Here is a 372,558-nt window from a genome sequence, read left to right on the forward strand (position 1 = left end):
AAAACAATCGGTGGATGTAAAGGAGAGGACATGGAGAAAGAATATGATATCTTGTGCGTCGGCTGCATGGTCTGTGATTTTCTGCTGAAGCCGGTTCCGAAGGATTTTTATAATCATGATACTTACATACTGGACTCAATGGAGAATAATATAGGCGGCGATGCTGCGAATGAAGCGGTAATCATGGCAAAACTGGGCAATAAGGTTGCACTTGTGACGGAGGCCGGCGGCGATGGTACGGGCCGGGAGCTGATGGATTACCTGAACGGGTTTGGGATTGATACCAGCCATATTGCGGTCAGAGAGGGAATGAGAACTCAGACCAGCGTGCTTGCCATCTGTGATGACGGAGACCGGCATGCACTTATAACACCTCTTTCCGAAACCGGATATGGCAGCCGGGAGCTGGATTACTCTCTGCTGGAGAAAACAAAAGCGGTGAGTATCGGAAGCATGATGATGTATCCGGAGCTGGATAAGCGTCTGCCGGATTATTTAAAGAGAGCCAGGGAGCTGGGTGTTTTGACAGCCGGAGATATGATGGTGAATCATTTTGATGGATGGCTGGAGAACATGAAGAGAATTCTGCCTCATCTGGACTATTTCTTCCCCAACGAGGTGGAGGCAGAGCTTTTAACCGGAGAATCTGATCCGGAGAAGATGGCAGAGACTTTGTTTGAATGGGGCGTGAAAAACGTTATCCTGAAGCTGGGTCCGGATGGGTGTTATATCCGAAACGGAGATGGAAGTTTTTCCGTACCGGCTTTCCCTGCGGAGTGTATTGACACCACAGGAGCAGGGGACAACTTTGTAGCGGCTTTTCTGACAGCAGCGGTTAGAGGCTGGGATATCAGACGCTGTACAGACTTTGCCAGTGCTGCGGGAGCAATTGCAGTCAGTTCTATGGGAACGACGACAGGAATCAGGGACATGGAGCAGGTCATCAATTTGATGAAAGCTCATGGCAGATATTAAAAACAGTTTAAAGGAGAGTAATTGGGATGGACAAGAATTATGATGTGCTGTGTATCGGCGGAATGGTTTGTGACTTTTTGGTACAGCCTGTACCGACGACGCTGTTCGAGCATGAGGTGGCCCGCGTTGACAGCATGAAAACAAACGTAGGGGGCGACGCAGCCAACGAATCTACTATCATGGCAAGACTGGGTGTAAAGGTTATTCTGGGTACGGAAGCAGGAGATGACGGAACCGGACATCAGCTGGTTCAATACATGGAAGACAACGGTGTGGACTGCGGTAATGTGGTATTCCGGAAGGAAGCGCCGACCAGAACCAATATTGTAATGATCCGTGAGGACGGAGAACGCCATTTCGTCGTACTATCCCATCGCAGCAGGGGTTTTGGTGAGAAGAGCGATCTGGACTATGATCTGTTAAAGCGGGTGAAGGTAGTGAGTGTGGGCAGTCTGCACATCGCGCAGGCGCTGGATGAAAATCTGGCGGATTATCTGAAGGCGGCGAAGGAAGCCGGCGTTGTTACGATTGTAGATATGGTAACCAACAGCCGGAATCAGTCTCTGGATGATATGAAGGAGATCTTTAAATATACAGACTATCTGGCTCCAAGTGAAATTGAGGCGGAGGAGCTGACCGGAAAGAGTGATCCGGAGGAGATGGCTGACATCATCCTTTCCTGGGGGGTTAAGAACGTAATTATTAAACTGGGTTCCAAAGGCTGTTACTGCAAGAATGAGAAAGAGTCGTTCTTTATGCCGGTATTCCCGACGGATTGTGTAGATACAACCGGTGCGGGGGATAACTACATGGCAGGCTTTGCCACCGCAATCGTAAACGGTCTGGGCTTTAAGCAGAGTGCTAATTTTGCATCCGCGGTAGGCGCGATCAGCGTGCAGGGCATCGGTTCCACCACAGCCGTACAGAGCATGGAGCAGGTTGTGGATTACATGAAGAAATTCGACCGGTATGAGGTTTAAATAAGGAAGAATTAAGAAGGAAGAATGAATAAGGATAGAGGTTGGAAGAATTCTTTCAACCTCTAATTCTTCTTTTTGTGTCCGGCACAGTATTTTTCATTTTTCACTCTTCATTCTTCATTTTTATTATAATGGGGGTTTTTATGCTGAAAACTTTTTATCCGGATGAATACCTGGATTCTGCTTATGTCATTGATTACGAGGCACTGTTCAGAGAAGGTTACCGGGGAATTATTTTTGATATTGACAACACGCTGGTGGAGCACGGGGCGGATGCAAGCCGCCGGTCTGTTGAATTGATGAAACGTCTCAAGAACCTGGGGTTTGGCGTCTGCCTTCTGTCGAATAACCAGCAGGAACGGGTGGAACGGTTTAACCGGGATGCCGGAGTTTCTTATATTTATAATGCCCATAAGCCGGCAAGGAGCGGATACGAGAGAGCAATGAAAGTGATGGGTACAGAGCTTTCGAACACGGTTTTTATCGGGGATCAGCTTTTTACCGATGTATGGGGAGCAAAGAGAATGGGGATGCGCAGCATCCTTGTTAAGCCCATATCACCGAAAGAGGAAATTCAGATTGTTTTAAAGAGGAAATTAGAGCGGATTGTGCTGCATTTTTATCGGAAGAGTAGAGAAAACTAAGTCCGGCAGGGCTTTTATCTGAGGCAGCAGCAATGCGGCAGATTTGAGAAGGGAAGCGTTAACGTGAAAAATATGCTCAAGGCAGTAATGGAAAAATATGAGATGGATGCCCTGCTGGTATCCGGGGAAGCAAATATGCGTTATATCAGCGGATTTTCCGGAGGTACCGGCTTTCTGCTGCTGACTGAGGACGGCAGATATGTGCTGACTGATTCCCGGTATACCGTTCAGGCAGAGCAGGAGGCGGCGGGATATACGGTTGTGGATGCGGCGGCCGGTTATGCCGCGGCGATTAACGCCTGTATGAAGAAAAAAGTAAAGCGGCTGGGGTTTGAGGGACAGAGGGTTTTGTTCAGTTCTTATTCCATGCTGAAGGAGAAGCTGGACGCAGAAGAACTGGTGCCGATTGGGTCTGAACTGGATGAGCTGCGTATGGTGAAGACGGAGGAGGAACTGGAGTGTATACGGCGGGCTGAGGCAATCGGTGATATGGCCTTTGAGCAGATAGTATCTTATATAAAGCCTGGAATGACTGAATTGGAAGTGGCCGCACGGCTGGAGTATATTATGAAGACAGAGGGCGCGGAAGCTCTGAGTTTTGACAGTATTGTGGCGTCCGGTCTTAATTCTGCTATGCCCCATGCAAAACCGGGTAGAAAAAAGATTGAAAAAGGCGATTTTGTGACGATGGATTTCGGCTGCAAGTACCGGGGATATTGTTCCGATATGACCCGTACCATAGTAGTTGGGAAAGCCAGTGAGCGTCAGAAGGAGATATATGAGCTGGTATTGAAGGCGCAGGAAGAGGCGCTGGCCTTTATTCATGCGGGTGTTACCGGAAAAGAAGTGGATGATGTGGCGAGAAAGGTGATCACAGAGGCCGGTTATGGAGACTGTTTCGGACATGGCCTGGGACACGGAGTGGGTCTTGAAATCCATGAACTGCCTAATTTGTCAAAAAGCGGACTTACGGTTTTGAAACCGGGTATGATTGAAACTGTGGAGCCAGGAATTTATATAAAAGGATTCGGAGGAGTTAGAATTGAGGATCTGGTGGCGGTCATGGAAAATGGCTGCATAAACTTCACAAATTCCCCAAAATACCTGATTGAATTATAAGAATTGCCAAAAAAGAGTTGAAAAAAGAAAAAAACTATTATACACTAATTGGTAGAGAATTTTAAGGAGGAGTATCTTATATGGTATCAGCTGGAGATTTTAGAAACGGCTTAACGATTGAATTAGATAACGGCGTATATCAGGTAATTGAGTTTCAGCATGTAAAACCGGGTAAAGGCGCTGCTTTTGTCAGAACAAAATTAAAAGATATCAAGAATGGCGGCGTGATCGAGAGAACGTTCCGTCCTACAGAGAAATGTCCCCAGGCTCATATTGAGAGAAAAGATATGCAGTATTTGTATGCAGATTCTGATTTATATAATTTTATGGATGTGGAAACTTATGATCAGTTCGCACTTACACAGGATGCAGTCGGTGATTCTCTGAAATTTGTAAAAGAGAACGAGATGGTGAAGATGCTTTCCCACAATGGTAATATTTTTGCAATTGAACCTCCGCTCTTTGTAGAGCTGGTGATTACGGATACCGAGCCTGGATTTAAGGGTGATACGGCTACCGGAGCAACGAAGCCGGCAGTGGTGGAGACCGGAGCAACCGTTTATGTTCCTCTGTTTGTAGAACAGGGCGATAAGATCAGCATCGATACAAGAACCGGTGAATATTTAAAGAGAGTCTAATATTCGTTCAACAGATGGTTTATAGGACTTAAAGCTCTAGGATTTGTACACGTTGTTTGTGTAATCTTAGGGCTTTCTTTCGATATATGGATTTTGCGGGAACGGGTGAATGTTTCCCGGTGCAGTGTGGGAGGTCAGACAGATGAACATTTTTATAATCGGATTTATGGGGTCCGGCAAGAGTACGATCGCTAAAATATTGAGCGAGCGCACAAAGATGGAGTATGTGGAGACGGATGCCATGATCGTCGGTCAGGAGGGCAAAAGTATCGCCGATATATTTGAGACCGACGGAGAGGACTATTTCCGTGATGTGGAGACCGGTATTTTGAAGCAGTTGGAGGGGCAGCTGGATGGTAAAATCGTCTCCTGCGGAGGGGGTATCGTGCTGCGGAAGCAGAATGTGGAGTCAATGAAACGAAATGGCAGAATTGTGCTCCTGACCGCGGAGCCGGATAGTATTCTGGAGAGGGTCCGGTCCAGCCGGGAGAGACCGATTTTGAATGATCATATGAATGTACCCTATATCAGGGGATTGATGGAGAAGCGGGAGCCGTATTACCGGGCGGCGGCAGACTTTGTAGTCAGAACAGATGGAAAATCCAAGGAGGAAATTGTCAGGGAGATACTGGAACTGATGGGGTAATAGGGATATACAAGGGAGAAACGTATGGAAAGTAACATGAAGGAACAGGTCAAAAAGGGGAAAAAGGGGTTATTTCACGTAATATTCAGCAGAATCTTTGTGGTATTTCTGCTGCTGGCTCTGCAGGTTGGTTTTCTGGCCTTTATGTTCACCAAACTGACTCATATGGTGGCGGCCTATACGGTGCTCACCATTTTTGCAGGAATTTTGGTGGTCTACATATTGAACCGGCGGGAGAATCCGGCAATGAAAATGAGCTGGATGATTATTATACTGGTTGTACCGGTGTTTGGTGCGCTTCTGTATTTATTTATCAGCCTTCAGATTGAGACTAATCTGATCAAACGGCACTATCGGATGCTCATCGAGGAAACCAGGCCCTGCCTTTTGCAGGATGAAGGTGTCTTTGCGGAGCTGGAGCAGAAGGACAAGCAGTTGTCCGGGGTGGCCCGCTATCTGCGCAATTACGAGGGTTATCCGGTCTATAAGAATACAAAGGCGACTTATTTCCCGGTGGGTGAAGACAAATTTAAAGAGCTGCTGATCCAGCTGGAGAAGGCTGAAAGGTTTATTTTTCTGGAATACTTTATCGTGGAAGAAGGCTATATGTGGAACTCGGTTCTGGAGATTCTGAAACGAAAGGTGAAGGAAGGGGTGGAGGTCCGTTTTATGTATGACGGAACCTGCTGGATATCTCTTCTTCCGTACAGCTATCCGAAGAAGATGCAGGCGCTTGGGATTAAATGCAAAATGTTCGCGCCGGTGAAGCCGGCGCTTTCTACCTATCAGAATAACCGGGATCATCGGAAGATACTGGTGATCGACGGAAAGGTGGGATTTACCGGGGGCGTGAATCTGGCCGACGAGTATATCAATAAGAAGGAACGGTTCGGGCACTGGAAGGATACCGCCATTATGCTGGAGGGCGACGCTGTCAGAAGTATGACGGTCATGTTTCTGCAGATGTGGAATATTACGGAGCGGGAAGGGGAGGAAAACTTTGGTAAGTACCTGCTTCCGGCCGGTTCCTATGTGCCGGAAGGGGCATCCGGCTTTGTGATGCCTTACGGGGACAGCCCTTATAATGAAGAGAATCTGGCTGAGCTGGTCTACATGAGCATCCTGAATACGGCTACCAGTTACGTGCACATCATGACGCCCTATCTGATTCTGGATAATGAGATGATCCAGGCCTTAACCTTTGCTGCAAAACGGGGAGTTGAAGTCATAATTATCATGCCCCACATACCGGATAAATGGTATGCATTTGTCCTGGCAAAGACATATTACCGGGAGCTGATGGATTATGGCGTGAAGATTTACGAATATACGCCGGGCTTCGTCCATGCCAAATCCTTTGTATCGGATGATGAGAAGGCTGTGGTGGGTACGATTAACCTGGATTACCGAAGCCTGTATCTCCACTATGAGTGTGCCGCCTATATGTACCAAAGCGATGTGGTGGCTGACGTAGAGAGAGATTTCCAGGAGACTCTGGCAAAATCACAGTTGGTGACGGTGGAGGACTGCCGGAAACTGCACTGGTTTAAGAAGCTGTGCGGCAGAGTGCTGCGTTTGATCGCACCGTTAATGTAACGGGCCGCCTTTATTTTCAGAAAGATCAGGGTGTCAAAGGCACCCTTGGTACTATGCAGGAGCCAGTGCAAAGCACTGTTTTGACACTCTGATCGAGAAATGAAAATGAGCCGCAGACAGATTATCTGTCTGCGGCTCATACTATTATCTGCTGAACAGGAACTATTAATTTTCCTCGTCATCTCCGAATACTTCGTCAAATTCTTCTTCATCCAGCAATTCATCGAATGCATCAGCAACTGCCTCGTATTCTTCATCGTCATCAATATTTTCCAGTTCCGGTTCCTCATCACCTTTGGAAATAAAACGATAGAGATAAACTTCATTTTCTTCATTCTCTGCCATCGGAAGAAGAGCGATATAATCTTTTTCCTTCACAGAAAAGATACTCAGAACGGCACATTCCAGTTCGGTGTCATCATCCAGTGTGAGGGTGACTGTCATTTCTTCTTCATGGTCGTGTTCGCAGCCACAGCCGCAGTCATGTTCGTGACTCATAATTAATCTCCTTTAATCTCCGGTTCGTATTAGTGGGAAGATACGGTGTCCATACGTTCCCTATGTTTTGAATTAGCTCCTCAATCAGGAGGACTTTTCCTACGGCGATGCTGTACTTTTTTTGACCCATCTGCCATATTACTAAGAATGTAACAGAACCATTGCAAAAATGCAAGAAAATCTAAGATAAATATTGACTTTGGGTAATTTATTAATAAAATGTAGAGTAGAGTCCTTTAATTATGATATAATGTTGTCAAACATTATATCGTGCCGGAGTGCGCGGTCCGTTAGGGCTGCACCTATGCGCGGAGTGCACAACGCCCCGTGAGGCAGTCATAACGCTTTGTAGTTATGATATAGGAAACTGCGTTCTCTATATTATGGGGCTCGGTAGTTATTGTTTATCAGGGGCAGTCTGCCGTCATATGGCGAGAGGATGGACCGCCCGGGAGAGGAAGGAGAATTAACCCGTGGTTACTGCGGAAGCAAGAAACGGCAAGTACAAGGAATTTCGAGGCGGCGGCTCCGGTCAGGGAAGACCGGGACAGAACAGGATGGATCAGGGAAGACCAGGCCAGGGACAAAACAGGCCGGGACAGAACAGACCAGGACAGGGCAGACCGAACGGCAGTGGTGCCAAGTATCAGTCTGGCGGCCGCAACAAGCCGGAAGGAGGATACCGGGGAGGTGCCGGAGACAAGCGCAAACCTTTTCATCAGGACCGCTTTTTTGATAAAGATGGAGACGAAGAAAAAAAATTTGCCCGCAAAACGGTAAAGAAAGACGTTCGAAAGACATCCGGTGAGGATGAAGGGCAGGCAGATAAGATCGAAGTAATGAAGCGCCTGGAAAGGGAAAAGAAAGTTAAGCAGAGAAAACAGGAGCATGACGGAAAGGAACGTCCGGTAAAAGCTCATGGAAAGCAGAAAAACGGGAAGAATATAGATTGGACCAGGGGATATCAGAATGGATTATACGGGGATGACGATGAGTCGTACACGGAATTTCTATAAAACCTGTAACAGAAGGCATCCGGGAGAGGTTTCCAGGATGCCTTGTTTATCATTACATAGGAAAGTTCTCCAAACTTTCCTATGTAACTTGCTAACTTTGTAATAATAGAAATTTTGCATTTTGTTTACTAATAGGCTGGCGGAACAGGACAAAAAGAAAGGATGGCACGGAAATGGCGGAGGAACGAACAGAAGCAAATAGATGCGTTACTGTCTCTGTGCGCAGTCTGGTGGAATTTATCCTGCGGTCCGGAGATCTGGAGAGCGGCAGTATGGTGGGCAGCTCTGTGGAAAGCATGCAGATGGGAAGTAAAATTCACCGGAAGCTGCAGCGTCTGGGAGGCAGTGACTACCAGGCTGAGGTTTCCATGAAAATTGAGGTTCCGTTTGAGCGAGAAGAGTTTCCATTTACACTCTCTGTGGAGGGGAGAGCAGATGGTATCTTTGAGCGGGATGACAGGACCTGGATTGATGAGATTAAGGGAGTCTACCGGGAATTGTATACGATTGAGGAGCCGGACCCGCTGCACCGGGCTCAGGTTATGTGTTACGCCTATATCTATGCCAGGGACAAGGAACTGGACAAAATCGGCATCCGGCTGACCTACTGCCATATCCCCACGGAGGAAATAAAATACTTTCACGAGGAATTTACTTTCAGCGAACTTAAGGGCTGGTTTGACAGCCTGACGGCGGAATATGGAAAATGGGCTTACTGGCAGCTGCGCTGGAATGAAACGCGCAATGCGTCCATAAAGAATCTGGTGTTTCCCTATGACTACCGGCCAGGGCAGAGAGAGCTCGCCCAGGGAGTCTACCGGACGATTCTCCGGAAAAAGAAGCTGTTTATCGAGGCTCCTACCGGGGTTGGAAAGACGATTTCCACGGTATTTCCCGCCGTCAAGGCAATGGGGGAGGGGATTACTGAGAAATTGTTCTACCTGACTGCGAAGACCAGTACCAGGACGGTGGCGGAGCAGGCTTTCCGGCTGCTGGAAGAGCAGGGCGCAGATCTGAAAGTCATTACACTGACTGCAAAAGACAAGGTATGTGTGCTGGAAAAACCGGACTGCAATCCGGGAACCTGCGAACGGGCCAAGGGGCACTATGACCGGGTAAATGATGCGATCTACGATATGCTCACCCATGAAAACGCCATATCCAGGGATAGCGTGCTTCAATATGCCGAAAAGCATATGGTATGCCCTTTTGAAATGTGCCTTGATGTATCATTATTCTCAGATGCGGTTATCTGTGATTACAATTATGTATTTGATCCGGTGGTTTATCTGCGGCGTTTCTTTGCAGGGGAGAAGAAAAATGACTATGTCTTCCTGATCGACGAGGCTCACAATCTGGTGGAGCGGGCCAGGGAAATGTTCAGTGAAGAGTTATACAAGGAAGACTTTCTGGCTGTGAAGCGGATCATGAAAATGAAAAGCAAGAAGATGACCAAGGCCCTGGAACTGTGCAACGCGGACTTGCTGGGGATGAAGCGGGAGTGCGAGGAATTTGAAGAAATAAGTTCCATTGGGGATCTTATATTCCATCTGATGAATCTGGCCGCGGTCTATGAAGAATATCTGCGGGATAATCCGGCATTTCCAGAGAGAGAAGAAATCATTCAGCTATATTTTAATATCCGGCATTTCCTGGCTATCTATGAAATAATGGATGAGAAATATGTGATATATACAGATTATGATGAGGATGGACGGTTTCATTTGAAGTTGCAGTGTATGGACCCCTCCAGGAATCTTTCGGAGGTCCTGAACAGGGGGAGGAGCGCCGTATTTTTTTCCGCCACACTGCTTCCGATCCATTATTATAAAGAGCAGCTGTCGGGGACAGAGGAGGACTACGCTGTCTATGCGCCCTCCCCCTTTGATCCGAACCGCAGGCTGGTGATGGTGGGAGCGGATGTGACCAGCCGTTACAGCCGGCGTTCTGCTCAGGAATACGGCAAGTTTGCAGAGTACATTCACAAGTTTGCCCAGGCCAGGCTGGGAAATTATATGGTGTTCTTTCCCTCCTATCAGCTGATGAATGAGGTCTATGAGCTGATGGAGGATAACGCGGAGTTTGAAATTCTGCTTCAGCACAGCAATATGACGGAAACGGAGAAAGAAGAATTCCTGGAAGCCTTTGAGACACAGCCGACGAAAACGAAAATAGGGTTCTGTGTCATGGGTGGAATATTTGGGGAGGGCATTGATCTGCGGGAGGACCGGCTGATTGGGGCCGTGATTATCGGCACCGGCCTGCCGATGGTGTGTAATGAGAGGGAATTGTTCCGCAAGTATTTTGATCGGAATGGAAAGGCCGGCTTTGATTACTCCTATCTGTACAATGGAATGAATAAGGTGTTACAGTCGGCCGGCCGGGTAATACGGACGATGGATGACAGGGGAGCGGTGCTGCTGTTGGACGAGCGTTTCCTGAACCGGCAGTATCAGGAGCTGTTTCCAAGAGAGTGGTTTCCATACCAGCAGGTGAACCGACAGTCAATTGGACAGGTCCTTCATAGCTTCTGGTCACAATAAGAGGGTCACGACACGTGCCGGCGATGGAGCAGGAGTAAGTGCAGCGGCTGGTGCGAACCCCAAGTGAACATGAAATCCCCGGGACATTCGCACCGGAAAATAGCGAAAATCGGACCTGTGAGGAAGTCTTTCATTGCCGGAAAGAGGAAATGGTTGTATACTATAGACAAAGAAACGGCATGAAAGGAAAGAGGTTTTGTGCTGTTTTGCTGTCACAGCCCGCATGGGCTGTGTGGATTGAAATACACTTTTCTGCCAGCTCCGCACGCCTGGATGCCGTCACAGCCCGCATGGGCTGTGTGGATTGAAATCGAATGTTCATGGATCAAACAACGCTAATGGATGTCACAGCCCGCATGGGCTGTGTGGATTGAAATTATTATTTTGAACATTTCAATTGGGGCTGTAATAGGTCACAGCCCGCATGGGCTGTGTGGATTGAAATAAAACGTATATCAAAATTGCACACATACAAAAAACGTCACAGCCCGCATGGGCTGTGTGGATTGAAATTCCCTGGCCTCCGGAGGGATTAAGCTCCGCTGCTTGTCACAGCCCGCATGGGCTGTGTGGATTGAAATCTCGAATCAGTATGGTGGAGCTGGGACAGAATCTGTCACAGCCCGCATGGGCTGTGTGGATTGAAATATCATGTCTGCTATTATCTCCAGTTTTTCCGGATCGTCACAGCCCGCATGGGCTGTATGGATTGAAATTTAGCCGTCATGGTGGACGTGCGGAGTGTACATTGGTCACAGCCTGCATGGGCTGTGTGCGCGTTGATGATGATGTGAAACGCAGAGCAGAGCAGGCCTTTGATGATATTGGTCTGAGTATGTCAACGGCGATCATTGTCTTTTTGAAAAAAGTTGCCTGAGAGCGTCAAATACCTTTTGAATTGACAGCTGACCCCTTCTACTCCGAAAGTAATATGAGTTATCTGGAAAAGAAAATGGAAGATTATAAGGCAGGACAACTGAATTTGGCTGATCATGAATTGATTGAGGAATAACATGTAGATACGATTGATACAGTGGGATTTAGACGTTTGGGAAGATTATCTGTATTGGCAGGCACAGGATAAAAAGATGTTGAAACGGATTAATCAGCTTGTAAAAGATATAGGTCGGAATCCATTTGAAGGGATAGGGAAGCCAGAGCCACGGAAAGGTAATTTGTCCGGATTTTGGAGCCGGCGTATTAATGGCGAATATAGGCTTGTTTATGCGGCTGCGGATAGTACAGTGGTGGTGATTATCGCATGCAGGGGACATTATAGCGATTAGAGGAAGGAAACGATCTTTTTTAGTATGAAGTGGTTTTCCTTTGCTTGTATTACAGGCAATATACTGATCCCACCCAGTCCGATCAAACAAAAATAGTGAAGATGGATCATTTAGCCACGTGATCCATCTTTATTTTATTATCCTATAGGATAAAACTCTCAGGGGGACTGCACTGCGGCGGAAAGGAATCGTGTTGTCAGAGCAACCCACCGCAAGTGGTATTCTTTGTTCTATAGGTAAGTCATCCGGCAGGCTATTTTATTCTTGACAAATATGCAACTTGTTGCATATAATAAAGCAACAGGTTGCATAAAGGAGGAAGCACATGAGTTTAAAGTTGGATGTGACCCAGGAAGAGTTTTTCTTTGGTAGTATTCTGCGGCTTAGCAATCAGATCCAGACAATATGTGATAACCAGCTGGAGGAGATTACGCTAAAACAGTGGTTTCTTCTGGTACTGATAAGCGGCAGTCAAAAGGGAGGCGGATATACCTATAACGAAATCGCAGCATTGTCAGGAACAACCAGACAGAATGTTAAGAAAATGCTGGAATCCCTGAGGAAAAAGGGATTTGTATCCATTGAGCCGTCTGAGACCGACGGGAGAGCTGTGAATGTATCACTTCTGGAAAAGTCGTACCTGTATTTTAGGGAGCTTGAAGAATATGGAGATGAACTGCTTGGCTGGCTGTTTCATGACATAGCAAAAGAAGATATGGAAGTAGTATGCAGAGTGTTCCTGCGTATTTTCGAAACAATAGACAAAGAAAAGTCGGATATTACATTTCATCGGGAAGGGTAAATGGTTGTCAGAAATCGTTTTACTTTTTGCATATGACTCGTTTCCCACTGACGAATGGGCTGAAACAGGAAAGGCATGGATAAAAATATGAAAATCTTATTAGGTATTGTGATTGTGTTAGCGATGATTATCGCAGGTATGATGTTGTTTTTCAGACATTTTCTCCGATTGCTACAAAGAAAGAACCGGTCAGAGGAAAGGAGACTGGAAGGGGGCAGCAGACAGGCGCTGATTCTCTGGCACCCATCCGGACATAATTCCATGAGAAGGGTGACAGATCTGGCTGCAAAGAAACTGCAGGAAAAGGGTTACACGGTGACGGTTAATTATGTTTCCGATCAGTTAAATTATCAGCCGGAAGAGTATGATCTGCTTATGTTTGGAACACCGGTTTACATGGGACAGACGTCCCTGCCGCTGCAGAATTATTTAAAGGGTCATTCCTTTGCAGGAAAACAGGTTGTCATATATGTGTGCGGCATGGATACGTCAAAGACAGATGAACTGGATGTGCTGAAAGAAATGGTAAGTCCGGGCAGCGAGGCTACGGCTGTCAAGGTGGAAAAAGCTCATCCGGAGAAGATAGAGGAAATACTGGAAAAGGCTCTGGTTTAAAGTCGAAAAGAATATGCTGTATAAACGGCACCTTCTTGAGCCGTCAGCTGCAATCAAAAACAAGCCTCGGAAATTAAATTCTGAGGCTTGCATTGCGTCTGGTGCTATTTACCAGTACTGTATACCTGTGAAATCTTTTTACTGTAGGATTTTACCTGAGAGGATGGAGAGTACTTCTTTGTACCAAAAAGGTGTTTGTGCAGCTTTGAAACGTTTTCATCCAATGATTTTAGAGGAAATACATAAGAGGTTTTGTTAACGGTTCGTCCTTCCTTTTCAAAAGGGAATCCCTCGGTGGAAACCAGCTTATAAGAAAATGCACCTGGCGCCATGAAGAGGATGTCTTTTACCGACAAGCTCGTGTAAATATGGGGGAAAACAGTGTTGATAATGGATAAAAGCTTGATCGGATTCGCTTTTTTCACTTCGTCCACAATGGCGGATAAGACCGCCCTCTGCCGCTCAGACCGCCGATAGTCCCCGCCGCTTGTTTTGCGTACCCGGCAGTATGCTGTGGCCTGAACACCATTTAGTTTCTGAGAGCCGGCCTCTTTAATCTTTCCGCCCTTCTTATCCAGGATTTTGGCTACGTCCTTGGTGTAGCGGTTTACTTCCTTGATTTCGTCCTTCTGAATATCAATCGTCACACCGCCCAGCGCATCCACAATTTCAGCAAGTGAATTGAAATTGACCGTGATAAAGTCGGTGATGTTCAGATCAAAGTTCTGATTGATGGTATTAATGGCAAGCTCCGGGCCGCCGTAGGAGTAGGCGTGGTTGATCTTGTTATACCCATGCTCATTATCAATGTAGACGTAGGTATCACGATAGATGGAGACCAGCTTCACTTCCTTGGTCTTTTTATTAATACTTGCAACCATGATGGTATCGCTTCTGGTATTCTGTTTTAATTCGTTCTCTCTGGAATCCACACCAAAGAGAGCAATATTTTGATAATCTTCCAGATTTTGTTCCGTTTTCTCGGATAAATCATTGGTGATGACAGCATCGGCCGGAATATCTGCTTTCGGTATCTGAAAGAGCTTAAATACGATAAACATAATGAGGAGAATCACCAGTATAAAAATGATTTCCAGCACGACCGATAAGATAGATCTGTGTTTTCTTCGTATAATACCCATAGTATGTCCCTTTCTGAAGTCAGTTGAAATAGAGACCGCTGCAAAAATATATTTTGCAGCGGTGTAATTCGGTGAACCTGTCTTAACGTATGACGGTGTTATTAGTAAGCATTTTTATTGACGAACCCCCGGAAGACGGTTAAAAACAGTATTTTAATGTCAAAGCTGAGTGTCCAGTTTTCAATATAGTAAAGATCACAGTCAATTCTCTTACGGATCGATGTATCGCCGCGATAGCCGTTTACCTGCGCCCATCCGGTAATACCCGGCTTAACCTGATGTTTAATCATATAGCGGGGAATTTCTTCCTTAAATTTCTCCACAAAGAACGGACGCTCCGGTCTGGGGCCTACCAGGCTCATTTCTCCTTTTAATACGTTGAAGAACTGAGGCAGTTCGTCCAGGCTGGTTTTACGTATTATTTTACCGATTTTGGTTACGCGGGGATCGTTCAGGGTTGTCCAGGCCTTTTTCTCCTTGGAGGCATCCTGAACTTCCATCGACCGAAACTTATACATATTGAAGTTCCGATTGTGAAGACCTACCCGAACCTGTTTAAATATAATCGGGCCCGGAGAAGTCAGTTTTATAATAATGGCAACCAGCAGCATGGGGATGGAGAACAGGATAATTGCGAATAAGGAACCCGCAATATCCATCATCCGCTTTATAATACGGTTTGCCATATTGGTCAGAGGTACATAGCGGATATTTACAACCGGCAGGCCGTAAAGATCTTCTATATAAGGAATAGTCGGAATCATATTGCCGTAATCCGGTACGAATTTGGTATGGACTCCGGATTTTTCACAGAGCTTTACGATATCTTCCAGCTTCTCATATTCCTTCAGGCCCAGTGTCACGACAATCTCGTCCAGTTTATTTTCCGGCAGTATTTCCGTCAGATTATCAATTGCTCCCAGAACCATAATCCCTTTATACTCTGTACCGCGTTCCTGGTTATCATCCAGAATACCATGGATATAATAACCCCATTCCGGATTGGCCATGACCCGGTCGATATAAGCGGTTGCGGCACGGCTGTATCCAACGATAAGGACATGCTTTAAATTATAGCCCTTCTTTCTATAATAACGAAGTATACGGATCAGACTTGCACGGAAGGAATAGCTGAAAATGCAGTTAATCAGAAAGAAAACAAACATGAACTTTCTGGAGAAATCATTTTCCTTCATAAAATAAAGAACGAATGTAAAATATGCAAGCCCCAGGAAATTGGCCTTTAATACATCTGAAGCGATGAGCCTTCTTCTACGGGAACGTTTCGGACTGTAGAGGTTGCAGATATAGTAAATAAAAAGATAACCGGGAATCAGATAAAATAAGATTTTACAGTAGGTGGCAAGGCCATAGAAAGTCCCCGGCTCTATCCAGAAGAAGCGGAGATGACGCAGCGGACTGAAAAAACGCAGATAATAAGACGCAATAAATGCCAGCGCGATCAGTATGGCGTCTATTAAAATATGAATATGGTTTAATGACCGTTGGTGATCTTTTATCATGAGAAAAACCTTTCTAAATAGGACTTTCAATCTATCCCGATGTTATTTTTTATTAAATTCCTGCAGAACACAGGCGGCAGAAGGATATGATCTGTCATATCTATACATTGCCGTTTGCGGACACGAAAAAAGAAGAAGTAAAACCTACTTCTGTCCGTACTTTTTCATCCTTTTGTGTTTTTATGCAGCGGAACCTGTCGGTTCCGTCGCAGACGCTCACAAAAAGTGAGCCGCGTCCCGCCGAATTCCCATTCGTCCGTCCGGGACTCCCTTTTTTTAATCCGTGTGCGGGAACTATCCGCATAAACGGAGCGGAACCTGTCGGTTCCGTCGCAGACGCTCACAAAAAGTGAGCCGCGTCCCGTCGAATTCCCATTCGTCCGTCCGGGACTCCCTTTTTTTAATCCGTTTATGCGGATATTATAATACAAAAAAATTGGTTTTTCTACTATTAAAAATATTAATATTTCCTTTATATTACGAATATTTCCATATAAAGGAAGTATTAGACAGAATAGAACATTCCTAATGTGCGTCTGTTGCGGACGTACGGTGTTGTATTAAAACGACAACAGGCTTTTGCTGCCAAATAATACATTGGTACTTTTCATATTTTATCCTCTATCTTCACAGACTAAACACAATTACTTGCTAGAATACGAAACACAAGGAAAAGTCTGTCGTATGGGATACGGCAGTGTGTCTGAGAGAGACAGCAAGATAAAGAAATGGTAGTGCCATTTAAACGACAAGTAGAGAAAGGAATGACATATATGAATACGGAAGAGGATAAGAATAAAAATAAAGAATCTTTCGACAATCAGGGGACTTTGGGACCAGAGCCAGATCAGACCGGGGTGAATTCAGATTTACAGGAAGATCCAGCCATCGGGGGAAACGTGAATTTTCAGCTTGTCGGCTTCGAACCTGTGCAAAACAGGCCGGTTGAGGATACGGCAGGCAGCAATGTGACTTCTTCGGAGGCACAGCAGTCCGGTGCCGCAGCCGGCACAGAGACAACTTCTGCTGGAAAGGAAGAGAATCCCTATCATTTTCATATCGAATCTAATTCATCAGACGGGAATAAAACTGACGGTGCGATGCTGTCTTCCGCCCCTTCGCCGAAGGAACCAAAAAAGAAAAGTGGTGTCATGAAAAAAATTGTTTTATTTGTGTGCGGTGCGCTTCTTTTCGGTGCGCTGACGGGAGCTGCTTTCTGGGGCGGCAAGATGGCGGTGGAGAAAATGGCTGACCGGAAAAATGATGCGCCTCTGCAGCAATCGGAGGATCAGGAGGACGAAGGAGAAGCTTCCAATCTGCCGGCGAAAAAACTGGAGACAACGCCAATTCTTGAGGATATCAGCAGTGATAACCAGATTGTTCCCCAGGTAGTGGAGAATGTATTGCCAAGTGTGGTTTCTATCTCAAGCCAGGTTACCGAGGTTATTGATTTCTTCGGAAGGCAGTATACCCAGGAGGGAAGCGGCTCGGGCAGCGGTATTATAGCAGGGCAGAATGACGATGAACTTCTGATTATTACCAATCACCATGTGATAAAGGGCGCAGATAAAATTATCGTCACTTTTGTGGATGGAAAATCAGCGGAAGCTATTGTGAAAGGCAGTGATTCTGCAGCAGATCTGGCTGTCTTATCTCTGGATACCAGCAATATGGAGCAGGAAACGCTGGATGCGATCAAGGTGGCTGCTCTGGGAGATTCAGATGCGGTTAAAGTGGGCGAAATGTCAATTGTAATCGGAAATGCCCTTGGCTACGGACAGACAACAACCGTGGGCTATATTGGCGCCAGAGACCGGCAGGTACAGGTTGACGGCAGGAAGATGACACTGCTGCAGACCGGGGCGGCTATCAATCCCGGAAACAGCGGCGGACCGATGTTGAATATAAAAGGCGAGGTAATCGGAATTGCGTCTGTTAAGTACGCAGATGAGCAGGTAGAAGGAATGGGATATGCGATCCCGATTTCCAGTGCAATGCCGATTATTGAAGATCTGATGGAGCGGGAGAAGCTGACCGACGAGGAGAGGGGTTATCTGGGAATTACCGGAAATACCGTGGAGGATAATATGATTAAATATTATCATATGCCGGAAGGAGCCAGTGTCTATTCTATCGTGGATGGCGGACCGGCAGACAAGGCCGGGATCAAGGTCGGCGATATCATTACCAAAGTGAATGGAATTGCTGTAAACAGTATGGAAGCCTTGAAGGAACGGGTAAACGGTTATAAAGCCGGGACTACCGTTACGATCACGATTGCCAGAGGTGATGAAGGTGAATATAAAGAATCGGATGTACAGGTTGTGCTGGCGGATGAAGCGTCTCTGAATACATCGGATAACAGTGGAACTACACAGACTCCCACTGTCCCGAATATCCCGGATAGCGGCAGAAGAAAAGCACAGTAGATAGAATGGCTGCGGGTCCTTCAGGACCCGCATTTCTTTATGAATGTATGGCAGTTTAAGTTGGAAACAAAAGCAGTTTTAAACTACTGATTCGTGCAGTATCGCAGGCAAGCCTGCGATATGCGGGGGTTGATAAATAGAACACATTCACTGGCTATGCAGAATGGAGCTGTTAAATATTTATAAACTCCTTGTGTGGAGTGAACGGGTGGGCTATAATTCAAATGAACAGAGAATAGTCCCGATCAGGCGGAGGTTAACCAATTATGGGGAATGAGGATAAGAATCATAACGACGAGTATTGTTATATATGCCGGCGGCCGGCGGATGCCGTCGATAAAATGTTTCATCTGCCCAATCACATTTGTATTTGCAGTGATTGTATGGAAAAGACATTTGACAGTATGAATAACGGCAATGCCTATATGGATATCAGTCAGATAGATCCGGCGCTGATGCAGCAGATGATGAGTATGCAGTTTGGAAATCAGCCGGAACAGCCGGAGAAAAAGAAAGTGAAGGAAAAGAAGGCGAAGGAAGAAAAGCAGGAAGAGGAAGAAGAAGGCCTGGATCTGAAAAATCTTCCGGCTCCTCACATTATCAAGGGAGAGCTGGACGAATTTGTAATCGGACAGGAGCATGCGAAAAAGGCGATTTCTGTTGCGGTCTATAACCATTATAAAAGGGTGGCGTCGGACGCTATGGACAGCATTGAAATTGAGAAGTCCAATATGCTGATGATCGGGCCTACCGGCAGCGGCAAAACATATCTTGTCAAAACACTGGCGAGGCTTCTGAAGGTGCCGCTGGCAATTACGGATGCAACCTCTCTGACAGAGGCGGGTTACATCGGTGATGATGTGGAAAGCGTTGTCGCAAAGCTTCTGATGAATGCAGATAATGACATTGAGAAGGCGGAGAGAGGCATTATCTTTATCGATGAGATTGATAAGATTGCCAAAAAGAAGAATCTGAACAACCGGGATGTGAGCGGCGAGTCCGTACAGCAGGCGCTGCTTAAACTTTTGGAGGGCAGCGATGTGGAGGTGCCGGTGGGCAGTCTTTCCAAGAATCCGATGATGCCGACGAAGACAATCAATACTAAGAATATCCTGTTTATCTGCGGCGGTGCGTTCCCGGATCTGGAGAATGTGATCAAGGCCAGATTGAGCAAACAGTCCTCCATTGGTTTCAGTGCGGATCTGAAAGATAAATTTGACGATGATCCCAATATCCTTCAGAAGGTAACAGTGGAGGATTTGAGAGAGTTTGGTATGATACCTGAGTTTATCGGACGTCTGCCTGTAATTTGTACCTTGGAAGCACTGACGAAGGAAATGATGGTGGAGATTTTGAAGGAGCCGAAAAATGCAATCTTAAAGCAGTATCAGAAACTGCTGGCTCTGGATGAGGTAGATCTGCAGTTTGACGAGAGCGCGCTGGAGGCTATTGCGGAAAAGGCGCTGGAGAAGAAAACGGGAGCCCGTGCGCTCCGCGCCATCATCGAAGAATTCATGCTGGATATTATGTATGAGATTCCAAAGGATGACAGTATCGGGCGGGTTACCATTACTGGTGACTATATCAGAAATACCGGGGCGCCGCTGATTGAGATGCGCGGTGTGGTTCCCAGACTTTCAGACAAGGCAGTCTGATTATATAATGAATTAGATTTCACCTGCATATACTGGAAAGAATAGGTATAGGCAGGTGATTTTTTTGCCGGAAGCAGATGTATGCCGACAGATTATTTACTCCAACGAATACTCAGATTACCTGGTGGAGTTTGCGGGCGGAGTAGAAGACATTGAACAAAATTATGAACCGGCATGTATTCAGGTTATCAATAATAAATTTGCTGTTATTCACAAAGAAGGAAGCAGCAGGAATGAGGGCATACGGTTTGGATACACCTCACTTCCCAAATGTTACGGCCTGCTGGATACATCCAACCTGGAAAATATCGGTGTTTTGCGGCTGCGCAGGCAGCCTTTTCTGGATTTGCTGGGCAGTGGTGTGCTGATTGCGGTCATAGATACAGGAATTGATTTTACGCATCCTGCATTTCTAACCGCAGATAACCGGACCCGAATTGCGGCAATATGGGATCAGAGTGTTGAAGATGGTACTCCTCCCGAGGGATTTTTATACGGAGCAAACTATTCGGAGGAACAGATTAATGAGGCGCTCCAGAGTGAAAACCCCTTTTCTGTTGTGCCTATCCGTGATGTGAGCGGACACGGTACGTTTATGGCAGGGATTGCTGCGGGTAATGACTTGCCGGACGAGGATTTCAGCGGTGTGGCACCTCTCGCCCAGCTGGTGATTGTAAAGCTGAAGCAGGCGAAATCTTACCTGAGAGGAATCTATGGGATACCTGAAGATGTGGAATGTTTTCAGGAAAATGATATTATGATGGCTGTAAAATATGTGGCGGATCAGGCTCAGAGACTGAACAGGCCCATTTCGATCTGCCTGGGTATCGGCACCAATCAGGGAAGCCACGATGGTGCGTCTTATCTGAATGAATATCTGGACCGGATGGGACGGACTCTTGGCATCGCAATTACACTTGCCGGAGGGAATGAGGGCAACCGGGGACATCATTATTATGGAAGTATGACTCAAAGGGGAGAAACGCAGGATATTGAACTGGTGATCGGAGAGGCTGACCGGGGACTGACCATGGAACTATGGGGAAATATCCCGAGTCTGTTTTCTGTGGCATTTATTTCACCTACCGGAGAGTATGTGGAGAAAATAAGCGCCCGTCTGGGACAGCGCCAGACCATTGATTTTTTATTGGAAAATACGGTGATAGATATATTCTATGCACTGCTGGAGCAGAGAAGCGGAGCAGAGCTGATCTGGATGCATTTTACCGATCCCACACCCGGAGTTTGGACGATCCGGGTATTTGCGGAGAGTCCGACGGGTGGTTCTTTTAATGTGTGGCTTCCGATGGAACAGTTTATCAGCCGGGAAACGCATTTCCTCGCACCAGATCCGTACATTACGATCTGCGGTCCCGGTGATGGCTTAGTACCTATTACTACGGCAACCTACAACCATCAGAACAACAGCCTGTATCTGGATTCCAGCCGGGGATTTACCCGGACCGGCCTGATCAAACCGGATATCGCAGCTCCGGGGGTTAATGTCTATGGGCCGATACCCGGCGGCCGGTATGCCCAGCGTACCGGTTCCAGCATCGCATCCGCTCATACTGCGGGGGTTGCCGCTCTGCTACTGGAATGGGGAGTGCTGGATCAGAATTATGTCATCATGGGAACAAATGAAGTGAAAAATTTGATGATCCGGGGAGCCAGGCGCAGTGATATTGTCTATCCCAACCGGGAATGGGGATATGGAATGCTGGATCTTTACGGTATATTTGAAAGCCTGCGGATTACCATGTAGGAGAAACAGCAGTAAAACAATTTGTCTGTACCGGATAAGCTGTTTTGCTGCTGTTTCCATGCGGGGGAATCCCAATCGCGGCAAGCATTTTACCGGTTTTCCCTACAGTGCTTTCTTTCTTCTGTGTTTTTTTCTCTTATTGGCATCAACAGGTCTAACTGCAGCTGTTCTAAATCTATATCAGGCTGTTCTATGTGGCTGTAATAATTCAAATGCTCTTCTATGAGTCCGCACATGTGCTCCTGGTCCTGGAAGTCGCCTGCAAATTCATATCTTTCGTCTTTCATTATCCATTCAAGAAATGAATCCCATTCATTAAAATTACCAAAAGTAATCATGTGTGCCGCATATAATCCACCGCAAAACTGCTTCCTTACAAGCGGTTCGGGAACTTCCATATCATCTGGAATTGTTACCCATGCTTCATAGCCATGAAAGCCAGTTTCATCAACCGGATTGGGGTGATTAAAGCCAAAACGTCTCAAATCCGGTTTTATCTTTTTTAAAGCACTTTCCTTAATAAAATTGTCGATGAGAAAGTTTGCATGTAATTCAGGATCATCCCCAACATAATGTGAGGCAGCTATCGTAGCCGGGGGCAGATAGACAATCCGCACATCATTTATTTTAGAAAGGCGTTTATCTGCTTTTATAAACTTGTCCGCGGACTGTTCCTCCTTGAAATTAATGCTGATTAAATCAAGGGACTCAATTGTTTCTAATATGGTATCATCTTGAGAGATAATATTATTTAGCGGCAATTCTGTAGCCTTGCTAAGTTCTTCAACGAAATGATGAAGTATATCTCTTATGGTTGAAAGAGCAGTGATTTCTTCATCTAATTCATCAATGTTTTGCCGGAAGATCTCAATAGCCGCGACCGCATTTGTATTATTCAATATAATCTTGATTTGGCGGACCGGTATTCTTAGCTTGCGAAGAAGTAAAATTTGTCTGATCCGGGCAATGGAATTATCATCATATATCCGGTAGGAATATCCTTCTCGCCGGGAACTGGTGATTAATCCTGCCTTTTCGTAATAACGAAGCATCCTTGTTGATATTCCCAAACTCCGGGATACCTGGCTTATAGTCATTTCCTCCATGTTATTATACCTCCTGTGTCTTAAGTATAAACTGCGACACGGTGTCAAAGTCAAGCAGAAGAGCTCAACCCCTTTTCCCTCTCTTTCAAGAATACTTCTGGCATTACAACGCCTCAATGTTTCCTGTATTCCGTTATCGTGCATCGCTTTTTCTGACGAAGGCGAGCTAACACATAATCGGCTTTTTCATTGTAATATCAGCGCGGGAAGGTGTCAAACAACTCTTTTCGTTCATTAATTTATAGCACTGTTCATAACTCTGCCCATCATTTTCGATTGCAGATTTGAGCGGCAGGCCGTAAGCAGGAGGGAAACGGCATTGCGCTCGAAAAAATGGTATGCTATACTCGAAAGAAAATAGTATGAAATGTGAAAGGCAGGTCTTTACCATGCAGCTTTGGGAACGGAATTTTCGTCTGGTTGATCCCTATGTGCCGGGAGAACAGCCCAATTTACCTGATATGATCAAGCTTAATACAAATGAAAACCCCTATCCGCCTGCGCCGGGAGTGGAACGGGCACTCAGGGAACTGGATGCGGATCGCTTAAGACTGTATCCGGAGCCGGATAATAAGACATTGGTACAGGCGCTTGCGAAGAACTATGGAGTGAAGGACAGCCAGGTGTTTGTGGGAGTGGGTTCCGATGATGTACTGGGAATGGCCTTTCTGACGTTTTTTAACTCGGATAAACCTGTTCTGTTTCCCGATCTGACCTATTCTTTTTATGATGTATGGGCAAAATTGTTCCGGATTCCTTATAAAAGACCGGCTGTGGATGAGAATTTCAGAATCCGCAGGGAGGATTATTACCAGGAGAACGGCGGGGTGATCTTTGCCAATCCCAATGCGCCCACTTCGATTTGTGAGGATCTGGATTTTATAGAAGACATTTTAAAGCATAATCAGGATGCAGTTGTCATTGTAGATGAGGCATATATTGATTTTGGCGGCTGTTCGGCCCTCCCTCTTCTGGAACGTTACGAAAATCTTCTGGTTGTGCAGACATTTTCCAAATCCCGGTCTATGGCAGGGATGCGCATCGGCTTCGCGATTGGAAATGAGCGCCTCATTGAGGCCATGAATGGGGTGAAGTATTCCTACAATTCTTACACCATGGATTACACATCCCTTATGCTGGGCGCAGAGGCGGTTAAGGACGAAGCCTATTTCAGGGAAACAACAGAGAAAATCATAAGAACAAGGGAGTGGACCAAGCAGGAATTAAAAAAGCTGGGCTTTCAGTTCCCGGATTCCCAGGCTAACTTTATTTTTGCCTCTCATCCGGACGTGCCGGCGGTCAGTATCTTTGAGGCTTTGAGGAAAAAACATATTTTCGTGCGGTATTTTGCTCAGCCGAGAATTGACAATTATTTAAGAATTACGGTTGGGACGGACGAACAGATGAAAGTGCTGATTGATTTCCTGACTGAATTCATACAGAATACCGAGAGATAATAAGTGTTTTAAAATACCGTTTCCTGTGGAGAATAGATGGAGGGATGCCTTACGCATCCCTCTTGTTTTATTATATAGGAAACTTCGTTCCCTATATAACAAAATCATCCTATGCACACTTTGTTCTAATTAGGTTGTGGTCTTTAGAAGGGCTTATCCTCAATACGGATGGAGATCTGCAGCAGGTAGTTGTCATAGCCTTTTACAGACAGATCGTCAAGCAGAGTATCTTCGTAAAAATATCCGATCAGAGTGAAACGGTGCTCCCGGGCGTATCTGAGAATACGGTGATAGGTATCGGGAAGCGTGCCGTACCCATCCTGATGCCAGCCTGTGAGATAGCTTCCGGCCGGCTTAATAAAGCAGGGAAGATCATCCGGACAGTGGTCAACCCGGGTATAAAAATAACAGTACTGTTCAAACTGACCATCCAGGGCGGATTTCTGTTCAATCATAGATCCGATGGCATAGGGACTGTCGATTCCTGTGGAGTTGCAGAATGCGACGTGGTTTGCTATCTGAACGGCCCAGTCCCGATCCGTACAGAGGGGATCGGTCTTCGTTACCAGCATGTATTCGTTTTTCTTTTGCTCCACCCGGATACGGCTGGTGTCGATAGCCATGGCCTGGCGGGTGAGAGAAGCCTTCTGCTGAATCCGCTCTCTGGTCTGCATAAGAGCGGCAATCTTCTTTTCCAGAAGAACTTCTTCCTTTTCTAACAGGGAGACCAGCTCTCCGGGAGTTCTTCGGTTCAGATATTCTTTGATTTCATTTAAAGGCATATCCAGCTCTTTCAGCACAGCAATGACATGAAATACTTCCAGCTGCGGCAGGGAATAATAGCGGTATCCATTGTCCAGCTTAACTGCAGGAGAGAAGATGCCCAGTTCATCATAATGATAAAGGGTATGCTTTGTTGTACCGCAGAGCCTGGCAAATTCACTGGTCTTAAAGTGTGTCCCGTGTGTGCGGGTGTTATCCTCCGGCCAGACAGCCAGTTTGCTGTTTTTATGATCCATTTGTATTTCCTCTCTTGACACTAGGGTTACCCGATACTTTATTATAGGCTGAGCGGTCTGATGACACAAGAAGGAGTTGATATTTTATGAGTCGGTCAATTGCAAAAGATTTTCGATTTTTATCCCTGATCCGGTTCGCATTTCCTACCATGATTATGATGATTTTCATGTCCCTCTACACGATAGTGGACGGAATTTTTATATCCAGATTTGTAGGTACAGATGCACTTTCCGCAACGAATATTGTCTATCCCGTTATGAATGTGGTGCTTGCGGTGGGAATTATGCTTGCCACGGGCGGTTCCGCTGTGGTGGCAAGGAAAATCGGAGAGGGAAAGATTCAGGAGGCGAGGGAGAATTTTACAATGATCACGATAGTCGGAGCGGCTGCCGGTGTGGTGATCAGCGTAGTCTGTCTGATTTTTCTGGAGCCGATCTGCCGCGCTCTGGGAGCACAGCCGGAAATAATGGAATATTGTAAGAATTACCTGTCTGTTTTACTGTTATTCGTTCCGGCCTATATGCTGCAGCTGCTGTTTCAGGTATTTTTCGTTACCGCAGGTAAACCGGGCATGGGCCTTATCCTGACGGTACTGGCCGGTGTGACCAATGGGATTTTGGACTATGTGCTTATTGTGCCGGCAGGGCTTGGCATCAGCGGTGCGGCTCTGGCAACGGTGACCGGATATCTGATACCGGCCGTAACCGGTGTGATTTATTTTATGACAAAACGCAATGAGCTGCATTTTGCTAAATTTCTGCCTGACTGGAAAATGCTGCGGGAGAGCTGTCTGAACGGTTCTTCGGAGATGGTGACGAACTTGTCTATGGGTATTGTTACCTTTTTATTTAATATACTTATGCTGCATTATCTGGGCGGCGACGGGGTGGCTGCGATTACGATAGTCCTGTATACACAATTTTTACTGACCGCTTTGTATATGGGATTTTCCATGGGTGTGGCGCCTGTGATCAGTTATAATTACGGAAGCAAAAATACGGTGCTCCTGAAACGGATATTTAAAATATGCATATGGTTTATCGCCGTATCTTCCCTGGTTATATTTGGTTTGTCCCTGATTTTGTCAGGACAGCTGGTGGGCATTTTTTCGCCGAAGGGCACCCGGGTATACGAGATTGCGCTGCGGGGCTTCTGGCTCTTTTCCATCAATTTTATCTTTGCAGGTACCAATATGTTTTCATCAGCGTTGTTCACCGCGCTGTCAAACGGAAAAGTCTCGGCATTTATTTCTTTTTTAAGAACCTTTGGCTTTATCACCCTGGGACTTTTATTTCTGCCTTATTTGCTTCAGGCGGATGGAGTATGGCTGGCTGTACCGTTTGCAGAATTTGCCACAACAATTGCCGCGGTTATCTGTATGGTCAGAAAACGAAAGGTATATCATTATGCCTAAAAGGAAAGGGAGCTGCCGCTTCGCGATTTTTCAATCGAAAGACGGCAGCTCCCTCTTTTCATTTGTAATGAAAAACCCTCCGGGGGATCACACTGCGGCGGAAAGGAATCGTGTTGCCAGAGCAACCCGCCTCAGGCGGAGAATCCCGCAAGCGGGATTCTTTGTTCTCTTGAATATGCTCAGGGCTGCGGGCTGGTAAACTTGCGCACCGCAGGAATTTGTTCCAGAATCGGGACCAGGATACAGGCGACGATGATACCGAATATACCTTGAATGATATTTCCGGGTATGCTGGCAGCCGCCGCCAGGCCCTTGCCGAGAAGCAGGGAGGCGTATCCGAAGTAGCCGACGACTACTATGGCGTTTACCCCTATACCTGCGGCAATGACAGGCAGAACCGGCACTTTGCCGCCCGCGCGGACCTTACGCAGCAGCTGATAGATCAAACCTCCGGCCAGAGCGGCCGCCGCTTTGATGAGCAGGGTTCCTGGAGCATAGTGTGCATAACCGATAAGCAAATCGGCAAACATGGAGCCGATTCCGGCTGCCGCGGTTCCGTAAAGGGGGCCAAGCAGGATACCGGAGAGCAGGACGAAGCCGTCTCCCAAATTGACATAACCCTGCATGGGAGAAGGGACCTGGATCACCATAGTGGCCACACAGGTCAGCGCAGCCATCAGAGCGGTTACTACGATATTACGGGTTATATTTGATGTATGTTTCACGGGGCATCTTCCTTCCTGTTAAAGAATAACTGCAATTACTATAATGCAGAACTGGCCTTGCTGAAAGTACCAGATTAAATAAAAATGATAGGACCAGATACTTTATTCATTTTTTATATTCCGGATCATAAAAATATGTTATACTATAAAAAATTAGGTAACCATAAATCGGCGGGTATTGTTAATGCCGGCGGTGTACTGGGCATAGCGGAGAGGAGAAAACAGCATGGAAAAGAGACAGTATGTCTGTCCCAAGTGTGGAAATACCAATTATGAGAGTGATCAATTTCAGGCAACCGGAGGCAATTTTGCCAAGATTTTTGATGTTCAGAATAAAAAGTTTATTACGGTAAGCTGTACCAGGTGCGGATATACGGAGCTGTACCGGGCAAAGAATTCTGATGGATGGGATATTCTGGATTTCTTGATCGGAAACTGATATACTATCTTGAAATGAATGGTACTTTGTGTTAGAATACAGCAGATTAATAGGTAAAAGCTTGGGTCTGCTGCCGCCGGGCAGCAGCCATATTAAGAGCCGGGAATTCATGTCATCAGGCCTTTGGACATGGATTGCCGGTTTTTTATTACATAGGAAAGTTTGGAGAACTTTCCTATGTAATAAAAAACCCTCCGGGGGATCGCACTGCGGCGGAAAGGAATTGTGTTGCCAGAGCAACCCGCCGCAGGCGGAGAATCCCGCTTGCAGGATTCTTTGTTCTTACATAGGAACTTAATTTAACTATTTGAGAGGGGATAGAGATAGAAGATGAATCGTAAAATGACAATTGGTGCACAGTTCGCACGATACGTTTCCCTGAATGTGTTGAGCATGATCGGGCTGTCCTGCTACATTTTGGCGGATACACTATATATTTCTGCGGGAATGGGGAGCAATGGACTGACTGCTCTGAACCTGGTTTTACCGGTTTATAGTGTGGTGAGCGGGCTTGGACAAATGCTGGGCCTGGGCGGTGCTACGCGCTATTCCATTGCTAGAGCGGAGGGGGAGAGCGGCAGAGCGGACCGGATATTTACCCGGACTTTTGCGGCGGCTCTTGCTATCGGACTTCTTTTTACTGCGGCCGGACTTCTTTTTGCGGGTCCGATCGCAAAGGCGCTGGGGGCGGAGGGAGCAATCTTTCCCATGGCGTCTGTTTATCTGCGCACGCTATTATTCTACTCTTGGGCTTTTATGCTGAATCAGGTGATGATTTGTTTCGTTCGAAATGACAAAGAACCCAAGCTTGCAATGATTGCGATGGTGACCGCCAGCCTGAGTAATATCGTTCTGGACTATATTTTCATTTTTCCTCTGGGAATGGGGATGTTTGGGGCAGCCTTTGCAACCGGAATATCACCTCTTATAAGTATGGGAATCCTGTCCATTCATATAATAAGAAAAAGGAATGGATTTCATCTGGTACGGTGCCGGATACGGCTGCAGCAGATCGGGAAAATCTCAGTGCTTGGCCTTTCGGCTCTGCTGGCAGAGCTTTCATCCGGGATCGTGATGCTGGTTTTTAATTTTACGGTCTTAAGGCTGTCGGGAAATGTGGGGGTTGCAGCATACGGCGTAATTGCAAACCTGGCGCTGATGGTGATGGCAGTCTTTAACGGAATTGCCCAGGGCTCCCAGCCGCTGCTCAGTTCGGCTCTGGGAAAGGGAGACAGTCAGTCCATACACAAGGTGAGAAATTATGCGCTGCTTCTGTCGGCAGGGCTGGGGATTGTCTGTTATCTGGGTGCGGTGAGTTGTCCGGAGATCTTAACCGGTATTTTCAACCGGGAAGGAAATCCGGAATTAACACGGCTTGCGGTCCGGGGAATCTACCTTTATTTTTTGAACTTCCCATTTATGGGCATCAATATGATAATGGCCGCATATTTTTCGGCGGTTGCAAGGCCGAAGCCATCCCTGATGATATCGCTGACCAGAGGTTTTGCGCTGGTGGTTCCGCTGCTGCTTTTGATGCCGGTGCTGTTCGGGATGACAGGTGTGTGGCTTGCGGTGCCGCTTACGGAAGCACTGACTTCGATGTTATGTATGGTACTGATCAGAAAATACCGCTTAATGTTTTAAAAATTCAGCCGGTGTCATTATCGCTGGATTCTTTAAACCTGATTCCAGAAAATCTTTATCACCGGTAAGCAAAACATCAGCGTTTGCTTTAATGGCCGCTCTTAAAATCGGCCGATCATTAAAATCTCTGATTAGTGCCTCTGAATTATATTCGTCTGCCGGAACAGGAACTAATTCTAAACTCATTAGAGCAACAGAAAGAAATCTGTCGAGCGCTGAAAGACGGTTCGGGAATTTCTTATTGAATATACGTTTTATTTCGTCAACATTTTGCTCACAAATTAAACCGTGGTTTGGATAAGATGCTGCTTTAACATATGCCTTAAAAGGAATGCCGTCAGGACTTAACGCCGCAGAGATAAGGACATTTGTATCGATTAACACTCTCATACCTTTTCGTCCTCATGTCTCAATTTATCTACTAACGCCATGACATCATCATCTGTGTTCAGTCCTGCATGTGCGGCTTCACCTGTCATCTCAGCTTGAAGTACCTGCATGGCATAAACAGCGGAGTTAACAATACGTACTGTGTTTCCTTCAACGATAAAGGTAATGCGATCACCACTTGACACTCCGAGAATCTCACGAATATCTTTCGGTATCGTAACCTGCCCCTTTGCCATTACTTTGGCATTATCAACAAATGTATTTTTAGACATAATATGTTACCTCCTTAGAAAATATGGAAAGTAGGGATATCCCTACTTCTATTATATACAGACGCTATCAAAATATCAATTTAAAATACTGGAAGAAAGAGTTAACTAATTTTAAAATGTTCGGATAAGTTTAAGATTTTGTATTCCTAGTTACCACAAAGTCCCCCCGGGAATAATTCCGTTGTCAAATGGTGCCCCGGGATTTATAATAATTTTAAGGACAGCAGTGTGAAACTGCCGTCTGAACAAGGCTGTACGTTTGAAACAAAAGTTGTTTCAAACTACTTATTTACAATAAGATGATTTGCGAAGCATATCATCGTTTGTTGTGCAGTATCGCAGGTTAACCTGCGATATGCAGGGGTGTAATAATGATAGAAAAGAAGAGAAAGGCGGTGTGATCGGATGAGAAATCATGAGGTAATAAATCCGCGGAAGTTGTTAGGTCCCGATGGAAGCCTGGCGGAGCCGGGCTGGTCCAGAAAGCTGATTCAGACTTATGACCGGAGAGATATTAAGGCGCCCCGGCACCGGATTAAGGAATGGGACTATTATCTGGTTCTCGGCAAAGGGTTCGGCGCGGCGTTTACCATTTCCGACGACGGTTACATCGGGCTTCAATCGGTTTCTTTTTTAGATTTTACTAAGCCGTGGGAACATACTAATACGATCCTGGTCCCGTTTCCCATGGGTAAACTGCATATGCCGGCCACTTCTGATACGGGGGATGTGGTGTTTGAGAATAAAAAGCTGAAGCTTCGTTTTATCAGGGAGCGGGAAGGCCGCAGGATACTATGTGATTTTCCGGAGTTTGAAAAGGGGCGGGCGTTTTCCTGTGATATCCGGCTGCATCAGCCGCCCATGGACAGCATGGTGATAGCGACTCCATGGAAAGAAAAGCCAACCTGTTTTTATTATAATCAGAAAATAAACTGTATGCGGGCGGAAGGCTATGTAAAGCTGGGGGAGAAAACATACCGGTTTTCACCGGAGCAGGATTTTGGTACGCTGGACTGGGGCCGTGGGGTCTGGACGTATGATAATACCTGGTATTGGGGATCGGGAAATGGTATAGTGGACGGCAGACCGTTCGGGTTTAACATAGGGTATGGATTCGGGGATACGGCGGCTGCAACTGAAAACGTTATTTTATATGACGGCAGAGTGCACAAGCTTAATGATATTACATTTCATATTCCCAAACCGGATTACATGGGAAAATGGCAGTTTTCATCTTCCGACGGCCGGTTTGAGATTGATTTTGTGCCGGTAATTGACCGGGCCGCCAGAATCAATGCCGGTGTGATACTCACGGATCAGCATCAGGTTTTTGGCCGTATGAGCGGCCGGGCGGTGCTGGATGACGGTACGGTCCTGAACATTCAGGATCTCTTGTGTTTTGCGGAAGAAGTTCATAATAAATATTAGAACGATTTGTACTAATTGGGTGAGAAAGAAAGGAATTGAAACAAATGGACAGAAAAACAAAGATTGTATGTACCCTGGGACCTGCGACTGATGATGACAGGGTGCTTCGGGATTTAATGCTGGAGGGCATGAATGTAGCCAGGCTTAATTTTTCCCACGGGGACTATGAGCAGCATACCAGAAATATTAAAAGAATCAGCAGGCTGCGGGAGGAACTTAATCTCCCTGTGGCAATTCTTCTGGACACCAAGGGGCCGGAAATCCGCCTGGGCAAAATAAAAGGGGATAAGGCAGAACTGAAAAAAGGACAAAGCTTTACCCTGACGGTGGAAGAGGCGGAGGGTGATTCTTCCAGAGCGTCTATTTCTTATAAAAATCTGATCGGGGATGTGTCCGCCGGTATGAAGATCCTCATAGACGACGGGCTGGTGGAACTGAAAGTTTTAAGCATCACGGAGACGGATATTATCTGTTCCGTTGAAAACGGAGGGGTGATTTCCAATAATAAGGGAGTCAATGTGCCGGGCGCGAATTTAAGCATGCCCTATATCAGCGAGAAGGACCGGCAGGATATTATATTCGGCATTGAGCATGGCGTGGATTTTATTGCCGCATCCTTTGCCAGGTCGGCGGCGGATATTATTGAAGTGCGCAGAATTCTGGATGAATATCACTGCGACTTTATCAATATTATAGCTAAGATTGAAAATATGCAGGGCGTGGACAACATCGACGAGATACTCCGGGTCTCCGACGGCGTTATGGTAGCCAGAGGGGATATGGGAGTGGAGATTCCCTTCGAGGACGTACCTGTGATTCAGAAGAAGATAATCAAGAAGGTATACAACGCCGACAAACAGGTTATCACGGCGACGCAGATGCTGGATTCCATGATGAAGAATCCCAGGCCTACCAGGGCGGAGGCCACCGATGTGGCGAATGCGATCTACGACGGGACAAGTGCCATCATGCTGTCGGGTGAGACGGCGGCGGGGCTCTATCCGGTAGAATCTCTCCGGACGATGGTGAAGATTGCCAGGAGAGCAGAGGAGGATATCAATTACAGAGGGCGTTTCAAGGCCAGAGAGAGTCTTGCAAATCCAGATGTGACCAATGCAATTTCCCACGCCACCTGTACAACGGCTATGGATCTGGATGCCGCGGCTATTATCACGGTGACCAAATCCGGCAAGACGGCCAGAATGATTTCCAAATACCGTCCGGACTGCCAGATTATCGGCTGCAGTACCAGGGAGCGGGTATGCCGCCAGATGAATCTGTCCTGGGGCGTGACTCCGATTGTGATTAAGGAGGAGCATAATACCGATGACCTCTTTGAGCATGCTGTGGAGGCGGCAGAGCGGGCCGGATATGTAAAGCCCGGCGAGCTGGTTGTGATTACAGCCGGCGTCCCTCTGGGAATTTCAGGAACGACTAATCTGATCAAGGTTCATGTCGTGGGAAATATGCTGCTAAAGGGAAAAGGCCTGGTAAATAAAAGGGTCTGCGCCAGTCTGTGTGTCTGCCGTGATGGCGGGGAACTGCTGGAGGAATTTAAGCAGGGGGATATTATTGTAATACCGAAAACAGACAATGATATGATGGATCAATTAAAACAGGCTTCCGGTATTGTGGTGGAGGAAGGCGGAATTAATTCCCATGCCGCGATCGTGGGGTTAAGCCTTGATATTCCCGTTATTCTGGGAGCGGAGAATGCTACGAAGATTCTGAAATCCGGGGCGATCGTAACAATAGACGGAGAAAAAGGGACCGTTTCCTGTAATTAAGAGGATAAGAGTAACCAGGCATCCGTAAACGATGCGGAAAGAGGGTATCATGGAAGGGAATAAAAAGATATATGGCAAGATACTGGCAAACATTCTGATGCACATTATTGGGGCTTTGCTGCTGATTTTTGTCGCTCCAAGGCTCCTGGGCTTTTTCTGGCCCTTTGTGGTGGCCTGGATCATCGCCCTGATTGCCAATCCTCTTGTAAAGTTTCTGGATAAGAAAGTCAATATCAGGAGAAAACACAGCTCTGTTATCATTATCATTCTGGTGCTGGGAATTGTGGTGGGGCTTCTGTATCTGATTATCAGCTTTCTGATTAAAGAGATTGCTTCCCTGGTGAACAACTGGCCGGAAATATATGCCGGACTGGAAGTACAGTTTAATGCCGCATTCCAGCATATCCAGGGTTTTTATACCGCTCTGCCGGAGGGAATTCAGAATGTGGTTAACTCGCTGTTTACGGCAATCAATGATTTTGTCTCTAATCTGTTCTCCGGAGCGGGGGGTATGTCCGCAGGTTCTATAGCCGGTTTTGCAGGCAGCGCGACGAGAAACGTGGCGGGAGGACTGCTCAATACCCTGATTGTTTTCCTTTCCTCCTATTTCTTTATCGCGGAGAGGGACAATATGTCGAAAGCGTTCCGAAAAGCGCTTCCGGAACCGGTTATGGAAAAATATGATATGGTCCTGGGCTATTTCAAGAGTGCGGTGGGAGGGTATCTGAGCGCGCAGTTTAAGATCATGCTGATTCTGATTGTTGTCATGACTGTCTGGTTTGCCTTTATGCGTGTGCCCTATTATTTTCTGCTGGCGCTGGGGATCGGTTTTCTGGACTTCCTGCCGGTATTCGGCACCGGTTTTGTGCTGTGGCCCTGGGCTCTTTACTGCCTGGTCACAGGTGACTATGTAAGGGTGATTGCCCTGGCGGTTCTCTATGTGGTCTGCCAGGTGCTGCACCAGCTGCTCCAACCTAAGATGGTAGGGGACAGTATTGGTTTAAGCCCTCTTATGACCTTGTTTTTACTCTTCATCGGATATCAATTTAAGGGTATCCTGGGCATGATTATCGCCCTTCCCATCGGTCTGGTGCTGATCAATTTTTACCGGGCGGGAACCTTTGACAATCTGATAAAAGGAATTAGGATTATCTGGAACGATCTGGGAGAATATCTGAAATACTGACCTGACAAACAGCCTTTTTTCCACAGAAAGGATGGTGGGAGCATGAAATTAAAGATGGTGTTTATTTTTCTTTTGGCGGCTGTGTTATTAACCGCCTGCAGGAAAGTTACCCCTCCTTCCGATGTCAAGGCCCCTCAGTGGGCAGGCTATACGTTTGACGACAGTGACCGGGGAGTTAAGTTCAGCATCTCCTATCCGGAGAACTGGACGCTGTCCGAGGAGCGGGGCTGGGACGGTGATGAAACCAGGGATGCAAGCCCGGACACAGGGATTTCCTTCTCCTTTGGTTCAGACGAAAGAGTGTCCGTTGCGGCCATGCTGTTTACCCCGTACGAGTTCGGAGCGGGGGATTATGTAACGGAGGAATTTGAGACGGAGGCCGGTTTAAAGGGAACGAAGTATACGGATTTAACCGGGGATAGAATCTCGGTGATTTATGCGTACAGCGGCAGGGAGGATCTGCCCTGGTATTTTGCCTCTGTTAATATGAGTGAAACAACGTATGACAGCAATAAAGATGACATAGAAAAGGCTGCAAAAAGTTTTAAATTAGATTAGGGTGTCAAAACAGTGCTTTGCACTGGTTCTGTGCCCGTATATGGATTGTAAGCTTGTTTACATATCCATATACGGGCACAGGACATAGCGCCAAAGGTGCTTTTGACATCCTGATCCATATGAATAAATAACAGATTTGCGGACGAAATCCGCGAACGAAGTATGAAAAGTTGCTGCAGAAGGAGTTCTGATTCGGCAGCTTTTTTCATCAGAGAGGTACTACATATGAAAATAATGCATCTGGCGGATCTGCACATCGGCAAGAACGTCAACGGATTTTCCATGCTGCCGGAACAGGAGTATGTGCTGGACCAAATACTGAATATTGTGAAAGAAGAGAATGTGGACGGGGTTTTGCTGGCAGGGGATCTGTATGACCGCCCGGTACCCTCCGCAGAGGCAGTTACATTGATGGACCGTTTCTTAACGGCCCTCTCGGGTTTCGGTGTATTTGTGATCGCCATTTCCGGGAATCATGATTCCCCGGAGCGGATTCAATACATGAGCGGGATGTTAAAAGAGCAGAGAATGTACCTGAATGGAAGATTCCAGGTTCCTATGGAGAAGATCACCCTGGAGGATGGCTACGGCCCCGTTCATTTTTACCTGCTGCCCTTTGCAAGACCGGCCGTGATGGCTGCCTGTATGGGGACGGAGGATAAAACTTGCGGCGCCTGTGTTAAATCCCTTCTGGAACGGACAAGTCTGAATGAAAAGGAACGTAATATTATAGTGCTGCACCATTTTGTCACCGGTGGCGGCGATATCGTGGAAGAGATGGAAGGGGAGCTGGCTCTCGGCGGTACGGAGAGCGTGGATGTACATTTCTTTGACAGATTTGATTATGTGGCAATGGGACACATTCACAGAGGCCAGAGGCTGATCCGGGAGACCGTCCGGTACGCGGGCTCGCCGCTTAAATATTCCTTTTCCGAGGAGGGGCATACAAAACGTGCTGTCCTGATCACTCTCAAGGATAAAGGAAATGCGGAGATTCATTTCCATGAACTTATGCCCCGGCATGATTTACGCTCGATACGGGGTAGGCTTTCGGACCTGATTGATCCGGAGATCGTTAAGCTTGCCGATCCCGCGGATTATCTGAAGGTTACGCTGACGGACGATACCGCCCTCCTGGAACCGATGAAAAGCCTGCGGGCCGTCTATCCCAATGTGATGCAGCTGGTGCTGGAGAGAACATTAACGGAAGGGGGAGGCAGCCGTCTTACAGCGGGAGAAGTGAGGAGGCGTACGCCAAAGGAGATGTTCCGGGAGTTTTATACCGGGGTATGCGGTCAGGAATTTACAGAAGAGAAGGAAGCTCTCCTGGATGAGCTGCTTGCGGGAGGTGCTGAATGAAACCGGTTAAATTGACGCTGGGCTGCTGGGGGCCCTATCCGGGCCAGGTTACAATCGACTTTACCAGATTTTATGAGAGAGGCCTTTTTTTGATCACCGGCCCCACAGGCGGTGGAAAAACCAGTATATTTGATGGGATTACCTATGCACTTTATGGGAATGTGAGCGGACGGGGAAGAGGAAAAAATTCCCTGCGCAGCGACTTCGCAGACGGGACGGGAATGACATTCGCAGAATTTGAATTTTCCCACCAGGGACAGAAGTACCTTATACGCCGGGAACCCCGTTATGACAGAATGAAAAAGAGGGGAGCGGGAACGATCACTGTGAATGAAAAGGCTGCTCTGTACCGGGAAGGCAAAGAACCGGTCAGCGGGCCGGCGGAGGTAACGGCGGCAGTGACGGAACTTCTGGGGATAGGCTATGAGCAGTTTAAGCAGATTGTGATGATCGCTCAGGGAGAGTTTATAGAAGTTCTGCAGGCAGGTTCGAAGGAGAGGGTGGAAATACTGCGCAATCTCTTCGGAACCCAGTACTATGAAAAACTCCAGGGGAGTCTTGCCGAGCGGGCAAATTCACTGGAGAAACAACTTATCGACTGCCGGAGGAAGCTGGAAGAAAATATTGCTATGGCAGATCCCGGGGATGAGGAAGAAGCAGGAGATTCCATGTCTGTAAAGGAACTCTCTTTTGCTGCCGCAGAAGAAAGGCTGAAGGAACTATTAAAACAGGACAAGAAGGATGCGCATGGACTTGCCCTGGCTATTCTTACGCTGGATAAGCGCATATCAGATGCCGCACAGTTCTGGACTCTGTTTGAAGAAGCCGGAAAGAGCCTGAAAGAATCGAGAGAACAGGCCAGCCGGTGGCAGGAGAAGCTTACGGAGGCCAGAAAGGAAAGCAGCAGAATATCGGAGGAAGAAAAGGAGATACCAAATCTTCTGAAAGCCGCCGCAGCGCTGGAAGAGCGGAAATTTGCAGTGGAAAAGCTCCTCCCTGCACTCTCCCGGAGAGAAGAAGTAAGCCGCCGCAGACAGGCCTGCCTCGCAGAGGAAAAAAGAGCGGAGGAACAGCTTGCGGACTGTATAGCGCAGCTTGAGCAGGCCGGATTGGAAAAGGAAGAGCTGAACCGGGAAAGAGAAGGGCTTAAGGATGCGGAGCAGTTTCTGGCAGAGAAAAGAGTGATCGGCGAGCGCGTCGGGAGGCAGAGGGAGGAACTTATTTCCATTGCTGATTTAGAGGAAAGACTTGACCGGGAGCTAAGACAGCTGGCCCTGCTTCAGAAAAGCTACCGGGAACGGGAGCAGGAGACGGAGCAGAAAAAGAGGGATTATGAGAGTGCCAGGAAGGTCTACAGGGATGACAGCGTGGGCCTGCTTGCACAGGAACTAATAGAGGGGGAACCCTGCCCGGTGTGCGGCTCCACAAGCCATCCGTGTCTGGCAAAAGGTTCCGGAAAAATACCGGATGAATTAAGCCTGAAGAAACTGGAGGCAGAGTACGAGGCATGCCGTTCATCCTGTGAACAGGTATACAGGGAAGCAATTGAGAAAAAAAGCCTGACCGATAGCCTGAAAAAGCAGGAAGAAGAGCAGTGGCTTAAATTAAAAATAGAGGGAAGAACCTCTGTGGAAGCGCTGCTCGCGGAAAATGAAAGGCTGGGAGAGCAGCAAAGCCGGGAGATACGGGAGCTGGAGAATCAGATCAAGAGGCGGAAACGGCTGGAGGAGAGCCTGAGGCAGCAGGAAGAAAAAATACAGAAACTAAGCCGCGGGAAAGAAGAGGCTCTGGTTCTGCGGATGGAAAAACAGCAGGAAAAGAAAAGACTGGAGGATAAACTGCGGGAAGACAGCAGTCAATTGCAGGAGGAATATGACCGGCTCAGAATCAGTATACCGGAGCTGACAGCGGAGACAGAGCTGAAAGCGACGGTTTTTCAGGAGCTTCAGGAGAAACTTGAGAGCCAGAAGGTGCAGACGGAGAAGAAGGCTGAGAAAATCAGGCAGCAGTCGGAAAATCTGAAAGCAGCGCTCAATCAGGCGGAGTCCGCCGCTTATATGGCAGAAAACGCTCTCAAGAAAGCCGAAGCGGAGATGGAGGAGCGCAGGAAAGCCGCAGAGGGCCGGGAGAGCACGGAAAGACTGGAACAGCAAAGAGACGAAAAACGAAATCAGCAGAAAAAGCTGGAGGCCAGAATAACCATGAATCAGAAGGCTGTCCGGGCGATCGGGGAAAACCGGAGGCAGATGGAAAAACTGGAGAAAGCATACGGTATCGCAAAGGACCTGGATAATGCGGCCCGGGGAAAAAACCGGGCAAGGGTTGAATTGGAGCAGTATGTTCTGGCTTCCTATTTTCAGGAGGTTTTGTATGCGGCCAATAAAAGGCTCTACGCTATGACCGGGGGACGGTATGAGCTGCAAATCGTGGAGCAGGTTACTGACAAAAGGACCAAGGACAGTCTGGGACTTGAGGTGCTGGATTATTATACCGGGAGGAAACGGCCGGTTCAGACGATGTCGGGAGGAGAATCCTTTCAGGCGGCCCTGGCCCTCTCTCTCGGTCTGTCTGATACCGTGCAGGGCAATGCCGGCGGCATCCGGATTGAGACACTTTTTGTGGACGAAGGGTTCGGGGCGCTGGACCCTGGTGCGCTGGATCAGGCGATTCAGATGCTGACAGGATCGGCAGGAGGCGGAAACAGGATGGTGGGAATTATTTCCCATGTAGAGGAACTGAAAGAGAGAATCCCGGACCAGATTGAGGTGATTCGGGGAAGGGACGGCAGCTGGGTCCGGGAGAGGTAGGGAATCTGCGGTCTTCCTTCGATTGACATTTCCCCGGGCAGCCATTAAAATTAAAATTAGCTAAGTTTTCCAGAACGGGAGCAGAGGAATGGTGAAAGAGAAAGGCAGGGAGCATATGGAATACAGAGAGATAGGTAAAACAGGGAAGAAGAGCAGTATTATAGGTTTGGGCTGTGAACATCTGGACGGAAAGCCTTATGAGCAGGTGAAAGAGACGATCGACGCGGCGCTTGAAAATGGTGTGAATATTCTGGACGTATTTATGCCTGGAAAAGAGGTTCGGGAGAATATAGCCAGAGCTCTGGGGGACCGCAGAGATAAGGTGCTGATTCAGGGCCACATCGGTTCCACGGATATCCATCAGCAGTATGATATCAGCAGGGATATGCCCACAGTAAAGAAATACTTTGAGGATCTGCTGCGCATATTCGGCTATATTGATTTTGGCATGATGTTTTTTATCGACACGGAAGAAGATTTTAAAGGTGTTTTTGAGACGGATTTTGCGGACTATGTGCAGAAACTCAAAGAGCAGGGATACATAAAGCATATCGGTTTCAGCTGCCACAATCCGAAGATGGCGCAGCGTGTGATCGAAACGGGACTGCCGGAGATGATGATGTTCAGTATTAATCCGGCCTTTGACCTGTATCCGGTGGAATATAATGCGCTGGATGAGCTTCACCAGGGTTTGAATAACGAAGCCTTCCGCGGCTTTGATCCCTCCCGTGCGGCCCTGTATAAATTATGTGAACAGAAGAACATCGGCATCAATGTTATGAAGACACTGGGCGCCGGCAAGCTGATTTCAGCGGAGCATACGCCTTTTGACAAGCCGCTCACCGTAGCACAGTGTATTCACTATGCGCTTACCCGCCCTGCGGTGGCGAGCGTTATGCTGGGCTGCCAGACTGGGGATGAAATCAAGAACGCGGTTCGCTACCTGAATATGAGCGATGCCGAGAGAGACTATACGCCTGTCCTGAATACACTGCGCAACGACTTCGCGGGAAATTGTGTTTACTGCAGCCACTGCCAGCCCTGTCCGATGGAAATTGACATTGCGGCAGTTAATAAATATCTGGATATTGCAAAACTGGATCTTGGCAATGTGCCGTCCTCGATCCGTTCCCACTATGCGGGGCTTGCCCGCAGCGGAAAAGACTGCATTGCCTGCGGAAGCTGTGAGAAGCGGTGTCCGTTTGGTGTGCCGATTATTGAAAATATGTCGGCGGCGGCAGAGATTTTTAAATAGGAGAAATGCTTCAATTATGAAACCGGCAGACAGTACCGCTTTATTTGGCACTGCCTGCCGGAGAATCCCGCAAGCCCCTCAAGATTGAGGGGCTTGTACTTTGTTATTTAATAGCAGCTACCGGGTGCCGGATCACAGTTTTTAAGCGCTCCGGCGCGGCCCTTCTGGGGTCGCTTAAGTATATCTCATGATGCATGCGCTGTCCGGTAAAATCTTCCCGATACCCCTGGTCTGTGAGAAACTGATTCATCCGGGCGGTCGTGGCCGGTTCCTCGTCATAACTTCCCAGATGCATACACTGGACGCACAACCCTTCCTCCAGGGGGAAAAGATAAGCTTTTTTTGTATCCAATTTCTTTTTCCGCATCGCTTCCTCCTTCGCCCAGTCAAATACTTCGGGGGTTACAAATTCAGGCAGGCGGATCATGGAGATCCAGCAAAAGCCCGACTTATTAGCGTAATCCACTCCCGGACTGCCGTCTGCCATCCGCCACAGGCCCTCCAGCGGAGGAACCACATAGGGATAATATCCTTCTATCTGCTGTCCGCTTTTATAGCTCATTTTTAATGTATAGGAGATGGCGTAGAGAAGTTCAAGAGCCGTCTTATATTCCCCGTGAGGATCATTGGGGTTGCCCTCGCCCTCTACTGCGGCAAAATGCATAGGGGGAACCTGAATCAGAACCGGGTCTTTGCCGGGCAGATATAAATCTTTGTATTCTTTCTTATAGTCAAACGTCTGCATCGTTACCTCCGTTTCTAACCTTTCCTGTTTGGTTTCCGCTTTATAAACAAAAGCCGTTCCATATCGGGGAAAAGAGATGTGTCGGTCAGAGGAAACATCATCCACTTTCCGTCATGATATACATTTGTTTCATCGTATATTTTCTGAATAGCGGGGGAGTAGCGCTCCCGGTCTGCCTCGAACCGGCTCTGTTCCATTTTTCCAAAAATAATGAGAAAACCAAGCTCATTCTTTCTGGCATACAGGGCACAGAGAGTTTTGCCGCCTCTCCTGAACTTATACTCAAAGTCCCAGGCCTTGCCGCCGGTATTCCATATATGGTCCATATCATACTTTGCGTCAATCTGTCCGCACAGGGCATTCCAGACGGAAAGAAGGGGACGTCCCATCAGATTACACAGTTCTTCTTCTGTCGGTATCTTATCCAGCATTCAAATTCCTCCCTCATTTGCTTGTTTCTTTATATATAGCACAATAAATATGACAACTGCATGTCAGGTTAAAAATGGGGGAGAACAAAGAATCCCGCTTGCGGCGGGTTGCTCTGGCAACACGATTCCTTTCCGCCGCAGTGTGATCCCCCGGAGTATTTTTTATTACATAGGAAAGTTCTCCAAACTTTCCTATGTAATAAAAAATACTTGACACCATCGTTATGCGACTGTATAATCATATTATACAAAAGTATAATAGTTATATATAAGTATAATGAACGGAGGTGAGAACATGGAAGAGAAAAAGAAACGTCTTGGGGAGGCGGAGCTGGAAATTATGCAGGTCTTGTGGAAAGCAGGGTCTCCGGTTACTTCGAACTATATTTTAGATAAACTCCGGGGCAAGCGCAAATGGGCGTTATCCACCCTGATGACCTCGCTTTCCAGACTGGGGGAAAAAGGATTTGTTGACTGCGACCGGTCCTGCCGGAATAATCAGTATTCCGCTCTGCTGAAGGAAGAGGACTATAAAGTAAGTGAGAGCAGGTCTTTCCTGAAAAAACTTTATAACAATTCATTTCACAATCTGGTTACTACTCTTTATGACGGCCATATGCTTGAGGAAAAGGATCTGGATGAACTGCGCCGGTTCCTGAATCAGATGGATAAGGAGGAAAAAGGATGCTGAAAACACTATTTTTACATGTGCTTTCTGTTTCTCTGGGCGCCGTACCCGTTATTTTGCTTCTGTGCTGTACCTCCGGCTGGATTACCAGGCATTATAAGGCAGGGCTGAAATACTGGATCTGGCTTATTCTTTCAATCCGCCTCCTTCTTCCTGTTGACGGTGCGATCACCCCGTCACAAGTGGAAGTTACCATACAGGATACTGTGCTGAATGAACGCGGCCCATCAGAGAGCAGCGTCATTCTCAATTCGGAGCTGGCTGACAGGCCGGAAACCGCGGGCAGATTTCATCCCGGTCAGGTAACAGTTCTGGATGCGGCGGCTGCCATCTGGGCAGCTGGGATGAGTCTTTACTGGGCCTGTAATTTCCTGGGATATGAGATCTGCAAAAGAAGGATTATCAAACGCAGCAGGCGGGTGGAGAATGAAAGGATACTTGGAATATTAAAAGAAGAACAGGAAAGGTATGGAATAAAGCAGAATGTGACCGTGATCTGTGACAAAAAGGCGGAGAGCCCGTTTGTGATGGGATTTTTCCGGAGCTTGCTGATACTGCCGGGGGAAGATTATCCGGAACAGCAGCTGCGCTATATACTGCGCCATGAGCTTATTCATTACCGGCGGCGGGATATCTGGTATAAATTGCTGCTGCTGACGGTAAAGGCCGTGCACTGGTTCAATCCCATCATGTGGATCATGACGGGGGAGGCGCAGAAGGATCTGGAATTATCCTGTGATTCTGCCGTTGTGGCAGACGCCGGCCAGGATGAAAGACTGGCTTATGGAGAGGCTATTCTGTCCGGGATCAGACAGCATAAAACAAACTGTTCCAGCCTGTCCACCTGTTTTAATGGAGGTGTTCAAACCATGAAGAAACGACTGAGAAACTTAATGCGTCCCGGCAAGAAAAAGGGGGTTACTTTTGGAATATCCATACTCACCGCCGGCTTTATTATGATGAGTCTGGTAGCCTGTGCCGCGGTAACGGCACCCGGGAATACGGATCAGGATTCAGGAAAAACATCTGATATCACGCTGGTAGGCGGGGTGGAACCGCCAAACCAATCAGAACCGTCAGAACCCGCTGAGCCGGTACAGAACAGCCCGCAGGATCAGAAGAAGGAAGATTTTGTTACCACGGCGCAGGGGTTCGCCAGCGCCTATTTTTCAAATGATCTGGAGTCTCTTTTGACCTTTATGCCTCCGGGAGCGGACGGAGAATGTTATGGAGAAGATATTCTGGGACGTATTCACGATTTATCCTTAAAATATGATGAATCTGCACTGGAAGATAAAACTGTTATCACAGCCCAGTATGAATTCCGTCTTGACGATGAAGATTCCTTTACCTATCTGGGACTGGAGATGGAATACAAGGATGGGACATGGCTGGTAACAAGCGGTTATCTGGAAAAATAAATACGCGCGGTTCCTCCTGTTTGGGAAGAAACGGCTCCATTGGAGCCGTTTCTTTTGTTAAATCGGAATATTTTTCGTGTGTTTTTGAGAGATTTATAGTATAATACTTAGGCAGGCAGTCAAACGCCGTAAGAAAAATCCTCCCATAGCAACAGGAGGTTTTTTCATTTGAGGCGTACTTGAAATCCTGCGATCTTATATTTCGGAGAAGAAAGGAGAACATACCATGCCAACGCTGCAGAACTTAGAGGAATTAATTGAAAGTAAGCAGTATATCAAACTGCGGGAAGAACTTGTAGAACTGAATGCGGCCGATATCGCGGCTCTTCTGGAAGAACTGCCGACAGAAGAACTGATTAAAATATTCAGGCTGCTGCCCAAATCCGTGGCGGCGGATACGTTCTCCTATTTACCAATTGAAGTAGAACAGAGTCTGATAACATCCCTGACCGACCGCGAGGCCGGGAACATTATGGACAATCTGTTTGCCGATGATGCGGCGGATCTGGTGGAAGAGATGCCGGCCAGCGTGGTGAAGCGTCTGCTGATCAATGCCAACCCGGAGACGCGCAGGGATATTAATCATCTGTTAAAATATCCGGAGGATTCCGCCGGAAGTATCATGACGGTGGAGTTCGTTGATTTGAAAGAAAGCCTTACGGTGGAGGAAGCGATTCGCAGAATCCGCAGGGTGGGAGTTGATAAGGAGACAATCGATACCTGTTATGTGCTGGATACCCAGAGGAAGCTGGTAGGAACGGTTTCTCTGCGCCGTCTGCTGCTGAGCGAGAGCGAAGCGACGATCGGCAATATCATGCACGATAATGTCATTACGGTGACCACTCTTACTGACCAGGAGGAAGTTGCCCAGGACTTTAAAAAATACGACTTTAATACGATGCCGGTAGTGGACAGCGAGAACCGGCTTGTAGGTATCATAACGGTGGATGACGTGGTGGATATTATCGAGCAGGAAGCCACGGAAGATATTGAAATGATGGCAGCTATCACGCCGACGGACAAACCTTATATGAAAACCGGAGTGTTTGAGACGTGGAAGAAGCGTATTCCCTGGCTGCTCCTTCTGATGATTTCCGCTACATTTACCGGCCGGATTATTGCGTCTGCGGAAGATGCCCTTTCCGCCTATGTTATCCTGACCTCCTTTATCCCGATGTTAATGGATACGGGCGGTAATTCCGGCGGCCAGGCCTCTGTTACGATTATCCGCGGACTGTCGTTAAATGAGATTGAATACAGGGACGTACCCAAAATTGTCTGGAAGGAAGTGCGGGTGGCGGTGCTGGCGGGTGTTACCCTTGCGGCAGCCAATTTCGCCAAGATGATGATTATTGACCAGGTCGGAGTCAGCATTGCCTTCGTGGTCTGTCTGACGCTGGTGCTGACTGTCACGGTGGCAAAGGTAGTGGGATGTACGCTGCCCATATTGGCAAAGCGGATCGGATTCGATCCCGCTGTTATGGCAAGTCCTTTCATTACGACGATTGTAGACGCAGTTTCACTGCTGATTTATTTCCAGATTGCAAGGCTGCTTCTGGGCATATAGACACCGGGGCGTACTTGAAAAAGGAGAACACTATGAACTGGGAGCCGTGGACAGGATGCTACAAAGCCAGCGATGGCTGCACAAACTGCTATTTTTATGGCCCGCATGCCAAACGCTATGGTCAGAATAAGATAGAAAAAACCGATAAATTCGACTGGCCTGTCAGAACGAACGCAAAAGGGGAATACAATATTAAAGGCAATAAAATTCTGGCAACCTGCTTTGCAACTGATTTTTTCCTTCCGGAGGCGGATGAATGGCGTAAAGAGGTCTGGGCCATGATCAAACAACGATCCGATATCGATTTTTTGATCTTAACGAAGCGGATCGACCGTTTTCCTGTATCCCTTCCTGCTGATTGGGGCGATGGATATGAAAATGTAAATATCGGCTGTACGGTGGAAAATCAGGAAGCGGCTGATTACCGGCTCCCGTTATTTTTGTCTTATCCGATCAGGAGGCGTTTTATTGCCTGCGCACCGCTTTTGGAGGCAATTGATCTGACGCCCTATCTGCATGGTATTGACCACGTTACTGCGGGTGGAGAAACAGGCCGGGAAGCACGTGAGTGCAACTATGACTGGGTACTGGATATTCGGGAGCAGTGCGTGAATGCAGGAGTGACGTTCTGGTTTAAAAATACCGGTTCAATTTTCAGGCGGGACGGTATCGTATCAAAAATCAATCCGTTTAAGCAGTCAAGTCTGGCGAAAGAGCTTGGAATTGATATTTCCGACGGAAAAAGGTTATTTTAATAAAACGGTAAATCCTCGCCCGCCGGGCTGTGGATTTACCGTTTTATTATGGAAGTAGATAAGACTCGTAGCAAGTACGCCGAGGCGTACTTGAAATGTTCAGGAAACCTGATTATACAATCATACGGATTTTCCGGGGCGTAACCTGAAAGACCGCGTGATCGATACACCCTACATACTCTCCGTCCGCGTGGGTGATGAGCGGTTCATCCGCCGCTATCTCAATCCTTGCTCCATGTACTTCCCCGGTGCCCTTTACTCCCATATGGCGGCCTGAAAAAGCCAGTGGAAGCAGAAGCATCGCTTTCCATTTGGGCATCTGGTAGATGATGCAGGCAGACAGTTTTCCGTCGGACATATCCGCATGAGGCGCCATCTTAAAACCGCCGCCCTCGTAGGGCTGATTCATGGGAGACACAAACAGGACGTCCTGATAACGGGTCCAGGGACCATGATCCACCCGGAGACGTATATCCACCGGTTTATACTTCAGAAGAACTTTCAGGGAGAGGCACATATAAGAAAGCTTTCCCAGGTGAAGTTTATTCAGGAGCTTCTTGGCCGGGGAAGATAGATTGGCTTTGCAGATAGCCGCATCATAGCCCATCCCGGCACTTCCCGCATAACGCCTGGTCTTTCGGTCTGTCTGTATGATGCCATGGTCAATCCAGACAATCCTGCCAGCCAGAATATGCTCCAGAGCCTTCGCCGGATCTTTGGGGATACTTAAGCTTCTGGCGTAATCATTGCTGGAACCGGATGGTATGTAACCGAGTATGACATCTTCGTAAGTTTCAATGCCATTGATGACTTCGTTTACCGTCCCGTCTCCGCCTACGATCACGATTGTTTTCTCTTCCGGATACCTGCGGCAGAGGTCTCCTGCTATTTTAACAGCATGGAATTCATAGTGGGTAAAATGATGTGTATAGGCAATGCCCTTCTGATCCAGAAGCTGCTTAACGGATTCCCAGACTTCCTGGCCCTTGCCGGTTCGGGATCTGGGATTGATGATAAAGTGATACATGGCAATTCCTCTTTCGTTTGATTTTACAGGGAAGCAGTACTAAAGCCCTGGCGGAGCGTTATAAAAATATTATAGGGGAAGGCCTGAGGCAAGTCAACAAAAGGAAGGATGGAAGGAAAGTTAATATTTGTAAAAAAAGAGGTTGACAAAAGGGACAGGACTTAATATAATATCAAAGTGACTTGATTACGGGATCTTAGCTCAGCTGGGAGAGCATCTGCCTTACAAGCAGAGGGTCACAGGTTCGAGCCCTGTAGGTCCCACTTCTGTAATAGCGATATTACGGGTCACATGGCGGAGTAGCTCAGTTGGCGAGAGCACACGGTTCATACCCGTGGTGTCGGCGGTTCAAATCCGTCCTCCGCTACGAATAAAAACCGGTACGCATTGCGTACCGGTTTTTTTGTTATATAGGAATGTTTGGAGAAATTTCCTGTATAACGAAAAACATCCTATGCGCACTCGCGCATCGATTTATATCTCTGTTGACAGCATCCGGATAGACGGGGACAGACGCAGTTCCTCTGGGGAAATACCCTGGCGGGAAAGGTAGTTTATCGCCGTATCGAACTGCTGCACGGTTAATTCATGAAAGGTCCTGCTGCACTGTTTATAATCATTATTTTTCAAATGCTGAATCATCATTTCTGTAAAAGTCATATCAGCCCTGGCCTGGTAAAGTTTCCAATGTTCTTCCAATGAGGCTCTCAGCGGATACCCCCAGAGAAAGAGACCATATATTTTGGAATAGATTTCCCTGATCCCATTTAATGGGTGGTTTTCTGCTATAAAAATCAGGATATGCCATACGGTCCGCTCACACTGCCCATTTTGCCGGTTCCCCGCCAGCTGGTCAATAAAAGCGTTCAGTCTTTGCCGGGATACATGATTAAGAAGATCAAGCATGATCCCTTCACAGGAATACACGATAAGCTCAAAAGCCTGGATGAAAAGGGCCAGGTTCTGGCGAACGGCAGGACTGTTTAAATCTGGCTTATTACACTGCTCTCCCATAGTGTAAATACGCGTTCCCACTCCATTAACAGAGTGGGCAGCGCCTGCCTGGTTCAATAAGGTGATAGTCCGCCGTACCGTGCTGATAGAAATACCATATTTTTTCGAAATCTTTTCGTAGGAAGGCAGATAATTATGACTGCTGTATTCTCCCATGTAGATATCGTGCAGGATACGTATGGCCAGACTGTAGCAAAGCTGCGGACGGTCACGGTAAATTCGCCAGACAAATGGCGTACGATCTTCTTTTGAAGCAGGAGCAGAACCCGATGCCATATGTTCTTTCAGACGTGCTATATCCCTTCTTTGATAATCCAGAAGCATATTGTGTACGGCATCCCGGTCATAGCGGCGTACCTGGGCAATCAGCGACTGCATACGGTTTTGTACAAGACCTGCATCGTAAGGCAGCGGCCAGGTGGACGTCCGTGCAAAGGGAAACCCATGAAACATGGATGTTTCCCAAAAGAGATTTAAGGCCAGTGAATTATTCAGCTTCTGCAGAGTATAGCTGTAGAAACGAAACAGGTCATCCGGCTGAGCACGTTCTGATAAACAGGTAAGATAGGCAAGATCCGCATCGTTCATGTTCCTCAGACATTCCATGTGCAGTGGAATAAAGATGAATTCCCCAGCTTCGTAAAGGTCGAAAAAATCTTCCCGGCGATGGGAATAAAAACTGCGAACGAAATAAAGCCGTTCCTTCTCGGTCTGCCGGAATAAAATCCTGGTTGTCTGGCCGCTGTACATAGAAATATATCCTTCCGTTCTCAGACGCCGAAGCGCGGCTTTTACCGTTTGTGCACCCACACTGAATTCACGGCATAGTGTATCAATGGTGGGCAGAGTATCACCATAGCTATAATACCCGAATTGTATACGCAGCAGAAAATATTCATAGATCAGACTGGAAAATTGATGGTTGTCGTTCAAACGTTATATGCCTCCATGTTCCTTTTGACAATACTGTACCATTTTTCGGGTGAAAACGCCATAAATCATTGAGAACACAAGAAAATTATGATATACTCGAAAGGAACTATTATGAACAAGGTGTTTGCTTTTCAGGATGTATAGTGTCTGCTGGAATTTAGCTGCGGCAGAAGGCATATTAGATGAGGAGGAACTGTAAGGATGATGGAAGATGATATAGAGATGGACACAGAAGACATAAGTTCGAAATTTACACCTGCTGATTATGAATACAGCACACTGATGCAGCTTTTGGGTGTCAGTGTAAGTAAACACCTGCTGGACGAACATTTTACGCTGGTCTGGGCAAATAAGTTTTATTATGAGTTTACCGGATGGCCGAAGGAGGAATACGAAGCCACATTCCATAACAGACCGGATCTTTATTATAAAGATGACCCAAAAGAATGGAAAGAGCTGTCGGACGCAGTTTATGAGGCGATTCGGACAAAGAAGAACGGATATAAGCTGCTTTCCCGTTTCCGAAGGAAAAGCGGAGACTTCATCTGGATACAGCTCTCCACACTGTTCGCGGATGAATATATCAACGGGGTTCAGGTTGCCTATACGGTTATGACGAATATAGATGATGTGGTACGGATGCAGAAGGAGCAGTCGGTAACTTACGAGAGCCTGCCGGGCTTTGTGGCAAAATACCGGATCGACCCTCATCTGCGCCTGACGCTTCTGGAAGGCAATTCCAAATTTATGGAATATTTCGGAGCCGGCAAAGACGGGGCCGAAGGCATATTGCATCGGCAGAATATCGTGGACAATATGGATGTGATCATGGAGCAGCGGGAGAAGCTTCTGGCGGGGGAACCGGTGCATTTTGTCATGCGGGTGGAAAGCCGTCTTGGACAGTCTCTGTGGCTGCAGGTCAGCGCCGACTGTGTGGACTGGCAGGAGGGCTGCCCGATATACCTGGTGATTTTTATTGATATCACCGATGTCACCGAGCTGCGGCATATGCAGAAGAAACTGACCGAACAGACGGAGGCGCTCAAGGATGCTTTGTCTGTGGCAGAGCGTGCCAATCAGGCCAAATCAGATTTTCTTTCCCGCATGAGCCATGAAATCCGTACACCGATGAACGCTATCACCGGTATGACCACTATAGCGGCTGCAAATATTAATGACCGTCAGAGAGTAGCGGACTGTCTGAGCAAAATTGCACAGTCCTCCAAACACCTGATGTCGCTCATCAACGATGTGCTGGATATGTCCAAAATTGACGCCGGCAGAATGAAGATTGCCCATGAGCCGTTTGATCTGCAGACAGTGGCGGAATCGGTCACTTCTATCATTTATCCCCAGGCTGTGGCAAAAGGGCTGGATTTTACAGTGCCGGTTGTGGAACTTACCGATACTTTGCTGGTGGGTGATGCGCTGCGCCTGAACCAGGTGCTGCTTAATCTCCTGTCCAATGCCCTCAAATTCACACCGGAGGGCGGCACGATACGTCTGGAGATCAGGCAGCTGCAGAAAAAAGAGGACAGGATTCGCCTGAGATTCACGGTCAGCGATACCGGAATCGGGATGAGCGAAGCATTTCTGGATCAGATGTTCATACCATTTGAACAGGAAAGTACAGCTGTGGGTCAGAGATTTGGCGGTACCGGCCTTGGCATGCCGATCACGAAAAATCTGGTAACCCTGATGGGCGGTATTATCTCTGTGCAGAGCGAGGTGGAGAAGGGGACTACCTTTACGGTGGAACTGGATTTTGATCTGCCTGAGGATGAAAACGCCAAAGAGCACAAGCAGCCTTCTCTGGGCTGTCTGAAGGTGCTTATATCCGATGACGATAGAGACAGCTGTGAATATACATCACGGATGCTTCAGAATCTTGGGATTCAGTCTGACTGGGTGACAACCGGAGAGGAATGTGTAGAGAGAGTCTGGAGAGCGCATAGAGTCGGTGCGGCTTATGACGTCTGTCTGGTGGACTGGAAAATGCCGGATATTGACGGCATTGAGGTGACACGGCGCATCCGGGAGCAGGTTGGACCTGATACCACGATCATTATTATAACCGCCTATGACTGGAGTGCTATAGAGAAACCCGCCCGTGAAGCGGGGGCAAATGCTTTTCTTGCCAAGCCGGTGTTTGCCTCTACACTTTATAACACCTTACTTTCTGTAAATGGAGTTGATAAAATGGTTATGCTCCCGGTACCCGGAGTGGAGTACTGCCGGCCGGAGCTGGCAGGGCACCATGTTCTTCTGGCGGAGGACAACGAACTTAACAGGGAGATAGCCGTGGAACTCTTGAAAATGACCGAAATTACGGCCGACTGCGCTGGTGACGGAAAAGAGGCTTTTGATAAATTTATGGAGAATGGGGACAGCTACGATCTGATCCTTATGGATGTACAGATGCCGGTCATGGACGGGTATAAGGCCACGGAGGCGATTAGAAAATCCTCTCATCCGAGGGCAAAGAGCATTCCGATTGTTGCCATGACAGCTGACGCGTTTCATGAGGATGTAGTGCGGGCGGCTGCGGCAGGAATGAACGGACATCTGGCTAAACCCATTGAGCCGGAGCTGCTTTATCGGACGATGGCCGGGCTGATTTCTAAATCGTAATTGGCGTTTCATGCCCGCAGCACGAATAGTTTATTTAGCAAGAAGGAGAAAAAATGTGGAGATTCGTTTGGCCTGGTATCTGTTTCTGCCGGTGTGCTGCTCTGTGTTTTCCGGCCTTTTAGAATATTTAGTCATGTCTGTTCTGGGATATCCAAACAGAGGACGGCAGCTTGCCCGCATTGGCATGACAGCTGTGCTTGTTATGATCTGGCCTGCAACCGTCTTTCCCCTTCCGATTTTCTATGTCCTGTTTTATCTGATTCGCGGTATAGATGTAATCTTTAGCAGACGATATATGGAGGAACAATTTCATCTCAATCTGGGCGTCGCTAATATCATGGCTCTTCATTTGGCCTGTATCGCCGTGCTGGCTCTGATAAATGAAACAGCGATGAGGGATCTGCTTCAAGACCCGTTCTGGTGCGCTGTCAGCTTGTCCATAGCCTTTGTTATAAGTGCAGTAGAAAGTCTGTTAGTTTTTAAGTTTTCAACAGCCTCCACAGTTCTGTCTTCTGCGGCTCGAAGCGAAGAGGGGCGTCCTTTTATGGCATTTCTCTGGTTTTGTACGGTGTATCTGCTTATGGACAGCGTGCTGTGCATCGGGGAGGAGGAATCCTTTTATACGCCGCTTTTTCTAATTGGAAGCAGCGCTGTTTTAATGATTCTACTGATCCTTTTTCTGTGGAATATTCATACCATTGTCAAAAGTAATTATGTAAAGGATGAGAATGCCAGGCTTGAAATTGAGCTTACGTTAAAGAATCAGATAGCGGGAGAACTTCGACGGCTTTCGGAGCGGGACAGTCTGACAGGGGTATATTCCAGGCGTTACGGACTGGAGTTCCTGGAAAACCTGATTAAAAAAAACGCTCCGTTTTCATTGGTTTATCTGGATTTGGATCATTTAAAACAGATTAACGACAGAGAAGGACATGAGGCGGGTGACCGCTATCTGAAAATATTTGCTGAGGCGATCGGCAGGCAGCTTCTAAAGGGCGAGATTACAGTGAGAATGGGCGGAGATGAATTTATGCTTTTATTACCCGAATGTTCAGAGAAGGATGCACGGGAAAGGATAGCTGTATTCCGGCGTGAAGCTGCCCGGAAGGACAGGCAGACACCTATATATTTTTCTTTTGGGGTTGCCGGCTTCGCTGCCGGAGAATCCGGAGAGGCTTCGGAACTGATCTCCCGGGCTGACAGGGAAATGTATCTGGACAAAAGGCGCTCTTATGTCCAGCGGGAGGGATTCAATCATGCCGGACAGTTATAATCTGATCATAAATATTCTTACGCCGTTATTTTACTTTTATTTTAACTGGCGCTATTTTGTACTGGTCAATGTGTCGCTTGCGCTGCCCCGGCTTCGGAAGGGCGTGATCGTCGGTACTTTTTTGATCAATTTCCTAATGTTTTACCTATGCTCTATTTTAGAGTTTAACTTGATATTAAACTGGGCCCTGTTTTTTTGTCTTTTGCTCCTTGAGACGATAATTTACTGCAAAGAGATGGGACAGGAGTCGGCGTTCTTTTCACTGACAGGAATTTTATGCGGCCTGGAAATCAATATATTATGCCGGTGTGTGATAGCGATGATAATCGATCAGCCGCTGGCCAATTTCGACAATCATACATTAAACGCGGGCAATCTGAAAGGCGTACCGGTATGTCTTGGATTTTTGCTGGGCGGCGCCGTGCTGCATCTGCTGGCTGCGCCGTCGTTCGTGGGCAGGATACGCATGATAAAGGAACACCCCAGGCATCTATCCTTTCTGCTTCGGATTATGGAAGGGCTTGCTCTTTATCTCTCCCTCAATCTGCTGATCTACAGTGCCCGGGATAATGGGATACTGTTAAAATTGTGGGGTATTAAATCCTGTGTGTTTGCCATAGTGGGAAGTTATCTGGGTATCCGTTATACGATGAAGATCTGTGCCCTTTCCGACTATCGGGATAAAAACCGTGTGATACGAAAAGAACTGGTTCAGCAGGAGATGGAAGAAAGAAGGCTGCGGCTTGAGGCATTCCACGACACGCTTACCGGATGTCTGAACCGTCTGTATGCTGTTAACGCAGTCGAACGTCTGCTGGAAGAGGGGCTGCTGTTTACACTCTGCTTTATAGACCTGGACGGACTAAAGCGGGTGAATGATCTGCATGGACATAATATGGGAGATCAATATATTCTTGCGGTTGCCGATGAACTGAGAAAAAGCTGCAGTGAAGATAAGGATATTCTGGCCAGATACGGCGGAGATGAATTTCTCCTCGTGTTTCTGGGCATCGGCACGCAGGAGGCGGAAGAACGTCTTGACAGGGTAAATGAACGGCTGTCGGAACGATGCCGTGAGCAGATTATTCCGTTCCCCATGTCGGTCAGCTTCGGTATGGCAGACAGCAATGCCGGGACACACGTTGACAAACTGATCACACTTGCCGATGCGAAAATGTATGAGAGGAAGAAGAGAAGAAAGAAAAATATCTAATTGCGGATGGAACAGCGCGCCGCCGGTCGTACAGGATCGGCGGCGTTTCTTGTGGTATAGGAATCAGTCCGCGGGATATCGGCTTTTTTCAGAGTTAATTGTGCAGATGTGGATAGAGAGCCAAAAGCATGGTATAATTCTTGTAAAAGAAAGCTCAGGAGCGGAGGAAATCTATGGAAACAGGCAGGGAAGTATTATATTTATCGCAGGAAGATGTTAAAAAGGTCAATATGGGAATGAAGGAATATATTGATATTCTGGAGGACGCTCATATTAAAAAGAGCCGCAAGGAAGTGGATATGCCGGTCAAGTATAATATGTGGCCCAATGACAGCACCTTTCTCTGTGCCATGCCCTGTACCATCATGGGTACCGGTGCGGCAGGCCTGAAATGGCTGGCAGGGTGTGCCACAAACCAGGAGAGGAATCTGCCCAGGTTTATGGGATTTGTTATATTGAATGACCCGGAGAGCGGCGCCCCGGTGGCAATCATGGACTGTACGTACATAACAGGTATGCGCACCGCAGGAGTCAGCGGAGTTGCACTGCGGCACCTGGCCAATCCGGGCAGCCGTACGGTGGGTGTCCTGGGATGCGGCCTGGAGGGCAGAACAAATCTGCTGGCAGCCCTCACGGTCTGCCCGGATATCCGGCAGGTTTATGCCTGGGGGCCAAGGGCATCGACAGTAGACCGTTATGTGGAGGAGATGGAGGCAGAGTACCGCATATCCATAAAGAGGGCACAATGCCCGGAAGAAGCGGTGAGAGAGGCGGATGTTCTGCTGTGCAGCGCCCCGATTACCCATACAGATGAATTTAAGGTAATTGAAAAAGACTGGCTGAAACCGGGTGTGACGGCAGTGCCGGTCAATCTGGAGTCTCATTTTAAGCCGGAGGCGGTCCTGGCCTTTGATAAATTATTTATTGATGATACCGATCTCTATCACGGCGCGGTAAAGAAGGGGCATTTTAAGGAGCTAACCCGGATACCGCCGGAGCTTGGAGAGCTGCTGGACCACAAGGTGCCGGGACGGGAGCGGCCGGAGGAAAAAATCATTACGTTCACAGAGGGAATCGGGCTGAATGACGTGGCGGTGGCATACCGCATCTGGCAGCTGGCCCTGGAGAAGGGAATCGGTACACTGCTGCCTCTGTAAGAATCTATGGATGATTTTAATGAGGATCAGGAATACTTTTAGAAAGGAAACAGTCATGCGGATAGGTATGGGTTATGACGTTCACCGTCTGGTGGAGGATAGAGAACTGATTTTGGGAGGTATAAAAATACCTTATGATAAGGGGCTTCTAGGCCATTCCGATGCTGATGTGCTCGTTCATGCGGTGATGGATGCACTGCTGGGTGCGGCGGCTATGGGTGACATAGGAAAGCATTTCCCTGACAGCGGGGAAGCATACAAAGGGATATCCAGTATGGTGCTTCTGGGAAAAGTGCTGGAAATTCTGATGAAGGCCGGTTATCAGATCGGAAATATTGATGCGACGGTGATTGCGCAGCGGCCAAAGCTCGCTCCCTATATTGATGCGATGAGGGAAAATATTGCAGCTGTACTGGATCTGCCTGCTGCCTGTGTCAGTGTGAAAGCCACCACGGAAGAAGGGCTTGGTTTTACGGGAACCGGGGAGGGCATAGCGGCCCAGGCAGTCTGCCTCATCACAGAGAAGGAACATTAGACGAAAGGTTGCGATAAAATGAACAAAGAGAGTGACCCCAGATATCAGCTGTGGAAGAACTGTTTTCACGATTCGGACCAGTATCTTTCCTATTATTGGGATAATAAAATGAAAGAAAACCGGGTGCTGGAGCTGTGGGCGGATAAAGAAACGAAGATCCCGGCGGCGGACGGGCAGGGAATGCTTGCCAGTATGCTCCACCTGAATCCATATCTGGTAAGAGCAGGAGAGCAGACCGCGGTTACAGAGTATATTGTGGGCGTGGCAACCGACCCGTCTATGAGACATCGAGGATTTATGGCCGCGCTGCTGAAACAGGCTATGGATGAAATGTATGCAGCGGGTCAGACCTGGACTTACCTGATGCCCGCCAGCGAGGCAATCTATTATCCCTTCGGCTTTCGATTTGTCTACAGTCAGGAACGGCTTGTTCTGACAGGCGAGATGCTTTCACAGTATATAAATATTTCGAAAGAGAGCCGGAAAGGAAGAAGAGCGTGGAAGACCTGGGGCGAACTGACAGAAGAGGACAAAAACAGGGCCTGGGAGTACGCCAACCGTAAACTGGAGCCGTTTTCCGTCCGGGCGGTAAGAAGCCAGGCTTATTACGATGATCTGGAAAGGCAGATGAAGGCGGCAGGCGGGGAACTGCTTCTCTATATGGGAGATACGGCTGAAAATCCATGTATCCTTTCCTATATGCTGGAGGATGGAGCGGCAGAAGTGACAGAGGTAATCTGTGAGGAAGAGAATCGGGAGGAAATCATCCCTGCGCTGGCTGCCAGGCTGAGCAGGCGGGCCGCAAAGCTTACCTTTCTGGAAACTGCGTTTTTAAAACCGGCTGAGCAGACCGCTGCCACGCCGATTATCATGGCAAGAATTGTAAATGCGGTAAAATTTGCGGAGCAGCTGCGGACGGAGGAACCTGTCACCATGACAATCCGGCTGACAGATGAGCTGGTGGAAAAAAATAACGGGATTTTCCGGCTCTGCCTTGGAAAGAATAAAAGCAGCCTGAGTCCGACGGAAGAAAAGCCGGAACGGGAGATGGACATCGGTGCATTTACACTATTTCTATTTCAGACATGTCTTAATCGAATATACCTGAATGAAATAGTGTAGTTTGTTTCTACTAATTGTGAAAAAACTTATTGACAAAGGGAGAAGTATCACCTAAAATAGTCGATAAGATTTCAATTATTTATATTATTGAAAAGCGTAGAACAGATAGAGTAGTTTTAAGAAAGCCGACAGAGAGAAAATGCCACCGGCTGAAAGCATTTTTCGGAGGGACTTAGAATGAAGTGCATCTGGGAGCTGATTGGGTGAAGAAATCAGTAGCCTGGTCCGGCGGCAGCCGTTATGTATGCTGGAAGAGGATATCTGACGCCGAAGGGCGCAGCATATCAACTGGAGTGGAACCGCGAGTTACCTCGTCTCTGGAATTTCAGAGACGAGGTTTTTTTATTGCATAGGATTAGATGTCAAAAGCACCTTTGGTGCTATGCTCTGTTTTGACACCTAATCTAGTTAGGACAGTTAAAAATTTTCGCTATTTAGGAGGAGCCTTTCATGAAGCTTTATAACACATTGACAAAAAGAAAAGAAGAATTTGTTCCCCTGGAAGAAGGTAAGGTGCGCATGTATGTGTGCGGCCCGACCGTATATAATTATATTCATATTGGAAATGCACGGCCGATGATCGTGTTCGACACGGTTAGAAGATACATGGAATATAAGGGACTTGATGTCAACTATGTTTCCAATTTTACGGATGTAGATGACAAGATTATCAAAAAGGCCAACGAGGAAGGTGTATCTGCATCCGAAATTTCGGAACGGTTTATTAAGGAGTGCCTTAAGGATATGGAGGGCATGAATATTAAGCCTGCTACTACACATCCGAAGGCGACGGAAGAAATCGATGGAATGATTGATTTGATCTCCACCCTGATTGACAAAGGCTATGCATATGCAAAAAATGGGACGGTATATTACCGGACCAGACAGTTTAAAGATTATGGGAAGCTTTCCAAGAAAAACATTGACGATCTGGAAGCCGGAATTCGTATTGCAGTAGATGATGAGAAGGAAGACCCGATGGATTTCGTGCTCTGGAAACCGAAAAAAGAGGGTGAACCCGCATGGCAGTCTCCCTGGGGTGAGGGAAGGCCGGGATGGCATATTGAGTGCTCCGAGATGAGCAAACGGTATCTGGGTGAACAGATTGATATTCACGCCGGCGGCGAGGATCTGATCTTCCCCCATCATGAGAATGAGATTGCACAGAGTGAGGCGGCAAGCGGAAAGGAATTCTCCAAATACTGGCTGCACAATGGTTTCCTGAATATCGACAATAAGAAAATGTCCAAATCGGAGGGCAACTTCTTTACGGTAAGAGAGATTGGCGAGCAGTATCCGCTGCAGGTGCTCCGGTTCTTCATGCTGAGCGCTCATTACAGGAGCCCGCTGAATTTCAGCCGTGATCTGATGGAATCATCCAGCAATGGTCTGGAGAGAATCCTCACAGCGGTGAGAAATATGGAATATCTGCTTGAAAAAGCGCAGGACCGGGAACATAATCCGGAGGATGAAAGTATCTTAGCTCAGCTTACTGAGCTGACCAATAAATTTGAAGCTGCCATGGATGATGACTTTAATACGGCAGATGCTATTTCCGCTGTATTTGAGATGGTTAAGATGGCAAACTCCACGCTGACTGCGGATACTGCAAAATCAGTGATCCAGGCGGTGTACGATAAGATGAATCAGCTGTGCGACGTTCTGGGCATTATCACCAAGCAGGAAGAAGAACTCCTGGACGACGACATTGAGGCGCTGATTGAAGAAAGACAGCAGGCCAGAAAGAATAAGAATTTTGCACGGGCCGACGAGATCCGGAATATTCTCCTGGACAAGGGGATTGTACTGGAAGACACAAGAGAAGGAGTAAAATGGAAGAGAGCGTAAACGAGAATCACTTGATTACGTATTTAAAAGAGCAATTTAACCTACCGGAAACGGATATTCGGATGTATTCTCCCCTGACGCTTGCATTTATCGGGGATGGTATTTATGATTTGCTTATTCGAACGATGATTGTGGAACAGGGCAATGCGCCGGTGAACCGCCTGCACAAGCGGGTCAGTTCGCTGGTGAAGGCCCCGACCCAGATGCGGCTTATGCTGCTGCTGGAACCACTGCTTCGGGAAGATGAGCGCGGCGTATACAAAAGGGGGCGTAACGCCAAGTCTTATACCGTAGCCCAGAATGCAAGCGTAACTGAGTACAGAGTCGCCACAGGGTTTGAAGCCCTGTGCGGCTACTTGTACCTGACCGATCAGATGGACCGTTTGCTGGAATTAATAAAGACCGGTTTAGAGAAGCTGGCGGCTGAGCCGCAGTGCTAAACGGAGCCTGTTTCGAAAGAGCACAGAGCCTTTCGAAAGAAATAAATAGAAGGATAAAGCGGAAGTGGAATTCATAAGAATCCCTTCCGTTTTTGATTTAAATAGTGTAAGCTGTAAGAAACGGACAGTCTTTTATCATGGAAGTAGATAAGACTCCCACCTTTATAGGTGGTGAGTAAATAACAAATTTGTCTTGGTGGGAGCCCAGTCTCCTTCCAAGATAAAGCCTCCGGCGGAATGCAGAGCCGCACAGATGTATTATGTCATGCAAAGCATGACGAGCGGCTCGCAGCAAGTACGCCGAGGCGTACTTGAAGGGAAAGAAGGCGAACTGTCCAGGAAAAAACAGGAGTGATACAATCAGATATGAATAAAGAAGACAGAAAACCGGCAGAAAACGAAACTGTGAATGAACAGAAGTATGAGGGAAGAAATGTAGTATTGGAGGCTTTCCGAGCGGGAAAGACGATTGATAAATTATATATTCAGGACGGCAGCCAGGACGGGCCGATCAAGTCGATTCTTCGGGAGGCGAGAAAACAGGATACACTGGTTTCTTTTGTCAAGAAGGAGAGGCTGGATCAGATCTCCGAAACAGGAAGGCATCAGGGAGTGATTGCTATTGCGGCAGCCTACTATTACAGCGAGCTGGATGACATTTTCAAGAAGGCGGAAGAAAAGGGGGAGCCTCCTTTTATCATTCTCCTTGATAATATAGAAGATCCACACAACCTGGGGGCAATCATCCGGACGGCGAATCTGGCCGGTGCGCATGGCGTCATTATTCCAAAAAGAAGAGCGGTGGGCCTGACCGGCACAGTGGCCAGAGCCTCGGCCGGAGCCATTCACTACGTGCCGGTGGTGAAGGTCACCAACCTGGGCAATACAATGGAGGAGCTTAAGAAACGGGGAGTCTGGTTTGTATGCGCGGATATGGATGGGGATCTTATGTATGATCTGAATCTGACCGGGCCGATCGGGCTTGTGATCGGCAGCGAGGGCGAGGGCGTGGGACGTCTGGTAAAAGAAAAATGTGATATGGCGGCCCGTATTCCGATGAAAGGAGATATAGATTCTCTGAATGCATCTGTTGCCGCCGGTGTACTCTCCTATGAAATTGTACGGCAAAGGATGAGGTAATGGCGGGCAAAAACTATTTGCTGGTAGATGGATATAATATTATCTTTGCATGGGAAGACTTAAGGGAGTTGGCGCAGGAGAATCTGGAGGCGGCCAGAGGGAAGCTTGCTGACGCCCTGTGCAACTACCAGGGCTTTATTCAGGATGAGGTGATTCTGGTCTTTGACGGCCACAAGGTGCCCGGCAATCCTGGAAGCGTATACCGGTATCACAACATTCACATCATCTATACAAAAGAGGCGGAGACGGCGGATCAGTATATAGAGATGGCGTCCCGGAGGATAGAAGGAAAATATAATGTGCGTGTTGCCACTTCCGACGGGCTGGAGCAGGTGATTATTCTGGGCGCGGGGGCTACCCGCGTATCTGCCAGGGAATTGAAAAAAGAACTGGAAGAGAGTGAAAAGATAATCCGTGAGAAGTATCTGGCGAAAACGACGGGCAAGCGGAACAGTCTGCTGGACAATCTCTCCCCGGAGATGGCCAGGTGGATGGAAGAATTGCGGCTGAAGGAGACGAAGCACTGAGGAGGTACAGGACGACATGCAGCAGGCGGGGCACTTCGAGGCATACAGAGAATGCAGCGATGAGGAGATCGTAGAGAGAATCCATGCCGGTGATACACACGGAGTGGATTACATTCTGGAAAAATATAAAAACATGGTCCGTCAGAAAGCCAGAACCCTTTATCTGATCGGCGGAGATAAGGAAGATTTGATTCAGGAAGGGATGATTGGCCTGTATAAAGCGATCCGGGGCTATAACAGGGAGAAGGAGAGCAGTTTTGCTACCTTTGCCAACCTGTGTGTTACCAGGCAGCTGTACAGTGCGATCCGCATTTCCAACCGGATGAAATACAGCCCGCTGAATAATTACGTGGCGCTGTCGGATATGGAGCAGCTGGACGCCTATCAGAGTCCGGAAGAAATCATGCTGGACAAGGAGAAAACCAACCGAATCGAGGATGAACTGAAAAAACGGCTTAGCCCGCTGGAAAAGCAGGTTATGGACTACTACATTAACGACATGAAATATACGGAGATCGCAGCGGTTCTCGGCAAGGAGCCGAAGGCTATCGACAATGCCCTGCAGAGGATTAAGATTAAACTGCGTGATGTTTTAAAAAATATTGAAAAAACCTCTTGATTTTTTTGGGACTTAACTTTATAATAGGCAATGCGTGATTGTTCCGTAAATCATACGCAATATGTTTGCTGCTGTGGCACAGGTGGTAGCGCACCTCATTGGTAGTGAGGAGGTCACGGGTCCGAGTCCCGTCAGCAGCTTGTTAAAACCCTTGTATTTACAAGGGTTTTTATTTTTCGTGTTGCATTTCGTGCAATTTGTTAGTTCTTTTTTGTTCACGCTCTACCTGTTTGATGCTTTTTGCTGGTGTAGGCAAGCCTTCAGGCATTGTACCACCAAGTTCGCTGATCGTTTGCCTCACTTTACTGCCAACTTTATTTCTTTTTGTGGATCGCCATTTTGGACTATTAAATAGCAGGCATAGCGCGATAATTCATAATCCTCTATTTCGCGTTCAGCACCCGAACCTATGTTTATCATTTTGCCAACTTCGGCAAAATGGTCTGAAGTATTGTTTCCGCTATTGAAACAGGCATCTTTTGCTTTGTTAATTACATTTTCAAATCTACGCCATTGTTTATATGCTAACGACTTGTAGCTCTCTGGCATACCAGAACTCTTCTCCGAATCTGTTTATGTGTTTTATTGAATCAAATAAGGTTTCGGTATAATTACTCTTTTCTTCTTCCGTAAGGGCCCTTGAAAGAACTCTGTCCGAGAAATCATTTAATTTTTCTTGAAAATCATCCAAATATATCTACCTCTTTTCTTTTAAACTGGATATTTATGTATTAACCGCTCCCATTGATATAGGAGCGGTTCAGATTAGATTTAATTATTAAAATCGATATTTATGTTCTGATCTATTCTGCGTCAATACCCATTTGCCTCAGCACCATATACCGCCTGTTTATGGGTAAATCCTTCGAATTCTAACTGCTCGACCAGACCGTTTTTAGAAAAAGATGTAAATTTTAAATATTCTTTCGCTTTTAAGGCTGCCTGTTCATTCCAGTCCGCCCCGCAATTCTCCACGGCCTTCACAGCATTTTTGTTAGAAAATCCCTCAAATTCCAATTGAGCCACTAAACCGTCATAGGAGAACGCTGAAAAGTCCAGATATGACTTTGCTTTTTTCTGAGCCTGCTCTGCCCAGTCTGCCCCGCAGTTCTCTGCACCATAAACAGCTTCTTCATGTGTAAAACCCTCAAATTCCAGCTGTTCAATCAGACCTTTCCGGGAAAAAGCGGTAAACTGTAAATAAGATTCTGCTTTTTTTACAGCATTTTTCTGTCCCATTGTAATATTGGAATCATCGTTTTCTTTTTTCTCTTCCTTCTTCTCTGTCTTCTTTTTGTCATCATCCTTATTGGCATCAGCCTTTTCATCTGCCGGGTCAACCTTGCTTTCTGAATCTTTCCCATCATCCAGGGGATCTGAACTATCATCTCCCTTTGCATTGTTGTCTGCCACATTAGGCGCATCGACAGGCTTGACCGAATCATCACCTTTTCCGCCAGCCCCCAGAGCCGCGGCGATAATAATTATAGCCACAATCGCGATGATCCACTTAAAAAAACCACCGCTTTTTTGCTTTTTTCCGCATTGCGGACAGATTTTCGCTTCATATGGTATCCGCATTCCGCAATTTTTACATAACTTAATAACAGGTTTTTCCTTACTCAAACTATTCCCTCCTCATTTGTTTTTGATTGCTGTTCGTACTTCTATTATAAAGCAGAAGCGAGGAGAAAGAAAGCACAAAGAGGACGAGCAAGATGCCTTATTCTATTTGAAATTCCCTGCTTATTCTGCCGATCGCCGTTCCCTCCAGGTCTTCCTCGTCATTTGTAAATATTACCTGGGATACCCGATATTTCCCGGGCTCCATAACATATCCCCGCCGCTTGGGATCAATGATACAGCAGACACTTTCACCAGGTTCTATCGGATAGCGGAACCAGCCGTTTTCATAGTAAATAGGCTCTTTTGTGACCACATCGTACCAGGTTCCGTCGATTTCACATTCCAGAGTGATATTCACAAAACAGGAGACCGGTTGATCCGTTTCGTTATATAGCGTGACGAGGATAGCAGAATGATTTTTATATTCCTGATAGCTGGAAAGTTCCATGTAAAAGCCGCTTGGTTCCGGCAGGACATAACGATTCGATATGCCTTTGCGGGCTGTTCTTTCTTCTTCCAGTTCATCTTTATCTCTGACCGGGATGCTGTTCTCCCAACATATGTTATCTGAGTCAATTAAATTTTCTGTGAGCCATTTTTCTTTTTCTTTTGTAAGTCTGGCTGCCTTCATGTCCAAAATGCCGAATCGCTTCCTGTAAACGGAATCGTGAGGGAGCAGCTCAATCAGATCTTCCTTGTCCCGGTCGATCAGGATATTGCCGGTCCAGGACACATAGATAGTATCCGGGTGGGAGAAGGCATATTCCTTCAGCCTGGCTGCCAGCTGTTGCCCGGGATCATGATCCGCATTCATCCAGTCCTGCCTTTGCAGATCGTAGTCCTGGACCAGATCAGCGTTTTCCCTGAGTTCAATCCAGGGAAAAGGAAGAAGATTCTGCTTAAGCCAGGTATACGCTTCTTTACCCAGAGATTTATATTCCATGTAATAACGCTTTGCTTCCGGATCAAATGCTACATCGCCGAATGCCAGCTCTCTGCTGATTACCTTGCGGATGAGAGGGGACCGGACAAAGCCATTTTCCTGTAATGGCATGGTCAGATCCAGAGGCTGTGCTTTATGGTAAGAGTCCATTTTTGCTTCCAGACGGTTTTGAAAGACAGGCAGAAAGGTTCCCTGACGGTATATCAGAAAAACTACCAGTACAATGAAAACAAATAGGATAGGAAGAAGTAATTTCTTCATTTCAGATAGTGTCACCTCTTTCGAAAATCAGTATGGAGAATTGCCGGATTACTGTCTATGAAGCGTATTATTTAACACCCGCAGTGTAGTTTTAAAATCGGAATTCTGATCCTGTGACAGTTCATCAGCCTTATTTATAAAATTCATATATTCCGATTCTGTCAACTGGGCTTGTATGAACTGGAGGGAAAGCATTAATATAATCATATCATCGCCGGCCGTATAGTTTTCCTCAGGAAGAGGAATCTCTAAAAATTTTTCCGTGATATATTTGCCGGCGTCTGCTCTGTCTAATAGTTCTGACAAGCCATTGAATATACCCTTGACCTGTATAAGCCCCTGCAGGGGAGTATCGAAATAGTATAGATTTGCATTATACGGATAGGCCAGTACCAGTTCTAATAGTTGATCTGTCGGTATATCATGAAGCAGGTCTTCTGGTATGACAAATAACTGCTGCCTCTCAGCGGCAGAAGCAGCGTTTAACCATTCGGGTGAGTTTCGGTCATAGGGAAACCGGTACACACCAGTCTGTGAATCAAACCAGTCAGAGGCTGGCTTACTATGAAAAAGCATGATTGCAGTAATCGGTATAAGCAAAAGTATGGTAATTGAAATAAATCGTCGTCTTATTTTGAACATGTTATCTCACTTACGAGTTCAGCCTTGATCATAAATGGTTTCAGGTTGAGGGGGCATTTTGATTTTTACAATTAAGATACAATCAATCGCTACAATAAAATGGATGGGAGTGTTTCTATAAAGAAATGAAAGATTAGTTTTTTTTATTTTAAAACATGAATTTGTCATAATATGGGCAGATGGGTGATGAAAACTAAGAATACGAAGGTAAAGAAATCTCCATGAAGAAGAATATTTTTTCGTGGAATTTTTACAAATATCTCAGATTTTTAACAGTTTTGTAAATGTTTTGTCCTTGCTTTCCTATTAATAAGAGATATACTGGAAGCGTGGCATTTTTGTGTGATTCAGGTCGTATATTGCGCCAAATTCACTTAAGAAAATCATAAGAATTTTATCCGCGCATTATTAAGTAATGTTCTTTATAATGAACACATGGTATGCCGGGCTGTTTTGTGATATTATTAGGGACGGAGCAATCTGCATAACAAACGGCGGCATGCTTCGCAGGCCGTCTTATCGTAATCGCAAAGAGGAGGAGGTGTTTTTTTGGCGGAGACAGAAGGAAAAAAAGTGAAGAATAATAAGATTATTCAAGTAAAAAATGTCCGAAAGGTCTACCGGATGGGTGAAGAAAAAATTGTCGCGGTAGACGATGTTAGCTTCGAGATTGAAAAAGGCGAATTTTGCTGTCTTCTGGGTACTTCCGGTTCCGGTAAATCTACCTTGCTGAATCTGATGGCGGGAATCGAGAAGTCAACCAGCGGCCAGATTATTATAAAGGGACAGGACGTACTGAAAATGAATGAAAATAAACTGGCCAGATTTCGACAGGATAATCTGGGTTTTGTTTTTCAGTCGTACAATCTGATGAATTCCATGACGGCGCTGGAGAATGTGGAATTTCCGCTTATTTTTAAACGGGTTCCCCCGAAGAAGAGGGAGAAGCTGGCCAGGAAGATTCTGGTGGAGGTTGGACTGGGCAACCGTCTGAACCATAAACCAAAGGAAATGAGTGGTGGTCAGCAGCAGCGTGTGGGTATTGCAAGGGCTTTTGTGACCAGGCCGGAGATTGTGTTTGCCGATGAGCCTACCGGCAACCTGGATACCCATACCACAATGGAAGTTATGGATCTGATTAAGGGAATTGCCAAGCGAAACAGTCAGACGATCATCATGGTAACCCATGACCCGCGGCTGGCGAAGTACGCGGATAAAATTATACATATCCTGGATGGAACGATTCAGAATATTGAGATAAATCAAGACGTCATCAATGAGAAAGTAGAGGGAGCAGAGAATGAACAAGTGGAAGTTAGCTAAGAGACTGGGGGTACTCCTCCTTGCCATGACGATGGTGATGGGAAATTTTGCGACGGCAAGTGCTTCGATGCCCACACCCGAGCCAGCCATTACATATTCAAAAGTTGTACCAACCATGACTGTAACGCCGGGTGAAACCGTACATGTTACACTGCCGATCTGGATTCAGGGGCAGAGCATCGCGAATCCGTATATTTCCTTTGAGATGGAAGGAGTTCCTGCCAAAATTACATCTGATTTTAAGTTAACGCAGTATGGCAAGGAGGCTACGGTGCCGCTGTTCGGACAGATGGACTTGGATTTCGATATGCAGATCAATGAGACGGCAGGCAAAGGTACATATAATATGTATTTAAAAATTGAGGGAAATGCCTCATCCTCCAGTTCTCCCATATCTTTGAAGGTTCCGATCCCATTCCGCATTAAAGTGGATCAGGCCAAGAAGGCTCCCGATCTGGTAGCTGAGGCGATTAACAACGAGAGCGGAATCCGTCCCGGAGATTCCATGACACTGAATTTCAATATCAATAACTACGGTGATCTGGATGCAAAAAAAGTTAAAGTGTCCCTCCCTGATGTAGATACGGCAGGGCTGCTTCCTGAATATGAAAAAGGGTCATTGTCCCAGGGCACGATCAAGGGAGGCGGAAGCACGGAGGTCAGTCTGGACTACACGGTCTCCAATTATGCAACTGCGGGCTTAAAAACAATTAACATCAATATTGACTATGAAGATAATGACGGCAAGACTTACACGACAACTGCAAAGGCATATGTAGAGATTATCGACGCTGCAGGCGGCAAGGATTCACCGGACCTGATTATCAAGAGTGTGAAGCAGAGCCCGGCTGCGCCCAACGCGGGCGGCATGGTAGTCATGTCTTTTGTGCTGGAGAATAAAGGTACGTCTGACGCATACAAGATCAAACTGACACCGTCAGGCCTGGCTGCCAATACGTTCAGTCCGGTATCTTCTGATCCGTACATTTATATTGAATCTCTGAAATCCGGCAAGAAAAAGACGGTTACAATGAAGTTTAATGTTTCAAAGGATGTGGCTGACGGATTAAACACCATTACCATGGGCATCAGCTATGAGACGTTAAACGGTACCGCAGTGGACGGCGGAACTTCTACCCTGTATGTGAGAAATGTGGTGGCAGATGAGCTGTCCGGCACACCGAAGCTGATTGTAAGCAAGTACGATCTGGGTGATCAGACGTTAAAGGCAGGGGACACCTTCACCTTTAAATATGACATTTTAAATACACACAGCAATATTTCCGCAAATAACATCAAGGTTACCATTTCTTCCGAGGAAAATGTATTTTCACCGTCGGAAGGTGCGAACAGCTTTTATATCAAGTCCATGAAACCGGGTGAAACGGTACATGAGACTGTAAATCTGAAAATTAAATTTGACTGTACGACCAAGGCGTATCCGCTGAAGATTTCCTTCCAGTATGAATATGAGGGGATGCCTCAGCTGAAAGATCAGCTCAATACCGGCATTACGTTTGATGAGACAATTTCTCTGCAGGTATCAGAAAATGCCAGACCGAATGTAAGTAATATCGTGGTAGGTCCCTGGGATACACCGGTGGCCGGAGAGCCTACTTCTGTGAGCTTTGATTTTTATAATATGGGCAAGGCTGCTTTGAGCAATGTTACTGCTAAGGTGGAGAGCGATTTCTTCCAGCCGTCTTCTGACATGACCTGGATCGGCAATGTAGAGCCGGGGGCAGGAGATACCTATGAGGTGGAAGTGGTTGCACCGATGGCTGGAGAAGGAACCGGTACGCTTGTTCTTACCTATGAGGACAGCAACGGATCACCGGTTGAATTCCGGACGGATTTCACCGGAACGGTTACAGAGGCTATGACGATGGACCCGGGAATGATGGACCCGGGAATGGACCCGGGCATGGACCCGGGCATGGAAGAAGGTACTACTTCCAGTAAAAAGTGGATCTGGATCGGCGTGGGCGCTGTGGTAGTAGTGGGCGGCGCGGCAGCATTTGTGATCATCCGGAAGAAACGGAAAGCGGGAAAGGACGAATATGAGGACGATTGATCTGATTCGAATGGGAATCCGGAATCTGAGCCGCAGAAAGGCCAGAACCTCCCTGACGGTAATCGGTGTGGTAATCGGTACCATTTCTATCGTAATCATGATCTCGATCGGTATCGGAATGAACACCAATTTCCGGTCGATGGTTATGGAGCTGGGAAGTCTGACGACGATCACGCTGAGCAAGAACTCCTATATCCAGAACCAGGAAGGCGACTACCAGAACGTGACCCAGACCATTGATGACAAGCTGATTACCTCTATTGAAGGAATCGCCGGGGTGAAGGCGGTTATGCCGGTCAGGATGGCGGCGCTTATAATGGAGGCTGGACGGTATGAGGGTTCCGGGCAGGTATATGCGGTGGATCTGATGAAGTTCGGGGAATTTGACTATCCTGCTCCTATGAGCGGGGAGCTTCCCACGAATGAAAAGGATGCGGCAAATACGGTTATTATGGGTAATTATATTGCCACCCAGGGTTTTAATGATCCCAGAAGCAGAAGATGGGAGCCGGTGGCTTTTGATCCCCAGAAGATGAAACTGATCTGCTCTATGTATGACTGGGAATTTAATTTTGATATGTCTAATATGAAGCAGTACCGGGTGGAGAATGTAGTACTCCTGGATACGGCGGGCAATTATTCGGAGTCTGATTACAGCATTTATATGGATTCCAGAACATTTGAAAAGTGGTATTCGGAATTCACCAGGACGCTGAAGGCGGCGGACAGGAAGAAAGCGCAGAAGAAACTGAAGGAATATGACCAGCTGGTGATCAGCGTGGATAATGTTAAGAATGTGAAGGATGTAGAAGAGCAGATTAAAGAGATGGGCTACCAGACCCAGAGTTTGAGCAGTATGATGGAACCCATGGAACAGACTTCCAAGATGCTCCAGCTGGTGCTGGGCGCCGTAGGAGCGGTAGCCATGCTGGTTTCGGCAATCAGTATCGCCAACACGATGGTTATGTCTATTTACGAGAGGACAAAGGAAATCGGTGTTATGAAGGTGCTGGGCTGTGTGATCCGGGATATCAAAAAGCTGTTCTTGTTTGAAGCCGGTATTATCGGCTTTCTGGGAGGGGCGATTGGTGTCGTACTCAGCTACATAGGCTCGTTCTGTATCAATAAGTTCGGCGGGCCGGTATTCGATGCGCTGATGAGTTCGGGAGGCGGGGCAATGTATGGTCTGGAAGCCACCGGACCTGCAAAGTATTCGGTGATTCCGCTCTGGCTGCCTCTGGCGGCATCGGCTTTCGCTATCCTGGTCGGACTGGTCTCCGGTTATTATCCGGCGAACCGGGCAACGAAGATCAGTGCAATTGAGGCGATGAAGAGCAATGAATAATGATAATGAAGAACGAAGAAGGAATAGTGAAGAACGAGAAGTAAGAATGCTATATATTATAAAGTGAAGCATGTATTACGCCGCCTGTAGTTGTCTACGGGCGGTGTTTTCATTACATATGATACAAAAAAATGGTTGCGGGGGTGTTTTATATTGAGATTGAAAATTGTGGGAAGCGGCGGAATGTTTCAAATTCCCAATCCTTTTTGTAAATGTCCTGTCTGCGAGGAGGCGAGACAGAAAAGGGGCCGGTTTGAGCGTCTGGGGCCGAGCCTTTTTATCGAGGATATCAAGATGCTTATTGATATGCCGGAGGATATTGGGGTTGCCTGTGACAGGCAGGGAATCAGTGATATTAAGTATCTTTCTATCTCCCATAAAGATCCCGACCATACGAGAGGCATGCGTATCGTGGAACCTCTGGGTTATGACTGTATTGCCGATAAAGGGACACCGATCCCATTCCTTGCGCTGCCTGAGGTTATTGAAGATATTAATGCCTGGAACGGCGACGGCCTGTACTATTATGAGGATGTTCTGAATTGTATTTCCATTCACAGGACGAACTACATGAAAATTGGGAATATAGAAGTACATTTAATCAATAATAAAACGCATCGCGGTAATATGACGTTTTATGTGATAGCGGAGGGGACGAAGAAGGTTATTTACGCCTGCTGTGATGTAAAGCCGTTTGTTCCCAATGAGCTGTATTTTGACGCGGATATTTTAATTATCGGTCTTGTATCGGACGACGGCATCCTAAAGGATGGATCTAATCTTGACGATGCACCTTTCAGAGATGATATGTATACCTTGGATGAAATTATAGAGATGAAGCGCAAATACAGAATAAACCGTGTCATTGTTACCCATATTGACGAGTATTGGGGCAAATCCTATGCTTATTACCAGGAACTGGAGAAAACCCTGGAAAACATTTCTTTTGCCTATGACGGCATGGAACTTGTGTTATAGCAATGGTTTCAGGTATCCGCCGTCTGCTGAAAATGCGGTTGTGGGGGATCGGCCGGTGCATGCTAGAACATCCGGATTGCCGGAGGAGATGCTCTTTTTATGGTGGAATTTGACGGTAACTTCTGGTATAATACGTATGATATGTGCCCGGGAATGTCCGGGACTCCGTAAGGAACGGTTAATTGATTCAAAGATCAGGGGGAATTAAGATATGATATGTCCGGTATGCGGCAGAAATGCTGAACATGAAGAAGCCCGTTTTTGTGAATACTGCGGGGCTGCCCTGCGGGCCGACGGGCCGATGGGGTATAATTATAATGCAGACCAGGGAAATCCTTATGGGAGTCCAGCTAATATGCCGCCGGTAAACCAGAGAGTAAACCCGGCAACAGTACTGCCGCAGGAGGCGCCGGTCAGCTTCGGCAGCTGGCTTGGGACGATGCTCCTTCCCTTTATTCCGATTGTGGGGAGTATGATTTATCTGGTTATGCTGCTTGTGTGGGCATTCGGGGGCAGCGCCAACGAGACGAAGAGAAACTGGGCCAGGGCCAGTCTGGTGGTGAGCCTGATTTCCACGGTTCTGTTGATTTTTGCCGTAGTTGCTCTGCTGCAGTATGCGACGGTTGCGGGATATTATTATTAAATCGATTGGTGAGAGCGCCGGATGAAATCCGGAATGAATAAAGGAGAATTGCTGTTATGGGAAAGATCAGGACAAGATTTGCACCCAGTCCGACAGGACGGATGCATGTGGGAAATTTAAGGACGGCTTTATATGCCTATTTAATTGCCAAACATGAGGACGGGGATTTTCTGCTCCGTATAGAGGATACCGATCAGGAACGTCTGGTGGAAGGCGCGGTGGATATCATTTACCGTACCCTTGCAAAGACCGGGCTGATCCATGATGAGGGGCCGGATAAAGACGGCGGTGTGGGCCCGTATGTACAAAGTGAGAGACAGGCCCAGGGCTTATACATGAAGTATGCGAAGGAGCTGATTGATAAGGGAGAAGCTTATTATTGCTTCTGTACAAAGGAAAGACTGTCCACGCTGAAGACAACGATTGATGAGAGCGGCAAGGAGATTGCACGCTATGACAAACACTGCCTGAGTCTGTCGAAGGAAGAGATCGAAGAGAAACTTACGGCCGGAGTTCCCTACGTGATCCGGCAGAATAACCCGGCAGAGGGAACAACTACGTTTCAGGATGTGATTTTCGGGGATATCACGGTGGATAATGAGGAACTGGATGATATGATCCTGATCAAATCCGATGGGTTCCCTACCTATAACTTTGCTAATGTGGTGGATGACCATCTGATGGGAATTACCCATGTGGTCAGGGGAAATGAGTATCTATCTTCCTCTCCCAAGTACAACCGGCTTTATGAAGCATTTGGCTGGGAAGTGCCTGTTTATGTGCACTGTCCGATTATTACAAATGAAGAACATAAGAAATTAAGCAAACGGAGCGGACATTCTTCCTATGAGGATCTGATCGATCAGGGCTTTGTGACCGAGGCGGTGGTTAACTTTGTAGCGCTGCTGGGCTGGAGTCCGTCTAACAATGAAGAAATTTTTACTCTGGATGAGCTGGTGAAGGAGTTTGACTATCATCATATTAATAAGTCTCCGGCTGTGTTTGACATGGTGAAGCTGCGCTGGATGAACGGCGAGTATTTAAAGGCTATGGATATGGACAAGTATTTAAGCCTTGCGCTCCCCTATGTGAAAGAGGTCATTAAGAAAGACCTGGATCTGGAGAAGATTGCCGCTCTGGTGAAGACCAGGATTGAGGTTCTCCCGGACTTAAAAGAGCTGATTGATTTCTTTGAGGAACTGCCGGAGTACGATGCGGCGATGTATACCCATAAGAAGATGAAGACGAATTCCGCTGTTGCGCTGGAAGTGCTTGAAGAGATGCTGCCAAGGCTGGAAGCGCTGAATGATTATTCCATCCCGGCGCTGGAAGAGACCATTATGGGTTATATTAAGGATAAAGGGATTAAGAACGGTCAGGGGCTCTGGCCGGTGCGTACCGCGGTCTCCGGAAAGCAGATGACGCCGGGCGGCGCATATGAGATCATGGAGATTATCGGAAAGGAAGAAAGCCTGAGCAGAATCAGAAAAGGAATTAAGATGCTGCGGGCGGATCTGGCAAAAGAGGATTAAGAAAAGCGATTTGATACAATGGAATGAAGCACAGAAAAGTGCAATCAAACATATTTCCGGGCCCATGCTGGTATTAGCTGGGCCCGGTTCCGGTAAAACGGCCGTTATCTGTGAGCGGGTCCGTTTTTTAATTGAGGAAGCGGGGATTAATCCCCGCAATATTCTGGTGATTACCTTTACCAACGCTGCGGCGGGGGAGATGAAGAATCGTTTTCTGGCGCAGACACCGGTAAGTGGCGTGACCTTTGGAACGTTTCACAGTATTTTCTTTCAGATTTTAAAACATGCCTATGGCTACAACGGAGGCAGTATCCTCAGACAGGAGGAGAAACGTCAGTTTTTGAGGGAGAGTATGACAAGACGCGCCCCGGATGTTGCTGATGAGGCGGATTTTCTGTCCGGGCTGGAAACGGAAATCGGCAGGGTGAAGGAAGAACGGATGGATTTGAATTACTATTATTCTACCACCTGCGCCAACGAGATTTTTCAGAAGATCTATGAGGATTACGAGAAGAAGATACGGGCGGCCGGAAAAATAGACTTTGAGGATATGCTGGTATTTACCTATGAGCTGTTGAGCAAACGACCGGATATTCGGAAGCTGTGGCAGGAGAAATATCAATATATCCTGATAGATGAATTTCAGGATATAAATAAAATCCAGTACGATACGGTGCGGCTTCTGGCGGCCCCCGGGGATAATTTATTTATCGTGGGGGATGACGACCAGTCGATCTACCGGTTCCGGGGAGCCAGGCCGGAGATTATGCTGGGCTTTGAGAAGGATTACCCGAAGGCTGTAAAGGTTACGCTGAACGTAAATTATCGTTGTGCCCCGGCAGTGGTGAAGGCGGCGGGCCGGGTGATTCAGAATAACAGGGTGCGTTATGAAAAAGAGATCAGTGCCTATAAAGAACAGGGAGAACAGCTTCATGTGTGCAGCTTTTCCTCTGCCAGGGACGAGAATAAGTCTGTAGTGGAAGAAATACTGGCATGGCATGAAAAGGGGATTCCTTTCGAGGAGATGGCTGTGCTGGTTCGGACCAATACACAGCCCAGGAGCCTTCTGGAACGGATGATGGAATACAATATTCCCTTTCGCACAAAGGATCATATTCCCAATTTATATGACCATTGGATTGTCAAGGATCTGGTGGCCTACATGAATCTGGCCCGCGGGCCCGTGACAAGAAGGGATTTCCTCCAGGTGATGAACCGGCCGAACCGGTACATTGCAAGGGATATGGTGGAGGGTTCCCTGATTGATCTGGATGAGCTGAAAGAAGAATATGCCGGTAAAAACTGGATGCTGGAGCGGCTGGATGAGTTCGCCGGAGATCTGGATATTCTGGAAGGCAAGACGCCCTACAGCGCTATCGTGTACATAGCGAAGGGCATCGGCTATGAGGATTATCTGACCGAGTACGCCAGGTACCGGAAGCTGAATGTAGAGGAGCTCTTTGAGCTTCTGGAAGAAATAAAAGAAAACGCCAAACCCTTTCAGTCGCTGGAAGAGTGGCTTGTCCACATGCAGGAGTATAAGGAGAGGCTGCTGCAGGAGGAAGAAAAACGGAATCAGAATCCGGAGGGCGTGGTGGTGTCCACCATGCACAGCGCCAAGGGGCTGGAATTTCAGGTTGTCTTTCTGGTGGATGTGAACGAGGGTATTACTCCTTACCGGAAAGCCGTGGTGGAGGCCGACCTGGAGGAAGAGCGCAGGATGTTCTATGTGGCCCTGACCAGGGCAAAGGAACAGCTTTATATCTATTCGGTAAAAGAGCGGTACGGCAAAGCGCTGGAACCATCCCGCTTTCTGGGAGAACTGAAAGTGGACAGCCTGGCGCTGGTCCCCGATGCCGTGCTGATCCACAAGGTCTACGGGAAGGGCGTGGTGAAAGCCAGGGAGGGCGGCAAGCTGACGGTCTATTTCCCGGAGAAGAAAATGAAAAAGATACTGGATCTGGAATTTTGTATCCAGAGCCAGTTGATTGTGATGGAGGAATAATAGCGTCCTTTGAGGCGGCCGGCGGCGGTTATCGGATTGTGTCGTCGGCAAATCAGAGGGTGGTGGACTGCAGCCGGAACGATCAGAAGAACGGCCGTCCCATTGAGCGGGGCTGCAATATCCAGGTATGGGCGGCAGATGATCCGAAGGCCCAGATCTGGAAACTAGTGCCGGTCAGTGACGGGTATGTGAAGATTGTACTCAGTGCCCATCCCTCCTGGTGCCTTACGGTAAGCGGAAAGGGCAACGACGCCAATGTCTATCTGGACACTTACAGCGGCGGCGACGGTCAGCTCTGGAGTCTTTCCAAATATTCCAGTTAAACAGATCTATCCCCGGACGGATTGAATCAATCTGTCCGGGGATTTTTTTGATGCCTTAATAGATAAATCTTATCATTTTATAAAATCACCACGCACCCCCTTGACATTTTTGTATAAAATGATTAACATAGTTAACTGTTTACAATGGAAATTAATGAGACGGACGGTTATTTTCAGCTGTCCGATGGATAAGGAGAAGCTATGGAAGAGGCAGAAACCATAAGAGAGATGATGGAGAGCATGAGACGGTTCCGGAAATTGAACCATAGTGCTATGCATATGTATCTGCATGTATCTCAGGGAGAATTCTTTGTTCTGGGCCTGCTTTATTCGTTCCGGAATAAGGGGCATGCAGCCAGCGTCTCGTCGATGGCCGATCAGCTGGAGATGTCCATGCCAGCGGTATCCAGAATTCTGCGGTCCCTGGAGGAAAAAGATTATATTATAAGGTCTACCGACCGGGCCGACAGAAGAAATACATTTGTGGAAATGACTTCCCGGGGAGAGAAGGAATTCGCCCAGGCGTTCAGACAGGTCCACGATTATTGGGAAGGGGTTATGAAGAGGCTGGGCTATGCGGATACAGCAGCCTTTTTATATCTGATGAACCGGCTTCTGGAAGCAATGCAGAAGCAATTGGAAACATGTGAACAGATGTGAAAGAAGGTTTGAAACGAAATTATTTTAGACTACGTATCGGTGCAGTATCAAGGGAAAGCCTGCGGTATACATTGGTATGAAAACTTAGAAAGAAAGGACTGCCGGGAAATCTTTCACGGATGGTAAGGCAGTATCGCGGCGGGAGCCGTGATAGGTATACGGGATTGGGAAAGATACTCAAATTTCTGAAGAAATATTGGGCTTATGTCATCATCATCCTTGTATTGCTGGTAATTCAGGCACAGGGTGATTTAAAACTGCCCTCTTATACTTCCAATATCGTCAATATTGGAATTCAGCAGAGCGGTATTGAAAATGCCGCAGCCGAGGTTATACGGGCCGGGGAACTGGAAAAGCTTAAGATGTTTATGAGTGACGAAGAAATCGAGTTGATTTCCAGCCATTATAAACAACTGGATCGAAATGAACTTTCCGAACAGGATTATAAAGAATATGTCAAGAAGTATCCAAAACTGGCGGATGAACCGCTGTATGTCCGGGATACAAAGGATAAAGAAGTAATCGAAGAGCTGGATAAGGCGTTTGGCATGCCGATGATGCTGAATTTAATGATGAACAGCATGGCGTCGGGCCAGACACAGCAGACAGACAGCGCCTTTGAGATACCTGTGGACTTATCCCAGATGGATTTTTCATCCAGAGAAGCATGCTATCAGCTCCGGCAGATGGTGGAGCAGCAGTACGGCGATCTGTCAGAGTCTATGGTCTCACAGATGGCGGTGCAGTTTGTCAAGGGAGAGTATGCGGCGATTGGAATAGACGTGGACAATATGCAGGTACACTATCTGCTTAACACGGGACTTAAAATGCTGGGCTTTACCCTGATCATTATGGTGGTGTCTATTCTGGTTGGCTTTCTGGCGGCAAGGGTGGCGGCAGCAGTCAGCCGGGATCTGCGCAGCAACGTATTTAAGAAAGTTCTCACCTTTTCCAACCAGGAGATGGATCAGTTCTCCACCGCTTCGCTGATCACAAGGAGCACCAACGATATCCAGCAGGTGCAGATGGTAATCTTCATGCTGCTGCGTATGGTGCTATATGCCCCGATTCTGGGAATCGGAGGCGTCTTTAAGGTTATTAATACCAATACTTATATGGCCTGGATTATTGCGGTAGCAGTTGCGGCTATTGTATGTCTGGTCGTTATTCTGATGGCGGTAGCCATGCCCAAGTTTAACAAGATGCAGACCTTAATTGACCGTCTGAATCTGGTAGCCAGAGAGATTCTGACCGGACTTCCTGTCATCCGGGCGTTCAGCAGAGAGCGCTATGAAGAAAAGCGGTTTGATACGGCAAATAAAAATCTGACGAAGACCATGTTATTTACCAACCGTGTTATGACGTTTATGATGCCGGTTATGATGCTTTTGTTAAACGGTATCTCTGTTCTGATCCTCTGGGTTGGAGCCAACGGCGTAGATGTGGGAAAACTCCAGGTGGGAGATATCATGGCATTTATGACCTATACGATGCAGATCGTCATGTCATTCCTGATGCTGACCATGATTTCCATTATGCTTCCCAGGGCCATCGTCTCCGCGAAGCGTATCGATGAGATTCTGGTAACAGAAGACTCGATTAAAGATCCGGCAAATGCAAAGCAGCCGGAGGCTGCAAAAGGGGTATTGACGTTCGACCATGTGGATTTCCACTATCCAAATGCAGATGAAAATGTGCTGGCCGATATTAATTTCACGGCGGAGCCGGGGAAGACGACTGCTATCATCGGAAGCACCGGCTGCGGCAAGTCCACCCTGATGAACCTGATCCCCAGGTTTTACGATGTGACGGGCGGACGAATCCTGCTGGACGGTGTGGATATCCGGGACATGAGCCAGCATGACCTGCGGGCAAGGCTTGGCTATGTGCCCCAGAAGGGCGTGCTTTTCTCCGGGACGATCGACAGTAACCTGCGTTACGGCTGGGAGGATGCGCCGGAAGAGCAGGTGAAGAAAGCAGCTTCCATCGCCCAGGCAACCGAATTTATCGAATCCAAACCGGAGGGATATGAATCTCCGATTTCCCAGGGCGGAACCAATGTGTCCGGCGGACAGAAACAACGTCTGTCAATTGCCCGGGCAATCGCGAAGAATCCTCAGGTCTACTTATTTGACGATAGTTTTTCAGCGCTGGATTATAAAACGGATGTTGCTCTGCGGAAAGCGCTGAATGAGGAAGTGGAGGACAGTACGGTTATCATTGTGGCGCAGCGTATCAGTACGATTCTTCACGCAGATCAGATTATGGTACTGGATGAAGGCAGGATTGTGGGAAAAGGCACCCATGAGGAACTGCTGAGATCCTGTGAGGAATATCAGCAGATCGCCCATTCTCAGCTGTCCGCTGAGGAGCTGGGACTGGATAAGGAGGTGACGGCTCATGAGTAATTCAAATGCACCGAGAGTCAAAAGAGGCCCGATGGGCCGGGGACCGATGGGTGCCGGGGAAAAGGCGAAGGACTTTAAGGGAACGATTGGAAAGCTGATCCGCTATATCGGCCGGTACAAGGCCGCGTTCTTTGCAGTTATTATATTTGCCGTGGGCAGTACGGTATTCAGCATCATCGGCCCGAAGGTAATGGGTAAGGTCACCACGAATATTTTCAACGGCCTGATTGCCAAGCTCACCGGAGCCGGCGGCATCGATTTCGGCAAGATCGGCAGCCTGCTGATGATTCTACTGGGCATGTATGTGCTCAGCGCGTTCTTAAGCTTTATACAGGGCTGGATCATGTCCGGGGTTTCCCAGAAGATCAGTTACCGTATGAGGAGAGAACTGTCGGAGAAAATCAGCCGTATGCCCATGGGATATTTTGAATCCCGTACAAACGGTGAGATTCTTTCCAGGATTACCAACGATGTGGATACGCTGGGACAGAGCTTAAATCAGAGTATCACTCAGCTGATCACTTCGGTGACAACCATGCTGGGCGTGCTGGTCATGATGCTTTCTATCAGCCCGCTGATGACGCTGGTGGCATTGCTGATCATGCCGATCACCATATTGCTGGTATCTCTGATTGTAAAAACGTCTCAGAAATATTTCCGCAGCCAGCAGGAATATCTGGGGCATGTAAACGGCCAGGTGGAGGAAGTTTTCTCCGGCCACAATGTAGTAAGAGCATTTAACCGGGAGAAGGCATCTATTGACGAGTTTGACCGGACCAATGATGTGCTGTATCAGTCAGCGTGGAAATCTCAGTTCCTGTCCGGCCTGATGCACCCGATTATGAACTTTGTGGGGAATCTGGGATATGTATCGGTAGCCGTTCTGGGCGGTGTGCTGACCATAAAAGGTTCCATCGAAATAGGTGATATTCAGTCCTTTATCACCTATGTAAAGAACTTTACCCAGCCGATCAACCAGCTGGCCCAGGTTTCCAATATGCTCCAGTCAACAGCGGCTGCCGCAGAGCGTGTCTTTGAATTCCTGGAGGAAGACGAAGAAGTGCAGAAGCCGGAGACTCCGGCTGAGATGGATGTGACAAAACTGGAAGGATATGTATCCTTTGAGCATGTACACTTTGGCTACAATCCGGATAAAATTATTATCAATGATTTTAACTGTGAGGTGAAGCCCGGACAGAAGGTTGCAATTGTAGGGCCTACCGGTGCAGGAAAAACGACTATGGTGAAGCTGCTGATGCGTTTCTACGATGTAAACAGCGGCGCTATCAAGGTGGACGGCGTGGACATCCGGGACTTTGACCGGGGGAAACTAAGAGAAGCCTTTGGCATGGTGCTTCAGGATACCTGGCTCTTTAAAGGAACCATTATGGAAAATATCCGTTACGGCAGACTGGATGCTACGGATGAAGAAGTCATCGCCGCAGCGAAAGCGGCTCATGCCCACCGGTTTATACAGACTCTGCCCGGCGGTTACCAGATGGAATTAAATGAGGAGGCCAGCAACGTGTCCCAGGGACAGAAGCAGCTCCTGACGATTGCCCGTGCAATTCTGGCGGATAATAAGATTTTGATTCTGGATGAGGCCACCAGTTCGGTAGATACCAGAACAGAAATCCGGATTCAGAAGGCTATGGATAACCTGATGAAGGGCAGAACCAGCTTTATCATTGCCCACCGGCTCTCCACGATCCGGGATGCAGATTTGATCCTGGTCATGAAGGACGGGGATATCATCGAGCAGGGCAGCCATGATGAACTGATCGAGAAGAAGGGCTTCTACTACGATCTTTACAATTCCCAGTTTGAAAAGACGGCTTAGGATATTTCAAGTACGCCTCGGCGTACTTGCTGCGAGCCGCCGGAGGCTTTAGCTTGGAAGGAGACTGGGCTCCCACCATGACGAATTTGTTATTTACTCACACCTATTGAGGTGGGAGTCTTATCTACTTCCATGGTAAATAGCACTGAACGGAAACCAGAAGAAATCTTCAGAATTTCTTCTGGTTTTTCCGACTCTTTTCTAAAGTTTTCTTCGTTATACTATCCATGTAGTTAAAAATAAAAGGGAAACAGGTCTGTGAAAGGAGGCCATACAATGAAGGGAAAAACAATAGGAATTTTACTGATGATGGCGGCTGCGGCTGTCGTTGTATGCGGAAAATTTTTCAGAAGGGTCGGCGGACGGACGCTTTATGCCTCCTATCGCAGGTAAGCAGCCCTCTTGACGGGACAGGCAATAACCTCTATGATTAAATTAAGTTTATATTCACAAAGGTACGGGACATGATTTGTGAAGAAGAGGAGGCTGCCGTTATGAGTTTTGAATTTCCAGTCTACACACCGCCGGATTTTACAAAGGATGTGTTTGCTAAGGCACCAGAGGCAAAATATGTTCCGGCTCCCAAGGATGAGGTAGCGCCGGAACAGTATCACGCAACCACAATATTTCCGGAGTATTTTAAAGTGGACGGCAGGTGGCTGCTGGCAAAAGAAAGCCGGATGGACTGTGTGGCCGTGCTTTCAAACGGAGAGATCGAGGTTCGGGAATTCCGCAGGCTGAAGCAGGGCGACCTGGTTTTTACAGGGCGCACAGAGAATGCGGAGGAAGGAATATTTGTACAGACGGATGCATTTACATCCGGGGAGGATGGTTTTGGCGATGCCTTTGCCTTCCGGCAGGGACGTTCCAGAGAAACCTCCTATTCGAAAGATTATGATTCTATTTATGAATTGCTCCGGCATGAAAAGGAGCAAGGATATATTACCTGGGTGCTGGGTCCGGCCTGTGCTTTTGACGCAGATGCCAGAAATTCCTTTTCCCGGCTGGTGCAGAACGGATATGTAGATGCGCTGCTGGCTGGAAATGCCCTGGCGACCCATGATCTGGAAGCAGCCTATTTAAAAACCGCCCTGGGGCAGAATATTTATACCCAGAAGTCGCAGCCTGGCGGGCACTATAATCATATTGATACGATCAACAAAGTGAAATGGCACGGTTCCATTCCAAAGTTTATTGAACATGAAAAGATATCCGACGGCATTATTTACAGCTGTGTGAAAAATAAGGTGCCCTTTGTACTTACCGGTTCGATCCGGGACGATGGCCCCCTGCCGGAGGTATACGCAGATGTGTACGAGGGTCAGGATAAGATGCGGGAATGTGTGAAACAATCCACCACCGTAATCTGCATGGCTACCACTCTTCACTCTATAGCGGCCGGGAATATGACTCCTTCCTACCGGGTGATGCCGGACGGTACCGTAAGGCCGGTGTATTTCTACAGCGTGGATATCTCCGAGTTCGCGGTGAACAAGCTGAGAGACCGGGGCAGCCTGGCGGTAAAGACGATTGTGACAAATGTACAGGATTTTGTTGTCAACATCAGCAAGGGCCTGGGCCTGGAATAGACAGCTGATCAGGAAAGGAAGCGTTTAGAGATATGAAGCTGGGGATCATACGATGTATGCAGACCGAAGATTTTTGCCCCGGAACGACGGATTTTCGTATGGTGCGGGATAAAAAGGGAGCTTTTGAAGATGTGGATGAAGAGATAGAGATTGTCGGTTTTATAAATTGCGGTGGCTGTCCCGGTAAAAAGGCTGTACTCCGTGCCGGAGAGCTAGTACATAGAGGGGCCGATACGATCGCATTCGCCTCCTGCATCCAGAAGGGGACGCCCATTGGCTATCCCTGTCCATTTGCCAGAAAAATGAAGGAACTGGTTCAAAAGGAAGTGGGAGACGAGGTGAAAATCCTGGATTATACCCATTAAAAACGGAATCCATGGTACCTATTGAGCTGAGGTACTGAGCGAAGTTTTATTTAAGATGACAATAAAATAAATGGAAGATATGAAAGCAGAGACGGCAGATCAATACAACCTGCCGTCTCTGTGTTTATAAACGTTTTAAAATGTAGTGATGTCCCACATCCAACAGAATAATCATTTAAACTGTTTCATTTTCTTTCCGCACTCTGAGGCAGCGCGGCCTGGTATAGCGGCTATCCTGGAACATGAGGCGCAGAGGCTCAATGGTCAGATCATCCAGGGTATATTTCAACAGTTCAGGGGTGTCGTGATCCTCCAGGTAAATAGACCAGAGTTCAAGCTCATCCGCTTCCTGCAGATGTTCTCTTATGTAGTCCAGAAGCTCTTCGGCACGGCGTTCGCTGTATTTCCATTCCAGACAGGCAATATATTTTTTGGAAGTATAATATGCAGTCTGAGGACCGGGCTCCGTCAGATAAATATTGATTTCATCCGCCCCGTCTTCCGTCTTGTATCGAACCATGATGGTCATATTCCGGTCAATGGTTTTAAACAGATCGCTTTCTTTTAGAAAATCCGGAATTTCCATGTTGTGCGCAAGCATATCATTGATGGAAAAGGACTCCAGATAGGGATTGGGTACGGCGGTTAACGGATACTCGCTGGCAAAAAATGTATATGCACTCATGACAAGCCCTCCTTACACTATGAAAGTTAAACTTAAGTATACAGGAAAACAGTAAAAATGACAAACAATAGTTAAGTGGATGAAAGAAAACGGTAAATTCAGGCAGAGGGGTAGGGACACTTGACATTTTCCAATTCTATTGTTATATTGCTTATATAACAGATATAACGAAAAGGGGTGAGCACTTGATTCTGCGTATTGATTTCAACAGTGACGAAGCGATTTATGTACAGCTTTGCAAGCAGATTATTATTGCCATAGCGACCTCGGAGATACAGGAAGGAGACAGCCTGCCTTCTGTCCGGGAACTGGCAGATAACGTGGGAATTAACATGCATACGGTGAACAAGGCATATACTATACTAAAGCAGGAAGGATATCTGAAGCTGGACCGCAGAAGAGGTGCCGTTATTGCCATAGATGTAGATAAATATAAGGCGATGATGGAAATGATGGACGAGCTTAAGGTGCTGATTGCAAGAGGAATCTGCAGCCGGATATCCAGCGAGGAAGTCCATCAGATGGTGGATGAGATATACCGGAACTTTGGAGAGAATAGATAGAACAATGCGGTCTGTGCCGGATATGACGGCCGGCTGTTTACAGATTTGCGACAGTAAGATGCAGGAATGGAGGAACAAATGGAAAATCGTTTTACAGAAAATGCCGCGGCTGCCCTGGAGGCGGCCCGGGAGATTTCATACAGCCTGTCCCATAATTATATCGGGACGGAGCACCTGCTGATCGGGCTTTTACATGTGCCGGGTGTGGCAGGGAAGGTTTTAAAGGAAAACGGGGTGGAGGAGGAACGGATCATCAAGCTGGTTAATCAGCTGATCGCTCCCAACACGGTGATCACGATTGTTGTGGATTATGATAACTTTACTCCGCGTGCACGCAAGATTATTAACCGCAGTGTTCAGGAAGCGCTGCGCCAGAAGACCACCAAGATCGGGACAGAGCATCTGCTGATTGCCCTGCTGAAAGAACCGGACTGTATCGCGGTACGTCTTCTAAATACTCTGGGTGTGAACCTGCAGAAGGTATATGTGGATACGCTCACAGCTACCGGACAGGCGGCCTCGGAGGCACGGAATGAATATATGGAAACCAAGAAGGAGAACGGCGGCAGCACCCCTACTCCTACCCTGGAGCAGTACAGCAGAGACCTGACCGCTTATGCGAGAGAAGGAAAGCTGGACCCGGTAATCGGCAGGGAGTCGGAGATCGGCAGGGTGGTGCAGATTCTGAGCCGCCGGACCAAGAATAATCCCTGTCTGATCGGGGAGCCGGGCGTAGGAAAGACTGCAATCGCAGAGGCGCTTGCCCAGCGTATTGTGGACGGCAATATTCCGGACACGGTTAAGGACAAGCGGGTTGTGACACTGGATCTGTCCGCTATGGTGGCAGGCTCCAAATACCGAGGTGAATTCGAGGAGAGAATCAAAAAGATCATCGGGGAGGTGATCCAGGCCGGCAATGTTCTGCTGTTTATCGATGAGATTCACACGATCATCGGAGCCGGCGGAGCGGAGGGAGCCATTGACGCTTCCAACATCTTAAAACCATCCCTGGCAAGGGGAGAGATTCAGCTGATCGGAGCTACTACCAGAGAGGAATACCGCAAATATATTGAAAAAGATCCGGCGCTGGAGAGAAGATTCCAGCCGGTTGTGGTGGAGGAACCTTCTGTGGAGGAGACCATACAGATACTAAAGGGACTGAGAGGCCGTTATGAAGAACATCACAGGGTGACCATCACAGATGCGGCGCTGGATGCGGCCGCGAAGATGAGCGCAAGATATATCAACGACCGGTTCCTGCCCGATAAGGCGATTGACCTGGTCGACGAGGCGGCTTCCAAAGTGCGGCTGAGCGTGTATACCGTGTCTTCTGATGTGAGGGAACTGGAAGAGAAGTATGCCCAGCTGGAGGAAGAGAAGGAAGACGCGATAAAGAGAGAGGTCTATGAGCGGGCGATTGCCATCCGGAAGGAGCAGGCGGAGATCATGGACCGGATTAACGAAGAAAAGAAGAACAGCAGTCAGGCAGAACCGGGCAGGGAGCTGGAGGTAGGCGAAGGCGAGATTGCCGACGTGGTATCCCAGTGGACCAAGATTCCGGTGCGCCGCCTGGAGGAAGAAGAGAGTGAACGGCTTCAGAAGCTGGAATCCATCCTGCACGAGAGAGTGGTGGGCCAGGAGGAAGCGGTAGCGGCCGTATCCCGGGCGATCCGGAGGGGCAGAGTGGGGTTAAAAGATCCCAACCGCCCGATTGGCTCATTTCTGTTCCTGGGACCTACCGGAGTGGGAAAAACCGAACTGTCCAAAGCACTGGCAGAGGCAATGTTCGGCAATGAAAATGCTATGATTCGTGTGGATATGTCCGAGTACATGGAGAAGCACAGTGTTTCCAAGCTGATTGGTTCGCCTCCGGGATATGTTGGATATGAGGAAGGCGGCCAGATCAGTGAAAAGGTCAGACAGAATCCCTATTCCGTGATTTTGTTTGATGAGATCGAGAAAGCCCATCCGGATGTATTTAATATTTTGCTGCAGGTGCTGGACGACGGACATATCACAGACGCACAGGGACGTAAAGTCAGTTTTAAAAATACGATTATTATTATGACCTCCAACGCGGGGGCGGAGCGGATTGTCGCGCCGAAGACGCTGGGATTTGCTACGGTCTCCGATGAGCGGGAAAATTATAAGGTCATGAAAAATAACGTGATGGAAGAAGTAAAACGGCTGTTTAAGCCGGAGTTTATCAACCGTATTGATGAGATCATCGTATTCCATTCTCTGACAAAGGAAAATATCCGGCAGATTGTGGGCATTATGCTTGCTACAATAAACAAGAGAATATTCGGCCAGATGGGCATTGTCCTGGAGCCGGAGCCGGAAGTGCTGGATCATATTGCGGAGAGCAGCTTTGACCCGGTCTATGGCGCGAGACCGCTTCGCAGGAACATTCAGACTAAGATAGAGGATAAGCTGGCGGAGGAGATACTGGCCGGAAGGATACGGGAGGGCAATGTGGTGCATCTCTCGATGAAGGAAGGCGGGATTGTCTTTACCCCGGCGAAAACAGAAGAGAAAGAAGAACAGCTGGTAACACAGGAGCTGTGAAACTTTTCTTATGATTCCCTAAAATCACTGGAATTTTGACACAAAGTATAGTAGAATAAAAGCCAGAGAATTTTCAAATTCTTAGGAGGATAAAAGAATGTCAGTAATTAAGGATTTAATTTGCAAGACCGGTGATACAATCAGTTTTGGTGATTACCTGCTGGATGAGAAGTCTAAGCGTTCCGATTTTGAACATGACGGGGATTTATATAAAATAAAAACCTTCAAGGAGATAACGAAGCTTGAGCGGAACGGAATGTTCGTCTATGAATCGGTGCCGGGTACGGCCGTACATGAGTTTGTTCTGACAGAGAATGGCATGGAATTCCAGGTGGAGGGTGCTGATGATACGCAGATTACCCTGGGACTGGAGCCGGATCAGGAATATACCGTGTATGAGGATGGTGTCAACCGCGGCAAGATGAAGACCGTTTACGGCGGCAAGCTGGTCTTAAGCGTGGAGCTGGGAGCAGATAAGCTGGTTTCTATTGAAGTCATAAAATAGTTGAAAGCAACAGTTGATAAGGCGGGGCATATGGAGACATATGCCCCGATTGCTGTACAGGAAGGAATGAAAGGATGGCAAAGGCAAAAACAGTCTTTTTCTGCAAAGAGTGCGGATATGAATCTGCTAAATGGCTGGGGCAGTGCCCGGGATGCCGACAGTGGAACACCTTTGTGGAGGAACCGGGAGCATCAAAAGGAGGGAAGCCCCTGACTTCCGGCCGAAGAGAGAAAGCGAAGCCGGAGAAGCTTTCCGCCATACATATGGGAGAAGAGGAGCGTCTGCATACCGGGATCGGCGAGCTGGACCGGGTGCTGGGCGGCGGAGTGGTTCAGGGATCTCTGGTTCTTGTAGGCGGGGACCCGGGAATCGGCAAGTCCACGCTTCTTTTAATGATGTGCAAGAAGATGGTGGAGAAGGGGATACCGGTGCTCTATGTATCCGGCGAGGAATCCCTTCGCCAGATCAAGATGCGTGCCGAACGTCTGGGTGATTTTGGGGCGGAACTGCTCCTCTTATGTGAGACGGATCTGGATGTGATTGAGGGGGCGCTTGATAACATTAAACCCAGTGTCCTGATCATAGACTCGATTCAGACGATGATGAAGGAGGATGTGGCAAGCGCGCCGGGCAGCGTAAGCCAGGTGAGAGAGTGCACCGGTCAGCTGATGCGCATTGCCAAGCAGAAGGGAATCTCCACCTTTATTGTGGGACATGTGACCAAGGAGGGTACGGTGGCCGGACCCAGGATGCTGGAACATATGGTGGATACGGTTCTTTATTTTGAGGGAGAAAACAGAGCTTCCTACCGGATACTCCGGGGTGTGAAGAACCGATTTGGCTCCACTAATGAAATTGGGGTCTTCGAGATGCGAAGCGACGGACTGGCGGAGATAACCAATCCTTCGGCATATATGCTCCAGGGCAGACCGGAGGGGGAGTCCGGCTCGGTGGTAGCCTGTTCCCTGGAGGGAACAAGGCCTATTCTGGTAGAAGTACAGGCGCTGATCTGCCAGACCAACTTTAATATGCCCAGACGGACCGCCGCGGGTACAGACTATAACCGGGTGAATCTTCTGCTGGCTGTGCTGGAGAAGAGACTGGGGCTGCAGCTTTCTGCCTGTGACGCTTATGTGAATGTGGCGGGGGGAATGAGAATTAACGAACCGGCGCTGGATCTGTCCCTGATTATGGCGGTGCTGTCAAGCTATTATAATAAACCGCTGGAGAGCAGCACGATCAGTTTCGGTGAGGTAGGGCTCACCGGGGAGATCCGGGCGGTGAACATGGCGGCCCAGCGTGTGGCAGAGGCGGAGAAGATGGGATATGAGGTGTGTCTCCTGCCCGCTGGAAATGTAGCCGGTATATTGCAGGTCAGGAAACCGAAGATCAAGCTGCTGGGGCTGCATCATATCCGGGAGGCAGTGGACTTTATGCAGAGTCAGCGGATGCCAAGCCTGGAGGAGCTGTTTGAGCAGGATGGGAATAAATAGACTCTAAGAAGTGATGGTCCGGGCGGGAGCCTGGTAGGGAATATGGTAAATAGAATATTATTTGGTAAGCCGTCAGCGGATGAAGGAACAGACATCCGCTGACGGCCTTTTTATCCAATCTTCATCAGGAGGTCAGACCGTCTTTTAATAATTGGACAAACTGCTTTAAAACCGGATTTCCCTTCGTAGTTTTATAGTAGACTCCAAAGGAAACTGGCTCTGCTCCAGATAATGGAATGTAACATAATCCCTCTTCTCTGGCATTTACGATATCGGGCAGCAGGGTGAAGCCAAGTCCTGCTTTCAGTAGAGTAACGGTGCCTTCATATCCGTCTGCCAGTAAAATTTCGTGGGGCAGACGTTTTAAGGAAAGCCGGCTCTGAATCTGAAATATGATTTCAGGCCCTTTGTGAGGCTCGCATAATATGGCACTGCCCGTCAGTTCATCTTCCATCAGGGATTTTCTGGAGGAAAGGGGATGAGAAGGGGCACATACGCAGGAGACCGGACAATTGATCAGTTCATGATAGTAGGCGGAGGCCCTCCTGGAGGCTCCGCTCTGATAGCCAAACATGATATGGATCGTTTCATTTTCTAGCAAATTGCCCAGGGACTGAAATGGAATCAGACGGATGGCGGGGTGCAGCAGGGGGAAATTCTCTGCCAGCTTCATTAAAAAGGGCGGCAGAAGGTTCAGTTCAAACTGATTGTGGCAGCCAATGGCCAGTAGGAGCGGTTCATGGTCGCTATGGTCCTGGAGACGGGCTCTGGCGCCAGCGGCGATTTTCATTATCTCCGAGGCATCGTTTATAAAGTGCATCCCTGCCCGGGTGAGCTCTACATTTTTGCTGGTCCTATTGAATAGACGTGTCCCTAATTCATCCTCCAGAGAATTGATCTGGTGGCTGACCGCGGGCTGGGTGATCTGTACCTCCTCGGCCGCCCTGGAAAAATTCAGGTGCCGTGCAACTGCCAAAAAACATTCTAACTGTATCGTATTCATAATAAACCGCCTTCCAAAAAGAATATTAAATAGATAACAATAAAACTTATTTATAGATTATAGAATGTTTTGATTTCACATTCAAGTCAAAAAGCGGTATAAATTAGTAGGAAGATTTTATAGAGAAAGAATTAAAAGAGTTTGTTCGGCTGCAGGAGAAGATGTTAGCTAAACTGCAGAGGAAATAATAGGAGGTAATTACGTGAACAATATTAAAACGATTTTAGCCCGGCTGGGTCGATATAAGAAAGCTTCCATCTTTACACCGCTGTTTGCAACACTGGAAGTCATTATGGAGGTTTTGCTTCCCTTTATAGCGGCCAGAATTATAGATGAGGGACTGGAAACCGGTAATATGCAAAGGGTCTACCAGTACGGGCTGCTGATGATACTATTGGCCTTTCTGAGCTTGATGTTCGGAACTATGGCCGGGAAATACGCGGCAAGCGCTTCCTCAGGTCTTGCCTGTAACCTGAGGGAGAGTATCTATGATAAGATACAGACTTTTTCTTTTTCTAATATTGATAAATACAGCACAGCCGGCCTGGTAACCAGGATGACAACAGATGTGACCAATATCCAGAATGCGTACCAGATGATATTGCGCATTGCTGTCCGTTCCCCGATGATGCTCATATGCAGCATGGCGATGTGTTTCCTGATCAACAGGAAGCTGAGCCTGATATTCCTGGGTGCAATCTGCTTTCTGGCGCTTGTGTTGGGAGGTATTATGAAAAAGACAATGAAGACTTTTGATCTGGCATTTCATAAATACGATGATTTAAATGCGGGAGTGCAGGAAAACGTATCCGCGATACGTGTGGTTAAATCCTATGTCAGAGAAGATTATGAAAAACAGAAATTTTCCGGTGCGGCAGGCCGTCTCTATCAGTTGTTTACAAAGGCGGAAGGTCTCTTGGCGTTTAATAATCCTGCTATGATGCTGGTTGTTTATGGATGCATTATTGCAGTTTCCTATATGGGGGCAAGATACATTGTGGGAGGAATGATGAGCACGGGAGATATCACATCCCTGCTCAGTTACATTATGTCTATCATGATGTCCTTAATGATGCTGTCCATGGTTTTTGTCATGATTACTATGAGTTCAGCCAGTATACGGCGTATTGCCCAGGTGTTAAATGAGGTGCCGGATATGCGTTCTCCTGAAGAACCGAAAACCGTGCTGGCGGATAGCAGTATTGACTTTAACAATGTAAGCTTTACTTATCATAAGGGCAGCAAGCCGGCATTAAAAGACATTACACTGCATATCCGCTCCGGGGAAACAATCGGTATCATCGGCGGGACCGGCAGCGGGAAGACCAGTCTTGTGAATCTGATCAGCCGTCTCTACGATGTGCAGCAGGGGACGGTCTGTGCAGGAGGGCTTGATGTAAGAGACTATGATCTTAATGCCCTGCGGCATCAGATTGCGGTAGTCCTGCAGAAAAATGTTCTTTTTTCCGGCACAATACTTGAGAACCTGAGGTGGGGAAGCGAGGAGGCCTCTGAACAAGATTGTAGAAAGGCCTGCCAGGCTGCCTGTGCAGATGAATTTATAGAACAGCTGCCTGAGAAATACGAAACCTATATTGAGCGGGGCGGAACGAATGTATCCGGCGGGCAGAAGCAGCGGCTGTGTATTGCCAGGGCGCTGTTAAAGCAGCCGAAAATATTGATCCTGGATGATTCCACCAGTGCGGTGGATACGGCGACCGATGCGAAGATACGACAGGCCCTCCGGGAACAGCCGGGGACGACAAAACTGATTATTGCCCAGAGAATTTCCAGTGTCCAGGAGGCGGACCGGATTCTGGTGTTGGATGACGGCCGTGTCAATGGTTTTGACAATCACGAGAACCTCCTGAGAACCAATGACATATACCGGGAAATTTATGAGTCTCAGAGCAAAGGCGGCGGGGACTTTGACCAGCCTGCGGGAAAGGAGAGTGCATAAGATGGAGAAAGAGAAAATAAATATCCGTGAAAAGGGCAATGTGATTTTCCGTCTGCTGGGCTATATGCTACGGTATTATAAGACACCATTTCTTATTGTAATAGCATGTATTCTGATCTCAGCTGTCGTTACACTTCGGGGCACTTTGTTCATACAATCTCTGGTGGATGATTATATCACGCCTATGCTTTCAGCGGATACGCCGGATTTTGCTGCACTGGGGGCTGCTCTCTTAAAACTGGCATGTCTTTATCTGATAGGAATAGCCGCGGCATTTGGCTATAACCGGATTATGGTTAATGTGAGCCAGGGAACAATGAAACATCTGCGTATAGATCTGTTTGACCGGATGGAAACCCTTCCGATAAAATACTTTGATACTCACGCACATGGTGACATTATGTCGGTGTACACCAATGATGTGGACACATTAAGGCAGTTTATGGGCCAGAGTGTGCCTCAGATTATTAATAGCGCCGTCACTCTGGTTACAGCCATTGTATCAATGCTGATTCTGAGTCCGGTCCTGGCAGCCGTCACTCTTGTCATGGGAGTGTTCATGCTGCTGGTGACCAGAAAACTGACGCGTCTGTCTGGCACTTATTTTGGAAGGCAGCAGCAGGATCTAGGAAATGTGGACGGATTTATCGAGGAAATGCTGGACGGCCAGAAGGTCGTCAAGGTATTCTGCCGGGAGGAACAGGCTAAACAGGGGTTCAGAGAATTAAATAACAGACTCCGGGACAGCGCTGACAAGGCAAATCGCTATACCAACCTGCTGATGCCGATCAATGCCAACATCGGCAATATCAGTTATGTTCTGTGTGCCGTGATCGGGTCTGTCTTAGCCTTAAACGGCCAGTCGGGAATAACCGTTGGAACCATTATTGCCTTTCTGAGTCTGAATAAGAATTTCACTCAGCCTATTGCACAGTTAAGCCAGCAGATGAACTCGATTGTGATGGCCCTGGCGGGTGCCGGGAGAGTCTTTCAGCTTATGGACCAGGAACCGGAGGAGGACAGCGGCTATGTAGAATTCGTAAATGCCGAGGTCCTTCCGGATGATACGCTCAAAGAGACCAAAGAACGTACCGGAATCTGGGCCTGGAAGCATCCTCATCAGGCGGATAACTCCGTCACCTACACCAGAGTAGAAGGCGGCGTGGTATTTAATGACGTGGATTTTGGCTACGACGATGAGAAAATGGTGCTGCACAACATAAAATTGTATGCAAAGCCCGGGCAGAAAATTGCGTTTGTAGGCTCCACCGGAGCTGGAAAAACAACAATTACCAACCTGATTAACCGGTTCTACGACATACAGGATGGAAAAATAAGATATGATGAGATTAATATAACAAAAATTAAGAAGCCGGATCTTCGGAGAACACTGGGAATGGTACTGCAGGATACCCATCTGTTCACAGGAACCGTGCTTGATAATATCAGGTATGGAAAGCTGGATGCTACGGATGAAGAGTGTATCGCGGCGGCCAGACTGGCCAGAGCGGACAGCTTTATCGAACGTCTTCCGGAGGGGTATCAGACCGTGCTCACCGGTGACGGCGGGAATCTGAGTCAGGGACAGAGGCAGCTGCTGGCGATAGCCAGAGCCGCGGTGGCGGACCCGCCGGTTCTTATTCTGGATGAAGCTACGTCTTCCATTGATACCCGGACCGAATCTTTGGTGCAGGCGGGAATGGACGCGCTGATGAAAGGCCGCACCACATTTGTGATTGCCCACCGGCTCTCAACCGTTCGGAACGCGGACTGCATCATGGTGCTGGAGCAGGGGCGGATTATCGAGAGAGGAACCCATGAGGAACTGATCGAACAGAAAGGGAAATATTATCAGCTCTACACCGGGAATTTTGCAGAAAAGACGGCCTGAGTGTGAGGATGGAGTTAAAAAACCAGGAAAGTAATATACTTCCTGGTTTTTCTATTATCTTATATGTTCAATTAGCAGGCTGCGGTAACGGTTCAGGCAGGCGAAGAGTTCCTGTTTTCTGACCATAACAGGCTGACCTGCCGGATAACCTGACGGCATAACGGCGGTCAGGCCCTCCCGCTCCAGCTTCTGATAAAGACGGTCGATTTGAGTAGACAATCGCTCTGCGCTGCCCGTATTTTTCAGCAGCCAGGCGGTCATATAGCCGAGCGCTGCAATCTGGGCGGGATCTATCAGCTGCTCCAGATAACGGAGATCAATGGTTTCACGGTCGATGACCAGAGAATCCCTTCCCTGCGCCTTGATCTTAAAACCCTCCCTGCCGGATTTGGATCTGAGCCCGGCGATCTCCCGGTCTATATTAATAGACTTATGGGGCTGAGGAACAGACGGGGCAATAAGTCCGCAGTCTGCACAGATTTGCTTCGCCTGCGCTGTTACATCTTTTACCAAATAACGGTCCAGTTGGAGAACCGTGTCAGCGGCGGCCAGATAGTCTCCGGAACTGCCTACAACAACTACAGTTGAGATTCCAAGATTCTCATAAATACCGCGGATTCTGCGGATAAAAGGTGTGATCGGCTCTTCTTCATCGGAAACTAACTTCGCAATAATGCTGTCCCGGATCATAAAATTGGTGGCGGAAGTGTCCTCATCGATCAGGAATACACCGGCGCCTGCTTCTATGGCCTCCACTGTGTTCGCTGCCTGGGATGTACTGCCGCTGGCGTTTTCTGTCACGAAATCACTGGTGTTCTGACCGCCCGGAAGATGATTGATAAAAGCGGAGATATCGCAGTGACTGATCCGGCGGCCGTCCTCTGCCCGGAGTTTAACCGCGGTTTCGTCCGTAACCACATACTCTCGGCCGTCGCCCGGAATATGGTTATAGACGCCTGCTTCCAATGCGCGCAGCAGCGTGGATTTGCCGTGATAGCCGCCTCCGGTGATAACGGTGATCCCCCTGGGCAGAGCCATGCCGGAGAGGGTTGTCCCGTCAGGAAGAGTGAACTGTATTCTCATATGCTCCGGTGATGTAAAGGGAATGGCATCCCTCATGGGACGGTCGGAAATGCCGCTCTCCCTTGGGAGGACAGATCCATCTGCCACAAAAGCCGCCAGATTATGTGTTTTTAACTGTTCCCGAAGATAGGTCTGGTTCACGGACAGGGAGACGGCGCGGTTTATTTCTCTTTGATTCAGGTTTTTGTAAATAAGGGAAGAGGAAACCAGAGCCGGCAGAGCGCGAAAGAGAATGGTCTCCATCTCGGAGGCCAGAATGCTGCGGCCTCTCGCGGGAAATCCTATTTCCAGACGCACTTCCAGGCCGGATTTTCCAAATACCACGGCAGCTCTTTCCAATACCTTCTGACCTGCCGGACAGGTGAAAATCAGACCGCTTTTGCCTGAACCAGAAGCACTCTTGCCGGAGCGGGATAAGAAGCGGTGAATCTGCCGGAGAATATAATCCTCCAGCGCCAGCTTCTTGCATTTTCGATCATACAGGGTTGAAGAAAAACCATGAATCTGCGCCGGTACGGTGATCCGTACTCTGGAGGGGGAGGCGAAGGGGTCGCCCTGCACATGATCAATATGAAGAGTATAATCTTTAAAGGTATAACTTCCTGCCAATGACTTATAATAACCATAGCTTTTCCGGTCGATTCCGGCCAGCGTCTGTCTTAACTGATGTTCGGTATTCAAGAGGATTCTCCTTTCTATGACGTTTAAAATGAAAAAAGCTCCCTGTAAACAGGGAACCTTCTAAAACTACAGGGGCAGTAGGAATCGAACCCACATCAAGGGTTTTGGAGACCCGCATTCTACCTTTGAACTATGCCCCTACGTATTACTGCCATATTAGTTTACAATGGAAAAATGGAAATGTCAACTAAAAATTGGATGGTCAATGAAGAAGGACAAAAGGGATAGCTTTTTTTATTCTTCTGAAGTATGATGAAATTAGATAGAATCGGACATAAGGAGGGAACGCCATGACCAGCAGTATTATGTTTACAAGTGCCGGTTTTTCCGGCAGAAATACTCTTTTGCGTATTGTTTCAATCTTGCTTATTGTCCTGGGCAGTCTAAAGATGCTGGGATGCATTTTGGGGGCTGTTCTTCTGATACGGACGGTAGCGTCACCCAGCGAGGGCAGTCTGCTTCTGGGAAGTGCCGGGCTTATCCTGGCTTTTGCCGGGCTGCCGTTTGCCATTCTGGAATTTCGCGCGGGAATATATGGCATTCGGAATTATCGAAGTCCGGCTAAACTCTGTCACTGTGTTTCCATGGGAATTCTCCTGCTCACGCTTTATTCGCTGACAGCCGTGGTTATCCTTGTCCTAAGCATTGTCAGCACCGGGATTTCCGTATTGGCTGCCCTGCTGTTTTATCTGATTTTCTTTGCGCCGGGACTGGTGCTGTCAATATTGTATACGGCGGGAAGCAAAAGCTAGCATGCTATTGAAAACAGCAGAGAAATCATCTGTATTGTTGGAAACCGAGGGATACGAATGAGCGGAAAGAGTATGAAAGCATTTGCAGGGGAAATTTTGCAGATGCTTTTATACTCTCTTTTTTAGCTTTACATCAGGAAAGGCCCAGACGGTACAGACGGTTGGCATTTTCAAAGAAAACCTGCTCCTGATACTTTTCCGGTATGATATGCTCTACCAATTTAATATAGTCTCCCACGTTGGCCAGCGGCCAGTCGGTTCCGTACAGAAGCCTGCTGTAATCGCTTAAATAGGTAATCCAGGTCTTTAAATAACTGATATAGCCGCTCTGTTCTTCAAAAAAACGATTCATATCCAGTTTGCCCTCCAGAAGGCCGGAAAGATCCGCTGCTACATTGGGGCACTTAGCCATGACGGCTACGGCATCGGGAATCCAGGGATTACCGATATGGCAGAGGACAAACTGTACCCGGGGGTGCCCTACCGCAACTTCGTCCACGGTGAGCGGGTGGCTGTATTTGATAAGGGCGGTGGTACCGGCGGTAAGACCTGTGTGGATGGCTACCGGTTTCTGATACCGTTCGGCCAGCTCATAGACCGGCTCATATCTGGGATCGCTCACATAACTGTGACAGTATCCCGGATAGAGTTTGATCCCCACACAGTCCGGCCTGCGCAGATTCTCTTCGACCAGTTCGGGCACTCTGTCAAAACCGTAGCGGTTATAAAAGCTGCCGTCGATGCCGATGCAGTAGCGCAGAAATTCCGGATAGCGGTGAAAGGCCGGTTCCAGCTCCCGGTTCCCCATAACAACACCCATCCGTATGCTGTACTGCTTAAACACCATCCGCAGGTGTGTCTCCGAATGTTCATGTCCGGCAGCCAGGGCAATCCGGTCAAAATATTCGCCGTCTGCCTTGCAAAAGTGCAGATGCGCGTCAATGATGTTCAAATTCTCCGCCTCCCATTCTATTCGTTCTGTGATCTATCATACTCCTGTTCCTCCTGAATTTTCAAGTCCTGTATCCGGTCAGTTCGGCGCCGATGACCAAAGAAATCCATAGCGGAGTCATGTTCTGCGGGCATTTTCACATAATTTTCAGTCGTTGCCTGTCATTCAATTTATTGGTCGGAACTTGATATCCAAAATATGCTGTGCTATTCTGGCAAACGCCGGGCCAAAGTATTTTGAATATCAAAATAAATATGGGCTTTGGCCGGAAAGGAGACTTGCATAATGAAACAGAAGGGAAAGACAGGAAGAAAAATAGTCATTGGCGCGCTGGCGGTCCTGCTGGCAGCCATCGTAATTTTGGGCGTTATGTTTCAGGGGGCGGTCCGCTCTGTTTTCTCGGTGGAAAAGGTGGATGAGTATCCTCTGTATACGATGGATTATAAAGCAGATTACGGCCTGGACGAATTTATGGAGACCGGTGCGGCGAATGACCAGGAACTGGTGCAGTTTATCATCAAGAAGCTGATGAAAGGCCTTCCGGTTAAGATTACAATACCGGATCTGGGCTGCAGTACATTTCGGGCGCAGACCCCGGAGGGAGATTCCATCTTCGGCAGAAATTTTGACAATGCCTACGCACCTGCCATGCTGGTACATACGGCGCCGAAGAATGGATATGAATCTATTTCCATGGTGAATCTGTCCTTTATGGGTTACGGGGAAGATTATCTTCCGGATACGGTGAAGGACCGGATTTTAGCTCTTGCGGTTCCTTATATTCCCCTGGACGGGATCAATGAGAAAGGGCTGACCGTGGGTGTGCTGCAGCTGAACGTAGAACCCACCAATCAGGATACGGGCAAGACGGATATCAACACCACATCTGCCATCCGGATGCTTCTGGATAAGGCCGCCGATGTAGGGGAGGCTTTGGATCTGCTCCAGCAGTACGACATGCATTCCTCCGCCAACAGCTGCTATCACTTTCAGATTTCCGACGCGGCAGGCCGGTCTGTCATTGTAGAGTATGTGGACAATGTATTTACCGTTCTGGAAGAAGAGACCCCCTATCAGGCCTGTACGAATTTCTTCCTCGCAGAAGGTGACTTCTTCAATATCGGGGGAGGTCAGGACCGGTACCAGATTCTGATGGACGGCCTGAAAGAAACAGACGGCGTACTTACAGAAGAGCAGGGAATGGATCTGCTCTCTGCGGCAAGCCAGCCGTTAAAACCCAATGAGGAGGGGAAGATCACAGGGACACAGTGGTCAGCCGTTTACAACAATAATGACCTGACCGTGGATATCACGATGGGACTGGATTATGAGAATGTATACTCTTATTCCATAGAGAAATAGAGCTTTGCGGGGAAAATAATACCGTGAAGAAATACTTTTCCTGTACCCTGGGGGATGCTATACTGATGCTGAAAGGTACGGGTAGATAACTATGGTTTATGAAAAAGACGGAGTAAAGCTATATTACGAAGAAACCGGAGAAGGTGAGCCAGTGCTGCTTCTCCACGGAAACGGAGAAGATCATACTATCTTTGATGTTCTGGCAAAGCAGCTGGCAGACAGCGGCTTTCATGTCTGGGCACCGGACAGCCGGGGACATGGACAGAGTTCAGCAGCAGAACATCTGGATTATTCCCGGATGGCGGAGGATATGGCCGGTCTGATCCGGGAGAGAATCGGCAGGCCGGTCTGCCTCTATGGTTTCAGTGACGGCGGAATTCTCGGCCTCTTACTGGCCCTGCGGTATCCGGAGCTTTTGACAAAGCTGGTTATCAGCGGCGCTAATTTATATCCTGGCGGACTGAAGCGGTCTGTTTTGCTGGGCATGAAATTCTCCTGGTTTCTGCACAGAGATCCGAAGGTGAAAATGATGCTGACACAGCCGCAGATCAAGGCGGAAGAGCTGAAAATGATATCAGTTCCGACGCTGGTGCTGGCCGGAAGCCGCGATATGATAAGAGAGAGCCATACCAGAGAGATTGCGGAGCATATTCCAGGTGCGCGGCTGCAGATCCTCCCGGGGGAGAGCCATGGGAGCTATGTTATTCACAGTGATAAACTCTTTGGAATTATGAGAGAGTTTTTGAGGGAAGAACGGTAGCTCTTTTCCAGTATATAGACAGATAGAATACAGAAAGGAGATGATTCTATGGCACAATCAACCATAACCGCACGAGTAGACGAAAAGGATAAAGCCAGCTTTGATGCCTTTTGCTCCAATGTCGGCCTAAATACCTCCACAGCCATCAATCTTTTTGTGAAAGCAGTTCTGCGCGAAAATCGAATCCCATTTGAAATTACACAGGCCACCGATCCATTTTTTTCAGAAGCCAACATGGCCTATGTAAAAAAATCCGTCCAGGAACTCCGAACAGGACAAGGTACGGCGCATGAACTGATCGAGGAAGAGGATGAGTGAAAAAATCTAGCGGGGCGAATACAGCCGCCGCATCAATGATAAAGACCGTTTGGTTTACCATATAGAAAATGGACGCATCTATATCGCACATTGCAGAGGACATTACAAAGACAAATAGCCCCGCATTATCCCCGCCCATTCAAATCCCCGCAGCCAGCAGGAGAATTAAATGGGCGGGGATTTTTTGTTATTTGCACCCCGGACGGCGACTCTTTTTTCTTGACATTTTGTGGGAAAAGAGTTATAAACAATAACAGTTTATTAATTTGAACATCAAAATAAATACGGAAGGATTTCACAGGCATATGCCTGCATGAAACAGGTCGATTGTGATGGAACCAATTCAGGAGAAAAAGAATCCATTTTACAGATTGGGCTGCCGGGGATTTCAGACCGGTATGAGAGCGGCGGCTTATCTGCTGCCTTTTCGTACCCCAAGGCTGATGCAGGGCGCGGGGAGTATCAGACGGCTTCCGGGTGCAATCAGAAAGATGGGAATATCCAGAGTGCTGGTGATTACTGATCCGGGAATTTCCAGACAGGATTTTCTAAGAGAGCTGCTTTCTAATCTGGAACGGAATGAGGTTGCCTGGAGTCTGTATGATAAGACGGTAGTCAACCCCACGATAGACAACATTGAACAGGCGGCAGACCTGTATCGCAGGAGCAAATGCCAGGCGATTCTGGCTGTGGGCGGCGGATCTCCCATAGACTGTGCCAAGGCTGCCGCTGCGCGGATCGCAAAGCCAGGGCAGCCGGTAAGCAGGATGAAGGGTGTGCTGAAGGTACATAAAAAACTTCCGGTTCTGATCGCAGTCCCCACTACCTCCGGGACTGGAAGTGAGGTGACGATTGCGGCTGTGGTAACGGACGCGGTGTCCAAAGAAAAATACGCGATCACCGATACGTCCCTGACGCCCCGCTATGCCGTGCTGGACCCTGTTTTAACGAAAGACCTGCCGAAGTTCATGACGGCCACGACCGGTATGGATGCCCTGACCCATGCGGTGGAGGCCTACATCGGAAGAAGCAACACCGGTAAAACAAAAAAGTATGCTTGGCGGGCAGTCAGGATTATTTTCCGGGATTTGGAACGAGTGTATGAAAATGGACAAAATCTTCTCCTGAGGGAAAACATGCAGAAGGCGGCATATTTTGCGGGAGCTGCATTTACCAGGGCCTATGTAGGCTATGTACATGCGCTGGCCCATGCGCTGGGCGGCATGTACGGAACCCCTCACGGACTTGCCAATGCGGTTATTTTGCCCTATGTTCTGGAATACTATGGAGAGGCGGTCTATCAGCCGTTATCCGAACTTGCGGACGTGGCTGGAATCGGGATGGCAGAAATGACAGAAGCAGAACGGGCGGATCTCTTTATTGCTGCTATCCGCCGTATGAATTATAATATGGGTATACCGGAGCATCTGAGTGATATCAGGGAGGCTGATATCGGGCTGCTGAGCCTGCGCGCCGCGCGGGAGGCCAATCCCTTATATCCGGTACCGAAGATCCTGAGCAGAAAAGATCTTGCTTTTTTATATAGTCAGATTAAAGGAGAACAGATTTAAAAAAACACACTGATGTGATGATTTTTAAATCAGCTGTCTGTGCTGAGGCGTCACAAACAGCATTTATCGCAGCTGGGAATCAGAAATTCTCAGCGCGCCCCTTCGCAAAGAACGCTTCGGAATGGAGAATAAAATATGGAACAGGAACGGATCAGTAAAATAATTGAGAAGCAGAGAAAATTCTTTGCATCCGGCAAAACAAAAGATGTGGATTTCAGAATACGTCAGCTTGTGAAATTAAAGGAAACGATAAAAAGACATGAGACAGAGCTGTTCCAGGCGTTAAAACAGGATCTTAACAAAGCTCCGTTTGAAGCCTATGCCACCGAGATAGGCATTATCTACGAGGAGATCAATTACACGCTGCGGCATTTAAAATCCTGGTCGAAGCCCAAAAAAGTTCCCACGCCGATTGCCCAGTTTCCCTCGGTCAGCCGGATATACAGCGAGCCCTATGGGGTGGTTCTGATTTTATCCCCATGGAACTATCCATTCCAGCTGACTATGGCTCCGCTGATTGGCGCAGTTTCTGCAGGCAACTGTGCGGTTATTAAACCGTCCAATTACTCTCCCCATACTTCGCAGATAATGGGAGAAATTCTGGCGGAGATTTATGATCCCTGTTTTGTCGCTGTGGTTCAGGGAGGCAGAGAAGAAAACAAAAGTCTGCTTCACGAAAAGTTTGATTATATATTCTTTACTGGCAGTGTGGGAGTGGGCCGGGCGGTCATGCAGGCGGCTTCGGAGCATTTAACACCGGTCAGCCTGGAGCTGGGCGGCAAGAGTCCCTGTATTGTTGATGAGACGGCAGATCTTTCTGTAGCGGCCAGACGGATTGTCTGGGGGAAATTTTTAAACAGCGGGCAGACCTGTGTTGCCCCGGATTATCTGCTGGTACAGAAACAGATTAAAAATGAATTGCTGGAAAAAATGAAACAGGAAGTTGTGCGTCTCTACGGGGCTAATCCCTGTGAAAATGACGAGTATCCGAAAATTATAAATGAAAAGCACTTTAACCGTCTTGCGGGCCTGATGGAATCCGGGGAAATTGTATGCGGGGGAACGTTCAGCAGAGAGACCGGCTGTATCGCGCCGACGATCCTTACGGCTGTATCGCCGGACAGCCAGATTATGCAGGAAGAAATCTTCGGGCCTCTGCTGCCGGTTCTGGAATTTGAGAGGCTGGATGAAGTAATCGGATTTGTGAACGGCAGACCCAAACCGCTGGCTTTATATTATTTTACCAGGAACAAAAAAAGAGAGCAGAGGATACTTTCCTCTATCTCTCACGGCGGCGGCTGTATCAACGACACGATTGTACATCTGGCTACCACTTACATGTCCTTCGGCGGCGTGGGAGAGAGCGGGATGGGCGGCTATCATGGCAAGGGAAGCTTTGATACCTTTTCTCACAAGAAGAGCATATTGAAAAAGGCAAACTGGCTGGATATACCTCTGCGATATCCGCCGTATAAGAATCATCTGGGACTAATAAAGAGAATAATGAAATAAGGAAGGCAATGAAGGCAATGAAGAAGGAAGAGTGAATAATGAAGAACGGAAGAAAGTGAAAGTTGCGGCAAAGCCGCATAAGGGCAATGAAGAAGGAAGAGTGAAGAACGTAAAGAACCGAAATGTGCTGTCAAAACTGCAGCTCAGTGAAAGCCGCAAGTGAAAAATGTCCCTGCGGGACAGTGAAAATGAGCTGCAAAAAACTGCAGCTCAGTGAAAAATTTCTGTTGTTATGTAAGGCTCAGGATTCCCAGGTGTTCCAGCAGTATTTTTGTTCCAAGGAGCACCAGTATGATTCCTCCGGCCAGCTCTGCTTTGTTCCGGTATTGACTTCCGAATTTTTTACCGATGACGACGCCTACCGCGGACAGCAGGAATGTGATGATTCCGATCAGGGCAACTGCGAAGAATATATGGACCTGTAAAAATGCGAAGGTAATGCCGACTGCCAATGCGTCGATGCTGGTGGCGACTGCCAGTATAAAGAGTTCGCCCAGCTTGATCCCGCCGCAGTCTTCATCTTCTTCTCCGCCTTTTAATGCTTCCCAGATCATTTTCCCTCCGATGATACCCAGGAGGATAAATGCGATCCAGTGATCGACGGAGGTTATGGATTTTTCAAATTGTTTTCCAAGCATCCAGCCGATCAGGGGCATACCGGCCTGGAAACCGCCGAAGAAAGCGGCGATCAGACAGACATGCCGGAAATGAAGTTTCTGCATATTTAATCCCTTGCAGATCGAAACGGAAAATGCATCCATGGCAAGGCCGACGGAGAGTAAAAAAAGTTCGAAAAATCCCATAACAAGCTCCTTATATATAGTTAAAAAAGGGAGATGAAACTCATCTCCCTTTAGCTATGCGGAGTAAGGGACTTGAACCCTCACGTCTCTGAGACACATGATCCTTAGTCATGCCTGTCTGCCAATTCCAGCAACTCCGCAAATACGGTACGAATTGTATTCTACAATGTAATTTTATATTTGTCAACACCAAATTATGACCGGAAAGGACAAAAGAGGAGGCTTTGGAATCTGTACTTTTGGTAAGCCTTAGGGTAAAATATAAAACAAAGCCCGCGCCGTATGGCGGGATTTGTTTTATAGCTTCTCGTTTCGGAGCGAAGCGGAGAAATGAGAAGGTTCCCGAGGAGAAGCCCGCGCCGTATGGCGGGATTTGTTTTATAGCTTCTCGTTTCGGAGCGAAGCGGAGAAATGAGAAGGTTCCCGAGGAGAAGCCCGCGCCGTATGGCGGGATTTGTTTTATAGCTGTTTGTTTCACTGGAAAGACTTTAACAGCAAACGTATCACGGGCCCGAATGGTCCTTGTGAAATAGAAAACCAGAAAAGGAGATTATTATGGGAAAGAGATGGAATAAAAGATACATAATGGCCTTTCTTCTGCTCCTGCTTTTTGCGGTTGGAATTACGGCAAGCGGCAAGGAAGCGGGCCGGGAGGCGCACGTCATTTTTTCTCACGACCTTCATTCCCATCTGGACACAACCTTAAAGACGACGCATGGTGCGCCGGATGAGGTGGGCGGGTTTGCTAAGCTGAAGACGGTGATGGATGATATCAGGGCGGAATACCCGGATTCGATTACCGTGGACGGCGGGGATTTTTCTATGGGTACGCTGTATCAGGCGGTTTTTCAGCAGGAGGCGCTGGAGCTTCGGATGCTGGGTCAGCTGGGATATGATGCGACCACCTTTGGCAATCATGAATTTGATTTTACAAGCAGCGGGGCGGCTGCCATGCTGAAAGCGGCCAGGGGAAGCGGCGATGCGCTGCCGGAGCTTATGTTTTCCGCTGTCGACTGGGCCGCGTCTGACCCGGCCAGGGCGGAAGAGTTAAAGGGTGCTTTTGATGAGTACGGTGTGAAAGATACTATTATAATAGAACGAAATGGTGTGAAGATCGGGATTTTCAGCTCTTTTGGAGACGATGCGGAAGCCTGCGCTCCCAACAGCCAGGTGGTTTTCCGAGATCATCTGGAGACCTCAAAGGAGGCGGTGGAGAAGCTGAAGGAGGAGGCCGATCTGATCGTCTGCCTGTCTCACGGCGGAACCTGGCCGAAAGCCAGTGAGTCGGAGGATGAGATTATGGCGAAGGAGATTCCGGACATTGACCTGATTATCAGCGGACATACCCACTCCACACTGGAGGAGCCGATCCGCCAGGGAAATACCTGGATTGTTTCCAGCGGGGAATACGGCATGAGGCTTGGTTCTCTGCATTTAACCGAGCAGGAGGACGGCAGCTGGCTGCTGTCCGATTATAAACTGACGCCGATTGATTCGTCTGTGAAGGCGGATGAATCTATTTTAACTATACTGAAAGAGTATAAGGAGCTGGTGGAGAAGGAATATCTGCAGCAGTTCGGTTATACGTTTGATCAGGTGCTGGCCTACAACCCCTATGAATTTTCTTCTCTGAGCGCGATCAGCGACGAGCACACGGAGCATACCCTGGGAAATATTATCTCCGACTCCTATATTCATGCGGTAAAAGAGGCGGAGGGGGAAGACTATGAGCCGATTGATCTGGCTCTGGTGCCCAGCGGTGTGATACGGGAAACCTTTTATCCTGGAAATGTTACGGTTGCGGATGCCTTTTTAGTCAGCTCTCTGGGTTCCGGCGCGGACGGCACATGCGGTTATCCGCTGGTTAGTGTCTACCTGACGGGCAGGGAAATACGGACGGCTGCGGAGGTGGACGCCTCTATTTCCGATCTGATGACGACAGCCAGGCTTTATATGTCCGGTGTTTCGTTTACATTTAACCCGCACAGGCTGATTTTAAACAAAGTGACAGACATTAAACTTGTCAGGGAGGACGGCAGTGCTGCCGAACTGGAAGACGATAAGCTGTACCGGGTGGTGTCCGGGCTTTATTCGGCTCAGATGCTGGGCGTTGTGGAAAGCAAATCCTTCGGTATTCTTTCTCTTGTTCCAAAGGATAAGGAAGGAAATCCGGTCACGGATTTTTCCGCCTGTATTATTCATGACAAGAAGGGAAATGAAGTGAAGGAATGGCTGGCACTGGCCGGTTACCTGGATTCATTTGAGGAAGAGGACGGTGTTTCTGTGATTCCGGAGTATTATTCAGCGACACAGAACCGCAAGGTTGTGGATCAAAGCAGGAATATTATTGATCTCATAAAGAATCCAAATAAGATTGCGGTCATACTCGTTTTGATTGTGGTACTCATAATCGCTCTCGTTATTTTGATTGTGGTGCTGATTGTGCGGAGTGTGAAAAGGCGGAAAGCCAGACGGCTGGCTGGGAATAAGGACCGCCATTGACAGAATGAATGAAGATAGGGCAGGAAAGGAAATAGATAAATGAAACGGATTGCACTGATGGTAGCGAAACTTCTGTATATAGTACCGTACTGGTTTTTCAGGATGGTGTGGCTGGGCAGTGAGAAGCACTATGATGAAGAGAAGGCGGCAAAACTGCTCCGGAAGATGGTTACCAGAATTATTAAGGCAGGACGGGTGACGGTGGAATGTTACGGACTGGAGAATCTGCCGGAGCAGAACGGATATATTATGTTCCCCAACCATGAGGGGCTGTTCGATTCCCTGGTATTTATGCAGGTCCATGAGCGGCCGTTCAGCCTGATTTCCAAAAAAGAGGTGAAGGATGTCATTCTGATTAAGCAGGTGATGCGCCTGATGCGTGCGCTGCCTATGGACCGGAACGATGTCCGCCAGTCCATGAAGGTGATCATGCAGGTGACAAAGGAAGTAAAAGAAGGACGGAATTATCTGATTTTCCCTGAGGGAACCAGAGCCGGGGTGCCAAACCAGATGCATCCGTTCAAAGCGGGATCTTTTAAGAGTGCTACCCAGGCACGGTGCCCTATCGTACCGGTTGCACTGGTGGATACCTACAAAGCCTTTGATTCCGGATCGGCGAAACCGATTACCGTGCAGATTCATTTTCTGGAACCTCTGTACTATGAGGAGTATCAGGGGAAAAAGACGCAGGAGATTGCACAGGATGTACAGAGCAGGATTGCGGCAGCGCTGCGGGAGTATGCGCCGGAGGAAGACGCCGGAACCATTCTGGAACCGAAGGAGAAAGAGTAGCCTGTTCTTTCAGAGGAGAATAGTATATGGAATTCAATATTAAGGTCCGATATATGGATGGCGCGGAAAATGGCAGCAGATACCGGTATGAGCCGGAACAGATTGACGGTTCTAAAGTCGGAGTGATTGTGAGTGATATGTGGGACCGGCACTGGTGCCGGGGCGCGACCCGGCGGGTGAATGAACTTGCGGGGCCGATGAACCGGGTTCTGATTAAACTCCGGGAGCTGGGGGCGAGCATTGCTTTTTGTCCCAGCAGGGTGGCAGGAAGCTATTACGGCGAATCTCCTGCCAGAATGCGGACGCTGGGCTATCCGGCAGGAAGGCCGCGGGAAGTGAGAGATCTGAGCGGCATACCGGCCGTGACGGAATTGATTGACCCGTACCGTGTGCAGTGCGACTGCAGTCCCAAATGTGAGATGGGGCGGGTTTGGGTCAGGCAGCACGAAGCTCTTTTTATTGATCAGGACCAGGATTTTATCTGTGACGACAGCCGGGAGGGGGACGCAGAATTCTGTATTCTGAACGCATTTCTGGCGAAGGGTATTACCCATGTGATTGTGATGGGCGTACATACGAATATGTGTGTGATCCACAGGAATTTTGGCATGCGGGAACTTTACCGGGCGGGTTTTACTCCTATTGTGATGCGGGATATGACCGATTGCATGATACCGCGGGAAGAAAAGCCCTATCACGATCATTTTACCGCGCTTGATGATACCATTTCTTATATTGAAACCTGGCTTGGAGGCAGTATAACCTCCGATCAGATCCTTGGGGACGAGCCCTTTCATTTTGCGGAGGATACCAGAAGATCCAGGCTGTACGGCAGCAGAACGGAACGGACAGAGGATTTATTCGCGGACCGGGGAGTCTATCAGATGCCGCCGGTAAGCGGGCTTACATTGTGCACCGGAGACAGGAGGATAAGTGGTATCCGGCTCTCTTATGGCAAGGAAAAGACCAGATGGATCGGAAGCGGAGAGGGTGCCCGGACAGAAGCCTCGCTCTCTTTTGGGGAATATATAGCCGGTGTGGATGGCTGGACAGAGGAGGAAAGGGTCGTCGGTCTTGGTGTACGAACGAGTACAGGCGCTTATATGAGAGCAGGCTGTACGGACGGTGAACCCTCTTTTACCTGGCAGGCGGAGAATGGTTTTGCCTTGACGGGCATGTATGCCTGTGTACGGCCGGGTGAAATGATAATTTCCGGTCTGGGCTTCTACCAGAATTATCAGATGTACTTTGAATCGTATCTGGAGGATGAGAATATAAGGCAGCTGGATACCGTTTTTACCTTTGAAAACTGGGAAGGCGAAGAGTGTCTGGCACTGTGCCGCGACGGAGTATTTACCTATTATAATAGAAATCAGGATTCCGGTCAGTGCAAGTGCACAGCAGCGCTGCCGGTTATGACAGCTGACCGGGAAAAAGGGCTGTGCAAAACCGAGCTGAAAATGGATGGCGGGCGGTTCCTGGCAGATGGAGGACAGACGGATTCTGTACTCCTTGCGAGGCAGGGGAAATGCTGCCGCCTTAAGCCAGCCGTTTTACATGGGGAATAATGGCTGGGTGGGAAATTTTCTTGAGATTTTCTTAAGAGATGTGGTATACTGTAGATTAATTAGATGCAGGGGAGAACAAGTGTATTACATAGGAAGGAAGAGACGATGAGCCAAAGAGGGAAGTGCCCGAAGTGCGGCGGAGAGTTAGTATTTCCGGAGAATATGGAACGTATCATCTGTATGTACTGCGGTAAAAGTGTCAATGCAGATGAACTGATCCAGATTACATTTTCGGAGGAAGATAGAAAGCAGATAGAAGAGCTGGAACACAGACTTTCGATGGAGGAAGCGCCGGAGGAGCGGGAGAGACTGATCCAGGAGCTACTGGAGCTGGACAGCAATAATCACCAGGCTAACCTGGCCTACGCCCTGGATAATATGCACCGGCTTTATACCAGGCACAGAGATATTCTGAATTATTTCAAAGAAGAGACCTATGAGGAGGCCTTTGAAAAATATCTGGCCGAGGAGAGAGAGGTTCTGGATCATCTGGAACTTGCATGCTACCAGCATGAGGAAGAACTGCCGCAGATACTTCGGCAGGCAGCAAAGAAGCTGATTGACGCCATCTCCGATTCCATGGAGAAGGAATCCGGCATGAAACAGAAGCTGCGCCGGAATGTGGTGCGGGATGATTATAAAATGACCCAGGTGGTCTTTATTATTCCGATGATAAGGGAGCTGCGGCTGGAGATCAGCGAGGAGTTTGCGGACCATATTATAGACGAGTGGGTGACCCGTTATCCCAATGAGATGTATTATAAGGGCGATTACCATAAGCTGATCGAGGGTTTCCGCAAGCGGAAGATCTGTTACATTACCACCGCGGTCTGCGAGACATTTGGAAAATCCGACCGGTGTTATGAACTGATGCGGTTCAGACAGTTCCGTGACGACTACCTGCTGAAACAGGAAAATGGAGAGGAACTGGTACAGGAGTACTACTCTATCGCACCCGCAATTGTGGCTTCTATTGATATGATGCCGGAACGAGCCGACGTCTATGAGGGTATCTGGAATGAGTATTTAAAACCCTGCCTTTCCCAGATCGAGAATGGGGAGAACGAGGCGTGCAGGGATAATTATATCCGGATGGTAAGAGATCTGGAGCAGAAATATTATAGTTGATAAAAGCAGTAAACGACTTGATAGTTCACAGCAGGCAGTATGCTTTCTGTGAACTTTCACGCTTATACGAATACTTGGATAAAAGTGGGAGGAAGCATGTTACTGAACCTGCATGTAAAGAATCTGGCTATTATAGAAGAGGCTGAGATTGATTTTTCCGATCATTTAAATATACTGACCGGGGAGACCGGAGCGGGTAAGTCCGTGATTATCGGCTCCGTCAATCTGGCTCTGGGAGGAAAGATCAGCAAAGAGATGATTCGCCGCGGGGCGGATTATGCCCTGGCGGAGCTTTTATTTTCCGTGGAAGATGAGAGGACCCTTAAAGGGCTTAAGAAGCTGGATATTCCCATGGAAGACGGCCAGCTGCTGATTTCCAGAAGAATCTATTCCGGCAGAGCGGTGAATAAAATAAACGGAGAAACGGTTACTCTGTCCCTGCTAAAGCAGGCTGCCGCTCTTCTGATTGACATTCATGGACAGCATGAGCATCAGTCTCTGCTGCGAAAGGAAAAGCATCTGGAGATTGTGGACCGGTATGCGAAGGATGATACGGTCAGAGAAGAGGTGAAACATTGCTTTCAGATCTGTGCTGAGCTTCGCAGGAAAAGCCGGGAGGCTGCCGTTCCGGAAGAACAGCGCGCAAGGGAAATCTCTTTTCTGGAATATGAGAAGAATGAGATCGAGAGTGCCAGGTTAAAACCCGGCGAGGAAGAGGAACTGACGGCCCAGTACCGCAGACTCTCAAACGCCCACCTGATTGAGGAGGGCATCGGCACGGTATACCGGATGACCGGCGGGGAGGACGGCACGGCATCCGATCAGATTGGACGGAGCGTGAGAAGCTTAAGCCAGCTGACAGAGTATGATGAGCCGATCGGCGGCCTGTGCAGCCAGCTGGAGGAGATCGAGGAACTGCTGGCGGATTTTAACCGGAATCTGTCGGATTACCAGATGGGACTGGAGTTTGATCCGGAGCAGTTAAGTGAAGCGGAGGAACGGCTGGACCTGATTCACCGGCTCCAGTCAAAGTACGGCAATACCCACGAGGAAATCATGGAGTATTATGATTCGGTCTGTGCAAAGCTGGAGCAGTATGATAATTATGATTCTTACCTGAGGGATATGGAAAAGCAGCTGAAAGCCGCGGAGGAAGCCTATGCCGCAGCAGCAGGGAAACTGTCTGAGCAGAGGAAAAAAGCGGGTGTAATCCTTCAGGATAAAATAAAAGAGGTGCTTACGGATCTGAATTTTCTGGATGTGCGGTTTGAGATTGCGATACGGGAAAAAGCAGGTACGGCGGATGGAACGGACGATGTGGAGTTTTTGATTTCCACCAATCCGGGGGAGCCGGTCCAGAGCCTGGGCATGGTGGCCTCCGGCGGAGAGCTGTCCCGTATTATGCTGGCGATTAAATCTATCCTGGCGGCGCAGGATGAAATCGGCACGCTGATCTTTGATGAGATTGACACGGGTATCAGCGGGGTTACGGCGCAGAAGGTAGCGGAGAAGCTGGCGCTGATCGCTGCGGGCCATCAGGTTATCTGCATCACCCATCTGCAGCAGATTGCGGCGATGGCGGATGTGCACTATCTGATTCGGAAAAGCAGCGAGTCCAGTTCTACGCAGGTGATGACGACAAGACTGTCAGAAGAAGAGTCTATCCGGGAGCTGGGAAGAATGCTCGGCGGCACGAATGTGACCGAGTCGGTGCTCTTAAGCGCCAGAGAATTGAAGGAATCGGCCGGACAGTTTAAACATTATGAGTAATCTGGAATACAATAAAAAGAGATAAGCTGTGCGGGCTTGGTCTGCGCAGGAGCTTGGAAAGGATGGGAACGGTGATTCGGAATAAACGGATTCGGCTGGGTGACTTTCTGGTTCAGAAAGGGCTGCTGGAGGAAAAGCAGCTGGAAAAGGCCCTGGAAGAACAGAGGAGAAGGGGAACAAAGCTTGGCGAGACCATACTGGACCTGGGCTATATCACGGAACAGGATCTGGCGGACGCCCTGTGTGAGCTGCTGGATATTGAGTATGTAGAGCTTCGGAAAATGAATCTGGATGAGAAGGTAGTCCATCTGATCAATGAAGATGTGGCCAAGCGCTATAAACTGATTCCCATCGGATATGATGAAAATAACAATAATATAATCAAAGTGGCGATGGCTGACCCGATGGATGTGGTGGCGATCGACGATGTGGCGATTATAACCAATATGCAGGTGGAGCCCGTGCTTTCCACCACAAGCCAGGTTGCGGCACAGATTGACAAGTTCTTCGGGGAACAGAAGGCAAAGCAGGCGGCGGAATCCTTCCGGCTGGAGCAGGAAGCGGAAGGCCCTACGGTGCTGGAATCGGTGCTGGCCGAGGTGGAGAATTCACCGGTTGTGCAGCTGGTCAATACGATCATTGAGCAGGCGGTACACAGAAGGGCCAGCGATATTCACATTGAGCCGCTGGAGGAAGAGATACGTCTGCGGTACCGCGTGGACGGCGTCTTAAGCGAAATTATGTCCTATGATTCTTCACTGCTCCCAGCCATTGTATCCAGGGTGAAGATTATGTCCGGCATGGATATATCTGAGAAGAGAATTCCCCAGGACGGCCGCGCTACGGCTATGGTGGAAGGGTATGAGTATGATATCCGTGTTTCCACCCTGCCTACCGTACACGGGGAGAAGGTTGTTATGCGTCTTTCCAGCAAACAGAGCCTGACGCTGGATAAACGCCGTCTTGGTTTCTATGAGGACGACCTGGAACGGTTCAATCAGATGCTGTCCCATCCCCATGGGATAATACTGGTTACCGGCCCTACCGGCAGCGGAAAGACGACGACCATGTACACCGCATTAAGTGAATTAAATACGGAATTTGTAAATATTGTAACAATAGAGGACCCGGTAGAAGCCAACGTGGACGGGATTAATCAGGTCCAGGTCAATAATAAGGCGGATCTTACATTTGCAAGTATTCTTCGGTCTATCCTCCGGCAGGACCCGGATATCATCATGATCGGAGAGATCCGTGATAAAGAAACGGCCAACATCGCCATTCAGGCGGCGATTACCGGACATCTGGTGCTCAGTACCGTGCATACCAATAACACGGCGGCGACCGTGGGACGTCTGCTGAATATGGGGGTGGAGAGCTTCCTGATGGCAGATGCCCTGACCGGAATCATTGCCCAGCGGCTTGCCAGAAAGCTGTGCGACTGCAAGGTGCCCTATGAGGCGAGCCGGATGGAGAAAATGGAGCTTGGCCTTCCGGTGGATCAGCCCTATACCCTTTACCGGGCGGGGGGCTGTCCCAAGTGCAATCACTCCGGGTATTACGGCCGGATCGGAATTTTCGAGATGATGACCATATCCCCCCGTATCCGGGAAATGATCTCGGTGATGGAATCATCGGAGAGCATCCGTCATGAGGCGCAGAGCGAGGGAATGAGTACCCTCTATCAAAACCTCCGCCGACAGGTGCTGGATGGGATGACGTCTGTAGAAGAAATGCGCAAGGTAGAGGTAGATAATGAGTAAAGCCGGCAGCGGTCATGGAAAGGATGTGCCACATGGAATTTGATCTGAAAGAGATTCTCACGGAGGCTGTGAAACGGAGGGCCTCCGATATCCATATATCAGTAGGGATTCCTCCGAAGGTGAGAGTGAACGGTACGCTCCTGCCTCTGAACCTGCCCGTTCTGGAACCGGAGAGTACAAAGGCTCTGGCGGAAAGCGTGATGAACGACAGACAGAAGCAGATTCTGGAAGAAAAGGGGGAGGTGGATTTCTCCTTCGGCATGCAGGGTCTTGGCAGATGCCGTGCCAATATTTTTAAACAGAAGAGCATGATATCAGCGGTATTTCGGCTGATCTCAGATGTGGTGCCCACAGTCCAGGAACTGAATCTGCCGCCCACAGTAGCGGATTTGTATAAGAAGAGAAGCGGCCTGGTCCTGGTGACCGGGCCTACCGGAAGCGGTAAATCAACCACGTTAGCCTCCCTGGTGGGGAGGATTAACAGTACCCTGAACCAGCACATTATCACACTGGAAGACCCCATCGAGTATGTCCACCGCCATGAAAAATCCATTGTGAATCAGCGGGAGATGGGGATGGATTCAGCGGGCTATGCTCCTGCACTCCGGGCGGCGCTCCGGGAAGACCCGGATGTGATTCTGGTGGGTGAGATGAGGGATCTGGAGACGATAAGCACGGCGATTACCGCCGCTGAGACCGGGCATCTGGTATTCTCCACGCTCCATACTATCGGTGCGGCCCCCACGATAGACCGAATCATCGACGTATTTCCGCCCAGCCAGCAGCAGCAGATCCGGATTCAGCTGGGGATGGTGCTGGAAGCGGTTATCTCACAGAGGCTGATTCCCACGGCGGACGGTACCGGGAGGGTGGCAGCGTTTGAGGTTATGCTGGCAACCCCTGCGGTACGGAATCTGATCCGGGAGGGAAAGACCTACCAGATTCCCAACGCTCTTCAGACGGGAAGAAAGCTGGGCATGCAGACTTTGGATGACGCGATTTATGAGCTGGTGATGGGCGGAGTTATTTCCAGAAAGGATGCCCTGGCCAACTGTATGGATATAGAAGCGATGGAGAGAAAGATTTTAATATAGGAGAGAAGAGCCTTGACTAAATTTACGTATCAGGTGATGACACCGGACGGAAAGAAGAAGCGGGGCACCGTGGAAGCGGCCAACCGGGATAGTGCTATGAGAGTGCTGAGAAGTGAGGGGAATATCATTGTCTCAGTGAAAGAAGCAGGCGTACTGCAGAAGGATATTTCCTTGTCTTTCCTGAAAAGGAAAGTAAAGGTCCGGGACATGTGCGTATTCTGCCGTCAGTTTGTGACGCTGATGACAGCAGGTGTGAATGTGGTGCGGGCGCTGCAGATGCTGGAAGAACAGACGGAAGGAAAGCTGCTGCGCAGGACGATCCATGAGATCCGGGTGGATGTGGAGAAGGGCTTTACCCTTGCGGCCAGTATGGAGAAGCATGAGGATGTATTTACCACGCTTTTCGTGAGCATGGTGGCGGCCGGGGAGGCTTCCGGCAACCTGGAGGGCGCGTTTGAACAGATGGCCAATCAGTACGAAAAGTCGGCAAAGCTGCGGGCAACCGTAGTGAAGGCTATGATTTACCCGATTATTGTACTGGTGGTGACGATTGTGATTGTCATCGTCCTCACTTCCTGGATTGTACCGAAGTTTGTGGACCTTTTAGGTGAGATGGATACGGATATGCCGGGCTATACCATGTTTATTGTGGGATTCAGCAAATGGATGGCGAAATACTGGATTTTTGTAGTTCTGGGATTAGCGGCGCTTTTTGTGGCGGTCCGGGTATATTTTCAGACGGAGACGGGCCGGCGCATCAAGGCTCGTATGGCTATGCGCATGCCCATCTTCGGCAAGCTGACGGTGAAGAATGCCTGTGCCCAGTTCTCCAGAAGTTTCAGTTCGCTGATCGCGTCCGGCGTGGGGTTGATTGAGGCGCTGGAAATCGTGGCGCGGAGTATGACCAACGCGATGTACGAGGATGTTATCCGGCACACGGCCACTCAGGTTTCCAAGGGAACTCCAATGGCAGAGCCATTGTCAAAAAGCAAGATATTTCCTCCTATGGTCTGCAATATGGTTTCGATCGGAGAGGAAACCGGTGCCATTGTGCAGATGTTAAAGACAGTGGCGGAGTATTATGAGGAGGAAGTGGAGCAGACGACTGCTCAGGTAGCGGCAACCATTGAACCGCTGATGATCCTTCTAATGGCGGGAATCGTAATCGGGGTTCTGGCAGCGGTCTTCCTGCCTATGCTGTCCATGTATCAGAATCTGTCCGGCGTGGTGTAGGAAAATAGAATCTTTATACGTTCTTAATTGACACATGCCTGAAACGTGCATATTTCGACATATTATGTGTAAAAAGCCGAATTATGTACAAATGGTTGTTCCCAAATGAACAGAAACTGATATAATGGAAACACCCAGTTAGAGGGAAAAAGAATAAGCAGGAAAGAAGGCAAACAGGGGATGAAGAGGAAGGGCTTTACTCTGGTGGAGCTGATTGTAGTTATTGCGGTTTTAGTGATTCTGGTGGGATTGCTGGCGCCCAATGTGCTGCGCTATATTGAAAAGAGCCGGAAGGCGAAAGATATCGCAGCTTTGGACACCGCTTATCAGGCGATTATGTTGACCCTGGCAGATGAGGCGGCAAATGACGCATTGGTTCAGGAACTGACCAAAGATAACATATTTGGTTATGTATCGAAGTTGGTTGATGGGACGGATCTTGGAATTGGTAAAGATTCTGCTTTTCGAAAAGAATTTCTCAAAACTTATGGGACGACGGCATATCAGCCGAAATCAAAAGCATATGCGGACTATCCCATGCGGTATATGGTGTTGATTACAGAGAAAACCGGCGGCGGGATAGGAGGACATACCCCCAGTGATGTAAAGGGTTATAAAGTATATGTGGGTTATATCTCAGATGATAAAGAATCCTGGGTACCTGGCGTTCCTAGCTATGATTGATGATCTATTCAAGAGAAATCTTGTATTGATAAATTGAAATTTAAGAAGGGAAGATAAGAAGATGAAAGAAAAACTCAGAAATAAGAAGGGCTTTACCCTGGTGGAGCTGATCGTGGTTATCGCGATCCTGGTGATCCTGGTAGGCCTGCTGGCACCAAATGTGATCCGTTACATCGAAAAATCCAGAGCGGCAAAGGATAAGGCAGCGCTGGACAATGCATACCAGTCCATTATGCTGGCACTGGCGGATGAAGAAGCGTATACGGCGGCGGAAGCTTCTATCTCGACGGGAGCAGCATTGTCTACAATTACAGGTAAGACAGATGCTTTTGCGACAGAGGTTAAGGCAAACTATGGAACTAGTTTATATACTGCTAAATCTAATACTTATAGAGGAACCGTTGCAGATGACGCAGATTCAGAGATTATGTATAGCCTTGCGAAAAATGGGAGTGGGTACACCGTAGCGGTATGGTTTAGTGGCTTGCCAGCTGATAAGATAACAAATGCGATAACCGCGGACTAGGAGAGATTGCCATGAAGAAGAATAAAAAAGGTTTTACTTTAGTTGAATTAATTGTAGTTATTGCCATTCTGGTTATCTTAGTAGGTTTGTTGGCACCGAATGTAATCCGTTACATCGAGAAATCCAGAATTGCCAAGGATGAGGCAGCACTGGATAACGCATATCAGTCAATCGTACTGGCATTGGCGGATGAGAAGGCCTATGAACAGGCTATCCTTAAGAAAGTTGACGATGTTAATGGTGCATCATTTGAAACTGTATTGCTTAAGAATACAACTGTTGCCAGTAAGAATTTTACCGATGAGGTAGTGGCAAATTATGGGTCTCAGACAGCATATGCGGCAAAATCCAGTAAGTATAGCGGCAGCCCGATTCATTTTACACTGGATATGCCCGCTGGAACGGAGCAATATCAGGTCTCTGTTTTTTATGCTGGACATAAAACTACTGAAGACTTGGTCATCAAAAACTACTAATCAAGGAGTGACTCCATGGAACGACTGTTTACCGCCATCGCTGCGGCCCTGTTCGGCGTATGTATCGGCAGTTTTCTGAACGTTTATCTGTTCCGGGTGCCGAAAGGGGAGAACTTTGTGACGGGACGGTCCCACTGCATGAGCTGCGGGGCGCCGATCAAATGGTACGACCTTATTCCCGTTCTGAGCTATTTCATGTTACATGGGAAGTGCAGGAACTGCGGAAGTAAATTGTCGCCCCAGTATCCGCTGGTGGAGGCAATGAACGGAATTGCATATGCGGCGATAGCCGTAGTCTATGGATTCAGTCTGAAGACACCGTTATTTTGTCTCGCATTCTCTGTGCTGGTTTTAATCAGTGCGGAGGATGTGAGGACCTTTGAGATACCTGAGTCCCTGAATATCTGTCTGGGTATTCTGGGACTTATTGCCGTTATTATCGGCTGGCCGAACTGGGGCAGTTATCTGCTGGGGGCAGTGAGTGTAAGCGGATTTTTCCTGCTGCTTCTGCTGTTCAGCAAGGGGAAGGCTATGGGCGGCGGCGATGTGAAGCTGATGGCGGCAGCCGGATTGCTGCTGGGATTTCCCAATGTTTTATTTGCTGCTGTGGCAGGATGCATCATCGGTTCGGTGGTACTTTTATCCATGAAACACGATCAGAAGTTCAGGGAAAAAGCGGCGCAGGACCCGGATTTGCCGGATGGGGCGGTTCCCTTCGGGCCTTTTCTGGCAGGGGGGATTTTTATGGCTATGCTCTGTGCAGAACCATTTATGAACTGGTATCTGGGATTGTTCCGGGCCTGATCAGGAAGATTGGTTTTGCGTGGTAAGGCTGCACTTTATGAGAGGTGCGGAATGAAAACGGAGTATTCTGGTTTTTATTCCGGAGTTCTCATGGAGAACAGGAAACAGAGAGTGAAGCTTTTCTGAGAGAAGAGCGGATACTGGAAAGGCGCAGGAAGAGAATGTCGAAAGTAATTGCGATTCAGGCAGACAGTGTAAGAATCAAAATATCTGAGCTGGTCTGCAGCAAGAAAGAAAAGAAAATCCTGAATGCTGTCACGATCCCGACGCCGGAACTGGCGGTGGACGGTGGTTTGATTAAAAATCCTGTTTCGATGGCAGAGCTGATCGAAGGGGTTTTGCGCCGGGAGGATATGAAGGCGAAAGAGTTAATCTTTACGCTGCCTGCCGGAAAGGTGATGAGCAAGGAGGCGACGCTTCCCTATATTAAGGATGGCAGAAAGATCCGGGACATTATCCGGGTAAATGCGGATGAGTATTTTCCATTTAATATAGAAGATAGTGTACTTGGCTATTCCATTTTGAGCAGGAAGAAAGAAGAAAGCCGGGATGAAATGCGGCTGATGATTTATGCGGTGCCCAATGGCCTGGTGACCGCCTGTTATGAGGTGGCTAAAAACCTCAGAATGAAGGTCAGAAGTATTGATTATGTAGGTAATGGGCTGTTTCAGCTCTGCCGTACCGAGGTGCCGGAGTACCCTGTCATGATGCTGCAGATCGGCGGAGACAGTACGGTTATCAATATTTTTACAGAGGGAGCGTTTTATCTGCAGCGAACCGTCAATTATGGCATGATGGATGCGGTTCATCTGGTGATGGAGAAAGAGCAGCTCTCTTACAGCCAGGCCATGAAAAAAATGGCGGAGGAACAGAGGGTGGGCGAAAGCTTTGAGAACCGGGAGGACGAGGTGACAAATGCTTTCTTTTATCTGGTATCCAATGTGCAGAGGGTGATGGAGTATTATCGTACCAGACGGGATATCAAACCCCTGGAGGAAATTTATCTGATGGGTGAGGGAGCTCTGGTGAAGGGTATGCCTGAGCTTCTGACCGGACAGCTGGGCCTTCCGGTGAAGAGGATTTTAGATCCGGTAGGTTTTGCGGCGGACGGTCAGCTTTCACTGAAAATCCCCCGTTATCTGGAGCCTCTGTCCGCGGTTCTGGACCCGGTGGGCTTCGTTCCGTACGATTATGAACAGAGTGAGAAGAACAGGGCCCAGAACCGTATTTATGGAAGTGTAATACTTACTACATTAGTAGTATGCGCTATAATGGTGGGAATTCCGCTGCTGCGCAATATCTCTCTGAAGATTCAGAAAGCAGAGTGGCAGCATAAAGTAGAGAGCCTGGAGGATGCCCAGCCGATTATCGAAGAACATACGGAGATAACGGCCAGGTTAAATGACATGCAGGCGTTTGATATGCAGACACATTCCGACAATGAGAAGATGGGGTCGCTGGTATTGCTGCTGGAGGATATCCTTCCGGCTAACGCCAGAGTGGAAACGTTTGAAATGGTGGATGGTACGGTGTCATTAACGGTGATAACAGACTCGAAGGAAGCCAGCGCGGTTTTTCTGCGGGAGTTAAGAAATTCGGACGCTGTTTATCAGATCTATGCAGACAGCCTCCATGAGGAGGAAGCGGCTGCCGCAGAGGCAGGGAGTGAAACCGGTGCTGAACCGGCTGAGGGGGATACGATGCATACCCTGACCCTGACCTTTTATTATGGTTCCCAGCCGGTTACTGTAATCGAAGAGGAAACCGGGCAGGATTCCCAGACGACGGCGGACGACATTAAGTCAGCGGCCCAGGGCGGGGATTCTCTGGAAGCGGCCGACCAGGAGCTTAAATCAATTGAGTAAAGGAGAGCGCAATACGGATCTGGGTCTATTCCCGTTTGGGATGGGCCGGGAACGGGAAAGGCATGGGTATGAAGATGAAGATCAGTACAAGGGATAAAAATCTGCTGGTTATGCTTGCTGTTATCGGTATGCTGGCTCTCTGCTATATACTTGGCTTCCGGACTTTGAACAGTGAGAATAAGATAATACGTGAGGATATCACCAGGCTCCAGGAGGAACACAGCCAGAAGACGGAAGTTCTTGCCCTGAAGGAGCTGTATCTGGGAGAAATAGAAGCGTCTGCAGCGGAATATAACAGCAGGCTTTCTGCCTATCCCGCTGCGATCTGGCAGGAAGATCAGATTATGTTTCTGCGCACACTGGAGAAAAAGTTCGGCGCGGACATAACCGATATCGGCCTGGGGGCGGAGGAGGTGCTTTATCCCTTTGATAATACGATGACAGCCGTGAGTGAGTTTTACTCCGGCAAAGTGTCAGAGCTTACCTTTCCATTTACCTGCAAATATGAGGCCTGGAAAGAGATGATCGACTATATTCATTCTTATCCGGCAAAAAGAGTCATTACATCCATGAATGCCGTCTATGACGCAGAAAAGAAAATTGTGTCCGGCACGGCAGTGATGAATGAATATGCGGTGGAGGGTCCCGGAAGGGTCTATACTCCGGCAGCCCTGGACGGAATGAAAATAGGCGGTATTAATATTTTTACAGAAGAAAACGGACAGAAGAAACTGGTATCCACGGAGGCTGTACGAAAGAGGATACGGTCTTCCTATGATTTTTATATCATGGCGAATGAGCCGGATACCGATATCGACACGACCGTGGTGGGCATGAAGGGAAAACAGAATGTGATTACCGCGTCTTCGGATGACATCTCGGAAGTGACAATGGAATTCAGTAAAAATGCAGTGGGAATTTATTTTGTCAGCTATACCATCGAGGGACAGGACGCTGCAGAGAAATACGAATTTGCGCCTGGCGATGATCTGGATATCCTGATCGCCAGTTCTAAGCGGACCGGTGTGGAAGATAAATCTGGAATCCGTTTGAACATAAAGAATCTGACAGACCAGTATGTAAATCTTACAATTACAGGAGAAGATGAGACGAACCCAAGAGTTTCTATAGAAACAGAGGGCAAGGTGGCAATCTATTAAGGGAGAACTCCCGGACAGAATATGGCTGGTGATTGGATGAAGAAACAGGAACATCAAAAAAAGAACAGCCGCCGTGGTTTTACCCTGGTAGAACTGCTGGTGGCCGTTGCCATAATGGGGATACTGGGCTCGGTACTGCTGGGCTATTTCCTACGGGCTGCCAGGGCAAACAGGACGGCGCAGGGATACGAGACAGCTACCATGCTGGCCAAGACTCTGGTGGAGGAGATGAAAAGCGAGGATAGCTTTGAAACCCAGTCGGAAGCGGAGAACTGGCTTCGGGGAAAGGGATTTGTTCCCGGTTCGGGAAGCGGAGAATTTATCAAGGATCACCATATGGAAAATGGCAAGGATCTGACCGGCTATCAGACGGTAGTCAAAATAGAACCCAGCGGCATTGCGGGGCCGGCCGGAGGTACGGTAAATGATTTTAAGTCCATGCAGGTGCCGGATCTGGCGGACAGTGAGAATTTTGTTTTTGTCAGGGAGCTGAATGGATTTGATGAGGCGGCGAAGGAAGCAGCGGCAGCGTCTCTGACGGCGCAGATACTGGAAGAAATAACGCCGTCGGAAGAAGAATTTGCCCGGATGAATAAAATACTGGCTGTCGGGCTGGAACTGATTCCTGCTGGGGATCGGTATCAGACACAGGTGAATTTAGGATTTACTTACCGTCTGCCCTATATTTATGAAGGCGTGGAATATGTAGGGGAAGCAGTATTTTCCAAAACCTATAACGGGCCGGATATGGATAAAAGTACGGGGAAGACTCCAGGAGTCTATCTTTACTATACGCCGCTTAACGGCGGGGACGAAATCAGACTGTCGCTGAACGGAACGGGAGTTACGGCAGAAAGTCACATTTATCTGATCGAACAGAACGAGACTCCCAGCATGGTGATTCAGAGCAGCGGCAATGTGAAAAATGCCGATGGGTCTGACTTTACCGGTATCGTGGAGGACGGATATATCCGGAGCGGCAGATTGTGCCTGCATACCAATTTGCCTTATAACGGAGATATCACACCGTCGGAGAATATATTTGACCGGAATCCGGCAGTCAACCGGCTGTATAATGTCCGGGTACAGGTTTTGTTTGAAGGAAAATCTTATATTACGATAGAAAATGCTACGAAAGAGGGCTGATTAACAGCCGGCCGGAAAGGGTGTGAGCAGGTTAAATGGAGACAAAACGGAAAAACCAACTGAATAACCGGGGCTCAAGCCTGCTTTTTGTCATTGCCGCTCTGGCGGTTATCGGCGTGATGGCGGCTCTTTCTCTCTCGGCGGCATCCGCCAACACGGTAATGAAGGCGGCAAACCGGGAATCGGAGAAGAATTTTTACCACGTGGAGCAGGCGCTGGATGAAATCTATGTGGGACTGGGGGAACAGGTTTCCGATACCTTTAAAGACGCCTACCAGCAATTCTCGGCGAATGTGGCTTCTACAATGGTAGAATACGCGAAAAACAACCATTCCACGGACGGTCTGGAGTTTGTACTTCAGAATCTTTTCCGTTCCAAATGCATCCAGAAGCTGGAGGTTCTCTTTTATATGGGGGATGACAAGGCGCTGGAGAAGAGCCGGCAGTTTCTGTCGGCGTACAGTCCCACGGTATCTTCTGAAAATATGGAGGTAGGGCTGCAGCGGATTGAATTCGGCGGTTACGATGTAACCCTTCGGGGCCTGAGTGTAAAAAATATCAATGCGGAGGACGTTTATTCTTCTATCACGACCGATCTCACGATTACCGTGCCGGATCTGACAGAATTGATGAAGGCGACTGACAATGGAACCGCTATTTTGCCGGCGGAGACGGCGGAACTGTTAAACTATGCCCTGATCGGCGCGGACCAGGTGCAGATTCTGGGGACGGATTTTACTGCTCTTGGAAATGTATACGCCGGGGACGGCGGTCTGCTCTGTGAGGACGGCACCGACAGCCGTATCCAGGGAAACCGGTTCGTCAGCCCGGGGGATATTGTAGTATACGGCGCTTCCCTTGCCGTGAATAGCAGTCAGGTCTGGGCCAGAAACATTAATACGGAAGAGTCCGGGGAGGATGGAAGGACCCCTGCGGTTGTTATGGAGACGGCGAAGACCGGTTCGGGCGGAATCTATGTTCAGGACGATCTGGCGGTAAACGGAACCGGAAGTCAGTTGGATTTAAGCGGAAATTACTATGGATTCAGCTATGGATCGGGCATGCACAGGCAGAGCAGCGCGATTACTGTCAATGCCCAGAGGTCAGTGGTAAATATGACTGACTTAAAGAAGCTCTTTCTCGCCGGGCATGCCTATCTGGATTTCTATGCCGGTGATCCGGGCATGGAAGGTTTTTATACGTATCCTCTGGCAGAATCCCTAAGTCTGAGCGTGGATCAGAACCTGTATCTGATTCAGAGAGATTATCTGGTGGAAGGTGCAGACAGAAATGTCTCCGCGGTAGTAAACGGAATTTCGTATAAAACCGGATATGGACGGGGCAATAATGCGGATCTTTTCAATGAGGAGCACGGATATTACGGTGTGCAGTTTACCCCGGATTTTAATCTGGATGAGCTGCTGGACCCGATTAAGCCGGTTTACTCCATGCTGATCAATAATAAAGTGTATTTATACTGGAACTTTGTAAATGAAGAGGCGAGGATTCAGTTCCTGGAATACTGTATCAAGCAGAAAGCGCTTGATCCCTATCTGGAATCGTTCATGGACGGGGGATCGGTAGAGATTACGGCTCCCTCGGGCTCCTATATCAACGGGCGGCTGTTCCGGGTCAGGGATAACAAAGCGTCCCTGGTGGGAAACCGGACTGTTATAACACCGGAGCTTAAGAGCAGGCTGGATGAAATGAAGCGGCAGTTTGCTTCTGCGACAGTGAGCCTGGAAACAGAAGAAGGAAAAACCGCATGGCGGGATATGATTTTCTTTGACCAGATATACGGAGGAAACGGCGCCGTGTACTGCCGGGATAATGTGCTGATTACCGCAGGGGATCTTATTGCCGCCCCTGACGGCTCTTATCTGGATCAGGATGGGAATGTGATTGATTTTACAGCCGGCAACGGCATTTTGATTGCATCCGGCGACATTATCATTCAACAGGATGCGTTTACCTTTACCGGTCTCGTGATTGCCGGGGGATCTGTCCGGATAGAGGGGAGCAGCGTCAGGCTGATCGCCGACGCGGCGGGTACTGCGGCTATTCTGCACTTTGCCGATCCTTCTCTTATGGATTATCTGGATATTAAAGGGATTACCGGGCAGGAGCCTGCGGACGCGGATGGAAATGGAGAGAGCACCGGCAATTCCATGGATCTGGAATACAGTTTTATGACCCTGTCCAACTGGACAAAGAATAAATCCTGACGGCAGGCATGGGTATAAGAATGAAAAATAAAATGAGACGAATGGTAAAGAAGGGTTTTACCCTGGTGGAGTTGATTGTCGTACTGGCGATTATCATGATCTTTACCGGCGCCAGCGCCGCTTCGTTAAGCGGCTTTGATCATAAGCAGGTGACGAAAGCCGCATCCCTTTTTGATGAACAGCTGGGGATTCTGCGCACTTATGCTACAACCAGAGCCGGCACATGGGAGCTGGAACTGACAGAGGAAGACGGCCAATATGTGACAAGGCTCCGCGTTGACGGTATGGACATAAGCAGGACGGAGATCGGCAGCACGTCAAAGGTAGCATTAAAGCAGCCTCTTCCGGGAAGCCGCTTTTGTGTGAACCGGGAGGACGGCGCGTTTCTGGAGAATGAAACTTATTTCTGCGGGGATGTGATATTCCAGGGCGGCGGCGGAGAGAAAACCGTTAAAATGATAAAGGAAACCGGAGCCCATTATGTGGAATAGGCAGATATGCATATTGCAGCCAAAGCGAGGGATGGACAGTGAGGAAGAAAGGATTTACGCTAATTGAATTGATCGTCTGCATTGCCATACTGGGAGTGGTCAGTTCTCTTGTGGGTATGATGATTACCCAGGCATCCCAGTCCTACCGTCGCACGATGGCAAGATCGGATCTGCAGACGGAGGCACAGGACTGCTTAAACCGGATTTCAGATCTGGTGATGGGCGGCAAAGACATTCAGACGAAAAATACCGGGACAGGGCTGATCCTACAGATTGATATGGATGAGGTGGAATGGAAGTCGGGACCGGATAAATCATTATATATAAACGGCGCGCTTTTAAGCGAGCCGGGAGTTGTCGCGGACTTTACGGCTAAGGTAGATAAGACAGTGGAGCTGTCTGTTATTTTGACGAAATCGGACGTTACCTGCGAGGAGCAGGTCAGCATAAAGCCCAGGAGCGGTGCGGTGCGGCAGATGGGAGCGGAATTGGTGCTTGCCACCGGCAGGGACATCCAGGATGTATGGCTGACGATAAAGGCGGATATGGAAGAGAAGGTGGCCAACAAGGAGCTTTCCTGGGAGTATGCCAGATGGCAGGATACCAACGGCATAGAGGGTACCAGGCATCAGCTGGCCCGGAATCTGCAAAAGAAATACGGGGATGCGTTTACCCAGGAGATGTATGATTATATCATCGGTTGTATCAATGAGTTTTATTTTCAGTGGTATCTGGGCACGCTGGCTCCTATCTTTGCAGACCAGACGATCAATTATAATGGGACCGATTATCCTATTCTCATGAAGGTTGATACCATTGACAAGAATGGCTCGGAGCCCACAACCTGGCTCTGCTATATCAGCACCACAGGCAAGACAACCAGCGTGGACTTTGCCTACCGTCAGAAGGATAAGTCCTGGTATAAAATCCTGAATAGGAAAGGCTCACTGGGAAATCTGAATATAAATAATATATCCAATCAGGGAAAGTTAGAGACCTGGCTTTCCAATAATCCCAGTCTTTATGAGAAAATGAACTGGTAAAAACAGACCCGGTACGCTATGCGAACCGTCTTACAGTAACCAGAGGAGGGAGGAAACCGGTGTGAAGAAAAAAGTAATACTATGGGCAGCAGCGGCGGGTATCATGCTGATTTGTACGGCCGGGTTCTGCCTTCGGGGCTTTATGAAAGCCGACGCGGCGGGGGCGTCGTCCTATTTTCCAGGACAGGGCACGGAAAGCGACCCATACCGGATCAGTACGGAAGAAGAGTTTCAGAATGTATTCCGGTATCTTAATGCGCTGCCCTGGAGAGGCAACAGGCAGGATTATTTTGTACTGGAAAATGATATTGACTGTAAAGGCGGGACAATAACTGGTCTTGCCCGATGGAATGTCCCGGCGTTTGCAGGGACTTTCGACGGGCAGGGCCATACAATCAGAAATCTTGTGCTAAGCAGGGGATATCTCTTTGGTGATATAAATACTACAGGTGTAGTAAAGAACTTAACTATGGATTTTGTTACTGTTATGAATCTGGAACAGGGCAGCGGGATTTTGGCAGGAGATAATAACGGCCGTATCGAGCATTGTAAGTTCCTTAATGTGAAAGCGGAAGGTGTAGGAGGCTCCAACATCGGCGGCCTGGCAGGAGAAAACGGCGGTATAATAATAGGGTGTGAATTCGGGGGAGTTCTTGGTAAAAGCACCAGTGTAGTTTACAGCGGAATGGGCGGTATAGCATCGTACAATAAGGGAGATATTATAGAATGCATAAATCGGGCCCGGATCTATGGAGTGGATACGGTGGGGGGAATCGTTAGTTATAATTTCGGAGGAACTGTCGCTGACTGCACGAACCTGGGCAGGATCTATGCCAATAACGGTGTAGGCGGAATTACGGGAAGAGCAGAGAACAGCCTGATTATCAACTGCGGCAATGAGGCGGAAATTACCGGAATAATAGCAAATGTCAGCGGGCCGCAGGCAATCGGCGGGCTGGCCGGCGCGATAAAGAGCAGTGAGCTATATAACAGCTATAATATTGCTGAAATTACCCTTGAACGTCTGGTAGTTTCTGAACATGATATCAGAGACGGTACGATAGCCGGAGGTCTGATCGGATATGCGGAAAATGCAAATATAGAGCTGGAAAATTGTTATGCCGGGGGCAAGATAACCGGTGGGACAGAAAGTTTGGGCGGGATTATAGGAAGCGGGCCCGGCGGAGCGGGTAAGAAAGCCGTCAGCTGCTATTGGAAGAGCAACGGATATTCTCAGGCGGTCGGAAGTGACAGAACGGATACAGAGTACGACGGAATCATGGAGCTTACACCGGAACAGCTGAAGGGAGAGGCCTTCGCCTATCAGCTGAACGATAATGCAAAAAATAGATATGAAGCCATAACAGATCCGGTACCCTGGAAGCTGTGGGGGTTTTATATGGGTGAGGAGCCTGAAAAACAGACGGGTTTTCCTGTGTTTGCCGATATAGAGGAAGAAAAGCCGGAAGTTCCTCCGGTGCGTTTTCAGATCATCTACTGCTCCGATGAGAAGCTGTCCGGTTTGACGGACCGAAGCAGTAACTCAGTACATCCTGATTTTATCTGTTTGGATGGACTGGCAGAACTGGAAACAAAGTACGATTTTGTCCAGTTTGCCTTTTCTGATAAGGAGGATGAGATCACACTTGCAGGAAAAGATCTTCTCTGGCACTATGAGGATAAGACAGAGCTGGGCGCGGCGGGCACCGGACACAAGATTCCCGATAAAAGACAGGTTGTGCGGCCGGACGGATCGGACTGCAGGTATGTGGTAATCTATGCTGAGGAAGATACGGAAGAAGTGTTTGAATATATCAAAGAAGACTATTTTATTGTACATTGACAGCGGTGTCAGACCACTGTTTTGGCATTTGAATCTCATTTAATGATAAATCGGCCATTCTGGAACAGGTTCAGAATGGCCGGTTTTATCGTTATGAAATTAATGTCACTGTGCATCCAGAAAGTTTAGAACCCTTTCGTTAAAATCTTTTGCCTCCTCATACACGCCGTGTCCCATGTCCGGATATATGAAAATTCTGCTTCCCTCAATCCTGTCCGCAATTTCCAGAGAAGCATTTCTTCCAACGATTTTGTCATTGTCCGCTCCTATTATACAGGCGGGACATTTTATTTTATCCAGTTCGTCAATGGCATTATGCCGGATGCAGGCATCTGCCTGGATGATAAACCGGTCAAAGTCCCTGGGCTTTCCAAGCCTTGTAAGGACCGGATATAATCTGCGGAATTTTTTTAAGTAGCGGTCCGTATAAGAACGTTCGGCCGTATCAATAAAAATATTTTTGTAATCACCGGATCGGGCCAGTGCAATCCAGTGCTCTGCAGCGGCGGTTAAAGTCTCATTTGGCCTCGGCGAGGTTACGGCCAGAATCAGTTTATGTACCATGGCTGGATAATCAATCGCCAGATACTGAGCGATCATGCCGCCCTGGGATACACCTATGATATCCGCTTTTGCTATCTTTAAGCGGACCATTGCCTCTTTCACATCGTTTGCCATATCACGGGTGGAATACCCTTCCGGCAGCAGGTTCTTACGGCTAAACACAAATACCCTGTATTTTAAAGCATAGATACGGTACATCAATGCGAATGCCACGGCGGTTCCTTTTACCGTTTTTAATCCGTCGCCCAATCCAGGAATAAAAATCAGATTTTTTTCACCCCGGCCAAAACAGATGTAGTCCATATCTGTTTCTTCGAATTCTAATTTGCCATTCTGTGCATGATAAAACATGAGCAGCCCTCCATTCATTCTTTCATTTTACCATAGATTCCCGAAGGATTCAGCATTTTACATTTCATGATACAGTTCTGTTCCATCTGTTTATAAAATTATGATATTCGGTACATACTAACTCTGCAAACAAACATTACAGTAGATAAGTCCTGTTTATTATTGACAGGGCTTACTATTTTTATGATATGTAAGAAAGGCAGGGTATAAACAATGACAAGGAAGGGTATCTACCGGATAATTTTAATCGGCTGTCTCGCAGCCACACTGGTGCTGCTGGGGTATTACGGCATACAGGCTATGAATAACCAGGTGCCGGACCATATGAATATTATGGTGGGTGAGACGGAATACCTTTCATCCGCCCTGCCGATCGAGATGGAACCGGAGGACGAATCAATAGCGGCCAATTTCTCCACCGCCCCGCAGGTTCAGGAAGGGCAGCTGAACAAGACTCAGGTTGCCATGCATGCGACAGAAACCGGAAGTTTCACCATGAAAGTGAAACTATTTGGCATATTTCCTTGGAAATCCGTACAAGTCGATGTTATAAACAATAATATAGCACTGACGCCATCCGGTCTTCCGGTTGGAATCAGTATGGAAACAGACGGGCTGCTGGTTCTGGGAACAGGGAGAATTGAGGGCGCGGATGGTTTGAACTATGAACCTGCGTTGTCTCTGCTTCAAACGGGCGATTATATTTTAGGAGTAAATGGAACTGCAGTAAACTCAAAACATAATCTTGTAAAGCGAATACAGGATGCCGGCGGCGAAAATGTGACCCTGACGGTTCGCAGAAATGGGGAAGAAACGGATCTTCTGGTTGCACCGGTAAAGTCATCGGACGGCCAATATAAAATCGGAGCCTGGATCAGAGATGATACGCAGGGAATTGGCACAATCACGTATGTAGACAGTAATAAAAGGTTCGGCGCTCTTGGACATGGCATCACTGATGTGGACACCGGTATTCTTATGGAACTGAAAAGAGGTGATTTATATCCGCTGACAATTGTCGATATCAAAAAGGGAACAAAAGGGAATCCTGGGGAAATAGTTGGTTTTTTGGAGACAGGCAAAGAAGAAAAAATCGGAGAGATTCTCTCAAATTCGTCAAAAGGTATCTTTGGCAGCTGGAGCGAAAAAGAAACTTCACAGAATGAGTACGGTGCTTTGCCGATTGCGTTAAAACAGGAAATAGAAAAAGGACCTGCTACTATTTTGTCCGGCATAGACGGAACAGTCAAGGAATATGAAATCGAAATAGAAAAACTGTATTTAAACAGTGACAGTGCAAATAAAGGAATGGTGATTCATGTAACGGATGAAAATCTTTTGTCCCTAAGCGGCGGAATTGTACAGGGAATGAGCGGCAGTCCGATTCTCCAAAATGGAAAAATAATTGGTGCGGTAACCCACGTTTTTGTTAAAGATTCTACAAGGGGGTTCGGAATTTTTATCGAAAACATGCTGTCGGAAAAATAGAAAAGAGTGTCAGACTTTGTCGAATTATGCGACAGAAAGAGCTTGAAGATTTAATAGAATGTTAATATAATGCGGTTTATAGGAAAAATAAAGAAAAAACAATTTTTTTAGCAGTGCTTGGAGAGGAAGGAGCGAAAAGAGATGGTAAACGTAGGGATTGTCGATGATAATGAGAGAATGATTTCCATTTTGTCGGATATCATGAAGGAGGACAAGGATATTTCTGTAGTGGGGACAGCAACAGATGGAATGGCAGCGCTCGATATGATTAAGGAAAAGACGCCGGATGTGGTTCTGCTGGATCTTATTATGCCGAAACTGGATGGTTTGGGTGTACTGGAAAAGGTAAAAACATTGCGGAATATGACAAAGATACCTCGATTTATAGTGCTTACTGCAATAGGCCAGGAGGGAATTGCAGAAAATGCGTTTGAACTGGGCGCCAATTATTACATCATGAAACCGTTTGACAATAATGTCGTTTTGTCCAGAATTAAAAATCAGGTGCAGATCACTGCTCCGGTGAAAATGAATGAGCCGGTTAAGAGTATGGCGCAGGTACATAATCTGGAAGCCGATGTCACAGATATTATCCATGAGATAGGTGTTCCCGCCCATATTAAAGGGTATCAGTATCTGCGGGATGCCATTATGATGTCTGTGGATGATCAGGAAATGTTGAATTCGATCACAAAAATTCTGTATCCGACCATTGCTAAGAAGCACAAAACAACGGCCAGCCGTGTAGAACGGGCGATTCGTCACGCGATTGAAGTCGCATGGAGCCGAGGCAAAATGGATACAATTGACGAATTATTTGGTTATACGGTGAGTAACGGCAAGGGGAAACCGACCAACTCAGAGTTTGTTGCCCTGATCGCAGACAAGATCAGATTGCAGTATAAGACACAACAATAAATCTGATTCATTTAAAGCCGCATATTTATCTGAGAAACCGTTTACGAAAGACAAAGTTTGGACAGTTCGGAAGAGACGGTTATTATTTTGCCCTTTTTTAAGGTAAAAAGGGCCGATTGTGTCTAAAAGGCACACGGACAAGGAGAAGAACATTCCGTATTAAGGACAAATGAACATATTAGGGTGGTATATTCTGGTTTTATTGGATAGGATATTCCGGGCACGGGGATCAGCTTAAGCCTCGTGCCCTTTTATATTTCAGCTTTCAATACACGTAAGATTCATGTATAATAGGATTCAGAAGATGTCATAGGAGGGTAATGTCTATGAAAAATATTTTGTTTGCCGCATCGGAATGCGTACCGTTTATCAAAACCGGAGGGCTGGCGGACGTGGTGGGATCGCTGCCGCAGAATCTGGACCCGGAGGAGTTCGATGTGCGCGTCATACTTCCAAAGTATGTCATGATAGCGGAAAAATGGAAGAATCAAATGAAGCCTGTCGCCACATTCTACATGGATCTGGCCTGGAGAAGCCAGTATGTGGGTGTGTTTGAACTGGAGTACGAAGGGATAAGGTATTACTTTATCGACAATGAATATTATTTTGCGGGGACGCAGCCATATGGGAATATTTATGAGGATGTGGAGAAATTTGCATTTTTCTGCAAGGCGGCGCTTTCAGCCCTGCCTCTGCTGGATTTCCGGCCGGATATCATTCACTGTCACGACTGGCAGACCGGGCTGATTCCGGTTTATCTAAAGGACAGTTTTGCGGAGGGAGCATTTTATCAGGGCATCCGCAGTATGATCACCATTCACAATCTGAAGTTTCAGGGCGTGTGGGATGTACAGACGGTTAAAGATATCACCGGACTTTCTTCCTACTATTTCACGCCGGATAAGCTGGAAGCTTACGGCGACGCCAATTATTTAAAGGGCGGTTTGGTCTATGCGGACTATGTTACCACGGTGAGCAGGTCCTACGCAGAGGAGATCCGGACCAGTTTTTACGGAGAGGGCCTGGACGGTCTGTTAAATGCCAGGAGTAATGTGCTGGAGGGAATTGTAAACGGGATTGATTATAAGGAGTGGAATCCGGGGACTGACCCGTTGATTGCAAGGCATTTTAACGCTTCGAATTTCCGCAGGGAGAAGATTAAGAATAAAAAGCAGCTGCAGCAGGAGCTGGGGCTTACAGAGAATCACCGCACCTTTATGCTGGGCCTGGTGTCCAGGCTGACGGATCAGAAGGGACTGGATCTGATCGATTACGTTATGGATGAGTTATGCAGCGAGGATATCCAGTTTGTGATTCTGGGAACCGGCGATCCCAAATATGAAAATATGTTCCGCCATTATGAGTGGAAGTATAAAGGCCGCGTATCTGCAAATATTTTCTATAACGAGGAGAGAGCCCATAAGATTTATGCATCCTGCGACGCGTTTCTGATGCCGTCCCTCTTTGAACCCTGCGGCCTGAGTCAGCTGATCAGTATGAGATACGGAACGCTGCCGATTGTACGTGAAACCGGCGGCCTGAAAGATACGGTGCAGCCTTACAATGAGTACGAAGGGACCGGGACCGGATTTTCATTTGCCAATTACAATGCCCATGAGATGCTGGATATTATCGGGTATGCAAAATCCATATATTACAATAAAAAGAAAGAATGGAATAAGATTATCGACAGGGCGATGGCAGAAGATTATTCCTGGAAACAGTCGGCGGAAAAGTATGCGGATATTTACAGAAGGTTGTAGATTCCCCCTTGCATTTTTTAAATATATGGTTTAGAATGAAAACAAGCTTTGCGAAAAATTTGTCAATCATTGGCAAATGGCTTATGTCCCTTATGTAAAGGCGGCGGATGGAAGCGTCCGTGAAGCCCCCCGGTCAACGGCGGGGTTTGGCCTGTTTCGCAGAGGGACAGGCATTTCTAATAAAATTTATCTTTTCTAGGAGGAAAAAATCATGGCAGTAAAAGTAGCAATTAATGGTTTTGGACGTATCGGACGTCTTGCATTCAGACAGATGTTTGGCGCTGAGGGTTACGAGATCGTAGCAATCAACGATCTGACAAGCCCTAAGATGTTAGCTCACTTATTAAAATATGATTCAGCACAGGGCAGATACGCTCTGGGTGACAAAGTTACATCTGGTGAAGATTCCATCACAGTAGATGGCAAAGAAATCAAAATCTATGCACAGGCTGATCCGACCGCTCTTCCTTGGGGTGATCTGGATGTAGATGTTGTATTAGAGTGTACCGGTTTCTTTACCTCTAAAGCAAAAGCAGAGGCTCATATCAAAGCCGGCGCTAAGAAAGTTGTTATTTCTGCTCCAGCAGGAAATGATCTTCCTACCGTAGTATACAGTGTAAATGAAAATATTCTGAAACCTACAGATACTGTAGTTTCTGCAGCTTCCTGTACAACAAACTGCCTGGCTCCTATGGCTAATACTCTGAATAACCTGGCTAAAATCAAAAAAGGTTATATGACCACAATTCATGCTTACACAGGTGATCAGATGACTCTGGATGGTCCTCAGAGAAAAGGCGATCTGAGAAGAGCCCGTGCAGCTGCAGTTAATATTGTTCCGAACTCCACCGGTGCTGCAAAAGCAATCGGCCTTGTTATTCCGGAGTTAAACGGCGTATTAGACGGCTGTGCACAGCGTGTTCCGGTACCGACCGGTTCTCTGACACAGTTGGTTGCTATCTGTGACGGCACTGTTTCCGCTGATGATGTAAATGCAGCTATGAAAGCAGCAGCTTCCGAGTCCTTCGGTTACACAGAGGAAGAACTGGTTTCTTCTGATATCATCGGTATCACATATGGTTCTCTGTTCGATGCAACTCAGACCAAATGTATGGATATGGGCGACGGCACAACTTTAGTTAAAGTTGTTTCCTGGTATGACAATGAGAATTCTTACACAAGCCAGATGGTAAGAACGATCAAATATTTTGCTGAATTAGCATAATCGAATAAGTTATATCAATTGTATTGATCCTAACCGGGTCCGGTCTGTTTGTAGGACCGGGCCCGTTTTCGTCGGATGAATCAAGCTGTATTCAGGATTCTGTCATGATCGGCGGCTGTCCGGTGTGAGAGAATGCGGATAAACAAAATTGTGTAGGGAAAGGAACGAGACTATGTTAAATAAGAAATCAATTGATGATATCAATGTAAAGGGTAAAAAAGTTCTGGTTCGCTGTGATTTTAATGTACCGCTTCAGGAAGGCAAAATTACCGATGAGAACCGTCTGGTAGCAGCACTTCCTACCATCAAGAAACTGGTTGCCGACGGCGGCAAAGTGATTCTTTGCTCCCATCTTGGCAAACCGAAGGGTGAGCCGAAACCGGAATTGTCTCTGGCACCGGTTGCAAAGAGACTGGCAGAGCTGCTTGGACAGGAAGTAAAGTTCGCGGCAGATCCTGAGGTTGTGGGCCCGAACGCAAAAGCCGCTGTTGATGCAATGAAAGACGGCGACATCGTTCTTCTTGAGAATACCCGCTACAGAGCAGAAGAAACTAAGAACGGCGAAGCATTCAGCAAAGACCTGGCTTCCTTATGTGATGTATTTGTGAATGATGCATTTGGTACCGCTCACAGAGCTCACTGCTCCAACGTAGGCGTTACCCAGTTTGTAGATACCGCAGTGGTAGGATACTTAATGCAGAAGGAGATTGATTTCCTCGGCAATGCAGTGGATAATCCGGTCAGACCTTTTGTTGCTATTCTGGGCGGTTCCAAGGTTTCCAGCAAGATTTCCGTTATCAATAATCTGCTTGACAAGGTTGATACTCTGATCATCGGCGGCGGTATGGCTTATACCTTCATGAAAGCAACCGGCGGCAAGATCGGTACTTCTCTGGTAGAGGATGATTATCTGGATTACGCAAAAGAGATGTTAGATAAAGCAAAAGCAAAGGGTGTAGCCCTGCTGATCCCGGTTGATACTGTAGTGGCAAAGGAATTCTCCAACGATGTTCCGTTCCACACCGTGAAAGCCGGCGAGATCGCTGACGATGAGATGGGCCTGGATATCGGACCGGAGACAAGAAAACTGTTTGCGGATGCGATCAAAGACGCAAAGACCGTTGTATGGAACGGACCGATGGGCGTATTTGAGATGAGCAACTTCGCAGCTGGTACGGTTGCTGTTGCACAGGCTATGGCAGATATCGACGCGACAACAATTATCGGCGGCGGCGATTCCGCAGCGGCTGTTAATATCCTTGGCTTCGGCGACAAGATGACACACATCTCTACCGGCGGCGGCGCTTCTCTGGAATTCCTGGAGGGCAAAGAGCTTCCTGGTGTTGCTGCAGCGAACGATAAATAAGCACAGGATGTGCGGTTGACAACAATTGGTTCTTCGCCGTTTCTGCGGCGAAGAACTTTTGTGGGATAAATGGTAAAAAGGAGATAAGTAAAATGAGAAAGAAAATTATTGCAGGTAACTGGAAAATGAACATGACCCCTTCACAGGCGGTTGCATTAGTGAATGAATTAAAGCCATTGGTAAAGAATGACGACGTAGATGTTCTTTTCTGTGTACCTGCTATTGATATCATTCCTTGTATGGAAGCTGCAAAAGGCACCAATATCAATATCGGTGCGGAAAATATGTATTATGAGGAGAGCGGCGCATATACCGGCGAGATTTCTCCGAATATGTTAACCGATGCAGGCGTAAAATATGTTATTATCGGGCATTCTGAGAGAAGAGAGTATTTCGCTGAGACAGATGAGACGGTAAATAAGAAAGTTCTGAAAGCATTCGAGCACGGTATTACACCGATCGTTTGCTGCGGCGAGTCCTTAACACAGAGAGAGCAGGGTATCACAATCGACTGGATACGTCAGCAGATTAAGATTGCTTTCCTGAATGTAACAGCAGATCAGGCTAAGACAGCAGTGATCGCTTACGAGCCGATCTGGGCAATCGGTACCGGCAAAGTTGCAACGACAGAGCAGGCTCAGGAAGTATGTGCGGCAATCCGTGCATGCATCGCTGAAATCTATGATGACGCTACAGCGGCAGCAATCCGCATTCAGTACGGCGGCAGCGTATCCGGCGCCAGCGCTCCGGAATTATTCGCACAGCCTGACATCGACGGCGGTCTTGTAGGCGGCGCTTCTCTGAAGCCAGATTTCGGTAAGATTGTAAATTATAAATAATTATACTTTAGCGGGGCCTCTCCGGGATAACCGGGAGGTCCTGATTCAGGCAGATAGAAACTCTGCCCCTGAGAGCGAAGCCAGTGCCGGAGCGTCACGGCTTCATTCACTATAAGACCGGCCCGGTGCCGGCCTTTCATCCTTTTGAATCGCTTCGGAATGGAGGAATATATGAGTAAAAGACCTACAGTCTTAATGATTTTAGATGGTTATGGACTAAATGAAAAGATGGAGGCGAATGCCGTTAAAGAGGCGAAAACTCCGGTTATGGATAAATTGATGGCGGAGTATCCGTTTGTGAAGGGAAATGCCAGCGGGATGGCGGTAGGCCTTCCGGAAGGACAGATGGGCAATTCCGAGGTGGGCCATCTGAATATGGGTGCAGGCCGCATCGTGTATCAGGAGCTGACCCGGATCACCAAATCCATTCAGGATGGGGATTTCTTTGAAAATGAAGCGTTTCTCGCCGCAATCGACAACTGCAAGAAAAATAATTCTGATCTGCACCTGTACGGTCTGCTCTCAGACGGCGGCGTACACAGTCATAATACCCATCTCTATGCTCTGCTTGAGCTGGCTAAAAAATCAGGGCTGACCAATGTATATGTTCACTGCTTTATGGACGGCCGTGATACACCGCCCGCTTCCGGCAAGGGTTATGTGGAAGAGCTGGTTGCGAAGATGAAAGAAATCGGAGTAGGCAAAGTGGCTTCTGTCATGGGCCGGTACTATGTAATGGATCGTGACAACCGCTGGGACCGTGTGGAAAAAGCTTACCGCGCTATGGTTGCAGGCGAGGGCAATACAGCAGAAGATCCGGTTCAGGCAATGCAGAATTCTTACGATGAGGGCAATAATGATGAATTCGTGGTACCTACCGTTGTTCTGGAAGACGGCAAACCGGTTGCTACGATCAAAGAAAATGATTCTGTTATTTTCTTTAACTTTAGACCGGACCGTGCCAGAGAGATCACAAGAGCATTCTGCTGTGACGATTTTGATGGATTTGCAAGGCCAAACGGCCGTTTCCCGCTGACCTACGTATGCTTCACCGATTATGATGTAACCATTGGCAATAAGCTGGTTGCTTTCCATAAAGTTGAGATCACAAACACCTTCGGTGAGTTTCTGGCCGCGAATGGCAAGACGCAGCTGCGGACTGCGGAGACAGAGAAATATGCCCATGTAACCTTCTTCTTCAACGGCGGTGTGGAAGTGCCGAACAAGGGAGAAGACAGACTTCTCGTGAATTCTCCGAAAGTGCCGACTTATGATATGCAGCCGGAGATGAGCGCTTACGAAGTGGCCGATGGCCTGGTAAATGCCATAAAGTCCGGTAAATATGATGTTATTATCGTAAACTTTGCCAACCCGGATATGGTTGGGCATACGGGTGTGGAGGATGCTGCGATTAAGGCAATCGAGGCTGTGGATACCTGTGTGGGAAAAGCTTATGATGCGCTGATGGAAGTGGATGGACAGATGTTTATCTGTGCAGATCATGGAAACGCGGAGCAGCTGGTAGACTATGTGAGCGGTGAGCCCTTTACTGCCCATACAACCAATCCGGTGCCGTTTATACTGGTGAATTATGATAAAGAGTATATATTAAGAGAGGGAGGCTGCCTGGCCGATATCGCACCTACTCTGATTGAGATGATGGATATGAAGCAGCCATCTGAGATGACAGGAAAATCCCTTTTGATTAAGAGATAATTCTTGTAATACCTGTCCGGATGTGGTATAATCATTTCGTTAGACTTTTAGGAGGTGAATCGGATGGCAGCGTTAAAAGTAGTGCTTACGATGATTTATGTCGTTGTCAGTATCGCGCTTGTTATAATCGTATTGATGCAGGAAGGTAAGTCGGAAGGCCTCAGTGCTGCACTCAGCGGTGCAGGTTCAGGCGGCAACAACAGCTATTGGGAGAAGAATAAGGGCCGTTCTAAAGAAGGGACGATGTCTAAGGTTACAGCAATCCTGGGCACGGTATTTGTTGTTCTTTCTATCGTATTGAATCTGAATTTTTAGTGACAATTAGAATGAGACGTGATGAAACCGGACCGCTTCTTTTTGAAGCGGTCCTTTTTACATGGAAAAAAGACCGGAGCGCCGGGCTTTGATATAATCAGAACCTGCTGGGTAAGCATGTTTTATTGTATTGGTTCCAAAAAAAGGATATACTTAATATAGGACGGAAAGAGAGCCTTTGGTGTCAAGTTTGAGGCAAAGAGAGTTTCAAGCTATTTATTTGGGTGAAAGGAATGAAATGGAAATAGAAAAATTAGAAGAAAGAAAGCAAAAAGTATTTGAATATATATCGTCGAACGAGTATAAACCGCTGAAACTGAATGAAATGGCCGGTTTTTTACAGGTTCCCAGAGGGGATAAACCATTTTTTCGGCAGATATTAGATACACTGCAAAAGGAAGGAAAGATTGTTATTGATGGGAAAGGACGCTACCGCCTGCCTGCGGACGATATAAAAGTGGGAACTTTCTCGGGGACAGAGCGGGGATTTGGCTTTGCCGTGATCGAAGGAGAAGACGATGATGTCTTTATCCCTGAGTCAAAGACCAAAGGGGCCCTGCACGGTGACCGTATCCAGATCCAGATCGTGCAGGCAAGTACCGGAACAAAGCGGAGAGAAGGCGTTGTATTAAAAATTCTGGAACGGGCCAATGAAATTGTGGTAGGTACCTTTCAGAAGAGCAGGAATTTCGGTTTTGTAATTACAGATAATAAGAAGTTCAACAAGGATATTTTTATCTCCAAGGGTCAGACCAAAGGGGCAGTCTCCGGCCATAAAGTGCTGGTTAAGCTGACCTCCTACGGTGATGAGAAGAAGAACCCGGAAGGGGTGGTTCTGGAGATACTGGGACATATTAACGATCCGAAATCGGACGTCATTTCCATCGTGAAGGCCTATGGCCTGCCGGAACAATTTCCGGAGGAAGTGCTCCATCAGATTCAGGCGATTCCCGAGGAAGTGCAGGAAAGTGAAAAAGAAGGCAGGCTGGATCTGCGAAATCTCCCTACTGTAACCATCGACGGGGAGGATGCCAAGGATCTGGACGATGCGATATCTATATCCAAAGAGGGAACCCTTTATCATCTGGGTGTGCACATCGCAGATGTCTCCCATTATGTAAGAGAAAATTCGCCTTTGGATAAGGAGGCCCTGAAACGGGGAACCAGCGCCTACCTGGTGGACAGCGTGATTCCCATGCTGCCTCACAAGCTTTCCAATGGAATCTGTTCTTTAAATGCAGGGACAGACCGGCTGGCGTTAAGCTGTCTGATGGACATTGACGGGAATGGGACGATTGTCAGCCACCAGATTACAGAAACGCTGATTCAGGTAGACAGGAGAATGACATACACCAATGTCCAGAAAATACTGGACGGGGATGCAGAAGTCTGCAAAGAGTACGAGGGCTTTGTGCCGATGTTTCAGCTTATGCAGGAGCTGGCCGGCATCTTGCGGGAACAGAGAAGAAAAAGAGGCTCTATCGACTTTGATTTTCCGGAGAGCAAGATATTGACAGATGAGAACGGCGCTCCTGTGGAAATAAAGGCTTATGAGAGAAATACGGCAACCCGTATTATCGAGGATTTTATGCTGGCGGCCAACGAGACGGTGGCGGAAGACTATTTCTGGCAGGAACTGCCCTTTGTTTACCGTACCCACGAGGCGCCGGATGAGGAGAAAATGCGCAGCTTCGGCATTTTTATCAATAATTTCGGGTTCTCTATCCATCTGGGTAAAAATGAAATTCATCCCAAGGAGCTGCAGAAATTGATTGCCAAACTGGACGGCAATCCCAATGAGGCCCTGATCAGCAGGCTGATGCTCCGATCCATGAAGCGGGCGCAGTATACCACGCAGAATCTGGGACATTTCGGATTGTCTACCAAGTACTACTGTCACTTTACATCACCGATCCGCCGTTATCCTGATCTGCAGATTCACCGTATTATAAAGGAGAATCTCCACGGGAAGCTGAATGGAAAGCGGATTGCTCACTACAATGCTGTTCTGGGAGGTGTGGCCGCTTCGTCGAGCGCTCTGGAGCGCCGGGCCGATGAAGCTGAGATGGAAGTGGAGAAATTAAAGAAAGTGGAGTATATGAGCCGTCATCTGAATGAAAGCTTTGAGGGGGTTATCTCCGGTGTGACCGGATGGGGCATCTTTGTGGAGCTGGCCAATACCGTTGAGGGGCTGATCCGGCTTGAAACCATGAAGGATGACTATTATATCTATGATGCGGAGCAGTACCAGCTCACAGGCGAACACAGCAAAAAAGTGTATAAGCTTGGCCAGAAAGTGAAAATAAGAGCGGTATCCGCAGATAAATTACTGCGAACCATTGATTTTGAAATGGAAAATTGATACGATAGACAGGAAAAGAAAGGAGGGGATCAGATGCCCAGGGACAGTATAAAGATGGTTGCAAATAATAAGAAAGCATATTTTGACTATTTTATTGACGAAACGCTGGAGGCAGGGATTTCCCTCCACGGGACAGAAGTGAAGTCCATCCGTATGGGGAAGTGCAGCATCAAGGAATCCTTTGTCCGTATTGCACGGGGTGAGGTATTTATCTATGGTATGCATATCAGCCCCTACGAGAAGGGAAATATATTTAACAAGGACCCGCTGCGGGTGAGAAAGCTTCTGCTCCACGATTATGAGATCCACCGGTGGGAGGCGCAGATTGCCCAGAAGGGCTACACACTTGTGCCGTTAAAGGTTTACCTGAAAGGAAGCCTGGTGAAGGTGGAGATCGGCCTGGCAAGAGGCAAGAAGCTCTATGACAAGCGCCAGGACATTGCTAAAAAGGACCAGCGCCGGGAGGCAGAGAAGGATTTCAAGGTAAAAAATCTCTATTGAAAAAAGTCTGTTGACATGCCGGGTAAAATAAGCTATAGTTAAATGTCAACAGAACCTTCTGTGACGAACAGAAGAATCTGTATTTATCTGCGACGGTGTGCCTTGCCGTTATACCAGGGGTTGTACTGGTTTCGACGGGGGTTTTGCAGTTAGAGCAGCTATCCGTGGACTCCGTGACCACGTTAAAACATGGAACTTAAATATAAACGCAGATAATAATAAATTAGCGTTAGCAGCCTAAGTGCTGCTCGTCAGCCTTAGTGCACCTACACATTAAGATCCTGGCGTCGATTATGTAGGAAACGACTCCTGCAAAGCTTTGAGCAGGTGGGCGTAACATGAAGCTACTGAAGCCTTAAGCCTGTCATTTGGCGTAAGGCGGAGGGAATGTCAGTAAAATGACTATGATAGTAGATACTGTAATGAATAGACTTTCGGACAGGGGTTCGATTCCCCTCAGCTCCACTTAAAAACCCTTGTGTTTACAAGGGTTTTTGTTGCATAGTGTACATTCAAGTGGCCCAGGAGATCGGTTCCCCTGAAACCGAAAAATGAGAATGCTGATTTTCTGTTAAGTGATGAATATTAAGAAACTTTGATGTTAATATATGCAGGACAGGTTAGAACTGGAGGTGCAGTGAATGGAAACGAAAAAATTCAATACGTTTTTGCGGGAACGATTTCAGATAGAGCGCAAAAAAATTGATCGGTCAGGGGTTTATGGGTTTACGCAGCGCCTTCTTGCTTATAATTCTAACAGGATCGAAGGAAGCACTCTGACAGAAGAACAGACAGCTTCTTTATTTGATAGCGGCACTTTGCCCAGGTCAGATGACTATTATCGGGCGAAAGATGTGGAAGAGACAAACGGACATTTTCTGATGTTTAATAAAATGCTGGATACGCTGGATCAGATGCTGACCCAGGAACTAATTAAGCAATTCCATTATGAATTGAAATCCGGTGTGTTTGAGGACCGTGCAAACGGGTATGCCATCGGTGATTATAAGCAGCGGCCCAATATGATTGGAATGTATACTACAGTGCTGCCATCGCAGGTAGAGACGGAAATGTCACAACTGCTTGATTGGTATAACAGCCAGAGTCCTGATATACATGTTTTGGCGGAATTTCATGCGCGCTATGAGAGTATTCACCCCTTTCAGGATGGGAATGGAAGAACGGGGCGGCTGATCTTGTTTCGGGAATGTCTCAAAAATGATATGATTCCTGTTGTAATTGAGGATAAAAATAGAAGTGAATATATAGAGGGGCTTAAGGAATTTAGAGAGAATCATACGCTAAAGGGACTAGTAGAGCTTTTGAAAACAGAACAAGAATTTTATTACCAAAAGGCCAGTTATTTCATTTAGGCAGTGGGACTGTGATAATAGGGGTATAGGCATGAAAAATTCACAACGCATTACAGTAGCAGCTACTATAATGATAATATGCGTTGCGGCGATCATTCTGTTATTAGTCAATCATAATAAACGCAGTAACGAAATTATGAAACTAAACCAACAATATCCTCAGTATGACTTACAGGCTCCCGATTTGATTATAATTCAAAAAGAAGAACGAAAATTACAATTTGAACCTGGTTCTGATGAATATCGAAATATATATGATAAAATTTCAGATTGCTGGTGGAAAGATCAGAACAATCAATTAGCTGCCGGTTTACTGCGGTATAAAATGGTCTGGAGCAAAGGTGATATATCAGGTGATGAAATCTTAATTAGATTTGAATACTCTGATAAAAAGTTGTGGAATTATTTGCTCGATGATGAACCGATTGAAATAGAAGGCTATGTTTTCAGACCGGAAACCAACGCATACGCTATTATTGTGGATGGAGATTATTTTGAAAGAGGAGTAATGTATTTTTATACTTCTGAAGAGATTTTAGAGTTGTTAGACGAAATCTGCAGCTGAGTAATATTAGAGATGTGATACAAATCGATGATGCTATAGCTGCATCAGCGTTATGTAGAATCAAGGCCCCTCCCTCTGGAGAGGCCTTGATTTTATTCAACTACGCGGAATAATTTTAATAAGCTGTGTCCCCAGTCATTGCTGAATTTACCTGGAAGAACAGTGGAGTCATCCTCCGGGGTCCAGTCAGCCTTGACGGATAGAAAATAGGTCCTGTCATTCAGATAAGAAGAGAGAGGATTATAAATGAGCAAATACCGAAAATCACTCTGCCACTTTATTTCCTCATCTATGACATCGAAATATTCGCCTGTGAAACATAAATCAGTGATAACCGTCTGGCTTGAATCCAAACATATGAGACGGATACGGGAGGTAAGACCTCTGTTAACCGATGCTTCGAAATTTTCCCACAGCTCTTTTCCTGCTAAATAATAGCCTCCCCGCACTACGGCACAGCCATCTGCTTTTCCTAAAATATCCGCCCTATCATCATATACGGTCCTGTCGTAAGGATAAACCGGTAATGGATCGATCGATTCTGCCATTAGATATTCATCCAAATCCGGCCAGCCCGGCGTGCTCAGTAACTCCGGTCTGGGGGATTCCTCACCGTTTGATTCACCCGTAAATAATACCAGCCGAAAATTTTCAATACGTTCTGCGGGAGGAAGCCACAAATTGCGGTAAAATTCACGGAAGGTCAGATCCGAATTGTCAGATAAAACATAATAGGTAGTTCCAACGCCCTGATCAAATAATTTGAGCAGGGAGGAATAGGAATGACGGAGGGTTTGATCAGTCTGCCGGACAGTCAGTAAATAATTATTTCCGTCAAATTCCAACGTATGTAATAGGCAAACTGCTGCCTTGCTGTCATAACAGCAGGCGAGGGTAACTTTCGATTTTTCTTTATTCTCTGTCAAACTTAAAAAGCTTTCCCACGTTTCCGAACCGGATGTTATGCGTCCTTTTTCCCAAACGATATATTGTTTGGATTTGGCCTTTTCTATACTGCATGTTTTAGAAAAGTATGCTGCATAGGCGGACCCCGTTTCATATTTAGCGATGCCTATTGCGACAGAGCAAAGGATGATTATCAATGGGACAATAAATAACAGTAGTTTTCTAAATTTCATGATATCCCTTCGGTTATAGCATATCTTTTCGTCAAGATACTTGTCCATCTACGCTTATATTATAACACAACAGGCAATTTTGAAGAAATCACTTAGTTTCAGAAATAGTTTCATTTTTTGTAATCCTCAGAAATTCGTCTGCCATATCCTCCGGGGATTCCTTCATGCCGCTTTCCAGCCAGCAGAGCATCATATTATAAAATGCTCCGGAAAAGTAGTAGATTTCATATCTTGTTATGGAACTGACCGGCATATCCCCGCAGGCATCTATTTCGCAGTCGGTGATCACGTCCAGCAATGTGGTAGCTACCTTTGCATGATGAAAGGCCAGGACAAGGCCGGCATATTCTTTGTAGAAGCGGAATTTATAAAGCATCACCTCTCTGCTGTGAAAGTCCTCATTCGGAAAGGGCTTCCCCTCGTGATAGCACAGCGACATCTTATGAATTCCATACTCTATGATATCTTCCACCGATCTGAAATTACGATAAAAGGATGCCCGGGCGACACCGGACTTTTCGATTAATTCAGTGACGGTCAGCGTTGACCAGTCTTTGTGTCCCGCAAATTCAAGCAATGCAGATAACAGGCGGTCTTTCACCTTCTGGCTGGCCGCTTTTCTTTTGTCCATGATACAGATCTCCTTATTTTGTCTCAGGTTGAATGATTGACAACATTGTCAAATATGATACAATATGTATCATATTTGATGGCTTCAGTTTTGTCAAGGCAGCGCGTTCGCAAGAAAAAGCGCTTCAGAATGGAGAGATATATGGTTTTATATTTTAGCGGAACCGGCAATAGCCAGCTTGCAGCATTCAGGCTTGCGGAGTTGATTGAAGAGAATGAGGTAATATCGATCAATCATTATTTAAAGTCGGGGAAAAAAGCAGTGATCAGGTCAGAACGCCCGCTGGTATTTGTCGCTCCCACCTATTCCTGGAGGATGCCAAGAGTGGTAGAGCAGTGGATCAGAGAGACCAGCTTTGAGGGCGGCGGAGAAGCTTACTTTATTTTAACTTGTGCGGGAGGCTGCGGCAATGCCGCAGCGTACGCTGAGAAATTGTGCCGGGAAAAAGGATTGCGTTTTCGCGGGCTCGCCCCGGTCATTATGCCGGAAAACTATCTGGCCCTGTTTCCGACGCCGGAGAAAGAAGAGTGCGGGACAATCATAGAAAATGCAGAACCCCGTATCGCCTCGCTTGCAAAGCTGGTTCGGTCAGGGGAAGCCTTTCCGGCCTTGTCCGTATCCCTCGGAGGAAAGCTGGAAAGCGGTCCGGTAAATCCTTTATTTTATGCACTTTTTGTCTATGACAGGAGCTTTCGGGTATCGGATCAGTGTATTTCCTGTGGGAAATGTGCTGTGCGATGTCCGCTGAACAATATTGACATAACAGGAGGAAGACCGGTGTGGAAGGGAAACTGTACACACTGTATGGCCTGTATCGGCGGCTGTCCCACGGAGGCAATTGAGTATAAATCGAAATCAAAGGGACGGCATCATCATTATATCATGGATGACTCTCTATGCAGGAAAGCGGAGGTGGAACTCAGTGAAACGCGAACATATCATTCGGATTGACCCGGCAAAATGTATAGGCTGCGGCCTGTGCCGGAAGGACTGTCCGGCGGGTAATATCCTGATTGAAAATAAGAAAGCAAAGATAATTGCTCAGGACTGTATCAAGTGCGGACACTGTGTTGCCGTCTGTCCGAAGGCGGCGGTTTACATGACCGGCTTTGACGAAGAGCCGGAGGAGATCGGAAGGGCAGTTTTGTTGGACCCGCAGAGGCTGCATGATGCGATTAAAACAAGGCGCAGCATCCGGCAGTTTACAAAGCGGCAGATAGCTCCGGAAATACTGGAACAAATCATGGAAGCCGGCCGGCTGACACCAACCGGAGGAAATACACAAGATGTATCGTTTGTTATATTGAAAGATAAGATAGAGTGCTTTGAAAAACCGGCAGTACGGCTTTTTCGAAGACTAATCCCTCTGATGAGGCTGGTCAGCCCCATGGCCAGGCGGACAATCATAGACGATCATTTTTTCTTCAAAAAGGCTCCAGCCGCAATCGTCATTGTGGCTCGGGATAAGGTAAACGGTGCCTTGGCAGGAGCAAATATGGAGCTGATGGCGGAAGCCTGTGGTTTAGGCGTACTCTACAGCGGATTTTTCTCCATGGCTGTTAATAAATCCCGAGCACTGCGAAAAATGCTTAGATTAAAACACAGAGAAATAGCCGTGACGACGCTGGTTCTGGGATATCCGAACGTGACCTATTACCGAACGGTACAGAAGGAAGCGGCTTCTGTGCGGCAGTTTTGACATTTCATACGATCAAAAAAATAGGAATGGAGGCCCGTCAACCGGGTTGCTCGTTAAGAAAAAAGACCAGGAAAGAATAAAATTATTCTTTCCTGGTCTTTTTTTATGGTTACAAGCATAACTTGTACTATTGGAATTCTATGCAGACAACCCTGGCGGAAGCATGATTAACTATGCTTTCCTCACTCTGACTGATTAGAAATCGAATTTGATATGGAGGGCTAAAGAACAGATAACAGAATACTTTGGCTTTTTCTGTCAATAATGTTGAAAAAAGATGATATGGAGGAATAGTATGAGGAAACAGATATGGATCGGAGCTTTATCGGCAACTTTGATTCTTATGGTTCCAAATATAACAACGATACAAATCGAGAATGTCAAGGCTCAGGAGTGCATACTGGAAGAGCGAGAACAGTTTTTTACCGTGACAAACAACGTAGAACCGTTAGAAGAATGGAAACAGGAAAATCAGTTTTCTGCCTCGCTGTCAGCTGAGGTTATTGAGGAATTTACCGATTATGCGGTTCCCAGAAACAGCAGTTTTAAATCATACATGTCATACAGAGCGATCAGCAATAAACGAAGTAAACAATACAAACTTCAGATGAAGGCAGAGACCGGAAAATACGGAATACGAACAGTAGACGACAGATATTGTATCGCACTGGGCAGTTATTATACTACGAAAGTAGGAACAAAAGTCGATCTGATTATGAAAAATGGCGCCGTAATCGAATGTATCCTGGCCGACTGTAAAGCAAACCGGCATACGGATAAAACAAACCGGCAGACCGCTGACGGCTCTGTAGTAGAATTTGTTGTGGATACCAGAAATCTGCATCGGAAGGCTAAGAAAATGGGCGATATGTCCTACTGCTCCGATGATTTCAAGGGCCGGATTAAAGAAATAAGAGTCTATGAATAGAACAAGGCGGAAGCCATGTAAATGGAGTTACACAACTTTTACTCCTGATAAACAAAGCAACTTGTCAAATGATCATTTACCAAACCCGCAGACTGCATGAATGCATAGATGCTTGTAGAGCCAACAAACTTAAATCCCATTTTTTTCAGATCTTTGCCGATTTGATCCGAGAGAGGTGTTTTGGCCGGTATGTCCTCTATCTTCTCCCAATGGTTTTTAATTGGAGTATAATCCACATAGGACCAAATGAATTTATCAAAGCTTCCATGGGTTTCCTGTACGTTCAGGAATGCTTTGGCATTGGTTACAGCGGCGTTCAACTTAAGCCGGTTTCGGATGATCCCTTCGTTTCCCAGCAGCTCCTGTATTTTGCTCTCATCGTAAAGCGCTACTTTGGCCGGATCAAATCCGTCGAACGCCACCCGGAATGCTTCTCTTTTTTTAAGCACGGTGATCCAGCTGAGACCAGCCTGCATCCCTTCTAAAACCAGCATTTCAAACAGCTTATTGTCATCATGTACAGGCCGTCCCCACTCCTTGTCATGATAATTAATGTAGATCGGGAGATCACCTGCCCAGGGACATCTTATTTTTTCACTCATTATGTATAATCCTTTCTTCTGTGTTATCTTTATCTGTCTCATTGCCCATTCACACAAAACTCATCCCACACATAAAACTCTTCCGAATGTCCTTCTTCTTGTATTCCCTGAACAACCCGGTATCTTCCAGGCACTAAAACAGCATATTCTGCCAGATTCCAGGCTGCAGTAAATGCTTTTCCGGGTGTCAGCCCATACCCTACATTATAGCGGATGGAATAATCGGGGTAACGGGAGGGGACTTCATACCAGCAGCAATTTTTATAGTATTGCAGCAGGCTGGTGCCGGACAGCCAGTAATCTCCGAAGTGGCTGGTGTCAATCTGAAAGTCCAAAAGAACCTGACCGGGAGCTGTTGCATGATCTTCAAGCCGGAGAGTAATATCTTCCCGACTGGTCCATTCGGTGGAAATGGGCGTTAGCGCCTGCCTGGCAAGCAGACGGGGATTGCCGGAAATATATTCACCTTCGTACACCAGGTGATCCATACTGCATAGATTCTTTTTCATCCATTGAAGCTTTTCTTCATTCAGGATATCGACGCTTATCACTAAATTTCCCTCGGCTGTGAAATCTTTGATACCATGAATGCGGATTCCGTCCCCGCCGGTTCCAAAAGAACGCTCGATGTAGCAGCTTCCGTCGGAAAGAAGATGCACGCTGTCTTTATTTGCCTTGCTGTATGCTGACAGAGCTTCATAAAAATCTGATACAAGAACATGGTATTTCGAATGAGTGGAAAAGCGGGAGGCCGGAATGATTTCTACATCAGAGGGACTCCAGACATTCTGACGGAACCAGTCCGCACTTTTCGTATTTAATGTGGACATCTCCATTTGCAGGGTATCCGAGTTTTCAGGAGCCGTGCCGACCGGACTGCAAGACAGATTCTGACTGATGATAGCATAGGAACGTGATACAATCTCCGTTTGGGAGGGCCAGAGAGTCAGAGTTTCGGGCCATATTACATCTCCCGGATGCTCTTTTTCATAATCCGCCAGGGCTGTCTCCAGCGACTGCTGTCTTTCGGTCAATAATTCATCGCTGTTTACTGAGCCATCCGCTATCTTGTCCTCTGTGATCGTGATCAGAACTGAGACGTATTTGTTATCAAAAAATGGTTCCTGCTTCGTATGAAAGATTTTGGTGATCCGGTAAGTGCCGGGCACGAGCCGGGCGTATTCGGACAGATTGAGACGAAAAGTCTGTCCGGTATGGCCCTCCAGAGGATACACTGATAACGTTGCGGACGTATCGTATGCCACGTTGGAAAAACGCCGCGGCACGCGGTACCATACACCGTTCTTCAGATAATCAAGGAATAGTTCCCTGTCATAATAAACCACAGCATTGTTGGGATTATCGAAGCGGATCGGTATTTCCTTATCCAATATGGAATATTCGGTCTTTTCCATCCGGCAGGTAACTCCTTGAAAATTTATGATATCCGCAGGAACATCGGAAACGGTAAGAGGAAGATTTTGGTTGCACAGATCGGCTAGAACCCCTGGCGTGCCAAGGCTTTCATAACGCAGAGCAGCGCTGCCGGTGCAGACGATACGGTTGAGCCAGTTCTCCATCTCCTCATTCATATAACAGACGGATATTGTGCAAAGGTCAGCGGTATCGTTAATATAGGCAGTTATCTCATCAATGCCCGCAAGTCCCTTTGTCTTAATCCGGACGGGACCGTTCCAGGCGAGCGAGATAGAACCTGGATTCTCCGCTTCATAGCTTCGGAGCCCATCGTAAAATGACAGGAGAGCAGAAGACGGCGGAGATTCTCTGATATAGGAAGGCAGGGAGACTTCCGAATCCTTTATTTCCTGAATCTGCAAATTGCAGTCTTCAAAAATATCCGCTTTCAGCAAATGATCCCTGATCCACTGTTTCCGTTCCGAAGAGAGGGAAAACACCGGCAGGACATAAGACTCACTTTCTGGTTCATACTGAATCGGCAGCATTGCAATATTCTGGCTCAGAATCCCGATGGCGTCCTCGGAAAAACAGCCGGTCTGGGGATAGCGAAGCCACAGGGATTCTTCGTGAATCGGCAGTGATACGTCCAGCGGATTTTCTTTGCCGTAGTTTTGCAGAGCAATATCAAAGGTCTGTAAAAGCTTATCTAATACAGGCTCTTCGTTCTGTTGGCCGGCCGTTGAGGAATCATTTGACGACATACCGCTTGTACAGCCGTTCAAAGAAAACAACAGAAGCAGCAGGAGAAATAGAAATGCCTTTTTCTTCATAGCTTCCTCCCTTCATTTGTACATGATCAACTGCCCGATACTTTAATTTTAAATGACCGGAACGGCTTTGTAAACAAAAGGAAGCAATGAACAAAGAATATGAAAGAGGCGGGCTACCATAATTTGAAGGGAGTATGTTATAATTAATCTATTGAATTACGCGAGAGTCCTGACAGGACGAAGGAAGGGGAGAGAGAATGAGATACCGGGAACTTGGAACGAGCGGATTAAGACTCAGCGAGATCGGGCTTGGCTGTGAGGGATTTGCGGGGAAAGAGGAAGAATTCACCAGGGAGCTGTTTGATCTGGCTATGGAACATGGAGTAAACTGTATGGATTTATATAGTCCGGACCCGGAGCTGCAGAGCCGGATCGGGCGGATGATAAAAGGGCGCAGGGATACGTTTATCCTGCAGGCTCATCTGTGTACGGTGTGGGAAGACGGGCAGTACCGGTGCTCCCGGGACCCGGATGAAGTAAAGAATTCCTTTGAGGAGATGTTAACCCGGCTGGATACGGAATATGTGGATATCGGGATGATCCACTATGTAGATTCTGTCAAGGGATGGAAGGAACTGGAGGAGGGCGAGGTAGTAAAGTATATGCTCCGCCTGAAAGAAGAAGGGAAAATACGCCTCACCGGGGTGAGCAGCCACAATCCGGCGGCGGCCCTGCGGGCGGTGAAGAGCGGCCTGATTGATGTGCTGATGTTCAGCGTAAATCCCTGCTATGACCTGCTTCCCGGAGACGAAGACTGTGAAATGCTCTGGGCGGAGAAAAGCTATGAACAGATACATACCAACATGGACCCGGAGCGGAAGGAACTGTATGAGACCTGCCAGCGCATGGGAGTGGGGATTACCGTAATGAAAGCTTTTGGCGGCGGCGACCTGTTAAGTGAATATTCACCGGCAGGGAAGGCGCTGACGGTCAATCAGTGTATCCACTATGCCCTGACCAGGCCGGCGGCGGTCAGCGTGATGTCCGGCGTCCGTTCCCTGGAAGATTTGAAATTAAGCCTGGCCTATGAGGACGCCACGGAAGAAGAGAAGGATTACGCGGCGGCATTTGCTTCATTTCCCAAGATAAACTGGGAGGGACACTGTATGTACTGCGGCCACTGTGCGCCCTGCCCGAAGGGGATTGATATTGCCTCTGTGACGAAGTTCTTAAATCTGGCAAAAGCACAGGGCGAGGTGCCGGAGACGGTTCGTGAACACTATAAGGTGCTGGAATATACGGCGAAAGACTGTATTCTGTGCGGAGCCTGTGAGAAACGGTGTCCCTTCCAGGTACCGGTGAGGGAGAATATGCGCGAAGCGCTGCAGGTTTTCGGAAAGTAGAACAGATGGTATCTAATAATGATTCAGCCCGGCAGGCGCTGTTCCCCGCACGCTGCCGGGCTGTTGTTATTGTGATAGTAAATAAATGTTATTCCCGTGTGTTCTTTTATCCGTCAATAAAAAATTCGGTACATAGAGTGACATATTCCAGATCGACAGCCAGCCGGAACTTCCCCGGAGATAGTATTGCGTAGTTTCCCAGCAGGAATCGGACATCCAGCGATTCCCCGGGATAGATGGTGATCATAGAATCCCAGCCACACTATACCTCTTAATTATAGTATATCGGACGAATATCATAAGATCAATTGCCGCATAGTTCTTACTGGTTGACTATTATCTGGAATTGTGCTAGAACAAGATATATTTCAATATAAATTTTAGAAACTAAAAAGGAGATAGATTATGCAGATACGTCTGGCAAAGCCTTCCGACGCAGAGGAGCTTATAAATATTTACAGACCCTATGTGGAACAGTCGGCTATCACATTTGAATATGAAGTTCCCGCAGAGCGTGAGTTCAGAGAGCGGATTCGCCGGGTCGGAGAGAAGTATCCTTATCTGATCTGTGAGAATGAGGGAGAGATCCTGGGTTACTGTTATGCTCATGAAATGCATGAAAGAGCAGCCTACCAGTGGGATGCGGAGCTGTCTGTCTATGTGAAACAGAATAAAAGAGGGCGGGGAATCGGCACGCTGCTTTATCAGATGCTTTTGGAGCTGCTGAAACTGCAGAGAATACAGACTGTCACTGCCTGCATCACTCTGCCGAATGAAGAAAGCAGGGCATTTCATGAATCGTTCGGATTCCGGCAGACCGGATATTCTGCGAAAGCGGGCTATAAGCTTGGGGAATGGCATGATGTGGGCTGGTTTGAACTGGCATTGGGAGAACACGAGAATCCTCCCCGGCCTTTTATTGCGGTAAGTGAACTTAATCTGTAAGGAAGCAGAATTAGACGATTGAAATAGACTGCTGAACCAAGCCTCTGGTCTAGTAAAATAGACCAGAGGCTTTTCGATAGGATGTACTGGCTTATATTATAAAATTTATTTCAACTTATGTGCAGTAATTATCGTGTAGCTATAGGCGTTTACCGTTATTTTGCAGCCATCTATATTTATATACCAGTTTTTCCCCTCTCTCCGGATGCTGCTGCCTGGTTCTTTTATTTTATTGCGGCACCAGCTGACCACGTCTTCTATTTCCTCTAAGGACAGATTCTTTTTGATCCGGATAACCCCTAATTCTGTCGTATGCAGTTTGTCCAGATTTATAAGCAGTTCATTTATTGTAGTGTTCTGTTGTGGGGTCATTACGTGTCCTCCGAATCGGTTTTTATTTATTATATAGAATTGCCCTCTGCACTGTCAACGGAGTGTGACCGGCAGAATTTACTTCTCTTCCCTGTAAGATCAGGGTGTCAAAAGCACCTTTGGTGCTATGCTCGTACCGATATATGGTACAGAGCCAGTGCCTCGCACTGTTTTGACACCCTAATCCTGCAATAAAGCATCAGGGATAAATTACCAGCTATTGCATTTGCCTGCCCTTCCCCCTATAATAAACCTATCTGTTGTCTTTTACTTTGGCGGCGCAGGCTTCAGACCAGGTATGGACAAAAACAGAAACGGGTTGAAAGAAATGAAAGCAAGAAGGAGCTATGCAGTCTGCCCCCTCTTTCAATCTGTTATTGCGGGCAGAGTGAATGCATGAGGGAAGAGGATGGATATACAGATTAAAATGGCAGAGAAAAACCAGAGCAGTCAGCTGGCAGATATGAGACTCGCCTACTTAAATGATGATTTCGGCGGGCTGACGGAGGAACAGACAACAGCAATCCGTGCACAGCTTCCGGATTATTTTGAGGAACATATTGGGAAAGAATTTTTTCCATTTGTGGCCGAGGTGGATGGTGAGATTGTGGCGACTGCCTTTTTGCTTGTTACAGAGAAACCGGCTAATCCGGAATTTCTTACCGGCAAGACGGGTATGCTCCTGAATGTATATACAAAACCGGAATACCGCTATCAGGGGATTGCGGCTAAGGTAATTGAGGCGGTAAAAGAAAAGGGGCGTCAGGAAGGCTTATCCTATCTGGAACTGTCCGCAACTGATCAGGGAATCCGGCTGTATGAGAAGACTGGATTTAAGCGGAGAACTTCTCACTATACAGAGATGATCCTGGAATTTGAATAAAAAACGGGATACCGAATGAAGCGCTGCGGAGGGCTAGAGAGCAATATGAAGATAGCGAAAATTGAGGATAACGACAAGACGAATTTTATGGAGCTTCTCCTTCTTGCAGACGAAGATATAAAAATGATTGAGAAATACCTGTACCGGGGAGACTTATTTGCGTTATATGACGATGGACTAAAAAGCGTTTGTGTGGTTACACAGGAGAGCAATGACAGCTGTGAACTGAAAAATATCGCAACATATGAACACTGGCATGGAAACGGTTACGGAAGTAAACTTTTAGCCTATATATTTTCCTATTACAGGGGCAGGTACGCAACTATGTCTGTGGGAACCGGCGATGTTCCGTGGATATTACGGTTCTACCAGAAAAACGGCTTCCGAATTTCTCATAGGCTTCCGAACTTTTTCACGGACAATTACGACCATCCAATGTATGAAGACGGTGTCCAACTGGTTGATATGGTCTATTTGAGCAAAAGTCTGTAAGCTTTATTACACGGTTTTTAGAAGAAGAATTACATAGTGATACAGCAATAGCCGCAGAAACCTGCGGCTATTATTATCATATAGGAAACTTCGTTCCCTATATGATAAAACTCAATTGTCACATGGTATAAAGTCAACAGACATTATACGGATGTCGGAGCTCATAAGGCCGGAGGCCTTTTACTAATGCGCGGAGTGTACATCCCCCGGAGAGTTGCCATAACGTTTTGCAGTTATGGTATAATGACTGTTTCTTGCTTTCCCGTTCCGCTTTAACAGGTTATTTTTAACCAGCTTCCTGATTAGCCTGGAAGGTTATACCCCTGCATATCGCAGGTTTATCTGCGATATTGCACCAATTTGTAGTTTGAAACTGTTTATGTTTCAAACTTGCACTTTCTCGCAAAAGCATATTGCCATCTCCTTGATTCCAATTCGCTGATCCTTATTATAGCAAATCGTGTCAATCGTGCCAAAATGAATGACCCGATTGTGACCCGATATTCCCATTGTTCCCGTAAATACAGGAGAAATAAGAATTATCAGAAGCAAATAGAGTCATTGTCATGCACTGTGAGCCGCAGGCTGCTCAGGCTCCTTTTTTAACATCGGCATAACCGTGAGAAGCATAGTGATAAAGGAAGCCAGCCCGCCGACAAAGTTGGAGATCGGTTCGGCCAGGAATACGCCGTTTGTACCCAGTCCGGCGATCGTGGGCAGCCAGAGCGTCAGCGGAACGACGATAACAACCTTGCGCAGGACGGAGAAAAAGACTGCCTGTTTGGATTTGCCCAATGCTACGAAGGTGGACTGTCCGGCAAACTGGAGGGACATCATAAAGATACCGAAGAAATAAAGACGCATAGCCGGAGCGCCCGCTGCCAGCAGTTCAGCATCACTGTTAAACAGATGGATGAAGAACCTGGGGAAGCAGAAGAGAAGCGCCCAGACAATGACAGTGAAGATAATACAGCCCACGGTCATAAACTTGATGGCACTGCGGACCCTCTTGTACTGGCCGGCTCCATAATTATAGCCTATAACCGGCTGCGCGCCGTTTGTCAGGCCATTCACCGGCATCGTAATGATTTCACGGACGGAGTTTATGACCGTCATAATTCCCACATACAGGTCGCCGCCGTAAGTCTGCAAAGTGGAATTGCAGACGACCTGAACGATACTGTTGGTTACTGACATGATAAAACTGGAAGTGCCCAATCCGGCGATCTCGCCTACCAGCTTCCAGTTTAATTTCATGCTGGCCCGGTTTAATTTCAGTATCGCCCTCTTGCCGGTGAGAAAACGGAATACCCATGCGGCGGACAGAAACTGGGAGAAGATGGTAGCTAAAGCCGCCCCCTTTACACCCATATGGAACACGAAGATAAAGATGGGGTCCAGAATAATATTGGTAATTGCACCCAGAATAACCGTCATCATCCCGATTTTTCCAAAGCCCTGGGAGTTGACAAAGGTATTCATGCCCAGGCCCACCATCACAAATAACGTACCGCACAGGTAAATGGTTATGTAAGCGTTGGCATAGGGAAATGTAACATCACTTGCGCCGAATAAATACAGGATCGGCCGTTTGAACAGAAAACATAGAATCATCAGAAGAACACCGGAGATGAGCAGCATGGAAAAAGAATTTCCCATAATCTTTTCCGCACGGTCTTTATCCCCGGCCCCTCTTGCGATGGAGCAGAGCGGAGCTCCGCCCATGCCGAACAGATTAGAGAAAGCCGTAATCATGGTTATAATAGGAAAGGTCAGTCCCAGACCGGTCAGTGCCTGCGTGGAGGCCTCCGGAATATGCCCGATATAGATACGGTCTACCACGTTATAGAGAACATTGATCAACTGTGCGAGTGTAAGCGGAAGAGCCAGGCTCAGAATGTTTTTTGAGATACTGCCCTTACTGAAGTCATTTTCGGTTTCCATATTCCCCATCCCTTCTAAACTTTACACAAAATTAACATACAAAATCATTATACGCCAATATTTCTATTTGACAAGATTTCCTGCGAGTAAAATTAAGGAGCGGTAGGATTACTTCTGTGAAAAGAATTTGGATGCGGTAGGATTTTTTATTGCCTATATGAACTATCAATCACGGCTGTTTTTTCTGCGGTCCAGCTTGTCCACCACGAGCGCAATTGCCTGATCGCCGGTTATATTAGCCGCTGTCCCGAAACTGTCCTGTGAGAAATGCAGGGAGATAATCAGCTGCTGCATCGGTTCGGTAAAGCCCAGCATGGAGCTGATCAGCCCCAGGGCAGCCATAACGCCGCCGCCCGGAACTCCCGGAGCGGCAACCATAGTGATTCCCAGCATGAAGATAAAAGGGGTAAACATGGTCAGTGTGGGCGTCATGCCATTGGCCAGCAGTATCCCCATGGAACCCAGAACCAGACAGATCGTATCTCCGGACAGATGGATGGTGGCGCAGAGTGGAATGACGAAATCCGATATTTCATCTGAAATCCCGTTCTTTTTCGCACATTCCAGATTGACTGGAATTGTTGCCGCGGAGGACTGTGTCCCCAGTGCGGTGAAATAGGCGGGCACAATCGTTTTTAGTTTAGAAAGTAAATTTTCCCGGCAGATGAGGCTGGAGAGCAGAAACTGGAACAGGGTATAGAGCCACTGGACGATCAGGATGAGAAGGAACAGGGATACAAAAATCCGTATGGTTGCCAGCAGCTTTCCGCTGGCCGCGATGTTGCAGAACAAGCCGGCAATATGAACTGGAATAAGGGGGATAACAATATTTTTCAGCGCGCCTGAAATAATGGACTGCAGATTCTGCAAAACGGACAGAAGCCCCTGTTCTCCCTTTAAGTTGGCCATTCCCAGACCCAGCAGGAAAGCCAGGATCAGGGCGGTCATAACGCCAAAGACGGGTGCGGCTTCAATCGTAAGAAAAGGATTGTAAACTGCTGATTCTACAGAAGTAGAACTGATTGGTTTGACAAGAGCGGGAAGTACGGCTTTTCCAAGAAAAAAAGATAAAAATCCTGCCAGGACCGTGGAAAAATAGGCCAGCAGCAGGGTGGCGCCGAATAACCGGTTTGCTTTCTGGCCCAGTTCCGCCAGCCCAACGGACACAAAGGAAAGGATCAGCAGAGGAATCAAAAAATTCAGAAACGTGGTGAACAGGGAAGTAAATGTGGCAAAGAGCCGGACAATTCCTGTGAACAGGAGGGAATCCTGTATCCCAAACAGAGTTCCCGAGGACCCGATCAACATACCGGCCAAAATTCCCAGTATCAACCGCAGCAATAAATTTGATGACAATCTTTTTTTCATAAGCTCTCCATTCTCAACCACATTCTAATGAAACAGACAAAGTGATAGGATTATCATTTCAGGATTGACAGAAAATTATGCTTATGATAATATGTCACTAGACGATATGTCGAGATACGACATATCGAGCAATGATATAAAATGGTAAAGGGGATGAGGCAGTGTGACAGATTCTCTGGTAAAAAAATATATACCGATGACAGAGACTACCTATTATACGCTGCTGGCAGTAATAATACCCCGGCATGGATATGCGATCATGCAGTTTGTGAAGCAGCTGACGCAGGGACGTATCTGTCTTGGTACAGGAACACTTTATACCATGGTAGGCCGCCTGGTGGACGATGAGATGATTCAGATTGTCTCAGAAGAAGGGGGCAGAAAGACTTATCAGATTACAGAGATGGGACGGAGCTTCCTGGAGCAGGAAACCAGCCGGCTGGCGAATCAGCTGGAAAACGGCAGAGAAATCCTGCTGCAGGGCGGAGGTAAAGCAGAAGAAAATTAACGACATGGAAAATCAGATCATTTTTGAGGAAGCTTTATGTTTCAGCTGTTCAGGGCAGAAACTGCAGAAGGTACATGGGGGTTACTATGGCGGATCATGAGAGAAAAAAAGTCCTGAAACTCTTTGTCAGCATGAATCAGGAAAAGATGTGGCTGGAAGAGATGGGGACACGGGGATGGAAATTAAAAAATGTCACCTTGGGCTGTGTGTATACGTTTGAACGGACCACGCCGGCACGCCTGTTTTATGAGGTAGACCGGTTTAACCTTCCTAAGAACCCGACTCTCCAGGATATCAGACACAAGGAGATCTTTCTGGAGATGGCGAAGGAAATGGGATGGGAGATGATCGCCCACGACGAAGAAATGAATTACTATTTCTGTAAGGAATACGCGGAGGGCGATATAAACGAACTGTATAATGATGAGGAATCCCGGCTGTTTCACGCGGAAAAATACAGAAGGCATTATCTTGAGAAGGCAAACAGCATAACGGGTTGGGCATTATTTATCGGTATATTTCTGATACCATACCATCTGCTGGTACAGAAAGTAGATTGGTTTTACTTCTTTGTTTTCGTGTATATCGTATTCAGCCTTGTCCTCTCGCGGATGCTGAACCGGGTAGCGAAAATGTACTATCGGGAGATGAAACTGACAAGAGAAGAGTGGCAGCTGGAGAACGACAGGAGATACTGCAGGACGGCAAGACGTCTGATCCTGACTAACCGTGGCCTGAAGAAGTACCTATCCAAAATGGTCAGGGAGGGATGGCAGTTAATCGGAATAACACCGCTGAAATACCGCTTTATACGCCAGGAGGCGATTCAGTATTCTTATACGCTGGATTCTAAATACCTGACAAACAGGAGATGCCGGGCGAAGGGGATCGGGAAATTCTCCGATTTCAAAGACTGGAGCGGGATGAACAACGACTGGCAGATACAAAGTGTGAAGGACGCGGAGGCAAAGGGATGGAAATTTGTCTGCGCCCTGGAGAACCGGGCTGTCATATACCGCAGCGAGCCGGATTCAGCACCGGAACCACTGAACGATCCCAAGTATGATAATAAACTCCGTTTTATTTCTGTAATCGGCTATGTGGGGGTGATTACCATTATCTCCGGGCTGATTGGCGGGGTGATTGGATATATTCTTGGATCACTGGGGATTATTTGATACTTTAATACAATCGAAATAGTATGACTGGGATGGAGGAAAGAATGAGATGAAACTGGAAGTAAAAGAGATTTATAAGAAGTTTGGTGATAAAGAAATTCTTCATGGAATTTCATTTGAGGCAGAAAGCGGGCGGGCGTTGGGCCTGCTGGGAAGAAACGGCGCCGGGAAGACCACAACCATGCGTATCCTGATGGATGTATTTAAAAGCAATGGAGGGGAGATTCTGCTGGATGGAAAGCCCTTTGTTCCCTCGAAACACAAAATCGGCTATCTGCCGGAAGAGCGGGGGCTTTACCCAAAACGGACTGTTGCGGATCAGATGATTTATCTTGCCAGACTGCGGGGTTTCACAAAATCCCAGGCTCAGGCCGGGATGAAGAAATGGCTGAACCGTATGGAGATCAGCGAATACGAGAACAGGAAGCTGGAGACTCTTTCGAAAGGAAATCAGCAGAAAGTCCAGCTGGCAGCAACGCTGGTATGTGATCCGGAAATTGTTATTCTGGACGAACCCTTCAGCGGTCTTGACCCGGTCAACTCCCAGATCCTTAAGGATGTAGTTGCAGAGCTGATCGAGGCAGGAAAGATTGTGATTTTCTCAAGCCATCAGATGAGCTATGTGGAAGAATTCTGCGATGAGATTGCCATAATCAATCACGGTGACGTAGCTTTAAAAGGCGAATTAAAGGAGATCAAAAAGGAATATGGAAAGGACCGGCTGATTCTCTCGGCGGAGAATTACAGTCTGGCGGAATTAAAGGAGAAGCTGGAACACTTTGCGGCTGACCTGGTACAGGTAGAAAGTATCAAACGGGATTTCCTGGTCCTGGAATTAAGGCAGGGGGCTTCACGCAGGCGGCTGCTGGAGGCGGTGAACGCACAGGACATTGAGATAGAGCATTTCGGAATCTACGAACCTTCTCTGAACGACATATTCGTGGCACGGGTAGGGGAAGAGAGTGAGTAAGGGATAGGAAGAGTGAAGAGTGAAAAATGAAGAATGAAGAGTGAAGAGTGAAAAATGAAGAGTGAAGAGTGAAGAATGAAGAGTGAAGAATGAAGAGTGAAGAATGAATAATGTAAGGCGGTGAAAGCTGCGGCGAAGCCGCAGGTGAAAATGTTCCTTCGGAACAGTGAAAATCGCACTATGTGCGAGTGAAAAATGGACGGAGAAGGAATGATGAAGAACACAGCAAGAATGGGGAATGAAGAAGGAATCGCGAAGAAGGAAGAATGAAGTAAGTATGTGTAACGAAAATAAAGATGCTATTGTTGACGATAAATGTTGTGATTGGGGAGTGAGTGAATCATGAAGAAATTTCTAGTTGTTCTGGAATATGAGTTGAAGGAGTATGTGAGAAGCAAGGGCTTTGTGCTGACTACGCTGCTGATTGCGGTTCTGGGTGCGGGTATTTTATTTTTACCCCGTATAGTAAATATGTCTGGGCTTCTGGGTACAGGGCCGAAGCAGGAGGCACCGGTGCCGGAGGATGAGTCTTCGAAGGATAAAGAGGATGATGAAAAGGCTGACCAGACGCTGCTGCTCTATGATGAAGCCGGCGTTATGAATATGGATTTGTTAAAGAGTCTTTTCCCGGATTCGGTCTGGGAGGCGGCAGCGGATGAAGATGTGATCCGTGAGAGAGTACAGTCCGGAGAGGTGGCAGCCGGGTTTATCGTAAGGTCTGCGACGCAGTACGATTATTATGTCCTGAATAAAGGTATGGGTGATGAAAATAAAGCCCGTTTTGAGACCGCGATGACGACTGTGGCGAGACAGAAATACTGTGAAGACAATGGACTGGACTATGACGAGGTGGAGGCGCTGTTCTCCCAGCAGATTGTTTCTAATGATCTGGTGCTTGGCAAGGATTCGGGACAGAACTACTGGTACAGTTACGCTCTGGTTATTCTTGTCTTTATGCTGATCGTATTCTACGGCCAGATGATAGCGGTGTCGGTAACGAATGAAAAGAGCAACCGTTCCATCGAGGTGCTGGTGACTACCACCACGCCCAACAGCCTGCTGTTCGGCAAGGTGATTGCAGGAGCAATCGCCAGCCTCTGCCAGGTGGGACTGATCATGGGATCTATTTTGATTTCCTATGCGGTAAACCGTGACGTATGGGGCGGCATGCTGGATATGATATTTATGATTCCGGGATCTGTACTGATCACCTTTGCTTTCTTTGGCCTGGGCGGTTTCCTGTTCTACGCCTTCCTCTACGGAGCGGTGGGAGCCCTGGTGTCCAAGACAGAGGATATCAGCAAGAGCTCCGGCGGCCTGATGATGCTGATTATGATTGTATATTTCATCGTACTCTTCCAGTTGACGAATGTGGATGGTGTTGCGATGAAAGTGCTGTCCTTCCTGCCGTTCAGTTCCTACAGCGCCATGTTTGTGCGTATTGCCATGGGAAGCGTGCAGGTATGGGAGGTTATCGTCTCCTATGTCATACTCCTGGCATCCATATTCGGAGCCGGATTCCTGGGAGCCAGGATCTACCGTATGGGAACACTTCGGTATGGCAATCCGATTAAATTTACTACAGCCCTGAAAGATATGAAGAAATCAAATTAGCTTTATGGCAGACAGCCGTTGCCGGGGATACTTTCCCTGTCAACGGCTGTTGTTTTGTATGGAAAGTTCCGGCACAAAAGAAAACGGAAAAATATTGATAATATAAGTAAATTCGGCTATGATACGTTTATGTGGTATTTTGTCACAGCATCGGATGGAATGGGGAGGAAAGAGAGTATGCAGTATAATTTTGATGAGATTATAGACCGGTCAAATACCGGTTCTTTAAAATACGATTTTAAGAAGGACCGGGGAATGCCGGAGGATGTCATACCCATGTGGGTGGCAGATATGGATTTCAGATCCCCGAAGGAAGTGAGGGACGCTGTTGTAAGGTCCGCGGAACATGGCATCTTCGGGTATTCTGAGGCGACCGGAGCGTATACGGATGCGGTGAGGAACTGGTATCGTACCCGGTTTGGCTGGGATATCCGGCCGGAGTGGATGGTCCGGACGCCCGGTATTGTGTTCGCAATCGCGATGGCAATCCGTGCCTTTACCCGTAAAGGGGACGGCGTGCTGATCCAGCAGCCGGTGTACTATCCATTCTCAGCCTGCATTGAGAAGAATGAACGCAGGCTGGTGAATAACGCACTGCGGTATGAAGACGGCAGATACTCCATGGATTTTGAAGATATGGAGCGGAAGATAACAGAGGAAAACGTAAAGCTGTTCCTGCTCTGCAGCCCTCACAACCCGGTGGGAAGGGTTTGGTCTGAGGAAGAGCTGAAGAGGGCCGGGGAAATCTGTCTGCGTCATGGCGTAGTCGTGGTTTCCGACGAGATTCACTCTGACTTTGTGTGGGGAGATCGAAAGCATGTGATGTTCGGGAATATTTCCCCGGAACTGAGAGATATATCTGTCACCTGCACCGCGCCCAGCAAGACCTTTAATATTGCCGGCCTGCAGGTTTCCAATATATTCATACCGAATGAAACACTGAGGGCAGCTTTTGAGACCGAGATGGAAAAAACCGGCTACAGCCAGTTGAATCAGCTGGGAATGGCAGCGGCGGCAGCAGCCTATGAAAAGGGCGGCGAGTGGCTTTCGCAAGTGAAGGAGTATCTGGAAAAGAACCTGGAATTTGTTAGAAATTTTGTGAAGGATAGACTGCCTGAGCTGTGCATGGCGGAGCCAGAGGGAACTTATCTGGTGTGGCTGGACTTTAATCATCTGTCATTGACGCGGGAACAGAGAGATGAATTAATCGTGGGCAGGGCAAAGCTATGGCTGGATGAAGGTGATATATTCGGAGCCGGGGGAGAAGGATTTGAACGGTTTAATATTGCATGTCCCCGACAGATTCTGGAGCAGGCATTCCTGTCTCTGGAAAAAGCATTGAGAAACCGGTAAAGAATTCAGGCTGGAGACGGGAGGCGGCACTGACATATTTGCTGCGCCGCACCCGGTCGGCCTCAGTGACGGTGTCAAGACGGGTTAAGTCACAGTTATGGGCCAGATCGGCTAATTTTACAATAGATGCACGGGGATTACAGGCTACTCTTTCAATATAATCGGAGTAGCTTTCTTCCTGCCTGCGGGTGAGTACCTGTATGATTTGAACACAGGATTCCGGAATTCCGGCGTTCCTTAAGTTCTGTACCGTGAGAGAGGTATCCTCCAGCACGTCGTGAAGCAGGGCGGCGATGGAAAGTTCCAGGTCATCCGCTGTATACACGATGAGGGGAGCATGCTTGAGATAATGGAGATCCTTCAGACGTTCGTCGGAGGGGCTGATGTGATTGACAATACGGCAGACGGCCAGAGGATGAGCATAATAAGGCTTCCCGCCCTTATCGGTCTGGCCTGCATGGGCAGACATGGATAGTTCAAGAGCAGTCTGCAGCCTGTCGGTGAGAATACGGCTGCAATCATCCAAAACACCACGAAATTCAATCTGCATTTGTGACCTCCTGGCGGGAAAATGAATGTTTACATTGATTATACAAGCTCTTTTTATTCTGCTTACAGTATACGGCCTTCGGCGGATAAAATCAATTCCTGAAATTAGATTCTGTAAAGTCAGAACATTTTATACTCCATTCCGGAGCATTGCGGCGGGGCGAAGAAAAATCAACTTAAAAGAGAAGAAAGGACAATGATACAATGAGTGAAATTTACATAGACCGGACCTTATACACAACGAAACCGGACAATGGGGATCAGAGACTTTCTAAGGAAATGTCGACCTATAAACTTCTGGAGGAGCTGGAGATTGACTTTATCAGAGTGGATCATGGCGCTGCGGGCACGATTGAAGACTGCCTGGAGGTGGAAAAGCTTCTGGGAACGGACATCTGCAAAAACTTGTTTTTGTGCAACCGGCAGGAAACGAAATTTTACCTTCTGATGATGCCGGGCGAGAAACCATTTAAAACAAAAGAATTGTCAGGACAGATCGGGTCCTCCAGGCTTTCTTTCGCTAAAGCGGAGTATATGGAACAGTTTTTACATATTACGCCGGGATCAGTGAGCGTAATGGGACTAATGAACGATAAAGAGAATAAAGTGCAGCTTCTGATCGACCAGGATATATTAAGACAGGAGTATATCGGCTGCCATCCCTGTGTGAATACCAGCAGCATGAAACTGAAAACAAAAGATATTGTGGAGAAATTTCTTCCTGCGGTTCATCACAGCCCGATTCTGGTGGAACTGTAATTCAGGGTCAGGAACTTAATAATGAAAGGAAATACAGAACAGCAGAAACCAATATTTACAAGCATTTCACGCAATGCTATACTTTTTATGTATCTTTATGCCAGAGACTGCATAAAGAATCAGAACCTTCTGGCATCCAGATTTGTTCTGAAATGGGAGGAATGGAGATTAAAATGAATAAGAGCAAGAGTAAATGGATTCTGGGGATTGTAACGGTACTGCACTGGTTTTCTCTCTATACATATGTGCCGTATTTTACCCCGTATATGCAGACATTGGGAGCGATTGCCACGGTGACCGGCATGGCGGCCGGAGCCTATGGATTTTCCCAGATGGTTTTCCGTATTCCCATCGGAATCGGCGCGGATAAGCTGGGGAGGCAGAAGATATTCATAACGCTGGGTGTGGCGATGTCGGCGGTGGCTTCTCTGGGGATGCGGCTGTTTCCCAACCCGGTGGCACTGCTTTTCTTCCGGGGGCTTTCCGGACTTTCTGCGGCCAGCTGGGTCTGCTTTCCGATCCTGTTTTCCAGCTATTTCAAGCCGGAAGATTCCACAAAGGCCATTGGAAATATCAACGCCATGAATAACTTTGGACGGCTTGCGGCTACGTTTCTGGGCGGAATGGTGGCACAGGCCTTTGGCATGGTTTCCTCCTTTACCCTGAGTTTTGCCGCGGGAGTGCTGGCAACGATACTCAGCCTTTTTGTGCAGGATATTGAGACGGAACGGGAGCCGCTGGCCTTAAAGGAGCTGGCTACCGTAGCCAAAAACAAGCCGCTGATTCTGGGCTGTATTCTGGCCTGCTGCCTGCAGTTCATCATGTTTGCCACGGCATTTGCATTTACCTCTAATGTGGCGGCGGATCTGGGCGCCACGCCGATGCAGCTGAGCATGGTGACAACATTTTTTACGCTTACGAATTTTATTATGTCGCTTTTAGTGGGCGGCGTGTTTGTCAAGAATTTTGGAGAGAAGCCGGTGATACTGACCGCGTTTCTCATGGTGATACTTTATTGTATTCTGGTTCCTCTGGTCCCTTCCGTCTGGATGATCTGTGTCCTGCAGCTGATGGGAGGCTGCAGCAATGGATTGCTGGCCACTATTTTAATGTCCATGTCAGTGCGGACCGTAGAACTATCCAAGAAGAATACGGCTATGGGAGCTTATCAGGCAATCTATGGAATTGGAATGACACTGGGGCCAGCTATCATGGGAGGCATTGTAAATGGCTCCGGTTACCGCCTGGGTTTTCTGATCATGGGAATTATCGCGGCCGCGGCTGTTGTGCTTGTCCTGCTGTTTTATAACAAAGCAGTCTCCCTTAAGAACTAATAACAGTTTCTGAGAAAGGAAATGTGCCGGCGGGCAGAAGGCGAAAATAGTCCGGCATGGAGAAAATTATGGGTTATACGAGAGAAGATATTGAACGCATGGTAGAAGAGGAAGATGTAGAATTTATCCGGCTGCAGTTTGCTGATATATACGGTAATCTCAAAAATATGGCGGTGACGGCAAGCCAGCTGAAAAAGGTTCTGGACAACCAGTGCACATTTCCATGTATGGCAATTGATGGCTTTCATGATAAGGATAATCCAAGTCTTTACCTTTACCCGGATCTGGATACTTTTACAATATTTCCCTGGAGGCCCCAGCAGGGCCGGGTAGGCAGATTTATCTGTGATGTATACCGGGCGGACAAGGTGCCCTTTGAGGGCGATTCCAGACAGGTGCTGAAAAATGTGGTGGAGAGAGCAGCGCGCATGGGCTATCGGTTTAAGGTGGGGCCGGAATGTGAATTCTTCCTGTTTGATTATGACGAGGATGGAAATCCGACTACCGAGACCGGGGAGAAGGGATGCTATTTTGACGTAGCGCCTTCCGACGGCGGAGAAAATGCCAGAAGAGACATTGTACTGACTCTGGAGGACATGGATTTTGAGGTGGAGGCATCCTTTCACTCTGAGGCTCCGGCGCAGCATCAAATAGATTTTAAATATGATGAACCCCTGGCAGCAGCCGACAATATTACGACGTTTAAGCTTGCGGTGCGCACGATAGCCAAACGCCATGGGCTGTATGCTACTTTCCTGCCCAAACCCCGAAATGGGGAGAAGGGCTCCGGTATGCATTTGAAAATTTCTATCTATGCTCATGAGTCGAAAGAGAATTTGCTGCAAAAGCAGGGGCAGGAAGAACTTACAGAGACCGAGCGGTATTTTATCGGCGGGTTAATGGCCCACATGAAAGCTCTGTTTTTGATTACCAATCCGATTGTAAATTCCTATAAGCGCTTTGTGCCAGGTTATGACGCGCCGACTCAGATCGGCTGGTCAAGAAAGGAATACAATGCCCTGATTAATCTGGCGTCTACCGATTATGGAACGGAAAAAATAGAGTTGCGCAGCCCGGACGGCGCTGCTAATCCCTATCTTGCGCTGGCTGTGTGTCTTGCAGCCGGGCTGGATGGCCTGGAACGGAAGCTGGAACCCGGCTGTCAGGAGCAGGGGGACCCGGTGCCGGGCTCTCTGGGAATGGCGCTGGAAGCATTCCGGGAGGACTCTTACATCCAGGAGGTATTGGGCGAATATATTTCAGAAAAATACCTGAACGTAAAAGAGGAAGAGTGGAAGAGCTATACGGAGCAGGTGACTCCCTGGGAAATTGAACAGTACCTTTATCGAATCTGATGTTTGAAACCAGAAAAACGTACGGGGTATAAGGATGCTGAATTTGATTGTGGCGTTCCCGAAACGGGAAGATGCGGCAAAAATGAAGAGTATTCTGATGCGCAGCGGTTACGATGTGAGCGGCGTGTGCACGGGAGGTGTCCAGGTCATTGCGCTTGCCGGCCAGCTGGAGTCAGGGCTGGTTATCTGCGGCTACCGTCTGACGGATATGCTTTACAGCCAGCTGAAAGAGGATCTTCCTTCCGGTTTTCAGATGCTGTTGGTGGCGTCTGCCGCCCGCCTGGGAAATGATTACACAGGGGACGTTGTGTCAATTGAGATGCCGCTTAAAATTAATGAGCTGGTAAACACGATTGATATGATGTCGAGGCAGCTCTTCCGGGAGAGGCGGAAGAAACGTACCGCAAAGAAGGCCCGCACGGAACAGGAGGAACAGCTGATTCTGGAAGCCAAGACCCTGCTGATGGAACGGAATAAAATGTCGGAGGAGGAGGCTTACCGCTACATGCAGAAAACCAGCATGGACAGCGGGACTAACCTGGTGGAGACAGCGGGGATGATAGTGACGCTGTTCAGATAGGTGCTAATGAAGAAGGAAGAGGGAATAATGAAGAACGTTGGTAAGATAAAATACTGTGATATGGTTTTGTGATGGTTTGCCGCCGCAATGTTTGTTTGCGGCGGCACTTTTTTGCGCTTATCCGATATACTATATAGTAAAAGTGCTGACTTTTTCCAGTTATTATCTGACTGGAGAGGGTTACAGGGGGCTGCTATGTTTTTTACGAAGATTCATGGCTGCGGAAATGATTATATTTTCCTGGACTGCCGGCAGGATCAGCCTGAGCAGCCGGGTTTCCTGGCCAGGAAGCTCTGTCACAGAAAGACCGGTATCGGCGGAGACGGGCTGGTTCTTCTGCTCCCTTCCGACTGTGCGGACTGCCGTATGGTGATTTATAATCCCGATGGTTCTGAAGCGGAGATGTGCGGCAATGCGATCCGGGGGATCTGTTATTTATATAATAAGCTGACCGGCGAGGAGAAAGATATTTTGAATGTGGAGACTCTGTCCGGTGTCCGGGAGTGTCTGATTCACAGAGATTTCACGCCGCTTCAGGTAACAGTGGATATGGGAGAACCTGTGATTAATCCCAGAAAGATTCCGGTACTTTCAGAGCGGGGCGTTGTGATCAACGAGGAAATACAGATTTTGGGGGAGACCTTTACCATGACTTGTGTTTCCATGGGAAATCCTCATGCGGTGGTATTTGTGGAGGATGTTTCCCATATTAAGCTGGAGGAGATTGGAATTCCATTTGAACATAACTTACGTTTTCCCAATCGCACAAATGTGGAGTTTGTCCAGGTTATCAGCAGAGAGAGGGTACGCGTACGGGTGTGGGAACGGGGCACCGGGGAGACGCTTGCCTGCGGTACGGGAGCGTGTGCGGTTGTGGCCGCAGGTGTTCTGACCGGACGGCTTTCCCGAAGTGTTGAGGTCATGCTGCCAGGCGGAAATCTTCATGTGGATTATGATGAGGTGACCAATCATATATGGATGAGCGGCCCGACGGTCATGGTTTTCGACGGGGAGATTGATCTGGATCATATGCCGCCGGAGTTCAGAGTGCTTCCGGAAAACTTTGGAAGCTGACAAAACTGGACACAGGTGGGAATTTGCTTTAACATAGAACTATAGAAACGAATGAGAAAACAGGAATAAATATACAGGGGTATGTAATGAGAAAAAGACTGAAAAAGAAGCTGTGGATGCTGCTTGCGGGTCCTGTCGGCATGATTTTGATTCTGGTTGCCCAGACGGTGCCTGATTTTGCGGAGAAGATATACGCGGGAGGTATTTACCGCGGCCTTTCTGCCGCTCTTTCGGGGCTTACCGGGCTTCTTCCTTTTTCTCTCATGGAAGTGGGAATAGTTATTTTGATTCCCGGTGTTCTATGGATTGTGATCCGATTTGTGATGAAGCTCGTGAAGGAGAAAGAGACAAGAAAGGAAAGGCTGATTTCCGGAGGTTTGAATATACTCTGTGCGGTCAGCCTGATTTATTTTATTTTTGTCATTACCTGCGGCGTAAACTATTACCGGTACTATTTTACACAGTACAGCGGCCTTGAGATTACCCAGTCCAGTACCGAGGAACTGGCGCAGTTGGTGGAATCTCTGCGGGATACTGCAAACGACCTGAGAAAAGACCTGCCGGAGGACGCGCAGGGGGTTGTGGTTATGGATTACCCGGATTATAAATCCATGGCGGAGGCATCCAGAGAGGCAATGGTTTCGCTGGGAGAAGTTTATCCGGTGCTTGCCGGCCCGTATCCCCGGCCCAAACCGGTGCTTTTTTCACGCTTTATGTCCTATACCAGGACAACCGGTGTCTTTTCCTGTTTTACAATGGAGGCCAATGTGAATACGGATGTGACTGGTTACACGATTCCGGCGTCCATGTGCCATGAGCTGGCTCATTTGAAAGGTTTTATGCGGGAGGATGAGGCAAATTATATTTCTTATCTGGCCTGTAGAAATTCCGACGATATTCGGTTACAATATAGTGGAGTTATGATGGCGCTTGTCTATGCCGGCAATCAGCTTTACCAGAGCGATGCGGAACGGTATGCCAGGGTCCGCCGGGGGTATTCGGATGGAGTGGACGCCGATCTGAAAGCGGAGACGGTTTATTGGAACGAATTTGAACAGTCCCTGGTCGGGACGGTCTCGGACAAGGTTAATGATGTTTATCTGAAGGTACAGAAGCAGACGGATGGAACCAGAAGCTACGGCAGGATGGTGGATTTGCTTCTGGCGGAATACAAACAGAAAAAGGAGAGCAGGACACCATGAAACGTGCAGGGCAATTTGAGAAAGTTACATTTGGACAGTTCAGAGCGGATTGGGCGGATACATTTGGAGAAAATGATGTTGAGGTGATACGGAAAATATATGACGCTATCCCATTGCCGGCCAGAGCTACGAAGGGATCGGCAGGTTATGATTTCTTTGCCCCGCTTGATATAACGCTGGCGCCGGGAGAGAGCATCAAGATTCCTACCGGTATCCGTGTGCGGATGGAGGAAGGATGGGTATTAAAGTGCTACCCCAGAAGCGGGCTGGGCTTTAAGTTCCGGCTTCAGATGAATAATACCGTGGGAATTATTGATCAGGATTACTATGAATCGGACAATGAGGGGCATATCTTTGCTAAGATTACCAATGATACCAGGGAAGGGAAGACGGTGGATATACCGGCTTGTACCGGATTTATGCAGGGTATCTTTGCAGAGTACGGGATTACCTTTGACGACGATGTGTCAGAGAGCAGAAACGGCGGTTTTGGAAGCACAACGAAATAATAGAATAAAGCGGACGAGTCCGCACGAAATAGAAAAGAGCCGCATACCACGGCTCTTTTCTATTCTATTAATATCCAAAGGCCAGTGCCCCGCCGTCCACCGCGAAGTCCTGACCGGTAATATAAGACGCCCCTTCGCCCAGAAGGAAGCTTGCCATAGCTCCCAGATCCTTTGGATCACCAAAGGCGTGTACCGGCATTCGTGCCAGAATGGCGGCTTTGCGTTCCGGGGTCATAACCTGTGTGCTCATTTCGCTGGGAAACCAGCCGGGAGCAATGCTGTTGACACAGATATTGTCGTTGGCCCATTCCACCGCCAGACCTCTGGTCATACCGCAGACGGCAGCCTTGCTGGTGCAGTAGGGGACGACCTCGCTGAACCCCAGGTGAGCCGCCATGCTGCTGATGTTGATAATCCGGCCTTTAAAACGGCTCTCCCGCAGATAGGGATAGCATATCTGACAGAGAGAAAATACGCTGGTCACATTCACATCGAGAATGTGGAAAAAATCATCCAGGGGAAAGTCTTCCGCCCGGCACTTCTTTGTAATTCCAGCATTATTAATCAGAAAATCCAGACCGCTCTTTGACGCAATGGAGCCAATCAGATCTTTCATTTTATTCGTTTCAGTAATGTCACCGGTCAGGTGAATGACATTGGGATGTGAGGGGGCAAGACCGTCCTTTACCTTCCCGGACCGGCTGATGACATAAACAGCGGCGCCTGCCTCTGCCAGAACGTTTGAGATAGCATAGCCGATACCGCTGCTTCCGCCCGTTACAATACCAATATGATTTTCTAATTCATTCATGTTCATACCAACCCTTTCTTTCCCAAATTCATTTTCACATTTGGATTCTGATTCTGCAGCATTTTTAAGGACTTTATCAGAGAGTGATTAATATGCAGGACTATGGCGTCCCTGGCATCTGCTTCATTTTCTCTGAGAAGGGCATCTATGATGGCTGCATGCTGCTGTACATTACCTGTCCGGCTGTCCCGATCCTGCTTTGCCGAATAGACAGCCAGGCGGAGCTGGCGGATCATCAGGCCGCGGTACATGCTGGTCAGGATATCATTGCCGGTAACTTCGATCAAATAAGAATGGAACAGCGTATCAAGACGGTATTCTTCCAGAGGGTCCGACAGCGTAACTGCACGGAATCGGCTGTCAAATTCCAGCAGCCGGCTTTTGGAATAGAGCGTGATATATTTGGTGCTGACAGTAGGTTCGATCAACTTGCGGGTCTGATAGAGATCATCAATTCCTTTCTCGGTAAAAGGCGTAACCCGCATCCCCCTGCGGGGAAATATATCGACCAGATTGTCTTTTTGAAGAGCCAGGAGCGCTTCGCGAAGCGGAGTCCTGCCAAGTCCTGTTTCTTCCAGCAGCTGTTTTTCGCTGAGCTCCTGGCCGGGCAGATAATCACAGGAAATGATTTTTTCGTATAGATAATCATATGCCTGGTTTGTCAGTGCTTCTGCCAATTTTATCCCATCCCTTCTCTTCCTTGTTTTAAATGTGAAATATCAGATATATACCTATTAGAATAGCGAAAAACTACATGAATTTCAAGATGAAATAGAAAAAAATATAATTGAAATATATTTATAGCCATTATATAATAAATGTAATATATCAGAAACGGAAAGGGAGATAAAATATGAGTCACAGCAATACAGAGATAAAAGATATTCGTATATTCCAGGCTGTCAGCCAGCTTAGCCGGCCGATTGCGGATGCTACCCATGAGATAAGCAAAATCGCTTTTTATGTGCTGGAGGTGGAGACAAACGGCGGCGTCACCGGGCAGGGATACCTGCTCAGCTTTCATTACAGCCCCAATGGGATCGAAGGGGCGCTGAAGGATTTAAGGAATTTTGTGATGGCGCGGGAATACCAAATATATGAGACAGCGAAGGTACAGAGCGATTATGAGATAGAAAGTGAGTACTTTGGAATACCGGGACTGCAGCGGTGGGCACTGGCAGCACTGAATGTAGCTATGTGGGATGCCTGGGCCAGAACCCTTGACCAGCCGGTATACCGCCTCTTCGGCTGCAATGTAAAACCAATACCTGTCTATGGCAGCGGCGGCTGGATCAGCTACACGGATGAGGAATTGGTGGATGAGGTTGTGGAATACAAAAAGAGAGGCTTCACCGCGGTCAAGATTAAAGTGGGAAGTCCGGATATGGAGAGGGATGTGCGGCGGCTGAACCTGGTGAGAGAAGCGCTGGGACCGGACGTTAAAATTATGATGGATGCCAATCAGGGAATGGATGTGCCTTCCGCGGTGAAGCTGATCAGCAGAGTAGAAGAGCTGGGGATTTTCTGGTTTGAGGAGCCGGTGAGCAATACTGATTTTGAAGGATATGGGACGATCCATTCCAAGACGAAGGTAAGTCTTGCCATGGGAGAGAGAGAATATTCTGCTGCGGCGCTGCGGGAACTGATCAGAAGGGGGGCGCTGGATCTGTGGCAGCCGGACCTGATCCGTCTGGGCGGCGTAGAAGCATGGCGGGAGAGTGCGGCGCTGGCGGCTGCCTATCACATTCCGGTGCTTCCTCATTATTATAAGGACTATGATGTACCGCTGCTGTGCACGGTAAGCAATCCTTATGGAGCCGAGAGCTTTGACTGGATTGACGGCATCATTGATGAACCTATGGTGATAAAAAATGGGTTTGCACTGCCAAGAACAGGCAGCGGCTGGGGATTTCGGTTCCTGCCGGAGCATAGGACAGAGATCAAATAATAACCGAATAAAATAGGAGCAGCTGTCTAGCTGCTCCTAAAAACAATAGAACCGGCGTGGCGCTGACCATGCCGGTTCTATATATAAGAGCTTTAATCCTTCGTTGTCTTCACTACCGCGAAGGGAGACAGGCTTGTAAAGCTGCCCCTGACAGTGCTTCCATCTGCCGGGAGGGTATAGGTTTCCAGCACTTTCTTCTTACAGTGCAGGATGGTAAGCATTTCACCTTTATCTGTCTTACTTACCGGGAATTCCACATACAGGATTCCTTTATAAGAACCAGAGCTCAGGCTGATATTATAGAGAGCGGTCAGCTGACCGGCTTTGCGGGACCGGAGGATATCGTCGCAGGCATAGCAGGAGCCTGCTTTGTGCAGGCCTTCTTCCTGCACAGACAGGACGGCATCTTTGGAAAAATAGCCGGACACGGTTATGCCGGAATCCTCATGGGAGAGGGTACGCCAGAGATATTCCGGCCCTTCCCCGGTGTAGCAAAAGCGCGCGGTGACAGTGACCGCTTCCGCAGGCATGATGAAGGAGGTATCAGGGCTGTCAGGGTGGGAAAAGGAGCCGCCGCCGGAAGAAATCCAGCCGTCGAAGGAATAGCCGTTATCCGGTACGGCCAGCAGGGAAATGGAGGTGCCGGGGACAAAGGAGGCGTCAGTTCCCACAGAGATCCTGCCGCCCGTATCCGCCAAAAGAGTGAGGGGATAGGTGATGGGGGCGGGGATAAAGCCGGGACTGCCGCCTGGTTCCTCTTGAAGGGTCCAATTGGGCAAACGGAGGGTATTGTTCTTCCAACTCTCGGTATAACCTGCTGCCCCGGAGGGGTAGAAGATTGTGCCGCGGAAAGAAACATTTGAAAAAGTATTGAGGCCAACGGCGGGGGGGAGGGTACTGCGAAAGGACAGGGAGTTCAGGTTGGAACAGGCGGCAAACGCATAATTCTCAATGGATTCCAGAGCAGCAGGAAAGGTCAGGGCTGTCAGGCTTTTGCAGGCGGCAAACGCATAATCCGCAATGGAGGTCACGCTTCCCGGTATAAGGAAGGAAACGTCTTTTTTTGTCATCGGATAGAGAAGAAGGGAGGTCATGGCGTAATTATAGAGCACGTTGTCCTGTGCTTTAAAATATAGATTGCCTTGAGCCACAGATACCGCCTTCAGGTTTTTACAGCCGTCAAACGCAGAATCTCCAATGGATTCCAAACTACTGGGAAGGATCGCACTATCCAGACTGCGGCATAAGAAAAATGCCCTATACCCGATAAACTCCAGTTGACCGGGCAGAACTGCATCCTTTAAATTAATGCAGTCGTAAAACGTATAATCCCCAATGGTTCTCAGGCCGTCCGGAAAGCGTACAGCTGTAAGTTGGGAAATAGTAACGAATGAAGAAGGATCGTTTTTTATCTGGCTCAGGCTGTCCATAGCAGAGAGATCCAGGGAGAACAATTGAGTCCAGCCGCTGCTATCTGTAAACCGCTCCAGCAGATACTTCCAGTTATAAGCGGTAATTTCCGCCGCCTTGCCGGTGAGTTTGATCCCGGTAACATCCGCTGACTTTTTCCCCGACTCACTTAGGGCAGTATCTATGGCATCTTTCATACTGTTGGCACCCATGCTGGTATTGTTGTCATTGCTGTCAAACGTCACTTCGAGGATGTTCTCAGAAGGATCGGCTGCGGAGAGGGTATAGTCCCCGGATAGTGGTTTCAAGGCTGCATCAGCAGAGCCGGGAGAGCCAGGGGCTCTTTGAACGCTGATTTTTTGTGGGGGGGGGTATAAACCGCTGGACTCATTTTCCGTATGGTTCCGGGCCAGACAGACCGTACCGGAGAGCAGAACGGTGCCAAAGAACAGGGCCAGGCATAACAGAAGTTTTTGGTATATCGTTGGAATGTTTGTCATAGTATGTTCCTCCTCTCAGTTTCCTGATCGCTGATTCACGATTGTTGCTTTCAATAAAGCGTAACACAGCAGAGGAAAAAGAAAAATCATACGGTATGAGGTTTTTGAAAATTTATTCTTAAATATGTTATAATAAAAAAAGTTTATGAGGGTTTTTATTATCAATGGGGAGAGTACAAGAAGATGAAGAGAAATCCGCTTTTTTTAAGTGATAAGTTTATGCCGGCAAGTCTTCCTGAGGTGTGCGCGCCGCGCAAAAACCTGCTGGCGCTTTTGGACAAGGCCGCTGAGGATGGCTTTGTATTTGTATCCGCTCAGGGCGGCAGCGGCAAGACGGTGAGCACCCTGCTGTGGCTGAACAGGAGCAGACGTATTCCTGTTTGGATTGGACTGGATAGTTTCGACAATTCTCCGTCTGTATTTTACAAATTGCTGGCGACCGGACTATACTCGCTTCAGCCGGATAATGAAAACATGAAGAAAATTCTGATGGACACAGCTTTTTCCGCCACGCCGGTAGAACATACGGTGGAGCTGATGAGCGAAATGTATCTGGAGGACCGGCAGTACGTGATCGTGCTGGACGACTTCCACCTGATTAAAAGCGGAGAGATCATCAAATCCCTGCCGCTGGTGCTTCGCCGCCTGCCCCGTGCCTTTACCGTTTTTGTTCTGTCGAGAGGAGAGGTTCCAGATGAATTTCGGCCGCTGCTAAAGGACGAAAAAAAGGATGTGATACGCCGGGAAGACTTGCGTTTTACCGAATCTGAGATCCGGCAGTATCTGAATATCAGAGGGCATTTCCTTACACCTGATGAGATAAAGTTTGCCTATATGGCCACGGATGGCTGGGCCATCGGCGTCAACGCGATCGCGATGTCCGGACAGATTGGGGGAAGAGGGGAATATGATTTTGCTGATTTCTTTGAGGATTTGACCTGGAATACCTGGGATGATGAACGGCGGGACTTCTGTATCCGGACTTCTATAGTGGATGAATTTGATACAGAGTTGGGAAGCGCGCTCTCCGGAAGAGAAGATGCCCCGGAACTTATGGAGGCTTTGAGCAGGTCTAACTCTTTTTTGAGCCGCCTGCATGGTGACACCTACCGTTATCACCATCTGTTTCAGGAATTTTTGCAGAAACAGATGCATGGATGGGCTGTAGATGGGGTCATGCTGTATAAGACCGCGGCCCAGTATTATAAGGATCACGGAGACTATTCCCATGCGCTGCGCTATTGGCTTATGAGCGGTGATTATAAGGGGACGGACAATTTCCTGTTTTTATTTTTATTCCGGGGCCACAAAAACGGTGTGGCTGATTATGCGGACTTTCTTCACAGTTTTTTCATGGAGTCGCTCCCGGAACGTGCGGCCAGAGAGGCGCCGGTCCTTCATGTCCTGTATGCATGGTACTATTACCTTACAAGCCATTTTGAGGAATATGCGAAACATATGGACGCCATTATACGCAACCTGCCCCGTATAGCAAAGGCGGGAAATGAGTTTGTGGAATTTGCCATGCTGGCCTTTCATGTGGATTACCGCAAACCGCTGAAAACTCAAGTTACATTATTTAAGATGTTCGGGAAGGTGCTTAAATTTTATACACCGTCGGGACTTGCCACCAATATTGCATCTTTTACCCATAACCTGCCTTATATGCACCGAAGCAACAGAGATTATTCGGAGATTGCCTTAAATCCGGGGATTCTGGATAAAATTGACAATACCTTTGCGCCGCTGCTGGGCCCGGAATGGAAATATCTGCGCCCCGGTATCCTGGTTTCTTTTACATATGAGCGAAATCAGCTGGAAGACGCGCTGGAGCAGAATACCGCGGTCCTCCGCCTGATCGGACCGGAGAATAAACCGGACGGCCGCATCTGCGTGATGATTTTACAGCATAGTATCCTCTGGCAGCTTGGACGTTTTCAGGAGGCGGGAAAGGTTATGGACGACCTGAATGAGTTCGTGGATGCATCTGCTCAGTATTTTCTGCCGAATCTTACTGCCTACCGCACAAAGCTGAGATTGTTTCGGGGCGACAGGGCCGCCGCCGCGGCATGGATGGACCAATACTATGTGACGGAGACCGACCACATAGAGTTCTTCCGGTCTTTTCAGCATTTCACCACTGCGCGGGCCTATGCCGCGCTGGGGAAGACGGAGAAAGCACTGCACTATCTGCTGCTGCTCAGAGAGTTCGGGAAGAATCTGAACCGGCCTCTGGACCGGTGCGAGGCAGGGGTGGTTCTGGCTTCTTTGTACTGGACGATGAACCAGAAGAAGGAGGCGGAAGCGGAGCTGGAGGCGGCACTGGAAATTCTGCAGCCATACGGCTTTATACGTGTGGTTGCGGACGAAGGAGAGACAGTTGTGCCCATCCTGAAGCGCATCCTGTCCAGAGTGAGTGAAAAGGATTACGCAGGCCCGCTTACCCGTTCTTACATCAATGAGGTGATGCTTGCGGCACATCGTTTTGGAAAGGATCATGCAGGATACATGGCCGGGGTGATTAAAAGGAAGGATAAGCCTCTTAAGCTGTCAAAGCAGCAGGCCTATATGCTCACATTGCTTTCTCAGGGGTACAAAAATGCTGACATCTCAGAAATAACCGGACTTAGTATCCCAACGATTAAATCCCATACGGCTATTGCCTATAAGAAGCTGGGAGTAAACAATGCGATGGATGCCGTGCTGAAGGCCAGAGAACTTGGAGTGATTGAATAGATTAAGGCTAAGCATAACGAAAGCCCCATGTGACACTGTCACATGAGGCTTTTTCCAGTTTTATTATCGTTTCCTTACCCGACCGGAGTCGTACCGCCGTCCCCGGTATTTCCGCCGGGATCGCCGCCGGTGGGTTCATCTGGAATATCCGGCTCCGGGACATCCGGAGTGTCAGGATCATCTGGATTGTCTGGGTCCGGGTCCTCCCCTTCGCCAGGGTCGGGATCAGGAGGAATCACAGTTTCTGCACTGTGCTCTTTGCAGATAGAATTTTTTATAGATGGTTTCAATACATAAGGCGTATCATCCGTGGACGATTTTTCATCCTTAATCAGATACACGGCTGTCTCTGTCTCCGGACAGAACTCATTCGCTATCTTACCCGAAGATTTACATATGGTAAGTTTTACATGACAGTCGCAGGGTTCTGTGGGTACTGTTCCGGATGCAAAATACTCCGTCGTCACCTTCGAACCTCCCAGCGCATTGGAGCAGAGGTCGGGGACCGCCAGCTTGCCGCATTTTGTACAGATCGTGGCACTGGTAATACCGTCCGGCTTTTTAAAGCTTTTGGTTTTCAGTTTTGCGTGGACTTCCTCCATAATCATGCGCCATAAGGTTTTGTGATAGTTCACACTGCTCTGGCGCTCATTGTTGTCGTAGCCGCTCCAGATTGTTGCAGTGTAATAAGGAGTATAGCCGGTGAACCAGATATCATTATAATTGGAAGTAGTACCGGTTTTACCTGCCTGAGCCATATTGACCCGGTTAAATTTGGCCAGACGTCCGGTTCCGTTTCCTGCGGAAATAACATCTTCCATAGCGTGAGTCAACAGCCATGAAGTGGTTTCTTTCATGACACGCTTTCCTTTGGTTTCCGACTTATCCAATAACACCTTGCCGTCATGGTCCACTACTTTTGTGTAAAAGGTAGGCTCATTATAAACACCCTTATTGGCAATGGCTGCATAGGCAGCGGTAAGCTCCAGGTTGGAGACGCCGTGAGTCAGGCCGCCCAATGCGGTGGACAGCTGGATATCGGAGTAAATACCATCCTCACGCACCTCTTTGTCCACGATTGAGGTAAAGCCCAGTTTCATCAGATAATCATAGGCTACCTGAGGAGTCACCTTCTCCATGGTCTTGACCGTTACAATATTCATAGAAGCAACGATGGCGTTGTGAATCGTACTGAATCCACGATAACGGTTGGTCTCCCAGTTGTTGACCTTTTTGCCGTTTGGATAGTAGTATTCTGCATCGTCAAATACGGTTCCTAATGTCATGCCGGAGGCATCCAGGGCGGGCAGATAAGCGGCTACAACCTTGAACGTAGAACCCGGCTGCCTTACTGTGTTGGTGGCACGGTTTAAGGTACGGCTGGCGACTTTCTTGCCCCGGCCGCCCACAATGGCCTTTACCTGTCCATTGGACTGATCCATCAGAGTGAAGGAAATCTGGGGCTGCTTGGTCATGGTGATCTTCTCACCGATCACCTCGTCCGTATCTTTTACCACCGATTTTTTGAATTTATTGGTAATGCTCTTGGCTTGCTTCTTGGAACTGAAATACAAATTCTTTCCGATCCCGTTTTCAATCATATACTCTTTGACATGACCCTCGGAATAGTGGGTCTGGGTTCCGTCCTCATGCTGAATCGAAAGAGCATAAGTCAGCTCCTGGGTGGAATTGCTGGGATAGTTGGATTCATCCTTCAGCACTTTATCACAAATCTTCTGAATATCCGGGTCCTGAGTTGTATAAATGCTTAATCCGCCGCGATAGATGGCATTGATAGCTTTGGTATAGGAATAACCCAGTTCCTGCTGAAGATCTTCAATTAACTGGTCAATCAATGCGTCGACAAAATAGGAATTGACCGTGGAGCTTTTATCCGTAAAGTCCTGATTGACTACCTGAATCCGGTCATAGACGTTGTCATCCAGCGCCTCCTGTTTCTCCTGGGCATTGATGAAGCCCTGCTCCTCCATGTAATCCAGAATGATAGCACGCTTTTCAGCATTATTTTCCGGGTGGGAGATAGGATTGTAAACAGAAGGATTCTGTGTAATTCCTGCAATAACAGTTGCCTCGGACAGATCCAGCTCATTGACTGGTTTATTAAAATAGCGGTAAGAAGCCGTCTGGACGCCCAATGTGTTCTGTCCCAGATTGATGGTGTTCAGATAGTATTCCAGAATCTGATCCTTATCCATCCGGTCTTCCAGCTGGATGGCCAGATACTGTTCCTGAATTTTTCGCTTGACCTTCTCGATAAATTCCGGCTCGCTTCCGCCTTCGAAGACCTGATTTTTCAGAAGCTGCTGGGTGATCGTGCTGGCGCCGGAATCAAACTTTCCTTTAACAATGCCGTCAACTGCGGCACGGAAGATTCCTTTGATGTCAATTCCGTGATGGGTCCGGAAACGGGCGTCTTCAATAGCTATAAAAGCATTCTGCACTACTTCTGGAATCTGGTCCAGAGTGACATAGGCACGGTTGGCGTCGGAGCCGACCAGTTTCTGTATCTGCTTGCCGTTGGCGTCAAACACGGTGGTGGAAAATCCCTCCGGCGCTACATCAATCCCCTCTATGCTTGGAGCAGAATCGAGTACACCCTTAATTGCCCCCAGTCCTGCCGCGCCTCCGACAATAACCAGGGCGACAATACAGGCCAGAAAGACGCGGAAAACAGAAATTCTGGCTTTCGATCCCATTTTTTTGGAAGTGGAATTGACCTTTTTCTGTTTATTGATTGTATTTTTTTTACTGTAGTTCATATAAAGCCTCCATTTTTCAAGGCAGAATGGATCGCTCTGCCTGACTCATGTGAGCGGAAATGCACACGATAGCCGGTTTGTTTTTTGAACAAAATAAAAGGATGGGGAACCCATTTCACGAACCGACCGGCACTTCCCGGATGTTTAACGAGGAATCCAAAAAGCCGGAAAACCCCGTATTTTCGCTTTCCCCACCGCTATAGTATAGCAAAAAAAGAAATTGAAATAAAGCGAAAAATAAAATATAATATTTTCATAATAATTATGAAAGGATTTGTTCACAGGATGGTAGAGGGATTGTACGTTGTTCTGGAAGGCGGAGAGGGAGAGATCACGGAGAAAAAATCCCGTTTTATCGGGAACGTTTTCCCAGTGAAATCTGAGGAAGAAGCCCTGGCCTGCCTGGAACAGATCCGGAAAAAGCATTACACAGCTAATCATCACTGCTTTGCCTACATTATCGGGGAGAGACAGGAACTGGTGCGCTGCAGCGACGACGGAGAGCCCTCCGGTACGGCCGGGCGGCCTATTTTAAGTGTACTGCAGGGAGAGAACCTATATAATGTGCTTGTGGTTGTGACCCGCTATTTCGGCGGGACGCTCCTGGGGACAGGAGGACTTGTCAGAGCCTACACAAAGGGTGCGGCGGAAGGGTTGGCTGCCAGCCGCATCGTGGAGCGCCTGCCTGGAGCGGAGACCGAACTTACCATGGACTACACCGATCTTGGCAAGGTTCAGTATATTGCAGGGCAGATGGAACTGCCGGTGCTGGATACGGTCTATGAAGAGCAGGTCAAGATGCGGATATTGCTGCCTGTCCCTCTGGCGGAAACGTTTGCCAAAAAGGTGACGGAAGGAACCAATGCCAGGGTGAAGATGAATAAATTGAGAGATGTGGAGTACGGGGTTGAGGGGAAGAACGTTGTACTGATTAATGAAGAGGGAAATGAAGAGTGAAATTCACTTTGTTTCTTTTCTGTTTATGGAAGGTGGTTGAATGTCTCAGCGTTTTGTCAGGATGAAAAGGCTGCTCGGTGTGCCGGCAATGGAGCGTCTGGCTGTAGCAAGTGTGATTGTGTTCGGCGTGGGCGGCGTGGGATCTTATGTGGCCGAGGGGCTTGCGAGAGGCGGTGTGGGCCGCCTTATTTTGGTGGATGACGACCGGATTGCGGAGAGTAATATTAACCGGCAGATTCATGCGCTGAGTGATACGGTTGGCAGGATGAAGACGGAGGTTATGAAGGAAAGAATCCTGCAGATTAACCCGGAGGCGGAGGTTGTGACCTGTGAGACTTTTGTTCTTTCGGATAATGCAGCTCCTATTCTGGATCTGGGGGCGGATTATGTTGTGGATGCGCTGGATACGGTGACGGCTAAGATTGCCATTGCCACAGAGGCGAAGAAACGAAGTATTCCGGTGATCAGCTGTATGGGAACCGGCAACAAGCTTCACCCGGAGCTTTTGAAAATCGGTGATTTATTTGACACGAAGGTTTGCCCGCTCTGCAAGGTTATGAGGCGGGAGCTGAAAAAAAGGGGTGCGGATAGTCTGAAAGTGTTGTATTCTGAAGAGGTACCGCTTACTCCCATTGAGTTTTCGGAAGAAGAGGGAAAGCATGGCAAGCGGGTGACTCCCGGCAGTGTTTCGTTTGTCCCTCCCGTGGCCGGTCTGATGATCGCGGGGGAAGTGATTCGGGAACTGACGGGGCAAAATTGATGTACGACAATAGTAGAATCGAGTAAAATACGGATTTTTCGGATCTTGGAAATAGAAGGGCATGGAGATTACTATGGATTTATTTGACTATATGAGGGAGAATACAATGGAAAAAGAGGCTCCCCTTGCCGGCCGGATGCGTCCGACCAGTCTGGAAGAGGTGGTGGGGCAGGAGCATATTATTGGAAAAGATAAACTGCTTTACCGCGCGATTAAGGCGGATAAGATCAGTTCTGTTATCTTTTACGGGCCGCCCGGAACCGGGAAGACCACTCTTGCCAAGGTAATCGCAGCAACAACCAGCAGTCTGTTTACCCAGATCAACGCCACTTCGGCCGGTAAAAAGGATATGGAGACAGTTGTAGAAAAGGCAAAAGAGAACTTGGGAATGTACGGAAAACGCACGATTCTGTTCATTGATGAGATTCATCGGTTTAATAAGGGTCAGCAGGATTACCTCCTTCCATTTGTGGAGGATGGAACGATTATATTGATCGGTGCTACCACGGAAAATCCTTATTTTGAGGTAAACGGAGCTCTCATTTCCCGCTCCATTATCTTTCAGTTAAAGTCATTGACGGCGGAGAATATTAAAACCCTTCTGAAAAGGGCGATATCGGACAAAGAAAAAGGGATGGGAACCTACAAAGCGGTGATAGAGGAAGATGCCCTGGATTTTCTGTCGGATGTGGCCAACGGGGATGCCAGGAATGCCTTGAATGCCCTGGAACTGGCGGTCATGACTACAGAGCGGGGTGAGGACGGCCTGATCCGCATTACAATGGACGTGGCCTCGGAGTGCATCCAGAAGAGGGTGCTGCGCTATGACAAAAACGGGGATAACCATTACGATACCATATCTGCATTTATCAAGAGCATGCGGGGGTCAGACCCGGATGCCGCTGTATATTATCTCGCCCGGATGCTGTATGCCGGGGAGGATGTGAAATTTATCGCACGCCGTATTATGATCTGCGCTTCGGAGGATGTTTCAAACGCAGATCCCAATGCTATTGTTGTGGCAACCGCCGCGGCTCAGGCCGTGGAGCGGATCGGGATGCCGGAGTCGCAGATTATCCTGTCCCAGGCTGCTTCTTATGTAGCCTGCGCGCCGAAGAGCAATTCTGCCGTTATGGCGATTGACGCGGCGATGCGTACGGTGCGGGAGGAAAAGACCGGCACGATACCACCCTATCTCCGGGATGCTCATTACCCTGGATCAAAGGATCTGGGCAACGGGATCGGATATCAGTATGCACATGATTTCGAGGAACATTATGTGGAGCAGCAGTATTTGCCGGATGAACTGAAGGACAGAGTGTTTTATGTTCCGGGGGATTTGGGATATGAGAAACAGATAAAGGAACGTTTAACCAGGCTTCGGAACAGGAAGAATCTGGATAACAGGAAATAAGTAAATGAGCGGCGTGGCTGCGGAAAGCACAGGGAAAAATGAAGGATCAGGAGAATTTTAAAAAATATCTATACGCGGGCCTCACTGCGCTTGCGGTGATTGGAGCCGGTCTTATTTTGATCTTTATTGTGTTTAAGATGGGAACGATAAAGGATAGTTTTCGCTGGCTTGCGGGTATATTAAGCCCGTTTATCTATGGTTTTGTGATCGCCTATCTGCTGGTGCCGGTATTTAACCGGACGCAGAGAGGGGCGGCAAAGGTGCTGCGCAGGCAGATGTCCAATGAGAGAACGATTGAGAAGATTTCCAAGATTACCGCAACTCTGGCCAGCGTACTGTTTATCGTGCTGATCGTGGGCGGTCTGCTGGCTATCATTATACCGCAGGTGGCCTACAGTATTATGTCTATTGTAGGGGATATCCCTCAGATGATTAATAAAATCCAGACCTGGTTTGAAAATATATTTGTGGATAATCCGCAGCTGGAAGAAACAGCGGTAATGCTGTCAGAGAAGGTGCTGACCTATTTCCAGAACTGGGCTACCAAGGATCTGATGCCTCAGCTCAATACTTTTGTCGGCGGCCTTTCTTCCGGTATTTATTCCACACTGATGGTGATGAAGAATATCGTTATCGGCCTGATTATTGCGGTTTATATGCTGAACATGAAGGATAAATTTGCCTGCCAGGGGAAGAAGGTTGCATACAGCTGCATGAAGATCGACTGGGCAAATGAAGTGATTGGCGGCCTGCGCCATGCCCATCAGGTATTCGGCGGTTTTATCAGCGGCAAGCTATTGGATTCTCTTATTATCGGCATACTCTGTTTTATCGGTATGACGGTGTTCAATATGCCCTACGCGATGCTGATCAGCATTATCATCGGTGTGACGAATATCATACCGTTTTTCGGGCCGTTCATCGGCGCGATTCCCAGTGCCCTGCTGGTACTGATTGTAAATCCGATTCAATGCATTTATTTTGTTCTCTTTATTCTGGTATTGCAGCAGATTGACGGCAATATTATCGGGCCGAAGATCCTGGGGGACTCCACGGGGCTCCCTGGCTTCTGGGTTATGTTTGCAATTTTGCTCTTCGGCGGCCTGTTTGGATTTGTGGGAATGATCGTGGGCGTGCCGACCTTTGCGATTATTTATTCTTTTATCACGTTCCTTGTAAAGCGTTCTCTCAGCAGGAAGCACCTTCCGGTGGAGACGGAGGAATATGAAAATCTGGAACGGATTGAGCCGGATGGAAGTGTGGTGTTTAAGAGGAGTAATGAAAAAGGCAATGAAGAAGGAATAGGGAAGAAGAAAGAACGGAAAGGCAAGTAAAAAAGAAAAGATGAAGAATGAAAGGCTATGGCAGAGTTTTCTGACCATGGCTTTTCTTTTTGTCCGGGTAATTATTTGCCGCGTTTGCGGTATACATGATATTTGGTGTCTTTTCCTTTGTCTTTCTATATTAAAGAAGAATGCGCGGCCGGGAATTCCGGCCGCGCACGTTTCGTTTCCTTATATTATCTTCCGCAGCAATTCTTATATTTCTTGCCGCTGCCGCAGGGGCACGGATCGTTCCGGCCCACTTTTTTGCCCTTTACTACGGTATGGGACTTTTTCTGTTCCAGATATAATTCTTTTCTTCTCTCCGGTGTGAGGATAGCGTCCCACTGAGGAAGCTCATAGAGCCAGTCCGCTTTTGCACCTACCATATTATAGTATAATTTTTCTTTATCAAAATCCAGGCTGACTACGGTATTCTCATCCATCTCTTCAATTGGATTTTTCTCTTTCAGACTGTCGTTGATTCCGTCTAAGAATCCTACAAAATAATTTAATTCCAGGCCGTAACGTTCCGCCAGCTCTTTTACCGTCCCGGATACGGCGGCATCCGGCTCCGACAGCAATTTTTCATAGACGCCTTTTTCCATATCAAAATAAGACAGCCAGAACAGCTGCTCTTCTTTTTCGTTCATTTCCCTCTGGTAGGCATAGGCTCTCCAATCAGTAAGTAAACTCATATTTCTTCTCCTTTACGCGTTTTCTGCTGTTTTGTAGTATAGCATCCTTTTTTTCTTCTGACAAGATGTATAAACCGTGTCAAAGCGGTGATACTATGATTAGTCCCAAGTACAAATTACAAGGAACGGGACCGATTACGAATGAAAAGAAAAACTACTTATCCTCCCCTTTGGAAAATCCTTCGGCGCGTAACCGCGCCGGGGGATTTTCTCTTTTTTGTCCGGGGCAAATGGAAGAAACGTACTCTGATATAACAATTTACGAATCTGCAGCTGCGGGCCTTTGAATCATAGACACTGATTTTCCCTATACAGAAACGTTTTTAAGAAGCCGTTTTCCAGTACATCTGGTTGCGGCTTTTTCCTTTTTCGTGTATAGTATTTTGTATATTTTGTTAATGTTCTATCCGGATATACAAACTGTAAAGATTAGGGTGTCAAAACAGTGCGCACTGACTCTGTGTATAGCACCTACGGTGCTTTTGACGCCCTAATCTGTAAAGAAAGGAAGTATCACTCTTGAAAAAATTAAAGCGTATTCTGGCCTTGACCGGTGTTATACTGCTCTGCGGACTCTATGTTGCCACGCTGATCTCCGCCATCTTTTCCACACCTGCCACGGCAGGACTGTTTAAAGCCTGTCTGTTCAGCACTTTTTTTATTCCGGTTTTTCTCTATGCCATTCTGCTGATCTACCGGCTTACCCATAAAAAGGATGACGAGCAGGGGGAATCGTAAATGTCTGCACTGGACAAACTATGTGAACGGATTAACCGGGAGCTGCCGGAGAAAGAGTTTGTGTTCTTGGGGATAGACGGCAACTGTGCTTCCGGGAAGACAACCCTGGCCGGCTATCTGAAAGAAAAGTATGACTGTACAGTCTTTCATATGGATGATTTCTTTCTGCCTGAGGTGAGGAAAACGAAGGAACGATTGAGTGAACCGGGCGGAAATGTGGATTATGAGAGATTTCAGGAAGAGGTGATGAAGCCCCTGACTGCGGGGCGGGATGTTACCTATCAGAGATATGACTGCGGGGCGGGCTGCCTGGCGGAACGGATTTTAGTAAAAAGTAACCGGCTTGCAGTGATAGAGGGAGCCTATGCGCTTCATCCCTATTTTGGAAATCCTTATACGCTCCGGATTTTTCTTTCCCTACCTTTTGAAGAGCAGAGCCGGCGTATCCGAAAGAGAAACGGCGACGCCATGCACGAGCGTTTTGTAAGTGAGTGGATTCCCATGGAAAATAAGTATTTTGATCATTTTAAAGTCCGTGAAAGCTGTGATCTGGTACTGGACGCTTCAACGTTTGTTACCGATAAGCGTCGGTGGTGAAAAACAGAACTGAACATGAGAACAGGCTGGCAGCATTTCGCTTCCAGCCTGTCGTGTAGTGTATATGTAAAATTGTAAACCGCAAATTTAACAGATGCCTTGATTATAGCGGTAGCAGATTGGGTTGTCAATAGGCTTTTTTTCAATCGAATTCCTTGACAACCCAATTGTTGTAAAATACTATATTTTTATATGATAATAATATGAGAAAGAACCGAATAATGTCGAAAATAGTCTGAAAATAAATGGAGGGAAGGCGTGAATGGATAAAGAGTCGTTTCAGAATAGGTTGAGGGATATGGTGGAGCAGGCCCAGATAAAAGGAAATGTGCTGACCCAGGAGGAAGTCCGGAGATTTTTCGGAGAACTGAAGGAAGAGCAGATGGACCTGGTTTATGCCTTCCTCGCGGAAAATCAGATCCGCGTGAAGGGCTATCTGCCGCCGGCGGTCGTGAATGAAGAGACGGAGGAAGAGACAGAAGAAGATGAATTTGAACTGCTGGCAAAGGATTCTGCCTTTCTCGCCATGTACAAGGATGATCTGGATCAAATTGCTTCCTTAACCCAGGAAGAGGAGGATTACCTGTTTGAACGGTTTCTGAACGGAGATCAGGCGGCGAGAGCGCGGCTGATTGAGGGAAACTTAAGAATGGTAATAGATGCGGCGATGACCTATAAGGATCAGGGAATAAACCTGGAAGATCTGATTCAGGAGGGAAATATCGGACTGGTTATGGGACTGGAAGCCGCCCGGGAGGAAGCCAGCAGCAGCTGGCGAAATGAGGTGGAACGCGCAGTGCTGGATACCCTGGAGCAGGCTGTTTATGAACACAATAATCAGACCGCACTGGGACAGAAGAGCACGGTGCAGTCCGATCTGGTTCAGGAGGCGGTTAAGAAATTCGAGGAGGAAAACGGCAAGAAACCGGATATTCATGAACTGGCGCAGTTTCTGGATATGGATCAGGACGAACTTCGGGCCGTGCTGAATCTTTCGGTGGACGCGATAAAACTGGAAGAGCATCATCATCACTGAGTAAGGAAGAGGGAGGAATGGAAGGGAAAGTGAAAGTTGCGGCAAAGCCGCAAGTGAAAAATGTCCCTTCGGGACAGTGAAAATCACACTTTGTGTGAGTGAAAATAGGCCAGGTATTTATGTTTGCACCCAGTGAAAAAGGAAGAATGATATATGTTGTGAAAAATAGATATGCTGGGGTATAAAAATAGAATGAATATAGAAGAAGGAGAGAATAAAATGAAGAAGAAAACAGCGGTTGTGGCGGGTCAGATTTGTCTGGATTTATGTCCGGTTTTTCCGCCGAAGGAGAACAAAAGGGTGGAGGATGTGCTGCTGCCCGGCAAGCTTACCAGTGTGGATGATTTTGAGATGTTTTTGGGAGGAGCTGTTCCCAATACCGGTCTTGCGATGCAGAAGCAGGGTGCTGATGTCCGCTATATGGGCAAGGTTGGAAAGGATTCTTTTGGCGATGTGATCCGGAATATGTTAAAGGCAGCCGGCGGCAGTGCGGATTACCTGATTACAGACGAGAAGGTTAATACTTCCTGTACGGTTGTGCTGGCTCCCAAGGGTCTGGACCGTATGTTTGTACAGTATGCAGGTGTGAATGATACATTCTGCTACGATGATATTCATTTTGAGGATATTAAAGATGCGGCCCTGTTCCACTTTGGATACCCTGGTATTATGAAGCAGATGTATGTGGACGGCGGCAGTGAGATGATCAAGATATTTAAGAAAGTCAAAGAGATGGGGGTTGCCACGTCTTTGGATATGGTTATGATTGATCCGGCTTCCGAGGCGGCTAAAACTGATTGGAGAAAGCTGATCAAGGAGATCATCCCCTATGTGGATTTCTTTGTTCCAAGTGCTGCGGAGCTGGCATTTATGATGGACCGGCCGTTATTTGACGAGTGGCTTCGCCGGGCAGACGGCGGTGATGTGACGGAACATCTGTCCATCAGCAAAGATATCAAGCCTCTGGCGGATCAGCTGATGGAGTGGGGCGCGAAGGTTGTTCTGATTAAATGCGGCCTGCCGGGAATATATCTGAGGACGGCAGATGAGGAGACGCTGGCGAAGGCTGGCTCTCAGGTGGCGGATTATCTGAAATCATGGGCAAATGAGGAGCGCTTTGAGGAAAGCTATGTTGCAGAAGTGGTGAAATCAGGTGTCGGTGCGGGAGACACTACCATTGCCGCCTTCTTAAATTCCATGCTGATGGAATATCCGCTGGAAAAATGCCTGCAGTATGCGGTAGGAACCGGCGCTTCCTGTGTGGAGGAATATGACTCGCTGACCGGCGTGATGACCTTTGACCAGCTGGAAGAGAGGATTAAGAAGGGCTGGAAGAAGCAGGGGCTGTATAGGGAATAAGGAAGGAAGAAGGAATAATGAAGAAGGAATAATGAAGAAGGAATAATGAAGAACGAGTGAAAGTTGCGGCGGGGCCGTAAGTGAAATTGTTTTTGAATGATGGGAGATTAGGGTGATGAAAAAGCTGGTGGTTTCGGCAGGGCAGATTTGTCTGGATGTGACTCCGATTGCGTCTCCTCTGGCCGGTGATGATTTTAAGAAACATATTGAGCCGGGACACATGGTGCCGATGTTGGGAATGGATATGTGTATCGGGGGTTCTGTGGGCAATACCGGTCTGGGTCTTGCCAAATTGGGGCAGGATGCTTTTGACGTACGGGTGATTGCGAAACTGGGTGATGATATTACCGGCAGGATCGTGCAGGATATTTTAAAGGGACATCCGGTGATTGACGGTACGGTTGTGGAGGAAAATACCGCGACGGCCTATACGCTGACGCTCACACCGGCAGGTGTGGATAAACGGACTTTTTTCCATTGTCCAGGAGCGAGTGCCAGGTTTTCTGCGGCGGATATTGATTTTGAAGGGATACGGGACGCGGTGCTGTTTCACTTTGGGTATCCTGGCACGATGGACAGGATGTACCCGAATGACGGGGAAGAGCTGGTGCGGATGATGGAGCGGGCTCATGCTCTTGGCATGGCCACATCCCTTGATATGTCTCCGATTGAAGAGACTTCGAATGCCGCCCGGTGTGACTGGAATTACATATTAAAGAGGACACTGCCCTTTGTGGATTTTTTTGTACCGAGCATTGAAGAGATGCTGCTGATGTTCAAACCGGAGCGCCGGGATGAGTTACGGCGCAGGGCAGCAGAGGAGAACCGGGATATTACAGAGCTGGTTTCTCTGGAAGAGGATGTGGAGCCGTTAGCCCGTCAGGCCATTGAATACGGTGCGGCAATTGTGCTGCTTAAGTGCGGGGTGCCAGGCGTGTATTTTTGCACGGCGGGGGAAGAACGGCTGAAAAAGATAGGTAAGAATCTGGGCCTGGATGCAGGAAAGTGGGCGGATCTTGGCTGGTTTGAAAAGAGCTTTGTGCCGGAACGCATTGCGTCTGCTACCGGCTGCGGAGATACCACCATTGCAGCATTTTTGACCGGAGTTATAGAAGGTATGCTTCCGGAAAAATGTATGCAGTATGCGTTGGCTACAGGGGCCTGCTGTGTTGCTTCCTACGATACGCTGGGAGGCTTGCTGCCTCTTGACCAGCTGGAGAAGAAGATACAGGCCGGCTGGCCCAGGGTTACGGTAGAGATTTCCTGAAGGAATGTCCGGAGAAGGATAAGCTGAAAATCGGACAAAGACAGAGAAGGGAGGATATGCCGCAGCAAAAGGGCGGCATAGAATAGAAGAATGGCAGAGGAAAAATATCTGCGCCTGCTGGCCGGGAAGTATCCCACCATGGAGGCGGCTGCCAGTGAAATTGTTAATCTGAAAGCAATCTGCTGCCTTCCCAAGGGAACGGAGTATTTTTTCAGCGACATACACGGAGAATATGAGGCGTTTCTGCATTTGCTGCGCAGCGCGTCCGGTATGGTGCGTTCTAAAATCGACGATGCATTTTCCAGAACAATATCTGAGGAAGACCGGGAACAGCTCGCAAGTCTGATTTATTACCCGGAAGATTTTCTGGCGGCGCTGAAACTGGAAGGCAAGAAGCGGGAGGACTGGAAGAAAATCACGATCTTCCGGCTGGTGGAGGTATGCAAGGAGGTTTCCGGCAAATACACCAGAAGCCGGGTGCGCAAGCAGCTTCCGGAGGAATATGCTTATATCATTGATGAGCTGCTCCATGCGGACAATGATATTGACAAAGAACGCTATTATGGTGAGATTGCCAGCGCGCTGGTGGAAATACAGGTTGCGGACAGCTTTATTATTGCCCTGTGCGGTGTAATCCGAAGCTTGTGCATTGACCGGCTTCACATTATCGGTGATATTTTTGACCGTGGGCCCAGGGCTGATATTATCATGAATGAGCTTATGGCTTACAATCAGATTGATTTTCAGTGGGGCAACCACGATATTTCCTGGATGGGAGCGGCTTCCGGCTGCAAAGCGCTGGTGGCAAATGTGATCCGTATGGCAATCAGCTATAACAATTTTGATTTACTGGAGGATGGCTACGGAATCAATCTGAGGGCCCTGTCTGAATTTGCGGCTAAGGTCTACCGGGATGATCCCTGCAAAGTATTTCTTCCCCATCTGCTGGATGAAAATAAATACGACCCGGTGGACAAGCATCTGGCGGCCAAAATGCACAAGGCGATTGCGATCATCCAGTTCAAGCTGGAGGGACAGCTGATTAAGCGTCATCCGGAATATGAGATGGAAGACAGGCGGATGCTGGAGGCCATTGACTATGGCGAGGGGACGATACAAATTGAGGGGAAAGCGTATCCGCTGAGGGACCGGCTGTTTCCAACCGTCGATCCGGCTGACCCTACGGCCCTGACCAGGGAGGAAGAGGATCTGCTGAATGTGATCTGCGCATCATTTCGCCACAGTACTCTGCTCCATGAGCATATGCGGTTTTTGTACTCCCACGGAAGTCTGTACAAGTGCTATAACAATAATCTTTTGTTCCACGGCTGTATTCCCATGCGGGAGGACGGCAGTTTTGAGAGTATGGAAACGGCCAGAGGCAAAGAACTGGCGGGAAGAGAATTGCTGGACTATATTAACAGGCAGGTTGTGGATGCGTATTTTCTCAAGCCGGGAACGAAGAAGAAGGAAAATGCCTGTGACTTTATGTGGTATCTGTGGTGCGGCAGAAAGTCCCCGGTCTACGGAAAGAGCAAGATGACTGCCTTTGAAGGATATTTTATAAAGCGCGGTGAGATACATAAAGAGATATTTAATCCCTACTATGAACTGAGCAAATCCAGAGACGTCTGCGAACGGATTCTGGAAGAATTCGGTTTGGGAGACCGGGAGAGAACCCATATTATCAACGGTCATGTGCCGGTGAAGGAGGGGGAAAACCCGGTGAAGGGCGGAGGAAAGCTCTTCGTCATCGACGGAGGAATTTCCAAGGCCTATCAGTCCAAGACCGGAATTGCGGGCTACACGCTGATTTTCAATTCTCATGGGCTGAATCTGGCGGAGCACAGACCCTTCGACCCCAGCAGAAGACAGGAGAATACATCCCGGGTGACCAGGGTGGAGACGATGCCCTTCCGGCTTATGATCCACGACACGGATCTGGGGGTTTTGCTGCATGAGAGAATAGAAGACTTGAAACAGCTGGTGGAATGTTACAGGACGGGACTGATACGGGAGAACAGCCAGGACTAAAGCTTCAAACTACTGATTAAGGCAGTATCGCAGGTAAAACCTGCGATATGCAGGGGTATAGTGATGAAAAAAGGTTATTTTATTGGAATTGACATCGGCGGAACGAATTTAAGAATCGGTTTGGCGGGTCCTGACGGACGGCCATTCGGACTAAAAAAAGTGTCTTCCAGGGAACTGCTCGCCCGCCGGGATGTGGCGGAGGCGCTGGAGGACTTTATCCGTGCATATTGTATGGAGCAGATTCCGGACGGGCAGATTCTGGCCATCGCAATGGGAATACCAGGAACCCTCAGCAGGGACGGAAGCCATGTACTGTCCTGCCCCAATATTCACGGTTTTGATAACCGGGATCTGGGGACGGAACTGACCAGACGGCTCCAGGCTCCGGTCACACTGGCAAAGGATGTGACGATGTTACTGTACCATGACAGACAGGTGCTTCATCTGCCGGAAGAAGGTATCGTGATCGGCATTTATTATGGAACGGGTATCGGGAACGCGATTATGCTGAATGGCAGCGTGCTGACCGGCAAGGACGGCGCGGCCGGAGAGCTGGGACATATTCCGATGTACGGGAGGAAGGAAATCTGTAACTGCGGAAATCCAGGCTGCACGGAGAATTTTGCCTCCGGCTGGCGTCTACAGCAGTTAAAAGAAAGCCTTTTTCCGGATACTCCTATGGAAGAATTGTTTGTCCGGCACGGTGAGAGCGAAGCACTTGAGGATTTTGTTGATGCGATGGGGGTCACAGCGGCTGCGGAGATTAATCTGCTGAATCCGGACGGGATTGTCCTGGGCGGCGGTATTTTAAATATGCCCGGCTTTTCCAGGGAGAAGTTTGAGAGACAATTGCATCAATATGTAAGAAAACCTTTCCCGGACCAGTCTCTGGAGCTGTTTTACAGTGAATCAGGGGATTTTAACGGGGTGGACGGTGCGATCCTGTATGCCAGACAAAGGTACAATATGCAGAATATAACCTAAAATATACTGATAATAGGGAAAAAAGAAGCGAGAATATTGACAAATATCGCTTCTTTTTTTAAAATGATTCAATAAGTGTGTAATCGGGAAAGCTTGGGGGATGCAGGAGGATTACAATTGAATGATATGGAAGTATCCACGTACGAAGACAGGTTTCACGGCAGAAGAGTTGCCGCTTATACCTGCCTTTTGTACGAACAGGGGCTGAAAGACGGCATCTATGCAGGGGAGCCTGGGATGGACCGGACGCTCCTGCCGGTGCTGTTTGAGAGCGTGCTTTTACACGATATCGGCAGTGCCGGCGATGAAACGCAGATCAGGGAGAGCCCGCCGGGAGATTCGGGCTGGACGGTGAATCACTGCTGTCTGGGAGCGGAGAAAATCTTATCCGGGGTTATGGAAAAGGGAGACTCCCTGGATGAACGGGAAATTACGGTTTTAAAACTGGCTTACGATGTGGCTGTGGATCATCACGAGCACTGGGACGGGTCAGGTTATCCATTTGGCAAATCAGGAACGGCGATATCACCTGCCGGCAGAGCCTGTGCCATCGCAGAAGCATATGACCGGCTGACGAGAGGAATAGCCGGCCATTCTAATTATGACAGGTATCCCGGCGTACCGGGACGACTTGTTTCACATGAAGAGGCATGTGAGGTAATACTGGCCGGAGCCGGAACCTTGTTTGACCCTCTTTTCGCACAATCATTTCTTAAAATAACTCCAAAGATTTTACAGATGAATCAATCCTTTGACCTTAATAACTGAACGGTAATTTTAAATGAAATATTTTTTGCTCTGTTGACTACGATCGTATATCAAGGAAGGCATCAGTCCGTTCCGAACCGGTGCCTTCCTTCCTGACAAATGAATAAGGATTTTTGTTAAGGTAAATGCTATAAAAAGCAGTGACACTAAAGTGATATAAAGATTCTGTTTTGCAGAACCCGGCGATGTACCGGAGAATAATAGAATGAGAACGCCTGTATAAACATTGCCGTACAGGAATCTTTATGCCTTCTTAACATAAAGTCTCACTTTCTTTATTCCATCTTAACAGTTATTGAGATAGAATAGAGTGTAGGTTAGGTGGTGAGTAGAGAGATGGGTAAAAAACCCCCCAGGCTTTCACAGGCGAGGGTGATTGCACTGGGATTTTTCATTATTATCATGACAGGTACCTTGCTGCTGATGCTCCCGATTTCCAGCCGGTCCGGAGAATGGACCAACCCGCTGGATGCTTTATTTACAGCGACAAGTGCTTCCTGCGTGACGGGACTCGTCATTGCCGATACGTTCCGTAAATGGACGCTGTTCGGCCAGTGTGTTATATTGTTTATGATTCAAGTCGGCGGTTTGGGTTTTATGACTGTCGGCGTACTTTTTTCTCTTGTGCTGCGCAGAAGGATCGGCCTGAAGGAGAGAGGGATGCTCCAGGAGAGCGTGAACACTCTTCAGATCGGCGGTGTGGTTAAGCTGGCCAAGAAAATTATTTTCGGCACCTGTATTTTTGAGGGTACTGGCGCGGTTTTGCTTGCTGCCCGATTTATCCCGGAACTGGGCTTCGCAAGAGGGCTTTATTATGGTGTGTTCCATTCTATTTCCGCGTTCTGCAATGCGGGATTTGATCTGATGGGACGTTTTTCTCCATATTCTTCTCTGACAAGATATTACGACGACTGGATCGTCAATCTTACGATTATGGGACTGATCGTAATCGGCGGTATTGGTTTTATTGTCTGGGACGATATCTCCAAGAACAAATTGAATATCAAGAAGTATCATCTACATACGAAGATTGTGCTGGTTACAACGGCCAGTCTGATTGTAGGAGGTGCGGTACTATTTTACTTGTTTGAGCGCAATAACCTGATGTCCGATATGTCCGTGAGCGGGAAGGTGCTTTCTTCCCTGTTCAGCTCCGTGACGCCGAGAACGGCGGGTTTTAACACGCTGGATACGGCGGCATTGACAGACAGCAGTAAATTGCTTAGTATGATATTGATGTTCATCGGCGGCAGCCCCGGTTCAACCGCGGGCGGTATCAAGACGACGACGATTATTGTTCTGGCTGTATTCCTGCGTTCTACTTTGAAACGAAGCTATGGCTGCAATATTTTCGGACGGCGTTTTGAGGATGAGGCAATCAAGAGGGCCAGTGCTATTTTCTGTATCAATCTGGGCCTGTCTCTGATTGCGGCGCTTGTGATAACATCCATCCAGGGGATTCCGCTGACCGACGTGCTGTTTGAGGTCTTTTCCGCGATCGGCACGGTGGGTATGTCTACCGGAATCACGAGGGATCTGACGGTGGTTTCGCAGATTGTAATCATACTTTTGATGTATTCCGGAAGAATCGGCAGTCTGTCCTTTGCCCTGTCCTTTACCGACAGGAAAAAGGTGCCCCATATTCAGCAGCCGGAGGAGAAGATTACAGTAGGTTAAATAAGCGTTTGCTTCCAGATAATAGTTGAAAGAAATATAGGTTGAGAAGGAGAGATGCATACTGCCCGTCTTTCAACGTAATCAAAGGTACAAACCGGGCAGATTTGGCGGGAGTGTTCCTGCGAGTGCATAAGAATAGACATGAAATCAATGTTGATTATAGGCATGGGCCAGTTTGGGCACCATTTGTGCAGTAAGCTGGTATCTTTGGGAAATGAGGTTATGATTGTAGATATCCGGGAGGAAATGATCGAGGATCTTGTCCCCTATGTGACAAGTGCCAAGATTGGTGACTGTACGAATGTGGATGTCTTGAAGAGTCTGGGTATCGGCAATTTTGATGAGATATTTGTCTGCATCGGAACGAATTTCCAGAGCAGCCTGGAGATAACAAGCCTGGTGAAAGAGCTGGGCGGCAAGCGGGTGATCAGCAAGGCAAACCGGGATATCCATGCCAAGTTCCTGCTGCGCAACGGAGCGGATGAGGTGGTTTATCCGGACCGGGATGTGGCGGAGAAGATTGCGGTGCGATACAGCGCCAACCACGTCTATGATTATATAGAAGTGTCCGATGACTTCTCCATCTATGAGATCAGGCCGATGCCGGGCTGGATCGGTAAAAGTATCAAGGAACTGGACATCCGGGCCAAGTATCATGTGAGTGTGATGGCGACGAAGAAAGATGGGAATGTCAATGCGTTGCCGCCGGCAGAATATATTCTGCGGGAGGATGAGCATCTGATGGTGATCGGCAAAAAAGTGAATATTGACCGGCTGTTGAAATCATTTTGACAGAGGTCTGTTTCCTGGTTTATACTGAATTTAGTGCAGTATGGAAATAGAAAGAGAAATAACGCGGAATGCTGCTGGCATTTACGCGTTATTTGCTTATATAAGAAAAGGAGGGTATCAGTATGAAATTAGCAATTCTGGGAGCCGGAGGGATTGCCCGCCTGATGGCTTATACCACGTCAAGGATGGAATCGGTTGAATGCTATGCGGTAGCGGCCAGAGATTACGGCAGGGCCGAGGCATTTGCCAAAGAATTCAGGTTTGAGAAAGCATATGGCTCTTATCTGGAAATGGTAGAGGACCCGGAGGTAGAGCTGGTTTACATCGCCACGCCCCATTCCCATCACTTTGAGCACGCGAAGCTCTGTTTGGAGCATGGCAAACACGTGCTGTGTGAGAAGGCATTTACCTCTAATGCGGGAGAAGCGGAGAAAATCTTCGCCCTGGCAAAGGAAAAGAAGCTTCTGATCACCGAGGCCATCTGGACCAGATATATGCCCATGCGCCAGATTTTAAATGACGTGCTGGAGAGCGGCATCATCGGGAAACCGGCCGTGCTGACTGCCAACCTGGGTTACATAAATTACAATAAACCAAGGCTCGCACAGCCGGAGCTGGCAGGAGGCGCCCTGCTGGATATGGGAATCTACCCTCTTAATTTTGCGATAATGGCATTCGGAGATAAGATTAAGAACATCACATCCTCCGCAGTGATTACGGAAAAAGGCGTTGACGGCCAGAACAGCATCACTCTTACCTATGAGGACGGCAGAATTGCTGTGCTTTACAGCAGCTGCTACGGTCTGTCTGACCGCAGAGGCGTGATCAGCGGAGATAAGGGCTTTATCGAGGTCCAGAATATCAACAACAGTGAAGCGATCCGGGTCTATAATCTGGACCGGGAGCTGATTCAGGAAATTCCTGCCCCGGAGCAGATCAGCGGCTATGAGTATGAGGTGGAGGCCTGTATCGAAGCGATTCAAAACGGCGATCTGGAATGTCCCCAGATGCCTCATGCCGAGACCATCCGCATGTTAAAGCTGATGGATGGCCTGCGGGCGGAGTGGGGTGTGGTATACCCATGGGAGAAATAGAAAATACAGCGATGCGGTGAACCTTGTTACGGGGAGCTGCATCAAAAACGCCGCCATTGTCTCCAATGGCGGCGTTTTTGTCAGCCTCACTCAGGCGGAGTGAATAACCAGGGTGTCGTCTCTCCGAATAATTGTGTCCCCGCCTGGCACAATTGCTTTGTCATTCCGGAGGATCATCACAACTAATTCCCCGGATTCAGAGGGAAATTCATGAAGCGGCCGGTCAGCCAGAGAGCTGCCGGCCGTTATTTTCTGTTCCCGCAGCTGCATCATCTGACTGCCGTGAAAGGAATAGGCGCTGATGACAGCGGTATCACCGGGAACAAAACGGGTCTGGCCGTCGGGTATGATTCTGGTATCGTTTCTGATGATAAGAATAATCAGTGTTTCAGGAGGAAGGACGATGTCCTGCAGAGTTTTGCCTGCCCAGGCATGGCCCTTTGGCACCGTGACCTGGAAGCAGTGGAGATCGCCGGCCTCATCATAGTCACTGAATGTTTTCATGACGTCCGCCTCTGTGTCAGTCATAGTAAACTTCTTTGCCACGGCAGGAAGGAGAGAACCCTGCAGCGCAATGGAGAGAAGTACGATACAGAAGACAATATGAAACATATCCTGACTCAGAGCCGCCGGATGGATGGCGGCCATGATAGCAAATACGATGGAGGCTGCGCCGCGGAGCCCGGAAAAACCAACTAACAGCTGCTGATTGCGTTTGCAGCGAAACGGGGAGAGTATTGCAGATACGGATAAGGGCCTTGCTATCAGGGTGAGGAATAAAAAGATAAGCAGGGCCGGTATAAGTATCTTCGGGATCTCGGAGGGGGTGGATAAAAGGCCCAGCAGGAAAAAGATCAGCATCTGCATCAGCCCGGTAATCCCATCGAAGAAGTTAACAAGGGACTTCTTATTGTGTATTTTGGTGTTGCCCAGCAAAATCCCGCACAGATAAACACTCAGGTATCCATTTCCGCCCAGCATGGAAGAAAAGGAATAGGTGAGCAGGGCGGTTCCTGTTACGAAGGCCATATCAAAGCCGGCGGTGGTGAACGTGACTTTTTCAAGGACGAAACGGGCCGCGGCTGCCATACCAAGCCCCACCAGGATGCCGAAGCCGAACTGGAATATAATCATGCGGAAAATGGACCCTGCCGTCACTTCACTGGTCATTATGGTGAGAACGATCATTGTGAGCATGTAGGAAGACGGATCATTGCTTCCGCTTTCCAGCTCCAGCAGCGAATCGGTATGGTACTTTAACCCCATTTTCTTTGAACGGAGTATGGAGAATACGGACGCAGCGTCGGTGGAGCCGATCACTGATCCCAGAAGGAGGCTTTCCAGCCAGGAAAAGCCCAGAACAAGGTAGCAGAAAATACCGGTAAGAAAAGCGGTCAATACTACACCGATGGTAGAGAGCAGGAACGCCTTTAAGGCGACCGGCCGGGCTGTCTTCCAGTTAGTGCCGAACCCGCCATAGAACATGATAAAGATCAGAGCGATGGAACAGATCTGTTCGGCAAATTGAAAGTTTTCAAAGTGAATCTTCAAAATGCCGTCTGTACCGAATAACATTCCCAGAAGAATAAAAGCCAGCAGCATGGGAATCCCGATTTTATCCGATAATTTGTTGAGAAATACGCAGAGGAGGACGATGGCCGCTGCGGTCAGTAAATATAAATTCATATAGCTCCCCCTGTTTTCATTCTGTATGCAAATTACTTTCTTTTAGTATATCGTGACCTTAAGAGCGGCGCAACCGGATTATCTGTAAGAAGGATCGTCAAAGGTTTAACGAGCGGCGGCGGGTATTCTGTGAATCTCCGGTATATATTTACGGGTAATCCCTGCTGATTGCGGAAAAGATTGATTATTTTTTGACAATATGAACAAGCGGAGGCGTCAGTTGTTTTGAAAAATATACAATATTTACAAAGATTCGGTTGACAAGCGGGTCTGATAATAAGAAAATAGAAATAGGGTACTCCGGCAATGTGGAGTTCCGATAAAAAAGGAAAGATTTAGTTCGGGAGGTAAACGAAATGGCAGAACCGCGGATTTTGAAAAATTATATTAACGGCGAATGGGTAGAAAGCAAGGCAACACAGTTTGAGGATGTTATAAATCCGGCAACAAAGGAAGTAATCTGCAGATGTCCGCTTTCCACCAGGGAAGAACTGGACTATGCGGCTGAAGCTGCACAGAAGGCATTTGAGAGCTGGAAGAAGGTGCCGATTCCAAGACGTGCGCGTTTTATGTTCCGTCTCAGCCAGCTGCTGGAAGAAAACAGAGAAGAGCTGGCTCAGCTGGTTACACTGGAGAACGGCAAGGCGCTCAGCGAGTCCAGAGGCGAGGTACAGAGAGGTATCGAGAATACGGAAGTGGCGGGAAGCGCTTCTGTTCTGATGATGGGGGATTCTCTCTCCACAATTGCTACAAATGTTGAGGGAACCAGCTATCGTTATCCGGTGGGCGTTGTGGGAGGAATCGTTCCTTTCAACTTCCCGATGATGGTTCCGTTCTGGATGTTCCCGATGGCAATCACGGTGGGCAATACCTTTATTTTGAAACCGTCTGAGAAAGCGCCTCTGTGTACGGAGAAGGTCGTATCCTTAATTGAGCAGGCCGGTATCCCCAAGGGTGTGTTCAATGTTGTTTACGGTGCCCACGATGTGGTAAACGGCATCTGTGAGAACCCATATATTAAGGCTGTCTCCTTTGTTGGTTCCAAATCGGTTGGCGCCTATGTATATAAGAAAGCAACGGAAAACCTGAAGAGAGTTCAGTGTCTGACCGGCGCCAAGAATCATACTATCGTTCTGAAAGATACCGATATTGATGAGACTATCACCAATATTCTGGGCGCGGCTTACGGTTCTGCCGGAGAGCGCTGCATGGCCTGTGCGGTTCTGTGTATCGAGGACGCAATTTATGATGAGTTCATGGAGAGATTCGTTCAGAGATCCAAAGAAGTGAAGATGGGCAACGGCCTGGATGACGGAGTTTTCCTCGGGCCGGTTGTACGTGAGGAGAATCTGAAACGTACGGTTTCCTATATTGAAAAGGGAATTGCGGAAGGTGCCACACTGGTGCTGGACGGCCGTGAGAGAATGGATGATAAAGGCTACTTTATCGGGCCTACTATTTTTGCAGATGTAACCACGGATATGACAATCTGGAAAGACGAGATCTTTGCTCCGGTTGTGTGTGCAGTACGTGTGAAGAATGTGCAGGAGGGCGTTGCGCTGGCAAATCAGTCTGAATTTGCAAACGGTGCATGTATCTTTACTACAAATGCTAACGCGATCCGTTATTTCCGTGAAAACGTGGACGCGGGTATGCTGGGTATTAACCTGGGCGTTCCTGCTCCGATGGCGATGTTCCCATTCTCCGGCTGGAAGTCCTCCTTCTACGGTTCCATGCACTGCAACGGCAAGGACGGCGTGGATTTCTATACCCGCAGAAAAGTTGTTACCGCGCGGTATCCTGAGCCGGAAGAATAAGAAGCGGCAAATACATAAGGGAATGATAAAACGGGTGCGGCCAAAAGCCGCGCCCGTTTTTTTGTTTATATGTTTGGGTGTCAATACTTACCCAAATAATGCTGTATGTCTACTTCGGTACTGCCGGCCAGAATTTGTTTCGGACAGCCGTATACCACTTGCCGCTCATCTCTTTTTCACTGCCGTCATACATAGAGCTGTCAGAGTCGAAGCAATACCATTTATCAGTAATCTGCTTCCATCCGGTCATGGGTTTTCCGTTTTCATAGTATGACCAGCGGCCGGCGTCATTTTGTCCCCAGCCGTCTCCGCCGGAACGGTTGATGACCATTTCCGCAAACCGGTACAGCACGGCGGCGGCTTCGGCGCGGGTAACTTTGTCCCTGGGAGCAAACAGACGGCCGCTTTTGCTGCTCATCATACCTGCCTGCTGAATTGCCCGAACCGCGGTTTTCATACCGGCGGAGATGGCGGAAGCGTCTGTAAAGTCCATTGCCTCCCGAACACTGCTAAGAGTATACCCCAGCTTATCCGCATATTGATACATGATAATCGCCAGCTGTTCCCGGGTGACAGGGGTATCCGGGCCAAAGACTTTCCCGGTATGATTTACTATTCCGGCGGAGACAGCCCACTCCGCGTAAGGGGCATAACTGGCATCCGTTGGTACATCTGTGAACCGGCCGGAAAAAGGATAGTCAGCCGGGTCAATGCCAGCCAGCCGGCCCAGCGCAGTTACGAGCCCGCTCTGTGTGAGAGTGCCGTCCGGACGGAACTTGGTGCTGCTGGTACCCTGGATCAAGCCGCGGCTTGCCGCAAAGTCAATATAGGCATTGGCCCAGTGATTCCTGGTGTCAGTAAATGCCGGAGCCGGACGATAGCCCACGCCGTAGAGGGAGAAATGCCCGGCGGAACCGGTTACATTTCCGCTGTTTCTGACATAGCCGGAGTGATTCAGCCATTCGACTCTGCCTTTACTGTCGCTGCGGACAAGGTACAAGCTGCCGGTTTGTTCCTTTCCGCCAGGCTCATAGGCCAGGCCCACAGTTACCTGGCCTTTCCCGAAGCTGTCCACGGTGGCTGTCCTGCCATCAGCTAGAGTGCAGGACACGGTCAATTGATAGGCCGGACGGGAACCGACGGCAGACTTCATATCTCCGGTCAGAACGGTTTCTTTCACTGCTGAGAAGGTGAGGTCCCCGCTTGATTGAGCGGCGATCTCCTGCAGCGCGGCGAAATCAAAGGTCAGATCCATCACATCGGTGCTGAGGGTGAGATACTTCACCCTGGCCGTAACCAGCCGGTCAAGCGTTATCCGCTTCAAGAGAATGGAAAAACTGCTGTAGGAGCGGGAGGTTTCAGCATTCATCCATACGGCAATACCATTCTGCCCAGCCCTCGGATCTCTGAACGCCTCAGCCAGAGCCGCCGCCGTACCTGCATCATCCGTCGTACCGGCTGCCGTACCCTTTTTCACGGTAAGAGGCAGCCCGACCAGGGCCTTCACAGGGATATCCGTTGTTTTGGGAGCCTGGGGAACGGCGACGAAATGATTGCCGCCGCTTGACGGCATTTGGACTTTAACAGTACAGGTGTCCGTCTTGCTTTTATTCTGAAGCGAAGAAGCGGTTATGATTGCCGTGCCCTCCCCCCTGGCGGTTATTCTTCCGAATTGGTCCACCGTCGCTACCTTGCTGTCGCTGCTTTTCCAAAGGACAACGGGAACCGCGTTGCCGGGCTGCGGCTGGGGGGTCAGATTGACAGTCTTGCCGGGTTCCAGTTCCAGAATGTTCTGATAAAGAGTAAGAGAATCGGTAGGACTGTACTCCTGTGTCTGCAGGCTGGCCCACTGGCCGGTATCATAGCCGGATGCATGTTGAGGGATATAGATAATTAAATTCCGTGTATTGCTGAACGCACCGGATTCCAATGGGGGCGCAGACGCGGATTCCATGATAACAGCGGTGAGAGAGGCACAATAGGCAAATGAATTGCTTTTAATACTGGTTATAGTATCTGGAATGACGGCACCGATGAGACCTCCGCAGTTATAAAACGCAGATGCCTCAATCGTTGTCAAACCTTGCGGAAGAGTCACGTCGGTCAGGCTGGTACAGCTGTCAAATGCATAATCTCCAATAGCAGTCACTCCATCCGGGATGACAAAAGAACCTTGTTTTCCGGTGGGATAGAAACTTAGTGTTTGGCCGCTATTGCTGTACAGCACGCCATCTATGCTCTGATAGACTGTATTGCCTGGTTCAGCATTGATCTCAGTCAGGAGATAACAGTATTTAAACGCCTGATTACCGATGGAAGTAACCGTTTTGGGGAGAGTCACGCTGGTCAGGTTCTCACAGCCGAAAAACGCCTGCGTCCCAATACTGGCTACACCGTCAGAGATGGTAATATTATTGAGACCGGTACAGGCTTGGAAGGTATAATTTCCAATAGAATTCACGGTTCCTGGTATGATTATGCTGCCGAGGCCGGTACAGCCGTAAAATGCGCTGTTTCCAATGGCAGTCACAGTATCTGGAATGGTTACACCGGTTAAAGCAGCGCAATATTGAAATGAGTTATTTGCAATGGTGGTTACGCCGCTGGGGATAACAAAATCACCGGCTTTTCCATTTGGACAGATCACGAGTGTCCGACCATTGTCTTGGTACAGAACACCATCAATACTCTGAAAGGTGGAATTACCCGATGGCAAATTGATCTGAGTCAGGCTGATACAACTGTTAAATGCATTGAACGCAACAATACGTACACTGCTTGGCAGGTCGACAGAGGCCAGGCTGGTGCAGTTTTGAAATGCACCGCTCCCGATGGCGTCCAGGCCATTCTCCAGCGTCAGGTTTGTCAGGCTGGTACAGCGACGGAAGGCATATTGATTAATTTCAGTCACATTGCCCGGGATAGTGATACTGACCAAGCTGGTGCAGTCCTGAAAGGCGGAGCTGCCGATACTGCTCACTCCGCTGTCCAGTACAATAGAAACCACGGCGGCTTTATCTATGGAGGCATCATTGCGCCAGGCAGTTGTGGCTGCATTGGTCCTTATGGTCAATATACCGTTGTCGAAGGAATAATCCGCTGCCCCTTTCACCGGCACTGGGGTCCCAAACTGCCCGGTCAGCAGCAGGATGATCAGCAGCAATGACAGGATGCCCCTCCATTTTCTTGTCTCTCTCATAATTTCTTTTCCTCCTCTTGTTTTATGAACAGGGATAATGCCTGTTCCAGTTTTTGATATGTAACCGGTTTTGTACAGAAAAAAGGTACACACAGCCGATATGCCTGTATACCAAAATCCAAATCGGAAAACCAGATTATCCTCCGGGAAAGGAACTTTGCGCCAGTGACGATGTTTAAACCCTCCACACCGTTTTGCGCTATCATCAAGGCGTCAGGCAGAGCCTGCTTTACCCTGGCATCGAGTTCCTGCCAGCCAGCACAGCCGATTACCTGTGCTTCCAGTTTTCTCTCTTTAAAGTACTGCCGTGTCAATTCAATCAATTGTTTCCGTTCCTCTTTGTTATCATCACAGATAAATATGATCCACATATACGGCTCTCCTTTCCGTTTAAACTCTGTCCTCATTTTTAGGATAACCGAACTCGGGGCCGCTTTCCAGCAGCTGGCCTGAGTCTGCAGGTTTTGGCCTGAATTTGCGTTGAAGAAACCGGTTTTCTGCGGTAAAATTATATTGATAAATTATCCTGTTTTGTGTCACAAGAGGAGGGATTTTGACATGAGAGCGGCTATCATAGATGATGTGGACCGGTGCCGGGAATCCTTGCGCAGCTCTCTGAGGCGTTATCTGGACGGCCATTACATGGGAGAATTGCCGGTCATAGAGGATTTTACCTGCGGTGAGGATTTTTTGTCGGCGGGGTTAATGAAAGAGTGGGATATCATTTTTATTGACCAATTTATGACTGGAATTTCCGGTATGGATATTGCCAGAGCAATCCGGCAGAAGGATAAACTTGTGTCGATTATATTTGTTACGGCCAGCAGAAACCATGCGGTTGAGAGCTATGGGGTGAGAGCCTGCGGCTATTTGGTGAAGCCCTACGCATATGAAGATTTTGAAAAGACAATGGAGATGGCTGGGATTGAAAAGATCAGAAAGGCACGGTTTATCTGTCCGGAGGGGGAGAAGATTATGCTGCATGAAATTCTTTGGTGTGACAGGGACAGTCATTATACGCAGATACATACAGAAAGGCGCGGTATTTTCCGCTTTCGTATCCCGTTCATGAAGGTTGCGGAGATGCTTGCGCCCTATCCGCAGTTTTTATCATGCTATAAGGGCTGTATCGTCAACGCGGAACGGGTGAAATATATTGACGGCTTTGATTTTCTGATGGACACCGGAGTGAGGGTACCCTTCGCCCGCCGGGAGAAAAGAAAGCTGGAGGAATTGTATAGTTCTTATCTGTTTCAGCAGGGAAGAGAGGATACACTATTATGATGAATACACTGATGATACTGCTGTTTCCGTTTCTGGATGCCCTGCCTTTTACACTGCCCCGGTACTGGCTGTTCCGGGACCGGCTCCGAATTCCCTTCCGGTATGTCGTGCTGCTGCAAACCCTCCTTTCGGCGGCTTACAGCGGTGCCTTTTACTATATCAATTTGGGTGGTTCTGCCGCAGCCGCGCAGTGGACAACGATCCTGCGCTACGGCTTTATGCTGCTTTATCTGGCTCTTGCGTTTCTGCTGATAAGGGACAGTTTTTCCAAGCTGATGTTTACTTGGCTGCTGTTTTTGGCATGGCAGTTTTTTGTGCTGGGAAACGCGAATTTTATCGAGAGCCGGTTCTTTTTTGACTTTTCCGGGACGCATCCATATCTGGTTTATAATATTGCCCGTATTTTGATCTATTTCATCACCTGCCCTTTTATGTTCCGATTTTTCGGCCGCACCATAGCCGGAGCACTGAAAATTCAGGATACACAGATGTGGCGGCAGCTTTGGAAAATACCGTTGTTTTCCATGCTGTTTGGTATGCTCTACTGTACTGTGACAGATATTTATGCATTTGCCTCATGGCAGTTTCTTGTGTCCCGTTATCTTTTGCTGCTTGGGACCTGCTATGTTTCCAGCGTCTCATTCAAAGTGCTGGAAACCTCACGGGCCCGGACACAGCTGGAGGAAGCACTGAAATATGCCGGAAGGGACCTGCTGGCGCAGAAAAAGCAGTTCGATACGCTGGCTGCCCGCATGGACGAAACCAGGAAAGCCCGGCATGACCTGCGGCAGCATCTGGCGGTGGTGCAGTCCTATATCGACCAGGATGATAAGTCTGGTCTTGCGGAGTACCTGGATCTCTATAAAGACCAGCTTCCTCCGGATGTCTGGGAGCGGTACTGCCGTAATGATGCGGTGAATGCTGTGATCTGCTACTATGCGGCTTTGGCGCGTGACAGCGGCATTGAGTTTGAGGTGGGTATGAGCGGGATCGACTATCCGGAGAACTGCTCCGTGTCGGATACGGACATTACTGTGCTATTGGGGAATCTGCTGGAAAACGCGGTGGAGGCCTGTAAACGGGATACTGCAGAACGAACGTCTATCAAGCTCCGGATCAAGCAGCAAGACAGTTCGATTTTGCTTATCCTGGTGGATAATACGTGCATAGCGCCGGTTAAATTTTTTTCGGGGGGGGGGGTACGGAGGTACGCCCCTGTCTTCCAAGCGGCCAGGAATCGGGATTGGCGTTGCCTCTGTGCGGGAGATTGCGTCCCGCTATCATGGAACGGTGCAATTTGAACAGAAAGACGGAATGTTTTATGCTTCTGTGCTGCTGAAAACAATGACAGACGGTGCAGAAAAATGCAGGAACGAAATAGATCAGTAACTATAACCGGATGATCTGTCAGATCTTGTTGAAAAATACGGGAATAAGACGGATGTTTACTTCTTGTATTACCCGATGCGCCAAAGTATAATAGACATAGAACCGAAACAGGCTGGCCCGCTGAGCGTGCCGGCATTTGTTTTTGTTGGGGAAATTCCGGTACAGGCAGGGGGCGTTGTAATGAATGAGGAGCAAACAGAAAAAATATACCAGAAGGCTGCAGTACCGTCTGGAGATATGGCGGAGGAAGCCTGCTGCGGTATCTGCCGGGTGGCTGCGGATGATTCACTTGCTGTCATATCCTCCAACCGGTATTTTGCCGAACACTATTCAAACCAGGGAACGGTTCATAATTTTTATCAATTGATCTGTGAAGATGCCTCACCGGAGGCAGCACAGTCTCTTCTGGGGTGGCTGAGCAATGGAGATAACCTGTATGAACTGGAATTTGCATCCAAGGCGGGAACAGGCAGTATAATCTGGTTTCAGGCCTGCTGCAGCCGGCCGACAAACAGCTATGGCTATTTTACCTGTGTTCTCATGGATATCACTGGCCGAAAGCACAGAGAGGAGCAGCTAACATCTAGTGAGAGGGAGAACAAAATTGCGTTTCGCCTGACCGGGAAGAGCCTGAATACCTATGATATAGCGACACAGACGATTCTTGAATCGAAGTTCGGAAGTCCGGCCATCGGGCGGCGGATCGAGGAGGTTCCCTATGGCGCGGTTCAGTCCGGCCTTGTGGCAAAAGAGAGTGAGCAGGATTACATAGAGTTTTTTGAAGCCATGCGACGGGGAGAGCCAAACGGCAGTGCGGTGGTGAAGCTGAAAAGCAAGGATGATACATTTCGTTGGTACAGCGGGGAATTTACCTTGGTGTACCACCCAGACGGACGGCCGGAAAAGGGGCTGTTTATCTGCGAGGATATTACAGAACACAGAGAAAAAGAAATCGCTTTTGAAAGGTGGAGCCAGATCTACTGCAGGAAGCGGAAAAACAGCGTGAGTTACTTTGAATATAATCTTACCCTGAATGTGTTTGACGGAGTGGAAGACGGGCGGAACAGGCTGCTGCCCGATACCGAGAGGCTGAGCTTTACACAGGCCTGCCGGTATATGGCCGAACACTGGATCTATGAAAAAGACAGAAAGCTTTATCTGCGCACCTTCGACCGGGAAAAACTGCTGGTCAAATTTTATGAGGGGCAGCAGGAGGTGATGCTGGAACATCGGAGAAAGAGCGCGGACGGGAATATATACTGGGCTGAGACGACACTTCATATGATCTCTGATCCTTATACGGAGCATGTGAAAGCATTTATTATCGTTCAGGATATTGATGCGAAAAAACAAGAAGAGCTTCGGATGAAGGAGCGGGTTGAACGGGATGCGCTGACGGGGCTTTATAACAGGGGAGCCCTGATAGAGAAAATTACGAAGATACTGGAGGAAGATTCCTATTTGACTCGTCATGCGCTGATTATGCTGGATATCGATCATTTTAAACAGCTCAATGACCGAATGGGGCATCAATTCGGAGATCAGGCGCTCAGGGAGATGGCCGATTCGATCCGTAAACTTCTGCGGGACGGCGATCTCTGCGGACGGCTGGGAGGGGATGAGATAGTTATTTTCCTCGCCTCCATCGGGGAACAGGCTGATATCAGCAGCCGTATGGAAGGATTGTGCAGAGCGCTTACAAGAGAATACAAGGAAGAAGGAATCTGTCTGACCTGCAGTCTGGGGTTGGCTATATCACCCCAGGACGGCACAACATTTGGACAGCTGTACCGAAAAGCGGATGTGGCTCTCTATGAGGCCAAGGAAAATGGGCGGAATTGCTTTTCTATTTATAAACAGTCCTGATGGTCTTGACAGAATAGAGAAATTGAAGTAACAAATTTCCGCCCCAGCTATCGGGAGGGCAGCAGCGAACCGTCGTATTGTAATGAAAAGGAACACCGGATATTGCGATCCGGTGTTCCTCCTTTGTGCAGCAAATTCATCGCTGTATAGTAATCAGTTCTGTTCCTGCTCCAGCAGTCTCAAAGCCACCTGTACCACATAGAGGCGGTTGCCGTGGTCTATTATATAATGCAGGCACTCCAGCTCTTTTTCCCGGTTACCGGTCAGATGGTAAATCTCTGCCCTGCGGTACATGACGTATACAAGCTGAGCCGGACGAAGGTTCTGGCCTGCATGCTGCGCCAGAAAATCAAGGGCTCTGTTATATTCTCCCTGGTCTACCCAGACAGAACATTCCCGCATAGCGATGGACTGGAGTTCACCCTGATAAAGCCGGGAGGAGGGATTTACCCTGGAAAGATGTTCCTTTGCCTGATTCAGATAACGAAGGGCCTTATCCCTCTCGCCTATTTCCCAGAAAATCCAGTTGAGGTACAGATACAGATAAGCATTCTGCTCCGGTTTTTTCAGCTTTCCTATATAAGTCTCGAGCAGAACGCCGATCCCCGCAGCCTTATCAAACCAGCCGCCCATGAGCAGGCCGACAGCATAGATCGACTGGATGTTCACTTCCAGAAACCGGTTCAAGCGGGAGTGTCCGGCGGCAACCGGCGCAAATTCCTGCACAAATTGAACAGGATCACAATCCTGATAAAGAATTCCGATCAGCTGATTCATTTCACCGGAAGCGATTTTATTGGCAAATGCCGCGAAGATCACAATACCGATAAGGGCCAGGAGCAGAAAACCGACGTAGACAGAAGGCCCGGACAGGAGAGGACTGCGGGAAACCTTTATTGCCAGAAGCAGCAGAAACAGAATCCAGAGGATGGATAAACCGTAATAGAACCATCTGGATTTTTTAAAGTAATTGACCATGTAGAAGACCTCCTCCGGATAAATCGTACGTGTCCTTTTGAACCTTGACGCTATGTTAAGTTTACTACAGCTGTATGAAAAAACCAAGTGGAAATAAAGTATCGGAAAGAGAACGGTTATCGGAAAATGCTGGCTCATATATTGTATACAAAGGAGCAAAGGCGGACGGTTGAATGATAAGTGAAAAGACAGATGCGCAGCTGAACCTGGCACTGGGGCTTACGGAGGAGGAAAGAAGCCGGTCACAGGAGCTGGACGCGGGTTATAACCCCCAGACCAGGACCTGGGAACTGATCGCAAAATATCACGGGGACATTTCATTTTTAGCGGAAGAAAATATTACGGTGGTTACATTATTTGGGGGATACGCAATTCTGACTCTCCGGGCAGATCAGATCCCCTGGCTGATATCCCTTCCGGAAATTGAATATATCGAGCCTCCGAAAAGGCTGGCCTTCGCGGTGCGGGAAGGAATTGCGGCCTCCTGTATTCAGCCGGTGAAACGGGACCCCATGAATTTAAGCGGTGAGGGAGTCATTGTGTCTATTATCGACTCGGGGGTAGACTATACCCATCCGGATTTCAGAAGGGAAGACGGAAGCACCAGAATTTTATTTCTCTGGGATCAGACTGTCTCCGCCGGTTCTCCCCCGGAGGGTTATGTGATAGGGACAGAATATCCGGCGGAAGAAATAAACCGGGCGCTTGAGACAGCCAATCCGTATTCTGTAGTAGGCAGCCGGGACTTATCCGGACACGGAACCCATGTGGCGGGTATAGCCTGCGGAAACGGCAGGGCCAGCAGCGGAAGAAACCAGGGAGTCGCCTATGAAAGCAGCATGATTGTAGTAAAGCTGGGTACACCCATGCCGGATTCCTTCCCGCGGACTACGGAACTGATGCAGGCGGTGGACTATTCATTACGCAAGGCGCTGGAACTGGAGATGCCGATTGCTCTGAATTTAAGCTTCGGAAACAGTTATGGGTCCCACAGCGGCGATTCGCTGCTGGAACGATATATCAACAACGCGGCCGGCATCTGGAAAAATTCGATTGTGATAGGGACCGGGAATGAGGGAGGCAATGGAAGTCATTACCATAACAGACTGGAGGACTCATTGATTACGTCTGAACTGGCAATCGGACCCTATGAGGGCTCACTGAATGTGCAGCTGTGGAAAAATTATTACGATGAATTTGAGGTTACCCTGGAATCTCCGGGAGGGGTGCGAATTCCCATTACCAGCCAGGGCAGCGGCGCGTTCAGACGGAGAGTGGAAGAAACAGAGCTTTTAATCTATGTAGGCACACCTACCCCCTACAGCGCGCTGCAGGAAATTTATCTGGAATTCCTTGGGGTTTCCGACTATGTGGGAACGGGCATCTGGAAGTTTTATTTTCAGCCTGTCCGCATCGTGGAAGGGAATTTTGATATGTGGCTCCCGGCCGGAGGTTTAAACCTGGACACCCGTTTCCTGCGCCCGGACCCTAATATTACACTGACGATCCCATCTACGGCAGAGCTGGCCGTCTCGGTGGGAGCCTATGATGATGGAACAGAGCAGCTGGCTTATTTTTCAGGGAGGGGCTTTACCAGAGATAATCAGTATAAAAAACCGGATCTGGTTGCTCCGGGTGTTAATATTCTTTCCGCCTCCCCCGGTGGAGGGTATACCACAAAAAGCGGTACTTCGATGGCGACTCCCTTTGTGACTGGAAGCGCGGCGCTGATGCTTCAATGGGGCGTTGTGCAGGGAAATGATCCTTTTTTATATGGGGAGAAAATACGGGCCTATTTACTGCGCGGAGCTAAAAAACTGCCCTTTGACGCTATTTATCCCAATCCCAGAACGGGGTTTGGGGCGCTGTGTGTAAGCCAAAGTTTACCCAGGTAAATTTCAGCTTCAGATAAGTCTGCCGGAGCAGAACGATGAAATACGGGGCCTGTTGCTGCTATGCTTGAAAATATCGTGTATTTTGAACTTCGAAGAAAAGGCTATGGAGTTTATGTCGGGAAGAATGAAACAAAGGAAATAGATTTTGTGGCGATACGGCGGGATGAACGCATTTATGTTCAGGTTTGCCGTAATCTGCCGGAAGAATCCGACCGTGAGGTTGCCAATCTGCTTCAAATCAGGGATCACTATCCTAAGTATGTGGTTACGCTTGACGAGCTTGCCGCGGGTAATGTGAATGGTGTTAAGATTGTGCATTTGACAGACTTTTTGTTGAGTGAAGAGGTTAAATGATAATTATGATAGAATTTCCCTGTGATATTTATGAAGATACAATGAAGCAACTGAATTTATACAGGGAGCTGACTATATCAGAAACACAAATAAGAGAGGGAAGGATAAAGGACGCGAGAGATTCACTGGAATCCATGAGAGAAAAGTATGAATTATAGATTGATTATTACTGAAAGGGCAGAAGAACTTCTGGATGGTATTATTAACTAAGCAGGACAAAGTGATAAGCCCCAGATGTCCGCCCGTATCATGGGCGGACATCTGGGGCTTAATTTAATTTACTGTACCTATTGAGGTGGGAGTCTTATCTACTTCCATGATAAACAAATGGGCAGCAGGCGGAATCAGCGGACAGAGTCAATAGGAATCCGCAACCCCTTCTCCAAGATAGGGATCAACCAGGTTGCTGCCGTGGGCATATAGAGTATCGTACCACTCCTGGCCGGTGGAGGCGTTTTCTGCATCCACCGGGATTTTCCCTTTACATTCTAAGATATCTTCACAGGCTCTGGCCATGATATGGCTTTCCAGTCCAGTCTGTCCGCCCTGGTCAAAAAGCCCGAAGCAGTAACGCAGGGTATCCGCTCCGTTGCCGATCAGCGCCTGGTATTCCTCCGGATGTGCGTCAACGTAGCTCTGGGGGCGGGAGTCCGGAGACGGATCGGCACAAATCGTCTCAAGCAGACTTTTTATCACTGTTTCAGCCGACTCTTCCGGTACAACCTCGGAGGACTGGGGAAGATCCTCCTTTGCAGCATCGGAAGTGGCTGGGGCCAGCTCAAACACCCAGCGGACCCGGGAATTGCCGGCCTCTGATGCAGGATTAGAACTGTCATCGTACCCATAAGTCAGATAGAGAGCGCCGTTATCCAACCTGAGCAGGAGATAGAAGACCGGAATATCGGTATCTCCCGTGTCCAGACGCCAGGCCTTAGAACAGCTCTTTCTGATGCTCTCCGGATTCAGCGTATCGTCGGACCAGCCGGAATACTCTCCATAATTCACAAAATAGCGGTCAAAGGAGGAGGCGGTAAGAGTTTCCTCTGTGAAGGTTCCTGCCTGTATCCAGGTATCGGAGCCGTCATTTTCTCGTACCAGAAGCTGAAAATCATCCTTCAGCAAATAGAGGGGAGCGGTCTCCGGGGTATAGGCAAAGCTGTAGACAGGGTCGGCGTAGAGAATCGCTTCAACCTGATACATATTGCCGGAAGGATCAGGGGTATTGGATATTTTATCCTTCGGATTGGTGAGGAAACATACGGTGACCGTAATGCACGCGGCGACGGCAAGGATGATAAGCCAGAATGACGGTTTCTTATAGTGCAGCACATTCTTCACCCGTTTTTTCACACCGACTTCACCAAAGGCGAGGGGACAGGCGGCAATGATCTTTCCCGGCACGCTTAAGGAGAGCAGGGCCTGGGAATAGTCTGCCCGCTGCTGTGTCCCCAGATCTTTAATGACACGTTCGTCACAGGCAAGTTCGATATCCCGGCAGAACAGAATATAGGCGGCCCACAGAAGGGGATTGAACCAGTGGAGGGAGAGCAGCAGAAATCCAAGCGGCTTTATCCAGTGGTCATGACGCCTTATATGCGCCTGTTCGTGGGCGATTACATGTGCGGCATCCTTCTGCGGCATCTGAAAGGGCATATAAATGCGCGGACGCAAAATTCCCAGCACAAAGGGGGACAACGCGTATTCACTCTGGTAAATATTATCCCGAAGCAGCACGGCGGTCTTCATGCGCCTGACAAGACGCAGATAGCTGATGCCTGTGTAGAGCAGCATGACGGCTATGCCCAGAATCCAGAGGGCGGAAGCCAGCGCGGTCCAGATCTGCAGAGGGTTGGCGCTGGCAGCGGCCTCCGGGGCAAAAGAATTTGTAATAGCAGGATTCAGTATGCGGTTCAGTGCCGGGATACCGGTGTGAACCGCCGGTTCCTGGGCATACATAATGTCCGGACTGATCGTCTCCGCACTGGGGATCAGACTCAGCGCACTCTGAATCGAAAAAGGCAGTATCAGCCGGATGCCCACAATACCCCACAACAGAGGATTCAGCCATTTCGGCGCCTTTTTAAGGAGTATTCTTAAGACAAGCACAGCAAGGATAAGCCAGCTTGCAGAAACACTCATATTTACAAATTTTATAAATAGCTCATTCATTGCTCTCCCCCTTTCGGTATGCATTGATCATATTCTGTACCTCGTTTAATTCTTCCTCAGAAATCTGCCTGCGTTTGGTAAATGCGGCAAGAAAGGCCGGAAAGGAACCTTCAAATTTCTTCTCCATCAGCTCGTCGATCTCAGCGGCCTGAACTTCATCCTTCGTGACCAGCGAAGATACGATGGAGTTCTCATTTTTCAGAACACCCCGCTCTGACAGACGCTTAATGACGGTATAGGTTGTGGTGGGTTTCCAGCCGAGCTGTTCCCTGCACAGTTTCACCAGCTCGCCGCTCCCGATCGGCTCATGATCCCACATAATCAGACAGAAACGATATTCACTTTCGAAAACTTTCGGTATCTCCATACTTCACTTCTCCTCCCTCTAATCTGTTAGAGTATATAAGCAGTCTAACCCATTAGAGTGCACAAGTCAACCAGGTTAAGAGAATCCTAATAATTAACCTGCCGCCGTCTCATTCATATTGAGTAAAGTGTTCGACTTGTCATGAGTGCTGTGATAAACTTACATAAGAAACAGAAAACAGATGGTTGAGATGTTCAGGAGGCAGCAGTGAAAATTATAATTGAGGAAATTCCGGAGGCGGAGGAAGAACAGGTTGTGATCCGGTGTCATGAACTGGACGACAGCCTTCTGGCGCTGGTGCGCAAAGTGAAAAACCGGAATGATCTGATTGTGGGATATGAGGAGGATAAAATCCGGCGTATTCGCCCGGATTCTATCTATTACTTTGAGGCAGTGGATAATAAGATTTTTCTCTATTGCCGAAAATCGGTCTATGAGTCCAGGCAGAAGCTCTATGAACTGGAAGAAAGACTGGGAGAGGGAAGTTTCTTCCGGGCATCCAAATCAGTGCTTTTGAATCTGGAACGGATTGACTTTGTCCGCCCGGCGTTTACGGGACGGTTTGAGGCGGTATTAGACAACGGAGAAAAGGTGATGATCTCCAGGCAGTATGTGCCGGAATTAAAGAAAAGACTGGGCTTGTAGGAGGAAGAGAAAATGGTGTTTCATGATATACTCAAAAGAGTGATCAATGGGTTCTTTATTATAAATACAGGAATTTTAATTTCCATGATCCTGATCTGCCTGCTCTTTCATCCGGAGGCGGCTTTCAGTGTAGCAGAATTGTCGGCGATCCCTCTGCTGGCCCTGATGTGTTCCATCCCGACCTTTTTGTTTTGGTCGTACAAACGGGAAGTGAGCAAGAAGCAGATGCTGGCGCGAACGATTGTGCATTGGCTCATCATAGAGGCTCTGGTGATGTTTTGCGCTTACCGCTGGGACTGGATTGACGAGGGCAGTACGACGCAGGCGATTGTGTTTGTTATCGTTATCTTCGCCGTCTATATGACTGTATGGGGCTGTACACTGTTGAATGAAAAGAAAGAGGCCGCGGCGATTAATGAGAAGCTGAGGAACCGGAAAAAGGAAAGAAACGGAAAAGGCCAGGATTCCGCGGATTAAGAGGAAGTGGATAGGATACGCATTAAAAAACAATCCTCCGGGACAACATTTTTTGTTGTTCCGGAGGATTGTTCATTCGTCTGTAATGATGTCTGGAAGCCGCATTTCATTTACGACGCGCTTTTTCTTTTTGAACTTCGTTTTACCAGATTTTTGATGAGATCAAGAGCGGCGCCCATCAATGCAAAACTTATAAAATGAGCGATGTACCAATATACCGAAGTTGCCCCCTGGATGCTTCCATTAGCAACTTTGAATCCTGAATTAAGCGTATCGGCAAAATCGGTAGATAAAATGGGTTTTAGTATGGGGTTTAGGTGAAAGAGAACGATTCCGTGTGAATCTCCTCCTCTTATATGAGTAATTATTATTATCACGCTTGCAATTAAAAAGTAAAACGTAAAGGACTTGAACATCTTTTTCATACTATGCTCCCATCAGTTTATGACCAGAAATCCCATAACAGCAGAAATTCCAAATACAGCTATTAGCAGGGATACGGATAAGAAAATCATCAACTTGTTCTGTTTTTTATAGTGCAAAATGGCCCCAAGCCGCTCCTTCATTATTTCCTTTTCATCACACATGGATACCGCCAGTATTCTTCCGGCGTTTCGGCTTAAATCAGCAATTTCTATTATAGTTTCCCCATATTCCCTTTTTTCATATGGGCCAAGCTTACGAATGACTGCTTCGTCGCAGGATAATTCACAGTCGCGGTTTATTGTATGTGCAATTACATAAAAAAACGGATTAAACCAATGAATACAAAGCAATAATTGTAGAAACCACTTGTACCATAAATCTTTACGCCTGTAGTGTATGAGCTCATGGAAAAATACATATCGAAGTTGTTTTTCATCTAAAGGTGCCGTTGGAAGATAGAGCACGGGGGAAAGCAACCCTGTCAGCATGGGGGTAGTTACGATTCTGCTTTGATAGACCGCTACCTTTCGTTTGATCTTCATTTCAGACAAACACTCGTTAAAAATATTGAGTATTTTAGTATCTGTAATCAGCTCCGAAGTTTTTCGAATGGCTCTGTTGAAGCGAATCAATTGAATCGCTTTCTTTGATACAATCACAGCCAATCCAAGCAACCATACAATCCAAAGGTTTTTCGATAAGCCAACATCAATACCCAGATTCGTCCTGAACAATAAATGAATGTTAAAGTCTGGTGTAAATGTCCCCGGTTTTTGAAACAAATCATCAATAAGATTCAGTTTCAAAGCAAAGGGCAGGCTGTATCGGAATAAGACAACCAGCCACATATAATACTGCCACGACTTTGTAATTTTGTTTTTTGCTAAGGTACGAATAATAAGCAGCGTTAACCCTGCAGCACTTCCTGAAAGGGAGAGGGAGAGCAGGAGATTGAATACATCGGTCACCTAATCTCCTCCTTATTAAAATATTCCCGCAGTTCATCAATATCATTTTCGCTCAGTTTACTGCCATGACATAAAGCTGCAATAAAGTTTTTAGCATTACCGCCATAGAGTTTGTCAATCAGTCCCTGGGTTTCTGTTTCAATATATTCTGCTTCGGTTATGTTGGGGCTATAATACATTACCTCCCGCTTTTCTGAAGTAATAACACCTTTTTCTGCAAGTCTGCGTACTAAGGTGTTAATGGTAGATTTACCCCAATTTTTTGTGCTTTGAAGTTCAAGGCGCAGATTCGTAAAGGAAACCGGTTGTTTTACTCTCCAAAGAATTTTCATTACTTCCAGTTCAGCATTTGATATTTTGTCTGCCAAATTCATAGCAATACACTCCCCTTTTTATGTATTACAATTGTAACACGTGGTTTACTATATGTTACATCTGTAGCACACACTTGTCAACAGATTTTTTAACTACATAGTAAAGTTTGGAGATCTTTCCTATGAATTCAAGTGCGCCTCGGCGTACTTGCTGCGGGCCGCATGTCATGCTTTGCATGACATAATACATCTGTGCGGCTCTGTAATCCGCCGGAGGCTTTATCTTGGAAGGAGGCTGGGCTCCCGCCAAGACGAATTTATTATTTACTCACTACCTATAGAGGGGGGAGTCTTATCTCCTTCCATGATAAAAAAACGGGTTTATCCGCTGTTTTTGGGATAAGCCCGTTTCATCATCTCAGATGGACAGTTAGTTTGACAGAGGTAAAACCAATTTATCGGACAGAAGTAAATAGAGCAGAATCAGGCCGGCGGCAATGAGTATTATACCAATTGCGCGTATACTGTTTCTGGCGATAGGATTATTTTTTGCAATTCTGCCCGCCAGACAAAACAGGATCAAACCAAGGATGGAAATAAAAATGGATAGTACCGGATACATATGTGTTCCCCTTTCCGATTGGCCTTCCCGCATACGTCGAATCTGCCGGTAAGGAGTTTCTTTATTCTAAATTCTAATGCCTGCCTGCAGGTTTGTCAAACTACAGCTTTCACTCAAAATTCTTTGTCTTTTGATGTCACTATTTAACCACTTACCGCCCCGATATGACCAGATACCGGATTTCTATTTTCATGGGGAAAAAAGCCGGATATACTGAGGTTGAAAAGGGGGATATGAGTGATGAACAAGATTTTGGAAGTTTCAGGGCTGAAAAAAAGTTATGGAAATGTAGAAGCGGTGAAAGGAATTGATTTTTATGTGGAGGAAGGAAAACTGTTTGCCTTTCTGGGGCCGAACGGAGCCGGAAAGTCCACGACGATTGATATTCTCTGTACGCTGCTTGAACCGGATGCGGGAACGGTTAAGATAAATGGCTACACTCTGAATAAAGAGGACCGGTCAATCAGGGATCAGATCGGCGTGGTATTTCAGGATGGTGTGCTGGATGGCCTGCTGACGGTCAGAGAAAATCTGACTGTGCGGGCCGGATTTTATAAGAAATCCCGCCGGGAGGTGACGGCGACAGTGGAGCAGGCGATGAAAGCCGCGGAGGTAACAGAATTTGCCGACCGACCCTATGGAAAGCTCTCCGGCGGGCAGAAACGCCGGGCAGACATTGCCAGAGCACTTCTAAATACTCCGAAAATTCTATTTCTGGATGAGCCCACTACAGGGCTGGACCCCCAGACCAGGAGGGCAGTGTGGTCCATGATTGCGAAGTTGCAGAGAGAAACGAAAATGACCGTATTTCTGACGACACATTATATGGAAGAAGCAGCAGCAGCGGACTATATCATTATCATTGACCGCGGGGAGGTGGCGGCGAAAGGAAGACCTTATGAACTGAAACAAAAATACAGCAGAGATTCGCTGAAAATAAAGACCTCCCAGCCGGATCAAATCAGAACGCTCCTGGAAGACAGGGGGTATTCTTTTAAGGAGGATGAAAGTATCATCACAATACCGCTGGAAAAGACGAAGGACGCCCTTCCCCTGCTTAACACGGCGGAACCATATCTGGAAAGTTTTGAGGTGGTACACGGCACAATGGATGATGTATTTTTAAATATAACCGGTATGGGGGTGAGAGATCATGTTTAACCTGGCGAAGCGTAATTTCAAACTGTATATCAGAGATAAAGGAGCGGTATTTTTCTCACTTCTGGGGGCGCTGATCATGATTAGCCTCTATGTACTCTTTCTCGGCAATACCATTATAAGCGGCGACATGGAGAAGCTGCCTCAGATCCGTTTTTTGACTGACAGCTGGATGATCGCGGGAGTTATCTGTGTATCAACCATTACTACAACCCTGGGAGCTCTGGGGATTATGGTGGATGATATCACGAAGAAAACCAGAAAAGATTTTTCTGCGTCCCCGCTGAAGCGGTACCAGATTGTGGGCGGCTATGTATTGAATTCTGTGGCGGTAGGTATCTTTATGTCTCTGCTGACCTTCCTTGTGGGAGAGATCTATATTCTGGCGGACGGCGGTAAAATACTGCCGGTCCTGGGTATTCTTAAAATTTCAGGCGTGATTGTCCTCTCTGTGCTGGCATCCAGCTCTCTGACCTGTTTCCTTGTAAGCTTTTTTAAGACGAGCGGAGCATTTTCAAATGCCAGTATTGTGCTGGGCACACTCATCGGTTTTATTACCGGTTCCTATATCCCGGTGGGCTCGCTGCCGGAAGCGGTGGGCTGGGTTATAAAGCTGTTCCCGCTGTCTCATGCGGCGGCTCTGTTCCGGCAGATCATGACGGCCGATATTATCCCGGTTACTTTTGCCGGAGCACCGGAGATCGCCGCTGAATTCTCCGCGGAACTGGGAGTTACGCTGGAATTTGGAGCTAATACACTTTCCTGGCCGGTGCATATCGCTGTCCTGCTGGGAACTGCTGTACTCTTTTATGGACTGGCTATTTTCCGGCTTGCGGGAAAGAAACGGTCCTGAATGGGCGGAGGTATCATACAGAGACAGCGCCGTTTTAAACGGCGCTATCTCTGGTTACAATAAGGCGGTTCGCGAAGCGTGCCGCCGTTTGTTTTATAGGCTTGATTTTTCAGAAGTCCTTTTTCTGCTGTTTTATTTCTGACGGACGGGAATCCAGATTTCACTATAATAAGCTTCATCCTCGACGCCTTTTGCATAATCGGCCGGATCATTGTACATTTCTATATGATAACCGGCCGCGATTTCATAATCCTTACATCCGGGCAGCCACTCTGAAAATATTTTCTCATGCGTGTCCTGGAGTGAACGGGACGCGGCGCCTTTGCAGGCAAAGACAGCCCAGGTGTGCGCAGGAATAACCCTGGTCATAAAGCCCGCAGGAATGTCAAAGGCAGGGTCGTAATTATCCCCAATCAGATATTCGAACTCATTGCCTTCCATATCTTCATCAATGGAAATGCCGTACATGCTGGAAATATGACTGTTTTGTCCTGTCTGGTTAAACTCCGCCCATAAGTTCTGAATGGTGGATTCCGCCTCATCATATTTTAATTTCTTTGAAATACCGATGACTGTAAATTGATCTTTTTGAACGATTTTGTAATCCATCGTATAGCCCCCTTCTAATATGAGTTTGATTTTAAGCGATGCAAAGGACTTTATCATTGCCTCGCCTTTTCGCACAGAGGTGGGAGTTGCACCGTGAAAGCGGGTAAATGCTTTTGTGAAGCTGTCGGGTGAATCATAGCCGTATGTGAGTGCAATATCAATAATCCTCCGGTCGGTGGAAATAAGCTCGCTGCCGGCAAGCGTAAGTCTGCGCTTTTTCATATACTCACCAACCGTGAAACCGCAGAGCATGGCAAACCCTTTCTGAAAATAGAAGGGTGATACCATCGCCTGTTTTGCGATATCTTCAATCGTGATATCCTCTGTGATATGTTCCTCAATATAGCTGACTGCCGTGCTGATACATTCCGTCCACTCCATTTTTGGCACCTCCTGTCTGTGTTTCTATCATACGGGATCGGAAGGGGAAAACCCCGATTTTGAGTGCTTACTTTTGTCCGAATGGAGAAGCAAGCTATGAATCTAGTTTAAGAGCTTTGAACGGCGAATACAATAGAGAGCTAGTGGGAGTTTTAGGGATATGACGCCGGGCTAGCACGCAAATGCGATACATTTACTCGCTCGCGGCTGTCGCCGCATATATCTAAAATAGAACGTCTGCAGCAGTGAGCGAGTCACCTGGGATGATTTAGGATGTCGCCGGGCAAGCTCGCAAATGCTGCGCATTTACTCGCTCGCGGCTGTCGCCGCATATATCTAAAATAGAACGTCTGCAGCAGTGAGCGAGTCACCTGGGATGATTTAGGATGTCGCCGGGCAAGCTCGCAAATGCTGCGCATTTACTCGCTCGCGGCTGTCGCCGCTTATATCTAAAATAGAACGTCTGCAGCAGTGAGCGAGTTCACCTGGGATGATTTAGTATAACGCCGGGCAAGCTCGCAAATGCTGCGCATTTACTCGCTCGCGGCTGTCGCCGCATATATCTAAAATAGAACGTCTGCAGCAGTGAGCGAGTTCACCTTGGGATGATTTAGTATAACGCCGGGCTAGCTCGCAAATGCGATGCATTTACTCGCTCGCGGCTGTCGCCGCATATATCTAAAATAGAACGTCTGCAGCAGTGAGTAAACTCACCTGCAGACGTTCTATTTTATCTATGCCCGGCTCGTAGCAAACGTATATTTCCTTTTTGGGTGGGTTATGCTATACTTTAACTGTGTTATTGGATAAATGAACCATGTTTAATGGGGTACAGCAGATGAATTTAGTGCATTTAAAGTATATTATTGAAGTGGAAAAGACGGGCTCTATTTCTAAAGCGGCCGCCAATCTTTTTATGGGCCAGCCGAATCTGAGCAAGGCCATTAAGGAACTGGAGGAGGAAATCGGTATTACGATTTTCAACCGGACGGCCAAGGGTGTGGAGACGACGGACCAGGGCGCGGAGTTTTTGAGTTATGCCAAGACGATCCTCCGGCAGGTGGATGAGATGGAGGCGTTCTACAAGAACCCCAAGACGGATAAGCAGGCGTTCAGTATCTCTATTCCCCGGGCCAGTTATATTACCTATGCGTTTACCCGGTTTGTGAACAGTCTGGACCACACAAAGCCGATGTCTATCAATTATAAAGAGACGAACTCGATTGAGGCGATCAACAATATACTGGAGCATAAATATAACCTGGCGATCATCCGGTATCCGAACGTCTATGAGCCATATTTTTTGTCTCTGCTTCATGATAAGGACATGAAATACGAAGTGATCTGGGAAGTGGAGTACGTATTGATTATGTCCAGAAAGCATCCGCTTGCCTTTACCAGAGAGATTTCCTATGAGGATCTGAAACCGTATGTGGAGGTTGTCCACGGGGACATGGCCGTTCCGCATCTGTCTCCTACTTATGTGAAGAAGGCGGAGGAAGAGGAGAGCGCCAGTCAGAGAAAGATCTATGTTTATGAGAGAGGAAGCCAGTTTGACTTTCTTACGAATGTGACGGATACCTATATGTGGGTGTCTCCGCTGCCTCAGGAGATTCTGGACCGTCATGATCTGGTGGAGCGCCAGTGCAAGGATGTTATTAAGAAAAATAAGGATGTACTGGTCCAGCCCAGCAATTATAAGCTGACTGACCTGGACAAATCATTTATTAAACTACTCAAACAGACGAGAGATGAAACCGGAAGAAAATGGGTATAGATTTCCAACGAAATAAAGTTAAAATCGGTTATGCCGCTGAAATGTTCAGCGGCATTTTTTCTGCTATTTCGTAAAGTTCTCTTTATCCTTTCTTACGCGTTAAGAAAATTCCAACGATAGCCCCGATAAGGATAATTGGAGCAAATCTGACAAACAGCCATTCAAACCCATGAAATACTGCCCCCACAACGGCGGTTTCAGGGTCACCATAGTTCCAGCCTAAATAAGGACTATTGAATACAATTAAGACCGCAGCAATGGTTACTATGACCGCACACAATGAGATAAGAAGCCAATGAAGAGTTTTTCGTCTCGAGGTCTTCCTTTGTGCCAGCTGCAGGTTTATAACCTCCAATTTTTCGGAAATCGCTTTTAAGTCATCAGCCTTCGGTTCAGGGACCGTTTCTCCAAGCAAAGTACTTACGGGTGTTTCAAGCACCTCTGATAAGGAGACTAACATATCAGAATCGGGAACTGACAATCCCTGCTCCCATTTAGAGATTGTTTGGCGCACGACATTCAGCTTGATGCCAAGTTCTTGCTGCGAAAGTCCTTTTGATTTTCTAATTTCTTTTATGTTTTCGTTTAGCATCAGAGATAACCTTCTTTCTTTCGTTTGTTACCACTATTGTATACAGTACCGCCCGTTGCTACAAGCAACGCATAGTAACATTTAGGCGTTATGGCTGTGATATGCGCTTGATCACATTGGAGAGAAGAAGAAAAGCCTGACAAATTGTTCTTAAAAGTTTGTTTTTATCCGAAGTCCTTGCTAAAACGAAAAAGGTCTGCTACAATTAATTAAACTATTAGTTTAATTATTAAGGAGGAGACATGGGGCGGAGAAAAAAAGAACCGGAGAGCGTACACCGCGAAGCTATTTCCTCAGCGGCGGAACGTCTTTTTTTACGCAAGGGCTTTGAGTCGGCGACGATGGACGATATTGCCAGAGAAGCCGGTTACAGTAAAGCGACTTTATATGTCTATTTTAATAACAAAGAAGATATCATAGGTTTCCTTGTGTGCAGGAGCATGAAGCTGCTTTTTGAGTTTATCCGAAAAGCGGTAAGGGAACCGGTTACGGTGAAGGAAAAGTATAATGGTATCTGCAAGGCACTTACCATATATCAGGACCAGTATCCGCTTTATTTTAACCTGGCCCTGGGAGAGATCAATGTGGATTTTGAACGGGGGGATTGCCTGCCGGAGGAGAAGGAAACCTTCGAAATTGGTGAACAGATCAACGCGGAACTGGTAAAGTTCATTCAATCAGGCATTGCTGCGGGAGAGTTCTTACCGGATATTCCGGTCCTTCAAACTGTATTCCTGTTCTGGGCCTCTCTGGCGGGTGTAATACAGATGGCGGTGAATAAACAAGCCTATATAGAAATGACGATGCATCAAACCAAAAGTCAGTTTCTGGAATTTGGATTTGAACGGCTTTATCGTCTTATTTCGGCGGAGGGTGAAAATGACAGAAAATAATAGAAAGAAAAAACTACTTGCCATTCTGGGCAGTCCCCGGGAAAATGGTTCCACAGCTGCTATGCTGCGCTGCGCTTTAAACGCAGCGGATGAAAACGGTTGGGAAATCAGTACAATTTATCTGTACCGGCAAAACATTGGATTCTGCAAAGGCTGCAGGGCATGCGGCAAGACAGGGAAATGTGTCATAAACGATGATATTCAGGAAATCGCACACCAGCTTAAAACCTGTGACAGAGTTATTTTAGCCGCGCCTACCTACTGGGCGAACGTTCCAGCGGTTGTGAAAAATATGTTTGACCGCCTGGTCGGGACGGCAATGGAAGAGACGAGCACGTTTCCCCGGCCCCGCCTGTCACGTGATCAGAGCTATCTGCTGTTAACGGCCTGCAATACCCCCTCTCCGTTTTCCTGGATTTGCGGCCAGAGCAAAGGCACGCTGCGGGCGATGAAGGAATTTTTCAAAACCTCCGGCATGAAACAGGCCGGTTCCGTGGTTTTTTCCAACGCGAAGGGCAGGGCTGAACTGCCTGCCAAAGTAATAAAGAAAATTAAGAAGCTGTGCAGATAGGAGGGGGCCCATATATGAGTATAATCGCAGGTTATTTCAGTCTTATATGTTTTGTTTTGCTGTTAATAAAGAGCTTTACCCGTAAATTCCGGTGGGACAAACCGGACGAAATACTGGAAAGGCTGCACAAACCGCTCAGCGCTACGTTGCTCGTATCCAGTGTGTTTCATGTGATATTTGCTATTCCGGTTTTTCATACCCGCAGTATACTTGTTATCGTCACCGGGCTGGGGCTGGTTTTGTTACTGGTTCTGATTATTCTTCTCGGCCACGGCAGAAGAGATGACCGTGCAAAATGGCTGCGCCGGCACAGAATTTTAGCCGGCCTTCTGCTTCTGATGGCTATAGTACACATGGTCACTTATATGACGGATTTTCAGGATTATCAGACGAGAGTCGGGAGCATCACACTTCATGGGATTGATACCAGTGGTATGCCGGATGGAGAATATACAGGGGAATACGATGCCGGATATATTTACGCAAAGGTCCGGGTCATTATTTCAGAAGGAAGGATTGAAACGATTCATCTCCTGGAACACGAAAATGAGCGGGGACAGGCGGCAGAGAGCGTTATAGCGGATATTTTGGACACACAGACCTTTCCTGTAGACGCCGTCTCAGGGGCGACGAATTCCAGTAAAGTAATTCAGATGGCTGTGCAAAATGCGTTGGAAGAGACAGCAGTAAAAGAGTAGGTTATGTAACAGTAAAGTTTGTTTTTCATCGTTATTTTTTTGTCATTCTTTTTTTCATATATGTGCCATTCTAAATTGATATTATCTATTCTCGATATTTCGTGTTACAATCATTTCCAGAGATTGATAAAAAATTATCAATGTCTTCGTCTTCAGAATCCGGACGAAACTTTCCTTTTGTCCTATATCCGATTCTACCCGGGTATAGGACACTACAAAGTTGGACACCCCGGCAGTTGCTGCAGGGAAATCACATTCAAGACTCGCCCGCGAGTCTTGGCGCGCGATTCGAGTTTGCGTAAGCAGACATAATTCTTATCCGAATCGCTGCGCATCCTCGCGGAGCGGTATGACAGACGTGAGATAGTACTCCTGCTGATATAAGTATGTTACTCACTGCCTATAGAGGCAGGAGTCATCTCACGTCTAATATAATTCCAGGAGGGAATGATAAGTATGGCAAGATTTACATTACCGAGAGATATTTATTATGGAAAAGGTACTTTAACAGAACTGAAAAACTTGAAGGGGAAAAAAGCTATTGTAGTAGTCGGCGGCGGTTCCATGAAACGGTTTGGTTTTCTGGACAGAGTAGTAGAATATTTAAAAGAAGCCGGCATGGCAGTAGAATTATTTGAGGGAGTTGAGCCGGACCCGTCCGTTGAGACCGTTATGAAGGGCGCAGAGGCAATGAGAAAATTTGAGCCTGACTGGATCGTTGCTATGGGCGGCGGATCACCGATTGATGCTGCCAAGGCAATGTGGGCGTTCTATGAATATCCGGAAACTACATTTGAAGACCTGATCACACCGTTTAACTTCCCGGAACTGAGACAGAAAGCGCATTTCTGCGCAATTCCTTCTACCTCCGGTACTGCAACCGAGGTGACCGCATTCTCCGTAATCACAGACTATGCAAAGGGAATCAAATATCCGCTGGCTGACTTTAACATTACCCCGGACGTTGCAATCGTTGATCCGGATCTGGCCGAGACAATGCCGGCCCACCTGGTAGCTTATACTGGTATGGACGCGTTGACACATGCCATTGAGGCTTATGTATCTACCCTGCATACACCATTTACCGATCCGCTGGCTATCCAGGCGATTCAGATGGTAATTGATTATCTGCCGGCATCCTACAAAGGCGACATGAGCGCAAGAGAGGAAATGCACTACGGACAGTGTCTGGCAGGTATGGCATTCTCCAATGCTTTGCTTGGAATCGTTCATTCCATGGCCCACAAGACCGGCGCTGCATTCTCCACCGGACATATTACACATGGTCTGGCAAATGCAATGTATCTTCCATATGTTATTAAATACAATGCGAAGAATGACGAGGCAAAGAGCCGCTATGCAGCAATTGCAAAGAGCATTGACTTAAAAGGCAGTAACGAAGATGAGCTGGTTGACGCACTGTGCGAGAAGATCAAAGAGTTCGACGACAACTTAAGCATTCCAAAAACCTTGAAAGAATTCGGTATTGATGAGAACGAATTCAAAGAGAAAATTGCAACCATCGCAGAGCTGGCTGTTGGCGACGCCTGCACCGGTTCCAACCCGAGAAGTATTACACCGGCTGAGATGGAACGTTTATTTACCTGCATTTACTATGGTACCGAAGTAGATTTCTAATCCTTCTAAAAATAAATATAAAAGGAGAGCGTCCCTTTTGCAAAATGAAAGGGACGCTCTCTTTGTTCGCGCATATGTTCATTTGCACATCGTGCTATCTTCCTTGCAGTCAAAGCGGTATTCATTTTTCGGAAAACCATCCTCATCGAATTGGAGATAAAATCGCTCATAGCGGTAGCGGAACCGGTCCTCATAACCCGGAGTAAAAATACGTTCCCGCCTCGCGGTACCGGTTACCAGAAATCCTTTATTAAACGGCAGTAAAGGGCCCAGTTCGCAGGCGTCCGCATAGACTTGTTTTGTAATACTGCTCTCTTTGCAGAAGCGGAGGCAGTAGGTTGTGTTGGTGAGTGGATCTATCGTCTGTTCCACCGGATATTCTGTCACAACTAATTCTCCGTTGATTCTTCCCAGGATCTGCTGAGGGATGGCTGTTTCAAAGGTGATTTCCTGAATCAGTTCTCCGCTCCAGTCCCATTCTGCCAGCTGTACTTTTTCACCTGACGTACCCCAGAGCAAAGCGGCTCCCTTTTCGTCAGCAAAGGTATGATAAACAGGTCCGGAACGGGTGAAGGGGTCTCCAAGAGTAAAAGAACCGGATACGCTGAGGGGAATAACCTCTGCGGGCATCAGGTTATGATCAAACCGTACCAGAGAGAAGCCTGCTTCACCGGGTGACCTTTGCTCTTCGAAAGGATGTTCCGGATCAGCAGAGAGCAAAATAACGTAAATGTTCTTTTCGGCCAGAGCTGCGTTTAACAGACGGCAGGTACCCTGGGTGGGGAAATGCCGTTTAGCAGAACGGTTTCCCTTAAGGTCAAAGGCCGCAGCCTCTATATCTTCTCCTTGTATTCGGAACAAAATAAGATGCCCGTCCGCTCGCTCGATTAAATGAAGAGAGGATACAGTATCAGGCGGTTGATCCGAAATGTCGCAGGAATAAAGAATCGAACCGTCCTCCCTGCAGCGCAGCAGACGGATTCCATCGGTGCCTGAGACAAAACAAAAGGCAAAGCCGCCGTTTTTGCAGGGAGTGATTGCTTCAACTGTACCATAGAAGGAAAATGCATACTCCTGTTCCCACTGTATTTCTCCATCGGGATTATAGAAGGAAAAATTAGCTGTTTTGACACCATTCTGCTGAGTCGACGGATCAGAGTCCAGACGGGAAGATTCTACGAGCCAGCCGTTTTCTAAACGGACTCCAAAGATGGGGATGCCAGACGTAAGCAAAGAATCTGCAGGAAGGTCAGCTTATTTAGTGCATCCGCTTTGAGCTTTGACATTTTACCTCCCTGATAGTGGGATTCCTCTATTGGGCATGCCGGACAGCACCATTCGGGGATGCCCTTTACCATTATCCTAATGGCTGCCGGGCACCTTGTCAAATAGGACAGGATAGGCTGGACTAAAACATGCCTGCCGGCGGTAAATGTGATTTCTTAGTTCTTGTCCGTCTGAACGGATCGTGCTATACTGGAACAACACAGCGTGAGTATAGACCTGACAGGCAACTGAGACAGAAAGAGGAACAGGAAAATGAGAAAAGAGAGCAATCACAAGAAAAGAATACTGGGAGTTTTTCTCCTTGTTTTTTGTATAGGAATTCTGACCGGATGCGGCATGAAGAAGAATCAGGAGCATTTTGATCTGGGCGTGGCCGCCCTGCAGGCAGGAGAGGAAGAAACCGCCATTCAGGAATTTGAGAAGGCTGTCTCCGAGAAGGGCGGAAAGAAAGGTAGAGAACTGAATAAAAATTCACTCCGGTATCTGGGTATACTCTCCTATAAGAAAGGAAATATGGAGGAGGCCGCGTCCTATCTGGAGCGTGCGCTGGCGATCACCGGCTCAGATGATCTGAATCTGGACATCTGTTACTATCTGGGCGAGATTTATGAGGAGCAGGAAAAATTTAATATCGCCGTGGAAATGTATTCCCGTGTGACAGAACTGGAGAAGGATAAGGCAAAATTAGACGATGTGACCTGCAGAAAGCTTTATCTGCAGATTATTACCGGAGATGTAACCCGGGATGAAGCCTATCAGATGCTGGAGGCAAAAGCCCAGGATGGAGTGGCCGGGGCCCATTATTATCTTGGCTGTATCCTCCAGGCGGAGGAAGCCTATGAGGACGCGATTGAGCAGTTTGAGGAATATCTGGCGAATGCCGGAAACCGGTCTGCCCTGGCTTATAATAAGATGGCATTGTGCTATCAGGCTCTGGAAAAACCAGAGGAAGCCTATGAGGCAGTGAAGACGGGTCTTTCGCAGGGGGATGAGACGCAGACCCAGAGCCTGCTCTGGAATGAAGTGGCATTGCTGGAAGATATGGCCCGGTTTGACGAGGCAAAGGCGGCTGCGGAGGAATATTTGAAACGGTATCCGGATGATGAAAAGATGAAGCGGGAATATGAATTTCTCTCCAGCCGTTCCGGAAGCTAGGGTAAACATTTGTTTAACGGAGGACATAAATGGATTATTTTGATAATGAAGAACTGAAAGAGCAGGTGATCCTGGTGGGCGTATCACTGGGGGAACAGGGCATCGAAGATACGTCTGCGGAGGAATCCCTGGACGAACTGGAAGAATTGGTACAGACGGCGGGAGCGGTGACGGTTGGCCGTCTGCTGCAGAACCGGGAGAGGGTCCACCCCGGCACCTATATCGGCAAGGGAAAGATAGATGAGGTGAGAGAACTGCTCCTGGAGCGGAATGCGACCGGAGTGATCTGTGATGACGAACTGACTCCCGCCCAGATGCGCAACCTGGAAGATGCGCTGGATGTGAAGGTAATGGACCGGACCATGGTGATTCTGGATATCTTTGCACAGAGGGCGACCACGAAAGAGGGAAAGATTCAGGTGGAGCTGGCGCAGCTGCGCTACCGTGCCACGAGACTCGTGGGTATGCGCAATTCCCTGTCCCGTCTCGGCGGCGGTATCGGGACCAGAGGGCCGGGTGAGAAGAAACTGGAGATGGACCGGCGTCTGATCCGGGAGCGTATTTCCAGGCTGAAACAGGAGCTGGAAGATGTGAAATCCAGCAGGGAAACTGCCAGAAAGCAGAGAAGTGCCAATCCCACGCCGGTGATTGCCCTGGTGGGCTATACCAATACGGGCAAATCGACCCTTCTCAACAAGCTCACCGGAGCGGGTGTGCTGGAGGAAGATAAATTGTTTGCCACGCTGGACCCGACCACACGGAGTTTAAAGCTTGCCAGCGGGCAGGAAATCCTGCTGACCGATACGGTAGGATTTATAAGAAAGCTGCCCCATCATCTGGTGGAGGCATTCCGGAGTACGCTGGAAGAGGCCAAATACGCGGATATTATTCTTCATGTGGTGGACAGTGCAAATCCTATGGCCTATATCCAGATGCATACGGTGTACGAGACATTAAAGCTTCTGAATATCCAGGATAAAACGATCATCACCGTATTCAATAAACAGGATCTGCTGGAGTCCCCCCAGATTATCCGGGATCTGAAGGCGGATAAAACCGTGAAAATATCCGCCAGGACCGGTGAGGGCCTGGATCAGCTGCTGGCTGTAATCGAGGAGACCCTCCAGGAGCAGAAAATACTGATTGAGCATGTCTTTTCCTATCAGGAGGCCGGAAAGCTGGCGCCGATCCGGAAGTTTGGACAGATTCTGGAGGAAGAATACCGAGAAGATGGAATTTTTGTGAAGGCATATGTGCCGTCGGAAATCTGGAAGAAAAATAATTAGGGGCAGATTTTGATAAGAGATTCCAGAGCTTACCAAGGAAAAAGTCTGGAAAAATGCGGTGTAAAGCGATATTTCATTGGAAAAAACTGGGAAATTAAAAACACCATATGTAGTGTGATGATAAAAAATATTGCACACATATGGTGTTTGTCGGTTGACAAACCAACGGCATATGCTACAATAATATTTGGAAGCCCATTTAGGGCAGAGAATTCCGCAGCCGGAATTCTTTTTTCACCTATATACATATGAATGATTACGTTTGTAAAAGGAAGAACAATGGAAAAAAGCATTCTGGAAACGAGGGGCGGTACAGCCTTTCCGGGGTGCCGGTGAGCAGGGCAGCACAAGAGTCAGAGAGGAGCATAAGGACAAGATGATTAGAGTTTTAAAGAGGGACGGAGACCTGGCCGATTTTAACATTGAGAAAATCGCAGCGGCAATCGAGAAGGCATTCAATGCCACGAACAAATTGTACAACCACGATATCCTGGATCTTCTGGCGCTGAGAACTACAGCGGATTTCCAGACCAAGGTAAAAGATGAGGTAATCCAGGTGGAAGATATTCAGGACAGCGTAGAGCATGTTCTGGAGCAGAGCGGCTACACGGACGTTGCCAAGGCTTATATTTTGTACCGGAAAAACCGGGAAAAAATGAGAAATATGAAGTCCACGATTCTGGACTATAAAGATATTGTGAACAGCTATGTAAAAGAGGAAGACTGGCGTGTGAAGGAGAATTCTACTGTAACGTATTCGGTAGGCGGACTGATCCTCCATAATTCCGGATCAATTACGGCTAATTATTGGCTGTCCGAGATTTATGACGATGAGATTGCCAGTGCCCATCGGAATGCGGATATCCATATTCATGATTTATCTATGCTGACCGGCTACTGTGCGGGCTGGTCCTTAAAACAGCTGATTCAGGAAGGTCTTGGCGGAATTCCGGGCAAGATCACTTCCTCACCGGCCAACCACCTGTCCACGCTCTGTAATCAGATGGTAAATTTCCTGGGGATCATGCAGAATGAATGGGCAGGAGCGCAGGCGTTCTCCTCATTCGATACCTATCTGGCTCCTTTTGTTAAAATAGATAACTTATCCTATCATGAAGTAAAGCAGTGTATCCAGTCATTTGTCTATGGAGTGAATACGCCGAGCCGCTGGGGAACCCAGGCTCCGTTTTCCAATATTACCCTGGACTGGACCGTGCCGGAGGATCTGGCCGAGATGCCTTGCATCATCGGCGGCAAAGAGGTGGATTTCAAATACAAAGACTGTAAAGCCGAGATGGATATGGTCAACAAGGCGTTCATCGAGATTATGGTGGAGGGCGATGCCAACGGCCGCGGCTTCCAGTATCCGATTCCGACCTACTCTATCACCAAGGACTTTGACTGGTCCGATACGGAAAACAACCGCCTGCTTTTTGAAATGACCGCAAAATACGGAACTCCGTATTTTTCCAACTACATAAACAGTGATATGGAGCCAAGTGATGTCCGTTCCATGTGCTGCCGTCTCCGTCTGGACCTTCGGGAACTGCGGAAGAAAACCGGCGGTTTCTTCGGATCAGGCGAGTCTACCGGTTCCGTGGGCGTGGTGACGATCAATATGCCGCGTATCGCCTATACCTCCAGGGATGAGGAGAGCTTCTTCAAACAGCTGGATAGGATGATGGATATTTCCGCCCGGTCCCTGAAAGTGAAGAGGGAAGTTATCACAAAGCTGTTAAATGAAGGCCTGTATCCTTATACCAAGCGGTATCTGGGCACCTTTGAAAATCATTTCTCCACCATCGGTCTGGTGGGTATGAACGAAGTCGGCTTAAATGCTGCGTGGCTCGGGAAGGATATGACACATAAAGAGACACAGGAATTCAGCAAGAAGGTATTAAACCATATGAGGGAGCGTCTCTCCGACTATCAGGAGAGGTACGGCGATCTCTACAATCTGGAGGCAACTCCTGCGGAGTCAACCAGTTATCGTCTGGCTAAACATGACCGGGCAAAATATCCGGATATCCTCACCGCAGGCGAGGAGGGAGATACCCCGTACTACACCAACAGTTCTCATCTGCCGGTAGGCTACACAGAGGATATCTTCGAGGCCCTGGATATTCAGGACGGACTGCAGACCCTTTATACTTCGGGAACTGTATTCCATGCATTCCTGGGCGAAAAGCTGCCGGATTGGAAAGCAGCGGCCAAGTTAGTCAGAACAATTGCAGAAAATTATACGCTGCCTTACTATACGCTGTCTCCTGTTTATTCTATCTGCAAGACACACGGTTATCTGGCGGGTGAACATTTCAGCTGTCCGGAATGCGGGGGCAAGGCAGAAGTCTACAGCCGTATTACCGGTTACTACAGACCGGTTCAGAACTGGAATGAGGGTAAATCACAGGAATATAAGAACCGCAGATCTTATGTGATTGCAAAGTCCAGACAGATGCCGGCGGGAGAAGTGGCAATGGCGCCGGAAGATGGTGAGGCTCTTTCCGAAGCGGCGGCGGAGCAGGAAGCAAGCGCAGGCGTGGGTCTGGAGGACGGCCTATATCTGTTCACAACCCAGACATGTCCGAACTGCCGGATTGCCAAGGCGCTGATGAAGGAAATGGATTACCGTCTCGTTGACGCGGAGCAGAATGCGGAGCTTTCTGTTGCACTGGATATCATGCAGGCGCCGACTCTGGTGGAGGTAACCGGAGGGGCTATGAATAAATATCCCAATGTTTCCAGCATCAAGAAATTTGTAGACGCTCAGAAATCCTATGTTTAATAAGACTAAATCCAGATAGAAGCAAAACATATGAGACAGAAGCCGGATTCCGGCTTCTGTCTCTGTCAAATACAAAAGGAAAGGAAAAGACGGCAGCCTGTTGCCGTCAGTGACAAGATTGAGCTTAGCAGACGACATCTTTATCCGCATGTGTGAAGATATTTTAGAGAACGGAACCAGCACAGAAGGGGAAAAAGTCCGGCCCAGGTGGGAGGACGGTTCCTTTGCCTATACCATCAAGAGGTTCGGGGTGGTAAACAGGTATGACCTGTCCAGAGAATTTCCGGCCATAACACTCAGACGGACTGGAATTAAGAGCTGTATTGATGAGCTGCTGTGGATCTGGCAGAAAAAATCCAATAATATACACGATTTGAACAGCCATATATGGGACAGCTGGGCGGACGAGGACGGTTCCATCGGGAAGGCCTACGGTTATCAGATGGGGGTGAAACATCAGTATAAAGAGGGAGAGATGGATCAGATCGACCGGGTGATCTATGATCTGAAAAACAATCCCTACAGCCGTCGGATTATGACGAATCTCTATGTGCACCAGGATTTACATGAAATGAACCTCTATCCCTGTGCCTACAGCATGACTTTTAATGTGACGAAAAAGCCGGGCCGGGATAAGCTGACGCTGAATGCAATTTTAAATCAGAGAAGCCAGGATGTGCTGGCGGCAAATAACTGGAATGTGTGCCAGTACGCGGTCCTGGTTCATATGCTTGCCCAGGTTTGCGGCTTTGAAGCAGGAGAACTGGTCCATGTCATTGCGGACGCGCATATCTATGACCGGCATATCCCGATTATCCGGGAGCTGATCACGAGACCCACTTATCCGGCGCCTGATTTCTGGATGAATCCGGATATTCATGATTTCTATGAATTCACCGTGGATGATTTCCGGCTGGACAACTATGTCACCGGGCCGAAAGTAGAACATATTCCGGTGGCTGTCTGACAGGACGGTCAAATTCAAGTCAGGAGCGCCGCGTTTGATGCGGCGCTCCTGTCATATGACGGGGTACAGAAGGTGTATTTGTTTACATTTTGGCCGGTACTTGTTATACTGAAAGCCAGTTGAATAAAAGGAGAGATGCGCATGAATCTGATAGTTGCGGTGGATAAAAACTGGGCGATCGGGTATCAAAACCAGCTTTTGGTGCGGATACCGGCGGATCAGCGGTTTTTCAGACAGGAGACGACGGGCAAAGTGATCATTATGGGACGGAAAACCCTGGAGAGTTTTCCGGGCGGAGAGCCCTTAAAGAACAGATTAAATATTGTCATAACACGAAAAAAGGATTATACTAAAAAAGGCGTGGCAGTTGTTCACAGTGTTGAAGAGGCGCTGGAGAAAAGCAGAGAATATGCCGCAGAAGATGTGTATGTCATCGGAGGAGCGAGTATTTACGAGCAGATGCTTCCCTACTGTGATGTGGCACATGTTACGAAAATCGACTATGCCTACGAAGCAGATACTTACTTTCCCAACCTGGATGAGATGCCGGAGTGGGAAATTGAGGCGGATTCCGAGGAACAGACGTATTATGACCTGGAATATGCCTTTTATAAGTACGTAAAGAAAAGCTGAAAGAAAGGATGGGATGTTATGCTTAACATCAGGGTAGAAAAAACCACTTCACCAAAGCCGATACCGGGGAAAGAGAATCCTCTGGTTTTTGGCACGATATTTACAGATCACATGTTTGTGATGGATTACGAGGAAGGGAAAGGGTGGTATGATCCCCGCATTATTCCTTATCAGCCGCTTTCACTGGAGCCGTCCTGTATGGTATTTCACTATGCACAGGAGATGTTTGAGGGTCTGAAAGCGTATCACGCGGACGACGGCCGGGTTCTGCTTTTCCGCCCGGATATGAATGCAAAGCGTTCAAACAGGACCAATGAAAGGCTCTGTATCCCTACCATTCCGGAAGAAGATTATGTGCAGGCGATCAAAGAGCTGGTGAATGTGGACCGGAACTGGGTTCCGGACCGGCCGGGAACTTCACTTTATATCCGTCCGTTCATTATTGCCACGGACCCGTTCTTAGGCGTAAGACCATCTCATACTTATAAATTTATTATCATCCTCTCCCCGGTTGGCGCTTATTATCCAGAGGGGCTTAATCCGGTTAAAATCTGGATCGAGGATGACTATGTCAGGGCTGTCCGCGGCGGCATCGGCGAAGCGAAGACCGGCGGCAACTATGCGGCCTCTTTAAAGGCTCAGGTTAAGGCACATGAGGAAGGTTATTCCCAGGTGCTCTGGCTGGACGGCGTGGAGCGGAAATACATTGAGGAAGTAGGAGCTATGAACATCTTCTTTAAGATCAACGGCACTGTGATTACTCCGAAGTTAAACGGCAGTATTCTGCCCGGTATAACCAGAAACTCTGTGATTGCCCTGTGCAAAAAATGGGGACTTCCTGTGGAGGAGAGAAGAGTTTCTGTGGAGGAGATCTATGAGGCTGCCAAGAGCGGCGCTATGGAAGAGGTGTTCGGCACAGGAACGGCAGCAGTTATTTCTCCGGTAGGCCATCTTCGCTATAAAGACGAAGTATTGCAGATTCAGGATGGCTCCATTGGAGAGTACAGCCAGAAGTTCTATGATACAATTACCGGAATCCAGCAGGGTGCGGTTGCGGACCCATTTGGAAACTGGTCGGTGGAAGTGAATTAAATTGTTTATATACCATCCGCGAAGGGCGAAAAGTCCTCCTGCGGATGGTTGCTTTTACGGGTATGGAGGGTAAGATCCGAATGAAGAGAGACACGATATTATTTGACCTGGACGGGACGCTGCTTCCGATGGATCAGCACAGCTTTGCGATGAAATGGTTCGAGGGCATCGGACAGAAGTTCCGGGACCGGGTGGAAAATATGCAGGAGCTGTTCGAGACTTTTCAAAAGTCTGTGCACTATATGATACATAATGACGGCAGCAGGCTGAATGAAGAGCGGTTCTGGGAATTTTTCCTCTCCAGGACCGGCGGAGAGCGGGACGACTGGGAAGAAGATATGCTGGATTTTTATAAAAATGAATTTCATCTGGCGAAGGGGCCTACCTGGGTCAATCCGGCGGTGGCAAAGACAATTAAGCGGCTGAAGGAGCAGGGATATGACCTGGTGGTGGCGACGAATCCTGTATTCCCGCCTATAGGAACGAAGACCAGAATCCGCTGGGCAGGTCTTGATCCGGAGGATTTTACCTATATAACAACCTATGATAATTCCCGTTACTGCAAGCCGAATGTGAAGTACTATGAAGAAATTATGGAACGGCTGAACAAGAGCCCGGAGCAGTGCAGGATGGTGGGAAATGATGTGGGCGAGGATATGGTTGCCGAACAGCTGGGACTGGAAGGCTACCTGATCACCGACTGCCTGCTGAATCCGAAGAAATTACCGGTGGACTGCCACTGGCAGGGAAGCTTTGAACAATTTGGTGAGCTATTCCAGGCATAGATGAGAATGATGATACTACCCTCAGGCAGAACCGCAAACGCGTGCTGCATGCATCGGTGTTGCGGTTCTGCCTGAGGGTGTTTTTTTCTTACATAGAAAGTTCTTCCGCTGTAAAAGGTTGAAGACAGTACGGCGGCCGGGACGTTATAGATAGTATAAAATAAGAATATGAAGAGAGAAGGGTAAGGTGCTATAGAATGAGTGAAACGAACACACCCAGAATTTCCATGAATCTGGACACGAACTTTTTAAAGCTGGTTGCAATAGCGGCAATGGCCTGCGATCATGTGGGCAAGAAACTATTTCCGGAGGTGCTGATTCTGCAGGTAATCGGCAGGATCGCGTTCCCCATCTTCGCATACTGCATTGTAGTGGGCTGCCTCTACACACATGACATCAAGAAGTATTTTCTGCGTTTGGGACTGTTTGCTTTGATCTCACAGCCCTTTTACGTCCTGTTAAATTACTCATCCGAATTCAGCATCTGGGATAATATATCCAACTGGAATATTTTCTTTACATTGATACTTGGCCTGGCGGCCGTCTACTTCCTCCAGAGCAGGAAATGGATACCATTCGCTGTTGTTATTTTTATCGTGTGCTGGTTTAACTTTGATTATGGAATCAACGGAATTGTTCTGATGCTGCTGTTCTATCTCTGCCGGAAGAACAGATATTTGTCCCTGGGGCTTGTCACGTTGTTTTTCCTGCCGCCCTTATTTGCTCCCGGGCAGATCAGTTTGTTCGGTTACTCCTTCGACATGCAGTTTTTCCAGATTCTGTCACTGCCCTTGCTCTACATACCGACCCACTTTAACATAAAGATGAACAAATATTTCTTCTATCTGTTTTATCCGGCCCATCTGCTTTTGATCTGGCTGGCTAAACTAGTATTCTTCTAAATGATATTCTTTCTCTTTGCGCTGTAGTGTATCTTATGATAGAATGAATATAAGCGAATCGTGATATAATCAAATATCTACCCAAAATAGATCGCGGGAACTACACGTGATGATACAGAAAATACAGGAATAAAAGACAGGACAAACACAGAAAATACCATCAGGATGATCGCCTGTGTCACACGAATGAAATAGACGGAAGGCATTTTGATAGTATGAAAGTAAAGAAGTTTGAAGAAATATGGTTGGAAAAAATTCAGCGGCTTCGTACCTCCGGCAGGGATAGGGCTGCTGTTTTTGTTACAAGGCTGGGAAACGGCGGCGCGGTCTGGGTGTTGATTGCGGTGATCATGCTGGCTGTTCCTGGTTACAGAGCAGGAGGAAGGGGGATCATTCTCTCCCTTATCTCTTCTGTATTCTGGGGTAACCTGGTGCTTAAGAACGCGGTGGCCCGAGAGCGCCCCTGCTGGAAGAACCCGCAGGTCCCTCTGCCGATTGAGGTGCCCGCGGACTATTCATTTCCATCCGGACATACCATGGCGTCCTTTGCGGCGGCAACTGCTATTTTTGATGTTAATGTTTGGATGGGCCTGGCAGCTTTTGTGCTGGCGGCGGCAATTGGATTTACCAGACTTTATCTCTACGTACATTATCCTCTGGATATCATCATGGGGACGGCGCTGGGCATTGTGGTAGCTCTGCCGGTCTGTATTTTTTTCTGAAAACAGAGGATGAAATGATTTCCCGCCGTTCATACTAGAAGTACAGATATAGGGCAGATCGGCCTATTGACGCTGATGCTTTGGAATGGAGGAAAAATCATGAATGATTATGAAAAAGAGATTTATGAGCCAAGTGAGAGAAATAGTACCCGCGACAAGAGCCAGGATAAAGAACAGGATGCTGTGAAGGACCAGAGCCGGTATTCTTTTCCGGATAAGAGAGAAGACAGACCGGGCCCGGGAGGAAACTAACAGATCGGATTATTTATCATGGAAGTAGATAAGACTCCCGCCTCTATAGGTGGTGAGTAAATAACAAATTCGTCTTGGTGGGAGAGTATGGTCTCCTTCCAAGATAAAGCCTCCGGCGGATTGCAGAGCCGCACAGATGTATTATGTCATGCAAAGCATGACGTGCGGCCCGCAGCAAGTACGCTGAGGCGTACTTGAATAGATACAAATAAGGGGTTACTGCAGCTGTTAGTGTTTGCAGTAACCTCTTTCTGTTTGTTTGGTCTCCTTTATAATTTCTTTGTCAGCATGTCCGGATTCGATGCGTAAGTCAGAGCAGTATCCCGGCTGATAATACCGTCCTTATAAAGACCCAGCAGGCTTGCATCCATGGACTGCATTTCATTTCCGGGGGATGAGTAGATGATGCCGTCAATCTGGTGTATCTTCCCATCCCGTATCATATTGCGGACCGCCGTGTTCATCATCATGATTTCAAAAGCAGGAACCAGACGTCCGTCCACCGAGGGGACGAGCTGCTCAGAGACAACCGCCCGCAGGACAGAAGAGAGCTGAACGGCAATCTGACGCTGCTGGTCTGCCGGAAAGACGTCGATGATCCGGTCTATGGTATTGGCCGCTCCGATGGTATGAAGGGTGGAGAAAATAAGGTGGCCGGTTTCTGCCGCGGTCAGGGTGACACTGATCGTTTCATAATCCCGCATTTCACCCAGCAGAATCACATCCGGACTTTGGCGGAGGGTTGCGCGCAGGGCGGTGAGATAGCTCTCAGTATCGCTGTTGATTTCCCGCTGGCTGACAATGCTTTTATTATGGCTGTGCAGATATTCCAAGGGGTCCTCAAGAGTAATGATATGATTCTCCCTGGTATTATTAATATAGTCTATCATGCAGGCAAGTGTGGAAGATTTTCCGCTGCCGGCCGGCCCGGTAACCAGAACCAGACCCTTTGTAAAGTCCGCAAGGCGGATTACTTTATCCGGGATGTGAAGTTCCTTCGGGTCCGGCATAGTGAATTGGATAATACGGACAACAGCCGCCAAAGAACCCCTTTGCTTATAGGTGCTGACCCTGAACCGGGAGATTCCCTTTATGGAAAAGGAAAAATCATCGTCCCCCTTCTGAAGAAGGGCAGCTGTACTCCGGTCATTGGCCATACGGTATATTTCCCGGATGATTTCATCGGTATCGCCGGGCATAAGCCGTTTGTCATCCACGGTATGCATGGTTCCGTTTAATTTATAGGAAAGAGGTCTGCCCGCTACGATAAATACATCGGAGGCTCCGAGAGCCACAATTTCGGTGAGGCGTTCTGTAAAATTCATTTATGTTATCCTTTCTATCTCAATCGGCATGGAGCAGATTCATTTTGTCATCCGGTTCCCATGTCTGGCTCTGTCCAGCGACCCATCTGTTTACCCTGTACAGGCAGCCGCCATCTGATTCCGGATACAGAATGAGCGCAGTGACAAACAAGTTCTGCGTCTCATTGATCATTACTTCAAAGCTGCACATATTATCCCCGGTCATGGAAAACTGCCTGTTTTGATCTGTGAGCCTTTCCATGGCCAGCTGCAGATATTCCTCCTGGGAGGAAGCATTTTCATAACATTCTTCCAGGACGTCATCCATGGAGGCAAGCAGCTTCTCCGCCTGATTGGAAGCCTCATAGTATGCGCTCGTCCGGTCCGCCAGCTGTGCACTGAGACGATAGTCTGCGTTTGCACTGACCAGAGAGAGTGCGGCGAATGTAATCAGACACAGAAGAGTAAACACAACCAGAATGGAGGAGGTGCCCACACTGACACCAGGTTGTTTTTTTCTCATGAGCTATCCCTCCCTGCTTTCGGAAAAACGGAATGGGTAAGATACACCTGCGTTTGAAGCGAGTAAATGGGCTCTGCTTCCGGATCGGAGATTTCCCACACTGTAATCTGTGTTGCCAGAAACGGGCTGTCGGTTTGTATCACCACATCCATCTGATAGACGGCCAAGGAACGGGTACAGGTCAGCCAGTTATTGTTATAGAATACCTGCAGGGTATCGCCGGAGGCTTCCGAATCGGGAAAGTAAGCTTTTAATTCCTCCGGGGGAGCATGGGTACCCTTTACGGCCTCCGCCACGCTCTGTGCACAGGTCACCGCATGATTTAAATTCCTGGAATCCGTGCTCATATTATAGGAACGGACAAAAAGCTGTACACAGACGGCGCAGCCAATGGAAAAAAACAAGATAGCAAAGATCATCTCCATCAGGAACAGGCCCGATCTGGATAATGAGGTATGTTTCATACTTATCTCCCCTTCCTGCCGCAGGCGGAGAATCCCGCAAGCGGGATTCTATGTTCTAAACTGCTTAACTCCCCTGAACAGAACGGACGGAAACCAGCTGTTCGGTAATCTCGCCGTCCTCAGCCTCTATGTGGATACGGTACAGGCCATCCGAGACGGCCTGAATCCGGAACAGAGACACTTCCATTATATCCTGGCCGTTTTCCGGCGCGAAGGGCTGTTCCTTCCCGATAAAAAGCTCTTTTATAACTCCGTCATACTGATAAAGATAAGTGATATAATCGGTCCCGTCAATGGATTCTTCCAGCATAAGGACCGGAATATGTTCGGATGTCCCAAGAGAAACGCCGTCAGCGGTATCATTCTGGCGGATCTTTTCCGTCACATAGGCCGCAGCCGTGCGGAGCGTATAATTAGAATTCATATTGGACACTGTCTGCCTGTAAACCCGTGTGCCGGCGATCACCAGCAGCAGAGAGGAAATCACAAAAACAAAAAACAGCAGAAGAGCAGCCAGCCATTCGATAGAGCGATGTTTGGAATCAGCATACTTCATGGCACATCCTCCAGCGGTATCACAGTAATATCGGGAAAAATATTGGAGCCGATCGGTTGATAGTCAACATAAAATCTAGCAGCGTTATATGTAAAACCATAGTGCTCTTCCAGATAAGAAAGACTGGGCGGATAAATCCCCTCCACCGCATAGCAGTGGACAACCATACGGTTTAAAGACTCCTCTATGCTCCGCTTTTGATCCATAGCATCCGAGCCCGAAAGCCGGTTCAGACCAAAAACAAATAGAAAGAGAACACATAATAACAACAAAACGGGCAGCAAAACAGAATGTTTCGAAAATCCGGTATCCGCCCGACGCTTAAAACGATTCATTCAATCCTGCCTCCCTTTGAAAACTTTAAACTCTGTTTTTAAGCCCGCTTTACGAGCGGCTTTCACCGAGTAATAGCATACGTGCTTTTTTACTCGTTTTCACTTCCGAAGGAACGTTTCACTGCCCCGCAGGGGCATTTTCACCCATTCTTCCTTCTTCCCTTTACTCTCATCCCATCCCGGACATGATTCCCATAAGAGGCAGAATAACGGAAAGCAGGATAATACCCACAATCACGGCTAATACGACGATAAGCGTGGGCTCCAGTACCGAAATCATCCGTGCAATGCGCTCGTCGGACTCTTCCTGAGCGCTGCCCGCGATCTGTTCCATCGCGGCACTCAGGTATCCGGTCCGGAAGCCGACAGAAATCATCCGGGAATAGAGACCGGAGAATATACCGGAATGATGGAGCGCGTCAGCAAAACCTGTGCCGTCTTCCATCTCCTTTTGACAGCGGGAAATCTTATCTTTTAATTTAGGACTGTCAATGAGGTCTTTTGCCATGGCAAGGCTTTCGTCCATCTCCAGGCCGCCGCCCAGAGTCAGTGCCATCGCATTGGCAAAACGTCCAAGTTCCAGCTGTTCATAGAGCCTGCGGGTTGGATAAAATCCGGCGGCTAGTCGTTTTCCGCGCCTTTTCCCTGCTTTCGTGTAGGTGAAAAAGAGTATAATGCCGGCAATGAAAATAATAACCAGTAGCACAGCCAGCGAATATTTCCGAAGCCCCTGGCCTATGTTCATGATCGCTCTGGATATGCCGGTCATTTCGCTGCCCAGCTGGACCAGTACATCGTTGAAAACAGGCATCACCTTAATCACCAGAACGGAGATTACGCCCAGCATCATAATAACCATAATAAGAGGATAGCTCAAAGCATTTTTTACACCCCGGCGGATCTCTTCCTCCTTCTGATAATAGGAAGAAAGAGAGGCGAGCACCTCTTCCAGACGGCCGGTCTGCTCTCCGATACGGATCAGGTTCAGCGCATATTCAGGAAATACACCGGTGCCGGACAGCGCCTCGTGGAAACTGCCGGTCTCATCCAATACCTGATATATGTCATTCAGTATCTGTTTTCCTTCGCCGCCCATATCCTCCTGCAGCAGAAGAATACCCTCAATAACAGGAATACCGGCATGAAGGATGACGGACATCTGATCGAAGAAGGAGGATAGTTCACTATTTGAAAGTTTCTTTCCTGTTTTTGCTGACACGACTGGCCTCTTTTCCGCCGGAACCAGGGTCCCGGTCAATAAACATATTTTGTTACATAGTTATCGGTATTTCCTATAAATTCCATCACTTTATCGCTGGAATGATTGCTGGCCGCAAAGGTAGGGTCCATTAATTTCCAGGACTTGCCGTCAAACTGGATGATGCCATTGATCCACCCGATGTCCTTAATATAAATACTGATCCAGGCATGGTAGATCTCCCCGGCATAACCTACTTCCAGCCGGGTAGGGATACGCTGTGTCCGCAGCATGGTAGCCATGAGGGCCGCATAATCGAAACAGATGCCGGTCTTTGATTCCAGAATATCATCTACAACAGGAAGATAATCCGAACGTACATCAGACGCCTTGGCGTCATCATAGACAATATTTTCCACGATATAATTATAGACGGCAGAGACTACCTCCAGATCGGCCACGGCACCGGACGCCAGTTCTGCGCCCACGGAAACGGCCCGGGTGTCTTTGTCGAAATTCACATATTGATTGGGGTAGAGGTAAGGGCCCAGAACGTTCGTAATGCTCACATCCAGACTGCCTGCATACAACTGGGCATATTCATCCCCCTTTACGTTTTCATAAACCTTTATTTTATAGGTCCCGTCTTCCCCGGTAAGCGGGAAGGTTTCAAACGAACTGTGCAGCAGATAGGTATAGGTGATACCCGCGGGAGTGGTCAGCTGCAGCTTTACCTTTTTATTATTGCCGGTATACTGGGCCATAATATAACCTTCCTGTGTATGGGAGGCATCTATCGTGACGGATTTATTACCCAATGTCTCCGCTGCGTCAGCGGACGGGACAAGTACCACCGGTTCTGACGAACGCACAGGGACTGTTCCGGCAGAATCCGGATTCGCATTTTTATCCGGAGGAGGGGTACCCTCATCGCTGGAACAGGAACAAAGGAGCAGACAGCACAGGATGAGAATGGGACAAATCGTGATCTTTTTCTTAAAACAGGACATAGACGGCTGTCTCCTTTATTTTATAGTCAGAATTCCCTCAATCGAGTTACCCTGTTCATCTGCAACGAATATATTTAACCGTTCCTCCGGATAAGGCAGAACAATTTTGCGGCTGGCTTCGTCAGCGGAGAGAGGCAGGATTTTATCCCCCTCTGCTGTCACGGCATAAATACTGCCGAAGTCGATAGGATAAGTTCCGTCGGCCAGGGAGATAACAATCGTTTCGCCGCTCCGATAGCTGCCGGTTACCTGGGGATAGATAAAGTCCGGTTCCTCCACCTCCATGGAATAGAAGGTGGTCTGATTGTTGTAAGCCGTTACCTCCAGAGAGAGAGTACCGGTATCCTCCACAAACACGTGATAGGAATTACGGTCGCTCTTGTGGACCGGAATGGAGACCTGGTCTATGGCGGCTTTGACCGACTTTAACGGTGTCAGGCTGGTAGCCTGAAAGGAAATCACTATCTGGTTGTTGCGGTAAAAGGGGGTATCAATAAAAAGCTGGGGCTTTACCATAAAAACGGGGAGAATCAGTGTGAGGATCAGCCCCAGAATAGCCAGATGCTGCGTCAGGGTAAAGAGCCGGATCGTATGCCTGCCTTCCGCCTGAAGCGTACTTAAAGGAGTCGTGTTGGGAACCCGGTTGCAGGCCTGAAAAACCTGAGCCAGCGTCTGTTCGGCCTGTGCCATATCAAGCTGTCCGAATTCCGGTATATTCTTCTGTGCCATCTTCACTCACTCCCTTTCTTTCAGCATTTTTTCCAGATGGATTTTTCCGCTGGACAGATATCGCTTTATTGTGCTGAGACTGCAGTTCATCTGTTTTCCGATTTCCTCCAGCTTCATGTTGTGGAGGTACTTGTATGTAATCGCATCCCGCTCATGCTCCGGAAGGCTTGCCAGGGCTTCCCGAATGGTAAAGGATTCATAATCCTTTATCACTTTCTCTCTGGGATTGTTCTCTATATTTTCATCCGGAAGCACAGAAAAAGCAGTTTCATCCAATACTTCCCACTGCTTCGCGGATTTATTCGACATGTCGTAGCAGACCCTGAAATTAATCTGTTTTAACCAGGCTACGAAGACTTTCGGCTCCTGGAGCTTGGACAGATTTTTCAGCGCCAGGATATATACTTCCTGAAGGGCATCCTGGGCGAGATAAGGGTCGCGCAGATACTGGTATGCGTAAGTATATTGCTTTTCATAAGTCAGACCATACAGCTCCGCAAATGCATTGCTGTCCCCGCATTGGGCGAGTTTAACCAGAGAAGCAATATACTTATGATCAAAAAAAGCCATTCCCTGTTCCCCTTCCCTTATGAAATATCGGACTAAGTCTGACAAAAGCCGTCTTAAACTGGATTATTTTACAGAACTGTCTGCTTCTTCTGATATGACAGAGCGATCAGCTTGGAAGAGGAATCCAGATGCTCCTCTGTATTCAAAGCCTGCCCCAGTGAGTAACGGACCGCGCTGTCTTTATGTTTTTTATTGTAGGCTGTTATCTGCTGCTCCAAATCGGAGACGAGCCGATCGGTAAGTTCCCTGGTACAGCTGCGAATAATCATAGTGAAATCATTGCTGCCATTGCGGACAACAAATCCGTAGCCCGTTCCCACCCGCTCCAGGAGAGCGGCAAAATCCTTTAAGTGCCGGTCGCCTTTTTCATAGCCAAGTGTTCGGTTCATTTCCTCCAGACTGTCCAGCTGGACTGTGATAATGCCAAGCTCCGGCAGGGCGCCCTGCCTGGTAATCTGGGAAAGAATGGAATTGGCGCTGTTGCGGTTGGGCAGCCCGGTCATCATATCCTTGTAGGTCAGGCTGTTCAGATCCAGCATATCCCGCTGTACATTTACGAAGAGCACCACATCGGCAATGGCAAACACAAAGCAGAGCCCGCATACCACCCACAGCAGAATACAGAGTCTGGTGACAGTGGGATCTGCAGTTCCAATCACAGCAGTACGGTTCTGCTGAAACACAAAAAAGATAACAAGCATCAGGACCAGATAAAAGATCACCTGTCCTAATTTATATTTTCGCAGGAATTTCATAGTAAGTACCCTCCCCGGACATAACCTATTTGTATGACCGGCTTTATTCGGACGGAGCCCGAACGCGCCCCGTTTGTCAAAAGTAACTAATTACTTCTATTATAGCGGATTTCATTTAAAACTCAACCGGAAAGATGAAAGCAGGAGGACAGGAACGAATAGAGGCTGCCCGGCATAAGCTGAAAGGAATGAATGGCGGGGGTAAATCACATGCCTGCTGGTTTACATAAAAAAATTAACTGGAAAAATCCTATTCTGTTCTGTGCCACACTTCTGGCATTATTTTTGTGTTTCAGGATGCAGGATGGAGCCTATGGAAATCTGGACTGCATGACGGTGATGGGAGCGGATACCGGGATCTGGGAGGCGGAGGAGAGCAGCAAAACACAGAAGGATAAAGTAAACGACGCTTCCCTGGCAGAAGCGCCGGAACCTAAGATAGCCTATCTGACCTTCGATGACGGTCCCAGTGAGAATACCAGGACAATTCTGGAGATCCTGAACAAGTATGATGTAAAGGCAACTTTTTTCCTGATCGGGGAGGAAATTACCCCGGAGAGAGAAGAGCTTCTGAAAGAGATGGTGGAGCAGGGCCATTCCATCGGGATTCATACATACTGTCATGAAAAAGAAAAGATCTATGCCTCAGCTGAAAATTACTGGGATGATTTTAATAAAGCATATGAAAAGATCATGCAGGTGACCGGGGTCGGACCGGAGATTCTGCGTTTCCCATGGGGCAGCGTGAATAAATACATGTCCGGCATCGGGGATAAGGTGATTAAAGACCTGAATGAGAAGGGATTTACATACTACGACTGGAACGTGAGCGGAGAGGATGCGGTAGGCAAGCCGACCAAATCATCCATCATGAAAAATATAAAACACGACCTGACCAAATACAATGAGCCGGTTATCCTGCTCCACGACGGCAGCAGCAACCAGCTCACGGCAGAAGCCCTTCCGGACATTATCGAATACATCAAGGCCAACGGCTATGACTTTGATGTGGTGCAGCACAGGTATAAACCCTATCAGTACAGACGGAATCAGTGAAACTCATCCAACAGTCTGGCATGTATTTTACCATTGGAACCTGCCACGGAGCAGGCCTGTGCAAACTGGAGGGGAGCACCGTCCCAATCGGTTACTTTTCCTCCGGCTTCTGTCAGAATAAGACTGCCGGCTGCGTAATCCCATGGCTTCAGCGTCATTTCAAAAAAGGCGTCGGAGCGGCCGCAGGCCACGTAGCACAAATCCAGTGCGGCGGAGCCGCTTCTGCGGATATCCTGGCATTTTTCATAGACGGACTGTACGATGGCAAAGTTTTTTGGGGCCAGTTCCTTCTGATAAGGGGCTGTCCCGAAATTGATCAGGCTCTGCTCCAGGGTAACAACATTGCTTACATGGATCGGCTCTCCATTTAAATAAGCTCCGTATCCGGCCTGGGCCAGAAAAAGCTCTTTGGTAAACGGGTTATAGACCGCCCCGAATACGATGGCGCCGTTCTGATATAGGGCCAGCGATATGGCGCTGTGATGGTAATGGTGGATCAGATTGGTTGTGCCGTCGATCGGATCGAGAATCCAGCAGGAACCGGAAGGGTCCAGCTGATTCTGGCCGTCTTCCTCACCCATGAAGGCAATATCGGGATAAAGGGACGCCAGCTTCTCCTGGAGAAAGTGCTGGACGCCCAGGTCCACATAAGTGACATAATCGGCCAGCCCTTTGGAGATAACGTGGTTCAGGGCTTTTTCATCAAATATGATTGATTCCGCTTCTTTTACAAGATCAATGACCTGTTGGTAATTCATGACTCAGACTCCTTTATATAAATCAATGTAATCACTCAATACTCCACCAAGTATAGCACGGCAGATATCAATTGAAAAGTATAAAGTGGGATAGGCAGGCATAAGGTAAATTAAATCTTTCTATTAAGAATGGGTTGACTTCATACAGAAAAATCACTACAATAAGACCGTAAGAATTAGTCGTGACTAATTTTGGCCGCGGCAGGAGTTTGCGGTTACCGGCACCGCCTGTCAAAGCCGAGAAAGGTATGAGACAAAGCATGGAGATTGAAAGAAAATTTACGATCCGGCGCCTGCCGGATCAGCTGGAATGTTATGAGAAAAAAGAAATAGAGCAGGGTTATCTCTGCACAGACCCGGTGGTGAGGATACGAAGGAGCAATGATTCCTATATTCTTACCTATAAGGGACACATCGCCCGGAAGGATACAACAGCGAGAGTCTGCAATGAGCTGGAAGCGCCTCTTTCCGAGAGCTCCTATCTGCATCTGAGAGAGAAAACGGACAACCATATGGTTAAGAAATGCCGCTATATCATACCGTTGGAGAACGGACTGAGGGTGGAGCTGGACATATTTGCAGGGCGTCTTGAAGGGCTTGTTTTTGCGGAAGTGGAATTCCCGGATGAACAGGCGGCACAAGACTTTATCATGCCTGAATGGTTTCTGGAGGATGTAAGCGGGGACTGTCGCTACAGCAACAGTTTTCTCTCAGGTGCTGACAGTTATGAAGATTGGAAGAAAGCGGGCAGAGACCAGCAGATTTATGGATGCTAAAGTACAAGGGAAAAAGGCCTTATTAAACGCCGGCTCACACAGCGTGCAGGCTTAGCGCAGCAAGAGGCGAAGAGGGAGATTGACGATGACCATACTGGATGGCAGTGTAGGAAAAGGGTATACCGTGGCGGGCATCCGGCTTAAGCCGGATACGGCGAGAAGGCTTCAGGTACTGGGGCTGACACAGGGAACCCGGGTGGATATTTTGAACCGGAAGAAAAGGGGAGCGGTTATTATTAAAATCCGGGGAACCCGTTTTGCGGTCGGCAGACAGATTGCAGGGGGAATTCTGGTGAAGGAGGAACAGGCATGAGAGGGGAGAAAGAAACCCTGAATGTGGCATTTATCGGAAATCCCAACTGCGGGAAGACGACGTTATTCAATGCTTACACAGGGGCCAAGCTTAAAGTGGCAAACTGGCCGGGTGTAACCGTGGAGAAAAAGGAGGGAGCTTTTTCTTTTCACAACCAGAAGTTTAAACTGGTGGATCTGCCCGGAATTTACAGCCTTACTTCCTATACAATGGAAGAGAAGCTGTCCAGACAGTATATTATGGGAGATGACGTGGATGTCATCGTTGATGTGGCGGATGCATCCGCACTGGAGCGGAATCTGTATCTCGCCCTGCAGCTTATTGAATTGGGAAAACCTGTGGTTCTGGCGCTTAATATGATGGATATTGTGCAGGAGAGGGGGATGGAAATTGACATGCATCGTCTTCCGGAGATGCTGGGAATCCCTTGTATCCCGGTGTCGGCCAGAAAAAGGACGGGCCTGGATGTGCTGATGCATGCGGTGGCTCATCATCAGGACGGTAAGCTGGACGAGGTCATAGAACATCATCATCCCGACAAGGAGAGAAACAGCCGTCACAGGCATCATCACCATGAAGAACTGGCAGTTGTGTACAGCGATGCGATTGAGGATAAGATTGATCAGATTTCGGAACGGCTTCTGAAACACAAGCCGGATCTGCCGCATGTCCGTTTCTATGCGATTAAGATTCTGGAGCAGGATGAGGAAGTGTTAAAGCAGTTTCCGTTTAGTTTCACTGATATTGTGGAACGCAGCTATGAAACGGATATTATCAATCAGAAATATGATTTTATTGAGGAAGTAATTGAAGAATGTCTGGTAAATAAAGAAGCCAAAGCGGAAAAGACGGACCGGATCGACAGACTTCTGACGCACCGGATATGGGGTATACCCGCGTTCTTATGTATCATGGCGCTGGTATTTTTCCTTACCTTTACCATAGGCGATTGGATAAAGGGTTACTTCGAGGTAGCCCTGGATTACATCAGTCAGGGGGCGGAGGCCCTTCTGGTCGGCATACACGCAGGAGGGATTATTACCTCCCTTGTGGTGGACGGTATCATTGCAGGGGTGGGAGGAATTCTTACATTTCTGCCGAATATCTTTATTTTGTTTCTGGCCCTGGCCTTCCTTGAGGACAGCGGCTATATGTCCAGAGTGGCTTATGTCATGGACGGTCTGATGGGAAGCATCGGCCTGTCCGGCCGTGCGTTTATTCCCATGCTGCTGGGATTTGGCTGTACCGTGCCCGCCATTATGGCTTCCAGGGCGCTGGAGGATGTGAAGGACAGGCGTAAGACTATCTTAATCACTCCGTTTATGTCCTGCAGTGCAAGGCTGCCGATTTATGTTTTGTTTTCCCAGATCTTTTTCCCGAAGAATGCTATGATTGTGGCATTTTCTATGTATCTGCTCGGCCTTCTGGTTGCAATCCTGGTGGCTATGGTGATTCATTTTGCGGACCGGAAGAAAGCCCATGCGGTACATACGCTGCTCATTGAGCTGCCGGAATACAAAACGCCGAACCTGCGCACGGTTGCGATTTATGTGGGTGAAAAAGTGAAGGATTACCTGACTAAGGCCGGAACTACCATTTTTATTGCTTCTATTGTAATGTGGTTTCTGCTCAATGTGGGTCCGGGAGGCATGGTGGAGGATATGACGGCCAGCTTCGGCGCCAGTCTTGGCCGTATTCTGGTCCCAATCTTTAAACCGCTGGGCCTTGGCATCTGGCAGATTGTGGTGGCGCTGATCTCAGGACTTGCGGCAAAAGAAATGGTTGTTTCCAGCTGCAGCGTGCTTTTTGGAATTCACAACATTACTTCTGCGGTGGGCATGTCTACCATGCTGGGAATTCTGGGCGCATCCGGTTTCGGCCCTGTTAATGCCTACGCGCTCATGGTATTTTGTCTGCTGTATACGCCATGTATGGCTACGGTCGCAACGATCAAGAAGGAGACCGGAAGCTGGAAGTGGACCGGCATGGCAATGGCATTTCAGCTCTGTGTAGCCTGGGGGGTAACTTTTGTGGTGTACCGGCTGGGGCTCCTGTTTTTCGCGTAACTTCATAAACAGACAGTGAAGCGTCCGTGGGTGGATTTCCATCCGGGACGCTTTTTTTCTTGGGGCTTATAGATGTTTTCCGCAAGGCAAAGCTCCGGTATCTATCGGGTATCATGCAGTTGTGTTTGATTTGGATTGACGTCGGTTCCTTTTCATCATATAATATTAAATAATGTGGGAACGTTCCCATATAGGAGAGGTGATGAGATGACTATCAAGGATATAGCAGCACGTGCAGGGGTATCCAAGTCTACGGTATCCAGAGTCATTAACAACGCCGGCTATGTCAATGCACAGACGAGACAGAAGGTGGAGGCCGTGATACGGGAGCTTAATTTTCTGCCCAGTGCATCTGCCCGGAGTCTGTCCAGGCAGGAAACCAGCGCAGTGGGCGTGTTGATTCCGGAGATTGACAACAGCTTTTTTGGCGAGGCGCTTCGGGGTATTCTGGAAATTATAGATGAAAATGATCTGACGCTGATCTGCTGCGATACCGACAACAATGCCGCCAGAGAAGAGAAAGCGCTGCGCATGCTCAAGGGCCAGAGGGTACGGGGAATTATTTTAACCCCTGCCGTGGACTACCCGGACCCGGAGGAGGCAGGGAAAGTGCAGCGCCTTATCGAGGATCTGAATGTGCCGGTGGTGCAGATGGACCGGGAATTTGCAGGTGCGGGCTGGGACGGTGTCTTCTATGAAAATAAGGCAAGCGCCTATGCCGCCACGGAAATTCTGATTGAAGAAGGATGCAGGAAAATCGGTATAATAACAGGTGATTTAAAACTGAAGATTGCGAGGGAACGATTCCTGGGATATAAGGCGGCCCTGGCCGATCACGGTATACCCATGGAGGAGGATTTCATTTATCAGGGCGACTTTACGATTGAAACCGCCTATCGGCTGACCAGAGATATGCTGTCAGCAGACCGTTTGCCGGAGGGAATGCTGACCTGCAATAACCGTACCTCTCTGGGCTTTATCAAGGGCCTGAGAGAAAGAAATATGCGTCCGGGCAGGGAGATTGCCGCGATCGGAATAGATCATATACCGGTTCTGGATGTAATAGGATATGACTACAGTTATGTGACCAGGGACACGGTGGAGATGGGGCGGGAGGCCATGCGCCTGCTTCTGGGAAGGATTGAAGAGCCAGACCGGCCGGCCCGCACGGTGATGATGCCGTATAAGCTGGCTCTAAAGGGCTCCGAACGGAAACGTTAGTATTGTGGCAGTGGTATAAAAGGGGAGATACGGTATCTTCTGTGAAATCATCTCTACGGAAGGAGGAAGCGATGAAACAGTATTATCTGATTGCCCATGATCTGGGAACGACAGGGGACAAGGCAACCCTGTTCCGCCTGGAGGGGGAAGAAAAAAGCGGACGCTTTATAACCGGGGAGGGTGTGCTGGTCAGAAGTGTCATTCGCCCTTATGAAACCCAGTATTTTAATGGAAATTGGGCTGAGCAGAAGCCGGAAGACTGGTGGAGAGCATTTTGCACGGCAAACCGGGAACTGCTTGAGGGGATCGATCCAGATCTTGTGGCGGGACTGGCATTCAGCGGGCAGATGATGGGCTGTGTGCTGGTGGACCGGCAGGGGATGCCCCTGCGCGATGCCATCATCTGGGCAGACCAGAGAGCGGTAAAGCAGGAGCAGCAGCTGCGGGATAAAATACCGGAGGAAGAGTTTTACCATATCACAGGCCACCGGATCAGTGCCTCTTATAGTCTGGAAAAACTGATGTGGGTCAGGGAAAATGAACCGGAGACCTTTGCAGGTACATATAAAATGCTGCTGCCGAAAGATTTTATGATCCACAGGCTGACCGGTCAGTTTGTGACAGATTATTCCGATGCATCCGGAACCAACGCCTTTGATTTAAACCGGCTGGTCTGGTCGGAGCGGATACTAAAGGCAGCTGAGATACCGGCCGGAGTGCTTCCGGAGGTGAAGCCATCTGCCTTTGCGGCAGGTAAGCTGAATGCAGGGATGGCAAAGGAATGTTCCCTGCCGGAAGGGCTTACCATTATACTGGGAGGCGGGGACGGCGTATGTGCCTCGGTAGGAGCCGGTTCTGTGAGGGAAAATGTAGCTTACAACTACCTGGGATCATCTTCCTGGATTTCTTATACCTCCAGGAAGCCCGTATACGATCCTGAACTCAGAACCTTTAACTGGGCCCATATGATTCCAGGATACTATGCACCCTGCGGAACCATGCAGGCCGCAGGCAATTCCTACAGCTTTATGAAGAAAGTCCTGGGGGATGGGCTTGACGTGCCGCCGGGAATGAGTGTCTATGATAAGATGAACGAGCTGGCTGAATGCTCTTTGCCGGGAGCAGGCGGGCTTATCTTTCTTCCTTATCTTCTGGGAGAGAGAAGTCCAAGGTGGAATCCGGATGCAAGGGGAGCCTTTATCGGACTTAAGATGGAACATACCAAAGGCGACATGCTCCGGGCGGCCCTGGAAGGTATTATCATGAATCTGGATATTATTCTTAAGATATTTAAGGATCACGCGGATATACCCGCCATCCATATTATAGGCGGTCTGGCAAAGGGAGAAGCAGTCCGCCGGATACTTGCGGATATTTATGGCATGCCGGTCGTCAGACTTCATTACCTGGAAGAAGCGACCTCCATGGGCGCTGCTGCTGCCGCCGGAGTTGGAAGCGGACTTTTTGCCGGGTATGAGGAGATCGAAAAACTGATCTGCAGGGAAGAGACAATCCTGCCGAACCCGGAGCGGAGCCTTGCCTATGAGCCGGTGAAAAAGGTATTTGACCATTCGTACCAGGCTCTGATGGATATATACAGGGAACTGGCGCAGATTTGATCATGGAAGTAGATAAGACTCCCCCTCTATAGGTGGTGAGTAAATAACAAATTCGTCTTGGTGGGAGCCCAGTCTCCTTCCAAGATAAAGCCTCCGGCGGAATGCAGAGCCGCACAGATGTATTATGTCATGCAAAGCATGACGTGCGGCTCGCAGCAAGTACGCCGAGGTGTACTTGAAAGAAAAGGAGACGAAACCATTGGAAAAGAGAAAACTTACCGTCAGTGAGCTGGCGGGCATGATTGACCAGACACTTTTAAAACAGTATGTCAGCAACGAAGATCTGAAAAAGCATTGTGAGGAAGCGGCAGCCTATCACTTTAAAACCGTAGCCATCAATAACGCGCCGGTGCCGTTCTGCAAAAAGATTCTGGAGGGAACCGGCGTCCTGTGTGATGCCGCCGTAAGCTTTCCGCTGGGGCAGAGTACGATTGAGACAAAGGTGTTTGAGACAATTGATGTCATTGAAAAGGGAGCAGGGGAAGTAGATTACGTTGTTAATCTGGTGGAGATTAAAAATGGGAACTGGGCTTATGTAGAAGAGGAAATGACCAGGATTGTAGCGGAATGCCGAAAAAGAGGGGTGACCTCAAAGGTTATTTTTGAAAACTGTTTTTTGACAGAGGAAGAGAAGCGCAGGCTGTGTGAAGTGGCACGGAGGGTGAAACCAGACTTTATTAAAACTTCTACCGGTTATGGCACCGGCGGAGCTACGGCGGAGGATGTAAGGCTGATGAGAGAATGTGTGGGGACCGAGGTGAAAATCAAGGCCGCAGGCGGAATCCGCACAATAGAGGACGCGCTGGCCCTGATCGAAGCCGGAGCTGACCGGATCGGAACCAGCCGGGGCGTGGAACTGGTCGAACAGTATAAAAAGCTGGTGGGCGAGTAAGAACGAAATAGAAATATCCGTCAGGCCGCAGGCAGACCATAACAGGTCTGTCTGCGGCCTGTTTTTTGATACACAGGAAAGTTCTCCAAACTTTCCTGTGTATCAAAAAACCTTTCGGGGGATCGCACTACGGCGGAAAGGAATCGTGCTGCCAGAACAACCCGCCGCAAGTGGGATTCTTTGTTCTGCCGTTAACTGCAGGTACAGGATAAAAGGATAAATTTTTATTCACCGCTGCAACTTTTCCGGAATTGGGCAGTCTATATAGTGATATTACTAATGCGCAAAAGTAAAAGGAGAAACTTATAAACCTCGATGATACAGGAAGATAACTACGACAAAATTGTCCAGTATATAATAAGCAGTCAGGCAAAATTTTACCGGTTGGCCTATAGTTATGTGCGGAATCAGGACGACGCTCTGGACATTGTACAGAATTCTGTGTGTAAAGCCCTGGAACATTACCATACCCTGCGGAATGTGGATTATGTGAAAACCTGGTTTTACCGGATTCTTGTAAATGAAAGCTTAAATTTTATGAAACGGCGGCGAAGGGAACTGGCGTCAGAGACAATAGAAGAAGCTGCCGGCACGGCAGTTCATTCGGAATCTGTCTTTGATTATGATGCAGAGGACCTCCTGGAAAAGCTTGAGCTCCTGCCGGGAGATGTCCAGAATATTATCCGCCTGTACTATTTTGAAGAATTTAAGCTGAAAGAAATCGCTGAGGTTACCGGCAAAAATATCAGCACGGTAAAGGCAAAGCTGTATCGGGGGCTAAAGAAGCTAAAGATAGAACTTGAGGGAGATTTGCAATGACGCGCATAGAAGAAGCAAAACAGAATTATGATCAGATTGAGATTCCGGCAGAATTAAATAAAATAGTTTTAGCAGCGATACATGACTGTGAAGAAAGACGGAAGAACAGACAAATAAAGCGGTCATCCGGGTATGTGCGGATGCTGATTCATGCAGCCGTGTTCCTTCTGTTCCTGTTGACAGCCGGCCTTAATATAAGCAGTACGTTCGCGCAGGCCATGCAGGAAATTCCGGTTGTCGGCAAGATAGCGAAGATTCTCACCTTCCGATCTTATCAATGGAGTGATGGAGATAAGACGGAATCCGTCAAAATTCCACAGATCGTATTAGATGAGGAAGAGCCAGAAGAGGGAAAGACGGAATTTATTCTGGATGTGAATAATGAAATAGAAAAAGCATGCGAGGAGGTCCGCATACAGGCGGAGCAGATAGTTGCAGACTATAAGGCTGCATTTCTGGAAACCGGCGGGACGGAAGAAGAATTTACCCAGAAAGAAATACAGATTACAGTCGATTATACGATACTCTGTGAAAATGAGAGGTATCTCTCCTTTGCCGTAATGGCGGGAGAAAATGGAATCGGCTACAACCAAACCTTCTATTATAATATTGATTTAAAGAAGGGGCGGTATGTCACTCTGGCAGATCTGCTGGGATCAAATTATATTGAGCTTGCGAACCGCCAGATAAGGGAGCAGATGGAACAGAGGATGACGGAGGACGAGTATCTGGTCTATTTTGACGGGAGTAATGGGTTTGAGGGATTTACCACCGTTGATGATGTGACTGCATTTTATATCAATGATTCCGGCAATCCTGTTGTAGTTTTCCCGCCTTATCAGATTGCGCCAGGCGGATTTGGAGCGCAGGAGTTTGAGATACGGAATAAGGAGTGAAAGCTGCGGCAAAGCCGCAGGTGAAAGTATTCCTTCGGAGCAGTGAAAGGCGGACCTTCGGTCCGGTGAAAATGCCCGGCGGGCAGTGAAGAACGGATAAGGTGAAATAGGTGTGTGTTTTATGTTATAATGATAGCTGGTCTTATTAAATGTTTTGGAGGGATCTGCTATGTTTGAATCGTGCGAGTACCGGGTGGACAGGATTGACGGTGATTATGCTTTTTTGTGCCGTACTGATGGGGCGGAGGGTGACTTGAAAATGGTTGCGAGAGCTCTGCTGCCTGCGGAGGTTGAAGAGGGGTCCTGTCTTTTGTATGAGATGATGGAGTACAGAATTATCGAATAAATCACCTGGTTTCTTGTTAATCGAAAGGTTTTTGATTACATTGGAAGTCTCCAAACTCTTCTATGTAATTAAAAGAGGGGGCCGTTCAGCCTGTTGCTGAACGGCCCCCTCTCCTGCAAAAACCGATTCTTATCCGGAGGAATTATAAACAATCGTGGCGTTATTGGGATGGCTCATCGGTATTGCTGGCAGTTGACGGCTCCTCCTGCTCCGGTACCGGAGTGACGGGGGACGCATCGACGGGAAGAGTTTCTGCGGGGTCTGGTTTTTCGGGTTCTTCCAGTTTGTTGAATGTAATAAGTGCTTTGAATAAATCTCCGTCCAGGACAATGTCAAAACTGCCGTCCTGGAGTTTGGTAAGACTTTGAGCGATGGACAGCCCCAGCCCGCTTCCCTCTGTATTCCGGGAAAGATCTCCCCGGACAAACCTTGCCATCAGCTCTTCGGAATCTATATTTAGCTGTGTGGCTGAGATATTTTTCACTGATATAGTTATTTTGTCTTCTGTTTCTATGGCGTCTACATAGACGCGGGTTCCTTCCAGCGCATATTTGCTCACATTGGAGAATGCATTTTCGATGATGCGGAAGGTACTTCGCCCATCGGCCAGTATATAGACCGGCTTTTCCGGAAGCGTGAGTACGGCGGTCAGGTTCCTCTCGCTGAATTTCCCCTCGAATTCGCCGCAGGACTGGCGTACCAGTTCAATCAGATTGATTTTTTCCAAATGGAGGCTGATAGCTCCGGACGAGGCCTTGGAGGCTTCAACCAGATCTTCAATCAATGTCTTCAGCCGCCAGGATTTATTTTCCAGTATTTTCAGATAACCTCTGGCCGTATCGTTGTGAAGGTCTTCTTTCCCAAGCAGATCCACATAATTGATAATAGAGGTTAACGGCGTCTTAATATCGTGAGACACATTGGTGATCAGCTCGGTCTTGAGCCGCTCGCTTTTTAACTGTTCATCCACGGCCTCGGAAAATCCCTCGCTGATATTATTAATATATTCACCCAGCTTGCGGATCGGGGCTGAGCGTATGGTATCCGGTATCTTGTGAGTCAGATCTCCATCCTGAATCAGCTTGGTTTCTGTCATAACCACATTGATATCGGCAGAAAGACGGAGTAAAAGCAGGGCGGCCACAAAGAAGGCAATCAGGAAGAGAATACCGCCGATTACCACACCCTGTCTTCCGATGAGGCAGAATATTCCGATTACAACGCTGATTCCCAGGAATAGTATCAGGAAAGCGGCGGTCTGATAGGTCACGTTTTTATTTTGAAAGAAACGGATACACCAGTGTTTTAATTTCCTGGCTATTTTGTATAGCAGGAAGTTGGAGAAAAATGTGCGGGCCTTAACCCGGCGGAATAAACTGAACAGACAGGCCGTTCCCGGAATATAGAAACACAAAAATGGAATAAAGGACTCCAGAACGCCTTTCCACAGCATGCTGTCAGGGAACAGCCCTATGGAAGAAACATAGGAGCAGAAATAAGTACCCAAATATACGGTGAAACCCACAAACACCAGACTGAAGAGTACGGCAACTTCCGTACTGATCCGGTCAAAATGGTTCAATACAATTGTTCCCTGTTCATTCCGGCGTCCGCAGCTCATAACAGCCAGAATTAGAAAAAGGACAACTCCGATAAAGGACAGCGGAAGCATTGTCTTGGTGAACTGGAATGTTTCAACTGTCGACTGAAAGCTGGCATACAGAGGGGAAAAATCATCGGTCGTATAGGGAAAATCAGGCAGTACAGTCGCATAAATCATGTAGGCGTCCGGCTTTTTTTCCAGCACAGAATTTACATTGTTGCCAGCGATATCCTGTACATCTGTATTCTGAAATGTAGACTCTGTACCAGCCGGGATTTGTGCGTCAGCACCGGCCTGGGTGATTCCCTGCTGTACCTGATCCGAGGCCAGCTTGCCGGTTATACAGCTGACAATCCAGTCCAGTGTGGGAGAATCAATATAACCGTATTTTGTGGCGGTCGTGCTGTAAAGTTCTTCCGCGGTGTTCAACACAAAATAGGCGCTGTTCTGCTGTATCAGCCTGGCCATATATTCTTCCAGCGTTGTATCCTGTTCAATGCTGTTTGTTTTGAGCGCGGTCTGATACATTTCCTCCAGTGTGGGAGAAGCATAGACCGTGCCGGTCCCTGTGTTTTTTACATAGTAAAGAAAATTTGTTTTTTCTATATTTAATTTATTATTGTAAAACTCAAAGCTGCTTTGTTCACTGCTTTCTTCCATCAGATGGAACGTGTTGCCGGATACTGCATTTCCAAGAACATTGGAAACATTGTAGCGCGGCTCATAACCCTGCTCCCGATACTGTACATAGGCGGCCACCCGCTCAATATACTTGCAGAATCGTTCCTCAAATTCATAAGTTCCGGTAAATTCCGTGTTCGTCCCGTTGATCTGGTGAAAATGAACCATATGGGAGACTGAGTAAAACAGCAGGAAGGAAAATGCCAGAAGAAAAAGGTGGACAACCAGCTTGTAGGCGATTGTTTTTTTCATGTGCCATCGAGCCTTTCTAAGTATTCTATCAATTAATATTTAAAGCCCGCCTGTACATTCGTAACAGGCAGAACCGGACTGCTCAGTATTTTTCCACCTTATATCCTATTCCCCAGGCTACCTTCAGATACTTGGGTTCCTTTGGATTGATTTCTATTTTTTCACGGATATGACGGATGTGAACCGCTACAATATTATCAGCTCCGAACGAGGGCTCCTGCCAGATCTGTTCATATATCTCGGCGATCGAAAATACATGTCCTTTATTCTTTACCAGCAGTTTCAGAAGATTGTATTCAATGGGAGTCAGCTTTACCGGCTCATCATCCACAAAGACTTCCTTGGTATCATCATTGACAACCAGACCGCCCGAACTGTAAATATTCTGACTGTTAGGCAGGCTGCCGAGCACCGTATAGCGCCGGAGGCTGGATTTCGTTCTGGCAATCAGCTCCAGCGGGTTAAAAGGCTTAGTGATATAGTCGTCGGCCCCGATGTTGAGCCCCAGTACCTTGTCGCTGTCTTCTGATTTCGCTGTGAGAAATATAATCGGAAGGGTCTGATTGGTCTCTCTCAGTTTGATTGTAGCGCGGATACCGTCCATTTCCGGCATCATGATATCCATAAGAGCCAGATGAATATCATTGCTGCTGATAATTTCCAAGGCCTCCCTGCCGGTGTAGGCTTTAAAAATCTGATAGCCCTCCTGGCTTAAATAAATTTCAATGGCGTCAACAATATCTTTATCGTCGTCACAGACTAAAATATTATACATAATTACAGTAACCTCCCCAATCGGATATAATTATAGTGAAAGCCGAAAAGACTCCGGCATGACAGACGTATTGCCTTACAGACTGGCGTCAATGCTATACTACTATTAAACCATAGATTTCTCTAGAATTTATTGAAATATTTATTAATGTTTTATGAACTTGTGCAGTTTTCATGGTGTCAGGGGCCGGAGCCGGGGCATTTTCAAACTCGGATGCCCGCTTTCAGGGATGAAAGAGAATGGAAACCCTGAAAAAGAGGGGCTTGGGAAAACTTTTCTGTAGACTTTTCGGGGAAATCGTACTATAATTTCGATGTATGGCGTAATATCCATAAAAATGCAGAACAGATCAGAAAATGTGGAATATTTGTCGATCCGGAGGATACAGATATTCTATTTCTTTTGGGTTCTATTCTGCTTTTTTACAGTATAAGATATAGAGCCGCAGGTTGTCTGCTTTTTCGCAGACGGAGTAATGGTCCTGGGCTGCGCCTGGAAATGGAACTTTCTTTCTGAAATCAATATGGATGGATGCCCGGCTTGGTGACTTACGTACATAGCGGACAGTGCCGGACCCGTCTGTTGTTTTATTCCGTTTTTTATGTCATGTACAGGCGGATGGGAAGAAGAGATATAGTGAATGGAGGCAGAAGATAATGTATAAAATCCTGAAAAAAGAATATCTGGCCAACAATATCTACCTGATGGATATTGAAGCTCCGCGTGTGGCCAAGTCCTGTGAGCCGGGACAGTTTGTCATAGTGAAGATCGACGAGAAGGGGGAGCGGATTCCGCTGACCGTTTGTGATTATGACAGAGCTGCCGGGTCTGTGACAATTGTGTTCCAGATCGTAGGGGCTTCCACACAGAAGATGGCAGAATATGAAGCAGGAGAATATTTCCGGGATTTCGTGGGCCCGCTGGGCCGCAGATCGGAACTGCTGGATACGGATGCGGAAGAACTGAAAAAGAAAAACATCCTGTTTGTCGGCGGCGGCGTGGGAACAGCGCCGGTTTATCCTCAGGTTAAATGGATGAAGGAGCAGGGCTTTGAGGTGGACTGCATTATCGGTGCCAGAAATAAAGATCTGATCATCCTGGAGGATGAGATGAGAAAAGTAGCGGCTAATGTATATGTGGCTACCGATGACGGTTCCTATGGATTTAAGGGAAATGTAAATGACCAGATCAAAGAACTGGTGAATAATCAGGGAAAACAATATGATCAGGTTATCGCCATCGGACCCGTTATTATGATGAAGTTTGTGTGCCTGCTGACGAAAGAACTGGGGATTCCCACAGTTGTCAGCATGAATCCGATTATGGTTGACGGAACCGGCATGTGCGGCGCCTGTCGTCTGACCGTGGGCGATGAAATCAAATTTGCCTGCGTGGACGGACCGGAATTCGACGGACATCTGATTAATTTCGATGAGGTTATGAAGAGACAGCAGATGTACAAGACGGAAGAGGGCAGGGCGATGCTGAAGCTAAAGGAAGGCGCTACCCATCATCATCCGGGTGGCTGCGGATGTGGAGGTGACAAATAATGGCAGACGTATTAAAGAGAATCCCGGTAAGAGAGCAGGATGCTAAAGTCCGCGCCGCAAACTTTGAAGAAGTTTGTCTGGGTTATAATAAAGAAGAAGCAATGGAGGAGGCAGTAAGATGCCTGAACTGTAAAAATGCCAAGTGCATTCAGGGGTGTCCGGTAGCGATCAATATCCCGGCTTTTATTTCCCATGTGAAAGAGGGCGATATGGAAGGCGCTTATCAGGAGATTTCCAAGTATTCTGCACTTCCGGCAGTATGCGGGCGTGTATGTCCTCAGGAATCCCAATGTGAATGTAAATGTATCCGCGGAATCAAGGGCGATCCGGTATCCATCGGCAAGCTGGAGCGTTTTGTTGCCGACTGGGCGAGAGAAAACCATATTAAACCTGCGGGAGCGACAGAGAAAAACGGTAAGAAGGTAGCGGTGATCGGTTCCGGCCCTGCAGGTCTGACCTGTGCAGGAGATCTGGCAAAGCTGGGCTATGATGTTACTATTTTTGAAGCACTGCATGAACCTGGCGGAGTACTTTCCTATGGTATTCCGGAGTTCCGTCTTCCCAAACAGCGTGTTGTGGCGGAAGAAATTGAAAATGTAAAATCCCTGGGTGTAAAAATAGAAACAAATGTGGTAGTTGGCAAAGCGGTCACGATCGACGAACTGATTACGGAAGAGGGCTTTTCTGCTGTCTTTATCGGTTCCGGTGCAGGACTTCCGAAGTTTATGCACATTCCGGGCGAGAATGCAAACGGTGTTTTCTCCGCCAATGAGTATCTGACCAGAAGCAACCTGATGAAGGCATTTGACGACAGCTATGATACGCCGATCGTTGCCGGAAAGAAAGTAGCGGTTGTGGGCGGCGGCAATGTGGCTATGGATGCTGCAAGAACCGCACTCCGTCTGGGTGCAGAGGTGCATGTCGTTTACAGAAGAAGCGAAGCGGAACTGCCGGCCAGAGTGGAAGAAGTGCATCACGCCAAACAGGAAGGAATTATATTCCATCTGCTGACCAATCCAAAGGAGGTCCTGGTGGACGACAACGGATGGGTGAAGGGTATGACCTGTGTGGAGATGGAACTGGGAGAGCCGGACGAGTCAGGCAGAAGAAGACCGATTGAGAAAAAAGGTTCTGAATTCACCCTTGACCTGGATACGGTCATTATGGCGCTGGGAACCAGCCCGAATCCGCTGATCTCCGCTACTACAGAAGGCTTGGAGACCAACAGATGGAAATGTATCGTTGCCAATGAAGAAAACGGAGCTACTACCAAGGAAGGCGTGTATGCCGGAGGGGATGCCGTGACGGGAGCAGCTACTGTAATTCTGGCTATGGGAGCAGGGAAATCCGCAGCAGCCGGAATCCATGAATATCTCAGCAGTAAATAAGGAATAAGGAAAAACAGAGGCCTGCAGTGTGTATTGCATATGCAGGCCCTTTCTATGCAAAACCGTGCAGTACATTAGTGTGGAAACGCACGTTTAAATCCATCTGCAACACTTCCATAAAAAAGAATACTATGGTATAATATTCGAAAGCCAAACCATGCAAGAAAAGGAAAGAACAGAATCCTATGCTTGCATAAAGGATTCTGTTCTTTCCTTTTCTTATAGGGCGCAGCCCGAAACCGAGCGAACGGAAGGGAAGCGAGGTTTGCATGGTTTGTAAAGGCCGCAGAAAGGGCGCAGCCCGAAACCGAGCGAACGGAAGGGAAGCGAGGTTTGCATGGCTAGCAAAGGCTGCAGAAAGGGCGCAGCCCGAAACCGAGCGAACCGGAGGGAAGCGAGGTTTGCATGGTTTGTAAAGGCGCAGAAAGGGCGCAGCCCGAAACCGAGCGAACGGAAGGGAAGCGAGGTTTGCATGGTTTGTAAAGAGCGATGAAGGGCGCAGCCATGGCCGTAACAGTATCATGGTTATTCTCATAAAAATATGACGATAATCTTGTTACGTTAGTCGAAAACGGATAAACGAATATAAGTACTTAGAAATAGAGAGGAGGCAGATTAGATGGGTGAACTGGTGTGGGCGTCTGCCATTGAAAATCTGAACCCCGGAATGCTGGGGATCAGCCAGCCTGTCGTATATGTTGCTGCCGGACTCTTGGCCGTACTTGTGATATTGTGCATAATTGTCATGAGCCGGTACCTGGGAACGAAAAGAAACCTGCTTTCCTATGTGGAGCAGGTGGAACTGCTTCAGGATAATCTGGAAGAAGAACAGGCAGACCGGGCGGAGCGGGAGGAGCAGTACAACCAACTGCTTGAGAAGCTGGAGCTGGAGAAAAAATCGGCAAATACGGACCCGCTGACAGAACTTCAGAATCAACGTGCGTTCAATGAGCTGCTGGATAATGTAATGGCTACAATCCGAAAAGAAGAAAGAGTGGCAATACTGCATCTGGATCTGGACGGATTTAAAAAAGTGAATGATGAGCTGGGGCATGCGTATGGCGATGAGCTGATCATTGACGTGACCCATCGCTTGATGCAGGCTGTGGATGAAGACGATTTCCTTGCCCGGACCGAGGGTGATGATTTTATGATTCTGACCCAGAATATAGCGGATACAGGAGCTTACGAAGAAAAACTGAAAAAGATTCAGACGGTGATGAATTATCCGTTTCTTCTGGCCGGCAGGGAAATGAACGTAACAGTCAGCATGGGAATCTGTTTTGCCCCGAAAGACGGAAGGGTGACCAGAACGCTGCTGCGTAATGCAGATCTGGCGCTGCAGGAGGCGAAGAGAGCCGGAAAGAATACGTATTTTTATTATTCCGAAGAACTGGAGGAGCGTTCTACCAGCTACATGGAGCAGCAGGCAAAACTGCGCAGTGCTCTTGCAGAAGAACAGCTGGAACTGTGGTATGAACCCAGAGTAAATATTGCTTCCGGTAAGCTGACCGGATTTGAAGCATCCATACGATGGAATCATCCGGAGGATGGACTCGTGGATTTTACCGGCTATGCCAAGCTTGCAAATCTGACCGGACTTTCTATACCAATCGGGTATTGGGTGCTGGAACAGGTCTGTGCTCAGATGGAAAAATGGAGTAAAGGCGGTAAAAAAGGATTCAGTGTTTCCATAAATTTGTTCCAGAGACAACTCAGAGATACAGAATTTGCAGCGAAAGTAAAAGAAAATCTGGAGAAGTACCATATTGACAGGGGAAATCTGATATTCGAGATAAAAGAACACAATCTGGTGCAGGCAGCAGAAGAAAATATTAAGGTAATAAATGATCTTTCACAACTGGGCATAAAAATAGCCTGGGATTGTTTTGGAGAAGAATATGTGGCGATAGAGTACCTGAAAAGTCTTCCGATTCATATCGTTGATATCTCTGGTAATCTGCTGTTTCATGCACTGGAGCAGGAGGAAAGCAGGAAAATGCTTCAGGGACTGATGCTGGTTGCCGAAGCGCTTGACCTATCTGTTGTGGCGGTTGACATTGAAGAACCTGCGGAGGAAGAACTGTTAAAGGAGCTGGGCTGCGGGACGGCACAGGGTCTGCTCTATGGGGAACCTCTGCCGGCAGAAAAAATTGTATTTTAATAGAATATATCCTTGCAGTAGAGGTGCAGATTTGATAAAATGAATCTGCACCTTTTTTACAATAAGATGGGTTACATAGCGTACTGGTATTCCTTTATAGAACCAGCCGGCGTTCATTCTGTCTTGTTGTTTTCTGGCAAAGCAGGCTGTCTTGAGACAGCCGTCTATTATCAAATCGTCATCATATCGAAATCTGTCCACAATCAACAAATAAAATCGAAGGGAGTTTAGATGTTATACGAAGGATTCGATGAAAGTCGGGTAATATACCGTTTGTTAAAGAATTCACCAGAGGAAAATAATTGGGCCGTTCTGCCTTTTTATGATATGCAGATTGCCTTTTTCTATCTGATTGCAGCAGAGGAGGAGGGTATGACTTCTGTTCGTATTGCGCAGAGCTGGGTGAAAGAGTGGGGAGCAGATTATGAAAGCCTTTATTCCGCCGCGATGCGGAATACACCCAGACTGTTTCCAAGTGAGCTTAGACCGATTGAAGAAGTAATAAGTGATCTTCTTCAGGGAGAACTGCCAGGATCGGCAGATGTCATTATGGAAATGGTGAAAAAGGAAAATAAATATCCGATCTATGTGCTGAGCAATCTTGCGCAGGTTTACGGAGCTACCGCGATGATCTATGAAGGACTTTTGCAGCAGATTGGGGAGACACTGGACTGTGACTATTATCTGCTTCCGGCCAGTGTGCATGAGGTTTTAATAGTACCATATAATAAGGATTTTTCTAAAAAATATATGCTCGCCATGGTTCATGAGATGAACCTGACCCAACTGCCGGAGGAGGACGTACTTTCCGACGCCGTCTATTATTATTCAAGAGAGGAACACCGGCTGTTTCTATGATTCTGTTGCAGCAGTGCAGATGATTATATGTTCCGAGTGCGGGAAGATTCTGCACAGACCTGGAGTTTATATGAAGGAGGTATCATTATGACTGATCAGGAAATATTACTGGTATTATATAATAACAGTGAAAGTATGAAATCTGATCTTCAGAACATGAAAACGGACATACATGATGTGAAAACAGACGTAAAAAGTATGAGAGCGGATGTAGAAGGCCTGAAAGCAGACGTAAAAGACCTGAGAGTGGACGTAAAAGACCTGAGAGCGGACGTAGAGGGCCTGAAGGCGGATGTAAGGAGCCTGAAAACAGACGTAAAAGACCTGAGAGCAGACGTAGAAGGCCTGAAAGCAGACGTAAAAGACCTGAGAGCAGACGTAGAAGGCCTGAAAGCGGATGTAGAGAGCCTGAAAGCAGACGTAGAGAGCCTGAAAGCAGACGTAGAGGGCCTGAAGGCGGACGTAGAATACCTGAAAGAAGAAGTGGAGAATCTGAAAGCTCAAGTGGAAGCTTTGCAGGTGAGAATGGATAAACTGGAACTGCGGGTAACATCCATTGAAGTAACGCTGGAGAATGATATAAATAGCGGTATTAAGCTGGTAGCGGAGGGACATGTTGATCTGAACAGACGGCTGGATGAGGCATTAAAGATAGAAAATGAGAGAGAAATGCTGCTCCTGCGTATAAATAATCTGGAGTATGAGGTTAGAAAGATCAAGGAACAGCTGCAGTCAATCGCATAATTATTGCAGAGAATCGATGCTGTGTGTAAGGAATCTGTCCGAAAGGACAGATTCCTTATCCATATAATGTTTTGCGGAGAAAAAACTATGGACAATAAATAGCGCTTGTGTTATCATATTATAACGTAATCGGTAAAACATGTTACCTTTACAGTGATACAAAAATGTCCCTTGTCAGGGGAAGGTTTCAAGTTCTCTTTTGTCTTATGAAGGGCAGAAATGCGTTTGATTTTGAACCGTCTTTTCAGGCAGAGGTGAAACAAATCCATATTGCAGGGGAAATCCTGGTAAATGCGGCATGTTCTGGATTTACGAAATGGTTAATGCGTCTGTAGCTCAGGGGATAGAGCACTGGTTTCCGGAACCAGGTGTCGGGGGTTCGAATCCCTTCAGGCGTACTGATACTAAGTGACAGAAGCGGATGAAATAATCCGCTTCTTGCTTTATCATAATCTCATAATTATACACTAAAGTCCCACTGAGATTATGTTGCAGAGGATAACAGGCGAGCGTATCGGCGTTTGTTGTGCTGTAGCGCAGGCTGGCCTGTGGTGTACAGGGGTATAAGTTTGAAACAAAGTAGTTTCAAACTATTAATTGGCGCAGTATCGCAGGTAAGCCTGCGATATGCAGGGGTATAAAAATGAAACTGAAATACAAAGCGATGATTTTGCGGGCCTCGTTGTTTATCGTATTGTTTGGTTCGCTTATATTTACAATGCTCCCCAAAAAGCAGCAGCCGGATAACGCGGATATACTGAATGCTCAGAAGGAGCTGGAAAAGTCAAAGGACGAACAGTTCATCAAGCTCTTTACGGATTATTATGGAGCCTGTATTTCCACGAATATGGAGCGTCTGAAACCTCTTGTGAGCGATATCCGTATGATAGACGAAGATGCACTCAAGAAGAAGTATTATTATATTGAAGAAGTCAGGAATCTGGAGTGCTATGTGGTGGATGGCCTGACGGAAGATACGTATGTGGTTTATGTCTACGGTGAGTTAAAGATCCGGGAGATCGAAACGCCGGCACCCAGTATGAGCGTTTTTCTGGTAAACCGGGCATTCGATGACAATCTGATTATTTATTTAAATCCAGTGGATGCCGATGTACAGAATTATATAGATAAGCTCAATGACAGTGAGGCAGTAAAGAACATGATCAGCCGGGTCAATGAAAATATGAGCGGGGCAGTGGACAAAGATGACAAGCTCAAAGAATTTATATCCCGCATCAGTTAGGGAGAACCGGATATGGAGAAAGAACGATTAAATAAATACCTGAGCGCGGCGGGAGTCTGCTCAAGAAGAGAGGCCGACCGCATGATTGCGGAGGGAAAAGTTACGGTAGATGGAAAACCGGCGGTTTTGGGCACGATGGTACATCCGGGACAGAACGTAGTGTTCTGCGGAAAGCCTGTCGTCAGAGAGGAACCACCGGTTCTTCTTGCCTTTAACAAGCCCCGCGGCATTGTATGCACCACGGACAGCAGGCGGGAAAAGCAGAATGTGATCGACTATATTCAATACCCGGTGAGGATTTATCCGGTTGGACGTCTGGATAAAGATTCAGAAGGGCTCCTGCTCCTTACGAATCAGGGAGAATGGATGGATCAGATACTCCGGGGACGAAACGGTCATGAAAAAGAATATATGGTCACCGTGGACAAGGAAATAACAGGTGAATTTATAAAAAAGATGTCCGGAGGCGTTCCGATTCTTGATACGGTGACCAGGTCCTGTACGGTGGAAAAGTGCGGCAGAAACCGGTTTCGAATCGTACTCACCCAGGGACTGAACCGCCAGATACGGCGGATGTGCGAATATCTGGGATACCGTGTTGTCGCTTTGAAACGGGTACGAATTATGAATGTAAAACTGGGCAGTCTAAAGACAGGAGAATACCGGGAAGTGACCGGAGCAGAAATCCGGGAAATGAAACGGCTGCTGAAAAAGCAGTGATGTGGTCGGAAAGGATGCAGAAAAATGGACGCAAAGTTTCAGCGCATGAAAGAATTGATAGAGCTTTTAAATAGAGCCGCCCGTTCTTATTATCAGGAAGCCGGCGAGATCATGAGTAATTTTGAGTATGACCGCCTGTATGATGAACTGACGGATCTGGAGAGGGAGACAGGAAGAATTCTCTCGGACAGTCCTACGATTCGGGTTGGGTATGAGGTGCTCAGTGAGCTGCCGAAGGAACGCCACGAAAGTCCGATGCTTTCTCTGGACAAGACAAAGGATGTAACAGCCTTAAGCGAATGGCTCGGGGAGAGGGAAGGCCTGCTCTCCTGGAAACTGGACGGACTGACAATTGTTTTAACCTACCGGGGCGGAACGCTCTTCAAAGCGGTTACCAGAGGCAACGGCGAGGTGGGCGAGGTAATAACGAACAACGCCAGGGTGTTTAAAAATATTCCTATACAGATTCCCTGTCAGCAGGATGTGGTGCTGCGGGGAGAGGCGGTAATCAAGTACAGCGATTTTCAGAAAATTAATGAAACGATTCCGGAGACGGAGGCGAAGTATAAGAATCCCCGGAATTTGTGCAGCGGTTCTGTACGTCAGCTGAACAATGAGATTACTGCAAAGAGAAATGTCTATTTCTTTGCCTTTGGTCTGGTGCAGGGAAAGGAGTTCGAGCGGCGGGAAGAACAGTTTCTCTGGATGCGGGAGCAGGGGTTTGATGTAGTGGAATACCGAAAGGTAACAGGAGAGACAATCGCTTCCGCAGTTCAGGATTTTGAAGGGAGAATCGAAAAAAATGATTTTCCTTCGGACGGACTGGTTCTGATTTTTGATGATATTGCCTATGGACAGTCGTTGGGGCGCACAGCAAAATTTCCCCGGGATTCCATAGCGTTTAAATGGCAGGACGAGATTCGGGAAACTGTACTGCAAGAAGTAGAGTGGAGTGCCTCCCGGACCGGGCTGATCAATCCGATCGCTGTGTTTGAGCCTGTGGAACTGGAGGGGACGACGGTAAGCCGGGCAAGCCTTCACAATATCAGCATCATGGAGGATCTGGAACTGGGGGTCGGGGATAAAATTACAGTGTATAAGGCAAATATGATTATTCCCCAGGTTGCGGATAATCTGACCCGAAGCGGGGTGAAGGATATACCGGACCACTGCCCTGTCTGCGGAGGAGCTGCAAAGATCTGCCAGGAAAATGATGTGAAATCCCTGTACTGCATGAACGAGGAGTGCCTGGCAAAAAAGATTAAGTCTTTTTCTTTGTTTGTCAGCCGGGATGCCATGAATGTGGAGGGGCTGTCGGAGGCAACGATGGAGAAATTCATCAACCGGGGATTTATCCGGGAGTTTTCCGACATATTTCGTCTGGACCGTTATAAAGACCAGATTATAGAGATGGAAGGGTTTGGAGAAAAATCCTATCAGAATCTGATTGAATCTGCCGGGAAGGCCAGAACAACCACACCGGCCAGACTGCTGTACAGTCTGGGAATCCCCAATATCGGGCTGTCAAATGCCAAACTGATCAGCCGGGAGTTTGAGGAGGATTTTCAGGCCATGCGCCATGCGGACCGGGAGCGGCTGGTAGGGATTGACGGAGTGGGAGACGTGATTGCTTCTGCGTACTGCGATTTTTTTGATAAAGAACAGAATAATAAAATGGTGGATGATTTATTACAAGAGATTATATTGGAAAAACCGGAGGGATCTGCCGGTGAACAGATCTTTGCGGATATGAATTTTGTCGTGACGGGTTCTCTTCATCACTATGAAAATAGAAATGCACTGAAACAGGTAATTGAAGAATTGGGAGGCAAGGTGACCGGAAGCGTGACCTCAAAGACGAATTATCTGATTAACAACGATAATCGTTCTTCGTCCTCTAAAAATAAAAAGGCGGGAGAACTGGGTATCCCGGTTATAACAGAAGAAGAATTTATGGCTATGTTAGCATAAGGACTGCACTGCTGATTCCTGTCCTTGAATTGAGGTCCATTAAATGGTAAAATGAAAAACAGCAGTCTAGAAATTGCTAGATTGAAGCAGCCGGTCTTCTGCATTTGCTATGGAAGAAGAAGGTCGGTTAATACAGGAAAGACAGGAAGTGAACGCTTGATATGCCGATTAAAGTTGCCAGTGATCTGCCTGCAAAACAGGTCATATTAGACGAGAATATCTTTACGATGGATGAGATCCGTGCGAAAACACAGGACATCCGTCCATTGGAGATTGCCATTTTAAATCTGATGCCTCTGAAAGAAGACACGGAAATTCAGCTGATGCGCAGTTTATCCAATACACCGCTTCAGGTTCAGCTGACATTTATGACGACAGCCACTTATACAGGCAAAAATACGGCGCTGAGTCATTTAAACCAGTTTTACTGTACCTTTGACGATGTGAAGGAGCGGAAGTTTGACGGACTGATTATAACCGGAGCGCCGGTAGAGCAGATGGAATTTGAGGAAGTGGCCTACTGGGAGGAGCTTAAGACGATTATGGAATGGTCACTGACGAATGTGACTTCTACGTTTCATATTTGCTGGGGTGCTCAGGCGGGTCTTTACTATCACTATGGGATCAATAAAGTCCCTCTGGAGAAGAAACTGTTTGGTGTGTTTCCCCACTATGTAATGCACCGGAAGACTCCGTTTATCCGGGGATTTGATGATATTTTCTATGCACCTCATTCCAGACATACCACAGTGCCAAAGGAGGCCATTGAAGCCTGTCCGGAACTGACGATTCTGGCGGAGTCGGAGGAGGCCGGCGTATTTGCCGTGATTGCGGGGGAGGGAAGACAGGTCTTCATCTTCGGCCACCCGGAATATGACCGGATGACCCTGGATGGGGAATATAAGAGGGATAAGGCCAAGAACCTGCCTATCGAAATCCCGAAAAACTATTATCCAAACGACGATCCGAATGAAAGGCCGATGCTGAGATGGAGGGCCCATGCCAACGCCCTGTATTCCAATTGGCTCAATTATTACGTGTATCAGATCACCCCTTACGATTTGTCGAAATAGACTGGAATGGCCGGTATTGGGAATTGATACAGTATGAACCGGACAGATAATGATACAAAAAGAAGCAGAATATTTTTTCTGCTTCTTTTTTCATATATATAGCAATTTTTAAATTCCATTCGCCCCTACCTTCCGGTCAGCGTCTTTAAATGCACCGCCCTGGTCAGCAGCAGCGAGATACCATATATCAATGTAAGAGAACAGATAGCGCCGCCCAGGAGGACAATCTGATTTACACTGGTATTTTCCAGCAGATAGGGCAGCGTTTTCTTTGTGAAATAACCGCCGATGCACAGGATCGCGATAGGCTTGAGGAAAAAGTCCGCAGCGGAAAAAGAAAATCTGGCATGGCGGACAATGGTCACACAGTCCAGGATGGTCATGACCAGCTGGCTGACAAGCATGCCGATGAAATAACCCATGATGCCTTTTGAAGGAATCAGCAGGATGACAAACAGAATGCGGATGGCAAGCCCGATTACTGTATGGAAAAAGGATATGTGGGCTTTTCCCAGACCATTTAAAATACTGCTCAGGGTGGTTGTCACATAGAGCAGGGGGCAGAGCCAGGCAAGGATCATGATAAAGCTGCCTGTTGTGGTGTCGTGAAAGACAAGCGAACCGATATTCTGGCCGAACAGCAGAAAAACAGCAGTGCTTAAAAAACCGATCAGCAGGCTGAAATGAATACTCAGCTTGCTGCTGCGCTCAATGGAGCTCTGATTTTTTCTGGCGCTGGCCTCGGATATGGTAGGCATGAGCAAAAGGGCTACAGAGCCGATTATGGTGGAGGGGAACTGGATAAACGGCATTGCCATACCGGTCAGAGTTCCATAGGTTCCAAGCGCCTGGGAATTATCCAGTCCCGCCTTTAAAAGCATGGCGGGGATCAGGACTGCCTCAACACTGTGGAGGATGCTTACCAGGAGCCGGTTGGCGGTTAAAGGTACAGAGAGGCCGAGAAGCCGCTTTACAGATCCTGCATTCTCTGCTGATTTCCTCTCGATCTTTTTCAGATTGCGTCCCAGGAAGAAGGCGGTAGAATGGTAGAGACAGGAGACGATTTCACCTACCACAATACCCAGCACGGCCATCTCGCAGGAGAGGGAGCTCATGGAAAACACAAAGAGGACTCTGGCGACCTGCTCCACCAGCTGACCGGTGGAAGGAACCAGGGATTTTTTTATGCCAAAGTAATAGCCGTTGATGCAGGAGGTCACCGCACAGAACGGAAAGCACAGGGCCAGAATACGCAGGGAGGGCGCCGCGGTTACGGTGCCCATGTAGGAGGCTGCAATAACCGAGCTGAACTGGGTGAGCAGCAGTGTCAGCCCCAGCGCAATCAGCATGGAACAGCCAAAGGCAGAAATCAGATATTTTCTTCTTCTCGCCGGATTGTCATCCTCCGCAATTAATTTGGAAAGAGCAGTCTGGATACCGGCAGCATATAATGTATAGCAGATGCCGTACACTGGAAAGACGAGCTGGTAAAGACCCATTTTTTCCGCACCCAGTCTGCCTGCAAGAAAGATTCTGTAGATAAAACCGATTCCCCGGACCAGCAGCCCGGTTACGGTCAGAAGTATGGTACCGCCCAGAAAAGTGGATTTTTTCATGAAGGACTCCTTTATGTAGATAGATTCAATCTGAAATCAGGAAACAAGCAGTCCGGCGCTATGAGAAGATATCAAAACAGCGCATATGATGATCAGGGGGTCAAAAGCACCATCGGTGCCGTGCGCTATGTCAAATTTGATATAGTGAACAAGTTCACATATCAAAATATGATACAGAGGCAGTGCAATGCACTGTTTTGCTCCCCTGACCAAAAGAAACTGCTTCTATTGTTTAAGTATATTGACACGCAGAGTACGGTATGCTAAAATAAAAATCGAAAACATAGTAAAATAGTAGGAATTAAAACGGTAGGAATTAAAATGCCTGAAATTCCTGGAAGGAGGCTGATTTATGAAACTGTCAACCAAGGGACGCTACGGGTTGAGGGCAGTTTTGGATATTGCGATGAACGGCGGAGAAGAAGCCGTGGCCCTGAGCAGTATTGCGGAGAGACAGAATATTTCAATCAGCTATCTGGAACAGCTGATCGCGAAGCTGAAAAAGGCGGGAATCGTGCAGAGCTTTCGGGGAGCCCAGGGGGGATATATCCTGGCTAAGCCCGCACAGACAACCTCTGTGGGAGAGATACTGAGAGCGCTGGAAGGAGATTTGTATCCGGTTGACTGCTCCGAGGTGACGGGCGGGAAATCAACCTGCAGCAGCTCTGATGTATGTGTTACAAAGTTTGTGTGGAAGCGTATCACGGATAGTATAAATGACGCGGTAGATGCACTGATGCTTTCTGAACTGGTGGAAGAGGGAAAAGCAATCCAGGTAGAAAAGCAGGAGGAAAAAGAACAAAAACCATGCGGTGCGTAAGTAACGCAGGCAGCCTGTGCTAGGCTGGCGGAGGGAGAGACAAGATCCGGCGTGGATTTCGTTAGAAAGGCTGAGGGTAACCGCAGCGACAAATAAGATAGGAGATGGAGAGCATATGGATAAGTTAATTTATTTGGACAATGCAGCAACAACAGCTACCAGACCGGAGGTTGTGGAAGCAATGCTTCCGTATTATACGGAGAAATACGGGAATCCTTCCAGTGTATACAGCTTTGCCGGCGAAAGCAAGGAAGCGATAACGCAAGCGAGAGAAAAGATTGCAGCTACGCTGGGGGCAGATCCGTCTGAGATTTACTTTACGGCAGGCGGTTCAGAATCTGATAACTGGGCATTAAAGGCCACAGCGGAAGCGTATCAGTCAAAAGGAAATCATATTATCACGACGAAAATCGAACACCATGCAATCCTGCACACGTGTGAGTATCTGGAAAGCCGGGGCTTTGAAATCACGTATCTGGATGTGGACGAAGGCGGAGTGGTAAAATTAGACCAGTTAAAAGCGGCAATCCGTCCAACCACGATTTTAATTTCCATTATGTTTGCAAATAATGAGATCGGTACGATTCAGCCGATCAGAGAAATCGGTGAGATCGCCAAAGAACATGGGATTTTATTCCACACGGATGCAGTACAGGCATATTGCCAGGTGCCGATCAATGTGGATGAGTATAAGATAGATATGTTAAGTGCCAGCGGCCATAAACTGAACGGGCCGAAGGGCATTGGCTTCCTTTATATCCGTAAAGGGGTAAAGATCCGCTCCTTTGTCCACGGCGGCGGACAGGAACGTCACAGAAGAGCCGGAACAGAAAATGTGCCGGGTATTGTAGGACTGGGCAAGGCAGCTGAGATTGCATCAGCTACCATGGAAGAGAGAACCAGGCAGGAAACCGAACTCAGGGACTATATGATTGAGCGGGTGCTGGATGAGATTCCTTTTGCCAGACTGAACGGACACCGGACGAAACGTCTGCCCAATAATACGAATTTCAGTTTTCAATTTGTGGAAGGAGAATCCTTGCTGATTATGCTGGACATGAAGCACATCTGCGCTTCGAGCGGTTCTGCCTGTACGTCCGGCTCCCTGGACCCTTCTCATGTGCTGCTGGCGATCGGCCTCCCTCATGAGATAGCCCATGGTTCTCTGAGAATGACAATCAATGAGCATATTACCAAAGAGGATGCGGACTTCGTCATAGATGAATTAAAGGAGATTGTTGCAAAGCTTCGCTCTATGTCTCCGCTTTACGAAGACTATATGAAAAAACAAAATTAGGAGGATCATGAATGTACAGCGAGAAAGTTATGGATCATTTTTCCAATCCAAGAAACGTAGGTGAAATAGAAGACCCCAGCGGGGTAGGCACCGTAGGAAACGCGAAATGCGGCGATATCATGAGGATTTATCTGGACATTGATGAAAACCAGGTGATCCGGGATGTGAAATTTAAGACCTTCGGATGCGGCGCGGCGGTCGCTACCAGCAGTATGGCAACCGAGATGGTAAAAGGGAAAACCGTGCAGGAGGCTATGGAAGTGACGAACAAGGCTGTGATGGAAGCGCTGGATGGTCTTCCTCCGGTAAAAGTACACTGTTCTCTTCTGGCCGAGGAAGCGATTCATGCGGCGCTCTGGGATTATGCCCAGAAAAACGGCATTGAGATTACCGGCTTAAAACCCCCGAAATCAGATATCCATGAAGGGGAAGAAGAAGGAGAAGAGTATTAATTTGAAAGACAAGACAGTTGTAATAGGCATGTCAGGCGGCGTGGATTCTTCCGTAGCCGCCTATTTGCTGAAAAAAGAAGGATATCAGGTGATCGGGGTGACCATGCAGATCTGGCAGGAGGAAGAACGCCTGACGGAGGAAGAGGAAGGCGGCTGCTGCGGGCTGAGTGCGGTGGACGATGCCAGAAGGGTGGCGTTTCAGCTGGGAATTCCGTATTATGTGATGAATTTCAGACAGGAATTTGAGGACAAGGTCATCCGCTACTTTGCCCAGAGTTATCTTGAGGGAAAAACCCCTAACCCCTGCATTGCCTGCAATCGGTATGTAAAGTGGGAGTCTCTCTTAGCCAGAGCGCTCAGCCTGGGGGCGGATTACATTGCCACAGGCCACTATGCCGGTGTGGTCAGGCTGCCGAACGGCCGGTATACCTTAAAACGGACGAAGGTAAAAGACCAGACGTATGCTCTGTGCAATCTTACCCAGTATCAGCTTGCCCATACGCTGATGCCTGCGGGCGAATACTCAAAAGATGAGATCCGGGCGATAGCGGAGGAGATCGGTTTGACGGTGGCTAATAAACCGGACAGCCAGGAGATCTGTTTTGTGCCGGATCAGGATTATGCCGGATTTATCGAGAACTACACGGCGCAGAAGGTGCCGGAAGGAAACTTTGTGGATCTGAACGGACAGGTGCTGGGGCGGCACAAAGGCATCATCCACTATACGGTAGGCCAGAGGAAAGGGTTGGGAATAGCCCTTGGAAAGCCGGTTTTTGTGCTGGAAATAAGGCCTGAAACCAATGAGGTAGTGCTTGGAAGCTATGAGGATTCTCTGTCGGACCGGCTCATAGCCGAGGATTTGAATTTTATGTCCATTGAAGATCTGGAGGGTGAGATGGAGGTTATGGCAAAGATACGCTACAATCATCCGGGCGCCAGAGCCCGTATCCGGAAACTGGATGAGAACCGTGTGGAATGTCTCTTTGAAGAGCCTCAGAGGGCAATAACCCCCGGACAGGCTGTGGTTTTTTATGACGGCGACCTGGTGGTGGGCGGCGGAACAATTATTTAGAACAAAGCGGGCAAGTCCACCTCAGCTGTAATAAAATAACGGCGCTGTATTCAGAAAACGATTTATATAAGAAAAAGAGCGGATTTCACCCGCTCTTTTTCTTACTTGCCGCACTGCGGCGCGTCCAGTCTCATGATGATACCTTTCCTGTGCTTAAAACTGTAGTATTCTGTGATCCCCAGGGAGGATAGTAAATTCTCAAGTTCCGGAAAAGCATAGGCAAAATGCTCCGGCTTATGGCCGTCGGACCCGATCGTGATGCCTTTGCCCCCCAGCTCAAAATACTTCTTTATGATAGCGGCGGAAGGATTCGGTGCGCCGAATCCAAATTTATAGCCGGCGGTGTTGACTTCCAGACATTTCCCCGCATGGACGATGGCTTTGAGCGCGCTGTCAATGCCTTCCTTATAAATCTCGTAGGTGTAACCGGAAAGCCCGGCAGGGCAGTAGCGCATCACATAGTCCAGATGTCCGTAGGTGTCGAAATCCGAAAAGAGGGCGATATTTTCCGCCACGGTGGAAAAATAACGGTTTATGGCTTCCTCTGTTGTGCGATTCTGCCAGAATTCCGGATAGTAAGGGTCCGTATTGTCCACGAGATGGGAGGATGCAATGACAAAATCAAATGGATAGTCCCGCACAAGAGCGGAAGCCTTGTCGATAATATCCGGTTTTAAGCCCAGTTCCACCCCCTGAAGTACTTCGATGCGGTCCTGGTAGGCTGCTTTTACCAGCTCCAGTTTTCGAAAATATGGGTCCGGATCGAAAACAAACGGCAGTTTATAACAGGCTGGGAAACCATAGTCCATATGGTCGGTGAAACAGATCTTTTTCATGCCCAGGGCGATTGCCCGCTCAATCATGGCCTCCATGGGCGTATCAGAATCAGATGAAAAGTCAGAATGTACATGAAAATCCGCAGTGATCATACTGTATTCCCCTTTCCGGCGGTCCGCTTCTCTCAGGAAATCTGGCGCAGACCCGTGATATCCGGCCGGGCCAGAAGAGAGTAATTGGTATAGTAAACGACGAAACCGGGCTTGCCTTTCGCCGGCTTCTTCACATTTTTCTTCTCCGTATAGTCGATCTCCACTTTTTCACCGTCTCTGCCCTTGGAATAATAGGCGGCCAGAGCACCGGCCTCCTCGTAGGTCTTATCCGGCAGCAGGCCGGTTCCGGAGTTCTTTACAATCACATGAGAGCCTGCCATGCCTTTTGCATGGAACCACCAGTCATTTCCGGAGGCGAACTTAAATGTGAGTTCTTCATTTTGATAGTTATTTTTTCCTACATAAATATCGTATCCATCGGAGGAGACATAGTGGAATGGCTTGCTGGTCACCCGCGCTTTTTTCTGTCCCCGGACGCCCGGCTGGTATTTCCGTTTCATATAGCCGGCTTCGGTAAGCTCCTCCTTTACCTGCACCAGGTCCTCCTCCAAAAGTGCGATATCCAGGGAAGTACTGATGGATTCCAGATGGAGAAGCTCCTGCTCTGTTTCTGTCAGCTGGTCGCTTAAGGCCTCGTAGGTCCGTTTCAATTTATTGTAGCGCTCAAAATATTTTTTTGCGTTATCCAGCGGGGACAGCATCGGGTCCAAAGGAATGGTGATTTCCTCGCCGGTATAGAAATTAGTGGTTGTATAGCTCTTCAGGCCGGTTTCTAGCTGATAACCGTAGGTGGTGAGCAATTCGCCGTAAATCCGGTATTTATCCCTTTTTTCCGTATCCTTTAACTGCTTTTGCTGGAGATCCCGTTTTTTTCTGGTACGGTCTATGGCGTTCGCCGTGATTCGGCGCAGATCCGCGGATTTCTGCCGGATACGGTTTACCGTGTTTCTGGAGGCATAATAAGTCTCCAGCATCCGGGATACGGAATCAAAACCAAGGCTTTTCAGCCCGGCAAAGCAGGTTAAAGGGTAGCTTGCAAATTCTATGGGGGTATTCTCTTCATATATTATATTGGGGGAGAATTCTCCTCCGGCAATGCCCTCAATAAATCGGCACAGGGTGCCGTACAGGTGTTCCTGTTCCGGGCCGGTTAAAGCCTGAATACTCATCCCTCCGTCCAGAGAAGCCCTGACACAGACTTCATTGGCGGCCAGCGGGCTGAAGCCGGTGAGAGAGGTGTAGATTGCCTTGGCGGTATTCACAGGCTTTTTCAGTATCACATTCCGATAATATTCTTCTGTCAGCTTATAGGGAGAACATTTTTCATCCGTACCCGGAATAAAATAATTCCGGCCGGGCAACACCTCCCGGACAGAACTGACGAGAGAGGAGATATGCTTGATACTGTCTATTATCTTGTTCTGATCATCACAGAAAATAATATTGCTGTATTTCCCCATGAGTTCAATCATGAGATGCTTCGTGCACAGATCACCCAGCTCATTTAAATGCTCGACTGTAATATCTACCACCCTTTCCAGTCCGGGCTGGCTGACCGAGATGATTCTGGCATTGTTCAGATGTTTGCGCAGCAGCATACAGAATCCCGGCACAGTCATGGGATTCGGCTTGGTGTTCTCCGTCAGGTACAGGAGAGGGAGGCTTGCGCTTGCACAGATCAGCAGCTTATAGGAGCTGCTGTTGTTCTTTACAGTCAGAAGCAGCTCATCCCGCTCCGGCTGAGAAATTTTATTAATACGGCCTCCGGTAATGGTCTCGTTCAACTCTTTTACCAGACTGGCGATTACGATGCCGTCAAATGCCATAAGGTTTCATCCTTTCTAAATCTAATAAGAATAAAGTCACTTATTAAACTGCAGTACGATGCGCTTTCCGCATTTGTCCATTGTAGCACATATTCTTGACGTATGAAAGGTTTTTTAGTATACTTCCTATATGTATGCGGCAGCTTAAATGATGGTAATATGAGACTGCCGGACGTCCCCTTGGAAAGCACAGCGGGCCGAAATATGCGGTTTTGGAAGGACGCCTGGGACGGGAAAGGTATGGGACGAATCATGATAAAGAGTATGACCGGCTTCGGACGGTTCGAATTAGCTGCAGAAGAACGAAAGATTACGGTTGAAATTAAGGCGGTCAATCACCGGTACTGCGATCTGTCTATCAAGATGCCGAAGAAGCTGGGCTTTTTTGAGGCGGGTATCCGTAATCTGTTAAAGCAGTACATCCAGCGGGGCAAGGTGGATGTATATATTACTTATGAAGACTATACAGAAAACAAAGCCTGTGTGAAGTATAATGAAGATATTGCACGGGAATATTTCAGCATATTGGAACAGATGAGCAGCCAGTTTGGTCTGGAGAATGATATAAAAATCTCTTCTCTCTCCCGTTATCCGGAGATCCTCACACTGGAGGAGCAGACCGTTGATGAAGATGCGCTGTGGAAATCCCTGGAAGAGGTGATCAGAGGGGCCGCCCGGAAATTTGTGGAGACCCGAATTGCCGAAGGGGAAAATTTAAGGAACGATATTTATGCAAAATTAGATTCTGTGCTGGCGGATGTGGCATTTATTGAGGAGCGTTCGCCTCTGGTTGTAGATGAGTACCGGGAGAGACTGACCAATAAGGTGAAGGAACTGCTGGGTGATACGAAGCTGGATCAGTCCGTACTTGCCACAGAGATTACCATTTTTGCAGATAAGATCTGCGTGGATGAGGAGACGGTGCGGTTAAAGAGCCATGTGGCCAATACAAAGGCCACCCTTCAGGACGGCGAAAATATAGGGCGTAAGCTTGACTTTATCGCCCAGGAGATGAACCGGGAAGCGAACACGATTCTAAGTAAATCCAGCGATCTGGAAATTACCAACCGGGCGATTGATTTAAAAACCGAGATCGAGAAGATCCGGGAACAGATACAGAATATCGAGTAAGGCGGCGGCTGCCGTAAGAAAGAAGAGGGAATATATGGGAAGAAGGGGAGTTCTGACAGTGGTGTCCGGTTTTTCCGGAGCCGGGAAGGGTACCCTGATGAAGGCACTGCTGACAAGGTATGACTATGGTCTGTCGATCTCGGCGACCACCAGGAAACCCCGGCAGGGGGAAACCCATGGCAAAGAATATTTCTTTTTGACAAGGGAAGAATTTGAGAGTATGATAAGACAAAATGCTCTCATAGAATGGGCGGAGTATGTTGGCAATTATTATGGAACGCCCAGGGAATATGTGGAGAAACAGCTGGATTCCGGCAGGGATGTGATCCTGGAGATCGAGATACAGGGCGCATTTCATGTAAAGGAACAGTATCCGGACTGCCTGCTGGTTTTTGTAACCCCGCCGTCTGCTCAGGAGCTGAAAAACCGCCTGGTGGGCAGAGGGACAGAGGATATGGAGACAATTAACAGGCGTCTTCACCGGGCACGGGAAGAGGCCGTTTATATGGATCATTATGACTACATTCTGGTGAATGATGATCTGGATGTCTGCACAGAGCAGCTTCATGAGATTATCCAGGATGAGGAAAAAAGGAAGGCTTTTGCCGCGGCGGAGGCCGGAAACCAGGAGCTGATCCGTACAATCACAGATCAGCTGAAGGTGTTTTAGAGAGGAGATTACGACTATGATGTTACATCCGTCTTATACGGACTTAATGGAAGCAGTTAACTGTGACGTGGAACCGGGGGAAGAGCCTGTGGTAAACAGCCGCTATTCCATTGTTCTGGCCACGGCGAAGAGAGCCAGACAGATCATCAGCGGCGAGGATGCTTTGGTAGAAACCGATTGTAAGAAGCCATTGTCAATTGCAATTCAGGAATTGTATCAATCACAGGTATGTATCGTCAACGATGAAGATTCGAAAGAGTAAAGGATAAGACGTTCGGACTTCCGGACGTCTTATGTTATAATTGGGGCTATTCCCATTTGGCACAGCGGCCTGGGAATCGTACCGTGCAAAGGATGATACAGTGAAAAAGATGATTGGTATAGGAATACTGCTTATTATACTTGCAGCGGGAATCATACTGGTTCCGCGCTATGTGATGCAGAGGACTATTGTTTACGGGGAATCGATGGAGCCGGCCCTTATTGAGGGGGACAGCGTGATGATCGATAAGCTTTTTTATAAAATCAGCGGTTTGAAACGCTTTGATATTATAAGAGTATTTCCCTATGGGAAAGAAGCGAATGTATTTTATATTAAAAGGGTTGTTGGAATGCCCGGAGAAACGGTTCAGATTAAAGACTCGGTCATATATATAGACGGAGAACCCCTTGCGGAACCCTATGGTAAGGAGGACGTCATAGAAGATGAGGGAATTGCTGCAAAACCGGTTAAGCTTGGAAAAAAAGAATACTTTGTGATGGGAGACAACCGCAATGACAGCGAGGACAGCCGTTCCGAGGGGATCGGACCGGTTTCTTCAAAGTATATCGACGGAAGAGCGTTCATACGGGTCTGGCCGAAGGACAGACTGGGAAAGGTCGAGTAGCAGATGACAAAAGATAAAAGTGCAGGCAGAGAACTGCTGTTTTATGGCGTTTTGCTTGTACTGCTGATTTTTATCGTCCCCAGATTTGTCTTGCAGCGTACCGTGGTGGACGGCCATTCTATGGAGAATACGCTTCAGGATAAAGAGCAGCTTCTGGTGGAGAAGGTTTCAAAGCATTTTAAGGATTTCGGACGCTTTGACATTGTGGTATTCTATCCCTATGGCAGAGACGCAGACGAGTATTACGTAAAGCGTGTAATCGGTCTGCCGGGAGAGACGGTTCAGATCATAGATTCCGTTATTTACATTGACGGCGAGGTCCTCACGGAATCCTACGGCAGGGAGGCTATCGAGGACAGCGGCATTGCCGCGGAGCCTGTAAGGCTTGGAGAAGAAGAATACTTTTTGATGGGGGACAACCGCAATAACAGTGAGGACAGCCGTTTCGAGGGAATCGGCCCGGTTCCTTCCGACTGTATTGAGGGAGAAGTTTTTCTGAGAGTGTGGCCCCTGAATAAACTGGGAAAGGTCGAATAACGAATGGCAAAACGACATACAATTGCAGATATTCTGGCCAGTCAGAATGTGAATCCGGTACCGGTATACGAGCCGGAGGAGCATGACACAGAGGAAAAAGTATCTGCGCAGAGAGAAACAGAGGAAGCACAACCGGAGAAGGTAATCATTCGTTCGGAACCGGAAAGGGTAATCGTTCGTTCGGAGCCGGAGAAGGTAATCGCTCATACCGGGCCGGAGCAGGAAGCGCCGGCACAGAATGTGTCTGCCCCTGGAGAAGAACATATAAAAGAGGCGGTCAAGACAGAAATCAAAGTCAGGAAGGTGGAGCGGAGGATGCCGGAATCCGGAGAGGAAAAGGAAGAACAGGGAGACCTGGGCTACAGGACAGAGTATTTTAAAAAAGCTGCGGCTGCTACGGCAGTAGCAGAGGATTTTGCGGATGATATGTTCGAGGAGGAACCGGAGGACGGACCGGAACCTGAACGGGAAGAAAACAGAGGAAGAACGACATGGAAAAGTGTAGTTAAGGAACTGCTTTTCTATGCTGTCCTGTTTGTACTTCTGCTTTTTATCGTACCGACTTTTATCTTACAGCGGACGGTGGTCAGCGGTCATTCCATGGAGAATACGCTCCAGGATGAACAGCAGCTTCTGGTGGAGAAGGTCACAAAACATTTTAAGGAATTTGAGCGCTTTGACATCGTCGTGTTCTATCCGTATGGCAGGGACTCGGATGATTATTATGTGAAAAGAGTGATTGGACTGCCCGGGGAGACGGTCCAGATTATAGGGGCCGATATCTATATTAACGGTGAAAAACTGGATGAGAGCTATGGTAAAGATCCGATTACCTTCAGCGGAATCGCGGTAGATCCTCTTACTCTGGGAGATGATGAATATTTCCTGATGGGGGATAACCGGGAGGTCAGCTTTGACAGCCGCTATGAACAGATCGGACCGATACACAAGAATATGATTGAGGGCAAGGTACTGCTTCGGATCTGGCCGTTTTCAGAATTCGGACGGGTAGAGTAGAGGCGGCGCCTCACAGATTGAAAATTCGGAAAAGGAGATAAGCTTACTATGAAATTAGTGACGTTTCGCTATGAAGGAACTGAGATGGTGGGTGTTCTGAACCGGGAAGAGAATGGAATTTATCCGGTAAGTGCGGCCGGACTTCCCTATGCGTCCATGAATGAATTGATTTTACATATGACGCCGGAGGAGAAGGCTGCTCTTGGCACTATGGTGCAGGAAGAAAAAGCAGAATGGATACCGGCGGATCAGACCGAAAAAATGGCGCCGATTCCCCGGCCGATTCAGGATGTGGTATGTCTTGGGATTAACTACACGGCGCATGCGGAGGAAGCTGCCAGGTATCAGTCTGAGGCTTTCGGCGGGGAGAGACCGGCTGCTATTTATTTCTCCAAACGTGTGAACCAGGCGGTTGCGGACGGCGGGGAGATTGACAGCCATCCGGGACTTGTGGAGCGTCTGGACTATGAAGCCGAGCTTGGCGTCATCATCGGGAAAGATGCCAAAAATGTACCTCTTGAGGAAGCATTTGACTATGTTTTTGGATATACGGTAATCAATGATGTGAGTGCAAGGGTGATACAGACAAAGCATAAACAGTGGTATTTCGGCAAAAGCCTGGATACCTTTACCCCTATGGGACCCTGTATTACAACGGCGGATGAGATCGCAGCGCCGCCGGCCCTTAAGATTCAGGCGTATGTGAACGGCGCGCTGCGCCAGGACAGCAATACCAGCCTGCTGATCAATGATATTCCCCATGTGATCAGCGAGCTCTCCCAGGGGATGACTCTGGAAGCGGGTACGGTGATTGCAACCGGAACTCCGGCCGGCGTGGGGATGGGGATGACTCCCCCTACCTTTTTAAAACCAGGAGATGAGGTTACCTGCTATATTGAGGGTATCGGAAAAATCACAAATAAGGTAAAATAGAAATAAAGAAAATAACAGAGAAAGAAGGGGATTGTTTGATCGGATTTGGAAATTATTCGGATTTTGATAAAAAAGAAAATCTTCACATGGATTCTAAGGTGGTGCACGGAGCACTGGGCAATGATCCCAGCACAGGTGCAGTGAGTTTCCCGATTTTTCAATCGGCTACGTTCCGCCATGTAAAACTGGGACAGTCAACAGGCTTTGATTACAGCCGCGTCCAGAATCCTACCAGGCAGGAACTGGAGCGCACCATGGCGATTCTGGAGGAAGGTCTGGAAGGCTTTGCCTATGCCAGCGGCCAGGCTGCTGCGCAGGCGGTATTCTCTCTCATGAATCCCGGCGATCATATTCTTCTCTCCGATGACATTTATGGAGGAACCTATCGGTCCGGTAAGGAATATTTTAAACGTTACGGCGTTGATTTTGAACACATTGATATGTCCGATTTGGATATAGTAAAGAGTAAGATCCGCGAAAATACAAAAATGATTTTTGTGGAAACACCCACGAATCCGATGATGCATGTGGCAGATATAGCTGCTATAGCTGAAATCGCTCATTCCAAAAATATTTTGATGACGGTGGATAATACATTTTTATCCCCCTATTTCCAGCGGCCGCTTACGTTGGGTGCCGACATTGTCATGCACAGCGGCACGAAATACATTGCCGGCCACAATGATACGGTAGCAGGTCTGGTCGTGGTTAAGACGCCAAAGCTGGCGGAGCATTTCCGTTTTGAGATGAAATCCTCCGGCGCCTGTCTGGCTCCGATGGATTCCTGGCTTTTACTGCGCGGAGTCAAAACGCTTGCGCTGCGCATGGAGAGACACAATGAGAATGCCCTGAAAGTTGCCCAGTGGCTGAGAACCCAGCCTAAAATAAAGGAAGTATTCTATGTGGGATTTCCGGATCATCCGGGCTATGAAATCAGCTGCCGTCAGGCAAGCGGCTTTGGCGGAATGATATCGTTCCATGTAGATTGTCCGGATACGGTTGAAAAAATTCTCAATAATTTAAAAATGATTTTGTTTGCGGAGAGTCTGGGCGGAGTAGAATCGCTGATGACTTATCCGAGCACACAGACGCACGAGACAATTCCGAAAGAAATTCGGGATGCAATCGGTGTGACCGATACGCTTTTGAGACTCTCTGTGGGAATTGAGAAGGCAGAGGATATAATTGCCGATTTAGATCAGGCGCTGAATGGTTAACCTAGTATTATAGGAACTTGTAATCAGCCGGCCGACTGTCTGGCAGCGTGTGTTCTGGGCTCGGAAAGGAATTTTACGATGAAGATTAAATTTACGAAGATGCAGGCCTTTGGCAATGACTATGTCTATATCAATACAATTGACCAGACCATTGATAATCTGCCGAAGCTGGCCAAATACGTGAGTGACCGGCATTTTGGCATTGGTTCGGATGGAATGGTGTTAATCTGTCCTTCCGAAAAAGGGGACTTCCGCATGAGGATGTTTAACCCGGACGGCACGGAAGGGGAGATGTGCGGAAATGCTCTGCGGAGTGTGGGAAAATATGTGTATGATCATGGCTTGACGGACAAAGAGTTACTTATTATAGAGACGCTTGGCGGTATGCAGAAGCTTTGGCTGACCGTACAGGATAAGCAGGTGGTCAATATAACCGCTGATATCGGAGAGCCGCGGCTTGACACAGCTGTTATACCGGTCAATACTCCGTTTCCTGAATTTGTCGACCAGCCTGTTATGGTATTGGATAAAAAATTGAACATAACAGCTCTCTCCTGGGGGAATCCACACTGCGTGGCGTTTATTGAGGATGTGGATCACTTTGATGTTCACCGCTATGGTCGTGAGCTGGAGTATATGACGGAACTATTCCCAAATAAAACAAATGTTACCTTCGCACAGATTGTTTCCCATGACAAAATCAAGATAAGAGAGTGGGAAAGAGGTACAGGGGAAACAATTGGCTGCGGGACCGGATGCTGTACTGCGCTGGTAGCAGGTGCACTCACCGGAAGATGCGGCCGGAAAGCTACGATTGAACAGATCGGAGGCCCGCTTTATGCAGAGTGGGAGGAAGAGACCGGGCATGTGAAAATGACCGGACCGTCCTATCTGGTTTTTGAGTCTGAAATTGAGATCGGACACATAGTTTAAAATAGAGCTTAAGTTTGAAAGTTCCTTTCAAACGATTGATTTATGCTGTACCGCGGGTGACCTGCGGTATGCAGGGGAATAAATAGGAATTTTAAATAGACAGGACATCCGGGCGTGCCGGAGTGTATGTCAGAAAAAAGATAACTCCTCGGTCAGGCTCTGCCAGACCGGGGTGTTTACGTATTCGCAGGAGGAATAGGTCCATGCAGTTAAAGCAGTTATTGGAAGAATTGGATTACCGGCTGGTATCCGGTTCACCGGACACGGATATTACGGAATTGGTGTATGATTCCAGAAAGGTGGTGCCCGGAAGTCTCTTTGTGTGTATTTCCGGAACAGCAATAGACGCCCATACCTTTGTACCGGCGGCAGTCAGCCAGGGAGCGGCGGCCATCGTAGCAGAGAGAGAGGTGGACGTACCGGAAGGGGTTGCCCTGGTTGTGACACCGTCCACAAGAAAGGCGCTGGCTTTTTTGTCAGCGGCCTATTTCGGACACCCGGCCAAAAGACTTATTACCGTTGGACTGACGGGAACGAAAGGAAAGACGACTACCAGTTATATGCTCCAGTCTGTGTTAAAGCAGGCGGGCAAACGGGTGGGGGTGATCGGGACAATCGGCGCGGTCATAAATGGAGTACATTATAAGACGGCCAATACGACACCGGAGTCTTATGAAATTCAGGCGCTTCTTAAAAAGATGGTGGATGAAGGCTGCGAATACTGTGTGATGGAGGTCTCCTCTCAGGGATTAAAGATGGATCGGGTGGAAGGATTTGTGTTTGACATTGGAGTGTTTACTAATTTTTCGCCGGATCATATCGGGCCAAATGAACATGCAAGCCTGGAAGAATATCTTTACTGCAAAAGCCTGCTCTTCAAGCGCTGCCGTCACGGCATCGTGAACCGGGATGATGAGCGGTGGGATGAAGTAAGCAGAGACGGCTCCTGTACCCGGGAGACATACGGACTTTCCCCGGAGGCAGACTTAAGGGCCGAACATCTTGCCTATCTCAGAGAAAACGGCAGTCTTGGAATCCGTTTTGATCTGGCAGGGACTATGACGGGTACGGTAGAAGTATGTACTCCCGGCCGGTTCAGCGTTTACAATGCTCTTGCCGCTCTGGCGGTGGGCAGCAGGCTTCATATTCCAATGGAAGCTATGCAGGCGGGCCTTAAGGATGTTCATGTTCCGGGGAGAGTAGAAATTGTCCCGGTTAAGGAACATTTTACGATCCTGATTGACTATGCCCATAATGCGGCCAGTGTGGGAAGCCTGCTGCGCACGCTGAAAGAATATGAACCGGGACGTCTTATCTGTGTGTATGGCTGCGGGGGCAACCGCTCACGTCTGCGCAGATACGATATGGGAAAACTTTGCGGCGAGCTGGCGGATCTTTCTATCCTGACCTGTGACAATCCCAGAATGGAAGAGATAAAAGATATCAACGAGGATATCAAAGTGGGATTGAAAGAGACGAACGGCAGATACATCGAGATTGAAGACCGGGCGGAAGCCATTCATTACAGCATGGACCATGCTTTGGATGGAGATATTATTGTTCTTCTGGGCAAAGGCCATGAGGATTATCAGGACATTAAAGGTAAAAAATATCCTTTCAGCGAGCGCAAAATTATCGAAGAGTATGCCGGAAAATTAGAAAACAGCTGAGAGGGTGCAAGAGAAAGAGCCCTGTAGAATATAATGAACCAACGATTTTATGTTGGAGCAATTATATTGAAGACAATTACAGTTGGAATTACCGGAACAAAAGGCAAGACCACAGTGGCTCACCTGATCAGAGGAATCCTTAACGAGGCAGGTATTCGGACAGGGCTTGTCAGCACAATCGAGGTAGATACCGGACTGCGGTGCATACCGGCCGTGAATACGACTCCCCCTCATGACAAACTGATGGAGTATGTGAAAGAAATGGATGAAGCGGGCTGTCAGATCCGCATCATAGAGGTATCATCCATTGGACTGAAGGAACAGAGAGTGACAGATCTCTGGTTTGACTACGGCATGTTTACCAATATGGGTGTGGACCATATCGGACCCGGCGAACATGATAGTTTTGAAGAGTATTTTTATTGGAAAAAGCAGTTGTTTAAACAGTGCGATGTGGGTATTTTTCATATGGAAGATCCTTACTATCCTGCCATTGCGCAGGAAGCTACCTGCCGCATCATGGGTTATTGTAAGGATGAGGAAAATCTTTCTTCCCTGACGGTTCTTCCGGGAGATTTTAACCGGGAAAATGCAAGGGGAGCCATCACATTGTGCAGGGAGCTGGGTGTGAGTGATGCTATTATAAGAAAAGCTCTGCCGAAAATCTACGTGAAAGGGCGTATGGAGCACTTGCAGCTGCCGGACGGCAGGCTTGTGATTCTTGATTATGCCCACAACGGCATGGCATTGGAACAGGCTCTTAAAATGCTAAAAGCCAGGACGAAGGGAAAAGTGATCTGCCTGTTTGGCTGCGGAGGCAACCGATCTGTGCTGCGCCGGTCCGGAATGGGCGAGACGGCCGGAACCTATGCTGACGAAACGATTATCACATCGGATAATCCCAGATGGGAGGAACCGTTAGAAATTATTGACGATATCGTTGCCGGGATGAAGAAAACGAATGGAAGTTATACCGTGATTCCCGACCGCCGTGAGGCGATTGCCGAAGGGATTCGCCGGCTGACCCTGGATGATGTGCTTTTGCTTGCAGGAAAGGGGCACGAGACCTACCAGCTGATTCGGGGTGTGCGCTATGAGATGGATGAGAGGAAAATCGTAGAAGAAATAGTCAATAGTGCAATGAAGAGTGAATAATGAAGAATGAAAAATGAATGACGAGTGAAAGTTGCAGCAAAGCTGCAAGTGAAAATGCCCCTGCGGGGCAGTGAAAATTCCTTCGGAAGTGAAAAAGTGCAATGAAAATACGAATGAGAAACGGAAGCCGATCGGGCTTCTGTTTGTGATAGAGAGGATTGTGACGGCTTATGAGAAAGGGTTTTAGCGGTATGCGTGTCAGTGAGATTGTAACGGCGGTTCAGGGCCGTTTGATTCAGGGGAATGAGGATGTGGAGATTTCTTCTGTTAGTATTGACTCCAGGGAGATCGGGGAGGGCTGTTTATTTGTCCCGATTATTGGAGAGCGTGTGGATGCCCATCGTTTTCTGCTGACGGCGTTCGGGAATGGCGCGGCGGCTGCCTTGATCAGCCGTGAACAGGAGGAATATGCTCCGGATGGTACTTATATTCTGGTTCAGGATACGGTGGCGGCGCTTCAGGATATGGCTGCTGCCTACCGGGACCGGTTTGATATTCCGGTGGTGGGTATTACCGGCAGTGTAGGAAAGACAACGACAAAGGAGATGATTTCCGCGGCGCTTAAGACGGAGTTTTCGGTGCTTAAGACGGCAGGAAACCGGAACAGTCAGGTGGGCCTTCCGCTTACGGTTCTCACGATTGAGCCGGAGCACACGGCTGCCGTGATTGAGATGGGGATGAGCGAGCGGGGCGAGATGGAGAAGCTGGCCCGGGTTGCCAGACCGAATATCGCGGTTTTGACGAACATTGGCGTCTCTCATATCGGGCAGCTGGGTTCCCAGGAAAATATCCGGAAAGAGAAGTTAAACATAATAGACGAATTCAAGCCGGGGGATGTGCTGATTTTAAACGGTGATGACCCTCTTCTGAGAGAGTTGGCACAGGGCGGTGTCTCGGATCTGGATGAGAAAACTCTCCATGCGATGGCGGATATCCGGATTGTGACGTTTTCCGCGGAAGGAAATGCCGATTATACGGCAGATGATATTGTAACAGATGGTGAGGCGACTTCTTTTACTCTCAGAACCGGTGACGGCAGGTCGGAAGAGATAAAATTATCGGTAATCGGCCTTCATAATGTAAGAAATGCCCTTGCGGCCCTTGTCGTGTCTGATTTTATGGGGATACCATTTTTCCTTGCGAAACAGGGACTTAAGGATTACCGGCCCATTAAGATGCGGGGGGAAGTGAAAGAAACAGGCGGAATCAAGATTATAGATGATACGTACAATGCAAGCCCTGACTCGATGAAAAGCGGAATCGGCGTTCTTACCGCACTGCCCGGATTAAACCGGAGGATTGCTGTGCTGGCGGATGTGAAGGAACTGGGTGAACGCTCGGAGAAGCTTCATTATGAAGTCGGTGTTTTTCTGGCAGATCAGAATGTGGATATTCTGGTGACCGTGGGCGCTCAGGCGAGAGAAATTGCCAGGGCCGTGAGGGAGCGCGGCCGGAATATGGTGACGGCTTCCTTTGATCAGAATGAAGAGGCGATCGCATGGCTGAAGGACAACATTGCTGCCGGGGACGGGATTTTGGTGAAGGGCTCCAGAGGGATGCACACGGAGGATATTGTTTCGGCGCTTACCGGCCGGGATGAATAGGAAAGAAAGAGGAAGACAGCCATGAAATATGCGAAAATAATCGTAGATATTTCCCATGTCAACCTGGACCGGGCGTTTGATTATGGTATTCCCGCTGAATGGGAAGAAAAGGCGGTGGTGGGAGCTCTGGTGGAAATCCCTTTTGGAAGAGGGGATTTGAAGCGCCGGGGATATATTGTGCGGCTGTGTGAGGAACCGGATTTTGACAAAACAAAAATAAAATCAATTCTTCGGGTGGTGGAAGAGGGAATCGTGATGGAATCCCATCTGATCGCCCTGGCGTACTGGATGCATGAGCAATATGGCTCCGCCTTAAACGATGCGCTGCGGACCGTATTGCCGGTCCGGGAAAAGGTGAAACAGAAGGAAAAAAAGCAGATTGTACTTGCAGTCTCTTCCGGGGAGGGGGAGGCAGCCCTGTTAACATTCAGGAAAAAGTCATACCGTGCCCGGATACGTCTTATGCAGGAGCTCATTGAGAACAAAATACTGGACTATGGTCTGGTTACAGATAAATTAAATATTTCTCTGCCCACGCTTAGGGGGCTGGAAAAACTGGGACTGATCCGCATCGAGAGCCAGACGGTATACCGGAATCCGGTGAGGGAACGGCAAGCTTTAAGGTCCCGGGTGGAATTGAATCCGATGCAGCGCGCAGCGGCTGAGGATATCCTGAGCGAGTACCGATCGGGTAAGCGGGGCGTATATTTGATTCACGGTATCACCGGCAGCGGTAAGACAGAAGTGTACATGGAAGTGATGGAGCAGGTGATTGAAACCGGGAAGCAGGTTATTTTTCTGATTCCGGAGATTGCGCTTACCTATCAGATGGTGCTTCGGTTCTATAAGAGATTCGGAGACCGGATCTCCATTATTAATTCCAGACTTTCCAAGGGAGAAAAATACGATCAGTTTCAGAGGGCAAGGAATGCTGAGATTGATATTATGATCGGGCCCAGATCCGCCCTGTTCACCCCTTTTCCCAATCTGGGGCTGATTGTGATTGATGAGGAGCACGAGGGAAGCTATAAAAGTGAGAATCCGCCCAAGTATCATGCCAGGGAAGTCGCAGAGGAGAGAGCAAGACTGCTCGGGGCCTCTGTGATTCTGGGCTCGGCCACGCCGTCTCTGGAATCCTATGAGAAGGCCAGACAGGGAATCTATAAGCTGTACAGGCTGGATGCAAGAGCAGGAGAGGGTACGCTCCCCCATGTATGGATTGTGGATTTGCGTGAAGAATTAAAAGAGAAGAATAAATCTATTTTCAGCCGCAAATTGAAAAACCTTATAGAGGACAGGCTGGAGAAAAGGCAGCAGATTATGCTGTTCCTAAACCGGCGGGGATACGCCGGGTTCGTTTCTTGCCGAAGCTGCGGACATGTGTTACAATGTCCCCATTGCAGTGTGTCACTGACTTCCCATAGTATCGGACAGAACAAAAACGGAAAGCTGGTCTGCCATTACTGCGGCTATGAGATACCATTTCCCGACAAGTGCCCGGAGTGCGGTTCCCCCTATGTGGCGGCTTTTGGTCTTGGAACGCAGAAGGTGGAGGAACTGGCGGGAAGAGAATTTCCGGGCGCCAGGATTCTCAGGATGGATCTGGACACCACCTCCGGCAAGGAAGGCCACCGAAAAATCCTGGAGGCATTTGCCAACCAGGAGGCAGATATTCTGATCGGTACGCAGATGATTGTAAAAGGTCATGATTTTCCGGATGTGACGCTGGTGGGCATCCTGGCGGCAGATTTATCTTTATATGGAAGTGATTTCCGGTGCAGTGAGCGGACATTTCAGCTTCTTGCCCAGGCGGGAGGCAGAGCCGGCAGAGGACAGAAGGCCGGTGAAGTGGTTATACAGACATACAATCCGGAGCACTACAGTATCCAGGCTGCGGCAAATCATAATTATGAACAGTTTTATGAAGAAGAAATCCGTTTCCGGCAGCTCCTGGGATATCCGCCTGCCGGCAATATGCTGGTGATCCTGATGACCAGCAGGGAAGAAGGGGCGGCAGCACAGTTCTCCGAGCTGCTGGCAAAGAAAATTCTGGAATTTTCAGCCCGAAGGGGATATGAAGATCTGGCGGTGATCGGGCCGTCATGGGCATCTGTGGGCAGGGTAAATGATATCTGGCGCAGGGTGCTCTACTTAAAGCACAGGGACTATGGCTGCCTGGTGGAAATAAAAAATGAACTGGAGCATGTTATCCAGACGGAACCGGTGGATGTGAAAGTACAATTTGATTTTAATCCGATGATAAGCTATTGATTGGATTTACTGTTACCGTGAGGCTGTCACAGTGATTTCACAAATATCTGCTAAGTTAAGCAGATAAATAGATAATAGAGCGAAAATCGGATCAGTTTTATCATAGAAGTAGATAAGACTCCCCCCTCTATAGGCGGTGAGTAAATAACAAATTCGTCATGGTGGGAGCCCAGTCTCCTTCCAAGATAAAGCCTCCGGCGGATTGCAGAGCCGCACAGATGTATTATGTCATGCAAAGCATGACGTGCGGCTCTTTCAAGTACGCCGAGGCGTACTTGAAAGAGGGAAAGGAACGAGATATGGCTATTCGGAATATCAGGGAAATCGGAGATCCGATTTTGAACAAAAAGGCAAAAGAAGTAAAGGAAATTACCAGGAAGACAAGTGAATTAATTGACGATATGTTTGAAACCATGTATGAGAACAGCGGTGTGGGACTGGCAGCGCCCCAGGTGGGTGTTTTAAAAAGGATTGTAGTGATTGATGTATTTCCGGATGAGAAGAGCGACCCTATTCTGCTTATCAATCCCGAGATCGTCGAGGCCGATGGAACACAGACCGGACAGGAAGGCTGCTTAAGCGTTCCAGGAAAATTCGGCATTGTAACGAGGCCGAACCATGTAAAGGTGAAAGCCTATGACCGGAATATGAAAGAATTTACGATAGAAGGGACAGAACTTCTGGCCCGGGCGTTCTGCCATGAACTGGAACATTTAGACGGACATCTGTTTGTGGAGAAGGTAGAAGGAGAGCTGGAAGATGTGGCGGCAGAGGAAGAATAGCCTTCATAACTTGCCGGAAAGGGGATAACATATGAGAATCGTATTTATGGGTACACCGGATTTTTCTGTCCCTACTTTGGTTAAACTAAAGGAAGCAGGACATGAGATTGCGGCGGTCGTCACGCAGCCGGATAAACCAAAAGGACGGGGCAAGACGATGCAGGCGCCTCCGGTGAAGGAAAAAGCGCTGGAATTATCGATCCCGGTATTTCAGCCGGTGAAGGTGAGAGAGCCGGAATTTATCGCTCATCTAAAAAAACTGAATCCGGATGTGATCGTGGTGGTGGCCTTTGGACAGATTCTGCCTGAGAGTATCCTGACCCTTCCCGAATACGGCTGCATCAACGTACACGCCTCCCTGCTTCCGAAGCTTCGGGGCGCCGCGCCGATTCAGTGGGCGGTGATCAACGGAGACCGGGAAGCCGGAGTTACCATTATGCATATGGACGTTGGCCTTGATACCGGCGATATGATCACCCAGGAGTCAATACCTGTTGAACCGGAGGAGACCGGCGGCAGCCTGCACGATAAGCTGTCGGTTCTGGGAGCAGAGCTGCTAGTGAAAACCCTTCCTCTGATCGAGAGCGGCACAGCGCCGAGAGTCCCGCAGAAAGATGCTGATTCTACCTATGTAAAAATATTAAATAAAGCAATGGGACAGATTGATTTTACCAAACGCGCGGAGGAGATTGAGCGTTTGATCCGTGGATTAAATCCGTGGCCGAGTGCATACACTTTCCTGAATGGGAAAACACTGAAAATATGGAAGGCACAGGCGGTACCGGAGAAAACGGACGGCAGGCCGGGGGAAATCCTGACGGTCGGGAAAGAGTGCATCACCGTACAGACCGGCGCAGGCAATCTGCGGATTCTGGAACTTCAGCTGGAAGGCAAAAAACGAATGAGTACGGAAAGCTTTTTACGGGGGTATGAGGTTTCTGAACACACGATACTGGGATAAGAAAATCCTGGGTTTGAAGGAGAAGACATTATGCCATTTTTTTACTATCTTGATCCAACCTACATTTTAGTTATTATTGCCATGGTGCTAAGCCTGGTGGCGTCCGCCAGAGTTAACTCTGCTTTTAGTAAGTATTCCAGGGTCATGGCGGCGGGCGGGCTTACCGGCGCAGAAGCTGCGCAGAGGCTGCTTCACAGCGCGGGAATCTATGACGTGGCGGTGATTTCCGTAAGCGGAAATCTGACAGACCACTATAATCCGGCCAAGAAGACGCTGGCGCTCTCGGAATCCGTGTATGGTTCCCGGTCGGTTGCCGCAATTGGTGTGGCGGCTCACGAGTGCGGTCATGCTATGCAGCATGCCCATGGATATGCGCCCCTGAAAATCCGTACGGCTATTGTGCCGGTTGTGAATGTGGCGACAACGATATCCTGGCCGATGATTTTCCTGGGAGTGATAATGGGATTTTCCCAGACCTTGATTACAATGGGAATTATTCTGTTCTCAGCCTCTGTTTTATTCCAGCTTATCACGCTGCCGGTGGAGTTTAACGCATCCCGAAGAGCGCTGATAGCCCTGGAGGACGGCGGCATTTTGTACGGGGACGAAGTAAAACAGTCCGGTAAAGTATTAAAGGCGGCGGCCCTAACCTATGTGGCGGCGGCAGCCGGGTCTATTTTACAGCTGCTTCGTCTGCTCATTCTGTTTGGAGGACGGCGCCGTGACTAAGGAAAAAGCCAGTGTTAATCTGAGGGAAATTGCATTTCAGGTTTTGACCGAGGTACTGGAGGAAGGCGGATTCTCCCATCTGGTGCTGCGGACAGCGCTGGAGCGTTATCAGTATTTAACTAAGACGGAACGGGCGTTTTTAACCAGACTCTGTGACGGTACGGTAGAGCGGGTTATCACTCTGGATTATATTTTAAATTCTTATTCGAAGACGAAAGTCAGCAAAATGAAGCCTGCCATCCGCACGATTCTGCGCATGGGGGTATACCAGCTGACGTATATGGACCATGTTCCGGCAAGTGCTGTCTGCAACGAGGCGGTGAAGCTTACTCAGAAAAGAGGGCTTCACGGGCTGAAAGGGTTTGTTAACGGTGTTCTGCGCAGCATAGCGCGGAGGGATGCCGCTGTTTCCTTTCCGGACCGCAGCAAAGAACCGGTCCGCTGGCTGGCTGTTGCCTATTCGGTACCGGAGTGGCTGGCAGAAAAGATCCGGAGGGAATACGGGGATGACACCGCAGAGAAGATTTTTTCTGCCGCTCTTCGGGAACGGCAGACTACAGTAAGAGTCAATACGATGCTTACCACCCGGGATAAACTGAAGGAGGAGCTGGCAGCCGAGGGGATTGACGCAGAGCCCGCTCTTTATATACCGGAGGCGATGGTTCTTAAAAATTACAATTATCTGAGCCGGCTGGACAGTTTCAGGCGGGGAGCATTTTATGTACAGGATGAAAGCTCCATGTTGGCTGTGAAAGCAGCTGGGATTCAGCCGGGAGATCTGGTGGTGGACGTGTGCGGGGCTCCGGGCGGCAAGGCGCTGTATGCCGCGGAACTTGCCGGACCGTCGGGCCGGATCAGTGTCCGGGATCTGACCGAGGATAAGACGGAGCTGATTGAGGAAAATGTGCGGCGGCTTACCTTTACGAATGTGGAGGTTAAGACCTGGGATGCCAGGGAGAAAGACACCGCCTATGAGGGAAAAGCGAATGTTGTGCTGGCCGACCTGCCCTGTTCCGGCCTTGGGGTCATGGGTCGGAAAGCCGATATTAAATATCATGTGACACAGGAGAGTATTCTGGAACTGGCGGCCCTGCAGAGGGAGATTCTTGCAGCCGCGGCGGATTATGTAAAGCCGGGGGGAATACTGATATACAGTACCTGTACCGTTACGGAAGAAGAGAACGGCAGGAACCGGGACTGGTTTTTAAACCACTATCCCTTTGAGGCGGATTCGCTGGATGCATATTTGCCGGAGACCCTTCAGGGGGAGACAACCGGACAGGGATTTTTACAGCTTCTGCCCGGTGTCCATGGAACAGATGGTTTTTACATTGCCCGTTTCCGGCGCAGGTGAAGAGAGGATTAGCAGATGGACGCAGCAAAAGATATCAAATCGTACGGTTTTGAAGAACTGGACCAGATTCTTCTTGGCTGGGGAGAAAAGAGCTTCCGTACCCGACAGATTTATGAATGGATACATAAGAAGCTGGTGTCAGACTTTGACGAAATGACCAATCTTTCCAAAGCGCTCAGAGAGCGGCTGAAAGAAAATTTCTGCTTAGGCAGCGCCCGCATGCTGGAACGCCAGGTGTCCGAAATTGACGGTACGGCGAAGTATCTGTGGGAACTGTCGGATGGCTCCGCGGTGGAGAGTGTGTGGATGAAATACCAGCACGGCAATTCTGTCTGTATTTCTTCCCAGGTGGGCTGCCGGATGGGCTGCCGTTTCTGTGCGTCCACGATCGGAGGGCTGACCAGAAATCTGCTTCCGGGGGAGATGCTGGATCAGGTTTACCGGATTGAGAAGATTTCCGGGGAACGGGTCTCCAATATCGTGGTGATGGGTTCTGGGGAACCGCTGGATAATTATGATAATTTTGTAAAGTTCGTCCGCATGGTTTCGGACGAACGAGGGCTGAATATCAGCCAGAGAAATATCACAGCCTCCACCTGCGGACTGACGGAGCAGATGCGCAGGCTGGCAGATGAGGATCTGGCGATTACACTGGCGATTTCGCTCCATGCGCCCAACGACGAGGTGAGGAAAACCCTGATGCCGGTTGCGCTGCGCTATTCCATTGAGGAAATCCTGGACGCCTGCCGCTATTACTATGAAAGGACGAAAAGAAGGATTACCTTTGAGTACAGTCTGGTCAGGGGAGTCAATGATTCGGAGCGCTGCGCTGCGGAGCTTGCCAGGCGGCTGAAAGGGTTAAACTGCCATGTCAACCTGATTCCTGTCAATCCGATCAAAGAGCGGGACTACAGGCAGTCGGGCCAGGCGGACATTCTCAAATTCAAAAATTTACTTGAAAAATATCGAATTAATGTTACTATAAGAAGAGAAATGGGGGCGGATATTGATGCCGCCTGCGGCCAGCTGCGCAAAAGCTATATTGACCGTAACATTTCGGAAAGAGAGGAGAACGCATGAAATCATTTTCTATGACAGATGTGGGGCTGAAGCGAAGTATGAATCAGGACTATCTGTTCTGCGAAGAAAACGAAATCGGAAATCTCCCCAATTTATTTGTTGTGGCTGACGGGATGGGCGGTCACCGGGCTGGGGATTATGCATCCCGGTTTTGTGTGAAGATGCTGACCGAAGCGATTGAACAGAGCACAGAAGTAGAACCGGTGGAGATTTTTGATGCTGCCATCGGGGAGACGAATGCCAGACTATATCATCAGACCCAGGTGCATGCGGAGCTGGAAGGCGCAGGCACCACACTTGTGGCCGCCACAATTGTGGGTGATACGATGTATGTGGCTAATGTGGGGGATTCCAGACTGTACGTGGTTCATGACGAATCGGCGGAATTTGAGGATGGACCCTGTACCATTACCCAGGTGACGGAAGATCATTCTCTGGTGGAACTGATGATTAGAACCGGTGAGATAAAACGAGAAGAAGCGCGGAATCATCCGAATAAAAATGTGATAACACGGGCCCTGGGGGCTGCACCTAAGGTGGAGGCCGATTATTTTGAGGTAGAACTGCAGGAGGGGGATAAGATCCTTTTGTGTTCGGACGGCCTGACCAATATGGTTGAGGATGAAGAGATAAAAGAGATTGTCAGAGAGAGCGGCGATGTAATTTCTGTCGCATGCAGGGAACTGATCAAGCGGGCCAATGCCCATGGAGGTCTCGATAATATCGCTGTCGTCTTAGTGAAACCTTAGGGAAGAGGTGAGAATATGATACAACCTGGAATGTTTATAAATAATAGATATGAGATTATTGAGAAAGTCGGCTCCGGCGGAATGGCTGATGTCTACAAGGCAAAAGACCACCGTCTGAACCGTTTTGTCGCAGTGAAGGTTTTAAAAAATGAATTCAGCAGCGATAAGACTTTTGTTGTAAAATTCCGAGCAGAAGCCCAGGCAGCGGCGGGCCTGTCCCACCCTAATATCGTCAATGTCTATGATGTGGGGGAAGACGAAGGCCTGTATTATATTGTAATGGAACTCATTGAAGGGATTACCCTGAAAGAGTTTATTGCGGCAAAGGGCAGACTGGGAGTAAAAGAGGCTGTGGGTATTGCGATTCAGATTGCCCAGGGCCTGGAAGTGGCCCATGCCAACCATATTATACACAGAGATATCAAGCCGCAGAATATCATACTGTCTAAGGACGGTCTTGCCAAAGTGACCGATTTTGGTATCGCGAAGGCTGTTTCTTCCAATACGATAACCTCCAACGCGGTGGGCTCTGTACACTACATTTCTCCGGAGCAGGCCAGAGGCGGCTACAGCGATGAGAAGAGCGACATTTATTCTCTGGGTGTAACTCTCTATGAGATGCTTTCCGGAAAGGTGCCGTTTGTGGGCGAGAGCACAGTTTCTGTTGCCCTGCAGCATATACAGGAGGAGCCGGAAGCGATAAGCCAGATTGACCCGTCCATACCGGTCAGTATTGATAAAATAGTACAGAAGTGTATGCAGAAGAAGCCGGAGCGCAGATATTTAAACGCTGCCGACTTAATTGCAGATTTAAAATATGCAATCCGTAACCCGGAGGATGATTTTGTGTCCGTACCGCCGATGATTAATTCGGATTCTCCCACACTGGTAATTTCAGAGGAAGAATTAAACCGTATTAAAAGCGCGTCGGGGGACGGTATGTCCGTGCGTTCTTCCTATGAAGAATCCAGAAGGAACAGCGAGGATGAACGGGAACGAAGAAGGAAACCGGTTCAGGAGAAGCCGGAGCCGGCCCGCAGCAAGAAAAAGAAAAATGACGATCTGGACGACGACGGTGATATCGATCCGAAGCTTGAGAAATTTATGGTGGCCGGCGGTATCGCGGCAGTTGTCATTCTGGTATTGATTATTATATTTTTGGTAGGAAAGACAATCGGAATCTTTAATTTCGGCAAGGATAAAAATGACGATCCGAATGGCGATCCAGGCGTAGAAGGCCCGGACACACCGGGTGATGAGCAGGATAACCAGGACGAACCGGAAGAAACGCCGTTTGCTCTGCCGAATGTGGTAGGTGCAACAGAAGATGACGCCAGAAAAACACTGGAAGATCTGGGACTGATATTCAGCCCCAATGAGGAGGCATCCTCCGAGATGGAGGAAGGCCGGGTGATCCGGACGGAGCCTGGATTCAACGAGCAGGTTAAGAAGGGGGATACCATTCAGGTATACGTAAGCTCCGGTGCGGAGGAAGTCGATATCCCGATGGGGCTGGCCGGACTTACCTACGATCAGGTTGCTTCCCAGCTGACAGAACTGGGATTAAATCCGAAGAAAAACGAAGTGTTTGACGATAATGTGGAAGCTGGCAAGGTGATCTCCGTCAGCCCTTCCGAGGGTACATCCATTGAGAAGGGAAAAGATGTGACCGTCACGGTGAGCAAGGGAAAAGAGACCGAGGAGACATTGGTGCCGGATCTTAAGAATATGACAAAGTCGGAGGCCAACAAGGCTCTTAAGGACGCCAAGCTGGAGCCCGGGAAGGTGACGGAAGAGTTTTCTGCCGATGTGGAGAAGGGAAGAGTAATCTCCCAGGGGACGGAGCGCAACACAAAGGTGGAAGAGGGCACTAAGATCAGCTATGTGTTGAGCAAGGGACCTGAAACAACCTATATTTATGTGGGAAGTATTTCTGTCAGTGCCGCTGACAATCCGTTCCAGAGCGAGGAGGAAGAGGGAACCATTTCCGTCATCGTAACCCAGGGCGGACAGACGGAGACTGTCTATGAGAGTGTACTGACCTACGAGGACTTTGAGCCTACTTTAAATGGTCTTGTGATTCAGGGATTTCAGGAGGGAACCGGAACGGTGGAGATTTATCTGGACGGTGACCTGCTGATCAAGAAGAAAGTGGACTTTGTGAAGCAGGAGGCTTAATGCAGGGTAAGATAATGAAGGGAATCGCCGGTTTCTACTACGTTCATGTCCCCGGAAGGGGCGTGTATGAATGCAAGGCGAAAGGCATATTCCGGAATCAGAAAGTGAAACCCCTGGTGGGGGATAATGTGATAATTGAAGAATTAAACGAGGAAGGGATGGTGGGTAATATTACCACCATCCTTCCACGTAAGAATGATTTAATACGGCCGAATGTGGCAAATGTGGATCAGGCTCTGGTGGTCTTTGCCGCCGTCTCCCCTGAACCCAACCTAAATCTGCTGGACAATTTTCTGGTTATGATGAGAAAAGCGCAGATTGAAACGAGGATCTGTTTTAATAAGATGGATCTGGCTGCGTCCGGCAAAACCGGCAGCCTGGAAGAGATTTACAGGGACTGCGGGGCTAAGGTCTGTTCGCTGAGCGCTCTGAATGCCTGCGGAATAACGGGGATAAAGGAATTTCTCAGGGACAAGACAACCGTACTTGCCGGGCCGTCCGGTGTGGGAAAATCCACGCTGATCAATCTTCTGGTGCCGAAAGCCGCGATGGAAACCGGTTCAATCAGCGAGAAAATACAGCGGGGAAAACATACGACCAGGCATTCGGAGCTGTTCTCTCTGGAAGAGGGCGGATATATTTTCGATACGCCTGGCTTTAGTTCTTTTTTTGTAAAGGATATGGAGGCGGATGAACTAAAGGAGTACTATCCGGAGTTTATTCCCTATGAGGAACAGTGCCGCTTTCAGGGCTGCGTTCACATAAACGAACCGGTTTGCGGCGTGAAATGCGCGGTGGAAACCGGGGAGATCAGCGCCAGCCGGTACGCCAACTATAAATTAATCTATGATAATCTGAAACAGGAGAAGAAGTACAGATAACGGGAAAGGATGTAACAATTATGTCAAAAATATCACCCTCAATACTGGCGGCGGATTTTGCCGCGCTGGGAGAATCAGTAGCCTCTGTGGAAGCGGCCGGAGCAGAATATCTCCATCTGGATATGATGGACGGGCAGTTTGTGCCGAATATTTCTTTTGGTATGCCCATTATAAAGGCAATCCGCGGAGGCAGCAGCCTGGTATTTGATGTGCATATGATGGTGGAAAATCCGGATGCCCTGCTTGAGGCGGTAAAAGAGGCGGGGGCCGATCTGATAACCGTTCATGCGGAGGCCTGCAGACATCTGCACCGTACCATTGGTGTAATCAAATCCATGGGGCTGAAAGCTGGCGTGGCCCTGAATCCGGCAACGCCTTTGGACGTGCTGGACTATGTGCTGGAGGATCTGGATCTGGTTCTGATCATGACGGTTAACCCTGGTTTTGGGGGTCAGAAGCTGATTCCGGCCTGCTATGGGAAAATACAGGCTCTGAAAAAGCGGATTCAGGAGAAAAACTTAAATATTGAAATCGAAGTGGACGGTGGAGTAGATAAAACGACGATCCGAAAGCTTCAGGAAGCGGGGGCGGATGTATTTGTAGCGGGTACTGCGGTATTTAAGGGCGATATTGCAGACAATATGAAGACTCTGCGGGAACAGTTAAGATGAGCAGGGGTCTGATCCTGACCGGCGGGAGACTGAATCGTCACTTTCTGGAATCCTATCTTAAAACGGAGCAGTTTGATAAAATATTCTGTGTGGACGGAGCTCTGGAAACCGTGGAGGAAATTGGACTGGCGGTCGATTATCTTCTGGGAGATTTTGACTCTGTAGATCCGGAACTGCTGGATCGTTTCAGAAGGAAGGTTTCCTGCGGGGAATTGTCCACCATCATCCAGGAGTACAATCCGGTCAAGGATGCCACCGATACGGAGATAGCCATCGATCTGGCTGCTGAGATGGGGCTGTCGGAACTGGTTATTTTGGGAGCAACCGGCTCCCGGACCGATCATCTGCTGGGTAATATTTCTCTGCTGAAAAAGACATTGGATGCAGGGATGCAGGCTTTCCTTCTGGACGAGTACAACAAGATTTATTTAGTCCGGGAAGGTTTGACGATAAGGCGGGAAGAACAGTATGGAAGCTATGTATCTCTGCTGCCCTTCGGAGGTATTGTAAAAGGGGTAACCCTTAGAGGTTTTTCCTACGATCTGACAGACCGGGATTATGAATACGGGAGCTCTCTTGGCATCAGCAATGAGATTGCAGAAGAAGAGGGACGTATTTCATTTGAATCGGGGATTCTTCTGGTTATTGAAGCCAGGGATGGAGAATAAGAGAAGAGAAAAAGCGAAGTTCGCTGGTTACTAGGAGGAAATATTAAAAATGAAGCTTGGAATTGTCGGCTTGCCGAATGTTGGAAAAAGTACACTGTTTAACTCACTGACCAAGGCCGGAGCGGAATCGGCCAATTATCCGTTTTGCACCATCGATCCCAATGTGGGGATTGTTCCGGTTCCCGATGAACGGCTGACCGTTCTGACGAAAATGCATGACTCTGCCAAGACGGTTCCTGCAACCATAGAATTTGTGGATATTGCCGGGCTGGTAAAGGGCGCGTCAAAAGGGGAAGGTCTGGGCAATCAGTTTTTATCCAATATCCGGGAAGTAGATGCAATTGTACATGTAGTCCGCTGCTTTGAGGACAGTAATATTATTCATGTGGATGGCTCTATTGATCCTCTGAGGGATATTGAGACAATCAATCTGGAACTGATTTTCTCCGATATTGAAATTCTGGAGAGAAGGATCAGCCGGGTAGCCAGAGCGGCCAAAAACGATAAGGCGATGGCCAAGGAACTGAATCTGTTAGAACGGCTGAAGGCATACCTGGAAGACGGTAAAATGGCGATCACATTCGAGACAGAGGATGAGGATGAATTAAACTGGCTGAAAGAATACAACCTTTTAACAGGGAAACCGGTTATTTTTGCGGCGAATGTGGTGGAGGATGATCTGGCGGATGACGGAGCCTCCAACGAGTATGTAAACCGGGTCAGAGAATTTGCGAAGGAAAACGGCTGTGAGGTATTTGTAATCTGCGCCCAGATTGAGCAGGAGATTGCAGAGTTAGACGAGGAAGAAAAGAAAATGTTTCTGGAAGACCTGGGCTTAAAAGAGTCAGGTCTGGAAAAGCTGATCCGGGCCAGCTATTCCCTGCTTGGGCTGATCAGTTATCTCACCGCGGGGCCGCAGGAGTCCAGAGCCTGGACCATCAAGCGGGGAACAAAGGCTCCGCAGGCGGCCGGCAAGATCCATTCTGACTTTGAGAGAGGATTTATCAGGGCAGAGGTGGTAAGCTATGACAACCTGATTGAGTGCGGAAGCTTAAACAGTGCGAAAGAAAAAGGACTGGTGCGCTCCGAGGGCAAGGAATATGTGGTACAGGACGGAGATGTGGTTCTGTTCCGCTTCAATGTGTAAGTTTTCGTGATGAGAAAATAAATGCTGCTGTCCATAGACAGGAATGTTCTCGTGCGGACAGAATAAAATAAAAGGAGGAAGGACGATGACAGATTCTTCCATTCGGTTTCCTGGGCTGGGAATAACTTTTAGTAATTTGGGGGACGGTTTTACGGTCTTTGGATTTAAAATTGCATACTACGGCGTGATTCTTACTCTGGGCATGGTGATCGGCTATCTGCTGGTGGAGTGGCAGTCCAGAAGGACCGGACAGGGGAAAGATAAATATCTGGATTTTGCGATCTATGCTATTATTTTTTCCGTGATAGGAGCCAGAATTTACTATGTTATTTTTGCATGGGATTATTTTCAGAACAACCTGCTGGATATATTTAATATACGGACCGGAGGGCTTGCCATCTACGGCGGGGTGATTGCTGGAGTACTGACGGCCTATATCTACTGTAAAAAGAAGAAATGGTCCTTCCCGCTGCTGGTTGACACCTGCTGTGTGGGCCTGATCGCAGGCCAGGCGTTCGGACGCTGGGGGAATTTTATGAACCGGGAGGCCTTCGGAGACTACACAAACAGTTTTATGCGCATGCTGCTTCCCAGAGCAGATGTAGCCGCCAGCGATGTGACTCAGAAGATGCTGGATCATACGGTAATCGTGGACGGCATTGAATTTATTTCCGTTCACCCTACCTTTTTATATGAATTCCTGTGGAACCTGATGGTTCTGGCGCTGCTTCTGATTTATACCAAGTACAAGAAGTACGACGGAGAAATTTTCCTGATGTATCTTGCCGGATATGGACTGGGGAGAGCATGGATCGAGGGGCTGCGAACGGATCAGCTGCTGTTCTGGGGGACGACGGTGCCGGTTTCCCAGATTGTATCCATCGTACTGTTTCTGGCAGCGACCGGGGTACTGATTTACAACCGGATAAAAAAGAAATCAAACCGGCAGGCGCCGGTTCAGTAACACAGAGATAGAAGGCCGCTGCGGGCAGGAATATGCAGCGGCCGTTTGTTTGCAGTAAGACAGTCTCGCAAAGCGTGCTGTCGTTTGCTGCAATAAGACAGTCTCGCGAAGCGTACTGTCGTTTGTTGCTCAGTAAACTAGTATAAGGGGGAACAACGTGGACAATATCACGGACTATGTGAAAAAAATGGGCCATCTGCCGTTTGACCAGATGCCGTTCAATCCGGTTGATAGTTTAATACTCAGCAAGTTTGCTTATTTTAAGCTGGAAAAGCTGCCGGATACGGACCGGAGGGAAATAACGATAGCAAAGATTGCCGGGGACTTTTCTGGCGCAGAGCCTGGCAGCAGTACACGGAATTATTACAGCGGGCTTCACGGGGAAGAAAAGGAACTGCTTCTTTCCATGGGAAAGAGCCAGCGGTTCGGGGCGGCTGTAGTTACAGACTATCAGAGCAGCTTTGATCCGGAGGAAGAGAAGCAGTTTGCAGCCATGACATTCCGTATTGGAGACCGGGACCGGTATGCGGCATACCGGGGAACTGACAATACGATTGTGGGATGGAAGGAAGACCTGAACATGTCATTTATGTCGCCGGTTCCGGCACAGGAAGAGGCGGCAGATTATCTGAGCGTAATATCGGAAAAATATCCGGACGGGCGGCTGTGGGTGGGAGGCCACTCCAAGGGCGGCAATCTGGCTGTCTACAGCGCCGCATTTGCCGGGGAAGAAGTCAGGAACAGGCTGACCGGAGTGTTTAATCACGACGGACCGGGATTCCCTTCCGGTGTGATTGCAGAAGATCAGTACCAGGCTGTGCTTGACCGGATCTATACATATGTGCCTCAATCTTCTGTGGTAGGGATGCTGCTGGAACAGGAAGGCAGTTATACCGTTGTGAAAAGCCGGCAGATCGGGCTGCTTCAGCACGATCCTTTTTCCTGGGAGGTTTCCGGAAATCATTTTGTCACGCTGAAATCGGTTACGCTGGAGAGCCGCCTTCTGGATCATACGCTGAAGGACTGGATCTGTTCCCTGACACCGGAGAGCAGAAAGAAATTTATTGATGCCCTCTATGAGATTCTGAGTGCTTCCGGGGCGGCCACACTTAAGGAACTGAGAGAAAACTGGACCCAGGCTCTGCCCAGGATGCTTCTGGCAGTCAATAAGCTGGATGAACCCACCCGGAAAGAGATGAGGAATGTTCTGGAAGCCTTTCTGGAAGCTGCGAAGGGAAGCCTGGCGGATTTGACCAGAGCGGAAGAAAAGCAGCTCGTGGATAAGGCAAAAAAGGACCTGGGGAGGGAAGTGGAGGAAATTTAGTTCCCCGGGCCAAAAAATCGAACATAAAATTAACAAAATATTACGAACCCATGAAACACAAGAAATAGTTGGTGAAGGATACCCGCCAACGATATCTTGTGTTTTTTGTTGCCAAAGCCCGCAATTAGGGGCTATTTCTGCCATTTTTACCCATAAAATACTCCTTGATTAATTCCCAAAAGTAATATATTATTGATCCATAAGGGGAGGGAAGTGGAGGAAAATGGTTTGTTATGGTTCAAAGTGAGTTTATCACACCGTCCACTTGCCTTAGTAACAGCCAAAGATGCAGTATCGATGGCAGAAGATACATAAGAGCACACCGTAGATACGTGTGGGCTATGCAGCACGTATAGATGGGAAGAGCAGGTGATAACAATGTTCATGGGTGAATTTAATCATACGATTGATTCAAAAGGCCGGGTAATTATGCCGGCTAAGTTTCGTGATGCCCTTGGAGAGGAATTTGTGATCACCGTAGGCCTGGATGGATGTCTGTTCGTTTATCCCCAGGAGGACTGGGAGAAATTTATGAAGGAAATGCTGGCTCTGCCGGGAAATAAGGAAGTCAGGCAGATGCAGAGATACTTCTTTTCCAATGCAATTTCCTGTGAGATAGACAAGCAGGGAAGGGTACTGATCCCTTCCAAGCTTCGGGATGCCGGAAAGCTGGAGAAAGATGTGGTTTTTGTAGGCGTCATGAACAAGATAGAAATCTGGAGCAAGGAACGTTGGCTTGCCAACAATACCTATGACAATATGGACGAAATTGCCGAGCGGATGTCGGAATATGGTTTAGGGTTTTAAACGGAAAGGCGTGGTAGAAAAATGTGCTTTTCGCATAAGTCGGTTTTATTGCAGGAGACGATTAGCCAGCTGTGTATAAAACCGGATGGTATTTATGTGGACGGGACCCTGGGCGGAGCCGGACATTCCTATGAGATATGCAGACAGCTGTCGGAGCGGGGCAGACTGATCGGGATTGACCAGGATGCGGATGCGGTCAGGGCAGCAGAGGAACGTCTGCGGGAATTTGGAACAAGGGCAGTTGTCGTCAGGAATAACTACTGTAATATGGAGCAGGTTCTTAATGAGCTCGGTATCGGACAGGTTGACGGAATTCTGCTGGATCTGGGCGTTTCTTCCTACCAGCTGGATACAGCCGAACGGGGATTTTCCTATCGGGAGGATGCGCCGCTGGATATGCGGATGGACGACCGGCAGGAACAGACCGCCAGAGATATCGTGAACGGATACACCGAGATGGAGCTGTACCGGATGATACGGGATTACGGGGAGGACAAGTTTGCCAAAAACATTGCCAAGCATATTGTGAGGGCCCGGAGCGAGAAACCGGTGGAAACCACGATGGAGCTGGCACAGATTATAAAGGGAGCGATTCCGGCCAGAGTCAGAGAGGGAAAAGGCCATCCGGCCAAACAGACCTTTCAGGCCATCCGGATCGAGCTGAACAGAGAACTGGAAGTTCTGGAACAATCGTTGGATGGAATGATCGCACGGCTGAGAGACAGGGGAAGAATCTGCATTATCACATTTCATTCTCTGGAGGACCGGATTGTGAAATCCAGTTTCCGCAGAAATGAAAATCCCTGTACCTGCCCGCCGAATTTTCCGGTGTGCGTATGCAATAAAGTATCGGCCGGCCGGGTAATTACCAGAAAAGCGATTTTGCCATCGGAGCAGGAGCTGGAAGATAATCCCAGATCCAAAAGCGCAAAGCTGAGAGTATTTGAACGCAGGGTAAATACTCCGGAATCCGGAGAAAAATAGAACGATATACAGAAACACTTAAAACACAAAGCGGGCGGGAAGATCCGTCTGCCAAAGCATAATAACGACCAGGTTACAAAAGATGCAGGAACCGAATAGAACGAAATGGTGGATAGAAGAGAATCGTCTATCTGTAGTTTTTTGAACCATTTTTTAGGAGGTCCCGGGATGAGTTCACAGGCAGGAAGGACGAAAATCAAATGTCGCAGCAGAATAGATATTCATACACCAGACAAAGACAATTGAATACCGGGCGCTCATACAACACCAGCCAGTACCGCGGCAGCTATTCCGGCAATCATTATACGCATTCCCATACGTATACGCAGGGAAATGCCGCCAGAAACCTGGAGGTCGTCCCGCTTCCGGACTATGTAAGACCGGAACGGCCGCAGATACAGGACCCGGTCAATGAGGAAGAAAGAAGCCGGAGAAGCAGGCTGAAACGGGAAAAGGCGATGGCCAGAAACCTGGATGTGGTTTCTGTGCTGTTTCTCACTCTGGCATCGGTAATTACGGTATATATGCTTGTCAGCTTTCTGACAGTCCGCACGGACGTGACTCAGATGAGCCGCAATGTGGTAACGCTGCAGAATGAAATCAGAGATTTAAAAACAGATAATTCAGCAGAGCTTACCAAGATCAATGCCAATATTGATCTGTCTCATATCTACAAGGTAGCAACAGAGGAACTGGGCATGGTACATGCCAGCCGAAACCGTGTGATTGCATATGAGAGTACCAAGAGTGATTTTGTAAAACAATACGGGGAGATTCCGGAGACGGAGTCTGAGAATATTTTGGATACAGTCATTGGCGGAATTAAGAATTGGAGTTCACATGAATAACAGCAGAAGGAATACACAGACAAAAAGAAAAAAGTTATTTACAACGAAAATGAGAAGCAGCCTGCTTCTCGTTTTTGCCGTTATTTTTATCATGTTTCTGGCAGTTATGGCCGCCGTCACGATGGTGAACAGGCGAAATGGAGAAAGATATAAAAAAAGGGTGCTCTCCCAGCAGACCTATGTAAGTTCGGCTATTCCCTATAAGAGAGGAAGCATTACGGACCGGAACGGTACAGTTTTGGCAACCAGCATCCGGGTCTATAATCTGATCATTGAGCCCAAGACGATCCTGTCCAAAGATGAATACAGGGAGCCCACCATTCAGGCGCTGACACAGAACTTTGACGTTACCGAGGAAGAACTCAACCAGATACTGGCGGAGAAACCGAATTCCCAGTATGTGGTGCTCCGGAAGAAACTGGAGGATGATGAAAAGAAAGCCTATGACGATTATGTAGAGGCCCATAAGGAAGCGCTGAAGGAAGAAAAAAAGCAGAATGATATTCAAGGCGTATGGTTTGAGCTGGCCTATGACAGAAGATATCCGTTAAATGATGTGGCCTGCGGCGTTTTGGGCTTTACCTACACGGACAATGAAGGGAACTGGGGCCTGGAAGAGTATTATAATGACGAGCTAAACGGCGTTAACGGCAGATCCTACGGCTATTATGATTCCGAGATGAATCTTCAGAGAACGGTTCAGAATCCCACGGATGGCAACAGCCTGGTGACCACGATTGACGCAAATGTACAGTCGATCGTACAGAAACGGCTGACAAAATTTGTGGAGGAAGTAGGCTGTAAAAATATCGGCTGCATTATGATGAATCCCAATAACGGGGAAGTCTATGCCATGGCCGGCTATCCATTTTATGATCTAAATAACCCGAGAGACCTTACACCGTATTACTCAAAAAAGAAGCTGAAAAAAATGAGCGAGGAAGAGCAGGTAGATGCTCTGAGCAAGCTCTGGAGAAATTTCTGTGTCAGCGATGCCTATGAACCGGGCTCTACATTCAAGCCATTTACGGTTGCGGCAGCCTACGAGGAGTCGAAGATAACCCCAAACAAGACCTATTACTGCCCCGGCTATTATGAGGTGGCGGGCAAGAAAATCGGCTGCGCCCATAAAGAAGGGCATGGAACGATCAACGTACCGGAGAGCATCGCCTACTCCTGTAATCCGGCCCTGATGCAGATCGGGGAACGGCTGGGGCGGGCCAGCTTCTATAAATATACGAGACTTTTTAACTTTGGTTATAAAACCGGCATTGATCTGCCAGGTGAATCCAGCGGTATCACCTTTAACGAGTCGGGGTTAAATGCCCAGGAGCTTGCCACTGCCAGCTTCGGTCAGGGGCAGACCGTAACCATGATACAGCTGATGAGCGCGTTCTGTTCGCTGATCAACGACGGGGAATACTATGAGCCTCATATTGTGAGCCAGGTTGTAAACTCCAACGGAGCGGTAGTGGAGGATATCGAACCCCTTCTGGTGAAACGGACGGTCAGCCCCCAGACCAGCAGGGAACTGCGTTCAGAGATGAAACTGGCTGTTACGAAAGGAACCGCGGTAAAGGCTCAGATTGAAGGGTTTGAGATCGGAGGGAAAACCGGAACTGCAGAGAAATTTCCCCGTGGCAACGAAAAATACCTGGTTTCTTTTATTGGATTTTCCCCGGTGGAAAATCCCCAGGTTGCCATATATGTGATTATAGATGAACCGGATGTTGCAAAGCAGGCCAACAGCGCCTATGCAATCGAGGTGGCAAAGGACATCATGGAAGAAACGCTCCCGTTTCTGGGTGTTTATTCCAGCAAGGAGCCGGAAAAGACTGACACGAAAGAAAACGACACAAAGAAGGAAGATGGTACCAAAAAGAAGAAAGAGCCGAAAAAAGATCTGCCTTCCGGAACCGATGAGCTGGGCGGAGGAATTTTTGACGACGCACCGGATGTGGGGACTGGTCTGTTAGATCAGGGAGAAGACCCGGATGGACAAGATGATCCGGGACAGGAATAAAAGGAGTAACGGATTAATAAAATAAAAGGATAAGATATTTAAGAGGTATTATCCTTGGCTCAGGTGAAGACATACAACCGTAAGGGTTTTTTTACGGTGATTCTGGTAATCAGTCTGGCTGTTGTGTTCCTGATGGGGCGGCTGGGATATCTGATGGTGGCCCAGGCCGACCACTATGGCAGCATGGCCAAAGCGCTTCATGAGAGGGAGCGTCCCATTAAAGCGATGCGCGGGAAAATACTGGACTGCAACGGCGTGGTACTCGCGGACAATAAGCCTGTGTGTACAGTCTCAGTCATACACAGTCAGATAAAAGAACCGGAGCGGGTCATTGAAGTACTCTGCTCTGAACTGGGTCTGTCGGAGGAAACGGTCCGCAAACGGGTGGAAAAGGTATCTTCCATTGAGCGGATCAAGGCAAATATACCGAAAGAGACAGCCGACCGGATTCGGGAATATGACCTGGCAGGCGTTATGATTGATGAAGATTATAAACGATATTATCCGTTAAGCACCCTGGCCTCCAAGGTGATTGGTTTTACGGGGGGCGACAATCAGGGTATCATCGGTCTGGAAGTAGAGTATGAGAAATACTTAAAAGGGATAGACGGCAAGATATTAACCCTGACGACCGCATCCGGCGTGGAAATTAAAAATGCCGCAGAGGACCGGCAGGAGCCGATTGCCGGCAACGACCTGGTACTGACTCTGGATGTGAACATACAGAAATATGCGGAGCAGGCGGCCGCAAAGGTGATGGAAGCAAAGGGAGCCAAAAATGTTAAGATGCTTATCATGAATCCGCAGAATGGTGAGATATATGCCTGTGTGAATGTACCGGAGTTTGACTTAAACGATCCGTTTACCCTGATAGGGGAGGAAGAAAATACGGTAGCCTCCCAGGAAAAGAAGATGGATCTGTTAAATGAGATGTGGCGAAATGGCTGTATCAGCGATACATATGAACCTGGCTCCACATTTAAAATAATCACAGCGGCATCGGCGCTGGAAGCGGGCGTTGTGTCCTTAAATGATTCCTTTTACTGTCCTGGTTACAAGATCGTGGAAGACAGAAGAATCCGCTGTCATAAAGCCGGAGGACATGGGTCGGAGACTTTTGTGGATGGCATCAAGAATTCCTGCAACCCGGTGTTTATGGAAATCGGAGGAAGACTGGGGATAGAGCGGTTCTATCACTATATGGAACGGCTGGGCCTGTTTCAGAAAACCGGTGTGGATGTACCCGGTGAAGCCGGTTCCATCATGCATAAGGTAGAAGATGTAAAGGCGGTAGAGCTGGCGACGGTATCTTTCGGCCAGTCATTTCAGATTACGCCCCTGCAGCTTCTGACCGCGGCCAGTACGGTAATCAACGGAGGGCATTCCATTACCCCTCATTTTGCAAAAGAAATAAAAAACCAGGATGGAGAAGTGATTTATACGCCATCCTATAAACAGAAGGATGGAATGATATCCTCTGAGACATCGGCTACCATGCGGGATCTTCTGGAAAAGGTTGTGGCAGAAGGAACCGGAAAGCGGGCATACATCGAAGGCTTTCGCATCGGAGGGAAGACAGCGACTTCGGAAAAGCTGCCCAGAAGCAGCAACAAGTATATATCCTCGTTTGTGGGCTTTGCTCCCGCCGATAACCCTCAGGTAATTGGGATCGTCCTGATCGACGAGCCGGTGGGAATCTATTATGGCGGTACGATAGCGGCTCCGGTCATCCAGGAGGTATTTGAAAATATCCTGCCTTATCTGGGAACGGAGACGGTGACAGTGGAAACAGATTAAAAAAGCGGGTCTTCGCAGAAAACTATGGTAAGTTGAGCGCATGACTGTTAGAATGTTTTTATTGAAAAATTATAATAGAGAATTATAATAGTAAAACAAGAGAAGAAGAGTACAAGGGGAGGGCTTTGTACTATCTATTCTGCCGGAGCAGAATAGGAAAATGCATGGGGGTTAAGAAAATGCTGAATCAAGTGATTGTACCGGTTATATTATCTTTTTTTGTGAGCGTACTGCTCAGTCCGATTTTTATTCCATTTCTTCATAAGCTGAAATTCGGACAGTTTATACGGGAAGAGGGACCGCAGTCCCACCAGAAAAAATCAGGTACGCCGACCATGGGCGGGCTGATCATTTTGCTGAGTGTCATTGTGACTTCTCTGGTATTTATGAAGGGTAATCCAGATATTATACCGGTGCTTTTTGTGACGATCGGATTTGGCATTATTGGATTTTTAGACGATTATATCAAGGTGGTCATGAAACGGAATCTGGGATTGAAAGCCTGGCAGAAAATGCTGGCGCAGATAGTGGTAACCGGTGTATTCGGCTACTATATCCTACACTATACGGATCTGGGGACGACGGTGCTGGTGCCATTTACCCACGGAACATACTGGAATCTGGGCGGGCTGTTTCTCCCATTTCTGTTTGTCGTAGTGCTGGGTACGGTTAATGGTGTGAATTTTACGGATGGTCTGGACGGCCTGGCCTCCGGAGTGACCGTGCTGGTAGCTACATTTTTTACCGTTGTGGCAGTGGGTATGAATATGGGACTCTCCGTCATAACAAGTGCGGTTGCGGGAGCGCTTCTGGGTTTCCTGGTTTATAATGTTTATCCCGCAAAGATTTTTATGGGGGATACAGGTTCCCTCGCTCTGGGAGGTTTTGTGGTCGGCACGGCTTTTATGCTGCGCATGCCGTTATTTATCCTGATCGTGGGCTTCATTTATTTCGCGGAGATTTTATCCGTCATGCTTCAGGTAACCTATTTTAAACTGACCCACGGCAAACGTATTTTTAAAATGGCCCCGATCCATCACCACTTTGAACTGTGCGGGTGGTCGGAGACCAGAGTGGTAACCGTATTTTCGATTGTAACAGCCCTGCTCTGTCTGGTGGGCTTCTATGCAATATAGGGAGGATTTTCATGGTTCAGAATAACAAAGTACTGGTTGTCGGATTTGGAAAAAGCGGTACGGCAGCCGCGGCCCTGCTTGAGGAAAAGGGTGCGGATGTCATTCTGTATGACAGCAATGAAATGAAATCGGTGCAGGAAGTACAGGAAAAACTTCCCGCGGGATTTCACGGACAGATGATAGCCGGAGTTTTGCCGGAGGAAATAAAAACAGGGCTTTCCCTTGTTGTTCTCAGCCCGGGGGTTCCCACGGATATTCCCATGGTAAATGAGCTGCGGGATGCAGGCGTTCCGATCTGGGGTGAGATTGAGTTAGCCTACCGGTTTGGCAAGGGAAAAATAATCGCTGTTACAGGGACAAACGGAAAGACAACGACGACGGCTCTCACCGGGGAGATTATGAAGACCTGGTATCAGAGTGTATTTGTAGTTGGAAATATCGGAGATCCCTATACGCTGGAAGTGGATAAGATGGGAGAGGACTCGGTGACGGTCGCGGAAATCAGCAGCTTTCAGCTGGAAACAATACATAAGTTCCGTCCGGATGTAAGTGCGATCCTGAATATAACGCCGGACCATTTAAACCGCCATCATACAATGGAAAATTACATTGATGCGAAATTGAGTATAACCAGAAATCAGACGAAAGAACAGGTCTGTGTGCTGAATTATGAAGATGAAGTGCTGCAAAAGAAAGCGGCCGAAATCCCTGCAAAGGTTGTATTTTTCAGCAGCAGGAGGACACTTAGGGACGGTATCTGCCTCATCGGGGATGAAATCTGCCTGTGCCGGGCCGGAACGTCCGAACCTTTGTGCAATATACATGAGCTGCGTCTGCTGGGCGAACATAACTATGAAAATGTGATGGCAGCCATTGCCATGTCCATGCATGCCGGCGTACCTATGGATCACATTCTGAAAGCGGTGAAAGAGTTCCGCGCGGTGGAACACCGGATCGAGTATGTGGATGAGATTAACGGCGTGAAATACTTTAATGACTCCAAGGGAACGAACCCGGATGCTGCGATCAAAGGTATCCAGGCCATGCCCGGCCCCACCTGCCTCATCGGCGGCGGGTACGACAAAGGTTCATCTTATGACGAATGGATCGAGGCTTTCGATGGAAAAGTAAAAAAACTTGTGCTGCTGGGTGCGACAAGGGACGCGATTGCGGACTGTGCAAGGGCCCACGGCTTTACAGATATTATTCTGACCGATACGCTGAAAGAAGCGGTGGAACTATGTGCCGCCCATGCGGCTCCGGGAGAATGTGTGCTGCTTTCTCCGGCCTGCGCAAGCTGGGGTATGTTTGAGAACTACGAGCAGCGGGGAGATCTGTTTAAGGAATATGTGAATAAAATGAAGAAGGAAGAATGAAGAAGGAAGAATGAGTGAAAGTTGCGGAGACGCAAGTGAAAACGAGAATGAAGATGGAATAATGAATAAGGAAGAGCGGGTGAAAGCTGCGGCGGAGCCGCAAGTGAAAACGAGCTGCATGCAGCTCGGTGAAAAGCCGCTCTTTGAGCAGGTAAAAATGTTCCTTCGGAACAGTGAAAGCAAGCCTGCGGCTTGATGATTTTTTCATGACGGATTATATGATTGTAGGAGGCGTTTTAAGTTCATGGCGAGACTGGCGAAGGATTATAAAGATGATACATTGCGTCCTCACGGCTATTTTGATTATAGCCTGTTATTTTTGACGCTTTTTTTGGTTTGTTTTGGTCTCGTGATGATTTACAGCACCAGTTCCTATACTTCCCAGGTGCGTTACGGCGATTCCATGTATTTTTTGAAAAAGCAGGCCCTCAGTGCCATTCTTGGGATTGCCGCCATGCTGTTTATGGGCAAGGTGATCGATTACCGGATTATTATTAAGAAGCTTCCGATTATCCGCATGACGCCGGCGACTCTTTTATATCTGGTTTCCATCGGACTGCAGGTTCTGGTTCTGTTTATTGGAGAGGATATCAACGGTGCCAAGCGCTGGATTAAGGTGCCTTTACTTGGCTCGTTCCAGCCTTCTGAGATTTCCAAGGTAGCCACGGTTTTATTTGTGGCTTACCTGGTTTATATTGCGCCGCGGAAACTGGATAAAATGGCGGGATTATTCCGGATTGCCCTGTATATTGCCCCGCTGCTGGGTCTGATCGCCAAGGAGAACTTAAGTACCGCTATTATTATCGCGGGTATTTTTATTACAATCTGTTTTGTGGCCAGCCGCAGAAAGTGGTATTATATTGTGGCCGCTCTGGGGCTTGTGGCGGTTGGGGCCGCGTTTATTTTCCTGGTGGATTACCGTGGAGAACGAATTGATGTGTGGCTGAATGTGGAAACGCATGAGAAGGGCTTCCAGATTCTTCAGGGTCTGTATGCGATTGCGTCCGGCGGTCTGTTTGGCACCGGACTGGGGGAGAGCATGCAGAAGCTGGGCTTTATACCGGAGTCTCACAATGATATGATCTTTGCCGTTATCTGTGAAGAGCTGGGACTGTTCGGGGCAATTATGGTTATTATGCTGTTTTTGCTTCTGTTATGGAGAATCTTTATTATCGCCATCAGTGCGCCGGACCTTTTCGGAGGGCTGATCTGTGTGGGTGTTATGGCGCAGATCGCCATTCAGGTTATCATAAATATTGCCGTTGTTACAAACAGTATTCCGTCTACGGGCATACCGCTGCCCTTTATCAGTTACGGAGGCACGTCCGTAGCCATTCTGCTGGCTGAGATGGGGGTTGTCCTGTCTGTGTCCAACCAGATTACACACCAGAGAAATTGAGGTGTCTATGGAAGAGGATATTAAGCTTCGGGTTTTGAAGGAAAAGAAAAAAAAGCGGCGCAGCCGTCTTCGGCTGCGTTTGGCCGTTGTGGCAGGCCTGGTTTTTCTGGCCGCGGTATTTCTTCTTGTTTTCAGGGTGAAAAATGTGGAAATAACGGGTAATACCTACTATACGGAGGAACAGTTAAAGGATCTGCTGATTCAGGATGGCAAGGACAGAAATACGCTGTATCTTTATATGAAAATAAAAAACATGAAAAAAAACAGCATACCGTTTATTGATATGCTGGATGTGGACTTTGTGTCGCCTGGTACACTTAAAATCGGTGTGTATGAAAAACCGATTGTGGGCTGTGTCCGGTATATGGGCCAATATATTTATTTTGACAAGGACGGCGTTGTGGTGGAAACGGCGGAGGAGGAACTGGACGGAATCCTCTATATAGGAGGGATGAACGTAAAGGGTTTTGCTCTCTACCAGAAAATGCAGGTAGAAGACGGCAGGATATTCGATACGGTCCGGAATCTGGCCATGCTGATTAAAAAGTACGAACTGAATGTGGACAAGATCCAGTTCGGCGTCAGCGGGGAAGTAACCTTGTACGCAGGGGATGTGGTGGTGCCGATGGGAAGGAGAGAGATATACGACGAACCGATAGCGGAATTATCAAAGCTGCTCCCGAAGACGGAGGGACTGAAGGGGACGCTGGATATGACTAATTTTGTACCGGGACAGAAGCAGGTGATTTTTCAGGAAAACTAAAAAATAAACCTTGATATTTTATATAAATACCTTTATTATTAATATGATATGCCATAGATATTTTTGACGGGCCCAGGGAGACACTATAGTTAAGTTTTCAGGGTTTTCGAAGCGCCGGCGGCAGCCGGACAAGCGTCTTAAGCAAAATAGAAACCAGACAGATACGGTTAAGGGAGGACAAAAGTCGTGTTGGAAATCAGAACAAATGAGCCGGATGCAGCAGCCAGAATATTAGTGATAGGCGTGGGCGGAGCCGGCAATAACGCGGTAAACCGAATGATTGACGAGGGCATAATCGGAGTGGATTTTGCATGTGTAAATACAGATAAGCAGCATTTGAAGAGCTGCAAGTCATCCATCTGCATTCAGATCGGAGAGAAGCTGACCAAGGGCCTTGGCGCCGGGGCTCAGCCTGAGATGGGCAAGAAGGCGGCGGAAGAAAGCACCGAGGAACTGACCGATCTGATCAAGGACTACGATATGGTTTTTGTTACCTGCGGTATGGGCGGCGGCACCGGAACAGGTGCGGCACCGGTTATCGCCGGTATTTCCAAGAATCTGGGTATACTGACAGTCGGCATTGTGACCAAGCCGTTCCGTTTTGAGGCAAAGACACGTATGTCCAATGCTCTTGAGGGTATTACCAATTTAAGAGAAAATGTGGACACGCTGATTGTTATCCCCAATGATAAACTTCTGGAGATTGTAGACCGCCGTACAACGATGCCGGAAGCCTTGAAGAAGGCTGACGAGGTCCTTCAGCAGGGTGTACAGGGTATCACGGATCTGATCAATGTACCTGGTCTGATTAATCTGGATTTTGCGGATGTGCAGACAGTTATGAAGGACAAGGGTGTGGCCCATATTGGTATCGGCGTGGGCTTTGGCGATGAGAAGTGTATGGACGCTGTGAAGCAGGCAACCACCAGTCCCCTTCTGGAGACAACGATCCAGGGCGCAAGTCATGTTATTATCAATGTATCCGGCGATATCAGCCTGATTGAGGCCAACGATGCGGCTTCTTATGTTCAGGAGCTGGCAGGCGATGATGCCAACATTATCTTCGGTGCAATGTATGATGAAAATAATCCGGATGCTGCCAGTATCACGGTCATTGCAACCGGACTGCAGGAAGCAAAGGGAAGTAAGCCTCAGGCTGGAAAGAGCAGGGCTGATTTTTCTAAGTTTCAGTCCAGACCACAGAGCAGTTACCGGCCGACTCCCAATCCGACACCGACACAGAACACCATGCCGGGTTATAAACCGTCTTTCCAGAGCCAGGCTCCTGCTCACGAGCAGCAGGTAAGACAGGTAACACCTCGTTCTGCCGGCAATCCAAATCCCAATCAGGGCGGAGGAGACGGAGGAATCAAGATTCCGGACTTTTTGAAGAACCGTACCAATTAAATAGAATCAGATAAGAGATTGTTACGCCCGCAAATGGATTATTTGCGGGCGTTTATCATGGAAGTAGATAAGACTCCCCCCTTTATAGGTGGTGAGTAAATAACAAATTCGTCTAGGTGGGAGCCCAGTCTCCTTCCAAGATAAAGCCTCCGGCGGATTGCAGAGCCGCACAGATGTATTATGTCATGCAGAGCATGACGTGCGGCTCGCAGCAAGTACGCCGAGGCGTACTTGAATTATTCTTAAAACTATTCTTTTTTTCTTTTCCTTTCCTTTCTTTTTTCGACATCCCAATCTTCGCACATTTAAGGGGAATTCCTGAAATTTAGCAGATGTGAGGTCATTTCCTGACTGAAAATAACGCGGCATTTTGTCTTTTGCTGTTGGAAAAGCAAGATAAGTTACCGAATCCTCCCAGTCCTTTTGACAAATTTTTTGTAGGTGACGGGCTATAATAAAGTCCGGAGGTTGACATTGGAATCAGTTATCTACATAGACGTGTTTTTTTTCTTAAATGCAATTATGGATCTGTTGATTCTGGGGCTGGTTAATGAAATGATGCATCCCAGAGGCAGATGGAGGCGTATATTGCCGGCGGCACTTTTTGGCGCGCTGGCCGCCTGTCTGGATCTTATTTTTACACTGCCTGTTCTCCTGCGCATAATCCTGCTGTACGGAGTGACAGATGTGGTGATGGTTCTGCTTGCATGGGGGTACCCAGGGCCCCGCCGGCTGGTTCGAAGCTGTATTCTTCTATACGCTGTGAGCTGGCTGACTGCGGGTGCTTTTTCTTTTCTGTACCAGAGACTGAATAAGACATTCTGGCTCAGTGTCGGAATGACCGGTATAATCCTGTTTCTTTTTTTGAGACAGTTTTTACAGGAGAGAAAAGAAGAAAAAGGTTGTTTCCGGGTGGAAATTACATTCCAGGGGCGAAGCGTGAGTACGACTGGACTGCTGGATACCGGGAACAGTTTAAAGGACCCCACCACCGGAAAGCCGGTGGCAGTAGCAGAATCCGCTGTGATGAAGGAACTGCTTTGCAAGGACGTACTGGACTATGTAGATCGGGTAAGGATGATTCCCTACCATTCTGTGGGAAAACAGGGTGGATTGTTGACCGGCATCGTGGTCGATACACTGACCGTTTTTACCGAAACCGCACGTTTTGATAATGAAAAAGTAGTTGTTGGACTGTATGATGGGTTCTTATCCGGAAAGAATCGCTATCATTTGCTCATTCAGGAAGATTTTATCATGGAAGTAGATAAGACTCCCACCTCAATAGGTGGTAAGTAAATAACAAATTTGTCATGGTGGGAGCCCAGTCTCCTTCCAAGATAAAGCCTCCGGCGGATTGCAGAGCCGCGCAGATGTATTATGTCATGCAAAGCATGACGTGCGGCTCGCTTCAAGTACGCCGGGGCGTACTTGAAGCAGCACGGGTAGTTTCTGATACCCTGGCAACAAAGATAGAAGGAGAAGAAAGGTATGCTTTTAAAAATCGCTATTCCGAATAGATTTCAATTTCGTATGATTCAGGACTTTAAATCCATATTGCTGAAACAGACGAAGGGCGGAGATATCCATTATATCGGAGGAGCAGAAGTGCTTCCGCCGCCGTTAACACCACCTGAGGAAGCGGGTCTTTTGTGTATGCTGGGCACAGAGGAAGAGATGGATGCCAAAAAGACCCTGGTTGAACATAACCTGAGGCTGGTCGTATACATAGCGAAAAAATTCGATAATACCGGGGTTGGAGTGGAAGATCTGATTTCTATCGGCACCATCGGACTGATGAAGGCTATTAATACCTTTAACCCCTTAAAAAATATAAAACTTGCAACCTACGCGTCACGCTGTATTGAAAATGAGATACTGATGTATCTGCGCAGGAATAATAAAACCAAGCTGGAGGTTTCCATTGATGAACCATTGAATGTGGACTGGGATGGAAATGAACTGCTGCTGTCCGATATCCTGGGAACGGATGAAGATCTGGTTTACCGAAATCTGGAAGATGAAGTGGATAAAAAACTGCTCGGCAAGGCTCTGGGTAAGCTTTCCGAGAGGGAGAGAATCATTGTACAGCTCCGGTTCGGCCTGAATTCTCCCGACGGCAATGAAAAGACACAGAAAGAGGTGGCCGATCTGCTGGGCATCTCCCAATCTTATATATCCAGACTGGAAAAACGAATCATGAAACGGCTGAAAAAGGAAATTCTTCGGATGGAGTAAGACATATTTTTCTGAATAAGAGGGACCGCTGCTTTTGCAGCGGTCCCTGTCCGTGTTTGTACCTGAAATATTATGGATGCCGGCTTTGCTTTCCGGATATATACGAATCCAGCTCCCTGCAGAATATGGCCAGTGCATTCTGGCTCACCAGCTTGGGCTGCCGGTGGATGATACGGTAAACGGTTCTGGGCGGAGGCGGAGCAGTCAGTCTGAGCATATGAAACCCTTCTTCCCTGACCATCTGTGAGGCGACGCTGACAGGTACGATACTCCAGCAGCCTTCCGCTCTGATCGTACAGAACATCAGGGGCAGAGTATTTACATTTGCCCTGGGACGTACCGATGGATCAAAATGATTGTCGTGCCATTCCTGATAATTATTGCCCCACCAGTACATAATTTCCTTTCGATGATTCAGCTCTTCCGGAGCTATGGTCTTAGTGTCCGGTTTTTGCCTTCCATACTGCAATACTACCATTTCTTCCTGATAGATCGGTTCAGTGATCACATTTTCCCGTTTCAGAGGCTGAAAAAGAAGAGCGGTATCCAGCCCTTTATTTTCCACCAGAGTATAGAGCTCCAGTGTTGTCCGGTTCCGGAATTTGAAATCTATGTTCGGGCAGGATGCGACCATATGCTGAAAGAACGGTTCAAAGAGATGGCTGATCAGATTGTCGGAGCAGCCGATAGCCAGAAACATATTGGAATCCGCTGTCTTTAAAAAAGATGTTTCCTGCATCAGATTGACCCACTTTCTGGCAATGTCCACAAAAGCTTCTCCTTTTTCCGTAAGTTCAATCGTTCTCTGCCCCTTTTGACGCCTCATGAGCTCAAAACCGATTTTATCTTCCAGTAATTTCAGGCGCTGGCTGATGGTTGCCTGAGAGAGAAACATTTTTTCGGCGGCTTTTGATATACTGCCATAGGTTATTATGTTTAAAAAAGTTTCGATTTCTTCCTGATTCATATATCATCCCATATCGTCCGCATAGGAAAAGTATACGGCCAAACGATCCTTTCCTGAATTGTTCTTTGCCTGCTTCAAGTATACCATATAATATCATAAATAACTATATTTATTATAAATAATACTTGCTTTTCCTATATAACAAACTGGTGTATAACTAATCTTGTAAGGAAGTTCACGGTATAGGAAGGTGAAATTATATGGCTGAGGTAGTTTGCATTGGTATTGCAGTAGCGGATGTGCTGATAAAAGGATGCCGGATGGAACGTTATAACGACGAGATTTATCTGGCTGATTCAGTAGAAATAAATATGGGCGGAGATGCATTTAACGAGGCGGTTATTCTGTCCAGGCTTGGCCATAAAACAAAACTTCTCTGCGGACTGGGCCGGGATATGCAGGGTGACGCTATGACAATGAGGGCTCAGAGAGAGGGAATTGATACAAGCGGGATTATGTACAGCAGCGAGGATAAAACACCCATCTTCGTGCTCATGATTGATGACAGCGGAGAGCGCAAATGCATTTCTGCCGGACCGAGCCGGGCGGCATTTTTTTATCCGGATGTCTCGGAGATAAAAGGCGCCAGGGCTGTTTCTCTGGCCAGCCTTTATCGCCATCCATTTACGGAGCCGGACGTTTTGCTTAAGGTGGCCGCCGCGGCAAAGGCGGAAGGGGCTTATGTCTGTGCAGACATTAAAACAGGGGATGTCAGGCAGAAGCTTTCCGATCTGGGCGAAGGCTTAACCTATATAGATTATCTATTCCCGAATGAGGCGGAAGCCCGCTTTTATTCCGGGGAGAGTGAGCCGGAGAAAATGGCGGATTATTTCCTTGGCCTGGGGATCGGCCATGTCATCATAAAGCTGGGCGCCCGGGGGTGCTTCGGGAAGTCTGATGCGGAAAGCTTTTACGTCCCGGGATATGCAGTAAAAGCAGTGGATGGCACAGGAGCAGGAGATAACTTCGCATCCGGATTTATTGCCGCCTTGCTGGAGGGAAAGGACTTCAGAGGCTGCTGTGAATTTGCATCCGCCGTGGCAGCGGTATCGGTACAGTATATGGGAGCAACAACAGGAGTGACAGACAGGAATAAGGTAGAAGCATTTCTGGAAACGCAAAACAGGTAACTTCCGTCCGACGCCGGAAACAGCGGGATGGTTGTAAATAGAAGGAGGATATCAGTATGAAGAGAAGACACTATAATATTTTTCAGGAAGACGGCAAGGCGGTTGTTCTGGCATTTGATCACGGCAGAGACGGCCGCGAGATGGGTGTGAATGAGACGGAGGTAATAAAAGCGGCCAGAAGAGGCGGGGCAGATGCTATTCTGGTTAGTTATGGAACTGCAAAATACAACAAAGAAGCTATTGGAAATATGGGCTTGATTATCCGTCTGGACACGACTCCGTCAGCGATTGGAAAAAATAAAGAGAAGAATGTGCCGGATATTTCTTATCAGGTTGAAGATATGGCCCGCTTTGGCGCGGACGCCTGCATCGTCATGGGTTTTCCGTCAGGGGATTTTGACTATGAAATGACAAGACTGGTTGCTCACGTAGTGACAGAATGTGATAAATATGGAATTCTTTCCGCCGCAGAAATGCTGCCGAATGGATTTTCTTCTGACCCGGAGGACCGTACGTTAGAGAAAATGGGCATTGCCCTTCGCAATGGTTCTGCTCTGGGCTGTGATTTTATTAAGACAGATTATGTGGGAACGCCGGAAGAATACAAAGCCCTTGTGGATACCTGCGCGGCGCCGGTACTGGTACTGGGAAATGGAAAAACAGATGAGAGAACATTCCTGCAGACAATCCGAAATGCAATGGATGCCGGATGCAAGGGCCTGATCTGCGGCAAAAATATCTGGCAGTGCAAAGATATCGAGGGAATGCTGCGTGCACTGAACAAAATAGTGCACGAGGATGCAGGTGTGGATGAAGCAATGAAGGAGCTCCATTTATAGGAGCATATTTGATGAGATGCCGTAAATTTTGTTTGCGGTATCTCAACCCCTCAAAAAGATTTATATGAGACATCCCGATGCTGGCACTTTTGCGGGAAGATATGTTATCATATACGGTATAGGAGGTGCAGGCAGATGAATTATGTGACATTAAATAACGGTGTAAAGATTCCTCAGATCGGGCTTGGAGTGTTCCGGCTGCCGGAAGAGGAAGAAGCAGTCCGCACGGTGAAAATGGGGCTTGAAAACGGATACCGCCATATTGATACGGCGACAATTTATCAAAACGAAGCCGCTGTGGGCCGGGCGGTCCGGGAGAGCGGCGTGCCCAGAGATGAAATTTTTATTACAACCAAGGTGTGGAATGACAAACAGAGAACAGGTGAGGTTGAGGCTTCCTTTGAAGCCAGCTTAAAGGCCCTTGATACCGATTATATTGATCTCTATCTGGTCCATTGGCCGGTTCCGGCGTATTTTAAGAATACCTGGAAGAAGCTGGAGAAAATTTACAGTTCAGGCAAGATCCGTGCAGTGGGCGTAAGTAATTTCCGCATCCAGGACCTGAAAGCACTGGAGGAAGTCTCTGATCTGGTTCCAGCAGTGAATCAGATTGAACTGCAGCCATATTTTCAGCAGTATGAGCTGGTGGAATACTGTGAGAGCAAAGGGATTAAGGTGGAGGCCTGGGGTCCGTTTACCGCGGGAAAAACGGGGCTGTTTAAAGAGCCTGTCCTTGTGAACCTGTCGGAAAAGTACGGTAAGACTCCTGCTCAGATTATCCTGCGCTTTGATGTGCAGAGGGGTATTATTCCTCTTCCCAAATCATCCAGTCCGGCCAGACAGAAGGAAAATCTGGATGTTTTTGATTTTGAGCTGACGAATGAGGAGATGGGAATGCTGAAAAGTATGGACTGCGGCGGCAGAGTAGGCCGAAATCCGGACAACAGTGATTTTGAGTAATGAAAGATTATGATTGAAATAGTGTATATGTATCTTGAGAGACATTCGTTTTTTGCGGATGTCTCTTTTTATTGCATAGGAAGCGTACCTGCGTTTGTTGATTATAATTTGTATGGGCGGTTATACTAACACCAGAAATAAGGTTTGACAGGGAGTGTACTTATGGAACCCATGATTCGGCTGGAGCATATAACGAAAAAATTTATGAATGGAAATGCCGGGATTACGGTTCTTAATGATATTAGTTTATCCGTTGATGCCGGTGAAATATACGGAATCATTGGTTCTTCCGGTGCGGGAAAAAGCACTCTGGTCCGCTGTATGAATTTCCTGGAGAAACCTCAGCAGGGGCAGGTTTATATCGAAGGGAAGCTGTTAAACCAGATGTCGCCCCGGGAGCTGAATGAAACAAGACAATCTATGGGGATGATATTTCAGCAGTTCGGACTGCTGATGCAGCGCACGGCCCTGGACAATGTCTGCCTTTCCATGGAAATAAAAGGTATATCCCGTAAAAATGCCAGAGAAAAGGGAAAAGAACTTCTGGAACTGGTAGGCATGCCGGACAAAATGTACGCATATCCCTCCCAGCTGTCAGGAGGACAGAAACAAAGAGTGGCAATTGCAAGAGCACTTGCAGTTAACCCCAAGATATTATTTTGCGATGAAGCCACAAGTGCGCTTGACCCGACCACAACCCAGTCTATTCTGGAACTGCTGGAAAATATTAATCAACAGTTCGGCATTACGATTGTTATGATTACTCATCAGATGGAAGTGGTTGAGAGAATTTGCCGGAAGGTGGCTGTGCTGGACGGGGGCAAAATTGCTGAGGAGGGTCCTGTGTCCGAGCTGTTTGCCAGTCCGGAGACAGAAGCTTCCCAGAGGTTGATTTATAAGGCCGGGTGGAAGATGAAAATCCCCCCTCACAGCAGAGAATACCGGATTGTTTTCGATGGTCTGTCCTCCTATCAGCCGGTTATCGCGGATATGGTACTGGAATGTCAGATTCCGGTTAATATTCTGTATGCAGATACGACTAATCTGGGAGGGCAGGCGGTGGGGCAGATGGTCATCCAAATTCCGGACGGCGCACAAGGAGAGATAACCGGATATTTAGAGCGGCTTAAGATCCGTTATGAGGAGGTAAAGGGATATGCCTGAACTAGCAAAAACACTGCTGACCGGATTGGGTGAAACCCTTTATATGACAATCGGAGCCTCGGTTTTAGCCTATCTGCTGGGTCTTCCTCTGGGCGTTCTTATTTTTACAAGTGAGAAAGGCGGCATCCGTCCCCGACGTACGCTGCACACGGTATTAGGCATCACAGTGAATCTGCTGCGGTCTGTTCCCTTTATTATTTTGCTAATTGCGGTAATGCCTTTTACCAGATGGATTGCAGGTACCACAATAGGTTCCACGGCAACGATCGTACCTCTGGTCATTGGTTCTGCACCCTATGTGGCAAGACTGACGGAAACCTCCTTAAAGGAGGTGGATGCGGGGCTGATTGAGGCGGCGCAGTCCATGGGGGCATCGGACCGGCAGATTGTGTGGAAAGTGCTGCTTCCGGAGGCCATACCGTCTCTTCTGCTGGGAGGCACGATTGCGGTGACAACAATTCTGGGATATTCTGCTATGTCAGGATTTGTTGGCGGCGGGGGCCTGGGGGATATTGCTATTCGATATGGATACTATCGTTACAATACACCGGTTATGTTTTTGACAATCGGGATTCTGGTCCTGATTGTACAGATCATCCAGGAAACGGGACTTTCGCTGTCCCGCAGAAAGGATAAGCGAAACCGATAACAGGAGGAATCATAGAAAGATGAACAGTAAACAAATAATGGCTATGGTATTGGCCGGGTGCATTATCCTGCTGGCGGGATGCTCCGGACCGCAAAACGCAAATGACAATATAATCCGGGTGGGGGCAAACGCTTCACCTCATGCGGAAATACTCAGGCAGGCACAGGGAATGATGGCGCAGAGAGGGTATACGCTTGAAATCATTGAATACTCAGACTATATTCAGCCGAATCTGGCGCTGGATTCCAGAGAGCTGGACGCCAATTATTTTCAGCACGAACCGTATCTGGAACGGTTTAACGAGGAGAGAGGAACCGATCTTACGGCAATAGCGGCAATCCACTATGAACTCTTTGGCGTCTACGGCGGAAAAACAAAATCACTGGATGAGTTAAAGACCGGCGCGGTGATTGCAGTGCCCAATGACACAACAAATGAAGCCAGAGCACTGATGCTGCTGGAAGAGCTGGGACTTATCAGACTGAAGGAAGGAAGCGGCATGCTGGCCACGACCCAGGATATTGAGGAAAATATGGGACAGTATGAAATATTGGAATTGGAAGCGGCCCAGATTCCAAGATCCCTGAGAGATGTGGATCTGGCTGTCATGAATGGTAATTATGCGCTTGCGGCAGGCTTAAGTATAAGGAAAGACGCCCTGGCAAAAGAAGATGAACTTAGGGGCGCAGTGGAGACCTATGCCAACATACTGGCGGCAAAGGCCGGAGAAGAAGCGAATCCGGGTATCCAGGCCCTGGCGGAAATTCTAAAGAGCGAGGAAATTCAGACTTTCATAGAGGAAAACTATGGAGGAAATGTACTGCCGGTTTATTAAAATGGAGCCGACAACCGTTGCAAACTTGAATAGATATTATATTGCCAGGTACAGAGAAACATGGTAAGCTGTAAATGCGGATTACCATGTTTCTCTGCTTCTATATCACTTAAAGATTTGATTTCATTTCTCTCACAAAAATCAGTGAATGAATCCATTACTTCTTTGTTTTGCACCTTGACAACCAGATAGACTTTACATAAATCATATGCTATAATTTTGATACCTGTAAATTGTGGTTTTCTGCTGCGTCCAAAGGCAGCAGAGAGAGGAGTTACTGCGATGACAGACCATGAAATAATGCAGACAATGCAGGGAATGTTTGAGCCGGTTCACAGACAGCTGGCAGATATGGATAGCAGAATAGAGAATTTGCAGAGTGACATAGATAAGCTGAAACTGCAAAATGAAAATATTATTATTCCTGCTCTCCAAATACTGGCGGAGAATTATATGCCGGCAGCGGTTGCCTATGAAAAGGATACTTCCAGGATCGGAATCCTGGAAAGGCGGATGGATACGGTGGAAACAGTTGTTGAAGAACACAGTAAAGTGTTAAATACAATCGCATAATGGGATAGTATAGACAAGGTGTGAAGTCAAAGACTAGACACCTTATGTTTATGGGATATACATAAAATCTTTTTTAGGAGCGGAGGATACATGATGAAACAGAAAGCACCAGAGGTAATATGTATGGGAATGGCTGTTGTGGATGTCTCGGTTACCGGATACGGAAAGGCTCGTTACAGTGCTGAGATGGTACTGGCAGATTCTGTGTCAATTCACACCGGCGGGGACGCGCTTAATGAAGCCGTAATCATTTCAAGACTGGGGCACACGGTCAAGCTGGTGTGCGGCGTTGGGGAGGATGAAGCAGGAGAAATTGTTACGAACCATGCGCAGAAGGAAGGGGTGGACATCAGCGGAATCACCCGCTATCCGGAGGGGCATACGCATATTTCTATTCCGATGATTCATCCGGACGGGGAGAAAACGATGGTCTCCACAGGGCCGTATTCGGCTCCGTACTATACGCCGGATCTGTCAGTTCTGGAACCGGTCAAAGTGCTGTCGCTGGGGAGTCTGTTCAGAGATCCGTTTAATGATAAGGAAATATTGCTGGAGACAGTGAAAACGGCAAAGGAAAATGGAACGATAGTCTGTGCGGATGTGAAGCTGAATGACGGGAAGAAGATGTTGAAGGATATCAAAGAAGCACTGCCGTACATAGATTATATTTTCCCGAATGAGGGCGAGGCCAGGAACTATACGGGCAGAGAGGATCTGGACGAAGCGGCGGACGTTATTCTGGGCTATGGTGTGAAACATGCAGTGATCAAATTAGGGAAGGATGGATGTCTGGTAAAGTCAAAGGATACCAGAATGATTGTTCCAAGCTATCCGATTGAGGCTCTGGATACAACCGGCTGCGGCGATAATTTTGCGGCGGGCTTTATTACCGCTTTGGTAGAGGGTAAAACCCTGCGGGAATGCTGCGAATTTGCCACGGCAGTGGGAGCGGTGGCGGCGCTGTCGGTGGGCGCGACGACCGGTGTGACCAGCCGGGAAAAGGTGGAGGCCTTTATGAAAGAACAGAAGCGGGGAGAATAATCCTGCATGTTAAAATGGACATAGATAAGAAGGGAGAAGAGGATATGGAAGGAACAACGGCAGAAGTAATCTGTGTGGGTCAGGCACTGGTGGACTGTATTTTGAAGGGGTGGAATACCACGCCTTTGAATAACAATGTTTATGTGGCGGAGTCGGTCTCTATCAACATCGGAGGGGACGCGTACAATGAGTCGGTGATCGTTTCACGGCTTGGACATCATGTAAAATTGATGTGCGGGCTTGGAAGGGATGAGGCCGGCCGGATGATCACGGAGAAAGCCCAGGCAAGCGGTGTTGATTTAAGCGCAGTGGTGTATGATGATGAGGCAAAATCTCCGATCACGAATTTGATCGTAGACGATAAGGGAGAGAGAAAATCGGTTAGTACCCCGGCTCATCTGGTAGAGTTTTTCCGGCCGGATGTCAGCCAGTTTAAGGGCGTAAAAGTGATTTCAATAGCCAGTTTATTCCGGGCGCCGTTTAACAAGCCGGATATTGTTTTGGAAGTGGCGAAAGCCGCAAAGGAAGCAGGAGCAATTCTATGCGCGGATGTTAAGGTTGCCAACTGCAATCAGCTGATGCTGGAGGATATTAAGGAAGCACTTCCCTATATCGACTATATTTTCCCGAATGAATCGGAGGCAGAATTTTATACCGGCAAGGAAACCTATGAGGAGATGGCGGATGTACTGCTTGGATATGGGGTGAAAAACGTTATTATAAAGACCGGGCCGGAAGGCTGCTTTGTGAAGAACCAGGAGGAATGTTTTACCGTTCCCGCCTATAAGCTGCATGCGGTGGACGGCACCGGAGCAGGAGATAATTACGCCGCAGGATTTATTGACGGGCTGCTGCACGGTATGAATCTTCGTGAGTGCTGTGATTTTGCCACGGCTGCCGCCGCAATCTGCGTACAGTCCATCGGCGCTACAACCGGTGTAAAGAGCAGAGAACAGGTGCTTGATTATCTGAAAACTACAGAAAAATAGCTGTAAATTGGTTAGAATAGCCCGACAGATAACTATGGATATATTTACCAGATGATGTAAATGCAGGTTCTTATAAGGACCTGCATTTTTTGGAAATATTAACCTGAGAACCGACAGTATAATCCTGATGAAATCCGTGAATCATTTATGTATCGAAAACACATAAATGGTGGAGGAGGTTTCTCTATGGCATTATATAAGGTTGAAATCTGCGGGGTCAATACATCCAGGCTGCCGATCTTAAAGGAACAGGAAAAACAGGAGTTATTTAAACGGATTCTGGATGGCGATCAAAGAGCAAGGGAAGCTTATATTAAGGGAAATCTCAGGCTGGTGCTCAGTATTATTCAGCGGTTTGCAAACAGCAGCGAAAACATGGACGACCTGTTTCAGATCGGCTGCATCGGATTAATAAAAGCGATTGATAATTTTGATATTACACAGAATGTGAAGTTCAGTACCTATGCCGTTCCCATGATAGTGGGGGAAATCCGGCGCTATCTCAGGGATAATAATTCGATCCGGGTCAGCCGGTCTTTAAGAGATACGGCGTATAAGGCAATCTATGCAAGAGAGGCCATGATAAGAAAAAATGACAAGGAGCCAACGATTGAAGAGGTGGCTGCTGAGATCGGCTTAAAGCCGGAAGACATAACCACAGCCCTGGACGCCATACAGAGCCCTGTTTCTCTCTATGAACCTGTCTATTCGGAAGGCGGGGACACCCTCTTTATTATGGATCAGATCAGTGATAAAAATAATAAAGAAGAAAACTGGGTGGAGGAGATCTCTCTGCGCGAGGCGATGAACAGGCTGTCGCAGAGGGAACACAATATTATCGACCTGCGTTTCTATCAGGGAAAAACACAGATGGAAGTAGCGGAGGAAATCGGTATCAGCCAGGCACAGGTGAGCCGTCTGGAGAAAAATGCACTGCGGTCCATGAAAGGATATTTGAGTCAGGAAAAGGATCAATAAAAGAACAGGGCAGGGCTGAATCAGAACCTGCCGCATAAGAAACTAGAAACACCGGAGCGCATGTCGAACCGGTGTTTGCTTTTTGCTGTTATCATGGTATAATATCTAATGATATTATACCAGTGCCGGAGCAGCTGTTCGGAAAGGGAGGGATTGTATGGACGCATGGAATCCGTGGCATGGATGCCGCCGTGTCAGTCCGGGATGTAAGCATTGCTATGTGTTTCGAAGAGACGAAGAATACGGACTCAATCCGCAGGAAATCCGTAAAACGAAAAGCTTTTCACTCCCCGTGCAGAAAAACCGCAGGGGCGACTACAAGCTGAAACGGGAGAAAGAGATTTTTACCTGCGGAACCTCTGATTTTTTCCTGGAGGAAGCCGATGAATGGCGGATACAGGCCTGGCAGATGATCAGAGAACGGAGTGACCTGGATTTTTTGATTATTACAAAGCGAATACAGCGGTTTACCGTCAATCTGCCGGAGGACTGGGGGGAAGGATACCCGAACGTACATATCGGATGTACCTGTGAGAATCAGAATCGGACAGATTACAGAATGCCTGTTTTCCTGTCGCTGCCCATCTGCCACCGCCATATTATACATGAACCTATGCTGGAGCCGATTGAGATCGCCGGTTATTTAGAGCAGGGCGGGATCGAAAGTGTTATCTGCGGCGGAGAGTCAGGGCCGGAGGGCCGGGTATGCGACTATGCCTGGATCATGAACACGATGCTCCAGTGTGTGGAACATGATGTCCCGTTTCACTTTAAGCAGACCGGAACACATTTTAAACGGGGAGAGAAAATATATACAATTGACCGGAAGGATCAATGCTCCCAGGCGGCGAAAGCCGGAATTGATTATAAATATAAAAGCTAGGACAGAGGAGAAAAGCCGCTTGACTTTTCTCTTCTTTTTATTATAATAGTTAAATATTGAACTGTTCAAAAAAGAACCAAAGGAGGATCTATGAAACCTAAGATTAGCCTGCTGACAGATGGGCGTAAGATAAGGAAGGCATATGAAAGTTCATTTAAAGAATTTGTGCAGGCATATGGGCTGACACAGAATGAACTGGATGTGCTGCTGTTTCTTGCCAACAATCCCGGATATGACACGGCAAAAGATATTGTGGAAATGAGACTGCTGTCCAAATCCCATGTCTGCAAGTCGGTGGAAACACTGACCAGAAGAGGTTTCCTCACCGGTATTCAGGACGAGCGGGACAGGCGCAGTATTCATCTGACCGTGCTGGAAGCGGCCGGTCCGGTGGTTGCACAGGCCCGGCAAATACAGCGGGAGTTCTATGAACTTCTTTATAAGGGCATCACACCGGAAGAACGGGATGTACTGCAGAAGATATTCAGAAAAATGTCTGAAAATCTTAGACATATTTAAAAAACAGACAAAGGAAGGTTAGACAACTATGATTGGAAAATTAGCGGTATATATTATTGCAGGCCTGGGAGCCGGCATTGGAACAGGGCTCGCGGGACTATCTGCGGCGGCGGTCATCTCCCCGATGCTGATCACTTTTTTGGGCTTTCCGGCCTATGAGGCAGTGGGCATTTCATTGGCATCCGATGTGCTGGCGTCGGCTATTTCCGCTTATACCTATGGAAAGAATAAAAACCTGGACATCCGCAACGGACTGATCATGCTCTGTTCTGTACTGGTCTTTACCATGGTAGGAAGCTATGCGGCTTCCAAAGTGCCGAATCAGATGATGGGCGGTTTTTCTGTATTTATGACCTTCCTGCTGGGAATTAAATTTATTGTGCGGCCCGTTATGACGACAAAGGATAAGCTGGCGGAAAAGAGTGGGAAGACAAAGGTGATCCAGTCGCTGCTCTGCGGTACACTGATCGGTTTTATCTGCGGATTTATCGGCGCCGGCGGCGGGATGATGATGCTCTTAATCCTGACCAGCGTTCTGGGGTATGAATTAAAAACAGCCGTTGGCACCAGCGTTTTTATCATGGCTTTTACCGCTTTTACCGGAGCGGCTTCCCATATGGCGATCGGAGGATTCCCTGATCCGCTGGCACTGGTTGTCTGTGTGCTGGCTACGCTTTTAGGAGCCAGGGTTGCGGCCCTATTCGCGAATAAGGCAGAGCCGAAGGTACTCAACCGGATTACCGGTATTGTGCTAGCCGTGCTGGGCCTGGCGATGGTCATTGTAAAGCTTGTGGGCTAAAATATTTTGTCAGCCTATCCGCGGCAAAGAGGTCTCATATAAAAAAGCGTCCTTTAGAGGACGCTTTGCTTTATTCCCTCCGTATATTCGGTAGGGAGGGTGGTATCATATTTTTTCATCAGTACATGGCGATAGAGATTTGAGGCCATGATCTCTTTATTCAGGCGGCACAGTGCATCTTCGCAGAGGCCTGTTTCGGCTGCGGACATCTTTAGCAGCAGAGGGAGAGAACAAACCGACCGTATTTCTTTTAAGAGATTTGCACCGGCAGGGGAGAATCCCAATACCCTGAGATAGGAAAGCTTTTGATCCACAGGCCGTATTCCCAACAGAATATGGAGGAGACTTCGGTTAATGCGGGTTCTGGTGTACTGCTTTGTTTTAAGCAGTTCTGCGAAACCGGTAAATGTCCGGTATTCTTTCCTGCATCCGACGATCCGGTTGGCCAGATCCGGGGTGACATCCAGATATCCGGTGAGAGAATCCGCCGATTCCTGACAAAGACGGAGAAAAAGGTAGTCGGAAAAGTCATCTTCTGATACCGGTCCCCGCCTCTGCCAGGAGTCTCTCAGAAGCCGGTAGACCGATGGGGGCAGCGCGGGGCTGATTTCTTCCGGAATATCTGCCCTGCCTGACAGAACCTTCCGAATACCAGAGGCGGAACTAAAAGGCGCGGCAGCACCCGGATCGTGATATCCGCTGCCCTTTCTGGCTAGAGTAAAGGGCTCTATGCTGCTGCCGGATTCGTTCAGTGCACGCAGATATTCCAGAGCCAGGATATTGTTTGGGGAGGATAGCAGCATGGAAGCCTCCGCCCGGTCCCGGTCCGGTAATTTAGCTGCCAGAAGTTCAAACCTGGCCTTTGCATAGGACATGCCCTGTTTCAGCTTCCGGTCCAGCTCCGGCTTCCAGTCGGGCCCCTCCTCGCCCAGCAGCGAGGCATAGCGGGACAGAAGGGACAGATCCCCGGATTCGCTTCCAAAGCTTAAAACATCTATGATTCCCAGAGCACTCAGACAGGCCACGCCGCCCCGGGCAAAATCTCCGGCACTGGCCGAAGAAAAAGCCAGAGGCAGTTCCAGGACCAGATCGGCACCCCCGGCAAGGGCCATGCGGGTCCTGCTATATTTATCCAGAAATGCGGGGGTTCCTCTCTGTACATAATCACCGCTCATAACGACCACGATATGATCAGCTCCCGTCTGCTTCCTGGTCTCATCAATATGATAAATATGCCCGTTATGGAAAGGATTATATTCTGCAATAATTCCGGCTGTCTTCAACAGGTATCCTCCCTTCGTTGCCCGCCCGCAGGAGCTGGGCGGTATTGTGAAGAGGCAGATGCGCTCTGCCTGTATCCTGATGGTAAGTGTAGCATACCTGACAGGCCAAGACAAGGCCCGGATGGCAGCTGAAATGGTCGGAGAAGGGCCGTATGTACAGGAAAAAATACAAGGGGCCGCTCTTGTGTACGCTGTGGGAATAGTTTATAATGAAAAATAACCGAGCGGAGCGAGGTTATTTGCAACTTCTCAAAAAGCAAAGCGTTTGAGAAGGGCCCCGTGCATTGCGGAGCGAGACTTTTTGCAGTTTCTCAAAAAGCAAAGCGTTTGAGAAGGGCCCCGTGCATTGCGGAGCGAGACTTTTTGCAGCTTCTCAAAAAGCAAAGCGTTTGAGAAGGACCCCGTGCATAGCGGAGTGAGGTTATTTGCAGCTTCTCGAAAAGCCGCCGAGAGAACGTGATAATTCAACAAGTGTTATCCGGTTTGAATCAACAGGAAGGAGATAGGAATATCATGAGTTTTATTGATGTAATTAAGGAGAGGGCAAAAAGCAACAAAAAGACCATTGTGCTGCCTGAGTCAATGGATGAGAGAGTGTTGGAGGCAGCTTCTAAAATTCTGGCTGAGGACATTGCCAATATTATTATTGTAGGCAAAAAGGATGAGGTTGATAAGCTGGCCGGCGGCAAAGACCTGTCCAAAGCAGTGATCGTGGACCCGGAGACTTCGGATAAGCTGGAAAGTTACATAGATTTACTTGTAGAGCTGAGAAAGAAAAAAGGCATGACCCCGGAGGAAGCCAGAAAGCTTCTGACCGGAAATTATATGTATTATGCCTGCATGATGGTGAAAACAGGGGACGCCGATGGTGTAGTATCGGGTGCCTGCCACTCCACCGCAGATACCCTTCGTCCCTCCCTTCAGATTCTGAAGACGGCGCCGGGGACAAAGCTGGTATCCGCATTTTTTGTTATGGTAGTTCCGAATTGTGATCTGGGAGCAGACGGCGTATTTGTTTTCTCCGACTGCGGTCTGGTGCAGAATCCTTCACCGGAAGAACTGGCTGCAATTGCAGGAAGTTCTGCAAGGAGCTTTGAACTTCTGGTAGGCCAGGAGGCAAAGGTTGCCATGCTTTCCCATTCTTCAAAGGGAAGTGCGAAGCATGCAGATGTAGACAAAGTGGTAGAGGCAGTTAAAATTGCAAAAGAAGAGTATCCGGATCTCAAGCTGGACGGAGAGCTTCAGTTGGATGCTGCGATTGTTCCAAGCGTAGGCGCGTCCAAAGCACCGGACAGCGAAATTGCAGGTAAGGCCAACGTGCTTGTGTTCCCGGATCTGGATGCAGGAAATATCGGCTATAAACTGGTACAGAGACTGGCTAAGGCGGAAGCTTACGGCCCGGTTACCCAGGGAATCGCAAAGCCGGTGAATGATCTTTCCAGAGGATGCTCAGCAGACGATATCGTGGGCGTTGTGGCCATTACAGCGGTACAGGCAGGTGTTAACAACTAATTAATCATGGAAGTAGATAAGACTCCCCCCTCTATAGGTGGTGAGTAAATAACAAATTCGTCTTGGCGGGAGTCTAATCTCCTTCCAAGATAAAGCCTCCGGCGGATTGCAGAGCCGCACAGACGTATTATGTCATGCAAAGCATGACGTGCGGCTCGCAGCAAGTACGCCGAGGCGTACTTGAATACAGATAGAATGGATGATGAGTATGGATAAACGAAAAATAATTTTTGACTGTGATCCTGGAACCGATGATGCGGTTGCTATGCTGGTGATGCTTAATTCCCCGGAGTTTGAGATCCTGGGTATTACAACAGTGAACGGCAACCGGGCGGTGGAACTGACCACGGAAAATGCCCTGCGTGTGGTAGAATATGTTGGCTCTGACGTCCCTGTGTTTAAAGGGTGTTATCTTCCGATGGTGGCGACAATCCACCCGGAGAGAAGAGCCGAATTTCCGCGCTACCACAAAGTAGACATGCATGGGGATTATCTGAATCTGCCGGCTGCTACCATTAAGCCCCAGCCCCAGCATGCAGTGAGCTGGATTATAGATACGCTTCTTAAGTCAGAAGAAAAGATTACCCTGGTTACGGTAGGGCCTCTGACTAATATCGGAATGGCACTTCGGCTGGCTCCGGAGATCGCGCAGAAGGTAGACGAAGTCCTGATTATGGGCGGTGCTTACGCGGCGGCAAACCGGACCCCCAGCGCCGAGTTTAATATTTGGGGAGATCCTGAGGCGGCACAGATCGTGATGCAGTCTCCTATGAAGAAAATTCTGTTCCCGCTGGATGCTACCTGGAGGGCATGTATCCGGCCGGCGGATATTGAGGAGATGAAAGAGATTGGCACGCCTCCCGCTCTCGCGGCGGCGGATATGATTTCCCTCCGTATACAGGCATATGAGGCACAGGATGTTTCCGAAGATAATAAGAAATTGAGAGAGACGCCGGGCAGCGTATGTTCCCAGGTGCTCTATCAGATGGGGCCAAGTGCCGCGGCCGTTCATGACGCACTTCCGGTGGTTTACATGATCGACCCTGAGGTGATCACGGAGATGCCTGCGGCGGAAATAAATGTAGAGATCGCCGAGGGCCTCTGCGATGGAAGAACGGTAATCGATTTCCACAACTGCGCCGAAGAAAAAGGCCAGATTTCCCAGGTTGCCATGAACGCAGATGAAGCAAAATTTGCTTCTATTATAAAGGAGCGGCTGAATTATACAAAGGCTCTTCAGTAGAGGGAGAGCAGCGCAGGAAAGTGCGTACAGGATTTTGAAGAGAAAAAAGGAGAAGTAGTACAATGAATATTTTAGTTATCAATTGCGGTAGTTCCTCATTGAAATACCAGTTGATCAACATGGATCACGAGTCGGTTCTGGCAAAGGGTCTGTGCGAAAGAATCGGGATCGACGGCTCCAAGCTGACACACAAACCGGCGGGAAAAGACAACTATGTGGTAGAAAGCCCGATGCCGGATCATCAGGTAGCGGTAAAGATGGTACTGGATGCCCTGCTGGATGAAACCCACGGTGTAATCAGCAATATTGATGAAATTTCCGCAGTAGGCCATCGTGTTCTTCACGGCGGACAGTTCTACAGCGACTCAATTATCGTAAATCCGGATGTGAAACGGGTTATCCGGGAATGTTTTGATCTGGGACCGCTGCACAATCCAGCCAACTTAATCGGTATTGAGGCCTGCGAGAAGGCAATGCCGGATAAGCCCCAGGTTGCGGTATTTGATACGGCATTCGGCCAGAGCATGCCGGAGAAGGCATATTTGTATGCGATTCCGTTTGAGTACTATGAGAAATACAGCATCCGCAGATACGGCTTCCATGGAACCAGCCACAGCTTTGTGTCCAAAGAGGCGATTAAATTTGCAGGTCTTGATCCGGACAACTGTAAAGTTATTGTATGCCATCTGGGCAACGGCGCCAGTATTTCGGCATCGGTAAATGGAAAATGTGTGGATACCAGTATGGGACTGACTCCGCTTGAAGGTATTATCATGGGAACCAGAAGCGGTGATCTGGACCCGGCCATTCTGCAGTACATAGCCAATAAAGAAGACAAGGATATCAATGAAATTCTGGATATCTTAAATAAAAAATCCGGTATTCTGGGCCTGTCCGGGGTTTCCAGTGATTTCAGGGATGTAAACAAGGCGATGGAAGAGGGCAATCACAGAGCAAAAGTAGCACTGGAAGCTTTCGTTTATCGTGCAGCAAAATATATCGGCGCTTATGTGGCGGCAATGAATGGTGTGGACGCTATCGCTTTTACAGCCGGCGTAGGTGAAAATGACGGAATGGTCCGGGCAGAAATCTGCGATTATCTGGGCTATCTGGGCGTTGAGATTGACAGCGAGGCAAACAAGGTCCGGGGTGAGCTTAAGATGGTTTCCAAACCGGAATCCAAGGTCAAGGTTATGGTGCTTCCGACAAACGAAGAGCTGGCGATTGCCAGAGAAACACTTGCCCTGATTTAAATCAGATTATAATAAGAAGAAAGAATGCCGCCGGCTGGGAACTTATATTCCGATACAGGTGCAGAACCAATTGTTTTGAACTGCATAACTGTCTGCCGGCGGCGTTGGTGACCGGCGCATAAAATGGCGCATAAAATGACGTCTGACGGAGCCGGAAAAAGAGGTTGACAAAGTCAAACCCAATCGGTATAATCAGAAGAGTGCTAAATTCCACGAACAGGAGACCAGTATGCTTATTTGTTTATCAGATTTTATAACCGGTAACAGCCAGATAAGAGAATGGGAACTGCCTGTAGAGATGGAAGTATTTGAACTGAACGGAACCGGATATCCGGTGGCAGAGAAAGAGCCTCTGAAGCTTACGGTTACCCGCCTTGGGGAACATAAAGTGAAGATAGAGGGGAATGCCCGGATTGTACTTCAGATTCCGTGCAGCCGATGTCTGGAGTACGTGGATATGGAATTTCCTGTCCGAGTTGAGGAAGAGGTAGATCTGTCTGAGACGGAGGAGGAGCGTACCTCGAATCTGGACGAACTCAGTTACATTACCGGATATAACCTAGATGCAGAACGGCTTATTTATAATGAGGTACTACTTCAGTTCCCGGCCAGGGTTCTCTGCAGTGAAGACTGTAAGGGGATTTGTAAGGTGTGCGGAACGAATCTCAATAAAGCAACATGTGACTGCGATCAAACGGTGAAAGATCCGAGGATGGCAGCATTTCAGAATATTTTTGATCAGTTTAAGGAGGTGTGACTATGTCTATCTGTCCAAAGAATAAACATTCCAAAGCAAGAAGAGACAGCCGTAGAGCAAACTGGAAGATGTCTGCTCCTGCTCTTGTAAAGTGCAGCAAATGTGGCGCTCTCATGATGCCGCACAGAGTGTGCAAAGCATGTGGTTCTTATAATAAGAGAGAGATCATTTCAGCAGAGGAAAAATAAGCTGACAAAAGGACATCCTGAGGATGTCCTTTCTTATTACACTGCAAAATCCCATCATTCCTTTATATGTTCCAGCAGATGTCTGGCATAGCCTGCGAGAAAAGAAGAATCGCTCAAAAGTGAGTCTTCCCAGGGAAAATAGGACAATTTATCCTTTCGTCCCCGCTTTAATTCCGGTGTTTGGAATGTCCCGTACTGGGGCAGGAAAAGCCCGGCTTTTTTAATGTAGCAATTAGAGGCTTTGGCTTGTTCCCGGTGACTCTTCTCCACATATTCCCCCACACTTTTATGGATGGCTGTATCTTCTGCGGGCAGATAATAATAATCTTTGTAATTTGGAAAATAGAAGTTCAGGGTGTCTGAAACAAGAGGGACGGTGAGGACGGCCTCCCTGTATGCCATGGCTAGCTGAAAGTGGGAGGACTTTATCTGAAGGGGTACCGGGAAGGGAGCGGCACAGGTAAGTCTTATATAAAAACGCTCCTGTTCTTTCCAGGCATCAGCCGGATCGGCCGCGCCCTCTAAAATACCGGCATAGCTCTCCAGTCCGCAGACAGCCGGCATCCCCGTGACGTCCTCCTCATTATGCAGGGAGAGAGGAGAGAACAATTCCTCTGCTTCCGGACGGCTGCTGTATTTTAGTTTCAGGTATTCTCCATAAAGGGGAATCAGATCTCCCCCGGAAAAAGGATCATTCCTGCGAATCCCGAGAAACGTCTCAACCGTCTTTAATTTAAGATTTTCCAAAGGCAGGAGTTTGCGGTAAGGATAGATCCGTTTATAGATGTCCAGACTGTCGATCGTATCAAAGGTATAGGCCAGTTTATACTTGATCCATTTTTTCTGTATGTACGGCAGATCAAAACCGGTCCCGTTGTAGTGGACCAGGCAGGCGTACTGCTTCATATATTCCCCGAAGCTTTTCAGCAGCTCCTGCTCACTCCGGTAATCATCCGCAAACCACTGGATAAACTCCCAGTCCTTCCCGTCGAAAGACAGGCAGCCGATGAGATAGACGGAGGAAACATCGGGAGAAAATCCGGTCGTCTCAATATCAAAGAAAAGAAACTGTTCCAGCGGATAGGGCTTCGGGAATACAGGGCGACAATCCAATTGGAGCTTTTTGCGAACGGTCTTCATTGTATGGATACCCTCCTGTTTTGTTGGTTTTTGTCGATAGATAGAGTATAGCATAAGGAAAAGGTTTCTGCCAATTTTCTTGACAGGATCGAACCCTTGTTCTAAAATAGTTGTATCATGGAAGCAGATAAGACTCCCCCTCTATAGGTGGTGAGTAAATAACAAATTTGTCTTGGTGGGAGCCTAGCCTCCTTCCAAGATAAAGCCTCCGGCGGATTGCAGAGCCGCACAGATGTATTATGTCATGCAAAGCATGACGTGCGGCTCGCAGCAAGTACGCCGAGGCGTACTTGAATGTATATACTGCCGGCAGGCTGTAACAGGATGTCTCTGTGTCAGGCCGGGGCGGAAATGGGGATGTGTAATGATTGCTTATATTAAAGGTGAGCTGGCGGAAGTAACTGACTCCAGTATCGTGGTGGAGAGCGGGGGCATGGGATTTTATATATTTGTTCCGGCCTCTGTGGCGGAGGATCTGCCGCCTGCGGGAAGCGAAGTAAAGATATATACTTATTTTCATGTCAGGGAAGATATCATGCAGCTGTACGGTTTTTTGTGTCAGGAGGATAAAGAGATCTTTGAATTGCTTCTGACGGTGAACGGGATCGGGCCCAAGGCGGCGCTGGCGATTCTGTCTACCGTCCGGCCGGACGATCTGCGTTTTGCCATTCTTTCCGACGATGTGAAGACGATATCCTCCGCGCCGGGCGTGGGGAAAAAGACTGCCCAGAAGCTGATTCTGGAGCTGAAAGATAAGTTTAAGCTGGAAGATGCGTTTGAACGCAAGAGTGAGAGGACAGCTGCCGATGGGGAACCGGGTATGCAGGCAGGAGCGGGACAAATCCGCAATGAAGTGTCGGAAGCGCTGATTGCGCTTGGCTATTCCCCTGCGAATGCGATGCGGGCGGTGCGGAGTGTGGAGATCACAGACGGAATGGATGTGGAGGATGTGCTTAAGCTGAGCCTTAAGAATATTTAACCGGCGGGAAGGGATACGATGGGGAAGGATAAGAGAATTATTACGACTGAGCTGATGGAGGATGAGAGCCGGGTGGAGAACACCCTGCGGCCCAAGCTTTTATCAGATTATATCGGGCAGGAGAAAGCCAAAGAAAATCTCAAGGTATACATTGAGGCAGCAAAGCAAAGGGAAGAACCCTTGGACCATGTGCTGCTGTATGGCCCTCCGGGCCTTGGCAAGACGACTCTGGCCGGTATTATAGCCAATGAGATGGATGTGAATATCCGGATCACCTCCGGCCCTGCGATAGAGAAACCGGGGGATATGGCAGCCATTCTGAACAATCTGCAGGACGGGGATATCCTGTTTGTGGACGAGATTCACCGTTTAAACCGCCAGGTGGAGGAAGTGCTTTACCCGGCCATGGAAGATTACGCGATTGATATCATTATCGGGAAAGGGGCAACAGCCCGGTCGATCCGTCTGGATCTGCCCAGGTTTACGTTGATCGGCGCCACAACCAGAGCCGGAATGCTGAGCGCTCCGCTGAGGGATCGATTCGGCGTGGTGCACCGGCTGGAATTTTATACCCAGGAAGAACTGAGACAGATTATCAAGCGGTCTGCCGAAGTGATCCATGTGGAGATTGATGAGGACGGAGCGAGAGAACTGGCGCGCCGGTCCAGGGGCACGCCCCGGCTGGCCAACCGGCTGTTGAAGCGGGTGAGGGATTTTGCCCAGGTGCGCTACGACGGCAGGATTACCCGGGAGGTAGCGGGTTCGGCACTGGATCTGCTTGAGGTGGATAAGATGGGCCTGGACAATCAGGACAGGGAGATTATCAATCTGATGATTGAAAAATTCTCCGGTGGTCCTGTGGGTATCGAGAGCCTGGCGGCGGCGCTGGGAGAAGATGCTGGGACAATCGAGGAGGTATACGAGCCTTATCTGATCCAGAACGGCCTGATTCAGCGGACGGCCAGAGGGCGTATCGTCACCGCTTTGGCGTATCGTCATTTTGGCATCGACAGAGAGCTGTCCTCCGGGCTGGAAAAATAGAGCTTACTTACTATAGAAAGGTTCTCCAAACTTTCCTATGTAAGAATAAAATCATCCTATGCGCAATCGCGTTTAAGGAGAAAGTCAGTTAAGCTGACTACGCTTTGTTTCTCCTCTTTTGTGAAACGGCTTGCCAGGTTCAGGGTGATCAGGTATAATGTCGTTAAGTATAGAGGACCCGTGTATGTCCCCACCCCAGAGGGAGACGGCGGTGCATGGTTAGGAAATAGGAAGAGGGAAAGGCAAGGACGTTGGATATGAAAACCAGAAATGATGCGGTCGTTACCATCAATAATAAAGAATATGTGATAGGCGGCTATGAGAGCGGCGACTATCTCCAGAAGGTGGCGGCTTACATTAACAGAAAGCATGAAGAGTTCAGGGAACAGCCTTTTTACGGAAGATTAAATCCTGATATGAAGAATGTACTGCTGGAAATCAACATTGCCGACGACTACTTCAAGGCTACGGAGCAGGTGCGGGAGCTGGAAGAGTACCGAAGAGAGGACAGCAAGGAGATTTTTGAACTGAAGCACCAGCTCATGGAGCTGGAGGCAAGATTGAAAAAGACAGAAGCGGAACTCATGGGACTGAAAAACACAGAGAGAAATTAAATACTTTTATACATAAGAGACTGTGTACACTGTGCCGGTCTCTCTTTCTTGTTACATAGGAAAGTTCTCCAAACTTAACAAGAAACCATCCTATGCGCACTCGCGTAAGTGGAGAAAGTCAGCTAAGCTGACTACGCTCGGCGCGCAAAGCGTGCAAGCCCCTCAAAGATGGAGGGGTCAGGGGAGATGAGGTGGGCTTGCCCGCTTTGTTCTCAATGTGAGATACTTGCTTGAATGACGGGCTGCGGTTCATTGTACGGCGCGATGGGAACGCGGGCTTTTACGGGAGGGATGAAGATTTGAAATCTGGAAGTACAAATGTGGAAATTCTGGCGCCTGCAGGGTCCTGGGACAGTATCATTGCGGCGGTTAACGCTTCCGCCGACGCGGTATATGTGGGAGGAAATCAGTTTGGGGCCAGGGCGTATGCCAATAATTTGACCGAAGAACAGTTAAAAGAAGCGATTGATTATGTCCATCTGAACGATAAGCATTTATATCTCACTGTGAATACCCTTCTGAAGGAAGCAGAACTGGAGGCAAAACTGTACAGCTATCTGGCGCCTCTTTATGAGCATGGGCTGGATGCCGTTATCGTGCAGGACCTGGGGGTTATGCGTTTTATCCATACCCATTTTCCGGATCTGTCCATTCACGCAAGCACCCAGATGACGCTGGCAGGACCTTATGGCATGGAAAGCCTGGGAGAATATGGGGTGAACCGTATCGTGCCGGCGAGAGAACTCTCTCTCGGGGAGATCCGGGCGATGCGGGAATCTACCCGGATGGAGCTGGAATGCTTTGTGCACGGCGCGCTGTGTTACTGTTATTCGGGACAGTGCCTGATGAGCAGCATGATCGGAGGCAGGAGCGGCAATCGGGGACGCTGTGCCCAGCCCTGCCGTATGCCTTATACCTTGAGGGACGGGAAACAGATACTGGGAGAGGCCTATTACCTGAGCCCCAGGGATATCTGTACACTGAGGCTGCTCCCTGAACTTATTGATGCGGGAATTGATTCATTTAAAATAGAAGGACGGATGAAACGCCCGGAGTACACCGCGGCTGCTGCCTGGCTTTACAGGAAATACGCGGATCTGGCGTTTAAGCTGGGAAAAGACGGCTATGACCGGTATCTGACGGAACACGCTAAAGAGTGGGAGCGGGATAATGAGGCTCTGTCGGAGCTGTATAACAGAGGCGGATTTACGGAGGGCTATTATCATAGTTTCCACGGAAAAAATATGATGTCAATCGACCGTCCAAATCATTCTGGCGTTCTCGTGGGAGAGGTGACCGGGATAAAAAAGAACACTGCCCAGATAAAACTGAGGCGGGAGGTATATCCCCAGGATGTGCTGGAATTCAGGAAGCACAGAAAAGGCTGCGGACCTTTGGAAAAGGGAGCCGGAGTGTATGAGTTCACTGTAGGCACAGGGAAAGAATCGGGAACGGTTTTATCCGCCCGTTTTAAGCCCGGAGCAGATATCAGGCCCGGAGATTATCTATACCGGACCAGGAAAGAAGTGCTGCTGCATTCCATACAGGAACGTATCTTAGGTGGAAGTTCAGGAACTGTGCGGGCCAGACAGATCCCTGTTCAGGGAAATTTCTCGGCATTGGAAGGCTGTCCCATCACACTCACGCTCACACTGGGCGATGTTACCGTGTGCGCCCGTGGCGTGGAGGCAGCCAGGGCTCTGAATCGTGCGGCAGCCGAGGATGAGGTTCGAAAAGCGCTGAATAAGACGGGAAATTCTCTGTTTGTCTTTGAAAAACTTTCCATAAAGCTTGCAGAGGGGCTTTTTCTGCCGGTAAAGGAACTCAACGAACTGAGACGCAGGGCGCTGGAGGAACTGCAGAAGGCAGCGGCAGAACGGTACCGCAGGCAGTCGGTAAGTAATTTTAAGGAAAAAGTAAGAAAAAATAATAACAGTTTATCATTTCCGTCTGCTAAGATAGCCATAAAAGCGGTGGTCTGCGATGAAAATCAGTTGAATGTCCTTCTGGGCATCCCTGAAATTTCCCGGATTTATCTGCAAATGGAGTGTTTTCCATGCGGCGAGTTGGGAAGACTGTTAAAAAAGATACACAGCAGCGGCAGGGAAGGATTTTTAAGACTGCCAAGGATATTCCGGATGGAAACGGAGAGCCGTCTTTGTCAGGAAAAAGAGATATTTGAACAGGCGGACGGCTTTTTGATCGCTAATCTGGAAGAGGTTTCTTTCCTGAGGCGGCATGATTGGTTCGGCAAAAAAACAGACAGGCTGGAACTGGATTATACGCTGTACATCTGCAACGAAGAAGCCAAGTGTTATTGGAGAGAACAGGGAATCAGCCATTTTACGGATTCTGTGGAGCTGAATAAGGAAGAGCTTAAAATGCTGAATCAATCCGACAGTACAATCGTGGTATATGGAAGGCTGCCGCTTATGGTTTCTGCCCAGTGCCTGGCTCTGACCGGAGGGCACTGTGACCCGGGACGAGGTAAGCTGGTTCTGGAAGATAGAAAACGAAAGCGGTTTCCGGTCCGCAGGTACTGTGAATATGGATATAACGAGATTTTAAACAGTGATCCGCTGTTCCTTCTGGGACAGGAACGGGAGATCAGGGATCTGTGCCCCGGCGGAATCCGGCTGGACTTTACGCTGGAACAGCCCGAGATGGTGAAACAAATCGGGGAGAGCTTTGCAGAGAGGTTCTGCAGGGGAACAGAAGACGGATTTCGTCTGGAGCACTATACGAAAGGGCATTTTGCCCGAGGAGTCGAGTAACTTGGAAAATATCATTGTACAGCTTTCAACTTATATTTTTGTAATTCTGATTACCATTTATACGCTGTACTGCTTTACGGTGTTCAGGAGAAGCAGGGAGCAGCAGAATAAGGTGTTCCGGCGTCAGAGAATGATAATGTATACCATACATTTTCTGGGGCACCTCATTCTTTATATGAATACGGGAAGCCTGACGGTGGCGGTCTTATACGCTCTGGAGCTGCTGATGTTCATCGTTATGACAGCGCTGTATCAGAGGGTATATAAAAATTTATCCAGACTGGTGTTAAACAACATGCTTTTTCTCCTGAGCATCAGTTTTATCATGCTGACCAGACTGAATGTATCCTACGCGAAACGGCAGCTGGCCATTGCAACCGGATCTCTTCTGATTTGTCTTGTGGTACCGGTAATTATCGATAGATTTAAGGTGCTGAGGCGGTTTGGCTGGTTCTATGCAGCGGGAGGTCTCTGTCTGCTTTTGCTGGTGTTTGTCTTCGGCGTTACGAAATACGGGGCGACAAACTGGGTAAACATAGCGGGATTTGTATTCCAGCCTTCCGAGGTAGTCAAGATCGTGTTTGTGTTCTTCGCGGCGGCACTGCTGGCCAAATCCACAGAGTTTATTGACGTTGTCAAGGTGACGGTTGTGGCGGCGGTTTTTGTCATGGTGCTGGTGGTGGAGAAGGATCTGGGGGCCGCTCTTTTATACTTTACAACCTATCTGATTATACTTTATGTGGCTTCTTCCAACGCCTTGTATCTCTTTGCTGGACTGGGGGCCGGAAGTGCAGCCGCTGTGGTGGCATACAAGCTGTTTGCCCATGTCAGGGTCCGGGTTGTGGCATGGAAAGATCCCTGGGGCAGCATTGATAACGAAGGATTCCAGGTAGCCCAGTCTCTGCTTGCAATTGGCAGCGGCGGCTGGTTCGGCATGGGACTTGGGAAGGGACTGCCCACCAGTATACCCGTGGTGGAAAGTGATTTTGTCTTTTCCGCAGTGGCAGAAGAGTTTGGGACAATATTTGCCGTGTGTCTGATTCTTATCAGCCTCAGCTGTTTTCTGATGTTTGTGAACATCGGTATGAAACTGAAACAGAAGTTTTATAAGCTGGTCGCCCTGGGATTAAGCACCGTCTACATTTTTCAGGTGTTTCTCACCATCGGCGGGGCGACGAAATTCATTCCGTCCACCGGTGTGACGCTGCCGCTTGTGAGCTACGGAGGAAGTTCTATTATCAGTACGATCATAATATTCAGTGTAATTCAGGGGCTGTATGTCCTGAATCAGGATGAGGAAGCAGAAATTGAAAGTGAAGAAAACGAAGCCATCGAAGAAGAATATGAATCATGACGTCCGGGAGCGCGCAAATGAACCGGTAATTAAAAAAGTGGCAAAGCCGCCGAAGAAGAAGGTGCAGGCCAAAAAAGTGCAGCCTGAGAAGATACAGACTGCAAAGGTTAGGACTGTTAAGGCTGTGCGTACCGAAGAGCCGGAGAAGGAAACGGCGTCCGGGGGCACACGGAGAGTCCGGGAGAGCCGGATCAACCGGGAGATGCTTTTCATTACCTATGTTTTTGTCGTGCTCTTTGTCATGGTCATCGGCAATATGGTCTATTTCGTCGCCGCACGGAGCGGGGATGTGATTAACAGCCCTTATAATTACCGTCAGGATATCCTGGCGGAGCGGGTTGTACGGGGCAGTATTCTCTCCAGTGACGGTACCGTTCTGGCAGAAACTGTCACGAACAGCAAGGGAAAGGAAACCCGCAAATATCCATATAATAATATGTTCTGTCATGTCGTGGGGCGTTTTAACAAGAGCAAGACCGGAATTGAAGCAAGCCAGGATTTTACGCTTTTGACTTCCCATGACAATGCTATTAAAAATGCAATTACAGAATTGTCAGGCGAAAAGACAATCGGTGATAATGTGTATACCACTCTGAATTTTGATTTGCAGAAGACGGCCTATGAGGCCCTGGGAAATAGAAGGGGAGCAGTGGTTGCACTGGAACCTGGCACGGGCAAGGTGCTTGCTATGGTATCAAAGCCAGATTATGATCCGAACCGGGTGGACGAACTCTGGGAGAGCCTGATTGACGATGAACAGAAGGAATCCGCATTATTTAACCGGGCCACGCAGGGGCTCTATCCTCCAGGTTCCACATTCAAAATATTGACCGCTCTGGAGTATCTCCGGGAAAACTCAGGTTATAAGAACTACTCCTTCCGCTGCGAGGGAAAGACGATAGTGTCCGGGGTGCCTGTGAGCTGCTATAACAATAAGGTGCATGGACAGCTGGATTTAATCGCAGCGTTTGCCAAATCCTGCAACGGAGCGTTTGCCAGCATTGGTTCTGAACTTGATATGGCTAAGTTCAGAGCGCTCTGTGAGTCTTTTGTCTTTAATCAGGCTCTTCCGACTGCGCTCACAACTGAAAAAAGCCAGTTTGTACTGAATGAAAAGTCGGATAAGGGGGAAATCCCTCTGACCGCAATCGGGCAGGGCGATACCCTGCTGACGCCGCTGCACAACGCGATGATTGCGGCAACGGTAGCCAACGGCGGGGTTATGATGAAGCCTTACGTGATTGACCGGGTGGAATCCAGCACAGGATCGGTAGTGGAAAAGTATTCCCCTGAGGTTTATGATACGCTGATGACGGCAAAAGAAGCCAAAACACTTACCAAAATGATGAAAAAAGTGGTGGAGGAAGGAACCGGCCGGAGCTTAAAGAACAGCAGCTATTCGGTTGCCGGCAAAACCGGTTCGGCAGAGAATGATCAGGGAGCGGCACATGCCTGGTTTGTAGGGTTTGCGCCTGCGGATAATCCGGAAATTGTGGTCTGCGTCGTTGTGGAAAACGTTGGCGCGGGCAGTGAATATGCGGTGCCGATTGCCAAAAGAGTCCTGAATACTTATTTTTCCAAAACAAAATAAATGGAATGGGATACATCAGATAGGAAAAACCGGAGAAAATAAGCAAATAGTTTCACTTCGCTCTACTATTTTTTATTGAATAATAAAAAGAAAAGGAGTATACTGAAAAACGAGTTATGCACACCAGAACGGGCTGTTAGACGGCCGGAAGGGGTAGTTGTTTCCGGCAAAGAGCCTTGTTCATATAACAGGAGGGATTGCGATGATCGAAGCAACGAGCTGTGGTGGTGTGGTTATTTTCCGGGGTAAGATTTTGCTGTTGTATAAAAATTACAAGAACAAATACGAGGGATGGGTATTGCCGAAGGGTACGGTAGAAGAAGGCGAAGAGTACCGGGATACGGCAGTACGTGAAGTCAGGGAAGAAACCGGAGTGAGTGCGACGATAATCAAGTATATCGGGAAGAGTCAGTATACGTTCAACACACCGCTCGACACAGTCACCAAGGATGTTCACTGGTATCTGATGATGGCAGACAGCTATTACAGTAAACCGCAGAGAGAAGAATATTTTCAGGATTCCGGCTATTACAAATTTCATGAGGCCTATCACATGCTGAAATTTTCCAATGAAAAACAGATTCTGGAACGGGCCTATGAGGAATATGTGGAACTAAAGAAGAACAAGCTGTGGAGGAAGAAGATATAAGGAATAAGGAAGAATGAATAAGGATGAATGAATAATGTTTAAGGGATTGAATCTTTTCTTGCTTGCGTTCTTCATTCTTCTCTCTTCATTTTTCATTATCAATCGTGCGCTTGACTTTCTTTTTCCGCTATGGTACTATTTGGAATGTATGTTAAGCGGAACTATATATTGTCCGCGGATTCAGCCGGTACTCAGGATTTGGAGTCTCCGACCAGTTCTTAGTAGACGGCGGTTATGAATAAGGAGGAATTTATTATGTTAACACCAGAAAAGAAACAGGAAATCATTAATGAGTACGGCAGACAGCCTGGCGATACCGGTTCACCGGAAGTTCAGATCGCGCTGCTGACAGAGAGAATTACACAGCTGACAGAGCATTTGAAGACGAACCACAAGGATCATCACTCCAGAAGAGGACTTCTTATGATGGTTGGTCAGAGAAGAGGACTTTTGGCATATCTGAAAGATAAGGATATCGAGAGATATCGTCAGTTGATTGCACGCCTGGGCTTAAGAAAATAAGAGTAAGGCGGATTGCAGCAAGTACGCCGAGGCGTACTTAAATTTGTGAAATAAAGTGTAAGAGAGCTGTTGCATTTGCAACAGCTCTTTTTGTATAATGGAAATGTTTACAAAAGAATGTGATAGAGGATGAGGGGCCTTTTGATATGAAATTTTTTAAAAGTATGTTTCACGATAACGGGCGGTTCTGGAGAAGGATTGTGTCAATCGCCATACCGATTGCCGTTCAGTCGCTGCTTAACAGTTCTCTGAATATGATTGACTCTGTTATGATCGGAACGCTGGGGGAGACAACGATTTCAGCGGTGGGGCTGGCGAATAAATATTACTTTATCTTTATGCTGCTGGTGTTTGGCATTTCCAGCGGCTCTGCCGTGATGACTGCCCAGTATTGGGGAAGTAGGGAGCTTGCCAATGTGAAGAAGGTACTTGGCATGTCCATTTTAATCGCTGTGGGGGCTACCTCTGTGTTTGCCCTGGGAGGCTGCCTGTTCCCGCGGGCGGTGATGCGTGTTTTTACGCCTAATCCGGCCACCATTGAGGTTGGGGTGTCTTATTTGAGAATTGTGGCGGTCAGCTATCCGATCATTTCACTTACCAATGCCCTGACTGCTTCTCTCCGGGGGATTAACCAGGTTAAGGTGCCGGTGCTGATATCGGTTCTTGCGATTTTCTGCAATGTGGGGCTGAATTATGTCCTGATTTTCGGGAAGCTGGGCCTTCCCGCCATGGGCGCAGCAGGCGCCGCGCTGGCTACTGTGCTGGCCAGAGTCATTGAATGTGCTGCGCTGATTGTCTATATCTATGCTGGCAAAAGTCCGCTGGCTGCCACATTCCGGGAGCTGGTTGCCTTTGACAAGGTATTTACCGGCAAATTTGTACATACGGTGCTGCCGGTTATTCTGAATGAATTTATGTGGGGACTGGGGGTAACCATGTATGCGCTTGTATATGGAAGGATGGGAGATGCGGCGACCGCTGCCATCACCATCACCCAGACGGCAGAACAGGTGCTTCAGGTTGCCTTTACCGGAATCAGTGCGGCTACCGGCGTTATCCTGGGCAATGAGATGGGAAATAATAAACTGGAGCGGGCGGAACGTTACGCCAGATATATCATCGCCCTGCAGTTCATGTTCTGCTTTGTGGTCGGATTCCTGTGCTTTGCCCTGCGGAATGCGATTACAGGGCTGTATGCGATTTCCGCTGAGGTGGTGGACTATGTGCATCGCTGCCTGTATGTCTATATTTTCTATCTGCCCTTTAAAATGTTCAACCAGGTCAACATTACCGGGATTCTCCGAAGCGGCGGGGATACCAAGGCGGCTTTGATCCTGGACACCACAGGAGTGTGGTTCTGGGCGCTCCCGCTGGCCGTTCTGGGAGGCCTTGTGTGGAAGCTTCCGATCTATGTGGTCTATGCCATGATACTGTCGGAAGAGTTTTTAAAGTGTGTATTCGGCCTGATCCGGTATAAACAGAAAAAATGGCTGAAAAATCTTGTCATTTAGGAATCAGGTATGCTATACTGAAATAAGTTTTGGAGACTGAGCCGAGACTTCTGAAAAAATCATTGGCGTCTGCCATGGCAGCAAAAGCCCAGGAAATCATCTGGGCATTTTTGTGCGCAATGGAAATAGCTGTGTGTGGCTGGGGATGTGCGGACCGTTCCAGTGGCGTTTTCAGATGTTTCGGAGTCTCCAAATGGAAGAAAAGGAGATTAATTATGTACAAGAGTTTTAGTATGGAACTTGCCGGCAGAACCCTGACTGTTGAAGTGGGAAGAGTAGCTGCTCAGGCAAATGGTGCTGCTTTTATGCACTATGGTGATACTGTTGTTCTCTCTACCGCCACTGCGTCGGAGAAACCAAGAGACGGAATCGACTTCTTCCCCTTAAGTGTGGAGTATGAAGAAAAATTGTATTCAGTAGGTAAAATTCCGGGAGGCTTCAATAAGAGAGAGGGAAAGGCTACAGAGCATGCGATCCTGACCTCACGTGTGATTGACCGCCCGATGCGTCCGTTGTTTCCGAAGGATTACCGCAACGACGTTACTCTGAACAATCTGATTATGTCTGTAGACCCGGATTGCAGCCCTGAAGTAGCGGCTATGCTGGGTTCTTCTATCGCAACCTGCATTTCCGATATCCCGTTTGACGGTCCCTGTGCTGCGACGCAGGTAGGTCTGATAAACGGAGAATTGATTATAAATCCCACCAACGATCAGAGACAGGAATCCGACCTGCAGCTGACGGTTGCTTCCACCAGAGAAAAGGTGATTATGATTGAAGCCGGCGCCAACGAAGTGCCGGAGGATAAAATGATTGAAGCAATCTATGCGGCTCATGATATCAATCAGGAAATTATCAAATTTATCGATACCATTGTTGCCGAGTGCGGCAAAGAAAAACACACCTACACCAGCTGCGCCGTGCCGGAAGAACTGTTTGCGGCCATGAAAGAGATCGTTACTCCTGAGCAGATGGAAGAGGCAGTATTTACCGATGTGAAACAGGTGCGTGAGGAGAATATCCGCCAGATTAAGGATAAGCTTGCAGAGGCATTTGCGGACAAAGAAGATTGGCTTCCCCTGATCGACGAAGCTGTCTACCAGTACCAGAAGAAGACAGTAAGAAAGATGATTTTAAAGGATCACAAGCGTCCTGACGGCAGAGAAGTCACACAGATCCGGAAATTGGCCGCAGAAACCGATCTGCTTCCGAGAGTACACGGATCTGCTATGTTTACCCGCGGACAGACCCAGATCTGTACCATTACCACTCTGGCACCGTTGTCAGAGGCGCAGCGTCTGGACGGTCTGGATGAAAATGAGACTTCCAAGCGCTATATGCATCACTATAATTTCCCGTCCTACTCCGTAGGCGAGACAAAACCTTCCAGAGGACCGGGACGCCGGGAGATCGGACATGGAGCGCTGGCTGAGCGGGCTCTGCTTCCGGTACTTCCCACGGAGAAAGAGTTTCCGTATGCGATCCGTACCGTTTCCGAGACCTTTGAATCCAACGGATCTACCTCCCAGGCAAGTATCTGTGCATCCAGTATGTCTCTGATGGCAGCCGGTGTTCCGATTAAAAAACCGGTGGCCGGTATTTCCTGTGGTCTTGTGACCGGAGATTCCGATGATGATTATATTGTACTGACCGATATTCAGGGTCTGGAAGATTTCTTTGGTGATATGGACTTTAAGGTGGCCGGAACACATGAGGGTATCACCGCGATCCAGATGGATATCAAGATCCACGGCCTGACCAGACCGATTGTTGAGGAGGCTATCCGCACAACGAGAGAAGCCAGACTTTATATTCTCGACGAAGTTATGGCAAAAGCGATTGCCGAGCCCCGCAAAGAGGTAGGAACCTATGCGCCTAAGATCGTACAGATGAACATCGATCCATCTAAGATCGGCGATGTGGTAGGACAGAGAGGAAAGACGATCAATACCATTATTGATGAAACCGGTGTGAAGATTGACATCACAGATGACGGCTTTGTTTCGATTGCCGGCAATGATATGGAAATGATCGATAAAGCAAAACATTATATTGACATTATCGTAACCGATTTTGAAACCGGACAGGTGCTGGAGGGCAAAGTAGTCAGCATCAAAGAATTCGGCGCTTTCCTGGAGTTTGCTCCCGGCAAGGAGGGCATGGTCCATATTTCCAAGATAGCCAAGGAAAGAATTAACCATGTGGAAGATGTACTGACTCTGGGTGATGTGGTGAAAGTCGTGTGCCTGGGTAAGGATAAGATGGGCAGAATCAGTTTCAGCATGAAAGATGTGAAATAAGATCGGTTTGACCTATGAAACCTTTGAGGGAGCGAGGACGGGATACCGTCCCCGCTCCTGGTTTATGTACTGATATAGGAGAGAGCAGAGGATGGTTTCAATTAAAACACTTCCGAATGAAATAACCGTTGTGATGGAACCGATGGAATATCTGAAAAGCGTTTCCTGCGGCATATGGGTCAGGACCGGTTCTGCCAATGAAACAGCGGAGAACAACGGCATTTCCCACATGATTGAACATATGCTGTTTAAAGGCACCGGGAAGAGAAGCGCCCTGAACCTGGCAAACGATATGGCCAGGATCGGGGGAAATATGAATGCCTATACGGAAAAGGAGTGCACCGCATTTTATGTAACTACGCTCACCGAGCATCTGGGGGAAGCCTTGGAAATCCTGGGAGATATGATATGCGGATCTGTTTTTTCGGAGGAGGATGTGGAAAAAGAAAAAGGTGTGGTACTGGAAGAGATTGATCTGTACGATGATTCTCCGGACGACATGGTACATGAGATGCTCCAGAAGACGGTGTGGCCGGACCATCCCCTGGGTTTTCTGATATCCGGTGAAAAGAGCATTGTATCCGGGTTTACCAGAAGGGATCTGGTGGACTTCTGGCAGACCCATTACTGCGGATCGAATATGGTGATCTCTATGGCGGGAAAATTTAATCCTGAACAGGCGGTGGAATGGATTATTCAGTCCTTCGGCGGATTAAAGCCGGGCATGCGTATACCCGCCGGCAGTCCTCCGGTGTATCATAGGAATCTGTATTTGCAGCAGAAGGATATCGGACAGCTCCATATGAATCTGGCCTTTCCCGGCATCGGGGAACTGGATGAAGACCGGTATGCCCTGACCATACTGAACTCCATATTAGGAGGGACAGAAAGCTCCAGGCTCTTTCAGCAGATACGGGAGGAAAGAGGGCTGACCTATTCCATTTTTTCCTATGGGAGCAGTTATCAGTCTGCAGGCCTGCTTCAGATAGACGCGGTTTTAAATCCGGAGAAAGCTGATGTGGTTTATACCTGCATCGAGGATACCATTGCCAGATTGATTCGGGAAGGTGTTTCGGGGGAGGAGGTTCTCTGCACCAAGGAACAGTTAAAGACAGAACTTATGATCGGGAATGAGAGCACCAGGAGCCGCATGAACCGAAATGGCAAGGAGATGCTGGTACTGGGCAGGCTGACCGGTCTGAATGACACGGTGCGCCGGCTGGAGGAGGTCACGGAGGCAGAAGTGAGCAGGCTGGCAGAACGGTATCTGGATTACAGCCGGGCAAGCCTTGCCCTGATCGGTGATTTGTCAGACGGGGAAAATCAATTGACAAAGCGCCTGCGCGTGCTTTACAATTGAATGTATGTTTTGCAAAAGATGAGAAAGAAAGGTGATGGAATTGAACAATTGGCATATTGAAACAAAATGTATCCAGGAGGGATACCAGCCAAAAGACGGGGAACCCAGGGTACTTCCGATCTATCAGAGTACGACGTTCAAGTATGATTCCAGCGAGACGGTGGGGAAATTATTCGATCTGGAGGAGAATGGATTCTTTTACACCAGACTGGCTAATCCAACCGTAGACTGTGTGGAGAGAAAGATCGCGGCATTGGAAGGCGGCGTGGGAGCCATGTGTACTTCCTCCGGACAGGCTGCATCGCTGATCACCATTCTTAATCTTTGCAGTGAGGGAGACCATGTGATCGCTTCCGGGGCTATTTACGGAGGAACGACTAATTTATTTACCGTGACCCTGAAACGTCTGGGCATCGAGGTTACTCTGATTAACGCCGATTCCACGGAGGAAGAGCTGGAGGCCGCTGTCCGGGACAATACCAAGTGTATTTTTGCAGAGAGCATTGCCAATCCGGCTCTGATTATAATTGATTTTGAACTGTATGCGAAGGTTGCACACAGACACCATATTCCTTTCATTGTGGACAATACGTTTGCAACACCGATTAACTTCCGGCCGCTGGAGCATGGCGCCGACATCGTGATCCACTCCACATCCAAATATATGGACGGACACGCAGTTGCACTGGGCGGCGTTATCGTGGATGGCGGAACATTTGACTGGAATGATGAGAAATTCCCCGGCTTTACCCAGCCGGATGAGTCTTATCACGGTATGGTTTATGCCAGAGACTGCAAGGAAAGCGCCTTTATCGTAAAGGCACGGGTACAGCTGATGCGGGATCTGGGCAGCGCGCCGGCGGCAAACAGTGCTTTTCTGCTGAATCTGGGTCTGGAAACCCTGCATCTGCGTATGGAGCGCCACTGCAGCAACGCCTTAAAGGCGGCGAAATGGCTGCAGGCGAATGAGAAGATTGACTGGGTGGAGTATCCGGGTCTTCCCGGCAGCCGGTACTATGAGAGAGCGCAGAAGTATATGCCCAACGGCACCTGCGGTGTAATCGCTTTTGGCCCCAAGGGCGGAAGAGAGGCAGCCATGAAGCTGATGGATTCTCTGAAGCTGGCCGCAATTGTTGTACACGTGGCCGACGCCAGAACCAGTGTGCTGCATCCGGCGAGTACGACTCACCGTCAGCTGAGTGATGAGCAGCTAAAGGAAGCAGGTGTAAAACCGGAGCTGATCCGTATGTCGATCGGACTGGAAAACATAGATGATATCATTGCAGATCTGGAACAGGCGGTGGCTCAGATTTAACTATGCCAAACCTGCCGGAAGAAGAACTTTCTATGTAATGAAAAACGCCGTCACAGTATGTGGCGGCGTTTGCTTTAACAGCAGAATACGGCCATATTGTACCTTTTCATACCCGGATACCAATGCTATAATGAAATGCAGTGTTTGGAAATCGATATTCAGGGGGGATAAGACAGATGAAACCAAAGATAAACATGATAGCCGCCATGCTGCTGTTCGGCAGCATCGGTCTGTTTGTCAGAAATATAGATTTAAGTTCCAGCCAGGTTGCGCTGGTACGTGGCGTTGTGGGAAGTATGACATTGCTTGCGGTCAGCATGATGGGACGAAAGAAGTTTTCGTTTTCGGCGATCCGGGCCAATCTGCTCCTGCTCATTGCTTCAGGCGCGGCGATCGGTTTCAACTGGATCTTTTTATTTGAATCCTATAAGTATACTACGATTTCCATTGCTACCCTCAGCTACTACTTTGCACCGGTTTTTGTGCTGTTCCTCTCCCCATTTCTGCTGAAAGAGAGATTGTCAGTTCAGAAGATTATCTGCTCCGCCGCGGCGGTAGCCGGGATGTTTTTGATTATGAATGTGGCAGAAGGCAATGCCGGGAGCGATCCGATGCGGGGCATCGGTTATGGTCTGGCTGCCGCGGCGCTCTATGCCAGTGTTATACTGATGAACAAGTTTATGAAGGGAATGTCAGGAATGGAGACCACGCTGGTTCAGCTGATTATGGCTTCCCTCGTCCTTCTGCCCTATGTCCTGGTGACAGAAAAGATCGCGTGGACATCTCTGGGCGGCAGATCCCTGGTTTTTGTCCTGACGGTGGGTATTTTACATACGGGAATCGGCTATTATCTCTATTTTTCTTCCATGCAGAAGCTGTCCGGACAGACGGTAGCCGCCCTCAGCTATATTGATCCGGTGTCCGCGATTGCGATGTCCACCCTGTTTCTGGGTGAGACGATGAGCCTGCTTCAGCTGGCCGGAGGCGTTATGATTCTGGGAGCTACCTTTTTTAGTGACCGGCAAAAAAGTCTGCGCTCTGAGCGGAAAACTAAATAAGACATCCCATATTCACAGGATGTCTTATTCATCAGATTATAATAAACAGTTCCTATTTTGCCGTCCTACGGCGTTTTGCCGCTTTCTGCCGAGCTTTTTCCCTGCGGTATTCTGGAAGAAGAGTGGTCTTGATATAGGAGAAAAGCGCGTCTTCTCCCTGCTCTGCAAGCATGACCAGCATCTGCTCCAGCAATGCCCTGGTTTTGGGATTTAGCATGGAATAATCTCTTCCGCGCTTGTAGTAGTTCAGAGGATCTGTGTCCCGGTAAGCCTTCCCATTGTAGATCCGGGAGGCGGCGATCCGGTCCATCACCATCTCGACCACATAGGGGATCGGCATTTCCATTCCGCTCATCCCGCCTTTGTCACTGATGCTGTAGTCAATCCAGTATTCATAGTGGTGTTTGTTGCGGCCCTTGTGGTGAAGCCAGGCGGAAGAATAGCCTTTATCCTCACGCTCCGCGTTGTTGGGACTTCGGTTGCCCTGAAAATATTTACATCCGACGGAAAATTCTGTATAGGAATATTTGGACAGATCATGGAGGAGGCCCTGCTTATACAGGCCGACTTTAAAGCATTCCTTCATAACCAGATTTCTATGTTTGGTAATTGTTTTAAAATGCTGTAACGCTTTCATACCGATATGGTCTCCAGTTCCTGCGTTTTTCACTCGTTTGATGTGGGCTGCAGATAAAGAACTGTCAGTCCAGACTCCAAAAAGCGTGGTATAATTAAATATTATACCATAACTGCAAATGCGTTATGGTATCCCTCCGGGGGATGTGCACTTCGCGCAATGGAAAAGGCCTGGGGCCTTATGCGCTCCGGCACTGGTATAATATCATTAGATATTATACCATATTATATGCTCCTTGAAAAGAAAGGACAACGATGGCTGTAGGAAAGGCAGGGGGAATGATGATAAGAAAATATAAGATCGCGGTGATTCCAGGGGACGGGATCGGTCCGGAAGTGCTGGCGGAGGGCATAAAGGTGCTAAAGAAGGTTTCTGAATTGTCCGGCCGTTTTGAATTTGATTTTACATATTTTCCCTGGGGCTGTGAGTACTATTTAAAACAGGGAAGAATGATGGAGGAGGACGGCCTGAAACAGCTGGAGCCGTTCGACGCGATTTATCTTGGAGCTGTGGGGTACCCGGGTGTGCCGGATCATATTTCTCTCTGGGACCTGCTTCTTAAAATACGAAAGGGATTTGATCAGTACATTAATTTAAGGCCTGTAAAGCTGCTCTTTGGCGCTCCCTGTCCCTTAAAAGATGTAAAACGGGAGGATATTGACATGATCTTCATCCGGGAAAACAGCGAGGGAGAATATGCCGGCAGCGGCAGCTGGCTTTATCCCGGGCAGCCCCATGAGGTTGTCATTCAGAATGGTGTCTTTTCCAGGCATGGCTGCGAGAGAGTGATCCGTTACGCCTATGAGCTGGCGAAAAAGACGGGCAAATCATTGACCAGCATCAGCAAAGCCAATGCGCTGAACTATTCTATGGTATTCTGGGACCAGATCTTTCAGGAGGTTGGCACGGAGTATCCGGAGGTGGAAACCCATTCTTATCTTGTGGATGCGGCAAGCATGTTCATGGTGAAAGATCCGAAGCGGTTTGAGATCGTCGTCACGTCCAATCTATTCGGGGATATTCTCACGGATCTGGGCGCGGCAATCGCAGGCGGCATGGGACTGGCCGCAGGAGCAAATCTGAATCCGGAGCGTACCTGGCCTTCTATGTTTGAACCTGTCCACGGATCGGCGCCTGATATCGCGGGGACACAGACTGCCAATCCTCTGGCCGCCATCTGGTCGGTCAGCCAGATGCTGGACTTTTTTGGATATGAGGACTGGGGACGCCGTGTCCTGGACGCGGTGGAGCAGGTGCTCAATGAGGGTGCAGTTCTGACGCCGGATTTAAATGGAACGTCCACGACCGCACAGGTGGGGGATGCGGTGGCAGCGCGGCTTGCAGCAAGTACGCCGAGGCGTACTTGAAAAATGAAAGGAGAGTACAGGATGGATTATAACGAAGAAATAGTCCGCATAGCGGAACAGGAGAAGAAGCTGCAGTTTACCAAATTCGACAGTTTCGACGCCCTGGAACTGGGAACGTTAATTATCGAGCGGGCCAAGAAGGAACAGAGGACGATTGCGATTCATATCTCCCTGAACAGAAGAGATTTGTTTCATTTTTCCTTCCCGGGAGCAGCACCGGACAATGATTACTGGCTGCGGCGAAAAGAAAACGCGGTGTACTTTTTCGGCAAAAGCTCCCTGGCTCTGGAATATGAGATGGAGCAGAAAAACAGAGATATTAAAACCTTTTTGGGACTATCAGAACCCATAGCGGCCAAGGGCGGAGGCTTTCCTATCATACTCAGGGGGACGGGCCCTGTCGGAGCCGTTGTAGTGTCGGGTATGCAAAGCTTTGAGGATCATGCCTTTGCGGCTGAGGCAATCGAAGCGTTCTTATCAAAATAATCATCGCCACAGGGTGACCGGAACAAAAAACAGGGCAGGAAGATGACTTCCTGCCCTGTTTCTCTTGTATGATTATAAACGAACGATTTATGCCATAACCTCTTTTACTACGTCAGCGATAGACTGATCTTTGCAGTTCTTATAGAAAAGATCCAGAGTATTCGGGCCGCCGAAGGAAGCACGAACCAGCTCTCTGTCTGCATTTTTCAGGATGTATTTGATATCGGTATGAGAAACAGCCTTTAATTCGTTCAGAATTCTGGCATTGTTTTTCTCAGACTCGGCAGCTTCCGGCGGATATCCTCCACCTGGCTCCTGCTCGAATAATTTCTCGAACATATATTTTAAGTTCAGTTCGCCGCCCCAGCCAAAACCTTTGGCAAAAGGAAGTGCAACGCAGTTGCCGGCATTGATCTGAGTAAACAGATAAGTATCAGAAGGATCTACAACATGGCCGCAGGTAACGCCAGGCATAGCGTTTGCTGCTAAAGTTGCGCCTTCACCGGTTCCGCATCCGGTTACTACAAAATCTGCTGCTCCTGAGTTCAGAAGTGTGGAGATCAGGATAGCAGCCTGATTGTAAGTCATTCTATGATCTTTCAGATTGTACTGACCGTAGTTATCTACAGTATGGCCTTTTGCTTCGGCAATGTCCTTGAGTGTGTTGTAAACCAGTTCATTTTTCTCAGACTGGCTCCATTCCATTACTAATGCGATTTTCATGATAAACCTCCCAATTTGTATCATACGATGCTCCAAACAGGGCACCGGTTCGGACAGAAACATCTGTCAATTATGTTGTTGCTTGTCTGCTACTTGTCAGACAAGTTTATTGTATTCTTTTTGTCCGGGACTGTCAATAGAAATTAACGACAAAAGAGGAAGATTTATAAGGAAAGAGAAAAGGTTTCAAAATTCCTGTGCGTTTTTCTGCATTTGCGTGTTGATTCCGGCATGGACTTGACGTATCCCGATGTTTGCAGTAGAATCCAAGTCATAAAATGAAGCTGAAATTCAGAGTTGACTGAACACGAAGCTGTAGGCCTGTCTATGGATGGCGGGCCGGCGGGAAGGGCAGGTATTATAGAATGGAATTCGTATTGGATACACATACACATTCACTCGTGAGCGGACATGCTTACAGTACACTCAAAGAAATGATTGATACGGCGCGGGAAAAAGACCTGAAGCTTCTGGCTGTGACAGAACACGGGCCTGCCATTAAGGGGACTACTTCCGAGATGTATTATTATAATCTGAAGGTTGTGCCGCGCCGGTACGGCGATCTGGAGCTGATGCTGGGGACAGAGGCCAATATTATTGACTTTACAGGCGGGCTTGACATTGGAGCAAAGACAATCCGCTGTGTGGATTACATTGTAGCCAGCATGCATATGTATGCGATTGCTCCAGGAACCTACGAAGAAAATACGGCGGCCTACCTGGGGGCTCTCCGCAATCCGGGCGTGAACACGATAGGCCATCCGGATGATGGAAGATATCCCTTCGATATGGAAGCATTGGTAAAGGGCGCAAAGGAAACCGGCACACTGTTGGAACTGAATAACTCCTCCCTGATGCCCAAATGTTCCCGCCTGAATGCCTGGGAAAATGACAAAGCCATGCTGCTCCTGTGCAAGGAGATGTCTGTTCCGATCGTGGTGGACAGCGATGCGCACATTTGCTATGATGTGGGGAATTTTACGCAGGCCAGAAAACTTCTGGAGGAAGTAAATTTTCCGGAGAAACTGGTGGCGAACACATCTGTGGAGAAATTTAAGGAGCTGCTTGCTGCGAAAAAAGGTAGATAAGCAGAAAAACCAAGTTAGCAGAGCCGGATACGGTCTTATATAGAAGCCGTGTCCGGCTTTATTTGACTGCAGTAAGGTGCTGGTGTTTGTTATAGAGCAAATTCTGCCAGAAACCTCTTTACTTTCGCACTTTATAGTAGTAAAATTGTGCTATTGAGGTATTGTGAAGCACAGCAGATGTCCGGTCCATAGATACGGGCATGCCGTCTGAAGAGGACGGAACAGGAACGCTGCAGTTTAGGAAAGGAAGGAAATCTGATTATGAACAAGAAAATCAAGACGCCGGCAGTGGATTATTTGTTTGAGGCTATTCTAAGTTTGAAATCGCCGGAAGAATGTTATATTTTCTTTGAGGATATCTGTACGATAAATGAGCTTTTGTCACTTTCACAGCGCTTTGAGGTGGCGAGAATGCTTCGCGAGAAGAAGACCTATATGGAAATTGCGGAGAAGACCGGAGCGTCCACCGCTACAATCAGCCGTGTGAACCGTTCTCTTAATTATGGTAATGACGGATATGATATGGTCTTTGAACGGATTGGCAATCCGGAGGGTGAAGAACCGGAAGCTTAACCGGAATTTGAGAACAAAGAATCCCGCAAACAGGCAGCATCCTTATTGGGATACTGCCTGTTACTTTTTTGACGAACCGCTTTTAGAAGATGTTTGCTCAGTCCTGAGCCGGTTTTTCTTTTTTAACCTGAGCTTTGCTGGAAGAGCGCTCGGCCGGCACTGCTTTTTTTAAGGATGACGGGTAGGAATTATCCAGCAGCTTTTCAATCATCATTTTCTTTACATATACATCAAAGCTGAGCATACAGATATAGGCAAAGTTAGTAAGAAAATCCCTCTCTGCTTCATTTTCTACCTGGCTGAAACTTTCCTTCGCTTTATTCAGATCCCGGATAACATTTTTCGTCAGACTGTTCATATTATCATGGAGAAGTCCAAATACTTCCGTATAAACCGACTGCAGGTTTATTTCTCCCATGTCGTTGTAGAAGCCTTTGATTAAAGGTTCAAGAATGCTTTGAATATCGCTGATAGACAGAAAGTTCTTGAAATAATAGATAAAAATAAGCAGCAGAATATGTTCCTTGGAATACTTCTTTTTGTTGGGCGAAGGAAGCAGGTCATTCTTCGTATAATTGTTTATCATGGTCTTTGTCATGATTTTATCGGCCATATATCGCTTGGAAGACTGGAGATGCTCGTCCATAAATGTGGTGACCTGATCCATGTACAGATCAATATTAGGTATATCTTCCGGCAAAATATAGTCCATGGAACGGATATAATCTATGAGTTCATAAATATAATCATCTTTCGATTTGCTTTCCATCAATTCACCTCACGCAGTAGTAAGAATAACAAAAACAGAACCCGGACATATCAATCTTAATTTTAACATTAAACTATATTATATAGTATTCAATACTACTTGTAAAGCGTATTGAATCAAATTGAAGAAACTGCTATAATGAGCCGATGGAGGATATTTATGAGCATATATGAAAATCTGAATCCGGAGCAGCAGGATGCGGTGAAACATTATAAAGGCCCGCTTCTGATCCTGGCAGGCGCAGGTTCCGGGAAAACCAGGGTACTTACCTACCGAATCGCCTATCTGATGGACCAGTACGGGGTCAGCCCGTGGAATATTCTGGCATTGACCTTTACGAATAAGGCAGCGGGAGAAATGCGTCAGCGAGTGGATGACATTGTCGGGTTCGGTGCGGAGAATGTCTGGGTCAGCACCTTTCATTCCACCTGTGTGCGAATACTGCGCAGACACGCAAAAGAGCTGGGATTTGAGAATAATTTTACAATCTATGATACAGATGATCAGAAAACTCTGATGAAGGAAATCTGTAAATACTTAAATATAGATACAAAATTTTTAAAAGAAAGAGCGATACTCTCAGCCATCTCTTCCGCTAAAAATGAATTGATCACACCGGAGCAATATGACAATGTCAATGCCGGTGATTTTGGAAAGCGCAAGATTGCGGCGGCTTATCTGGAGTATCAAAAGCGTCTGAGAAGCAATAACGCAATGGACTTCGATGACCTGATCATGAAAACAATCGAATTATTCCGGGATAATGAAGAGATACTATCTTATTATCAGCAGCGTTTTAAATTTATTTTGGTGGACGAGTATCAGGATACGAATACCGCCCAGTTTAAGCTGATCAGCATGCTGGCGTCCACTGTAAATGAGGATGGGGAGATCGAGCATAACTTGTGCGTGGTCGGTGACGATGACCAGTCGATCTATAAATTTCGGGGCGCTAATATTCAAAATATACTGAGCTTTGAAAAGACTTATCCGGATGCGGTAGTGATTAAACTGGAGCAGAATTACCGTTCTACGCAGACGATTCTGGATGCGGCGAACGAGGTAATACATAACAATACAGAGAGAAAAGACAAGCGGCTCTGGACCTCCAACGACAAGGGCGATCTTATTTCTTATACACAGTATGAAAATGAGTATGAAGAGGCGGAGCATATTGTTCAGGAAATTGCAGAGCGGATCAGCAAGGACAATGCAGAATACCGGGATTTTGCAATTCTATATCGTACAAATGCCCAGTCACGTATTTTCGAGGAGAAATTCAATGTCAGGGGTATACCCTATAATATTGTAAATGGACATAATTTTTATGAACGGCGGGAGATCAAGGATCTTCTGGCGTATTTACAGACGATTGACAATGGAATGGACGATCTTGCTGTCCGGCGGATTATCAATGTGCCGCGGCGGGGCATCGGCCTGACAACGGTGGATAGAATTGCAGAATATGCGCAAAATAATGATATCAGTTTTTACGATACCCTGCTGCATGCGGAGTCTGTGCCAGGACTTAGCCGGAGCGCAAATAAGGTTATGTCGTTTGTCAGCCTGATCGAATCTCTGAAATCCAGACTCGGCGCACCTGATTATACATTGCTGGATCTGATCAAGGAGATAATCGAGGCCACCGGTTACGTAAGCGACCTGGAGGCGGAAGGCACGGAGGAGGCACAGGGGAGAATTGACAACATTGACGAGTTGATCAACATTGTCGCTCACTATGTACAAAATGCCCAGGAAGAGCCTACGTTAAGCGGGCTTCTGGAACAGATGAAAATAAACGGGGCAGGAGAGTCCGTGGAAGACGGGAAGGAAAATGTAAAAAACCCCAACAACCGGGTTTTGCTGATGACGCTTCACAGTGCCAAGGGACTGGAATTTCCCTATGTATTTCTCTGTGGTATGGAGGATGGAATCTTTCCGGGATACATGTCTATTGTAGCCGATGATCCATCTGAGCTGGAGGAAGAAAGAAGACTTTGCTACGTGGGGATTACCAGAGCCAGGAAGAAATTGTATATAAGTGCGGCACGGCAGAGAATGCTCAGGGGGGAGACCCAGTTTAACAAACCGTCCCGTTTTATCCATGAAATTCCACGCTTCCTGCTTGAAGAAACTCCGGATTCACTGGCGCCCCGGTTTAAGAAGAAAGAAGAAAGAATCTTCGAACGCAAAGAAGGCGGTCTGTTCGGCGACAACCCGTTTATTTCTAAGGGAATCCGGACAAAGCCTTATCCGGATTTGTTTGATAAAGGGAGAAAAGCAGACTATAGCAAGGTTTCCTATGGTGTGGGCGACCGGGTCAGTCATATCAAGTTCGGAGGCGGTACCGTGATGGACATGATCCAGAAGGGCGCCGACTATGAAGTTGTGATTGAATTTGACCGGGTCGGCACGAAACGGATGATGGCTTCCTTTGCGAAACTGAAGCCGTCAGTATAAGGAACTTCACCATAAAATTCCATTATTCATATGGCAATGGAGAAATGGTTATGATATAATAAGTACAGACATTATATCGTGCCGGAGAAATCAAATGGTCTGCTGCTGCGGTTTCGATGATGGTTAGTTATACAAGTGTACAGACATCTGGTTAACATACTAAAATAGAAAAAGAATGAAGGAGAAAGGAAGTGTTTCGAATGAGCGCTAAATTAGAAGAATTATTAACAGCGGCAAAGCTGGGAGAACTGATCCACAAGAAAGATGACGAGAAAAAGAAACCTTGTGTAGTAGGGATTGTTTTTGCGGTAATCGGTGCGGTTGCCGTGGTGGCTGCGATTGCCTATGCAGTTTATTGTTTTGTAACACCGGATTACCTCGAAGACTTTGATGATGACTTCGACGATTTTGATGATCTGGATGAGGAAGAGGAGGAAGAGGAAGAAACCGAATCTTCTGAAGAGTAATTACTGCCGGATAAAAGAACAATAAGCCCTGCGATTTTATGAATCGCAGGGCTTATATCATAATAGGAATTTATAAAGCAGCAGAGGATGCACGGGGAAAAAGAGCTTCTTTGGAATGGGTATCGAAGCGTCACAGATTCCATTGCAGGAAGCTGGATCGCAGCGCGGTTCTTGCCGCAGGCGCTTTAGAAGGGAGTAAGTTTATGAGAACAATTAAATGGGGAATCCTCGGATGCGGAAGAATATCCACAACCTTTTCCGCGGCTGTTAACGGAATGAAGGATGCCTGTATTACGGCCGTGGCGGCGAGAGATAAAAAAAGAGCGGAGCTCTTTGCCGCACAAACAGGCGCGCAGCGGGCCTATGGAAGTTATGAAGAACTGGCTGCCGATCCAGAGGTAGAGGTAATCTATATAGGCGTCCCCCATGCAATGCACAAGGACGCGGCGATTCTCTGCATGAAGTCGGGCAAGCATGTACTGTGTGAAAAACCATTTGCGCTGAATCAAAGAGAGGCGGAGGAGATGGTGCGCACTGCCAAAGAACATCAGGTGTTTCTCATGGAAGCATTCTGGACTAAATTCCTTCCGATCACCGCAAAGGCGAAAGATTGGATCAGAAATGGAAAAATAGGCGATGTCCAGTACATAAGAGCTGAGTTCTGCTTTAAGAATCCGGCGGATATTAATAACCGGCTGTTCGATCCTGCACTGGGCGGCGGAGCCCTGCTGGATGTGGGGATTTATCCTATCAATTATGCTAACGATCTGCTGGGAGAACTGCCCTGTGAGATTGTGAGCAAAGCGGTTATCGGCTCCACCGGTGTGGATGAAATCAATTCTATGATTTTTCGTTATCCAAGCGGTGTCATTGCCGATATTAATTCGGCAATTGTGATGGAACGTCCGGAGAAAGCCGTAATCATAGGGGACGAAGGCAGGATTGAGGCGGAACCTTTCTGGGGAGCCCAGAGCATCTCTCTGTTTGACGGCGACGGGCGTCTGGTCCAGGTATATGAGCAGAAGCACCCGGTCAATGGCTATGAATATGAGGCCATGGAGGTGGGACACTGCATCCGCCAGGGGAAACTGGAGAGTGAGCGCCATAAGCTCGCCGATACGCTGGAGACCATGAAGATCATGGACGGTCTCAGGAAACAGTGGGGCTTACAGTATCCGGGAGAGTGAACAATCCTGTGTCAGGGTGAAGAGTCATGAATGTATACAGCAGTCAGGAAAGAAAGTAAGATGCAAATAAAACAGACTAAAACGCAGTTTTATCACAATTTTGGGTTAGGATATAATAAATGATTACGCCAGGGTGTCAAAACAGTGCGCTGATGAGAGGTGAATTTATTCACAATATCATCTCCAGAAGACCATAGTACCAATGTGCTTATGACACCCTGACGCTTCGATTATTTATCATGGAAGTAGATAAGACTCCCCCCTCAATAGGAGGTGAGTAAATAACAAATTCGTCATGGTGGGAGCCCAGTCTCCTTCCAAGATAAAGCCTCCGGCGGATTGCAGAGCCGTACAGATGTATTATGTCATGCAAAGCATGACGTGCGGCTCGCAGCAAGTACGCCGAGGCGTACTTGAAATGGAGGTGTCCACATGGACAAGTTGAAAATACTGGTTGTTGACGATGAAAGCAGGATGCGCAAGCTGGTGAAAGACTTTCTGGTGAAGCAGAATTACGAGGTATTGGAGGCGGAAAATGGTGCGGATGCCTTGGATCTGTTTTTTGATACCAAGGATATTGCTCTTATTATTCTGGACGTCATGATGCCGAAGATGGACGGCTGGCAGGTATGCCGGGAGATACGCCAATATTCCAAGGTGCCGATTATCATGCTTACGGCAAAGAGTACGGAAAAGGATGAACTCCAGGGCTTTGACCTGGGAGTTGATGAATATATCTCCAAACCGTTCAGTCCGCGCATCCTGGTCGCCCGGGTGGAAGCGATCCTGCGCAGAACCAATGCGGCGGAGGAAGAAGTACTTGAGGCAGGGGGAATTGTGCTGGACCGTGCGGCCCATATGGTTACAATCGACGGAAAGCCCGTGGAACTCAGCTTCAAGGAGTTCGAACTGCTGACCTATTTTGTAATGAACCAGGGCGTGGCCCTGTCCAGGGAACGGATTTTGAATAATGTCTGGAATTACGACTATTTCGGAGACGCGAGAACGATAGATACGCACGTAAAAAAGCTGCGCAGCAAGCTGGGCGATAAGGGCGATTATATAAAAACGATCTGGGGTATGGGCTACAAATTTGAGGTAGTATAGCCGCCGGCGGTTTTCGGAGAAAATTCTTGTAAAGTTGAGCGATGAACATGATGAAGGAAGAACGATATGTAAAACATTCCATTCGATACAAACTTGTGCTGATACTCTGTATCGCCCTGGGCCTTATTATTTTCTGTTACTGGCTGTTTAACCTGACTTTTTTAGGAAGGTACTATCAGGCATCCAAGGTCAATGCTATCGGCAGAATGTATAATCAGGCGGCAGCGGCTTATGATAAGATCGATTCGGAAGAATTCGGGGAAGAGGGCTATTCAGAAGATGCTGTGTATCTGGAGATGGAGCGGCTGGGAGCCGCACAGGACATGAGCCTGTATATTTTCGACATCTACAATAATAACAATGTGTTTTATCTGGTAAGTGAGTACCCGAAGAATCTGAATAAGCTTCAACTTCAGCTTCTGACGAACCAGGTGACCTACTATCTGCTGGATCATTATAACGTGCAGGCTGACCAGGTAGAGACCCAGGGAGAAGGAGGCGTCTCCAACAGCCGGATTGAGGTTCCGGAGGTGTTGAAAAAGACAGAACAGTTCGGGATATATAAAGTACATGATGAACGAATGGATTCTTCCTATATAGAATTGTTTGGCTCTCTGGGCGGCGACACCATGGTATATATCCGTAGCAACTTTGAGAGTATTCAGGAGAGTGTTGCTATTTCTAATAAGTTCCTGGGATATATGGGATGCATTACGGTGCTCCTCGGAACCATTGCCATGTTTCTTTTAAGCAGACGCTTTACTGACCCGATTGTAGAATTGGCCCGAATCGCGGAAGAAATGTCGGATTTGAATTTCGATGTAAAATATGAAACGAATTCGGAGGATGAGATCGGTATTCTGGGAAACAGCATTAATCAGCTCTCAGAGAAGCTGGAGGATACAATCTCTGAATTAAAATCCGCAAACAATGAGCTTCTGCAGGACATTGCGCAGAAAACCGAAGTGGACGAGATGAGAAAAGAGTTTTTGTCCAATGTCTCTCATGAATTGAAGACCCCGATTGCGTTGATCCGCGGATATGCGGAGGGCCTGAAAGACAATATCAACGATGATGAGGAGAGCAGGGATTTTTACTGTGATGTTATTGTAGATGAAGCGGTGAAGATGAATGAGATGGTAAAGAAGCTGCTCACACTGAATCAGATGGAATTTGGAAATGACCAGGTACAGTTTGAGCGTTTTGATTTGACGGCATTGATCCGCACGATTCTATCTTCCGCAGAGATACTGTTTCAGCAGAAAGAAGCAACCGTGGTTTTTGAACATACAGAACCGGTTCATGTGTGGGCGGATGAATTTATGGCGGAGGAAGTGCTGACGAATTATATCAGTAATGCCATTAATCATTTATCCGGGGAGAAAAAAATCGAAGTCTCTCTGGAGCTGCGGCCTAATACGGTCCGCATATCTGTCTTTAACAGCGGCGACCCCATCCCGGAAGAAGATCTGGAAAATGTATGGGTTAAATTTTATAAAGTAGATAAGGCCAGAACCAGGGAATATGGCGGCAGCGGAATCGGACTGTCCATTGTAAAGGCTATTATGAATTCACTTCACCAGGAATGCGGCGTTTATAACCGGGAAGACGGGGTGGTCTTCTGGTTCGAGCTGGATCACAGCAACGGCGAGAAAAAGGTGAGCCGGGTGGAGGAATAACAAACATCAGTGAGGCGGGGTATATTTGGGCTGTAAAACGCACATAATAGGAGGTTTGAGATTATTAAAAAGAAAATGTGAAAAAAATGTAAAATTATGCTTGACAATGTTTTCTTAGCATGATATTCTATATGAGCTGTCGCACGAGAGCGCAGCACGAACCTTGATAACAGAACAGTAAAACAACCTTGAAAATTCCAGGAAAGAGAAGAGATTCTCGATCCAAAGATTTCAGAAAAAAGAACGCGTAACTTCGAGAGAAGATTACAACCTAGAAGCAGTAAAAGAAGCCAGATAACTGGCAAGGAAAGAACTTTAAGATGAGAGTTTGATCCTGGCTCAGGATGAACGCTGGCGGCGTGCCTAACACATGCAAGTCGAACGAAGCAGTTAAGACAGAATTCTTCGGAAGGAAGACTTAACTGACTGAGTGGCGGACGGGTGAGTAACGCGTGGGTAACCTGCCTCATACAGGGGGATAACAGAGAGAAATCGCTGCTAAAACCGCATAAGCGCACAGAACCGCATGGTTTGGTGTGAAAAGCTCAGGTGGTATGAGATGGACCCGCGTCTGATTAGCTAGTTGGTGAGATAACAGCCCACCAAGGCGACGATCAGTAGCCGACCTGAGAGGGTGACCGGCCACATTGGGACTGAGACACGGCCCAAACTCCTACGGGAGGCAGCAGTGGGGGATATTGCACAATGGGGGAAAC

Annotated in this window: 337 protein-coding genes, 6 tRNA genes, 1 rRNA gene, 1 other RNA gene, 1 pseudogene, 1 CRISPR repeat array and 1 other annotated feature (1 of these 348 running past the window's edge); of the genes and pseudogenes, 272 read left to right on the forward strand and 74 right to left on the reverse strand. The window is 48.0% G+C overall.

Annotated elements, in window-relative coordinates:
- The 8 genes from ABCW47_RS09740 to cls all read left to right on the forward strand — a co-directional run.
- A protein-coding gene (locus ABCW47_RS09740; RefSeq protein WP_343209734.1) for a carbohydrate kinase family protein crosses the window boundary here: on the forward strand, positions 1–20 show its end. Its footprint begins 928 nt before the window's first position; 20 of the gene's 948 nt are visible here — the last part of the coding sequence; its start codon lies off the left edge, out of view; the stop codon is at positions 18–20.
- 10 nt (positions 21–30) lie between these two features.
- Positions 31–975, forward strand: coding sequence for a carbohydrate kinase family protein (locus tag ABCW47_RS09745; RefSeq protein WP_343209735.1), 945 nt, complete (start codon positions 31–33; stop codon positions 973–975).
- A gap of 26 nt (positions 976–1,001) precedes the next feature.
- Entirely contained in the window at positions 1,002–1,955 is a 954-nt protein-coding gene (locus tag ABCW47_RS09750) for a carbohydrate kinase family protein (protein ID WP_343209736.1), read from the forward strand.
- Between the two features lie 143 nt (positions 1,956–2,098).
- A complete protein-coding gene (locus tag ABCW47_RS09755; protein ID WP_343209737.1) occupies positions 2,099–2,599 on the forward strand; it encodes a YqeG family HAD IIIA-type phosphatase in 501 nt (166 codons plus the stop codon).
- Between the two features lie 72 nt (positions 2,600–2,671).
- Complete coding sequence (locus ABCW47_RS09760) at positions 2,672–3,718, forward strand: M24 family metallopeptidase (RefSeq protein ID WP_343210052.1); 1,047 nt, start codon at positions 2,672–2,674, stop codon at positions 3,716–3,718.
- An 80-nt stretch (positions 3,719–3,798) separates the two neighbouring features.
- On the forward strand, positions 3,799–4,356 hold the full coding sequence (efp, locus tag ABCW47_RS09765) for an elongation factor P (RefSeq protein ID WP_343209738.1): 558 nt from the start codon (positions 3,799–3,801) through the stop codon (positions 4,354–4,356).
- Positions 4,357–4,498: 142 nt separating this feature from the next.
- Positions 4,499–5,002 (forward strand): shikimate kinase, encoded by a 504-nt coding sequence (locus ABCW47_RS09770; RefSeq protein WP_343209739.1) that lies wholly within the window; start codon positions 4,499–4,501, stop codon positions 5,000–5,002.
- 24 nt (positions 5,003–5,026) lie between these two features.
- On the forward strand, positions 5,027–6,598 hold the full coding sequence (gene cls, locus ABCW47_RS09775; protein WP_343209740.1) for a cardiolipin synthase: 1,572 nt from the start codon (positions 5,027–5,029) through the stop codon (positions 6,596–6,598).
- A 165-nt stretch (positions 6,599–6,763) separates the two neighbouring features.
- Here the strand turns inward: cls and ABCW47_RS09780 are convergent, their stop codons facing one another.
- On the reverse strand, positions 6,764–7,096 hold the full coding sequence (locus ABCW47_RS09780) for a DUF1292 domain-containing protein (RefSeq protein ID WP_343209741.1): 333 nt from the start codon (positions 7,094–7,096) through the stop codon (positions 6,764–6,766).
- Positions 7,097–7,569: 473 nt separating this feature from the next.
- Between ABCW47_RS09780 and ABCW47_RS09785 the strand changes: the two genes are divergently transcribed.
- The 6 genes from ABCW47_RS09785 to ABCW47_RS09805 all read left to right on the forward strand — a co-directional run bounded on the left by ABCW47_RS09785 (position 7,570) and on the right by ABCW47_RS09805 (position 13,358).
- Positions 7,570–8,112 (forward strand): hypothetical protein, encoded by a 543-nt coding sequence (locus ABCW47_RS09785; protein ID WP_343209742.1) that lies wholly within the window; start codon positions 7,570–7,572, stop codon positions 8,110–8,112.
- Positions 8,113–8,285: 173 nt separating this feature from the next.
- Entirely contained in the window at positions 8,286–10,655 is a 2,370-nt protein-coding gene (locus ABCW47_RS09790; protein ID WP_343209743.1) for an ATP-dependent DNA helicase, read from the forward strand.
- Positions 10,656–10,866: 211 nt separating this feature from the next.
- Positions 10,867–11,371: direct repeats of the CRISPR family, unit length 33 nt; unit sequence GTCACAGCCCGCATGGGCTGTGTGGATTGAAAT.
- 47 nt (positions 11,372–11,418) lie between these two features.
- On the forward strand, positions 11,419–11,532 hold the full coding sequence (locus ABCW47_RS15135) for a type II toxin-antitoxin system RelB/DinJ family antitoxin (RefSeq protein WP_425516078.1): 114 nt from the start codon (positions 11,419–11,421) through the stop codon (positions 11,530–11,532).
- Between the two features lie 148 nt (positions 11,533–11,680).
- Positions 11,681–11,941, forward strand: coding sequence for a Txe/YoeB family addiction module toxin (locus ABCW47_RS09795; RefSeq protein ID WP_425516069.1), 261 nt, complete (start codon positions 11,681–11,683; stop codon positions 11,939–11,941).
- Between the two features lie 325 nt (positions 11,942–12,266).
- Complete coding sequence (locus ABCW47_RS09800) at positions 12,267–12,743, forward strand: MarR family winged helix-turn-helix transcriptional regulator (protein WP_343209744.1); 477 nt, start codon at positions 12,267–12,269, stop codon at positions 12,741–12,743.
- Between the two features lie 87 nt (positions 12,744–12,830).
- Positions 12,831–13,358 carry a flavodoxin family protein gene (locus ABCW47_RS09805; protein ID WP_343209745.1) on the forward strand — a complete coding sequence of 176 codons (528 nt, stop codon included), beginning with the start codon at positions 12,831–12,833 and terminating at the stop codon, positions 13,356–13,358.
- Positions 13,359–13,462: 104 nt separating this feature from the next.
- Here ABCW47_RS09805 and ABCW47_RS09810 read toward each other — a convergent pair whose 3' ends face one another.
- Positions 13,463–14,500: an LCP family protein gene (locus tag ABCW47_RS09810; protein WP_343209746.1), complete on the reverse strand. Its 1,038-nt coding sequence runs from the start codon at positions 14,498–14,500 to the stop codon at positions 13,463–13,465.
- Positions 14,501–14,601: 101 nt separating this feature from the next.
- Entirely contained in the window at positions 14,602–16,023 is a 1,422-nt protein-coding gene (locus ABCW47_RS09815; protein ID WP_343209747.1) for an undecaprenyl-phosphate glucose phosphotransferase, read from the reverse strand.
- 773 nt (positions 16,024–16,796) lie between these two features.
- Here ABCW47_RS09815 and ABCW47_RS09820 point away from each other — a divergent pair.
- The 3 genes from ABCW47_RS09820 to ABCW47_RS09830 all read left to right on the forward strand — a co-directional run bounded on the left by ABCW47_RS09820 (position 16,797) and on the right by ABCW47_RS09830 (position 21,872).
- The gene (locus ABCW47_RS09820; protein ID WP_343209748.1) at positions 16,797–18,452 is read left to right on the forward strand and encodes a S1C family serine protease; all 1,656 of its coding nucleotides are present in this window, start codon (positions 16,797–16,799) and stop codon (positions 18,450–18,452) included.
- A 266-nt stretch (positions 18,453–18,718) separates the two neighbouring features.
- Entirely contained in the window at positions 18,719–20,107 is a 1,389-nt protein-coding gene (gene clpX, locus ABCW47_RS09825; protein ID WP_343209749.1) for an ATP-dependent Clp protease ATP-binding subunit ClpX, read from the forward strand.
- Between the two features lie 64 nt (positions 20,108–20,171).
- Positions 20,172–21,872, forward strand: coding sequence for a S8 family peptidase (locus ABCW47_RS09830; RefSeq protein ID WP_343209750.1), 1,701 nt, complete (start codon positions 20,172–20,174; stop codon positions 21,870–21,872).
- Positions 21,873–21,961: 89 nt separating this feature from the next.
- Here the strand turns inward: ABCW47_RS09830 and ABCW47_RS09835 are convergent, their stop codons facing one another.
- On the reverse strand, positions 21,962–22,978 hold the full coding sequence (locus ABCW47_RS09835) for a MerR family transcriptional regulator (RefSeq protein WP_343209751.1): 1,017 nt from the start codon (positions 22,976–22,978) through the stop codon (positions 21,962–21,964).
- A gap of 389 nt (positions 22,979–23,367) precedes the next feature.
- Here ABCW47_RS09835 and hisC point away from each other — a divergent pair, with 389 nt between their 5' ends.
- Positions 23,368–24,435: a histidinol-phosphate transaminase gene (gene hisC, locus ABCW47_RS09840; protein WP_343210054.1), complete on the forward strand. Its 1,068-nt coding sequence runs from the start codon at positions 23,368–23,370 to the stop codon at positions 24,433–24,435.
- A gap of 143 nt (positions 24,436–24,578) precedes the next feature.
- On the opposite strand, the gene ABCW47_RS09845 is transcribed toward hisC, so the two are convergent.
- Complete coding sequence (locus ABCW47_RS09845; RefSeq protein WP_343209752.1) at positions 24,579–25,454, reverse strand: MerR family transcriptional regulator; 876 nt, start codon at positions 25,452–25,454, stop codon at positions 24,579–24,581.
- A gap of 86 nt (positions 25,455–25,540) precedes the next feature.
- Between ABCW47_RS09845 and ABCW47_RS09850 the strand changes: the two genes are divergently transcribed.
- Complete coding sequence (locus tag ABCW47_RS09850; RefSeq protein WP_343209753.1) at positions 25,541–26,869, forward strand: MATE family efflux transporter; 1,329 nt, start codon at positions 25,541–25,543, stop codon at positions 26,867–26,869.
- A 179-nt stretch (positions 26,870–27,048) separates the two neighbouring features.
- Here ABCW47_RS09850 and ABCW47_RS09855 read toward each other — a convergent pair whose 3' ends face one another.
- Complete coding sequence (locus ABCW47_RS09855; RefSeq protein ID WP_343209754.1) at positions 27,049–27,594, reverse strand: ECF transporter S component; 546 nt, start codon at positions 27,592–27,594, stop codon at positions 27,049–27,051.
- A 226-nt stretch (positions 27,595–27,820) separates the two neighbouring features.
- Between ABCW47_RS09855 and ABCW47_RS09860 the strand changes: the two genes are divergently transcribed.
- Both ABCW47_RS09860 and ABCW47_RS09865 read left to right on the forward strand, forming a co-directional pair.
- Entirely contained in the window at positions 27,821–28,033 is a 213-nt protein-coding gene (locus ABCW47_RS09860; protein ID WP_343209755.1) for a zinc ribbon domain-containing protein, read from the forward strand.
- 330 nt (positions 28,034–28,363) lie between these two features.
- Positions 28,364–29,677, forward strand: coding sequence for an MATE family efflux transporter (locus tag ABCW47_RS09865; protein WP_343209756.1), 1,314 nt, complete (start codon positions 28,364–28,366; stop codon positions 29,675–29,677).
- Here the strand turns inward: ABCW47_RS09865 and ABCW47_RS09870 are convergent.
- Entirely contained in the window at positions 29,666–30,067 is a 402-nt protein-coding gene (locus tag ABCW47_RS09870; RefSeq protein WP_343209757.1) for a putative toxin-antitoxin system toxin component, PIN family, read from the reverse strand. The genes ABCW47_RS09865 and ABCW47_RS09870 overlap by 12 nt on opposite strands.
- Positions 30,064–30,339: an AbrB/MazE/SpoVT family DNA-binding domain-containing protein gene (locus ABCW47_RS09875; RefSeq protein ID WP_343209758.1), complete on the reverse strand. Its 276-nt coding sequence runs from the start codon at positions 30,337–30,339 to the stop codon at positions 30,064–30,066. The genes ABCW47_RS09870 and ABCW47_RS09875 overlap by 4 nt, the downstream gene beginning before the upstream one ends.
- 405 nt (positions 30,340–30,744) lie before the next feature.
- Between ABCW47_RS09875 and ABCW47_RS09880 the strand changes: the two genes are divergently transcribed.
- The 7 genes from ABCW47_RS09880 (at position 30,745) to ABCW47_RS09910 (ending at position 40,719) form a co-directional block, all read left to right on the forward strand.
- Complete coding sequence (locus ABCW47_RS09880) at positions 30,745–31,767, forward strand: DUF2804 domain-containing protein (RefSeq protein WP_343209759.1); 1,023 nt, start codon at positions 30,745–30,747, stop codon at positions 31,765–31,767.
- Positions 31,768–31,811: 44 nt separating this feature from the next.
- The gene (gene pyk, locus ABCW47_RS09885) at positions 31,812–33,554 is read left to right on the forward strand and encodes a pyruvate kinase (RefSeq protein WP_343209760.1); all 1,743 of its coding nucleotides are present in this window, start codon (positions 31,812–31,814) and stop codon (positions 33,552–33,554) included.
- Positions 33,555–33,603: 49 nt separating this feature from the next.
- Positions 33,604–34,740 carry a sporulation integral membrane protein YtvI gene (gene ytvI, locus ABCW47_RS09890; RefSeq protein WP_343209761.1) on the forward strand — a complete coding sequence of 379 codons (1,137 nt, stop codon included), beginning with the start codon at positions 33,604–33,606 and terminating at the stop codon, positions 34,738–34,740.
- Between the two features lie 42 nt (positions 34,741–34,782).
- Complete coding sequence (locus tag ABCW47_RS09895) at positions 34,783–35,298, forward strand: hypothetical protein (protein ID WP_343209762.1); 516 nt, start codon at positions 34,783–34,785, stop codon at positions 35,296–35,298.
- Between the two features lie 225 nt (positions 35,299–35,523).
- Positions 35,524–36,657 (forward strand): exonuclease SbcCD subunit D, encoded by a 1,134-nt coding sequence (locus tag ABCW47_RS09900; protein WP_343209763.1) that lies wholly within the window; start codon positions 35,524–35,526, stop codon positions 36,655–36,657.
- Positions 36,654–39,464, forward strand: coding sequence for an AAA family ATPase (locus tag ABCW47_RS09905; RefSeq protein WP_343209764.1), 2,811 nt, complete (start codon positions 36,654–36,656; stop codon positions 39,462–39,464). Before ABCW47_RS09900 ends, ABCW47_RS09905 begins: the two co-directional genes overlap by 4 nt.
- An 88-nt stretch (positions 39,465–39,552) precedes the next feature.
- Positions 39,553–40,719, forward strand: a complete 1,167-nt coding sequence (locus ABCW47_RS09910) for an aldo/keto reductase (protein ID WP_343209765.1) — start codon at positions 39,553–39,555, stop codon at positions 40,717–40,719.
- Positions 40,720–40,822: 103 nt separating this feature from the next.
- On the opposite strand, the gene ABCW47_RS09915 is transcribed toward ABCW47_RS09910, so the two are convergent.
- Positions 40,823–41,464 (reverse strand): GyrI-like domain-containing protein, encoded by a 642-nt coding sequence (locus ABCW47_RS09915; protein ID WP_343209766.1) that lies wholly within the window; start codon positions 41,462–41,464, stop codon positions 40,823–40,825.
- 14 nt (positions 41,465–41,478) lie between these two features.
- A complete protein-coding gene (locus ABCW47_RS09920; protein WP_343209767.1) occupies positions 41,479–41,895 on the reverse strand; it encodes a DUF3788 domain-containing protein in 417 nt (138 codons plus the stop codon).
- A gap of 295 nt (positions 41,896–42,190) precedes the next feature.
- On the opposite strand from ABCW47_RS09920, the gene ABCW47_RS09925 reads away from it, so the two are divergent.
- The 4 genes from ABCW47_RS09925 to ABCW47_RS09940 all read left to right on the forward strand — a co-directional run bounded on the left by ABCW47_RS09925 (position 42,191) and on the right by ABCW47_RS09940 (position 46,326).
- The gene (locus tag ABCW47_RS09925) at positions 42,191–42,586 is read left to right on the forward strand and encodes a BlaI/MecI/CopY family transcriptional regulator (RefSeq protein WP_343209768.1); all 396 of its coding nucleotides are present in this window, start codon (positions 42,191–42,193) and stop codon (positions 42,584–42,586) included.
- The gene (locus tag ABCW47_RS09930) at positions 42,580–44,004 is read left to right on the forward strand and encodes a M56 family metallopeptidase (RefSeq protein ID WP_343209769.1); all 1,425 of its coding nucleotides are present in this window, start codon (positions 42,580–42,582) and stop codon (positions 44,002–44,004) included. Before ABCW47_RS09925 ends, ABCW47_RS09930 begins: the two co-directional genes overlap by 7 nt.
- A 226-nt stretch (positions 44,005–44,230) precedes the next feature.
- A complete protein-coding gene (gene mgtE, locus ABCW47_RS09935) occupies positions 44,231–45,571 on the forward strand; it encodes a magnesium transporter (protein ID WP_343209770.1) in 1,341 nt (446 codons plus the stop codon).
- Positions 45,572–45,603: 32 nt separating this feature from the next.
- Positions 45,604–46,326 (forward strand): DUF5131 family protein, encoded by a 723-nt coding sequence (locus ABCW47_RS09940; protein WP_343209771.1) that lies wholly within the window; start codon positions 45,604–45,606, stop codon positions 46,324–46,326.
- 112 nt (positions 46,327–46,438) lie between these two features.
- Here the strand turns inward: ABCW47_RS09940 and ABCW47_RS09945 are convergent, their stop codons facing one another.
- Positions 46,439–47,353: a diacylglycerol/lipid kinase family protein gene (locus tag ABCW47_RS09945; RefSeq protein ID WP_343209772.1), complete on the reverse strand. Its 915-nt coding sequence runs from the start codon at positions 47,351–47,353 to the stop codon at positions 46,439–46,441.
- Positions 47,354–47,543: 190 nt separating this feature from the next.
- On the opposite strand from ABCW47_RS09945, the gene ABCW47_RS09950 reads away from it, so the two are divergent.
- Both ABCW47_RS09950 and ABCW47_RS09955 read left to right on the forward strand, forming a co-directional pair.
- Positions 47,544–47,616 (forward strand) — tRNA-Val (locus tag ABCW47_RS09950).
- 30 nt (positions 47,617–47,646) lie between these two features.
- Positions 47,647–47,720: transfer RNA gene (locus ABCW47_RS09955), tRNA-Met, on the forward strand.
- Positions 47,721–47,827: 107 nt separating this feature from the next.
- Here ABCW47_RS09955 and ABCW47_RS09960 read toward each other — a convergent pair.
- Positions 47,828–49,300, reverse strand: coding sequence for a GntR family transcriptional regulator (locus tag ABCW47_RS09960; RefSeq protein WP_343209773.1), 1,473 nt, complete (start codon positions 49,298–49,300; stop codon positions 47,828–47,830).
- A 201-nt stretch (positions 49,301–49,501) separates the two neighbouring features.
- Between ABCW47_RS09960 and ABCW47_RS09965 the strand changes: the two genes are divergently transcribed.
- The 12 genes from ABCW47_RS09965 (at position 49,502) to ABCW47_RS10020 (ending at position 61,945) form a co-directional block, all read left to right on the forward strand.
- Positions 49,502–51,931 carry a response regulator gene (locus tag ABCW47_RS09965; protein ID WP_425516070.1) on the forward strand — a complete coding sequence of 810 codons (2,430 nt, stop codon included), beginning with the start codon at positions 49,502–49,504 and terminating at the stop codon, positions 51,929–51,931.
- A 55-nt stretch (positions 51,932–51,986) separates the two neighbouring features.
- On the forward strand, positions 51,987–53,204 hold the full coding sequence (locus ABCW47_RS09970) for a GGDEF domain-containing protein (protein WP_343209774.1): 1,218 nt from the start codon (positions 51,987–51,989) through the stop codon (positions 53,202–53,204).
- Complete coding sequence (locus ABCW47_RS09975) at positions 53,188–54,417, forward strand: GGDEF domain-containing protein (RefSeq protein WP_343209775.1); 1,230 nt, start codon at positions 53,188–53,190, stop codon at positions 54,415–54,417. The genes ABCW47_RS09970 and ABCW47_RS09975 overlap by 17 nt, the downstream gene beginning before the upstream one ends.
- A gap of 173 nt (positions 54,418–54,590) precedes the next feature.
- Positions 54,591–55,574 (forward strand): ornithine cyclodeaminase family protein, encoded by a 984-nt coding sequence (locus ABCW47_RS09980; protein WP_343209776.1) that lies wholly within the window; start codon positions 54,591–54,593, stop codon positions 55,572–55,574.
- A gap of 55 nt (positions 55,575–55,629) precedes the next feature.
- Positions 55,630–56,109, forward strand: coding sequence for a 2-C-methyl-D-erythritol 2,4-cyclodiphosphate synthase (gene ispF, locus ABCW47_RS09985; RefSeq protein ID WP_343209777.1), 480 nt, complete (start codon positions 55,630–55,632; stop codon positions 56,107–56,109).
- 18 nt (positions 56,110–56,127) lie between these two features.
- Positions 56,128–57,231 carry a GNAT family N-acetyltransferase gene (locus ABCW47_RS09990; protein WP_343209778.1) on the forward strand — a complete coding sequence of 368 codons (1,104 nt, stop codon included), beginning with the start codon at positions 56,128–56,130 and terminating at the stop codon, positions 57,229–57,231.
- 88 nt (positions 57,232–57,319) lie between these two features.
- Positions 57,320–57,553, forward strand: a binding site (T-box leader).
- 128 nt (positions 57,554–57,681) lie between these two features.
- A complete protein-coding gene (cysS, locus tag ABCW47_RS09995) occupies positions 57,682–59,079 on the forward strand; it encodes a cysteine--tRNA ligase (protein ID WP_343209779.1) in 1,398 nt (465 codons plus the stop codon).
- Positions 59,064–59,519, forward strand: coding sequence for a Mini-ribonuclease 3 (locus ABCW47_RS10000; RefSeq protein ID WP_343209780.1), 456 nt, complete (start codon positions 59,064–59,066; stop codon positions 59,517–59,519). Before cysS ends, ABCW47_RS10000 begins: the two co-directional genes overlap by 16 nt.
- Before the next feature lie 366 nt (positions 59,520–59,885).
- Positions 59,886–60,659, forward strand: a complete 774-nt coding sequence (gene rlmB / locus ABCW47_RS10005; protein WP_343209781.1) for a 23S rRNA (guanosine(2251)-2'-O)-methyltransferase RlmB — start codon at positions 59,886–59,888, stop codon at positions 60,657–60,659.
- Positions 60,659–61,186, forward strand: coding sequence for an NYN domain-containing protein (locus ABCW47_RS10010; RefSeq protein ID WP_343209782.1), 528 nt, complete (start codon positions 60,659–60,661; stop codon positions 61,184–61,186). Before rlmB ends, ABCW47_RS10010 begins: the two co-directional genes overlap by 1 nt.
- A gap of 16 nt (positions 61,187–61,202) precedes the next feature.
- Positions 61,203–61,805, forward strand: coding sequence for a sigma-70 family RNA polymerase sigma factor (locus ABCW47_RS10015; protein ID WP_343209783.1), 603 nt, complete (start codon positions 61,203–61,205; stop codon positions 61,803–61,805).
- Between the two features lie 67 nt (positions 61,806–61,872).
- Positions 61,873–61,945, forward strand: a tRNA-Thr gene (locus ABCW47_RS10020).
- 157 nt (positions 61,946–62,102) lie between these two features.
- Here ABCW47_RS10020 and ABCW47_RS10025 read toward each other — a convergent pair.
- From ABCW47_RS10025 to ABCW47_RS10045, 5 genes are all read right to left on the reverse strand, one after another.
- Positions 62,103–62,354, reverse strand: a complete 252-nt coding sequence (locus tag ABCW47_RS10025) for a BRO family protein (protein ID WP_343209784.1) — start codon at positions 62,352–62,354, stop codon at positions 62,103–62,105.
- Positions 62,323–62,496 (reverse strand): hypothetical protein, encoded by a 174-nt coding sequence (locus ABCW47_RS10030; protein WP_343209785.1) that lies wholly within the window; start codon positions 62,494–62,496, stop codon positions 62,323–62,325. Before ABCW47_RS10030 ends, ABCW47_RS10025 begins: the two co-directional genes overlap by 32 nt.
- Before the next feature lie 122 nt (positions 62,497–62,618).
- Complete coding sequence (locus ABCW47_RS10035) at positions 62,619–63,431, reverse strand: Ltp family lipoprotein (RefSeq protein ID WP_343209786.1); 813 nt, start codon at positions 63,429–63,431, stop codon at positions 62,619–62,621.
- Between the two features lie 97 nt (positions 63,432–63,528).
- Positions 63,529–64,635 (reverse strand): immunoglobulin-like domain-containing protein, encoded by a 1,107-nt coding sequence (locus tag ABCW47_RS10040; protein WP_343209787.1) that lies wholly within the window; start codon positions 64,633–64,635, stop codon positions 63,529–63,531.
- A 48-nt stretch (positions 64,636–64,683) separates the two neighbouring features.
- On the reverse strand, positions 64,684–65,277 hold the full coding sequence (locus tag ABCW47_RS10045; RefSeq protein ID WP_343209788.1) for a hypothetical protein: 594 nt from the start codon (positions 65,275–65,277) through the stop codon (positions 64,684–64,686).
- A gap of 624 nt (positions 65,278–65,901) precedes the next feature.
- Between ABCW47_RS10045 and ABCW47_RS10050 the strand changes: the two genes are divergently transcribed.
- The 13 genes from ABCW47_RS10050 to ABCW47_RS10110 all read left to right on the forward strand — a co-directional run bounded on the left by ABCW47_RS10050 (position 65,902) and on the right by ABCW47_RS10110 (position 82,362).
- Positions 65,902–66,600 (forward strand): ABC transporter ATP-binding protein, encoded by a 699-nt coding sequence (locus ABCW47_RS10050; protein ID WP_425516079.1) that lies wholly within the window; start codon positions 65,902–65,904, stop codon positions 66,598–66,600.
- Entirely contained in the window at positions 66,578–68,674 is a 2,097-nt protein-coding gene (locus ABCW47_RS10055; RefSeq protein ID WP_343209789.1) for a COG1361 S-layer family protein, read from the forward strand. The genes ABCW47_RS10050 and ABCW47_RS10055 overlap by 23 nt, the downstream gene beginning before the upstream one ends.
- Positions 68,661–70,019 (forward strand): ABC transporter permease, encoded by a 1,359-nt coding sequence (locus ABCW47_RS10060; RefSeq protein ID WP_343209790.1) that lies wholly within the window; start codon positions 68,661–68,663, stop codon positions 70,017–70,019. The genes ABCW47_RS10055 and ABCW47_RS10060 overlap by 14 nt, the downstream gene beginning before the upstream one ends.
- A 153-nt stretch (positions 70,020–70,172) precedes the next feature.
- Positions 70,173–70,997, forward strand: a complete 825-nt coding sequence (locus ABCW47_RS10065) for an MBL fold metallo-hydrolase (RefSeq protein WP_343209791.1) — start codon at positions 70,173–70,175, stop codon at positions 70,995–70,997.
- Positions 70,998–71,208: 211 nt separating this feature from the next.
- Entirely contained in the window at positions 71,209–71,640 is a 432-nt protein-coding gene (locus ABCW47_RS10070) for a zinc ribbon domain-containing protein (protein ID WP_343209792.1), read from the forward strand.
- Between the two features lie 56 nt (positions 71,641–71,696).
- Entirely contained in the window at positions 71,697–73,172 is a 1,476-nt protein-coding gene (gene gltX, locus ABCW47_RS10075) for a glutamate--tRNA ligase (RefSeq protein ID WP_343209793.1), read from the forward strand.
- Between the two features lie 13 nt (positions 73,173–73,185).
- On the forward strand, positions 73,186–75,177 hold the full coding sequence (locus tag ABCW47_RS10080; protein ID WP_343210057.1) for an ATP-dependent helicase: 1,992 nt from the start codon (positions 73,186–73,188) through the stop codon (positions 75,175–75,177).
- Entirely contained in the window at positions 75,141–75,500 is a 360-nt protein-coding gene (locus ABCW47_RS10085; RefSeq protein ID WP_343209794.1) for an RICIN domain-containing protein, read from the forward strand. The genes ABCW47_RS10080 and ABCW47_RS10085 overlap by 37 nt, the downstream gene beginning before the upstream one ends.
- Before the next feature lie 201 nt (positions 75,501–75,701).
- Positions 75,702–76,160 (forward strand): MarR family winged helix-turn-helix transcriptional regulator, encoded by a 459-nt coding sequence (locus tag ABCW47_RS10090; RefSeq protein ID WP_343209795.1) that lies wholly within the window; start codon positions 75,702–75,704, stop codon positions 76,158–76,160.
- 164 nt (positions 76,161–76,324) lie between these two features.
- On the forward strand, positions 76,325–78,568 hold the full coding sequence (locus tag ABCW47_RS10095) for an ABC transporter ATP-binding protein (RefSeq protein WP_343209796.1): 2,244 nt from the start codon (positions 76,325–76,327) through the stop codon (positions 78,566–78,568).
- Positions 78,561–80,408, forward strand: a complete 1,848-nt coding sequence (locus tag ABCW47_RS10100) for an ABC transporter ATP-binding protein (protein WP_343209797.1) — start codon at positions 78,561–78,563, stop codon at positions 80,406–80,408. Before ABCW47_RS10095 ends, ABCW47_RS10100 begins: the two co-directional genes overlap by 8 nt.
- 494 nt (positions 80,409–80,902) lie before the next feature.
- The gene (locus tag ABCW47_RS10105; RefSeq protein WP_343209798.1) at positions 80,903–81,997 is read left to right on the forward strand and encodes a putative NPN-dependent ornithine cyclodeaminase; all 1,095 of its coding nucleotides are present in this window, start codon (positions 80,903–80,905) and stop codon (positions 81,995–81,997) included.
- A gap of 32 nt (positions 81,998–82,029) precedes the next feature.
- Positions 82,030–82,362, forward strand: coding sequence for a CGGC domain-containing protein (locus ABCW47_RS10110; protein ID WP_343209799.1), 333 nt, complete (start codon positions 82,030–82,032; stop codon positions 82,360–82,362).
- A gap of 175 nt (positions 82,363–82,537) precedes the next feature.
- Here ABCW47_RS10110 and ABCW47_RS10115 read toward each other — a convergent pair whose 3' ends face one another.
- Positions 82,538–83,047: a hypothetical protein gene (locus ABCW47_RS10115; protein WP_343209800.1), complete on the reverse strand. Its 510-nt coding sequence runs from the start codon at positions 83,045–83,047 to the stop codon at positions 82,538–82,540.
- Between the two features lie 185 nt (positions 83,048–83,232).
- On the opposite strand from ABCW47_RS10115, the gene ABCW47_RS10120 reads away from it, so the two are divergent.
- The 4 genes from ABCW47_RS10120 to radA all read left to right on the forward strand — a co-directional run bounded on the left by ABCW47_RS10120 (position 83,233) and on the right by radA (position 88,176).
- Positions 83,233–83,610, forward strand: a complete 378-nt coding sequence (locus ABCW47_RS10120) for a GntR family transcriptional regulator (protein ID WP_343209801.1) — start codon at positions 83,233–83,235, stop codon at positions 83,608–83,610.
- Between the two features lie 78 nt (positions 83,611–83,688).
- Entirely contained in the window at positions 83,689–86,178 is a 2,490-nt protein-coding gene (locus ABCW47_RS10125) for an ATP-dependent Clp protease ATP-binding subunit (RefSeq protein WP_343209802.1), read from the forward strand.
- Between the two features lie 97 nt (positions 86,179–86,275).
- Entirely contained in the window at positions 86,276–86,683 is a 408-nt protein-coding gene (locus ABCW47_RS10130) for an endosialidase (RefSeq protein ID WP_343209803.1), read from the forward strand.
- Positions 86,684–86,757: 74 nt separating this feature from the next.
- Positions 86,758–88,176, forward strand: coding sequence for a DNA repair protein RadA (gene radA / locus ABCW47_RS10135; RefSeq protein WP_343209804.1), 1,419 nt, complete (start codon positions 86,758–86,760; stop codon positions 88,174–88,176).
- A 124-nt stretch (positions 88,177–88,300) separates the two neighbouring features.
- On the opposite strand, the gene ABCW47_RS10140 is transcribed toward radA, so the two are convergent.
- Complete coding sequence (locus tag ABCW47_RS10140; protein WP_343209805.1) at positions 88,301–89,179, reverse strand: LysR family transcriptional regulator; 879 nt, start codon at positions 89,177–89,179, stop codon at positions 88,301–88,303.
- A 211-nt stretch (positions 89,180–89,390) separates the two neighbouring features.
- Between ABCW47_RS10140 and ABCW47_RS10145 the strand changes: the two genes are divergently transcribed.
- Together ABCW47_RS10145 and ABCW47_RS10150 are read left to right on the forward strand one after the other, a co-directional pair.
- The gene (locus ABCW47_RS10145) at positions 89,391–91,139 is read left to right on the forward strand and encodes an ABC transporter ATP-binding protein (RefSeq protein WP_343210058.1); all 1,749 of its coding nucleotides are present in this window, start codon (positions 89,391–89,393) and stop codon (positions 91,137–91,139) included.
- Between the two features lies 1 nt (position 91,140).
- Positions 91,141–93,030, forward strand: a complete 1,890-nt coding sequence (locus tag ABCW47_RS10150; RefSeq protein ID WP_343209806.1) for an ABC transporter ATP-binding protein — start codon at positions 91,141–91,143, stop codon at positions 93,028–93,030.
- 54 nt (positions 93,031–93,084) lie between these two features.
- Here ABCW47_RS10150 and ABCW47_RS10155 read toward each other — a convergent pair whose 3' ends face one another.
- Both ABCW47_RS10155 and ABCW47_RS10160 read right to left on the reverse strand, forming a co-directional pair.
- Positions 93,085–94,794, reverse strand: coding sequence for an ABC-ATPase domain-containing protein (locus ABCW47_RS10155; protein WP_343209807.1), 1,710 nt, complete (start codon positions 94,792–94,794; stop codon positions 93,085–93,087).
- A 69-nt stretch (positions 94,795–94,863) separates the two neighbouring features.
- Positions 94,864–94,934 (reverse strand) — tRNA-Trp (locus ABCW47_RS10160).
- A 150-nt stretch (positions 94,935–95,084) separates the two neighbouring features.
- Here ABCW47_RS10160 and ABCW47_RS10165 point away from each other — a divergent pair.
- Entirely contained in the window at positions 95,085–95,546 is a 462-nt protein-coding gene (locus tag ABCW47_RS10165; RefSeq protein ID WP_343209808.1) for a hypothetical protein, read from the forward strand.
- A 133-nt stretch (positions 95,547–95,679) separates the two neighbouring features.
- Here ABCW47_RS10165 and ABCW47_RS10170 read toward each other — a convergent pair whose 3' ends face one another.
- On the reverse strand, positions 95,680–96,498 hold the full coding sequence (locus tag ABCW47_RS10170; RefSeq protein WP_343209809.1) for an amidohydrolase family protein: 819 nt from the start codon (positions 96,496–96,498) through the stop codon (positions 95,680–95,682).
- 285 nt (positions 96,499–96,783) lie between these two features.
- On the opposite strand from ABCW47_RS10170, the gene ABCW47_RS10175 reads away from it, so the two are divergent.
- From ABCW47_RS10175 to ABCW47_RS10205, 7 genes and pseudogenes are all read left to right on the forward strand, one after another.
- Positions 96,784–97,860: a linear amide C-N hydrolase gene (locus ABCW47_RS10175; RefSeq protein WP_343209810.1), complete on the forward strand. Its 1,077-nt coding sequence runs from the start codon at positions 96,784–96,786 to the stop codon at positions 97,858–97,860.
- A gap of 91 nt (positions 97,861–97,951) precedes the next feature.
- A complete protein-coding gene (locus ABCW47_RS10180; protein WP_343209811.1) occupies positions 97,952–98,620 on the forward strand; it encodes an alpha/beta fold hydrolase in 669 nt (222 codons plus the stop codon).
- Between the two features lie 48 nt (positions 98,621–98,668).
- Entirely contained in the window at positions 98,669–98,938 is a 270-nt protein-coding gene (locus ABCW47_RS10185; RefSeq protein ID WP_343209812.1) for a type II toxin-antitoxin system RelB/DinJ family antitoxin, read from the forward strand.
- Positions 98,939–98,963: 25 nt separating this feature from the next.
- A pseudogene (locus ABCW47_RS10190) lies at positions 98,964–99,056 on the forward strand (type II toxin-antitoxin system YoeB family toxin); the annotation flags it as partial.
- Between the two features lie 214 nt (positions 99,057–99,270).
- Positions 99,271–100,509 carry an iron-containing alcohol dehydrogenase gene (locus ABCW47_RS10195; protein ID WP_343209813.1) on the forward strand — a complete coding sequence of 413 codons (1,239 nt, stop codon included), beginning with the start codon at positions 99,271–99,273 and terminating at the stop codon, positions 100,507–100,509.
- A 135-nt stretch (positions 100,510–100,644) separates the two neighbouring features.
- A complete protein-coding gene (locus ABCW47_RS10200; protein ID WP_343209814.1) occupies positions 100,645–102,021 on the forward strand; it encodes an aldehyde dehydrogenase in 1,377 nt (458 codons plus the stop codon).
- Positions 102,022–102,052: 31 nt separating this feature from the next.
- Positions 102,053–102,184, forward strand: a complete 132-nt coding sequence (locus tag ABCW47_RS10205; protein ID WP_343209815.1) for a hypothetical protein — start codon at positions 102,053–102,055, stop codon at positions 102,182–102,184.
- Between the two features lie 67 nt (positions 102,185–102,251).
- On the opposite strand, the gene ABCW47_RS10210 is transcribed toward ABCW47_RS10205, so the two are convergent.
- Positions 102,252–102,824 (reverse strand): manganese efflux pump MntP, encoded by a 573-nt coding sequence (locus ABCW47_RS10210; RefSeq protein WP_343209816.1) that lies wholly within the window; start codon positions 102,822–102,824, stop codon positions 102,252–102,254.
- Positions 102,825–102,881: 57 nt separating this feature from the next.
- Positions 102,882–102,964: transfer RNA gene (locus ABCW47_RS10215), tRNA-Leu, on the reverse strand.
- Between the two features lie 415 nt (positions 102,965–103,379).
- Here ABCW47_RS10215 and ABCW47_RS10220 point away from each other — a divergent pair.
- The 19 genes from ABCW47_RS10220 to ABCW47_RS10310 all read left to right on the forward strand — a co-directional run bounded on the left by ABCW47_RS10220 (position 103,380) and on the right by ABCW47_RS10310 (position 126,937).
- The gene (locus tag ABCW47_RS10220) at positions 103,380–105,326 is read left to right on the forward strand and encodes a bifunctional metallophosphatase/5'-nucleotidase (RefSeq protein ID WP_343209817.1); all 1,947 of its coding nucleotides are present in this window, start codon (positions 103,380–103,382) and stop codon (positions 105,324–105,326) included.
- Between the two features lie 39 nt (positions 105,327–105,365).
- Positions 105,366–106,118: a lysophospholipid acyltransferase family protein gene (locus ABCW47_RS10225; protein WP_343209818.1), complete on the forward strand. Its 753-nt coding sequence runs from the start codon at positions 105,366–105,368 to the stop codon at positions 106,116–106,118.
- Between the two features lie 26 nt (positions 106,119–106,144).
- Entirely contained in the window at positions 106,145–107,686 is a 1,542-nt protein-coding gene (locus ABCW47_RS10230; protein WP_343209819.1) for a jacalin-like lectin, read from the forward strand.
- Positions 107,687–107,791: 105 nt separating this feature from the next.
- On the forward strand, positions 107,792–108,814 hold the full coding sequence (locus ABCW47_RS10235) for a TFIIB-type zinc ribbon-containing protein (protein WP_343209820.1): 1,023 nt from the start codon (positions 107,792–107,794) through the stop codon (positions 108,812–108,814).
- A 96-nt stretch (positions 108,815–108,910) separates the two neighbouring features.
- On the forward strand, positions 108,911–110,584 hold the full coding sequence (recN, locus tag ABCW47_RS10240) for a DNA repair protein RecN (RefSeq protein WP_343209821.1): 1,674 nt from the start codon (positions 108,911–108,913) through the stop codon (positions 110,582–110,584).
- A gap of 62 nt (positions 110,585–110,646) precedes the next feature.
- The gene (locus ABCW47_RS10245; protein WP_343209822.1) at positions 110,647–112,347 is read left to right on the forward strand and encodes a GspE/PulE family protein; all 1,701 of its coding nucleotides are present in this window, start codon (positions 110,647–110,649) and stop codon (positions 112,345–112,347) included.
- 32 nt (positions 112,348–112,379) lie between these two features.
- Positions 112,380–113,441, forward strand: coding sequence for a type IV pilus twitching motility protein PilT (locus ABCW47_RS10250; RefSeq protein WP_343209823.1), 1,062 nt, complete (start codon positions 112,380–112,382; stop codon positions 113,439–113,441).
- Between the two features lie 12 nt (positions 113,442–113,453).
- Complete coding sequence (locus ABCW47_RS10255) at positions 113,454–114,674, forward strand: type II secretion system F family protein (protein WP_343209824.1); 1,221 nt, start codon at positions 113,454–113,456, stop codon at positions 114,672–114,674.
- 180 nt (positions 114,675–114,854) lie between these two features.
- On the forward strand, positions 114,855–115,358 hold the full coding sequence (locus ABCW47_RS10260) for a prepilin-type N-terminal cleavage/methylation domain-containing protein (RefSeq protein ID WP_343209825.1): 504 nt from the start codon (positions 114,855–114,857) through the stop codon (positions 115,356–115,358).
- A 61-nt stretch (positions 115,359–115,419) separates the two neighbouring features.
- Entirely contained in the window at positions 115,420–115,884 is a 465-nt protein-coding gene (locus ABCW47_RS10265; RefSeq protein ID WP_343209826.1) for a type II secretion system protein, read from the forward strand.
- Between the two features lie 11 nt (positions 115,885–115,895).
- Positions 115,896–116,360, forward strand: a complete 465-nt coding sequence (locus ABCW47_RS10270; protein WP_343209827.1) for a type II secretion system protein — start codon at positions 115,896–115,898, stop codon at positions 116,358–116,360.
- Positions 116,361–116,375: 15 nt separating this feature from the next.
- Positions 116,376–117,164 carry a prepilin peptidase gene (locus tag ABCW47_RS10275; RefSeq protein ID WP_343209828.1) on the forward strand — a complete coding sequence of 263 codons (789 nt, stop codon included), beginning with the start codon at positions 116,376–116,378 and terminating at the stop codon, positions 117,162–117,164.
- A 161-nt stretch (positions 117,165–117,325) separates the two neighbouring features.
- Positions 117,326–119,029 (forward strand): pilus assembly protein PilM, encoded by a 1,704-nt coding sequence (gene pilM, locus ABCW47_RS10280; protein ID WP_343209829.1) that lies wholly within the window; start codon positions 117,326–117,328, stop codon positions 119,027–119,029.
- A gap of 68 nt (positions 119,030–119,097) precedes the next feature.
- Positions 119,098–120,189 (forward strand): TroA family protein, encoded by a 1,092-nt coding sequence (locus tag ABCW47_RS10285; protein WP_343209830.1) that lies wholly within the window; start codon positions 119,098–119,100, stop codon positions 120,187–120,189.
- Positions 120,190–120,225: 36 nt separating this feature from the next.
- Positions 120,226–121,335, forward strand: coding sequence for a type IV pilus modification PilV family protein (locus ABCW47_RS10290; protein WP_343209831.1), 1,110 nt, complete (start codon positions 120,226–120,228; stop codon positions 121,333–121,335).
- Positions 121,336–121,370: 35 nt separating this feature from the next.
- The gene (locus ABCW47_RS10295; RefSeq protein ID WP_343209832.1) at positions 121,371–123,560 is read left to right on the forward strand and encodes a hypothetical protein; all 2,190 of its coding nucleotides are present in this window, start codon (positions 121,371–121,373) and stop codon (positions 123,558–123,560) included.
- Positions 123,561–123,580: 20 nt separating this feature from the next.
- Positions 123,581–124,051, forward strand: a complete 471-nt coding sequence (locus ABCW47_RS10300; RefSeq protein ID WP_343209833.1) for a pilus assembly FimT family protein — start codon at positions 123,581–123,583, stop codon at positions 124,049–124,051.
- A gap of 38 nt (positions 124,052–124,089) precedes the next feature.
- The gene (locus ABCW47_RS10305; protein ID WP_343209834.1) at positions 124,090–125,094 is read left to right on the forward strand and encodes a type II secretion system protein; all 1,005 of its coding nucleotides are present in this window, start codon (positions 124,090–124,092) and stop codon (positions 125,092–125,094) included.
- Between the two features lie 61 nt (positions 125,095–125,155).
- Positions 125,156–126,937, forward strand: coding sequence for a GLUG motif-containing protein (locus tag ABCW47_RS10310; protein WP_343209835.1), 1,782 nt, complete (start codon positions 125,156–125,158; stop codon positions 126,935–126,937).
- 105 nt (positions 126,938–127,042) lie between these two features.
- Here the strand turns inward: ABCW47_RS10310 and ABCW47_RS10315 are convergent, their stop codons facing one another.
- Positions 127,043–127,852 carry an alpha/beta fold hydrolase gene (locus ABCW47_RS10315; RefSeq protein WP_343209836.1) on the reverse strand — a complete coding sequence of 270 codons (810 nt, stop codon included), beginning with the start codon at positions 127,850–127,852 and terminating at the stop codon, positions 127,043–127,045.
- A gap of 213 nt (positions 127,853–128,065) precedes the next feature.
- On the opposite strand from ABCW47_RS10315, the gene spoIVB reads away from it, so the two are divergent.
- The 13 genes from spoIVB to ABCW47_RS10380 all read left to right on the forward strand — a co-directional run bounded on the left by spoIVB (position 128,066) and on the right by ABCW47_RS10380 (position 142,283).
- Positions 128,066–129,340, forward strand: a complete 1,275-nt coding sequence (spoIVB, locus tag ABCW47_RS10320; RefSeq protein ID WP_343209837.1) for a SpoIVB peptidase — start codon at positions 128,066–128,068, stop codon at positions 129,338–129,340.
- A 141-nt stretch (positions 129,341–129,481) separates the two neighbouring features.
- The gene (gene spo0A, locus ABCW47_RS10325) at positions 129,482–130,258 is read left to right on the forward strand and encodes a sporulation transcription factor Spo0A (RefSeq protein ID WP_343209838.1); all 777 of its coding nucleotides are present in this window, start codon (positions 129,482–129,484) and stop codon (positions 130,256–130,258) included.
- Positions 130,259–130,584: 326 nt separating this feature from the next.
- Positions 130,585–132,021 carry a glycogen synthase GlgA gene (glgA, locus tag ABCW47_RS10330; RefSeq protein ID WP_343209839.1) on the forward strand — a complete coding sequence of 479 codons (1,437 nt, stop codon included), beginning with the start codon at positions 130,585–130,587 and terminating at the stop codon, positions 132,019–132,021.
- A gap of 211 nt (positions 132,022–132,232) precedes the next feature.
- Positions 132,233–133,246: a type I glyceraldehyde-3-phosphate dehydrogenase gene (gene gap / locus ABCW47_RS10335; protein WP_343209840.1), complete on the forward strand. Its 1,014-nt coding sequence runs from the start codon at positions 132,233–132,235 to the stop codon at positions 133,244–133,246.
- A gap of 172 nt (positions 133,247–133,418) precedes the next feature.
- Positions 133,419–134,612 (forward strand): phosphoglycerate kinase, encoded by a 1,194-nt coding sequence (locus tag ABCW47_RS10340; RefSeq protein WP_343209841.1) that lies wholly within the window; start codon positions 133,419–133,421, stop codon positions 134,610–134,612.
- Between the two features lie 92 nt (positions 134,613–134,704).
- Positions 134,705–135,451, forward strand: a complete 747-nt coding sequence (gene tpiA / locus ABCW47_RS10345) for a triose-phosphate isomerase (protein WP_343209842.1) — start codon at positions 134,705–134,707, stop codon at positions 135,449–135,451.
- A 171-nt stretch (positions 135,452–135,622) separates the two neighbouring features.
- On the forward strand, positions 135,623–137,167 hold the full coding sequence (gene gpmI, locus ABCW47_RS10350) for a 2,3-bisphosphoglycerate-independent phosphoglycerate mutase (RefSeq protein WP_343209843.1): 1,545 nt from the start codon (positions 135,623–135,625) through the stop codon (positions 137,165–137,167).
- Positions 137,168–137,230: 63 nt separating this feature from the next.
- Positions 137,231–137,482 carry a preprotein translocase subunit SecG gene (gene secG, locus ABCW47_RS10355; RefSeq protein WP_343209844.1) on the forward strand — a complete coding sequence of 84 codons (252 nt, stop codon included), beginning with the start codon at positions 137,231–137,233 and terminating at the stop codon, positions 137,480–137,482.
- A gap of 238 nt (positions 137,483–137,720) precedes the next feature.
- A complete protein-coding gene (gene rnr, locus ABCW47_RS10360) occupies positions 137,721–139,844 on the forward strand; it encodes a ribonuclease R (RefSeq protein ID WP_343209845.1) in 2,124 nt (707 codons plus the stop codon).
- Between the two features lie 33 nt (positions 139,845–139,877).
- Complete coding sequence (gene smpB / locus ABCW47_RS10365; RefSeq protein ID WP_343209846.1) at positions 139,878–140,345, forward strand: SsrA-binding protein SmpB; 468 nt, start codon at positions 139,878–139,880, stop codon at positions 140,343–140,345.
- Positions 140,346–140,461: 116 nt separating this feature from the next.
- Positions 140,462–140,813: a transfer-messenger RNA gene (gene ssrA, locus ABCW47_RS10370) on the forward strand.
- Positions 140,814–140,986: 173 nt separating this feature from the next.
- Positions 140,987–141,718, forward strand: a complete 732-nt coding sequence (locus ABCW47_RS10375; RefSeq protein WP_343209847.1) for a Fic family protein — start codon at positions 140,987–140,989, stop codon at positions 141,716–141,718.
- Between the two features lie 31 nt (positions 141,719–141,749).
- A complete protein-coding gene (locus ABCW47_RS10380; RefSeq protein ID WP_343209848.1) occupies positions 141,750–142,283 on the forward strand; it encodes a hypothetical protein in 534 nt (177 codons plus the stop codon).
- Positions 142,284–142,375: 92 nt separating this feature from the next.
- Here the strand turns inward: ABCW47_RS10380 and ABCW47_RS10385 are convergent, their stop codons facing one another.
- Together ABCW47_RS10385 and ABCW47_RS10390 are read right to left on the reverse strand one after the other, a co-directional pair.
- Positions 142,376–143,209, reverse strand: a complete 834-nt coding sequence (locus tag ABCW47_RS10385) for a hypothetical protein (protein ID WP_343209849.1) — start codon at positions 143,207–143,209, stop codon at positions 142,376–142,378.
- 301 nt (positions 143,210–143,510) lie between these two features.
- Positions 143,511–144,053, reverse strand: a complete 543-nt coding sequence (locus tag ABCW47_RS10390) for a TetR/AcrR family transcriptional regulator (protein WP_343209850.1) — start codon at positions 144,051–144,053, stop codon at positions 143,511–143,513.
- 141 nt (positions 144,054–144,194) lie between these two features.
- Between ABCW47_RS10390 and ABCW47_RS10395 the strand changes: the two genes are divergently transcribed.
- The 3 genes from ABCW47_RS10395 (at position 144,195) to ABCW47_RS10405 (ending at position 146,680) form a co-directional block, all read left to right on the forward strand.
- The gene (locus tag ABCW47_RS10395; protein WP_343209851.1) at positions 144,195–145,004 is read left to right on the forward strand and encodes an EFR1 family ferrodoxin; all 810 of its coding nucleotides are present in this window, start codon (positions 144,195–144,197) and stop codon (positions 145,002–145,004) included.
- Complete coding sequence (locus ABCW47_RS10400; protein WP_343209852.1) at positions 144,976–145,752, forward strand: nitroreductase family protein; 777 nt, start codon at positions 144,976–144,978, stop codon at positions 145,750–145,752. Before ABCW47_RS10395 ends, ABCW47_RS10400 begins: the two co-directional genes overlap by 29 nt.
- Positions 145,753–146,047: 295 nt before the next feature.
- Complete coding sequence (locus ABCW47_RS10405) at positions 146,048–146,680, forward strand: hypothetical protein (protein WP_343209853.1); 633 nt, start codon at positions 146,048–146,050, stop codon at positions 146,678–146,680.
- A gap of 38 nt (positions 146,681–146,718) precedes the next feature.
- On the opposite strand, the gene ABCW47_RS10410 is transcribed toward ABCW47_RS10405, so the two are convergent.
- Positions 146,719–147,282 carry a DNA-3-methyladenine glycosylase I gene (locus ABCW47_RS10410; RefSeq protein WP_343209854.1) on the reverse strand — a complete coding sequence of 188 codons (564 nt, stop codon included), beginning with the start codon at positions 147,280–147,282 and terminating at the stop codon, positions 146,719–146,721.
- A 38-nt stretch (positions 147,283–147,320) separates the two neighbouring features.
- Entirely contained in the window at positions 147,321–149,531 is a 2,211-nt protein-coding gene (locus tag ABCW47_RS10415; RefSeq protein WP_343209855.1) for an immunoglobulin-like domain-containing protein, read from the reverse strand.
- 197 nt (positions 149,532–149,728) lie between these two features.
- Between ABCW47_RS10415 and ABCW47_RS10420 the strand changes: the two genes are divergently transcribed.
- Complete coding sequence (locus tag ABCW47_RS10420; RefSeq protein WP_343209856.1) at positions 149,729–150,874, forward strand: aldo/keto reductase; 1,146 nt, start codon at positions 149,729–149,731, stop codon at positions 150,872–150,874.
- 106 nt (positions 150,875–150,980) lie between these two features.
- Here ABCW47_RS10420 and ABCW47_RS10425 read toward each other — a convergent pair whose 3' ends face one another.
- On the reverse strand, positions 150,981–151,121 hold the full coding sequence (locus tag ABCW47_RS10425; protein WP_343209857.1) for a hypothetical protein: 141 nt from the start codon (positions 151,119–151,121) through the stop codon (positions 150,981–150,983).
- A gap of 158 nt (positions 151,122–151,279) precedes the next feature.
- Here ABCW47_RS10425 and ABCW47_RS10430 point away from each other — a divergent pair, with 158 nt between their 5' ends.
- Positions 151,280–151,819: a GNAT family N-acetyltransferase gene (locus ABCW47_RS10430; RefSeq protein WP_343209858.1), complete on the forward strand. Its 540-nt coding sequence runs from the start codon at positions 151,280–151,282 to the stop codon at positions 151,817–151,819.
- A gap of 105 nt (positions 151,820–151,924) precedes the next feature.
- On the opposite strand, the gene ABCW47_RS10435 is transcribed toward ABCW47_RS10430, so the two are convergent.
- Complete coding sequence (locus ABCW47_RS10435) at positions 151,925–152,191, reverse strand: DUF3781 domain-containing protein (RefSeq protein ID WP_343209859.1); 267 nt, start codon at positions 152,189–152,191, stop codon at positions 151,925–151,927.
- A 409-nt stretch (positions 152,192–152,600) separates the two neighbouring features.
- Here ABCW47_RS10435 and ABCW47_RS10440 point away from each other — a divergent pair, with 409 nt between their 5' ends.
- Positions 152,601–153,074 (forward strand): GNAT family N-acetyltransferase, encoded by a 474-nt coding sequence (locus ABCW47_RS10440; protein ID WP_343209860.1) that lies wholly within the window; start codon positions 152,601–152,603, stop codon positions 153,072–153,074.
- 45 nt (positions 153,075–153,119) lie between these two features.
- Entirely contained in the window at positions 153,120–153,566 is a 447-nt protein-coding gene (locus ABCW47_RS10445; protein WP_343209861.1) for a GNAT family N-acetyltransferase, read from the forward strand.
- Between the two features lie 564 nt (positions 153,567–154,130).
- On the opposite strand, the gene ABCW47_RS10450 is transcribed toward ABCW47_RS10445, so the two are convergent.
- Together ABCW47_RS10450 and ABCW47_RS10455 are read right to left on the reverse strand one after the other, a co-directional pair.
- The gene (locus ABCW47_RS10450; protein ID WP_343209862.1) at positions 154,131–155,510 is read right to left on the reverse strand and encodes an MATE family efflux transporter; all 1,380 of its coding nucleotides are present in this window, start codon (positions 155,508–155,510) and stop codon (positions 154,131–154,133) included.
- Between the two features lie 165 nt (positions 155,511–155,675).
- A complete protein-coding gene (locus ABCW47_RS10455) occupies positions 155,676–156,878 on the reverse strand; it encodes a dicarboxylate/amino acid:cation symporter (protein WP_343209863.1) in 1,203 nt (400 codons plus the stop codon).
- A gap of 163 nt (positions 156,879–157,041) precedes the next feature.
- Here ABCW47_RS10455 and ABCW47_RS10460 point away from each other — a divergent pair, with 163 nt between their 5' ends.
- From ABCW47_RS10460 to ABCW47_RS10480, 5 genes are all read left to right on the forward strand, one after another.
- The gene (locus ABCW47_RS10460) at positions 157,042–157,386 is read left to right on the forward strand and encodes a PadR family transcriptional regulator (protein ID WP_343209864.1); all 345 of its coding nucleotides are present in this window, start codon (positions 157,042–157,044) and stop codon (positions 157,384–157,386) included.
- An 86-nt stretch (positions 157,387–157,472) separates the two neighbouring features.
- On the forward strand, positions 157,473–158,564 hold the full coding sequence (locus ABCW47_RS10465) for a DUF2812 domain-containing protein (protein WP_343209865.1): 1,092 nt from the start codon (positions 157,473–157,475) through the stop codon (positions 158,562–158,564).
- A gap of 49 nt (positions 158,565–158,613) precedes the next feature.
- Positions 158,614–159,534 (forward strand): ABC transporter ATP-binding protein, encoded by a 921-nt coding sequence (locus ABCW47_RS10470; RefSeq protein ID WP_343209866.1) that lies wholly within the window; start codon positions 158,614–158,616, stop codon positions 159,532–159,534.
- A 342-nt stretch (positions 159,535–159,876) separates the two neighbouring features.
- Entirely contained in the window at positions 159,877–161,148 is a 1,272-nt protein-coding gene (locus ABCW47_RS10475) for an ABC transporter permease (protein WP_343209867.1), read from the forward strand.
- A 177-nt stretch (positions 161,149–161,325) separates the two neighbouring features.
- Positions 161,326–162,501 carry a MalY/PatB family protein gene (locus ABCW47_RS10480; protein ID WP_343209868.1) on the forward strand — a complete coding sequence of 392 codons (1,176 nt, stop codon included), beginning with the start codon at positions 161,326–161,328 and terminating at the stop codon, positions 162,499–162,501.
- On the opposite strand, the gene ABCW47_RS10485 is transcribed toward ABCW47_RS10480, so the two are convergent.
- The gene (locus ABCW47_RS10485; RefSeq protein ID WP_343209869.1) at positions 162,428–163,051 is read right to left on the reverse strand and encodes a hypothetical protein; all 624 of its coding nucleotides are present in this window, start codon (positions 163,049–163,051) and stop codon (positions 162,428–162,430) included. The two genes, ABCW47_RS10480 and ABCW47_RS10485, sit on opposite strands and share 74 nt — an antisense overlap.
- Positions 163,052–163,254: 203 nt before the next feature.
- On the opposite strand from ABCW47_RS10485, the gene ABCW47_RS10490 reads away from it, so the two are divergent.
- From ABCW47_RS10490 to ABCW47_RS10520, 7 genes are all read left to right on the forward strand, one after another.
- The gene (locus ABCW47_RS10490; protein ID WP_343209870.1) at positions 163,255–163,809 is read left to right on the forward strand and encodes a prolyl-tRNA synthetase associated domain-containing protein; all 555 of its coding nucleotides are present in this window, start codon (positions 163,255–163,257) and stop codon (positions 163,807–163,809) included.
- 173 nt (positions 163,810–163,982) lie between these two features.
- Positions 163,983–165,143, forward strand: a complete 1,161-nt coding sequence (locus ABCW47_RS10495; protein ID WP_343209871.1) for an MFS transporter — start codon at positions 163,983–163,985, stop codon at positions 165,141–165,143.
- A gap of 65 nt (positions 165,144–165,208) precedes the next feature.
- Positions 165,209–166,498, forward strand: coding sequence for a glutamine synthetase family protein (locus tag ABCW47_RS10500; protein WP_343210059.1), 1,290 nt, complete (start codon positions 165,209–165,211; stop codon positions 166,496–166,498).
- A 34-nt stretch (positions 166,499–166,532) separates the two neighbouring features.
- Positions 166,533–167,078, forward strand: coding sequence for an ANTAR domain-containing response regulator (locus ABCW47_RS10505; RefSeq protein WP_343209872.1), 546 nt, complete (start codon positions 166,533–166,535; stop codon positions 167,076–167,078).
- Positions 167,079–167,273: 195 nt separating this feature from the next.
- Positions 167,274–168,152, forward strand: a complete 879-nt coding sequence (gene dapF / locus ABCW47_RS10510) for a diaminopimelate epimerase (protein WP_343209873.1) — start codon at positions 167,274–167,276, stop codon at positions 168,150–168,152.
- A gap of 86 nt (positions 168,153–168,238) precedes the next feature.
- Positions 168,239–169,354: a DUF3810 domain-containing protein gene (locus ABCW47_RS10515; protein ID WP_343209874.1), complete on the forward strand. Its 1,116-nt coding sequence runs from the start codon at positions 168,239–168,241 to the stop codon at positions 169,352–169,354.
- Positions 169,351–169,863, forward strand: coding sequence for a dCTP deaminase/dUTPase family protein (locus ABCW47_RS10520; protein WP_343209875.1), 513 nt, complete (start codon positions 169,351–169,353; stop codon positions 169,861–169,863). The genes ABCW47_RS10515 and ABCW47_RS10520 overlap by 4 nt, the downstream gene beginning before the upstream one ends.
- A 67-nt stretch (positions 169,864–169,930) precedes the next feature.
- On the opposite strand, the gene ABCW47_RS10525 is transcribed toward ABCW47_RS10520, so the two are convergent.
- Positions 169,931–170,674, reverse strand: coding sequence for an SDR family NAD(P)-dependent oxidoreductase (locus ABCW47_RS10525; protein WP_343209876.1), 744 nt, complete (start codon positions 170,672–170,674; stop codon positions 169,931–169,933).
- A 2-nt stretch (positions 170,675–170,676) separates the two neighbouring features.
- Positions 170,677–171,351 carry a GntR family transcriptional regulator gene (locus tag ABCW47_RS10530; RefSeq protein WP_343209877.1) on the reverse strand — a complete coding sequence of 225 codons (675 nt, stop codon included), beginning with the start codon at positions 171,349–171,351 and terminating at the stop codon, positions 170,677–170,679.
- A gap of 176 nt (positions 171,352–171,527) precedes the next feature.
- On the opposite strand from ABCW47_RS10530, the gene ABCW47_RS10535 reads away from it, so the two are divergent.
- Positions 171,528–172,622, forward strand: a complete 1,095-nt coding sequence (locus ABCW47_RS10535) for a mandelate racemase/muconate lactonizing enzyme family protein (protein WP_343209878.1) — start codon at positions 171,528–171,530, stop codon at positions 172,620–172,622.
- Between the two features lie 92 nt (positions 172,623–172,714).
- Here the strand turns inward: ABCW47_RS10535 and ABCW47_RS10540 are convergent, their stop codons facing one another.
- Positions 172,715–174,532 carry a leucine-rich repeat protein gene (locus tag ABCW47_RS10540; RefSeq protein ID WP_343209879.1) on the reverse strand — a complete coding sequence of 606 codons (1,818 nt, stop codon included), beginning with the start codon at positions 174,530–174,532 and terminating at the stop codon, positions 172,715–172,717.
- A gap of 183 nt (positions 174,533–174,715) precedes the next feature.
- On the opposite strand from ABCW47_RS10540, the gene ABCW47_RS10545 reads away from it, so the two are divergent.
- Entirely contained in the window at positions 174,716–177,268 is a 2,553-nt protein-coding gene (locus ABCW47_RS10545; protein ID WP_343209880.1) for a winged helix-turn-helix domain-containing protein, read from the forward strand.
- Between the two features lie 74 nt (positions 177,269–177,342).
- Here the strand turns inward: ABCW47_RS10545 and ABCW47_RS10550 are convergent, their stop codons facing one another.
- Entirely contained in the window at positions 177,343–180,048 is a 2,706-nt protein-coding gene (locus tag ABCW47_RS10550; protein ID WP_343209881.1) for a transglycosylase domain-containing protein, read from the reverse strand.
- A gap of 285 nt (positions 180,049–180,333) precedes the next feature.
- Here ABCW47_RS10550 and ABCW47_RS10555 point away from each other — a divergent pair, with 285 nt between their 5' ends.
- From ABCW47_RS10555 to ABCW47_RS10570, 4 genes are all read left to right on the forward strand, one after another.
- A complete protein-coding gene (locus tag ABCW47_RS10555; protein ID WP_343209882.1) occupies positions 180,334–181,005 on the forward strand; it encodes a YigZ family protein in 672 nt (223 codons plus the stop codon).
- Between the two features lie 40 nt (positions 181,006–181,045).
- Positions 181,046–181,765, forward strand: coding sequence for a tRNA threonylcarbamoyladenosine dehydratase (locus ABCW47_RS10560; RefSeq protein WP_343209883.1), 720 nt, complete (start codon positions 181,046–181,048; stop codon positions 181,763–181,765).
- 73 nt (positions 181,766–181,838) lie between these two features.
- A complete protein-coding gene (locus tag ABCW47_RS10565; RefSeq protein ID WP_343210060.1) occupies positions 181,839–183,179 on the forward strand; it encodes a replication-associated recombination protein A in 1,341 nt (446 codons plus the stop codon).
- Between the two features lie 38 nt (positions 183,180–183,217).
- A complete protein-coding gene (locus ABCW47_RS10570; protein WP_343209884.1) occupies positions 183,218–184,513 on the forward strand; it encodes an AI-2E family transporter in 1,296 nt (431 codons plus the stop codon).
- A gap of 185 nt (positions 184,514–184,698) precedes the next feature.
- Here the strand turns inward: ABCW47_RS10570 and ABCW47_RS10575 are convergent, their stop codons facing one another.
- Positions 184,699–185,199: an SEC-C metal-binding domain-containing protein gene (locus ABCW47_RS10575; protein ID WP_343209885.1), complete on the reverse strand. Its 501-nt coding sequence runs from the start codon at positions 185,197–185,199 to the stop codon at positions 184,699–184,701.
- 519 nt (positions 185,200–185,718) lie between these two features.
- Between ABCW47_RS10575 and ABCW47_RS10580 the strand changes: the two genes are divergently transcribed.
- The 11 genes from ABCW47_RS10580 (at position 185,719) to ABCW47_RS10630 (ending at position 197,545) form a co-directional block, all read left to right on the forward strand.
- On the forward strand, positions 185,719–185,937 hold the full coding sequence (locus tag ABCW47_RS10580; protein ID WP_343209886.1) for a hypothetical protein: 219 nt from the start codon (positions 185,719–185,721) through the stop codon (positions 185,935–185,937).
- Positions 185,938–186,534, forward strand: coding sequence for a uridine kinase family protein (locus tag ABCW47_RS10585; protein WP_343209887.1), 597 nt, complete (start codon positions 185,938–185,940; stop codon positions 186,532–186,534).
- 262 nt (positions 186,535–186,796) lie between these two features.
- Complete coding sequence (locus tag ABCW47_RS10590; RefSeq protein ID WP_343209888.1) at positions 186,797–187,570, forward strand: sigma-70 domain-containing protein; 774 nt, start codon at positions 186,797–186,799, stop codon at positions 187,568–187,570.
- A 219-nt stretch (positions 187,571–187,789) separates the two neighbouring features.
- On the forward strand, positions 187,790–188,929 hold the full coding sequence (locus ABCW47_RS10595) for a carbohydrate kinase family protein (RefSeq protein WP_343209889.1): 1,140 nt from the start codon (positions 187,790–187,792) through the stop codon (positions 188,927–188,929).
- Between the two features lie 115 nt (positions 188,930–189,044).
- Positions 189,045–190,196, forward strand: coding sequence for a carbohydrate kinase family protein (locus ABCW47_RS10600; RefSeq protein WP_343209890.1), 1,152 nt, complete (start codon positions 189,045–189,047; stop codon positions 190,194–190,196).
- A gap of 90 nt (positions 190,197–190,286) precedes the next feature.
- Complete coding sequence (locus tag ABCW47_RS10605; protein WP_343209891.1) at positions 190,287–192,230, forward strand: fructose-1,6-bisphosphatase; 1,944 nt, start codon at positions 190,287–190,289, stop codon at positions 192,228–192,230.
- Positions 192,231–192,293: 63 nt separating this feature from the next.
- A complete protein-coding gene (alsK, locus tag ABCW47_RS10610) occupies positions 192,294–193,214 on the forward strand; it encodes an allose kinase (RefSeq protein WP_343209892.1) in 921 nt (306 codons plus the stop codon).
- A gap of 126 nt (positions 193,215–193,340) precedes the next feature.
- Positions 193,341–193,982: an HD-GYP domain-containing protein gene (locus ABCW47_RS10615; protein WP_343210061.1), complete on the forward strand. Its 642-nt coding sequence runs from the start codon at positions 193,341–193,343 to the stop codon at positions 193,980–193,982.
- A gap of 321 nt (positions 193,983–194,303) precedes the next feature.
- Positions 194,304–195,659 (forward strand): TrkH family potassium uptake protein, encoded by a 1,356-nt coding sequence (locus tag ABCW47_RS10620; protein ID WP_425516073.1) that lies wholly within the window; start codon positions 194,304–194,306, stop codon positions 195,657–195,659.
- Between the two features lie 141 nt (positions 195,660–195,800).
- The gene (locus tag ABCW47_RS10625; RefSeq protein ID WP_343209894.1) at positions 195,801–196,451 is read left to right on the forward strand and encodes a potassium channel family protein; all 651 of its coding nucleotides are present in this window, start codon (positions 195,801–195,803) and stop codon (positions 196,449–196,451) included.
- A 122-nt stretch (positions 196,452–196,573) separates the two neighbouring features.
- Positions 196,574–197,545, forward strand: coding sequence for a Gfo/Idh/MocA family protein (locus ABCW47_RS10630; protein ID WP_343209895.1), 972 nt, complete (start codon positions 196,574–196,576; stop codon positions 197,543–197,545).
- A 90-nt stretch (positions 197,546–197,635) separates the two neighbouring features.
- On the opposite strand, the gene ABCW47_RS10635 is transcribed toward ABCW47_RS10630, so the two are convergent.
- Entirely contained in the window at positions 197,636–199,231 is a 1,596-nt protein-coding gene (locus ABCW47_RS10635) for a potassium/proton antiporter (protein WP_343209896.1), read from the reverse strand.
- A gap of 356 nt (positions 199,232–199,587) precedes the next feature.
- Here ABCW47_RS10635 and ABCW47_RS10640 point away from each other — a divergent pair, with 356 nt between their 5' ends.
- Positions 199,588–201,048 carry a CoA-acylating methylmalonate-semialdehyde dehydrogenase gene (locus tag ABCW47_RS10640; protein ID WP_343209897.1) on the forward strand — a complete coding sequence of 487 codons (1,461 nt, stop codon included), beginning with the start codon at positions 199,588–199,590 and terminating at the stop codon, positions 201,046–201,048.
- 109 nt (positions 201,049–201,157) lie between these two features.
- Here the strand turns inward: ABCW47_RS10640 and ABCW47_RS10645 are convergent, their stop codons facing one another.
- Both ABCW47_RS10645 and ABCW47_RS10650 read right to left on the reverse strand, forming a co-directional pair.
- On the reverse strand, positions 201,158–204,247 hold the full coding sequence (locus ABCW47_RS10645; protein WP_343209898.1) for a leucine-rich repeat protein: 3,090 nt from the start codon (positions 204,245–204,247) through the stop codon (positions 201,158–201,160).
- Positions 204,244–204,618, reverse strand: coding sequence for a hypothetical protein (locus tag ABCW47_RS10650; RefSeq protein WP_343209899.1), 375 nt, complete (start codon positions 204,616–204,618; stop codon positions 204,244–204,246). The genes ABCW47_RS10645 and ABCW47_RS10650 overlap by 4 nt, the downstream gene beginning before the upstream one ends.
- Positions 204,619–204,805: 187 nt before the next feature.
- Here ABCW47_RS10650 and ABCW47_RS10655 point away from each other — a divergent pair, with 187 nt between their 5' ends.
- From ABCW47_RS10655 to ABCW47_RS10670, 4 genes are all read left to right on the forward strand, one after another.
- Positions 204,806–205,531 (forward strand): LytR/AlgR family response regulator transcription factor, encoded by a 726-nt coding sequence (locus ABCW47_RS10655; RefSeq protein WP_343209900.1) that lies wholly within the window; start codon positions 204,806–204,808, stop codon positions 205,529–205,531.
- The gene (locus tag ABCW47_RS10660; RefSeq protein WP_343209901.1) at positions 205,528–206,832 is read left to right on the forward strand and encodes a sensor histidine kinase; all 1,305 of its coding nucleotides are present in this window, start codon (positions 205,528–205,530) and stop codon (positions 206,830–206,832) included. The genes ABCW47_RS10655 and ABCW47_RS10660 overlap by 4 nt, the downstream gene beginning before the upstream one ends.
- Entirely contained in the window at positions 206,789–206,920 is a 132-nt protein-coding gene (locus ABCW47_RS10665) for an ATP-binding protein (RefSeq protein WP_343209902.1), read from the forward strand. The genes ABCW47_RS10660 and ABCW47_RS10665 overlap by 44 nt, the downstream gene beginning before the upstream one ends.
- A 180-nt stretch (positions 206,921–207,100) precedes the next feature.
- Positions 207,101–208,786 carry a sensor domain-containing diguanylate cyclase gene (locus ABCW47_RS10670; protein WP_343209903.1) on the forward strand — a complete coding sequence of 562 codons (1,686 nt, stop codon included), beginning with the start codon at positions 207,101–207,103 and terminating at the stop codon, positions 208,784–208,786.
- Positions 208,787–208,939: 153 nt separating this feature from the next.
- Here ABCW47_RS10670 and ABCW47_RS10675 read toward each other — a convergent pair whose 3' ends face one another.
- Positions 208,940–209,764 (reverse strand): tetratricopeptide repeat protein, encoded by an 825-nt coding sequence (locus ABCW47_RS10675; protein ID WP_343209904.1) that lies wholly within the window; start codon positions 209,762–209,764, stop codon positions 208,940–208,942.
- A gap of 173 nt (positions 209,765–209,937) precedes the next feature.
- Here ABCW47_RS10675 and ABCW47_RS10680 point away from each other — a divergent pair, with 173 nt between their 5' ends.
- From ABCW47_RS10680 to ABCW47_RS10690, 3 genes are read left to right on the forward strand one after another with little or no spacing between them, the layout of a single operon-like run.
- Positions 209,938–211,659: a S8 family peptidase gene (locus ABCW47_RS10680; protein ID WP_343209905.1), complete on the forward strand. Its 1,722-nt coding sequence runs from the start codon at positions 209,938–209,940 to the stop codon at positions 211,657–211,659.
- A gap of 60 nt (positions 211,660–211,719) precedes the next feature.
- Positions 211,720–212,013: an ATP-binding protein gene (locus tag ABCW47_RS10685; RefSeq protein WP_343209906.1), complete on the forward strand. Its 294-nt coding sequence runs from the start codon at positions 211,720–211,722 to the stop codon at positions 212,011–212,013.
- Positions 212,010–212,171: a hypothetical protein gene (locus ABCW47_RS10690; RefSeq protein WP_343209907.1), complete on the forward strand. Its 162-nt coding sequence runs from the start codon at positions 212,010–212,012 to the stop codon at positions 212,169–212,171. The genes ABCW47_RS10685 and ABCW47_RS10690 overlap by 4 nt, the downstream gene beginning before the upstream one ends.
- 199 nt (positions 212,172–212,370) lie before the next feature.
- Here ABCW47_RS10690 and ABCW47_RS10695 read toward each other — a convergent pair whose 3' ends face one another.
- Complete coding sequence (locus ABCW47_RS10695; RefSeq protein ID WP_343209908.1) at positions 212,371–214,182, reverse strand: M56 family metallopeptidase; 1,812 nt, start codon at positions 214,180–214,182, stop codon at positions 212,371–212,373.
- Entirely contained in the window at positions 214,175–214,549 is a 375-nt protein-coding gene (locus ABCW47_RS10700) for a BlaI/MecI/CopY family transcriptional regulator (RefSeq protein WP_343209909.1), read from the reverse strand. The genes ABCW47_RS10695 and ABCW47_RS10700 overlap by 8 nt, the downstream gene beginning before the upstream one ends.
- Positions 214,550–214,756: 207 nt before the next feature.
- Between ABCW47_RS10700 and ABCW47_RS10705 the strand changes: the two genes are divergently transcribed.
- Positions 214,757–215,194, forward strand: coding sequence for a LytTR family DNA-binding domain-containing protein (locus tag ABCW47_RS10705; protein ID WP_343209910.1), 438 nt, complete (start codon positions 214,757–214,759; stop codon positions 215,192–215,194).
- A gap of 12 nt (positions 215,195–215,206) precedes the next feature.
- Positions 215,207–215,671, forward strand: a complete 465-nt coding sequence (locus tag ABCW47_RS10710) for a DUF3021 domain-containing protein (RefSeq protein ID WP_343209911.1) — start codon at positions 215,207–215,209, stop codon at positions 215,669–215,671.
- Between the two features lie 110 nt (positions 215,672–215,781).
- On the opposite strand, the gene ABCW47_RS10715 is transcribed toward ABCW47_RS10710, so the two are convergent.
- The 4 genes from ABCW47_RS10715 to ABCW47_RS10730 form a co-directional block, all read right to left on the reverse strand.
- On the reverse strand, positions 215,782–216,096 hold the full coding sequence (locus tag ABCW47_RS10715) for a hypothetical protein (RefSeq protein WP_343209912.1): 315 nt from the start codon (positions 216,094–216,096) through the stop codon (positions 215,782–215,784).
- Positions 216,097–216,108: 12 nt separating this feature from the next.
- Positions 216,109–217,065, reverse strand: a complete 957-nt coding sequence (locus ABCW47_RS10720) for a M56 family metallopeptidase (protein WP_343209913.1) — start codon at positions 217,063–217,065, stop codon at positions 216,109–216,111.
- Positions 217,062–217,439 carry a BlaI/MecI/CopY family transcriptional regulator gene (locus ABCW47_RS10725; protein ID WP_343209914.1) on the reverse strand — a complete coding sequence of 126 codons (378 nt, stop codon included), beginning with the start codon at positions 217,437–217,439 and terminating at the stop codon, positions 217,062–217,064. Before ABCW47_RS10725 ends, ABCW47_RS10720 begins: the two co-directional genes overlap by 4 nt.
- Positions 217,440–217,809: 370 nt before the next feature.
- Positions 217,810–218,001: a hypothetical protein gene (locus tag ABCW47_RS10730; RefSeq protein WP_343209915.1), complete on the reverse strand. Its 192-nt coding sequence runs from the start codon at positions 217,999–218,001 to the stop codon at positions 217,810–217,812.
- A gap of 240 nt (positions 218,002–218,241) precedes the next feature.
- Here ABCW47_RS10730 and ABCW47_RS10735 point away from each other — a divergent pair, with 240 nt between their 5' ends.
- Both ABCW47_RS10735 and ABCW47_RS10740 read left to right on the forward strand, forming a co-directional pair.
- Positions 218,242–219,162, forward strand: coding sequence for an ABC transporter ATP-binding protein (locus ABCW47_RS10735; protein WP_343209916.1), 921 nt, complete (start codon positions 218,242–218,244; stop codon positions 219,160–219,162).
- Positions 219,155–220,012 (forward strand): ABC transporter permease, encoded by an 858-nt coding sequence (locus tag ABCW47_RS10740; protein ID WP_343209917.1) that lies wholly within the window; start codon positions 219,155–219,157, stop codon positions 220,010–220,012. The genes ABCW47_RS10735 and ABCW47_RS10740 overlap by 8 nt, the downstream gene beginning before the upstream one ends.
- Before the next feature lie 132 nt (positions 220,013–220,144).
- Here ABCW47_RS10740 and ABCW47_RS10745 read toward each other — a convergent pair whose 3' ends face one another.
- Complete coding sequence (locus ABCW47_RS10745; RefSeq protein WP_343209918.1) at positions 220,145–221,002, reverse strand: GyrI-like domain-containing protein; 858 nt, start codon at positions 221,000–221,002, stop codon at positions 220,145–220,147.
- An 838-nt stretch (positions 221,003–221,840) separates the two neighbouring features.
- Here ABCW47_RS10745 and ABCW47_RS10750 point away from each other — a divergent pair.
- Positions 221,841–222,779, forward strand: a complete 939-nt coding sequence (locus tag ABCW47_RS10750) for a LysR family transcriptional regulator (RefSeq protein WP_343209919.1) — start codon at positions 221,841–221,843, stop codon at positions 222,777–222,779.
- 82 nt (positions 222,780–222,861) lie between these two features.
- Here the strand turns inward: ABCW47_RS10750 and ABCW47_RS10755 are convergent, their stop codons facing one another.
- Positions 222,862–223,371 carry a helix-turn-helix domain-containing protein gene (locus ABCW47_RS10755; RefSeq protein WP_343209920.1) on the reverse strand — a complete coding sequence of 170 codons (510 nt, stop codon included), beginning with the start codon at positions 223,369–223,371 and terminating at the stop codon, positions 222,862–222,864.
- 242 nt (positions 223,372–223,613) lie between these two features.
- On the opposite strand from ABCW47_RS10755, the gene ABCW47_RS10760 reads away from it, so the two are divergent.
- From ABCW47_RS10760 to ABCW47_RS10775, 4 genes are all read left to right on the forward strand, one after another.
- Positions 223,614–224,264: a TetR/AcrR family transcriptional regulator gene (locus tag ABCW47_RS10760; RefSeq protein ID WP_343209921.1), complete on the forward strand. Its 651-nt coding sequence runs from the start codon at positions 223,614–223,616 to the stop codon at positions 224,262–224,264.
- A complete protein-coding gene (locus tag ABCW47_RS10765) occupies positions 224,251–224,835 on the forward strand; it encodes a flavodoxin family protein (protein ID WP_343209922.1) in 585 nt (194 codons plus the stop codon). The genes ABCW47_RS10760 and ABCW47_RS10765 overlap by 14 nt, the downstream gene beginning before the upstream one ends.
- A 14-nt stretch (positions 224,836–224,849) precedes the next feature.
- Positions 224,850–225,533, forward strand: a complete 684-nt coding sequence (locus tag ABCW47_RS10770; protein WP_343209923.1) for an FMN-binding protein — start codon at positions 224,850–224,852, stop codon at positions 225,531–225,533.
- A gap of 456 nt (positions 225,534–225,989) precedes the next feature.
- Positions 225,990–227,171 carry an iron-containing alcohol dehydrogenase gene (locus ABCW47_RS10775; protein WP_343209924.1) on the forward strand — a complete coding sequence of 394 codons (1,182 nt, stop codon included), beginning with the start codon at positions 225,990–225,992 and terminating at the stop codon, positions 227,169–227,171.
- A gap of 78 nt (positions 227,172–227,249) precedes the next feature.
- On the opposite strand, the gene ABCW47_RS10780 is transcribed toward ABCW47_RS10775, so the two are convergent.
- On the reverse strand, positions 227,250–228,404 hold the full coding sequence (locus ABCW47_RS10780) for a hypothetical protein (protein ID WP_343209925.1): 1,155 nt from the start codon (positions 228,402–228,404) through the stop codon (positions 227,250–227,252).
- A 306-nt stretch (positions 228,405–228,710) separates the two neighbouring features.
- On the opposite strand from ABCW47_RS10780, the gene ABCW47_RS10785 reads away from it, so the two are divergent.
- From ABCW47_RS10785 to ABCW47_RS10830, 10 genes are all read left to right on the forward strand, one after another.
- The gene (locus ABCW47_RS10785) at positions 228,711–229,613 is read left to right on the forward strand and encodes a tetratricopeptide repeat protein (protein ID WP_343209926.1); all 903 of its coding nucleotides are present in this window, start codon (positions 228,711–228,713) and stop codon (positions 229,611–229,613) included.
- Between the two features lie 29 nt (positions 229,614–229,642).
- Positions 229,643–230,899: a GTPase HflX gene (gene hflX / locus ABCW47_RS10790; protein WP_343209927.1), complete on the forward strand. Its 1,257-nt coding sequence runs from the start codon at positions 229,643–229,645 to the stop codon at positions 230,897–230,899.
- Positions 230,900–231,275: 376 nt separating this feature from the next.
- Entirely contained in the window at positions 231,276–233,684 is a 2,409-nt protein-coding gene (locus ABCW47_RS10795; RefSeq protein ID WP_343209928.1) for a ribonucleoside triphosphate reductase, read from the forward strand.
- Positions 233,685–233,802: 118 nt separating this feature from the next.
- Positions 233,803–234,651, forward strand: a complete 849-nt coding sequence (gene thyA, locus ABCW47_RS10800; RefSeq protein ID WP_343210062.1) for a thymidylate synthase — start codon at positions 233,803–233,805, stop codon at positions 234,649–234,651.
- Positions 234,652–234,792: 141 nt separating this feature from the next.
- Entirely contained in the window at positions 234,793–235,284 is a 492-nt protein-coding gene (locus tag ABCW47_RS10805; RefSeq protein ID WP_343209929.1) for a dihydrofolate reductase, read from the forward strand.
- A gap of 18 nt (positions 235,285–235,302) precedes the next feature.
- On the forward strand, positions 235,303–236,376 hold the full coding sequence (locus tag ABCW47_RS10810; RefSeq protein ID WP_343209930.1) for a branched-chain amino acid aminotransferase: 1,074 nt from the start codon (positions 235,303–235,305) through the stop codon (positions 236,374–236,376).
- Positions 236,377–236,456: 80 nt separating this feature from the next.
- Positions 236,457–237,161: an HAD family hydrolase gene (locus tag ABCW47_RS10815; protein ID WP_343209931.1), complete on the forward strand. Its 705-nt coding sequence runs from the start codon at positions 236,457–236,459 to the stop codon at positions 237,159–237,161.
- Positions 237,162–237,358: 197 nt separating this feature from the next.
- Positions 237,359–238,063 (forward strand): TraX family protein, encoded by a 705-nt coding sequence (locus ABCW47_RS10820; RefSeq protein WP_343209932.1) that lies wholly within the window; start codon positions 237,359–237,361, stop codon positions 238,061–238,063.
- Positions 238,064–238,278: 215 nt separating this feature from the next.
- Complete coding sequence (locus ABCW47_RS10825) at positions 238,279–238,785, forward strand: phosphatase PAP2 family protein (protein ID WP_343209933.1); 507 nt, start codon at positions 238,279–238,281, stop codon at positions 238,783–238,785.
- 99 nt (positions 238,786–238,884) lie between these two features.
- Positions 238,885–239,037, forward strand: a complete 153-nt coding sequence (locus ABCW47_RS10830) for a hypothetical protein (RefSeq protein ID WP_343209934.1) — start codon at positions 238,885–238,887, stop codon at positions 239,035–239,037.
- A gap of 269 nt (positions 239,038–239,306) precedes the next feature.
- On the opposite strand, the gene ABCW47_RS10835 is transcribed toward ABCW47_RS10830, so the two are convergent.
- From ABCW47_RS10835 to ABCW47_RS10880, 10 genes are all read right to left on the reverse strand, one after another.
- A complete protein-coding gene (locus tag ABCW47_RS10835; RefSeq protein ID WP_343209935.1) occupies positions 239,307–240,362 on the reverse strand; it encodes a type IV pilus twitching motility protein PilT in 1,056 nt (351 codons plus the stop codon).
- Positions 240,363–240,381: 19 nt separating this feature from the next.
- Positions 240,382–240,864 (reverse strand): hypothetical protein, encoded by a 483-nt coding sequence (locus ABCW47_RS10840; RefSeq protein WP_343209936.1) that lies wholly within the window; start codon positions 240,862–240,864, stop codon positions 240,382–240,384.
- Positions 240,861–241,328, reverse strand: a complete 468-nt coding sequence (locus tag ABCW47_RS10845; protein ID WP_343209937.1) for a type IV pilus modification PilV family protein — start codon at positions 241,326–241,328, stop codon at positions 240,861–240,863. The genes ABCW47_RS10840 and ABCW47_RS10845 overlap by 4 nt, the downstream gene beginning before the upstream one ends.
- A 64-nt stretch (positions 241,329–241,392) precedes the next feature.
- Complete coding sequence (locus tag ABCW47_RS10850) at positions 241,393–241,884, reverse strand: DUF4860 domain-containing protein (RefSeq protein WP_343209938.1); 492 nt, start codon at positions 241,882–241,884, stop codon at positions 241,393–241,395.
- Positions 241,881–242,219 (reverse strand): hypothetical protein, encoded by a 339-nt coding sequence (locus tag ABCW47_RS10855; RefSeq protein ID WP_343209939.1) that lies wholly within the window; start codon positions 242,217–242,219, stop codon positions 241,881–241,883. The genes ABCW47_RS10850 and ABCW47_RS10855 overlap by 4 nt, the downstream gene beginning before the upstream one ends.
- A 169-nt stretch (positions 242,220–242,388) precedes the next feature.
- Complete coding sequence (locus tag ABCW47_RS10860) at positions 242,389–243,438, reverse strand: type II secretion system F family protein (RefSeq protein WP_343209940.1); 1,050 nt, start codon at positions 243,436–243,438, stop codon at positions 242,389–242,391.
- Positions 243,439–243,473: 35 nt separating this feature from the next.
- On the reverse strand, positions 243,474–244,427 hold the full coding sequence (locus ABCW47_RS10865) for a transglutaminase-like domain-containing protein (RefSeq protein WP_343209941.1): 954 nt from the start codon (positions 244,425–244,427) through the stop codon (positions 243,474–243,476).
- A 15-nt stretch (positions 244,428–244,442) separates the two neighbouring features.
- Positions 244,443–245,156 (reverse strand): hypothetical protein, encoded by a 714-nt coding sequence (locus tag ABCW47_RS10870; protein WP_343209942.1) that lies wholly within the window; start codon positions 245,154–245,156, stop codon positions 244,443–244,445.
- Between the two features lie 6 nt (positions 245,157–245,162).
- Positions 245,163–245,726, reverse strand: coding sequence for an RNA polymerase sigma factor (locus ABCW47_RS10875; protein WP_343209943.1), 564 nt, complete (start codon positions 245,724–245,726; stop codon positions 245,163–245,165).
- Positions 245,727–245,794: 68 nt separating this feature from the next.
- The gene (locus ABCW47_RS10880) at positions 245,795–246,481 is read right to left on the reverse strand and encodes a GGDEF domain-containing protein (protein WP_343209944.1); all 687 of its coding nucleotides are present in this window, start codon (positions 246,479–246,481) and stop codon (positions 245,795–245,797) included.
- A gap of 210 nt (positions 246,482–246,691) precedes the next feature.
- Here ABCW47_RS10880 and ABCW47_RS10885 point away from each other — a divergent pair, with 210 nt between their 5' ends.
- On the forward strand, positions 246,692–247,537 hold the full coding sequence (locus ABCW47_RS10885; protein ID WP_343209945.1) for a polysaccharide deacetylase family protein: 846 nt from the start codon (positions 246,692–246,694) through the stop codon (positions 247,535–247,537).
- On the opposite strand, the gene ABCW47_RS10890 is transcribed toward ABCW47_RS10885, so the two are convergent.
- Positions 247,531–248,295 carry an inositol monophosphatase family protein gene (locus ABCW47_RS10890; protein WP_343209946.1) on the reverse strand — a complete coding sequence of 255 codons (765 nt, stop codon included), beginning with the start codon at positions 248,293–248,295 and terminating at the stop codon, positions 247,531–247,533. The genes ABCW47_RS10885 and ABCW47_RS10890 overlap by 7 nt on opposite strands.
- Before the next feature lie 260 nt (positions 248,296–248,555).
- On the opposite strand from ABCW47_RS10890, the gene ABCW47_RS10895 reads away from it, so the two are divergent.
- The 9 genes from ABCW47_RS10895 (at position 248,556) to ABCW47_RS10935 (ending at position 257,243) form a co-directional block, all read left to right on the forward strand.
- Positions 248,556–249,071, forward strand: a complete 516-nt coding sequence (locus ABCW47_RS10895) for a CYTH domain-containing protein (RefSeq protein ID WP_343209947.1) — start codon at positions 248,556–248,558, stop codon at positions 249,069–249,071.
- An 85-nt stretch (positions 249,072–249,156) separates the two neighbouring features.
- A complete protein-coding gene (locus ABCW47_RS10900; protein ID WP_343209948.1) occupies positions 249,157–249,384 on the forward strand; it encodes a FeoA family protein in 228 nt (75 codons plus the stop codon).
- A complete protein-coding gene (gene feoB, locus ABCW47_RS10905; RefSeq protein WP_343209949.1) occupies positions 249,381–251,450 on the forward strand; it encodes a ferrous iron transport protein B in 2,070 nt (689 codons plus the stop codon). Before ABCW47_RS10900 ends, feoB begins: the two co-directional genes overlap by 4 nt.
- A 207-nt stretch (positions 251,451–251,657) precedes the next feature.
- Positions 251,658–252,671 carry a LacI family DNA-binding transcriptional regulator gene (locus tag ABCW47_RS10910; protein ID WP_343209950.1) on the forward strand — a complete coding sequence of 338 codons (1,014 nt, stop codon included), beginning with the start codon at positions 251,658–251,660 and terminating at the stop codon, positions 252,669–252,671.
- A gap of 71 nt (positions 252,672–252,742) precedes the next feature.
- Entirely contained in the window at positions 252,743–254,290 is a 1,548-nt protein-coding gene (locus ABCW47_RS10915; protein WP_343209951.1) for a xylulokinase, read from the forward strand.
- A 238-nt stretch (positions 254,291–254,528) separates the two neighbouring features.
- A complete protein-coding gene (deoC, locus tag ABCW47_RS10920; RefSeq protein ID WP_425516080.1) occupies positions 254,529–255,182 on the forward strand; it encodes a deoxyribose-phosphate aldolase in 654 nt (217 codons plus the stop codon).
- Between the two features lie 315 nt (positions 255,183–255,497).
- Positions 255,498–256,001 carry an RNA polymerase sigma factor gene (locus ABCW47_RS10925; RefSeq protein WP_343209953.1) on the forward strand — a complete coding sequence of 168 codons (504 nt, stop codon included), beginning with the start codon at positions 255,498–255,500 and terminating at the stop codon, positions 255,999–256,001.
- Positions 255,998–256,897 (forward strand): RsiV family protein, encoded by a 900-nt coding sequence (locus ABCW47_RS10930; protein WP_343209954.1) that lies wholly within the window; start codon positions 255,998–256,000, stop codon positions 256,895–256,897. Before ABCW47_RS10925 ends, ABCW47_RS10930 begins: the two co-directional genes overlap by 4 nt.
- Positions 256,898–257,066: 169 nt before the next feature.
- Positions 257,067–257,243: a chorismate--pyruvate lyase gene (locus tag ABCW47_RS10935; RefSeq protein WP_343209955.1), complete on the forward strand. Its 177-nt coding sequence runs from the start codon at positions 257,067–257,069 to the stop codon at positions 257,241–257,243.
- Between the two features lie 160 nt (positions 257,244–257,403).
- Here the strand turns inward: ABCW47_RS10935 and ABCW47_RS10940 are convergent, their stop codons facing one another.
- Both ABCW47_RS10940 and ABCW47_RS10945 read right to left on the reverse strand, forming a co-directional pair.
- The gene (locus ABCW47_RS10940) at positions 257,404–259,779 is read right to left on the reverse strand and encodes a sensor histidine kinase (protein WP_343209956.1); all 2,376 of its coding nucleotides are present in this window, start codon (positions 259,777–259,779) and stop codon (positions 257,404–257,406) included.
- Between the two features lie 82 nt (positions 259,780–259,861).
- Positions 259,862–260,554: a response regulator transcription factor gene (locus ABCW47_RS10945; RefSeq protein WP_343209957.1), complete on the reverse strand. Its 693-nt coding sequence runs from the start codon at positions 260,552–260,554 to the stop codon at positions 259,862–259,864.
- A 656-nt stretch (positions 260,555–261,210) separates the two neighbouring features.
- Here ABCW47_RS10945 and ABCW47_RS10950 point away from each other — a divergent pair.
- The 10 genes from ABCW47_RS10950 (at position 261,211) to metA (ending at position 272,265) form a co-directional block, all read left to right on the forward strand.
- On the forward strand, positions 261,211–262,104 hold the full coding sequence (locus ABCW47_RS10950; protein ID WP_343209958.1) for a sulfide/dihydroorotate dehydrogenase-like FAD/NAD-binding protein: 894 nt from the start codon (positions 261,211–261,213) through the stop codon (positions 262,102–262,104).
- Positions 262,104–263,492 carry an NADPH-dependent glutamate synthase gene (gene gltA, locus ABCW47_RS10955; protein ID WP_343209959.1) on the forward strand — a complete coding sequence of 463 codons (1,389 nt, stop codon included), beginning with the start codon at positions 262,104–262,106 and terminating at the stop codon, positions 263,490–263,492. The genes ABCW47_RS10950 and gltA overlap by 1 nt, the downstream gene beginning before the upstream one ends.
- 619 nt (positions 263,493–264,111) lie before the next feature.
- On the forward strand, positions 264,112–265,656 hold the full coding sequence (locus ABCW47_RS10960; protein WP_343209960.1) for a putative bifunctional diguanylate cyclase/phosphodiesterase: 1,545 nt from the start codon (positions 264,112–264,114) through the stop codon (positions 265,654–265,656).
- A 231-nt stretch (positions 265,657–265,887) separates the two neighbouring features.
- On the forward strand, positions 265,888–266,514 hold the full coding sequence (locus tag ABCW47_RS10965) for a DUF5688 family protein (protein WP_343209961.1): 627 nt from the start codon (positions 265,888–265,890) through the stop codon (positions 266,512–266,514).
- 87 nt (positions 266,515–266,601) lie between these two features.
- Positions 266,602–267,258 (forward strand): hypothetical protein, encoded by a 657-nt coding sequence (locus tag ABCW47_RS10970; RefSeq protein WP_343209962.1) that lies wholly within the window; start codon positions 266,602–266,604, stop codon positions 267,256–267,258.
- 325 nt (positions 267,259–267,583) lie between these two features.
- Positions 267,584–267,656 (forward strand) — tRNA-Arg (locus tag ABCW47_RS10975).
- Between the two features lie 245 nt (positions 267,657–267,901).
- Complete coding sequence (locus ABCW47_RS10980; protein WP_343209963.1) at positions 267,902–268,501, forward strand: hypothetical protein; 600 nt, start codon at positions 267,902–267,904, stop codon at positions 268,499–268,501.
- A 12-nt stretch (positions 268,502–268,513) separates the two neighbouring features.
- Positions 268,514–269,221, forward strand: a complete 708-nt coding sequence (locus tag ABCW47_RS10985; RefSeq protein ID WP_343209964.1) for a pseudouridine synthase — start codon at positions 268,514–268,516, stop codon at positions 269,219–269,221.
- 24 nt (positions 269,222–269,245) lie between these two features.
- Positions 269,246–271,192, forward strand: coding sequence for an NAD-dependent DNA ligase LigA (gene ligA, locus ABCW47_RS10990; RefSeq protein WP_343209965.1), 1,947 nt, complete (start codon positions 269,246–269,248; stop codon positions 271,190–271,192).
- Between the two features lie 161 nt (positions 271,193–271,353).
- Positions 271,354–272,265 carry a homoserine O-acetyltransferase MetA gene (metA, locus tag ABCW47_RS10995; RefSeq protein ID WP_343209966.1) on the forward strand — a complete coding sequence of 304 codons (912 nt, stop codon included), beginning with the start codon at positions 271,354–271,356 and terminating at the stop codon, positions 272,263–272,265.
- A 125-nt stretch (positions 272,266–272,390) separates the two neighbouring features.
- On the opposite strand, the gene ABCW47_RS11000 is transcribed toward metA, so the two are convergent.
- Positions 272,391–273,881, reverse strand: coding sequence for a putative polysaccharide biosynthesis protein (locus ABCW47_RS11000; protein ID WP_343209967.1), 1,491 nt, complete (start codon positions 273,879–273,881; stop codon positions 272,391–272,393).
- Between the two features lie 352 nt (positions 273,882–274,233).
- On the opposite strand from ABCW47_RS11000, the gene ABCW47_RS11005 reads away from it, so the two are divergent.
- The 4 genes from ABCW47_RS11005 to mnmA all read left to right on the forward strand — a co-directional run bounded on the left by ABCW47_RS11005 (position 274,234) and on the right by mnmA (position 277,522).
- The gene (locus ABCW47_RS11005) at positions 274,234–274,701 is read left to right on the forward strand and encodes an RrF2 family transcriptional regulator (protein ID WP_343209968.1); all 468 of its coding nucleotides are present in this window, start codon (positions 274,234–274,236) and stop codon (positions 274,699–274,701) included.
- Between the two features lie 115 nt (positions 274,702–274,816).
- Positions 274,817–275,998 carry a cysteine desulfurase NifS gene (gene nifS, locus ABCW47_RS11010; protein ID WP_343209969.1) on the forward strand — a complete coding sequence of 394 codons (1,182 nt, stop codon included), beginning with the start codon at positions 274,817–274,819 and terminating at the stop codon, positions 275,996–275,998.
- 11 nt (positions 275,999–276,009) lie between these two features.
- Complete coding sequence (nifU, locus tag ABCW47_RS11015; RefSeq protein WP_343209970.1) at positions 276,010–276,450, forward strand: Fe-S cluster assembly scaffold protein NifU; 441 nt, start codon at positions 276,010–276,012, stop codon at positions 276,448–276,450.
- Positions 276,419–277,522 carry a tRNA 2-thiouridine(34) synthase MnmA gene (gene mnmA / locus ABCW47_RS11020; RefSeq protein ID WP_343209971.1) on the forward strand — a complete coding sequence of 368 codons (1,104 nt, stop codon included), beginning with the start codon at positions 276,419–276,421 and terminating at the stop codon, positions 277,520–277,522. Before nifU ends, mnmA begins: the two co-directional genes overlap by 32 nt.
- Positions 277,523–277,623: 101 nt before the next feature.
- Here the strand turns inward: mnmA and ABCW47_RS11025 are convergent, their stop codons facing one another.
- Entirely contained in the window at positions 277,624–278,451 is an 828-nt protein-coding gene (locus ABCW47_RS11025) for a histidinol-phosphatase HisJ family protein (RefSeq protein ID WP_343209972.1), read from the reverse strand.
- 32 nt (positions 278,452–278,483) lie between these two features.
- Positions 278,484–280,238 (reverse strand): Rqc2 family fibronectin-binding protein, encoded by a 1,755-nt coding sequence (locus ABCW47_RS11030; protein ID WP_343209973.1) that lies wholly within the window; start codon positions 280,236–280,238, stop codon positions 278,484–278,486.
- Positions 280,239–280,490: 252 nt separating this feature from the next.
- On the opposite strand from ABCW47_RS11030, the gene ABCW47_RS11035 reads away from it, so the two are divergent.
- The 39 genes from ABCW47_RS11035 (at position 280,491) to sigE (ending at position 322,529) form a co-directional block, all read left to right on the forward strand.
- A complete protein-coding gene (locus ABCW47_RS11035; protein WP_343210063.1) occupies positions 280,491–281,369 on the forward strand; it encodes a YicC/YloC family endoribonuclease in 879 nt (292 codons plus the stop codon).
- Between the two features lie 34 nt (positions 281,370–281,403).
- Positions 281,404–282,039: a guanylate kinase gene (gene gmk, locus ABCW47_RS11040; RefSeq protein ID WP_343209974.1), complete on the forward strand. Its 636-nt coding sequence runs from the start codon at positions 281,404–281,406 to the stop codon at positions 282,037–282,039.
- Positions 282,040–282,058: 19 nt separating this feature from the next.
- Positions 282,059–282,301, forward strand: coding sequence for a DNA-directed RNA polymerase subunit omega (rpoZ, locus tag ABCW47_RS11045; protein WP_343210064.1), 243 nt, complete (start codon positions 282,059–282,061; stop codon positions 282,299–282,301).
- Between the two features lie 109 nt (positions 282,302–282,410).
- Positions 282,411–282,926: a signal peptidase I gene (gene lepB / locus ABCW47_RS11050; RefSeq protein WP_343210065.1), complete on the forward strand. Its 516-nt coding sequence runs from the start codon at positions 282,411–282,413 to the stop codon at positions 282,924–282,926.
- Positions 282,927–282,929: 3 nt separating this feature from the next.
- Entirely contained in the window at positions 282,930–283,463 is a 534-nt protein-coding gene (lepB, locus tag ABCW47_RS11055; RefSeq protein WP_343209975.1) for a signal peptidase I, read from the forward strand.
- Between the two features lie 3 nt (positions 283,464–283,466).
- Positions 283,467–284,480 carry a signal peptidase I gene (lepB, locus tag ABCW47_RS11060; RefSeq protein WP_343209976.1) on the forward strand — a complete coding sequence of 338 codons (1,014 nt, stop codon included), beginning with the start codon at positions 283,467–283,469 and terminating at the stop codon, positions 284,478–284,480.
- A gap of 48 nt (positions 284,481–284,528) precedes the next feature.
- Positions 284,529–285,413 carry a fumarylacetoacetate hydrolase family protein gene (locus ABCW47_RS11065; protein ID WP_343209977.1) on the forward strand — a complete coding sequence of 295 codons (885 nt, stop codon included), beginning with the start codon at positions 284,529–284,531 and terminating at the stop codon, positions 285,411–285,413.
- A gap of 35 nt (positions 285,414–285,448) precedes the next feature.
- Positions 285,449–286,630, forward strand: a complete 1,182-nt coding sequence (locus ABCW47_RS11070; protein WP_343209978.1) for a trans-sulfuration enzyme family protein — start codon at positions 285,449–285,451, stop codon at positions 286,628–286,630.
- A 78-nt stretch (positions 286,631–286,708) separates the two neighbouring features.
- Positions 286,709–287,563 (forward strand): diaminopimelate epimerase, encoded by an 855-nt coding sequence (gene dapF, locus ABCW47_RS11075; RefSeq protein WP_343209979.1) that lies wholly within the window; start codon positions 286,709–286,711, stop codon positions 287,561–287,563.
- A 203-nt stretch (positions 287,564–287,766) separates the two neighbouring features.
- Complete coding sequence (locus tag ABCW47_RS11080) at positions 287,767–289,233, forward strand: UDP-N-acetylmuramoyl-L-alanyl-D-glutamate--2,6-diaminopimelate ligase (protein WP_343209980.1); 1,467 nt, start codon at positions 287,767–287,769, stop codon at positions 289,231–289,233.
- A 66-nt stretch (positions 289,234–289,299) separates the two neighbouring features.
- A complete protein-coding gene (locus ABCW47_RS11085) occupies positions 289,300–290,388 on the forward strand; it encodes a Mur ligase family protein (RefSeq protein ID WP_343209981.1) in 1,089 nt (362 codons plus the stop codon).
- Positions 290,389–290,558: 170 nt separating this feature from the next.
- Positions 290,559–291,992: a UDP-N-acetylmuramoyl-tripeptide--D-alanyl-D-alanine ligase gene (locus ABCW47_RS11090; protein ID WP_343209982.1), complete on the forward strand. Its 1,434-nt coding sequence runs from the start codon at positions 290,559–290,561 to the stop codon at positions 291,990–291,992.
- A 21-nt stretch (positions 291,993–292,013) separates the two neighbouring features.
- The gene (gene priA, locus ABCW47_RS11095; protein WP_343209983.1) at positions 292,014–294,263 is read left to right on the forward strand and encodes a replication restart helicase PriA; all 2,250 of its coding nucleotides are present in this window, start codon (positions 292,014–292,016) and stop codon (positions 294,261–294,263) included.
- 299 nt (positions 294,264–294,562) lie between these two features.
- On the forward strand, positions 294,563–295,045 hold the full coding sequence (gene def / locus ABCW47_RS11100) for a peptide deformylase (protein ID WP_343209984.1): 483 nt from the start codon (positions 294,563–294,565) through the stop codon (positions 295,043–295,045).
- 31 nt (positions 295,046–295,076) lie between these two features.
- Positions 295,077–296,006 (forward strand): methionyl-tRNA formyltransferase, encoded by a 930-nt coding sequence (gene fmt / locus ABCW47_RS11105; RefSeq protein WP_343209985.1) that lies wholly within the window; start codon positions 295,077–295,079, stop codon positions 296,004–296,006.
- 30 nt (positions 296,007–296,036) lie between these two features.
- Positions 296,037–296,735, forward strand: a complete 699-nt coding sequence (locus ABCW47_RS11110; RefSeq protein ID WP_343209986.1) for a zinc metallopeptidase — start codon at positions 296,037–296,039, stop codon at positions 296,733–296,735.
- On the forward strand, positions 296,728–298,089 hold the full coding sequence (rsmB, locus tag ABCW47_RS11115; RefSeq protein WP_343209987.1) for a 16S rRNA (cytosine(967)-C(5))-methyltransferase RsmB: 1,362 nt from the start codon (positions 296,728–296,730) through the stop codon (positions 298,087–298,089). Before ABCW47_RS11110 ends, rsmB begins: the two co-directional genes overlap by 8 nt.
- 15 nt (positions 298,090–298,104) lie before the next feature.
- Entirely contained in the window at positions 298,105–299,169 is a 1,065-nt protein-coding gene (rlmN, locus tag ABCW47_RS11120; RefSeq protein ID WP_343209988.1) for a dual-specificity RNA methyltransferase RlmN, read from the forward strand.
- Positions 299,166–299,918, forward strand: a complete 753-nt coding sequence (locus ABCW47_RS11125) for a Stp1/IreP family PP2C-type Ser/Thr phosphatase (RefSeq protein ID WP_343209989.1) — start codon at positions 299,166–299,168, stop codon at positions 299,916–299,918. Before rlmN ends, ABCW47_RS11125 begins: the two co-directional genes overlap by 4 nt.
- 15 nt (positions 299,919–299,933) lie before the next feature.
- Entirely contained in the window at positions 299,934–302,096 is a 2,163-nt protein-coding gene (pknB, locus tag ABCW47_RS11130; protein WP_343209990.1) for a Stk1 family PASTA domain-containing Ser/Thr kinase, read from the forward strand.
- On the forward strand, positions 302,096–302,977 hold the full coding sequence (gene rsgA / locus ABCW47_RS11135) for a ribosome small subunit-dependent GTPase A (protein ID WP_343209991.1): 882 nt from the start codon (positions 302,096–302,098) through the stop codon (positions 302,975–302,977). Before pknB ends, rsgA begins: the two co-directional genes overlap by 1 nt.
- A 20-nt stretch (positions 302,978–302,997) precedes the next feature.
- Positions 302,998–303,648: a ribulose-phosphate 3-epimerase gene (rpe, locus tag ABCW47_RS11140; RefSeq protein WP_343209992.1), complete on the forward strand. Its 651-nt coding sequence runs from the start codon at positions 302,998–303,000 to the stop codon at positions 303,646–303,648.
- The gene (locus ABCW47_RS11145) at positions 303,645–304,316 is read left to right on the forward strand and encodes a thiamine diphosphokinase (protein ID WP_343209993.1); all 672 of its coding nucleotides are present in this window, start codon (positions 303,645–303,647) and stop codon (positions 304,314–304,316) included. Before rpe ends, ABCW47_RS11145 begins: the two co-directional genes overlap by 4 nt.
- A gap of 49 nt (positions 304,317–304,365) precedes the next feature.
- Positions 304,366–305,463, forward strand: coding sequence for a redox-regulated ATPase YchF (gene ychF / locus ABCW47_RS11150; RefSeq protein ID WP_343209994.1), 1,098 nt, complete (start codon positions 304,366–304,368; stop codon positions 305,461–305,463).
- A gap of 85 nt (positions 305,464–305,548) precedes the next feature.
- Entirely contained in the window at positions 305,549–306,427 is an 879-nt protein-coding gene (gene lgt, locus ABCW47_RS11155; RefSeq protein ID WP_343209995.1) for a prolipoprotein diacylglyceryl transferase, read from the forward strand.
- Positions 306,428–306,584: 157 nt separating this feature from the next.
- Entirely contained in the window at positions 306,585–307,751 is a 1,167-nt protein-coding gene (locus ABCW47_RS11160; RefSeq protein WP_343209996.1) for an Mbeg1-like protein, read from the forward strand.
- A 378-nt stretch (positions 307,752–308,129) separates the two neighbouring features.
- Positions 308,130–308,558, forward strand: a complete 429-nt coding sequence (gene mraZ, locus ABCW47_RS11165) for a division/cell wall cluster transcriptional repressor MraZ (RefSeq protein ID WP_343210066.1) — start codon at positions 308,130–308,132, stop codon at positions 308,556–308,558.
- Positions 308,559–308,579: 21 nt separating this feature from the next.
- Positions 308,580–309,542: a 16S rRNA (cytosine(1402)-N(4))-methyltransferase RsmH gene (rsmH, locus tag ABCW47_RS11170; RefSeq protein ID WP_343209997.1), complete on the forward strand. Its 963-nt coding sequence runs from the start codon at positions 308,580–308,582 to the stop codon at positions 309,540–309,542.
- Between the two features lie 200 nt (positions 309,543–309,742).
- Entirely contained in the window at positions 309,743–310,390 is a 648-nt protein-coding gene (locus ABCW47_RS11175) for an FtsB/FtsL family cell division protein (RefSeq protein WP_343209998.1), read from the forward strand.
- Positions 310,383–312,413: a peptidoglycan D,D-transpeptidase FtsI family protein gene (locus ABCW47_RS11180; protein ID WP_343209999.1), complete on the forward strand. Its 2,031-nt coding sequence runs from the start codon at positions 310,383–310,385 to the stop codon at positions 312,411–312,413. Before ABCW47_RS11175 ends, ABCW47_RS11180 begins: the two co-directional genes overlap by 8 nt.
- A gap of 63 nt (positions 312,414–312,476) precedes the next feature.
- Positions 312,477–314,210: a peptidoglycan D,D-transpeptidase FtsI family protein gene (locus ABCW47_RS11185; RefSeq protein ID WP_343210067.1), complete on the forward strand. Its 1,734-nt coding sequence runs from the start codon at positions 312,477–312,479 to the stop codon at positions 314,208–314,210.
- Between the two features lie 179 nt (positions 314,211–314,389).
- Complete coding sequence (mraY, locus tag ABCW47_RS11190; RefSeq protein ID WP_343210000.1) at positions 314,390–315,346, forward strand: phospho-N-acetylmuramoyl-pentapeptide-transferase; 957 nt, start codon at positions 314,390–314,392, stop codon at positions 315,344–315,346.
- 11 nt (positions 315,347–315,357) lie between these two features.
- The gene (gene murD / locus ABCW47_RS11195; RefSeq protein WP_343210001.1) at positions 315,358–316,722 is read left to right on the forward strand and encodes a UDP-N-acetylmuramoyl-L-alanine--D-glutamate ligase; all 1,365 of its coding nucleotides are present in this window, start codon (positions 315,358–315,360) and stop codon (positions 316,720–316,722) included.
- A gap of 10 nt (positions 316,723–316,732) precedes the next feature.
- On the forward strand, positions 316,733–316,918 hold the full coding sequence (locus ABCW47_RS11200) for a hypothetical protein (protein WP_343210002.1): 186 nt from the start codon (positions 316,733–316,735) through the stop codon (positions 316,916–316,918).
- 48 nt (positions 316,919–316,966) lie between these two features.
- The gene (locus ABCW47_RS11205) at positions 316,967–318,121 is read left to right on the forward strand and encodes an FtsW/RodA/SpoVE family cell cycle protein (RefSeq protein WP_343210003.1); all 1,155 of its coding nucleotides are present in this window, start codon (positions 316,967–316,969) and stop codon (positions 318,119–318,121) included.
- 7 nt (positions 318,122–318,128) lie between these two features.
- Complete coding sequence (locus tag ABCW47_RS11210; protein WP_343210004.1) at positions 318,129–318,884, forward strand: cell division protein FtsQ/DivIB; 756 nt, start codon at positions 318,129–318,131, stop codon at positions 318,882–318,884.
- Between the two features lie 186 nt (positions 318,885–319,070).
- Positions 319,071–320,291 (forward strand): cell division protein FtsZ, encoded by a 1,221-nt coding sequence (gene ftsZ / locus ABCW47_RS11215; protein ID WP_343210005.1) that lies wholly within the window; start codon positions 319,071–319,073, stop codon positions 320,289–320,291.
- Between the two features lie 474 nt (positions 320,292–320,765).
- Positions 320,766–321,590 carry a sigma-E processing peptidase SpoIIGA gene (locus tag ABCW47_RS11220; RefSeq protein ID WP_343210006.1) on the forward strand — a complete coding sequence of 275 codons (825 nt, stop codon included), beginning with the start codon at positions 320,766–320,768 and terminating at the stop codon, positions 321,588–321,590.
- 192 nt (positions 321,591–321,782) lie between these two features.
- Entirely contained in the window at positions 321,783–322,529 is a 747-nt protein-coding gene (sigE, locus tag ABCW47_RS11225; RefSeq protein WP_343210007.1) for an RNA polymerase sporulation sigma factor SigE, read from the forward strand.
- Positions 322,530–322,599: 70 nt separating this feature from the next.
- Here the strand turns inward: sigE and ABCW47_RS11230 are convergent, their stop codons facing one another.
- The gene (locus tag ABCW47_RS11230) at positions 322,600–323,496 is read right to left on the reverse strand and encodes a LysR family transcriptional regulator (protein ID WP_343210008.1); all 897 of its coding nucleotides are present in this window, start codon (positions 323,494–323,496) and stop codon (positions 322,600–322,602) included.
- A 200-nt stretch (positions 323,497–323,696) separates the two neighbouring features.
- Here ABCW47_RS11230 and ABCW47_RS11235 point away from each other — a divergent pair, with 200 nt between their 5' ends.
- From ABCW47_RS11235 to ABCW47_RS11295, 13 genes are all read left to right on the forward strand, one after another.
- The gene (locus ABCW47_RS11235; RefSeq protein ID WP_343210009.1) at positions 323,697–324,626 is read left to right on the forward strand and encodes a carbohydrate kinase family protein; all 930 of its coding nucleotides are present in this window, start codon (positions 323,697–323,699) and stop codon (positions 324,624–324,626) included.
- Between the two features lie 56 nt (positions 324,627–324,682).
- Positions 324,683–325,465, forward strand: coding sequence for a class I fructose-bisphosphate aldolase (locus ABCW47_RS11240; RefSeq protein ID WP_343210010.1), 783 nt, complete (start codon positions 324,683–324,685; stop codon positions 325,463–325,465).
- A 135-nt stretch (positions 325,466–325,600) separates the two neighbouring features.
- The gene (locus ABCW47_RS11245; protein ID WP_343210011.1) at positions 325,601–326,425 is read left to right on the forward strand and encodes an aldo/keto reductase; all 825 of its coding nucleotides are present in this window, start codon (positions 325,601–325,603) and stop codon (positions 326,423–326,425) included.
- A 162-nt stretch (positions 326,426–326,587) separates the two neighbouring features.
- The gene (locus ABCW47_RS11250) at positions 326,588–327,589 is read left to right on the forward strand and encodes a methionine ABC transporter ATP-binding protein (protein WP_343210012.1); all 1,002 of its coding nucleotides are present in this window, start codon (positions 326,588–326,590) and stop codon (positions 327,587–327,589) included.
- Complete coding sequence (locus ABCW47_RS11255; protein ID WP_343210013.1) at positions 327,582–328,238, forward strand: methionine ABC transporter permease; 657 nt, start codon at positions 327,582–327,584, stop codon at positions 328,236–328,238. Before ABCW47_RS11250 ends, ABCW47_RS11255 begins: the two co-directional genes overlap by 8 nt.
- A gap of 19 nt (positions 328,239–328,257) precedes the next feature.
- Positions 328,258–329,073, forward strand: coding sequence for a MetQ/NlpA family ABC transporter substrate-binding protein (locus ABCW47_RS11260; protein WP_343210014.1), 816 nt, complete (start codon positions 328,258–328,260; stop codon positions 329,071–329,073).
- A gap of 282 nt (positions 329,074–329,355) precedes the next feature.
- Positions 329,356–329,646: a hypothetical protein gene (locus ABCW47_RS11265; protein WP_343210015.1), complete on the forward strand. Its 291-nt coding sequence runs from the start codon at positions 329,356–329,358 to the stop codon at positions 329,644–329,646.
- A 90-nt stretch (positions 329,647–329,736) separates the two neighbouring features.
- Positions 329,737–330,687 (forward strand): carbohydrate kinase family protein, encoded by a 951-nt coding sequence (locus tag ABCW47_RS11270; protein WP_343210016.1) that lies wholly within the window; start codon positions 329,737–329,739, stop codon positions 330,685–330,687.
- Positions 330,688–330,701: 14 nt separating this feature from the next.
- Positions 330,702–331,676, forward strand: coding sequence for a carbohydrate kinase family protein (locus tag ABCW47_RS11275; protein ID WP_343210017.1), 975 nt, complete (start codon positions 330,702–330,704; stop codon positions 331,674–331,676).
- A 186-nt stretch (positions 331,677–331,862) separates the two neighbouring features.
- Complete coding sequence (gene sigG / locus ABCW47_RS11280; protein ID WP_343210018.1) at positions 331,863–332,654, forward strand: RNA polymerase sporulation sigma factor SigG; 792 nt, start codon at positions 331,863–331,865, stop codon at positions 332,652–332,654.
- Positions 332,655–332,811: 157 nt separating this feature from the next.
- Positions 332,812–333,537 (forward strand): DUF5131 family protein, encoded by a 726-nt coding sequence (locus ABCW47_RS11285; RefSeq protein ID WP_343210019.1) that lies wholly within the window; start codon positions 332,812–332,814, stop codon positions 333,535–333,537.
- Between the two features lie 90 nt (positions 333,538–333,627).
- The gene (locus ABCW47_RS11290; RefSeq protein WP_343210020.1) at positions 333,628–334,056 is read left to right on the forward strand and encodes a MarR family winged helix-turn-helix transcriptional regulator; all 429 of its coding nucleotides are present in this window, start codon (positions 333,628–333,630) and stop codon (positions 334,054–334,056) included.
- Between the two features lie 28 nt (positions 334,057–334,084).
- Complete coding sequence (locus ABCW47_RS11295; protein ID WP_343210021.1) at positions 334,085–334,855, forward strand: sulfite exporter TauE/SafE family protein; 771 nt, start codon at positions 334,085–334,087, stop codon at positions 334,853–334,855.
- Between the two features lie 53 nt (positions 334,856–334,908).
- Here the strand turns inward: ABCW47_RS11295 and ABCW47_RS11300 are convergent, their stop codons facing one another.
- A complete protein-coding gene (locus ABCW47_RS11300) occupies positions 334,909–336,138 on the reverse strand; it encodes a tRNA(Met) cytidine acetate ligase (protein ID WP_343210022.1) in 1,230 nt (409 codons plus the stop codon).
- 513 nt (positions 336,139–336,651) lie between these two features.
- Between ABCW47_RS11300 and pta the strand changes: the two genes are divergently transcribed.
- The 5 genes from pta (at position 336,652) to rpmF (ending at position 341,091) form a co-directional block, all read left to right on the forward strand.
- Positions 336,652–337,650 carry a phosphate acetyltransferase gene (pta, locus tag ABCW47_RS11305; protein ID WP_343210023.1) on the forward strand — a complete coding sequence of 333 codons (999 nt, stop codon included), beginning with the start codon at positions 336,652–336,654 and terminating at the stop codon, positions 337,648–337,650.
- 208 nt (positions 337,651–337,858) lie between these two features.
- Entirely contained in the window at positions 337,859–338,893 is a 1,035-nt protein-coding gene (locus ABCW47_RS11310; RefSeq protein ID WP_343210024.1) for a nucleoside hydrolase, read from the forward strand.
- Positions 338,894–338,955: 62 nt separating this feature from the next.
- Positions 338,956–340,146, forward strand: coding sequence for an acetate/propionate family kinase (locus ABCW47_RS11315; RefSeq protein ID WP_343210025.1), 1,191 nt, complete (start codon positions 338,956–338,958; stop codon positions 340,144–340,146).
- Between the two features lie 229 nt (positions 340,147–340,375).
- Positions 340,376–340,903: a YceD family protein gene (locus ABCW47_RS11320; protein WP_343210026.1), complete on the forward strand. Its 528-nt coding sequence runs from the start codon at positions 340,376–340,378 to the stop codon at positions 340,901–340,903.
- A 2-nt stretch (positions 340,904–340,905) separates the two neighbouring features.
- Positions 340,906–341,091 carry a 50S ribosomal protein L32 gene (rpmF, locus tag ABCW47_RS11325; protein WP_343210027.1) on the forward strand — a complete coding sequence of 62 codons (186 nt, stop codon included), beginning with the start codon at positions 340,906–340,908 and terminating at the stop codon, positions 341,089–341,091.
- A 54-nt stretch (positions 341,092–341,145) separates the two neighbouring features.
- Here the strand turns inward: rpmF and ABCW47_RS11330 are convergent, their stop codons facing one another.
- The gene (locus ABCW47_RS11330) at positions 341,146–342,231 is read right to left on the reverse strand and encodes a ribonuclease H-like domain-containing protein (RefSeq protein WP_343210028.1); all 1,086 of its coding nucleotides are present in this window, start codon (positions 342,229–342,231) and stop codon (positions 341,146–341,148) included.
- Positions 342,232–342,595: 364 nt separating this feature from the next.
- Between ABCW47_RS11330 and ruvA the strand changes: the two genes are divergently transcribed.
- The 13 genes from ruvA to ABCW47_RS11395 all read left to right on the forward strand — a co-directional run bounded on the left by ruvA (position 342,596) and on the right by ABCW47_RS11395 (position 359,299).
- Positions 342,596–343,210 carry a Holliday junction branch migration protein RuvA gene (gene ruvA / locus ABCW47_RS11335; RefSeq protein ID WP_343210029.1) on the forward strand — a complete coding sequence of 205 codons (615 nt, stop codon included), beginning with the start codon at positions 342,596–342,598 and terminating at the stop codon, positions 343,208–343,210.
- Between the two features lie 18 nt (positions 343,211–343,228).
- Entirely contained in the window at positions 343,229–344,251 is a 1,023-nt protein-coding gene (ruvB, locus tag ABCW47_RS11340) for a Holliday junction branch migration DNA helicase RuvB (protein WP_343210030.1), read from the forward strand.
- A gap of 257 nt (positions 344,252–344,508) precedes the next feature.
- Positions 344,509–344,865, forward strand: coding sequence for a cell division protein ZapA (locus tag ABCW47_RS11345; protein ID WP_343210031.1), 357 nt, complete (start codon positions 344,509–344,511; stop codon positions 344,863–344,865).
- 299 nt (positions 344,866–345,164) lie between these two features.
- The gene (locus ABCW47_RS11350; RefSeq protein ID WP_343210032.1) at positions 345,165–347,639 is read left to right on the forward strand and encodes a U32 family peptidase; all 2,475 of its coding nucleotides are present in this window, start codon (positions 345,165–345,167) and stop codon (positions 347,637–347,639) included.
- Between the two features lies 1 nt (position 347,640).
- Entirely contained in the window at positions 347,641–348,993 is a 1,353-nt protein-coding gene (locus tag ABCW47_RS11355) for an FtsW/RodA/SpoVE family cell cycle protein (RefSeq protein ID WP_343210033.1), read from the forward strand.
- The gene (locus ABCW47_RS11360; RefSeq protein ID WP_343210068.1) at positions 348,953–350,584 is read left to right on the forward strand and encodes a peptidoglycan D,D-transpeptidase FtsI family protein; all 1,632 of its coding nucleotides are present in this window, start codon (positions 348,953–348,955) and stop codon (positions 350,582–350,584) included. Before ABCW47_RS11355 ends, ABCW47_RS11360 begins: the two co-directional genes overlap by 41 nt.
- Positions 350,585–350,786: 202 nt before the next feature.
- Positions 350,787–351,233: an NUDIX hydrolase gene (locus tag ABCW47_RS11365; protein WP_343210034.1), complete on the forward strand. Its 447-nt coding sequence runs from the start codon at positions 350,787–350,789 to the stop codon at positions 351,231–351,233.
- Positions 351,234–351,488: 255 nt separating this feature from the next.
- Positions 351,489–351,755 (forward strand): 30S ribosomal protein S15, encoded by a 267-nt coding sequence (gene rpsO, locus ABCW47_RS11370; RefSeq protein ID WP_343210035.1) that lies wholly within the window; start codon positions 351,489–351,491, stop codon positions 351,753–351,755.
- A 146-nt stretch (positions 351,756–351,901) separates the two neighbouring features.
- The gene (locus ABCW47_RS11375; RefSeq protein ID WP_343210036.1) at positions 351,902–353,266 is read left to right on the forward strand and encodes an MATE family efflux transporter; all 1,365 of its coding nucleotides are present in this window, start codon (positions 351,902–351,904) and stop codon (positions 353,264–353,266) included.
- 215 nt (positions 353,267–353,481) lie between these two features.
- Positions 353,482–355,566 carry a polyribonucleotide nucleotidyltransferase gene (locus ABCW47_RS11380; RefSeq protein ID WP_343210037.1) on the forward strand — a complete coding sequence of 695 codons (2,085 nt, stop codon included), beginning with the start codon at positions 353,482–353,484 and terminating at the stop codon, positions 355,564–355,566.
- 91 nt (positions 355,567–355,657) lie between these two features.
- Entirely contained in the window at positions 355,658–356,926 is a 1,269-nt protein-coding gene (locus ABCW47_RS11385; protein ID WP_343210038.1) for a M16 family metallopeptidase, read from the forward strand.
- Positions 356,927–356,960: 34 nt separating this feature from the next.
- The gene (locus ABCW47_RS11390) at positions 356,961–358,241 is read left to right on the forward strand and encodes an O-acetylhomoserine aminocarboxypropyltransferase/cysteine synthase family protein (protein ID WP_343210039.1); all 1,281 of its coding nucleotides are present in this window, start codon (positions 356,961–356,963) and stop codon (positions 358,239–358,241) included.
- A gap of 176 nt (positions 358,242–358,417) precedes the next feature.
- Positions 358,418–359,299, forward strand: coding sequence for a DMT family transporter (locus ABCW47_RS11395; protein WP_343210040.1), 882 nt, complete (start codon positions 358,418–358,420; stop codon positions 359,297–359,299).
- A gap of 52 nt (positions 359,300–359,351) precedes the next feature.
- Here the strand turns inward: ABCW47_RS11395 and ABCW47_RS11400 are convergent, their stop codons facing one another.
- The gene (locus ABCW47_RS11400) at positions 359,352–359,936 is read right to left on the reverse strand and encodes a DUF5662 family protein (RefSeq protein ID WP_343210041.1); all 585 of its coding nucleotides are present in this window, start codon (positions 359,934–359,936) and stop codon (positions 359,352–359,354) included.
- A gap of 254 nt (positions 359,937–360,190) precedes the next feature.
- Here ABCW47_RS11400 and ABCW47_RS11405 point away from each other — a divergent pair, with 254 nt between their 5' ends.
- Positions 360,191–361,303: a tartrate dehydrogenase gene (locus ABCW47_RS11405; RefSeq protein ID WP_425516076.1), complete on the forward strand. Its 1,113-nt coding sequence runs from the start codon at positions 360,191–360,193 to the stop codon at positions 361,301–361,303.
- Between the two features lie 21 nt (positions 361,304–361,324).
- On the forward strand, positions 361,325–361,789 hold the full coding sequence (locus tag ABCW47_RS11410; RefSeq protein WP_343210042.1) for a heme-degrading domain-containing protein: 465 nt from the start codon (positions 361,325–361,327) through the stop codon (positions 361,787–361,789).
- A gap of 87 nt (positions 361,790–361,876) precedes the next feature.
- Here ABCW47_RS11410 and ABCW47_RS11415 read toward each other — a convergent pair whose 3' ends face one another.
- Entirely contained in the window at positions 361,877–362,512 is a 636-nt protein-coding gene (locus tag ABCW47_RS11415) for an RpiB/LacA/LacB family sugar-phosphate isomerase (protein ID WP_343210043.1), read from the reverse strand.
- A 365-nt stretch (positions 362,513–362,877) separates the two neighbouring features.
- Here ABCW47_RS11415 and ABCW47_RS11420 point away from each other — a divergent pair, with 365 nt between their 5' ends.
- A complete protein-coding gene (locus ABCW47_RS11420; RefSeq protein ID WP_343210044.1) occupies positions 362,878–363,600 on the forward strand; it encodes a phosphatase in 723 nt (240 codons plus the stop codon).
- 261 nt (positions 363,601–363,861) lie between these two features.
- Positions 363,862–364,173 carry a YerC/YecD family TrpR-related protein gene (locus ABCW47_RS11425; RefSeq protein ID WP_343210045.1) on the forward strand — a complete coding sequence of 104 codons (312 nt, stop codon included), beginning with the start codon at positions 363,862–363,864 and terminating at the stop codon, positions 364,171–364,173.
- Between the two features lie 97 nt (positions 364,174–364,270).
- Here ABCW47_RS11425 and ABCW47_RS11430 read toward each other — a convergent pair whose 3' ends face one another.
- On the reverse strand, positions 364,271–364,942 hold the full coding sequence (locus tag ABCW47_RS11430) for a DUF1836 domain-containing protein (RefSeq protein ID WP_343210046.1): 672 nt from the start codon (positions 364,940–364,942) through the stop codon (positions 364,271–364,273).
- 159 nt (positions 364,943–365,101) lie between these two features.
- Here ABCW47_RS11430 and pcrA point away from each other — a divergent pair, with 159 nt between their 5' ends.
- The 6 genes from pcrA to ABCW47_RS11460 form a co-directional block, all read left to right on the forward strand.
- Positions 365,102–367,402, forward strand: a complete 2,301-nt coding sequence (gene pcrA / locus ABCW47_RS11435; RefSeq protein ID WP_343210047.1) for a DNA helicase PcrA — start codon at positions 365,102–365,104, stop codon at positions 367,400–367,402.
- A 200-nt stretch (positions 367,403–367,602) separates the two neighbouring features.
- Positions 367,603–367,869 (forward strand): hypothetical protein, encoded by a 267-nt coding sequence (locus ABCW47_RS11440; protein ID WP_343210048.1) that lies wholly within the window; start codon positions 367,603–367,605, stop codon positions 367,867–367,869.
- A 203-nt stretch (positions 367,870–368,072) separates the two neighbouring features.
- Entirely contained in the window at positions 368,073–369,056 is a 984-nt protein-coding gene (locus ABCW47_RS11445) for a Gfo/Idh/MocA family protein (RefSeq protein WP_343210049.1), read from the forward strand.
- Positions 369,057–369,488: 432 nt separating this feature from the next.
- Entirely contained in the window at positions 369,489–370,163 is a 675-nt protein-coding gene (locus ABCW47_RS11450; RefSeq protein ID WP_343210050.1) for a response regulator transcription factor, read from the forward strand.
- Positions 370,164–370,210: 47 nt separating this feature from the next.
- Positions 370,211–371,842 (forward strand): HAMP domain-containing sensor histidine kinase, encoded by a 1,632-nt coding sequence (locus tag ABCW47_RS11455; RefSeq protein WP_343210051.1) that lies wholly within the window; start codon positions 370,211–370,213, stop codon positions 371,840–371,842.
- Between the two features lie 316 nt (positions 371,843–372,158).
- A 16S ribosomal RNA gene (locus tag ABCW47_RS11460) occupies positions 372,159–372,558 on the forward strand; the annotation flags it as partial.

Source organism: Anaerolentibacter hominis, from assembly GCF_032380675.1.
Classification (GTDB): domain Bacteria; phylum Bacillota; class Clostridia; order Lachnospirales; family Lachnospiraceae; genus Anaerolentibacter; species Anaerolentibacter hominis.

Coding starts and splice junctions, on each gene's coding strand:
- ABCW47_RS11000 (WP_343209967.1), bottom strand. CDS start 273,881: ATGAAAAAATCCACTTTTCTGGGCGGTACCATACTTCTGACCGTAACC.
- ABCW47_RS10805 (WP_343209929.1), top strand. CDS start 234,793: ATGAATCTGATAGTTGCGGTGGATAAAAACTGGGCGATCGGGTATCAA.
- ABCW47_RS11425 (WP_343210045.1), top strand. CDS start 363,862: ATGAACAAGAAAATCAAGACGCCGGCAGTGGATTATTTGTTTGAGGCT.
- pyk (WP_343209760.1), top strand. CDS start 31,812: ATGGACAGAAAAACAAAGATTGTATGTACCCTGGGACCTGCGACTGAT.
- ABCW47_RS09805 (WP_343209745.1), top strand. CDS start 12,831: ATGAAAATCTTATTAGGTATTGTGATTGTGTTAGCGATGATTATCGCA.
- ABCW47_RS10970 (WP_343209962.1), top strand. CDS start 266,602: ATGACTGATCAGGAAATATTACTGGTATTATATAATAACAGTGAAAGT.
- ABCW47_RS09800 (WP_343209744.1), top strand. CDS start 12,267: ATGAGTTTAAAGTTGGATGTGACCCAGGAAGAGTTTTTCTTTGGTAGT.
- ABCW47_RS10405 (WP_343209853.1), top strand. CDS start 146,048: ATGAGGAAACAGATATGGATCGGAGCTTTATCGGCAACTTTGATTCTT.
- ABCW47_RS10940 (WP_343209956.1), bottom strand. CDS start 259,779: ATGAAAAAAACAATCGCCTACAAGCTGGTTGTCCACCTTTTTCTTCTG.
- lepB (WP_343209975.1), top strand. CDS start 282,930: ATGACAAAAGATAAAAGTGCAGGCAGAGAACTGCTGTTTTATGGCGTT.
- ychF (WP_343209994.1), top strand. CDS start 304,366: ATGAAGCTTGGAATTGTCGGCTTGCCGAATGTTGGAAAAAGTACACTG.
- mnmA (WP_343209971.1), top strand. CDS start 276,419: ATGAAGGGGAAGAAGAAGGAGAAGAGTATTAATTTGAAAGACAAGACA.
- ABCW47_RS10090 (WP_343209795.1), top strand. CDS start 75,702: ATGGAAGAGGCAGAAACCATAAGAGAGATGATGGAGAGCATGAGACGG.
- ABCW47_RS10210 (WP_343209816.1), bottom strand. CDS start 102,824: ATGGGATTTTTCGAACTTTTTTTACTCTCCGTCGGCCTTGCCATGGAT.
- ABCW47_RS10185 (WP_343209812.1), top strand. CDS start 98,669: ATGGCACAATCAACCATAACCGCACGAGTAGACGAAAAGGATAAAGCC.
- ABCW47_RS09780 (WP_343209741.1), bottom strand. CDS start 7,096: ATGAGTCACGAACATGACTGCGGCTGTGGCTGCGAACACGACCATGAA.
- ABCW47_RS10535 (WP_343209878.1), top strand. CDS start 171,528: ATGAGTCACAGCAATACAGAGATAAAAGATATTCGTATATTCCAGGCT.
- ABCW47_RS10555 (WP_343209882.1), top strand. CDS start 180,334: ATGGTAGAGGGATTGTACGTTGTTCTGGAAGGCGGAGAGGGAGAGATC.
- ABCW47_RS09975 (WP_343209775.1), top strand. CDS start 53,188: ATGCCGGACAGTTATAATCTGATCATAAATATTCTTACGCCGTTATTT.
- ABCW47_RS10880 (WP_343209944.1), bottom strand. CDS start 246,481: ATGAAATTCCTGCGAAAATATAAATTAGGACAGGTGATCTTTTATCTG.
- ABCW47_RS10930 (WP_343209954.1), top strand. CDS start 255,998: ATGACGCGCATAGAAGAAGCAAAACAGAATTATGATCAGATTGAGATT.
- smpB (WP_343209846.1), top strand. CDS start 139,878: ATGCCCAGGGACAGTATAAAGATGGTTGCAAATAATAAGAAAGCATAT.
- ABCW47_RS11285 (WP_343210019.1), top strand. CDS start 332,812: ATGGACGCATGGAATCCGTGGCATGGATGCCGCCGTGTCAGTCCGGGA.
- ABCW47_RS10835 (WP_343209935.1), bottom strand. CDS start 240,362: ATGAATTTTACAGAACGCCTCACCGAAATTGTGGCTCTCGGAGCCTCC.
- efp (WP_343209738.1), top strand. CDS start 3,799: ATGGTATCAGCTGGAGATTTTAGAAACGGCTTAACGATTGAATTAGAT.
- ABCW47_RS10735 (WP_343209916.1), top strand. CDS start 218,242: ATGAACAAGATTTTGGAAGTTTCAGGGCTGAAAAAAAGTTATGGAAAT.
- ABCW47_RS09845 (WP_343209752.1), bottom strand. CDS start 25,454: ATGGATCATAAAAACAGCAAACTGGCTGTCTGGCCGGAGGATAACACC.
- ABCW47_RS09940 (WP_343209771.1), top strand. CDS start 45,604: ATGAACTGGGAGCCGTGGACAGGATGCTACAAAGCCAGCGATGGCTGC.
- ABCW47_RS11415 (WP_343210043.1), bottom strand. CDS start 362,512: ATGAAAATCGCATTAGTAATGGAATGGAGCCAGTCTGAGAAAAATGAA.
- metA (WP_343209966.1), top strand. CDS start 271,354: ATGCCGATTAAAGTTGCCAGTGATCTGCCTGCAAAACAGGTCATATTA.
- ABCW47_RS10795 (WP_343209928.1), top strand. CDS start 231,276: ATGATTAGAGTTTTAAAGAGGGACGGAGACCTGGCCGATTTTAACATT.
- mgtE (WP_343209770.1), top strand. CDS start 44,231: ATGCCAACGCTGCAGAACTTAGAGGAATTAATTGAAAGTAAGCAGTAT.
- glgA (WP_343209839.1), top strand. CDS start 130,585: ATGAAAAATATTTTGTTTGCCGCATCGGAATGCGTACCGTTTATCAAA.
- ABCW47_RS10655 (WP_343209900.1), top strand. CDS start 204,806: ATGAGAGCGGCTATCATAGATGATGTGGACCGGTGCCGGGAATCCTTG.
- sigE (WP_343210007.1), top strand. CDS start 321,783: ATGCTTTTAAAAATCGCTATTCCGAATAGATTTCAATTTCGTATGATT.
- ABCW47_RS10270 (WP_343209827.1), top strand. CDS start 115,896: ATGAAGAAGAATAAAAAAGGTTTTACTTTAGTTGAATTAATTGTAGTT.
- gpmI (WP_343209843.1), top strand. CDS start 135,623: ATGAGTAAAAGACCTACAGTCTTAATGATTTTAGATGGTTATGGACTA.
- nifS (WP_343209969.1), top strand. CDS start 274,817: ATGGATAAGTTAATTTATTTGGACAATGCAGCAACAACAGCTACCAGA.
- ABCW47_RS10070 (WP_343209792.1), top strand. CDS start 71,209: ATGATATGTCCGGTATGCGGCAGAAATGCTGAACATGAAGAAGCCCGT.
- ABCW47_RS10985 (WP_343209964.1), top strand. CDS start 268,514: ATGGAGAAAGAACGATTAAATAAATACCTGAGCGCGGCGGGAGTCTGC.
- alsK (WP_343209892.1), top strand. CDS start 192,294: ATGAAAAAAGGTTATTTTATTGGAATTGACATCGGCGGAACGAATTTA.
- rpe (WP_343209992.1), top strand. CDS start 302,998: ATGTCAAAAATATCACCCTCAATACTGGCGGCGGATTTTGCCGCGCTG.
- ABCW47_RS11065 (WP_343209977.1), top strand. CDS start 284,529: ATGAAATTAGTGACGTTTCGCTATGAAGGAACTGAGATGGTGGGTGTT.
- ABCW47_RS11235 (WP_343210009.1), top strand. CDS start 323,697: ATGGCTGAGGTAGTTTGCATTGGTATTGCAGTAGCGGATGTGCTGATA.
- pcrA (WP_343210047.1), top strand. CDS start 365,102: ATGAGCATATATGAAAATCTGAATCCGGAGCAGCAGGATGCGGTGAAA.
- ABCW47_RS11290 (WP_343210020.1), top strand. CDS start 333,628: ATGAAACCTAAGATTAGCCTGCTGACAGATGGGCGTAAGATAAGGAAG.
- ABCW47_RS10660 (WP_343209901.1), top strand. CDS start 205,528: ATGATGAATACACTGATGATACTGCTGTTTCCGTTTCTGGATGCCCTG.
- ABCW47_RS10685 (WP_343209906.1), top strand. CDS start 211,720: ATGCTTGAAAATATCGTGTATTTTGAACTTCGAAGAAAAGGCTATGGA.
- ABCW47_RS09965 (WP_425516070.1), top strand. CDS start 49,502: ATGATGGAAGATGATATAGAGATGGACACAGAAGACATAAGTTCGAAA.
- ABCW47_RS10810 (WP_343209930.1), top strand. CDS start 235,303: ATGCTTAACATCAGGGTAGAAAAAACCACTTCACCAAAGCCGATACCG.
- ABCW47_RS10680 (WP_343209905.1), top strand. CDS start 209,938: ATGATAAGTGAAAAGACAGATGCGCAGCTGAACCTGGCACTGGGGCTT.
- ABCW47_RS11430 (WP_343210046.1), bottom strand. CDS start 364,942: ATGGAAAGCAAATCGAAAGATGATTATATTTATGAACTCATAGATTAT.
- ABCW47_RS11240 (WP_343210010.1), top strand. CDS start 324,683: ATGAAGAGAAGACACTATAATATTTTTCAGGAAGACGGCAAGGCGGTT.
- ABCW47_RS10740 (WP_343209917.1), top strand. CDS start 219,155: ATGTTTAACCTGGCGAAGCGTAATTTCAAACTGTATATCAGAGATAAA.
- ABCW47_RS09875 (WP_343209758.1), bottom strand. CDS start 30,339: ATGTCTAAAAATACATTTGTTGATAATGCCAAAGTAATGGCAAAGGGG.
- pta (WP_343210023.1), top strand. CDS start 336,652: ATGAGTTTTATTGATGTAATTAAGGAGAGGGCAAAAAGCAACAAAAAG.
- ABCW47_RS11205 (WP_343210003.1), top strand. CDS start 316,967: ATGGCGAGACTGGCGAAGGATTATAAAGATGATACATTGCGTCCTCAC.
- ABCW47_RS11375 (WP_343210036.1), top strand. CDS start 351,902: ATGAAATTTTTTAAAAGTATGTTTCACGATAACGGGCGGTTCTGGAGA.
- ABCW47_RS10775 (WP_343209924.1), top strand. CDS start 225,990: ATGGCAAGATTTACATTACCGAGAGATATTTATTATGGAAAAGGTACT.
- ABCW47_RS10520 (WP_343209875.1), top strand. CDS start 169,351: ATGAAACGTGCAGGGCAATTTGAGAAAGTTACATTTGGACAGTTCAGA.
- ABCW47_RS10885 (WP_343209945.1), top strand. CDS start 246,692: ATGCCTGCTGGTTTACATAAAAAAATTAACTGGAAAAATCCTATTCTG.
- ABCW47_RS10465 (WP_343209865.1), top strand. CDS start 157,473: ATGGCGGATCATGAGAGAAAAAAAGTCCTGAAACTCTTTGTCAGCATG.
- spo0A (WP_343209838.1), top strand. CDS start 129,482: ATGGTAAACGTAGGGATTGTCGATGATAATGAGAGAATGATTTCCATT.
- ABCW47_RS11270 (WP_343210016.1), top strand. CDS start 329,737: ATGATGAAACAGAAAGCACCAGAGGTAATATGTATGGGAATGGCTGTT.
- ABCW47_RS10850 (WP_343209938.1), bottom strand. CDS start 241,884: ATGAAGTATGCTGATTCCAAACATCGCTCTATCGAATGGCTGGCTGCT.
- hisC (WP_343210054.1), top strand. CDS start 23,368: ATGCAGCTTTGGGAACGGAATTTTCGTCTGGTTGATCCCTATGTGCCG.
- ABCW47_RS10540 (WP_343209879.1), bottom strand. CDS start 174,532: ATGACAAACATTCCAACGATATACCAAAAACTTCTGTTATGCCTGGCC.
- ABCW47_RS09870 (WP_343209757.1), bottom strand. CDS start 30,067: ATGAGAGTGTTAATCGATACAAATGTCCTTATCTCTGCGGCGTTAAGT.
- ABCW47_RS10125 (WP_343209802.1), top strand. CDS start 83,689: ATGGAAAATCGTTTTACAGAAAATGCCGCGGCTGCCCTGGAGGCGGCC.
- priA (WP_343209983.1), top strand. CDS start 292,014: ATGAAATATGCGAAAATAATCGTAGATATTTCCCATGTCAACCTGGAC.
- mraY (WP_343210000.1), top strand. CDS start 314,390: ATGCTGAATCAAGTGATTGTACCGGTTATATTATCTTTTTTTGTGAGC.
- fmt (WP_343209985.1), top strand. CDS start 295,077: ATGAGAATCGTATTTATGGGTACACCGGATTTTTCTGTCCCTACTTTG.
- ABCW47_RS10480 (WP_343209868.1), top strand. CDS start 161,326: ATGCAGTATAATTTTGATGAGATTATAGACCGGTCAAATACCGGTTCT.
- mraZ (WP_343210066.1), top strand. CDS start 308,130: ATGTTCATGGGTGAATTTAATCATACGATTGATTCAAAAGGCCGGGTA.
- ytvI (WP_343209761.1), top strand. CDS start 33,604: ATGGAAGGGAATAAAAAGATATATGGCAAGATACTGGCAAACATTCTG.
- ABCW47_RS09920 (WP_343209767.1), bottom strand. CDS start 41,895: ATGCTGGATAAGATACCGACAGAAGAAGAACTGTGTAATCTGATGGGA.
- pknB (WP_343209990.1), top strand. CDS start 299,934: ATGATACAACCTGGAATGTTTATAAATAATAGATATGAGATTATTGAG.
- ABCW47_RS10220 (WP_343209817.1), top strand. CDS start 103,380: ATGGGAAAGAGATGGAATAAAAGATACATAATGGCCTTTCTTCTGCTC.
- ABCW47_RS10675 (WP_343209904.1), bottom strand. CDS start 209,764: ATGGTCAATTACTTTAAAAAATCCAGATGGTTCTATTACGGTTTATCC.
- ABCW47_RS10895 (WP_343209947.1), top strand. CDS start 248,556: ATGGAGATTGAAAGAAAATTTACGATCCGGCGCCTGCCGGATCAGCTG.
- ABCW47_RS10550 (WP_343209881.1), bottom strand. CDS start 180,048: ATGAACTACAGTAAAAAAAATACAATCAATAAACAGAAAAAGGTCAAT.
- ABCW47_RS11230 (WP_343210008.1), bottom strand. CDS start 323,496: ATGAATCAGGAAGAAATCGAAACTTTTTTAAACATAATAACCTATGGC.
- ABCW47_RS10130 (WP_343209803.1), top strand. CDS start 86,276: ATGTCAGTAATTAAGGATTTAATTTGCAAGACCGGTGATACAATCAGT.
- ABCW47_RS10440 (WP_343209860.1), top strand. CDS start 152,601: ATGGATATACAGATTAAAATGGCAGAGAAAAACCAGAGCAGTCAGCTG.
- ABCW47_RS10815 (WP_343209931.1), top strand. CDS start 236,457: ATGAAGAGAGACACGATATTATTTGACCTGGACGGGACGCTGCTTCCG.
- ABCW47_RS11420 (WP_343210044.1), top strand. CDS start 362,878: ATGGAATTCGTATTGGATACACATACACATTCACTCGTGAGCGGACAT.
- ABCW47_RS11110 (WP_343209986.1), top strand. CDS start 296,037: ATGCCATTTTTTTACTATCTTGATCCAACCTACATTTTAGTTATTATT.
- ABCW47_RS10715 (WP_343209912.1), bottom strand. CDS start 216,096: ATGAAAAAGATGTTCAAGTCCTTTACGTTTTACTTTTTAATTGCAAGC.
- rsmH (WP_343209997.1), top strand. CDS start 308,580: ATGTGCTTTTCGCATAAGTCGGTTTTATTGCAGGAGACGATTAGCCAG.
- cysS (WP_343209779.1), top strand. CDS start 57,682: ATGAAGCTTTATAACACATTGACAAAAAGAAAAGAAGAATTTGTTCCC.
- ABCW47_RS11445 (WP_343210049.1), top strand. CDS start 368,073: ATGAGAACAATTAAATGGGGAATCCTCGGATGCGGAAGAATATCCACA.
- ABCW47_RS09895 (WP_343209762.1), top strand. CDS start 34,783: ATGAAATTAAAGATGGTGTTTATTTTTCTTTTGGCGGCTGTGTTATTA.
- ABCW47_RS10870 (WP_343209942.1), bottom strand. CDS start 245,156: ATGGCACAGAAGAATATACCGGAATTCGGACAGCTTGATATGGCACAG.
- ABCW47_RS10285 (WP_343209830.1), top strand. CDS start 119,098: ATGAAGATGAAGATCAGTACAAGGGATAAAAATCTGCTGGTTATGCTT.
- pilM (WP_343209829.1), top strand. CDS start 117,326: ATGTCGAAAGTAATTGCGATTCAGGCAGACAGTGTAAGAATCAAAATA.
- dapF (WP_343209979.1), top strand. CDS start 286,709: ATGAAGATTAAATTTACGAAGATGCAGGCCTTTGGCAATGACTATGTC.
- ABCW47_RS10300 (WP_343209833.1), top strand. CDS start 123,581: ATGAAAAATAAAATGAGACGAATGGTAAAGAAGGGTTTTACCCTGGTG.
- ABCW47_RS11390 (WP_343210039.1), top strand. CDS start 356,961: ATGGAATTGAACAATTGGCATATTGAAACAAAATGTATCCAGGAGGGA.
- ABCW47_RS11175 (WP_343209998.1), top strand. CDS start 309,743: ATGTCGCAGCAGAATAGATATTCATACACCAGACAAAGACAATTGAAT.
- ABCW47_RS10140 (WP_343209805.1), bottom strand. CDS start 89,179: ATGAATACGATACAGTTAGAATGTTTTTTGGCAGTTGCACGGCACCTG.
- ABCW47_RS10390 (WP_343209850.1), bottom strand. CDS start 144,053: ATGGACAAAAGAAAAGCGGCCAGCCAGAAGGTGAAAGACCGCCTGTTA.
- ABCW47_RS09750 (WP_343209736.1), top strand. CDS start 1,002: ATGGACAAGAATTATGATGTGCTGTGTATCGGCGGAATGGTTTGTGAC.
- ABCW47_RS11255 (WP_343210013.1), top strand. CDS start 327,582: ATGCCTGAACTAGCAAAAACACTGCTGACCGGATTGGGTGAAACCCTT.
- ABCW47_RS11180 (WP_343209999.1), top strand. CDS start 310,383: ATGAATAACAGCAGAAGGAATACACAGACAAAAAGAAAAAAGTTATTT.
- rnr (WP_343209845.1), top strand. CDS start 137,721: ATGGAAATAGAAAAATTAGAAGAAAGAAAGCAAAAAGTATTTGAATAT.
- ABCW47_RS10925 (WP_343209953.1), top strand. CDS start 255,498: ATGATACAGGAAGATAACTACGACAAAATTGTCCAGTATATAATAAGC.
- ABCW47_RS11025 (WP_343209972.1), bottom strand. CDS start 278,451: ATGATCACTGCGGATTTTCATGTACATTCTGACTTTTCATCTGATTCT.
- ABCW47_RS11210 (WP_343210004.1), top strand. CDS start 318,129: ATGGAAGAGGATATTAAGCTTCGGGTTTTGAAGGAAAAGAAAAAAAAG.
- ABCW47_RS10605 (WP_343209891.1), top strand. CDS start 190,287: ATGGCAGAGGAAAAATATCTGCGCCTGCTGGCCGGGAAGTATCCCACC.
- ABCW47_RS09925 (WP_343209768.1), top strand. CDS start 42,191: ATGGAAGAGAAAAAGAAACGTCTTGGGGAGGCGGAGCTGGAAATTATG.
- ABCW47_RS10260 (WP_343209825.1), top strand. CDS start 114,855: ATGAAGAGGAAGGGCTTTACTCTGGTGGAGCTGATTGTAGTTATTGCG.
- rpoZ (WP_343210064.1), top strand. CDS start 282,059: ATGTTACATCCGTCTTATACGGACTTAATGGAAGCAGTTAACTGTGAC.
- ABCW47_RS09990 (WP_343209778.1), top strand. CDS start 56,128: ATGAACAAAGAGAGTGACCCCAGATATCAGCTGTGGAAGAACTGTTTT.
- ABCW47_RS11320 (WP_343210026.1), top strand. CDS start 340,376: ATGCTTATTTGTTTATCAGATTTTATAACCGGTAACAGCCAGATAAGA.
- ABCW47_RS09850 (WP_343209753.1), top strand. CDS start 25,541: ATGAGTCGGTCAATTGCAAAAGATTTTCGATTTTTATCCCTGATCCGG.
- ABCW47_RS10165 (WP_343209808.1), top strand. CDS start 95,085: ATGACCAGCAGTATTATGTTTACAAGTGCCGGTTTTTCCGGCAGAAAT.
- ABCW47_RS10110 (WP_343209799.1), top strand. CDS start 82,030: ATGAAGCTGGGGATCATACGATGTATGCAGACCGAAGATTTTTGCCCC.
- hflX (WP_343209927.1), top strand. CDS start 229,643: ATGGATTATTTTGATAATGAAGAACTGAAAGAGCAGGTGATCCTGGTG.
- ABCW47_RS11440 (WP_343210048.1), top strand. CDS start 367,603: ATGAGCGCTAAATTAGAAGAATTATTAACAGCGGCAAAGCTGGGAGAA.
- lgt (WP_343209995.1), top strand. CDS start 305,549: ATGACAGATTCTTCCATTCGGTTTCCTGGGCTGGGAATAACTTTTAGT.
- ABCW47_RS10590 (WP_343209888.1), top strand. CDS start 186,797: ATGGATAAAGAGTCGTTTCAGAATAGGTTGAGGGATATGGTGGAGCAG.
- ABCW47_RS10935 (WP_343209955.1), top strand. CDS start 257,067: ATGTTTGAATCGTGCGAGTACCGGGTGGACAGGATTGACGGTGATTAT.
- ABCW47_RS11035 (WP_343210063.1), top strand. CDS start 280,491: ATGATAAAGAGTATGACCGGCTTCGGACGGTTCGAATTAGCTGCAGAA.
- ABCW47_RS10820 (WP_343209932.1), top strand. CDS start 237,359: ATGAGTGAAACGAACACACCCAGAATTTCCATGAATCTGGACACGAAC.
- ABCW47_RS10645 (WP_343209898.1), bottom strand. CDS start 204,247: ATGAGAGAGACAAGAAAATGGAGGGGCATCCTGTCATTGCTGCTGATC.
- ABCW47_RS10875 (WP_343209943.1), bottom strand. CDS start 245,726: ATGGCTTTTTTTGATCATAAGTATATTGCTTCTCTGGTTAAACTCGCC.
- ABCW47_RS10200 (WP_343209814.1), top strand. CDS start 100,645: ATGGAACAGGAACGGATCAGTAAAATAATTGAGAAGCAGAGAAAATTC.
- ABCW47_RS10050 (WP_425516079.1), top strand. CDS start 65,902: ATGGGTGAAGAAAAAATTGTCGCGGTAGACGATGTTAGCTTCGAGATT.
- ABCW47_RS10825 (WP_343209933.1), top strand. CDS start 238,279: ATGAAAGTAAAGAAGTTTGAAGAAATATGGTTGGAAAAAATTCAGCGG.
- ABCW47_RS10265 (WP_343209826.1), top strand. CDS start 115,420: ATGAAAGAAAAACTCAGAAATAAGAAGGGCTTTACCCTGGTGGAGCTG.
- ABCW47_RS10670 (WP_343209903.1), top strand. CDS start 207,101: ATGAATGAGGAGCAAACAGAAAAAATATACCAGAAGGCTGCAGTACCG.
- ABCW47_RS11450 (WP_343210050.1), top strand. CDS start 369,489: ATGGACAAGTTGAAAATACTGGTTGTTGACGATGAAAGCAGGATGCGC.
- ABCW47_RS10945 (WP_343209957.1), bottom strand. CDS start 260,554: ATGTATAATATTTTAGTCTGTGACGACGATAAAGATATTGTTGACGCC.
- ABCW47_RS10900 (WP_343209948.1), top strand. CDS start 249,157: ATGACCATACTGGATGGCAGTGTAGGAAAAGGGTATACCGTGGCGGGC.
- ABCW47_RS11125 (WP_343209989.1), top strand. CDS start 299,166: ATGAAATCATTTTCTATGACAGATGTGGGGCTGAAGCGAAGTATGAAT.
- ABCW47_RS10855 (WP_343209939.1), bottom strand. CDS start 242,219: ATGAATCGTTTTAAGCGTCGGGCGGATACCGGATTTTCGAAACATTCT.
- ABCW47_RS10915 (WP_343209951.1), top strand. CDS start 252,743: ATGAAACAGTATTATCTGATTGCCCATGATCTGGGAACGACAGGGGAC.
- ABCW47_RS10525 (WP_343209876.1), bottom strand. CDS start 170,674: ATGAATGAATTAGAAAATCATATTGGTATTGTAACGGGCGGAAGCAGC.
- ABCW47_RS11275 (WP_343210017.1), top strand. CDS start 330,702: ATGGACATAGATAAGAAGGGAGAAGAGGATATGGAAGGAACAACGGCA.
- ABCW47_RS10760 (WP_343209921.1), top strand. CDS start 223,614: ATGGGGCGGAGAAAAAAAGAACCGGAGAGCGTACACCGCGAAGCTATT.
- rpsO (WP_343210035.1), top strand. CDS start 351,489: ATGTTAACACCAGAAAAGAAACAGGAAATCATTAATGAGTACGGCAGA.
- ABCW47_RS10445 (WP_343209861.1), top strand. CDS start 153,120: ATGAAGATAGCGAAAATTGAGGATAACGACAAGACGAATTTTATGGAG.
- sigG (WP_343210018.1), top strand. CDS start 331,863: ATGGCATTATATAAGGTTGAAATCTGCGGGGTCAATACATCCAGGCTG.
- rlmB (WP_343209781.1), top strand. CDS start 59,886: ATGAATAAAGAAGACAGAAAACCGGCAGAAAACGAAACTGTGAATGAA.
- ABCW47_RS10175 (WP_343209810.1), top strand. CDS start 96,784: ATGAAACAGAAGGGAAAGACAGGAAGAAAAATAGTCATTGGCGCGCTG.
- ABCW47_RS11400 (WP_343210041.1), bottom strand. CDS start 359,936: ATGAAAGCGTTACAGCATTTTAAAACAATTACCAAACATAGAAATCTG.
- recN (WP_343209821.1), top strand. CDS start 108,911: ATGTTACTGAACCTGCATGTAAAGAATCTGGCTATTATAGAAGAGGCT.
- ABCW47_RS10845 (WP_343209937.1), bottom strand. CDS start 241,328: ATGAAACATACCTCATTATCCAGATCGGGCCTGTTCCTGATGGAGATG.
- ABCW47_RS10840 (WP_343209936.1), bottom strand. CDS start 240,864: ATGAGAAAAAAACAACCTGGTGTCAGTGTGGGCACCTCCTCCATTCTG.
- ABCW47_RS11455 (WP_343210051.1), top strand. CDS start 370,211: ATGATGAAGGAAGAACGATATGTAAAACATTCCATTCGATACAAACTT.
- ligA (WP_343209965.1), top strand. CDS start 269,246: ATGGACGCAAAGTTTCAGCGCATGAAAGAATTGATAGAGCTTTTAAAT.
- ABCW47_RS11385 (WP_343210038.1), top strand. CDS start 355,658: ATGGTTTCAATTAAAACACTTCCGAATGAAATAACCGTTGTGATGGAA.
- ABCW47_RS10545 (WP_343209880.1), top strand. CDS start 174,716: ATGAAGAGAAATCCGCTTTTTTTAAGTGATAAGTTTATGCCGGCAAGT.
- ABCW47_RS10505 (WP_343209872.1), top strand. CDS start 166,533: ATGCTGAATTTGATTGTGGCGTTCCCGAAACGGGAAGATGCGGCAAAA.
- ABCW47_RS10435 (WP_343209859.1), bottom strand. CDS start 152,191: ATGACCCCACAACAGAACACTACAATAAATGAACTGCTTATAAATCTG.
- ABCW47_RS10650 (WP_343209899.1), bottom strand. CDS start 204,618: ATGTGGATCATATTTATCTGTGATGATAACAAAGAGGAACGGAAACAA.
- radA (WP_343209804.1), top strand. CDS start 86,758: ATGGCAAAGGCAAAAACAGTCTTTTTCTGCAAAGAGTGCGGATATGAA.
- ABCW47_RS11310 (WP_343210024.1), top strand. CDS start 337,859: ATGGATAAACGAAAAATAATTTTTGACTGTGATCCTGGAACCGATGAT.
- rsgA (WP_343209991.1), top strand. CDS start 302,096: ATGCAGGGTAAGATAATGAAGGGAATCGCCGGTTTCTACTACGTTCAT.
- ABCW47_RS11005 (WP_343209968.1), top strand. CDS start 274,234: ATGAAACTGTCAACCAAGGGACGCTACGGGTTGAGGGCAGTTTTGGAT.
- ABCW47_RS10040 (WP_343209787.1), bottom strand. CDS start 64,635: ATGAAGAAATTACTTCTTCCTATCCTATTTGTTTTCATTGTACTGGTA.
- cls (WP_343209740.1), top strand. CDS start 5,027: ATGGAAAGTAACATGAAGGAACAGGTCAAAAAGGGGAAAAAGGGGTTA.
- ABCW47_RS10410 (WP_343209854.1), bottom strand. CDS start 147,282: ATGAGTGAAAAAATAAGATGTCCCTGGGCAGGTGATCTCCCGATCTAC.
- ABCW47_RS10695 (WP_343209908.1), bottom strand. CDS start 214,182: ATGAATGAGCTATTTATAAAATTTGTAAATATGAGTGTTTCTGCAAGC.
- ABCW47_RS10865 (WP_343209941.1), bottom strand. CDS start 244,427: ATGTCCTGTTTTAAGAAAAAGATCACGATTTGTCCCATTCTCATCCTG.
- ABCW47_RS10730 (WP_343209915.1), bottom strand. CDS start 218,001: ATGTATCCGGTACTATCCATTTTTATTTCCATCCTTGGTTTGATCCTG.
- ABCW47_RS11330 (WP_343210028.1), bottom strand. CDS start 342,231: ATGAAGACCGTTCGCAAAAAGCTCCAATTGGATTGTCGCCCTGTATTC.
- ABCW47_RS10380 (WP_343209848.1), top strand. CDS start 141,750: ATGAAAAATTCACAACGCATTACAGTAGCAGCTACTATAATGATAATA.
- ABCW47_RS09820 (WP_343209748.1), top strand. CDS start 16,797: ATGAATACGGAAGAGGATAAGAATAAAAATAAAGAATCTTTCGACAAT.
- ABCW47_RS10150 (WP_343209806.1), top strand. CDS start 91,141: ATGGAGAAAGAGAAAATAAATATCCGTGAAAAGGGCAATGTGATTTTC.
- spoIVB (WP_343209837.1), top strand. CDS start 128,066: ATGACAAGGAAGGGTATCTACCGGATAATTTTAATCGGCTGTCTCGCA.
- ABCW47_RS10015 (WP_343209783.1), top strand. CDS start 61,203: ATGCAGCAGGCGGGGCACTTCGAGGCATACAGAGAATGCAGCGATGAG.
- ABCW47_RS09905 (WP_343209764.1), top strand. CDS start 36,654: ATGAAACCGGTTAAATTGACGCTGGGCTGCTGGGGGCCCTATCCGGGC.
- nifU (WP_343209970.1), top strand. CDS start 276,010: ATGTACAGCGAGAAAGTTATGGATCATTTTTCCAATCCAAGAAACGTA.
- ABCW47_RS10425 (WP_343209857.1), bottom strand. CDS start 151,121: ATGATCACCATCTATCCCGGGGAATCGCTGGATGTCCGATTCCTGCTG.
- ABCW47_RS10585 (WP_343209887.1), top strand. CDS start 185,938: ATGTCTGCACTGGACAAACTATGTGAACGGATTAACCGGGAGCTGCCG.
- ABCW47_RS10515 (WP_343209874.1), top strand. CDS start 168,239: ATGAGAAAAAGACTGAAAAAGAAGCTGTGGATGCTGCTTGCGGGTCCT.
- ABCW47_RS15135 (WP_425516078.1), top strand. CDS start 11,419: ATGGGCTGTGTGCGCGTTGATGATGATGTGAAACGCAGAGCAGAGCAG.
- ABCW47_RS11365 (WP_343210034.1), top strand. CDS start 350,787: ATGATCGAAGCAACGAGCTGTGGTGGTGTGGTTATTTTCCGGGGTAAG.
- ABCW47_RS11345 (WP_343210031.1), top strand. CDS start 344,509: ATGAAAACCAGAAATGATGCGGTCGTTACCATCAATAATAAAGAATAT.
- ABCW47_RS10785 (WP_343209926.1), top strand. CDS start 228,711: ATGAGAAAAGAGAGCAATCACAAGAAAAGAATACTGGGAGTTTTTCTC.
- ispF (WP_343209777.1), top strand. CDS start 55,630: ATGCGGATAGGTATGGGTTATGACGTTCACCGTCTGGTGGAGGATAGA.
- ABCW47_RS09745 (WP_343209735.1), top strand. CDS start 31: ATGGAGAAAGAATATGATATCTTGTGCGTCGGCTGCATGGTCTGTGAT.
- ABCW47_RS10250 (WP_343209823.1), top strand. CDS start 112,380: ATGGAATTTGATCTGAAAGAGATTCTCACGGAGGCTGTGAAACGGAGG.
- ABCW47_RS11410 (WP_343210042.1), top strand. CDS start 361,325: ATGGATTATAACGAAGAAATAGTCCGCATAGCGGAACAGGAGAAGAAG.
- def (WP_343209984.1), top strand. CDS start 294,563: ATGGCTATTCGGAATATCAGGGAAATCGGAGATCCGATTTTGAACAAA.
- ABCW47_RS11030 (WP_343209973.1), bottom strand. CDS start 280,238: ATGGCATTTGACGGCATCGTAATCGCCAGTCTGGTAAAAGAGTTGAAC.
- ABCW47_RS11080 (WP_343209980.1), top strand. CDS start 287,767: ATGCAGTTAAAGCAGTTATTGGAAGAATTGGATTACCGGCTGGTATCC.
- ABCW47_RS10625 (WP_343209894.1), top strand. CDS start 195,801: ATGAAATCAATGTTGATTATAGGCATGGGCCAGTTTGGGCACCATTTG.
- ABCW47_RS10965 (WP_343209961.1), top strand. CDS start 265,888: ATGTTATACGAAGGATTCGATGAAAGTCGGGTAATATACCGTTTGTTA.
- ABCW47_RS11200 (WP_343210002.1), top strand. CDS start 316,733: ATGAGTGAAAGTTGCGGAGACGCAAGTGAAAACGAGAATGAAGATGGA.
- ABCW47_RS10750 (WP_343209919.1), top strand. CDS start 221,841: ATGAATTTAGTGCATTTAAAGTATATTATTGAAGTGGAAAAGACGGGC.
- ABCW47_RS10290 (WP_343209831.1), top strand. CDS start 120,226: ATGAAGAAACAGGAACATCAAAAAAAGAACAGCCGCCGTGGTTTTACC.
- ABCW47_RS10060 (WP_343209790.1), top strand. CDS start 68,661: ATGAGGACGATTGATCTGATTCGAATGGGAATCCGGAATCTGAGCCGC.
- ABCW47_RS10470 (WP_343209866.1), top strand. CDS start 158,614: ATGAAACTGGAAGTAAAAGAGATTTATAAGAAGTTTGGTGATAAAGAA.
- murD (WP_343210001.1), top strand. CDS start 315,358: ATGGTTCAGAATAACAAAGTACTGGTTGTCGGATTTGGAAAAAGCGGT.
- gmk (WP_343209974.1), top strand. CDS start 281,404: ATGGGAAGAAGGGGAGTTCTGACAGTGGTGTCCGGTTTTTCCGGAGCC.
- deoC (WP_425516080.1), top strand. CDS start 254,529: ATGATTGACCAGACACTTTTAAAACAGTATGTCAGCAACGAAGATCTG.
- ABCW47_RS10770 (WP_343209923.1), top strand. CDS start 224,850: ATGAGTATAATCGCAGGTTATTTCAGTCTTATATGTTTTGTTTTGCTG.
- gap (WP_343209840.1), top strand. CDS start 132,233: ATGGCAGTAAAAGTAGCAATTAATGGTTTTGGACGTATCGGACGTCTT.
- ABCW47_RS09910 (WP_343209765.1), top strand. CDS start 39,553: ATGGTGAAAGAGAAAGGCAGGGAGCATATGGAATACAGAGAGATAGGT.
- ABCW47_RS10745 (WP_343209918.1), bottom strand. CDS start 221,002: ATGGAGTGGACGGAATGTATCAGCACGGCAGTCAGCTATATTGAGGAA.
- ABCW47_RS10600 (WP_343209890.1), top strand. CDS start 189,045: ATGAAAAAGCTGGTGGTTTCGGCAGGGCAGATTTGTCTGGATGTGACT.
- ABCW47_RS10725 (WP_343209914.1), bottom strand. CDS start 217,439: ATGAATTTGGCAGACAAAATATCAAATGCTGAACTGGAAGTAATGAAA.
- ABCW47_RS10710 (WP_343209911.1), top strand. CDS start 215,207: ATGGTGTTTCATGATATACTCAAAAGAGTGATCAATGGGTTCTTTATT.
- ABCW47_RS09980 (WP_343209776.1), top strand. CDS start 54,591: ATGGAAACAGGCAGGGAAGTATTATATTTATCGCAGGAAGATGTTAAA.
- ABCW47_RS10575 (WP_343209885.1), bottom strand. CDS start 185,199: ATGAGTTTACTTACTGATTGGAGAGCCTATGCCTACCAGAGGGAAATG.
- ABCW47_RS09835 (WP_343209751.1), bottom strand. CDS start 22,978: ATGGAGGAAATGACTATAAGCCAGGTATCCCGGAGTTTGGGAATATCA.
- ABCW47_RS11245 (WP_343210011.1), top strand. CDS start 325,601: ATGAATTATGTGACATTAAATAACGGTGTAAAGATTCCTCAGATCGGG.
- ABCW47_RS09810 (WP_343209746.1), bottom strand. CDS start 14,500: ATGGGTATTATACGAAGAAAACACAGATCTATCTTATCGGTCGTGCTG.
- ABCW47_RS10640 (WP_343209897.1), top strand. CDS start 199,588: ATGGCAGAACCGCGGATTTTGAAAAATTATATTAACGGCGAATGGGTA.
- ABCW47_RS10295 (WP_343209832.1), top strand. CDS start 121,371: ATGGAGACAAAACGGAAAAACCAACTGAATAACCGGGGCTCAAGCCTG.
- ABCW47_RS10755 (WP_343209920.1), bottom strand. CDS start 223,371: ATGCTAAACGAAAACATAAAAGAAATTAGAAAATCAAAAGGACTTTCG.
- ABCW47_RS10890 (WP_343209946.1), bottom strand. CDS start 248,295: ATGAATTACCAACAGGTCATTGATCTTGTAAAAGAAGCGGAATCAATC.
- ABCW47_RS10960 (WP_343209960.1), top strand. CDS start 264,112: ATGGGTGAACTGGTGTGGGCGTCTGCCATTGAAAATCTGAACCCCGGA.
- ABCW47_RS10765 (WP_343209922.1), top strand. CDS start 224,251: ATGACAGAAAATAATAGAAAGAAAAAACTACTTGCCATTCTGGGCAGT.
- ABCW47_RS10105 (WP_343209798.1), top strand. CDS start 80,903: ATGAGTTTTGAATTTCCAGTCTACACACCGCCGGATTTTACAAAGGAT.
- ABCW47_RS10275 (WP_343209828.1), top strand. CDS start 116,376: ATGGAACGACTGTTTACCGCCATCGCTGCGGCCCTGTTCGGCGTATGT.
- ABCW47_RS10910 (WP_343209950.1), top strand. CDS start 251,658: ATGACTATCAAGGATATAGCAGCACGTGCAGGGGTATCCAAGTCTACG.
- ABCW47_RS10010 (WP_343209782.1), top strand. CDS start 60,659: ATGGCGGGCAAAAACTATTTGCTGGTAGATGGATATAATATTATCTTT.
- ABCW47_RS11405 (WP_425516076.1), top strand. CDS start 360,191: ATGGCTGTAGGAAAGGCAGGGGGAATGATGATAAGAAAATATAAGATC.
- ABCW47_RS11145 (WP_343209993.1), top strand. CDS start 303,645: ATGAGCAGGGGTCTGATCCTGACCGGCGGGAGACTGAATCGTCACTTT.
- ABCW47_RS10430 (WP_343209858.1), top strand. CDS start 151,280: ATGCAGATACGTCTGGCAAAGCCTTCCGACGCAGAGGAGCTTATAAAT.
- lepB (WP_343210065.1), top strand. CDS start 282,411: ATGATTGGTATAGGAATACTGCTTATTATACTTGCAGCGGGAATCATA.
- ABCW47_RS10700 (WP_343209909.1), bottom strand. CDS start 214,549: ATGGAGATACCGAAAGTTTTCGAAAGTGAATATCGTTTCTGTCTGATT.
- ABCW47_RS10485 (WP_343209869.1), bottom strand. CDS start 163,051: ATGCAGATTGAATTTCGTGGTGTTTTGGATGATTGCAGCCGTATTCTC.
- ABCW47_RS11260 (WP_343210014.1), top strand. CDS start 328,258: ATGAACAGTAAACAAATAATGGCTATGGTATTGGCCGGGTGCATTATC.
- ABCW47_RS09880 (WP_343209759.1), top strand. CDS start 30,745: ATGAGAAATCATGAGGTAATAAATCCGCGGAAGTTGTTAGGTCCCGAT.
- ABCW47_RS09770 (WP_343209739.1), top strand. CDS start 4,499: ATGAACATTTTTATAATCGGATTTATGGGGTCCGGCAAGAGTACGATC.
- ABCW47_RS10490 (WP_343209870.1), top strand. CDS start 163,255: ATGAGTGAAATTTACATAGACCGGACCTTATACACAACGAAACCGGAC.
- ABCW47_RS10570 (WP_343209884.1), top strand. CDS start 183,218: ATGAAGGATCAGGAGAATTTTAAAAAATATCTATACGCGGGCCTCACT.
- ABCW47_RS10595 (WP_343209889.1), top strand. CDS start 187,790: ATGAAGAAGAAAACAGCGGTTGTGGCGGGTCAGATTTGTCTGGATTTA.
- ABCW47_RS09930 (WP_343209769.1), top strand. CDS start 42,580: ATGCTGAAAACACTATTTTTACATGTGCTTTCTGTTTCTCTGGGCGCC.
- ABCW47_RS11395 (WP_343210040.1), top strand. CDS start 358,418: ATGAAACCAAAGATAAACATGATAGCCGCCATGCTGCTGTTCGGCAGC.
- ABCW47_RS10315 (WP_343209836.1), bottom strand. CDS start 127,852: ATGTTTTATCATGCACAGAATGGCAAATTAGAATTCGAAGAAACAGAT.
- ABCW47_RS10495 (WP_343209871.1), top strand. CDS start 163,983: ATGAATAAGAGCAAGAGTAAATGGATTCTGGGGATTGTAACGGTACTG.
- ABCW47_RS10615 (WP_343210061.1), top strand. CDS start 193,341: ATGGAAGTATCCACGTACGAAGACAGGTTTCACGGCAGAAGAGTTGCC.
- ABCW47_RS10830 (WP_343209934.1), top strand. CDS start 238,885: ATGAATGATTATGAAAAAGAGATTTATGAGCCAAGTGAGAGAAATAGT.
- ABCW47_RS10420 (WP_343209856.1), top strand. CDS start 149,729: ATGAGATACCGGGAACTTGGAACGAGCGGATTAAGACTCAGCGAGATC.
- ruvA (WP_343210029.1), top strand. CDS start 342,596: ATGATTGCTTATATTAAAGGTGAGCTGGCGGAAGTAACTGACTCCAGT.
- tpiA (WP_343209842.1), top strand. CDS start 134,705: ATGAGAAAGAAAATTATTGCAGGTAACTGGAAAATGAACATGACCCCT.
- ABCW47_RS10690 (WP_343209907.1), top strand. CDS start 212,010: ATGATAATTATGATAGAATTTCCCTGTGATATTTATGAAGATACAATG.
- ABCW47_RS10630 (WP_343209895.1), top strand. CDS start 196,574: ATGAAATTAGCAATTCTGGGAGCCGGAGGGATTGCCCGCCTGATGGCT.
- ABCW47_RS09860 (WP_343209755.1), top strand. CDS start 27,821: ATGGAAAAGAGACAGTATGTCTGTCCCAAGTGTGGAAATACCAATTAT.
- ABCW47_RS11090 (WP_343209982.1), top strand. CDS start 290,559: ATGAGAAAGGGTTTTAGCGGTATGCGTGTCAGTGAGATTGTAACGGCG.
- ABCW47_RS10225 (WP_343209818.1), top strand. CDS start 105,366: ATGAAACGGATTGCACTGATGGTAGCGAAACTTCTGTATATAGTACCG.
- ABCW47_RS11265 (WP_343210015.1), top strand. CDS start 329,356: ATGACAGACCATGAAATAATGCAGACAATGCAGGGAATGTTTGAGCCG.
- ABCW47_RS10475 (WP_343209867.1), top strand. CDS start 159,877: ATGAAGAAATTTCTAGTTGTTCTGGAATATGAGTTGAAGGAGTATGTG.
- ABCW47_RS10375 (WP_343209847.1), top strand. CDS start 140,987: ATGGAAACGAAAAAATTCAATACGTTTTTGCGGGAACGATTTCAGATA.
- ABCW47_RS09915 (WP_343209766.1), bottom strand. CDS start 41,464: ATGCAGACGTTTGACTATAAGAAAGAATACAAAGATTTATATCTGCCC.
- ABCW47_RS10340 (WP_343209841.1), top strand. CDS start 133,419: ATGTTAAATAAGAAATCAATTGATGATATCAATGTAAAGGGTAAAAAA.
- ABCW47_RS10980 (WP_343209963.1), top strand. CDS start 267,902: ATGAAACTGAAATACAAAGCGATGATTTTGCGGGCCTCGTTGTTTATC.
- ABCW47_RS11315 (WP_343210025.1), top strand. CDS start 338,956: ATGAATATTTTAGTTATCAATTGCGGTAGTTCCTCATTGAAATACCAG.
- ABCW47_RS09790 (WP_343209743.1), top strand. CDS start 8,286: ATGGCGGAGGAACGAACAGAAGCAAATAGATGCGTTACTGTCTCTGTG.
- ABCW47_RS10635 (WP_343209896.1), bottom strand. CDS start 199,231: ATGAATTTATATTTACTGACCGCAGCGGCCATCGTCCTCCTCTGCGTA.
- rlmN (WP_343209988.1), top strand. CDS start 298,105: ATGGACGCAGCAAAAGATATCAAATCGTACGGTTTTGAAGAACTGGAC.
- ABCW47_RS10565 (WP_343210060.1), top strand. CDS start 181,839: ATGGATTTATTTGACTATATGAGGGAGAATACAATGGAAAAAGAGGCT.
- feoB (WP_343209949.1), top strand. CDS start 249,381: ATGAGAGGGGAGAAAGAAACCCTGAATGTGGCATTTATCGGAAATCCC.
- ABCW47_RS11295 (WP_343210021.1), top strand. CDS start 334,085: ATGATTGGAAAATTAGCGGTATATATTATTGCAGGCCTGGGAGCCGGC.
- ABCW47_RS10415 (WP_343209855.1), bottom strand. CDS start 149,531: ATGAAGAAAAAGGCATTTCTATTTCTCCTGCTGCTTCTGTTGTTTTCT.
- ABCW47_RS10230 (WP_343209819.1), top strand. CDS start 106,145: ATGGAATTCAATATTAAGGTCCGATATATGGATGGCGCGGAAAATGGC.
- ABCW47_RS10450 (WP_343209862.1), bottom strand. CDS start 155,510: ATGGAAACCGAAAATGACTTCAGTAAGGGCAGTATCTCAAAAAACATT.
- ABCW47_RS09900 (WP_343209763.1), top strand. CDS start 35,524: ATGAAAATAATGCATCTGGCGGATCTGCACATCGGCAAGAACGTCAAC.
- ABCW47_RS10055 (WP_343209789.1), top strand. CDS start 66,578: ATGAACAAGTGGAAGTTAGCTAAGAGACTGGGGGTACTCCTCCTTGCC.
- ABCW47_RS09760 (WP_343210052.1), top strand. CDS start 2,672: ATGCTCAAGGCAGTAATGGAAAAATATGAGATGGATGCCCTGCTGGTA.
- ABCW47_RS10395 (WP_343209851.1), top strand. CDS start 144,195: ATGGTTTTATATTTTAGCGGAACCGGCAATAGCCAGCTTGCAGCATTC.
- ABCW47_RS10025 (WP_343209784.1), bottom strand. CDS start 62,354: ATGCCAGAGAGCTACAAGTCGTTAGCATATAAACAATGGCGTAGATTT.
- ABCW47_RS09815 (WP_343209747.1), bottom strand. CDS start 16,023: ATGATAAAAGATCACCAACGGTCATTAAACCATATTCATATTTTAATA.
- ABCW47_RS10245 (WP_343209822.1), top strand. CDS start 110,647: ATGGGAACGGTGATTCGGAATAAACGGATTCGGCTGGGTGACTTTCTG.
- ABCW47_RS11250 (WP_343210012.1), top strand. CDS start 326,588: ATGGAACCCATGATTCGGCTGGAGCATATAACGAAAAAATTTATGAAT.
- ABCW47_RS10115 (WP_343209800.1), bottom strand. CDS start 83,047: ATGAGTGCATATACATTTTTTGCCAGCGAGTATCCGTTAACCGCCGTA.
- ABCW47_RS10100 (WP_343209797.1), top strand. CDS start 78,561: ATGAGTAATTCAAATGCACCGAGAGTCAAAAGAGGCCCGATGGGCCGG.
- ABCW47_RS10045 (WP_343209788.1), bottom strand. CDS start 65,277: ATGTTCAAAATAAGACGACGATTTATTTCAATTACCATACTTTTGCTT.
- ABCW47_RS11380 (WP_343210037.1), top strand. CDS start 353,482: ATGTACAAGAGTTTTAGTATGGAACTTGCCGGCAGAACCCTGACTGTT.
- ABCW47_RS09945 (WP_343209772.1), bottom strand. CDS start 47,353: ATGTATCACTTTATCATCAATCCCAGATCCCGAACCGGCAAGGGCCAG.
- ABCW47_RS10195 (WP_343209813.1), top strand. CDS start 99,271: ATGGAACCAATTCAGGAGAAAAAGAATCCATTTTACAGATTGGGCTGC.
- rpmF (WP_343210027.1), top strand. CDS start 340,906: ATGTCTATCTGTCCAAAGAATAAACATTCCAAAGCAAGAAGAGACAGC.
- ABCW47_RS10455 (WP_343209863.1), bottom strand. CDS start 156,878: ATGAAAAAAAGATTGTCATCAAATTTATTGCTGCGGTTGATACTGGGA.
- clpX (WP_343209749.1), top strand. CDS start 18,719: ATGGGGAATGAGGATAAGAATCATAACGACGAGTATTGTTATATATGC.
- ABCW47_RS09755 (WP_343209737.1), top strand. CDS start 2,099: ATGCTGAAAACTTTTTATCCGGATGAATACCTGGATTCTGCTTATGTC.
- ABCW47_RS10950 (WP_343209958.1), top strand. CDS start 261,211: ATGTATAAAATCCTGAAAAAAGAATATCTGGCCAACAATATCTACCTG.
- gltX (WP_343209793.1), top strand. CDS start 71,697: ATGGGAAAGATCAGGACAAGATTTGCACCCAGTCCGACAGGACGGATG.
- secG (WP_343209844.1), top strand. CDS start 137,231: ATGGCAGCGTTAAAAGTAGTGCTTACGATGATTTATGTCGTTGTCAGT.
- ABCW47_RS09865 (WP_343209756.1), top strand. CDS start 28,364: ATGAATCGTAAAATGACAATTGGTGCACAGTTCGCACGATACGTTTCC.
- ABCW47_RS10180 (WP_343209811.1), top strand. CDS start 97,952: ATGGTTTATGAAAAAGACGGAGTAAAGCTATATTACGAAGAAACCGGA.
- ABCW47_RS10000 (WP_343209780.1), top strand. CDS start 59,064: ATGGAAGAGAGCGTAAACGAGAATCACTTGATTACGTATTTAAAAGAG.
- ruvB (WP_343210030.1), top strand. CDS start 343,229: ATGGGGAAGGATAAGAGAATTATTACGACTGAGCTGATGGAGGATGAG.
- ABCW47_RS10560 (WP_343209883.1), top strand. CDS start 181,046: ATGTCTCAGCGTTTTGTCAGGATGAAAAGGCTGCTCGGTGTGCCGGCA.
- dapF (WP_343209873.1), top strand. CDS start 167,274: ATGTTTTTTACGAAGATTCATGGCTGCGGAAATGATTATATTTTCCTG.
- lepB (WP_343209976.1), top strand. CDS start 283,467: ATGGCAAAACGACATACAATTGCAGATATTCTGGCCAGTCAGAATGTG.
- ABCW47_RS10235 (WP_343209820.1), top strand. CDS start 107,792: ATGAGCCAAAGAGGGAAGTGCCCGAAGTGCGGCGGAGAGTTAGTATTT.
- gltA (WP_343209959.1), top strand. CDS start 262,104: ATGGCAGACGTATTAAAGAGAATCCCGGTAAGAGAGCAGGATGCTAAA.